The organism is Bradyrhizobium brasilense (assembly GCF_029714345.1).
Taxonomy (GTDB): Bacteria; Pseudomonadota; Alphaproteobacteria; order Rhizobiales; family Xanthobacteraceae; genus Bradyrhizobium; species Bradyrhizobium australafricanum.
On the sequence record NZ_CP121669.1, the window covers coordinates 6,506,579 to 6,967,951 of the forward strand.

Annotated in this window: 411 protein-coding genes, 1 tRNA gene, 7 pseudogenes and 1 riboswitch (1 of these 420 running past the window's edge); of the genes and pseudogenes, 167 read left to right on the plus strand and 252 right to left on the minus strand. The window is 61.6% G+C overall.

The annotated features are described in order from the left end of the window. On the minus strand, positions 1–739 hold the 5' portion of the coding sequence (locus QA635_RS30340) for an MFS transporter (protein WP_283063201.1). Its footprint begins 698 nt before the window's first position; the window shows 739 of its 1,437 coding nt (coding positions 1–739); it begins with the start codon at positions 737–739; its stop codon lies beyond the left edge, outside the window. Beyond that, entirely contained in the window at positions 736–1,275 is a 540-nt protein-coding gene (locus QA635_RS30345; protein WP_283063203.1) for a peroxiredoxin-like family protein, read from the minus strand. Before QA635_RS30345 ends, QA635_RS30340 begins: the two co-directional genes overlap by 4 nt. 622 nt (positions 1,276–1,897) lie before the next feature. On the opposite strand from QA635_RS30345, the gene QA635_RS30350 reads away from it, so the two are divergent. Next, a complete protein-coding gene (locus QA635_RS30350) occupies positions 1,898–3,361 on the plus strand; it encodes an MFS transporter (RefSeq protein ID WP_283063205.1) in 1,464 nt (487 codons plus the stop codon). On the opposite strand, the gene QA635_RS41805 is transcribed toward QA635_RS30350, so the two are convergent. From QA635_RS41805 to QA635_RS30380, 8 genes are all read right to left on the minus strand, one after another. Then, a complete protein-coding gene (locus QA635_RS41805; protein ID WP_425249062.1) occupies positions 3,251–3,790 on the minus strand; it encodes an MFS transporter in 540 nt (179 codons plus the stop codon). The two genes, QA635_RS30350 and QA635_RS41805, sit on opposite strands and share 111 nt — an antisense overlap. Further along, positions 3,679–4,590, minus strand: a complete 912-nt coding sequence (locus QA635_RS30355) for an MFS transporter (RefSeq protein WP_283063207.1) — start codon at positions 4,588–4,590, stop codon at positions 3,679–3,681. The genes QA635_RS41805 and QA635_RS30355 overlap by 112 nt, the downstream gene beginning before the upstream one ends. An 85-nt stretch (positions 4,591–4,675) precedes the next feature. After that, a complete protein-coding gene (locus QA635_RS30360) occupies positions 4,676–5,197 on the minus strand; it encodes a DUF1993 domain-containing protein (protein WP_212059478.1) in 522 nt (173 codons plus the stop codon). A gap of 166 nt (positions 5,198–5,363) precedes the next feature. Then, a complete protein-coding gene (locus tag QA635_RS30365) occupies positions 5,364–5,939 on the minus strand; it encodes a cytochrome P460 family protein (RefSeq protein ID WP_283063210.1) in 576 nt (191 codons plus the stop codon). Positions 5,940–6,117: 178 nt separating this feature from the next. Beyond that, entirely contained in the window at positions 6,118–6,306 is a 189-nt protein-coding gene (locus QA635_RS41810) for a GNAT family N-acetyltransferase (RefSeq protein WP_425249210.1), read from the minus strand. 147 nt (positions 6,307–6,453) lie between these two features. Continuing rightward, positions 6,454–7,191 (minus strand): peroxiredoxin-like family protein, encoded by a 738-nt coding sequence (locus tag QA635_RS30370; protein WP_283063212.1) that lies wholly within the window; start codon positions 7,189–7,191, stop codon positions 6,454–6,456. Continuing rightward, complete coding sequence (locus QA635_RS30375) at positions 7,188–8,123, minus strand: LysR family transcriptional regulator (protein WP_283063214.1); 936 nt, start codon at positions 8,121–8,123, stop codon at positions 7,188–7,190. Before QA635_RS30375 ends, QA635_RS30370 begins: the two co-directional genes overlap by 4 nt. 315 nt (positions 8,124–8,438) lie before the next feature. Beyond that, entirely contained in the window at positions 8,439–9,125 is a 687-nt protein-coding gene (locus QA635_RS30380; RefSeq protein WP_283063215.1) for an antibiotic biosynthesis monooxygenase family protein, read from the minus strand. 437 nt (positions 9,126–9,562) lie between these two features. Here QA635_RS30380 and QA635_RS30385 point away from each other — a divergent pair, with 437 nt between their 5' ends. Further along, the gene (locus QA635_RS30385; protein ID WP_283063217.1) at positions 9,563–10,651 is read left to right on the plus strand and encodes an ATP-binding protein; all 1,089 of its coding nucleotides are present in this window, start codon (positions 9,563–9,565) and stop codon (positions 10,649–10,651) included. Continuing rightward, positions 10,648–11,172, plus strand: coding sequence for a host attachment family protein (locus QA635_RS30390; protein ID WP_283063219.1), 525 nt, complete (start codon positions 10,648–10,650; stop codon positions 11,170–11,172). The genes QA635_RS30385 and QA635_RS30390 overlap by 4 nt, the downstream gene beginning before the upstream one ends. A 1,105-nt stretch (positions 11,173–12,277) precedes the next feature. Here QA635_RS30390 and QA635_RS30395 read toward each other — a convergent pair. Then, a pseudogene (locus tag QA635_RS30395) lies at positions 12,278–13,449 on the minus strand (NnrS family protein). A 395-nt stretch (positions 13,450–13,844) separates the two neighbouring features. On the opposite strand from QA635_RS30395, the gene QA635_RS30400 reads away from it, so the two are divergent. Then, a complete protein-coding gene (locus QA635_RS30400; RefSeq protein WP_283063221.1) occupies positions 13,845–13,994 on the plus strand; it encodes a hypothetical protein in 150 nt (49 codons plus the stop codon). Positions 13,995–14,148: 154 nt separating this feature from the next. Here QA635_RS30400 and ccoS (QA635_RS30405) read toward each other — a convergent pair whose 3' ends face one another. From ccoS (QA635_RS30405) to QA635_RS30460, 12 genes are all read right to left on the minus strand, one after another. Beyond that, positions 14,149–14,316, minus strand: coding sequence for a cbb3-type cytochrome oxidase assembly protein CcoS (gene ccoS / locus QA635_RS30405; RefSeq protein WP_069276601.1), 168 nt, complete (start codon positions 14,314–14,316; stop codon positions 14,149–14,151). Further along, positions 14,316–16,502: a heavy metal translocating P-type ATPase gene (locus QA635_RS30410; RefSeq protein ID WP_283063225.1), complete on the minus strand. Its 2,187-nt coding sequence runs from the start codon at positions 16,500–16,502 to the stop codon at positions 14,316–14,318. Before QA635_RS30410 ends, ccoS (QA635_RS30405) begins: the two co-directional genes overlap by 1 nt. A gap of 11 nt (positions 16,503–16,513) precedes the next feature. Then, the gene (locus tag QA635_RS30415; protein ID WP_018268764.1) at positions 16,514–17,014 is read right to left on the minus strand and encodes a FixH family protein; all 501 of its coding nucleotides are present in this window, start codon (positions 17,012–17,014) and stop codon (positions 16,514–16,516) included. Between the two features lie 15 nt (positions 17,015–17,029). Continuing rightward, a complete protein-coding gene (gene ccoG / locus QA635_RS30420) occupies positions 17,030–18,487 on the minus strand; it encodes a cytochrome c oxidase accessory protein CcoG (protein WP_283063229.1) in 1,458 nt (485 codons plus the stop codon). A 93-nt stretch (positions 18,488–18,580) separates the two neighbouring features. Beyond that, positions 18,581–19,453, minus strand: a complete 873-nt coding sequence (gene ccoP / locus QA635_RS30425; RefSeq protein WP_283063230.1) for a cytochrome-c oxidase, cbb3-type subunit III — start codon at positions 19,451–19,453, stop codon at positions 18,581–18,583. A 6-nt stretch (positions 19,454–19,459) separates the two neighbouring features. After that, entirely contained in the window at positions 19,460–19,624 is a 165-nt protein-coding gene (locus QA635_RS30430; protein WP_283063231.1) for a cbb3-type cytochrome c oxidase subunit 3, read from the minus strand. A gap of 10 nt (positions 19,625–19,634) precedes the next feature. Next, positions 19,635–20,369: a cytochrome-c oxidase, cbb3-type subunit II gene (ccoO, locus tag QA635_RS30435; RefSeq protein ID WP_283063232.1), complete on the minus strand. Its 735-nt coding sequence runs from the start codon at positions 20,367–20,369 to the stop codon at positions 19,635–19,637. A gap of 8 nt (positions 20,370–20,377) precedes the next feature. Beyond that, entirely contained in the window at positions 20,378–22,000 is a 1,623-nt protein-coding gene (gene ccoN / locus QA635_RS30440; RefSeq protein WP_283071906.1) for a cytochrome-c oxidase, cbb3-type subunit I, read from the minus strand. 26 nt (positions 22,001–22,026) lie between these two features. Beyond that, positions 22,027–22,524, minus strand: coding sequence for a hypothetical protein (locus tag QA635_RS30445; RefSeq protein ID WP_283063233.1), 498 nt, complete (start codon positions 22,522–22,524; stop codon positions 22,027–22,029). Between the two features lie 112 nt (positions 22,525–22,636). Then, positions 22,637–22,936 carry a hypothetical protein gene (locus QA635_RS30450; RefSeq protein WP_283063234.1) on the minus strand — a complete coding sequence of 100 codons (300 nt, stop codon included), beginning with the start codon at positions 22,934–22,936 and terminating at the stop codon, positions 22,637–22,639. 146 nt (positions 22,937–23,082) lie between these two features. Further along, positions 23,083–23,292, minus strand: a complete 210-nt coding sequence (locus tag QA635_RS30455) for a hypothetical protein (RefSeq protein WP_283063235.1) — start codon at positions 23,290–23,292, stop codon at positions 23,083–23,085. Further along, complete coding sequence (locus QA635_RS30460; protein ID WP_283071908.1) at positions 23,289–24,038, minus strand: CBS domain-containing protein; 750 nt, start codon at positions 24,036–24,038, stop codon at positions 23,289–23,291. The genes QA635_RS30455 and QA635_RS30460 overlap by 4 nt, the downstream gene beginning before the upstream one ends. A 691-nt stretch (positions 24,039–24,729) precedes the next feature. Between QA635_RS30460 and QA635_RS30465 the strand changes: the two genes are divergently transcribed. From QA635_RS30465 to QA635_RS30485, 5 genes are all read left to right on the plus strand, one after another. Beyond that, a complete protein-coding gene (locus tag QA635_RS30465; protein ID WP_283063237.1) occupies positions 24,730–25,086 on the plus strand; it encodes a hypothetical protein in 357 nt (118 codons plus the stop codon). A 1-nt stretch (position 25,087) separates the two neighbouring features. Beyond that, positions 25,088–25,315, plus strand: a complete 228-nt coding sequence (locus QA635_RS30470; protein WP_283063239.1) for a hypothetical protein — start codon at positions 25,088–25,090, stop codon at positions 25,313–25,315. 109 nt (positions 25,316–25,424) lie between these two features. Next, on the plus strand, positions 25,425–26,855 hold the full coding sequence (locus QA635_RS30475) for a PAS domain S-box protein (protein WP_283063241.1): 1,431 nt from the start codon (positions 25,425–25,427) through the stop codon (positions 26,853–26,855). Next, positions 26,852–27,460, plus strand: a complete 609-nt coding sequence (gene fixJ, locus QA635_RS30480; protein ID WP_212059527.1) for a response regulator FixJ — start codon at positions 26,852–26,854, stop codon at positions 27,458–27,460. Before QA635_RS30475 ends, fixJ (QA635_RS30480) begins: the two co-directional genes overlap by 4 nt. Positions 27,461–28,336: 876 nt before the next feature. Continuing rightward, complete coding sequence (locus tag QA635_RS30485; protein ID WP_212059529.1) at positions 28,337–28,594, plus strand: hypothetical protein; 258 nt, start codon at positions 28,337–28,339, stop codon at positions 28,592–28,594. Here the strand turns inward: QA635_RS30485 and QA635_RS30490 are convergent. Further along, a complete protein-coding gene (locus tag QA635_RS30490) occupies positions 28,564–28,800 on the minus strand; it encodes a hypothetical protein (protein ID WP_283063243.1) in 237 nt (78 codons plus the stop codon). The two genes, QA635_RS30485 and QA635_RS30490, sit on opposite strands and share 31 nt — an antisense overlap. A gap of 40 nt (positions 28,801–28,840) precedes the next feature. Here QA635_RS30490 and QA635_RS30495 point away from each other — a divergent pair. Further along, positions 28,841–28,945: pseudogene (locus tag QA635_RS30495) on the plus strand (hypothetical protein); the annotation flags it as partial. 251 nt (positions 28,946–29,196) lie between these two features. On the opposite strand, the gene QA635_RS30500 reads toward QA635_RS30495, so the two are convergent. From QA635_RS30500 to QA635_RS30510, 3 genes are read right to left on the minus strand one after another with little or no spacing between them, the layout of a single operon-like run. Next, the gene (locus QA635_RS30500; RefSeq protein ID WP_283063245.1) at positions 29,197–30,306 is read right to left on the minus strand and encodes an ABC-type transport auxiliary lipoprotein family protein; all 1,110 of its coding nucleotides are present in this window, start codon (positions 30,304–30,306) and stop codon (positions 29,197–29,199) included. Positions 30,307–30,322: 16 nt separating this feature from the next. After that, positions 30,323–31,060 (minus strand): ABC transporter ATP-binding protein, encoded by a 738-nt coding sequence (locus QA635_RS30505; RefSeq protein WP_283063246.1) that lies wholly within the window; start codon positions 31,058–31,060, stop codon positions 30,323–30,325. 2 nt (positions 31,061–31,062) lie between these two features. Continuing rightward, the gene (locus tag QA635_RS30510; RefSeq protein ID WP_425249063.1) at positions 31,063–32,175 is read right to left on the minus strand and encodes an MlaE family ABC transporter permease; all 1,113 of its coding nucleotides are present in this window, start codon (positions 32,173–32,175) and stop codon (positions 31,063–31,065) included. A 181-nt stretch (positions 32,176–32,356) separates the two neighbouring features. Here QA635_RS30510 and QA635_RS30515 point away from each other — a divergent pair, with 181 nt between their 5' ends. After that, positions 32,357–32,767, plus strand: coding sequence for a hypothetical protein (locus QA635_RS30515; RefSeq protein ID WP_283071912.1), 411 nt, complete (start codon positions 32,357–32,359; stop codon positions 32,765–32,767). Here QA635_RS30515 and QA635_RS30520 read toward each other — a convergent pair. The 3 genes from QA635_RS30520 to QA635_RS30530 all read right to left on the minus strand — a co-directional run bounded on the left by QA635_RS30520 (position 32,737) and on the right by QA635_RS30530 (position 36,511). Further along, on the minus strand, positions 32,737–35,508 hold the full coding sequence (locus QA635_RS30520) for a bifunctional acetate--CoA ligase family protein/GNAT family N-acetyltransferase (RefSeq protein ID WP_283063248.1): 2,772 nt from the start codon (positions 35,506–35,508) through the stop codon (positions 32,737–32,739). The genes QA635_RS30515 and QA635_RS30520 overlap by 31 nt on opposite strands. Beyond that, complete coding sequence (locus tag QA635_RS30525) at positions 35,490–35,966, minus strand: CBS domain-containing protein (RefSeq protein WP_283063250.1); 477 nt, start codon at positions 35,964–35,966, stop codon at positions 35,490–35,492. Before QA635_RS30525 ends, QA635_RS30520 begins: the two co-directional genes overlap by 19 nt. A 71-nt stretch (positions 35,967–36,037) precedes the next feature. Then, a complete protein-coding gene (locus QA635_RS30530; RefSeq protein WP_212059543.1) occupies positions 36,038–36,511 on the minus strand; it encodes an Hsp20/alpha crystallin family protein in 474 nt (157 codons plus the stop codon). Positions 36,512–36,659: 148 nt separating this feature from the next. On the opposite strand from QA635_RS30530, the gene QA635_RS30535 reads away from it, so the two are divergent. The 3 genes from QA635_RS30535 (at position 36,660) to QA635_RS30545 (ending at position 39,539) form a co-directional block, all read left to right on the plus strand. Next, a complete protein-coding gene (locus QA635_RS30535) occupies positions 36,660–37,646 on the plus strand; it encodes a zinc-dependent alcohol dehydrogenase family protein (RefSeq protein WP_283063251.1) in 987 nt (328 codons plus the stop codon). Continuing rightward, positions 37,643–39,214, plus strand: coding sequence for a bifunctional aminoglycoside phosphotransferase/ATP-binding protein (locus tag QA635_RS30540; protein WP_283063253.1), 1,572 nt, complete (start codon positions 37,643–37,645; stop codon positions 39,212–39,214). The genes QA635_RS30535 and QA635_RS30540 overlap by 4 nt, the downstream gene beginning before the upstream one ends. Positions 39,215–39,290: 76 nt before the next feature. Further along, the gene (locus tag QA635_RS30545) at positions 39,291–39,539 is read left to right on the plus strand and encodes a hypothetical protein (RefSeq protein WP_212059549.1); all 249 of its coding nucleotides are present in this window, start codon (positions 39,291–39,293) and stop codon (positions 39,537–39,539) included. 158 nt (positions 39,540–39,697) lie between these two features. Here the strand turns inward: QA635_RS30545 and QA635_RS30550 are convergent, their stop codons facing one another. From QA635_RS30550 to phbB, 6 genes are all read right to left on the minus strand, one after another. Next, complete coding sequence (locus QA635_RS30550) at positions 39,698–42,241, minus strand: cation-translocating P-type ATPase (protein WP_283063255.1); 2,544 nt, start codon at positions 42,239–42,241, stop codon at positions 39,698–39,700. Next, positions 42,238–42,405, minus strand: a complete 168-nt coding sequence (locus tag QA635_RS30555) for a hypothetical protein (RefSeq protein ID WP_283063257.1) — start codon at positions 42,403–42,405, stop codon at positions 42,238–42,240. The genes QA635_RS30550 and QA635_RS30555 overlap by 4 nt, the downstream gene beginning before the upstream one ends. A gap of 152 nt (positions 42,406–42,557) precedes the next feature. Further along, positions 42,558–44,372, minus strand: coding sequence for a PHA/PHB synthase family protein (locus tag QA635_RS30560; RefSeq protein WP_283063259.1), 1,815 nt, complete (start codon positions 44,370–44,372; stop codon positions 42,558–42,560). 86 nt (positions 44,373–44,458) lie between these two features. Then, complete coding sequence (locus QA635_RS30565; protein ID WP_283063260.1) at positions 44,459–44,839, minus strand: hypothetical protein; 381 nt, start codon at positions 44,837–44,839, stop codon at positions 44,459–44,461. Beyond that, a complete protein-coding gene (locus tag QA635_RS30570) occupies positions 44,836–45,315 on the minus strand; it encodes a CBS domain-containing protein (protein ID WP_244435918.1) in 480 nt (159 codons plus the stop codon). Before QA635_RS30570 ends, QA635_RS30565 begins: the two co-directional genes overlap by 4 nt. Before the next feature lie 15 nt (positions 45,316–45,330). Then, positions 45,331–46,056: an acetoacetyl-CoA reductase gene (phbB, locus tag QA635_RS30575; RefSeq protein WP_283063264.1), complete on the minus strand. Its 726-nt coding sequence runs from the start codon at positions 46,054–46,056 to the stop codon at positions 45,331–45,333. Between the two features lie 163 nt (positions 46,057–46,219). Between phbB and QA635_RS30580 the strand changes: the two genes are divergently transcribed. The 6 genes from QA635_RS30580 (at position 46,220) to hemN (QA635_RS30605) (ending at position 50,657) form a co-directional block, all read left to right on the plus strand. Beyond that, positions 46,220–47,056: a universal stress protein gene (locus QA635_RS30580; RefSeq protein ID WP_283063266.1), complete on the plus strand. Its 837-nt coding sequence runs from the start codon at positions 46,220–46,222 to the stop codon at positions 47,054–47,056. A 47-nt stretch (positions 47,057–47,103) separates the two neighbouring features. Then, a complete protein-coding gene (locus QA635_RS30585; protein WP_425249211.1) occupies positions 47,104–47,427 on the plus strand; it encodes a c-type cytochrome in 324 nt (107 codons plus the stop codon). Positions 47,428–47,489: 62 nt separating this feature from the next. Beyond that, a complete protein-coding gene (locus QA635_RS30590; protein WP_283063269.1) occupies positions 47,490–48,212 on the plus strand; it encodes a CBS domain-containing protein in 723 nt (240 codons plus the stop codon). Between the two features lie 20 nt (positions 48,213–48,232). Continuing rightward, complete coding sequence (locus QA635_RS30595; protein ID WP_212059568.1) at positions 48,233–48,397, plus strand: hypothetical protein; 165 nt, start codon at positions 48,233–48,235, stop codon at positions 48,395–48,397. A gap of 174 nt (positions 48,398–48,571) precedes the next feature. After that, the gene (locus QA635_RS30600; RefSeq protein ID WP_283063271.1) at positions 48,572–49,249 is read left to right on the plus strand and encodes a helix-turn-helix domain-containing protein; all 678 of its coding nucleotides are present in this window, start codon (positions 48,572–48,574) and stop codon (positions 49,247–49,249) included. 55 nt (positions 49,250–49,304) lie between these two features. Beyond that, positions 49,305–50,657: an oxygen-independent coproporphyrinogen III oxidase gene (gene hemN / locus QA635_RS30605; RefSeq protein WP_283063273.1), complete on the plus strand. Its 1,353-nt coding sequence runs from the start codon at positions 49,305–49,307 to the stop codon at positions 50,655–50,657. Between the two features lie 326 nt (positions 50,658–50,983). Here the strand turns inward: hemN (QA635_RS30605) and QA635_RS30610 are convergent, their stop codons facing one another. Beyond that, positions 50,984–51,445 carry a CBS domain-containing protein gene (locus QA635_RS30610; protein ID WP_283063274.1) on the minus strand — a complete coding sequence of 154 codons (462 nt, stop codon included), beginning with the start codon at positions 51,443–51,445 and terminating at the stop codon, positions 50,984–50,986. 389 nt (positions 51,446–51,834) lie between these two features. Here QA635_RS30610 and QA635_RS30615 point away from each other — a divergent pair, with 389 nt between their 5' ends. From QA635_RS30615 to QA635_RS30625, 3 genes are all read left to right on the plus strand, one after another. Beyond that, positions 51,835–52,083 (plus strand): hypothetical protein, encoded by a 249-nt coding sequence (locus QA635_RS30615; RefSeq protein WP_283063277.1) that lies wholly within the window; start codon positions 51,835–51,837, stop codon positions 52,081–52,083. Positions 52,084–52,305: 222 nt separating this feature from the next. Next, positions 52,306–52,818: a hypothetical protein gene (locus QA635_RS30620; RefSeq protein ID WP_283063279.1), complete on the plus strand. Its 513-nt coding sequence runs from the start codon at positions 52,306–52,308 to the stop codon at positions 52,816–52,818. Next, positions 52,815–54,215 carry a DASS family sodium-coupled anion symporter gene (locus QA635_RS30625; RefSeq protein ID WP_283063281.1) on the plus strand — a complete coding sequence of 467 codons (1,401 nt, stop codon included), beginning with the start codon at positions 52,815–52,817 and terminating at the stop codon, positions 54,213–54,215. Before QA635_RS30620 ends, QA635_RS30625 begins: the two co-directional genes overlap by 4 nt. Before the next feature lie 730 nt (positions 54,216–54,945). Here QA635_RS30625 and QA635_RS30630 read toward each other — a convergent pair. Beyond that, positions 54,946–55,206: a MarC family protein gene (locus QA635_RS30630; RefSeq protein ID WP_283071917.1), complete on the minus strand. Its 261-nt coding sequence runs from the start codon at positions 55,204–55,206 to the stop codon at positions 54,946–54,948. Between QA635_RS30630 and QA635_RS30635 the strand changes: the two genes are divergently transcribed. Continuing rightward, the gene (locus QA635_RS30635) at positions 55,114–55,338 is read left to right on the plus strand and encodes a hypothetical protein (RefSeq protein ID WP_283072186.1); all 225 of its coding nucleotides are present in this window, start codon (positions 55,114–55,116) and stop codon (positions 55,336–55,338) included. The genes QA635_RS30630 and QA635_RS30635 overlap by 93 nt on opposite strands. A gap of 600 nt (positions 55,339–55,938) precedes the next feature. Here the strand turns inward: QA635_RS30635 and QA635_RS30640 are convergent. Then, positions 55,939–56,013, minus strand: a tRNA-Gln gene (locus tag QA635_RS30640). Between the two features lie 220 nt (positions 56,014–56,233). Between QA635_RS30640 and QA635_RS30645 the strand changes: the two genes are divergently transcribed. After that, positions 56,234–58,012: an acyl-CoA dehydrogenase family protein gene (locus QA635_RS30645; protein ID WP_283063283.1), complete on the plus strand. Its 1,779-nt coding sequence runs from the start codon at positions 56,234–56,236 to the stop codon at positions 58,010–58,012. A gap of 550 nt (positions 58,013–58,562) precedes the next feature. Here the strand turns inward: QA635_RS30645 and rpsU are convergent. Continuing rightward, positions 58,563–58,868, minus strand: coding sequence for a 30S ribosomal protein S21 (gene rpsU, locus QA635_RS30650; protein ID WP_075968627.1), 306 nt, complete (start codon positions 58,866–58,868; stop codon positions 58,563–58,565). Between the two features lie 500 nt (positions 58,869–59,368). Here rpsU and QA635_RS30655 point away from each other — a divergent pair, with 500 nt between their 5' ends. Further along, a complete protein-coding gene (locus tag QA635_RS30655; protein ID WP_283063288.1) occupies positions 59,369–59,602 on the plus strand; it encodes a DUF6894 family protein in 234 nt (77 codons plus the stop codon). A 22-nt stretch (positions 59,603–59,624) separates the two neighbouring features. Here the strand turns inward: QA635_RS30655 and QA635_RS30660 are convergent, their stop codons facing one another. Beyond that, a complete protein-coding gene (locus QA635_RS30660; RefSeq protein ID WP_425249064.1) occupies positions 59,625–59,867 on the minus strand; it encodes a DUF6894 family protein in 243 nt (80 codons plus the stop codon). Between the two features lie 89 nt (positions 59,868–59,956). Here QA635_RS30660 and QA635_RS30665 point away from each other — a divergent pair, with 89 nt between their 5' ends. Then, positions 59,957–60,199: a hypothetical protein gene (locus tag QA635_RS30665; RefSeq protein ID WP_283063290.1), complete on the plus strand. Its 243-nt coding sequence runs from the start codon at positions 59,957–59,959 to the stop codon at positions 60,197–60,199. Positions 60,200–60,313: 114 nt separating this feature from the next. Here QA635_RS30665 and QA635_RS30670 read toward each other — a convergent pair whose 3' ends face one another. The 3 genes from QA635_RS30670 to QA635_RS30680 all read right to left on the minus strand — a co-directional run bounded on the left by QA635_RS30670 (position 60,314) and on the right by QA635_RS30680 (position 62,169). Then, positions 60,314–60,571 carry a hypothetical protein gene (locus QA635_RS30670; RefSeq protein ID WP_283063292.1) on the minus strand — a complete coding sequence of 86 codons (258 nt, stop codon included), beginning with the start codon at positions 60,569–60,571 and terminating at the stop codon, positions 60,314–60,316. A 104-nt stretch (positions 60,572–60,675) separates the two neighbouring features. Next, positions 60,676–60,885 carry a cold-shock protein gene (locus tag QA635_RS30675; RefSeq protein ID WP_028339489.1) on the minus strand — a complete coding sequence of 70 codons (210 nt, stop codon included), beginning with the start codon at positions 60,883–60,885 and terminating at the stop codon, positions 60,676–60,678. A gap of 291 nt (positions 60,886–61,176) precedes the next feature. Next, a complete protein-coding gene (locus tag QA635_RS30680; protein ID WP_283063295.1) occupies positions 61,177–62,169 on the minus strand; it encodes a LysR family transcriptional regulator in 993 nt (330 codons plus the stop codon). A gap of 150 nt (positions 62,170–62,319) precedes the next feature. Here QA635_RS30680 and QA635_RS30685 point away from each other — a divergent pair, with 150 nt between their 5' ends. After that, entirely contained in the window at positions 62,320–62,706 is a 387-nt protein-coding gene (locus QA635_RS30685) for a DUF1330 domain-containing protein (RefSeq protein ID WP_283063297.1), read from the plus strand. Between the two features lie 44 nt (positions 62,707–62,750). Here QA635_RS30685 and QA635_RS30690 read toward each other — a convergent pair whose 3' ends face one another. Together QA635_RS30690 and QA635_RS30695 are read right to left on the minus strand one after the other, a co-directional pair. Next, the gene (locus QA635_RS30690; RefSeq protein WP_283063298.1) at positions 62,751–63,821 is read right to left on the minus strand and encodes a lytic transglycosylase domain-containing protein; all 1,071 of its coding nucleotides are present in this window, start codon (positions 63,819–63,821) and stop codon (positions 62,751–62,753) included. 75 nt (positions 63,822–63,896) lie between these two features. Beyond that, a complete protein-coding gene (locus QA635_RS30695) occupies positions 63,897–64,589 on the minus strand; it encodes a VOC family protein (RefSeq protein ID WP_283063299.1) in 693 nt (230 codons plus the stop codon). 144 nt (positions 64,590–64,733) lie between these two features. On the opposite strand from QA635_RS30695, the gene QA635_RS30700 reads away from it, so the two are divergent. Together QA635_RS30700 and QA635_RS30705 are read left to right on the plus strand one after the other, a co-directional pair. Continuing rightward, the gene (locus QA635_RS30700) at positions 64,734–65,297 is read left to right on the plus strand and encodes a DinB family protein (protein ID WP_283063301.1); all 564 of its coding nucleotides are present in this window, start codon (positions 64,734–64,736) and stop codon (positions 65,295–65,297) included. 108 nt (positions 65,298–65,405) lie between these two features. Continuing rightward, entirely contained in the window at positions 65,406–66,134 is a 729-nt protein-coding gene (locus QA635_RS30705; protein WP_283063303.1) for an alpha/beta fold hydrolase, read from the plus strand. Positions 66,135–66,213: 79 nt separating this feature from the next. Here QA635_RS30705 and paoC read toward each other — a convergent pair whose 3' ends face one another. From paoC to paoA, 3 genes are read right to left on the minus strand one after another with little or no spacing between them, the layout of a single operon-like run. Continuing rightward, positions 66,214–68,421 (minus strand): aldehyde oxidoreductase molybdenum-binding subunit PaoC, encoded by a 2,208-nt coding sequence (paoC, locus tag QA635_RS30710; RefSeq protein WP_283063305.1) that lies wholly within the window; start codon positions 68,419–68,421, stop codon positions 66,214–66,216. A 31-nt stretch (positions 68,422–68,452) separates the two neighbouring features. Beyond that, on the minus strand, positions 68,453–69,403 hold the full coding sequence (locus QA635_RS30715; protein WP_283063307.1) for an FAD binding domain-containing protein: 951 nt from the start codon (positions 69,401–69,403) through the stop codon (positions 68,453–68,455). Beyond that, a complete protein-coding gene (paoA, locus tag QA635_RS30720) occupies positions 69,400–70,041 on the minus strand; it encodes an aldehyde dehydrogenase iron-sulfur subunit PaoA (protein WP_057015220.1) in 642 nt (213 codons plus the stop codon). Before paoA ends, QA635_RS30715 begins: the two co-directional genes overlap by 4 nt. Before the next feature lie 397 nt (positions 70,042–70,438). Here paoA and QA635_RS30725 point away from each other — a divergent pair, with 397 nt between their 5' ends. From QA635_RS30725 to QA635_RS30765, 9 genes are all read left to right on the plus strand, one after another. Beyond that, complete coding sequence (locus QA635_RS30725; RefSeq protein WP_092083615.1) at positions 70,439–71,200, plus strand: crotonase/enoyl-CoA hydratase family protein; 762 nt, start codon at positions 70,439–70,441, stop codon at positions 71,198–71,200. Between the two features lie 61 nt (positions 71,201–71,261). Then, positions 71,262–72,932, plus strand: a complete 1,671-nt coding sequence (locus tag QA635_RS30730; RefSeq protein WP_283063311.1) for a bifunctional metallophosphatase/5'-nucleotidase — start codon at positions 71,262–71,264, stop codon at positions 72,930–72,932. Between the two features lie 323 nt (positions 72,933–73,255). After that, complete coding sequence (locus tag QA635_RS30735; protein ID WP_225161639.1) at positions 73,256–74,182, plus strand: histone deacetylase family protein; 927 nt, start codon at positions 73,256–73,258, stop codon at positions 74,180–74,182. A gap of 127 nt (positions 74,183–74,309) precedes the next feature. Next, positions 74,310–74,561 carry an exodeoxyribonuclease VII small subunit gene (locus QA635_RS30740; protein WP_028334494.1) on the plus strand — a complete coding sequence of 84 codons (252 nt, stop codon included), beginning with the start codon at positions 74,310–74,312 and terminating at the stop codon, positions 74,559–74,561. 544 nt (positions 74,562–75,105) lie between these two features. Continuing rightward, positions 75,106–77,034 (plus strand): 1-deoxy-D-xylulose-5-phosphate synthase, encoded by a 1,929-nt coding sequence (gene dxs, locus QA635_RS30745; protein ID WP_050387827.1) that lies wholly within the window; start codon positions 75,106–75,108, stop codon positions 77,032–77,034. A 103-nt stretch (positions 77,035–77,137) separates the two neighbouring features. Further along, positions 77,138–77,701 carry a nucleoside 2-deoxyribosyltransferase gene (locus QA635_RS30750; protein WP_057015217.1) on the plus strand — a complete coding sequence of 188 codons (564 nt, stop codon included), beginning with the start codon at positions 77,138–77,140 and terminating at the stop codon, positions 77,699–77,701. Beyond that, on the plus strand, positions 77,698–78,459 hold the full coding sequence (locus QA635_RS30755) for a TlyA family RNA methyltransferase (RefSeq protein ID WP_283063319.1): 762 nt from the start codon (positions 77,698–77,700) through the stop codon (positions 78,457–78,459). Before QA635_RS30750 ends, QA635_RS30755 begins: the two co-directional genes overlap by 4 nt. Further along, the gene (locus tag QA635_RS30760; protein WP_283063321.1) at positions 78,452–79,693 is read left to right on the plus strand and encodes a class I SAM-dependent RNA methyltransferase; all 1,242 of its coding nucleotides are present in this window, start codon (positions 78,452–78,454) and stop codon (positions 79,691–79,693) included. The genes QA635_RS30755 and QA635_RS30760 overlap by 8 nt, the downstream gene beginning before the upstream one ends. Positions 79,694–79,747: 54 nt before the next feature. Further along, entirely contained in the window at positions 79,748–80,581 is an 834-nt protein-coding gene (locus QA635_RS30765; RefSeq protein WP_283063323.1) for a nucleotidyltransferase domain-containing protein, read from the plus strand. Between the two features lie 104 nt (positions 80,582–80,685). Here QA635_RS30765 and QA635_RS30770 read toward each other — a convergent pair whose 3' ends face one another. Then, positions 80,686–81,537 (minus strand): DUF1194 domain-containing protein, encoded by an 852-nt coding sequence (locus QA635_RS30770; RefSeq protein ID WP_283063326.1) that lies wholly within the window; start codon positions 81,535–81,537, stop codon positions 80,686–80,688. A 233-nt stretch (positions 81,538–81,770) separates the two neighbouring features. Here QA635_RS30770 and clpS point away from each other — a divergent pair, with 233 nt between their 5' ends. Both clpS and QA635_RS30780 read left to right on the plus strand, forming a co-directional pair. Next, positions 81,771–82,076, plus strand: a complete 306-nt coding sequence (gene clpS / locus QA635_RS30775) for an ATP-dependent Clp protease adapter ClpS (protein WP_021076758.1) — start codon at positions 81,771–81,773, stop codon at positions 82,074–82,076. 90 nt (positions 82,077–82,166) lie between these two features. Beyond that, a complete protein-coding gene (locus tag QA635_RS30780) occupies positions 82,167–82,931 on the plus strand; it encodes a hypothetical protein (protein ID WP_283063330.1) in 765 nt (254 codons plus the stop codon). 97 nt (positions 82,932–83,028) lie between these two features. Here QA635_RS30780 and QA635_RS30785 read toward each other — a convergent pair whose 3' ends face one another. From QA635_RS30785 to QA635_RS30795, 3 genes are all read right to left on the minus strand, one after another. Then, the gene (locus tag QA635_RS30785) at positions 83,029–84,222 is read right to left on the minus strand and encodes an adenylate/guanylate cyclase domain-containing protein (protein ID WP_069278631.1); all 1,194 of its coding nucleotides are present in this window, start codon (positions 84,220–84,222) and stop codon (positions 83,029–83,031) included. Between the two features lie 44 nt (positions 84,223–84,266). Beyond that, complete coding sequence (gene aroC / locus QA635_RS30790; RefSeq protein WP_283063333.1) at positions 84,267–85,355, minus strand: chorismate synthase; 1,089 nt, start codon at positions 85,353–85,355, stop codon at positions 84,267–84,269. Between the two features lie 75 nt (positions 85,356–85,430). Then, a complete protein-coding gene (locus QA635_RS30795; protein WP_283063334.1) occupies positions 85,431–86,030 on the minus strand; it encodes a histidine phosphatase family protein in 600 nt (199 codons plus the stop codon). Between the two features lie 227 nt (positions 86,031–86,257). On the opposite strand from QA635_RS30795, the gene QA635_RS30800 reads away from it, so the two are divergent. Then, the gene (locus QA635_RS30800; RefSeq protein ID WP_016844579.1) at positions 86,258–86,746 is read left to right on the plus strand and encodes a sigma-70 family RNA polymerase sigma factor; all 489 of its coding nucleotides are present in this window, start codon (positions 86,258–86,260) and stop codon (positions 86,744–86,746) included. Between the two features lie 67 nt (positions 86,747–86,813). After that, entirely contained in the window at positions 86,814–87,578 is a 765-nt protein-coding gene (locus QA635_RS30805; RefSeq protein ID WP_057015209.1) for an anti-sigma factor family protein, read from the plus strand. Between the two features lie 385 nt (positions 87,579–87,963). Here QA635_RS30805 and QA635_RS30810 read toward each other — a convergent pair whose 3' ends face one another. Beyond that, complete coding sequence (locus QA635_RS30810) at positions 87,964–88,923, minus strand: J domain-containing protein (protein WP_283063339.1); 960 nt, start codon at positions 88,921–88,923, stop codon at positions 87,964–87,966. Between the two features lie 119 nt (positions 88,924–89,042). Next, positions 89,043–89,450 (minus strand): RT0821/Lpp0805 family surface protein, encoded by a 408-nt coding sequence (locus QA635_RS30815; RefSeq protein ID WP_283063341.1) that lies wholly within the window; start codon positions 89,448–89,450, stop codon positions 89,043–89,045. Between the two features lie 108 nt (positions 89,451–89,558). Between QA635_RS30815 and pdxH the strand changes: the two genes are divergently transcribed. Then, positions 89,559–90,200, plus strand: coding sequence for a pyridoxamine 5'-phosphate oxidase (gene pdxH / locus QA635_RS30820; protein WP_018270355.1), 642 nt, complete (start codon positions 89,559–89,561; stop codon positions 90,198–90,200). 154 nt (positions 90,201–90,354) lie between these two features. Further along, positions 90,355–91,107, plus strand: coding sequence for an SDR family NAD(P)-dependent oxidoreductase (locus QA635_RS30825; RefSeq protein WP_018270354.1), 753 nt, complete (start codon positions 90,355–90,357; stop codon positions 91,105–91,107). 133 nt (positions 91,108–91,240) lie between these two features. Here the strand turns inward: QA635_RS30825 and QA635_RS30830 are convergent, their stop codons facing one another. Together QA635_RS30830 and QA635_RS30835 are read right to left on the minus strand one after the other, a co-directional pair. Further along, positions 91,241–91,465, minus strand: a complete 225-nt coding sequence (locus QA635_RS30830) for a hypothetical protein (protein WP_028334509.1) — start codon at positions 91,463–91,465, stop codon at positions 91,241–91,243. A 130-nt stretch (positions 91,466–91,595) separates the two neighbouring features. Then, on the minus strand, positions 91,596–92,573 hold the full coding sequence (locus QA635_RS30835) for a magnesium transporter CorA family protein (protein ID WP_092083830.1): 978 nt from the start codon (positions 92,571–92,573) through the stop codon (positions 91,596–91,598). Between the two features lie 338 nt (positions 92,574–92,911). On the opposite strand from QA635_RS30835, the gene QA635_RS30840 reads away from it, so the two are divergent. Further along, positions 92,912–93,589: a L,D-transpeptidase gene (locus QA635_RS30840; RefSeq protein WP_283063347.1), complete on the plus strand. Its 678-nt coding sequence runs from the start codon at positions 92,912–92,914 to the stop codon at positions 93,587–93,589. Positions 93,590–93,606: 17 nt separating this feature from the next. Here the strand turns inward: QA635_RS30840 and QA635_RS30845 are convergent, their stop codons facing one another. Next, a complete protein-coding gene (locus QA635_RS30845; protein WP_425249065.1) occupies positions 93,607–94,803 on the minus strand; it encodes an extensin family protein in 1,197 nt (398 codons plus the stop codon). 76 nt (positions 94,804–94,879) lie between these two features. On the opposite strand from QA635_RS30845, the gene QA635_RS30850 reads away from it, so the two are divergent. Further along, positions 94,880–96,508, plus strand: coding sequence for a fatty-acid--CoA ligase (locus QA635_RS30850; RefSeq protein ID WP_283063351.1), 1,629 nt, complete (start codon positions 94,880–94,882; stop codon positions 96,506–96,508). A gap of 291 nt (positions 96,509–96,799) precedes the next feature. Further along, a complete protein-coding gene (locus QA635_RS30855; RefSeq protein WP_283063353.1) occupies positions 96,800–97,657 on the plus strand; it encodes a DUF1499 domain-containing protein in 858 nt (285 codons plus the stop codon). Between the two features lie 92 nt (positions 97,658–97,749). On the opposite strand, the gene QA635_RS30860 is transcribed toward QA635_RS30855, so the two are convergent. The 4 genes from QA635_RS30860 to QA635_RS30875 form a co-directional block, all read right to left on the minus strand. After that, the gene (locus tag QA635_RS30860; RefSeq protein WP_283063355.1) at positions 97,750–98,667 is read right to left on the minus strand and encodes an MBL fold metallo-hydrolase; all 918 of its coding nucleotides are present in this window, start codon (positions 98,665–98,667) and stop codon (positions 97,750–97,752) included. Positions 98,668–98,808: 141 nt separating this feature from the next. After that, positions 98,809–100,023 carry an acyl-CoA dehydrogenase gene (locus QA635_RS30865; RefSeq protein WP_028334515.1) on the minus strand — a complete coding sequence of 405 codons (1,215 nt, stop codon included), beginning with the start codon at positions 100,021–100,023 and terminating at the stop codon, positions 98,809–98,811. Between the two features lie 192 nt (positions 100,024–100,215). Further along, positions 100,216–101,292, minus strand: coding sequence for a 3,4-dihydroxy-2-butanone-4-phosphate synthase (gene ribB / locus QA635_RS30870; protein WP_028334516.1), 1,077 nt, complete (start codon positions 101,290–101,292; stop codon positions 100,216–100,218). 250 nt (positions 101,293–101,542) lie between these two features. Then, complete coding sequence (locus QA635_RS30875; protein ID WP_283063358.1) at positions 101,543–103,276, minus strand: cation:proton antiporter; 1,734 nt, start codon at positions 103,274–103,276, stop codon at positions 101,543–101,545. Between the two features lie 59 nt (positions 103,277–103,335). Between QA635_RS30875 and QA635_RS30880 the strand changes: the two genes are divergently transcribed. Both QA635_RS30880 and QA635_RS30885 read left to right on the plus strand, forming a co-directional pair. After that, entirely contained in the window at positions 103,336–103,878 is a 543-nt protein-coding gene (locus QA635_RS30880) for a DUF3124 domain-containing protein (RefSeq protein ID WP_375162624.1), read from the plus strand. Between the two features lie 60 nt (positions 103,879–103,938). After that, positions 103,939–105,177: an aminotransferase-like domain-containing protein gene (locus tag QA635_RS30885; RefSeq protein WP_283063360.1), complete on the plus strand. Its 1,239-nt coding sequence runs from the start codon at positions 103,939–103,941 to the stop codon at positions 105,175–105,177. Between the two features lie 244 nt (positions 105,178–105,421). Here QA635_RS30885 and QA635_RS30890 read toward each other — a convergent pair whose 3' ends face one another. After that, on the minus strand, positions 105,422–106,702 hold the full coding sequence (locus tag QA635_RS30890) for an amidohydrolase/deacetylase family metallohydrolase (protein ID WP_283063362.1): 1,281 nt from the start codon (positions 106,700–106,702) through the stop codon (positions 105,422–105,424). A 232-nt stretch (positions 106,703–106,934) separates the two neighbouring features. Here QA635_RS30890 and QA635_RS30895 point away from each other — a divergent pair, with 232 nt between their 5' ends. After that, entirely contained in the window at positions 106,935–107,165 is a 231-nt protein-coding gene (locus QA635_RS30895) for a hypothetical protein (protein WP_050387960.1), read from the plus strand. Between the two features lie 69 nt (positions 107,166–107,234). On the opposite strand, the gene QA635_RS30900 is transcribed toward QA635_RS30895, so the two are convergent. The 4 genes from QA635_RS30900 to QA635_RS30915 all read right to left on the minus strand — a co-directional run bounded on the left by QA635_RS30900 (position 107,235) and on the right by QA635_RS30915 (position 114,152). After that, a complete protein-coding gene (locus QA635_RS30900) occupies positions 107,235–108,053 on the minus strand; it encodes an aldo/keto reductase (RefSeq protein WP_283063365.1) in 819 nt (272 codons plus the stop codon). Between the two features lie 166 nt (positions 108,054–108,219). Further along, positions 108,220–109,800 (minus strand): alkaline phosphatase D family protein, encoded by a 1,581-nt coding sequence (locus QA635_RS30905; protein WP_283063368.1) that lies wholly within the window; start codon positions 109,798–109,800, stop codon positions 108,220–108,222. A gap of 320 nt (positions 109,801–110,120) precedes the next feature. After that, the gene (locus QA635_RS30910; protein WP_283063370.1) at positions 110,121–110,552 is read right to left on the minus strand and encodes a hypothetical protein; all 432 of its coding nucleotides are present in this window, start codon (positions 110,550–110,552) and stop codon (positions 110,121–110,123) included. A 126-nt stretch (positions 110,553–110,678) separates the two neighbouring features. After that, positions 110,679–114,152: an indolepyruvate ferredoxin oxidoreductase family protein gene (locus QA635_RS30915; RefSeq protein WP_283063371.1), complete on the minus strand. Its 3,474-nt coding sequence runs from the start codon at positions 114,150–114,152 to the stop codon at positions 110,679–110,681. A 234-nt stretch (positions 114,153–114,386) separates the two neighbouring features. Between QA635_RS30915 and QA635_RS30920 the strand changes: the two genes are divergently transcribed. The 4 genes from QA635_RS30920 to QA635_RS30935 all read left to right on the plus strand — a co-directional run bounded on the left by QA635_RS30920 (position 114,387) and on the right by QA635_RS30935 (position 117,176). After that, positions 114,387–115,337 (plus strand): hotdog family protein, encoded by a 951-nt coding sequence (locus tag QA635_RS30920; RefSeq protein ID WP_283063373.1) that lies wholly within the window; start codon positions 114,387–114,389, stop codon positions 115,335–115,337. Between the two features lie 47 nt (positions 115,338–115,384). Next, positions 115,385–115,939, plus strand: coding sequence for a carboxymuconolactone decarboxylase family protein (locus QA635_RS30925; protein ID WP_283063375.1), 555 nt, complete (start codon positions 115,385–115,387; stop codon positions 115,937–115,939). Position 115,940: 1 nt separating this feature from the next. Next, positions 115,941–116,741 carry an SDR family NAD(P)-dependent oxidoreductase gene (locus QA635_RS30930; protein WP_283063377.1) on the plus strand — a complete coding sequence of 267 codons (801 nt, stop codon included), beginning with the start codon at positions 115,941–115,943 and terminating at the stop codon, positions 116,739–116,741. A 216-nt stretch (positions 116,742–116,957) separates the two neighbouring features. Then, positions 116,958–117,176 (plus strand): hypothetical protein, encoded by a 219-nt coding sequence (locus QA635_RS30935; protein WP_028334528.1) that lies wholly within the window; start codon positions 116,958–116,960, stop codon positions 117,174–117,176. Between the two features lie 136 nt (positions 117,177–117,312). Here QA635_RS30935 and QA635_RS30940 read toward each other — a convergent pair whose 3' ends face one another. Together QA635_RS30940 and QA635_RS30945 are read right to left on the minus strand one after the other, a co-directional pair. After that, positions 117,313–120,495: an efflux RND transporter permease subunit gene (locus tag QA635_RS30940; protein ID WP_076828993.1), complete on the minus strand. Its 3,183-nt coding sequence runs from the start codon at positions 120,493–120,495 to the stop codon at positions 117,313–117,315. A gap of 24 nt (positions 120,496–120,519) precedes the next feature. Beyond that, the gene (locus tag QA635_RS30945) at positions 120,520–121,764 is read right to left on the minus strand and encodes an efflux RND transporter periplasmic adaptor subunit (protein ID WP_283063381.1); all 1,245 of its coding nucleotides are present in this window, start codon (positions 121,762–121,764) and stop codon (positions 120,520–120,522) included. Between the two features lie 204 nt (positions 121,765–121,968). On the opposite strand from QA635_RS30945, the gene QA635_RS30950 reads away from it, so the two are divergent. Beyond that, positions 121,969–122,568 carry a TetR/AcrR family transcriptional regulator gene (locus QA635_RS30950; protein ID WP_283071923.1) on the plus strand — a complete coding sequence of 200 codons (600 nt, stop codon included), beginning with the start codon at positions 121,969–121,971 and terminating at the stop codon, positions 122,566–122,568. 69 nt (positions 122,569–122,637) lie between these two features. After that, positions 122,638–124,362 carry a SulP family inorganic anion transporter gene (locus QA635_RS30955; protein WP_283063382.1) on the plus strand — a complete coding sequence of 575 codons (1,725 nt, stop codon included), beginning with the start codon at positions 122,638–122,640 and terminating at the stop codon, positions 124,360–124,362. Positions 124,363–124,474: 112 nt separating this feature from the next. On the opposite strand, the gene QA635_RS30960 is transcribed toward QA635_RS30955, so the two are convergent. The 9 genes from QA635_RS30960 to phnG are packed head-to-tail and all read right to left on the minus strand — an operon-like array spanning position 124,475 to position 131,426. Then, complete coding sequence (locus QA635_RS30960) at positions 124,475–125,086, minus strand: pyridoxamine 5'-phosphate oxidase family protein (protein ID WP_283063384.1); 612 nt, start codon at positions 125,084–125,086, stop codon at positions 124,475–124,477. Positions 125,087–125,108: 22 nt separating this feature from the next. Further along, a complete protein-coding gene (gene phnN, locus QA635_RS30965) occupies positions 125,109–125,702 on the minus strand; it encodes a phosphonate metabolism protein/1,5-bisphosphokinase (PRPP-forming) PhnN (RefSeq protein ID WP_283063386.1) in 594 nt (197 codons plus the stop codon). Next, positions 125,699–126,853 (minus strand): alpha-D-ribose 1-methylphosphonate 5-triphosphate diphosphatase, encoded by a 1,155-nt coding sequence (locus QA635_RS30970; protein ID WP_283063388.1) that lies wholly within the window; start codon positions 126,851–126,853, stop codon positions 125,699–125,701. The genes phnN and QA635_RS30970 overlap by 4 nt, the downstream gene beginning before the upstream one ends. A gap of 13 nt (positions 126,854–126,866) precedes the next feature. After that, positions 126,867–127,565: a phosphonate C-P lyase system protein PhnL gene (gene phnL / locus QA635_RS30975; RefSeq protein ID WP_283063390.1), complete on the minus strand. Its 699-nt coding sequence runs from the start codon at positions 127,563–127,565 to the stop codon at positions 126,867–126,869. An 8-nt stretch (positions 127,566–127,573) separates the two neighbouring features. Then, on the minus strand, positions 127,574–128,371 hold the full coding sequence (phnK, locus tag QA635_RS30980) for a phosphonate C-P lyase system protein PhnK (RefSeq protein WP_283063391.1): 798 nt from the start codon (positions 128,369–128,371) through the stop codon (positions 127,574–127,576). Beyond that, complete coding sequence (locus QA635_RS30985) at positions 128,364–129,248, minus strand: alpha-D-ribose 1-methylphosphonate 5-phosphate C-P-lyase PhnJ (RefSeq protein WP_212053935.1); 885 nt, start codon at positions 129,246–129,248, stop codon at positions 128,364–128,366. The genes phnK and QA635_RS30985 overlap by 8 nt, the downstream gene beginning before the upstream one ends. Then, a complete protein-coding gene (locus tag QA635_RS30990; RefSeq protein WP_283063393.1) occupies positions 129,245–130,348 on the minus strand; it encodes a carbon-phosphorus lyase complex subunit in 1,104 nt (367 codons plus the stop codon). The genes QA635_RS30985 and QA635_RS30990 overlap by 4 nt, the downstream gene beginning before the upstream one ends. 3 nt (positions 130,349–130,351) lie before the next feature. Then, positions 130,352–130,960, minus strand: coding sequence for a phosphonate C-P lyase system protein PhnH (gene phnH / locus QA635_RS30995; protein WP_283063394.1), 609 nt, complete (start codon positions 130,958–130,960; stop codon positions 130,352–130,354). 4 nt (positions 130,961–130,964) lie between these two features. Then, complete coding sequence (gene phnG / locus QA635_RS31000; RefSeq protein WP_283063396.1) at positions 130,965–131,426, minus strand: phosphonate C-P lyase system protein PhnG; 462 nt, start codon at positions 131,424–131,426, stop codon at positions 130,965–130,967. A gap of 128 nt (positions 131,427–131,554) precedes the next feature. Here phnG and phnF point away from each other — a divergent pair, with 128 nt between their 5' ends. Continuing rightward, positions 131,555–132,280, plus strand: a complete 726-nt coding sequence (gene phnF / locus QA635_RS31005; RefSeq protein WP_028334541.1) for a phosphonate metabolism transcriptional regulator PhnF — start codon at positions 131,555–131,557, stop codon at positions 132,278–132,280. 166 nt (positions 132,281–132,446) lie between these two features. Here phnF and phnE (QA635_RS31010) read toward each other — a convergent pair whose 3' ends face one another. The 4 genes from phnE (QA635_RS31010) to phnC all read right to left on the minus strand — a co-directional run bounded on the left by phnE (QA635_RS31010) (position 132,447) and on the right by phnC (position 136,087). After that, positions 132,447–133,295, minus strand: coding sequence for a phosphonate ABC transporter, permease protein PhnE (gene phnE, locus QA635_RS31010; protein ID WP_283063398.1), 849 nt, complete (start codon positions 133,293–133,295; stop codon positions 132,447–132,449). Then, a complete protein-coding gene (gene phnE / locus QA635_RS31015; protein ID WP_050387861.1) occupies positions 133,292–134,176 on the minus strand; it encodes a phosphonate ABC transporter, permease protein PhnE in 885 nt (294 codons plus the stop codon). Before phnE (QA635_RS31015) ends, phnE (QA635_RS31010) begins: the two co-directional genes overlap by 4 nt. Positions 134,177–134,259: 83 nt before the next feature. Beyond that, on the minus strand, positions 134,260–135,192 hold the full coding sequence (gene phnD, locus QA635_RS31020) for a phosphonate ABC transporter substrate-binding protein (protein WP_057018814.1): 933 nt from the start codon (positions 135,190–135,192) through the stop codon (positions 134,260–134,262). A 79-nt stretch (positions 135,193–135,271) separates the two neighbouring features. Continuing rightward, a complete protein-coding gene (gene phnC / locus QA635_RS31025) occupies positions 135,272–136,087 on the minus strand; it encodes a phosphonate ABC transporter ATP-binding protein (RefSeq protein WP_028334545.1) in 816 nt (271 codons plus the stop codon). Between the two features lie 211 nt (positions 136,088–136,298). Here phnC and QA635_RS31030 point away from each other — a divergent pair, with 211 nt between their 5' ends. Genes QA635_RS31030 through QA635_RS31040 form a run of 3 tightly spaced genes read left to right on the plus strand, consistent with a single transcriptional unit; the run spans position 136,299 to position 138,841 of the window. Further along, positions 136,299–136,964 carry a transferase hexapeptide repeat family protein gene (locus tag QA635_RS31030; RefSeq protein ID WP_283063404.1) on the plus strand — a complete coding sequence of 222 codons (666 nt, stop codon included), beginning with the start codon at positions 136,299–136,301 and terminating at the stop codon, positions 136,962–136,964. Then, positions 136,961–138,133: an alpha-D-ribose 1-methylphosphonate 5-triphosphate diphosphatase gene (locus QA635_RS31035; RefSeq protein ID WP_283063406.1), complete on the plus strand. Its 1,173-nt coding sequence runs from the start codon at positions 136,961–136,963 to the stop codon at positions 138,131–138,133. Before QA635_RS31030 ends, QA635_RS31035 begins: the two co-directional genes overlap by 4 nt. A 9-nt stretch (positions 138,134–138,142) precedes the next feature. After that, positions 138,143–138,841: a DUF1045 domain-containing protein gene (locus tag QA635_RS31040; protein ID WP_283063408.1), complete on the plus strand. Its 699-nt coding sequence runs from the start codon at positions 138,143–138,145 to the stop codon at positions 138,839–138,841. Positions 138,842–138,993: 152 nt separating this feature from the next. Here QA635_RS31040 and hemC read toward each other — a convergent pair whose 3' ends face one another. The 13 genes from hemC to QA635_RS31105 form a co-directional block, all read right to left on the minus strand. Beyond that, the gene (gene hemC, locus QA635_RS31045; protein ID WP_051447764.1) at positions 138,994–140,004 is read right to left on the minus strand and encodes a hydroxymethylbilane synthase; all 1,011 of its coding nucleotides are present in this window, start codon (positions 140,002–140,004) and stop codon (positions 138,994–138,996) included. 65 nt (positions 140,005–140,069) lie between these two features. Beyond that, positions 140,070–140,690, minus strand: a complete 621-nt coding sequence (pncA, locus tag QA635_RS31050; RefSeq protein WP_283063412.1) for a bifunctional nicotinamidase/pyrazinamidase — start codon at positions 140,688–140,690, stop codon at positions 140,070–140,072. Continuing rightward, positions 140,690–141,508: an aspartate dehydrogenase gene (locus QA635_RS31055; RefSeq protein WP_283071924.1), complete on the minus strand. Its 819-nt coding sequence runs from the start codon at positions 141,506–141,508 to the stop codon at positions 140,690–140,692. The genes pncA and QA635_RS31055 overlap by 1 nt, the downstream gene beginning before the upstream one ends. Continuing rightward, entirely contained in the window at positions 141,508–142,926 is a 1,419-nt protein-coding gene (locus QA635_RS31060; RefSeq protein WP_283063414.1) for a M20/M25/M40 family metallo-hydrolase, read from the minus strand. The genes QA635_RS31055 and QA635_RS31060 overlap by 1 nt, the downstream gene beginning before the upstream one ends. 130 nt (positions 142,927–143,056) lie before the next feature. Continuing rightward, positions 143,057–143,545, minus strand: coding sequence for a Rid family hydrolase (locus QA635_RS31065; protein ID WP_283063416.1), 489 nt, complete (start codon positions 143,543–143,545; stop codon positions 143,057–143,059). Between the two features lie 23 nt (positions 143,546–143,568). Continuing rightward, positions 143,569–143,979, minus strand: coding sequence for a c-type cytochrome (locus tag QA635_RS31070; RefSeq protein WP_283063417.1), 411 nt, complete (start codon positions 143,977–143,979; stop codon positions 143,569–143,571). Beyond that, positions 143,976–145,568 carry an NAD(P)/FAD-dependent oxidoreductase gene (locus QA635_RS31075; protein WP_283063418.1) on the minus strand — a complete coding sequence of 531 codons (1,593 nt, stop codon included), beginning with the start codon at positions 145,566–145,568 and terminating at the stop codon, positions 143,976–143,978. The genes QA635_RS31070 and QA635_RS31075 overlap by 4 nt, the downstream gene beginning before the upstream one ends. 124 nt (positions 145,569–145,692) lie before the next feature. Continuing rightward, entirely contained in the window at positions 145,693–146,445 is a 753-nt protein-coding gene (gene cnbZ, locus QA635_RS31080; RefSeq protein WP_283063419.1) for a 2-amino-5-chloromuconate deaminase CnbZ, read from the minus strand. Positions 146,446–146,743: 298 nt separating this feature from the next. Further along, positions 146,744–147,169 (minus strand): GFA family protein, encoded by a 426-nt coding sequence (locus QA635_RS31085; RefSeq protein WP_283063421.1) that lies wholly within the window; start codon positions 147,167–147,169, stop codon positions 146,744–146,746. A gap of 243 nt (positions 147,170–147,412) precedes the next feature. Next, complete coding sequence (locus QA635_RS31090) at positions 147,413–148,633, minus strand: ABC transporter substrate-binding protein (RefSeq protein WP_283063423.1); 1,221 nt, start codon at positions 148,631–148,633, stop codon at positions 147,413–147,415. Between the two features lie 234 nt (positions 148,634–148,867). Beyond that, positions 148,868–150,313, minus strand: a complete 1,446-nt coding sequence (locus QA635_RS31095) for an amidase family protein (RefSeq protein ID WP_283063425.1) — start codon at positions 150,311–150,313, stop codon at positions 148,868–148,870. Between the two features lie 24 nt (positions 150,314–150,337). Next, complete coding sequence (locus tag QA635_RS31100) at positions 150,338–151,756, minus strand: amidase family protein (protein ID WP_283063426.1); 1,419 nt, start codon at positions 151,754–151,756, stop codon at positions 150,338–150,340. A 44-nt stretch (positions 151,757–151,800) separates the two neighbouring features. Continuing rightward, positions 151,801–152,595 carry a FadR/GntR family transcriptional regulator gene (locus tag QA635_RS31105; RefSeq protein ID WP_283063428.1) on the minus strand — a complete coding sequence of 265 codons (795 nt, stop codon included), beginning with the start codon at positions 152,593–152,595 and terminating at the stop codon, positions 151,801–151,803. A gap of 169 nt (positions 152,596–152,764) precedes the next feature. Here QA635_RS31105 and QA635_RS31110 point away from each other — a divergent pair, with 169 nt between their 5' ends. Next, on the plus strand, positions 152,765–153,802 hold the full coding sequence (locus QA635_RS31110) for a DUF4274 domain-containing protein (RefSeq protein WP_283063430.1): 1,038 nt from the start codon (positions 152,765–152,767) through the stop codon (positions 153,800–153,802). A gap of 10 nt (positions 153,803–153,812) precedes the next feature. Here the strand turns inward: QA635_RS31110 and QA635_RS31115 are convergent, their stop codons facing one another. The 4 genes from QA635_RS31115 to QA635_RS31130 all read right to left on the minus strand — a co-directional run bounded on the left by QA635_RS31115 (position 153,813) and on the right by QA635_RS31130 (position 157,192). Then, a complete protein-coding gene (locus tag QA635_RS31115) occupies positions 153,813–153,935 on the minus strand; it encodes a hypothetical protein (RefSeq protein ID WP_256520758.1) in 123 nt (40 codons plus the stop codon). Positions 153,936–154,017: 82 nt separating this feature from the next. Further along, positions 154,018–154,527 (minus strand): hypothetical protein, encoded by a 510-nt coding sequence (locus QA635_RS31120; RefSeq protein WP_283063435.1) that lies wholly within the window; start codon positions 154,525–154,527, stop codon positions 154,018–154,020. A 354-nt stretch (positions 154,528–154,881) separates the two neighbouring features. Next, positions 154,882–156,003, minus strand: a complete 1,122-nt coding sequence (locus QA635_RS31125) for an amino acid ABC transporter permease (protein WP_283063437.1) — start codon at positions 156,001–156,003, stop codon at positions 154,882–154,884. Between the two features lies 1 nt (position 156,004). Then, complete coding sequence (locus QA635_RS31130) at positions 156,005–157,192, minus strand: amino acid ABC transporter permease (protein WP_425249066.1); 1,188 nt, start codon at positions 157,190–157,192, stop codon at positions 156,005–156,007. A 146-nt stretch (positions 157,193–157,338) separates the two neighbouring features. Here QA635_RS31130 and QA635_RS31135 point away from each other — a divergent pair, with 146 nt between their 5' ends. From QA635_RS31135 to QA635_RS31150, 4 genes are all read left to right on the plus strand, one after another. Then, positions 157,339–158,214: a MurR/RpiR family transcriptional regulator gene (locus QA635_RS31135; RefSeq protein WP_028339573.1), complete on the plus strand. Its 876-nt coding sequence runs from the start codon at positions 157,339–157,341 to the stop codon at positions 158,212–158,214. Between the two features lie 5 nt (positions 158,215–158,219). Beyond that, positions 158,220–159,575, plus strand: a complete 1,356-nt coding sequence (locus QA635_RS31140) for an aspartate aminotransferase family protein (protein WP_283063438.1) — start codon at positions 158,220–158,222, stop codon at positions 159,573–159,575. Positions 159,576–159,660: 85 nt separating this feature from the next. After that, a complete protein-coding gene (locus QA635_RS31145; RefSeq protein WP_283063440.1) occupies positions 159,661–160,671 on the plus strand; it encodes an amino acid ABC transporter substrate-binding protein in 1,011 nt (336 codons plus the stop codon). 168 nt (positions 160,672–160,839) lie between these two features. Next, positions 160,840–161,472 carry an aspartate/glutamate racemase family protein gene (locus QA635_RS31150; protein ID WP_283063441.1) on the plus strand — a complete coding sequence of 211 codons (633 nt, stop codon included), beginning with the start codon at positions 160,840–160,842 and terminating at the stop codon, positions 161,470–161,472. A gap of 163 nt (positions 161,473–161,635) precedes the next feature. Here QA635_RS31150 and QA635_RS31155 read toward each other — a convergent pair whose 3' ends face one another. Continuing rightward, positions 161,636–162,970 (minus strand): MFS transporter, encoded by a 1,335-nt coding sequence (locus QA635_RS31155; RefSeq protein ID WP_283063444.1) that lies wholly within the window; start codon positions 162,968–162,970, stop codon positions 161,636–161,638. Between the two features lie 329 nt (positions 162,971–163,299). Between QA635_RS31155 and QA635_RS31160 the strand changes: the two genes are divergently transcribed. After that, complete coding sequence (locus QA635_RS31160; protein ID WP_210263058.1) at positions 163,300–164,499, plus strand: multidrug effflux MFS transporter; 1,200 nt, start codon at positions 163,300–163,302, stop codon at positions 164,497–164,499. 325 nt (positions 164,500–164,824) lie between these two features. On the opposite strand, the gene QA635_RS31165 is transcribed toward QA635_RS31160, so the two are convergent. Then, on the minus strand, positions 164,825–165,253 hold the full coding sequence (locus tag QA635_RS31165; protein WP_229190956.1) for a DUF983 domain-containing protein: 429 nt from the start codon (positions 165,251–165,253) through the stop codon (positions 164,825–164,827). Positions 165,254–165,387: 134 nt separating this feature from the next. Here QA635_RS31165 and QA635_RS31170 point away from each other — a divergent pair, with 134 nt between their 5' ends. Both QA635_RS31170 and QA635_RS31175 read left to right on the plus strand, forming a co-directional pair. Further along, on the plus strand, positions 165,388–166,725 hold the full coding sequence (locus QA635_RS31170) for an aminotransferase-like domain-containing protein (protein WP_283063449.1): 1,338 nt from the start codon (positions 165,388–165,390) through the stop codon (positions 166,723–166,725). A gap of 107 nt (positions 166,726–166,832) precedes the next feature. Continuing rightward, positions 166,833–168,131, plus strand: a complete 1,299-nt coding sequence (locus tag QA635_RS31175) for a serine hydrolase domain-containing protein (protein ID WP_425249067.1) — start codon at positions 166,833–166,835, stop codon at positions 168,129–168,131. A 109-nt stretch (positions 168,132–168,240) separates the two neighbouring features. On the opposite strand, the gene QA635_RS31180 is transcribed toward QA635_RS31175, so the two are convergent. Beyond that, entirely contained in the window at positions 168,241–168,444 is a 204-nt protein-coding gene (locus QA635_RS31180; RefSeq protein WP_283063452.1) for a hypothetical protein, read from the minus strand. 178 nt (positions 168,445–168,622) lie between these two features. Here QA635_RS31180 and QA635_RS31185 point away from each other — a divergent pair, with 178 nt between their 5' ends. Next, positions 168,623–169,618: an NHL repeat-containing protein gene (locus QA635_RS31185; protein WP_283063454.1), complete on the plus strand. Its 996-nt coding sequence runs from the start codon at positions 168,623–168,625 to the stop codon at positions 169,616–169,618. A gap of 347 nt (positions 169,619–169,965) precedes the next feature. On the opposite strand, the gene QA635_RS31190 is transcribed toward QA635_RS31185, so the two are convergent. Together QA635_RS31190 and QA635_RS31195 are read right to left on the minus strand one after the other, a co-directional pair. After that, a complete protein-coding gene (locus QA635_RS31190) occupies positions 169,966–171,210 on the minus strand; it encodes an IS4 family transposase (protein ID WP_283071927.1) in 1,245 nt (414 codons plus the stop codon). Positions 171,211–171,633: 423 nt separating this feature from the next. Beyond that, positions 171,634–172,866: a rhodanese-like domain-containing protein gene (locus QA635_RS31195; RefSeq protein WP_283063456.1), complete on the minus strand. Its 1,233-nt coding sequence runs from the start codon at positions 172,864–172,866 to the stop codon at positions 171,634–171,636. Positions 172,867–173,113: 247 nt separating this feature from the next. Here QA635_RS31195 and glgC point away from each other — a divergent pair, with 247 nt between their 5' ends. Together glgC and glgA are read left to right on the plus strand one after the other, a co-directional pair. Then, positions 173,114–174,376 (plus strand): glucose-1-phosphate adenylyltransferase, encoded by a 1,263-nt coding sequence (glgC, locus tag QA635_RS31200; RefSeq protein WP_092083855.1) that lies wholly within the window; start codon positions 173,114–173,116, stop codon positions 174,374–174,376. Beyond that, complete coding sequence (gene glgA, locus QA635_RS31205) at positions 174,373–175,827, plus strand: glycogen synthase GlgA (RefSeq protein ID WP_283063458.1); 1,455 nt, start codon at positions 174,373–174,375, stop codon at positions 175,825–175,827. The genes glgC and glgA overlap by 4 nt, the downstream gene beginning before the upstream one ends. Before the next feature lie 10 nt (positions 175,828–175,837). On the opposite strand, the gene QA635_RS31210 is transcribed toward glgA, so the two are convergent. The 5 genes from QA635_RS31210 to QA635_RS31225 form a co-directional block, all read right to left on the minus strand. Beyond that, positions 175,838–176,152, minus strand: coding sequence for a hypothetical protein (locus tag QA635_RS31210; RefSeq protein ID WP_057018843.1), 315 nt, complete (start codon positions 176,150–176,152; stop codon positions 175,838–175,840). Positions 176,153–176,283: 131 nt separating this feature from the next. After that, the gene (locus tag QA635_RS31215) at positions 176,284–177,414 is read right to left on the minus strand and encodes a serine hydrolase (RefSeq protein WP_283063460.1); all 1,131 of its coding nucleotides are present in this window, start codon (positions 177,412–177,414) and stop codon (positions 176,284–176,286) included. Between the two features lie 524 nt (positions 177,415–177,938). After that, positions 177,939–178,250: a DUF417 family protein gene (locus QA635_RS41815; protein WP_425249068.1), complete on the minus strand. Its 312-nt coding sequence runs from the start codon at positions 178,248–178,250 to the stop codon at positions 177,939–177,941. A 57-nt stretch (positions 178,251–178,307) separates the two neighbouring features. Further along, positions 178,308–178,430 (minus strand): hypothetical protein, encoded by a 123-nt coding sequence (locus QA635_RS41820; protein WP_425249069.1) that lies wholly within the window; start codon positions 178,428–178,430, stop codon positions 178,308–178,310. A gap of 196 nt (positions 178,431–178,626) precedes the next feature. Beyond that, on the minus strand, positions 178,627–179,262 hold the full coding sequence (locus tag QA635_RS31225) for a TetR/AcrR family transcriptional regulator (protein ID WP_283063461.1): 636 nt from the start codon (positions 179,260–179,262) through the stop codon (positions 178,627–178,629). 249 nt (positions 179,263–179,511) lie between these two features. On the opposite strand from QA635_RS31225, the gene QA635_RS31230 reads away from it, so the two are divergent. Genes QA635_RS31230 through QA635_RS31265 form a run of 8 tightly spaced genes read left to right on the plus strand, consistent with a single transcriptional unit; the run spans position 179,512 to position 188,271 of the window. Continuing rightward, complete coding sequence (locus QA635_RS31230) at positions 179,512–180,822, plus strand: phytoene desaturase family protein (protein WP_283063463.1); 1,311 nt, start codon at positions 179,512–179,514, stop codon at positions 180,820–180,822. A gap of 5 nt (positions 180,823–180,827) precedes the next feature. Next, positions 180,828–181,682 carry an ABC transporter ATP-binding protein gene (locus tag QA635_RS31235; RefSeq protein ID WP_283063465.1) on the plus strand — a complete coding sequence of 285 codons (855 nt, stop codon included), beginning with the start codon at positions 180,828–180,830 and terminating at the stop codon, positions 181,680–181,682. After that, a complete protein-coding gene (locus QA635_RS31240) occupies positions 181,679–182,473 on the plus strand; it encodes an ABC transporter ATP-binding protein (protein ID WP_283063466.1) in 795 nt (264 codons plus the stop codon). Before QA635_RS31235 ends, QA635_RS31240 begins: the two co-directional genes overlap by 4 nt. Beyond that, positions 182,473–184,407 (plus strand): AMP-dependent synthetase/ligase, encoded by a 1,935-nt coding sequence (locus QA635_RS31245; protein WP_283063467.1) that lies wholly within the window; start codon positions 182,473–182,475, stop codon positions 184,405–184,407. The genes QA635_RS31240 and QA635_RS31245 overlap by 1 nt, the downstream gene beginning before the upstream one ends. Then, the gene (locus tag QA635_RS31250; protein ID WP_283063469.1) at positions 184,408–185,280 is read left to right on the plus strand and encodes a branched-chain amino acid ABC transporter permease; all 873 of its coding nucleotides are present in this window, start codon (positions 184,408–184,410) and stop codon (positions 185,278–185,280) included. Then, positions 185,280–186,326 (plus strand): branched-chain amino acid ABC transporter permease, encoded by a 1,047-nt coding sequence (locus tag QA635_RS31255; RefSeq protein WP_283063472.1) that lies wholly within the window; start codon positions 185,280–185,282, stop codon positions 186,324–186,326. Before QA635_RS31250 ends, QA635_RS31255 begins: the two co-directional genes overlap by 1 nt. A 33-nt stretch (positions 186,327–186,359) precedes the next feature. Next, positions 186,360–187,520: an ABC transporter substrate-binding protein gene (locus tag QA635_RS31260; protein ID WP_283063474.1), complete on the plus strand. Its 1,161-nt coding sequence runs from the start codon at positions 186,360–186,362 to the stop codon at positions 187,518–187,520. 4 nt (positions 187,521–187,524) lie between these two features. After that, positions 187,525–188,271, plus strand: coding sequence for an NAD(P)H-dependent oxidoreductase (locus QA635_RS31265; protein WP_283063476.1), 747 nt, complete (start codon positions 187,525–187,527; stop codon positions 188,269–188,271). A 184-nt stretch (positions 188,272–188,455) separates the two neighbouring features. Here QA635_RS31265 and QA635_RS31270 read toward each other — a convergent pair whose 3' ends face one another. From QA635_RS31270 to QA635_RS31310, 9 genes are all read right to left on the minus strand, one after another. Beyond that, positions 188,456–189,649: an acyl-CoA dehydrogenase family protein gene (locus tag QA635_RS31270; protein WP_283063478.1), complete on the minus strand. Its 1,194-nt coding sequence runs from the start codon at positions 189,647–189,649 to the stop codon at positions 188,456–188,458. After that, entirely contained in the window at positions 189,646–190,581 is a 936-nt protein-coding gene (locus tag QA635_RS31275; protein WP_283063480.1) for an alpha/beta hydrolase, read from the minus strand. The genes QA635_RS31270 and QA635_RS31275 overlap by 4 nt, the downstream gene beginning before the upstream one ends. A gap of 1 nt (position 190,582) precedes the next feature. After that, complete coding sequence (locus QA635_RS31280; RefSeq protein WP_283063482.1) at positions 190,583–191,332, minus strand: SDR family NAD(P)-dependent oxidoreductase; 750 nt, start codon at positions 191,330–191,332, stop codon at positions 190,583–190,585. A 1-nt stretch (position 191,333) separates the two neighbouring features. Further along, a complete protein-coding gene (locus tag QA635_RS31285; protein ID WP_283063484.1) occupies positions 191,334–192,128 on the minus strand; it encodes an enoyl-CoA hydratase/isomerase family protein in 795 nt (264 codons plus the stop codon). Positions 192,129–192,141: 13 nt separating this feature from the next. Beyond that, a complete protein-coding gene (locus QA635_RS31290) occupies positions 192,142–192,639 on the minus strand; it encodes an aromatic-ring-hydroxylating dioxygenase subunit beta (protein ID WP_283063486.1) in 498 nt (165 codons plus the stop codon). Next, positions 192,639–193,898 (minus strand): aromatic ring-hydroxylating oxygenase subunit alpha, encoded by a 1,260-nt coding sequence (locus QA635_RS31295; protein ID WP_283063488.1) that lies wholly within the window; start codon positions 193,896–193,898, stop codon positions 192,639–192,641. Before QA635_RS31295 ends, QA635_RS31290 begins: the two co-directional genes overlap by 1 nt. A 188-nt stretch (positions 193,899–194,086) precedes the next feature. After that, on the minus strand, positions 194,087–194,596 hold the full coding sequence (locus QA635_RS31300; RefSeq protein ID WP_283063490.1) for a hypothetical protein: 510 nt from the start codon (positions 194,594–194,596) through the stop codon (positions 194,087–194,089). Then, positions 194,593–195,696: a phosphotransferase family protein gene (locus tag QA635_RS31305; RefSeq protein ID WP_283063492.1), complete on the minus strand. Its 1,104-nt coding sequence runs from the start codon at positions 195,694–195,696 to the stop codon at positions 194,593–194,595. The genes QA635_RS31300 and QA635_RS31305 overlap by 4 nt, the downstream gene beginning before the upstream one ends. Continuing rightward, positions 195,666–197,219 carry an acyl-CoA synthetase gene (locus QA635_RS31310; protein ID WP_283063494.1) on the minus strand — a complete coding sequence of 518 codons (1,554 nt, stop codon included), beginning with the start codon at positions 197,217–197,219 and terminating at the stop codon, positions 195,666–195,668. Before QA635_RS31310 ends, QA635_RS31305 begins: the two co-directional genes overlap by 31 nt. A gap of 199 nt (positions 197,220–197,418) precedes the next feature. Here QA635_RS31310 and QA635_RS31315 point away from each other — a divergent pair, with 199 nt between their 5' ends. The 6 genes from QA635_RS31315 (at position 197,419) to QA635_RS31340 (ending at position 205,004) form a co-directional block, all read left to right on the plus strand. After that, positions 197,419–198,642 (plus strand): ABC transporter substrate-binding protein, encoded by a 1,224-nt coding sequence (locus QA635_RS31315; RefSeq protein ID WP_283063496.1) that lies wholly within the window; start codon positions 197,419–197,421, stop codon positions 198,640–198,642. A 50-nt stretch (positions 198,643–198,692) separates the two neighbouring features. Then, the gene (locus QA635_RS31320; RefSeq protein ID WP_283063498.1) at positions 198,693–199,808 is read left to right on the plus strand and encodes an Rv3169 family protein; all 1,116 of its coding nucleotides are present in this window, start codon (positions 198,693–198,695) and stop codon (positions 199,806–199,808) included. Positions 199,809–199,813: 5 nt separating this feature from the next. After that, entirely contained in the window at positions 199,814–200,740 is a 927-nt protein-coding gene (locus QA635_RS31325; RefSeq protein WP_283063500.1) for an acyl-CoA thioesterase, read from the plus strand. A gap of 208 nt (positions 200,741–200,948) precedes the next feature. Beyond that, a complete protein-coding gene (locus QA635_RS31330; RefSeq protein WP_159109512.1) occupies positions 200,949–201,182 on the plus strand; it encodes a hypothetical protein in 234 nt (77 codons plus the stop codon). A gap of 280 nt (positions 201,183–201,462) precedes the next feature. Continuing rightward, on the plus strand, positions 201,463–203,790 hold the full coding sequence (locus tag QA635_RS31335) for a TonB-dependent siderophore receptor (RefSeq protein WP_283071928.1): 2,328 nt from the start codon (positions 201,463–201,465) through the stop codon (positions 203,788–203,790). Then, complete coding sequence (locus tag QA635_RS31340; RefSeq protein ID WP_283063502.1) at positions 203,790–205,004, plus strand: PepSY-associated TM helix domain-containing protein; 1,215 nt, start codon at positions 203,790–203,792, stop codon at positions 205,002–205,004. Before QA635_RS31335 ends, QA635_RS31340 begins: the two co-directional genes overlap by 1 nt. A 22-nt stretch (positions 205,005–205,026) precedes the next feature. On the opposite strand, the gene QA635_RS31345 is transcribed toward QA635_RS31340, so the two are convergent. Both QA635_RS31345 and QA635_RS31350 read right to left on the minus strand, forming a co-directional pair. Beyond that, positions 205,027–205,509 carry a DUF4269 domain-containing protein gene (locus QA635_RS31345; protein WP_283063504.1) on the minus strand — a complete coding sequence of 161 codons (483 nt, stop codon included), beginning with the start codon at positions 205,507–205,509 and terminating at the stop codon, positions 205,027–205,029. 266 nt (positions 205,510–205,775) lie between these two features. Beyond that, a complete protein-coding gene (locus QA635_RS31350; RefSeq protein WP_057018867.1) occupies positions 205,776–207,413 on the minus strand; it encodes an isocitrate lyase in 1,638 nt (545 codons plus the stop codon). Between the two features lie 145 nt (positions 207,414–207,558). Between QA635_RS31350 and QA635_RS31355 the strand changes: the two genes are divergently transcribed. Continuing rightward, the gene (locus tag QA635_RS31355; RefSeq protein ID WP_076829069.1) at positions 207,559–208,992 is read left to right on the plus strand and encodes a helix-turn-helix domain-containing protein; all 1,434 of its coding nucleotides are present in this window, start codon (positions 207,559–207,561) and stop codon (positions 208,990–208,992) included. Positions 208,993–209,001: 9 nt separating this feature from the next. Here QA635_RS31355 and serA read toward each other — a convergent pair whose 3' ends face one another. The 3 genes from serA to QA635_RS31370 form a co-directional block, all read right to left on the minus strand. Beyond that, the gene (gene serA / locus QA635_RS31360) at positions 209,002–210,255 is read right to left on the minus strand and encodes a phosphoglycerate dehydrogenase (protein ID WP_283063508.1); all 1,254 of its coding nucleotides are present in this window, start codon (positions 210,253–210,255) and stop codon (positions 209,002–209,004) included. Positions 210,256–210,602: 347 nt separating this feature from the next. Continuing rightward, positions 210,603–210,938: a BA14K family protein gene (locus tag QA635_RS31365; protein ID WP_283063510.1), complete on the minus strand. Its 336-nt coding sequence runs from the start codon at positions 210,936–210,938 to the stop codon at positions 210,603–210,605. 187 nt (positions 210,939–211,125) lie between these two features. Continuing rightward, entirely contained in the window at positions 211,126–211,422 is a 297-nt protein-coding gene (locus QA635_RS31370; RefSeq protein ID WP_283063512.1) for a hypothetical protein, read from the minus strand. A gap of 470 nt (positions 211,423–211,892) precedes the next feature. Between QA635_RS31370 and QA635_RS31375 the strand changes: the two genes are divergently transcribed. Continuing rightward, entirely contained in the window at positions 211,893–212,939 is a 1,047-nt protein-coding gene (locus tag QA635_RS31375) for a helix-turn-helix transcriptional regulator (protein ID WP_283063514.1), read from the plus strand. A 31-nt stretch (positions 212,940–212,970) separates the two neighbouring features. Here the strand turns inward: QA635_RS31375 and QA635_RS31380 are convergent, their stop codons facing one another. The 8 genes from QA635_RS31380 to deoC form a co-directional block, all read right to left on the minus strand. Next, positions 212,971–214,062, minus strand: coding sequence for an ABC transporter ATP-binding protein (locus tag QA635_RS31380; protein ID WP_283063516.1), 1,092 nt, complete (start codon positions 214,060–214,062; stop codon positions 212,971–212,973). Between the two features lie 83 nt (positions 214,063–214,145). Beyond that, a complete protein-coding gene (locus QA635_RS31385; protein ID WP_341850446.1) occupies positions 214,146–215,585 on the minus strand; it encodes an extracellular solute-binding protein in 1,440 nt (479 codons plus the stop codon). A gap of 49 nt (positions 215,586–215,634) precedes the next feature. After that, positions 215,635–216,672 carry a carbohydrate ABC transporter permease gene (locus tag QA635_RS31390; protein WP_283063520.1) on the minus strand — a complete coding sequence of 346 codons (1,038 nt, stop codon included), beginning with the start codon at positions 216,670–216,672 and terminating at the stop codon, positions 215,635–215,637. After that, positions 216,669–217,544: a carbohydrate ABC transporter permease gene (locus QA635_RS31395; RefSeq protein WP_283063522.1), complete on the minus strand. Its 876-nt coding sequence runs from the start codon at positions 217,542–217,544 to the stop codon at positions 216,669–216,671. The genes QA635_RS31390 and QA635_RS31395 overlap by 4 nt, the downstream gene beginning before the upstream one ends. 7 nt (positions 217,545–217,551) lie before the next feature. Further along, a complete protein-coding gene (locus QA635_RS31400; protein ID WP_283063524.1) occupies positions 217,552–218,475 on the minus strand; it encodes a ribokinase in 924 nt (307 codons plus the stop codon). A gap of 4 nt (positions 218,476–218,479) precedes the next feature. Further along, entirely contained in the window at positions 218,480–218,935 is a 456-nt protein-coding gene (locus QA635_RS31405) for an RbsD/FucU family protein (RefSeq protein WP_092083804.1), read from the minus strand. An 80-nt stretch (positions 218,936–219,015) separates the two neighbouring features. Beyond that, complete coding sequence (locus QA635_RS31410; protein WP_283063528.1) at positions 219,016–221,403, minus strand: aldehyde dehydrogenase family protein; 2,388 nt, start codon at positions 221,401–221,403, stop codon at positions 219,016–219,018. 10 nt (positions 221,404–221,413) lie between these two features. Further along, positions 221,414–222,436: a deoxyribose-phosphate aldolase gene (deoC, locus tag QA635_RS31415; protein WP_425249070.1), complete on the minus strand. Its 1,023-nt coding sequence runs from the start codon at positions 222,434–222,436 to the stop codon at positions 221,414–221,416. A gap of 241 nt (positions 222,437–222,677) precedes the next feature. On the opposite strand from deoC, the gene QA635_RS31420 reads away from it, so the two are divergent. Beyond that, complete coding sequence (locus QA635_RS31420; protein WP_092083815.1) at positions 222,678–223,472, plus strand: DeoR/GlpR family DNA-binding transcription regulator; 795 nt, start codon at positions 222,678–222,680, stop codon at positions 223,470–223,472. Positions 223,473–223,552: 80 nt separating this feature from the next. Here QA635_RS31420 and QA635_RS31425 read toward each other — a convergent pair whose 3' ends face one another. From QA635_RS31425 to QA635_RS31435, 3 genes are all read right to left on the minus strand, one after another. Beyond that, on the minus strand, positions 223,553–224,704 hold the full coding sequence (locus QA635_RS31425; protein WP_157340315.1) for a substrate-binding domain-containing protein: 1,152 nt from the start codon (positions 224,702–224,704) through the stop codon (positions 223,553–223,555). 101 nt (positions 224,705–224,805) lie between these two features. Then, the gene (locus QA635_RS31430; RefSeq protein ID WP_092083818.1) at positions 224,806–225,798 is read right to left on the minus strand and encodes an ABC transporter permease; all 993 of its coding nucleotides are present in this window, start codon (positions 225,796–225,798) and stop codon (positions 224,806–224,808) included. Continuing rightward, entirely contained in the window at positions 225,795–227,375 is a 1,581-nt protein-coding gene (locus QA635_RS31435) for a sugar ABC transporter ATP-binding protein (RefSeq protein WP_283063533.1), read from the minus strand. The genes QA635_RS31430 and QA635_RS31435 overlap by 4 nt, the downstream gene beginning before the upstream one ends. Positions 227,376–227,633: 258 nt before the next feature. Here QA635_RS31435 and QA635_RS31440 point away from each other — a divergent pair, with 258 nt between their 5' ends. From QA635_RS31440 to QA635_RS31450, 3 genes are all read left to right on the plus strand, one after another. Beyond that, positions 227,634–229,466 (plus strand): outer membrane protein assembly factor BamB family protein, encoded by a 1,833-nt coding sequence (locus QA635_RS31440; RefSeq protein WP_283063534.1) that lies wholly within the window; start codon positions 227,634–227,636, stop codon positions 229,464–229,466. Between the two features lie 1,248 nt (positions 229,467–230,714). Continuing rightward, positions 230,715–231,395, plus strand: a complete 681-nt coding sequence (locus tag QA635_RS31445; RefSeq protein ID WP_194456077.1) for an HAD family hydrolase — start codon at positions 230,715–230,717, stop codon at positions 231,393–231,395. Between the two features lie 278 nt (positions 231,396–231,673). Continuing rightward, positions 231,674–232,582 (plus strand): TauD/TfdA dioxygenase family protein, encoded by a 909-nt coding sequence (locus tag QA635_RS31450; protein ID WP_194456078.1) that lies wholly within the window; start codon positions 231,674–231,676, stop codon positions 232,580–232,582. Between the two features lie 148 nt (positions 232,583–232,730). Here QA635_RS31450 and QA635_RS31455 read toward each other — a convergent pair whose 3' ends face one another. The 16 genes from QA635_RS31455 to QA635_RS31530 form a co-directional block, all read right to left on the minus strand. Beyond that, entirely contained in the window at positions 232,731–233,012 is a 282-nt protein-coding gene (locus tag QA635_RS31455) for a DUF2274 domain-containing protein (RefSeq protein ID WP_194456079.1), read from the minus strand. A gap of 4 nt (positions 233,013–233,016) precedes the next feature. Then, positions 233,017–234,228, minus strand: coding sequence for a TraB/TrbI/VirB10 family type IV secretion system protein (locus QA635_RS31460; RefSeq protein WP_283063538.1), 1,212 nt, complete (start codon positions 234,226–234,228; stop codon positions 233,017–233,019). Then, the gene (gene trbG, locus QA635_RS31465) at positions 234,225–235,259 is read right to left on the minus strand and encodes a P-type conjugative transfer protein TrbG (protein ID WP_283063539.1); all 1,035 of its coding nucleotides are present in this window, start codon (positions 235,257–235,259) and stop codon (positions 234,225–234,227) included. The genes QA635_RS31460 and trbG overlap by 4 nt, the downstream gene beginning before the upstream one ends. Next, the gene (gene trbF, locus QA635_RS31470; protein ID WP_283063540.1) at positions 235,256–235,939 is read right to left on the minus strand and encodes a conjugal transfer protein TrbF; all 684 of its coding nucleotides are present in this window, start codon (positions 235,937–235,939) and stop codon (positions 235,256–235,258) included. Before trbF ends, trbG begins: the two co-directional genes overlap by 4 nt. 92 nt (positions 235,940–236,031) lie before the next feature. Beyond that, the gene (gene trbL / locus QA635_RS31475; RefSeq protein WP_283063541.1) at positions 236,032–237,258 is read right to left on the minus strand and encodes a P-type conjugative transfer protein TrbL; all 1,227 of its coding nucleotides are present in this window, start codon (positions 237,256–237,258) and stop codon (positions 236,032–236,034) included. Next, entirely contained in the window at positions 237,255–237,626 is a 372-nt protein-coding gene (gene trbK-alt / locus QA635_RS31480) for a putative entry exclusion protein TrbK-alt (protein WP_194456084.1), read from the minus strand. The genes trbL and trbK-alt overlap by 4 nt, the downstream gene beginning before the upstream one ends. Continuing rightward, on the minus strand, positions 237,626–238,354 hold the full coding sequence (gene trbJ, locus QA635_RS31485; protein ID WP_194456085.1) for a P-type conjugative transfer protein TrbJ: 729 nt from the start codon (positions 238,352–238,354) through the stop codon (positions 237,626–237,628). Before trbJ ends, trbK-alt begins: the two co-directional genes overlap by 1 nt. After that, entirely contained in the window at positions 238,351–240,792 is a 2,442-nt protein-coding gene (gene trbE, locus QA635_RS31490) for a conjugal transfer protein TrbE (RefSeq protein ID WP_283063542.1), read from the minus strand. The genes trbJ and trbE overlap by 4 nt, the downstream gene beginning before the upstream one ends. 10 nt (positions 240,793–240,802) lie before the next feature. Next, positions 240,803–241,066 (minus strand): VirB3 family type IV secretion system protein, encoded by a 264-nt coding sequence (locus QA635_RS31495; RefSeq protein WP_018270310.1) that lies wholly within the window; start codon positions 241,064–241,066, stop codon positions 240,803–240,805. Next, on the minus strand, positions 241,066–241,392 hold the full coding sequence (locus QA635_RS31500) for a TrbC/VirB2 family type IV secretion system protein (RefSeq protein ID WP_212058505.1): 327 nt from the start codon (positions 241,390–241,392) through the stop codon (positions 241,066–241,068). The genes QA635_RS31495 and QA635_RS31500 overlap by 1 nt, the downstream gene beginning before the upstream one ends. 1 nt (position 241,393) lies before the next feature. Continuing rightward, a complete protein-coding gene (gene trbB, locus QA635_RS31505) occupies positions 241,394–242,308 on the minus strand; it encodes a P-type conjugative transfer ATPase TrbB (RefSeq protein WP_283071932.1) in 915 nt (304 codons plus the stop codon). A 230-nt stretch (positions 242,309–242,538) separates the two neighbouring features. Continuing rightward, entirely contained in the window at positions 242,539–243,867 is a 1,329-nt protein-coding gene (locus tag QA635_RS31510) for an MFS transporter (protein ID WP_283063543.1), read from the minus strand. A 132-nt stretch (positions 243,868–243,999) separates the two neighbouring features. Beyond that, the gene (locus tag QA635_RS31515) at positions 244,000–244,425 is read right to left on the minus strand and encodes a CopG family transcriptional regulator (RefSeq protein ID WP_194456090.1); all 426 of its coding nucleotides are present in this window, start codon (positions 244,423–244,425) and stop codon (positions 244,000–244,002) included. Between the two features lie 6 nt (positions 244,426–244,431). Then, a complete protein-coding gene (locus tag QA635_RS31520) occupies positions 244,432–246,414 on the minus strand; it encodes a conjugal transfer protein TraG (RefSeq protein WP_283063544.1) in 1,983 nt (660 codons plus the stop codon). A gap of 36 nt (positions 246,415–246,450) precedes the next feature. Further along, positions 246,451–248,214, minus strand: a complete 1,764-nt coding sequence (locus tag QA635_RS31525) for a relaxase/mobilization nuclease domain-containing protein (protein ID WP_283063545.1) — start codon at positions 248,212–248,214, stop codon at positions 246,451–246,453. Continuing rightward, the gene (locus QA635_RS31530; RefSeq protein ID WP_283063546.1) at positions 248,211–248,444 is read right to left on the minus strand and encodes a hypothetical protein; all 234 of its coding nucleotides are present in this window, start codon (positions 248,442–248,444) and stop codon (positions 248,211–248,213) included. The genes QA635_RS31525 and QA635_RS31530 overlap by 4 nt, the downstream gene beginning before the upstream one ends. A 108-nt stretch (positions 248,445–248,552) precedes the next feature. Between QA635_RS31530 and tnpC the strand changes: the two genes are divergently transcribed. Then, complete coding sequence (gene tnpC, locus QA635_RS31535) at positions 248,553–249,398, plus strand: IS66 family transposase (protein ID WP_283063547.1); 846 nt, start codon at positions 248,553–248,555, stop codon at positions 249,396–249,398. Positions 249,399–249,778: 380 nt separating this feature from the next. Here the strand turns inward: tnpC and QA635_RS31540 are convergent, their stop codons facing one another. From QA635_RS31540 to QA635_RS31605, 15 genes are all read right to left on the minus strand, one after another. Further along, complete coding sequence (locus QA635_RS31540) at positions 249,779–250,468, minus strand: lytic transglycosylase domain-containing protein (RefSeq protein ID WP_283063548.1); 690 nt, start codon at positions 250,466–250,468, stop codon at positions 249,779–249,781. A 203-nt stretch (positions 250,469–250,671) separates the two neighbouring features. Continuing rightward, a complete protein-coding gene (locus QA635_RS31545) occupies positions 250,672–251,184 on the minus strand; it encodes a S26 family signal peptidase (RefSeq protein WP_283063549.1) in 513 nt (170 codons plus the stop codon). After that, complete coding sequence (locus QA635_RS31550) at positions 251,181–251,645, minus strand: DUF2840 domain-containing protein (protein WP_283063550.1); 465 nt, start codon at positions 251,643–251,645, stop codon at positions 251,181–251,183. Before QA635_RS31550 ends, QA635_RS31545 begins: the two co-directional genes overlap by 4 nt. Positions 251,646–251,835: 190 nt before the next feature. Further along, positions 251,836–252,114: a helix-turn-helix transcriptional regulator gene (locus QA635_RS31555; RefSeq protein WP_283063551.1), complete on the minus strand. Its 279-nt coding sequence runs from the start codon at positions 252,112–252,114 to the stop codon at positions 251,836–251,838. A 609-nt stretch (positions 252,115–252,723) separates the two neighbouring features. Beyond that, positions 252,724–254,469: a T3SS effector NEL-type E3 ubiquitin ligase NopM gene (gene nopM, locus QA635_RS31560; RefSeq protein ID WP_283063552.1), complete on the minus strand. Its 1,746-nt coding sequence runs from the start codon at positions 254,467–254,469 to the stop codon at positions 252,724–252,726. Positions 254,470–255,111: 642 nt separating this feature from the next. Continuing rightward, a complete protein-coding gene (locus QA635_RS31565; RefSeq protein ID WP_018454792.1) occupies positions 255,112–255,432 on the minus strand; it encodes a DUF736 domain-containing protein in 321 nt (106 codons plus the stop codon). 600 nt (positions 255,433–256,032) lie between these two features. Then, entirely contained in the window at positions 256,033–256,464 is a 432-nt protein-coding gene (locus QA635_RS31570) for a hypothetical protein (protein ID WP_283063553.1), read from the minus strand. A 141-nt stretch (positions 256,465–256,605) separates the two neighbouring features. Further along, on the minus strand, positions 256,606–257,529 hold the full coding sequence (locus QA635_RS31575; protein WP_283063554.1) for a DUF2493 domain-containing protein: 924 nt from the start codon (positions 257,527–257,529) through the stop codon (positions 256,606–256,608). Positions 257,530–257,866: 337 nt separating this feature from the next. Then, positions 257,867–258,967, minus strand: coding sequence for a DUF7146 domain-containing protein (locus QA635_RS31580; RefSeq protein ID WP_283063555.1), 1,101 nt, complete (start codon positions 258,965–258,967; stop codon positions 257,867–257,869). Next, positions 258,967–263,295 carry a strawberry notch-like NTP hydrolase domain-containing protein gene (locus tag QA635_RS31585; protein WP_283071934.1) on the minus strand — a complete coding sequence of 1,443 codons (4,329 nt, stop codon included), beginning with the start codon at positions 263,293–263,295 and terminating at the stop codon, positions 258,967–258,969. The genes QA635_RS31580 and QA635_RS31585 overlap by 1 nt, the downstream gene beginning before the upstream one ends. 581 nt (positions 263,296–263,876) lie before the next feature. Then, positions 263,877–266,003, minus strand: a complete 2,127-nt coding sequence (locus QA635_RS31590) for a ParB/RepB/Spo0J family partition protein (RefSeq protein WP_283063556.1) — start codon at positions 266,001–266,003, stop codon at positions 263,877–263,879. Between the two features lie 416 nt (positions 266,004–266,419). Next, the gene (locus QA635_RS31595; RefSeq protein WP_283063557.1) at positions 266,420–267,613 is read right to left on the minus strand and encodes a DUF932 domain-containing protein; all 1,194 of its coding nucleotides are present in this window, start codon (positions 267,611–267,613) and stop codon (positions 266,420–266,422) included. Between the two features lie 317 nt (positions 267,614–267,930). After that, positions 267,931–268,944, minus strand: coding sequence for a Fic family protein (locus tag QA635_RS31600; protein ID WP_341850396.1), 1,014 nt, complete (start codon positions 268,942–268,944; stop codon positions 267,931–267,933). Next, the gene (locus tag QA635_RS41590) at positions 268,923–269,465 is read right to left on the minus strand and encodes a hypothetical protein (protein WP_341850397.1); all 543 of its coding nucleotides are present in this window, start codon (positions 269,463–269,465) and stop codon (positions 268,923–268,925) included. Before QA635_RS41590 ends, QA635_RS31600 begins: the two co-directional genes overlap by 22 nt. Before the next feature lie 766 nt (positions 269,466–270,231). Further along, entirely contained in the window at positions 270,232–270,552 is a 321-nt protein-coding gene (locus tag QA635_RS31605; protein WP_283063558.1) for a DUF736 domain-containing protein, read from the minus strand. An 886-nt stretch (positions 270,553–271,438) separates the two neighbouring features. Between QA635_RS31605 and QA635_RS31610 the strand changes: the two genes are divergently transcribed. The 3 genes from QA635_RS31610 (at position 271,439) to QA635_RS31620 (ending at position 274,451) form a co-directional block, all read left to right on the plus strand. Beyond that, positions 271,439–271,690: a hypothetical protein gene (locus QA635_RS31610; RefSeq protein ID WP_283063559.1), complete on the plus strand. Its 252-nt coding sequence runs from the start codon at positions 271,439–271,441 to the stop codon at positions 271,688–271,690. A 1,723-nt stretch (positions 271,691–273,413) separates the two neighbouring features. Further along, a complete protein-coding gene (locus tag QA635_RS31615; RefSeq protein ID WP_283063561.1) occupies positions 273,414–273,872 on the plus strand; it encodes an Hsp20 family protein in 459 nt (152 codons plus the stop codon). Positions 273,873–273,953: 81 nt separating this feature from the next. Next, positions 273,954–274,451: an Hsp20/alpha crystallin family protein gene (locus tag QA635_RS31620; protein ID WP_283063563.1), complete on the plus strand. Its 498-nt coding sequence runs from the start codon at positions 273,954–273,956 to the stop codon at positions 274,449–274,451. A gap of 138 nt (positions 274,452–274,589) precedes the next feature. Here the strand turns inward: QA635_RS31620 and QA635_RS31625 are convergent, their stop codons facing one another. Beyond that, entirely contained in the window at positions 274,590–274,988 is a 399-nt protein-coding gene (locus tag QA635_RS31625) for a response regulator (protein ID WP_283063565.1), read from the minus strand. A 319-nt stretch (positions 274,989–275,307) separates the two neighbouring features. On the opposite strand from QA635_RS31625, the gene greA reads away from it, so the two are divergent. Beyond that, positions 275,308–275,790, plus strand: a complete 483-nt coding sequence (greA, locus tag QA635_RS31630; protein WP_283063566.1) for a transcription elongation factor GreA — start codon at positions 275,308–275,310, stop codon at positions 275,788–275,790. Positions 275,791–275,878: 88 nt separating this feature from the next. Here the strand turns inward: greA and QA635_RS31635 are convergent, their stop codons facing one another. The 7 genes from QA635_RS31635 to rpoH all read right to left on the minus strand — a co-directional run bounded on the left by QA635_RS31635 (position 275,879) and on the right by rpoH (position 282,536). Then, entirely contained in the window at positions 275,879–276,976 is a 1,098-nt protein-coding gene (locus tag QA635_RS31635; RefSeq protein WP_283063567.1) for a trypsin-like peptidase domain-containing protein, read from the minus strand. Between the two features lie 120 nt (positions 276,977–277,096). Next, positions 277,097–277,432, minus strand: coding sequence for a hypothetical protein (locus tag QA635_RS31640; protein ID WP_283063568.1), 336 nt, complete (start codon positions 277,430–277,432; stop codon positions 277,097–277,099). Positions 277,433–277,571: 139 nt separating this feature from the next. Then, positions 277,572–278,027: an Hsp20 family protein gene (locus tag QA635_RS31645; RefSeq protein ID WP_283063569.1), complete on the minus strand. Its 456-nt coding sequence runs from the start codon at positions 278,025–278,027 to the stop codon at positions 277,572–277,574. A 531-nt stretch (positions 278,028–278,558) separates the two neighbouring features. Next, positions 278,559–278,891 carry a hypothetical protein gene (locus QA635_RS31650; RefSeq protein WP_283063570.1) on the minus strand — a complete coding sequence of 111 codons (333 nt, stop codon included), beginning with the start codon at positions 278,889–278,891 and terminating at the stop codon, positions 278,559–278,561. Positions 278,892–279,088: 197 nt separating this feature from the next. Continuing rightward, a complete protein-coding gene (groL, locus tag QA635_RS31655; RefSeq protein WP_283063571.1) occupies positions 279,089–280,711 on the minus strand; it encodes a chaperonin GroEL in 1,623 nt (540 codons plus the stop codon). Between the two features lie 57 nt (positions 280,712–280,768). Continuing rightward, positions 280,769–281,083, minus strand: coding sequence for a co-chaperone GroES (groES, locus tag QA635_RS31660; RefSeq protein ID WP_194456115.1), 315 nt, complete (start codon positions 281,081–281,083; stop codon positions 280,769–280,771). A gap of 559 nt (positions 281,084–281,642) precedes the next feature. Further along, complete coding sequence (rpoH, locus tag QA635_RS31665; protein ID WP_283063572.1) at positions 281,643–282,536, minus strand: RNA polymerase sigma factor RpoH; 894 nt, start codon at positions 282,534–282,536, stop codon at positions 281,643–281,645. A 459-nt stretch (positions 282,537–282,995) separates the two neighbouring features. Between rpoH and QA635_RS31670 the strand changes: the two genes are divergently transcribed. The 4 genes from QA635_RS31670 to QA635_RS31685 all read left to right on the plus strand — a co-directional run bounded on the left by QA635_RS31670 (position 282,996) and on the right by QA635_RS31685 (position 284,777). Then, entirely contained in the window at positions 282,996–283,334 is a 339-nt protein-coding gene (locus QA635_RS31670; RefSeq protein WP_283063573.1) for a hypothetical protein, read from the plus strand. Positions 283,335–283,556: 222 nt separating this feature from the next. Beyond that, positions 283,557–283,787 carry a hypothetical protein gene (locus tag QA635_RS31675; RefSeq protein WP_283063574.1) on the plus strand — a complete coding sequence of 77 codons (231 nt, stop codon included), beginning with the start codon at positions 283,557–283,559 and terminating at the stop codon, positions 283,785–283,787. Positions 283,788–284,179: 392 nt separating this feature from the next. Continuing rightward, positions 284,180–284,302, plus strand: coding sequence for a hypothetical protein (locus QA635_RS31680; protein WP_018270270.1), 123 nt, complete (start codon positions 284,180–284,182; stop codon positions 284,300–284,302). Positions 284,303–284,558: 256 nt separating this feature from the next. Further along, positions 284,559–284,777 carry a hypothetical protein gene (locus QA635_RS31685; RefSeq protein WP_283063575.1) on the plus strand — a complete coding sequence of 73 codons (219 nt, stop codon included), beginning with the start codon at positions 284,559–284,561 and terminating at the stop codon, positions 284,775–284,777. Positions 284,778–285,538: 761 nt separating this feature from the next. Here QA635_RS31685 and QA635_RS41825 read toward each other — a convergent pair. The 3 genes from QA635_RS41825 to QA635_RS31695 are packed head-to-tail and all read right to left on the minus strand — an operon-like array spanning position 285,539 to position 286,245. Further along, on the minus strand, positions 285,539–285,763 hold the full coding sequence (locus tag QA635_RS41825; RefSeq protein ID WP_425249071.1) for a Lar family restriction alleviation protein: 225 nt from the start codon (positions 285,761–285,763) through the stop codon (positions 285,539–285,541). A gap of 14 nt (positions 285,764–285,777) precedes the next feature. Continuing rightward, a complete protein-coding gene (locus QA635_RS31690; RefSeq protein WP_283063576.1) occupies positions 285,778–286,029 on the minus strand; it encodes a hypothetical protein in 252 nt (83 codons plus the stop codon). Between the two features lie 60 nt (positions 286,030–286,089). Next, a complete protein-coding gene (locus QA635_RS31695; RefSeq protein WP_283063577.1) occupies positions 286,090–286,245 on the minus strand; it encodes a sigma factor-like helix-turn-helix DNA-binding protein in 156 nt (51 codons plus the stop codon). Between the two features lie 350 nt (positions 286,246–286,595). Here QA635_RS31695 and QA635_RS31700 point away from each other — a divergent pair, with 350 nt between their 5' ends. Beyond that, positions 286,596–286,808, plus strand: coding sequence for a hypothetical protein (locus QA635_RS31700; protein ID WP_018270266.1), 213 nt, complete (start codon positions 286,596–286,598; stop codon positions 286,806–286,808). Positions 286,809–287,140: 332 nt separating this feature from the next. Here the strand turns inward: QA635_RS31700 and QA635_RS31705 are convergent, their stop codons facing one another. The 4 genes from QA635_RS31705 to QA635_RS31720 all read right to left on the minus strand — a co-directional run bounded on the left by QA635_RS31705 (position 287,141) and on the right by QA635_RS31720 (position 291,286). Next, positions 287,141–287,320 (minus strand): hypothetical protein, encoded by a 180-nt coding sequence (locus QA635_RS31705; protein WP_016843164.1) that lies wholly within the window; start codon positions 287,318–287,320, stop codon positions 287,141–287,143. Between the two features lie 1,042 nt (positions 287,321–288,362). Then, a complete protein-coding gene (locus QA635_RS31710; RefSeq protein WP_283063578.1) occupies positions 288,363–288,536 on the minus strand; it encodes a hypothetical protein in 174 nt (57 codons plus the stop codon). 245 nt (positions 288,537–288,781) lie between these two features. After that, positions 288,782–289,054 (minus strand): hypothetical protein, encoded by a 273-nt coding sequence (locus QA635_RS31715; protein WP_075969288.1) that lies wholly within the window; start codon positions 289,052–289,054, stop codon positions 288,782–288,784. Between the two features lie 2,037 nt (positions 289,055–291,091). After that, positions 291,092–291,286, minus strand: a complete 195-nt coding sequence (locus QA635_RS31720; RefSeq protein ID WP_245452573.1) for an isochorismatase family protein — start codon at positions 291,284–291,286, stop codon at positions 291,092–291,094. 1,079 nt (positions 291,287–292,365) lie between these two features. Between QA635_RS31720 and QA635_RS31725 the strand changes: the two genes are divergently transcribed. Next, a complete protein-coding gene (locus QA635_RS31725) occupies positions 292,366–292,878 on the plus strand; it encodes a YciE/YciF ferroxidase family protein (protein ID WP_028344423.1) in 513 nt (170 codons plus the stop codon). Positions 292,879–293,109: 231 nt separating this feature from the next. Continuing rightward, entirely contained in the window at positions 293,110–293,484 is a 375-nt protein-coding gene (locus QA635_RS31730) for a hypothetical protein (protein ID WP_283063579.1), read from the plus strand. Positions 293,485–293,598: 114 nt separating this feature from the next. Here QA635_RS31730 and QA635_RS31735 read toward each other — a convergent pair whose 3' ends face one another. From QA635_RS31735 to QA635_RS31765, 7 genes are all read right to left on the minus strand, one after another. Then, entirely contained in the window at positions 293,599–294,195 is a 597-nt protein-coding gene (locus tag QA635_RS31735) for a DUF1003 domain-containing protein (RefSeq protein WP_283063580.1), read from the minus strand. Further along, positions 294,195–294,656: a low affinity iron permease family protein gene (locus QA635_RS31740; RefSeq protein WP_283063581.1), complete on the minus strand. Its 462-nt coding sequence runs from the start codon at positions 294,654–294,656 to the stop codon at positions 294,195–294,197. Before QA635_RS31740 ends, QA635_RS31735 begins: the two co-directional genes overlap by 1 nt. A 404-nt stretch (positions 294,657–295,060) precedes the next feature. Continuing rightward, positions 295,061–295,981 carry a YihY/virulence factor BrkB family protein gene (locus QA635_RS31745; RefSeq protein ID WP_283063582.1) on the minus strand — a complete coding sequence of 307 codons (921 nt, stop codon included), beginning with the start codon at positions 295,979–295,981 and terminating at the stop codon, positions 295,061–295,063. 26 nt (positions 295,982–296,007) lie between these two features. After that, complete coding sequence (locus QA635_RS31750; RefSeq protein WP_283063583.1) at positions 296,008–296,727, minus strand: hypothetical protein; 720 nt, start codon at positions 296,725–296,727, stop codon at positions 296,008–296,010. Further along, a complete protein-coding gene (locus QA635_RS31755) occupies positions 296,724–297,140 on the minus strand; it encodes a phage holin family protein (protein ID WP_212059731.1) in 417 nt (138 codons plus the stop codon). The genes QA635_RS31750 and QA635_RS31755 overlap by 4 nt, the downstream gene beginning before the upstream one ends. Then, positions 297,137–297,706: a hypothetical protein gene (locus QA635_RS31760; protein WP_018270255.1), complete on the minus strand. Its 570-nt coding sequence runs from the start codon at positions 297,704–297,706 to the stop codon at positions 297,137–297,139. Before QA635_RS31760 ends, QA635_RS31755 begins: the two co-directional genes overlap by 4 nt. A gap of 10 nt (positions 297,707–297,716) precedes the next feature. Beyond that, entirely contained in the window at positions 297,717–298,700 is a 984-nt protein-coding gene (locus QA635_RS31765; RefSeq protein WP_283063584.1) for a DUF3618 domain-containing protein, read from the minus strand. Positions 298,701–298,891: 191 nt separating this feature from the next. On the opposite strand from QA635_RS31765, the gene QA635_RS31770 reads away from it, so the two are divergent. Beyond that, positions 298,892–299,851 carry a sensor histidine kinase gene (locus QA635_RS31770; protein WP_283063585.1) on the plus strand — a complete coding sequence of 320 codons (960 nt, stop codon included), beginning with the start codon at positions 298,892–298,894 and terminating at the stop codon, positions 299,849–299,851. Positions 299,852–299,880: 29 nt separating this feature from the next. Here the strand turns inward: QA635_RS31770 and QA635_RS31775 are convergent, their stop codons facing one another. Together QA635_RS31775 and QA635_RS31780 are read right to left on the minus strand one after the other, a co-directional pair. Further along, entirely contained in the window at positions 299,881–300,117 is a 237-nt protein-coding gene (locus QA635_RS31775) for an alpha-crystallin domain-containing protein (protein WP_425249072.1), read from the minus strand. Positions 300,118–300,487: 370 nt separating this feature from the next. Next, the gene (locus tag QA635_RS31780) at positions 300,488–300,943 is read right to left on the minus strand and encodes a TspO/MBR family protein (RefSeq protein ID WP_283063586.1); all 456 of its coding nucleotides are present in this window, start codon (positions 300,941–300,943) and stop codon (positions 300,488–300,490) included. A gap of 192 nt (positions 300,944–301,135) precedes the next feature. Here QA635_RS31780 and QA635_RS31785 point away from each other — a divergent pair, with 192 nt between their 5' ends. Together QA635_RS31785 and QA635_RS31790 are read left to right on the plus strand one after the other, a co-directional pair. Next, positions 301,136–301,339 (plus strand): hypothetical protein, encoded by a 204-nt coding sequence (locus QA635_RS31785; protein WP_425249073.1) that lies wholly within the window; start codon positions 301,136–301,138, stop codon positions 301,337–301,339. A 570-nt stretch (positions 301,340–301,909) separates the two neighbouring features. Next, complete coding sequence (locus tag QA635_RS31790) at positions 301,910–302,188, plus strand: hypothetical protein (RefSeq protein WP_283063588.1); 279 nt, start codon at positions 301,910–301,912, stop codon at positions 302,186–302,188. Between the two features lie 312 nt (positions 302,189–302,500). Here QA635_RS31790 and QA635_RS41830 read toward each other — a convergent pair whose 3' ends face one another. Continuing rightward, positions 302,501–302,662, minus strand: a complete 162-nt coding sequence (locus QA635_RS41830) for a sigma factor-like helix-turn-helix DNA-binding protein (RefSeq protein WP_018270246.1) — start codon at positions 302,660–302,662, stop codon at positions 302,501–302,503. A gap of 309 nt (positions 302,663–302,971) precedes the next feature. Between QA635_RS41830 and QA635_RS31795 the strand changes: the two genes are divergently transcribed. After that, entirely contained in the window at positions 302,972–303,145 is a 174-nt protein-coding gene (locus QA635_RS31795) for a hypothetical protein (protein WP_170991777.1), read from the plus strand. 343 nt (positions 303,146–303,488) lie between these two features. Here the strand turns inward: QA635_RS31795 and QA635_RS31800 are convergent, their stop codons facing one another. From QA635_RS31800 to noeE, 9 genes are all read right to left on the minus strand, one after another. Next, the gene (locus QA635_RS31800) at positions 303,489–304,823 is read right to left on the minus strand and encodes a glutamine synthetase family protein (RefSeq protein WP_283063589.1); all 1,335 of its coding nucleotides are present in this window, start codon (positions 304,821–304,823) and stop codon (positions 303,489–303,491) included. Further along, positions 304,820–306,109, minus strand: a complete 1,290-nt coding sequence (locus tag QA635_RS31805; protein WP_283063590.1) for an ATP-grasp domain-containing protein — start codon at positions 306,107–306,109, stop codon at positions 304,820–304,822. Before QA635_RS31805 ends, QA635_RS31800 begins: the two co-directional genes overlap by 4 nt. Further along, the gene (locus QA635_RS31810; protein ID WP_283063591.1) at positions 306,106–306,975 is read right to left on the minus strand and encodes an EamA family transporter; all 870 of its coding nucleotides are present in this window, start codon (positions 306,973–306,975) and stop codon (positions 306,106–306,108) included. Before QA635_RS31810 ends, QA635_RS31805 begins: the two co-directional genes overlap by 4 nt. Before the next feature lie 162 nt (positions 306,976–307,137). After that, positions 307,138–307,956, minus strand: coding sequence for a gamma-glutamyl-gamma-aminobutyrate hydrolase family protein (locus tag QA635_RS31815; protein WP_283063592.1), 819 nt, complete (start codon positions 307,954–307,956; stop codon positions 307,138–307,140). Continuing rightward, positions 307,953–309,011: a dhydrorhizobitoxine desaturase gene (rtxC, locus tag QA635_RS31820; protein ID WP_283063593.1), complete on the minus strand. Its 1,059-nt coding sequence runs from the start codon at positions 309,009–309,011 to the stop codon at positions 307,953–307,955. Before rtxC ends, QA635_RS31815 begins: the two co-directional genes overlap by 4 nt. A 31-nt stretch (positions 309,012–309,042) precedes the next feature. Beyond that, positions 309,043–311,454 carry a 2-aminoethylphosphonate--pyruvate transaminase gene (locus tag QA635_RS31825; RefSeq protein WP_283063594.1) on the minus strand — a complete coding sequence of 804 codons (2,412 nt, stop codon included), beginning with the start codon at positions 311,452–311,454 and terminating at the stop codon, positions 309,043–309,045. A gap of 1,800 nt (positions 311,455–313,254) precedes the next feature. Continuing rightward, the gene (cysN, locus tag QA635_RS31830) at positions 313,255–315,138 is read right to left on the minus strand and encodes a sulfate adenylyltransferase subunit CysN (protein ID WP_283063595.1); all 1,884 of its coding nucleotides are present in this window, start codon (positions 315,136–315,138) and stop codon (positions 313,255–313,257) included. Next, on the minus strand, positions 315,138–316,037 hold the full coding sequence (gene cysD / locus QA635_RS31835) for a sulfate adenylyltransferase subunit CysD (RefSeq protein ID WP_283071936.1): 900 nt from the start codon (positions 316,035–316,037) through the stop codon (positions 315,138–315,140). The genes cysN and cysD overlap by 1 nt, the downstream gene beginning before the upstream one ends. A gap of 270 nt (positions 316,038–316,307) precedes the next feature. Beyond that, entirely contained in the window at positions 316,308–317,582 is a 1,275-nt protein-coding gene (gene noeE / locus QA635_RS31840) for a nodulation protein NoeE (RefSeq protein ID WP_283063596.1), read from the minus strand. Between the two features lie 969 nt (positions 317,583–318,551). On the opposite strand from noeE, the gene QA635_RS31845 reads away from it, so the two are divergent. Continuing rightward, positions 318,552–319,103, plus strand: coding sequence for a MarR family transcriptional regulator (locus QA635_RS31845; protein ID WP_283063597.1), 552 nt, complete (start codon positions 318,552–318,554; stop codon positions 319,101–319,103). Between the two features lie 1,926 nt (positions 319,104–321,029). Here QA635_RS31845 and ccoS (QA635_RS31850) read toward each other — a convergent pair. The 10 genes and pseudogenes from ccoS (QA635_RS31850) to QA635_RS31895 form a co-directional block, all read right to left on the minus strand. Beyond that, positions 321,030–321,176, minus strand: a pseudogene (gene ccoS / locus QA635_RS31850) (cbb3-type cytochrome oxidase assembly protein CcoS); the annotation flags it as partial. Then, a complete protein-coding gene (locus QA635_RS31855) occupies positions 321,176–323,362 on the minus strand; it encodes a heavy metal translocating P-type ATPase (RefSeq protein ID WP_283063598.1) in 2,187 nt (728 codons plus the stop codon). The pseudogene ccoS (QA635_RS31850) and the gene QA635_RS31855, both read right to left, overlap by 1 nt. Before the next feature lie 12 nt (positions 323,363–323,374). After that, positions 323,375–323,875: a FixH family protein gene (locus QA635_RS31860; RefSeq protein ID WP_283071938.1), complete on the minus strand. Its 501-nt coding sequence runs from the start codon at positions 323,873–323,875 to the stop codon at positions 323,375–323,377. Positions 323,876–323,897: 22 nt separating this feature from the next. Next, positions 323,898–325,367: a cytochrome c oxidase accessory protein CcoG gene (ccoG, locus tag QA635_RS31865; protein WP_283063599.1), complete on the minus strand. Its 1,470-nt coding sequence runs from the start codon at positions 325,365–325,367 to the stop codon at positions 323,898–323,900. A gap of 77 nt (positions 325,368–325,444) precedes the next feature. Next, positions 325,445–326,317, minus strand: coding sequence for a cytochrome-c oxidase, cbb3-type subunit III (ccoP, locus tag QA635_RS31870; RefSeq protein ID WP_283063600.1), 873 nt, complete (start codon positions 326,315–326,317; stop codon positions 325,445–325,447). Between the two features lie 6 nt (positions 326,318–326,323). Then, positions 326,324–326,488 (minus strand): cbb3-type cytochrome c oxidase subunit 3, encoded by a 165-nt coding sequence (locus QA635_RS31875; protein WP_016841961.1) that lies wholly within the window; start codon positions 326,486–326,488, stop codon positions 326,324–326,326. Between the two features lie 11 nt (positions 326,489–326,499). After that, positions 326,500–327,234, minus strand: coding sequence for a cytochrome-c oxidase, cbb3-type subunit II (gene ccoO / locus QA635_RS31880; protein ID WP_283063601.1), 735 nt, complete (start codon positions 327,232–327,234; stop codon positions 326,500–326,502). A gap of 8 nt (positions 327,235–327,242) precedes the next feature. Then, the gene (gene ccoN, locus QA635_RS31885; RefSeq protein ID WP_283063602.1) at positions 327,243–328,895 is read right to left on the minus strand and encodes a cytochrome-c oxidase, cbb3-type subunit I; all 1,653 of its coding nucleotides are present in this window, start codon (positions 328,893–328,895) and stop codon (positions 327,243–327,245) included. A gap of 67 nt (positions 328,896–328,962) precedes the next feature. Next, positions 328,963–329,295 (minus strand): hypothetical protein, encoded by a 333-nt coding sequence (locus QA635_RS31890; protein WP_283063603.1) that lies wholly within the window; start codon positions 329,293–329,295, stop codon positions 328,963–328,965. Positions 329,296–329,679: 384 nt separating this feature from the next. Next, entirely contained in the window at positions 329,680–329,907 is a 228-nt protein-coding gene (locus QA635_RS31895; RefSeq protein WP_075968369.1) for a hypothetical protein, read from the minus strand. Between the two features lie 980 nt (positions 329,908–330,887). Between QA635_RS31895 and QA635_RS31900 the strand changes: the two genes are divergently transcribed. From QA635_RS31900 to hemN (QA635_RS31935), 8 genes are all read left to right on the plus strand, one after another. After that, entirely contained in the window at positions 330,888–331,175 is a 288-nt protein-coding gene (locus QA635_RS31900; RefSeq protein ID WP_283063604.1) for a hypothetical protein, read from the plus strand. An 8-nt stretch (positions 331,176–331,183) separates the two neighbouring features. Further along, a complete protein-coding gene (locus QA635_RS31905) occupies positions 331,184–331,417 on the plus strand; it encodes a hypothetical protein (protein ID WP_311990172.1) in 234 nt (77 codons plus the stop codon). A 114-nt stretch (positions 331,418–331,531) separates the two neighbouring features. Beyond that, positions 331,532–332,962 carry a PAS domain S-box protein gene (locus QA635_RS31910; protein WP_283063605.1) on the plus strand — a complete coding sequence of 477 codons (1,431 nt, stop codon included), beginning with the start codon at positions 331,532–331,534 and terminating at the stop codon, positions 332,960–332,962. Further along, positions 332,959–333,564, plus strand: a complete 606-nt coding sequence (gene fixJ / locus QA635_RS31915) for a response regulator FixJ (RefSeq protein ID WP_225159297.1) — start codon at positions 332,959–332,961, stop codon at positions 333,562–333,564. The genes QA635_RS31910 and fixJ (QA635_RS31915) overlap by 4 nt, the downstream gene beginning before the upstream one ends. A gap of 691 nt (positions 333,565–334,255) precedes the next feature. Then, complete coding sequence (locus tag QA635_RS31920; RefSeq protein WP_283063606.1) at positions 334,256–335,047, plus strand: universal stress protein; 792 nt, start codon at positions 334,256–334,258, stop codon at positions 335,045–335,047. A 478-nt stretch (positions 335,048–335,525) separates the two neighbouring features. Next, a complete protein-coding gene (locus QA635_RS31925; RefSeq protein WP_283063607.1) occupies positions 335,526–336,209 on the plus strand; it encodes a helix-turn-helix domain-containing protein in 684 nt (227 codons plus the stop codon). A gap of 145 nt (positions 336,210–336,354) precedes the next feature. Next, positions 336,355–336,981, plus strand: coding sequence for a hemerythrin domain-containing protein (locus QA635_RS31930; protein WP_283063608.1), 627 nt, complete (start codon positions 336,355–336,357; stop codon positions 336,979–336,981). Positions 336,982–337,466: 485 nt separating this feature from the next. Beyond that, positions 337,467–338,819 carry an oxygen-independent coproporphyrinogen III oxidase gene (gene hemN / locus QA635_RS31935; RefSeq protein WP_283063609.1) on the plus strand — a complete coding sequence of 451 codons (1,353 nt, stop codon included), beginning with the start codon at positions 337,467–337,469 and terminating at the stop codon, positions 338,817–338,819. 716 nt (positions 338,820–339,535) lie between these two features. Here hemN (QA635_RS31935) and metE read toward each other — a convergent pair. After that, positions 339,536–341,881: a 5-methyltetrahydropteroyltriglutamate--homocysteine S-methyltransferase gene (metE, locus tag QA635_RS31940; RefSeq protein WP_283063610.1), complete on the minus strand. Its 2,346-nt coding sequence runs from the start codon at positions 341,879–341,881 to the stop codon at positions 339,536–339,538. 101 nt (positions 341,882–341,982) lie between these two features. Next, a riboswitch (cobalamin riboswitch) is annotated at positions 341,983–342,185 on the minus strand. Positions 342,186–342,291: 106 nt separating this feature from the next. After that, positions 342,292–342,630: a hypothetical protein gene (locus tag QA635_RS31945; RefSeq protein ID WP_283063611.1), complete on the minus strand. Its 339-nt coding sequence runs from the start codon at positions 342,628–342,630 to the stop codon at positions 342,292–342,294. Between the two features lie 897 nt (positions 342,631–343,527). Here QA635_RS31945 and QA635_RS31950 point away from each other — a divergent pair. Continuing rightward, the gene (locus QA635_RS31950; protein WP_283063612.1) at positions 343,528–344,376 is read left to right on the plus strand and encodes a nodulate formation efficiency C protein; all 849 of its coding nucleotides are present in this window, start codon (positions 343,528–343,530) and stop codon (positions 344,374–344,376) included. A 1,646-nt stretch (positions 344,377–346,022) separates the two neighbouring features. On the opposite strand, the gene QA635_RS31955 is transcribed toward QA635_RS31950, so the two are convergent. Continuing rightward, the gene (locus tag QA635_RS31955) at positions 346,023–346,844 is read right to left on the minus strand and encodes an effector protein NopP (RefSeq protein WP_283063613.1); all 822 of its coding nucleotides are present in this window, start codon (positions 346,842–346,844) and stop codon (positions 346,023–346,025) included. A gap of 184 nt (positions 346,845–347,028) precedes the next feature. Between QA635_RS31955 and QA635_RS31960 the strand changes: the two genes are divergently transcribed. From QA635_RS31960 to QA635_RS31970, 3 genes are all read left to right on the plus strand, one after another. Then, a protein-coding gene (locus QA635_RS31960) for an IS630 family transposase (protein ID WP_283063614.1) occupies positions 347,029–347,971 on the plus strand; the annotation gives its coding sequence in 2 pieces (ribosomal slippage) (positions 347,029–347,909 and positions 347,908–347,971; 945 coding nt in all). 431 nt (positions 347,972–348,402) lie between these two features. Next, positions 348,403–349,122, plus strand: a complete 720-nt coding sequence (locus QA635_RS31965; RefSeq protein ID WP_283063615.1) for a thermonuclease family protein — start codon at positions 348,403–348,405, stop codon at positions 349,120–349,122. A gap of 8 nt (positions 349,123–349,130) precedes the next feature. Next, entirely contained in the window at positions 349,131–349,880 is a 750-nt protein-coding gene (locus QA635_RS31970) for a carbonic anhydrase (protein WP_283063616.1), read from the plus strand. Positions 349,881–350,721: 841 nt separating this feature from the next. On the opposite strand, the gene QA635_RS31975 is transcribed toward QA635_RS31970, so the two are convergent. Then, a complete protein-coding gene (locus QA635_RS31975) occupies positions 350,722–351,864 on the minus strand; it encodes an 8-amino-7-oxononanoate synthase (RefSeq protein WP_283063617.1) in 1,143 nt (380 codons plus the stop codon). A 945-nt stretch (positions 351,865–352,809) separates the two neighbouring features. On the opposite strand from QA635_RS31975, the gene QA635_RS31980 reads away from it, so the two are divergent. Beyond that, positions 352,810–353,025 (plus strand): hypothetical protein, encoded by a 216-nt coding sequence (locus QA635_RS31980; protein WP_283063618.1) that lies wholly within the window; start codon positions 352,810–352,812, stop codon positions 353,023–353,025. A 79-nt stretch (positions 353,026–353,104) separates the two neighbouring features. Then, entirely contained in the window at positions 353,105–353,941 is an 837-nt protein-coding gene (locus QA635_RS31985) for an IS5 family transposase (protein WP_283063619.1), read from the plus strand. Positions 353,942–354,168: 227 nt separating this feature from the next. Here the strand turns inward: QA635_RS31985 and QA635_RS31990 are convergent, their stop codons facing one another. The 3 genes from QA635_RS31990 to QA635_RS32000 form a co-directional block, all read right to left on the minus strand. Further along, the gene (locus QA635_RS31990; protein ID WP_283063620.1) at positions 354,169–354,750 is read right to left on the minus strand and encodes a LabA-like NYN domain-containing protein; all 582 of its coding nucleotides are present in this window, start codon (positions 354,748–354,750) and stop codon (positions 354,169–354,171) included. A gap of 169 nt (positions 354,751–354,919) precedes the next feature. Next, a complete protein-coding gene (locus tag QA635_RS31995; RefSeq protein ID WP_283063621.1) occupies positions 354,920–355,195 on the minus strand; it encodes a Flp family type IVb pilin in 276 nt (91 codons plus the stop codon). A gap of 454 nt (positions 355,196–355,649) precedes the next feature. Further along, positions 355,650–356,417 carry a Crp/Fnr family transcriptional regulator gene (locus QA635_RS32000; RefSeq protein ID WP_283063622.1) on the minus strand — a complete coding sequence of 256 codons (768 nt, stop codon included), beginning with the start codon at positions 356,415–356,417 and terminating at the stop codon, positions 355,650–355,652. A gap of 1,205 nt (positions 356,418–357,622) precedes the next feature. On the opposite strand from QA635_RS32000, the gene QA635_RS32005 reads away from it, so the two are divergent. After that, positions 357,623–359,335 (plus strand): MFS transporter, encoded by a 1,713-nt coding sequence (locus tag QA635_RS32005; protein WP_283063623.1) that lies wholly within the window; start codon positions 357,623–357,625, stop codon positions 359,333–359,335. A 108-nt stretch (positions 359,336–359,443) separates the two neighbouring features. Here the strand turns inward: QA635_RS32005 and QA635_RS32010 are convergent, their stop codons facing one another. Beyond that, positions 359,444–359,692: a hypothetical protein gene (locus QA635_RS32010; protein ID WP_283063624.1), complete on the minus strand. Its 249-nt coding sequence runs from the start codon at positions 359,690–359,692 to the stop codon at positions 359,444–359,446. A gap of 631 nt (positions 359,693–360,323) precedes the next feature. Between QA635_RS32010 and QA635_RS32015 the strand changes: the two genes are divergently transcribed. The 8 genes from QA635_RS32015 to QA635_RS32045 all read left to right on the plus strand — a co-directional run bounded on the left by QA635_RS32015 (position 360,324) and on the right by QA635_RS32045 (position 370,962). After that, positions 360,324–361,442, plus strand: a complete 1,119-nt coding sequence (locus QA635_RS32015; protein ID WP_283063625.1) for a branched-chain amino acid ABC transporter substrate-binding protein — start codon at positions 360,324–360,326, stop codon at positions 361,440–361,442. A 1,088-nt stretch (positions 361,443–362,530) separates the two neighbouring features. Next, positions 362,531–362,743, plus strand: coding sequence for a helix-turn-helix domain-containing protein (locus tag QA635_RS41835; protein ID WP_425249074.1), 213 nt, complete (start codon positions 362,531–362,533; stop codon positions 362,741–362,743). A 1,216-nt stretch (positions 362,744–363,959) separates the two neighbouring features. Next, positions 363,960–365,474: an FAD-dependent oxidoreductase gene (locus tag QA635_RS32020; RefSeq protein ID WP_283063626.1), complete on the plus strand. Its 1,515-nt coding sequence runs from the start codon at positions 363,960–363,962 to the stop codon at positions 365,472–365,474. A gap of 28 nt (positions 365,475–365,502) precedes the next feature. Further along, positions 365,503–366,813 (plus strand): aminotransferase class III-fold pyridoxal phosphate-dependent enzyme, encoded by a 1,311-nt coding sequence (locus QA635_RS32025; protein WP_283063627.1) that lies wholly within the window; start codon positions 365,503–365,505, stop codon positions 366,811–366,813. Then, positions 366,810–367,784 carry a sulfotransferase family protein gene (locus QA635_RS32030; protein WP_283063628.1) on the plus strand — a complete coding sequence of 325 codons (975 nt, stop codon included), beginning with the start codon at positions 366,810–366,812 and terminating at the stop codon, positions 367,782–367,784. The genes QA635_RS32025 and QA635_RS32030 overlap by 4 nt, the downstream gene beginning before the upstream one ends. Further along, entirely contained in the window at positions 367,781–369,028 is a 1,248-nt protein-coding gene (locus tag QA635_RS32035) for an MFS transporter (RefSeq protein ID WP_283063629.1), read from the plus strand. The genes QA635_RS32030 and QA635_RS32035 overlap by 4 nt, the downstream gene beginning before the upstream one ends. A gap of 18 nt (positions 369,029–369,046) precedes the next feature. Next, the gene (locus QA635_RS32040) at positions 369,047–370,408 is read left to right on the plus strand and encodes a condensation domain-containing protein (protein WP_283063630.1); all 1,362 of its coding nucleotides are present in this window, start codon (positions 369,047–369,049) and stop codon (positions 370,406–370,408) included. 368 nt (positions 370,409–370,776) lie between these two features. Beyond that, a complete protein-coding gene (locus QA635_RS32045; protein WP_283063631.1) occupies positions 370,777–370,962 on the plus strand; it encodes a hypothetical protein in 186 nt (61 codons plus the stop codon). Between the two features lie 489 nt (positions 370,963–371,451). Here the strand turns inward: QA635_RS32045 and QA635_RS32050 are convergent, their stop codons facing one another. Next, positions 371,452–372,099, minus strand: coding sequence for an FkbM family methyltransferase (locus QA635_RS32050; RefSeq protein ID WP_283063632.1), 648 nt, complete (start codon positions 372,097–372,099; stop codon positions 371,452–371,454). 898 nt (positions 372,100–372,997) lie between these two features. Between QA635_RS32050 and QA635_RS32055 the strand changes: the two genes are divergently transcribed. From QA635_RS32055 to groL (QA635_RS32070), 4 genes are all read left to right on the plus strand, one after another. Further along, positions 372,998–373,810, plus strand: coding sequence for a hypothetical protein (locus QA635_RS32055; RefSeq protein ID WP_283063633.1), 813 nt, complete (start codon positions 372,998–373,000; stop codon positions 373,808–373,810). An 812-nt stretch (positions 373,811–374,622) separates the two neighbouring features. Then, positions 374,623–377,001 (plus strand): LPS-assembly protein LptD, encoded by a 2,379-nt coding sequence (locus tag QA635_RS32060; RefSeq protein WP_283063634.1) that lies wholly within the window; start codon positions 374,623–374,625, stop codon positions 376,999–377,001. 586 nt (positions 377,002–377,587) lie between these two features. Then, positions 377,588–377,902, plus strand: a complete 315-nt coding sequence (gene groES, locus QA635_RS32065; RefSeq protein WP_283063635.1) for a co-chaperone GroES — start codon at positions 377,588–377,590, stop codon at positions 377,900–377,902. A gap of 83 nt (positions 377,903–377,985) precedes the next feature. Next, positions 377,986–379,626: a chaperonin GroEL gene (gene groL / locus QA635_RS32070; protein ID WP_283063636.1), complete on the plus strand. Its 1,641-nt coding sequence runs from the start codon at positions 377,986–377,988 to the stop codon at positions 379,624–379,626. A gap of 508 nt (positions 379,627–380,134) precedes the next feature. Here the strand turns inward: groL (QA635_RS32070) and QA635_RS32075 are convergent. The 8 genes from QA635_RS32075 to QA635_RS32110 form a co-directional block, all read right to left on the minus strand. Beyond that, a complete protein-coding gene (locus QA635_RS32075; RefSeq protein ID WP_075968505.1) occupies positions 380,135–380,335 on the minus strand; it encodes a hypothetical protein in 201 nt (66 codons plus the stop codon). Between the two features lie 332 nt (positions 380,336–380,667). Next, positions 380,668–381,333: a hypothetical protein gene (locus QA635_RS32080; RefSeq protein WP_283063637.1), complete on the minus strand. Its 666-nt coding sequence runs from the start codon at positions 381,331–381,333 to the stop codon at positions 380,668–380,670. A gap of 68 nt (positions 381,334–381,401) precedes the next feature. After that, positions 381,402–382,568: an alanine racemase gene (gene alr, locus QA635_RS32085; RefSeq protein WP_283063638.1), complete on the minus strand. Its 1,167-nt coding sequence runs from the start codon at positions 382,566–382,568 to the stop codon at positions 381,402–381,404. A gap of 31 nt (positions 382,569–382,599) precedes the next feature. Continuing rightward, on the minus strand, positions 382,600–383,667 hold the full coding sequence (locus QA635_RS32090) for an NAD(P)/FAD-dependent oxidoreductase (protein ID WP_283063639.1): 1,068 nt from the start codon (positions 383,665–383,667) through the stop codon (positions 382,600–382,602). Beyond that, the gene (locus tag QA635_RS32095; RefSeq protein WP_283063640.1) at positions 383,664–384,005 is read right to left on the minus strand and encodes a cupin domain-containing protein; all 342 of its coding nucleotides are present in this window, start codon (positions 384,003–384,005) and stop codon (positions 383,664–383,666) included. Before QA635_RS32095 ends, QA635_RS32090 begins: the two co-directional genes overlap by 4 nt. Positions 384,006–384,054: 49 nt before the next feature. Continuing rightward, positions 384,055–385,365 carry a lysine N(6)-hydroxylase/L-ornithine N(5)-oxygenase family protein gene (locus QA635_RS32100; protein WP_283063641.1) on the minus strand — a complete coding sequence of 437 codons (1,311 nt, stop codon included), beginning with the start codon at positions 385,363–385,365 and terminating at the stop codon, positions 384,055–384,057. A 24-nt stretch (positions 385,366–385,389) separates the two neighbouring features. Continuing rightward, positions 385,390–386,604, minus strand: coding sequence for an MFS transporter (locus tag QA635_RS32105; protein WP_283063642.1), 1,215 nt, complete (start codon positions 386,602–386,604; stop codon positions 385,390–385,392). Further along, positions 386,601–388,127 carry a class I tRNA ligase family protein gene (locus QA635_RS32110; RefSeq protein ID WP_283063643.1) on the minus strand — a complete coding sequence of 509 codons (1,527 nt, stop codon included), beginning with the start codon at positions 388,125–388,127 and terminating at the stop codon, positions 386,601–386,603. The genes QA635_RS32105 and QA635_RS32110 overlap by 4 nt, the downstream gene beginning before the upstream one ends. Before the next feature lie 663 nt (positions 388,128–388,790). On the opposite strand from QA635_RS32110, the pseudogene QA635_RS32115 reads away from it, so the two are divergent. After that, positions 388,791–389,583, plus strand: a pseudogene (locus QA635_RS32115) (sensor histidine kinase); the annotation flags it as partial. 389 nt (positions 389,584–389,972) lie between these two features. Here QA635_RS32115 and QA635_RS32120 read toward each other — a convergent pair. The 4 genes from QA635_RS32120 to QA635_RS32135 all read right to left on the minus strand — a co-directional run bounded on the left by QA635_RS32120 (position 389,973) and on the right by QA635_RS32135 (position 394,776). Next, positions 389,973–390,164 carry a hypothetical protein gene (locus tag QA635_RS32120; RefSeq protein WP_283063644.1) on the minus strand — a complete coding sequence of 64 codons (192 nt, stop codon included), beginning with the start codon at positions 390,162–390,164 and terminating at the stop codon, positions 389,973–389,975. A gap of 552 nt (positions 390,165–390,716) precedes the next feature. After that, positions 390,717–391,553 carry a YopT-type cysteine protease domain-containing protein gene (locus tag QA635_RS32125; RefSeq protein WP_341850398.1) on the minus strand — a complete coding sequence of 279 codons (837 nt, stop codon included), beginning with the start codon at positions 391,551–391,553 and terminating at the stop codon, positions 390,717–390,719. 553 nt (positions 391,554–392,106) lie between these two features. After that, on the minus strand, positions 392,107–392,526 hold the full coding sequence (locus tag QA635_RS32130) for a DUF7694 domain-containing protein (RefSeq protein WP_283063645.1): 420 nt from the start codon (positions 392,524–392,526) through the stop codon (positions 392,107–392,109). 2,031 nt (positions 392,527–394,557) lie between these two features. After that, the gene (locus tag QA635_RS32135) at positions 394,558–394,776 is read right to left on the minus strand and encodes a hypothetical protein (protein WP_283063646.1); all 219 of its coding nucleotides are present in this window, start codon (positions 394,774–394,776) and stop codon (positions 394,558–394,560) included. An 847-nt stretch (positions 394,777–395,623) separates the two neighbouring features. Between QA635_RS32135 and QA635_RS32140 the strand changes: the two genes are divergently transcribed. The 7 genes and pseudogenes from QA635_RS32140 to QA635_RS32170 all read left to right on the plus strand — a co-directional run. Next, positions 395,624–397,093: an acetyl-CoA carboxylase biotin carboxylase subunit gene (locus QA635_RS32140; protein ID WP_283063647.1), complete on the plus strand. Its 1,470-nt coding sequence runs from the start codon at positions 395,624–395,626 to the stop codon at positions 397,091–397,093. A 1-nt stretch (position 397,094) separates the two neighbouring features. Next, positions 397,095–397,598: an acyl-CoA carboxylase biotin carboxyl carrier protein subunit gene (locus QA635_RS32145; protein WP_283063648.1), complete on the plus strand. Its 504-nt coding sequence runs from the start codon at positions 397,095–397,097 to the stop codon at positions 397,596–397,598. 1 nt (position 397,599) lies between these two features. Continuing rightward, entirely contained in the window at positions 397,600–399,207 is a 1,608-nt protein-coding gene (locus tag QA635_RS32150; protein WP_425249212.1) for an acyl-CoA carboxylase subunit beta, read from the plus strand. A 577-nt stretch (positions 399,208–399,784) separates the two neighbouring features. Next, positions 399,785–400,786 carry an anthranilate phosphoribosyltransferase gene (gene trpD / locus QA635_RS32155; protein WP_283063650.1) on the plus strand — a complete coding sequence of 334 codons (1,002 nt, stop codon included), beginning with the start codon at positions 399,785–399,787 and terminating at the stop codon, positions 400,784–400,786. Between the two features lie 257 nt (positions 400,787–401,043). Beyond that, positions 401,044–401,226 (plus strand): hypothetical protein, encoded by a 183-nt coding sequence (locus QA635_RS32160; protein WP_097675029.1) that lies wholly within the window; start codon positions 401,044–401,046, stop codon positions 401,224–401,226. Between the two features lie 264 nt (positions 401,227–401,490). Then, positions 401,491–402,015: a flavin reductase family protein gene (locus QA635_RS32165; protein ID WP_283063651.1), complete on the plus strand. Its 525-nt coding sequence runs from the start codon at positions 401,491–401,493 to the stop codon at positions 402,013–402,015. A 22-nt stretch (positions 402,016–402,037) separates the two neighbouring features. Next, positions 402,038–402,136: pseudogene (locus QA635_RS32170) on the plus strand (site-specific integrase); the annotation flags it as partial. A gap of 159 nt (positions 402,137–402,295) precedes the next feature. On the opposite strand, the gene QA635_RS32175 reads toward QA635_RS32170, so the two are convergent. Beyond that, positions 402,296–402,475: a hypothetical protein gene (locus QA635_RS32175; RefSeq protein WP_283071941.1), complete on the minus strand. Its 180-nt coding sequence runs from the start codon at positions 402,473–402,475 to the stop codon at positions 402,296–402,298. 303 nt (positions 402,476–402,778) lie between these two features. On the opposite strand from QA635_RS32175, the gene QA635_RS32180 reads away from it, so the two are divergent. From QA635_RS32180 to QA635_RS32190, 3 genes are all read left to right on the plus strand, one after another. Then, positions 402,779–403,903, plus strand: a complete 1,125-nt coding sequence (locus tag QA635_RS32180; RefSeq protein ID WP_283063653.1) for a M20 family metallopeptidase — start codon at positions 402,779–402,781, stop codon at positions 403,901–403,903. A 1,389-nt stretch (positions 403,904–405,292) separates the two neighbouring features. Beyond that, positions 405,293–406,828: a class I adenylate-forming enzyme family protein gene (locus QA635_RS32185; RefSeq protein ID WP_283071942.1), complete on the plus strand. Its 1,536-nt coding sequence runs from the start codon at positions 405,293–405,295 to the stop codon at positions 406,826–406,828. A gap of 184 nt (positions 406,829–407,012) precedes the next feature. Then, positions 407,013–408,314 carry a preATP grasp domain-containing protein gene (locus tag QA635_RS32190; RefSeq protein WP_283063655.1) on the plus strand — a complete coding sequence of 434 codons (1,302 nt, stop codon included), beginning with the start codon at positions 407,013–407,015 and terminating at the stop codon, positions 408,312–408,314. Positions 408,315–408,532: 218 nt separating this feature from the next. On the opposite strand, the gene QA635_RS32195 is transcribed toward QA635_RS32190, so the two are convergent. Next, the gene (locus QA635_RS32195) at positions 408,533–409,210 is read right to left on the minus strand and encodes a 2OG-Fe(II) oxygenase (RefSeq protein ID WP_283063657.1); all 678 of its coding nucleotides are present in this window, start codon (positions 409,208–409,210) and stop codon (positions 408,533–408,535) included. A 23-nt stretch (positions 409,211–409,233) separates the two neighbouring features. Continuing rightward, complete coding sequence (locus tag QA635_RS32200) at positions 409,234–410,361, minus strand: GFA family protein (RefSeq protein ID WP_283063658.1); 1,128 nt, start codon at positions 410,359–410,361, stop codon at positions 409,234–409,236. A gap of 1,080 nt (positions 410,362–411,441) precedes the next feature. Here QA635_RS32200 and tcuC point away from each other — a divergent pair. Both tcuC and QA635_RS32210 read left to right on the plus strand, forming a co-directional pair. Beyond that, a complete protein-coding gene (gene tcuC / locus QA635_RS32205; protein ID WP_283063660.1) occupies positions 411,442–412,791 on the plus strand; it encodes an MFS transporter in 1,350 nt (449 codons plus the stop codon). A gap of 1,756 nt (positions 412,792–414,547) precedes the next feature. Then, positions 414,548–415,864: a DUF3422 domain-containing protein gene (locus QA635_RS32210; protein ID WP_283063661.1), complete on the plus strand. Its 1,317-nt coding sequence runs from the start codon at positions 414,548–414,550 to the stop codon at positions 415,862–415,864. 244 nt (positions 415,865–416,108) lie between these two features. Here QA635_RS32210 and QA635_RS32215 read toward each other — a convergent pair whose 3' ends face one another. Beyond that, positions 416,109–416,951, minus strand: a complete 843-nt coding sequence (locus QA635_RS32215; protein WP_283063663.1) for an electron transfer flavoprotein subunit beta/FixA family protein — start codon at positions 416,949–416,951, stop codon at positions 416,109–416,111. A 761-nt stretch (positions 416,952–417,712) separates the two neighbouring features. On the opposite strand from QA635_RS32215, the gene QA635_RS32225 reads away from it, so the two are divergent. After that, complete coding sequence (locus QA635_RS32225; protein WP_283063665.1) at positions 417,713–418,018, plus strand: hypothetical protein; 306 nt, start codon at positions 417,713–417,715, stop codon at positions 418,016–418,018. A gap of 82 nt (positions 418,019–418,100) precedes the next feature. Here QA635_RS32225 and QA635_RS32230 read toward each other — a convergent pair whose 3' ends face one another. Both QA635_RS32230 and QA635_RS32235 read right to left on the minus strand, forming a co-directional pair. Then, entirely contained in the window at positions 418,101–422,594 is a 4,494-nt protein-coding gene (locus tag QA635_RS32230; RefSeq protein ID WP_283063667.1) for a hypothetical protein, read from the minus strand. Between the two features lie 408 nt (positions 422,595–423,002). Further along, positions 423,003–423,260, minus strand: coding sequence for a type II toxin-antitoxin system RelE/ParE family toxin (locus tag QA635_RS32235; protein WP_283063668.1), 258 nt, complete (start codon positions 423,258–423,260; stop codon positions 423,003–423,005). Between the two features lie 85 nt (positions 423,261–423,345). Here QA635_RS32235 and QA635_RS32240 point away from each other — a divergent pair. Together QA635_RS32240 and QA635_RS32245 are read left to right on the plus strand one after the other, a co-directional pair. Further along, positions 423,346–423,441, plus strand: a pseudogene (locus QA635_RS32240) (IS481 family transposase); the annotation flags it as partial. 256 nt (positions 423,442–423,697) lie between these two features. Then, the gene (locus QA635_RS32245) at positions 423,698–423,826 is read left to right on the plus strand and encodes a hypothetical protein (protein WP_283063670.1); all 129 of its coding nucleotides are present in this window, start codon (positions 423,698–423,700) and stop codon (positions 423,824–423,826) included. A gap of 48 nt (positions 423,827–423,874) precedes the next feature. On the opposite strand, the gene QA635_RS32250 is transcribed toward QA635_RS32245, so the two are convergent. Both QA635_RS32250 and QA635_RS32255 read right to left on the minus strand, forming a co-directional pair. Continuing rightward, entirely contained in the window at positions 423,875–424,120 is a 246-nt protein-coding gene (locus QA635_RS32250) for a hypothetical protein (RefSeq protein ID WP_283063672.1), read from the minus strand. 150 nt (positions 424,121–424,270) lie between these two features. Beyond that, positions 424,271–424,663: a hypothetical protein gene (locus tag QA635_RS32255; protein WP_283063674.1), complete on the minus strand. Its 393-nt coding sequence runs from the start codon at positions 424,661–424,663 to the stop codon at positions 424,271–424,273. Positions 424,664–425,593: 930 nt separating this feature from the next. Between QA635_RS32255 and QA635_RS41840 the strand changes: the two genes are divergently transcribed. From QA635_RS41840 to QA635_RS32265, 3 genes are all read left to right on the plus strand, one after another. Continuing rightward, positions 425,594–425,761, plus strand: a complete 168-nt coding sequence (locus tag QA635_RS41840) for a hypothetical protein (protein WP_425249075.1) — start codon at positions 425,594–425,596, stop codon at positions 425,759–425,761. Then, positions 425,691–427,601 carry an NEL-type E3 ubiquitin ligase domain-containing protein gene (locus tag QA635_RS32260; RefSeq protein ID WP_283063675.1) on the plus strand — a complete coding sequence of 637 codons (1,911 nt, stop codon included), beginning with the start codon at positions 425,691–425,693 and terminating at the stop codon, positions 427,599–427,601. The genes QA635_RS41840 and QA635_RS32260 overlap by 71 nt, the downstream gene beginning before the upstream one ends. 1,190 nt (positions 427,602–428,791) lie before the next feature. Then, positions 428,792–429,319 (plus strand): GNAT family N-acetyltransferase, encoded by a 528-nt coding sequence (locus QA635_RS32265; protein ID WP_283063676.1) that lies wholly within the window; start codon positions 428,792–428,794, stop codon positions 429,317–429,319. A gap of 930 nt (positions 429,320–430,249) precedes the next feature. Here the strand turns inward: QA635_RS32265 and QA635_RS32270 are convergent. Next, complete coding sequence (locus QA635_RS32270) at positions 430,250–430,534, minus strand: hypothetical protein (protein ID WP_283063677.1); 285 nt, start codon at positions 430,532–430,534, stop codon at positions 430,250–430,252. Positions 430,535–430,678: 144 nt separating this feature from the next. On the opposite strand from QA635_RS32270, the gene QA635_RS32275 reads away from it, so the two are divergent. Continuing rightward, positions 430,679–431,050 (plus strand): helix-turn-helix domain-containing protein, encoded by a 372-nt coding sequence (locus QA635_RS32275; protein WP_283063678.1) that lies wholly within the window; start codon positions 430,679–430,681, stop codon positions 431,048–431,050. Between the two features lie 1,325 nt (positions 431,051–432,375). Here QA635_RS32275 and nifA read toward each other — a convergent pair. The 11 genes from nifA to QA635_RS32330 all read right to left on the minus strand — a co-directional run bounded on the left by nifA (position 432,376) and on the right by QA635_RS32330 (position 446,397). Further along, positions 432,376–434,130: a nif-specific transcriptional activator NifA gene (nifA, locus tag QA635_RS32280; protein WP_425249076.1), complete on the minus strand. Its 1,755-nt coding sequence runs from the start codon at positions 434,128–434,130 to the stop codon at positions 432,376–432,378. Between the two features lie 254 nt (positions 434,131–434,384). Then, the gene (locus QA635_RS32285; protein ID WP_283063680.1) at positions 434,385–435,221 is read right to left on the minus strand and encodes an SDR family NAD(P)-dependent oxidoreductase; all 837 of its coding nucleotides are present in this window, start codon (positions 435,219–435,221) and stop codon (positions 434,385–434,387) included. 817 nt (positions 435,222–436,038) lie between these two features. Then, positions 436,039–437,151 carry a nodulation protein NodZ gene (locus QA635_RS32290; RefSeq protein WP_283063681.1) on the minus strand — a complete coding sequence of 371 codons (1,113 nt, stop codon included), beginning with the start codon at positions 437,149–437,151 and terminating at the stop codon, positions 436,039–436,041. A 168-nt stretch (positions 437,152–437,319) separates the two neighbouring features. Then, the gene (locus tag QA635_RS32295; protein WP_283063682.1) at positions 437,320–439,347 is read right to left on the minus strand and encodes a carbamoyltransferase family protein; all 2,028 of its coding nucleotides are present in this window, start codon (positions 439,345–439,347) and stop codon (positions 437,320–437,322) included. Between the two features lie 288 nt (positions 439,348–439,635). Continuing rightward, positions 439,636–440,427, minus strand: a complete 792-nt coding sequence (locus QA635_RS32300; protein WP_283063683.1) for an ABC transporter permease — start codon at positions 440,425–440,427, stop codon at positions 439,636–439,638. A 3-nt stretch (positions 440,428–440,430) separates the two neighbouring features. Continuing rightward, positions 440,431–441,351, minus strand: coding sequence for a nodulation factor ABC transporter ATP-binding protein NodI (gene nodI, locus QA635_RS32305; RefSeq protein ID WP_283063684.1), 921 nt, complete (start codon positions 441,349–441,351; stop codon positions 440,431–440,433). A gap of 1 nt (position 441,352) precedes the next feature. After that, a complete protein-coding gene (nodU, locus tag QA635_RS32310) occupies positions 441,353–443,062 on the minus strand; it encodes a nodulation protein NodU (RefSeq protein WP_283063685.1) in 1,710 nt (569 codons plus the stop codon). 14 nt (positions 443,063–443,076) lie between these two features. Beyond that, positions 443,077–443,706, minus strand: coding sequence for a nodulation methyltransferase NodS (gene nodS, locus QA635_RS32315; RefSeq protein WP_283063686.1), 630 nt, complete (start codon positions 443,704–443,706; stop codon positions 443,077–443,079). Positions 443,707–443,718: 12 nt separating this feature from the next. After that, a complete protein-coding gene (gene nodC / locus QA635_RS32320) occupies positions 443,719–445,092 on the minus strand; it encodes a chitooligosaccharide synthase NodC (RefSeq protein ID WP_283063687.1) in 1,374 nt (457 codons plus the stop codon). A 16-nt stretch (positions 445,093–445,108) separates the two neighbouring features. Continuing rightward, entirely contained in the window at positions 445,109–445,768 is a 660-nt protein-coding gene (gene nodB / locus QA635_RS32325) for a chitooligosaccharide deacetylase NodB (protein WP_283063688.1), read from the minus strand. Further along, positions 445,765–446,397 carry a NodA family N-acyltransferase gene (locus tag QA635_RS32330; RefSeq protein WP_283063689.1) on the minus strand — a complete coding sequence of 211 codons (633 nt, stop codon included), beginning with the start codon at positions 446,395–446,397 and terminating at the stop codon, positions 445,765–445,767. Before QA635_RS32330 ends, nodB begins: the two co-directional genes overlap by 4 nt. A gap of 850 nt (positions 446,398–447,247) precedes the next feature. Between QA635_RS32330 and nodD1 the strand changes: the two genes are divergently transcribed. From nodD1 to QA635_RS32385, 11 genes and pseudogenes are all read left to right on the plus strand, one after another. Continuing rightward, complete coding sequence (nodD1, locus tag QA635_RS32335; protein ID WP_283063690.1) at positions 447,248–448,192, plus strand: transcriptional regulator NodD1; 945 nt, start codon at positions 447,248–447,250, stop codon at positions 448,190–448,192. Positions 448,193–448,833: 641 nt separating this feature from the next. Beyond that, a complete protein-coding gene (nodD2, locus tag QA635_RS32340) occupies positions 448,834–449,829 on the plus strand; it encodes a transcriptional regulator NodD2 (protein WP_283063691.1) in 996 nt (331 codons plus the stop codon). Positions 449,830–450,433: 604 nt separating this feature from the next. Beyond that, positions 450,434–450,643, plus strand: coding sequence for a hypothetical protein (locus tag QA635_RS32345; RefSeq protein WP_283063692.1), 210 nt, complete (start codon positions 450,434–450,436; stop codon positions 450,641–450,643). Positions 450,644–450,765: 122 nt separating this feature from the next. Continuing rightward, on the plus strand, positions 450,766–451,479 hold the full coding sequence (locus QA635_RS32350; protein ID WP_341850447.1) for a MerR family transcriptional regulator: 714 nt from the start codon (positions 450,766–450,768) through the stop codon (positions 451,477–451,479). Between the two features lie 240 nt (positions 451,480–451,719). Beyond that, positions 451,720–452,832, plus strand: a complete 1,113-nt coding sequence (locus QA635_RS32355; RefSeq protein ID WP_283063694.1) for a branched-chain amino acid ABC transporter substrate-binding protein — start codon at positions 451,720–451,722, stop codon at positions 452,830–452,832. 674 nt (positions 452,833–453,506) lie between these two features. Beyond that, positions 453,507–453,716 carry a hypothetical protein gene (locus tag QA635_RS32360; protein WP_283063695.1) on the plus strand — a complete coding sequence of 70 codons (210 nt, stop codon included), beginning with the start codon at positions 453,507–453,509 and terminating at the stop codon, positions 453,714–453,716. A gap of 60 nt (positions 453,717–453,776) precedes the next feature. Continuing rightward, positions 453,777–454,034 (plus strand): annotated as a pseudogene (locus QA635_RS32365) (transposase); the annotation flags it as partial. Positions 454,035–454,200: 166 nt separating this feature from the next. After that, complete coding sequence (locus tag QA635_RS32370; protein WP_283063696.1) at positions 454,201–455,226, plus strand: LLM class flavin-dependent oxidoreductase; 1,026 nt, start codon at positions 454,201–454,203, stop codon at positions 455,224–455,226. Positions 455,227–456,173: 947 nt separating this feature from the next. Continuing rightward, positions 456,174–456,548: a NolY gene (locus QA635_RS32375; RefSeq protein ID WP_283063697.1), complete on the plus strand. Its 375-nt coding sequence runs from the start codon at positions 456,174–456,176 to the stop codon at positions 456,546–456,548. Between the two features lie 1,040 nt (positions 456,549–457,588). Next, entirely contained in the window at positions 457,589–457,861 is a 273-nt protein-coding gene (locus QA635_RS32380) for a hypothetical protein (protein WP_283063698.1), read from the plus strand. A gap of 619 nt (positions 457,862–458,480) precedes the next feature. Then, on the plus strand, positions 458,481–459,203 hold the full coding sequence (locus tag QA635_RS32385) for an outer membrane protein (RefSeq protein WP_283071943.1): 723 nt from the start codon (positions 458,481–458,483) through the stop codon (positions 459,201–459,203). A 271-nt stretch (positions 459,204–459,474) separates the two neighbouring features. On the opposite strand, the gene QA635_RS32390 is transcribed toward QA635_RS32385, so the two are convergent. Both QA635_RS32390 and QA635_RS32395 read right to left on the minus strand, forming a co-directional pair. Beyond that, positions 459,475–460,284: a helix-turn-helix transcriptional regulator gene (locus QA635_RS32390; RefSeq protein WP_283063699.1), complete on the minus strand. Its 810-nt coding sequence runs from the start codon at positions 460,282–460,284 to the stop codon at positions 459,475–459,477. Positions 460,285–460,776: 492 nt separating this feature from the next. Then, complete coding sequence (locus QA635_RS32395; protein WP_283063700.1) at positions 460,777–460,962, minus strand: hypothetical protein; 186 nt, start codon at positions 460,960–460,962, stop codon at positions 460,777–460,779. Between the last annotated feature and the right edge of the window lie 411 nt (positions 460,963–461,373).

Consider the following 461,373-nt stretch of genomic DNA (forward strand, 5'->3'; position numbering starts at 1 on the left):
GCACCCACGGGCTCGAACCGAAGCCGTTTGTCAGATTAATCAGCCCCGCGCTCAACCCGCCGAGCCCGACTGTTGAAATGACCGCGCCACCGACGTCGACCCGGGCGCGGCTGGCTGGGGCGTCGTTGGGTATCCACACGGCGCCGACTGCCAGCGCGCCGGCGACAACAGGCAGGAGCATCAGAAAGGTCATGCGCCAGGATCCATGATCGAGGATCGCGCCAGCGATCGCGGGCGCGACACCGCTGGCAACAGCCGCAGCGGCGGACCAGATGCCGACCGCATGGGCTTTCTCGCCGGCGGGAAAGGCCCGCCCAAGCACGGAAAGGCCATTGGGCAGGATCACGGCTTCGCCCAGGCCTTGCAACAAGCGGCCGACGATGAGCGACGCGAAACCCGGTGCGAAGGCAATCGCGGCTGTACCTAAGCCGTAGAGGGCAATTCCCCCAAGGAAGGTCCGCTTCTGTCCGAACCGGTCACCCAGAGCGCCGGCAACCAAGGTCACGGCCACGAGCGGCAGGAGTTCGGCGTTCATGAACCACTGTAGGTCGAGCGGCGACAGGCGCATGTCTCGACCAATCGCCGCGAGCGCGACTGTGACGACGGCGCTGCTGACGAACACCAGGCAACAGCCCAAGCTCGATGCGGCTAGCACCTTGGTACTGCGTTGCGCGTCAATGGCCTTCGGCTCTGAGAGCGCCAGGCCGACGTCGGTAAGGATCAGCGACGCGGTGCTCACGATGAGACAGGGCCGTCATACTCGCCACGCGCCGGATAATCTTTGGAGATCGCGAAATCGATCGCCTGAAGCAATTCCGAGAACAGCGGACGTGCAAACGGCATCGTTTGAACCGCGCCGTAGTACAAGGCACCATCCGGACGGACGAGGAATACGCCCGGCTCCGAAAATAGCGGCGGCTCCTCGACGTTAATCGATGACTTTCCCTGCGACGCAGAAATATATAGGCCCCATTGCCGCGCAACTGTCAGCGGCAACGAATGTCCAAATCGCAGGCTTGTGCCGACCTTGCGCGCCATTTCCTGAGCGCGCTCGGCAACGTCAGAGCTGACGGCAATGACCTTTGTGCCGCGACGCTCATATTCGGAGATCAGCGATTCCAGGTCGCGCAGATATTTGAGACAGACCGGACAATGGAGCCCACGGTAAAAGGATATCAACGTAAACCGCTCCGGCGCGTCGGCGGCAAGGTCGAAGTCGCCATGAGCAAGTGTCGGCACGCGCAGTTCTGGAACCGGTCGACGAGGTAGCAGCATTCTCTTCTCCACAGTTATCGCCTACCAGCAGCACTTCTCGGCCCAGCGTCCAAACTCGTGGCACGCGGCTCTGGCCGAAGCCGACATTGTCGTCGTATTGGCCGATGATCCGCGTCCCAGTTTTTGTTCGAAATGATCGGGGCGTAGGGCAGAACCGCTCGCCCTCCGCAAATTCTCACGGACGAATGCCGATGGTGGTCTCCCGCTGATCCGCTCATAGATCGCACCGCGAGACGAAACTTTCCAATAATCGGCATGCATGGTTTCCATAGTGGCGGGGAATACCGCTGCGACGGTCCTTTCTACCCTCCCTAAATCAAAGCAAGCGCACAGCCCGTGACGGCATCACGCCGCGTGGCAAGCGGCCAATAACGATTGTCGATCGATTCTATGGCGAGAGGTGATTTCCCTCGCGGGAGGTTCAACGGCCACGGTGTGAGGTCGCTGTCAGAAACACCCACAACCCAAAACGAGACTGCAAATGACCACGCCTGCAAGCCAGAGACGGCGAGCTTGTCACCACGAGACGCAGCCGCTCGCAGGACAGTACAGTCGCTGCGTTGTCGATGCAGAACCCTGCCCGCGAGAGCTCGGGCGGGAAGCGCCGCCTCGGCACCGAGGCATGGTGCTCACGGCCTGCGTGCTCGCGTCCTCGATGGCGTTCATCGATGGGACTGCGCTGCCCGTTGCGTTACCAATATTGCGCGCTGATTTCGGAGCGGACCTTGCCTCCGTTCAATGGGTTCTCAACGGGTACATGCTGGCGCTCGCCTCGCTGACATTGATCGGCGGTGCGCTCGCGGATGTTTACGGGAAGGCGCGAATGCTCGGGCTCGGTTGCGTCCTGTTCGGTCTGACGTCCGGGGCTTGCGCGCTGGCGCCTTCACCGACCTGGCTGATCGCCGCACGCATCGCGCAGGGAACAGCCGCGGCGATCGTCACCCCCGCCAGCCTCGCCCTGATCGGGGCCACCTATCCGCGCGCGGAGCGGAACCGAGCGATCGGCGTATGGGCTGCGGCATCAGCTCTCACCACGGCGGGAGGTCCTGTCCTGGGCGGCTGGCTGACCGAGACGTTCGGCTGGCCATCCGTGTTCTGGATCAACCCGCCGCTTGCGCTCGCGGCAGTGGGGGTTCTGCTGGTCTTCGCACCCAAGGACGGTCGGATCCACCGTAGATTCGACTTGATTGGCGCCGGAATCCTCGCCGCGGCGATCGGGGCACTCACCTGGGCGCTCAGCCAGATCGGGTCGGCTGAAGCTCTGGATGTCGCGAGCGCTCCAGCCCAACCGGCCACGCTGCTCATGATCGTCGCCTGCCTTGGCATTGTCGGGCTCGCCGTCTACGCGTTCTGGGAGCGCAGAAGCGAACACCCGATGACGCCACCTCGCTTGTTGGAAAACCGCGCCTTCCTCGGGTTGAACGTCGCGACCCTGATGGTCTATGCGGGGGTTTCGATCATGTTTTTTGTGTTGCCCTTTGATCTCGTCGAGCGCCGCGCGCTGTCATCGACCGATGCCGGGCTGGCATTCCTGCCTTTCACGCTCGGCGTGGGGCTCTTGTCGAACGTCTTCGGCAGGTTGGCGGACAAGATTGGAACGCGGGCCATGCTCATCGCGGGACCGGCAGGTGCAGCAGTTGCCTATGTCTGTATGGCGCTCGGCCGGGCAGAATCCCTGATGCTCGGCGTGATCGGGCCCATGACCCTGCTGGGCCTGTCCTTCGCCGTGCTCGTGGCACCGCTCACCGCGTCGGCCATGTCGAGCGTGGATCAGGCCGACGAAGGGCTCGCTTCCGGCATCAACAATGCGGCTAGCCGGATTGCTCAGCTTGCCGGGGTAGCGCTGGCCGCCGGCGTCGCGCCTTTCGCGTCGGGCTACGAAATCGGCCTCGCCGTAGCCGCCGCGACCTCGATCGCCGGTGCCTTGACAGCCTTGATGACTCTGGCGCCGCACGCTGCGAAAGCGGGCGTCGCGCTATCTGAACCGGCGAGCGCTGCTGGTAGCGGCTCCCATAGAAGCGAAAGCCGCTCCGGCGACCAGACAACAGACCGCGCCATGATCTCCGCCCAGGCCGAAGATCAGTGAGACCAGGGCCGAACCAAGCGTCCATCCCACGTAGCGAGCCGCAGCATTCATCCCACTTGCGGCCCCGCTACGCCCCCTGGGTCCTGCCGTCATCATCGCCGTGTTGTTCGGGGTCTGGAAAAGACCAAACCCGATACCGCAAAGGGCCAGCCGCCATACGACATCCCACTTCGACGGCGAAGTCGGCAAGAAGACCATCAGAAGCAAACCGGCCGCTAACAGCGCCAGACCAACGTTGCAAAGAACCGAGGCGGGGTAGCGGATTGTCAAGCGGCCGGCGATTGAAGCCGTGATGGCAGTCATAAACGGCCAGGGCGTCACAAGAAGTCCTGTTTCCACGGCCGAAAGATGCATCCCCGTTTCAAATAAAAACGGCAGGGAGACATAAGCGAGAATTTGCGCTGCATAGCAGCAGACGGACGTCCACACCGATAGGGTGAACAGAGGTATTCGGAAAGATCGAATGGCAACATTGGCACGGGGTGTTGGAGCTGTTGTCGAACGAAGAGGCCAAAACAGGCAAGACCTGCTGCGATTGCTCCCGTCGCAATGCGCCTATCGCCAATCCCCAATGTGCCAACACCGGCGACGAAAAGCCCGAACGCTAACGCGTTGAGAGCGGTGCCAACCAGATCGAGAGGGCGAAAAACTCGAACGTCTGACGGTGCGGCGGCAATGAATATCGGTATCACAAGGCCGAATGGCACATTCACCAGAAACAACCAGGGCCATTTCGCCACTGAGAGTATTGTTGCTGCAATGGTAGGCCCCAATGCTCCAGGTATCGCGGCCGCCAATGCGACCAACGCGAGGCCTTTGCTGACCATGCGGTCCGGATAGATCACGCGTACGAATGCAACACCGGCCACAGCAACGCTGGCTGCTCCGGCTCCCTGAATCAGGCGCGCACTCACCAGCAACGGCAATGTAGGAGCGAAAGCGCAACCCAGCGACGCGAGAACAAAAATAGCCAGACCGGCGGCATAAACGCGTTTCAGACCGAGCGATTCGGCCAGACTTGCAATGGGCAACAAGCAGACCGTCGCCGAAAGCTGATAGGCATTCACGACCCAAACGGTCGCCGCCTCACTACTTGCGAATGAACGCGAGATGCCCGGCAAGGCGATGTTCACGATCGCGCTTCCGAGCGAACTCAGACCAAGTCCAAGCAGGATGCAGAGCATTGCCCAGCGGCGCTTCGACGCCGCTAAACATTCGACGCCGTCCATCAGGATAAAATCTCCGGCACGATCTTTGGGCGGGAGCCGCGCCGCGCACCGCGCCCACCTTTCACGAGTAGTCACCTCCGCTCTGCTAGCTGAGGTTGCCGAGGTAGTCGCGCTTTCCGATCTTCGCTCCGAGGCGCCGAAGGATCGCGTGCGCAATCGATATGTGGAAGAAGAAGTCGGGCAACACCAGGTGCCGGATATAGTCGTCGCCTCCGAACCACCCGCGCGCGATGGGCGGCGTCAGCCCGTATGTGTGGGCCTGCGCGCCGGCAATCTCGTCCGGCTCCACGGCCTGCAGGAAGCGACGCGTCTCGAGGAGACGCTCCCTTAATGCAGGGTACGTCATGGGGATGTCGCGGCGTGCCGGCCCGTCGCGCTGCAACAGCTTCGCCATGTGGGCGTCGACCTTGTTGCAGCTTACCGAAAACTGTTCTCCGAAAGTCAACATGTCGGACGCGAGCCGTTCGTCAAGGATCCCGCCCGGCTCAATCCCCTTGGCCCGCTCGAGCGCTTGGGCATGGTCGAGATAGTCCTCCATTACGTTCAGTCCGTGCACCATGACAGGAACCGTGATGTCATAGACCGAGAAGGACACGTCGAACTCCATACGCTCGTTCGTACTCTGAACGTCGGTCGGCCCCCGAAGATTCAATGACCGAAACGAATGATCCAATAGGCTCTTCAGTCTTCCGACTTGCCCGCACCAGCTAGCAGGGCTCGACTTCGACCTCCGCGAAACCACAGCAAGAGAGGGCGTCCACGCATACGGTCGCCTAGTGACGCAGGGCGGGATACCCATTCACATAAATCCAGTCCGTGGCCTGAGCCGGCACGTGGCACCCCTGGCAATCCGAATGGTAGTCCGTCGAGGTGGTCTTGAGCGGCTTGTCGGCGTCGAACCACGACCAGCCCCACCCGTCGCCCCACAACGGGTTGCCGGGGTGCGTTCCCTTGCTGTCTTTCACCATGACGAACCAGCCCTGGAGCTTGTCGGCGCGGCTCACCGTGCCAGTGGTCATCTCGTTCGTCGAAGTCGCGAAGACCTCTTTCACCAGAACGGCGCCGTCCGGGAACTTCCCCGTCTTCCGGTAGACGTCGATCGTCCCCGGAGAAGCGTAGACGGAGTGCATTTCCTTCGAGCCCTGGCCGCTGTCGGCAGCAATCGCCCAGTTGCCGAGCGCTTGGTAGAGGGTTCGGTAGTCCGCCGGCACGCGCAGATGTCCGGCTGCGTCCACGACGTTCGCGGTCTGGTCCGCCGGAGCCGCTCCGCTCATCCGAGCGAGCGCGGCCGCGGTGCCGCCGACCAGCGAGACGGTGACGGCCAGTCGGACAATCCTCGGTAACTTCATGGGGTCTCCTTTGCTGCTCCCGCGCATGGCGCGGTGGCTCGGCCCAGCACCATCAATCACTGTTTCGTTCGCTGCGAAGCCGACCGGGTGTGACCCGCTAGCCTGGCAGACTCAAGATCGGACGCAGCCGATGAAATTAGAAATTCCCTTTGGACATACATTCGATAGGCGTGAGGTATCATTCAAAGGCGTCGCGCGCCGGCAACTCGCCTAGTCGCGATGAACCGTCAACGAGGGAACCGTACTCGGGATGCTGCGCGGCATAGGAAGACATGAAAGGACACTTCGCCATTACCCTTTTCCCGTCGCGCCGCAGCGCTTCGAAAACGCCATGCGCAAGCCGCGATCCGTACCCTCGGCCAGACAGCTACTGCGGCACTTCCGTGTGGAGCAGGACGACGCGACCGTCTTCGACCTTGTGGTATGCGACTGCGAGCGCTCCGTTGCCGAGAGACATTTCGAACCGGCGCATTGGCGGGTTGTCCCGGATGTCGCTTTCCATCTTATGCATCTCTCATAAGGACGTGGAAGCGGCCTGCCGCAATGACGCGAGGATCTGCGCCGGTTCCGCCCGTATTGTAAAGTCGGGCTCAACGAACGCGCTGCGAACTCGGCCTCCCGTGTCGATCACATAAGTCGCGGGGATGGGCAACATCCAGGTCGGTGACCCGTGCCGGGCGCCGAAGTCGAAGCCCAGCCCGGAATAGTGCGCTTTGGTCTCGTCGGGCACCTGGAACAGCACGCCGTACGACATGGCAACCTCGTAGTCGACGTCGGAGAGCACCTTTAAGTCCAGACCCAGACTCCGTTTGAGCTGCCGAGGAAGGTTCCTCGTCTCGGGTGTCACGACTGCGAGGGTCGCCCCGACGCTCTCGAACTCATCCTTGGCCGCCTGGAGCGCGCAAAGCTCGGCGGTGCAGAACGGACACCAGCCGCCCCGGAAGAAACTCAGAACGAGGGGCCCGTCGCGGCGCAGCTGTTTGGATGAGTGGAGGCGGCCGTCCGCGTCCGGCAGGAGGAAGTCCGGCGCTTCGTAACCGACCTTCAACGCTCGCGACGCCATGTCTGTCTCGCGGAGCCAGCCCACGAGATGGTTGTATGACTTCCAATCTGCAGCGCTGAATGTCGCTAACAGCTCGGCACGTATCTGATCGAGTGTTTTGTTACCTTGGTTTGGCATTGGCTGGCAGTCGTTGTGCTGGGAATCGATTGGGTGGCAGCGGTGGGCCGCCGGCGTGCATGTCATGGTCATGCGGATGTCCTCATTGCCTCCACGACCCTACCGTGGGGCATACCCCGGTCGGAGACTTCGAACGACCAGTCGCGAAGCCGCGCGACCTTGACGAAAGCGTCCAGCGCAGGCGAGTAACGACGCCCCTGCACAGCCAGTAGCCGTACCTCCCGCAAGACCGGGTCGCCTTCGAGCGGAATAGTCTTGAGCGTCGGAAGGCGCGGCATGTGCTCAGGCGCGAGTATCACGCCGAAGCCGGCGGCCGCCATGTGCTGCAAGTGCAAGTCATGACCACTGCAATGGCCGAGGTGTGGCGGCTCCTCCGGAAAATACGACCGCTGGATCTTCGGAGCGACGTCGCAATCGGCGCGTTCCAGCAAGACAGTCTCGCGGAGGTCGTCGATACCGATCGATGGACGGTTTGCGAGCCGGTGTGTAGGCGCGAGAACCGCGACGTAGCGTTCCTCGAACAGCGACCAGTCGTCGATGCGGCCGGGCACCTCCTGCACGTCCCCGACCATTGCGGCGTTGATTTCCCCCGCAAGCAAGAGGTCGATGAGCTTCTCCGCTGCGCCCTCGCGCAGTTCGACATGAAGTCCAGGAACGAACTTCGCGATCTCCGCGATCGGATCAAGGACGAGCGATGCCGAGATAGATGGCGCGAGGCCGATCTTCAGTGGCGCGACATCCTTGCGCTGGAACTCCTCGGCTCTGCGGCGCACCGCCTCTGCCGACGCCAAGGTGCGTTCCAGCATGGGAAGGACTTCCTTGCCAAGGTCGGTGAGCTGCGTCAGCTGGCGTTCGCGGTAGATCAGCTGGCCGCCGAGTTCCTGCTCGAGCTTCTGCACTCCCTTGGTCAGGGCCGGCTGCGTGACATTGCACAGCTCGGCCGCGCGGGTGAAGTTGAGTGTGGACGCCACAGCGAGAAAGTAGCGAACTTGATGAAGCTCCATGGATCGTTTTCCGTCAAGGTGCGGTTGTCGGTGCTGATGAGCCTTTGCGCTCCACGACGTGACGAGGCACGCCGCAATCATGGGGCCTAGATGCTACTTGCATGCCCACGTTTGAATGACCTGGCTGTTGATTTGGACGCACGGACACGCCTTCTGGAATCTCGAGAGTCGACCTGGCGCAAGATTGGGGGAGCGAGGACCAGGATCAGTTCGGACGCGTCGCCGCGCAGCGTGCAGTCGACGCTGTTGTAAGCGTCGTGCCACTCGACGGGATCATCGAGTACGCAGCCGGCTGGCCTTTCCGACGGAATGGCATCAGGCGCGGAGAGTCTTGCCGCCCTGGGCATCTGCGTAGTATTGAGGCGCTTCGCGGCGGTCGTATTTTCCGTAGTCGCGCACGATTCTCACTTTCCGGACCCTCGCATTGTCATTCGGCGCGAACGAGTCCTCGTAGGCCTGCGCCGCAGCGGCGTCCTTCCAGGATATGAGCAGAATCAGATCGCCGGGCGTGAGCATGGCGTCGAAGATGTCCCAGGACGTGCTGCCGGCTGCCCACGGGTTCAGGCCGAGCCACTCGGCGCAGTCGTATGGGTTGTTGGTCTGCTTCCACTCAACGGGGCGCGTCGCGTTGATCAGCGTGACTGTCGTTCCCTCCCCGACTTCGGTCTCGTCGAGCCGCTGCTCCGTGAGGGAGTAGCCCGCAGGCACCTGATTGTCAGCAGTGATCTGGCCGACGCGAAGGTGGTACTCTCCGAGGATTTCGTCGCGGCCCTTCTGCTGGAGCTCGTGATGGCGCATGCGGGTGCGCCAGCGGACGAGGGACTTCTCGTCCCGCCAGTTCGAAAGCGAGAGGATCCAGCCCTCGCGGGTCAGGCTCCTGTAGCGGATGTTGTCGACGAAGCCTTCGACCTGTTCCAGTTCGGGGCGCAACATCTTGGCGCTGTCGAGGTAGTCATCCCAGCTCCCATTATTGGGGACGAGCTCGAAAATCACTGAAAACATGATCGTATCTCACTCCTAGAGTGCTGCGACGTAGTCGATCGCGATGTTGCGCCGGATCAGCGCGGCGCCGTCGAAGCATGGAATTTCACACCGTGAATGGGAAGTGACGTCACGCCATGAAGTCGATAGCCGCGCGTTATGATGGCCATAGGTCTTCCGCATCGGACTCGCGCGCAACCGAGGCCAGCTACTCCGGCAGTGGCTCGGGAGCCTGAGATCAGCCTAGGTCGGTCGGGCTTCGCAAAGAGTCCGCGCCGACGAGTCCACTCCGGCGAGCCAAGGGTCTTTCAGACAATCCGATAACGGTCGGCTATCGACTCCATGGCGAGAGGTGATTTTCCTTTCGACCATCATGGACTCAAACTTCGACCTACGTCGCCCCTTATGCGGGCCGAAGTCGCAGTTCCGCTGAACGATCGCAAGCCAAGAGGTCCGATATGCAAATCAGAGAGACAATTGGCGTTTCACTATCCGGCTCTGTCGACGGCCCGCTGCTGGAGGATGTTGTCGTGCTCGCGGACCGCGCCGGCGTCGCGCTCGGAGTGCAGCATGCGTTTAGCGCACGGGTGCGAGACGTCCGCGACGGCGGTAGCGGTCTCATCGCGTCCAGGTACGCGGAGATCCCGCTCGTCGGGTCCAATGGCGAGGTCTCGGGGATTTTGTGCCACACCGGCGTGCCGTCCGACGCGCGCGGTGTAGCCGCCCCTCGCAGGCGGGATATCGCGAGCAACATGCCCGACGTGGCGCAGTTCCTCGTCCTCAACATCGACAACCTCCTCGCCGTGATCGACGGCGGCCTGCGGCTGCTCGAGCGCCGGACCGATGCCGAGCGCCGAAAGGCCATCCTTGCGAAAATACAGGAGGCGATCGCGCGAGGCGCGATGTCCAGCCGGCAGTTCCTCGAGGCCGAGCAAGCATGCTCCAGGTCGATCAACGGGTTTGTCACAGGCACTCGCCTCGCAACGATCGCAAGTGCGCTTGACTGGACGTTGCCTCTGCACATCACGGTCCGCGCGGAGATCGCCCCTGACCTATGGGCCTTCAATGCCGACCCGGAGGAGCTATACTTCGCCTTGCTGGACCTTTGCCAAAACCCGGCCGATGCCATGCCGAGGGGCGGCACGATCACCGTCAAGGCGCATAACGTCGAGCCTTCCGCCGACGCGTCTCGGGAATTCGTCGAGATGGTTGTCGCGGATGACGGCGATCGAACGCCCGAGAGGACCCCGGACTTCACGACAAAGGCCGAGGGCCGTGGCACCGGCCTTCCCCAAGTCCGGCGCTTCGCTGAAGAACGAGGTGGCGTGTTCTGTACGGAGAGCAAGCGGGGTGCCGGCACACGGGTGCGTCTCTTGCTCCCGCGCGCGCACGCAGCTGGGCTCCCCGGCATGATCGTCGGCACGGAGATCGCGTACACGTCCTCACCCAACGGCGGGGTGTTTCACGTTGGTGAACCCCACGACAGCTTTGGCGCCATCTCGGCCGGCGCGAACACCTGGAGACCGGTTCAGCGAGGGAGCTCATGATCCCCTCCGCCTCGACCATTCGTTCGACCGTACGACAGGGCCTCATCGAAAAGGCGCCGCGGAGCGCCGGCGTGCAAGCGTCATGCCTCGCCGCATGGTCAACAGGAGATCTTTCGATGATTCTACCTGCCGGTACGACAGTCGCCGTCGCCGACGGCGAGACGATCCGCATGTTCCACAATACCGGTGTGAAACCTGGGGTGCACTTGGTCGAGATCACTGCGCATCCGCCTGCGATCATCCACTCACGCCCGGATGCACGGCACTATACCGGCTCCGCCAACCCCGATGGCAGGCGGCTCATCGAAGAGGACTTCGCAGCGGCAAGCGCGGCTTTCCTGAACAAGCTCAGCATGGATGGGACCATAGAATACTTGGTCGTTGTCTCTGACCCCAGAACGTTGGGGGAGATGCGCAAGCACTTCCACCATGACCTGAGAAGCAAGATCATAGGCGAGCTCGCGAAAGACTTCAGCCGGCGTCCGCTCGAAGATATCGCTTCACTGATCGCTGGCGCCTGAGGTACGCGACGCCGGAATGCGCTCGCTGGTGAGAAGCATGCGCACTCGTCGGTCTGCTTCGCCATCTCAAATCCTCGTCTCCAGCATTTCCTACGGCATTCTCAACCCATGCAGACGGGCCACAATGCCGCCGCAAGGAGTACTTGGGCGAAGTCCCCGAAGGGAGCCGGCAATTGAACCAGTGTTTAATCGATGAGGCGTAGGCCGGGATGTGGACGCCACAGCGCCTCGACGGGCAGAAGCCGACATCACGGCGCGGGTCTGCGCTACTATTCGCCTGGCCGAGTTTTGTGTTCGACGTCGGGCGGCTTAAGCGCCGGCGATGTGTTTTTCTTTCGCGAAACCGCATCCTCCGAACCCACGCCGAGAGCTGAGTTTACGCCTGACCATGCTGAGATCGCAGAACTGTCCACAGCTGCCTTTATCGCGTCACTCGTTGTTTTAGAACTGCCGATTCGACCGCGGATGCTGAAGAACAGAACGTTGGAAGAACCATCCTCCGAACCAACGGCGAAAAACCACAGCTTGCGCGATGAATTGGCGCAAGATCGCGGATCTTTTCGGTGGCTTTGCGGTAAACTCAAGTGATCGGATACAGGAGCGTGCTGTGGCGTAGCGATGGCGGAGAGAGTGTCAGTCAATCCCCGTTGAAAGATAAGGCATTTTTTTATCCCCTTAAGCTAAACCTAGTATTCGAGCTACGTCAAAATAACGCTGGTACTTTCGCGTTACCGAGCAAATTCGTTTCAAACGGACGTGCAACCATCTCAAATTGCTATTTGAGGCAACGACCTGAGGGATGGATTGTTCGGTCGATCCGTCGCCAATATGGCCACCGATACGGCAATGGCGGAATCAAATCAGTTTGATTATTTAACGATTTCAAGGCGCATTTGGAAGAATGTACACAATTTCGCCTCAGCAACATCAACAACTTGGCGGTTGTTTCCAAATGAACGAGCATAGCGGTAACCGCACCGCTACCAGCACGAGTACAATGAGAGCGAGCGAAGTATGCGCTACCAGACCGGTCGCGTTGAGCCCTCGGACAATTCTTCTCCGAACGTACCCAAGGCCCATGGTGAGCCTCTGACGGGCGGTGGCCTCAGAACCTGCGTGCGCGACACAGGGCCGGAGCATAGGTCAGCGCGAATCCCAGAAACGCACCCGTCCACGCGATACCCGCGATCATCAATAGCGGGACCGAATAGCTCGGATCGACAGCCGCGCATATCCGCGCCAGCGCTGCGACGATGATCGAGGCGTAAACAGCCTGAGTGGTAGTGGATGCCGAGAGCTCCTGCCCCGTATGACCGAGCGACGCCCGTGTCATCACCGCGATCGTCATCGAACCGATCGCACCGCCGGTCCAGGCATGGATCCCTGCGCTGGGGGCGACGAGGTCTAGCGAAGATAGCGCCGCCAGGAAAAAACCGGCAGGCACGAACGCGTAGGCAACATGGAGGATCAGGACCAGTCGGTCCGGTATCGTTCGATGGCCAGCCCAGCGAGCAAGGCGGATGACGTGGAGCACTCCAGCAACTCCCAGGGCGCCTGCGACCGCGCGACCGGAAGGAACCACAGCCCATGCACCCATCGCGCTCGCACCGATAGCGACCGCCGCCGCGTCGAATCGGCCGAAGGGAACAGGTAGCCGGCCCGGCTTCTGGCGCGAGAGCCAGTTGCGCGTAAAGCTCGGAACGATCCTCCCTCCAATAACGCAAATCAGCGTAACGACAAGACCAACACCGGCCCGCGCTGAACAGTGCCATTGAAATGTGCTTCGATATGGAAAGCGATGTTAGTGGCCGCAAGCAGCGATACGATGCCGACCAGTTTCAGATTGCCCCACTTTCGTCCAGCGATGATCTCGCGAGCGGCTGCGGCGGCGAGCAACAGCCAGAACGTAGCGTCGATCGCAAGCGCGAATTGCCAACCGATGATGCCTGAGAATATCGCGGCCAGTCTTCCGGCAAGCCAGATGGCGAACAGAGCGCCGAGCGGACCGCCCTGGATCGGGAGGCGCCCTGTCCAGTTCGGAACGGCGGTCAGGAGGAAGCCTGCTATCACCGCACTCACGTAACCGAACAGCATCTCATGCACGTGCCAGTCCCGTGGCGCCAACGCGGTTGGAAGGCTGACATCCCCAAAGAAGACCGCCATCCACAATGGAACGATTGCGCCGGCGTGGATGGCGCCGAACAAAAAGAACGGCCGAAAGCCGTAGGAGAACAGCGCTGGGCCCCGGTAACCCGTTAACCTCTGCATCGTCGCCATGGACGTCTTCCTTGTTCAGCGGCTATCAGCGAGATCTGGCACGATGCTGCGCGATGCGAGTTAGTCGCGTCGCCGCGGGTCTTGAGTTGATCTGCGTCAACCCGGCCGGTGACGCTCCGTGGCGCTTGCTTCAGATTTCCTTTGCCGCGGGCACCTCAAGAATATGCCGCCTCCCGCTTGCTGGATTGAGCTGCGTCAACGGCCCCCCTCGCCGTCCGCACCGCAGACTTTGAGCCACGTCAATCGCGCGAACTGCTGCACGTGCGACAAAGTGGAACATCGACCGGAAGCGATCTTGCGTGCGCCACACATTCACATCATGGCTTCGCCGGCTCACCCTTTTTGGATGGCACGACATCGCGTCGGCGCCATTCGGTTGCGTGGTCGAACTTGCAATGATTGATGGCGAACGTCAGCCGCTCGGCGTCCCCTGCATCCGCCACACCGAGGGGTGGCTGGACGCCGCCACGATGCAGCCTGTTACCGTGTCGGCGACACACTGGCGCTATTGGCGGCCTGACGTGCTGCCGATGTGCTGCTGCTGACGATGGCGCGCCTCGGCTCCATCAGTCGGCTGGCCTCTGTCCTGCTTATCCACTCGCGGACGCCGCGATTGCGGCGGACAGACTGGACACTGGTCCTTGCGCTCGCCTGCACGGCGCTGACGATCGCATCGGCGGCTTCATTGATATACTTTCATTACTTGGACCGGCCTTGACCATTGACGGGCTCATCGTCGGCAATGGCGCGCCAAGCCGCGCCATCGAGGTCGTCATATTGTCCGCTCTTGAGTGACCAGAGAAAGCCGAGCAGGCCGGCAAAGCCAAGTGCGAGAGCCAGCGGCACCAATATGACCAAAACCTCCATCAGACCGTCTCCCTCGCACGCGCCCTCAGCGCATTGAGCATAACGATCACCGACGAACCCGACATCGCCGCCGCCGCGATCAGGGGCGTGACCAGGCCGGCGATCGCGATCGGCACGGCTAGCACATTGTAAACGACGGCAAGCCAAAGATTTTCCCGCATCAGCCGCAACGCCTTGCAGGACACCTTGACCGCGACCATGACCGGCGTGAGCCGCTCACCCAGGAATACAGCATCGGCGACTGCCTGGCTCATGTGGGTGGCGGTAACGGGCGACATCGAAGCGTGCGCCGCGGCCAAAGCTGGCGCGTCATTCAAGCCGTCGCCGACCATCAATACCTTGCAGCCCTGGCGCGCCAGTTCCTCGATCCGGTCGATCTTGTCGACCGGAGAGACCTCCGCACGCCATTCATGCACGCCCAGCATCCTCGCCGCATGCCGGACCGCGGGCTCGCGATCCCCGGACACGATCTCGACGGCGATGCCCATGCGGGTCAACGCTGCGATCACCTCCGCCGCGTCCGGCCGCAGCCGCTGCCGAACCGCGAACGCATACCTGCTCTCGCCATGGCTGAATGCGACGACGGAAGCCTCCGGATCGCGGCACAGAATCTCATTGGCGAGGTCGTCGGCACCGCAGAATGACGGGCGGCCCAGCCGGATTGGACGCCCCTCATGGAAGCCGTGCACGCCCTGACCAGGCTCTTCCTGAATGTCCGGCAGCGGCGAAGCCGCGCCCGCCTTGCGCGCGACCGCGGCGGCGACCGGATGACGGCTCGAGAGTGCGAGCCGGCCCGCAAGCTTCACGACATCGTCCGGGATGTCCGCGAGGTTGGCAACATCGAGCTCGGGCAGCGTCAACGTGCCAGTCTTGTCGAAGATCACCCGGTTAATCTCGGCGATCCGTTCGATCGCATCGCTGGCGTTGAGCAGCACGCCAGAGCCAAACAGCGCGCCGGATGCAACGGTCTGCACGGCGGGAATGGCAAGTCCCAGCGCGCAGGGACAGGTGATGATCAGGACTGCAATCGCGGTCACGATCGAATCATGAAAACTTGCGCCATAGGCCAGCCAGCCGAGCATCGTGAGCAACGCGGTCGCGTGTACGACCGGGGCGTAGAGCCTCGAGGCCCGCTCCGCAAGACGCAGATAGCGCGAGCGCGCCTGCAGCGCGTGATCGAGCAGCCGGCTTATCTCGTCGAGCAGCGTTCCGCCCGAGCCCGCCGACGAGCGGACACGCAACGTGCCGGAACGGATCAGCGTGCCCGCGAACACGGCGCTGCCGGGCACCGCCATCGCCGGCAAGGTTTCGCCCGTGATCAGGCTCTGATCGACCTCCGAGCGGCCCTCGATCACATTGCCATCGACCGCGCAGCGCTCGCCGGGCCGCAGCAGCACGATGTCGCCGGGCCGGATTGCGGCTGCCGGGACCGTCTTGATCTCGGTCGGACTGACGAACTTCGTCGCCGTCTCCGCCTTGAGCGCGGCGAGATTTCCTGCGAAAGCGCGGGTGCGGCGCCGCATGTTCTGGTCAAGGTAGCGGCCGGCGAGTAGAAACGCGATCAGCATGATCGCGGCATCGAAATAAGCGTGTTCGGCGTGGTTGATGGTCTCGATCACCGAAGTCGCCAGGGCGAGCACGATGCCGATGCTGATCGGCACGTCCATGTTGACGCCGCGCGCCCGCAGCGCTGACAGTGCCGACCAGAAAAAGGGCTGCGCCGAATAGGCTGCCGTCGGCAGCACGATCAGCGCCGACAGCCAGTGGAAGAAGTCGCGCTGCTCCGGCAGCATGTCGGAGACGTTACCGGACCATACCGGGACCGACAGCATCATGACGTTCATCGCCGCAAAGGCGGCGACGCCCAACCGGCGCAACAGGCCTTGTGCGCGCCGGGCCTCCTGCATTTCGGCATCATCCCGCTTGAAGGGATAGGCCTTGTAGCCGAGCTCCGCGAGACGGCTTACGAACAGCGCCGGGTCGAGAGCACCCGCTTTCCATTCCAGTGCAAGGCGACTGTCCGTCAGGTTCACGCGGGCCGAGGTGACGTCCGGTATGGTTGACAAATTGCGCTCGATCTTGGCCATGCAGCCCGCGCAATTGATGCCTTCGACTGCGAGATCGAGATGGATGAGCCCGACGCCCGTGCTCTTCAGATAGTGAGAGAAGTCGATATCCGCCTGCATAAGATCCACCTTCAGTTCAGCAGGATTCGATTCTTCGACAGGAACATGCGGCCGCCGTCAGCGTCGCCCTCTATGACGAGGTCCCACTGCCCCGCGGCGACGCCCTCGGCGCGGCCGCTATAGCTCCCACCCTCGGCCTCGGTGATCTCGATCGCCCGGTCTGCGCGATGATCGATCGGCCGCTCGAGCCGAGCGAGAAAACTCAGTCCCGTCAGCGGCGCTCCGGCGTGGTCACGCGCCTCCAGCGCGATTGCAGCGCTGCCGTCAGGCCGCCGGTCGATATGCGCCCGGACCCGCCAGTCGCGCTCGTTCTGCTGTCTGGCCGCGTCGATCTCGCGCTGATAGGCGAGGCTGGCGCTGTATGCGCTGTCGACCTCGGTGCCCGGAAGAGTCGTAATGGCAAGGCGCATCATGACCATGTTCACGCTGATGACGACGGCAAAGAACGCGACCGTCGTGACCAGGACGAAACGTCCGGTGATAGGTCGCGCGGCTTGACTTGAGACTGCCATGATGAAATTCCGTGCTTAGGGAAGGACGAAGTGGTCGGTCGCGGAGGCGACCTCTCCGAGACCGATATCAGTGACGCGGAATGTGACCGGCACCGACTTTTCCGCTTTTTCATCGAACGGCGCCGTCACCAGCACGCGCAGTTCGGTGGTGGTGTCGCGCGCAAGAACGATCATCGGCCGATCTGGCGTCACGGAGTCCGCACCGATGACGTGCAGCTTCGCTTCGGCGGGTCCATCGACATCGATCGCGATCACACGATCAAAACCGCGCTTGTTGAGGAAGCGCAGTGTGTATCCATTGCGGATCGCGCCGTCGCTGAGACGCACCGCGATCGGATTGCGGTCGTGCAGCACGTTGACGTCGAGCAGGGTTCGCGACATCAACGCGTAAAGCATCACGGCGCAGACTACGGTGATCAGGCTGGCGTAGACGACGGTACGGGCGCGAACGGGCTTGAAAATCTCCTGCTTGCCGGCGACGCGCCGCTGAACGTTGATATCGTTATCGTACCCGATCAGGCCGGTCTTGCGGCTGACCTTGGTCATGACGGCGTCACAGGCATCGATGCACAGGCCGCACTGGATGCAGCCAAGCTGCGCGCCATCGCGAATGTCGATCCCGGTCGGGCACACGGCAACGCACTGGTTGCAATCGATACAATCGCCGGCCTTCTCGCCGAGCGAGCGAATGTCGAACGCCTTCTTGACCGAGCAACGCGGCTCACCGCGATCGTATTTGTATGTGACGTTGAGTGCCCATTCGTCGGTCAGTGCGGCTTGAATCCGCGGCCACGGGCACATATAGACGCAGACCTGCTCGCGCATATAGCCGGCCAGCAGATAGGTCGACGCGGTCAGCATCGCGATCCAGACATAGGCGACCGCCGGCGCCTGAAAAGTCGCAAGATCGCGCACCAGGGTCGGCGCATCGGCGAAGTAGAGCACCCAGGCGCCACCGGTCCACCAGGCGATCATCAGCCAGATTGCGTGCTTCAATGCACGGCGACCGGCGCGCTTTGCGGTCATTGGGCCAGCGTCGGCCTTGATCTGGGCGCGGCGGTCACCTTCGACCAGCCGCTCGACCGCATAGAAAAGATCCGTCCAGACCGTCTGCGGGCAGAGATAGCCGCACCAGATCCGGCCACCCAGTGCGTTCATCAGAAACAAGGCGAGAGCCGCGAGCACCAAAAGGCCGGTGAAATAGTAGATTTCCTGCGGCCACAGCTCGATGAAGAAGAAATAGAAGCGTCGGTTTGGAAAATCGATCAGGACCGCCTGGTCGGGCGCGCCGATGCCCCGATGCCAGCGCACGAAGGGCAGCAGATAGTAGACGCCGAGACAGACGGCCATCAGCCGCCATTTGATCGAACGGAATCGGCCGGAGACGCTCTGCGGGAAAACCTTCTTGCGAGGCGCGTAAAGCGGTCCATCGTTGTCGGCTATAAGTTCATCAGGCGGCACGGGCTTGTTCATGGGTTGCTCGAATGAGGCTCTCGTCGAAACCTACATCCCTGCTCCATGTCCGGGTTTGACCTCGGTCAATGATCCCGGCCCCCTCGCGGCGGGCTACTTGCCGCCGCCTAATGAGTGCACATAGACCGCCAGCGCCTTGACGGTGACAGGGTCCAGCCGGCCGACCCAGGCCGGCATGACCCCGGCGCGGCCGTTGGCGATGGTCTCAACCAGGGTCTCCTCGTCGGATCCATAGAGCCAGATCTGGTCGGTCAGGTTCGGCGCACCCAGCTCCGGGTTGCCCTTGCCGTTGTCACCGTGGCAGCTGGTGCAATTCTCAGTGAACAGCTTCATTCCGGCCGCGGCGTCGAATTTCGGCGCAGTGGAAAGGCCGGAAAGCGAGCGCACATAGTTCGCGACCGTGACGATCTCCTCTTTCTTGAGAATGCCGTCGCGGCCGAATGCCAGCATCTGCCCTTCATGGGTCTTTGCGTGTCCTGACCGTGCACCGAACTGGATCGTCTGCATGATCTGGTCAAGCGAGCCGCCCCACAGCCAGTCGTCGTCGTTCAGGTTCGGATAACCCTTGGCGCCGGCGCCGCCGCTGCCGTGGCACGGCGCGCAATTGTCGGCGAACACGGTCTTGCCGCGGGCACGCGCCAGCGCCAGCAGCGCCGGATCCTTCTCGATGACGGCCAGCGACGCGTTGCCGAGCACCGCCATCTTCTCGCCGCGCAGCTTTTCCAGATCGGCCAGGTCGGTCGTGACGCTCGCGCGGGTAGAATACTGGAACAGACCGGTGGTGTACCCCGACACCAGCGGCCAAGCCGGATAGACGACCCAGTAACCGATCGCCCAGATGATCGTTGCATAGAATGTCAGGACCCACCACCGCGGCAGCGGCGTGTTCAGTTCCTTGATGCCGTCCCACTCATGACCGGTCGTGCTGCGACCGGTAACACGGTCGATCTCATTGTGCTCGCTCATGATCGATCAGTCCTCCCGCAGCGGCATCCGGGCTGCAGCATCGAAGAGAGATTTGTTGCGGGGCCAAAGCGCGTAGACGACGATGGCGATGAAGATTCCGACGAAGATCGGGGTCCAGAGTGTACTGACCAGGCTCGACGCGAAATTCTCGACGTGAATGATCGCTTTCATGTTTGCGGCCTCAGCGCAGATTGGCTTTTTCGTTGTAGAGCTTGAAGTCGACGAGCGTGCCGAGCATCTGAAGATAGGCGATCAGGGCGTCGAGCTCGGTCGGATTGCCGGCCTTGCCGTCGAAGTTGCGGACCAGGGCCTTCGGATAGCGCTTCTGAAACGGATCGGAGCCGGGGCTGTCGGGATCGACCTGCGCTTTGAGATCGGCGACCGCGTTGGCGATCTGCTCGTCGGTATAGGGTACGCCGACCGCGCGATTCGTCCGCAGATGAGCCGCGACGTCGGACGGATCGAGTTCCGTCTTCGCGAGCGACGGGTACCCGGGCATCACCGACTGCGGAACGATCGAGCGCGGATTGATCAGGTGAGTGACGTGCCAATCATCGGAGTACTTGCCGCCGACCCGCGCAAGATCCGGTCCGGTGCGCTTGGAGCCCCACTGGAATGGATGGTCGTACATGCTCTCGGCTGCGAGCGAATAGTGGCCATAGCGCTCGACCTCGTCACGCAACGGGCGGATCATCTGCGAGTGGCAGAGATAGCAGCCCTCGCGGATATAGATGTTGCGGCCGGCGAGCTCGAGCGGCGTATAGGGCCGCACGCCGTCGACCGCCTCGATCGTGCTCTTCAGATAGAACAGCGGCGTGATCTCGACCAGCCCGCCGATCGCAATGACGACGAGAATTCCGGCGATCAGGATGATCGAGTTCTTCTCAAAGATCTTGTGTCGATTCCAGATGGACATTGCGTGACCTATTCGGCAGGCTGGAGAGCGCCGGCGCCCTCGGTTTCGCTGGCCTGGCCGGCATTGACCGTCATCCAGAGATTGAAGGCCATGATCAGGGCGCCGACCAGGAACAGCGCGCCGCCCGCTGCGCGAATGATGTAGAAGGGGTGCATGGCCTCGACAGATTCGATGAAGGAGTATTCGAGGAAGCCGAGCGAGGTGTAGGCACGCCACATCAGGCCTTGCAGGATTCCCGACACCCACATCGCGGAAATGTAGAGCACTATGCCGATGGTTGAGATCCAGAAGTGCCAGTTGACCAGCTTCAGGCTGTAGAGCTGGCGATTCCACAGCCAGGGGATCAGGCAGTAGAGCGCGCCGAACGAGACGAATCCGACCCAGCCCAATGCGCCGGAATGCACATGGCCGATGGTCCAGTCGGTATAGTGGCTCAGCGAATTGACCACCTTGATCGACATCATCGGGCCTTCGAAGGTCGACATGCCGTAAAACGCGACCGACACCACCATCATGCGTAGCACCGGATCGGTGCGCAGCTTGTCCCACGCTCCCGACAGCGTCATCAGGCCGTTGATCATGCCGCCCCAGGACGGCATCCAGAGCATGATCGAGAACGTCATGCCGAGCGTCTGCGCCCAGTCCGGCAGCGCCGTGTAGTGCAGATGATGCGGGCCGGCCCAGATGTAGAGGAAGATCAGCGCCCAGAAATGGATGATCGAAAGCCGGTATGAATAGACCGGACGCTCCGCCCGCTTCGGAATGAAGTAGTACATGATCGCCAGGAAGCCGGCGGTCAGGAAGAACCCGACCGCATTGTGGCCGTACCACCACTGGAACATCGCATCCTGCACACCGCCCCAGGCGATGTAGGACTTCGAGCCGAGGAAGGAAGCCGGCAGCGCGGGATTGTTGCCGAGATGCAGCACCGCGATCGTGATGATGAACGCCAGGTAGAACCAGTTGGCGACGAAAATATGCGGCTCCTTGCGCCTCACCAGCGTCATCAGGAACACGAGCAGATACGTCACCCAGACGATCGTCAGCCAGAAGTCGGCGTACCATTCCGGCTCGGCGTATTCCTTCGACTGGGTCACGCCGAGCAGGTAGCCGGTGCCGGCGATCAGGATGAAGAAGTTGTAGCCGACCACGACGAACCAGGGCGACAGGTCGCCTGCAAGGCGAGTGCGGCAGGTCTTTTGCACGACATAGAACGACGTTGCGATCAGGACGTTGCCGCCGAATGCGAAGATCACGGCCGACGTATGCAGCGGCCGCAGTCGGCCGAATGTCGTCCAGGGCAGATCGAAATTAAGCGCCGGCCAGGCCAGCTGCATGGCAATGATCAGACCCACAGTGAAACCCGCGATGCCCCAGAACATCGCCATGGCAGACGCGAACTTGATCGGTCCGAGATTGTAATTGGGGCGCCCGCCGATCTCCGCCGGTGGCAATTCTGCAGGACGGTCAAGGTAGCGATTGCCGATCATGACCACGGAGATCAGGCTGGCGGCACAAGCAAGCGACGCGTGAAAGCTGAACGCCGCATCGTGCCCCATCGCCGCGGCCAGAAAGCTAACGAAGGCAAAAGCCGCAAGTGCCGACGTCAAGCCGGCTTCGCCCATCGTCATCGACTTTGAAACGGAAGATGGACTTGTCATGTGGAAGCTTTCTTTGGATGCGGTGGCGTCATGGAGACCACAATCTCCCCGCCAGCTACTTGATCGGCATCAATTCCTGCGCCATGCCGCGCGCCGCTGGCGCCGCGGCTCAGCGCCGTCAGGGTCAGTTCATTCGGACAGTATCGTGCCGGACTGGCCCGCCTTTCCCGCGCGAGATCCGCGGCGCAGCGAGCCTTCTCCTGGCATAGACCGCACACTCGCTGCAGATCACGCAACACATCGCAATGGGACGAAGCGAGCGTCTGCTCGGACAACCCTGCATGTTCGAGACGCTTGCTGAGCAACTCCGGCGAACCTTGCTCGCGGGCAAGCGCACGAAGGTCCGACGTCGACAGATTGAGCTCGTGAGCGATCTCGTCGACCTCCCTGACGGTCAACAGATCCAATTCGTGTCGACGCGCAAGAAACGCTCGCAAGCGCGCGAGAAGATTCTCGAATTGCGGCGAGCTATTGCCAGCTGATCGGTCGCTCATTTCTCACCCCCTTTTGGCTCTCCACCTCTCGCCGAAGGACCCGATTGTCGATTTGATACCGATCAAGCACGCGATATCGCGGCAATCGATCGCGACGGCCGCCCAAGGGGCGCTAGCCGCCCCAGGCCGACGGCAAAGCCGGCGGCGTTCGAAGCTCCATGGAATCGGCAAAGATCGTCCAGTCGCGGACGCCCTTCTGTCTGCAGAAGTCGGCTTCGGCCAGCTGTGCAGCCGCGGAAAGCGAGATAGCGTCAACCTTGAACGCCGCCTGGCAGGCGCGATGCTCGTGGCCGGTATCGTCGCAAACCGTTTTGATGAAACGAACGTCAAATGATGTCATGGCACCCTCGCTTGGGCTGATTCCTTGCTCATGCTGCCATTGGCGCGAGACGCCCGTATTGATCTGCCGCAACGGAATGCTCTGAGGCGCGGCTGTCCCATTGTAGAGGATATCGAAAGCGAGCAGAGAACGTCCTCGACCGCCAGGAACACGAGCGACGAGCCTTTCGCGACGTCTGGCTCTCATCATCGGGCACTGAGACCAGACCGGACGAGGTGCTATTTGTGGTGAGATATCCAGTCCGCGGATGGCGGCCGGACTGCCGGTATTGACGTCGTCTTTCCGTTGACGGTCCGTCCGGCAGCAGTGATCGCGAAACCCACGATCACACAGATCGTAAACAGCGTTGCGGCGAAGCCCACGACATCGGCGCTGACCACCGCAGTCGCGATCAACGGGATCAGAATGATTGCGGGGCGAACGATCATCCTGCCGTCTCCTTTGCTGCTTTAGCTGCAGTTGCTCGTTCGTCTTCCGCGGATTGGATATAGAAGCTGGAATAGGTGTCGACGTAGCACAGATGATCGTGCACTTCCTTGACGCCGGCGGCATTCTCCGCGGCGACAATCGCAGCCTGCCGTGCCCGTTCGTCCGTGATGACCCCACGGAGGTGAACCACGCCGTTGCGCACCGAGACCTGCAGCCCGAGCGGACACCAATTTGCACCGTCGAGGACCCGCACGATACGATCGTGAATGTGCTTGTCATCCGCCGTAGGATCCGGGATCTGGTGCGCGATAGACGCGACTGCCCGCAGCAGATCGGCACGTGTCACGAGGCCAACGAGGCGCCCCTCGCGCATTACCGGCAGCCGTTTGACCCCCATCTTCTCCATGAGATCGACCAGATCAGGTAGAAGCGCTTCTTCCGTCACGGTGACGGGATCACACGACATGATCTCTCCGACCTTCCGCCCGCGCTCGTGGACAAAGTCCGCGGCTGCATAGCCGGGGCCGAGAAGGAACTGAAGCCAGCGGCTACGCCGGCGTTGCGTGCCGATCTCGCTTCGCCGCAATAAGTCGCTCTCCGACAGGATTCCGACCAGTCTTCCAGCCGAATCGACCACCGGCAGGCCGCTGACATGATGATCCATCATCAACTTCGCGGCCTCGATAATGGAGGTCTCGGTTCCAACAGTAATGAGATGTCTCGCCATGATCTGGTGTGCGCGCATTGCCGCTCTCCTTTCAACACCCGCACCAAGCTCGCACATGATCGGCCCGTTCATCTTGATCCTTCTCAACGCCCGCGCTAGTCGGGAATCAAGGCGCCACGACCGAAGATATTGGCAGTTAGTCAGGAGAACAAAATCATGCTGGCAGAATCTGCTCGCCTCGATCGGAGCGCTCGCGATCGTTGTCGTGGCCCTCGTCCGGATGATCTTGCAGGCAAAGCGGCCTTCACTCAGCCAGCCGGCCGGGTCCAGCCTTGCTCGGCACCCTCGCCGTCGCCCCGTTCTAGGCCGCCGGCGCCGCCTCGACCGTGCACCGGATTTTTGACGTGCATCAATGCGGCACGGCGCGCCCCGCCAGACGATGCCGTTCCGTCAGGATTGTGCAAATGGCAGACAGAACGGCTTTACGCCCCATTATCTTCTCGTGTCCGACTACTGGTGATCGCGTCCAAGGCCTGCTTCCCGACGACGCGTCCGGACCTTTGACTGACGATCTGCATTCGATCTCCTGCGCCGCTTGTGATGGCATCCACTTCATCAACTTGCGAACCGGCGCAGTCGTCGATCCCAAGCGCGGCTAACTCGATCACCGGAGCCGTGCGATCCGGAAAGCTATCGAGTTGACGCACATCAACACGCAAGTGCCGGACGTGTTGGAAAGAAATGCCTTCCTCAACGAAGGAGGTTGAACATGACAGACCACAGCGAAGCCCGTCCCGTCTCCGACGCCATCCAGAGCTATGCGAAGCGCGCGATGGCCGTCCAGTCGGAATTCTCGGAGAAACTGATCGAGGCAAACCGGCACTGGTTCGAGCAGATGCAAATCGAAGCGAACGAGGCCTGGGAACTCTTCCGCAGGTTCAATTCCACCGCCTCGGTCGCCGAGAAGATCACAGCGCTGCAGGACTGGGCCAAGGGCGTTACCGCGCGTAGCGCCAACGACGCGACGTACGCGATCGAGACCGCGCGTTCCCTGGGCACGATCGAGCTGAACCTGTTTGCACGAAAGACCAGCAGTGTCGACGAGGCTACTCAGAAGGCCGCCTGACATGCCGGCACCCGACGCTCCAGAGCGCCCAAGGGCCGGCGTCAGCGAGACATGGAAGGGGGTCGCGACAGCCCCCTTCGATCGAGACCTTGAACTCGCCGTCATCGAAGGTAACGCTATTCACAAGCTCGTCTTCCCCTGCCGCCGCATCCTGGGCGGCTGGATGAAGGCGGGGACCGCCGAACGCATCCTGGTGCAGCCGACGCATTGGCGCGCTTGGGGCAAATGAGCAGATTCCTGGTCAAGGTCGCCGAAGACGAGCCTATCAGAGCGACGGTTGGCTTCAGGTACCTGAACGTTGTACTGTCGAAGTGGATTTGAGGCTTTGCCGGGGGAATATGTCCGACCGCATCTGGTACCGCTATGGCACTGCCGCGGCAGCGGCCGCGCTCGTATTCGCGGTGCGCGCGGGGCTCGATAACTATCTCGAAGACCGGACCTTCACGATCATCTTTGTCCCCGCCGTGCTGTTTGCCGCGTTCGCCGGCGGCCGCGGTCCGGCGATCCTCACCACCCTGCTCTGCCTCGTCATCAGCGCCAAATTCCTCGGCAAGAGCCTGGTCACTGAGCCTGCGAATCTGATCGATATCGCCTGTTTTGCTGTCCTCGGTCCGATCCTTGGCTTTATGGGTGACCGGCTACTGAAGGAGAGCGATCAGGCGCGAAATCGCCAGGCCCATCTGCAGTCGATCCTCGACACGGTCCCTGATGCGATGATTGTCATCGACGACCACGGCATTATTCGCTCCTTCAGCGCTGCAGCCGAGCGCCTGTTTGGCTGGAAAGCGGACCAGGTCGTCGGAACGAACGTTTCGAGTCTGATGCCACAGCCGTATCGCGGCGAGCACGACCGGTATCTCGAGCGATACCTTACGACCGGCGAACGGCGCATCATCGGCATCGGCCGCATCGTGGTCGGAGAACGAAGTGACGGCTCGACGTTTCCGATGGAGCTCGCCGTCGGCGAGGCTAAGGTACGCGGAGAACGCTTCTTCACCGGCTTTATCCGCGATCTCACCGAGCGTCGAGCGCAGGAACGGCGGCTTCAGGAGCTGCAGTCCGAGCTGGTTCATGTGTCGCGATTGACCGCTATGGGTGAGATGGCGTCCTCAATCGCGCATGAGATCAACCAGCCGCTGTCAGCCATCACGAACTACATGCGCGGTGCGAAGGCGCTGCTGGCGTCGGAGATACCGGATGCTACCCGCATTCGGGATGCGCTCGAGCGGGCCGCGCAGCAAGCCCTACGGGCCGGCGACATCATCAAGCGTCTGCGCGAATTTGTCGCGAAGGGCGAGACCCAGCAGTCCCTGGAGAGCCCGGCCACCCTGCTCGAAGAGGCTGTCGCACTAGCGCTGCTCGGCGCCAAGGAGCAGGGCGTCCGGGTGGCGATCCGCAGCGACCGGGACATGCCCCCGATCATCGTCGACAAAATCCAGATTCAGCAGGTCGTGCTCAACCTGGTTCGCAACGCGATCGAGGCGATGGCCTCGGGCCCGCGCCGCGAATTGACCGTCGGCGTCGCCAACACTAACGGTGTTGCGACGTTCACTATCGCCGATACCGGCCCGGGCATTAGCCCCGATATCGCCGACCGTTTATTTCAGCCCTTTATCACGACCAAGGAGCATGGCATGGGCGTCGGCCTCTCGATCTGCCGGACCATCATCGAATCCCATGGCGGACGCATCGATGTGATGCCAAACGCTGGCGGCGGCACGGTCTTTCAGTTCATTCTCCCGTTCGCGGAGGACGGAGAAGAAGCATGACAACGCGGCGTACAATTCTCGTGATCGACGATGATCCAGCTATGCGGGACTCACTGGCCTTCCTTCTTGACGTCAACGGCTTTGCCGTAATCTCTTATGAGACGGCAACCGATTTTCTCGATCATCTCGCCGGCAGAACAGTCGACTGCATTGTATCTGATATCCGTATGCCGGGCATGAGCGGCCTCGAATTGGTCCGCAAACTCAAGGCCGACGCAGTCGCATGTCCCGTCATTCTGATGACTGGCCATGGAGACGTCGCACTCGCGGTCGAGGCGATGAAGGCAGGCGCGATTGACTTCATCGAAAAACCGTTCGAGGACCAGGCGCTCTTGCGTGCAATCGGCGAAGCCTTGCAAATGCAGTCGGCGGCCCCCGCCGACGGTACGGTCAAGCGCGAGGCCGAGGCTCGCCTGGTGGATCTCTCGCCGCGCGAACGTGACGTTCTGCGGGGGCTCGTGGCGGGCAAGATCAACAAAGTGATCGCCCACGACCTTGGCATCAGCCCACGAACAGTCGAGGTTTACCGGGCTAACTTGATGGCCAAGACCAATGTGCGCAGCATGTCGGAATTGATGCGGATCGCGATCGCTGCCGGGCTCTAGACGCATGCTCCTCCGGCGCAAATACCAAGAGCCAGTTGAGTAAGGTGTCTCGACTCGCTCTGCCGCTGCGCGCGCAATGCGTCCGCCAAATTGCTTGTCTGGATAGCGGCCAGTCCGGTCAGCCCGCAAAAGCTCAGCCCAACAATTGCGTAGATGCGCTGCGCAAGAGAGATCCTGAAATTCATCGCGTTTCACCAACTGATTTGCTGCAAACGGGTTGCCCGATCTGACCTGGGCATGGGCAAAGCAATATGGGCTCGGCTAAGAGCCGGTACGGACTATTGGGCCGCGAGATTTAACTCACGTAAAATCCCCTATCGGAATCCTGCAGCAGAGCTCATTTTTGGCAGGGCGACGAGCAGGACGATCTATCGTCAATCCGATGAAATGTTGCGTTCTGGCGGCAGGTGACGCCCGCAATGTGGGCCGACGTCAATCGCCGATCAGCGCTCGCGCATGCTGTCGCGCGGCCGCAGGGCGACCGAGTAGTTGGTCGTGCTGCTGCTGCAGCTTCGTCCTGGCCGCTCCGGCCGGACACACGGCGACCAAGCGGCTGATTTGGAGCAGTTGCAGCTCGAGCATCAATAGCACTTGATGGACGGACCGACGAAATTCCGCTCCGAACGCCACTCTTCGTAGTTCGCCCGGTGCGATTCCGGAAAGTGCACGACGTTTCCCATCACCATGACCCGATCCAAGTTCGAGAGGAGAAAGCCCAATGGCAAGCAAAGCTCCCTTTCGCGCCCATCAACAGCAACGAGATGTGCCTATTCCGCCTTGATCCGGATCAAACGAAGTGAGCTGAGGCGGATCAAGATAGGTGTCATCGCACACTGCTTTGCTTGGTGAGGTCGACCGAACGAGAAAGGGGCATCGATGGACGAGATCACGCATTTCATTGCACTGCCGTACGATCGGGCCGATGGCGAACTTGTTCCGGGCCAGCAGGCCAAGTGCGCCAGCCCGGCCGCTGCGATCGAGCACGCCAAGCACTTATGGAAGACGTTCGGCCATGCTGGTGCTGCGGCGGTCGTCTGTACCGGCCATCCGGGTATGAAAACTACCGTGCTTCGGACATATGGGATGGTGCCAAACGACCTGGATCAGGAACGGTCTTCTCCTGACTCCCAGTAAAAATCAATCTTCGATTTATTGCGCTTGCTCAAATCGCCGCCCGCCATAGCATGCTTGAATAGAATCATTAGGACGATCGACCTCTCCTCCCTGGGGTTGCATCGATATTCAATGCCCGGCTTTTTGCCGGGCATCTTTTTGTCGAACACTGCGCCATATCCGTGAACCAGCGCATAGCCGACCTCGGCGCCCTGCTGGCGAGCCACGATTCTGCGGCTCGTGAGGCCGCCGATCTCTTCACATTTCGTGTCGCTGCAGCGGTCGCCTGATGGCGACTCCCCTTGCCGGTCTCGATGTCTGCTGTTCACCGGCGGCATCGGCGAGCATGCCCCGGAAATCCGGCAGCGCGTCTGCGATCGCCTCTCCTGGCTCGGCGTCAGCATCGATACGGCCACAACCGCGCAGGTCGAACAACGCATAGCCGCGAAGGGGCAGCCCGGTCGATGTACTGATCATTCCGACCAACGAAGAAGTCAGCATTGCGCGGCACTGCCGCAGCCTGCTGATCCCGAGCTGCTAGTTCGCAAGGCCTTTGGCTTAGCGGCAGCCGCGAGCAAGTCTGATCCAGGACAATCGTTGAGAGACCGCTGTAACGGTCTGATTCAGTCCGTCGCCGCAACCCACATCACAAGCTCGCGCGCGAGGGCGCCGAAGGCTCGATCGAATGCGGATGCCGCCTCAGACGGTGTGAGCGAGTTAATTCCTTCAGATCCCTCAAGAAGCCTTGCGGCCTTTACTTGACCATTTCGGGCCACGATCTTCGCGGAGAAGGAGATCGTCGCGCGCGGTTGAGGTCCCTGAGCAATTTCGAAACGGCGCAGGTCTATCAGGAGACGCGGCGCGCCTTCTACGCCGCTGTCGGCGCGCAGTGGCGCATGCTTGACGTCGTAATTCTCGAAGCTCTGCAGCAACCGCGTCTGCACCAGCAAAGGGAGACTATCGCTCCACTGCGCACCGTCGAATCCCTGAATTTCCTCATCCGGCGTAAACAAAAAGCGCTGGGTCTGGAGGCGGGCGATCGCGGTCGGCTCCGCCATGACCAACTGCTCGGGCAGATTCGCATGGCGTTGCGCTCCAAAGCTGTCCACCGCGTGAAGGTCATACGCCACCTTGCGCGGCGCGGGCGCACCGCCGCCGGTCATGCGTTCCAGCCCGGTCACGATGCCATCGAGCTTCGGCGTATTGCGCGCGAGTCCTTCGGCGAACGTGCTGAGATTGTCGATCGTGCTGTGCAGCGGGGCGGCATTCTCGGACAGGACGGCATCCACCCGACGTAGCGCATCGCGGGCAGCCTGTGTCATGCTCCGTCCAGCCCCCTTTTCGGCCACCAGCGGTTCGCGCGCCAACGGCGCCTCGGGATTGTCACCGCCTTCCAGCGCGATCACCGGGACACCGGTCAGTCCCTGGAAATCGAGGCCGACGCGCGTATCGCTATGCACCGGCGTGTGCTCGGCGACCGCAATCGTGGCGTGAACCTCGCGCGGACGGTCTGGAACCAGCTCAAGCGCGGTCACCTCGCCAACGCGGATGCCATTGAAGAGAACACCCGCCCCGACCAGCAGCCCGGGCACGGGATCGGCGAAAACGAGCTGATATGTCTGCCGTCTTCCGATCCCCCCGACATTGTTCAGCCAGTAGACGAAGCCGAACACGGCGACGATCGCCGACAACACGAATGCACCAACGACGATGTAGGGCGCGCGAATTTCCATGTGCGTCTCTCTTTGCCTAGTTGCCGAGGCCCAGCTTCTGCGCCCGGGCGCCATGAAAGTAAGCCTGGACCCAGGGATGATCGGACTTGAGCACCGATGACAGCGTCCCGATTGCAGCGATCCTGCCGTCGGCAAGCGCGGCGACGCGGTCGCAAATGGCCTGCAGGCTGTTCAGGTCGTGCGTCACCATGAACACCGTGAAACGCAACGTCCGATGCAGCGTCCGGATCAAGGTATCGAATTCACCGGCAGCGATCGGGTCGAGACCGGACGTTGGCTCATCAAGGAACAGAAGCGAGGGGTCGAGCGCCAGTGCCCGCGCGAGCGCAACCCGCTTGGTCATACCGCCCGAAAGCTCGGACGGGAACTTGTCGCCGTCTGCGCGCGTCAGGCCAACCATCTCGAGCTTGGCGTCCGCGACTTCGTCCAGCAGCCTTGGTGAGAGCCGCACCTGCTCGCGCAACGGAAACTGAATGTTCTGGCGAGCCGTCAAGGCCGAGAACAGCGCTCCCTGCTGGAACAGGACCCCCCAGTGGCGTTCATTATCGCTGGTGCCCGCGAAATCGATCTGCCCGCTCCGCTTCGGCAGCAGGCCGACCAATGTCCGCATCAGCACCGACTTTCCGCCCCCGGACGCGCCCACGAGGCCGAGAATTTCCCCGTCGTTCACGTCAAGGCTGAGGTGATCGAGGACGATCTTCTTGCCAAAGCCGACCACCAGGTTGCTTATGTGGATGGCTGGAGTTTCGGGCATGGCTACATCCCGATCGACGCGAAGAAGACCGCAAACAGGCCGTCGAGCACGATCACCAGGAAGATCGATTTGACGACCGACGCAGTCGTCTGCTGCCCAAGCGATTCCGCACTGCCCTTCACACTCAGTCCCTCCACCGCCGCGACAAGTCCGATCACGAGCGCCATGAACGGCGCCTTGATGATTCCGACCTCGAAATGCGTGACGGAGACCGCCTCGTGGAGTCGCGCGATGAAGATTGCGGGGCTCATATCGCCATAAAGCCAGGCGATGAGCCCGCCGCCATAGAGCGCCGCAAGCGAGCCGAGAAAGGCGAGAATCGGTAGCGCCACCACCAGCGCCAGGATCCGTGGAAGGATCAGGACTGCGACAGGATCGAGCCCCATGGTGCTGAGCGCGTCGATCTCCTCGCGCATCTTCATCGCGCCGATCTCGGCCGTATAGGCACTGCCCGAGCGTCCGGCCACCATGATGGCCACGATCAGCACGCCAATCTCGCGCAACACGAGGATGCCAACCATGTCGACGACATAGGATTCCGCGCCAAAGCGGCGGAAATGAAAGATGCCCTGCTGAGCAATGATGGCGCCGATCAGGAACGTGATCAGCAGCATGATCGGCACCGCTTGCCAGCCCACCCGGCCGAGCTGATAGACGGTCGACGTCAGTCGGAACGATCGCGGATGCCTGAGAATACCAAACAACGCTGCGCTGAAAGCGCCGAGCATATGCAGAAATGCCGCCGAATCAGACGCCAGCCGCCTGCTGCCGCGGCCGAGCTGATCGAGCCTTTGCAGCAACGGGTTGACTGATCTGCGTTCGGCCGTGCCGGAACGGTTCAGTCCTCGCACCTCTTCCAGCAGGTCGCCATATGGACCGTCGGCACCTGTGAGGGCCGCTCTGGTCGCGCCACCGCGGGCGAGCTTTTCAAGCAGCCAGGCTCCGACTGTGTCGAGCGCGGTGACGCGCCGTATATCGATCGAGCCGACATCGGTACCCGCGGCGTGCGCACACAGCCGCTCCAGCGCCTCGACATTGGCAACGTTCCAGGCCCCACATGCGGTGAGCACACGCGGATCATCCGCATTCGCTGTCAGGGCCGGGGCATTGAGCAAGATTCTGACTCCATGTTGCAGTTCACCTTAGGGTGCTGGAGACGACTGTGTTTGACCCAGCGCAATCGGCCTCACCGGGCCCCAAACATGCGCTTGACTCAAATCAACGGCTTGGCAAGCCGCGGCTCTATGATCCAACAGCTTGCCCGACAACCTCGGGCATTCCCGAGGAGAATTTCTGATGAACCGCCCCGCCTTCAAACCTTTGCAAAATACTGCATTGCCACACTCGTTCAGGCAGGTTCGGCTCGAGCGCGCGCGCGAGCACGATCACCCCGACGGCGCGTCGACGATTGGCTATATCATCGTTGCCCCGCTCGACTCCGCATCGCGGATCGACGTCGAGACCTGGAAGGCCCATCGCGACGCCTGCCGCGTCGTTCGTCAGCGGCCCGCCGAAGATGATCAGCGCGGCCACCTCGTGCATGGTCCAGGCGACAATTGGCGATTCCACTATGACGTGGCCGGCGCGGCGGCCGACGAAGCCGGTTATCATTTCGGCAATGAACGCTTCCGGCCCGGCGAGTATGTCTCAGTTCACGAGGCGGACGGCATGCATCCCTATCGCGTGGTTGCCGTCACGCCGCTTTGATCGCGCTTGCGTCGGATCAGGATGTCGGTCCCCAAGGCACCCGCGATCCGGAGGGAAAGGTCGAGGACGACGTTGACGATCCGGTGGTCGCCCGGTTCAGTGGCGGCAGTGAACCCGAGTTCACGGCACATACTCAGCATGGTGGTGTTCTCGGCCAGCACTTCACCGGACAGCCGCTTCAGCCCTTCCGACTTCGCATAATGGATCAGGAGCTGCATCAGCGCCCATCCAAGTCCTTTGCCCTTGAGATCAGACTGCAGCAGGACAGCGTATTCGGCGTTCTCATAGAGCGAATCCGAATGAAGCTGGACTGCTCCCATCATGGCGCCCGTACTCGGATCCAGCGCGGCAAAGGCCATTGCACGCGCGTAGTCGAGTTGAGTCAGCCGCGCAATGAACGTGTGCGAAAAGTTCCTCATCGCCTGGAAGAAGCGAAGCCTGAGATCCTCGGCGGTCACCCGACTGAAGAAGCTCTCAACCATTGGCTCATCTTCCGGCCGCAACGGCCGGACCACGACGCACGAGCCGTCCCTCAGGGCGAGCTCACCCTCCCATTGCGATGGGTAGGGCCGCACCGCAAGCCGGGTCTGACCGGCAAACAGCCGCGGTGGCTTGCGGATCGCCACGCGCGCGTCGAGCGCCAGCACGCCGGTCTCGTCCGCGAGCAGCGGATTGATGTCGAGCTCGGCGACTTCCGGAATGTCCGCCACCATCTGCGCCAGCTTGACGACGGTCAGCGGCACGGCCCCAGCCGGCACGGCCGCGACATCGCGATAGGCAGCAAGTAGTCGCGAGACCCGGGTACGCCCGACCAGATCGCGCGCCAGGTTCATGTCGAGGGGCGGTAGCGCCAGCGCCTTGTCGTTGATCACCTCGACCGCGGTGCCGCCGCGACCAAACACGATCACCGGGCCGAAGGTCGGATCGTCGGCAATGCCGAGGATCAGTTCGCGTGCCGCTCGCCGCTCGATCATCGGCTGGATCGTCACGCCCTGCAGGATGGCATCCGGCCGCGCGCTCCGCGCGCGCGACAATACTGCCCTCGTTGCCTCGGCGACGCTTTCGCCGGTCCGCAAGCCGAGGATGACCCCGCCGACATCGGACTTGTGGCTGATATCGCGGGAGAACACCTTGACCGCCACCGCAAGCCCCCGAGCCAGAAACGGCGCAGCCTTGTCTGGGGCATCATCGGCATCACGGGCAACAACCGTCGGAACGATTGGAATATCGTAAGCCTTGAACAAGGCGACGATCTCGACCGGGTCGAGCCATCCTCGTCCCTCGGACAGAGCCTGCGCGATCACTCGCCGCGCCGCCGCCGTCTCCGGCGCGAACATTGAGGCGATACTGGGCGGAGTTGCGGCCAGCGCGATGGAGGCCTCGCGATACCTTACCAGATGCATGAAAGCGCGCACCGCGTCATCTTCGGTCGGAAAATGCGGGACGCGGGCAGTCTCAAAAATCGTGGCAGTTCGCTCATCGGTACCCGTCCACGCCGCGAGCACCAGCGGGGCGACCTCGCTCTTCCTGACCCGGCGGTCACGAACACATTGCGTCACCGCCTCGGCGATCCCCTCGGTCCGCGCAACCGCCGTCTCCACATTCATGACCAGGACCGCATCGCTGTTCGCGTCGTCAAGCAACGCGTCGAGGGCGGACACATAGCGGGTAGCGTCGGCATCACCCGAAATATCGACAGGATTGGCACGCGACCATCCGCGCGGCAGCACCTGATCAAGCCGCTTGACCGTCTTCTCAGTCAGGCTCGCAGGGGTGCCGCCGAGTTCGGCCAGGCGGTCGACCGCGAGAATCGCAAGCCCGCCGCCGTTGGTCAGAAGCGCCAGCCGATTGCCGCGCGGGACGAAGCCGCGACCGAGCAGCTCGGCGCAATCAAACAACTCACGCAAGTCGTACACCCGCAGCATCCCGGCACGGCGGAATGCGGCATCATAGACGGCATCCGAACCGGCCAGCGCGCCGGTATGGGTCGCCGCGGCTTTGGCACCTTGCGCCAGCCGCCCCGACTTGACGACGATCACCGGCTTCAGCCGTGCTGCGGCGCGGGCAGCCGACATGAACTTGCGGGCATCCTTCACGGCCTCGAGGTAGAGCAGTATCGCGTTGGTGTGATCATCCTGCGCGAAATAGTCCAGCAGATCAGCGACGTCGACGTCGAGCTGGTCGCCGATCGACACGATGCCGGAGAAACCGAGCTGCCGCTCGGCCGCCCACGCGATCATTGCCGCCGCAACCGCGCCAGACTGCGAGATCAAGGCCACGCGTCCGTCGGATGGAGGATGGGCCGCGAAACTCGCGTTGAGCTTCGCGCGCGGCACCATCACACCGATACAATTGGGCCCGACGAGGCGTATGCCGTGCATGCGCGCCGTTCGTGCGACCGTCTCGGCTAGCGAGCCCGCGCCATGCCCGAGGCCCGCCGACAGGATCACCGCGCCAGCGACGCCAACTGCGGCAGCGTCTGAGATGATCCCGGGGATTGCGGTCGCCGGCGCCGTGATCACGAGAAGATCCGGAACGAATGGGAGCGACTTCAGATCGCGGAACGTCGCCTCGCCGTCAATCGCCGCGTAGTTTGGATTGACCACCGCAATCGGACCGGAAAAGCCGCTCGCCTTGAGGTTCATGAGCACCGCCAACCCGAGCGACGACGGACGCAAACTGCCGCCGACAAGCGCGACCGATCGAGGCGAAAGAACCCGATCTAAGCCAAACGTAGACATCGGGCGGTCTCGCAAGGAGCAAGCGGAGGCGCCTGCCGCTTCGTGCAGCGCGCCAAGGCTCGCATGACATCCTCGCGAGCAATGATACCGAGCAGGTGGTGATATTTGTCAACCACGGGCAGACTTTTCAGGCGATGCGCGACCATTAGCTGCAGAACGCGTTGCAGATTTGTGTCCGGCTCGACCGCGATCACGTCGGACGACATGATCTCGTCGACCGTCGTTCCCATCCGATCGTCATAATGCGGTAGTATGTGATCTGTCGTACAGGCAAATGCCTTCAGGGCGTCAAGCTTCGTGACGAACCCAACCACGACATCGTCGCGGAGCACGGGATAGGCGTCATAGTCGTCTTTGGCGAACAGCCGGTACAGATCGCCCACGCTCATTTCGGGGGCAACGCTTCGCACCGAAGTCGTCATGTTGTTCGCGACGGTTTCTTGGAGAAACTCGTACATGGCTAATCCCCTTTGAATGGTTATTTCGGTGACGCGTCGCTGCTTGATGAGCGACGCGCCCCACAAGACGGTTACGCGGCCGTCTTGATGTCGATCTGCTTGCTCTGCTTGGGAGCCGGCTTCTTGACGGTGACCTTGAGCAGGCCCTTGGCGATTTCGGCGCTGACGTCTTCGGCCTTGACGCCCTCGGGCAATGCAACGGACCGCGAGAACGCGCCGAAGCTGCGCTCGATCAGGTGATAGTCTTTGTCTTGCTCTTCGCGCTCGCTCTTCTTCTCGCCGCGGATCGTGAGCGTGTTGTCGGCAAGGTTGAGTTGAACGTCCTTGGTCTCGAGACCGGGCAGTTCGGCGCAAATCTCGATGGTCTTGTCGGTCTCGCTGACGTCCATGCGCGGCATCATCGCCGCAGGCGTTGCGAAGGGCGGAAAATTGCGACCGAATCCATCGAACAGCCGGTCGATTTCCTGCTGCAGAAACGTGAATGGATTGGCTTCCCGCCGCGCCACGGCGCGCTGGGTTCCAACGGGAATCATGTCCTTGATCATCGGTGGCTCCTGTTTGGGTCTTGGCTTTTAAGTCTCGGCTCGCGAGGCAAAGCTAATCCGGAACACCCAACGGGCGTTGACCGGGATCAAAACAAGGCCAATGTCACGTGATCAAAGGAAGGTCACAGACCCCTGAGCGAGTTCCGTCATGCATGCCATGGTCCTGCCTGCGCGTGGCGCGCAGCTGCAATATGTGGAACGACCGGACCCAATACCTGGCCCAGGTGAGGTCCGGGTCAACATCAGCGCCTGCGGCGTCTGCCGCACCGACCTCCATGTCGTCGATGGAGAGCTGCCAAACATCGCCTATCCAATCGTACCCGGCCACGAGGTGGTTGGCCGTATCGACGCAATTGGCGACGGCGTAGGCCATGCGCATCTCGGCACACGCGTCGGCGTCCCCTGGCTCGGCTCGACCTGCGGGCATTGTCCCTACTGCCGGGAGGGCAAGGAAAACCTCTGCGACGTTCCCCTGTTCACCGGCTATACGCGGGACGGCGGCTTTGCGACCCATCTGGTGGCGGATGCGCGTTACTGCTTTCCGCTCGGCGAGGACGGCGACGACGCCGAGCTTGCACCCCTGCTGTGCGCTGGCTTGATCGGCTGGCGCTCCCTGGTGATGGCCGGCGACGGTCGCAAACTCGGCATTTACGGTTTTGGCGCGGCGGGACATATCGTCGCGCAGGTCGCACGCTGGCAAACGCGGGATGTCTATGCGTTCACCCGTGCGGGCGACACCGAGGCCCAGCATCTGGCATTGTCGCTCGGCGCATGCTGGACCGGAGCCTCCGAGGACCCGCCGCCGGAGCAGCTCGACGCCGCAATCATCTATGCGCCCGTAGGCCCACTGATCCCGCTTGCCTTGCGCGCCCTGCGCAAGGGCGGACGCGTGGTCTGCGCCGGCATCCACATGTCGGATATTCCGAGCTTTCCTTACGACATCCTCTGGGGTGAACGGCAGATCGTCTCCGTCGCCAACCTGACGCGACAGGATGGCGTCGACTTTCTCAAGGCGGCGGCGAGGGTCGGAATCCGGACCCACGTCAGCGTCTTCCCCCTTGACCGGGCGAACGAAGCGCTCGCGCGCCTGCGCGACGGCAAGCTCGTCGGCGCGGCTGTTCTGGAACCACGATGACGCCGACATCATCAACCGACGATGCCACTGGCGACGCCGGCCAGGCGGCTGTATTGTCGTTCCTAGCTGGATCCGGCGAACCAAACGCGCCGGTCCAACGGATCGACACCCATTGTTCGATCGTCTTTCTTGGGCCTTCGCGCGTCCTGAAGATCAAACGAGCGGTCAAGCTGCCATATCTCGACTTCTCGACGTTGGAGAAGCGGCGGCGTGCTTGCGAGGACGAGATTGCCATCAACAAGCGCCACGCCCCCTCGATCTATCGCGGGGTGGTGTCGATCACACGCGAGCGCGATGGCTTCGTGATCGGAGGGACCGGACAGGTTGTCGAATGGGCCGTCGAAATGGCTCGCTTTGACGAAAGTAAGACGCTCGATCACCTGGCCGCGCAAAATGCTTTCGGGCCAGAGCTTGGTGAGAGCCTGGCGGCCGTTCTGCTGGATTCACATGAGGCCGCCGCCAGCAGCGATGGATCGAATTGGCTCGCATCGCTTCCGATCATCATCGACCGCAACACTGAGCAGTTCCGCGGCTCGGCAGACTTTCCCCGCGACAGCATCGACAAGTTGCATCGGTTGAGCCACTGCGAGCTGGAGCGGCATCGCGAGCTCTTGCAGTCACGTGCAGCAGCGGGACAAGTCCGACGCTGCCACGGCGACGCCCACCTCGGCAATATCGTTATGATCCATGGCAGGCCCGTCTTGTTCGACGCAATCGAATTTGACCCTGAGATAGCGACAACGGACGTCCTCTACGACCTTGCATTCCCCCTTATGGATCTCTTGGCGTTTGGGCAGCGCGCTGCCGCCAACAGACTGTTCAACAGCTATATGCAGGCGGCATGGGCTGCCCAATCGACGGCACTTGCCGTGTTACCGCTGTTTCTCTCAATTCGTGCCGCGATCCGGGCCAACGTACTCCTCACCAAGCGGCAGCAACACCGGCACGACCCAACAATTGCGAGGGCTGCGGAGAGATACTTCGACGCGGCAGTCAAGCTCATTGCACCGGAGCTTCCCAGCCTCCTCGCAATTGGCGGGAAGTCCGGCACCGGCAAGAGCGTGCTGGCGCGGGACATGGCACATCTGATCGCACCAGCGCCAGGCGCCCTGGTTCTGCGATCGGACGTCATTCGCAAGCAACTCCACGACGTGAGCGAGCATACGACCTTGCCCGCCACGACGTACACCGCCGAAGCATCCGATCGCGTCTATCGGGCCATGTTCGGACACGCCGTGCGTACATTAGCTCAAGGGGTTTCTGTCATACTCGATGCGGCATTTCTCAAGCCGGCGGAGCGACATGCCGCTGAAGTCGTCGCCCGCAACGCGAAGGCTGAGTTCCGCGGCATCTTCCTGACCGCCGATCGCGCCGCTCGGCTGCATCGCGTAGCATCACGACGACACGACGCGTCGGACGCGACGCCAGACGTGGTCTTGGTTCAGGACAACATTGAAACCGGAACGATCGATTGGGATGTTGTGGACGCTTCCGGCACGCCCTCGGCTACGCTTGAACGTTGTATTCTCTCGCCTGCTGGCGAATTCAACGGACAGGGAGAGCGGTAAGTCGCCTAAGGGAAACTCCTGAATTGGTCGATGCTATCGGGTCTGGCAACATCCTCGCGCCGAAAGGAGGACTTCCATGAAACAGCGATTGACCTTTCTCTTTGTCGCTAGTGCGATCCTCGCGGTTGTGCTTGCTCTGTTTTGCAACTGGTACTTCCCGGATCTGGTTCCGCTTGCGTCGACCGAGCCGGCGACGACAGGCTGGCGGCTTGACGCGGCCTTTGCCGTCTCCACGCTCAGATGGACCGCGGCGTTCGTGGCGGCAGCCTCTGGCCTGTCGTTGCTGCTGATGACCTTCACCAACCGAAACGCCAAAGTGCGCTAGAACGCGAGTTGTCCGTCTGATCTTGATGCCTGCCAGTCCTCGAAGGTCGGTTCTTTGGAGCCGACCTTCGACGTCGTGGAACGCCGCTGCCGACGTGTTCCTTGTGAGGTAAGTACACCAGCCGTCACCTTTCAGGTGCAGTTCGATGTCTCCATCGGCTAGGATCTCAGCCACCGCCCCCAGAGTGGCTTGAGCAGTTCAAGGATTACCAGCATCGCCACTCCCGGTCCGAGCGCGATCATCAGATCGTCCGGATGCAGAGGACCGAACCGGAACAGGGTAGATGCTGGAGGCCAGAGCAGCGCGGTCGCGAGAGCGCCTGCGACTGAAAGCAGGATCGCGGCCAGCGCTGGATTTGGCCGCAAGAAAGCCGACAGGAATGAGGCACTGAACGATCGATTGACCAGGACAAGACCGACGATCGATCCGATGAGGGCGAAGAAGGCCAAGGCTCTCGCTTCATCTGCAGGCATGCCAATACGAAGTGCGATGACGAACGGGATTGCGACAAGTGCAAAAATCAAGGCACCTTGAAGAAGGCTCCAGCCAACCAGCGCCCAAGTAAACAGAGCGCTGTCGGTCCGCCTGGGTGGGCGAGCCATGATGTCGCGCTCCTCGCGCTCGGCCTCGAACACGAGTGAGCACACGGGATCGATGATCAGCTCCAGAAATGCGATATGAACGGGGCCGAGAATCAAAGGTAATCCGAAAACCAGGGGAAGCAGGGCAAGCCCTGCGATTGGAACGTGGACAGCGAAGATAAAAGCCATCGCCTTTCGCAGATTGTCGTAGATGCGTCGACCCAGGCGGATGGCCGAGATGATCGCGCTGAAATCGTCGTCAAGCAGCACGATGGAGGACGCCTCGCGCGCGACATCCGTTCCACGCCCGCCCATCGCAATGCCGATGTGGGCCGCCTTCAGGGATGGAGCGTCGTTGACGCCATCGCCGGTCATCGCAACGATCTCGCCGTTCTGCTTCAACGCCTGCACGATGCGGAGCTTCTGCTCGGGCAATACGCGCGCAAACACGTTCACACGCCTGACGTGCTCCGCAAGCTGCACGTCATTCATAAGCCTGATCTGATCCCCCGTGATCACCTCATGGACATCCAGTCCCGCCTGCTTCGCAATTGCGGTCGCGGTTGCCGGATAATCGCCTGTGATCATTGTGACGCGAATTCCCGCTGAGCGGCATTCACGCACCGCACCGGGCACGTTGGAGCGAAGCGGATCGGCGAATCCCACCAGTCCGAGGAAGCGGAATGCGAAGGCTTCTTGCGAGCAAGGAAGCTGGCCGCCTTTAAACACGGCCGCCGCAACCCCGAGCACACGGAGCCCTTGCTCCGCCATCAGGCCGACGGCATTTCTCATCGATTCTTGATCTGCACGACTCAACCCGCAGAGACGCGCGATCGCCTCAGGCGCTCCCTTAGCTGCAACAACGCATTCCTCCGCAAGGGATGACCGCCAGACCTGGGTCATGGCCAGGAGTTCGGGCCGGAGTCCGTAAGTTCGTACCAGCTGCCGGTGAGCATCCGGTCCGCTATTTTCCTTCCGGGCGTCGCCGGCAAGGGCGTGCAACGCCCGCTCCATTGGATCCAATGGCTGAGACGAACTGGCAAGGACACCGTAGCGTAGCATCTTCGAGAATTCGGGCCGTACACAACCCGGATTCGTAGACTTGGGGCGCATGCATGCACCATCGAGCAACCGCAATTCTACAACCGACATTTCATTCAGCGTCAGAGTACCGGTCTTGTCGGTGCATAAGACGGTGGCGGAGCCCAACGTCTCGATTGCGGCCGCCCGGCGCGTCAGCACGCGGACTTTCGAAATGCGCCACGCGCCCATGGCCATGAACACGGTGAGCACCACACCAAATTCCTCCGGCAGCATGGACATGCCGATTGCGACGCCGCCGAGCAACGCCTGTAGCCAGTCTCCGCGCAACATCCCGTAAAGCAGCACGGCAACGATGCTGACCGCAGCGCCGCCGAAGAAGCAAAGCCGCACCAGCCTCGCTGTCTGCTGTTGAAGCCGCGGCGGCTCCGCCTGCAGCGCACCCAACGACACTCCGATCTTTCCGATCTCGCTTTGCTGCCCGGTGGCCGTGACCCGGGCGGTGCCCTCGCCCCGCACGACGAGCGAGCCGGAATACACGAACGGCTGATCGTCGCCGCCCGGCCGATGCTCAGCCACGGCGTCCGTCTCAACCACCTGCTTCCGAACGGGTACAGACTCGCCTGTTAGCAGGGACTCATCGACCTGCAGATCGTGACCGTCGAGGAGCACAGCGTCGGCTGGCACGCGATCACCGTCGCCAAGGATAATGAGGTCGCCTCGGACGACGTCCCGGCCGGCGATACGCCGACGTATCCCATCCCGCATCACGAGGGCTCGCGGACTGGTCAGGTCGCGCAAGGCTTCCAACACGCGTTCGGTTCGTGTCTCCTGCACGATCGTGATCACGATCGACATGGCGCCAAAGCCAAGGAGCAGCAGCGCCTCCTGGAAATCACCAAGCAGGAGATAGATCAGTCCGCCGCACAGCAGGAGCGCGAGCATCGGCTCGCGCAGCACCTCCAGCACGATACGTACGGGAGTGCGCCGCTCAGGGCTCGGAAGCTCATTGTAACCTTCGACCCGAAGCCGGTTAGCAGCTTCGGCCTCGCTCAGTCCTATGAGGTCTATGGCACTCACGTCTTCCGCCACAGGCTCCAGAAGCTTCCGACCAGCAAAAATGCGGCAACGAGCAGAATGGCCGCGAATGTCTGAATGATGTCAAAGTTCAGGGAATCCCGCGCCACGAACAGCGCGGTGATAGATCCCACGAGGACGAAGAGGATGCGAAGGATGACGCTCATGGCTCTCTCTTACAGGTCCAACATTGTTCGAAACTCGCCAGGCAGGGGGCGTAGCTCGATCCTCGATCCCGCTGGTGCGGCAGTTACTCTAGGGCCGGCGCCACGGAAGCAGTTGCGGCAAATCAAACTGCCTAGGTGCCTATACCGGCGGCTCAATGCTGCAGGACATACTGTCCGGGCGCATCCTCCAGCGGCGGCGCGCCCCGGGGCGCATGAAGCGACGTCTTCGCCGGCTCCCAGACTCCCGAGCTCGCGGTAAGAAAGCGAACCCACTCCAGCCACCAGGATCCGTCGCGATTCACCGCTTTCCGCAGCCATTCATCGGGCCCGACATAGGGTTGATCCGCCTTCTTCTCCAACAACTGATAGCTGCGCCCGTCCTCCGACGGCGGAGCGACGATGCCGGCGTTGTGGCCGCCGCTCGCCAGCACGAAGGTGATATCGGCATCCGCGAGCAAGTGAATCTTGTGAACAGACCGCCAGGGCGCGACGTGATCACGGACCGTGCCCACCACAAGCATAGGAGCGCAAAGGTCGGAAAGTGCCATCGGCTGCCCGTCCGCCAGATAGCGGCCCTCGGCAAGGTCGTTGTTGAGAAAAAGCTTGCGCAGATAGTCCGAATGCATCCGGTAGGGCATGCGGGTCGCGTCCGCGTTCCATGACATCAGGTCACTCGGTGCGGCGCGATCGCCCATGAGATAGTCGCGGACCAAGCGCGACCAGATCATGTCGTTCGACCGCAGCAACTGGAACGCACCGGCCATCTGCGCCGTCTCAAGCACGCCGCGCTGCCGCATCATGTCCTCCAGGAACGCAATCTGGCTTTCATTGATGAAGAGCGTAAGCTCGCCTGCATCGGTAAAATCGACCTGGGCCGCCAGCAGCGTCACCGACCGGAGGCTATCAGGCCGCTGCCTTTGCAATCGGGCCGCGGCAATCGCTAGCAGGGTGCCACCGAGGCAGTAGCCCGCCGCATGGATCGCGCGTTCAGGGGCGAGCTGATTGATGACGTCGATGGCCGCGTCGACCCCAAGCTTGCGATAGTCCTCGAGACCAAGATCGCGATCGGCTGGCCCCGGATTTCGCCATGAGATCATGAATACGGTGAAGCCGCGCTCGACCAGGAAGCGCACCAGCGAGTTCTCGGGCGAAAGATCAAGAACGTAATATTTCATGATCCAGGCCGGCACGATGAGCACCGGCTCCGGGCAGACGTCGGTGGTCGCGGGGGCGTATTGAATGAGCTCGATCAGCTCATTGCGGTAGACGACCTTACCCTTGGTCGTGGCTACATCCTTGCCGACCACGAAAGGCGGGGGCCCGTAGGGCTTGCCGCTCAGCAGGTCCCTGCAGTCTTCCAGCCAATTGTGCCAGCCCGACACGAAGTTTCCACCACCCGAATCCATCGCCCTCCGCAGCACCCCGGGATTGCTGAACGCAAAGTTGGACGGCGCCACCACATCGAGGCATTGGCGGACAGTGAAATCCACAATTGCCGCATTTCCTTTCGAGACGCCGCGCAGGCCGCTGGTCGCCGAATGCCACCATTGCTCTCCCAGCAGGAATGCTTGCGCCAAGACGTTAAAGGCCGGCAATGTCCAATCCTGGCCGGCAAAACGCTTGTCACCCGGCTCTGGCTTGACCATGAACCAGGGCTGCCAGGCAGCATGCGGCGTCGACACCATGCGCGCGAAGCGCGAGCCCTCAGCAACTGCGTTCAGTGCCAGCTGAAGCCGTTTACCGGGTGACGCCGCAAGATGGAGTTGCCAGTCGGCGAAAGCGAGCGCGAGACTGGCCGGTGAAAGTCCGCCGGTCCATCGCGCCATCGCCGCATGAACCAGTTGGTCGATCGATTCGCCACCCGTCAATGGCTCGCTTTCAGACGGCGCTAAAGCGGCCGTTCTGGCACTCGTCACATCGTCGTTAGCGGGAGATGTGGGTTGGTCGAGAACCGCTTGGACTGTCATCGCTCGCCTCCTTGCTCGAGCGGGATGGGCTCGGGCGCAATCTGTCTCTCCGTCTGGCAGCTGCTCCGACGCCAGATCTCTTCTGCCTAGCCGAGGTGGAACCGCTTCCGGCCCAGCGCCACGATCTCGCCGTCCGTCGGATGATCGCTCGGCTCAACATGCAGGTTGAGGTCGGGCCGTTCCGCCGTGAGATATTGCATCAGCTCAACCTTCTCGACACCCGGACCGATGACGAGCAAATCGCTGCAACCGCTCACGGCCTCCCCTACCCGGGCAAGGAATGTCGCGTCGGCCTGGACGCGGCCATCGCCGATCGTATTCGTCTTGTGATGCAGATGCTGCGACGCCAAATGCGCATGGACGGCCGTCGCGCTGACGCCTGTCAACCCGATGCCGAAAACCTTCGCAACAAGGTGATCGATCCAAACGACAGCGTGCGCATGTGACTGCAGGGTCATCTCGCTCATGAAGCAACTCCGGTGCTTTCTTTCTCTGGCTCTCTCAATCGGCGCGCCAATGCCGCAAGCAGCTCCCTGCGACTGACAATACCAACGACGGTTCCGGCGCCGAGCACCGGAATCTGAGCGACATTGTAGACATCCATCTGCGCGACGACGTCCTCGATCGATGCCTCGACATCGACGGTGATCGGCGAGCCACTCATGAGCGAGCCGACCTGCAGCGTGCGCATGCGTTCGCGTTCAGGTGTATTCTCCGCAATGCCAAGCAGAGACTCCAGCCAGTTTCCTGACGGCGGGCTGATGTCAAGCTCATCGCGGTGAAGGAAATCCCCCTCCGAAACCATGCCGACGAGGTCGCCGGCGTCGTCGATCACCGGCAGGCCGCGCTGATCGGTCTCAAGCAGCAGCTCGACGGCATCGAGCACGGTGGCAGTCGGCTTGATCGTCGCGAACGAACTGCGCATCACATCGGTGGCGAGCATTGTCATCTCTCCTATTCAACACATGTGTTGGCCGCCATTGATCGACAGCGTCGATCCGGTGATGAACCCTGCTTCGTCGGCTGCAAGAAACGCGACGGCACGGGCAATCTCTTCCGGCTGCCCCAACCGCCCGACCGGGATCTGCGGCAGAATCGAGTTCTGCATGACATCGGCCGGCACCGCCGCCAGCATCTCAGTATTGATGTAACCCGGGCAGATCGCATTGACCGTGATACCGAACCGCGCGCTTTCGAGCGCCAATGCACGGGTGAAGCCGAGCTCGGCGGCCTTCGCCGCGGCATAGTTCGTCTGGTCGATCTGGCCCTTCTGCCCGTTGATGGACGAGACGTTGATGATCCGCCCGAACCTGCGGGCCCGCATGCCCTCGATGAGGGGGCGGCACATGTTGAACAGCGAATCGAGATCGGTCCGGATGACCGCGTCCCATTGCAGCTTGGTCATTCGATGCAGTGTGGCGTCGCGCACGATACCGGCGTTGTTGACCAGGATGTCGATCGGGCCCAGCGCCGCCTCCACCTCGCGGACGCCGGCTGCACAGGCCTGAAAGTTCGCGACATCCCACTGGAATACGGGAATTCCCGTCTGATCCTGAAACGACCACGCGGCTCCCGCATTTCCAGCATAGCAGGCCGCAACCCGGCATCCGGCGGCAGCGAGGGCACGCGAAATCGCGGCGCCAATTCCCCTGCTTCCACCCGTAACCAATGCGACGCGCGCCATGTCGGCTCCTCCAAGCTGGGTACAACATTTGCGCGAAGTACACGCTCGATGAATTGATCTCGCTCAATCAGAATCCACGACCGCGCATGAGGCAGATCAAATTTGTTCACCTCGACCCGTGCTTTGATAGCACTTGCTCTTCCACCCCTTTGGAGAACGGCCCATGTTCAAGAACATCCTGGTCCACATTCCGACGGAGTTATCGCCACGTCCCGCGGTCGACGGATCGGTTTCGCTCGCGCTCGGCACCGGCGCGCATCTCGACGCAATGGCGATCGGCTACGAGACCGCCAGCGTACCGCTCGTCGTTGAAGGCGGCGCGGCGGTCGCCTCCCTGTTCGAGGCTGAACATGAGCAGGCCCTCGAACGCGCCGAGGTTGCGCTGCGCGTCTTCGATATCGAGGCACGGAATGCGGGGATATCCTACGCGAGCCGCGCCGTGGGTGCGCTCCCCATCGATGCTCGCGAGATGATCTGCGCGAACGCGCGACTGCATGACCTGACCGTGGTGGTGCAGCCGCTGGGCGAATACAACAGCTACGACAACGTGATCCCGCGCGAGCTCTTGTTCCAAGCCGGGGGTCCTGTTCTGTTCATGCCCTATACATTCCACGGCGCGTTCTCGGCGAAGCGTATCGGGATCTGCTGGGATGGCAGCCGGCTTGCCGCCCGCGCCCTGCACGACGCAATGCCGCTGCTGCGCGCAGCCGATGCTCTCACCGTCATCACCATCGATGGCGCCGATCCGATCCCCTCAGAAAGCTCCAGCGAGCACTTGGTGCGCTGCCTTGCAAAGGAAGGACTTCCGGCCAAGATCACGTCGTTGCCGGCGTCCAAGTCCGAGGTTCAGTCGATCCTGCTGTCGATCGCGGCGGATGAGAGCCTCGACCTTCTGGTGATGGGCGGATACGGCCACTCCCGCCTGCAGGAAACCCTGCTCGGCGGCGTGACGCGCGACATGCTGCGCGCGATGACCGTTCCGGTCCTGATGTCTCACTAAGCGCGAGCCGCACTGTGAAGCATCCCGCCAGGACATTTCGGAGCCATGTGGCCTGTGGCTTCGTCATCATCGGTACGATCTGCGCCGCGCTGGCTCCAGCCGCCGCGGACCAGGAACAAGGCCGTCGCCTTGCACAGCTCTACTGCGCCCGCTGCCATGCAATCGACCGGGTGAGCCCGAGCCCGCTGAGGATAGCACCTCCGTTCCGGACATTGCACGAACGTTATCCGGTCGAGATGCTGCAGGAATCACTGGCGGAGGGAATCGTCACCGGCCATCCGACCATGCCCCAGTTCAGCTTCGAGCCGGACCAGGTGGGCGACTTCATTCTGTTCTTGAAATCCCTCGAGCAAGGCCAAGCGGACCGTTGAGCCAGGTCAATGCGCGGAACGCACAAAGCCCCATTGTTCAAGCTTCAACACGGAGGTCCAGCATGCGCGCGCATCAGGTCATGACCAAGCATATCATCGCCGTCAGTCCGCACACCAAGATTCTGGATGCTGCCAATATCATGCTGCGATGCCACCTCAGCGGTCTGCCGGTAATGGACGAAGACGGCACGCTCAGGGGCATGGTGTCCGAGGGAGATTTCCTGGAACGCGGCGAGATCGGCACGGGACACAAGCGCTCGGCATGGCTGGAACTGTTCACCGACGTGGGTCGTGCCGCGACCGATTTCGTGCACGAGCGCGGCCGCAAGGTTGAGGACGTCATGACCACGACCCCGATCACCGTCGATGAGCAAGCGCCGCTCGACGAGATCGTGCATCTGATGCACAAGCACGGCGTGAAGCGGGTGCCGGTTGTGAAGGGCAAGACCATGGTCGGAATCGTCACCCGGGCGGACATCCTGCAGGCCGTCGCATCGCTGGCGCGCGAAGTTCCCGATCCGACCGCCGACGACAGCCATATCCGTGAACGGATCCTGCGCGAAATCAACGCCACCGGCTGGCGGCCGGCCGGCTTCCAGGTCTGGGTACGCAACGGCGCCGTGCATCTGCACGGCCTGATCTTCGATGAACGAGCTCGCCAGGCCGCGATCGTCCTCGCTGAAAACACCTCGGGCGTCAGGGAAGTCCGCGATCATCTCTGCTTCGTCGACGGCTATTCGGGCTACTACGTCGAATCGCCGGAAGACATCAAGGCGGCCGGCTAGATCAGATCGAGGGGTCCAACATGGCAATCAGTACACTGCTTGTCGTCACAGCCGTCTGTCTCATCTTCGCGATCTTTGCGCTCGTGCTCGCCGTGACCGATCGCAGCACGACGCGCTGGCTTCGGGAACAGGACGGGAATGGAGCCAGCACACGCGCTGCCTATCCCGACAAGAACGGGAGCTAGCCTCGCCTCTCGACCAACGCGCCGAGCGACCCCTGGCGCGGCGGGAGGCTCGTTGTCCGACACCTACGTATAGATACGTAAGTGGCTTCTACTTAGGGGAAATATCCAAATTTCCCGATCCAGAAGATGCGATCAATCTGGCTCCATCGATCTTCCCATCCATGGAGCGTCGCCATGCAGACCCAGAACGCCATTTCCCTCGAGAACAGCCGTCACCCGACCAGCATCCTCAGCCGGCAGGCGCGCGTTGAAGGGCCCTTCGGCATGATTGGGACACCGATGCGGTTCGCCCGCAACAGCGAAATTTACGGCGAGGACGAGGCCGCGGAATACCTCTATCAGGTCGTTTCCGGCGCGGTCCGAACCTACAAGATTCTGGAAGACGGACGTCGCCAGATCGGCGCATTCTATCTGCCCGGGGATATTTTCGGCTTCGAGGCCGGCGAAACCCATATCTCCTCGGCCGAGGCCGTCTCCGAGACGCGGGTCATCGTGGTCAAGCGCGACGCGCTCATGGTCCGTGCGACACACGAAAAGGATCTGGCACGCCAACTCTGGGATGCTACGGCCCAGGAACTGCGTCGCTTGCAGGAGCATCTGATGCTGCTGATCTGCAGCGCCGAAGATCGTGTCGTCGGCTTCCTCCACGATATGGCCCACCGCGCCGTCAAGAATGCGGCGATCGAGCTTCCGATGTCGCGGCAGGATATCGCCGACTATCTCGGGCTGACGATCGAAACGGTGTCACGCACCTTTACCCAGCTCGAGCAGAACGGCGTGATCTCCCTTCCGACCTCGCGTCGGGTGGAACTGCGCAACCGCGCGGTGTCGAACCGGATCATGGCGGCGTAAGCGAAGGGCGAGCCAGGCTCCGATAATTGGCCGCAAGTGAGAGGCAAGGAATAGGATGCGGTCGAATCTGGCGATCACCTATGGGCAGGACAAACTGCCGCGCTACACGAGCTACCCCACGGCTCCGCATTTTTCCGCGGCGGTCGGCGAGGCTGATTACCGGACATGGCTCAGGTCGATTCCAACTCGGCGGCCGACCTCGATCTACCTGCATGTTCCGTTTTGCCGGTCGATGTGCTGGTACTGCGGGTGCCACACCTCCATCACCAGGCGAGACGAACCGGTCGCCATTTACGCCGCCGGCCTTCGCACCGAAGCGCATCTCGTTGCCGACGCGGTCGGTGGGCGATTGCCCGTCTCCCACATCCATTTCGGTGGCGGCACCCCGACCATCATGACGCCCGAAACTTTTGCCGACCTCGTCAGCGCGCTCCGCTACTCGTTTTTCGTGCAGCCCGACGCCGAGATCGCCGTCGAGATCGATCCACGCACCCTGACCGAGCCGATGGCGGAAGCATTGGGCTACAGCGGCGTCAACCGCGCGAGCCTTGGCGTCCAGAGCTTCGATCCTGTCGTCCAGCACGCCATCAATCGGTCGCAGAGCCTTGAGCAGACCGCGGAAGCGGTCGAGCGGCTGCGCCGTGCCGGCGTCGGCCGCATCAACTTCGACCTACTCTACGGCCTGCCCGCTCAGACTGTCGCTTCCTGCCTGGATACCGTCGACACATGCGTCGCGCTGCGGCCCGACCGGTTTTCCGTGTTCGGATACGCCCATATTCCCTCCTTCAAGAAGCACCAGCGCATGATCGACGGGGCGTCGCTGCCGGATAGCCTCGAGCGGCATCGTCAGTCCGAGGCAGTCGCGCAAGCGCTGACCGACGCCGGATACATCCGCATCGGCCTCGACCATTTCGCGCTCCCCGACGACAATCTGACCATCGCAAAGCGCGAGGGGCGGCTGCGGCGTAACTTCCAGGGCTACACGGACGATTCTGCCGAGACCCTGATAGGCCTCGGCGCCAGCGCAATCGGCCGCATGCCGCAGGGCTTCGTGCAGAACGCAGTTGCGACACGCGACTATCTTGCACGCATTGCCGAGGACCGGCTTGCTACCGTCAAGGGCTACATGCTGACGGCGGAGGACCGTTTCCGAGCCGACATCATCGAGCGCATCATGTGCGACATGGCCGTCGATCTGCCGGGAATGTGCCGCCGGCACCGCTGGGATCCTGGTTCGGCCGTCGTTGATGGTTTCCGGCTCGACAGGCTGATCGCGGACGGCGCGGTGACGATGAGAGGTGACCGGCTCCTGATCAACGATGATGCGGAGTTCCTGGTCCGATGCGTCGCCTCGGCGTTCGACGCTCACCTTGGTCGCGCCACGGCCCGGCATAGCCGAGCGGTCTAGATGCGACCGACGGAACCCGGTCCGCACCGTCTACAGCAGTTTCGGATGTTGGCGGCTTCGTTTGCCGATCCAGGCCGCGATACTGTCGGCACCAGGAAACTGCAATATTCCCCAGAGGACGGGCGCAATCATCAGTGAAAGAGCACGAAGGTCGGCAGGACATCGGTGTTGACGGGGCCAAACATCAGGGTGGCGGCATGGGTGAGCGCGGCGCCCAAGGGAGGCGGAACCGGGTCGGGCCACGCCGGCTCCTTGCTGGCCAGCGCCGTGCCCGACTAGGAAGCGCGCAATCGCACACTTCACAGCTGGCCGCCGCAGCTTCCGCATCAATCGCCCTCGGATCGCGCAAGTATTCGCTCAAGCGCTGTGATCAGCTGCAGGCGGCCAACCATGCCGACGACCCGCGTATCCCGGAGAACGATGACTTGCGATATCTGGTGCTTGTCCATTTCGGCAACGATCTCGTCCACAGTCGCACATTCGTCGACGCAAACGGGCTTGCGACTCATCACAGCGTCAACGCTCAGGGCCCGGGTCCGCTCGCGGACCAGCCGCCCCTCCTCTCTACTCAGCAGCCATTCGAGCCAAAAGCCCTCTGGCCAATGCACGCCCAGTTCGCGACGGTGAAGGAAGTCGCCTTCGGAGATCACACCGACCAGCTCCCTTGAGCCATCGAGCACAGGCAAGCCGCGCTGGCCGGTTTCCAGCAATAAACGAACGGCGTCGAGCAATGGCGCGCCCGGCTTGATCGTCGCGAAAGACGTGCGCATGACTTCCAAAGCTAACATGGCACACTCCCCAGAGTTTCGTGTACGCGATGATTTGCCAGCATCGGTCAAAAACGACGGGCCGGGCTGACCTGGATCAATAGAGCCGTGCACTTTGAAGCCGCTGGTTTCGCTGCAGAACCATTCGGCGAGCTGTCAGCTCATATGGGAATCGTCGTCGAGGATGGGGACCCTAGGTCTGCGGCTCACAGGCATGCCGGAATGGCGGTAGAAGCTATCATGCTCGGTTTCGACCAGTCATGATGTGACCGGCTTCCCTCAACTTGTCGTCGCCGTACTCCGCTCGAAGGGCTTGCTTTCGGCGATAAACCTCGCGGCCATGCTACTCCACGTCGTTACTCCGCGGCTGCGCCAGTTGTACCGGCAGCAGCTCCCGTCGGTGTGGTGCTATGGCGTTGATCGGGTCGGTCTTGCCGTGCATCCCGCCGATCGCGCCGGCGGTTTGGGCTTCCACGTCGGAGGCCATCCTCGCGGGGAGCTTCGATAGTCCGAACGCGGTCGCAAATCCGATTGAAGAAAGTCCAGTTCTTTCAGACCTCCTCAAGCTCGGCCCACGGCAGAACACCCAGGCCAGCAGCCTCGTGTTGATCTATATCAATGTCCGCGGAGCGAGTGGCGGCGAACTGATTGTTCAATAGCGCTGACCAACTACGCGAAACGAGACGTCGATTTCGATAGACATTCTTTTTAAGCATCCTGCTCCGAGCGTATCGGGAGGCGATAGATAGATGTCTCTTTTCCCACGACTTTTCTGCGGGTGCTCGAGTGGGGTGTTCCGCCATCATAGCCTCAGGAGCGAAGCGCGCCGCGCCAAGAAAGGAGATGGCTGTCGGAGATCAACTCTTCTCCTCGTCGTGCTGATGGTTGCCGGAGTTGGCGCTGCTTCCCAAACCAAAGCTGATTCTGTCCCCGATGACTCCGAGTGGCACGAGTTCGGTGGAACGTGGACCGCGGCCGGCGGCCGGCAGGTCATCCGTCTCGGTGGCGATCGCCAGGCCTCGATTGCGGATTACAGCGGATCGCTGATGCTCCAGGGAACCTCGCGCCCTGCACTGGGATTCCGCGCCGAAGCCGTCGTGCTCAATGACAGCGCGACGGGCCTGATCGGGCGGGCTGTCTGGACGGACGACACAAACGACCACGTCTATAGCGAGCTACGCGGCGAAACGACCCCGGCAGGAAATCGCATCGTCGGGACCTTTGTGGGCGGCAGCGGTCGATACAAAGGCGCGACAGGTACCTACGAGTTTTCCTGGCGCTTTCTTCTGGAGACCGAAGATGGGATCGTGCAGGGCCAGTCGACGGAGCTCCGCGGCAAAGTTCGATTTGAGCCAACACGGAGCGGGCCCGGCGGAGGCACGTCTGTGCCATGACGCTCTCCCGCACAATCGTGAAGCAGGCGTTGCCTTTCGTACTGGCGGTCGGCATATGGCTGACACCCGTTCCCGCTGGATTGACCCCACCCGCCTGGCACCTGTTCGCCGTGTTTGCATCGGCCATCGCGTCTGTGCTGATCGGCTCTTTTCCGCTGCTCCCATCCGCTCTGCTCGCGGTCGCGGCGGTGGTCTTGACAGGCACGGTCTCGCCGGCAAAGGCCTTCGCCGGCTTTGCCAACCCCAGTGTGCTACTGGTCGTGATTGCCTTTCTGGTCGCGATCGCCGTGGTGAAGTCGGGCTTGGGACGGCGCATCAGCCTGGTCATGGTCAGTCTGTTCGGCCACTCGTCTCTCGGACTTGCCTACAGTATCGTTATAACGGACGCGCTCATTGCTCCGGGCTTTCCCAGCAACACGGCGCGAGGTGGAGTTCTATTCCCGATCGTACTGTCGGTCGCCAGCGGAGCCGGTTCTCGACCGGAGGAACCCGAGGGTCGTAAACTCGGCGGCTACCTCATGTTCTGCGGGATGGCCAGCCTGGCGGTTTCGTCAGCACTTTGGATGACCGCCACCTCGGCCAACCCGCTCGGGGTTCAGGTGGTAAAGGAATTCGGGGTAGCAATCGGCTTCGGCAAGTGGCTGATCGTTGCCGCAGTGCCTGCACTGACGGCACTTCTGCTGCTTCCGTGGATTGTTGCGCGCATTTTCCCGCCGGGGGTTGGCCGAACACCGGAGGCTCCTGTTGCGGCGCGCAGGGAGCTTGCGACGCTCGGTCCGCTCAAGCGAGACGAATGGATCACGGCCAGCATCTTTGCATTCATGATTCTAGGTTGGGTGTTTGCCGATCTGCTGCAGCTCAACGCGACCAGCGTGGCTTTCGCCGGCCTCGGAATGTTGCTCATGTCAAATGTCTTGGGATTGAAAGACGTTGCAGAACATGGAGAGGCGCTCGAGACGTTCCTGTGGCTTGCAGTGCTGTTTGCCCTGAGCGGGCAACTCAATGAGCTGGGGTTCATGGGATACGTCGGCCAACGGCTGGCGTCTTACATCGTCGGCTTTTCATGGCAACTGACGTACGTTGTACTCATCATACTTTACGTGTTCATTCACTACATGTTTGTCAGCCAAACTTCGCAGGTGTTGGCTTTGCTTGGCGTTTTCCTTGAAGTCGGCGTTCGCGGAGGTGTGCCCGCCCCCCTGATGTCGTTTGCTCTGTTATTCGCGAGCAGCTACTTCTCAGTCATCACCCCTCAGGGTGGCAGCCAGAACGTCATCTTCGTAAGTAGCGGCTACCTCACACAGTCGGAACTCTACCGGCTTGGTTTGCTCGTCACGCTGTTTTTCCTTGCGGCATTTCTGATAATTGGCACTCCATGGATCTTATTGGTCGCGTAACCAAGCGGGTACATCGACATATGTCATCGATCGGTTGCGGGCGCCATAAGCCAAGATTTCGGACGGCATGTTGGTCGGCTAATCTATCCGAACTCGTATAATGCACCGGCCCCGCGGCGGGCGCAGATTTTCTTGAAGCGTGCTTCATCCTACGTACTCGACCGGCGGATGTCTGCTGTGGATCATTCGCGACCGGTTTCAAAGTGGCTTCGCGATCTCCGCTTATTCTCCGGAAGCGGAGGTCGGACTGCTGGCGTTTTATTAGTACACGCCCTAACGACGGCTAGGACGCTGCTCTCCCGCTTGCGGGGAGGGCCGGGCGGGGAGTATCGCAGCGAATCCCATCGTGGAGCCAGCCCCCACCCGCCGCGCTTCGCCGCTGCGTTTTTTCGCAGGCCTTTTCGCATTATTATGGCCGGGCTGGTCCCGGCCTGACGAGCTGGTGGCCGCTTGATCCGCATATGCGATAGCCCTGATGCCAGGGAAGCGCGCGCCCCATCCAGCGATGGCCAAAAGCTGCAGACTTGTGTCCTGCTTCGTTGGCCCGGTCGAGTGATGCCTGAAGGAGGACAGCCTTGACTTCGATCAATGGTCTGGGTCGGGAACGACGTGCAATGGCCCGGTTTCGTTTGCGGTCATCCGGGTTATGGCGATTCCCGGCTTCAGTTCGATGCCTCACAGGCTTCTCCCGATGCTCGATTGGGTTTCGAGTTATCGGCGCGAATGGCCGCTACCCGACGCCCCTTGCAGGCGGAGCGTTGGGGAGTGATGGTGTCCGAGGGAATGGCACATCGTGCGCGACCGGAGGCGCGTGCAGCATCGACCAACCAGTCGCGGCAACAACCAGCCGGCCTCCGATCCGTAGGGCCGGCACGGTGATTCCAAAGAAGCGAAGAACATGACCTCCCACAAAAAGAGACATGAGAATGACCAACGCATAAACCGCAATGCGAAGAGCGATCCGGGCACGCTCGCGATCAGTGAGCCCAATCGTTCTATCGTGGACAATGAAGGCCAAGCCGTAAGGATTGATGATAGCAAGCAAAGCATCGAGGCCGAACAGGAAGTCGCCCAGCCAACGGGATGTCAGAAACTCTGTCACAAGCGGCTTTTGCGCTTATAAGCCGGCCGGAAGAAGAACCGGGCTACGAACAGCTTCACCGGAGTTGCTCTTGTGAAGACAGGTCAACGATCGTCGGCTCCCCGCAATCACGGCGGCATATTCGGTTTGGCAGTTGATCTAAATCAAGACGACGAAGAAGCTCATAACCGCGGAAGCCTGCTATGCGCGGCGGGACACAATCCTGAACGGGCTCAGCCCATAGTTCTCCTTCCGTCGTCCTCCGCTATTGTCCGATTTACCCGCCCCAATATTCAAGTCTACGACGTGCCACGTAGTCGACCTGTACCGGTGGGCCGGTGCGCGGTATTTCGTTGGTGTGAAGGCTGCAGAAACAAAGGCAAATGGCGCAGAGAGCGTCAGTCAACTTCCTTTTTTCGTAGCGCTCGCTGGGACGGCGCAGCGGCTCACCCCGGTTGACCGTCCGATTTCCTCGCCGCGATAACCTATTCTGCGTTGAGGATATGGCGACCTACCCCGCCGCCGCTTCGTTCCCTATTCGCTTGGGGTCACCGGATATGGACCGAAGCGGTCTGATTCTATTTCCAAACGGGCCGCAGGCTAAGCGACGATAGAATATTTTACACAATAAAATCAGTTACTTGGCTGGGGCGGGAGGGATCGAACCTCCGAATGGCGGAATCAAAATCCGCTGCCTTACCGCTTGGCTACGCCCCAACGCGCCGATCGAAGGCCACGTGGGTCTATAGGGTGAGTCCCGCCATTTCAACAGGGCCGCGATCGAAAAGGCACGAAAGCCGCAGGATGGTGACGGTACTCTTATTATGAGGCGACGCCGCGGTGGCCGAAACAGACCGTGCGATGTCCGTTCGGACTGTTGAGAGGCCGCCGGTTTCATGGGATGACAATTTGCAAACGCCTCGTCGGGAGTAACGCCATGACCTACCGTGCGCCAATCAACGATATCCTGCTGTCCCTCAATCACGGTGCGGGGCTCGCTGCCGCCGTGCAGGCCGGCCACTACGGCGATTTCGACGGCGACATCACCGCTGCGGTGCTGGAAGAAGCCGGCAAGTTCGCCTCCGATGTGCTGGCGCCGCTGAATCGTGTCGGCGACGAGCACGGCATCAAGCTCGACAACGGCAAGGTGACGACCGCGCCGGGCTGGCCCGACGCCTACCAGCGCTGGACCGCCGCGGGCTGGAACGCGGTGTCGGGGCCGGAGGCGTTCGGCGGCCAGGGCCTGCCGCTCGCGGTCAACGCCGCCTGCACCGAGATCTGGAGCGCGTCGAACGTCGCCTTCGGCCTCTGCCCGCTGCTGACGCTGTCGGCAATCGAGGCGCTCGATGCCCATGGCAGCGCCGAGCTGAAGAAGATCTATCTCGAGAAGCTGGTCACCGGCGCGTGGACCGGCACGATGCAGCTCACCGAGCCCAATGCCGGCTCCGACGTCGGCGCGCTGCGCACCCGCGCCGAACGCGCCCCCGACGGCACCTATCGCATCAAGGGCACCAAGATCTTCATCACCTATGGCGAGCACGACATGACCGACAACATCGTGCATTTCGTGCTTGCACGATTGCCCGATGCCCCCTCGGGCACCAAGGGAATCTCGCTATTCCTGGTTCCGAAATTCCTGGTCAATGCCGACGGCTCGCTCGGCGAGCGCAACGACATCCATGCCAGCGGCGTCGAGCACAAGCTCGGCATGCACGCCTCGCCGACCTGCACCATGACGATGGGCGATAAGGGGGGCGCGATCGGTTATCTGATCGGTGAGGAAAACCAGGGCATGCGCTGCATGTTTACGATGATGAACCAGGCCCGCCTCGGCGTCGGCCTCGAAGGCGTCGGCATTGCCGACCGCGCCTATCAGCAGGCGCTGGCCTATGCGCAGGAGCGCAGGCAAGGCAAGGCCATCGGCCACAAGAGCGACGGGATGGATCCGATCATCGTGCATCCCGACGTCAAGCGCATGCTGATGCAGATGCGCAGCATGACGGCGGCGGCGCGCACGATCTGCTACGCCACCGCGGTCGCGCTCGACGTTTCGGTGCGCGCCAAGGACGCCAAGGTGCGCGCCGAGGCCGCTGCCCGCGGCGCGCTGCTGACCCCGATCGCCAAGGCCTTCTCCACCGACATCGGCAACGAGGTCGCCTATCTCGGCGTGCAGATCCACGGCGGCATGGGCTTCATCGAGGAGACCGGCGCCGCGCAGCATTATCGCGACGCCCGCATCACCTCGATCTACGAGGGCACCAACGGCATCCAGTCGATCGACCTCGTCACCCGCAAGCTCGGCGCCAATGGCGGCGCCTCGGTCTGGGCGCTGCTGGACGAGCTCGCTGCCGTCATCAAGCAGGTCGAGACCTCCAACGATCCGGCGTTCGGCACCACGGGCGCCAAGCTGCGCGACGCGCACGCCGCGCTGGAGCGCACCAGCAAATGGCTGCTCGAGCGCCTCGCCTCGGCGCCGAACGAGGCACTGGCCGGCGCAACGCCCTATCTGCGGCTGTTCGCCGCAACGCTCGGCGGCTGCATGCTCGCCGGCGAGGCGCTGGCCGCCAAGGCGAACGGCGAAGCCGAGCCGCAGCGCTATGTCGCGCTGGCGCGCTTCTTCGCCGAGAACATCGCCGTGCAGGCGCCGTCGCTGGAAAAGACCGTGACCGAAAGCGCCGAGGCGGTGACTGGCGCGGATGCGGTGCTGGCGGGGTAGGATACTTTCCACCGTCATTGCGAGGTGGAAGGGCCCAAAGCGCTGTGCTCGCCAAAGGCCCTCCTCGCTCGTTTGATGCACACGACGTGCGGCATCACAACTGTCGTCCCTGCGAAAGCAGGGACCCACAACCACAGCCTTCCGTTGAAACGAGCTGTGGCTACAGCTTTGCAAACCATTCGGCGCTTGTGGTTATGGGTCCCGGGTCGCGCTCCGCTTGCCCGGGACGACATCGAGTTTACGTCTACCGCCAAATCACGTTTCGTCAGCGATCCGCGCGAAGCGCGCGAAACTCCTCGGGGCCGTCGAGCAAGTCACGCTTGCGCGCGGTCTGGTCGAACTGGCTGACGGAATGATCTGCCATTGCGTTAATGGCCGTGCCGGCCAGGTTCTGTGCACGTCGCCGTTGATCGTCCTGCCTCGATTGAACATCCCGATCCACGGCTCGCCGACGACAGATCTCATCGGAGATGCGTTCCTGGAGGCATCCGTTGCCTCGATAAGATCGCCGCGTCATCCTGCACGATCCTTCCAGCAGGATCGGTACGGGCTAAGTCTCCCGTGTGCCGCCTGCTTGCTGTGGCGATTGTGGTGATTGCCTTGGCGCCGAAGGTTTGGACGCCGGGAATTTGGGTTTCCGCGGAGGCGCCGCGATCAATCCATCCCGTATCGCCTGCTTGCGGGCAAGCTTGCGGGCTCGCCGCACGGCCTCGGATTTCTCTCGAGCCCTTTTTTCCGATGGCTTTTCGAACGATCTGCGGCGCTTCATTTCTCTAAAGACGCCTTCGCGCTGCAGCCTCTTCTTTAGAACTCGAAGCGCCTGGTCGATGTTGTTGTCCCTGACAAGAACTTGCAACGGATCACCTCTCTCGCGGTACAACGCACATTGAATGAACAAGACGAGAGCCCGCTCTATCAGTGACAGAGCGGGCCGCACTGCCATTCCAGTACATCCGTGGAACGGCAGCCGACCGACAACGTCGCGGAAGCTTCAGCCGCGGTGCTACAAGCACGCGTCCTCGCTTTCATCCGACGATGTCTTTGGAAAAAGGTCCTGCGGGACCGATCTACAAGGCTCAAGGCCAGTCGATCTACCACAGTTATGCACTTATCTCAGCTATGCAAGACGCAATCGCAGATCGCGAGAATTATATCCGACGGTTCAGCCACGGCGAGATCATGGCTGAACGGCGATGGCGGCTTGACCGCGAACGCGAAAAGCGGTTCCCCAAAAATCTCCATCGTTGCCGAGTAGCAAATTCGCTCCAACAGGCGCAGAGTACGGCGCTGCCGGACGACTGTTGAGCGCCGGCACCTGAGAGCCTGGGCAGCTCCCGCCACCAAAGGGAGCCGAAGATGGCAACCCGCTTCTATTTCGATATCCGCAACGGCGAGCAACTCCATGCCGACAAACAGGGCATCGAGCTACGCGACGAGGAAACTGCCGCGCACGAAGCGATGCAGTCATTGCTCAGCATAGCCAAGGAGAGCCTGCCTTTGGACAAACACAGGCTGCTGGCGTTTGAGGTCCGGACGGACGAAGGGCCACTGTTTCAGGTCAGTCTCAGTCTGGGTATCACAAGGTGCTAGCTGCCGCGCTGCGCAGCCAAACTCAAGAATCCAGCCGGCAACTGCGCCAAGCGATGGCCACCTCAAGCACGGGCCCGTCGCCGTCCCGGACCTCGATGGCAATCTGATGGAAATTGTGACCGCGAAAGGAATCCCGAATTACGTCGGCCAAGGCGCGCGCAGCCTCCTCCTGAACCGCACCGAAGCTGGACATCTCCATGCCCTCTTCGTCGATCGCCAGGCCGCCGCCATCGCGAAGATCGAAATAATAGCGCGTCATCGCCATGGTAATTTGCCCCGGCTCTCGATTGTTCCTGCGAAGCCCGGGGAATGTGGCCGGTGAGGACAGAGGCGCGCGAGCCGTCCAGGTGAGTCATGACCGCAAAAGCAAGAGAGTTCCTTGATTTCTGGATTGAAAACAGCATCCACGCTGCCGAGCAATATGGAACGCCGGGTGCCTCGCAGGACGTTGCCGAGTTGGCGCGCCGGTGCGTCGAGATGGCGAGACAGCAAGGCCTGACGGAACAGGATCTGCGTGATGCGGCCGGCGATATCACTGACTACATCAGGATCAGACTGAAGGCGGCGAACAGGAAGGAAGCCGATCGTCCCAAATAGTTCGGGCAACGGCCAGGCTTCGCGACGTGAACGTAGCGGCCGACGCCGCGTAAGAACAGGTCCGCTTCAGCAACGTATCAGCAACGGACTCGGAGACGTGCGTGATTGCGCGGCTTAGCGCACGATGCGCTTGACCCGTTTGGTTCTCTTGGCAGCCACAGTTACCGCGCCTGCGGGTGCAGAGCCAGCCTGCGCGGCCGCCTCGGCGTCACGCGCTTCACGGAGAGCCCGCAGACGCACCATGTTCTTGCGCACGGCGATCGCATCGCGCTCGACTTCAGCGATTGCCTGCGCACCGGCCTCTGCGGCAAGCCGCTGGCGTTGGGCCTTGGCCAGGCGCTCGGCAGAGAGTTCTTCCGGCTTCTTGGCCATGAGCGAATGAGCCCTTTGAAAAGCAGCGGGACCCGCTCAACCCATCAGAGGATCGAGCGGGCCGCGGCTGTCATCCCAGTACATCCGTGGAATGACAGATCGATTCAAGCCAGCCGAAGATCTTCGGCGCTGGTCTTGCCACGCATCTTGTCGACCTTGAGTTCGAACGACAGCTTCTGGCCCTCGGCGAGACCGCCAAGTCCGGCCCGCTCGACAGCGCTGATGTGAACGAACACGTCATTCGTGCCATCATCGGGCTGAATGAAACCGAAGCCCTTCTGGCCGTTGAACCACTTCACAGTACCTGTAGGCATTTGTCTTCTCCAAAGCGGACGCACGTGAATTCGCGCTTGGTTCCGCATCATCCTTCAACCGACGATGTTCTTTGGAAAAGGGCCGCTTTGACCATTCAACAAGGCACAACGGCAAATCGAACGCCGCAAGCATACACACTTAATCCGCTAGGGCAAGCTCGGAAGCGCCGTCGATCGGGGCGAGCGGAGCTTCACCGAGCTGCCGTTCCGATAAACCGAACCATGTTTCGCGTAAGGGCTTGCGCCGCCGCGCAACTCGGTGATCGGTGACGCGGACGCAAATCGCGATATTCAACCGCCCGAACTTTTCGCCTTGCGTGGAACTCGCCTGGCGCGCGTCCGAACACTTGCTTTTGCCGCTGCCGGCTCCGTCGGGCGCGTGATCGGAAACGTCTCCCGCATATGCGCTGCCAGCATTGCACAGTAGTCAGTCGCGAAACGAGGCAACGGACGCCGCTTGTCCCATGAGATGGTCAGCGGCTCCTGCAACACGCGGCGCCTGTGCGTGAGACCGACAATCCTTAATTCGTAGCGCCAGCACTGAAGCTGGGAGGGAACGATCGCGACGCCGTGCCCCGCCTCGGCCAGTGCCAGCAAGGTGTGCGGACTGCGACTCTCTAACATGACCTTCGGTTTCAGGCCCGCCATACGGCTTGCCGCATCGAAAGCACGGCGAAATCCGAACCCGCTGTCCAGCAGCAGCAACGGAAGCTCGGCGAGGTCAGCGATCTCGATTGTGCGACGGGGACCAAGTGGCATCGACGGATGGCAAGCAGCCAGTAACTGCACGGATCCAAGCGGAAGGCTGCCGAAGTGCTGTTCGTTCAGTCTGACGGCGTGCAGCAAATTTTGGCCGAGATGAACTTCGCCGCGTTCAAGCATCGCCAATATTTCGCTGCCCGTACCCTCCCTGATCCTGATCTCGACCCTGGGATATCGCTCCGCGTACCGGTGCAGAAATTTCGACAGCACGCTTTCGATGTGTTGCGGCGAGCCGGCGATCCTTAGGACCCCGGTATCTCCCTGGCGAAGCAGCTGAGCCTGCTCCTTCAAGGAATTGACGCTGTTAAGCAGCAGACGGCAGCCCGCAATCAACTGTTCGCCCTCACCGGTCAATAGAAGTCGGCGCCCGACGCGATCGAAGAGCTGCAAGCCGAGCTCCCGTTCGAGACCGATGATTTGCCTGGACAGGGCGGGTTGGGCGACACGCAACCGCAAAGCGGCCTTTGAGACCGTGCCGAGCTCGGCCACCGTCAAGAACGTGAGGGCCTGTTGAAAATTCATGCCCGCTTATACCATTCGAGCATAAGGTTCGAGAAAATATATGTATTGGACGTATTTCGAAGCCTCGTGGAGAGTCCTGCCAGGCTTGCGGCTTGCGGCTTGCGGCACCGGCACGGCATCGGAGGAGCTCCCATGAATTTTGGAGGCAAGATGGCTCTGGTCATGTTGAGTTGCACCGCTATCGGCGCTCTTGGCACCGAAGCGCTGCATGGCGAAGCCAGGCCGCCCGCCTATCTGATCGGCCAAATCGAGGTCACCGATCCTGATGGTTACGCCAGGGAATATCTCCCGAAGGCGAAGGAGATCATCAAGGCGCATGGCGGCAAGCTGATTGCGGCTGCCGGCGCGGCCGCAACCGGTTCACAGGTCGTTGCCGTCGATGGAGATCCACCCAAGCGCGTCGTCGTCTACATGTATCCGAGCATGGAGGCGCTTTGGGCCTGGCGACACGATCCGGCCTACGTGCAAGTTCGGGCGGTCGGCGAGAAATACGCCAGGTACCACACATTTGCGGTCGAGGGCTCTGCCGCCAATTAGCCCTCATCCCGCCGTCGGTCACGGCGACCTCCAACGTGCGCCACCTAGTTCCGAAACACCAGACAGCGGCCGCCGACTGCCTCCAACCGGGCGCACAGCTGGTTAGCTCGCTCACGGGTCGTCTCGGCGACCCGGAGCAGATACCAGGTGGCCGAACCTGGCCCGGCCATGCGCGATCTCAGAACGAGCGGCGCGCGATCGCCGAGCACGGACGCAAATCGTCTCTGAAGTTGCTGGTAGTCGGCGAGTACCCGCGATTGCGACGGGCCGCCGGCCAATTGAAGTCCCCATGGTCCCCACGCAGCTTGCTGCGCGATTGTCACGGACTCTCTTGGGCCCGCGGGAAGCGCCCGAACGAGCATGCCGCGCACGATGTCACCGCAGGCCATAGCCGCGTCGGTGTGGACCCGATCCTCAAGCGAACCCTGCGCCCATTCCTCGGCGGACTTGCCGGTGATGATCCTGACATAGGCGCGCGTTTCGCCCGGCAGGTTTCCACGTCCCGCCAACCAATCCTGGACCCGCCGCGGACCACCATTATAGGCAGCCGCCGCAAGGCCGAGATTGCCGAACTGCGCGCGCAGCTCGCGGAGCCAGCGCGCGGATTCCTGCAAGGCAGGCAATGGCTCGAACGGGTCGGCCAGACCGCGCCACCGCGCAGTACCGGGCATGAACTGGGCGATCCCCTGGGCACCGGCCGAACTGACCGAGTTGGGATCGAAATTGCTTTCCTGCCAGATCAGCCGGACGAAGAAATCCGGCGGCAAGCCGTTCTCTAACGCAGCCTCCTCCAACGCCTTGCAGTACTGCTGCGGCCCATCGGGCTTTGGACGCAAAGGTGTCGGCGCCGGCGACGGAACGGATGACGATTGCTGATCGGACGCCGACCGATCGGCCTCAGCGTTGCGCACTCCGGCGTTGCTATCCGGACGAGACGTTTCCGTTTGCGATGTTTCTGCCTGCGCCGGCTCTGCGCGCTGCGCGGAGGGCGTTACCGCTGGATTGCCGGGAGGTTGGGCGCTTGCGACGGGGACAAACAGCAGCAGGCAAGCCGAGCCGATAACCGCTCGTGGAATCGATCGATGAACCCGCCGCGGCCCGAAAATCGACTGCATAAAGCGATCATCAAATTGGATGCATTCGCAGAATCATATCATCGGCGCCGCCCGGGCGGCCAGAAAATTTGCTGCCTAGCGGTTGGACAGGCTTCCAACGATCGATGCGCGGCGGGACAGTTCGATCCAGTTGCCATCGGGATCGAGGATCATGGAGATCCGTGCGACCTCGCCGAGCGTCACCGGCCCAAGGCCTTCCCGCACGCCCTTGGCGCGCAACTCGTCATGCACGGCGTCGATGTCGGCGACCTGCAGCGTGATGTAGCGCCAGCCGCGCGCGCCCCGAACCGGATCGACGGTTGCGGCGCGATCTTCCCTGAGCAGGATCAGACTGTCGCCGAGGCGAAACGCCGGACCATCAGACCAGGACTGCTCGGCGAAGCCGAGAATGTCGCCGTAGAATTTGCGATGCGCGGCGAGGTCGCGCACCGCCATCACGACGCCGATCTGGGCGATGCCGTCATGTCCGGGCGCAACCAGGCAAACGCTGTTGCCGTCGGGGTCGGCCATGCGTTGCGGTGCGTCGACGCCCGCGCGCGCAATGATCAGTTCGCGATAGCCGCTCGGCGCCGCATCCGGCAGCGGCTCGACATGATGGTTGAGCTTGATGACCGAACCGTGCGCGTCGTGCCGGTACTGCTTCTGCCCGCGGCGGATCGGCTGCACGTGATCGAAGCGAAGTCCGGCCTCCTGCTGCCAGAACCGCAGCATCGGCTCGAGATTGTTGGTGGAAAGGCCGACGTCGATCACGTTCTTTGCCAGTTGCATCTGCTCCCGCCTTCGGATGAAGTGCACCACGATGGATTAGCTATGCGAGGATCAAGTCACCAACGCAAGCACCACGATCACTGTCGCAGGTCGGCCGGCTGGCCGGTGCACCTGCCTGAAACAGTCAATCCAGTGAGGACCGATATGCAAGCAGGCCTCGTTCAGACCTTTCGCGCTTTTGCGTACAATAATGCCTGGGCCAATCACCGCCTGCTCACGGCCTGCGCCGGTCTCAGCCAGGCGGAGTTCGCCGCCGCGCGGACCGGGTTCTTCCCGAGCCTGCAGGCGACGCTGAACCACATTCATGTCATCGATCTCTTCTACATTGATGCGCTCGAGGGCGGCTGGCTGGGGCCGAAGGCGTGGGCCAACGAGGTGCCCTACCCGTCAGTCGCCGCGCTGAAAGACGCCCAGCGCGCGATCGATCAGCGGCTGATCGTCCACTGCGATGCGCTGATGGCGGAGGGGCTCGATGATGTGGTGAAGATCAATCGCGACACGAGCGTGCAGACCGAGCGGCGCGACCGCCTGCTGATGCATCTGTTCCAGCACCAGATCCATCATCGCGGCCAGGCCCATGCGATGCTCTCGGAGACCACGGTGAAACCGCCGCAGCTCGACGAATTCTTCGCCGCCGGCGAAGCCCCGCTCCGGGCAGCCGAGTTCAGGGATCTCGGCTGGAGCGAAGCCACCGTGTGGGGCGGCTGAAGGCGAGGTTCCGCCCGCCATCGGCGATGCGGTTCCTGATCCGGAACGAGGTCTTGAAACCCGGCGCCTCCACGCTCACCTCTGGTAAAACGTGGGGAACTCTATCCGATGCCATTCGCCAATCACCGGGGCCAGCGTATCCATTACACCGTCGAGGGATCCGGGCCGCTGATCGTGCTGCAGCACGGTCTCTTGCTCGACGCCGCGAGCTGGAAGCAATGCGGCGTGGTCGACGCGCTTGCCGATCGCTTTCGTGTCGTCTGCGTCGATTCGCTCGGACATGGCCTGAGCGACAAGCCCGCCGATCCGGCGCTCTATAATCAGGCGCAGCGCGCCGGCGACATCGTCGCCGTGATCGACGATCTCGGCAACGAGCGCGCCCATGTGGTGGGACACTCGATGGGCGGCTGGGTCGCGGTCGGTGTCGCCCGGTTTTTCCCGACACGGCTGGCGTCGCTGGCGATCGGCGGCTGGGACTTTCTCACCGGACTGCCGCGCGGTAATGCCGGCCCGCTGACCTACGGCGCCTTCATCACCTTTGCCCGCCGCACCGTGCCGGAGCTCGCCGAATGGGTGACGCCGGAGATCGAAGGCGGAGTGCGTGCCTGCTTCAATGCGCTCGGCCAGGTCGATGGCGCAAAGGACGCGGTGCTGTCCTCGCGCGTGCCGGTGCTGCTGTGGAACGGACAGGACGACGGACCGCATGCGCCGATGCAGCGCTTCGCCGCGGAAAACGGCCTCGCTGCGATGTCGGTGCCCGGCGATCACCTCGGCGCGCTATTTCAGCACGGCGCCGCGATCGGCCGGGGTATCGGCTCGTTCGTCGGTCGCGGTTAGAGCGCTTAGGCAGAACAGCGCCCCCGACTCCGCTGTGGCTCCCTCTCCCCGCACGCGGGGCGAGGTGAAGCGTCGCGCGCTACACCGGCTCCGGCATTCCTGCGAGCAGCTTGTCTAGCGTGATCGGATAGTCGCGCACCCGCACGCCGGTCGCGTTGTGGACCGCATTGGCGACCGCGGCGGCGACGCCGCAGATGCCGAGTTCGGCGACGCCCTTGGCCTTCATCGGCGACGAGATCGGGTCGGTCTCGTCGAGGAAGATCATCTCCTGATGCGGGATGTCGGCATGGACCGGCACCTCATAGGCAGCGAGGTCGTGATTGATGAACAGGCCATGACGCCTGTCGACGACCAGATCCTCCATCAGCGCCGCCCCGACGCCCATGGTCATCGCGCCGATCACCTGGCTGCGCGCCGCCTTCGGATTGAGGATGCGGCCCGCCGCGCAGACCGCAAGCATCCGCCGCACCCGGATTTCAGCCGTGTCGGCGTCGACGCCGACCTCGACGAAATGCGCGCCGAAGGTCGACTGCTGGTAGGTTTTCGCGAGATCGCCGTATTCGATGGCATCCTCCGCCACGAGGTCGCCGCCGCCGGCGGCCTGCGCCAGCGGCACGCTGCGATTGCCGGAGCGGACCACGCCGTCAGCAAACACCGCCTCCTCGGAATTGAAGCCGAGCTTCTGCGCAATGGCCTCGCGCAGCTTGGTGCAGGCGGCATAGACGCCGGCGGTGGAATTGTTACCGCCCCACTGCCCGCCCGAGCCGCAGGACACCGGAAAGTCGGAATCGCCGAGCCGCACCCCGACCTTGTCCAGCGGCACGCCCATCATCTCGGCCGCGGTCTGCGCGATGATGGTGTAGGAGCCGGTGCCGATGTCGGTCATGTCGGTCTCAACGGTCACGATGCCGTTCTGGTCAAGACGAACGCGTGCCGCCGACTTGGTCACGAGATTGTTGCGGAACGCCGCGGCGACGCCCATTCCGACCAGCCAGCGTCCGTCGCGGACCGCGCCGGGTTTCGGGTTGCGCTTGTCCCAGCCGAACCGCGCCGCGCCATCGCTCAAGCACTGCACCAATTGCCGCTGCGAGAAGTGCCGCTCTGGATGCTCGGGGTCGACCTGGGTGTCGTTGCTGATGCGCAGCACGACCGGGTCGATGCCGAGCTTGTCGGCGAGCTCGTCGATTGCGATCTCGAGCGCCATCATGCCGGAGGCTTCTCCGGGCGCGCGCATCGCATTGCCCTCCGGCAGATCGAGCGCTGCAAGCCGCGTCGCCGTCATCCGGCTGGCGCCGGCATACAGCAGCCGCGTCTGGCTCACCGCCATCTCGGGTTCGCCGTCCTTGACGTTGCCGGACCAGCTTTCGTGGCCGATCGCCGTGATCTTGCCGTCGCGCTCGGCGCCGATGCGGATGCGCTGGATCGTCGCCGGACGGTGCGTCGTGTTGTTGAACATCAGCGGACGTTGCAGCGCGACCTTGACCGGACGGCCGGCCGCGCGGGCGCCGAGCGCGGCGAGCAGCACCTCGGCGCGCAGGAACAGCTTGCCGCCGAAGCCGCCGCCGATATAGGGCGACACCAGACGGACATTCTCCTTGGCGATGCCAAGCGTCTTCGCCATGTCCTCGGCGCCCCAGGCGATCATCTGGTTGGAGGTCCAGACCGTGAGCTTGTCGCCGTCCCAGGCCGCGATCGAAGCATGCGGCTCCATCATCGCGTGGCCCTGATCGGGCGTCGTGTAGGTGGCATCGAGCTGCACGGGCGCACCAGCGAAGGCGGCGGCGAAATCGCCGACGGCGGTATCGGCCGGGCCGCCGAATGATGGGTGCGGCGTGACGCCCTTGTCCCGCTCCGCGGCGAGATCGAACTTGCCGTCGCCCTTGACGTAGTCGATCCGGACCAGCTGCGCCGCGGCCCGTGCCTGCTCGAAGGTCCCGGCGACGACGACGGCGACGGCCTGGTGATAATGCGCGATCTCCGGCCCGCCGAGCAGCGGCGCCGCATTGCGCTCGCCTTTGCCAAGCTTGCCGGCATTGCCCGCTGTGACGATGGCGAGCACGCCCGGCGCAGCCTTCGCCGCCTCGAGATCGATCGAACCGATCCGCCCTTTGCCGATCGCCGAACCGACCACGTAGCCATAGGCCTGGTTGGCCGCGACGTCGTGCCGCTCATAGGCGTAAGGCGCGGTGCCGGTGGTCTTCAGCGGCCCGTCGATCCGGCTGGTCGGGTGGCCGATCACCTTGAGTTGGTCGATCGGATTGAAGGTGGCGGGATGTTCAAAACGCATGATGTCAGGCCCTCATCTTAAGCCTTGGATCTTAAGCCCTGGCCTCGCGCAGCACCGCCGCGAGCGTTCGCTCGGCGAGCGGCAGCTTGTACGCATTGTCCTTGGACGGTTTCGCATCGGCGAACAGGCGCGCGGTGACGGCCTTGGCGCCAGCAGGCAATTCCGCCTCCGCCGCCTCGACGCGCCACGGCTTGTGCGCCACGCCGCCGAGCGCAACACGGCCGGTGCCGTCGCGTTGCACGATCGCGGCAACCGAGACCAGCGCAAAGGCATAGGAGGCGCGGTCGCGCACCTTGCGATAGGCCTGCGCGCCGCCGACCGGTTTCGGCAGCACCATCGCGGTGATCAGTTCGCCCGGCTCCAGGCTGGTTTCGATCTCGGGGCTGTCGCCGGGTAGACGATGCAGCTCGGCGATCGGGACGCTGCGCGTGGTGCCGTCGGGCCGCATCGTCTCGACGACGGCGTCGAGCGCGCGCATCGCCACCGCCATGTCGCTCGGATGGGTCGCGATGCAGGCGTCGCTCACACCGACCACCGCATGCTGGCGGCTGAAGCCGCCGATCGCAGCGCAGGCGCTGCCGGGCTTGCGCTTGTTGCAGGGCAGATTGGTGTCGTAAAAATAGGGACAGCGCGTCCGCTGCAGCAGATTGCCGGCGGTCGTCGCCTTGTTGCGCAACTGGCCGGAGGCGCCGGCGAGCAGCGCGCGCGACAGCACGCCATAGTCGCGCCGCACGCGGATATCGGCGGCGAGATCGGTGTTGCGCACCAGCGCGCCGATCCGCAAGCCGCCGTCCGCGGTCTCCTCGATGCGGTCGAGCGCCAGGTCGTTGACGTCGATCAGATGCGCCGGCGTCTCGATCTCGAGCTTCATCAGGTCGAGCAGATTGGTGCCGCCGGCGATGAACTTGGCGTTCGCGGTGCCGGCGGCGGCTGCGGCCGCCGCGCCCGGCGAGGCGGCGCGTTCATAGCTGAATGATCTCATGCGCTCCTCCCGGCGACCTCGCTGATCGCCTCTGCGATGTTGGAATAGGCGCCGCAGCGGCAGATGTTGCCGCTCATGCGCTCGCGGAGCTCGGCATTGGTCAGTCGCAGCGGCGCATTCAGATCCGCCGTGACATGGCTCGGGATGCCGGCCTTGACCTCGGCAAGCACTGCGACCGCCGAGCAGATCTGGCCCGGCGTACAATAGCCGCATTGATAGCCGTCATGCTCGACGAACGCCGCCTGCAGCGGATGCAGCCCGTCCGGCGTGCCGAGGCCCTCGATCGTCGTGATCTCGTCGCCCTGATGCATCACGGCGAGCGTCAGGCAGGAATTGATCCGCCGGCCGTCGACGATCACCGTGCAGGCGCCGCATTGGCCGTGGTCGCAGCCCTTCTTGGTGCCGGTCAGATGCAGGTGCTCGCGCAGGGCATCGAGCAGCGTGGTCCTGGTGTCGAGCTCGAGCTGGTGGGTTTCGCCGTTCACGTCAAAGGATACTCTCGTCATCACGGGCGCTCCGGTCGGGGCAGATTGGGCGGCCGCAGGCGGAGGCGTCGCGATCGACGACGCCGCAAGCGAGGCGGCTCCAACAATCAACAGATGGCGCCGCGATAGTTCCAAACGTCCGGAGATCTGCATGCCGCCGCTCTCCTCAAGTCAGCCGGACGCGGAACCACGACAACGACGTGTCGAGGTCTGTTCGGCCTGTCAGCAAAGGGGGGAATGCCGCGATCAGCGGAATGTTTCTCGCGGGGAAGTTAAACTCGTCGCGATTGCCACGGGCGCGGCAGGCGGGCAGCACCGGCGCCATCGTGGCGCGGGCGGAGGGCAGTATCGCCGTGCGCGTCCGGCCTACGACCAACGTCCCTGCCCGGAATCGCAAGATTCCGGCTATCTGCATTGCGCCGTTCTCATGCTCGCCCACGGAGAAAAGCAGCCCGGAACACGCTGGAGCTCTTGGGACCCGCAACGGATCATGTAGGATGGCGGCACGACCTCCACCGGCGACGATGCCGGCTGACCCTGGGACCGCTCGATGACCGCGCATGTCATAGTGACCGACGAAGCCGCCACGCGCGTGATCCGGCTGCGCAGGCCCGAGAAGAAGAACGCGATCACCCAGGAGATGTTTCGCGCGATCAGCGACGCGATCGACAAGGCGCAGAACAACCCGAAGATCCGCTGCCTGATCATCACCGGCGGCTCCGGCGTGTTCACTGCGGGCAACGACATCGAGGACCTGCTCGCGCAGGGCACCTCGACCAGTGAGACGCCGCCGGCCTCCGACCTCGTCAAGTTCCTGTATTCGCTGGCCCACAATGTGAAGCCGATCATCGCCGCCGTCGACGGCGTCGCGATGGGCATCGGCACCACCATGCTGTTTCACTGCGACTATGTGCTCGCCAGCAAGACCGCGCTGTTCTCGACGCCGTTCTCCAATTTCGGCCTGGTGCCGGAAGGCGCCTCGAGCCTGTTGATGCCGCGCATGATGGGCCACCAGCGTGCCTTCGCGATGCTGGTGATGGGCCGCACCATGTCGGCCGACGACGCCCGCGTCGCCGGCTTCGTCAATACCGTGGTGGCGCCGGGGCATGCCGAGGTGGAGGCGCACAAGGTGGCGCGCGAGATCTGCGCGCTGCCGGCCGAGGCGGTGGCGATCTCGCGGCGCCTGATCCGGCTGCCGCCGGAGGACGTCACCCGCCGCATCGAGCAGGAGAACCATCTGTTCAGCGAACGGATGCGCTCCGAGGAAGCAGTCGAGGCGTTCAAGGCATTCATGGCTCGCCCGAAGGATTGAAACGAAGCGTCGCAAAATTGTAGTGGCGCGGCGCCATGATCCCGTGCTCCATGGACAGGTCATGAGACAGCCCCGCCTTTCCCCTCTCGCCGCGCTCTGCGCGTTCGGACTGGCCGCAGCAAACCCCTGCCCGGCGCAGGCCGCGGAGCCGGTGAGCCTGCGCATTCTCGCGATCAACGATTTCCACGGCTATCTGCGGCCGCCGCCGGGTGGCATCCGCATCACCGACCCCGCTGACGCGACCAGGAAGATCATGGAGCCCGCCGGCGGCGCCGAGCGGATGGCCACCGTCGTCAAGCAGCTGCGCGAGGGCCACAAGAACAACATCTTCGTTGCGGCCGGCGACCTGATCGGCGCGAGCCCGTTCCTGTCGGCGATGTTTCACGACGAGCCGACCATCGAGTCGCTCTCGCTGATGGGGCTTGCGATCTCCTCGGTCGGCAATCACGAATTCGACGAGGGCAAGGACGAGCTGCTGCGGATGCAGAATGGCGGCTGCCATCCGATCGACAAATGCCAGGGGCCGCACCCGTTCACAGGAGCCAAATTCCGCTATCTCGCCGCCTCTACGATCGAGAAGGCGACCGGCAAGCCGGTGTTTCCGCCCTACGAGATCAAGCAATTCGACGGCATTGCAGTGGCCTTCATCGGGTTGACGCTGAAGAACACCCCGAACCTGGTGTCGCCGGCCGGCGTCGCAAGCCTCGATTTCCGCGACGAGGCCGAGACCGTCAATGCGCTGGTCCCCGAGCTGAAGGCGAAGGGCGTCGAGGCGATCGTGGTGCTGATCCACGAAGGCGGCTTTCCGACCGGCGACTATAATGAATGTCCAGGGATCTCCGGGCCGATTGTCGACATCGTCAAGAAGTTCGATCGCGCGGTCGACGTCGTGGTCTCCGGCCACACCCACCAGGCCTATGTCTGCGAGATCGACGGACGGCTCGTCACCTCCGGCGACAAGTACGGCACCCTGGTCACCGCGATCGATCTTCAGCTCGATCCGAACAGTCATGACGTGATCAGCGCCAGGGCCGCCAACACCATCGTGCGGATCGCCGGCACCGCCAAGGATCCCGAGCAGAGCGCGCTGCTGGAATCCTACGACCGGCTGGCCGCGCCGATCGCGAGCCGCGCGGCAGGCTCGGTCACCGAAACGCTGTCGCGTACACCTGCCGAAACTGGCGAGAGCCCGCTCGGCGACATCGTCGCCGATGCACAGCTGCTTGCAACCAGCGCTGAACCGAATGGCGGCGCGGTGATCGCCTTCACCAATCCCGGCGGCGTGCGCACCGACCTCGTCAAGCGCGAGGACGGCGCGGTGACCTATGCCGATATCTTCGCAAGCCAGCCGTTCCGCAACCAGCTGGTGACGATGACGCTGACCGGCAAGCAGCTCAAGGACGCACTGGAGCAGCAATGGGCCGATCCGAAGCGGCCGCGCGCCCTCCAGGTCTCGAAGGGGTTCTCCTATGCGTGGGATGCGAGCAAGCCCGATGGCGCGCGCATCATCGCCGCACGGATGTCGCTGGACGGCAAGCCGATCGACCCGGCCGCGAGCTACCGCGTCACCGTGAACAATTATCTCGCCGAGGGCGGCGACGGCTTCACGGTGTTCAAGCAAGGAACCGCGCAGCAGTTCGGCATCTACGACGTCGATGCGCTCTATGCCTACTTCAAGGCCAACAGCCCAGTAGGCCCAACGGCAGGCAAGCGGATCGAGCGGATCAACTGAGCGGCAAACTCGTCTTCGTCATGGCCGGGCTTGTCCCGGCCATCCACGTCTCTCTAGCGTTAGCGCCTTCGGACCAAGGACGTGGATGCCCGGCACAAGGCCGGGCATGACGAGTTCGGGGATCAGGCGGGCGGACTCTCAGAGACCTTGGCAAGGTGTCGAAGAACGAGCACCGGAACAGCGAGATCAAACGCGGCCCTTTCCGGAACGCCGCTAACGGCCTAGATTAGGGCCTGCTCTTGCATGATCTTGGTCGGAAAACCGCTGCGCACTTTTCCGGATCATGCGCCCTCGCACGCGCATCGATTGCGCCGGGAATTTGCATGACACTGCTTCTGACGCATTCCGCCTGTCTCGACCACCTGACGCCTCCCGGACATCCCGAACGCCCCGACCGGCTGCGGGCGGTCGCCGAGGTGCTCGGCGAAGATCGCTTCAAGGCGCTGGTGCGCGATTCCGCGCCGGAAGGCGACCTCGACACCGTGCTGCTCTGTCACGGCGAGCACTATGTCGGCGAACTCCGCCACATCGCGCCGACCTCGGGCATGATCTATATCGACGGCGACACTTCGATGTCGCCGGGCACCTGGGAAGCGGTGATGCGCGGCGTCGGCGGCGCGGTGGCCGCCACCGATGCGGTGATGGAGGGCAAGCATCAAAACGCGTTCGTCGCGGTGCGCCCGCCCGGGCACCACGCCGAGAAATCGACGCCGATGGGCTTCTGCTTCTTCGACAATGCCGCGATCGCCGCCCGCCACGCGCAGCGCAAATACGGCATCAAGCGCGCCGCAATCATCGATTTCGACGTCCATCACGGCAACGGCACGCAGGATATCTTCTGGGCCGACCCGACCGTGATGTATTGCTCGACGCACCAGATGCCGCTGTTCCCAGGCACTGGGGCCGCCGGCGAGCGTGGCGAGCACGACACTGTCGTCAACGCGCCGCTGGCGCCCGGCGACGGCGGCGCCAAGTTCCGCTCCGCTTTCGAGAACCTGATCCTGCCGCAGCTGGAGAAGTTCTCCCCCGAACTTATCGTCATTTCGGCGGGCTTCGACGCGCATCACCGCGATCCCTTGGCCTCGATCAACCTGACGGGCGAGGATTTCGGCTGGGTCACGCGCAAGCTGATGGATCTCGCCGACAAGAGCGCCGGCGGCCGCGTCGTCTCCGTCCTGGAAGGCGGCTACGACCTGCAGGGCCTGAAAGAGTCGGTGGCATCTCACGTCACCGCATTGATGGACGGGTAAATCCCCGCCACAATACGCCCGCAAAAATTCGATTGATTCTGCGCCGGGGCGAGCATGGCCTGCGACAGGTCATGTTTGGACGACAAGATCAGGTTGCGATCTGATCCACGCAATCGGGAACGCAAGAATGGCCGAGAATACCCAAGCCGACGTGAAGAAGCTCTCCTTTGAACGCGCGATCGAGGAACTCGAATCGATCGTCAAGCGGCTCGAGGACGGCAAGGTCCCGCTTGAGGAATCGGTCGCGATCTACGAGCGCGGCGAGGCGCTGAAGCGGCGCTGCGAGGAATTGCTGCGTCAGGCCGAAGCCCGCGTCGACAAGATCACCACCGACGCCTCGGGCCAACCGACCGGCACCGAGCCACTCGACGTGCAGTAGCGCCGCCGTCTACCTCGATCGTGCGGCGCGATGTCCGCCATGGCGGGCAATTGTTGCTGTGCATTTCCAGCCACCCGTAAACCCCCGGGGCTACCCGCGGGGTCGGGTACGGCTGCGAATCAGGCCGAGCCGGCCCGGCCGGCTGCCGCCAAATTAGGCGAATTGGAACCCGGCTCCCACCCGACTATTGAAAAGACTAGGTTTTTCAGCGCGCCGCATAGGAACCTTGCGGCCCCTATCGGGTTGGCTTTGGCTGCGGCTTTGGTGTAATGCTTCCAGTTCTATGGGCATTTGAGAGTGGCGGGCAGCCCGACTTTTCGGGCGGCATGCATCTCAAATGGTTCGACAAAACTGAACCGGGACGGGTGAAGAGCGACCAAGGTGATGCATATCACGTGGTCCAATCCGGAGTGAATCTAGGCTTACAACCAGGCACCGGCCTGCCGGGGCGGCACCCAGTGTCTGGCATTCGCTGCGCGGTGTGCGCGCCATCCCATCTCGCGTCGGGCGGTTCGTTCCGACAGGCAAAAATTGGAAATTCGCTGTGACCACATTTAGTAAGACGCCGCTTCTTGACACTATTCACACGCCGGATGACCTGCGCAAGCTGAAGGTCGAGCAGGTGCAGCAGGTTGCCGACGAGTTGCGCCAGGAAACCATCGACGCGGTGTCGGTGACCGGCGGCCATTTCGGCGCCGGCCTCGGCGTGGTCGAACTGACCACCGCCATCCACTACATCTTCGACACCCCGCGCGACCGCCTGATCTGGGACGTCGGCCACCAAGCCTACCCGCACAAGATCCTGACCGGACGCCGCGACCGCATCCGCACGCTACGCACCGGCGGCGGCCTCTCCGGCTTCACCAAGCGCACCGAAAGCGACTACGATCCGTTCGGCGCCGCGCACTCCTCGACCTCGATCTCGGCCGGCCTCGGCATGGCCGTGGCGCGCGATCTCTCCGGCGGCAAGAACAACGTTATCGCCGTGATCGGTGACGGCGCGATGTCGGCGGGCATGGCCTATGAGGCGATGAACAACGCCGGCGCGATGAACTCGCGCCTGATCGTGATCCTCAACGACAACGACATGTCGATCGCGCCGCCCGTCGGCGCGATGAGCGCCTATCTGTCGCGCCTCTACTCCGGCAAGACCTACCGCTCGCTGCGCGAGGCCGCCAAGCAGATCAACAAGCGCCTGCCGAAGATCCTCGCCAACCGCGCCAACCGCGTCGAGGAATATTCCCGCGGCTTCATGATGGACGGCGGCACGCTGTTCGAGGAACTCGGCTTCTACTATGTCGGCCCGATCGACGGTCACAATCTCGACCATCTGCTGCCGGTGCTGAAGAACGTCCGCGACATGGAGACCGGGCCGATCCTGGTTCACGTCGTGACCCAGAAGGGCAAGGGCTACGGCCCGGCCGAAGCCTCCGCCGACAAGTACCACGCCGTGGTCAAGTTCGACGTCGCGACCGGCACCCAGGCCAAGGCCAAGCCGAATGCGCCGGCCTACCAGAACGTGTTCGGCCAGAGCCTCGTCAAGGAAGCCGAGAAGGACGACAAGATCGTCGCCATCACCGCGGCGATGCCGTCGGGCACCGGCGTCGACATCTTCAACAAGGCGTTCCCGGACCGCACCTTCGACGTCGGCATTGCCGAGCAGCACGCGGTAACCTTCGCGGCCGGCCTCGCCACCGAAGGCTACAAGCCGTTCTGCGCGATCTATTCGACCTTCCTGCAGCGCGGCTATGACCAGGTGGTCCATGATGTCGCAATCCAGAGCCTTCCGGTCCGCTTCGCGATCGACCGCGCCGGCCTGGTCGGCGCCGACGGCGCGACGCACGCGGGTTCGTTCGACAATGCGTATCTCGGCTGTCTGCCGAACATGGTGATCATGGCCGCCGCCGACGAGGCGGAACTGGTCCACATGGTGGCGACGCAGGTTGCGATCAACGATCGTCCGAGCGCGCTGCGCTATCCGCGTGGCGAAGGCCGCGGCATCGAGATGCCGGAAGTCGGCGTTGCCCTCGAGGTCGGCAAGGGCCGCATCATCCGTGAGGGCAAGAAGGTCGCGCTGCTGTCGTTCGGCACCCGTCTCGCCGAGTGCGAGAAGGCGGCCGACGAACTCGCCGCGCACGGCCTTTCCGCGACGATCGCCGACGCGCGCTTCATGAAGCCGCTCGACGAAGAGATGATCATGAAGCTCGCGCGCGACCACGAGATCCTGATCACGATCGAGGAAGGCTCGATCGGCGGCTTCGGCTCGCATGTCATGCAGTTCCTGTCGGACAACGCCATGCTCGACAGCGGCATGCTCAAGTTCCGCTCGATGATCCTGCCCGACGTGTTCCTCGACCACGACACGCCGGCAGCGATGTATGCCCGGGCCGGTCTCGACGCCAAGAGCATCGTCGCCAAGGTGTTCGAAACTCTCGGCAAGGACTACAAGGCCGAGACCGTCAAGCTCGCCTGATCGCTGCGGGCGGCGCTCACTGGAGCATCTTCGGTTCTGATTGAATCAATCAGAACCGAAGCTCCAGGTTCTCGCTCGAAAACGCACCAGCCCCGGCACGTCCATGAAGATCTATCTGGCAGGTCCTGACGTGTTCCTGCCGGATGCCGTGGAGATCGGCCGCCGCAAGGCGGAGGTTTGCGCCTATCACGGGCTGACCGGGCTGTATCCGCTCGACAACAGCATCGATCCCACAGCCGCCGGCGTCTCACTCACCATCTTCAAGAGCAACGAGGCGATGATGGAGTCTGCCGACGCCATCATCGCCAACTTGACGCCGTTTCGCGGCCCCAGTGCCGACGCAGGCACGGTTTACGAACTCGGCTACATGGCGGGACGCGGCAAACTGTGCCTCGCCTATTCCAACGATCCCACGTCCTACGCCAATCGCGTGGCGCGGCTCAGTCAGGTCGTGCCGGCATCCGATGGACGCCTGATCGATGCGGAGGGGCTGACGGTGGAAGAGTTTGGATTGCCGGACAATCTGATGATGATGCACGCGCTCGACCTGCACGGCAGCCCGCTGGTGACCCCGCGCGAGCCGTCGGCCGACCTCTGGCACGACCTCACCTCCTTCGAGGCCTGCGTGCGGCTCGCTGCCGCGCAGCGCCGGCAGGCGGCGAAGTGACCAGAGCGGGCGACAACGACAACGACGCATCCGCCGGCAAGCGCATCGACGTACTGCTGGTGGAACGCGGCCTGTTCGAAAGCCGGGCGCGGGCGCGCGCCGCCATCGACGCCGGCCTCGTCACCGCCGACGGTAGGCAGATCGCGAAGGCGTCCGAGATCGTCGCACCGGGCGCGGCACTCTCGGCCGAGCCGGCGCATCCCTATGTCTCGCGCGGCGGCGTCAAGCTCGCCGGCGCGCTCGAGCACTATCCGATTGACGTCGAGGGCCATGTCTGCCTCGATGTCGGCGCCTCGACTGGCGGCTTCACTGAAGTGCTGCTCGCCAACGGCGCTAGCCTCGTGTTCGCCATCGATGTCGGCCACGGCCAGCTGCATCCCTCGCTGCAGGGGCATCCGAAGATCGTCTCCATGGAGGCCACCGACATCAGGAGTTTCGAGGGCAAGCGCCTGCCGGCGCGGCCCGACATCGTGGTGATCGACGTCAGCTTCATTTCGCTGAAGCTGGTGCTGCCGGTGGCGCTGTCGCTGGCGGCAGCTCCGATGCATCTTTTGGCGCTGATCAAGCCGCAATTCGAGGCGGCGCGCAAACACTCCAAGCGCGGCGTGATCCGCAACGCGATGGTGCACCAGGAGATCTGCGACGATATCGCCGCCTTTGCCGCCTCGCTGGGCTGCACCGACATTCAGGTGTTCCCGTCCTCGATCTCGGGCGGCGACGGCAATATCGAATTCTTCCTCGGCGCGCGCCGTGGCTGAGCTTCTCACCATCGACCATGTCGGCCACCGCGGCGACGGCGTCGCGATCGAGGGATCGCAATCGATCTTTGTGCCTTATGCGCTGGCCGGCGAAACGGTCGAGGTCGACGAGGTCCCGGGCAATCATCCCGACCGGCGGCGGCTGCTGCGGATCGCGCGGGAAAGCCCCGAGCGCATCGCGCCGTTCTGTCCACATTTCGGAGTCTGCGGCGGCTGCGCGATCCAGCACTGGAACGACGCGCCCTACCACGCCTGGAAGCGCAACGTCGTGGTCGAGACGCTGGCGCAGGCGAAGATTGCGGCGGAAGTCGCAGCCCTGATCGATGCCCATGGCGCGGGCCGTCGCCGCATCACGCTGCACGGGCGCATGGGCACCCATGACGTCCTCAAGGTCGGCTACGCCGCGGCAGGTTCGCACGACATCATCCCTGTCGATCGCTGCCCGATCCTCGATCCTGCGCTCGACGGTGCGCTCGAGGCGGCCTGGGCCACCGCCGAGCCGCTGACCGCGATCGGCAAGCCGCTCGACATCCAGGTGACCGCAACCGTCAACGGCCTCGACATCGACGTGCGCGGTTCCGGCGCGCTGCCGACCAGCCTGATCACCACTTTGTCGCGCGTTGCGGAGAAGCACCGGCTGGCGCGGCTGACACGCCACGGCGAGCTGGTGCTGCAGCGTGCCTCTCCCGAGATTGCGATCGGAAAGGCGAAGGTGGTGCTGCCGCCCGGCTCGTTCCTGCAGGCGACCGTCAAGGGCGAGGAGACGCTGGCCGCGCTGGTTCGCGAGCATTGCGGACGCGCCAAGCATATCGCCGACCTGTTTTGCGGCGTCGGTCCGTTCGCGCTGCGCCTTGCGGAGAAGGCGCGGATCGCGGCATTCGACAGCGACACGGGTGCGATCACCGCGCTGCAGAAGGCCGCGCAATCGACGCCGGGGCTGAAGCCGCTCAAGGCCGAGGCCCGCGACCTGTTCCGCCGTCCCCTGATGCCGCAGGAATTGCGCGATTATGACGCCGTCGTGTTCGATCCGCCGCGGCAGGGCGCGCAGGCGCAGGTCACCCAGCTGGCGGCGAGCAAGGTGCCGGTGATCGTCGCGGTGTCCTGCAACGCCGCAACGTTTGCGCGCGACGCGAAAATCCTGATCGACGGCGGCTACAAGATCGCAGCCGTCACGCCGGTCGATCAGTTCCGCCACACCCCCCATGTCGAGTTGGTGGCGCGGTTCGCGCGCTGACAGGACGCTGCGACTATCGCTGAGCGCGGGCAGTCTCGCTATAGTCTGCGCTTCATGTCCGACGATCCGCTGCTCGCACGCACCATTCCCGTTCTTGCCGCCGTACCGGGCGTCGCCGCCATCGTGCTCGGCGGCTCGCGGGCGCGCGGCACGGCGCATGACACCTCCGACACCGATATCGGCCTCTACTATCGGGATGGCGCCGCGCCGGATATCGATCGGCTGCGCGAAGCTGTAACGGGTCTGGTCGACGATCCTGCCGCTGCGCATGTCACGCCGGTCGGCGAATGGGGACCGTGGATCGTCGGCGGCGCCTGGCTCACGATCGGCGGCCGCAAGGTCGACCTGCTCTACCGCAGCATCGATCAGGTCTCCGCTGTCATCGATGCTTGCCGGAACGGCGAGATCAGCATGCACTACCAGCCGGGCCATCCGCACGGCTTCTGCCCGGCGATCTGGATGGGCGAGGTCGCGCTGTGCCGTGCGCTGCACGATCCCGACGGCCTCGTCGCGGCGCTGAAGGCGAGGACCGCGCCCTACCCGCCGGCCCTGCGCGATGCGCTGATCCGGCGCTTTCAATGGGAAATCCTGTTCAGCATCGAGAATGCCGAGCTAGCTCTGCCGCGCGGCGACAGCACGCATATCGCCGGCTGCGCCTATCGCGCGCTGGCCTGCGTCGCGCAGGTGCTGTTTGCGCTGAACGGGCAATATCTGATCAACGAAAAGGGCGCGCTGGCGCATGCCACCAATTTTCCGGTGACGGTTCGCGGCCTCGCTGGCCGCGCCGCGGAGGTCTGGCGGCAGATCGGCGCGACCGAGCATGCCGCCGCGTTGCAGATGCTGCGCGCGATAGAGAGTGAGCTCCAGAAGATCTGTAGGGCGAGTTAGAACCGTAGGATGGGTAGAGCGCAGCGAAACCCATCATTCGCGCCTCGGATATGAATTGATGGGTTTCGCTGCGCTCTACCCATCCTACGAGATTTCCATGATCGCTACCGCCCCCAGCGGTCCTGCCAGATTTTCTCGCCGATCAGGCAATTGACCCGCGGCTCCTTCTCGGCGGTCCGCATGATCGGGCGCTCCGGGGTGCGGCCGGCGACTTCGAGCAGCAGCTTGGTGCGGATCGCCTCCTTGAACTTCTCACGATCCTTGATCGTCACCACGAAGGAGCCCGGTCCGCCGATCACGCAGTCCTCGTAGTAATAGTCGAGATTTTCGATATCCATCGTCGAGTAGGACGGTTCCTTCACCATGATCGGCAGACCGTTGATGACGATGCCCTTGTCGAGCGCCGCGTCGCGCGCGGGCGTGATCGGCGTGCCGTTGTTGTTGGGTCCGTCGCCGGAAATATCGATCACGCGGCGCAGGCCGCGATGCGGATTCTCGTCGAACATCGGGATCGCGAAATAGATCGCGCCGGAGATCGAGGTGCGCGAGGCGCGGCGCACCGGCGTCTTCATGATCTCGGCGGCGACCGCATCGGCCGATTCAGGGCCGTCGATCACCCGCCAGGGGATGATGATCTTCTGATCGTTGGAGGCGGCCCATTCGAAATAGGTGATCGAGATCTTGCCGTTCGGACCGGCCTTCAGCGCCTGCAGGAAATCCTTGGAGACGATCGCCTGCGCATAGCCCTCGCGCTGGATCGCGAGCTCGTCCATGTCCATCGAATAGGAAACGTCGACCGCGATGATCAACTCGATGTCGACGCTCGGTGTGGATTCCTTTTCAGCAAGGCGTTGGCCGGGCTGGGTTCCCGGGCCGGGCGCGGCAACACCGGCCACATCGCCGCTGGCCAACATGCCCGCGACAAGCACCGCTCCGATCGAGACATACCAGCGCATTGCGGCCCTCCCGTCGTATGAGTGTCATCGTGACACGCAATTCAGGCGGCGAAAAGCGCAGATATCAGCTGTCCTTCACATTCAGGTTAGACGTCCACATTCGAGTCAGACTTCGCTTGCCTCGAATGCGGCAACGCGCGCCGTGCCGTTGCCGCATTGACGCCGTGCAAATCGAACGGTTCCAAGGCGCGCCTGAAGACGGTATTCTTACGGGGCAATCGCGAGGGAGTGCGATGCCAGATACCGTCGTCAAGCCGAAAACCAGGACCAAGACCAAGGTCGAGCGGCCGCGCCTGCACAAGGTGATCCTGGTCAACGACGACTACACGCCGCGCGAATTCGTCGTCACCGTGCTGAAGGGTGAATTCCGCATGACCGACGACCAGGCCTACAAGGTGATGCTGACCGCGCACCAGCGCGGCGTCTGCGTCGTCGCAGTCTTCACCAGGGACGTCGCCGAGACCAAGGCGACGCGGGCCACTGACGCCGGCCGCGCCAAGGGCTATCCGCTGCTGTTCACCACCGAGCCCGAGGAATAGCGCGCCAGCGCCAGATTGCCTCAGGCCTTGCCGCGAATTTTAGCGATCGCGGCGACCGGTGCTTTAGGGATCGCATGGCATGAACGCGGCATGTCCGTCGCGCTGCGCCAACAACTGTCCCTGCGGAAGACCCGCCCGGAGACCTCGTTCGGGCCATTTCGCCCGTTGCCCGCCCTGCCCTGGCTCATCATGGCGGCGGCGCTGCGGATCGTCGGCTACGGCAATCTCGGCCTGATCGTGCCCGCGCTGGCGCTTGCCAACGCTTGCGTGCTGCTCGCCTTCTTCGCGACGGCACGGGACTCGATCCAGGCTTCCGGAGGCCGATCATCGCTTGGCGAATTGACGCTGGCCGAGCAGATCAGACTGTCGCTGTCGATCCTGTGGCGGATCGTGCTCGTGATGATCGTGGCGGCACTCGGCACCGCCGCGATCGGCTTCTCGTCGTTTGCGCCGTATCTGTTGTCGGGTCTCGACGGCATGGCCTTCGATCAGGTCACCCATCTCGGCCGGTTCTGGAGTGCGGCGATCGCGGCGCTGGTGCTGCTGATCATCGTCAATGCGGAAGCCAATGGCGGCCGCGTCGCGCTGTTTGCCGCGGTCAAGGATCTTGGCCGGCACGCGCTCTGGCTTGGCGCCGCGGTGCTCGTGCTGGGCGCGATCAATGTGGCGCTCGGCTACGGGCAGGGCCTGGTCCGCACCGCGATCTGGCACTTCTGGCAAATCTCGATGGTGGGCCAGCCGCTCAAGAACCTGATCTACGTCGTCTTCATCTTCGGCTTCGCCATGCTGCGGCTGTGGATCACACTGTCGATCCTGACCTTCGGCCTGAAGCAGTCTTACGCCCGCGGCGGCTAAGGCGCGATGAGATTAGGTTGAATCGTCATCGCGCCTTAGCTCTTTGTTTGAGCATGATCTTTTCGGAAAACCGCTTCGCACTTTTCCGGATCATGCTTTAGCTCGCAGCAGCGACCGGCGCCTCGTCGTACAGGCCATAGACCCGTTCGGCCTTGGCAAATCCCGCGATCGGAAACTCGCCGAGATCGCTCCAGCCGCCGTCGCTGATGCCGGCGAAGCGCTCCGAGGCGACCACGGTGCGGCCGAGACGGCCGGCGATCTTCTCCAGCCGCGCGGCGAGATTCACCGCCGGACCGATGCAGGTGAAGTCGAGCCGGTTGCCGCCGCCGATATTGCCGTAGAGCACGCGCCCGAGATGCAGCGCGAGGCCGAAACGGAAGCGTTCGACGGCATCGCCATTGGCGAATTGCAGCGCCTCGACGCCGGCGCGGGACGCGCGCGCGGCCTCCAGCACGCGTGAGCAGACCTGCACCTCGTCGCCGAGATATTCGTCGACCGGGAACACCGCGAGCAGGCCGTCGCCCATGAATTTGAGCACTTCGCCGCCATGGTCGCGGATCGCGGTGACCTGGCAATCGAAATAGAGGTTGAGGATCTCCACGACAGTCTCGGCCGGCAGGCGGTCCGACAGCGCGGTGAAGCCGCGCAGGTCCGACAGCCAGATCGCGGCATCCATCGTATCGGCATGGCCGCGCCGGATCTGACCGCCCATGATGCGCTCGCCGGCACGGTTGCCGACATAGGTGTCGAGCAAGAGCGAGGCGGTGCGGCGCAGGGTGATGATTTCGATATAGCGCGCCAATGGTACGGCGATCGACCGGATCGCATCGAGTTGCTCGTCGGTGAAGCCACCCGGCTGCCTGGTGGTCCAGCTCGAGGCATTGACGAAGCCGTCGGTATAGACCAGCGGCACGGCGATGTAGTCGGTGACGCCTTCGGCCTGCAGGTCCACGACGATCGGAAACCGGGCGCTTGCGGGATCGTCGAGCCGCGCGCGTACTTCAACGCCCTGCCTGAACACGGTCGACAGCGGGCTGACGGCAAATTCCGGGGAGTCCAGGATGTTGTGATCGACGGTGCCGGTTTCGACCTCGGCGCCGGGCTTCCAGAAGAAATGGCGGCCGTAGATCTCCGGATGCAGCGTGCGCACGAAGACGCCGATGCGCCACAGCGGCAGGCCGGCCCGCACCAGCCGCTCGCAACATTCCGCCATCATCTGCGGCGGGGTCGGCGCCGACCGCGCGCCGCCGATCATCCATTCGATGATGTCCCGAAGCTCCGACGCGTTCATGGCATTCCCCCAGGGCGGTCTGGTGACCGCCACTATATAAGGGATCAGCGCCCGGTCTGCCCGCGGTCGCGCAGAAAATGATCGGCCAGCACGCAGGCCATCATGGCCTCGCCGACCGGCACCGCCCGGATGCCGACGCAGGGGTCGTGGCGGCCCTTGGTCAGGATGTCGGTATCGGCGCCCTTGCGGTCCACGGTCCGGCGCGTGGTCAGGATCGAGGAGGTCGGCTTGACCGCAAAGCGCACCACCACCGGCTGCCCGGTCGAGATGCCGCCGAGGACGCCGCCGGCATGGTTGGACAGGAAACGCGTTCCGTTGTTGCCGGTCCGCATCTCGTCGGCGTTCTCCTCGCCCGACAATTCGGCGGCGCCGAAGCCGGCGCCGATCTCGACGCCCTTGACCGCGTTGATGCTCATCATCGCCGCCGCCAGGTCGCTGTCGAGTTTGGCGTAGATCGGCGCGCCGAGCCCGGCCGGCACGCCCTCGGCGACGACCTCGATGACAGCGCCGATCGAGGACCCGCTCTTCCTGATGCCGTCGAGATAGCTTTCGAAGAACGCCGCCTTGTCCTTGTCGGGACAGAAGAACGGGTTGTTCGCAATCTCGTCCCAGTCCCACTTCTCGCGATCGATCTTGTGCGGCCCCATCTGCACCAGCGCGCCGCGCACCTTCACCTCGGGCAGGACCTTGCGCGCGATCGCACCGGCCGCGACGCGGGTCGCGGTCTCGCGCGCGGAGGAGCGTCCGCCGCCGCGATAGTCGCGCAGGCCGTATTTCGCTTCATAGGTGAAGTCAGCGTGGCCGGGCCGGAACTTGTCCTTGATCTCGGAATAATCCTTCGAGCGCTGATCGGTGTTCTCGATCAGCAGCGCGATCGGCGTACCGGTCGTCACCTGCACGCCGGTTTCCGGATGCGCCATCACGCCGGACAGGATCTTCACCGCATCCGGCTCCTGGCGCTGGGTGGTGAAGCGCGACTGGCCCGGGCGGCGGCGGTCGAGGTCGTGCTGAATCTCCTCCACGGTCAGGGGGATCAGCGGCGGGCAGCCGTCGACGACGCAGCCGATCGCGACCCCATGGCTCTCGCCGAAGGTCGTGACGCGGAACATATGGCCGAAAGTATTGAAGGACATGGCGTGTCGTAACGCGCAGGGTCGGCAGCGTCAAACGAGTTTCATGGCCCCAAAGACGCGGGTGGCCGGGCGCCTTTAACTATACTTCCGCAGGCCCGCCGCGCCGAACACATAGACCGCCCCCTGCTCGATATAGAGTTCGGCGGCCGAGGCCGGCGTCTCGAAGCCGAGCGCCACCATCAGCGCCCGCGCCGTACCGCCATGGGCGACCGCGACCGTGTCCGACGTCACCGAGCGGTACCAGTCGGTCATTCGCGCCTGCACGTCGACATAGCTCTCGCCGCCCTCCGGCGACACCGTCCACTTCTCGGCCAGGCGGCGGGCATAGACGGCGGGGTCGGCGGCCTGCGCCTGCGCAAGCGTCGAGCCTTCCCACGTCCCGTAGCCGATCTCGCGCAGCCGCGCGTCGAGGGCGTAGTCGCCCGGCGGCAGGCCGAGTTCGGCGCGCACCAGCTCCATGGTGGCGCGCGCCCGGATCAGCGGGCTCGCGACGAACGGCAGCGTCGCCTTGTCACGGCCGTCGCGCGCCAGGAGATCGGCGAGGATGCGCCCGGCATGCGCCGCCTGGGCGCGGCCGCGCTCATTGAGGGCGATGTCCTGCACGCCCTGGAGTCGCCCTTCGGCGTTCCACGCGGTCTCGCCGTGGCGGATGTAATAGATCGTCGGTACCGGCATTCCCGTAACGGCTGGTCCCTGCTGCGCGAGAGGTCGGCCGCCTCAAGGCTTCCACGCTTCGAATTTTTTCGGCTCGGAGGTACACCAGCACTTCAGCTGGCGACAAGCCCAAATCGGCCGCAGCTTGGGCGGTATGCGCGCAGATCGGCGCAGACGGAATAGCCACGCCGCCAGGGTGTTATGTTGAACAAGGCGGCTATCGCCGAGACCATCGAAGACTGGGATGCATGACCGCGTTTCGTCAAAGTGTCGAAGCCATGATACCGGCGCTGCGTCGCTATGCGCGCGCGCTGGCGCGTGACACGGATATCGCCGACGATCTGGTGCAGGACACGCTGGTGCGGGCGCTGCGCTCGGAGCGGCTGTTTCTCGGCGGCGACGTCAGGAGCTGGCTCTACACGATCCTGACCAATCTGAACAAGAACCGCCGGCGCTCGCTGGCGCGGCGGCCGGCGTTCGTGCCGCTGCTCGACAACAATGCCGACGCCAGCGGCACCGAGGCCGAGGGACGCGACATCGAGCGCGCGCTGTCGACGCTGGTCGAGGAACAACGCTCGGTGCTGCTGCTCGTCATGCTGGAGGGCATGAGCTACCGCGAGGTCGCCGACATCCAGGGCGTGCCGATCGGCACGGTGATGTCCCGCCTCGCCCGCGCCCGCGCCCATGTCCGGGCCTCGATCGAGGGCCAGCGCCCGGCGCTCCGGCGGGTGAAATGATAATGTGCGCGATGGCCGGCGTTATGCATGAACGATTTTCGAACAAGATTTGGCAGAGACGACTGATATGACCGACCCGAACATTCCCGTCACCGAAGACGAGTTGCACGCTTACGTCGACAACGAGCTGCCGGCCGAACGCCGCGGCGATGTCGAGGCGTGGCTTGCCGCGCATCCCGACGACGCGGCGCGGGTGCAGTCATGGCGTGCGATGGCCGAGACACTGCATGCACGCTACGACACCGTGCTGGACGAGGCGGTGCCGAAACGGCTCGAGCTCGAGCGGCTGGTGCGCCAGCCGCGCCGCTGGGTCTATGGCGCGGTGGCGGCGACGGTCATGGCCTTCGTCGCCGGCGGCGGCGCCGGCTGGATCGCGCGCGGAGCGGCGGCGACGCCGTCGGCCTTCCAGAGCTTCACGGTCGATGCACTCGATGCGCATCGGCTCTACGTGGTCGAGGTCCGGCATCCCGTCGAGGTGCCCGGCAGCGAGCGCGACCACCTGCAGCAATGGCTGACCAAGCGCTGCGGCTGGGACGTCCGCGCGCCGGAGCTGACCGGGCTGAAGCTGGTCGGCGGCCGCCTGCTGCCCGGACCGAGCGGCCCGGCGTCGTTCCTGATGTATGAGAGCACGTCAGGTGAGCGCTTCACGGTCTACACCGCCAAGGTGAAGACCGAGGCGACCCAGATGCGCTATGCCGTGCAGGGCAGCGACGGCGCGCTGTTCTGGGCCGATCGGGGCGTAGCCTATGTCGTCAGCGGCGGCACCGATCGCACGCGCCTGACCCAGGTCGCGCAGGCCGTCTACGATCAGATGGAGAAGAGCGGCGGGTGATCTTCCGTAATTTTACGGAAGATCAGGTCGTCGAAATTGCGTCATTTCGAGTAAGTGAATCCAGCCTCACTCAGCGTCCCAATTCCGACATCGAAAACTTCGATTCGCGTCATGGACGCGTCTCATTATCGCACCGGATGCTCACGCGAAGATGATCCGCGCCCGATCCGCCGATCGGCGCACGCGGCCTCGATTGGGGTTTTGTGTACCGCGCTGGTCCCCCTCTCGAGGCCGCACTCCTTTTCCGTCATCCGATCTGCACGCCGCAGACCTCGGAAGGCCCGTCATCCTTTGTGACGCGCTCGCAATGCCCGCGTCTACCCCGATATACTCCGGGGTAGTTGCAGTTTCGCGTCTTCGCGTCTTTGGGGCGCGCTCTCGGCGGTCAGCTGAGATCGCTGCGCGGATTATAGGGGTTACGATCCCGCCACGTCTGCATCAATGCCTCAAGCTCAGCATCGTTCCCGTCGGGAAGGATGATGCGGGTCGTGACGTAGAGATCGCCGACAACGCCTGCCTTCGAGAGCCCCTTGCCCTTGAGGCGGAAAGTACGGCCGCTCGAGGTGTTTTTGGGGATCGACAGTTCGACCGCGCTGCCAAGCGTCGGCACGCGGACCTTGCCGCCCAGCACCGCCTCGTAGAGGGTGATGGGCAGGTCGATCCGGAGATCGTTGCCGTCGACCTTGAAGAACGGGTGCGGGGCGATCGAGATCGTGATCAGGAGATCGCCGGGCGGATGGCCTTGCGCGGTCTCGCCCTGCCCCTTCAGCCGGATCTGCTGACCCGCAGCGACCCCGGGCGGAATCTTGACGTTGAGCTCGCGGCCGGTCGGCAGGCGGACGCGCTTGTCGCCGCCCCTGACCGATTCCTCCAGCGACACCGTCATGGCGACCGAAAGATCGAGGTCGACGCCGACCCCGCCGCCGTCAAACTCGAACGGACTGGCCCGGCCCGCGCGGCCGCCGCCGCCGCGAGCCGCATTACCGAACATGCTGTTCAGGATGTCCTCGAAGCTGCCGCCGCCCATGCCGCCGCCGGGCCCGGAGCGGAAACTGTACTCGAAGCCACCCGGACCGGCACGGCCGCCGGCACCGCCTCCGCCAGGGAAGCCCTGGAAGCGCGGCTTGCCTTCGGCATCGATCTCGCCGCGGTCGAACTGCTTGCGCTTGTCCTCGTCGCCGACGATCTCGTTGGCCGTGTTGATCTCCGCAAAGCGGGCCGCCGCCTTCGGGTCGTTCTTGTTGTTATCAGGGTGATGCTTCTTGGCGAGCTTGCGATAGGCGCTCTTGATCGTCGCAGCGCTGGCGCTCCGCTGCACCCCCAAGACCTCATAGGGGTCGCGCATCCGTCACGTCTCCTTCACGGGAAAAATCAGTCCTGGCCGGGAACCCGTCCGGGCCCACTTTGCCTTCATGTGGGGGCTCAGTGGCATTTTTGCAACTTAGCCCGGCTTCGCCGGAATTCTCAGGATTTTCTCCAGGGCTTCAGGCTATGGATTTCCCACCGCCCTTGTCCAGCCTTGCATGCGGCCCCCTGCAGCCAGCTCTCGGTGGCTCCATTGACGTAGCTGGCAAGGAAATCCCGGCACGTCTTGCCATCCTCGCCCGAATAGGCCTGGGCCAGCGGCGTCACCGAGCCGCGCGCGCCGGTTTCAGGATTTTCCCAGGGCTGGCTGGAATCCTTGTCGCCCTTGGTCAGCACGTCGGAGGCAGCATTGCGGGCGAAGGCGAGATCGGTGTCGGTCGGCATCACCGCATTGATCTGGGTCGGCCTGATCGAGCCCGTCACATCCTTGTCGTCCAGCTTGGCGAAGGCGTCGCTGCGCGACAGGCTGCAGCCGCTTGCGCCGACGCCGATCAGGATCAATGTCACCACCGCGCCTGCGGGGTGGATCGCCGATAGGCCAACGCGCCCCCATGCCCTATATAGGGCTAGTAACGCGCTTTCAGACGCGGGCGGATGCAAATCGGGACTCCTGACATGACCGACACGACCTCCATCAAACACCCGACACCGTTAACATCGGGTGATTTCACCGCGGCGGAGGAGCCGTTCGCCCTGTTCGCCGAATGGTTTGCGGAGGCGGTCAAGTCCGAGCCGAACGATCCGAACGCGATGGCGCTTGCGACCGTCGATCCCGACGGCCTGCCCGACGTGCGGATGGTGCTGATGAAGGGCTTCGATGCCGACGGCTTCGTGTTCTACAGCCACATTGCGAGCGCCAAGGGCCGCGAATTGGCCGCAAATCCTAAGGCCGCTTTACTCTTCCACTGGAAATCGCTGCGCCGCCAGGTGCGCATCCGCGGGCCGGTCACGCCGGTGACCGATGCCGAGGCCGACGCCTATTTCGCCACAAGGCCGAAGCAGGCGCAGATCGGCGCCTGGGCCAGCAAGCAGTCGCAGCCGCTGGAGAGCCGCTTCGCCTTCGAGCAGGCGATCGCCAAGACCGGTGCGAAATACGTCATCGGCGAGGTGCCGCGGCCGCCGGGCTGGAGCGGCTGGCGGATCACGCCGCAGCGCTTCGAGTTCTGGCACGACCGCCCGTACCGCCTGCACGATCGCATCGAATTCCGCCGCGACGGCGCCGGCAGCGCCTGGTCGAAGGTGCGGCTCTATCCCTGAAAGCTGCGACCGTCATGGCCGGCGAAAGCGCGAAGCGCATCTTCGTGTAAGATGACCCGGCCATCGACGTCTTGATCCCAAGTCATCCCAAGTCGTTCGAAGGCGTGGATGCCCGGCACGCCGCCGCGCATGACGAAAACGAAAGAAACCGTCGATGCCCCACCCATCCAATGCGCCGCGGCGCACGCTGCTCTTGACCGGCGCAAGCCGCGGCATCGGCCATGCCACCGCGATCCGGTTCTCGTCCGCCGGCTGGCGCGTCATCACCCTGTCGCGGCATGCGTTTCCCGAGGTCTGCCCCTGGGGCGCCGGGCCGGAAGACCACATCGAGGTCGACCTCGGCAGCCATGACGACACCGTGCGCGCGATCTCCGAGATCCGCAGGCGGCTCGAGAACGACGAACTGCACGCGCTGGTCAACAACGCCGCGATCTCGCCGAAGGCTGCGGGCGGCGGCCGGCTCGGCACCATGGACACCGATATCGAGACCTGGACCCACGTTTTCCACGTCAACTTCTTCGCACCGATCATGATCGCGCGCGGGCTGATCGAGGAGTTGAAGCACGCCAAGGGCGCGGTGGTGAACGTCACCTCGATCGCCGGCTCGCGCGTGCATCCGTTTGCCGGCGCGGCCTATGCGACGTCGAAGGCCGCGCTGGCGGCGCTGACGCGCGAGATGGCATCGGACTTCGGCCGCGTCGGCGTCCGCGTCAACGCGATCGCGCCGGGCGAGATCGATACTTCGATCCTGTCGCCGGGCACCGAGAAGATCGTCGACCAGCAGATTCCGATGCACCGCCTCGGCACGCCGGACGAGGTCGCCAAGATCATCTACGTTCTCTGTACGGAGACCAGCTCTTACGTGAACGGTGCGGAGATCCACATCAACGGTGGTCAGCACGTCTGAGCTTGGGAAGAGCCGTATTTCGGGGAAGGAAGTTTTGAGGCGATCCCGGCCGCCGCCGCGGCCGTCATTGGGATTGCTTCACTTGCAGGCGTAACAAACACAAACGAGGCTTCTGCCTCCGAGGCTTCGGCCTCTAGTCTGCGTAAAACCGACGCGACTTCTTCTTCTCGGGCTGCCGCAGCGCGACGTCGTTCAGCGCGCTGGAGCATTCGTCTTCGTCCTCGCCATCCAGCAACGCAGCGCCACAGTAACGGCAAAGTCTCGGCGAGATCGCCTGCACCTTGCCTGCTGCGCGGTCCTGTTGATAGCGCGCAAAGTCGATGACGTTACGCCGTGGCGTTATGATCTTCTCAACCATTGCTGTCCTCCGGCTTCGAGGCGGGCGTTATCGCAGACAAGTTTCGCCCAAACGTTCAGCGCAACGCTCAAATTTTAGCAGAGGAAATAAGGCAGAAAGCGCGTCCCAAAACGCGACGCGTGGAACCGGTTTACAGCCACTTCTTCCACTTGAAGATCCAGTACGGCACGACAGCCGCGATCAGCATCAGCACCAGTGCATACGGATAGCCGTGCGCCCATTCGAGTTCCGGCATGATCTTGAAATTCATGCCGTAGATCGAGGCGATCAGCGTCGGCGGCATCAAGACCACCGCCATCACCGAGAACAGCTTGATGATGTTGTTCTGTTCCAGATTGACCACGCCGAGCATGGCGTCGAGCACGAAGGTGATCTTGTTGGAGAGATAGGAGGCGTGGTCGGTCAGTGAGGCCACGTCACGCTGCATGGTCTTGAGCTGCTCGCGCATGTCCTTGGACCATTTCACGCCCTCGACCACCGCGGAGAGGAAGGTGACGAGGCGGCCGATCGAGACCAGGCTTTCGCGAACCTTCGAGGTCAGGTCGCCCTTGCGGCCGATCGCGATCAGAATCTGCGAATATTGCTTGGCGTGGCCGTGGCGCTCGCTCTCCGGCTCGAAGATGTCGTGGGACACCTGGTCGATATCGGCCCCGCAGCGCTCCAGAATGTCGGCGCAACGGTCGATCACCGCGTCCAGCAGTTCCATCAGCACCTGCTCCCCGGTGATGCTGGGGGAACACGCGCGCGCCAGCTTGTTCTCGACCAGCGCGAACGGCTTCGGCAGGTCGTAGCGCACCGTCACCAGCCGATGACCGGTGAGAATGAAGGTCACCGCCGTGGTGCGCGGCATGTCGGTGTCGGACTGGCACATCAGCGTCGCGGTCATGTAGCGCGCGCTGTTCTCGATATAGAGCCGGCTGGAGATCTCGATCTCCTGCATGTCTTCCCGGGTCGGCACCGCGATCCCCGCGAGCTTCTCGACCGCCCGGTCCTCCTCCACGGTCGGATTCACCAGATCGACCCAGACCGCTCCCTCGGGCAGCGCGCCGAGGTCCGTCGCGGTGGCCTTCTTGAGCGAAAACTCGGACGGAACGAACACCGACAGCATCACGAACTCCACGAAACAGGGCTGGCAGGACCCGCCGACTTAGCGCGATTCTGGGGGGCGCTTCATGACCGGGGTATTAACCGGGCATCCATACTTGTGGCGGCCAGGCGGCAGCGACGTGACGCCGACTCGTCGACCGTTGCCTGTTTGCACAAAAACCAACCCGGCACCAGAACAGTTGCGGCAAAAAAGCCACAGACAGCGTCCCGCGATGCGGGAAAGGCATCTAGACTCTGGGAATAATGGCACGTTTCGGCAATAATGCCGCTAATGGAATCGTGGCGTTTGGGGCGTAATAGTGGCGCTTTCGAGCGCGGATTTTCGATTGGAATGTAATCATGTCGTCGCTCAAAGTTACCCTCGGGATCCTGGCCGCGGGCCTGATGTTGTCGGGCTGCATGCAGGCCACAACCTATGAGGCAACCAACACCGCGAACTTCAAGCCGCGTGACAAGGAACTCCTGGCCAAGACCACCTACGTCAAGACGCCGGTCGCTGAACCGTTCCGCCGCGCCATCGTCGAGTACCACCGCAAGGAAGCCGCCGGCTCGATCGTGGTCGATTCCGACAACCATTACCTCTATTACGTGCTGAATGACGGCAAGGCGATCCGCTACGGCATCACCGTCGGCGAGGAAGCCATGGCCTGGTCCGGCATCGCCAAGGTCGGCAGCATGACCGAATGGCCGGCCTGGCACCCGACCCCCGGCGAAATCTCGCGCCTCGGCGTCCCGACCTTCGTGGCCCCGGGCCCCGACAATCCGATGGGCTCGCGCGCGATGTATCTCTATTCGGGCGGCAAGGACACGCTGTTCCGCATCCACGGCACCAACCAGCCGGAATATATCGGCGCATCGATCTCCTCGGGCTGCATCCGCATGACCAACGAGGACGTCATCGACCTCTACAACCGCGTCAAGCTCGGCACCATCGTCGTGGTGCTGGAGCCGAAGCACGGCGACTCGCCCTACAAGCCGCAGATGGCGCTGCAGGGCGGCGGCGGCACGACCTACTGATCCAATCGCAATCGCGATCAAAAGCGCCGGCTTTGCCGGCGCTTTTTTGTTGGCTGCGGTTTGGTCTCGGCGCTGCGGTCGGGCGCGGCCGCATCATCTGATTTTGTGGCGTCCGGCTTGCTGGTGCCAGACTTGCCGGTGTCAGACTTGCCGTGGTCAGCTTTGGATGTGTCCGCTTTCGGCGCGTCGGATTTGGCAGCGACCTCGCGCGGCGGCGCCTCTTCGGGGCGCTCGGCCGGCAACAGCGGCGCGACCTGCGGCAGCGGGTCGTCCACGTTCCACTGGCAGATCCGGTAATTGTTACGACGCTCGATCAGGTCGAGATGGATGTGGTCCTCGTGGTACCAGTCCGAGCCCGGGCCGAGCACTGTGGAGAAGCGGGCACAGACCGAATGCAGCACGGTCTCGCGCAAGGTCCGCGGCACGCTGCGGTCGGTCAGCGAGATCGACTTGCCGTTGGCGAGACCGAGCGCGCGGACGTCGAGCGCATTGGCGCGGCCGTGCTCGGAGAGCTGCGCTCCGGCGACCCGATTGCGGCCGCGGCATTCGAACGAGTCGAAATTGTCGAGATTGCTGATCCCGCCCCCGAGGCTCTGCGCAAGCGGCGCGATATCGGTGCGGACCCAGTCGGCGACCGCAGCGGCCATCTTGCAGCGGAGGATCGCCGCGGGCTTGACCGCGACCTTGCGCTTGTCCGCCAGCACGATCGCCTCGAGCCGCACCAGATCCTCGCCGCCGCAGCCCCCGGCACCGTGGATATCCGGAATGCTTGGAGCGATCGCGATCTCCTCGGTCAGCGCCTGCCGGCAGGCCGAAAGCTGCGGCGCGGCGGGCTCGGCCGGCTTGGCGACATCAGCGGGCTTGGCCGTCTCGCTGGGCCTGGCCGCCTCGGCAGGTGCGGCCGGAGACTGCGTCCCGGCCGCGGGCGGCTCGGGCTCGGTTGCCACCGGTGCGTGAGCTGCCGCCGGCGCCTCAGCCGGGCGTGGCTTCGGCAGCGGCACCGCTGAGCGGCGGGCTGCCTTGTGCGGCCTTTGCGGCCGGGTGCCGAACAGATCGTCCCACGGAAAGCTGGGCGCGCGGCGGGCGGCCTCGGCGGGGCCTGCTTGCATGCCAAGGCAAAGCAGCACGGCGGCGGCGGTAACCATTGCCGCGCCCCCGCGACGAAACGCGCCAACAGGCCATTTTCGGCTTGCTTTCTCCGCGCTAAAGTTCATGTCAGTTCCATGATTTTACTGCCGGCCGTCCAAGATGCTGGCGGATCATGTGTGAGGATCGAGGAGGGATTCGCGTATGCTTGGTTTGATGCAAGATTGGCCCTTGCTGTGTCACAAGATTATTGAGCACGCCGCCAAATATCACGGCACACAGGAAGTCGTGACGCGGTCGGTCGAAGGCCCGATTCATCGCACCACCTACGCCCAGATCCACACCCGCGCACTGAAGGTCTCGCAGAGCCTGGAACGTGACGGCATCAAGCTCGGCGACCGCGTCGCCACCATCGCCTGGAACACCTGGCGCCACCTCGAGGTCTGGTACGGCATCATGGGGATCGGCGCGATCTGCCATACGGTCAATCCGCGCCTGTTTCCGGAGCAGATCGCCTGGATCGTCAACCACGCCCAGGACCGCATCGTCATCACCGACCTCACCTTCGTTCCGGTGCTGGAGAAGATCGCAAGCCAGCTGCCGAGCGTTGAGCGCTACGTGGTGCTGACCGACAAGGCGCACATGCCGCAGACCACGCTGAAGAACGCGGTCGCCTATGAGGACTGGATCGCAGCATCCGACGGCAAGTTCGAGTGGAAGACCTTCGACGAGAACACCGCGGCGGCGATGTGCTACACCTCCGGCACGACCGGCGATCCCAAGGGTGTACTTTATTCGCACCGCTCCAACGTGTTGCACGCGCTGATGGCCAACTCGAAGGACGCGCTCGGCACCTCCGCGTCGGACACAATGCTTCCGGTGGTCCCCTTGTTCCATGCCAACAGCTGGGGCATCGCCTTCTCCGCGCCGTCGATGGGCACCAAGCTCGTGATGCCGGGCCCGAAGCTCGACGGCGCCTCGGTGTACGAGTTGCTGTCGACCGAGAAGGTCACCCACACCGCCGGCGTGCCGACGGTGTGGCTGATGCTGCTGCAATACATGGCCGCCAACAACGTCAAGCTGCCGGATCTGCAGATGGTGATCTGCGGCGGGTCGGCGATGCCGCGCTCGATGATCAAGGCGTTCCTCGACATGGGCAGCCAGGTGCGCCACGCCTGGGGCATGACCGAGATGAGCCCGCTCGGCACGCTCGCGACGCTGAAGCCGCCGTTCACCGAGCGCACCGGCGAGGAGCGGCTCGACATCCTGCAGACCCAGGGCTATCCGCCGTTCGGCGTCGAGATGAAGATCACCGACGATGCCGGCAAGGAGCTGCCGTGGGACGGCAAGACGTTCGGCCGTCTCAAGGTCTCGGGCCCGGCGATCGCCAAGGCCTATTTCCGGATCGACAGCAACATCCTCGACGATGCCGGCTATTTCGACACCGGCGACGTCTCGACGATGGACGAGCACGGCTACATGCGGATCACCGACCGCTCCAAGGACGTGATCAAGTCCGGCGGCGAATGGATCTCCTCGATCGATCTCGAGAACCTCGCGGTCGGCCATCCGGCGGTCGCGGAAGCCGCCGTGATCGGCGTCCATCACCCCAAATGGGATGAGCGGCCGCTGCTGATCGTGCAACTCAAGCAGGGCCAGAGTGCCACGCGCGAGGACATCCTGAAGTTCATGGACGGCAAGATCGCCAAATGGTGGATGCCCGACGACGTCGCCTTCGTCGACGGCATTCCCCACACCGCGACCGGCAAGATCCTGAAGACGGCGCTGCGCGACCAGTTCAAGGACTACACGTTCCCGACCGCCGCGGCGTAGGCAGGCTCGCATCCTCCCTTATCCTCCCCTGGAGGGGGAGGATCGGTTCGCATGAAGCGCAGCGGAATGCGGACCGAGGTGGGGTGACAGTCCCTCCGTTGAGACAGGTGCCCGTGCTGAGGGATCACCCCACCCCGCCGCTCATTTCATTCGCGTCGACCCTCCCCCTCCAGGGGAGGGTGAACAGCACCGCCCAAATCCCTTGAATTCGCCGCAGGTCCGTGGTCTCACACGACTGATCGCGGCGGCCGAGGTCGCCTGAGGACATCTCAACCGGCAGATTTTTCGACGATGGCGCGCAGGTTTTCCGCTCCCTACCAGCAGGAGCCCGTGTCCGGTCTCGCCACCTGGTCGCGCAACCTCGCCATCTTCTCCGTCGTCGCGGTAGTGGTCTCGATCCTGATCGTCCGCTTCGGGTTCCTGGAGGTCAAGCCGGCGCTCGCGACCTTCTTCGGCGCGCTGGGCCTGGCCGGCCTGTCGATCCTGCTTGGGCTGGCCGCCTTTGCCGCGATCTGGCAGAACGGCACCCGCGGCATGGGCCGGATCCTGCTCGCGCTGCTGATCGACGCGGCGATCCTCGCCTACCCGGCCTATCTCATCTATCAGTACCGCAAGCTGCCGCGGATCTACGACGTCACCACCGACGCGATCGACCCGCCGAAATTCGAGGCGCTGGCGCGGCTGCGCACCGGGGAAGGCACCAATCCTGCCACCTATGCCGGCCTCTATTCGGCCGAGCGGCAGCGCGCGGCCTATCCCGATATCGAAACCGTCGAGCTCGAAACCCCGGTCGACCGCGCCTATGAGCTGACGCTGCGGCTGGTGAACCGCCGCAAATGGCTCGTCATCGACGCGCGCGCGCCGCAGCCGCCGCGCCGCATCGGCCGCATCGAGGCGGTGGCGCGGACGCCGATCATGGGTTTCCGCGAGGACGTCTCGATCCGGGTCACGCCTGACGACGAGGACTCCCGTGTCGATATCCGCTCGGCGTCGCGCTATTTCGACACCGATCTCGGCAGCAACGCCGCCCGCGTCAAGAAGCTGATCGAGGACCTCAACACCGCGGCCGAGAACGACAATGCCAAGCCGGCGAAGAAGGCGGCTCCTGTCGTGCCAAAGGCGCCGCCGGCGAAGACGGTGAAGAAGTGACGCGGTAGCGTCATTCCAGGGCATCGCGCAGCGATGAACCCGGAATCTCGAGATTCCGGGTCTGGTGCTTGGCACCATCCCGGAATGACGAACTAGGCCAATCGGTACGTACCGCCGATCACGGGATCGCCGTCGGTCGCCACGACGCCGCGCGCGACCAGGTCCTCCAGATGCGCCAGCACCGAATAGCCGGCGGCATTGGCGAGCCGCGGATCGAGCCCGATATAGATCGCCCGCACCATGGTCGGAATGTCGGCCTCGCCCTTGCCGAGACGATGCAGGATCGACGCCTCGCGAGCCCGGCGATGCCGCGCCAGGAAACGGACGTAGCGCGGGCCTTCCGGAATCTCCGGGCCGTGGCCGGAGAAATAAAGCTGCTCGGGCCGCTGCTCCAGCCGCTCCAGCGAGGCCATGTAGTCGATCATCGAGCCGTCGGGCGGCGCCACGATCGAGGTCGACCAGCCCATCACATGGTCGCCGACGAAATTGATGCTGCGCTCGGCCCAGGCAAACGCCAGATGGTTGGCGGTGTGGCCGGGGGTAGCGACCGCCTCCAGCGCGAAGCCCACCCCCTCGATGACGTCGCCGTGCTTGACCTGCACATCGGGCCGGAAATCGCGGTCGGCGCCGGATTCCGGATTGTGCTTTTCGCTCTCGAAGCGCGGCCGCGAGGCGCGGTGCGGTCCCTCGGCATAGACAGGCGCGCCGGTCGCGGCCTTGATCCGCGGCGTGTTCGGCGAATGATCCCGATGGGTATGGGTGACCAGGATATGCGTCACGGTCTCGCCCTTGACCGCATCGAGCAGCGCCTTGGCATGCGCCTCGTCGTCGGGACCGGGATCGATGATCGCGACCTTCCCCTCACCCACGATGTAGCTGACCGTGCCGGTGAAGGTGAACGGGCTCGGATTGTTGCAGAGGATACGGCGAACGCCGGGGCGGACCTGTTCGACCACGCCGGGCTTCAGCGGAAAGTCGCGGTTGAACGGGATGTCGTCGTTGTCGGCCATGGCTTCTGTCCGTGATGTCCGGATTATCTTTGACCTCGTCATGCCCGGGCTTGTCCCGGGCATCCACGCCTTCCTTTGCGAGCCGCAAGACGTGGATGGCCGGGACAAGCCCGGCCATGACGGCGTTTGGATGAGCGCTCCTTACGAGAACGCCTGGATGCCGGTGATCGCGCGGCCGAGGATCAGCGCATGGACATCGTGCGTGCCCTCATAGGTGTTGACAGTCTCGAGGTTCGCGGCGTGACGCATCACGTGATACTCGATCTGGATGCCGTTGCCGCCGTGCATGTCGCGCGCCATGCGGGCGATGTCGAGCGACTTGCCGCAATTGTTGCGCTTGACGATCGAGATCATCTCAGGCGCCATCTTGCCCTCGTCCATCAGGCGGCCGACGCGCAACGAGGCCTGCAGGCCGAGCGCGATCTCGGTCTCCATGTCGGCGAGCTTCTTCTGCACCAGCTGGGTGGCGGCGAGCGGCCGGCCAAACTGCTTGCGGTCGAGCGTGTACTGCCGCGCGCGGTGCATGCAGTCCTCGGCGGCGCCGAGCGCCCCCCAGGAGATGCCGTAGCGGGCGCGATTGAGGCAGCCGAACGGGCCCTTGAGGCCGGAGACGTTGGGCAACAGCGCGCTTTCCGGCACCACCACATTGTCGAGCACGATCTCGCCGGTGATCGAGGCGCGCAGCGACAGCTTGCCGCCGACCTTCGGTGCCGACAGGCCCTTCATGCCCTTCTCGAGGATGAAGCCGCGGATCTGGTTGTCGTGCGCAGCCGACTTGGCCCACACCACGAACACGTCGGCGATCGGCGCGTTCGAGATCCACATCTTGGCGCCGTTGAGCTTGTAGCCATCGGCGACCTTCTCCGCGCGGGTCTTCATGCCGCCGGGATCGGAACCGGCGTCCGGCTCGGTCAGGCCGAAGCAGCCGACCCATTCCCCGGTCGCAAGCTTGGGCAGATATTTCTTGCGCTGGTTTTCGTCGCCATAGGCGTAGATCGGATACATCACCAGCGACGACTGCACCGAGTTCATCGAGCGATAGCCGCTATCGACGCGCTCGATCTCGCGCGCCACGAGGCCATAGGCCACGTAACTCGCATTGGCGCAGCCATATTCCTCGGGCAGCGTCACGCCGATCAGGCCGAGCTCGCCCATTTCGTTGAAGATCTCGCGATCGGTTTTCTCTTCCAGATAGGCCTTGGTGACCCGCGGCAGCAGCTTGTCCTGCGCATAGGCCCGCGCAGTGTCGCGGATCAGGCGCTCGTCTTCGGTGAGTTGGTCGTCGAGCAGGAACGGATCATCCCACTGGAAGCTGGCGGCAGCCGGCTTGTCCTTGGCCTGGGGGCGCACGCTCATGAAACATCCTTTCGCATCGTCTATCGGAAATTGGCGGATAAATTAAAGCGCTATGCTGCGAAGCGCAATTGGTGATCCTCTCACCGTCATTCCGGGGCGCGCACTAGCGCGAACCCGGAATCTCAAAATTCTCGGTGCGCAATCGCGCACCTGAGGGGTTCGATGCTGTGCATCGCCCCGGAATGACTGACGTTAGGTCTCCAGCTTCTCGTTCGACACGATCTCGATGCCGAAACCTGACAATCCCTTGTAGTCATGCACCGACGAAGTCAGGTGCCGGATCGAGGTGACGCCGAGATCACGCAGGATCTGTGCGCCGACGCCGACCTCGCGCCACTGCCTGTGGCGATCAGCCTCCGCCGTCTTCTGCTCGCCGACCGGCTCGACCGGAACACCGGCGGCACCATCGCGCAGATATACCAGCACGCCGCGGCCGGCATCCTTGAAATGCCGCAGCACGGCTTCCATGCGCGCCGGCCCGGTGAACAAGTCCTTCACGATGTTGGGCTTGTGCAGCCGCGTCAGCACGTCCCGGCCGTCGCCGATGCCGTTATAGACGAAGGCGGCATGCATGATCTCGTCGAACGGCGAGCGATAGGCATAGCCTTGCAGCGGACCGATCGGGCTTTCGGTGGTGAAGGTCGCGACCCGCTCGATCAGCTTCTCGCGCGCCTGGCGATAGGCGATCATGTCCGCGATCGTGACATGCTTGAGCTTGTGGGCGGCGGCGAATTTCGCGACCTGCTCGCCCTTCATCACGGTTCCATCGTCGTTCATCAGCTCGCTGATGACGCCGACCGGCGGCAGCCCGGAGAGCCGGCACAGATCGACCGCCGCCTCGGTATGGCCGGAGCGCAGCAGCACGCCGCCGTCGCGCGCGATCAGCGGGAAGATGTGGCCGGGACGCGCGAAATCATTGGCGCCGGCATTGGGATTGGCGAGTGCGCGGCAGCAGGAGGCGCGCTCCTCGGCCGAGATGCCGGTGCCGCCATCGGGCTTGTAGTCGATCGAGACCGTGAAGGCAGTGGTGTGGTTGGACTCGTTGTGCGCCACCATCGGGTCGAGCCGCAGCCGGCGGGCATCCTCGGTGGTGATCGGCGCGCAGACGATGCCGGAGGTGTGGCGGATGATGAAGGCCATCTTTTCCGCCGTGCAGAACGACGCCGCGACGATCAGATCGCCCTCGCCTTCCCGGTCGTCATCGTCGGTGACGACAACGAGTTCACCCTTCGCAAAGGCTTGCAGCACTTCCTGGATCGTATCGGCCATTGTCCTGACATCTCGCTATATGCAGGCAGTGGATTAGCCGGGTTCCGATGTCAGCGCCAGTATCATTATGCAACCCGCCATGCATCCGGCAGGGATACCAGGGCGGTGACGGCGGTTTCCGTAGCCCGGATCGAGCGAAGCGCAATCCGGGACATTTCCGCGTGCACGATCCCCGGATTTCGCGGAGCCTGTCATCGGGCGCGCGTTCGCGCGACCCGTTGGCTCCATCCGGGCTACAAGACCGGCTCGCCTACGGCAGCACCTCGCGCCGGTCGCTGAGCTGGGCGTCCAGCTCGGTGCGCTTGTCGTCGAGCAGGCCGGCGTCGGCCGCCTCGATCACGGAATAGAGCTCGCCGGCGTCGCTGAGCCGGGTGACCGTCACGTAGTCGGCGCCGGCGCTGTAGAGGTCGTCGACGCCGGTCAACAGGTCCGCGGTGGCAACGATCCGCGCGGTCGGATTGAGGGCGCGGACGTGGCGCACCAGCTTCTCATTGTCGGCGCCGACCAAGAGGAAATCCGGCACGCTCAGGATGATGATCTCGGCCTTGCCGATGCCGGCATGAACCAGGGTGTCGACATTGCTGATGTCGCCATAGATCACATGCATGCCGCGGTCGGACAGCGTGCGGAACACCAGCGGGTTGAAATCGATGACGCTGATCTGCTCGAGCAGCGACTGGTTCTGCCGCTCGATCTGGCTGATCAGCGCGCTCGCCGCGCGGAAAAAGCCGAGGATAACGATGCGCCGGATCTCGCCATGTCCGCCCTCGTGCCCGGCCTCGCCGCGGCCCTGGCCTTCCTGATCGAGGTCGCGCAGCCCGATCCGCTTCAACGGACCGATCAGGCCGCGCACGATCTGGTCGCTGCGCCCCATCGCGAAGGTCGAGAGCACCGCCAGCACGACGAAGGCGAACGAGGCCGCACTCGCGGTTTCGGTTCCGATGTGGTTGGCGGCGACGCCGGTCTGGATCACGACCAGCGAGAACTCGGAGATCTGCGCCAGGTTGATCGCCGGCAGCAGGCTGGCACGCAGGCCCTGCTTCATCAGATAGAGCGGCGTGAACGTCGTGATCAGGCGGCTCGCCACCGTGAAGGCCGCGATGACGAGCGCAAGCCAGATCACCGAGAGGCCCGGAATCGGGATCGTCATGCCGAGCGCGACAAAGAACAGCGTGATGAAGAAATCCCGCAGCGTCGTGACCTTGGCGGTGACGTCGAGCGCATAGGGAAAGGTCGAGATAGAGACCCCGGCGACCAGCGAACCCATCTCGCGCGACAGATGCAGCCGCTCGGCGATCTCGCCGATCAGGAAGCACCAGGCGAGCGCGCCGAGCAGCACGAGCTCGGGCCGCCGCGCGATCTGGTGGAACAGCCGCGGCAGCACGTAGCGGCTCAGCACCAGCGCGGTCGCGACCAGCACCGCGACGCGGGCAATCGACAACAGCACGACGCTGATCTGCAGATTGTCGAGGCTCGGCTGCACCGCCAGGAACAGGATCGCGAAGATGTCCTGCAGCACCAACACGCCGAGCGTGATGCGGCCCGGCAGCGTATCCAGCTCGCGCTTCTCGTAGAGCACCTTGACGATGATCACGGTCGACGACAGCGCGCAGGCGACGCAGAGATAGATCGCGTCGAACTTGCCGCCGCCGACCGCAAGCCCGATAGCGGCAAAGAACGCCACGCCGATCATGCAGCCGCCGATCAGCTCGCCGGCTCCCGCGAACAGGATGACCTTGCCGGCACGGATGATCTTCTTGAGGTCGATTTCCAGCCCGATCATGAACAGCATGAAGATCAGGCCGAGCTCGGAGATGACGCTGATCGATTCCTGGGACTTGACCCAGCCCATGCCGAATGGACCAATGAAAAAGCCGGCGATAAGGTAGGCCAGTATCAGCGGTTGCCGGGAGAAATGGGCCAGCAGCCCAATCCCCCAGGCAAACAGGATACAGAGCGTGATATCGGGAATCAGTTCATGCATGCGTCAAAGACTTCCTGTTGCCGCAACCTAGAGGGCCGGGCGTGAGGATCAACCGAGCAATGTGTCACATCCGCGCAGGCGGCATTTTTCTCGCAGTTTTGCTCTGCCTGCTCACCGTGCGCATGTCAGAGGCGCTAGCACAATCCTCGGCAAGTATTGAACAAAATTTCGCGAACTCGTTGACGACGGTGCCATCGGAGGGCCTCACCGCCTCCGGTGCATTCTACGTGCCGGTGTATTCCAGCGTGTCGATGAGCCAGGGCAAGCTCAGGGCCGATTTTTCGGTGACGCTCAGCGTGCACAACGCCTCCGAGACGAAGCCGCTGGTGCTGAAGCGGATCGCCTATTTCGACACATCAGGCAAGATGGTGGAGAGCTACCTTAAATCGCCGGTCGCGCTAAAACCGTTTGCGACCGTCGAGGTCGCGATCGCCACGACCGATACCCGCGGCGGCACCGGCGCGAATTTCGTGGTTGATTGGGCGGCCGCCGGCGAGATCGCGGAACCGGCGGTCGAGGCCTTGATGGTCGGCAGTGTCGGCGCAGGGCACTACGCCTTCATCAGCCAGGGCCGGCCGATCCGGCCGGTCGGCAAGAACTAACCTCATGGAAGGCCGCTTGCCGCGGCCTTCTCAACGATAACAACACGGAGCGAAACGTCCATGTCCACCTCAGCCCAGTTCGACTTTGCACCGCTGCTCGCGGCCGGCCTGCCTGCCCCGGCCGCACGCTGGACCGGGCTCGCCAAATACAGCTTCGTCGGCGGCAACAACGATCCCGACCAGGTCCCGGTCGACGGGCTGCTGGAGGCGGTCAACGCCGTGTTGAAGCGCGAGGGCAGGAATCTGGCGACCTACAATCTCGCGCACGGGCCGCAGGGCTATCTGCCGCTGCGCCAGTTCCTGACCGAGAAGCTGAAGCGCGACGCCGGGATTGCCTGCACGCCGGACGAGATCATGATCGTCTCCGGCTCGCTGCAGGCGCTCGATCTTGTCAATCACACCTTGCTCGCCAAGGGCGATACCGTGCTGATCGAGCAGGAAACCTATCAGGGCTCACTGAACCGGCTGACACGGCTCGGCGTCAATGCAGTCGGCATTCCCCTCGATGGCGAGGGCATCAGGATCGATGCGCTGGCTGCGGCACTCGCCGATCACAAGCGGCGCGGCATCACGCCGAAATACATCTACACCATCCCGACGGTGCAGAACCCGACCGGCTCGATCCTTCCCGAGAGCCGCCGCGCCGAGATGCTGAAGCTGTCAAGGGAATACGGCGTGCCGATCTTCGAGGACGATTGCTATGCCGATTTGATCTGGAACGGCGAACGGCCGCCCGCGATCTATGCGATGAGCAAGCATGGCGGCGTGATCCATATCGGCTCGTTCTCCAAATCGATCGCGCCTGCGCTGAGGGTCGGCTTCATCGTCGCGCCCTGGGGGATCATGTCGCGAATGCTGCCGCTGAAGACCGACGCCGGCTCCGGCGCACTGGAGCAGATGGTGCTCGCGGAATATTGCGCACCGCATTTTTCGACCCATGTGCCGCGCCTGACCAAGGGCCTGCGCGCCAAGCTCGATACGCTGATGGAGGCGCTAAACGAGCAGTTCGGCACTGCGGCCGAGTTCGAGGCGCCGAAGGGCGGCATCTTCCTCTGGGTCAAGCTGCCCGACAATGTCGACACGTTGAAGCTTTATCAGGCGGCGCTTGCCGCCGGCGTCTCGATCAATCCGGGACCGGAATGGTCGACCAGCAAGGCCCATTCCGGCAGCCGGCTCCGCCTCTGCTTTGCCAGCCCCTCGCACGAGCAGATCCGCGAGGGCGTTGCCGTGCTGGCCGAGGTGTGCCGCAAGGAGTTCGGCGTTCCGGCGCGCAGCAGCAATGTGGAGAAGCGCGGCTAGATCATGATGACTTTGCGCTGAAGCGAGTTGCGGACTCCGCTTCACCTCGTCCCGCGTGCGGGGAGAGGTCGGAACGCATCGTCAGATGCGTTCCGGGTGAGGGGGAGCCTCCGCAACCTCAGCTATCACCGAATACGCGGAGGCAGCCCCTCACCCCAACCCTCTCCCCGTAAGAACGGGGCGAGGGAGCGCAGCGCGCTTGCGGTCGCCATTCGATCTGATCATGCTCTATCGATCCGCGCGCCTACTTCACCGAAAATGGCGCCTGATAGGGCCGGCCGAACGGCACGCCGTTGACCACGGTCTGCACCGGCTTCAGCAGCAGATTGCCGTCGCGCTTGTTGTTGCGGGTGTCGACGAAGGAGACCGGGCCTTCGACGAGATCCATGATCGCGACATCGCCGGGCGCACCACGCTGCAGCGTGCCGACCTTCGGGGTCCGGTTGATGATCCGCGCCGGCACCGAGGTCGCCATCGCCACCACCTGATCCAGCGACGAGCCCATCGCCAGGAACTTGCTCATCACGTTCGGCAGGAACGGGATGCCGGGCGAGTTGCCCGAGAAGACGTGGATGTCGGAGGAGATCGTATCGGGCGTGCAACCGGCGGGGATCGCGACTTCGGCCACCGTGAAATCGAAGCTGCCGCCGCCATGGCCGACGTCGAACAGCACGCCGCGCTGCTTGGCCGCGAGCGCCGCCGGCAACAGCTTGCCCTCCTGGACGATATTGGTGAAAGCGCCGGACATGTTCGGCGCGCCGGAATAGGCATGGGTCAGGATATCGCCCGGCCGCAGCAGATCGAGGATGTCGGACATCAGTTCCCTGGTCTCGACGCCGCCGATATGCACCATCATCCGCGCCGGCCAGCCGCACATCTCGCAGGCCTGAATGCCGCGCTTCAGCGGCTCGAGGCCATGCTTGAAGATGACGTTTTCCGACATCCGCACCTTGACCCCGATCAGGAAGTCGGGGTTCTCGGCCAGCGCCATCGCGCAGGCTTCGACCTGGGCGTTGTCGATGTTGTAGAGCTCGGCCACCGGGAATGCCGACAGGCCATTATTGGCGATATGGACGAAAGCGTAGATCCGGGCCCGCGATTGCGCCACGATGAAGCGCCGCAGCGCCGCGAGGTTGTTGACGCCGGCGTCGCCCGCCGAGACCACCGTCGTCGTGCCCTGGAATTGCACCAGCTCATCGGCGGGAATACCGATCGCCGATCCGTACGGGTAGACGTGGCAGTGCAGATCGACCAGACCCGGCATCACGAGCTTGCCCGACGCGTCAATGGTCCTGGCGGCGCGAGCAGCCAGGATCTCGTCTTCGATCGCCTCGATGATGCCCCAGCGGATGCCGATGTCGCGCTTGCCGCGCAGCGACTGGCTGGGATCGATGACATCGCCGTTCTTGATCACGAGGTCGAACTTGTCGTCCGGCCCCATCGCCGCAGCGGCCGGCCTCGCGATGGCTGCGGCAGCGGCCGATCCCGTCACTTTCAAAAAATCCCGGCGTGAAAATTCGCTCATGGCAACGTCCCCCCGAACATTGATTTTTATGGCGCGATGATGCGTCGGACGCAGCGGTTAGGCAAGGCCGGGAAAGCCGCCCGTGCGCTCGCTCATCGGTTGTGCGCACCAACACGCGACGGCAGCAGCGTTCGAGGCAGTTGCTGAACAAGCGTTCAGAAAACTCCTCTGATTCCTGCGGAACGTTTCAATCTCCGTACGGTTTTCTCTTCGCTTATTTGAGGAGGATGAGATGAAAAAGATTGGCTTTGTTCTCGCGGCGGTTGGTGCGCTTGCGGTGGCCGTTCCGTCGATCGCGAGCGCCGAGACGGTCGTGATCAGACATGGCGGTCATCATCACTGGGACCGCGGCTGGGGCGCACGCGCCGAAATGCGCCATGACCGTGGCTGGCATCGCGGTTGGCATCATGGCTGGCATCACGGCCATGACCGGACGGTGATCATCAAGCGTCATCACTACTAAGGACCGACACAACGGAAAATGGCTCCTCACGGAGCCATTTTCTTTTCTGCTTCCTCAGGGCCAGCGGCCTCAATCCCACGCCGGCGCAAACCCCGGATTGACGCAGCGCATGTCCTTGGGCAGCGCCGCAATCGCCTTGCGGTCCGCGTCGTCGAGCTTGACCTTCAGTGCGTCGAGATTGGCCTTTTGGCTTTCGGCGCGCGAGGCTTTCGGAATGGTCGCCACGCCATCCTGATCGAGCAACCATTTCAGCGCCACCTGCGCCGCGGTCGCATCATGCTTGCTGCCGATTTTCGCCAGCGTCTCGTCGGTGGCGAAGCGGCCCTGGGCGAGCGGACAATAGGCCACCAGCGGGATCGATTTCGCGGCGAGATATTTGCGCACCGGCGTCTGGTCCAGCATCGCGTGATATTCGATCTGGTTGCAGGCGATCGGCGCTTTGATGTCCTCGACCACGGTCTTGAGCAGCGCGGTGGTGAAATTGGCAGCGCCGATCGCGCGGGTGCGGCCTTCCTCCTTCAGCTTCATCAGCGTCTCGAAGACGGCAGGCAGCTTCATGCTCCGCGACGGCCAGTGCACCAGATAGAGATCGACGTGATCGAGCCGCAGCTTCTTCAGGCTGGCGTCGAACGCTGTCCGGATCGCATCCGGCGCCAGGTTCTCGTGCCAGACCTTGGTGGTCACGTGCAGGTCATTGCGCGCGACATTCGAGGCAGCGATCGCCGCCCCGATCGCCTCTTCATTGCCGTACATCTCGGCGGTGTCGATATGCCGATAGCCGAGCCCAAGCGCGCTCTCGACCGCCGCGCGGCAGGTATCGCCCTGCATGCGGAAGGTGCCGAGCCCGAGCTGCGGCAGGCTGATGCCCTGTGTCTGCAGATTTTCCATGGATAGCTCCTGACGCGTGGGACGCCGATGCCATCGACGACGTCACGCCAGCAAATCGTTTCGTGGGAATGAAATTGGCAGGACTGCCGACACGCAGTCTGCCCGCAAACCGGGCCCTCGGGCAAGACGCCGGCAATCAAGATGTCGCGACGGATCAGAGACGGCGCTAGATGTGCTGCGCCATGATCTGGCCGGGCCGCGCGTCCGGCCGCGGCTCGATATCGACCGACCAGAGGTCGTGGTTGTCGACGTCCTTCAGCGTCACCGTCATCACGCCGGTCTTGCCGTCGATGTCGACGCGGCCGAAGAATTGCAGCCCGAAGCACGGCGCGAGATTGTCGCCCTGTTCGGCCGAACAGCCCTTCTGGTACATCGCCTTCGGGCCAAACGTGTTGTCGAGTTCGCCCGGCGACCAGGTGCCAGCATGCAGCGGACCGGAGACGAACTCCCAGAACGGCTCGAACTCCTGGAACACCGCGCGGTTCGGATCATAATGATGCGCGGCGGTGTAGTGCATGTCGGCGGTGAGCCACACCGTGTTGCGGACCCCGGCGCGCTTCATGAAGGACAACAGATCGGCGATCTCGTGCTCGCGCCGCGCGGGCGGGCCGTCGCCGAGCGCGACCGCATCGAGGCTGACGAGGCCGATCGGCAGATCCGCCGCGATCACCTTCCACGTCGCATCCGACGCCACCAGCTCGCGCTTCAGCCAGGCAAGCTGGCTCTGGCCGAGGATGCAGGCCTGCTCCGGATCGCCCTGCTTGTTCCAGCTGGAATCGCGATAGGAACGCATGTCGATGATGAAGACGTCGAGCAGCGGCCCGTAGGGAATCTTGCGATAGACGCGGCCATCGCGCTCCGGCATCAGCCGCATCGGCATGAATTCGTGGAAGGCGCGGCGTGCCCGTGCCACCAGGCGCGAGCTGCCGTCCGCCTCATAGCCGGTCGCATCGGTGGTGCCGAGCGGCGACCAGTCGTCGGCCACCTCGTGGTCGTCCCACTGCGCGAACATCGGCACCTCGGCGTGGAAGGCGCGGAAATTGTCGTCGAGCCAGTTGTATTTGTAGTTGCCGCGAAACTGATCGAGGCTTTGTGCGACGGCGGATTTCTCCTCGGTGACGATATTGCGCCAGATCTCACCGTTGGGGAGTTTCTGCTCCGACGGCACCGTGCAATCGGCGTAGATGTGATCGCCGGAATGGATGAAGAAGTCCGGTCGCTCGTCCAGCATGGTGCGGTAGCTGCGCAAGCCGCCGCGCGCGGGGTCGATGCCCCAGCCCTGCCCGACGACGTCGCCGGACCAGACGAACGAGACGGGACGCCGGTCGGCCGGCGCGGTTCGGAAATGGCCGACCCGGCTTTCGCCTGATGTGCCGTCGCGGTCCTCGAAGCGCACGCGATAGAACAGGTCCTGGCCCGGCGGCAGGCCGTCGAGCAGCAGCTTGGCGGTGAAGTCGCGCTCGGGCAGCGCATCGGCGGACGCGGTGCGCAGGATGCTGGCGAAGCTTTCGACCGCGGCGCATTCGATGTGCATCCGCGCGGCGCGATCGGCGCGCGCCCAGATCACAGCGGAATCGCTTGCCACGTCGCCGGACTGGATGCCCGCAATCGCGGGCCGATCCGCGGCGCGGCTCAGATACGGTCTTGCCAGCACGCCGAATCCCGCCAGCGCCGCGGTCGACGCCGAGCGCACCAGAAGCTGGCGCCGGGTGAGGCCACGCCGCCTCGCGGAGTTCGCAGTCGGCATCGAATAACCTTCGTCGAATCGCAACGAAGGTTTTGCCTGCGCTCCTTGACTCCGGCCTTACGGTTTCTTGACTCTCCGCCGACGGTTTTGCGACGGCGGGATGACTCGGGGGGAGATGGAAATCGGAAAAGTTTGGAATGCTAAGCACTCAGCCAAATCCGTCATCCTGAGGAGCGCGGAACGCGCGTCTCGAAGGATGAACGGCCCCCGTTCGTGGCCGATTCATCCTTCGAGACGGCCGCTTCGCGGCCTCCTCAGGATGACGGATTTGATATTGGTGCGAACGCGCGCGCAAGTCGGCGTGAGACAGCCGAGCCGCCTCACCGATGCCAGTTGCAGATGCCGCCGGTGCGGCACGGCCAGGTCTGGATCCGTGTGTCACGGGCCTCCGCATCGAGCGGGTTCGAGTGGCGGCGCGCGAGCTTGGCACGGGCGGGCACGCGCGCTTCCGCGCGCTTCTTCTCGTGCGGCGCGGTCACCCTGGTGGTCCGCACGGCTTTCTTCGGCGCGACTTTCGGCTCCTTGACCTGCGGCTCGACATTCGCATGCTGATCGGGGCCATGGTCGGTCTTCGCCTCGACCGGAACGGGCTCGAACTGCGCCGGCGGGCCAAGCGGCTTCGGCGACAACACTGCGCGTGAAAGATCGAGGCTGAAGAACTCGCTGGGGCGATATTCGTCAGCCAACGCCACGCCGCCCCAAGCCAGGCACGCGGTACAAACGATTGCAACAAAAGCGCTTTTCAGGACCATCAAACGGCCTCCTGAAATCACTCGAACAGACAGCCATCATGTAGGGGCTCGGCCGTGCGAATCCAGCCACCGCTTGCAGGCAGGGTTACCGGTCAACCAGGGCGGCCGTGGAAAGTTCCCCGGCCCCTATTCCGCCGCCTGCGCCAGCGGCTGGCTGATCGCGCGCTCGAGCCGCGCGCATTCGGTGCGGTAGCGGGCGACGTTGCCCTCCTTGATGTGGCCATAGCCGCGCACGAGCTCCGCAGCCTTCGCCAGCGCCACGAGGCGCGGCAAGTCGAGCGGCTTCCGGCCGTCGAGGTGACGCAGGATCATCGCCGAATATTCGACCGGCAGTGCGCGCTCCATCTTGCGCTCGGCGGTATAGCCGAAGATGTCGAAGGCGGTGCCGCGCAGGCCCTTCAGCCCCGCCAGCATGCCGAACGCCGTGAAAATCCACGGACCAAATTCACGCTTCTGCAGCCGCCCGGTGACGGGATCGCGTTGGGCCAGCAGCGGCGGCGCCAGCAAGACCTTCAAGCCGGAACTGCCTTGGAACTGCTCCCTCAAGGCCTTGCTGAACTCGCCGTCGGAATAGAGCCGCGCGACCTCGTATTCGTCCTTGTAGGCCATCAGCTTGAACAGGCCCTTTGCGAAGGCTTCGGTCAGGTCCTGCGAGCCAGGCGCGGCGGCCGCCTCGGCGGTGCGGACGCGCGCGACGTCGTCGAGATAGCGCTTGGCGTAGGCCGCATCCTGATAGTCGGTGAGGAATTTGGCGCGGAACGCGATCGCCTCGTCCAGCGTCTTCTTTGCCGGCGCGGCGCCGGCGCTCTTGAAGCGTGCGGCGCTGACCACGCGTTGCAGATCATGCGCGGCGAGCCGGCCCCACGAGAACGCGGTCTTGTTCATCTCGATCGCGGCGCCGTTGAGCTCGATCGCCTTCAGGATCGCTTCCAGCGACAGCGGGATCGCGCCGCGCTGGAACGCGAAGCCGAGCATGAAGGCGTTGGTGGCGATGCTGTCGCCCATCAGCGCCGTGGCAAGCCCGGTGGCATCGAGGATGTCGAGATCGCCAGGCGTCACCGCGCCGTTCAGCGCATCGCGCATCGAGCTGGCTTCGAAGTCGATATCGGGATCGATCACGAAGCTCGCGGTCGGCAAGAGATCGGCGTTGACCACGGCGCGGGTGACGCCGCGCTCGGCGCGGCTCAGCGCCGGCACGCTGGTGGCGACGACGAGGTCGCAGCCGAGAATCAGATTGGCGTTGCCCGGCGCGATGCGCACCGTGGTCAGCATGTCGGAGGCGGGCGCGAGCCGGACATGGCTCATGACCGCGCCGTTCTTCTGCGACAGGCCGGTGAAGTCGAGCGTCGAACAGGCGAGCCCCTCGACATGCGCGGCCATGCCGAGCAGCGCGCCGATGGTGATCACACCCGTGCCGCCGATGCCGGTGATCAGGATGTTGTAGGGATTGCTCAACGCGGCCACCGGCGGCGTCGGCAAATCGGCGAACAGTGCCTTGGGATCGGCGGCAGCGCGGTCCGCCTTGCGCAGCTTGGGGTCCTGCACCATCACGAAGCTCGGGCAGAAGCCCTCGATGCAGGAGAAATCCTTGTTGCAGTTCGACTGGTCGATGCGGCGCTTGCGGCCAAGCTCGGTCTCCAGCGGCTGCACCGAGACGCAGTTCGACGCCACCGAGCAGTCGCCGCAACCTTCGCAGACGCGCTCATTGATGAAGACGCGCTTGGCCGGATCGGGGAACAGCCCGCGCTTGCGGCGACGGCGCTTCTCGGCGGCACAGGTCTGGTCGTAGATCAGGACGGTGAGGCCCTCGATCTCGCGCAGGGTGCGCTGCACGGCATCGAGCTCGCGGCGATGATGGATGGTGGCACCCGACGGGAAATAATTGGCGGGATATTTGTCCGGATCGTCGGAGACGATCGCAAGCTTCTTGGTGCCCTCCGCCCAGACCTGGTGTGCGATCTGCGACACCGTAAAGCCGCCCTCGGCCGGCTGGCCGCCGGTCATCGCAACCGCATCGTTGTAGAGAATTTTGTAGGTGATGTTGACGCCGGCCGCGGCCGCCGCGCGCAGCGCCAGCAAGCCGGAATGGGTGTAGGTGCCGTCACCGAGATTCTGGAACACATGCTGTTCGCTGGTGAACGGCGCCTGCCCGATCCAGCTCACGCCCTCCGCGCCCATATGCGAGATGGTCTGGGTGTTGCGGTTCGGCACCGACAGCGCCATGCCGTGGCAGCCGATGCCGGCCATGGCGCGGCTGCCCTCGGGAATCTTGGTCGACGAGTTGTGCGGGCAGCCGGAGCAGAAATACGGCGTGCGCTGCAGCTTCGCGGTGCCCGTGCCCTCGGCGGGGCGATCGAACGCCTCGAGCTTTGCCAAACGCTGCTCCAGCAGCGGGCTGCGGTGACCAAGCTTGCGCAGCCGCGCCACCACGGCGGCGGCGACCATGGTCGGCGTCAGCTCGCCCTCGCTCGGCAGCAGCGGCGCGCCGCTCTCGTCGCGCTTGCCGACCACCGACGGACGCTTCGCGGCGTCCATGTTGTAGAGGATGCGGACCAGCTGGTCCTCGATGAAGCCGCGCTTCTCCTCGACGACCAGCACATCCTGCAGGCCCTCGGCGAAGGCGCGCGCGCCGCGCGCTTCGAGCGGCCAGGTCAGCGCCACCTTGTAAATGCGCAGCCCGAGCGCCTGCGCATCGGCATCGGTGATGCCAAGATCGGCGAGCGCCTGGCGCAGATCGAGATAGGCCTTGCCGGTCGCCATGATGCCGAGCCGCGCCGGCTTGGAATCCAGCACGATGCGGTCGAAGCGGTTGACGCGGGCGAAGGCCGCGACCGCCTCCATCTTGGGCCCGTGCAGCCGGCGCTCGGCGTCGAGCGGCGGATCCGGCCAGCGGATCGAGAGCCCGCCCAGTGGCATCTCGAAATCGTCGGGCATGATGATCTTGATGCGATCGGGATCGCTGACGATCGAGGCCGAGCTTTCCACCGTCTCTGAGATCGCCTTGAAGCCGACCCAGCAGCCGGAATAGCGCGACAGCGCGAAGCCGAGGATGCCGAGGTCGAGATAATCCTGCAGCGTCGCCGGATTGACCACCGGCATCAGCGCCGAGGCGAACACCTGCTCGCTCTGATGCGCCAGGGTGGAGGACTGGCAACCATGGTCGTCGCCAGCCAGCGCAATCACGCCGCCGTTCGGCGAGGTGCCGGCGGAATTGGCGTGCTTGAGCGCATCGAGCGAGCGGTCGACGCCTGGGCCCTTGCCGTACCAGATGCCGAACACGCCATCGACCTTGGCGCCGGGGAACATGCCGACCTGCTGGCTGCCCCACACCGCGGTCGCCGCCAGATCCTCGTTGAGGCCGGGGACGAAGGCGATGTCATGTTCCCTGAGGAAGGATTTCGCCCGCCACAGCGCGTGGTCGTACATGCCGAGCGGCGAGCCGCGGTAACCGGAGATGAAACCGGCGGTGTTCAGCCCCTGCGCGCGGTCGCGTTCGCGCTGCAACATGGGCAATCGGACCAGCGCCTGGGTACCGGAGAGGAAGATTCGTTTCGTGTCCAACCGGTACTTGTCGTCCAGTCCAACTTCCATCAACGCCATCAGTTTCCCCGTCAGTCAGCCACGCCGGTCCGGACCGGTCTAATTATCTTCCGAAATGATCATGCATCAGCATGCACTGATTTTGTTATGCATCAACAGCCCCGTTCCATGGCCGCAGCACATATCTCATGTTGCGCATGCGAGGCCTTGTTGCTCTGCGAGGCCTTGTCGTTCTGCGAGGCCTTGCCGAACCCCGGCATCTTTGAAACGGTGGCGCGCAAAGGGAGACCAAGGATGATTACAGTCGAATCCGCGTTCACGACGGAAATCGTGGAGAACGGCGATCTGCTGGTGGGTCCCTGGCGCAGCCCGAAGCAGATGCTGCAGGCCCAGACCTACGACTCCCACGCTTCGATTCACGACGATGCAACCGCGCAGAAGTTCGGCTTCCGCGGCGGCACGATCGAGGGACCGACCCATTTCAGCCAGTTCGCGCCGCTGTGCGAGCGGATCTGGGGCCGCGCCTGGTTCATGACCGGATGCCTCTCGGCGCATTACCGCAACCCGGTGTTCGAAGGCGAAGAGGTGCAGGCCCAGATCGAGAAGCCGAAGCCGGGCCAGACCGTTTGCACGATCGGGATGGTCAAGCGCGACGGCACCGAGATCCTGCGCGGCACCGCCTCGATCGACGGCGACGGCACCGAGACGGCGCTCAGCCGCCGGCTCGGCGAATTGAAACCGCTGACCGATCCCGTGATCCTCGCCGACATCAAGGTCGGCATGAAGACGCCGCGGCAGGCGATCAAGATGGATTTCGACCAGAACATGGGCGATCTCTATCCGTTTTCGCTGGCCGACAAGCTCAGGGTGATCACCGAGCCTTCGGACTATTATTCGCTGGAGCACAATCCCTGGGGCCGCGCCATCATCCCGATGGAGATGCTGAGCGTACTGTTCCAGTACCGCGCGCGCGAGGACCGGCTGCCGGTCCGCGGCCCCGCGGTCGGGCTGTTCGCCGACCAGGAGATCCGTCTTTTGCGCGGGCCGCTGTTCCCCGGCGAGACCTATTGGGTCGAGCGCGAGGTCGTGGCGCTTTCCGGCAGCAAGCGCACCGAGAGCATGTGGGTGCGCTCGACCGTGTTCGATGCCGACAACGCGGTGGTCGCAACGATGCTGCTCAACGGCGCCAGCATGAAGGACTCCTACGCCAACTACGAAAGCGAGCACAAAGCCCTCTACGGCTGAAACAACAGCCGCCTCTTCCGCAAGCCGCCGAAACAAGGACAACAACAATGGCCCGCCTGCCCTATCTCGAAGCCGATCAGGTCGCCCCCGAATATCGCGACATGCTCAAGCGCAACACCAATCTGCACAAGCTGCTGGTGAACTCGCCGGACATGGCGCGCGCCTTCAACGGCGTCGGCGGCTACATCCGCTTCAAGAGCAAGCTCGATCCCAGGTTGCGCGAACTCGCGATCCTGCAGGTCGGCTGGCTCGAGCAGTCGGAATACGAGTTCACCCACCATGTGAAGATCGGCAAGGAGTTCGGCGTCACCGACGAGGATATCCAGGGCCTGATCGCGGAGACCAAAGGCCAGCCGTCGAAGCTCGAGCCGCTGGCGAAAGCCATCCTCAAGGGCGCCCGCGAGATGGTGCGCGAGCTCGCGATGTCGGAGGCAACCTTCGCCGAGATCAAGCAACATCTCTCCGACGAGCACATGACCGACCTCGTGCTGACGATCGCGTTCTACTGCGCGGTTGTGCGCGTGCTCGCCACCATGCAGATCGACAACGAACCGCACTACAAGGAGGTACTGCAGCAGTACCCGCTACAGGGAGTGAAGTGAGATGCGCCTGCAAGATCGCGTCGCCATCGTCGTCGGTGCTGGCCAAAGCCCCGGCGAGGGCATCGGCAACGGCCGCGCCACCGCGCTGACCTTCGCGCGCGAAGGCGCCAGGGTGCTGTGCGTCGATCACAATCTGGCTTCGGCGCAGGAGACGGTCGACCTGATCGCGGCCAAGGGCGGCACTTCAGTCGCCTTCAAGGCCGACGTCACCAAAAATGCCGACATCGAGGCGATGGTGGCTGATGCACATGGCCGCTGGGGCAGCGTCGACATCCTGCACAACAATGTCGGCGTCAGCCTCTCCGGCGGCGACGCCGAACTGCTGGACATATCAGAGGAGGCGTTCGATCGCTGCGTGGCGATCAATCTGAAGAGCTGCATCCTCGCCGCCAAGCATGTGATCCCGATCATGCGCACGCAGCAGCGCGGCTCGATCATCAACATCTCGTCGATGGCCGCGATCACGACCTATCCCTACGTCGCCTACAAGGCGACCAAGTCGGCAATGATCGCCTTCACCGAACAGCTCGCCTACCAGAATGCGCAATATGGCATTCGCGCAAACGTGATCCTGCCGGGATTGATGAACACGCCTATGGCAGTGGACACGCGCGCTCGCGAATTCAAGAAGAGCCGCGCCGAGGTCGAGGCCGAGCGTGACAGCAAGGTGCCGCTGCGTCACAAGATGGGCACCGGCTGGGACGTCGCCAATGCCGCGCTGTTTCTCGCCTCCGATGAAGCAAACTTCGTGACCGGCGTCACGTTGCCGGTCGATGGCGGCGCAAGTGTGCGGCGCGGTTAATCGAGACGATTAACCTGTGTGACAATTTGGGATTAATCACTGTGACGAAATCACGCGTTGTTGCGCCGCAATGATTCGAAAAAATTGAAGTATTCCAATGACACGGCGATGTGACGACGCGTCCACATAAATCGAAATCCTGACTCGTTGTGGTCGCACGAAATTCATCTGCGCTCTGTATCTCGCACGCCAAGAACTTCTGGAGTGCCTGGACCGATGAGCGAAGAATTCGAACTCAGACCCGATCAGTGGGATGCGCTGAAAGCGTTGCGGGCTCCCGCAGCAAACCCTTCACGGCTGAACCGGTTCGCCGTCGAAAGCCTGATCACGCTCGGCTATGTCGCCGTGCGCGGCGATTCGTTTGAACTGACGCCCGCGGGCCGCAAGGTGCTGGTCCGCGGTTCGTCACTGCTGCTGCTCGATATCGCAGCCTGATTCCCTTCGAAGCTGACACGAACGAGAGCTTCAGTTTTGATTGAATCAAAGCTGAAGCTCTCGTTTTTTGTCTTGCCGCGTTTTCTTCACGCGAACCGGTATCCACTTCGCTCGAAAACGCTCTGCACACGCGGCATCATGCCGCGTGTGCCTTTCCGGGGATGGTCGTCTCGCCGTGCTGCGTCAGCGGCTTCATCCCGGTGAGGCTGCGCAGCAGCACATAAAACACCGGCGTCAGGAACAGGCCGAACACCGTGACGCCGATCATGCCGGAGAACACTGCGACGCCCATCGCACGCCGCATCTCCGAGCCCGCGCCGGTCGACAGCACCAGCGGCAGCACGCCCATGATGAACGCCATCGACGTCATCAGGATCGGCCGCAACCGCAGCCGGCTCGCCTCGATCGCGGCACGGATCGGTGACCGCCCGGCGAATTCGAGCTCGCGCGCGAATTCGACGATCAGGATGGCGTTCTTGGCCGACAATCCGACCAGCACGATCAGGCCGATCTGGGTGAAGACGTTGTTGTCGCCCTTCGACAGCCAGACCCCGAACATCGCGGCCAATAGCCCCATCGGCACGATCATGATGATCGAAAGCGGCAGCGCGAGGCTCTCATAGAGCGCGGCGAGCACCAGGAACACCAGGAGGATCGCCAGCGGAAACACCCAGATTCCGGAATTGCCGGCGATGAACTCCTGATAGGTCAGGTCGGTCCATTCGAAGGCAAAGCCGGGCGGCAGCACTTCGGCCGCGATCCGCGTCGCCGCCTCCTGGGCCTGGCCGGAGGAATAGCCCGGCGCGGCAGCCGCGTTGATGTCCGACGACAGGAAGCCGTTGTAGCGGATCGCGCGTTCCGGCCCCGCGCTCTGGCGGACCTTCAGCAAGGCCGACAGCGGCACCATGTCGCCCGACGACGAGCGCACCTTCAGCTGCCTGATGTCGTCGGCACGCGCGCGGAACGGCGCGTCGGCCTGCACATAGACCGAATAGGTGCGGCCGAATTTGTTGAAGTCGTTCACATAGTAGGAGCCGAGATAGATCTGCAGCGTGTTGAAGACCTCCGTGACGGGCACGCCGAGCTGGAGTGCCTTGGTACGGTCGATGTCGGCGAACAGCTGCGGCACGTTGACCTGGAAGCTGGAGAACACGCCGGCGATCTCCGGGGCCTTCTGCATCGCCGCCATGAACGCCTTGGTCGCGTCGTTCAGCGCCTCATAGCCGAGGCCGGCGCGGTCCTCGATCTGCAGCTTGAAGCCGCCGATGGTGCCGAGGCCGTTGACCGGCGGCGGCGGGAACATGGCGATGAAGGCATCCTGGATGCCGGCATATTTCTTGTTGAGCGCCGCCGCGATCGCCGGACCACTGAGCGAGGGATCCTTGCGCTCGTCGAACGGCTTCAAGGTCGAGAAGACGATGCCGGCGTTGGACGAGTTGGTGAAGCCGGAGATCGACAGGCCGGGGAACGCCACCGAGCTTTCGACGCCGGGCTGGGTCAGCGCGATGTCGCTCATCTTGCGGATCACTTCCTCGGTGCGGTCGAGCGTGGCGCCATCGGGCAGCCGGGCAAAGCCGACCAGATACTGCTTGTCCTGGCCCGGCACGAAGCCCGACGGCACCTGCTTGAACAGCACGCCGGTCAGGCCGATCAAGAGCACATAGAGGCCGATCACCACGGCCTTGCCATAGATCACCTTGGTGACGGTGCGGCCGTAGTTCTCGGAGGACTTGGTGAAGACCTTGTTGAAGCCGCGGAAGAACCAGCCGAGCGACCTTTCCATGATCCGGGTCAGCCAGTCCTTCGGCTCGTGATGCCCCTTCAGCAGCAGCGCCGACAGCGCCGGCGACAACGTCAGCGAGTTGATCGCAGATATCACGGTCGAGATCGCGATGGTCAGCGCGAACTGCTTGTAGAACTGTCCGGTGAGGCCGGAGATGAAGGCCAGCGGCACGAACACCGCGATCAGGACCAGCGCGATCGCTATGATCGGGCCGGACACTTCGCGCATCGCCTGGTTGGTGGCATCGCGCGGCGACAGGCCGGACTCGATGTTGCGCTCGACGTTCTCGACCACGACGATGGCGTCGTCGACCACGATGCCGATCGCCAGCACCAGGCCGAACAGACTGAGCGCGTTGATCGAGAAGCCGAACACATGCATCACCGCGAAAGTGCCGACGATCGACACCGGGACCGCGATCAATGGGATGATCGAGGCGCGCCAGGTCTGCAGGAACAGGATCACGACCAGCACGACGAGCGCGACCGCCTCGAGCAGCGTGTGGATGACAGCCTCGATCGACGAACGCACGAATTGGGTCGGATCGTAGACGATCTGGTAGGACACGCCTTCCGGCATGTTCTTCTTGATCTCGGCCATCGTGGCGCGGACATGGTCGGAGATCTCCAGCGCATTCGACCCCGGCGCCTGGAAGATCGGGATCGCGACCGCCTGCTTGTTGTCGAGCAGCGAGCGCAGGCCGTATTCGGAGGCGCCGAGCTCGACCCGCGCGACGTCGCGCAGCCGCACCACTTCGCCGGCCGAACCGGTCTTGACCACGATGTCGCCGAACTGCTCCTCGGTCGACAGCCGTCCCTCGGCGTTGACGGAGAGCTGGAGGTCGATGCCCTTGACGCTGGGCGAGGAGCCGACCACGCCGGCGGCAGCCTCGACGTTCTGGGCCTGGATCGCGCGTACGACGTCGCTCGCGGTCAGCGAATGCTCGGCGGCTTTCTGCGGATCGACCCAGACCCGCATCGAATAGTCGCCGGCGCCATAGAGCTGGACGTCGCCGACGCCGTCGATCCGCGCCAGCCGGTCCTTGACGTTGAGTACCGCGTAGTTGCGCAGATACGTCATGTCATAGCGGTTGTTCGGCGACAGCAGATGCACGACCATGGTGAGGTCGGGCGAGCTCTTCTTGGTGATGATGCCGAGCTGGCGCACCACGGCCGGCAGGCGCGGCTCGGCCTGCTGCACGCGGTTCTGCACCAGTTGGGTCGCCTTGTCGGGGTCGGTGCCGAGCCGGAACGTCACCGTCAGCGTCATCGCGCCGTCGGTGGTCGCCTGGCTCGACATGTAGAGCATGCCTTCGACGCCGTTGATCTGCTCCTCGATCGGGGTCGCGACCGTCTCGGCGATCACCTTCGGATTGGCGCCGGGATAGGTCGCGCGCACCACGACCGACGGCGGCACCACGTCGGGATATTCCGAGATCGGCATCGCCAGCAGCGAGATCAGGCCGGCCAGGAAGATCAGGATCGAAAGCACGCCGGCGAAGATCGGCCGGTCGATGAAGAATTTTGAGAGATTCATGGCTCCGCCCCCCGCGCGCAGCGCCTAGCGCTGCACGACGTGCTGGTTGGTTTCAGTGGATGCCTGCTGCATGCCGCGCGCGCCCATCTCGGCGACTTCCATCTTCAGCAGCGCACCCGGACGCACACGCTGCAGGCCGTTGACGACGATGCGGTCGCCGGATTTCAGGCCGGCGGTGACGATCCGCAGGCCATCGACCGAGCCGCCAAGCGTGATGGAACGATAGACGGCGCGGCTGTCGTCGCCGACCAGCATGACGAACTTCTTGTCCTGGTCGGTGCCGACGGCGCGCTCGTCGATCAGCACCAGCGTCTGCTGCTTGGGCTGGCCCATGCGCACGCGGGCGAATTGCCCCGGGATCAGCCGGCCGTCATCGTTCTTGAACACGGCGCGGACGCGGATGGTGCCGCTCTGCCCGTTGACCTGGTTGTCGATCAGCTGGATGTGCCCCTTGGCGCTGAGGCCGCCCGAGGTCACCATGTCGACCGGAATCTGGTCGAGATTGCCGCGCTTGCCGGAGGCGTCCGCGATCGAGTTCAGTGCACGCAGCACGACCTCCTCGTCGGCATCGAAGCTCGCATAGATCGGATTGACCGAGACCAGCGAGGTCAGGACCGGTGACGAGGTACCCGCGGCGACGAGATTGCCGACGGTGACCTCGATCCTGCCGACCCGGCCGTCGACCGGCGCCCGCACCTCGGTGTAGTCGAGATTGAGCTTGGCCGTCTGCAGCGCGGCCTCGGCGGCCTTGACGTTGGCGACTGCCTCGCGATTGGCATTGTCGCGCTGGTCGAAATCGCGCTTGGTCACGATGTTGTTGCCAACCAGCTGCGCGCCGCGCTCGACTTCGCTCGTCGTGAACACGACGCGGGCCTTGGCGGCCTCGAGCTGCGCCTGGGCGCGATCGACCTCGGCGGCGTAGGGCGCGGGGTCGATCTTGAACAGGATGTCACCGGACTTCACCAGCGCGCCCTCGGTGAAGTTGGTCGAAAGGATCGCGCCGGCCACCCGCGGCCGGAGCTGAACCCGGTCGACGGCTTCGAGCCGGCCCGAGAAGTCATCGAACAGCGTGGTCGGCCGCGGCTGGATCACGGCAACGGTGACCGGGACCGCCGGCTCGGGGGCCGCGGCAGTCGCGGTCGCCTGTGCGGCATGGAAATAGTGGCCGGTCGCGATCGAACCGGCCACCGCGAGGGCGCCAAGGATCACGATACCGCCTACGACACGTCGGAAGCGGCCGGAACGGAGATTTTGGGTTGACGAGGGCATTCACGCGCTCCAGATATCTGTAGTGTTCGCTACAGATGTGGAGCTGGACGCCGGTTCGCAAGATACTTATGTATCAAGCACTATGAATTTCTTATCTCATTCATGGGGAAATGGGAAGTAGCGGAAAAACATCACGTGCAACAAGAGGATAAGCCAGGGACAATCCGTCATAGAAACGGCACCCGGCTTACGGAGCAACGAAAAATGGGAATGGGACGCCCCCGCGCTTTCGACGCGGACGCCGCTTTGGACCAGGCCATGGATGTGTTCTGGCGCCATGGTTACGAGGGCGCGACAATCGCGCAGCTCACCGAGGCGATGAGCATCAATCCGCCGAGCCTCTATGCCGCCTTTGGCAGCAAGGAGGGTCTGCTGAAGGCCGCGCTCGACCGCTACACCGAGAAGCGCGACGCCTGGATGGAAAAGGTTTTGGGCGCCTCCACCGCCCGAGAGGTGGCCGAACGATTTCTGATGGAGCACGCGGACGCCCAGACCGATCCCGCCAACCCGCCCGGCTGCCTGCTGGTCCAGGGCGGCCTTGCCTGCGGCACCGGCTCGGAGAATGTTCCATTTGAACTGGCAGCGCGCCGCGCCCGAACCGAGGACCAGTTGCACGAACGTTTTGTCCGCGCGAAGGCCGAACGCGACCTCGGCGAAAGCGCCGATCCGGCCACCCTTGCCCGCTATCTCTCCGCGGTGACATCAGGCATGTGCGTGATGGCTTCCTCGGGCGCCGACCGCAACGCGCTGCGCGAGATTGCAGCGGTGTCGCTGAAGGCGTTTGATGAGCAGGCGAAGGGGTAGAGCGGTTGAAGGGGTAGAGCGGTTCACGTCAAGCGCCTGCGGCCCCAACGACGTTGGGAGTGACCGGCGATGAAGCATTGGACCGGCTGGCTGCCGGGTCTCACCACGCTGCGTCGATATCAAGCGGCGTGGCTCCCACACGACATCGTCGCCGGGCTGGTGCTCGCGACCATGCTGGTCCCGGTCGGCATCGCCTATGCGGAAGCGTCCGGCCTGCCCGGCATCTACGGGCTCTATGCGACGATCATCCCGCTGCTCGTCTACGCGCTGTTCGGGCCGAGCCGCATCCTTGTCCTTGGGCCGGACTCGGCGCTTGCGGCCATCATCCTCGGCGTCGTCGTTCCGCTGTCTGGCGGCGATCCGATGCGTGCGGCAACCCTGGCCGCCATGATGGCGGTCGTCTCCGGGACGATATGCATCGTCGCGGGCATCGCGCGGCTGGGATTCCTGACCGAGCTTCTCTCCAAGCCGATCCGCTACGGCTACATGAACGGAATAGCCCTGACCGTGCTGATCAGCCAGCTACCCAAGCTGTTCGGCTTTTCCATTGAAGGCGATGGACCTCTGCGCAGCCTCTGGGCGGTCATCGGAGCAATCGTCGATGGAAAGACGAATTGGGCGACCCTCGGGATCGGCCTTGCGACGCTGGCGGTGATCCTGCTGCTCGCCCGGAACAAGCGGTTGCCCAGCATTCTCATTGCCGTCGTCGCCGCGACGGTCGTCACCGGGGTTCTCGATCTCGGGGCACGCTTCGGCGTGACAGTCCTGGGTTCGCTTCCCCAGGGCTTGCCGGGATTCGCCATTCCCCGGATCGGCTATGGCGACATCGTGCAGGTGCTGATCGGCGGCTGCGCCGTCGCACTGGTGTCGTTCGCCGACACGAGCGTGCTGTCGCGCGCCTATGCGGGACGATTGGGCGATCGCGTTGATCCCAACCAGGAGATGGTGGGGCTCGGCGCGGCCAATCTGGCGGCCGGCTTCTTTCAGGGTTTTCCGATCAGCAGCAGCGGATCGCGAACGCCCGTTGCGGAAGCTGCCGGAGCGCGCACGCAATTGACCAGCGTCATCGGCGCGCTGGCCATCGCCTTCCTGCTGCTGATAGCGCCGAATTTGCTGCAGCACTTGCCCAACGCCGCGTTGGCCGCCGTCGTCATCGCCGCTGCGCTCGGCCTGTTTGAGATCGGCGACCTCAGGCGAATCTACCGCATTCAGCAGTGGGAGTTCTGGCTATCGATGGTCTGCTTCGTCGGCGTGGCCGTGCTGGGGGTGATTCCCGGAATAGGCCTCGCCATCGTGCTCGCGATCGTCGAATTCCTGTGGGACGGCTGGCGGCCGCATTCCGCCGTGCTGGGCCGCGCCTCCGGCGTGAAGGGCTATCACGACATCACGCGATACCCGGATGCGCGCCAGATCCCCGGCCTGGTGCTGTTCCGGTGGGATGCGCCGCTGTTCTTTGCCAATGCCGAGTTCTTCAAGGAACGCGCGCTGGATGCGGTGGCAAGATCCCCGACCCCGGTGCGCTGGCTGGTGGTCACGGCCGAGCCGGTCACCAGCGTGGACGTGACCGCCGGCGATGTTCTCGCCGAGCTCGACGAGGCGTTGCACGCACAGAAGATCGAGCTGTGCTTTGCCGAGCTCAAGGACCCCGTCAAGGACAAGCTGAAGAAATTCGGCCTGCTGGCGCAGCTTGGCGAGAACAATTTCTTCCCGACCATCGGCGTTGCCGTTGCGCGCTACCTCGAGATCAATGCTGACGTGACCTGGGAGGACTGGGAAGACCGCGCCGAGGCCTAAGGCGCGATGGATTCAATCGTCATCGCGCTTTAGCACCTTTTGTTTCAGCATGATCTTTTCAGAAAACCGCTTCGCACTTTTCCGGATCATGCTTCCCAGCCGTCCGGGCGCATCACCACATCGTCTGCCGCGCGCGCTCCGGCCATTCCCGATCGTATTTTTCGCCGCCGACCGTGTGCTCGCTCATCTCGTCGAGGATCTGGCCCGGCGTCGGCAACGCCTTCGGGTCGACCCGCTTGTCCGGATTCCAGAGATCGGAGCGCACGATCGCGCGCGCACACTGGAAATAGATCTCCTCCACGTGCATTACGATCACCGTGCGCGGTGCCTTGCCTTCCATCATGAAGGAGGCGAGCAGCTCCGGTTCGGCCGTGACGTAGGCGCGGCCGTTGACGCGCAGCGTGCTGCCCGATCCCGGAATCAGGAACAGCAAGCCGACGCGGGGATCGCGAACGATGTTGCGCAATGAATCGCAGCGATTGTTGCCGCGGCGATCCGGCATCATCAGCGTCTTCGCATCATGGATGCGCACGAAGCCCGGCAGGTCGCCGCGCGGCGAGCAATCGAGCCCTTCGGGGCCTGCGGTCGCAAGCGACACGAACGGCGACTTCTCGATGAGCACACGATAGAGCGGCGTCACGTGATCGGCGACCTTCACGGTCGACGCGTCGTTCGGGAAGCCGTAGATCGCCTCAAGTTGCTCGACCGTTTCGATCACCGACATTCGTGCCGTTCTCCTTTGGTTGCTATTCGTCCCAGCGTTCGCCCTTGATGATGCGGACAAGCTGTCGCGCATGATAGTCGGCGGTGCCGGAATTGACGATGGTGAAATCGGGCATCGACGTGCTCTCGTCGACCGTGCGGGCCAACCGCTGCTCGAGAAGACCGTCGCTGCCGCGCGCCCGCATTGCGAGCCGCGCGGCCAGCACATCCGGCGGCGCCGTGACCAGCACCACGACAGCATTGGCATAGTTGCGGCGCGCCGTGGCGATTACGGTGCGCGAGACGTTCGCGATCACAGTGCGTCCGGCCCCGATATCGTCGTTGATCGACCGCGACAGCGCGTAGCGATGGCCGTGCGCTTCCCAGTGCATGGCGTACTCACCGGCGGCTAGAGCGCGCTGGAAGCTTTCCACGCTGACCTCCTCATTGTCCTCCGACGCCGAGGCCTGACGGGTGATCAGCCGGCGCGGAAACACGACATCGCGATCATCGCCACAGGCCGCCTTGGCGAACCCCAGCAGCGTATCCTTGCCGGCGCCGCTCGGGCCGACCACCAGGATCAGCCGGCCGGGACCGATTCCGGCGCGCCGATCGGCGACGACGGATGCATCGGTCATGCGACCCTCCCTCCTTCGCGCCAGACGCTGCGCACGACAGGCAGATCGCGCGCGACGTGCACGCGGATCAGGTCGGCGCGGCGGCCGACCGCGATCTCGCCGCGGTCGTTGAGCCCGACCGCCTCGGCCGGTGTCTTGGTCACGGTGCGGACGGCGGAGGCGAGATCGATCGCCGGCACATGCCGCGGCAATTGCAGCGCCGCCATCAGCAGGCTGGACGGGATGTAGTCCGACGACAGGATATCGAGCATGCCCTCATTGGCGAGATCGACGGCCGCAATGTTGCCGGAGTGCGAGCCGCCGCGCACCACGTTCGGCGCGCCCATCAGGATGTCGATGCCGGCGGCGTGCAAGCCGCGCGCAGCTTCCATCGTGGTCGGGAACTCCGCGACCGCGACCTTGTCGTTGACGGCGTCGACCACGTTCTCATCCGTGGTGTCGTCATGGCTCGCCAACGGGATCCGGTATTCATGCGCCAGCGCGACGATCGCGCGGGTGTTCGCCACCGCATATTCCTTCTGATAGGCGAAGCGCCGTGCGAACAGCACGTCGAGCTGGGCGTCGGTCATGCCGCCGCCCTTGCCGCGATAGTAGTCGCGCAGCTTGACCTCGTCGCGGAACTGGCGCTGACCCGGCGTGTGGTCCATCAGCGACATCAGCCGCACGTCCGGCCGGTCGATCAGTTCCTTGGCCTCGGCAACCACGTCCGGCATCGGGACCTCGCAGCGCAGATGCAGGAAGTGATCGGCCCGCAGCAGATTCTCCTCCCGCGCCGCCGCAATCGCCGCCGCCAGCACGCCGGCGCGGCCGTCGACATCCTCGGCGCCGTCCTCGCGCCAGACCCGCAGCGAATCCAGCACCGTGGTGATGCCTGAGGTCGCGAGCTGCCCGTCATAGGAGATCACGGCCGCGACCGGATTCCAGAACACCTTCGGCCGCGGCACATAGTGCATCTCGAGATGGTCGGTGTGCAGCTCGATCAGCCCGGGCATCAGGAGGTCGCCGCCGGCATCCTCGGCGGCCTCGGGCGCCCTGCCCTCGCCGAACCCGGCGATCTTGCCATCAGTAATCGCGACCCAGCCCTGCTCGATCACGCGATCGGCGAGGACCAGCCGGGCGTTGCCGATGATGGTGTCTTGCTTGGCGGTCATTTCAAACGGTCCTTCAGGCAGCAGCCGCGAACGAGGTCACATCGACGATGCGGTCGGCGATCAGATGGCGGATTTCGTCGTCATGGACAATCGCGACCATCGCGACGCCCTTGGTCTTTTTTTCCGCGATCAGCTCGACCACCACGGCGCGATTCGCCGCATCGAGCGAAGCGGTCGGCTCGTCCAGCAGCAGGATCGGCAGGTCCGAGATGAAGCCGCGCGCAATGTTGACGCGTTGCTGCTCACCGCCGGAGAAGGTCGAGGGCGGCAAGGTCCACAGCCGCTTCGGAATGTTGAGCCGGCGCAGCAGCTGGCCGGCGCGCGCGCGGGCCTCCTCGCGTGCCACGCCGTTGACGATCAAGGGCTCGGCAACGACGTCGATCGTCGCCACCCGCGGCACGGCGCGCAGGAATTGGCTGACATAGCCGATGGTCGAGCGGCGGATGCTCAGCACCTGGCGCGGCTCGGCGGTGGCAAGGTCGACAACCTTGCCATGATGGCGGATGCCGATCCGGCCGCTGTCGCAGCGGTAGTTGCCGAAGATCATCTTCAGGATGGAGGATTTGCCGGCGCCCGACGGGCCCGACAGCACCACGCACTCACCCGGATCGGCGTGGAACGAGACGCCGCGCACCACGGGCAGCTCGACGCCGCCCTGCAGATGCATGGTGAAGGTCTTCTCGGCGTTGGCAAGTTCGATCATCGCAGTCATTGGCACGCTCATGGCGGAAGAATCGAGGAAACGAGTAGCTGCGTATAGGGCTCGCGCGGATCGTCGAGCACCTGGTCGGTGAGGCCGGTCTCGATGACGCGGCCGCCCTTCATCACCATCACGCGATGCGAGAGCAAGCGCGCCACCGCAAGATCGTGGGTCACGACGATCGCCGCAAGCCCGAGCTCGCTGACGAGGTTGCGCATCAGGTCGAGCAAACGCGCCTGCACCGAGACGTCGAGGCCGCCGGTCGGCTCGTCCATGAACACCAGCCGCGGCTCGGTGACGAGGTTGCGGGCGATCTGCAGCCGCTGCCGCATGCCGCCGGAATAGGTCTTCGGCGCGTCGTCGATGCGGCCGGTATCGATCTCGACCCGCTCCAGCCAGGTCGACGCGGTGTCGCGGATGCGGCCGTAATGATTCCAGCCGACCGCCATCAGCCGCTCGCCGACATTGGCGCCGGCCGAGACGCCCATGCGCAGGCCCTGCGCCGGATCCTGGTGCACGAAGCCCCAGTCGGTGCGGAACAGGAAGCGCCGCTCGGCCTCGCCGAGTTCAGCGAGATCGCGCAGCAGGCCGTCGCGCATCCGATAGCACACCCGGCCGGCGCTCGGCGCGAGCTGCGCCGAGAGCAGCTGCAGCAGCGTCGACTTGCCCGAGCCGGACTCGCCGACGATCGCCAGCACCTCGCCGGGATAGAGCGCGAACGAGACGTCGCGGCAGGCCGCAAGCCGGCCATAGTTCTTGGCAAGCCCCTCGGCCACCAGCAACGGCTCGTCGTTGTCGAGGCTCGAGAGCTCAGACATGGGCCTTCTCCTTGTGCGGCGCTGCGCTCTCGGTGCCGTGATGGCCGGCGGCCTGGCGCTGCTCGCAGAAGTCCGTGTCGGAGCAGACGAACATCCGCCCGCCCCTGTCGTCGGTGACGATCTCGTCGAGATAGGAATTGTCGGCGCCGCACAGCGCGCAGGGCGCGTTGAAGCGGTAGCGCGTGAACGGGTGATCCTCGAAGTCCAGCGACACCACGGTGGTGTAGGGCGGGATCGCGTAAATGCGCTTCTCGCGGCCGGCGCCGAACAGCTGCAACGCCGCGCAATTGTCCATCTTCGGATTGTCGAATTTCGGCGTCGGCGACGGATCCATCACGTAGCGCGCGTTCACCTTCACCGGATAGGCGTAGGCGGTGGCGATATGGCCGAAGCGCGCGATGTCCTCGTAGAGCTTGACGTGCATCAGCCCGTATTCGGCGAGCGCATGCATGCGCCGCGTCTCGGTCTCGCGCGGCTCGAGGAAGCGCAGCGGCTCGGGGATCGGCACCTGATAGACCAGCACCTGCCCGGCATGCAGCGAGGCCTCGGGAATGCGATGCCGGGTCTGGATCACGGTCGCGTCCGTGGTCGAGGTCGTGGTCGCGACACCGGCGGTCTTGCCGAAGAACTTGCGGATCGAGATCGCGTTGGTGGTGTCGTCCGAGCCCTGGTCGATCACCTTCAGCACGTCGTCGGGACCGAGGATCGCGGCCGTCACCTGCACGCCCCCGGTGCCCCAGCCATAGGGCATCGGCATCTCGCGGCTCGCAAACGGCACCTGATAGCCGGGGATCGCGATCGCCTTGAGGATCGCGCGGCGGATCATCCGCTTGGTCTGCTCGTCGAGATAGGCGAAGTTGTACGTCGGCGCGTTCATTCCGCGGCCTCCTGCAGTTCGAGGGCCTGATTGGCCTCGGCGAATTCCTGCCGCAGCTTGCGCAAGAGACCGAGCTCGGACTGGAAGTCGACATAGTGCGGCAACTTGAGATGCTCGACGAAGCCGGTCGACTGGACATTGTCGGAGTGCGACATCACGAACTCCTCGTCCTGTGCCGGCGCCGCCGCCTCCTCGCCGAGCTCGCGTGCACGCAGCGCGCGATCGACCAGCGCCATCGACATCGTCTTGCGCTCGCTCTGCCCGAAGGCGAGGCCATAGCCGCGGGTGAAGCACGGCGCCTCGGTCGTCGAGCCCTTGAACTGGTTGACCATCTGGCACTCGGTCAATTCGATCGAGCCGAGCGGCACGGCAAAGCCCGCGTCCTCGGCGAAGAACTCGACCTCGACCTCGCCGAAGCGGATCTCGCCGGCGAACGGGTGATTGCGGCCGTAGCCGCGCTGCGTCGAGTAGCCGAGCGCGAGCAGGAAGCCCTCGTCGCCGCGCGCCAGATTCTGCAGCCGCAAATCGCGGTCGGCCGGAAAGCTCAGCGGCTCGCGCGTGAGGTCGCCGACCGGCGTGTCGCTATCTGCCTGCGGCGAGGATTCGATCAGGCCATCGCGGCCGAGAATGTCGGTCACCCGCGGCGTGGCGGCCTGCGAGGCGTCCGCGGTCGCCGGCTGCTCCGGCACAAAGCCTTCCGCGAGCTGCGGATCGAGCAGGCGATGGGTGTAGTCGAAGGTCGGCCCCAGGATCTGGCCGCCTGGAACGTCCTTGAAGGTCGAGGAGATCCGCCGCCGCACCTGCATCTCGCCGGTGTTGACCGGCTCGGTGGCGCCAAAGCGCGGCAGCGTGGCGCGGAAGGCGCGGACCAGGAAGATCGCCTCGATCATGTCGCCGCGCGCCTGCTTGATCGCGAGCGCCGCGAGCTCGCGATCGTAGAGCGAACCTTCGGTCATCACGCGATCGACACCAAGCGCGAGCTGCTCGGAAATCTGTGCCAGCGTCACCTCAGGCACCTCGCGGTCGCCGCGCCGCTCATGCGCGAGCAGCCGATGGGCGTTCTCGATGGCGCGCTCGCCTCCCTTGACGGCTACATACATCGCTCACACTCCGCTTGCGATCAGCCGCGTGGTGCGCGGGATCGCCACAATGGCATCGTCATGGACCAGTACGACATCGATGCCGCGCGGGAACAGGGCTTCGTTGATCGCAAGCCGCTGGAACAGGTCGCGCGGCTTGATCATCGCCTGCAGCACGGCGCTGCCGTCGATGCCGGGTCCTTTCAGCTCGAAGGCCGGCCCCTGCGACAGGCTGTCGACCTGCAGGATCAGTGTGGTCGACCGGTCAGGATATTCGCTGCTGCCGAATGCGAAGCGATCGAACGCCGGCAGGCTCGCGGCATCGCCGATCAAAGCGAAGCTCGCGATCGAGGAATCGGTGATCACCGGCGCGCTGGCGTGAAACTTCAGCCAGCGGGCGACGTCCGGCGTTGCCGACATCGCGGCGTCGAGCCAGATCGGTGTGTCGTGATCGAACAGCGTCAGCGCGATCGCGGCCGAGCCGCGCATCATGCCGGCCGGCGTTCCGACGTCAGCGGCGACGCGCTGCACGCTGCCCGGGCGCGCCATCGCATCCATCACGGAACGGAAAGTCGACTGCGCCGACAGCACCTTGTCGGCAAAGCCCGCGGGCATTTCGGCAATCGTCGTCATTGCATCATCCCTCACCGCGCACCATCGTGTAGAAATCAACCCGCGTCGCCGCGGTCTCAGCGGCCTTGCGGCCGCGTTCGGCGTTCATGGCGACGCGCAGCGGCGCAATCACCTTGGCCTCCACCTCGCCGGACAGTTCCGCCGACTGCACCATGGCGTCGCACAGCGCGATCATCTGCGCCTTCCGCGCGTCGCGGCCGAGCGTGTAGCCGAAGCCGACCTCGCCGGTCGCAAGCCGCACCGCCGCGCGCGACACCGTCGCCTCGCCGAGATTGAACGGCGCACCGTCGCCGCCGATCCGCCCACGCAGCATCACAAGGCCGTTTTCCGGCTCGCGCAGGTTCTCATGCGCGGGCAGCGCGATCGCCGCCAGCCTGCCTGCGATGTCCGTAGCGGCGGCGTGCGCCAGCACCGTCATCGCGGCCTTGCGCTGGGCCTGTTTGCTGTTTGGTCCGGTCGAACTCATGGTCGAACTCATGGGCAAACCTTTGGGCAACCTTGCTTGCATCAAGTTGTCTATGATACTAGACAACTTGATAGCGGAGCGCCATGACTGTTTCGTGACAAACCAAAGATTTCTGGTATCACCGCGCCATGAGCATGCAGGAAAGTTCCGGCGTCGCCTTGTGGCGGCAGGTCGCCGACGGCATCGAGCGCGGCATCGCTGACGGTCGCTTCGCCGCCGGCGAAAAGCTGCCCGGCGAGATGGAGATCGCCGAGACGTACCGGGTCAACCGCCACACCGTGCGGCGGGCGCTCGCCGCATTGGCCGAGCGCGGCCTGGTGCGCGCGGAACGCGGCAGCGGCACCTATGTCGAAGCCCAGCGCCTCGCCTATCCCTTGCGCTCACGCACGCGGTTTTCCGAGATCGTCGGCGCCGGCGGCCACGAGCCGCGCGGCCAGCTGATCGATGCGAGCAGCGACACCGCCAATCGCGAGATCGCGCGCGAGCTCGGCCTGAAGATCGGTGCGCCGCTGATCCGGATCGAAGCGGTGCGGCTCGCCGACCGGACGCCGATCTGCGTCTCCACCACCTGGCTGTCGGCCGAGCGGTTTCCCGATGCCGGCAGCGTGTTCGCCAACGTCCGCTCGATGACGAAGCTGCTCGGGCATTACGGCGTCAAGGACTACCACCGCGCCTCGACCCGGATCACCGCGGCGATCGTCGATGCGACCGACGCCGCGCGGCTCGACCTGCCGCTGGGACGGCCGGTGCTGGTGGTCGACGCCACCGACGTCGACATGCTGGACCAGCCGCTGGTGACCAAGCGCTCGCGCTTCGCCGCCGAGCGCGTGGAGTTTCTGGTCGAGAACGGTTGATCTTTCTCTGCTCCCTCGCCCCGCTCTTGCGGGGAGAGGGTCGGGGTGAGGGGCTGTCTCCGCGAATCCTGGAAGCTGTGAGTACGCCGAGAGTCCCCTCACCCGGAATTTGCGCTACGCGAAAACTCCGGCCTCTCCCCGCGCGCGGGGAGAGGCGAAAGAGAAGCTACACCACCGCCCTTTGCCCGATGATGGCAAAGCGCAGCTTGCTCGAGATGAAGTCGATCGCGGCAACCGCGATCAGGATCATCAGGATCAGGAACGACACCTTCTGCCATTCCAGCACGCGGATCTGTTCGGCAAGCTGCAAGCCGATGCCGCCCGCGCCGACGATGCCGATGATGGTGGCCGAGCGGGTATTCGACTCGATGAAGTAGAGCACCTGCCCGGCGATCACGGGCAACACCTGCGGCAGCAGGCCGAAGCGGATCTCGTGCAGCGCGTTGCCGCCGGACGCGCGGATGCCCTCGACCTGCTTGCGATCTGCGGCCTCGATCGCCTCGGAGAACAGCTTTCCGAACGCGCCGAAGTCCGACACCATGATCGCCAGCACGCCGGCAAACGGGCCGAGGCCGACGACGTTGATCCAGACCAGCGCCCAGATCAGCGTATCGACGCCGCGGATCGAATCCAGGAAGCGGCGCACCGGAAAGCGGATCAGGTTCGAGGGGATGATGTTGCGCGCCGCCAGCAGGCTGACCGGGAGCGCCAAAACCGCGGCAAGCGTGGTGCCGAGCACCGCGATCGACAGCGTCTCGCCGAGCGCCTGCATGTAGAGCGGGAACGACGAGCCCGGATTCGGCGGGAGCATCAGCATGGTGATCCAGCCGAGCTGGCCGAGGCCCGCGATCAGCCTGGACGGCGAGAAATCGAGATCAACCAATCCGAACACGAAGATCGCGAGCGCCGCCACGATCATGGCCGGCATCGCCAACCGTGCCGATGCGGGACGTTCGAAGACGCCGGGGTACTTCGCGCGCAGTTCCGCGGTGTCCGGCCTCGGCATCTGGCTCATCGACGGGTCTCCTTGCCGAACAGCCGGCCGCGCAGCCAGCCGGTCGAGATGTCGATGATGAAGACGGTGACGATGATGGTGATGAGGATGGCGCTGACGTCGGAATAGTAGAACTTGCGGATCGCGACCACCAGCTCCTGGCCGATGCCGCCGGCGCCGACGAAGCCCATCACCGACGCCTCGCGGACGTTGATCTCGAAGCGCAGCAGCGCATAGCTGGCATAGCCGGCCGAGACCTGCGGCAGCACGGCAAAGCGCATGCAGGACAGCCAGCTCGCGCCGGTGGAGCGGATGCCCTCGACCGGCTTCATGTCGGCATTCTCGACGATCTCGGCGAACAGCTTGCCGAGCGCCCCGGTGGTGTGGATCGCGATCGCCAGCACGCCGGCCATCGGCCCGAGGCCGAACGCGATCACGAAGATCAGCGCGAACACGATGCCGGGGACGGTGCGGGCGAATTCCAGCAGGCGGCGGATCGTGAAACGTACCCACGGGCCGGGCGAGGTATTCTGGGCCGCGAAGAAATTGAGTGCGAAGGCGAGCACCGCACCCGTCAGCGTGCCGACATAGCTGATCAGGATCGTCTCGCCGAGCATCTTCAGCCACTTATGCCAACCCCAGAACCATTCGGCGGGATCGGTCCAGACCCGCGCGCCGGAATCCAGCGTCAGGATGCGATCGAAATAGCTGACGAAATTGCCGAAATAGGTGAACAGCGTGCGCAGGTTCACTTCCGCGCCGAACGCCGCGATCACCAGCACCGCACAGAATGCCGCCGTCGCCAGCGCGGCCTTCAACCGCTTGCGTGCGACGGACTTGCGGTAGGCGTCCTCCAGCGTCGCCAGTTGCTGCGCTGGAAGAATGGATACGGCGGTCGCCATCGACGCGTGCCAGTCCGGTTCGGAGTTGAGTGGAGAGAAAGGGCCGGGCTATACGCCCGGCCCTCGTGACGTCAGGCGTGCGATCAGCTCGCCTTCTTGCGCAAACCGTCGACGAACTTGATCAGCTCGATGGTGCCGTCCCAATCCTTGGTGGTGGCGGGATGGAAGCCCTTCTTCTGACCGTCCGACAGACGGTCGAAGGCGGCCTTGTCCTTGGTCGGCGCGTCGAAGAAGGCCTTTGCGATCGCAGCCTTCAGGTCCTCCGGAAGATCGGTGTTGTACGCATAGGGGCCGTTGATGATCAGCGCCGACTTGTGGATGATGCGGAAATCATCCTTCTTCATCGCCGAGCCGTCGGCATTCTTCAGCATGCCCTTGGTCAGCATCTGGGCGAGCGTGGAATCGTCCTCGTTGGTCCACTGGTTGGCGGCCACATCAACGGTTCCCTGCGACAGCGCCAGGACGGCGTTCTCGTGGCTGCCGGTGAACACGACCTTGCCGAAAAAGCCTTCGGCGTTCGCGATGCCCATCTTGTTGAGTTCGAAGCGCGGCACGTTGTTGCCGGACGTCGAGTTCGGATCGACCAGGCCGAGATTCTTGCCTTTCAGGTCCTCGACGGTCTTGTACGGGCTCGACGCCTTGACGAAGAACACCGAGTAATAGCCGGTCGAACCGTCGGCGTTCATATCGTTGGCGAACGCGTCGGTCTTGACGCCGGTCAGGCGCGCGCGCGAGAACGAGGCCGAGCCGTAGCTGGCGATCTGGATGTTGCCGGCGCGCTGGCCTTCGATGACGGCCGCGTAGTCGTTGGCGATGCGCAGTGTGACCTTCACGCCGAGCTCCTTCGACAGATACGCCACGAACGGCGTCCAGCGCTCGGTGACGCCGGAGGCGTTTTCGGCCGGCACCACCGCGAAGGTGAGCTCCGGATACTTTGCCTTCCAGTCCTGCGCGGAGGCCGAACCGGCAAATGCCAGCGCGGCGGCGCCAGCCAGAATGATGCGACGAGTGAACATGACTACCCCTCTTTTGTTGTAGTTGCACCTGTTGGCCGGGCAAAATGCCCGGCCTCCCAGATTGAAAAATGCGCGACGCTCAGGCCGCGGCTGCGGTGCCGAGTGCCGGCGCAGTTGCACCGTCGGGCGCGGGCAGCGGTGCTGCGCCGATGACGTCATTGGCCTCGAGGTCATAGAGCTCGCGGGCGATATGGTCGGTGAGCGCCGCGGGTGCGCCATCGAACACCACGCGACCCGCGGCCATGCCGACCAGGCGGTCGCAATAGGTCCGCGCCAGGTCGAGCGAGTGCAGATTGCAAAGCACCGTGATGCCGAAATGCTTGTTGATGCGCAGCAGCGCGTCCATCACGATCTTGGTGTTGCGCGGATCGAGCGAGGCGATCGGCTCGTCGGCGAGAATGATGTCGGGCTCCTGCACCAGCGCGCGCGCGATCGCGACGCGTTGCTGCTGGCCGCCGGAGAGCTGGTCGGCGCGCTGTGCCGCGAGCTGGGCAATGTCGAATTGCTCGAGCGCCGACAGCGCCAGCGCCCTGTCCTGCTCCGGCCAGACCTGCGCCAGCGAGCGCCATGACGGAATCTGGGCCAGCCGGCCCATCAGCACATTGGTCAGCACATCAAGGCGGCCGACCAGATTGAACTGCTGGAAGATCATCGCCGAGCGCGCGCGCCACCGCCGCAGTTCCTTGCCGCGCAACGCGGTGACGTCGGTGCCTTCGAACAGGATACGGCCGGAGGTCGGATCGGCGAGACGGTTGATCATCCGCAGCAGCGTCGACTTGCCGGCACCCGAGCGGCCGATCACGCCGACAAAGCTGCCCGGCGCGATCGAAAAGGACGCGTTGTCGACTGCGGCTTTCGTGCCGAAACGGCACGTCAAACCTTCCACCACCAGCATGTAATGCTCCAACCGCGCCTCGTTGGGCCATCGCTATCCCCGGCGTTTTACAGTTATGTGACGACAGCGCTGCGGTGCGGCGATCGTCCACACCCCTCCCTTGTCGCTCCCTTGCCGTCATCGCAACGTCATGATGTTGTCATCAAGCATCCCGATGACGAGCGCGCATCCCCCGGAAGCCCAAGATTCTTGAAGATTTGCGGAGGCCCTGATGGCCGGAAAAACACTCTCGGTTGTGCCGACCGTCGACCCGACCGCGTCGGTCCGTGAGAGCAAGCTCGGCAAATATACCGAGGTCGGCGCGCGCACGATCCTGCTTGAAGTCAGCATGGATGACTATTCCTACGTCGTGAACGACAGCCAGATCACCTACACCTCGATCGGCAAGTTTTGCTCGATCGCGGCGATGACTCGCATCAACCCCGGCAACCACCCGATGCATCGCGCGACTCAAGCGCATTTCACCTACCGCGCCAGCGCGTATTTCCCCGGAGAGAGCGACGACACCGACTTCTTCAACTGGCGACGTGCGCATCACGTGCATATCGGCCATGACGTCTGGATCGGGCACGGTGCGATCCTGTTACCAGGACGGAACATCGGAACCGGCGCTGTCGTCGCCGCCGGCGCGATCGTGACCAAGGACGTTCCCGCATACACCATCGTTGCCGGTAATCCGGCGCGGCCCGTGAAGCGGCGCTTCTCCGAGACGATCGCCGACCGCCTCGCCGCGCTCGCATGGTGGGACTGGGATCACGAGACGCTCCGCCGCGTCCTGCCCGACTTTCGCAAGCTCGCGGTCGAGGAATTCCTCGACAAGTACGAGGCCGAGGCCGTATCCCAATCACAGAACAAACAACGGAGCGCCGCATCGTGACGGACATTTTCATCGAGGGCGGGCGCACGCTGGTTGACGGCGCCTTGGTCGAGACCTCGCTGCGGACCGCTGGTCGCGACATCGGCGCGCTCGACGCCGAGCAGGGGCGCGCCGCGCTTCACATCGATGCCAGTGGCCTCCTGGTGCTGCCCGGCATCATCGACCTGCACGGCGATGCGTTCGAGCGGCAGATGATGCCGCGCCCCGGCGTCGACTTCCCGACCGACGTGGCGCTGATCGACAGCGACCGGCAGGCGATCGCCAACGGCATCACCACCGTGTTCCACGGCACGACCTGGTCGTGGGAGCCCGGCCTGCGCAGCGCGGAGAATGCGCGCAAGCTGCTCGATGCGATCGAGGCGCTGCGGCCGCAGCTCGCCGCCGACACCCGCTTCCACCTACGTCACGAGACCCACAATCTCGAGGCCGAGGCCGAGATCATTCAATGGCTCGGTGAAGGCCGCATCGATCTGTTCGCCTTCAACGACCACAGCAACGTCAAGCCGAAGAAGCGCAACCAGCTGGCCGAGCGCACCGGGCTCTCCGTCGAGGCCGTCAACGACATGCTCGACCGGATCGTGGCGCGCCGCCCCGAGGTGCCCGCCTCGATCGCGCGACTGGCCGCCGCCGCGCGCGCGGCCGATATCCGCATGCTCTCGCACGACGACAACAGCCCGGCGATGCGCCAGGAGTTTCGTGTGCTGGGCGCTACGATCGCCGAATTCCCTGTCAACGAGGAGACCGCGCGCGATGCTGCGGCGGCGGGCGATTTCATCGTGTTCGGTGCGCCCAATGTGGTGCGCGGCGGCAGCCACACCGGCTGGACCAAGGCATCCGACATGATCGCACAGGGCCTCTGCTCGGTGCTGGCGTCGGACTATTACTATCCGGCGCAGCTGCTCGCGGCGTTCCGTCTCGTCGCCGATGGCATCCTGCCGCTCGCCAGGGCGTGGGACCTGATCTCGTCGGCGCCGGCCCGCGCGGCCGGGCTCGCCGACCGCGGCGTGCTCGCCGCGGGCCGCCGTGCCGACATCATCGTCGTCGACGACAAGGTGCCGCTGCGGCCGCGCATCGTCGCCGTGATAGCGGCCGGACGGCTGGTGCACCTGGCGGACGCGAGCTGCCTCGTTCATTCGCTCGCGCCGCGCAAGACGGTTGCGGCGGCGTAGCCCAGTCCCATGGCCAGCACTCCGCGCTACGCGATCTATTATGCGCCGTCACCCGACAGCGTCCTGCACCGCTTCGGTTCGACGTTGCTCGGCTACGATGCGGTGTCGGGCGACGACCTGCCGTTTCCCGAAGGCGTCACGCCGGACTGGCGCGAGATCACCGAAGATCCGCGCAAGTATGGATTCCACGCCACGCTGAAGGCGCCCACCGCGCTCGCCGACGGTCGGAGCGAGGCCGAGCTTCTCGATGCCTGTGCCGCCTTCGCCGGCCGCGCTCGGCGCATTCCGGTAATCGAACCGGTGATCGACGCGATCAGCGGGTTCATCGCGGTGATCCCCGCCAGCCGCTCGCACGACCTGCAGCAGCTTGCCGCCGACTGCGTCACCGAATTCGACGCGTTCCGCGCGCCGCTGACGCCGGAAGATCGCGCGCGCCGCAGGCCGGAGAAACTCACCGCGCGGCAGTGCGACTATCTCGACCGCTGGGGCTATCCCTACGTCATGGAGGAGTTCCGCTTCCACATGACGCTGACGGGGCGGCTGAGCGACGAGCGGCGCGGCCCGATCGTGGCGCAGCTGCGCACACGGTTCGCGGCGGTCGACCTCACGCGGCTCGCAATCGACCGCATCGCGCTGTTCAGGCAGACCGACAGCGCATCGCGTTTCCGCATCATCGGCAGCTGGCCGTTGCGAGCTGATCGGGATTAGGCCTCACACACCGGTGTCGTCCCGGCGAAAGCCGGGACCCATAACCACCGTCGGTAGTTGTTCAAGCGAGCTGCGGTCCCAGCATCGTCCCACAACCAACATTCGTGGTTATGGGTCCCGGCTTTCGCCGGGACGACGTGGGATGGATATCGCTATTCGTCGATCCGGGTGCGGGCGATGATTTCGGCGGCGCCCTTCTCGAGCAGCTCCATGCCCACGGCGCGGCCGAGTTCGCGCGGACGATCGGCCGGCCCGCGCCGCGTCACCTCGATGAAGCCGGCGCCGGCCTCGTCGAGCACGGAGGCGCGCAGCGTCATCTCGCTGCCCGCGAGCGTGGCATGGCCGGCGATCGGCGAATTGCAATGGCCGTTGAGCACCCACAGCACCTCGCGCTCGGCCTCGGCGGCGAGCCGGGACGGCGCGTTGTCGATCCCGGCAAGCCGCGCACGCGTTGCCCAGTCGGTCTCGACGCATTCCACCGCGACAATGCCCTGGCCGACCGCCGGCAGCATCTCGCCGACCGAGAAATCATGCGCGATGCGCGCGGTCATGCCGATGCGCTCCAGACCCGAGCGCGCCATCACCAGCGCATCCGCCGGCCCCACTTCGCCGCCGCCGGGCAGCCGCTGCTTGTCGCCGCGATCGAGCTTGGCCACCCGCGTATCAGCGGCGCCGCGATAATGGATCACGGTCGCTTCCGGAAACAGCCGGCGCAGATAGGCGGCGCGGCGGACCGCATTGGTGCCGATCATGAAGCCCTTGCCGCGTGCGGCGCGGAGGGTCTCGAGCGACAGCCCGGGACGCAGCACGAGGCTGTCATTGGCGGCATCGCGCGCCAGCATCGCGGCGATGACGAGACCCGGCGTCTCCTCGTTGCCCGGCACGTCCTTCAGCGAATGCATCGCCGCCTGCAAGGTGCCGGCGCGCATGGCTTCGCGGATCTCGGCGACGAAGGCGCCGCCCTTGCCGCCATGGCGCAACAGCTTGCTGGTCTGGTCCTGGTCGCCGCGGGTCTCGAACTTGACGATGTCGACGGCAAGGTCCGGCGCCGAAGCGCGCAGCAGCCGCGCCACCTCATCCGTCTGCGCGAGCGCCATCGCGCTCTTGCGCGTCCCAATCCGCAAAACCTGTCCCGACACGAAAGCTCCGCTGCGCGTGATCATCAACGGTGGGGGATTAGAACAAAAAGCCAGTCAAAACAACGGTTTTTGCCCCTCTTTGGCGACGCTCAGACGAGCTCCTCGACAAGCTCCACCCCGGCCGCGCGCATCGCCGCGGTGGCGACGGCAAGCGAGCCGCCGAGATCGATGGCGCGGCAGCCCGACAGCACGACAATGGTCTCGAAACCGAGCCGGCGCGCATCGAGTGCCGAATACTGCACGCAATAGTCCGTGGCGAGCCCCGCCATCACGATGCGCCTGAGGCCGCGCTCGCGCAGATAGCCGGCGAGCCCGGTCGGCGTCTTGCGGTCGTTCTCGAAGAACGCCGAATAGGAATCGATCGCGGACCGGAACCCCTTGCGGATCACGAGCTCGGCCCGCTCGGTGGCGAGATCGGGATGAAACGCGGCGCCCGCGCTGCCCTGGATGCAATGATCCGGCCACAGCGTCTGCGGCCCATACGGCATGGCGATCTCGGAGAACGGCGTCGCGCCCGGATGCGAGGTCGCAAACGAGCTGTGGCCCGCCGGATGCCAGTCCTGGGTCAGCACGACATGGTCGAAGCGGCCGGCCAACCGGTTGACGACCGGCACGACGGCATCGCCGTCCGCGACCGCCAGCGCACCGCCGGGGCAGAAATCGTTCTGCACGTCGATGACCAGCAACAGATCGTCGGGCGCAATCTTCATCAGGTGCCGATCCGCAATGATGCGCGCAGCTTGCGCAGGCAGGCGATCACCGACAGCGCGGTGATGCGGCCGGTCTTCGGGTTCTCCGAGGGAATGTTCTCGATCATCATCGAGAACCGCGCGGAATCGGAATCGACCTCGATCCGGTGGGTGTTGCGGGTCACGGTCGGATCCGCCCATATCTCGACCCTCGTGCGGTCGGGGCCGATGCCGGCCAGCGACAGCGCCACCGCGACGTTGAGGTTGGCCGGAAAACCCTTTGCGGCGTCGCGCGCACTGCCCTCGAAGATGCGCAGCGGCTCGGTGATGCCTTCGATCCGGATGTTGTTCTCGACCAGATGCGGCGCGCCGACGAGGCCCGCGACCGGCTTGCGCGTCACCAGCCTCGCCGAATGAATGGTCCCGATCGCCGCGGCGGTCACCGCATCGAGCCCGATCAGCGCGCCGGTCGGCACGATGATCTGGCCGCCATGGGCCTTCGCGAGATCGACGAGGTCCTCGTTCTGCAGCAGCGCGCCGACGCTGAGCACGACCGCGGACTTGCCGCGCTCGACCACCGGCGCCACGATCGCGCGGACCACCTTGCTCGGCGCGCATTCGACCACGATGTCGGCGACCTCGGCCAACTGCTCGATCGGCACCAGCTTCGGCGCAGACTTGAGCTCCGCCACCCAGCCGCGATGCTTGTCCGGGCTGTTCGCCGACACCGCAACCAGCGTCAGGCCCTCGATGCCCTGATCGAGCGCCTTGACGACGTCGGTGCCGATCGCGCCGAGGCCGGCGACCGCAACCCGTGTCCTTGTCTTGCTGTCAGCCATCATTTCCCGCCGGCGAGCATCTTGACCAGGCGATAGAGATACTCCTCGCCCTCGTAGAACGACTTGACGAGCACGCGCTCGTCCTTGCCATGGATACGGTTGTCGTCGACATCGGCGGCCAGCCCGGAGTGGCCATAGGTCGGAATCCCCGCGTTACGCAGATAGCTGCCGTCGGTCGCGCCGGTGCTCATGACCGGAACGATCGACGCATCCGGCCAGAACTCCTTCGACAGCTTCTCGATCGAACCCATGATCTCCTCGTTGAGGGGCGACGGCGGGCTCAACACGGCCTTGCCGGTCGGAGCCACCGCGATCTCCTTGTCGGCGAGCACGCGTTCGATCGTCGCCTGCACGCCCTCGACCGGCTCGCCGGGCAGGATCCGGCAGTTCACCTTGGCGGTCGCCAGTTGCGGCAACGCGTTGATGGCGTGGCCGCCCTCCAGCATGGTCGCGACGCAGGTGGTGCGGAGCTGCGCATTATAGCCCGGATTCTCCGACAATCGCGCCAGCGCCGCCGGGTCGGGCTGCGGCGCCAAAATGGCCTTGATATCGTCGGCATGCGACGTGTCGACCTCGGCGGTCTTGGTGAAATAGATCCGGGTGGTCTCGTTGAGGTTCATCGGAAAGCTGTAATTGGAGAGCCGCACGAGGCCTTCGGCGAGGTGATAGATCGCATTGTCCTTGCGCGGCAGCGACGAGTGGCCGCCGCGATCCTTCACCGTGAGCTGGTAGCCGATCGAGACCTTCTCGCTGGTCTGCACGCTGTTGCGGATCGCCTTGCCGTTCTTGAGACCGACGCCGCCGCCTTCATTGAGCGCGAACTCGGCATCGATCAGGTCGCGGTGATTCTTGATCAGCCACTGCATGCCGAGACCGTTGGCATCGAGGATCTCCTCATCGGTCTCGAGCGCGACGATGATGTCGCGATCGGGCTTGTAGCCCTCCTTCTTGTAGCGGATCAGGTTGGTGATGAAGGCGGACGCCATGTATTTGTCGTCGCTGGAGCCGCGGCCGTAGAAATAGCCGTCCTGCTCGGTGAGCTTGAACGGATCGACCGACCAGTCCTCGCGGTTGGCGGGGACGACGTCGATATGGGCAACCAAAAGGATCGGCTTGCGCGCGCCGGAGCCGTGCAGCCGCGCCACCAGATTGCCCTTGTGCGGTGCCGGCGAGAACACGTGCACGTCGGCTTCGGGGAAGCCCGCCGCGCGGAGTCGCGCGCCCATCGCCTCCGCCGCCTTCTGGGTATCGCCGGTCGCGGTGGTCGTGTTGATCTCGACCAGCTCCTGGTAGATGCCGCGGGCAAATTGTTGCTGCTCGGTCAGCCCCTGCGCCGCGGCGCCGGTTGCCAGCAGCGCCGGACCAAGCGCTGCCGCGAGCCGCAGCGATCGAACCGTGTTTCTAGCCTTGTGCGACATCGTACTCTCCCGGAATTCCGCCGCCTGATCGGAGACGAATTCAGACAGGCGACACGCGCTTTGGCAAGACGGCGAGCCCTTCAATTTCCGCGCGCATGCTCCGCAGTTTCGCGCGCGCTATTTGCAGCCCTTATTTGGAATCCTTGGCCGCGATCACCTCGATCTCGACCAGGAATCCGGGATTGGCGAGCGCCGCGACGCCGACCACCGAGCGCGCCGGCAGGTTCGGCTGGCTGCCGCCGAAGAACTGGGTGTAGCCCTCCATGAAGGCCTTGAAGTCCATCGGCGCGGACGCGCTGTGCACCAGGAATACCTGCATCTTGACGACGTCGCCCATGCCAAGGCCCTGGCCTTCCAGAATGCCCTTGATGCGGTTGAGCACGCCGACGGTCTGCGTCTTGGTATCGCCATAGGCCTGCGGGCTCGACGGATCGGCGTCCTTGTTGATCGCCGGCGGCACCTGGCCGCTGACATAGACGGTCGTGGTGTTGCCGGTGACGGTCACGGCCTGCGCGATCGGGAATGTCGAGTTGGGAATCGGATGCCTGACCACATCCGCGCAGGCGACCGTCGCCACCGCGGATAGCGCCGCGCCCAGTGCGATACCGATGAATTTCATCAAACTCTCCCCGAGTGTTTTTGTCAGCGGCGGGCGTCCTGGACATCCTTGGTCGTCACCGCATCCTCATAGTTATTGCTGAAGTGCGTCCGCAGATAATTCACAACGGCGGCGATCTGACCATCGGTCATCATGTCGCCGAACGCCGGCATGCCGCGGCGGCCGTTGATGACCAGGAAGACCGGATAGCTGCCGGCCTCGAGATTCTTGTTGCCGGCCAGCGACGGGTAAGTGCCCGCCCCGCTCGCGCCCGTCGCATCCGGCATGTGGCAGCCCTGGCACACATTGGCGAACAGCTCCTCGCCGGTCATCTCGACGAAGCGGTAGCCCGAAGAGAAGGTGCGCTTGCCCGCGCCGCTGTCCTGCCCAAGGGCTGCCGTCGCCGACAGCAGCGCCAGGGCGGCGACGACGGATGTGGCGGTCCGCATCATCATGTCTTCACCACGCGTTCGTGCAGCCGGGAGATGACGTCGAGCGCGGACAGGATGGCGCCCTCCTGCCAGGCCGGCAGCTGCGAGGCGTGCTCGCCCGCCAGCACGATACGGCCGTCGATCTGGCAGAGATTGCGGTAATGCTGCGCGCGGGTGGCTTCGGTCCATTCGCCGGCGCAGCCGAGCGTGAACGGCACGCGATGCCAGGCCACCGCGACGCCGTTCTCGAATTCGTTCCTGTACTGCGGATGGATTGCGGCGCCGAACTCGACCGCGCTGGCGACCCGCTCGGCCGGCGTCATCGCGGTGAACTCGAAGGAATTGGCACCGCCATACATGTAGGCGCCGAGCAGGATGCCGCGGCCGCCGCGGTTGAAGCCATAGTTCGGATAGGCGATCTGCCGGATCGGCAGGTCGGTGTAGCTGATGCCGCCATAGATCGCGTCATCCTCCTCCCAGAACCGCCGCTTGAACTGCAGGCCGATCTTCACCGAGGCGGCATAGGGCACGGAGTCGATCGCACTCTTCATCGGCGCGCTGACATCGACCGGCAACTGGCTCAGGATCGGCAACGGGATGGTGCAGATGCACCAGTCGGCGGTGGCCTGCTGCACCGTCGATGGACTGGCGGTGTCGACATAGCTCACGGTGACGCCGGAGCCGTTCTGCTGGATCTGCGTCACCTTGGCGCCATAGCGGATGAGATCGCCGACCTCGCGCGCGAACGCCTTGCCGATCATGTCCATGCCGCCGACCGGCTGGAACATGGTGGTCTGGAAATCGTAGCGCGCAAAGGTCTGCAGATAGCGCCACATCCGCGACCGCAGCAGCTCCTGCAGCGGGATCGGGTCGCTGGGCAGCGGATCGCCCATCAAGCCGCCGCCGGGATCGCGCGCATAACCGCGGAACTCGGCCGACACGAGGTTGGCATTGTACTTGTAGTCGCGATCCAGCGCGCCCCAGTCGCGCAGCGACTGCAGCAGGATCTCCTGATCTTCCTTGCCGACGGTCTCGTCGAGCCGGCCCTGCTGGGTGATCTTTGCGAGCAGCTCCGAAACCCCGCCCTGGAAATCCGCCTTGATGCTGCGAAAGCGCTGCGGCTTGCCGCCGAATGCACGCGTCGCGTGCAGATAGGCGTTGTGATTGAGCTGGATGAAGGGTTCCAGCGTCACATTGAGCCGGCGGCAGTAGTCGAGCAGCGCACGGTGATGATAGGGAATCCGCCACGGGCCGGGATTGAGATAGAGCCCTTGCTCGAACTGGCTGGTCTGCCTGAAGCCGCCGAGCTCGACAAAACTGTCGCCGCCGCGGATCGACCAGTTGCGGCCGCCGGCGCGGCTGTTGAATTCGAGGATCTGGACCTTGTAGCCGGCCTTGCGCAGCTCCAGCGCCGCCGTCATCCCGGCAAGCCCCGCGCCGAGAACCAGCACCGAGGCGCCCTTCACGTCGCCCGCGAGCTTCAGCGGCCCCTTGTAGGCGGATTCGGACGCGAAGCCGAGGCTCGTCATCGCGTGATACATCGCCGAACTGCCGGCAATGGTGCCAATCAGCGCCAGCAGATCACGCCGCCTGATCACAGATTCGTTCTGCACCCGCGCTCACCCAGCCGCTGACGTCGATGGCGAAGGGAAACGGTTGACGCGATCCGTGTCAAGAAAGGGCGCACGCTTCCACATGCACCCACACGCGCTTTTGATGCATCACGCGACCGACACATCACACCACGCGCTCGCGATGCACGCGCCGGCAATCCATTTCGAAGTCGAGCCCAACCACCGGCGGCCGGTCGAAATGCCAGGTCAAGCCGTTGCGCAGCACGCCGCGGCGGCCAAGCTCGCTTTCGAGCACCGGATAGGCGTCGTGCACGGTGTAGAGCTGCACTGCGGTGGTGTCCTGCCATCGGCCGCCGAACGCGCTCATCCGGCGTTCCATCTCGTCGGCCACGAATTTCGCCTTCGCCAGGAGGCCGGCCGGGCTGGTGTCGCCGAGAGCTACGGTGTGATCGCGGTAATTGGCCTTGCCCTCGACCGACTCGCCACTGCCGGCGACGACGAAGCTGGCTGGTTCGTCCTTGGCGGCCGGCACCGTGTAGCAGAAGGCGTGGAAGCTCGGCTCGCCGGGCGGATCGAGCTTCGGACAGACATTGCTGCGCGCCACCGGATTGACGCCGTCCCGCATCACACCCCAGGCCACCAGCGTCTTGATGTAGATCTCGTTGAAGGCCCTGAAGCCGTCCTCGGTGAACGGCGCCGGGGAACGCAGTTCGCAGGCGCCGAACGCCGTCAGCGGACGGCCTGAGGCCCCGATGATATCCGCGATCCTTGCAAAGCCCGCGCCCAGCGGCACCGGCTCAGAGAACCTGACGCGCTCGATGGCAAAGCCGGGCAGCGCACCGATGCCGCAGGAATATTGACTGACGCCGGGCATGAAGCGGTAGCCGCCGTCGGAAGCCTCGATGGTGTTGGTCATGGTGCCTCTTGAACACGGTGATGGGGCCGTCGCAATGACGGTCCGCTTGAGTTCACCACAGCTGTCGTCCCTGCGAAAGCACGGACCCATACTCCGCGGCCGAGGTTGCTGAGGGGACTCGTCATTCCGGCGTCGTGAAACAATGACCATCGGTGGTTATGGGTCCCTGCTCCCGTGCGCAATTGCGCACTAGGCAGGGACGACACTGAACTTGTTGCACGATCACCGGTAGAAGGGCTCCCTTCCCTTTCACCGTCGTCCCGCGACAAACCGGGCGGTCGTCGGCCGACAGCGATCGTTAGTCGGCGGGGATGAAGCGGAGTGTGCCTGCCCGGCGCGTCGGCTTGCCGGTGTCGTTCGTATGATTGACGCCGTCCATCACAGGCACCTCGGGGAAATCGAACGGGCTTACGCCGTCCAGGCAGGCCACATTGACGGCATACAGGTTCTGGTTCGATCGCCGTTGATGATGGGTGTAGATTCCGCAGCGCGAACAGAAGAAGTGCCGCACCGATCCGGTATGGAAGCGGTAGCTTGTTAACGCATCCTCGCCGTGCAGGAACTTGATCCCGCCCATCTCCGCCATGGCGACGACGGCACCTCGCATCCGACAGTAAGAGCAAGTGCAGCGGCGGATCGAATTGAAGCCGTCGCTGAGCGTCACCTCGAAACGCACCGCGCCGCAATGGCACTGGCCGGCCCGAACACCCGTGTCGCCCGTCATGTTGCCGCGTCTCCTGTCCAGATCGCTTCTGCGCCCCGCCTTGCAGGGCGGACGAGAAGGTCTCAGCGAGGTCAACGCGCCGCACGCCGCAGTTCGCTCGGAACTGCGCAGGAGCATGATCTGCCGACTGGGACCGATCTCAATCCGAACGTATCGTCAGGATCGGCGCCGGACAACCGATCAAAACTCGCGCATGATAGGAGAAAAACTCACGCGAGGGCTCGATGCAAATTTCCGACGGGGCTAGTGCGACTTGGCAACGTAAGGGCAGCCGCCTTCATCGAGCGGACGGAAGGCCTGGTCGCCCGGCACCGTCGCGAGATAGTCGTAGAGGTCCCACTTGCTCTTGGACTCTTCCGGCTTCTTGATGCGCATCAGATACATGTCGTGCACCATCCGGCCGTCCTCGCGCACGACGCCGTTCTGGGCAAAGAAATCATTGACCGGGGTCTTGCGCATCTGTGCGATCACGGTCTCCGAATCGACCGAGTTGGTGGCGGCGACCGCCTTGAAGTAGTGCCTGAGCGCCGAGTTGACGCCGGCCTGATAGGCGGTCGGCATCGCGCCGTGCCGCTTGAAGAACTCCTGAGCGAACACGCGCGTCTCCGGCGTGCGATCCCAATAGAAGGAATCGGTGAACAGCAGATCGTGCGCATGCGCGAGGCCAAGCGCCGGCACGTCGGTGAGCGTCACCTGCAACGCGACGACCTGCATGCTGGCGCGGATGTTGAATTCGTCGGCCTGAGAGACCGCGTTGCGGAAGTCGGAACCGGCATTGGCAAGCGCCAGGATCTTGGCGCCGGAGGACTGGGCCTGCAGCAGGAACGACGAGAAATCGGCGGTGTCGAAGGGATGGCGGACCGCGCCCAGCACCTTGCCGCCGGCCGATGTCACGGCCTTGCTGGCATCGCGCTCCAGCGCCTGGCCGAACGCATAATCCGCCGTCAGGAAGAACCAGGGCGTGCCGCCGCGCGCAACCACGGCCTTCGCCGTCGCGTTCGAGGAGGCATAGGTGTCATAAGTCCACTGCACGCTCGTCGGCGAGCATTGCTTGCCGGTGAGATCGGACGAGCCCGAGCCCGAGATCAGGAACAGCTTCTTGCGTTCGCGCGTCACGGTCTGGATCGCGAGCGCCACCGCGGAATTGACGCCTTCGGCGATCACGTCGACACCTTTGTTATCGATCCAGTTGCGCACGATGCCGGTCGCCACGTCAGGCTTGTTTTGGTGATCCGCCGAAATGATCTCGATCTTGCGTCCGGCGACCGTGCCGCCGATTTCCTCCGCCGCCATTTGTGCCGCGATCACCGATCCCGGGCCATTGCCGTCGGAATATTGCCCGCTCATGTCGGTGATGATGCCGACCCGCAGCACGCCATCCTCCGCTCGGGCAGCGCCGGCCGCAAATGAGAGACACACGGCGCCAATTGCGACCAGGACATGCGAGCGTTTCGTGATGGACATTTAGTTCCCAGGGGTTTCGACGTTTCGGACGATCTCCTGAAGCAATCAGGGATCGCCGACAACCCCGTCGCCGGCATGGCGCTCTGCGATTCCGTTGAGAAATTCCGGGAGAAGGAACGCAGCTGGACCGCCGGCACGCTCGCGTTTCCGATCATGCGAACGCCGCGACGAAATTTCGCCGCGGCGTGCGTTGAATCATACGAATGGATAATGCGTGGTGGCGTCGAGATCGCCTCAGCGCTGCTGCCACAATTGCCGTGCCAGAATGCCGGCCTTGCGTTCGATCGCCTCGGCGGCGTCGAGACACATGTCCTCGCGATAGCGCGAGCCGACGATCTGGACACCGACCGGCAATCCCTCATCGAGGCCGACCGGCACCACGGCCGCCGGCAGCCCCAGCACGTTCATCGACGAAATGAAGCGCAGGTCGTTCCAGAACAAATCCTTGACGCGCTGATCGCCGCCGAGATCGGCATTGACCTCCGGCGTCTTGCGCACGGTGGTCGGCATCACGACCAGCGGATACTGTTCGAGGAACGTCATCCAGTTCCGGATATGGCGCGAGCGCTCGGCGATCGCCTTCATGTAGCCGGCCTGGTCGAGCGGGTTGGCCAGCGCGATGAAGCCGCGGAACGTCTTCTGGAAGTCGGCGCTGGTGGTCGCCAGCATCTGGTCCTGCTGCAGGACGCGAACCTCGGTCATGATCAGGTCGCACCAGAGCTGCCAGACCTTGTTGAGGTCGGGGACCTCGACCTCGCTGACCGCATAGCCGGCATCGGCGAGATGATCCGCCGCCTTGCGCTGGACCGCAATCACGCCGCGATCGGTCGCCATGTCCTCGGGGATCTTTGCGAGCGCGACCTTGATCGGCCCGGCCGGCTTCGGCCCCGTCAGCGGCGCCGGCACGTACCAGGGATCGCGTGGGTCGCGCTGCGCCATCACCTCGAGGCCGAGGCGCACGTCGGCGACGTGGCGCGCCAGCGGCCCTTGCGACGACATGAACTGCGCCATCAGCGGCCGTTCTGCCGTGGCGCTGGGATTGAACGCGGGAATGCGGCCCTGGGTCGGCTTGATGGTGGCGATGCCGTTGCAATGCGCCGGCCAGCGCAGCGAGCCGCCGATGTCGTTGCCATGCGCGATGGTGCCGATGCCGGCGGCGATCGACGCGCCGGCGCCGCCCGAGGATCCGCCGCAGGTCACGTCGGCATTCCAGGGATTGCGCGTCAGGCCATGCAGCGGGTTGTCGGTGAAGCCGCGCAGCGAGAACTCCGGCGTGTTGGTGAGGCCGATGATGACGGCGCCGGCCTTCCTGAGATTGGCCGTCACCGGCGAGTCGCCCGGCGCGATGTTGTCCTTGAATGCCACCACGCCGTTCGAATTGGCCTGGCCCTCGACGTCGATGTTGATCTTGATCGTGACCGGCACGCCGTGCAGCGGCCCGACGGCGCCGCCTCCGCGCTTGCTCGCGGCCAGCGCCTCGTCCGCGGCCTTCGCCGTCTGCATCGCCGATGCGCCGAGATCGACCACGACGGCGTTGAGCGCCGGGTTGGCTTCCTGCATGCGGTCGAGATGGGCGCGAACCACCTCCTCCGACGTCACTTGGTTGTTTCGGATCGCCGCGGCTGTGTCGACGGCGGACCATTGCCAGATCGGTGCATTCGTCACGTGATGTTCTCCCATGATTGTTCGGTGCTTGTTGTTGGTTCAGTCTCGCGGGTCGATCGGCGTCAGCTTTGATGCACGCGCCTCGATCAGTTCGGCCACTGCGAGACAGACGTCTTCCCGGAAGCGGCCGGCGATCACCTGCACGCCGACCGGCACGCCCTCGGCGGTCCCGGTCGGTACCACGACCGATGGAAAGCCGAGCGCGGGCACCGCAAGCAGCGGCCGCTGCGCGTCGAGCAGCGCGCGGACCACCGCCGCGTCTTCCTGATCCTGATCGAAACGGAACGGCAGTTGCGCCGAGACCGGCAGGATGATGACGGGATGGCGCTCCTGGAACAGCTGCCAGGCCCGCACGATCGCCAGCCGCTGCTCGAAGCAGGCGAGCACCTGATCGCCGTCGAGCTCGGGCGCGTAGGCGATATGGCACTCGAGATTGTAGCGGCTCCGATCGTCGCCGAACTTGCGGATCATCGGCGCCAGCACGCGCCGCTCCTCGTTGATGACGAGGCGATGCCAGAGATCGGCGGCCTCCGCGAGCCGCGGCGGCACGGTCTCCTCCACGGCAAAGCCGGCCTCCGCGAGCCAGCGCCCGGCAGCGCGCACCGCTGCGCTCACCTCCGGCGCCTCGTCGCCGAACGACGCGGGCGCGATCGCGACGCCGATCGGACGCTTGAGCGGCGCGCCTTGCAGCGGCACCGGCAGCCACGTGCCGTCGCGCGCGTCCGCCTGGGCCATCGCGGCGAGGCCGAGCCCGAGATCGGCGACTGAGCGGGCAAGCGGCCCCTGCACCGACATCATCTGCGCGGTGATCGGACGATCGCTGGTTGCCGACGGATTGAACGCGGGGATCCGCCCCGGCGTCGGACGCAGGCCGGCGACGCCGCAGGCGTAAGCGGGATAGCGGATCGAGCCGCCGAAATCATTGCCGTGCGCGATCGCGCCCATCCCGGAGGCAACCGCCGACGCCGCGCCGCCGCTGGAGCCGCCCGGCGTCAGCCGGCGGCTCCACGGATTGTAGGTCGCGCCGTGCAGATCGTTGTTGGTGAACCAGCGGTGCGAAAAGGCCGGCGTGTTGGTGCGCCCGACAATGACCGCGCCCGCCTTGCGAAGATTCGCGACCACCGGGCTGTCCTCGGTGGCGATCACGTCGCGGAAGGCCACGACGCCATTGGTGGTGGCGCAGCCGCGCTGGTCGACATTGACCTTGATGGTGACCGGAACGCCATGCAGCACGCCAAGCTCCGCGCCTGACTTCACCGCTTCGTCCGCCGCGCCCGCGGCGGCCAGCGCTTCATCGGCGAGCACAGCGACAATGGCGTTCAATGCCGGATTGACCTCGGCGATGCGATCGAGGCTGGATCGCACGGCTTCGCGGCTCGAAATCGCGCGCGTCGCGATCGCACGCGCCAGATCGACGGCCGACCAGCTCCACAACTCATTCTCGCGCCGCGTGTCCATTGTCGTTTTCTCCAGGGCGTGATGCAGCAGTCGGCCGATGCGGTTCAATCGAGCCGCAACGGCTGATGAAAGACGGGCAGATCGATGCGCCGGTCTTCCGCGGGAACGACCACCGCTTCGGCGCTCAGCACATGATCGAGCATCACGCGCCGGGCGCGCGCGGCATTGCCGGAGCGGAACGCGGCCAGCAGACGCTTGTGAAACTCGATATTCTCGCAGGTGAAGCTGGATGCGAACTCCTGCACGCCGAGCTTGCCGATCAGATGCCTGATGGCTTCGTTGACGAACCGGCACATCAGGCCGAGCAGCGGGTTGGGACAGGCCTCGATCAGGATGTCGTGGAAATCGATCTCGGCGTGGCGATGATGCTCCCAATCGGCATCGCCACGGGGATGATGCTCCTGGACCGCGACCGCCTTTTCCAGTGCTGCGAAATGCTCCGCCATGAGGTGGCCGACCACGCTGAAGGCGAGCTCCGGCTCGATCAGACGGCGGATCTGGTAGATCTGCGCGGTAGAGACCGACTGGAAATAGAAGTAGTTGCTGAGCAGGCCGACGATCCGGTTGATCGACACCGGCGCCACCCGCGCGCCGCCGCCGGGACCGGTGGTGTTCTGCACCAGCCCCTGCACCTCCAGGGACTTGAGTGCCTCGCGGATGGTCGAGCGGCTGCAGCCGAACATCTCGATCAGCTCGCCCTCCTGCGGCAGCCGGTCATTTGGCTGCAAGCCGGCCTGGAAGATGTGGCTGCGGATCAGGTCGGCGACGGCGTCCGAGCGCTTGCGCTTGATCGAGGCGCGGCGCGAAGGGTCGAGGGACGGGAGAGCCGATTTATCCATTTTATGATCATAAATAGGTCCGGCACGGTATGGCAAGACGTTTCCGCCGGCCGCCCGGGCGACATCGGTCAATAGTCCCGTTCCAGAAACGCAGAAATCGACGCTGCGGACTCAGGATCGATCAACATCTGATGCCTAGAATGCCACGGCAAATTCCAATGAGGCCGGCATGACAGGCGACGAAGTTCGAGATCAGGCTCAATCCGGTGGCGGCGTGGGACTGTCCGACGAAAACCTTGCGCTCCACCGAAGCGCCATCCAGAGCCGCATTACGTTTCAAGGCCTTGCGACCCGGCCATTCGAGGGGCTGTCGTGGGACTACTTCCTCGCGGATGTCGAGCTGGAAGCGCGCGCTGCGCGCATCGGGATGCGCGACACGACCATCGGGTCGTACTGCGACACCATACAGTTGCTGCCTGCGGCCGCGATCGTCCGCCTGGATGCAGCGCTTTCCGTCTACTTCCTGCCTCCCGAGCCCGAGAGCGAGGCTCACGTCGACTACCTCTTGCGACCGCTGGACGCCGCGACGGCAAAGCGGATGCGGCAGCGTCGGCATGCCGTTCACGCCATGCAGGCCGTGGCGCAACAGCAGGAAGAGGCCAGAAAAAAAGCGGCTGCGCCGGACGAAGAACTCAAGTCGCAATATTGGCCGTGTCCGCATGCGGCGCTGAGTACCGAGCCCGACGACTTCCTGCTCTGGATCAAGGATCAGACGCCCGACACCTGGCACGTCATCGTCGACAGCTGGGATCACAACAGCGACGATCGGGATAGCGTGATCGAATGGATCTTCGAGCAGCCGAACTGCGACCTCGGCACGGCCGCGCAGTACTTTTTCATCGCGGCATTGGGGCTCGCCAACGAGGAGCCGGCGCAACTCAGTTCCGGCTATCGGCGCAAATGGCATCTCATGAAGCGCGTGGCCGACAACTGGCAACGCGGACATTATCTGCGCAATGAAGTGCAGCCCTCAATTCAGCCGTCCGACGTCCAATACTACGACGAGTTGGTGGCGCGCCGGGAGGCCAGCGGTCGTCCGCTGCCGTGGACAGTGCCGGGACCGAAACTGCGCCGGTTTGGCGGACGGCAGGCGAATTCTGCGTATTTCTACGAGGACTGCCATTTGAGGCTGGGCTTTACGGCTTGGAAACAGCAGCGCGAGCAATTCGGGTGCGGCAGGGACTTTCCGCGCTGTTGCCAAGAATAATCACGCCTCCTCAATTCGACAGGCGCTGCGCCTCGAGGCCGCGGCTGTAGCGCGACATCGCAAAGCAGAACACGAAGTAGATCACGCCGACGAACAGCGTACCCCCCGGTCGCTTGGCATCGCCCCGAGGCAAAGCGCCTACGCGGTCAAAGGGTCGACCGGACGCTGGACGATGGTGATGACGAGGAGCCCGCGGAACCGAGGCGGCGTCACGCTTAAAGCGGACTATGGTTCACGGTGTGGCGCATCTGGCGACAGAAGCCCTCCACGAACTGCGCAAGCGCTTCGAAATTGACCAGCAGCCTTTCGGCCTGCTCCCGGTCAGCCGAACCAGGGGCAAACGATTCCGCCAGACGCCGCTGGCGATCTGCGCGATCCCGGCAGGCCGCGGCCCTGCTTTCGGCAAACTCCAGTTGCTCGCGTCGGCGGCCGAGCTTGTCTTCTTCCTCAAGCAGCCGCTTATTGAGCATCGATCTCGTGTTGGTTGGAACGTCCGGGCGCTTCAGCAGATCCAGATAGTGGTCGATGTTTGCGCGCGCGGTATACTCGTTCACGTATGTGCCTCCCGCCAGTCGCAGTCTCGGTCGGCGAGGCTTGGCTTCAACATTCAGGAGTTGCTCGATCTCCGCCAGGAGTTGGCGGAGCTCATCGGTCGAAAAGCCCTGCAGGGCATCGTGGACCTGGCTTCGGGTGCTTTCCGGATAGGCGGCGTTGTCTTCGGCCATTGGCGTACGGCAAAAATCAAAAAGTAAAGCCTGTCAGTCCCGCACCAAATCAACAAATCAACGGCAGCATTTGCGTTCAGTCCAGATCGAACGATGCCCGCGCGAACAATGATTTCTGTCATCGCGCGCGCTCGCGAATCCAATCGCGCTCAAGATAAGTTACGGGCGGAACGTCGCCTAGTGCACTCTGTGCCAGCCGCGCCTTTGCGCCAACCATCGGCGAAGTCTTGGTTGCCGCATCGTTAAGGCCAGAACAGGCCGCTGCAAAAATCAAAGCAGGCGGCTGCGGATGCGAACAGGCCGGCACCGAAGAGCAGCATGTGAGGAAGGCAAGCGACGGGGAATCCGGATCGCTCAGCCGTGCGCGCGCTGCGCCTCGAGGCCGCGGCTGTAGCTCGACATCGCAAAGCAGAACACGAAGTAGATCACGCCGACGAAGACATAGACCTCGACGCTGAAGGCCTGCCAGGCCGGATCGACGATCGCGGTCTTGGCGGTGGTCAAGAGATCGAAGATGCCGATGATCAGGACCAGGCTGGTGTCCTTGAAGAAGGCGATGAAGGTGTTGACCAGCGGCGGGATGACGTGGCGGATCGCCTGCGGCAGCACGATCAGCGCGTTCTTCTCCCAGTAGGACAGCCCGAGCGCGTCGGCGGCCTCATATTGTCCGCGCGGCACCGCCTGCAGACCGCCGCGCACCACTTCCGCAAGGTAGGCGCCGGCATAGAGGATGAAGGCGATCTGGGCGCGCAGCAATTTGTCGATGTTGACGCCGTCGGGCATGAACAGCGGAAACATGACGCTCGCCATGAACAACAGGCTGATCAGCGGCACGCCGCGGATCAGCTCGACATAGAGCACGCAGAGCGAGCGGATCGCCGGCAGCTTGGAGCGGCGGCCGAGCGCGACCAGGATTCCGAGCGGGAAGCCGAACGCCAATCCGAAAGTCGCCAGGATCAGCGTCACCGGCAGCCCGCCCCAGCGGTCCTGCGTGACAAAGGACATGCCGAGAAAGCCGCCCCACATCAGGCACCCGATCGCGATCAAGGAAGCGGCCCACAGCAGGAACAGCTCCTTGCGCCAGAAGCTGCGGCGGTTCGAGACCACGAACAGCGCAATGAAGATCACGACCGCGAGCGCCGGCCGCCACTGCTCGCTGAACGGATAGGTGCCGAACAGGATGAAGCGGTACTTCTCGGGGATCACCGCCCAGCAGGCGCCGACGCCGCGCAGCGCGCGGCAGGCGCTGGTGTCGTTGCCGGAGACGATCCAGACCGCGTTGGCGATGCCCCATTGCCAGAGGCCGATGCACGCCTTGCCGAGCACGAACAACAGCAGCAGCGTCATGATGCTCGACGTCACCGACGCGAACAGGTTGGCGCGCAGCCAGGCCACGATCCGGCCGCCGAGCGTGCGCTGCGCGCGGCGCCGGCCGATCGGCAGCGGATCCTGCGGGAGATGTGCGACCGAGCTCATGTCAGCGCTCCACCAGCGCGATCCGCGCGTTGTACCAGTTCATGAACAGGCTGATGCCGAGGCTGATGGTGAGGAACACCATCATGATCAGCGCGATCGACTCGATCGCCTGCCCGGTCTGGTTCAGCGTGGTGTTGGCGATCGAGACGATGTCCTGGTAGCCGACCGCGACCGCGAGCGAGGAATTCTTGGTCAGGTTCAGGTACTGGCTGGTCATCGGCGGGATGATGACGCGCAGCGCCTGCGGCAGCACGATGTGCTGCAGCACGAAGCTGCGCTTCAACCCGAGCGCCTTGGCGGCGTCCGACTGGCCGCGCGGCACCGCCTGGATGCCGCTGCGCACGATCTCGGCGATGAACGCCGAAGTATACGTGACGAGCGCGATCAGCAGCGCGAAATATTCCGGCGCCAGGGTCAGCCCGCCGACGAAGTTGAAGCCGCGCAGCTCGGGCAGCATGACGCTCCAGCTTGCGCCCAGAAGCCACGACACCAGCGCAGGCAGCGCGATGATGAGGCCGAGCGCGTAGGGCCAGACCGGCCGCGCCTTGCCATCGAGCATCTGGTGCGCGATCAGGCGGCGCCTGACGATGAGGAAGACGATCACGCCGGCGGCCAGCGCAACGAGCGTCCAGCCATTGGCCTCATGCAGCGGCACCGACGGCAGCACCAGGCCGCGGTTGGACAGATAGACCCCGTCGACCGGCTTCCACGCCTGGCGCGCCGCCGGCAGGCCCTGCATCAGCACGTACCAGAACAGGAGCTGCAGCAGCAGCGGCAGGTCGCGCAGCACCTCGACATAGACGGCGGCGAGCCGCGCCAGCAGCCAGTTCGACGACAGCCGCGCGATGCCGACCAGCGTGCCGATCACGGTCGCCAGCACGATGCCGATGACCGCGACGCGTAGCGTGTTGACGACGCCGACGATGAACGCGCGCAGATAGGTGTTCTTCGGCGTGTAGTCGATCCAGCTGTCGGCGATCGGCATGCCGGCTTCACGGCCGAGGAAGGCAAAGCCGGTCGAGATGCGCCGCACCGAGAGGTTATGGACCGCGTTGGACCACAGCCAGGCGACGACGGCGACCGCGATGGCGACCACCAGGATCTGCCAGAACAGGCCTGCGACGCGGGGATCGCTGAGCGAAAGCCGCCAGGGCCGGGCGGGAGGGCGTTTCGGCGTCGATGTCGTCACAGCACAAGGACCCCAGTGAGAAGCGATCTTCTGCCATGCGCAAGAGCGTTTTCGAGCGAAGTGGATACCGGTTCGCGTGAAGAAGACGCGTCAACCTGCGCACTTCATATGTTGCACCAAATTAAGATTCATGCAACATATGTTTCATGGCCCAGGCTCAGCCGAAACCATCGCCCCTGAACGAATTGTGCAGCGCACTGCCGTCGCTGCCGATGCGCTTGCAGGAGGTCGGCCGGTTCGTCGCCGCCAATGATTACGACGCCACCACCCGCTCGATGCGCGAGCTCGCTTCCGTCGCCGGCGCCGATCCTGCCTCATTCACCCGTCTTGCCAAGGCGCTCGGCTATTCCGGCTGGGACGAATTGCGCGCCGCACTCACCGAGGCGCGCCGGCCGGCGCAGGGCTCGCCGTTCTCCGGCCGCGCCAGAAGCCGCCGCGCCGGGCCGAATGCCGATGTCAAACTGGTGCACGACAAATTGGAAGCCGAGGCCGCGGGCCTTGCGCGGATTTCAGCGAGCGCGATCGCGGAAGCCGCGCGTGCGCTGCACTCCGCGGACAGGATCTGGATATCAGGGTTTCGCAGCTGCCGCAGCGTCGCGGAACTGCTGACCTATCAGCTTCGCCTGTTCCGCCCCGATGCTGTGCAACTGGTCGGCGGCTCCGGCCCGTTCGATCTCGACCACGGCGCCTTCCGCTCAGGCGACGCCGTGGTCGTGATCGGCTTTGCGCCCTACACCCTGGTCAGCGTCGAGACGGCGCGCGCGGCGCATCAGGCGCGCGCTGCGCTGATCGCGATCGCCGACACCATCACAGCTCCGATGGCCGAAGGCGCGGATCATCTGCTGCTGTTCGAAGCCGCCTCCTCCCCCGGCTTCTTCCCTAGCCTCACCGGCGCGATCGCAGTCGCCCAGTCGCTTGCGGCCGTCGCTTTCACGCTGGGCGGCGCCGGGGCAAAGCGCAAGCTGGAGGAGACCGAGGGCCGACTTGCCGAGATGTCGCAATATTTTGTCGAGAAAGGATGACTGTCATGGCAGCCAACAAGAGCCGCGTGATGCATCGCAGCCTGCGCGAGACCCCGCCGAAAGCGGTCGGCGGCGACGGCGTCTGGCTGATCGCGGAGGATGGCCACCGCATTCTCGATTCCTCCGGCGGCGCCGCGGTGTCGTGCCTTGGCCATCAGCATCCGCGGATCCTGGCCGCGATCGCCAAGCAGGCTTCGAAGATCGCCTATGCCCATACCGGCTTCTTCTCCTCCGAGCCTGCGGAAGAGCTCGCCGAGCGGCTGGTCGGCCACGAGCCCGGCGGCCTCGGCTATGTCTATTTCGTCAGCGGCGGGTCGGAGGCGATCGAGGCCTCGATCAAGCTGGCGCGGCAATATTTCATCGAGCGCGGCGAGCCGAAGCGCGCGCGCTTCATCGCGCGTCGCCAGAGCTATCACGGCAATACGCTCGGCGCGCTGTCGGCCGGCGGCAATGCCTGGCGCCGCGAGCCCTACGCGCCGCTGCTGTCGCCCTCGTTCAGCCATGTCACGCCGGCCTTCGCCTATCACGAGAAGCGCGACGATGAATCGGAGGCGGCGTTCGTGGCGCGCCTTGCCGCCGAGCTCGAAGCCGAATTCCAGCGGCTCGGCCCCGATACGGTCGCGGCGTTCATCGCCGAGCCCGTGGTCGGCGCCACCGCCGGCTGCGTGCCGGCGCCTGAGGGTTACTTCAAGGCGGCGCGCGAGATCTGCAACCGCCACGGCGCGCTGTTGATCCTCGACGAGGTGATGTGCGGCATGGGCCGCACCGGCACGCTGCACGCCTGGGAGCAGGAAGGCATCTCGCCCGACATCCAGGCGATCGCCAAGGGGCTCGGCGGCGGCTATCAGCCGATCGGCGCGATGCTTGCCAGCGGCACGATCGTCGACACGGTGCGCAACGGCTCCGGCGCATTCCAGCACGGCCACACCTATCTCGCCCATCCGCTCGCCTGCGCCGCCGCGCTCGAGGTGCAGAAGGTGATCGCTGAGGAGAAGCTGCTCGACCAGGTCAAGGAGCGCGGCCGCCAGCTCGAGCAGCGGCTCACCGAACGGTTCGGCAATCATCGCCATGTCGGCGACATCAGGGGCCGCGGCCTGTTCTGGGGGCTCGAGCTGGTCGCCGACCGTGCCACGCGGCAGCCGTTCGATCCCAAGCTGAAACTGCATCAGCGGATCAAGTCCGCGGCCTTCGCCGGCGGGCTCGGCTGCTATCCGTCGGGCGGCACCGCCGACGGCCAGCGCGGCGATCACGTGCTGCTCGCCCCGCCCTATATCGCGACTTCGGGCGACATCGACATGATCGTCGAACGGCTAGGCGCTGCGGTCGACAGCGCGTTGAAGGATGTTGGTCACGGAGCATGATCCGGAAAAACGGGCACCGGTTTTCCCGCGACAAACGCGAAGCGTTTGCGCAGGGATCATGCTCAAACGTTAGGAGGAGGAAAACATGCTAAGGGGTATCATCACTCTAACCGTTCTCGCCGCGGGCATCGCTGGCGCAAGCGCGGCGACGCTCGACACCGTCAAGCAGCGCGGCACGCTGGTGTGCGGCGTCTCGACCGGCTTTGCCGGATTCTCGGCGCCGGACTCGCAAGGCAACTTCAAGGGCCTCGACGTCGACTATTGCCGTGCGCTTGCCGCCGGCGTGCTCGGCGATCCCGCCAAGGTGCGCTACGTCGCGCTGACCGCGCAGAACCGCTTCACCGCGCTGCAGTCGGGCGAGATCGACGTGCTCTACCGCAACTCGACGCAGACCTTTCTGCGCGGCACCACGCTTGGGCTGCGGCAGGGACCGGTCAATTTCTACGACGGCCAGGGCTTTGTCGTGAAGAAGGACCTCGGCGTGAAGGAGCTGAAGGACCTCAAGGGCGCCACGGTTTGCGTCGCCCAGGGCACCACGCATGAAGTGACGCTCGGCGACTACGGCCGCGCCAACGGCATCGACTGGAAGCCGCTGGTGTTCGACCGCGTCGACACCATGTACCAGACCTTCTTCGGCGGCCGCTGCGATGCCATGACCCAGGATGCTTCCGCGCTCGCGGGCGCGGTGGCGACCGCAGCCCCGAAGGCCGATGACTACGTCGTGCTGCCGCAGACCATCAGCAAGGAGCCGCTCGGTCCGTTCACCCGCAACGGCGATGAGGTCTGGAGCGACATCATCACCTGGCTGCATTACGGCCTGATCGAAGCCGAAGAGCTCGGCGTCACCCAGGCCAATGCCGACGAGATGGCGAAGTCGCAGGTCCCGGCGATCCAGCGCCTGCTGGGCGCGTCGGGCGATCTCGGCTCGCGCCTCGGGCTCGACAACAAATGGCTGGCCGCCGCGATCAAGGCCGGTGGCAATTACGGCGAGATCTTCGAGCGCAATGTCGGCAAGGCCAGCCCCTTGAAGCTCGAGCGCGGCCTCAACGCCACCTGGAGCAAGGGCGGGTTGATGTACGCGATTCCGTTCAAGTAGGAAGTCACCTCGCCCCCCTGCGGGGAGAGGTCGGATTGCGAAGCAATCCGGGTGAGGGGGAGCTTCCGCATACCCTCCTCTCACCTGTTACGACGATAGAGCCCCTCACCCCAGCCCTCTCCCCGCGAAGGGCGGGGAGAGGGAGAAGGAAGAAGTGGCAACAATCCCATGCGCATCACCCTGATTCACGCCCTGAAACACTCGATCGTGCCGATCGAGGCGTCATTCGCAAAACATTGGCCGGAGGCGCGGCTGATGAACCTGCTCGACGATAGCCTGTCGGCGGACCTCGCGCGCGACGGCAAGCTTGACGAGCGCATGACCGAGCGATTTCTGACCATGGGCCGCTATGCGGCAAGCACCGGCGCCAATGGCATTCTGTTCACCTGCTCGGCGTTCGGGCCGTGCATCGAGGCGGTGGCGCGCGAGCACGCGCCGATGCCGGTGCTGAAGCCGAACGAGGCGATGATCGAGCAGGCGGTGGCGAAGGGAAAGCGGATCGGCCTGCTCTCGACCTTCCCGCCGACGCTGGTCTCGATGCCGCCGGAATTCCCGTCACGGGTCACGCTGGTGCCGAAGCTTGCCGAGGGCGCGTTGGCCGCGCTCGACCGCGGCGACCGCGCCGAGCATGACCGCATCGTGGTCGAGGCGTCGAGAGACCTCGCCGACTGCGACCTGATCGCGCTCGCGCAGTACAGCATGGCGCCGGCGGCCGAGCGCGTCGCCGAGGCCACCGGCCGCGAGGTGCTGACGACGCCTGATAGCGCGGTCAAGAAGCTAAAGGCGATGCTGGGGGTTTGATCTCCGTCATTGCGAGCCACCCGGTCGGCGCGAAGCGCCGCCGGATGACAGGCTCCGCGAAGCAATCCATGCATACGCGGATCGATGGATTGCTTCGTCGCTTCAGCGCAAAATTGCTTCGCAATTTTGTCGCGAGCTCCTCGCAATGACACAAGGTCGCGGCTCACGCCCCAGCGTCGTGCACGTTCAGATCGACGCCTTGCGGATCCCTGATCGTCGACACCGTGATCAGCGAGATCAGCGACAGCACCGCGATGTAGACGCCGACGCGCCAGGACTGGCCGTAGGTGCCGATGATCCATTGCGCGATCATCGGCGCGAAGGCGCCGCCGAAAATGGCGCCGAGCGCATAGCCGATCGAGACGCCGGAATAGCGCACCTTGGCCGGAAACAGCTCGGCATAGAGCGCCGCCTGCGGGCCGTAGGACAGGCCGAGCGCAACCGTGAGTCCGACGGCGCTGACGAAGAACAGCAAGAGGTTCTTGCTGTCGATCAGGAACCACATCGGCACCGCCCACAGCACCATCAGGGTGTAGCCGATCTGGAAGCAGCGCACGCGGCCGATTTTGTCGCCGAGGATGCCGCCGAGCAGCGTGAAGATGAACCAGCTCACCGCCGCGAGCGTGCCGATCAGCAGCAGCTGCTCCGACGGCATCTTCAGCGTGTTGGCGCCGTAGCTGATGATGAACGCGATCAGGATGTAGCCGGCCGCATTGTTGGCCATGAAGATCAACGCGGTGCGCAGAATCTCCTTGCTGTGATTGCGCATCAGCTCGCGCAGCGGTGCAGAGGATTCCTTGTGCCGCCGCTGCATCGCCTGGAACACCGGAGACTCTTCGACCGTGCGGCGGATCACGATGCCGACGACGATCAGCACGATCGACAGCAGGAACGGAATTCGCCAGCCCCATTCGATCATCGCCTGCTTGCCGAGCGTCGCGGTGAGCACCCACAGCACTCCGGTCGCCAGGATCATGCCGAGCGGCGTGCCGATCTGCGGGAACGAGCCGAAGAAGCTGCGCTTGTCGACGGGCGCCGATTCCACCGCCATCAGCGCCGCGCCGCCCCACTCGCCGCCGGCCGAGAAGCCTTGCAGGATGCGCAGGAGAATAAGGAGTGCCGGCGCCCAGGCACCGATCTGCGCGTAGGTCGGCAGCAGGCCGACCAGCGCGGTCGCCGCCCCCATCAACAGCAGCGTGACGACCAGCATGTTCTTGCGCCCGAAGCGGTCGCCGAGATGGCCGCAGACGATGGCGCCTAACGGGCGGAACAGGAATGAGAGGCCGAGCGTCGCGAACGAGACGATCTGCGCCAGCAGCGGATTGTTCGCGTTCATCGGCGCGAAGAACAGCGCGCCGAACACGAGGCCCGCCGCCTGGGCGTAGACGAAGAAGTCGTACCACTCGATGGTGGTGCCGACGAGCGTTGCAGTGAGGACCTTGCGCTCCTCATCCGACAGTTCAGCGCCGCGCGAGCGCGCGGACAGTTCGATGGACATGTCGCCTCCCCAAAACCCGTTCTTGAACCTGTTCTTGGCCGCGCGGGCGTGGTCGGCGGCGATGCGCCTGCCCCGCACGGATGCTGGGCCCGGGATTAGCAGAGGTTTCCGCCTGGCACGAGCAAAATAGTTGCAGCCGCAACGATATTCGGCGAATTTGCCTTTGGCCCCGGTTCCCGACCCCGCTACCTCGACCGCGATCGGCGGGCAGCTATCCCGAAACGTCGATTGTGCATCGCAGCAAGGTCGCTACCATGCGAGGATTCCCAAGAGGTTGCTAAGTGTCTGACATTAATGCCGATGCCTGGGTTTCCTCAGGCCACCGCCCGATGGGCTTTCCGGAATTCGTCGTCGTCATCGCCTCGATCATGGCGCTGAACCCGCTGGCGATGGACATGATGCTGCCGGCGCTGCCGAACATCCGCTCCGCGTTCCAGATCGCCGACGCCAACCGTCCGCAGATGGTGCTGTCGATCTTCCTGGTCGGCTTCGGCGTCGGCCAGTTCGTGATGGGCCCGCTGTCGGACCGCTTCGGCCGCCGCCCGGTGCTGCTCGGCGGCATGACCGTATACACCATCGCCGGCCTGCTCGCGATCATGGCGCCCTCGTTCGAGACGCTGCTGTTGGCGCGCGCGCTGCAAGGGCTCGGCACCGCGGCGACCCGCGTGATCGCGACCTCGATCGTGCGCGACTGCTACGCCGGGCGCCGGATGGCGAGCGTGATGTCGCTGGCGATGATGGTGTTCATCGCAGTCCCCGTGATCGCGCCGTCATTTGGCCAGGCGGTGATGCTGCTGACGCACTGGCGCGGCATCTTCGTGCTGCTGATGATTTATGGCGTGATCGCGCTGGCCTGGAGCGCGATGCGGATGCCGGAGACGCTGCCGCTGGAATTGCGCAAGTCGCTGGCGATCCCGGAAGTGCTGTCCGCGTTTCGCCAGACCGTCACCAATCGCCAGACGCTCGGCTACGCGCTCGCCGCCGGCGGCGTGCAGGGCTCGCTGTTTGCCTTCGTGTTCTCCTCGCAGCAGATCTTCACCGAGATCTTCAAGCTCGGGCATTACTTCCCGGTCGCCTTTGCGGCCTGCGCGGTCGGCGTCGCGATCGCCGGCTTCCTCAATTCGCGCATCGTCGGCCGCATCGGCATGCGGGTGATCTCGCACGCCGCGCTGACCGGCTTTGCCGTCGTCGCAGGCGCCCTGCTGCTGGCGGTGAAGACCGACACGCTGTCGCTGCCGCTGTTCATGGTGCTGTCGGGCCTGATGATGTTCGCGTTCGGGCTGATGATGGCGAATTTCACCGCGCTCGCGATGGAGCCTCAGGGCAAGATCGCCGGCACCGCGTCGTCGCTCTACGGCACCATCACCACGCTGCTCGGGATCGGCGTCGGCACCACGATCGGCCAGGATTACGACGGCACGCTAGCGCCATTCGCGACCGGCTTTTTCCTGTGCACGCTGGCCGCGCTCGCCGTCGTGCTGGTGACGGAAAAGGGCCGCATGTTCCGGCCGCACCATCATCCGATTTGATGATCCGTAGCCCGGATGAAGCGGAGCGTAATCCGGGATTCATCGTGCGGGCGACAGGATCCCGGATTACGCGGAGCTTGTCATCGGGCGCGCGTTCGCGCGACCCGTTGGCTCCATCCGGGCTACAATTCTGACTGGTTGCATCACTGTAGCCCGCATGAGCACAGCGATATGCGGGGCTGCTGTTCCCGGATTACGCTTCGCTCCATCCGGGCTACAATTCTGACTGGTTACATCACTGTAGCCCGCATGAGCGCAGCGATATGCGGGACCACTGCTCCCGGATATCGCTTCGCTCATCCGGGCTACAAATCCGGAACCCGCGTCAGGCTTCGCGAGTCCGTCCGACGCTGCTTTGCGCCCGGGCGGGCGCCACCGCACGCCGTCGGGTCGCCGCAAATCCCTCCATCCCCAGCTGCCACTGCAGGCCCACGATCGCGCCCTTGGTCGGCTGCAGCAGCGCCAGCGCGCTGAACAGCGTGAACGGCAGCCAGATCGCCAGTTGCAGCCAGGCCGGCGGCGCGTAGTTCATCTCCAGCCACAGCAGCGCCGGCACCACGACATGGCCGACCACGACGATCACGAGATAGGCCGGGAAATCGTCGGCGCGCTGCGGGGTGAAGTCCTCGCTGCAGACTTCACAGTGATCGGCGACCTTGAGGAAACGGCCGAACAGATGGCCGCGCCCGCAGTTCGGGCACTTCATGGTGAAGCCGCGCCACATCGCCTTTGGCAGGGAAACCGTCTCGGTCATCGTCGTTTTCCTTTCGCCGTCGTCCTTGACCTGATCTGATGATCCATACAATATGCGTCCTGTAGCATACAATCAAAGACAAAGCGTCGAATTGCATGGATTGGATCCCTACAGTTTCGGAATGGCACGGCCCGATGTTTCTGCGCATCGTCGATGCGCTGGCCGCCGACATCTCGAGCGGCCGGCTGGTCCGCGGCCAGCGGCTGCCGACCCATCGCGCGCTGGCCTTGGCGCTCGATATCGATCTGACCACGGTGACGCGCGCCTATGGCGAGGCGCGGCGGCGCGGACTGCTCGACGCCCGTGTCGGCCAGGGTACGTTCGTCTCGGAGACCACCGCGCGCGCCACCTCCGACCTGCCTGCGCCCGTCAACATCGACCTGTCGATGAACCTGCCGCCGCAGCCGGTCGAGGCCAATCTCGACCTGCGCATCGCGCAGGGACTTGCGACCATCCGCTCCGAGGCCGGGTTCTCCGCCTATCTCGGCTACACGCGTCCGGGCGGCACCACTGAGGAGCGCGAGGCCGGCGCCGCGTGGCTCGCGCCGCGGGTGCCGCAGGCGGCGGCCGACCGCATCGTGATCTATCCGGGTTCGCAGGCGATCATCTTCAACACGCTACTGGCGCTGACATCGCCGGGCGATGTCGTGGTGACGGAGGCGTTGACGTTTCCCGGCATCAAGGCCGCGGCGGCGCGGCTTGATGTCCGCCTGGTCGGGGTTGCGATGGACGCCGAGGGCGCGCGGCCCGAGGCGCTCGACGAGGCCTGCCGCAAGCACAAGCCGAAGGCGGTCTATCTGGTGCCGACGCAGCACAACCCGACCACGGCGACGATGAGCGCGATCAGACGCAAGGCGATCGCCGATATCATCAGCAAGCGCGGCTGCGTCCTGATCGAAGACGACGTCTACGGGCCGCTCGAACCGCAGATGGCGCCGATCGCAACCCTGATTCCGGAGCGCACCTACTACGCCGCGAGCATCGCAAAATGCATCGCGCCCGCCCTGCGCGTCGCCTATCTCCTGGCGCCCGATGCCGCCGCCGAGCAGCGTATGCGCGCCGGCATGCAGGCCACCATGCAGATGCCGCCATCGCTGATGGTCGCGCTGGTCACGCAATGGCTGCGCTCCGGCGTCGCCGCCGACATCATCCGCGCCATCCGCAACGAGGCGGCGGCGCGCCAGCAGCTTGCGACCCGCTTCCTCAAAGGCGTCAGCTATGCGGCGCGGCCGGCGAGCCACCATCTCTGGATGCCGCTGCCGAAGCATTTCGACGGCACCGACCTGTTGTCGCATCTGATGCGCAACGGCCTCGCCGTGGTCGGCGAAGACGCCTTTGCGGCGGGCGAAGCCGCGCCGCGTGGCCTGCGCGTGTCGCTGGGTGCGGCACGCAACCGCGCCGAACTGAGCCAGGCGCTGCAGGTGCTGTCGAATGCGGTGCGCACGCCCGTCGGCGCTACCCAAATCGTATAATTCCGGCGATCGCCGGGAATAAACTCGCTCCAAAATGATTATGGTGCGCGGGAGCGCGCGCCGCTAAAACTCTGCGCTCAGGGCATCAGGCAGGGGCAGGCTTTTCAATGTCGTGCGGGTATGATCGGGCAGTCCACCGTGCTGTGCTGTCGCTTCGCGGAGCAGTGACCGCGATCGGTTGTCTTGCAGTTGTCATATCAGGCGCGGCGCGCGCCTCCGATGCCCCTGCCCCGGTGCCGGAAAAACTCGAACGCATCACCGCATTCTTTGACAACGAGGTTGCGACAGGAAAGATTCCGGGCGCGGTCATCCTGATCCAGCAGCACGGCAAGCCGGTCTACCTGAAGACCTTCGGCTATCGCGACGTCACGACCAAGTCGCCGATGCGGCCGGACACGATGTTCGCGCTGCATTCGATGACCAAGCCGATCACCAACACCGCCGCGATGATGCTGGTCGACGAGGGCAAGCTGTCGCCGCAGGACCCGCTGTCGAAGTACATTCCGGCTTTCGCCGACGTGAAGGTCGCCATCGAACCGGACAGTGGAAACGATCCGGCCAAGGTTGAGCTGGTGCCGCCGATCCGGCCGGTGACCATTGAAGATATCATGCGGCACACTTCGGGCATCACCTACGAATATATCGGCGCCGACTGGATCCAGAAGATCTACCGTGCGGGACACCTGTTCGACGGCAAGTTCGACAACGAGGAATTCGTGGCGCGGCTGGCCAAGCTGCCGCTGTCGCGGCAGCCGGGCACGCTGTGGCGCTACGGCCATTCCACCGACGTGCTCGGCCGGGTGATCGAGATCGTCTCGGGCAAGACGCTCTATCAGTTCGAGAAGCAGCGCCTGTTCGATCCCCTGAAGATGAACGACACCAGATACGTGCTCGATGCGGAGACCGAACGGACAAGGCTCGCCGAGCCGCTGCCCTCGGACACCATCCTGATCGAGGGCGAGAACGACCGGCGCGCGCATCCGGAATGGGAATCCGGCGGCGGCGGCCTGGTATCGACCATCCTCGATTATGCGCGCTTCGCGCAGATGCTGCTCAATGGCGGCGAACTCGACGGCAAGCGCTATCTCAGCCCCGCCGCCTTCAAGACCATGACGACGGACCATATCGGGCCGGGCTCCGGCGTCGGCCGCGACTACTGGTACTTCCCCGGCGACGGCTTTGGCTATGGCTACGGCATCGCCGTGCGCACCGATCCCGGCATCGCCAAGCCGCCACCGCCCGGCTCGATCGGCGAATTGAAATGGGACAGCGGCAGCGGAACCTATTTCGGCGTCGATCCCAAGCTCGACATGATCTACATCATGCTCGAGCAGACCCAGAACGAGCGCCAGCGCATCACGCCGGCATTCCGCAAGCTGGTCTACGACGCGTTCAGCCCGGATTGAGCTCCCACCGTCATTGCGAGCGCAGCGAAGCAATCCATCTCTCCGCATGGGGATAGATGGATTGCTTCGTCGCTTGCGCTCCTCGCAATGACGCGGAAACCTTCCCGCCTTACGACTTCCGCCGAACCGGTTCCTGCCTGCGCCGTGCGGCGGCCGCGATCAGGCTCGCGGTGCATTCGTCGCAGACGAACGCACACCCGTCCGTAAACAGGCCGATCCGTGCATTGAGGCCGATCGCATCGTCGTCGACGATCCCATCGATGATGCCACCGCAACACACGCATTGGTGGTGCAACGCCAATTCCCGTTCCATGACGCGCTCTCCAGCGGACGCCGCTTCCCTCACGCTATATACTATCGTATATATCGCGACGACAAGGCAGGCGGGTGAACAATCCGGTCGGGAACCCTGCAGACAACAACCATCGACCGGAGACGATCGCCAAGAAAATCCTGCCTGGTCCAACCAGGTTCATCGAGGAAACGCGACCATGATAAAAAACAATGGCGCCGCGGGACGTCCGCGCGCAACGGGAGAACTGCTCAAGATCCGCCGCGCATCGCTAGCGGCCATCATCCTTGCGCTCGGTGCGGCCGGCGCAGTGCGCGCCGAAACAGCTGCGGTCGGCGTTCCCGACAAGAGTTTTCCGGAAAGCGTGACCTCGACCTCCGACGGGACGCTCTACGTCGGCAGCTTCAACCATGGCGGCGTGACGAAGATCTCGGGCGGCAAGGCCGAGCAGCTGGTCAAGCCGGGCGCCGCCGACAGCCGCTCGACGCTGGGCGTGCTCGCCGACGAGAAGAGCGGCACGCTCTATGTTTGCTCCAACGACATCAGCGCGATGGGCGTGGCGGGGCCGAGCGACACCAAGGGCGCCTGGCTGAAAACCTTCGATCTCAAGAGCGGCGCGCCGAAGGGCAGCTTTGCCTTGAGCGATCCGAAATCGTTCTGCAACGACATCGTGGTCGGTGCCGACGGCACCGCCTATGTGAGTGATTCCTTTGCGCCGTTCGTCTACAGCCTGAAGGCGGGCGGCACGGCGCTGGCGACGTTCGCGACCGATCCGCAGCTCGCGCCCGCCAAGGACGGCGTCGGGCTCGACGGCATCGCGATCGGCGCCGACGGCAATCTTTACGTCACCACCTTCATTCCGGCAAAACTGTTCAAGATCGAGATGAAGGACGGCAAGGCCGGCGCCGTGACCGAGCTGAAGCCGTCGCGGCCGCTCGACCACGCCGACGCGTTGCGGGCGCATGGCGGCGGCTTCCTGCTGATCGAGGGCAACGGCAAGCTCGACAAGGTCACGGTGAAGGGCAGCGAGGCTACCATCGACACCATCAAGGATGGTCTCGCCGAGCCGGTCTCGGTGACGCAGGTCGGCGATGTCGGCTGGGTCGCCGAGGGCAAGCTGTCCTACGTGATCGGCGACAACAAGGGCAAGGACCCCGGCCCGTTCAAGCTGACGCCGGTGGCGTTGCCGAAATAGCGACGGGCTGGGTTACGCTTCGCAGCAAACTCGGTGTATCTCCCCGGCTTGCGGGGTCGAGACGAGCGAAGCTCGCTGTTAGGTCGGGTCGCATCGATAGATGCGATCCGACTCCTCACGGCGTTCGTGCTTAAGGCCGCGCCGTACTGGATGCCTGTGCGGGGTATGGCACCGGAGAGATGAGAGCCCGCGGCTCCTCCAACACGTCGTCCCTGCCTAGTGCGCAATTGCGCACGGGAGCAGGGACCCATACTCCGCGGCGGACCTTGTTGAAGGAATTCGTCGTTCCAGCATCGCCCAGCAATTGGCATTTGTGGTTATGGGTCCCTGCTTTCGCACTAGTGCATCTACACGTTTGTCGGGCCATTTGCGAGGATTTGGAAGCGGGCCATTCCGGTGTGGAAGGTGATTGGTCCAGGTGGACGGTGGGAGGCGTAGCCGGTCCATCCGCCGAGTTTTGCGATGATCCATGCCGCCCAAGCAAGAGTGTTGGGGCGATGGTGGTTTTTCTGAAGCTCGGTGCGACCTTTCATGGTTTTGTTGATGGCCCTGAGCGTCTCGATCTCTTCTGCGGTGAAGACAAATTCAGCCGGCAATTCTTCGCCACTGTTGCGGGCCTGAACGAGTTGAATGACGATACATGCCGCTCTGGTGGCGACCGCCACGAGCTTGATCAGGCCTTCGGCGCTCTCGATCTGACTATCCTCGATGCGCAAACCCTGGCTCTTCAGCGAGCGAAAGAGTTGCTCAATGATCCAGCGCTGGCGGTACCAGGAGACGATCTGCCAGGCGTCTTTAACGGTGGCGACCGTATGAGTGGTCAGGAGCAGCCAGCGAATGGGCTCCGCACCTCTCGGCGGATGCAACTCGACCACTTCTACGAAGCTGAGTTTGATGCCCTCCGCCAAGTCGGTGACGCCGGGCCTCTGCGGCCGCTTGAGCACGACGGTTCCGAAGCGCATCGAGAGATGGGCCTGCCGGCCGCGCCGATCCATTCGCTGCGGCAGATCGATCACCGCGTTGTCGCAGAAGCGGCTCCGCTCGACCGCCTGATAAAGTGTGTCGCCATCGACCAGCGCATGGTCGTGCATGGCACGCGACAGAAGATGGACATTCTCAGCTGGCGTCAGCGCCCAGTGAGCAAAGAAATCCCCCTCGCGGTCGTTGACGACGGTGATCATGCGGGCATCTGCCAGGACGTCGCGGCCTTGCTCGGCGGCCGTCACCCAGCGCGCCGACTCCTTGTCGGCCAAGGCGCGCCGCTCATGCGGGATTTTTACCTTGCCTTTGCGCGTCCAAACGTTGCCGCCAGTAAGGCCAAGACAGACCCCGCTGTCGGCATCCACCGCCATCATCGCATGCAACAGCACGCCGCGAGCATTGCCCTTGCCGACTTTGCCCAGCCCGCGCCGCCGTCCCGCCTGGGTCTGGAACTTGACCTCGCTCGTATCCCGGATCGCCAGCACATGACGCCCGCTGACCGCAGTCCGCGTCTGCGCGCTCCAGCCCTCAATCAATTTATCGATCGTGACTTGGGGGTTGTTCACAAACCGCCAGAACGCCATATTGGCAGCCCAATCGCCCCGGGCCATCTGGCGCAAGCAGACGCTGCGCGTGCAAAGCATAGCCCGGAGAAGCGTCGCCCCCTTTTGTCGAGACGAACGTCCCCGAACTCACCCAAAGACAAATCCGGCTGCATCGCTGGCGCTCCTTCGAATCAAAGCGCCCGTGAGAGAATCATACAACATGCTGCAGAGACGCCACTTCTTGCTGCACCGAGTCAATCTGTCGCGCCCCAAAACCGTGTAGAGACGCTAGTGCTTTCGCAGGGACGACCATGCCGGCACGATTTCTGAATAATGGAAAAGTACCACTGATTTGCCCGACGAGTCAAGTTGCCGTGTCCGCCGGCAGCCACCGGCGCCTTTGCATGGGGTTGTTTTCGATATTTTGGCAGTGACCCCTGGGACTCGGCACCGACCGATGCGGTCGCACCGCCGTCACCACGTCATCCGCTAGATCACATAGAACCCGTGCGTGCCGTCGCGGCGCAGCTGGTCGACGAGGCCGTACTCCCAATCGAGATAGGCCTGCATCGCCTTTTCCGCGACGCCGGTACCTTCATAGGGCCGCCGGTAGCGGTGCGCGGGATCGGGTCGCGGCACGATGCGCGGCGGCCCGACTTCGAGCTGGCCGTCATAGCCGCCGTCGAGCACATAGACCTCCCAGCCCATCTGCGCGAGCCAGGACGCCGTCATGTCGGCGCGGATGTTTTTGTCGTCGCTCAGCACGATGCGCGCGCCGCGCACGGGAGCGGCCATGTCGATTTCCTGCACCAGCTGGCCGCCGGCATAGTGGCGGAAGCCGGCAAGGTGACCGGCCGTGTATTCCTCGGCATCGCGCACATCGAAGCGATACAGCGTACGGTGTGCGTCCTCGTCCAGCGCAGCGAGTTCATCGATCCCGATGTGACGGACGCCGGCGCGATAGGCGACGTCGCGCGCATTGTCGCCTGCGCCCTCGAACGGACCGATGCCGCCGCGCTTGCCGGCGCCGTGCTCGAGATCGTGCTTCGCCAGCGTCCAGCCGATCGTGCCGTTGCGCAGCGCCCGCACCTTGTTGGGCAGTCCGGCATTGATCAGCGACTGCGTGCCGATGATCGAGCGGGTGCGGCCGGCGCAGTTGACGATGATGGTGGTGTCGGGATCCGGCGCCGCGCCGCTTGCGCGCAGCACCAGCTCGGCGCCGGGCACGCTGACCGAGCCCGGGATGTTCATGGTGGCATATTCGTCGAAGCGGCGGACATCGAGGATCGCGATGTTGGCCTTGTCCGAGATCAGCGCGGCGACCTCGTCGGCGCTCAGCGACGGCGTGTGCCTGCGCGACTCGACCAGCTCGCCGAACGCCTTGGCGTAGGAATTGACGTCCTCGAACACCTCGTAACCGGCCGCCTTCCAGCTCCCCAAGCCGCCGGCGAGCGCGGCGACATTGCCGTAGCCCAGCGCCATCAACTGCTCCGCGGCGGCAGCGACCAGCCCCTCGCCATTGTCATAGAGGACGATCGGCACGCCCTTGCGCGGCAGTCGCAGCTCGGCTTCCAGCGCGATCCGACCGGTCGCCATGTTGGCGGCAAACAGCGGATGGCCGGTGGCGAATTCCGCCTCATGCCTGACGTCGAGCAGCGCGATCTCCCGGCGCAGCAGCAGCGTTGCGCGGATGTCCTGGGGCGTGACGGAAGCAAGTGTCATGGAATGCTGGCCTGACAGAAGAAAACGGCAGGCTTGCTCTAGGCCGAAATCACGCCTCGTCAATAGCTTTAACCGGCCCGCAACCCCGATCTTCACGAGCGGGGGTCCGGGGAACGAAAGCCCGCCATCCCGCTTTGCTCAACCGGGATGCACTTGCTACGTTCCCAATCGGCCCCGTTGGCGCCCGATCAGGCCTTCCGGACAAGAGAAGGTAGCGGGGCCAGCCTGAAGTTCTGGGAGGATGACCATGAGATCCGTCGGAAATGAACCCTTGTCGCGTCACGCCCTCGCCTTCGTGCTGGCCGGCGGACGCGGCAGCAGACTTCAGGAGCTCACCGACAAACGCGCCAAGCCCGCGGTCTATTTCGGCGGCAAGTCGCGCATCATCGATTTCGCGCTATCCAATGCGGTGAATTCGGGCATCCGCCGCATCGCGGTGGCGACCCAGTACAAGGCGCACAGCCTGATCCGGCATCTGCAAGGCGGCTGGAACTTCTTCCGGCCGGAGCGAAACGAGAGTTTCGACATCCTGCCCGCAAGCCAGCGCGTCTCGGAAACGATGTGGTATGTCGGCACGGCCGACGCGGTCTACCAGAACATCGACATCCTCGAAGCGCACGGCACCAAGTACATCCTGGTGCTCGCCGGCGACCACGTCTACAAGATGGATTACGAAATCATGCTGAAGCAGCATGTCGAAAGCGGCGCCGATGTCACGGTCGGCTGCCTTGAAATGCCGCGGGCTGAATCCAGCGCCTTCGGCATCATGCATATCGACGAGACCGGCCTGATCCAGTCCTTCCTCGAGAAGCCCGCCGATCCGCCACCGATGCCCGGCAAGCCCGACAAGTCGCTGGCCAGCATGGGCATCTATGTCTTCAATTCGGAATTCCTGTTCGACGAGTTGCGCCGCGATGCCGTTGACCCGAACTCGGCCCACGATTTCGGCAAGGACATCATCCCCTATATCGTGAAGCACGGCCGGGCGATCGCGCATCAGTTCAACGATTCCTGCGTCCGCTCCGGCGACGATCCCCGCTCCTACTGGCGCGATGCCGGCACCGTCGATGCCTATTGGGGCGCCAATATCGATCTCACCGACGTGGTGCCCGAGCTCGACCTCTACGATCGATCATGGCCGATCTGGACCTATGCCGAGATCACCCCGCCTGCCAAGTTCGTGCATGACGAGGACGGACGACGCGGCCAGGCGGTGACCTCACTGGTCTCGGGTGCCTGCATCATCTCGGGCGCGTCGCTGCGCCGCTCTCTGCTGTTCACCGGCGTGCACGTCAATTCCTACGCCAATATCGAGAATGCGGTGATCATGCCCTATGTCAATGTCGGCCGCGGAGCACGGCTCCGAAACGTCGTGATCGATCGCGGGGTGAGGATTCCGGAAGGGCTCGTGGTCGGCGAGGATCCCGAATTCGACGGCAAGCGCTTCCGCACCACCGAGAACGGCATCACGCTGATCACGCAGTCGATGATCGACAGGCTGGGGACATGACGCCCATCCGCGTCCTCGCAGTCGCCTCTGAAGTCTACCCGATCGTCAAGACCGGTGGCCTCGCCGACGTGGTCGGCGCGCTGCCGGCAGCGCTGAAGCAGCACGGCGTCACGACGCGGACGCTGGTGCCCGGCTATCCCGACGTGCTCAAGGCGCTGGCTTCGGCGGAGACGCTGCTGCACCGGCCGGAATTCTACGGCGGGCCGATCCGCGTGCTGGGTGGCACGCATGATGGCCTCGATCTGTTCGCGCTCGACGCGCCGCATCTCTATGCGCGCCCCGGCAATCCCTATGTCGGCCCGGACGGACGCGACTGGCCGGACAACGGCATCCGCTTTGCCGCGCTGTCGCGGATGGCGGCGGAGATCGGCCAGGGCGCGATCACCTCCTTTATCCCCGACATCGTGCATGCGCATGACTGGCAGGCGGGCCTCGCACCCGCCCTCCTGCATTATGCCGGGCAACCGCGCCCCGGCACGGTGATGACCGTGCACAACCTCGCCTATCAGGGCCAGTTCTCGCCGGACATGCTTGCCGCGTTCGGCCTGCCGGGCGAATCCTACGCGCTGCACGGCGTCGAATATTACGGCACCATCAGCCTGTTGAAGGCCGGCCTGCAATTCGCCGACCGCATCACCACGGTGTCGCCGACCTATGCGCGGGAAATTCAAAGCGACGAGGGCGGCATGGGGCTCGGCGGCCTCTTGCGCGAACGCGCCGACGTGCTGAGCGGCATCCTCAACGGCATCGACATATCGGTGTGGAATCCGGCCACCGATCCCGACATCGCGGCGCGCTTCAGCGCCGAGCAGCCGGCGGAGCGCGCGGCGAACAAGGCGGCGCTGCAACGGCGCTTCGGGCTTGATCCCACGCCGGATGCGATGCTGCTCGGCGTCATCAGCCGGCTGTCATGGCAGAAGGGCCTCGACCTGCTGCTCGAGAACATTCCGACGCTGCTCGGCGAAGGCATTCAGCTTGCGCTGCTCGGCAGCGGCGATCGCGACCTGCAGGACCGCTACACCGCGCTGGCGCGCGACAATCCCGGACGAATCGCGGTCGTGATCGGCTACGACGAGGCGCTGGCGCATCTGATCCAGGCCGGCGCGGACGCGCTCGCGGTGCCGTCGCGCTTCGAACCGTGCGGCCTCACCCAGCTGTGCGCGCTGCGCTACGGCGCGGTCCCTGTTGTCGCCAATGTCGGCGGCCTTGCCGACACTGTGCTCGACTTCGACGAAGTCGCGATCACCGGCGATGCGCCGACCGGGGTCAAGTTCGCACCCGTCGCTTCGGACGCGCTCGCCCATGGCCTGCGCAAGGCAAACCTGCTGTTCAACGACAAGGTGACATGGCGCCGGCTGCAGCAGGCCGGCATGGCCACCGATGTCTCCTGGCACAATCGCGCCGGCCGCTACGCCGCGCTCTATCGCGAGCTCGCGACGACGCGGCGCTAAGCCGTCGCGATCAGTTCAGCAGATCGCAGGATGCGATGCGGTTGATGTCGGCGAGGCGCCGGTCGGGATTTCCCTTGAGATCAAGGCTTGCGACGAGATCGAGCAGCCGGCCATAGGCGCGGTCGGCAACCGCAACGGGCAGCGGCTCCTCGTCGAAGGTCTCGACGTAATTGCCGACGAGGCCGCTCAGCAGCCGGCAAACGCCGCGTTGCTCCGGGTCGTCCTTGCTCAGAATCTCGAGTTTTTGCTGGAAGGTCCTGAAGGTTCGCAACCCATGGGGCTGTTGCGAAAGCCAATTGTGCAAATCAGGATACAGATCGGTCATATCAGCCTCTTCAAAATGGAGAAGAAGCTACCGGCTTATACAGTCGATCATGGTTCCGCGCCATCGCAATTTTTGCATGCATCCCCTGCCCTGCCGCGCAGGCCGTGTCATTGAACCGGCACGTCCTGCGACTAGAGTCGCGCGAGGGCCGGCAAAATCCTGTAGCGCGCGATCTCGTGCGGATAGTCGCCGCGATTGGCGAGCAGCACGATGCCGAGCCTGCGCGCCGGCACCAGGCCGACATAGGCTGAGGCGTTATTGAGACCGCCCGGCTTGTCGATCACGGTGACGCCGTCCAGCCGCACATGCTCCCATGCCATCGCCTGGCCGAACTTTTCGTCGACGCGAAAACTCTCCCGCTCGGTCATCTGCAACGCCGCGCGCAATTCCGGATCGATCACCGCGCCGTCGAGGCAGGCGCCCAGCAATATGCCGAGATCGCGCGCCGATGAGAACATCTGGCCGGTGCCTGGAAAATCGTAATAGCGCTGCTGATTGCCCGGCGGACCGATCGCCGTGCCGTCGTGGGAGTAGCCCTGAACCACACGCTGCATCAGCTCGGGCGCCATCCTCGCGCGGTTGTCCTCGCTGCGGTCCGGAACGAAGGTCGACGTCATTCCGAGCGGCTTGAGGATGCGGCTCCCGATCAACGTCGCGATCGGCATCTCATAGCGCCGCTCCAGCACCAGCTGCAGCAGGACATAGCCGGCATGGCTGTAGATGCGCTGCTTGCCCGGCTGCTCTCCTGCCGGCGGCGTCCACGCGTTGAGCATCGCGATGAACTGATCACGGCTGAAGGTCCCGACCGGCCATGGCGGATGATCGGTCGGCAGCAGCAGCCCCGACGTATGATTGACGAGTTCGCCGATGGTGACGCGGCTGACGTAGTCGCCGTTGAGCTCGGGCAGATACTTGCCGACCGGATCGTCCAGCCGCAATTCGCCGCGCTCGGTGCCGAGCGCGACCAGCGTCGCCTCGAACAGCTTGCGCAACGAGGCGAGGTTGAACAGCGTATCCGGGGTGACCGGTCGCTTCGCCGCGGCGTCAGCGAAACCGTAGTTGAAGAACGCGACCCGGCCGCCGGCATAGACCGCCGCGGCGAGGCCGCCCGGGTCGGCCGCAGTCGCGGTCGGCGCGAGTTCCGTCGTGACGATGTCCCTGATCTGCGCGTCCATGTCGGAATCCGCGCGCGCCACCCCAAGCACGCTAACAGCGACGACGAGCAGGACGGCCGCGATCCGGACGGTGAGCCATTGTCTCATAATGAACGAAATCGGGACGATGTTGCGATGCGACCTGCAGACTAGTCTGTTCACCATCGAGAGATGGCGACATCACGATCCTAGCGGTGGAACCGATGCGTCCGAATTCACGATTGCGCGTCTTGCGCCGTTACCCGCCCGGCTGGGGACGGGGCGGCCCGATCGCTGTTCCGGTGGTCACTTCCGGAAGCCGCGATCGCGACCGCCCTCCCACTCCAGCCACGGTGCGGGAACTGCAATCGAACTAAAAAATGCGGGACGTTTGAAAATGACGGGAGTGGGCTTCGACGAAACGGCAAGATCGGCGCTTGCCGATCGGGCCAAGGATATTTCTGACTTCGTCACATTCCGCTCCCAACCGGGACGTTTCTTCCTAGCAACAATTCGTCAATCGAAGGTTGCATAAGCCGATCGGATTCGATTTTCAAGACACGGTCGTCCGCGACGTTTTGTCCTGTTCCAGATGCCGGATGCGCGCGATGCCTCGTTAGACATCGATTAACCATCGATCGCGCCGGACGAGACTATGTGGCGCGCGAGCGGACGATCGACCGCGGCAACGACGCCAACAGCAGCACGAGGCAGACGCACAGCAGCACGATGTCCTTGAACAGGAACTCGCCGGCCAGGTTCCAGGCCATCGGATCCGTCGACAGGCTCCATTTGACCACCCCGGGAGTCGTGAAGAAGAACGACCACGTCACCGCGAAGGTGATGACGCCCATCAGCGCGCCGATTGCCGAGAGAAGCGGGCTGAACGCGCCGGCGGCGAGCAGCGCCGCAATGCCGAACTCGGTGACGCCGAGCACGTAGGCCTCGCCTCGGAGACCGAACACCGAAAGCCACGAGATGAACGGGCTGTTGCTGATGAACTGCGCGATGCCTTGCGCCGATTATTGCAGCGTGAATTTCTGCATGCCGAACGACACGAAGATCACGACCATGACCCAGCGCAGGATCGCGAGCGCACGATAAGACCCCTCGCCCTGTTCGGCGATGTTGAACGACAGATTCATGCGGATGTTTCTTCCCTCGCTGCGATGCCATCATCAGCCGCTGTTGCGGCGTTCGTGGCAGAACTACGCAGCGCGCCGCGCGTTCGTTACGCGCGGGATAACGTCTCGGCCTTCACGATGATGTGCAGATGAGATGAGGAATAATCGCTGCGAGAGATGTCTTCGGCGCGAGGTCGCAAAGCGCGCCGCGATGGCCTCACGCGCGCTGGCGCAGCGGCCGCGCGGCGTCCTTTGCCGGCACCGGCATGGTGAAGCCGTACAGGAACAGGTCCACCACCATGTCGGCGAACTCCCTTGGATCGATCCCGCCCTTCGGATCGTACCAGGTGTGGCTGAAGTTCAGGATGCCGAACAGCATCATGCTGTAGATCTTCTTGGTCCGCTTGACGATCTTGCCTTCCTTGTCGAGCTTGACCAAGAGATCCGAGACCGTGTCGACCAGCTGGCGCTCCAGCGCCTTGATCGCATCCTGCTCGGTCTCGCCGAGGAACGAGAGGTCGTTGAGGATCACGCGCTGCTCGTCGCTCGAACGCGCATTCAGCGCGACGATGGCCTGGATCGCGGCGCGGAACTGCTCCAGCGTCGTCGCCTTTTCGGCCATCGCGGCTTCGACGTCGGAGATCATCTCGCGGATATGGGCGTCGAGGATCGCGAACAGGATCGCTTCCTTGGAATCAAAATAATGGTACAGCGCGCCGCGCGACAGCTTGCAGGCATCCGCAAGGTCGGCGATCGAGGCACGCATGTAGCCCTGCCGCGCGAACAGGCCGCAGGCGGTGGTGAGAATGTTCCGCTGGATCTCGTCGTAATTCTCTGAGCGCGTCCGCGCCATTGCCGTCTCTCTCGTGCACCATTGGCGCCGCCGGAATCGGGCGACTGCCTCTCTCTATACTACCGCAGCCCCACGCTCTCCTCCCCTTTGCGGGCACCATCCACCAGAACTCTTCCATCGCCCATGCGATGAGCGACCTCCGTCAAAAAATAATTTGAACGACCGGTCGGATTATATTAGACTACGTTCCATCAAGCAAGCGGATTGCGCACGCCGGGAGCAACCCGGCGGCATCGCGGGAGGTTGCGCGTGGATTCTCAGAGGATCGATGCTGTCGTGATCGGAGCCGGTGCCGGCGGGCTGTGCGCCGCCGCGCGCCTCGCCCATGGCGGGCTGCATACGCTCGTCGTCGACGACAAGGACCGGCTCGGCGGGCGCGCCTCGACCGAGGAGATCGACGGTTTCAAGGTCAATATCGGCGCGATCGCGATCGAGTTCGGTGGCGTGTTCGAGGAAACCTTCCACACCGTCGGCGCCCCGCTCGACATCCGCGCGCCGGAGCCCGCGAGCTCGTTCTTCATCGACGGCAAGGTGATCGATGTCGGCCGCGGCGGCTGGTCGCTGCTGCTCGGGCAACTCACCAAGCAGGCCTCGCGCATCCTGGAGAAATTCGCCGACGCCCGCTCCGGCAATCTGCCCGACGGGCGACAATCGACCGAGGACTGGCTGAAGGGCTACACCAGCAACGCCACCGTGCACGCGCTATTCCGCAATCTCTGCGCGGCGATCTTCGCCTGCAACGCCGCCGAGCTACCGGCCCGCGCCTTCCTCACTTATTTCACCAGCAAGGGCGCCTTCAAGAAATTCGGCTTCTGCCCGCAGGGCACGATCGGCGTCTGGAACAGCCTGGGCAGCGCGATCAGGCGCAACGGCGACATCTGGCTTGGAACGCCGGCGACGACGATCCATGCCGCGAACGGCAAGGTCGAAGGCGTCACCGTGCTCAGGAACGGTGAACCGGTGCGGATCGACACCGATCTCGTGATCAGCAACGCGGGACCGAAGGCCACCGTCGCGCTTGCCGGCAGCGAGGCGTTCCCGGCGGATTACATCGCCAGGGTGAAGAACGACCTTCGCCCGGCCGCCAACATCGTCATCAATGTCGCCAGCCGCGAGCCGCTGATCAGTCATCCCGGCATCGTCACCTTCGGCAAGACGCGCCGGCTCTGCAACATGGCCAACCTCTCTGCCACTTGTCCGGAATTAGCGCCGCCCGGCTGGTACCTCTACGTCGCCTATGCCGTGCCGGTGCCTGCGCTCGGCGATTTCGATGCCGCCGCGGAGGTCGCGCTCGCGCTCGAGGATCTTCGCGAGCAGTTCGCGAATTTCGACCAGGCAAAAATCCTCTCGATCCGGGTAATGCGCGACGACTGGCCGGCGCAACGCAGCTGCGCCGGCTACGATTTGCCGCGCGAGACCGGCATCGAGGGCCTGTGGTGCGTCGGCGACGCGGTGAAGCAATATGGCAATGGCGGCACGCAAGCCTGCGCCGAGACTGCCAAGATCGTCACCGACGCGATCCTCGCCGCGCGCCCGCGCTTATCGGCAGGCCGGGTCTGAGCACGATGCCGACGACCATCCCGCATCCGATGCCGCAAGCAGCACCGCAGGCCGCGCCGGCGCAGGATGGCTTGCTTGAATTCCGCAACATCCGGATCGTCTACGACAATGCGATCGAGGCGATCCGCGACGTCTCGATCGCGGTGCCCGAGGGCAGCATCGTCGCCCTGCTCGGCTCCAACGGCGCCGGCAAATCGACGCTGCTGAAGGCGATGTCCGGCATCCTCTATACCGAGGAAGGCGTGATCGAGAACGGCAGCATCCGCTTCCGCAATGACGAGGTGCATCGCCTTGCGCCGGACGAACTGGTCCGCCGCGGCATCGTGCAGGTGCCGGAGGGCCGCCGCGTGTTCGCGGCACTCACCATCGACGAGAACCTGCAAATGGGCGGCTACACCAGGACCAGCGCCGAGGCGCGCGAGCGCCGCGACAAGGTGTTTGCGCTGTTTCCGCGGCTATATGAGCGGCGCGACCAGATCGCCGGCTACATGTCTGGCGGCGAGCAACAGATGCTCGCGATCGGCCGCGCGTTGATGACCGATCCCGTGTTGCTGGCGCTCGACGAGCCGTCGCTCGGCCTCGCGCCGCTGATCATCGACCGCATCTATGAGGTGATCGTCCGGCTGCGCGACGAACTGAAGATGACGGTGCTGCTGGTCGAGCAGAACGCGCAGCGCGCACTCGACATCGCCGACTACGGCTACATCCTGGAGACCGGTCGCGTCGTGCTCGACGGCACGGCAGCGAGGCTCACCGCCAACGAGGACGTCCAGGAATTCTATCTCGGCGTCTCCTCCGCCGGCCGCAAGAGCCTGCGCGACGTCAAGCATTACAAGCGTCGCAAGCGGTGGCTGTCGTGACGGCGCTGCTCACGGTCGAGAACCTGTCAAAGCGCTTCGGCGGCCTGCAGGCCGTCGCCGATGTCAGCCTGCGCGTCGCGCCCGGCGAGATCTGCAGCGTGATCGGTCCGAACGGCGCCGGCAAGACCACGCTGTTCAACATGATCTCGGGCGTGCTGCGGCCGAGCGGCGGCCGCATCAGCTTCGACGGCATCGACCTCTCGACGATCTCGCCGTGGAAATTCGCCGCCGTCGGTATCGGCCGCACCTTCCAGAATCTCGCGCTGTTCAAGCACGGCACCGTGGTCGAGAACATCCTGACCGGCCGCCACACCCATCTGCGTACGACCGTGCTCGATGCGGTGTGGTTTTACGGGCGTACCCGCAAGGAGGAAATCGCGGCACGGCAGCGCGTCGAACACATCATCGAATTTCTCGAGATCGAGCATATCAGGGACGCCGTGGTCGGCACACTGTCCTACGGCCAGCAAAAGCGCGTCGAGCTCGGCCGCGCGCTCGCCTGCGAGCCGAAGCTGTTGTTGCTCGACGAGATGGTCTCCGGCATGAACCAGGAGGAGACCGAGGACATCGCACGCTTTGTGCTCGACATCCGTGACGAGCTCGGCATCACTGTCGTGATGATCGAGCACGAAATGCGCATCGTGATGGACGTCTCCGACCGCGTCCATGTGCTGAATTTCGGCCGCAAGATCGCCGAAGGCACACCTGGTGAGATCAGGCGCGATCCGGCAGTCGCGGAGGCCTATCTCGGCGGCCAGCGCACTGACGCGGTGGCAAAGGTGGGCGCGTGATGTCGACGCTAGACAGCCTGCGCACCGCTCATCCGCCGCTGCAAGCGAGCACGCCGCGGAATCCGTCGGTAACCGGCGCCGACGCGTTCCAAACCGCGCTTGCCGATGCCGCGATCACTATCCCGCAATTGCTGCGGCAGCGCGCCGCGATGCACGGCGAGGCGCTGGCGCTGCGCGAGAAGGACCACGGCATCTGGAATCCCTATTCCTGGCGCCACTATTACGACACCGCGCGCGCGGTGGCGCTCGGCCTGCTCTCGCTCGGCATCAAGCCGGGCGACCGCATCGCCATCGCCGGCGAGAACACGCCGGAATGGTTTTACGCCGATCTTGGTGCGCAGATGATCGGCGCGGTGGCGGTCGGCATCTATCCGACCAATCCCTGGGTCGAGCTGCAATATATCGTCAAGCATTCGGGCGCCCGCATCGTCGTCACCGGCGACCAGGAGCAGACCGACAAGGTGCTCGACGCGATGGCCAACAATGGCGGCCTGCCGGACCTCGAGGCCATCGTCTGCGTCGACATGAAGGGACTGCGGCATTACCGGCAATCGGAGCTGATGTCGTTCGCCGCATTGTGCGAGCGTGGCAAGACCTACGCCCAGCAGAATCCGGAGGCCGACGCGACGCTCGACCGCCTGATCAATCAGGGCGCGCCCGACGACGTCTGCATCCTCGTTTACACCTCGGGCACGACGGGTCCGCCCAAGGGCGCGATGCTGACCCATCGCAATCTCGTCTACGCCGCCTATGCCTACGCCAAAACCGTGGGCATTGCCGACAAGTCGTTCGAGGCGGTGAGCTATCTGCCGCTGTGCCACGTCGCCGAGCGCTGCTACGGCACCGTGACCCATCTGGTGCTCGGCGGCACCGTTTCGTTCGCCGAATCGATCGACACCGTCGCGATCAACATCCGCGAGATCGCGCCGACCTTCTTCGTCGGCGTGCCGCGCATCTATGAGAAGCTGCAGCAGGGCTTTCTGTTCCGCCTCGGCGAGAGCGGCCGCCTGCGCCAGAGCTTCACCAGGGCCTGCCTCGCCTGGGGCCGCACGCTGTCCGACCGTCGGCAGGCCGGCAAGGCCAATTTGCTCGACCGTGTCGCTTACGGACTGCTCTATCTCCTGATGTTCCGCAATTTGCAGCGCCATCTCGGCTTTGCCTACAGTCGGCACCGGCTCTGCGCCGGCGCCTCGATCTCGCCGGAGACGCTGCGCTTCTTCGACATCATCGGCCGCCCGGTGTCGCAGGGCTACGGCCTCACCGAAAGCGGCGGCGTCGCCTTCATCCAGACCGCAAGCCATCACCGGATCGGCGGCTGCGGCGTGCCGCTGCCGCAGACCGAGTGGAAGTGCGATGCCGACGGCGAGATCCTGCTGCGCAACCCCGGCGTCTTCAAGGGCTACTTCCTCGACGAAAAGGCCTCGACCGCCTCGCTGGAGCCCGGCGGCTGGCTGCGCACCGGCGACATCATCGATGTCCTCGACAATGGCGAGATCGCCGTGGTCGACCGCAAGAAGGCGATCATCATCACCGCCGGCGGCAAGAACATCGCGCCGTCCGAGATCGAGAACGCGCTGAAGGATTCCGAATTCATCAAGGAAGCGATCGTGGTCGGCGAGGCCAGGAAGTATCTCGGCGCCATCATCCAGGTCGATTACGACAATGTCGGCCGCTGGGCGCGCGACCGGGCGCTCGCCTACACCAACTACAAATCGCTGTCGCAGCTTCCCGAAGTGAATGAGCTGGTCGGGCGCGTCGTCTACGAGACCAATAAGCGGTTCGCCCGGGTCGAGAACATCAGGCGGTTCGCCATCCTGGAAAAGGAGCTCGACCATGACGACGGCGAGCTGACCGCCACCCAGAAGGTACGCCGCGCCATGATCGAGAAGAAGTTCGCCCGTGAACTCGCCATCATCTACCGGGCGGAGGGCTGAATGCAGTATCTCATCCAGCTGCTGATCTCGGGACTCGCGATCGGCGCGATCTACGGACTGATCGCGATGGGCTTCGCGGTGATCTACAAATCCACCGGGCTGGTGAATTTCGCACAGGGCGAGATGACCATGATCACCGCCTATATCGCCTGGACGATCTCGACCACGGTCGGCGGCAATGTATTCGTCGTCGCGGTTGGTGCGATTCTCGCCGCTGTCCTGCTCGGCCTGATCATCGAGCGCCTCGTGATGCGGCCGATGCTGGGCGAGCCGGTATTCGCGACCGTGATGGTGACGATCGGACTCGCCGTGATCCTGCGCTCCGCCATCAACTTCATCTGGGACGCCTACCCGCACGGCCTCGATATCGGCATGGGCCGCGGCATCGTGCATCTCGGCGGCATCGGCGTGCGTACCGGGCAGATTGCGGTCATCGCGACGCTGCTTCTGCTGCTCGCCGCGATCTGGGCGTTCTTCCGTTACAGCAAGGTTGGCGTTGCGATGCGCGCGGTCGCGGCCGACGACCGCACCGCGTTGTTGATGGGCATCAGCGCCACCAAAGTGCATGCGCTGGCCTGGGCCGCGTCTTCAGTGATCGCCGGCATCGGCGGCGTGTTCTTTGCGCTGTCCTACGACCTGTCGCCGGCGATGTTCCAGCTCGGGCTGAAGGCGTTTCCGGCCACCATCCTGGGCGGCCTCGACGCCGTGCTCGGCTCCGGCCTCGGCGGCCTCCTGATCGGCATCACCGAAAACCTGGCCGGCGGCTATATCGGCTCCGGCATGAAGGAGGTCGCGGGCTTTGCCATGATCATCATCGTGCTGATGATCCGCCCGTTCGGCATCTTCGGCGAACGCGACATCGAGAGGGTGTGATGCGCACCGGCGATTACAAGCAGAGCTACGGCGAACTGGTTGCGCTGATCGATTCCCCGCCGGTGTGGCTATGGTCGGCCGTGTTGCTGCTGGCGCTGATCACCGCTCCTTTTGCGCTGAACTCCTACGCGCTGTCGTTCCTGATGATCATCCTGATCACGGGCACCGGTGCGCTCGGACTCAACATCCTGACCGGCTACACCGGCCTGATCTCGCTCGGCCATGTCGGTTTCCTCGTCACCGGCGCCTATGCCTATGCGGTGCTGGTCTCGAAATATCACATGCCGCCGCTGGTCGGCTTCCTCGGCGCCGGCGTGGTGCCGGCGCTGGCGAGCCTGATCGTCGGTGCGCCGTCACTTCGGCTCAAGGGACTTTACCTCGCCATCACCACGCTCGCCTTCTCCTTCATCATCAACACCGTGATCCTGGAGATGCGCTGGCTCACCAACGGCGCACGCGGCATTCAGGTGCAGCGGCCCGAGATATTCGGCATCAGCTTCGACGGCGATGCCGCCTTCACCTATCTCTGCCTCGGCATCGCGGGGCTGACGCTGTTCGCCACCCTCAACATCCGCCGCAGCCGGGTCGGCCGCGCCTTTGTCGCGATCAGGGACAACGACACGGCGGCGCGCGTCATGGGCATCAACCTGCATGCCTACAAGCTGTTCGCCTTCGTCACCTCGGCGTTCATCACCGGCATCGCCGGCGCGCTGTACGGCATCTATCTCTCCTTCGTCAGCGTCGAGGGCTTTCCGTTCCTGCTCTCGATCGAGGCGTTGGCGATCCTGATCGTCGGCGGGCTCGGCTCCGCGCTCGGGGCGGTGCTCGGTACCATCCTGATCGTGCTGCTGCCGGAGGCGACGCGGCTCGTCTTCAGCCTGTTCAGCGCGCAGATGGATGCGACCTTCACGACCGGCGCGCAGGAGCTGAAGAGCATGCTCTACGGCCTCGTTATCATCCTGTTCCTGCGCTTCCAGCCGCGGGGGCTGGTCGGCGCCTGGCACGACATCAGGCGGGCCTGGGTGCACTGGCCGCTGCGCTACTAACAAGAAAAGACGCAACACCATGAGGAGGAGACAATGATCAAACACCTGGCGGCGGCCGCGCTGCTGCTCACCACGGCCTGTCTTGCAATCGGCCCCGCTGCTGCCGCCGATCCCGGGATTACCGACAGCGAGATCCTGATCGGCGACGTCGAGCCCCTGACCGGCCCGCCGGCGCTGCTGGGCGTCGCCGCCTCGATCGGCCACAAGATCGCGATCGCCGAAGCCAACGCCGCCGGCGGCATCAACGGCCGCAAGATCAAATATGTGCTGGAGGACGACGGCTACGTTACCGCGCGAACCATCCAGGGCGTCAAGAAGGTGATCGACGTCGACAAGGTGTTTGCGATGCTCGGCATCTCCGGCTCGGGCCAGTCGATCGCTGTGATGCCGGTGCTGGAGAAGTCCGGTATCCCGACCGTGATCGACGTCGCGCCGGTCAAATTCCTGTGGGAGCCGGCGCGCAAGAACGTGTTCGTGGTCGGGCAATCCTACGAGGAAGGCATCATCCACCTCGTCAACTTCCTTGCCGACAGGAACCCCGGCAAGAAATGGGGCCTGATCACCCAGGACGACGATTACGGCATCACGGTGCGCGACGGCTTCGATTCCGTGGTCAAGGCCAAGAAGCTGAACGTCGTCTACAGCGGCAACTACAAGAAGGGCCAGCAGGACTTCTCGTCCGACATGCTGCAGCTGAAGGATTCCGGCGCCGAGGTGTTTTTGGCCGGCGGCATCATCGCCGAGAACATCGCGATGACAAAGGAGCTCGAGAAATTGAACATCAAGCCGGTGACCGGCATCTTCTGGCCCGGCCGCATCGAGCCGGTGCTGAAGCTGATGGGCCCGGCGGGCGACGGCATCTACGCGGTCGACTATGTCGAGCCGTTCGCGGGCGCGGCGGGCAAGGCGTTCCTCGAGAAGGCCAAGCCGCTGGTGTCGGAGGCCGAGTTCAAGGGCATCAACCGCTACACCATGACCGGCTATGCCGCCGCGAAGGTCTTGATCGCGGCAATCGAGCGCTGCGGCAAGCAGCCGACCTGGGCCTGCACCATTTCGGAACTTGAGAAGACCAAGAATGTCGAGACCGGCGTGATGGCGCCGATCAGCTTCGGTCCCGGCGTCCGCTTCTCCAACCAGAAGCTGCAGATCATGCAGGCCGATGCCGCGACGCTCAGCTTCAAGCCGGTGAACTAGAGAGATGAAGGTCCTGATCGTCTTTGCCCATCAGGAGGCGCAGTCGTTCAACGCTGCACTGCTGGCGCGGTCGGTGGCGGAACTGACCGCGCTCGGGCACACGGTCAGGATCTCCGATCTCTACGCCATGCGGTTCAACCCGGTGGCGACCGCCGAAGACTTTGGCGCGCGGCGGTTTCCCGACCGGCTGCAATATGACCGCGAGCAGAAATACAACCTGCAGCACGGTGCGCTCAGCGGCGATATCGCCGCCGAGATCGAGAAGCTGCTGTGGTGCGACCTCTTGATCCTGCAGTTTCCGCTGTGGTGGTTCTCCGTCCCCGCCATCATGAAAGGCTGGATCGACCGCGTGTTCGTCAATGGCGCAATCTACGGCGGCGGCCGCCGCTACGACACCGGCGGCCTCAACGGCCGCCGCGCCATGGTCGTGACCTCGACCGCCGCCTATCCCGGCATGTGCGCGCCCGACGGGCTGGTCGGCGCGCTCGATGTGGTGCTGTGGCCGATCCAGAACGGCATGCTGGCCTATGCCGGCTGCAAGGTGCTGCCGCCGTTCGTGTCGTATTCAGTGAACTTCGTCGACGAGGCCACGCGGCACCGCTATCTCGACGACTATGCCGAACGGCTGCGGCAACTCGAGACCACCGAGCCGCTGTTCTTCCACCCGCTCGCGGATTTTGGCGAGGACTGGCGGCTGAAGCCGGGCATTGCGGCGCAGACTGTCGGCCAGGGCGCTCGTGCCCAGAAATGACATGCCCCGGACGTAGGTCTGCTCCCTCGCCCCGTTCTTACGGGGAGAGGGTTGGGGTGAGGGGCCGCATCCGCAGACGCGCTGCCAGAAACGCTCGTGGAGACTCCCCCTCACCCGGATCGCATCTCACGATGCGATCCGACCTCTCCCCGCAAGCGGGGCGAGGTAAGAAAGAGCGCCGGCGTCACATCCTTTTCGCCACTTCCTCCAGCATGACCTCCGTCGCGCCGCCGCCGATCGTCAGCACCCGCGCGTCGCGCACCATGCGCTCGATCGGGGTGCCGCGCATGAAGCCTGAGCCGCCGTGCAGTTGCAGGCAGCCATGCACGACCTCGTGCAGCACCTCGGGCGACAGCGCCTTCACCATCGACACTTCGCGCAGGCAATCCTGCCCGGCCGCCGCAAGCTCGGCGGCCTGATAGGCCAGCGCCCGCGCCGCCGCCGCTTTCGCCGCAAGCTGGGCGAGCTTCAGCCGCACGCCCTGCTGATTCCAGAGCGGGCCGCCGAATGCCTGCCGCGTCTTCACGTAATTCGTCGTCAGCTCGATCGCCTTGGCGGATTCGCCCGCGCAGATGCCGCCGATGCAGATGCGCTCGTTCTGGAAGGTCTCCATGATGCCGTAGAAGCCCTTGTTCTCCTCGCCGAGCAGATTCTCCGCCGGCACGCGCACGTCCTGGAACGCGATCTCGGCGGTGTCCGAGCAGAGCCAGCCATGCTTGTCGAGCTTGGTCGCCGTGATGCCCGGCGTGTTGCGCTCGACGATGAACAGCGAGATGCCGCGGCTGCCCTTGGCGTGCGGGTCGGTGCGCGCGGCGACGATCAGGAGGTCGCCATAGACCGCGTTGGTGATGAACATCTTGGCGCCGTTGATCACCCAGCTGTCGCCGTCGCGTCGCGCCCGCGTCTTGAGGCCGGCGACGTCGGAGCCCGCGTCCGGCTCGGTCACCGCGATCGAGCAGACAGTCTCGCCGCGGATAATCGCCGGCAAATATTTCTGCTTCTGTTCCGGCGTGCCGCGCAAGGAGATGTGCACCGCCGACATGTCGGTATGCACGAGGATCGAAGAGGTGAAGCCGCCGAAGCTGGAGCGGCCCAGCTCTTCGGCGAACACCATCGAGGCCAGCGGCCCCATGTCGGTGCCGCCATATTCGGCCGCATGGCGCATGCCGAGGAAGCCGAGCGCGCCCATGCGGCGATAGATCTCGCGCGGGATCTTGCCGTCGCGCTCCCACGCCTCGGCATGCGGCACCACTTCCTTCTCGACAAAGCGGCGCACCTGCTCGCGCAGCATGCGCAGCTCCTCGGGCAGATTGGGCTGCTCCGAAAAGTGGAACTCGGTCTCAGTGAGCTGGCGCGGATCCGACGTCATGACGTTCATTGTGGCGCTCTCTCATGGCCGATGTGAAGATGGTTGCGCAAAAAAGCTGCCAGCGATGCGATCGCCTCTCGCGCCTGCGGAATCTCCGGGAACATCTGGAAGACGTGGATCATGCCGTCCCACACCTGTAGCGCGACGTCGACTCCGGCAGCCTTCGCCCGCGCGGCCAGTTCCGTCGCATCGTCGCGCACGGTCTCGCGGTCGCCGACCTGCACCAGCAGCGGCGGCAGACCGGTGAGATCGGCATAAAGCGGCGAGGCGAAGGGATCGCTGACATCGCCGTCTTTGCCGAGATAGTTCTTCGCCAGCGCCAGGATCATCGCGCGCTGGTGGATCGGATCGGCCTCGGCCCGGCTCTGATAGCTCGCGCCGCTCGCGGTGAGATCGGTCCAGGGTGACATCAGCGCGCCGGCGGCGGGCAGCGGCAAACCGCGGTCGCGCGCCGCCAGCATCGTGCACAGCACGAGATTGCCGCCGGCCGAATCCCCGGCGAAGGCGATATCCGCCGGATCCAGCCCTTGGTCGCGCAGATATCGATAGGCAATCAGCGCATCCTCGAGCGCCGCCGGAAACCGGTGCTCCGGCGCCAGCCGGTAATTGATCGAGAGCACGCGGCAGCCGGATGCATCGGCAATCCGCGCGGCGAGGTCGCGATGCGACGCGACCGAGCCGATGCGGAAGCCGCCGCCGTGAAAATAGAGGATCACCTTGTCGCGCGATGCGTCCGTCGGCACGAGCCATTCGCCGTCGACCCCGCCGGCGGCGACCGGCTGGCACATCACCGGCACCGAGCAGCCGGCAAAGGCTGCGTCCCAGTCGTCGCGCATCTGCGCCACCGATGTATCGCGGGTCCAGCCGCGATAGATCGCGCGCAAACGCTCGATCGCGCGATCGACCGGCGTGATTGCGATATCGTCGTCCGCGCTGCCCATTTCAGCCGCCGATGCCCATGCCGCCGGAAACGCCGAGCGTCTCTCCGGTGATATAGGCGGCCTGGTCGGAAGCCAGGAACAGCGCGGCAGCCGCGACCTCCTCCGGCTCGCCGAGGCGGCCGAGCAGCGTTGCGCCGGTCATTGCCTGCAGGATCCTGTCGCCGCCCTTTGCCGCTGCCTGCTCCAGCATCGGCGTACGGATCGGTCCCGGCGCGATCGCGTTGGCGGTGATGCCATAGCGTGCATTCTCCCGCGCGATGCTCCGGGTGAACGAGATCACGCCGCCCTTGGCCGCGGAGTAGACCGCGCCGCCCTTTGAGCCGAGCCGTGCCGCTTCCGAGGTAACGTTGATGATGCGGCCAAAGCGCGCCGCCTGCATCGCCGGCAACGCGGCGTGGGTGCAGGCCAAGACCGAGGTGAGATTGACCGCGATCAGCCGCGCCCAATCCTCTGCCGTGGTATCGGTGAAGAAGGCGTGCTGATCGATGCCGGCATTGTTGACGACAATGTCGAACGGGCCGTCCTGCGCCATCACAGCCTGCACTGCCGTCGCATCGCTGACGTCTAATCCTGCAACGCCGGCGCCGGTCTCGCGCGCCAGCTCCGAGGCCGCGGCGACATCGAGATCGGCGATCACGACCCTGGCGCCCGCGCCGGCAAAGCTGCGCGCGATCGCAGCACCGATGCCCCGCGCGCCGCCGGAGACGAAGGCGCGGCGGCCATCGAGACGTCCGAATGGCAAGCTCGCCACCTCAGCGCCCCGTGAATACAGGCTGGCGCCGCTCGATCACCGCGGCGAGCCCTTCGCGGGCATCGGCCATCCCCGAGAGTTCGGCGACCGTGCGCGCCTCTTCCGACAGGCACTGCTCGATGCTGGTGCCGGTGCCGGCCCAGACCAGCCGCTTGGTCGCGGCCAGCGCCTTCGGCGCGCCGGCCGCAAGCTCGCGGGCCAGCGCGAGCGATGCCTCGGCGAGTTCGGCATCGGGGACGACTCTGGTGACGATGCCCATCTGCAACGCTTCCGCCGCCGGGATCACCGGATTGGTCAGGAGGATCGACATCGCGCGCCGCAGGCCGACCAGCCGCGACAGCGTAACGGAGACGCCGGCATCCGGCGCCATCGCCACCCGCGTCGCGCCGGCCAGGAATTTTGCCGACTCCGCCGCGATCACGATATCGGAAGCGCAGACCAGGCCGAAGCCGCCGCCACCTGCCGCAAAGCCCTGCACCGATGCGACGACCGGCGCCTCCAGCCGCAGCAATCCAGTCACCGCATTCTGCAGATAGGCAGTGGCCTGCCGGATATAGTCCGGCAGCTTCTCGCCCTTGGAGGCAAAGGCGCGGACGTCGCCACCGGCGCAGAAATTGGTGCCCTCGCCGCTCAGCAGCACGACGCGCAGATCGGAATGACCATGACAGACCATGATCGCATCGCACAGCGCGCGGAGCAGCTCGACACTCATGCCGTTGGCCGCATCGGGGCGGTTGAGCCGCAGCCGCGCGATGCCGTCGGTGATGTCGAGCAGAACGGGGCCCTTGTCGATCATGGCGCGTTTTCCTCTAGACCAGGAACGAAAGCGTGTAGATCGCCTTGTCGTTGTTGACGAGGATGACCTTCTTGCTGGCCATCCGCAATTCGCCATCGACATGACGCAGCCGGTATTCATTGCGCGCCGCCCACAGCGTGTCGTCGCGCAGGCTCGATTCGAAAATGAGACTGTTGCTGGCGACCGCCATGTCGCCGTCGTCAGGCTGCTCGTCCATCAATTCGATGTTGGAGATCAGCCGGCGCAAATTCGACTGCGGCGTCTGGGTGAAGTGTTTGCCGGTCATCAGCTGCCGGACGCGCAGCGCGATCCGCGAGCGGTTGTCGTAGATGATCGACATCTGCCGTTCCGGGTCGATGTTGGCGCCGTTGGCCGGCACCCAATAGACGCCGTCGTCGGTCCAGAGCTTTTCCCAGGCCTCGTATTGATGCTCGTCCTGCAGCCGCGCCTCGCGATAGAGAAAGGCGGTGATGGCGCTCATCGACGTGGCGCTGCTCTCGCGCGACAGCATCAGTTAGGCTCCATCAGCTTGCGATAATGGGTCCAAATGCCGCGCGACGGCACCTCGTCGGTGACGTGGCCGACCGTGAAGCCGAGTTCGTCCTGCCGCTCGCGCTTCTCGCCGCGGCCGAGGAAGATCCACTCGGGATTGCGCGCCAGCACGCCGCGATGGCAGCGCTCGTACATTTCGGAATCGTCCGCGAGCAGGAAACCGGCCGGGCCGACCGAGCCCATGGTCTGCTGGCGCAGCCTTCGGTTCAGATCGGGCGCGCCCTTGAACTGCAACGCGGTGACGTGCTGCACGCTGTCGTCGACGCCGAGTGGCTGGATCACGAACATCTGGATCTCGGCGATGAACAGGTTCGGGAAGATCATCACATGCGGCGTGCCGTCGATCATGATCTCCCGCGCGGCGGTGTCGCCATGGGCGGCCTTCATGCGCGCCGTATAGTCCGGCAGCCGGTCCTCGCTGGTGCCGAACCAGCTCATCGGCGCGTCGCGCTTGCGGAACTCGGGCCGCAGGTCGATCTCGGTATGGCCGTTGCCGTAGTCGCGCGTCAGCGCGGTCGAGGCGCCGCCATAGAGCTTGCCGATCATGCTGTCGGCGACGCCGAAGATCGAGGTGTGCACGAAGGCCGGGTGATAGCCGTCGCACTCGTTCTCCAGGATGAACTTCCAGTTCGCCTTGACGCGATGCTTGAGGAAGCCCGCCGTGATCTCGACCTCGCTCTCCGGCGAAGTGCGCACCAGCCGGTCGATGGTCTCGGCGGCGCCGCCGAGATGCTCCTTCAGCGTCGGGCCATCGGCCGCGAACGAGCCGAACACGAAGCCGCGATAGGACTCGACGCGCGTCACCCGCCCGAGCGCGAGCTGCGACTTGTCCTGCCCCTCATAGCCGTCGGGGAAGGCATAACCGACCAGGCGGCCGTCATTGGCAAAAGTCCAGGAATGGAACGGACAGGTGAACGAGCGGGCATTGCCGCGGTCATAGGAGCAGACCTGGTTGCCGCGATGCGAGCAGCGGTTGAGCAGCAAATTGACCTTGCCCTGCTCGTCGCGCGTCATGATCACGGATTGCGGGCCGATCGACTTGACGACGTAGTCGTTGGCGTTCGGCACCTCGCTCTCATGCCCGACATAGACCCAGGTGCGGTACCAGATGTTCTTGAGCTCGGCTTCGAAGATGTCAGGATCGGTGTAGAGCGATCCGTGCACCCGGTCGGGCCGGATCAGCCGTTCCCATGGCGAGGCGCCGGTCATCATGTTCATCGCTCCGTCTCCCTCACCGATCGCCTGCAGCGGATGCCTTCACCGATCGTCAATAATAATCCGAACGACCGTTCGGTGAATTAATAGCACGGGCACCGTGGGCCGGCAAGCTTCTTTCCCGGGGCCACCAATGATTCCCGGAACACTGCGCAAAGATGCAATTCCGGGTAGCTAGCGATGCGACGGACTCAGTCCTGCGCCGCGCCACCGTTGCGTTCGCCGCCTGCGATCTGCTGCAGCATCGACTTCGGCGTTGTCGCGAGCTCGATCTTCAGCTGGTCGCAGGTCGCCCGCCGCAGCAGGCGTTCGATCTCGGTCGCGGCATTGCGATTGGCCACACGCGCGCCCTCGCCGGTCGCCCAGAGCAGAAGCTGCCCGAGCCGACGGTCGCCATCGTCGCGCAGCGCCTCGATCGCGGCAGCGTCGGACATGTCGCCCCGGACGCGGGGCGTTGCTGGAATCTCCGGATGCGCCATGCTGCCGGCCAGTCGTTCGACCGTCGCGAAAGTATCGTCCTGCAGACGCACTTGCTCGAGCAGCGGCCCGGCCTTCCAGTCGGCTGCGAGCTTCAGCCCGTTCAGCGCGTAGACTGCAGAGAACACCTGCCCGCGAACGAAATCGTCGCTGCTGTTCGGCACGACATGGCTTTGCAGTGCATCGATGATGCCGTCGATCAGGCGTTCGAATGACGCGCTCATGCCGCGGCCTCCAATGCGCGCTCGAAGGCCCGCACGATCGAGGGCATCTGGCTTGCCATCACCGCAAGCCGCATGTCGTTGAAACGATCGACCTCGAAGGCGCGCACCGCGCACATCTGGATCGCCGCCGCCTGATACAGCGCATAAGCCTCGTAGAAGGCGAGGCTCTTGTCCGAAACGGCAATGCCGGAGGCGCGCTGATAGAGATGGATCACCTCCGCCCGCTCAAGCACACCATAAAGCTTGCGGCTCCTGGCATTGAAGGTCGGCATCAGCGCCCAGGCCAGATCCTCATGGGGATCGCCGAGATGAGTCAGCTCCCAATCCAGAATGGCGGCGATCCGCCCCTGGTGCTCGATGAAGTTTCCGATCCGGTAGTCGCCATGCACAATGGCACGGCGCGGCGGCTGCGGACAATTGTCGCGCAGCCAGCGCCCGCCCCAATCAAGCAGCGGGTAATAGCGCGCAGTGGGACGCGCGAGAGAGGCGCGCCAGCCGGCGATCGCACGCAGCTCGACGCGTTCCCCGCCCAGCTGCAGCGAAGCGAATGGGGTCGCGCCTGGGTCGATCCGGTGCAGCGACGCGAGTATCTCGATGAACTGCCGGGCGATCGCGCGCTTGTGGTCGGGATCGAGCTCGCTCGCCGCCCAGGGCGCAGGAACATCGCCCTCGACATGCGCGCAGATGAAGAACGGAAAGCCGATCTCGGCGCCATCCTGTTCTGATGACACCAACGCCGGCACCGGTACGCCGCTGCCGGCCAGCGACTGCAGCGCATGAACCTGGGGCAGCACCGAGTAAGGCGCAAACAGCCCGCTCGGTGGACCGACGCGCAGAATCAGTTTGCGGTCGCCTTCAGCCGCAGTGCGGGCCACGAACGCATAGGTGATCCAGGAGAAACCCGATGATTTGCGGCCGAAGCCGACAATCTCCGTCCGGCTCCCGGATATCCGCGACCAATGCCGCGCGAGTGCTGGCCGCACGGCGTCGTCATTGACCACGACCGGGCGAACAGGCGCCGGCACATCACCCGGCACATCTTGATCGGATCGTTTCGCAGCCTCCGGCATCAATTGACCGACCTCGTATAGCCTTGCCACTTCTCCTCGCGCAGCGCCGACTTCATGATCTTGCCGGAACCGGTCAGCGGCAATGGCTCGAGGCGGATATCGACAGAACGCGGGCACTTGTAACCGGCGATCAAGGTGCGGCAGTGCGCGATCACCATTTCGGAATCGAGACTCCTGCCGTCCTTCGGCACGACGATCGCATGTACCGCCTCGCCCCATTGCGGATCGGGCACCGCGATAACGGCGCATTCCTTGACGTGCTCGTGCTGGAAGATGGCGTTCTCCACCTCGCCGGAATAGACGTTCTCGCCGCCCGAGACGATCATGTCCTTCAGTCGGTCGACGATATAGACAAACCCGTCCTCGTCCATCCAGGCGCCGTCGCCGGTGTGCAGCCAACCGTTGCGCAGCACGCGCGCGCTTTCCTCGGGCTTGCGCCAATATCCGAGCATCACGCCGGCGCCGCGGATCGCGATCTCGCCGACGGTGCCGCGCGGTACTTCGTTGCCCGCGGGATCGATGATGCGGATTTCGACGCCGGGCGCCGCCCGTCCCGCCGATTTGCGCTTGCCCGCCAGCGGCCCTTCCAGCGCGTGGTACTCCCAAGGCAGGATCGTCGCCAGCGCCGCGCTCTCGGTCATGCCGTAGCCCTGATGGAAACGCCAGCTCGGCAGCACGCGCATCAGCTTGACCAGCAGCGCATCCGGCATCGGCGACGCGCCATATTCGCAATCCCTCACGCTGCTCAGATCATACGTGCCGAAGGACGGATGATTGAGCATCATGTTGAGCATGGTCGGCACGAACAGGCAGTAATCCACCTTGTGCTCGGCGATGGTCTTCATCGCGAGCTCGGGCTCGAATTTCGCGATGGTCACGTGCGTGCCACCGACCAGGGTCAGCGCGATCATCGGCGAGGTGCCCGCCAGGTGGAACATGCCGGCCGAGTGCAGATACCGGGTATCTTCACGGAACCGGAGCGCATAGATCCAGACCAGCGATTCATAGATGATGTTGGCATGTGACAGCATCACGCCCTTGGGAAACCCCGTGGTGCCGCCGGTGTAGAAGATGCCGGCGAGATCGTTGTAGGCGCCGGATGCATCCGCGATCGGCGCATGCGCAATGAGCTCGTCATAGCTTTGCATACCGTCGGGCACTTGCCCCTCGTCGAGATAGACCATCGCGGTGAGTGATTTTGCGCCGCGCAGCGCGGACGCAATCTCGGCAAAGGCCTTGTCGACCAGCAACAGTTTTGGCGTGGAATCGTCAATCGCATAGGCGTTTTCGGCGACCGCCCAGCGCGTATTGAGCGGCACCGCGACCGCACCGGCCCAGGCGATGGCATAGAGCGCCTCGATATAGAGGTCGCTGTTGTGCGCGAGGATGGCGACGCGATCGCCGGCATCGACGCCGAGCCGTCGCAGCCCGCCCGCGGTACAGGCAACGCGATGGCCGATCTCCTTCCAGCTCCGCGACCGTCCGGCGTGGATGGTGCCGGGTGCGTCCTTGCGCAATTGCACCGCCGCGATCAGCGCCTGCGTCAGCTTCATGTTTCCTCCACACCGTCATGCCGCGCACGCCTGCGGATGTTTCCGTCACGCATGAGGCCGATACGCCGTCCGGAGATTCCAGTTGATAATCCGGACAGACGGTCTATTATTGCATAGCCGATGCGAGGGGTAAAGCCTTTCAAGGCTTCCATCGCCGGATCAACCAGCCCCGCAAAAGAGGGCGTCATGGGAGGGGAAGATGCGGAAGCCAATCGTCACGCTTGCCGTGTGGGCGTTCGCGCTCGCCGGCGCGCTCGGAACTGCGAACGCCCAGAAGGCCTATGGTCCCGGGGTCAGTGACAGCGAGATCCTGCTCGGCGCCAACGCGCCCTACAGCGGACCGGCATCGATCTATGCGAGCTTCCCGAAAACCATGCTCGCCTATTTCGCGATGCTGAACGAGAAAGGCGGCATCAATGGCCGCCACATCAACTTCCTGACCCGCGACGACGCCTATAGCCCGCCCAAGACCGTCGAGGTGACGCGCGCGCTGGTCGAGAACGACAAGGTGCTCGCGATCATGGCGCCGTTCGGCACGCCGACCAACGCCGCGATCCAGAGATATCTCAACAGCAATGGCGTTCCGCATCTGCTGGTGCAGAGCGGCGGTACGCGGTGGAACGATCCAAAGCAGTTTCCCTGGACAACGCCCTACTCGCCGACCTACGTCAACGAGTCCCGGATCATCGCGCGCTACGTGCTGCGCGAGAAGCCGGATGCCAGGATCGGCGTGCTGCTGCAGGCCGACGACATCGGCAAGGACTTTGTGCTTGGCCTGAAGGAAGGGCTCGGCGCCAAGGCCGACACCATGATCGTCAAGGAGGCGATGTATCAGTCGACCGAACCTACGATCGATTCCCAGATCGTGAACCTGAAGGCATCAGGCGCCGATACCATCCTGATCGCCGCGCAGAACAAGTTCGCCTCGATGGCGATCCGCAAGATCCACGAGCTCGGCTGGAAGCCGCTGATCTTCCTCGGCTCGACCGCGAATTCGATCGCCGGCGTGCTGGTGCCGGCAGGCATCGAGGCCTCCACCGGCATCCTGACCACGACATCCTACAAAACACCGAACGATCCGGCCTGGGCCAATGACAAGGGCATGAGCGACTATCTCGCCTTCGCCGCGAAATATATGCCGGGGATGGACCCGAACGACGTGATCGCGGTGACCGGCTACACCACGGCCCAGCTCGGCGCGATCATCCTGCAGCGCTGCGGCGACAATCTCACGCGCGAGAACGTGCTGAAGCAGGCCACCAGTCTCAGCGGCATCGAGCTGCCGATGCTGCTCCCGGGCATCACGATCCAGACCACGCCGCAGGACTACGCGGCGATCACCGAGCGCCGTTTCGCCCGCTTCGACGGCAAGACCTGGGTGCTGTTCGGCGACATCGTGGGCGCCGGCCCGGCCAAGGACTGATCCCGCGCCACCCATCCGACCGAACCGGCTCAAACACAAGGACAAGAACAATGCTGACAGCCCAGGACGATCTCATCGGCCACCAGACGCCGCAGCCGTTTGCCAATGCAGGCGGCGGCGATATCCGCTTCACGGAGCGCTACTGGTACACCGCGCATCCGATCGACGGCAGCGAACTGCTGATCGATATCGGGCTCGGCTATTACCCGAACCAGAATGTCATGGACGGCTTTGCCGGCATCACCATCGGCCGCCGCCAGCACAATTTCCGCGCCTCGCGCCGGCTCGGCGCGCGCCCGCTGGACACGGAAGTCGGCGGGCTCAGAATCGAGATCGTCGAGGGCATGGGCCTGCATAGGATCTCGCTCGCCGACAATCCGTCCGGCATCAGCTTCGCGCTCGAATTCAAGGCGAGCTTTCCGGCGGCGCAGGAGAAGCAGAATTTTCGCGAGCGCAACGGTGTCGTCGAGGAAGACCTCGCGCGCGTCTCGCAATTCGGCCGCTGGCGCGGCTGGATCGTCGCCGATGGCAAGCGTTACGAGATCGAGCCCGAGCTGTGGTGGGGGCAGCGCGACCGCTCCTGGGGCCTGCGATCCGAGATGCGCACCGACGAGACCAGGCCACCGGTTGCGACCCATCGCAATTTCTTCTGGACCTGGTCGATGTTCCAGTTCGAGGAGTCAGCGCTGTCGATCTTCATCAAGGAGCGCACGCCGGGCAAACCGCATTACCTCTCGGGCACCGAGTTCCGCCGCGAAGCCGACGGATCGGTGTCGCATCGCGAAGTCACCTCGGTCGAGCACGCGATCGAATGGGCCGACGATCCGCTCGGTCAGACCATCGCGTCGGCCGACTTCACCTTCACATTCGATCGCGGCGAGCCGCGCCGCGTCAGGATGCATGGACTGCCGACGCGATTCTATCTGAAGGCCGGCATGTATGGCGGCCTGCAAGGCTGGACCCATGGCGACGACCGCGGCGAGAACCATGCCGCGCACGATATCTGGAACCTCGACGACGCGACGACGCGTGCTGTCGCACGCACGCTCTCGGACCACGTCGTCCGGCTCGAAAGCGGCAACGAGACCGGATTCGGCATCAGCGAATACGGCGTCGCCGCCGGCTATCCGCTCTATCCGGGACCGCAGAAATTCCCGGCGATGTGACCGGGATGGACGGGCAAGGCATGCGCGTCGCGGAGCGCAACGAAGCCGCGTGCGAACCATGGGACAACAAGGCCGCCGAGGCGTTGGTCTCGCTCGAGACCATCGCCCCATTGCGTTATCGTAGCCGGTTCGGCGACGGCAACCTCAACGGCCGGTCCTATGGCGGCCAGATCCTCGGCCAGGCCATGATGGCCGCAACACTCAGCGCGCCCGAAGATCGCCCTGCGGCAATGCTGCAGCTCTTGTTCCTGCGCGGCGCCGATCCTGTCAGGCGCATCACGCTTGACGCGGAGGTTCTGCAGGACGGCAAGCGATTCTCCTCCCGCCATATCGTCGGCACGCAAGGCGACGGGCGTACAGTGCTCAGCGCGCAGGCCACATTCTGCGCGCCGCAGCCGGGCCCGCGGCACGCGGTGCCGTTCGCACGATCGGAGGATCCCGAAAGCCTGCCCGATCTGAGCATGATCCCCGACGCGCTGATGGCGCAGTTGCGGCCGCTCGGCCCATATTCCCAGCACATCAAGCCCAGCATGGACTTCCGCATTCCGGAGATCGAACGCCAGCTCTCGGCCACGACGGCAGGGCCATGTCTGCGCTTTTGGATCAGATGCAGGCAGCCGCTCGCCGCCGGTTCCCGCGCCCAGGCCGCAGTGTTCGCCTATCTCTCAGACTGGTGGCTCAACTTCTCCAGCGTCGGCGGCCATCTCGGCGATCTGCAGTCGCGCGCGCCACTCTATCTGTCGAGCCTCAACCATTGCATCTGGTTTCATCGCGTATTTTCGCCTGACGCCTGGATGCATGTCGAAACCGAGAGCCCATGCGCGGATGGCGGCCGCGGGCTGTCGATCGCGCGCGTCCACGACCGTGACGGCGCGATGCTCGCCACCGCGATCCAAGAGACGCTGATGGTCCATCCAGAGGGCGATGAGTAGACGCCACGACGGTTGAGCTGATGCCACGATCGCGGCTTAGTTGCAGTGCCGAGCTACGGCAAGTTCCACCCGGTGTTGAATCCTGGCAACACCGGCCAACAAAATGAACAAACGTTCAGCTTAGCTCGATCGCGACCACGACTGTGCCGCATCCCTGTCAAATCCTGCCTGCGGGTGGCGCAACAAAAACACTTTGGGGAAAACCTACATGCAGCAGGCACCGCTGGCCGCACGGAGTGCGGAATCGTCTGGATATGTTCTCTACTTCCAGCTCGCCAGCAACGGCACGAGGCGCGCGTGCAGTCTGACGATCCAGGCGGAAAGCGCCAACGAGGCGGCGCGGATCTTTCGCGAGAACTGGGGCACGATCGAATCCATGGCCCGCGACGGCGTGAGCACGGGAGTGGTCGGCAAGACGCCGGTCAGCCTGGCGTTGTCGTGAGGCGCATCGCGCGGCCTACGGCAAACCGTACACCTGAGATGTGACAGGACGACGGCTGCAGCCTTAGGCGACGATCGCACGGCCATTTGACGCGCAGACGCGACAAGCAGGTCACGAGGTTCAGGGCTCGCGCACACGCGCGAGCCCTGTCGTGTCTTAGAATGATTCAAATCCATTCCGGTTAGAGAGATTCAAGTCTGCTCCGGTTCTTTTCGCGCGCGCCGACTGCTAGAGGCGCGCCGTGAACGAGTTCGCGTGAATCGGAAGTGCAAGAGTGCCTGTGAATGCTGATGGCCGGGTTGTCGGCGACCGTCGAAATGCCGCCGGCAAGGGCCGCACCCATCTGCTGATCGGCGCCGCATTCCTGCTCGATGTCGCCTCCGCGGCAACGCCGGCAAACGCTCAGTCGAGCGTCCCGTTGCCGCCTGTTTCGGTCGACCAGCCGACGCAGAAGCGCAAGCCGGCGGCCGCCGCTGCAAAGCCGGCGCAGCGAACGCAGGCGGCCGCGGCACGGCAGCGCAGCCGGAATGCCCAACCGGCGCCGCCGACACCGTCGGAGCGCGCGGCAGCTGCCGCCGCGGTGCTCAATGAAGCCAAGCTGCACTACCGCGCAATGCCAAGCCCAACCACGCTGCGCAGCGGCGCCTCGCCGCTGGACACCTCGCAGACGGTCAATGTCGTGCCCGAGCAGGTGCTGAAGGATCAGCTGCCGCGCAACCTCGATGACGCGCTCGCCAATGTCAGCGGCGTCACCCAGGCCAATACGCTGGCCGGCACCCAGGATGCGGTGATACGCCGTGGCTTTGGCGACAACCGCGACGGCTCGATCATGCGCAACGGCATGCCGCTGGTGCAGGGCCGCAGCCTCAATGCCGCGGTCGAAAGCGTCGAGGTGCTGAAGGGCCCGGCGTCGCTGCTCTACGGCATCATGGATCCCGGCGGCATCGTCAACACGATCAGCAAACGCCCCGAGCTCTATCAGCACGGCTCGGTGACCCTGCTCGGCTCGACCTATGCCAACTCCAGGACCGGCGCCGACGGCACCATCGACATCACCGGCCCGATCGGCGATGGCGGACTCGCCTATCGCTTTATCGGCTATGGCGTGAGCGAGGACTACTGGCGCAATTTCGGGCGCCACCGCGAAATGCTGGTCGCACCGTCGATGGCCTGGTACGGCGAGAACACCACTGTCCAGCTCAACTACGAGCACCGCGAATTCATCACGCCGTTCGACCGCGGCACTGCATTCGCTTCCGTGACCAAGGCACCGCTGGCGATCCCGGCGACGCGCCGGCTCGACGAGCCGTTCAACAACATGTGGGGGACTTCCGACCTGATGCAGGCGTCGGTCGAGCACCGGCTGAACCAGGACTGGAAGCTGTTCGCGGCCTACAGCTACAACACCGAGACCTTCAGCGCCAACCAGCTTCGCATCACCGGCGTCAACGCCAAGACCGGCGTCGAGACCCGCAGCAATGACGGCACATGGGGCTCGCTCAGCAATGCCAGCTACGGCACCTCCTATCTGCAGGGCAATGTCTGGCTCGGCAACATCCGCAACGAAGTGCTGTTCGGCGGCGACGGCCAGTACCGCACGATCTATCGCGACGACCTGATCCGGCAGGCGACGCCGAGCTTCAACTTCTACAATCCGATCTATGGGCTGATCACGCCGGGGACGACGGTGTCGGCCGCCGACAGCGCGCAGACCGACAAGCTCGGCCAGTGGTCGCTGTTTCTCCAGGACACGCTGCATCTGACCGAGCGCTTCGCGCTGGTCGGCGGCGTGCGCTACATGGATTACGACCAGCTCGCCGGCAAGGGCCGCCCGTTCATCACCAATACCAATGTCTCGGCCGACAAGGTGCTGCCGCTCGGCGGCGCCATCTTCAAGCTCACCGACCAGGTCTCGCTCTATGCGAGCTACACGCAATCGCTGAAACCCACCTCGACCATCGCGCCGCTTACCGGCGGCGTCGTGATCGGCTCCAACATCGCGCCCGAAGAGGGCACCCAGTGGGAGACCGGCGTCAAGTTCGACTTCAACAAACAGATCTCCGGCACACTTGCGCTCTACGACATCGACAAGAAGAACGTGCTGGTTTCGCAGCTCAACTCCACGACTGGTATCGTCGAGTACCGTACGGCAGGCAAGGTTCGCTCGCGTGGCGTCGAACTCGACGTCACCGGCAGGCTATCAGACAATTGGAGCATGATCGGCAGCTATGGCTATACCGACGCACGCGTAACCGAGGACCCGACGCTCGCCGGCAAGGCCCTGCAGAACGTTGCGCTGAACACCGCATCGCTCTACCTCGTCTATGATTTCGGCACCACCCTGCCCGGCCGGCTTCGCCTCGGCGGCGGCGCGCGCTATGTCGGCGACCGGCCGGGCGATGCCGCGAACAGCTTCGTGCTGCCGGCCTACACGGTCGCGGACGTGTTTGCGACCTACGAGACCAAGGTCCAGTCGTTCCCGGTCATCTACCAGTTCAACGTCAAGAACCTGTTCGACACGGTCTACTACCCCTCGGCCAACAGCATCCTGACGGTCGCGATGGGCGACGCGCGGCGCTTCTCGCTCTCGGCGACGGTGAAATTCTGATGAGTGACGTTCGGCGCCCGATCAAGGCTGCACTGCTGCAGGTCCATTCCCTGGTTGGCCTTGTGCTGGCGCTGCTGTGGACCATGGTCGGCCTCACCGGCGCGACGATGGCCTTTGAGGATGAGATCGAGGCCAGCCTGAACAGTCGGATGATGCGCGTCGAGGCCAGCGCGGCCCGGCGGCTCACGCCGGACGAGTTGATCGCGCCGCTGGCGGCGGCGGGCGATTTCGGCAAGGTCTCGGCCGTGACGATGTCGAGCGATCCATCGGCCGCGGCCCGCATCCGTTTCGCTCGCAGCGAAGGCGGCACGCGGCCGTCCTCGGTCTATGTCGACCCCTATGACGGGCACGTGCTCGGCTCGCCGCGCGGCGAGGACTTTTTCGCAACCGTCCGCAAGCTGCATCGCTGGTTGCTGCTGCCGGGCGACGGCAATGGCATCGGCCGCAAGATCACCGGGTCAGGCGCGATCTGCCTGATCGTGATGCTGATCACCGGCCTCGTGCTGCGCTGGCCGCGTCGTGCGCGCAGCGTAAAGATGTGGCTGAAGCCGAATCTGGGACTGCGCGGCCGCGGCCTGCATCGCTCGCTGCACGCCGTGATCGGGACCTGGGTGCTGCCGGTCTATCTGGTGATGACGCTGACCGGCCTGTGGTATTCGTTCGAATGGTACAAGGCCGGCGCCAACTTGCTGTTCGCGCGGCCTCAGGCCGCGGCCGCGGCGATGCCATCAAAGCCGCCGCGCGGCGCGTCGGCTGCCGAGAGCAAAGGTGACGCCAAAGCCGAAGCCAAGACCGAAGCGAAGCCGCTTGCCTTCGATCACGTCTGGTCGGCGTTCCTGCAGCAGGAGAACAACCGTTACGGAAGGGCCCTCATAACGCTGCCGCCCGGCGCGGGCATGGCCGTGCGCGTGCGGTCATGGCCGCGGGACTCGTGGCGCGAGGCCGTGCGTGACGAATTCCGCATAGATGCCCTCACCGGCCGCGTCATCTCATCGGATCGCTACGACGACAAGACCTTTGGCCAACGCGTCCTCGCCAGCGTGCTCGACATCCACCGCGGCGCCATCCTGGGATGGCCCGGCAAGCTCGCTTTCATGCTGGCCGCCGCCATGATGCCGCTGTTCGCCGTGACCGGCCTGCTGCTTTATCTGTCCCGCCGCAGGCACCGGCGTCTGGCGCGGCCGCCGGTCGGCCACCTCGTTCCGGGCGAATGAAGCCGTTCTATAAATTTGTCGCTCAGCCGAAATCGCACGCCGCGAGCCGGGCACGTAGCTCGGCGTCCGTTTCGGCCGCGAGCTCAAGCAATCCACGATAGGGATCGCCCGATATCCCGAGCACGGTAGCGAACGCAGGCTCGGTCTTGAGATCGCCCGCCCTCAATTTGCTGACGGCTCGCCGCAGCCGTCCATCATCAAGCGCAAGCAGCCGCCGTTCGACCTCGAAATGGATCCAGCCTCGTTGTTGCTCCACTGGACGCTGATCACCGAACAGTTCGAACGGCCAGCCGTCGCACACAAAGCGCGCAATCACCGGCCGCGTCCCCGAGGTCCATCGGAAGAGGACGAAATCATCGCACGCTTGATAGTGAGCCCAAACGATGTCCGCGAATGCGTTCGGGTCGGACGCATGGCAGACGATATCGATGTCGCTGCCGTGCACGGCAAGGCCGAGCGGCAGCGTTCCGACGATACGAGGATCGAACGGCTTCAGCAGTTCCATCACGTCGGAGCTGGTGACGGCGGATGCGTAGTGCCCGACACTCATCGCGTGGCATGCCCTCAAGATCGCAGCGACGCATTACCACACGCGCGTGCAACGCGCGAACCTCTGCAAATGGCCGGGAGTCGAGGGGAAGCGGCCCAAAAACGTCGCGGGGCGATCTCGACCGCGTTACCGTGGTCGAAAATCGCCCCGCCAAGGCGGACAGGCAAGGCTGCTCGCGCGCCAGCCTGTCCAGCCGATGTCGGAATGATCCGTTCGATCGATCAGCCGAACTGGTTCATCGTGTTGTGGGCGCCGCCCGCCTTGAGGGCAGCCTCACCGGCGAAGTACTCCTTGTGATCGTCGCCGATGTCGGAGCCCGCCATGTTCTGATGCTTGACGCAGGCGATGCCCTGACGGATCTCCGCGCGCTGCACGTTCTTGACGTATCCAAGCATGCCCTGCTCGCCGAAATACTCCCTCGCGAGATTGTCGGTCGACAGCGCAGCCGTGTGATAGGTCGGAAGCGTGATCAGATGGTGGAAGATGCCGGCGCGCTTGGCCGAATCCGCCTGGAAGGTACGGATGCGCTCGTCGGCTTCCTTCGCCAGCGGCGTGTCGTCGTACTCCGCCTTCATCAGCTCGGCGCGGTTATACTTGCTGACGTCCTGGCCGGCCTCCTTCATCGCGTCGTAGACCTGCCAACGGAAGTTGAGGGTCCAGTTGAACGACGGCGAGTTGTTGTAGGCCAGCTTCGCGTTTGGAATGACCTTGCGGATGCGATCGACCATGCTGGCGATCTGCTCGATATGCGGCTTCTCGGTCTCGATCCACAAGAGGTCGGCGCCGTTCTGCAGCGAGGTGATGCAGTCGAGCACGCAGCGATCCGCACCGGTGCCGGGACGGAACTGGTAGAGGTTGCTGGGAAGACGCTTCGGACGCATCATCTTGCCGTTCTGGTTGATGATGACGTCGCCGTTGCGCGCGTTGGCGGCCGTCACTTCCTCGCAATCAAGGAAGCTGTTGTACTGGTCGCCGATGTCGCCGGGCTTGTGGCTGACGGCGATCTGCTGGGTCAGGCCGGCGCCGAGCGAGTCGGTGCGGGTCACGATGATGCCGTCTTCGACGCCGAGCTCGAGGAACGCATGGCGGCAGGCGCGGATCTTCGCGATGAACACCTCATGCGGCACGGTCACCTTGCCGTCCTGGTGGCCGCACTGCTTCTCGTCGGAGACCTGGTTCTCGATCTGCAGGGCGCAGGCGCCCGCCTCGATCATCTTCTTGGCGAGCAGATAGGTCGCCTCGGCATTGCCGAAGCCGGCGTCGATGTCGGCGATGACGGGCACGACGTGGGTCTGGAAGTTGTCGATCTTCTCGATCAGCGCCTTTTCCTTGGCCTTGTCGCCTTCCTTGCGAGCCGCATCGAGCGCGCGGAAGATGTCGTTGAGCTCACGCGAATCCGCCTGACGCAGGAAGGTGTAGAGCTCTTCGATCAGGGCCGGCACCGAGGTCTTCTCGTGCATCGACTGATCCGGCAGCGGGCCGAACTCGGAGCGCAGCGCCGCGATCATCCAGCCGGACAGATACAGATAGCGGCGGTCGGTATTGCCGAAGTGCTTCTTGACCGAGATCAGCTTCTGCTGGGCGATGAAGCCGTGCCAGCAGCCGAGCGACTGGGTGTACTTGGTGCTGTCGGCATCATAGGCGGCCATGTCGGCGCGCATCAGCGCAGCCGTGTAACGGGCAACATCCAGACCGGTCTTGAAGCGGTTCTGCAGGCGCATCCGCGCCACGGCTTCGGCGGTGACGCCGTTCCAGGTGTCCTTGCCCTTGAGCAGCGCTTCGGCCGCCTCGATCTCGCTCTGATACGAAGCCGGTCCCTGGATGGCCCGGTCGCTGATCCCGCGCGGTTGGAAGTTCATGTCCGTGATCCCTTCGGTGACGAAATAACTGCACCGTTTGTGACGCGCGGCGTCATCGAGAGCTAGACCTGGCGCGGAAAACTTGTCATAACTTACAAGAAACTGATGTATTGTTGTAAGAATCTTACAAACCTTGGATGAGGCGATGGTAACCTCAAGCGCCCGTTCCGTTTTCATGGGCCCGCGGCTGCGCCGGCTGCGGCGCGACCTCGGGCTGACCCAGGCCGACATGGCCGCCGATCTCGAAATTTCGGCCCCCTATGTGGCGCTGCTGGAACGCAACCAGCGCCCGGTGACGGCCGACATGCTGCTGCGGCTTGCCCGCACCTACAAGATCGATCTGGCCGATCTCGCCGGTGACGGCGGTGCCGATCACACCGCTCGCATGCAGTCCGTCTTGAAGGAGCCGATGTTTGCCGACATCGACATCCCCGCGCTCGAGGTCAGCGACCTCGCGGTCAGTTATCCCGGAATGACCGAGGCGTTCCTGCGCCTCTACACCGCCTATCGCGAAGAGCAGCTGGCGCTTGCGGAGCGCAGGGCTCCGGACATGGCGATCGCTTCACCGGGCCAGGAGAACTTTGACGCCAACGATCCCGTCGCGGAGGTCCGACGTTTTCTCGCCGCGCGCCGCAACAATTTTGCCAGCCTCGACGATGCCGCCGAGCGGCTGGTCCACGAACCTGCCGGGCCCGCCGGATTTATCGAGCGGCTTCGGGAGCGACATAAACTCCAGGTCCGCTATCTGCCGCCGAACGTCATGCTGGGTTCGATCAGGCGACTGGACCTTCATCGCAGACAATTGCTGCTGGAGGACTCGCTCGATACCGCGGGCCTCAATTTTCAGCTGGCCAAGCAACTTGCCTATCTGGAACTGGAAAACGAGATCGGCGCCGCCGTCGAAGCCGGCAAGTTCACGACCAAAAGCGCCGAGCTGCTGGCCCGCCGTGCGCTTGCCGCCTACGCCGCCGCCGCACTCATCATGCCGTATTCCGTGTTCGCGAAAGCGGTCGAGGCGCGCCGCTACGATCTGGAGGCGCTGGCGCGTCAATTCGGCACCAGCTTTGAGCAGGTCGCGCACCGCGTCACGACCCTGCAACGGCCGGGTCTCGAAAAGGTCCCGTTCTTCCTGATCCGGGTCGATCCGGCCGGCAACATTTCCAAGCTGCTTGACGGCGCCGGCTTCCCGTTTGCAAAGCACGGCGGCGCATGTCCGCTATGGTCAGTGCACGACATCTTCAAGACGCCGCGCCAGATCGTCACGCAATGGCTGGAACTGCCCGACGGACAGCGGTTCTTTTCGATCGCCCGCACCGTGACCGCCGGCGGCGGCGCGTTCGGCGCCATCCGCGTCGAGCGGGCGATCGCGATCGGCTGCGCCGCCGAACATGCGGGCCAGTTGATCTACACGCGCGACGGACAGGGACCGAATGCCGACGAGCCGACGCCGATCGGCGTCGCATGCCGGGTCTGCCATCGGCCGAGATGCGCGGCGCGGTCGGCGCCGCCGATCGGACGCGAGATTCTTCCGGACGATTTCAGGACCTCGAGCGTGCCGTTCGGCTTCTCGGCGGATTGACGAAGTCGATCACCCCTGCGGCCGGTTCGCGTCGTACAGCACCCGCACGCGGATCGTGCCGTCAATGGCTTTCAAATCGGCCAGCAGTCCCTCGCCCTCGCCGCCGACCACGTCGGTCTCGAGCACGACATAGCCGACCTCCGGATCGGTCTGCAGATATTGCGCCAGGATGTTGATCCCGTGCCGGGAGACCGCGTCGTTGACCTGGCGCATGACGCCGGGAACGTTGCGATGAACATGGATGAAACGGGTGCCAGTCGGTCGCGCCGGCAATTGCACCTGCGGAAAATTCACCGCGCCGAAGGTCGACCCGACATCGGAATAGTCGATCAGCTTGCGCGCAACTTCGCCGCCGATGCGATCCTGCGCTTCTTCCGTCGAACCGCCGACATGCGGCGTGAGGATAACGTTGGAGAGACCTTGCAGCGGCGAGACAAAGCGCGCCTCGTTCGACACCGGCTCGACCGGAAACACATCGACCGCAGCACCCGCCAGCCGGCCCTCACGCAGGGCGCTCGCCAGCGCCTCGAGATCGACCACGGTGCCGCGCGAGTTGTTGATCAGATAGGCCTCAGGCTTCATCAGCTGGAGCTGGGCGGCGCCAATCATGTTGGCGGTGGCCGGCGTCTCCGGCACATGCAGCGATACGACATCGCTGGCTGCGAGCAACGCGTCGAGCGATTCGGCGGGCTCGGTATTGCCATGGCGGAGCTTGTCGGTCTGATCAAAATAGATCACGCGCATGCCCATGGCTTCGGCGAGGTTCGACAGCTGCGAGCCGATGTTGCCGTAGCCGACGATGCCGAGCGTCTTGCCGCGCACCTCGCGGCTGCCTTCGGCGGACTTGTCCCAGCCGCCGGCATGTGCGGAGACCGAACGCGGAAATATCCGGCGGAACAGCATCACGATCTCGGCGATGGTCAGCTCCGCCACGCTGCGCGTATTGGAGTATGGCGCGTTGAAGACGGGGATTCCCAGCTTTCGCGCGGCGTCGAGATCGACCTGATTGGTGCCGACCGAAAAGCAGCCGACAACGAGCAATCGGTCGGCGGCCTCCAGGATGTCCGCGGTCAACTGGGTCCGCGAGCGAATTCCCAGCATATGGATGCCCGACAGCGCTTGCCTGAGTTCTTTGGGTCCCAGCGCCTTGGGCAGACGTTGCAGCTCGGTATAGCCGTTCGCCTCGAACATCCGGGCCGCGGATTCGTTCACGCCCTCCAGCAGCAGCACGCGTATTTTGGTCTTGGGAAGCGACAACATCATCGAGATCCGGATTCGTAAGGTTCGGGCAGATCCTGCCACGAGCGCAGTTTCGACGGATCGCGTGATAGCATAGAAAAGGATCGCGTCAGAAGCCGCCGTGGGCCGCCCGCTCTGCGATTCCCGACAAATCCGCCCGATCCGCGCATCCGGGCGCAGCGCGGGAACCCGTTCAGTCAAAGGTCCTGGCCAATTCGCCGGCAGAAGCCGCGTTGCGGCTCCTGGGGCGCTCGAACGCCTGCTCCGGCTCACTGGCCGGAGGTCCGTTAGTGCTCAGCTCGGCGCCGAGGATTATTGCCTTGAGCGGCGGTTTCAGTTTCCCGTTCCGGCGCCACAAGCCAGCGGCAGTCTCACTGGCAGGGATACCGCCGGCCGTCCTTTGCCTGGAACGTATTCGATGCCGCATCATAGGAGCGATAGCGCTGGGCGCAGGACGCCGCGTGCTGCTGGGCGGCGGCAGCTTCCTGCTGCGCGGCGGCGTTGGCTGCGCCGGCCGCGATGACGCCGCCGATGAGGCCACCGACCAGTCCGCCGACGGCAGCGCCGCCGCCATTGTCATAGCACTGCCCGTAACGGCACCAGACCTTCTCGGTCAACGACGGCGCCGCGGCCGCAACGCCGGCAGCGTGCTGCAACGGAGCCGAAATGGCGGAGGCCGAAAACACCATGGCACCGCTGGCGGCCATCAAAACAACTTTCACAAAGCGAGCCCTATGCATCACATCTCCTGCTTCATTGCTGTGGGCGCTGGCCGGCACCGGCGTCCCGATTCCCTCGACATGGATGGCTCGTCTGGTTCCGGACCGGACGACACCCGGACACGCGCGGCCGGTTACAATTCGCGCGTCAGCCCGCTTCACAGATGGGCGAAGTTCATTGGCCGGCCGCGTTCACGACGCGGCAGAGGTTATCGCCGACACCTGGAGCCAACTGTCCCGGCGGCAAGCTGAAGGTCGCATCGACGCGGCTACCCTTGCCGTCCTTGCGCACGACGACCTGCAATGTTTGTGGGCGGCCGGATCCGGTGGTCTCCTGCTGGGTGGTCAGCGTGCCGAGTTTCTTGTCGACGTTCACACCGACAAACCCCTCGGCCAGAACGGCGCGGGACACCTTGTCGAGGGCAGCACCGGGATTGACCGACGGGAAGGTCATCCAGGTCTTGTGCGTCATGCCCGTTACCATCGGAACGCCGGTGCTCTGGACGTGATCTGCGCAACCATCGGCCAGCGCAGGCATGGACGAAAGAACTGTAAGCGCGAGTACGCAAGTAATCCTTGTAAGCATGCTTTCATAACCCGTTTGAGTTGGTCGTGACGATTTAGGCCAAATGGGCTACGAGTCCATGGACGACGTCGCATTCCGGATGGAGGCCTTCGGATTGTGGCTAGAACAGTCGATCGCGAATGCTGTGCATTCGCTGCGGCTCTCGGACGTCGGCGCGCCGGATTGAATCGGAACTGTCGCGCGATGCCGGCGAGCGAATTCGATCAAATGTCAGCTTTCACGGCTCGATTGCGCGATCTGGATATTCTGTTCGTCATTCGGACATTGAAGGAATTGTGAGAAAGGGCACGCGCCCCGAAATCACCTAAGCTGTGCTAGTGTGTGGACGGCGCCCTGAACGGTGGAAAACCGGTCTGATGGATCGGGCAATCCGCGAACAGCAAACATCCGACGGTTGGGATTTGATGGTCGACGACGTACTCGCTGCACCTCCCACGCGATCAGGATCTTCGTTCGAAGAACTCCTTGAAATGCTCCACCCCCACGGGATCAAGGCGCATTCCACGCCGCGGCCTGATGAATTGTTTCGCTGGCATGCGGACATAGCCATCGGCGCGGAACTTGACGTCGTGCGGGCCGATCTGTCGGCCGGTTGGGATTGGCGCTATTCATACGAGAATTCCGCAGGAGAGCTCGCAATAAGCCTGCTGAATGCCGGCCAGGCCGAAATGCTCATTGCGGGAAAGAGCATCCAGCGGACCCCCTCCGAGATCGCCATCGTGCCCCTTCCGACGATGCAAGCGCAGCGGGTCGAAGCGGTCGATGGACGATACTCAAGCGTCACGCTCACCTTGCATACGGGCGTAGTTGCCAAGGTGCTGTCTGCGACGTTCGGGAGCACGGCGCTGGAAGATCTCAATCTGACGCCGATCGTCGACTTGTCGACCGGCGTTGGACAGACCCTTCTTCAGCTTGTCCGCACGAGCACCACCGGCCTGTATGACGGGATCCTGGTGCGCTCTCCGAAAGCCAGCGCGCTGCTATCGGAAGCGGCGATACAGCTCATCCTCGAGAACGTCCCTCATCGGTTGACCGACCGGTTGAGCCGCCACCCGCTGGATGCGCCGCCGCGCTACATTCGCCGTGCCGTCGAGTATATGCGGGCCAATCCGCATCTGCCGCTGACGATATCGGATATTGCCGCAACGGTTGGGGTCAGCAGCCGGTTGCTGCAATTGGGCTTCCGCAAAATTCACGGCACGACGCCGGTCGCCTATTTGCGGCAAATTCGGCTGGAGGCCATCCACGACGAGCTGTCGCGACCGGAGAACATGCTCCCGGTCAGCGAGGTTGCCCTGAAGTGGGGCTTTACGCATATGGGCCGTTTCGCTGCGGTGTACCGCTCGGCCTTCGGCCTGTATCCGTCCGATACGGTCCGGCGCGCGCGAGGTTTCTTAAGCTAGGCAGGCGTTTGTCGAGCCAGGCTGCGGCGGATCAGCAAATAGCCGTCCCAGACGCCTTATCGAACAAGTGCGTTCGCTCAAGATCGAGCGCGACGTCGATGACATGATCCGGCTCCGCGGCGACGCCGACCGGCATTTGCGCCGTGAACGCGAATGGGCCGACGGTCCCGATCACGAGCGTGTGCGGCCCGAGCGGCTCCACGTCTTTCACCAGGATCTGGATCGAAGAGCCCGCCGGCGCGTCTTGCCGCAACACGTGGTCGGGCCGGACGCCGAGCACCACGGGCTTGCCGACGCTGCCGGCATAGGCCGCCTCGCGTGACTTCGGCACTCGCAACGCCGTGCCCGACGGCTCGGTGAAAATGAGCGCGCCGTCGCGGGCGACGAGCTCGCCATGGATGAAATTCATGCTGGGCGCGCCCATGAAGCCGGCGACGAAGAGATTGCTGGGCTTCTCGTAGATCGTGATCGGATCGGCCGCCTGTTCGATGCGGCCGCGGTTCATCACCACGACGCGGTCGGCCATGGTCATGGCTTCGACCTGGTCGTGCGTGACATAGACAATCGTCTTGGCGAGACGGCGGTGCAGCGCCTTGATCTCGGTCCGCATCTCGATGCGGAGCTTGGCGTCGAGATTGGACAATGGTTCGTCGAACAGAAACACATCCGGGCTGCGCACGATGGCGCGGCCGATCGCCACGCGCTGGCGCTGCCCACCCGAGAGCTGTTTGGGCCGGCGCTGCAGATATTGTTCGAGGTCAAGCACGCGTGCCACGTCATTGACGGCCTTCTCGATGCTGGCGCGCGATTCGCCGCGCACCTTCATGCCGTAGCCGATGTTCTCTCCGACCGTCATATGCGGGTAGAGCGCGTAGTTCTGGAACACCATCGCGCAATTGCGCAAGCCGGGACGCAACTGCGTCACGTCGCGATTGCCGATGCGGATGGTTCCGCTCGTCACCGCCTCCAGTCCCGCGATCATGCGCAACGTCGTCGTCTTGCCGCAGCCGGACGGGCCGACAAGCACGACAAACTCCTCGTCGGCCACGTTGAGGTCGAGCCCTTCGATGATCTTGTAGGGTCCGTATGCCTTGCTGACGTTCTCGATCTCGACGTGCGCCATGGAATCCTTTTCCGTCCCTTCGTCGACGGCAAGTAAAGTCCCGGACGACGCTCGCGCATCATCCGGGACGTCTCGCTGGAAAGCTAGTTCTTCGGCGGAAGACCCATCGCCGCGCGATAGGCCGCGAGCTGCTTGGCCCGGCCGAACTCGTCGGTCAACCGATTCCACTCCTTGGCCATCGCGTCGAGCGCCGCCTGCGGCGTGGTCTGGCCGGCCAGCGCCTTGCCGAGCTCGATCTCGACCACCTCGGTGTAAGAGAAGTAGCCGGGCAGACGCATGTCGAGCGCGACGTTCTTGGCATTGATGGAGTCCGATTGCGCGCCGAGATATTCCTTGGCCTCTTCCGGCGAGAAGATCTTGCTCCACAGTTGCAGATTGGCCGTGTGCGATTTGCGATAGGGATTGACGCCGCTGCCGCCGGTGATCGCCGCCTGACCCGACACTTCAGGGCTTGTCAGTGTCTTGACGAAATCCCATGCCGCCTTCTGGTTCTTGCCGGCCTTCGGCACCGCGATCTGCCAGCCGCCGAATGCCATGAACGGGCCCGGAAGCACGCTCGGGAACTTGTCCCACTTCTTGGTCTTGGCGTTCCAGATCTCGTCCGAACCGGGCAGCATCGCCGAACCGACCTTGCCCGAGATCTTCGACTGCTTCGGGTCGGCGGCGATGACGCCGGTGTCGCCCCAGCCGATCGATTCCGCAACCTGGCCGCCGGCCACGGCAGCGTTCACCTCGCCGAACGAGAAATTCAGCGCGTTGGGCGGCCCAAGCTTCGATGCCCTGATGTATTCCTCGAGCCCCTTCACCCAGCCCGGATTGTTGATCTGCGCGTCCATCGTCTCGGGATCGAAGAACATCGCGCCCGGGTAGTTCGGATTGTTGGTGTAGGCCGCCGCATGGCTGAAGAAGAACCAGAACTGCTGACCGCCGCGGCGGAAGGCTTCCGCCGTTCCCCACAGCCCCTTGTCGGGCCGCTGGAAGAACTCCGCAATGTCGAGATACTGCTTCCAGGTCTTCGGCGGCGCGAGGTCGTAGCCGTATTTGGCCTTGAAGGCGTCCTTCTCCTTGGGATCGCTGAACAGGTCGGTGCGGTAGGTATAGGTGTGGACGTCGCCATCCATCGACTGCGAGTAGATCTTGCCTTCCCACACCATCAGCCGTTCGCGATAGGCCGGCTCGATATCGTCCCACTCCTTGCCGGACTGCATCTCCTTCGGCATCTCGCTGAGATAGGGCACGAAATCAGGCAGCCAGGCCGGCGCGAAGCTGACGAGGTCGAACGTCGCGTCCGACGCCGTCAGCGATGTCGCGATCTTCGGATAGAGCTCCGACCAGGGGAATTCGACGACATTGACCTTACCGCAGGTCTTCTTGGCCCATTCGTCCGCGCCGAGCTTGAGCGCGGAGGCGATATACGGCCCGGTCTGCGACGCCACCGTCAGGGTGACGCCGGTATAGTCCGGGCTGCAGGCAGCATTCGCCCGGCTCGCGGCACAGGCCATCGCGAGCGAGGTGGTCAGCATCAGGAACGTCCGTCGCAACATCGTCTAGTCCTCCCTACAAAGTTTTTTGCTATTTGATGGCCCCGAGCAGCAGGCCCGACCGCATCATCCGGCTGAGCAGGCCCGCCATGATCATCATGGGAACGATGGCGACGAGCGCCGCGGCCGATATCGCCCACCATTCGTCGCCGCGCTGGCTGTTCTGTCCCGCCACCAGGATCGGCAGCGTCTGCCATCTGGAATTGGTCAGGAACAGCGCGAACAGAAACTCGTTCCAGACGAAGGCCAGCGTGATCATGAACGTCGCCAGCAACCCGTTCATCGACATCGGCACCACGATGCCGAAGAAGATGCGCCAGCTCGGCACGTTGTCGACCATCGCCGCCTCCTCGACCTCGATCGGCACCGCCTCGAAGAAGTCGCGCATCAGCCAGACCACGATCGGCAGCGAGAAGGCGACGTAGCACAGCGTCAGGCCGACAAAACTGTCGATCATCTGGAAGCCCAGCCGGCCGATCTCGCTGTAGAGCAGATACAGCGCGAAGGCGGTGACGATCGGCGGGAACATGCGCTGGCTGACGAACCAGAACAGGATGTCCTCATTGCCGAGGATCGGTCCCGGCAGCGGCAGGCGGTTGGCGGCGACGGCCACGATCAGCGCGATCGGAAAGGCCAGCAACAGGGCCTGCGCGCGGGTGAACCCGAACGTCGTGTTGAACAGCAGGTAGCCGCCGAGCGCGAGCAGGAAGAACACGAGGCCCGCGCCGAAGCGGACCTTGAATTCGAACCGCACCAGCGCATAGGCCGCCATCGCGCCGATCGCCGTGGCGATGGCCGCCGCGGACAGGCCAACGATGGTCGAGTTCAGGAAGGTCCGGAAGAACTCGCCGCGGATGCCCTGATAGAGATCGATGAAGGGCTGCAAGGTCGGCGTGAAGTCGATGAACGGCAGATAGGTAGGTCCGCCGACAACCCCGGGCGGCGTCTTGAATGCGGTCACCACCACCCAATAAAGCGGAAACACCGTGATCAGGCACCAGATGAGAACGCCGGCCGCGACCAGGCGGCGGCTCCAAGGCGACAGCCCCGTCAAGCCACGCCCGCTCATCGGCGCTTCTCCAGATGCGGCCGCAGCAGCGCCAGGTAAGTCACGCCGATGATCGTGATCGCGATCAGGAACAGGAAGCTGAGCGCCGATGTGTAGCCGAGATTGAACTTCTTGAAACCTTCCTGATAGGCGAACAGCGTAAGCGTCTCGGTGTCCACGCCCGGCCCGCCGCCGGTCATCACGAACACCGTGTCCATGATCTTGTAGCTCTCGATCAGGCGGATGAAGACGACGGCGGCCGAGATCGGCAGCATCATCGGAAAAGTGATGCCCCAGAACTGCTGCCAGGCGCTGGCATTCTCGAGCTCGGCGGCCTCGTAGACATCTTCGGGAAGCGTTTGCAGCCCGGCCAGCATCATCAGGATGACGAACGGGGTCCACTGCCAGATCTCGACCGCGATGATGCAGGCGAGTGCCCAATGTCCATTGGTGAGGAACGGCAGGTTGACCAGGCCGAACTTCGACAGGAACTGATTGAGCGGTCCCATCGTCGGATTGAAGATCATGCGCGCCACCAGCGCGACCGCGACGGGCGCCAGCAGCATCGGCAGCAGCAGGGCGACGCGGAACAGCCGCTCGCCCGGCACACGCGCGTTCAGCGCCAGCGCGACGCCGAACCCGATCGCGTATTGCAACCCGACCGCGATGAGCGCAATCAGCGTCGTGGTGAAGAGCGCATTCCAGAACCGCGGCTCCTGCAACAACGTCGCATAATTGCCGAGCCAGACGACGCGCGGCGGGATCGGCGGAATTAGGCGGTAGCTGAGGAAGCTCGTGGTCAGCGAATAGATCAGCGGAAAGATCGAGATCGCCAGCACGACGAGCACCGCCGGCCAGATGAAGACATGCTTGATCGGATCATTCCGCATCATCGCAGCATCATCCCCTCAGCAGCGCTTCGATCTCCGCACGCCGCGGCATCGCGGGCGCGGTGCCCGGCCGGGTCACCGAGATTCCCGCCGTGGCCGAACCGAACCGCGCGGCCTCGAGCGGATCGACGCCGTCCGCGAGCGCCGCCGCGAAGCCGCCGACGAATGCATCGCCCGCCCCGGTGGTTTCGACGACCGTGCCGGCCGCGAAGGGCGGCACGTGCAGCGAGCGATCCCGCGCATGGAATAGCGCGCCGCGCTCGCCGAGGGTGATCAGCGCCGTCCCGGCGCCTTTGGCCAACAGGGCGTCGCCGGCGCGGCGGGCGCCGGCGAGGTCGCCCACCGCGATCCCGGTGAGCGCTTCGGCCTCGGTCTCGTTGGGAACGACATAATCGCACAGCGCAAACAGACCATCGTCGAATTGGATCGCCGGCGCCGGATTGAACACGGTGATGCTGCCGGCGGTGCGCGCGATCTCGAGCCCGCGCCGCGCTGCATCGACCGGCTGCTCGAGCTGCGTCACGAACACACGGCTGTCGCGGATCGCGTCCGCCACCGCGTCGACATCGGCCGGGCCGATACCGCCCGCTGCACCCGGCACCACGATGATGGCGTTGTCGCCGCGCGTCTCATGGACGTAAATGAACGCCGCGCCGGTCGGCGCATCCGCGGTCCTGGCCACGCGCGGCCGGATTCCCTCGGCCTCCCAGGTCTTGATCGCAAGCTCGCCGAAGGCGTCGCTGCCGATCCGGGAGATGAAGCTCACGCCGGCGCCGGCCCGCGCGGCCGCGACAGCCTGGTTGGATCCCTTGCCGCCCGGCCCCATCGCGAATCCCGAACCGGCGATGGTCTCGCCGATCGCCGGCATGTTGCCGGCGCGGAACGCGAGGTCGACGACGAAGACGCCGAGGACGGCGACGCCATTCTTGCTCATCTCGTCACTCCCCGTCCGGCCCGATCACGCCCTTGCTGAACAGGAAGCAGCCGTAGAAGCGCCGCTCGCCCGTCGCGATCACGCAATAGGCCGTCTTGGCCTTCTCGTAGAAAGCGTGGCGCTCGACACCGACCAGCGGCCAGGACCGTCCCTCCGCGCGATCGATCGCGGCCTGCACCTCGCGCTGCACGGGTGGCACTTCCTGAGCCTGGCCGACAATCTCCATGCGGATCGCGGCATCGTCGACAAACGTATCGAGCGGCATCACCGACAGGATCGCCTCGACCGCCCTGGCCGCGTTGACATTGTCGATGCGCAGCAACCGGCCGAGAACCGTCTGGCGCGCGATCGAGTCGGCCGGAAAATTGGTATCGCACACCACCAGGCGATCACCATGCCCCATCGCCCGCAGGGCGTAGAGCACGTCGGCATTGAGCAGTGGATCGATGCCCTTGAGCATGTTGCGTCCCTCCCTTGTGTTCAAACTCGCCGAACTCTGACGGTTCGAATCCCCATCGCTATCACCGCAAGCTGATCTCTCTAGTCGCCATACGGAATCCAGATGTTCTTCACCTGCACCGCGTGGCGGAGCAGGATCGGACCCTCGCTCGCGGCCTTGTCGTACCAATCGAGCGCAAGGCCATGATCGACCAGCGTGCGCTTGAGGTTGCCGATCGAGTGCCGCTCGGCCGTCACCGAGGCGTCCTGCGATCCGAACGCCCAGAGCGCGTCGACGTCGTCGTGCTCGGCAAGCACCTTGACCAGTTCGCTGCGATCGCCGGTGACGATGTTGACCACGCCGCCCGGCACGTCCGAGGTCTCCAGCACCTGGTAGAAGTCGGTCGCGGCGAGCGGATGCCGCTCGCTCGGCACGGCGACGACCCGGTTGCCCATCGCAACCAGCGGCGCCACCAAGCTGATGAAGGCGAGCAGCGGCGCCTCGTCGGGACAGGCGACGCCGACCACGCCGATCGGCTCATGCATCGCGAGCGCCACGCCGCGCAGCGGCGGCGCGTGGACGGATCCTTCGAATTTGTCGGCCCAGGCGCCATAGCTGAACAACCGCTCGATGCTCGCATCGACTTCCGTGCGCGCCTTCGCAGCCGACACGCCGGTCATGTCGGCGATGCGCCGGGCGAATTCGTCGCCGCGCGCGGAAAGATTCTCGGCAAGGTAATAGAGGATCTGGGCGCGATTATGCGCCGTCGCCCGCGCCCAAGACTCGGCGGAGCGCGCCGCGGCCACCGCATTGCGGATATCCTTGCGATTGCCCTCGCCTGCCTCGCCCAGGCGCCGGCCCTTCGGCGACAGCACCGGACGCGAATAATTGCCGTCCGGGCGCACCTGCTTGCCGCCGACGAACAGTTTTGCCGTTCGATCGATCGGCGGCACATCGAATCCGGCACTGGCGCCGGAAGCCGTCGGCAGCGGCGATGCCTTGGCCCGCGCCTTGCGCCCGCTCCAGGCCTTCGGCTTGAGATACTCATACATGCCTTCACGGCCGCCCTCGCGGCCGAAGCCGGACTCGCGATAGCCGCCGAAGCCGACGCTGGCGTCGAACAGATTGGTGGCGTTGACCCAGACCACGCCGGCCAGGAGCTTCGGCGCGATATCGAGTGCCAGCCCGATCGTCTCGCTCCACACGCTGGCGGCAAGGCCGTAGCGCGTGTTGTTGGCGAGCATCACAGCCTCGTCAGGGGTGCGGAACGTCATCGCCACCAGGACAGGGCCGAAGATTTCTTCGGTCGCAACCGTCGAGGACGGATGCACGTTCCAGAGCAAGGTCGGCGGATAGAAACATCCTTCCGCCGGGATCGCACCGGACGCCTGATATTTCTCGGCACCCTCCTTCACTCCGGTCTCGACCAGCGACTCGATCCGTTCGAGCTGCACCGGCGCGACCACCGCGCCCATGTCGATCGCCTTGTCGAGCGGCATGCCGACGCGAAGCGTTTCCATGCGGCGGATCAGGCGCCGGCGGAAAGTCTCCGCGATCCCCTCCTGCAGCAGCAGTCGCGAGCCGGCGCAGCAGACCTGGCCCTGGTTGAACCAGATGGCATCGACCACGCCTTCCACCGCGCCGTCGATATCGGCATCGTCGAACACGATGAACGGCGACTTGCCGCCAAGCTCGAGTGTCAGCGATTTGCCGGTGCCCGCGGTCGACTGGCGGATCAGCCGTCCGACCTCGGTCGAGCCGGTGAACGCGATCTTGTCGACGCCGGGACTTTCGACCAGCAGCGCGCCGGTGGCACCGTCGCCGGTCACGACATTCAGCACGCCCGGCGGCAGGCCGGCCTCGGCCGAAAGTTCGGCGAACAGCAGCGCGGTGAGCGAGGTGAACTCCGCCGGCTTCAGCACCACCGTATTGCCCGCGGCCAGCGCCGGCGCGATCTTCCACGCCAGCATCAGCAGCGGAAAATTCCACGGAATGATCTGCCCGATCACGCCAACCGGCACCTGATCGGCGAATTCGCGCTCCTGCAACTGCGCCCAGCCGGCGTGATACAAGAAATGGCGCGCGGCGAGCGGTACGTCGAGATCGCGGGTTTCCCGGATCGGCTTGCCGTTGTCGATCGCCTCCAGCACGGCGAACAGCCGGGCGTGACGCTGCAGCATGCGCGCCAATGCATAGAGATGACGCGCGCGGCCGTGGCCGCCAAGCTTCGCCCACGCTGTCTGCGCGGTGCGCGCGGCGCTGACCGCCGCCTCGATATCGGCGGCGGCGCCCTGCGCGATGCGCGCCAGCGTTTTGCCCGTGGCCGGCTCGGTCGTCGTGAGGTGTTTGCCGGCATGCGGCGCCGTGAACTTGCCGGCGATGAAATGCCCGAACGTGGCGCCATGCCGCGCCAGCCAGGCGCGTGCCTCGCCGTCCGCCTCCGGCGCGGGGCCATACTCCATGGTCTCGAAATAGTTTGCGACGCTCATCGCTGGAGTCTCATCCCACGGGGTGGCGGTTGAAGGCCGAGTAGTGGCCGGTCACGTGATGCTCGAGCTGCCGTTCGATATCGGCGAGCAGGCTGGAGGCGCCGATACGGAACAGGTCCGGCTCGAGCCAGTCGCGTCCCAGCTCCTCCTTCATCAGGAACTGATAGTTGAGCACGTCCTTTGCCGTCGAGATTCCGCCGGCCGGCTTGAAGCCGATCTGGTAGCCGGTGCGCTCCTGATAGACGCGGATCATCCGCAGCATCGCGAGCGTCACCGGCAGCGTCGCGTTGACGCCTTCCTTGCCGGTGGAGGTCTTGATGAAGTCGGCGCCGGCCATCATGCAGACCATCGACGCCTTGGCGACATTGCGCAGCGTCTTGAGATCGCCGGTGGCCAGGATCGTCTTCAGATGCGCGTCGCCGCAGGCGGCGCGGAAATCCCTCACCTCGGCGTAAAGCGCCCGCCAATCGCCGGTCAGCACATGCTCGCGCGTGATGACGATGTCGATCTCCTCCGCGCCGTCGCGAACCGACGCCTCGATCTCCTTCAGCTTCAGATCGTGCGGCACCAGACCTGCGGGAAATCCGGTCGAGACCGCGGCGACCGGGATGTCCGATCCGTCGAGCGCTTCGACGGCCGTCGCCACGAACCGATGGTAGACACACACCGCGCCGGTATGCAGCTCACGGCCGGCAAAGCCGAGCCGCTCGAGAAGGTCGCCGCGCACCGGCGCTTTGGCCTTGGCGCAGAGACGCTTCACCCGTTCGGTCGTATCGTCGCCATTGAGCGTCGTCAGGTCGATGCAGGTGATCGCCTTGAGAAGCCACGCCGCCTGCGCGTCCTTTTTGACCGTGCGCCGGCCCGGCAAGCTCGCAACGCGGCGTTCGGCGGCCGACAGATTGATCCTGATCTCGTCGACCCAATCCATCTCGAGCGCGCGGCCAGCGTTGCGCGGCAGCGGATGCTCGCCGCCCGGAGAAGGCGGCTGCGCGGCCAATGGGGACGGATTCTGTATGAAGACGCTCTGCGTCATGGAGGCGCCGTGCGGTCCTAGCGAATCGACGAGATCGCCAGATAGACTGAATGTGTCGATCGCAACATGTGATCCTCCCCTGACCTTGCCGCGGGGTTTGCCGACGGCCTGAGGACGACATCGTCCCCCGACCTTCGATCAGCCCGCCGGACTGGATGTTATTATTGTAACAAATATACGTTGATAAATTCACAACATTGTAAGATCATTGTCAATCGGATAAGCAAGCCCGGCGATAAAAATGGCTGAAACATCGAACGCACGACCAAGCGAGACGCGCGTGCAGCGCCTGCAGAGGCTGCGCCGCGCCGTCGAATCGAGCGGCACGCTGCATCTGAAGGACGCCGCCGAGCTTCTCAAGGTTTCCGAAATGACGGTGCGGCGCGATCTCGCCGGGCCGGACGCCGCGCTGGCGCTGCTCGGCGGCTACGTCGTCAATGCGGCGTCGCCGACCGGGATCAAGTACACGTTCGAGCAGGAGATCGATCAGCACACCCAGGACAAGCGTCTCGCCTGCCGGTCTGCCGCGGCCTCGATCAAGGAAGGCGATACGATCTTCATCGATTGCGGCACGACGATGCAGTCGCTGGCGGACTGCCTGCCCGAGGACCTGCCGCTTTCGGTGATCTGCTATTCGATGAACGTGGCGTCGATCGTGACGCGCCGGCCGGCCACGCAGGTGATGCTGATGGGCGGCCTCTACCATCCGTCGTCGCAGTCCTTTGCGTCGGACGACGGCCTGTCCTACCTGCGGCGGCTCGGCATCAACAAGGCCTTCATCTCCGCGGGCGGCGTGCACTGGACCCGCGGCGCGAGCTGCTCGAATTTTCATGAGGTCGCCGTCAAGCAGGCCGTCATCGAGACCGCGATGGAGAGCATCCTGGTGATCGACGCCAGCAAGCTCGGCAGCCTCAAATCGGCATTCTTCTCCGATATCGGCGCGTTCTCGCGGATCATCGTCGGCGGCACGGCGTCAGCGGACATGCGCAAGCACTTCCGTAGCCTCCCCGTCGAATACGTGACCAGCGCAACCTGATCCGAGCGGGGGCTGGCACGCCCGGATCAGGCTGCTCACGATGCGCGGGCTCGCGTGACCGCGCATCGAACTCCTGCGGCTCAGTTGCAGGCAGGCTTCGCCTTGTTGCAGGCGTCGGTCAGCTCCGGCGGCGGCTCCTTCTTGAACACCGTCTTGTAGGATTCCAGCACGTTGGACTGCGTCACCGGCAGCGACTGCACACCGATCCAGCCCGGCGTTTCCTTGCCGAGCAGCGCGTTCATCATGGCCATCGCTTCGGCGACACCCTGGTCATAGGGGCGCTGCGATCCGGTTGCCTTCAGCGGGCCGCCCTTGGCGATCTCGATCGCCGATTGCAGGCCGAGGTCGACGGTGGTGACCGGAATGTCGATGCCCTGCGCGCGCATCGAGCTCAGCGTATCCAGCGCCGGCTGGTCCCAGACCGCGAACAGGCCCTTGATATCCGGATTGCCGGTGAGGAAGTCGCCCGCGATCTGCGACACCTTCGGCGGGTCGGTGAAGTCGACCTGCTTCATCTTGATGTCGGGACGATTCTTCTGCATCCACTCGCGGACGCCCTTGGTGCGCTCGTTGGTGCTGAAATAATCGACGCCGAAATTGACGAGGCCGATGGTGCCGCCCTGCGCGACGCAGGACGCCAGGATCTGGGCCGCGATCTGGCCATTGCCCTGGCTGTCCGCGGAGATCATGGACGCATATTCCTCGGGATGCTTCAGTCCGGTCGGAATGCTGTCCATCAGCACGAGCTTGATGCCGGCCTTGGCGATCTTCTTGTAGGTCGGCGCGGTCGCCGTGAAATCGACCGGGATCGAGATGATGCCGTCCGGATGCTGCTGGATGGTGTTCTCGATATCGGCGATCTGCTTGTCGACCTGATATTCGGCGGATGCGACGCCCGTCACCGTCACACCGTACTTCTTCAACGTGTCGGTGATGCCCTGGATCTGCAGTTGCGCCCAGTCGAGGTTGACGGTCTGCATGGAGATGCCGACCTTGAAATGCTTCTCCTTGATCCTGGCGGCATCGGCGTCCGAAAGCGCCAGCACTTCGGGCGAGGCGGCCTTCTCGCCGTGCGGCCCCTGACCGACGATCGATTTCGGTCCAAGCGTCGCGAGATCGACGCCCTTCACGCAGGTTGCAGGCACTTCGGCGCGAGCCGAGGCGGCGATCGAAATGGCCGTCGCCGCGATCAGCGCGGTCAGCGGCAGGGTTTGTCGCAAGATCGGCTTCATTGTTTCCTCCCGTTTTGGTCGCCGATTGACCGGAGGCCGGCGACCTTGCCCCTACCCTTGCAACGCCTGGCCTTGCGGCCCATGCGCTGCACCGTCGTGCTCTAGCGTTTCGTGAAGGCGACCGCGGCCACGATGATCGCTCCCTTGATGACGAGTTGCAGTGGCGAGCTGACGCCGAGCAGCACGAGGCCGTTGTTGAGTGTGCCGATGATGAGGCTGCCGAACAGCGTCCCCAGGATGTAGCCGCGCCCGCCGAACAGGCTGCAACCACCGAGGATCACGGCGGCGATGACGTCGAGCTCCATGCCCTGCACGACGTCGGGCCGCGCGGCGTGCGAGCGCGCGGACAGCACCAGCGCCGCAAGCCCGGCCAGCGCGCCGGTCAGCACAAAGGCCGCGGTCGTCACCCACTTGGTGTTGATGCCGGAATACAGCGCCGCGGTCGGATTGCCGCCGACCGCATAGATGCGGCGGCCGAACACGTTATAGTGCAGCAGCAGGATGCCGACGATCATCGCCACCAGCGTCCAGGCGATCGGAACCGGTATGCCCAGGAACGAGCCTTCGCCGAAGATCGCAAAGTATGTCTCGTTGGTGATGATGACAGGCTTGGTATTGGTCACCATCATCGCCAAACCGCGCGCCATGCTCAGTGAACCCAGCGTCACCAGGAACGACGGGATCGAGAGCTGCGTGGTCAGGATGCCGTTGAGCAGCCCGACCAGCGCGCCGGTGCCGAGCCCGGCAACAGCGCCGACGATCCAGCTGTTGTTGATCTGACTCATCGCGAGCGCCGCGGCCATGCCCGACAGCGCCAATGTCGATGCGACCGACAGATCGATCTGGCGCGCGATGATCACAAAGGTCATGCCGACCGCGATGATCGAGACCAGCGTGGTCTGGCGTCCGATGTTCAGGAAATTGTCGACCGACAGGAACCAGGGCGAGGACAGGCTGAACACGACCAGCAGCACCACGAAGGCGATGTACAGCATGTAGGGCCGCTCGCCCCGCAGCAGATTCTGCAGCAGCTTGCGGCGTCGATCGGATCGGGTCGACGAGGCGACGAGATTGGGCGCGGTCAGTTCGGTCATGCGGGCAGCTCTTGCAATACGCCTTGTTCGGAAGCCTGGTAGATCTGCAGCAGATGATGGAGCTCTTCGGCATCATCGATCTCCCCGCGCACCAGCGTTCGCGCCACGCGTCCATCGACGATCACGGAGATGCGGTCGCAGAGCTCGATCAGTTCGACGAGGTCCGACGAGACCACCAGGACGCCGGTGCCGTCGCGGGCGGCGTTGCGGATCACGCCGTAGATCTCCTCGCGCGCGCCGACGTCGACGCCAACCGTCGGCTCGTCCAGCAGCAGCACGCGCGGCCGCGGATCATTCCATTTTCCGAACACGACCTTCTGCTGGTTGCCGCCGGACAATGTCCTGACCAGGCTCGAGGCGCCTTGCGCCTTCACCGACAGCCTTGCCACCGCAGCGTCGGCACGTCGGGCGGCGGCGCGCTGCTGCATGAAGCCCCAGCGCGAGAAATGCGGAATCCGCGGCAAGGTGATGTTTCGCTCGATCGAATGATCCAGCACCAGACCCTGCACGTGCCGGTCTTCCGGCACCAGCGCGACGCCATGCGCGATCGCATCGGCCGGGCTCCTCGGCAGCCATGGCCGGCCGTCGATCTGGCATGTGCCGCTGTCGACCGGCCGAAGACCGAAGATCGTCTCCAGGACCTCGGTGCGTCCGCTGCCGATCAATCCGGCAAGGCCGTGGATCTCACCCTTCATCACGGACAATTCGACGGCCGACAGGCGATCGTTCGACACGCCCGACAGCGACAGAACCGGGGACGGATCGAATGAACGCGCAACTGCAGGTTCGGCGCGCGACGCCGCGGGCGCCAATCGATCGGTGCCGATGATGGCATTCACCAGCCGCTTCATGTCGGTCTCGGCGGTGACGAACGTGCCGGCATTGGCGCCGTCGCGCAGCACCGTGACACGCTGCGAGATCTCGAAGACCTCGTTGAGCCGATGGGTCACATAGATCACGCCGACGCCGCGGCGCGTCGCCTTGCCGATCGCATCGAACAGGATGCGAACTTCATCCGAAGTCAGGGACGATGTCGGCTCATCGAGGATCAACAGGCGCACCTCGCCCATCAGCGCCTTGGCGATCTCCGTCATCTGGCGGTAGGCGAACGGCAGCGAGCCGACCGTCGCCTTGGTATCGAGGGGAACGCCGAGCTCGCTCAGGAACGCCTCGGCCCTGGCCATCAGTTCGCGCTTGCGGACGAAGCCCAACCGCGTACGCGGCTCGCGGCCGAGCAGCAGATTGTCGGCGACGCTCAGCGACTCGACGAGACTGAGGTCCTGATAGACGACGGCGATGCCTGCCTCGCGCGATCTAGCCGGACTGTCGAACGTCGCCGGTTTGCCGGCGATCTCGATCGCGCCGCTGTCGGCCGCATGGACGCCACTGAGGATCTTGATCAGCGTGGACTTGCCGGCCCCGTTCTCGCCCAGCAGCGCGTGCACCTCGCCGGCCCGGACCTCGAGGTTGACGTCGCGCAACGCCCGCACGCCGCCGAAGCGCTTGTTGATGCCACCGACCATCAACAGCGCCGTCGACGGCCGAGGCTCGGCTGCGATCGAACCGGACAATTCCAAATTTTCCTCCCGTCGACCGCGCGCGGCGCTGGTACGATGGTGACATATTGTTATTTTTGCAACTTATCTTGTTATAATTCTATCACATCGGCCGACCTGTCAATGGGAGATCGCGCTAGCGGGCGCTCGAATTGAAGGCGGCGATCGGATCCTGCACCGCCATACGTGCGGCCGGCCTCCGCCAGGTACGATGGCAGCCGGAAGGTTGTGCTAAGCTGCAATTGCTCTCTTCATCAAAGCCAACGCCGGTGAATCACGATGAAACTGAGTGCTGCGATTGCCGTCGCCCTGATCTCGTCTTGCCTGCCCGCCGCGGCGCAGCAAGCCGGTGCCGACCTCTACGCGCAACGCTGTGCGCAATGTCACGACAGCAGCAACGCGGCTATTCGCGCGCCGAGCCGCACCGCGCTGCATTCCAGATCGTTCGACGAGGTGCTTGGTGCGATCTCCACGGGCCCGATGGCATCCTTCGCGCAGGGACTGACCAGCGACGAGCGGGCGGCGATCGCCTCGCTCGTCACCGGAAAGGCCGCGTCGCTCGCGGCAACCGAGAGCGCGGGCCAATGCCCGCAGAACGAGACCGGCTTTCCGGAGCCGATCGACGGGCCGCGGTGGAACGGTTGGGGCGCGGATATCAACAACAGCCGGTTTCAGCCGGCGGCAATGGCCGGCCTCGCGCAAGACCAGGTCCCGCGACTGCGTCTGAAATGGGCGTTCGGATTTCCTGACACGTCCAACGCCAACGCGCAGCCGGCTGTCGTCGGCGGCTTGCTGTTCGTCGGTGGCGGCGACCGCAAGGTCCACGCCCTCGACGCCAAGAGCGGCTGCACGCGCTGGGCGTTTCCTACCGAGGCGCCGGTGCGGACGGCCATCAGCTTTGCCCCGCTGGATAACGGGCAGCCTGCCATCTTCTTTGGTGATGTGCGTGCCAACGTCTACGCCCTGAATGCCGCGACCGGCAAGCTGATCTGGAAGAGCAAGGTCGACGATCATGTGGCCGCCCGGATTACCGGTGCGCCAGTGTTCTATTCCGGCGTCGTCTATGTCGGCGTTTCATCGATCGAGGAGGCTATCGGGTCTCGTCCCACCTACCAGTGCTGTACGTTTCGCGGCAGCGTCGTTGCGCTGAAGGCCGAGACCGGCGCGCAGATCTGGAAGGCCTATACGATTCCCGAGGCACCGCATCCGACACGGGCGAACGCCCTCGGGACCCAGCTGTTCGGTCCGGCCGGCGCGTCGGTCTGGTCCGCGCCGACGATCGACGTGCAGCGCCAGGCGCTCTATGTCGCGACCTCGAACAGCTATGCCGATCCGGCAACCGACACCAGCGATGCCATCCTAGCGTTCGATCTCGCGACCGGCCGAATGCTTTGGCACCAACAGGCCACACCGAAGGACAGCTTCGTCGTTGCGTGTTTCGGCACCGATCAGAGCAATTGTCCGGAAGACCGCGGCCCCGACCATGATTTCGGCCAATCACCGATCCTGGTGAGCCTGCGTAACGGACAGCGCGTGCTGGTGATCGGCCAGAAATCCGGCGTGGTCCACGCGCTCGATCCCGACCATGAGGGCAAGATCCTGTGGCAGACGCGGATCGGCAAGGGTGGCGCATTGGGCGGGACCGAGTGGGGTTCCGCCGCCGACCAGGATCGAATCTATGTCGCCAATTCGGACGTACGATTTCTAAGGGACGGCACGCGACGTCTGAATTCAAGCGAAGGCGGCGGCTTGTTCGGGCTCGATCTTGCGACCGGGAAGATCGCGATGCAGGTCGCGCCGGTGGCCTGTGGCGACCGCCCGCAGTGCAGTCCCGCGCTCTCCGCGGCGGTCACCGCCATTCCTGGCGTCGTCGTCTCGGGCGGCGTGAGCGGCTTCCTGCGCGCCTACGCGACCGATGACGCACGGCTGCTCTGGGAGATCGACACCGCCCGCGACTACACCACGGTGAACGGCGTTGCGGCCCATGGCGGCGCCATGGACGGACCCGGCCCGGTCGTCGTCGACGGCATGCTGTACGTCAATTCCGGCTACGCGCAATGGAGCGGGCTGCCCGGCAATGTTCTGCTGGCCTTTGAAGCCGGCAACCCTTGACAGGTATTTGCGCCGGCAAGCTGAGCACTACTCGCGGCGCGCTATTCGTGCTTTGATGCCGGACAGGATCAGTCGAGAGATCCGAAGGGAGACCGTGTGGTGATTGGCGACCTGCTACGCAACATCACGTCAGGGGCCGTTACCCTCGCGCGCTCCAATGGTCCCGAATCGCCGATATCAGGGACCGGCGTCCCGAAATCGACCGACATGGCAGCCGCGCTTCAAATCGATGCGCATGTCGTTGCGCACGAAAAACACAGAAACTATAAGTGCTTGAAAGAATGGTCGGAGTGGCAGGATTCGAACCTGCGACCCCTGCGTCCCGAACGCAGTGGGCATCTTCTAACTTATTGATCTTTCTTCGTGTGGTGACCACTCCCGTCGCGTTTTGTTCACGGTCGTTTCACCCAATTCATTGCGATTTCGTTGCGGCATTTCCCGACGAGAACGGCGCTCGCTGAGATGTCGGGCCGGCGAGCTGCAATGTGACCTGACCAAGTTCAAAATCAGCACCACCAGATCTGATCGGAAGGAGAAGCAATCGTAGCGATTTCCGAGCGCCCCTAAACTCTGCCGCATGAACACTGGTTTTTACGTAACAAGCTCAGTTCTTTCAGAAGACCGACCCTGATGACGTCTCGGGAAAAAAGTGGTCTGACGGCGACCACGATCGGCACCGATTGCAGCCCGGCCATCGACCGGACCTGCCGCTCGCCAACTTCCTTGACTGCGTCGGTGACGAGTCACTGCACGACTTTGCCAAAGCGCCACCCTCGGGCTTTGTCCGGGTAGTCAGCTAAAACAGAAACGCCAAGTCTTTTCACTACTCATGCATTTCATTGCTGGGGCGGGCGGGATCCGACCGCCGAATGACGAAAATCAAGATCCGCCGGCGCTCGCCAGCTCTATGCTGCGGCTGGTCCACCGTAAAAACTTGGTCCGTTTTCTGACAGCGACGTAAGGTCATGTCAGGATCGGCACACTGCGCGTCGGGTTCAGATTTTCCAAAGCACAGTTTGCCGCTTACTGCGCGCTTGCGGCGTTGGCACGACCATTGCTCCAGCAAAGATCAGCTTCAAAGATACAGAGGAAAGCCGGTCATGCTCTTCTTCCCTAGTCCTCGCGTCCTACACAGAACAGCGGTCCGCGCGTTTACCTGACCGGGCGCAATACTAGACATACGGATCCGCAATTGTCCGATCGCAAACGCATTTACCGCCGCGGTACTTGCCTTAGGTTCGTTCGCCCATGAAATCCGCGATTGTGTTCGACTGGAATGGCACGCTGCTCGATGATGCCAATGCGGTGCTTCAAACCATTAATGCAATTTTGAGCCGCTTCGGTCGCGCAGCCGTAGATATGCGCAGGCTTCGAGAGGAATTCGAACTACCTCTTTCGGTTCTCTTCCGCAACCTAGACATGTCGAAAGATGAAATCGACGTCGTGGAGAGAAATGACAGCGCCATTTTTCACGACACCTACGAATTCTTGGCGCGCAACGCTGCCTTACGCAAAGGGGCACGAAATCTTTTGCTCGCCGCTGATCACAGAGCCGTTCACACCGTTATTGTCAGCAATCACATTGTTGAACCAATTCGCGCGCAAGTGCGAAGACTTGGAATCAAGACTCACGTCACGGACATTTTGGCATTTGAGAGCCGCGCAACCCAGTTTAAGAGCGTGAACAAGGGAGAACGTCTGCGCTTGTATATGCAGGCCAATGATATATCCCCACGAAGAACCGTCATCGTGGGTGACATGCCAGTCGAGACGGAGATTGCTCGCAATCTCGGTCTTATCAACGTATCAATCATGGGGGGATTTGTTTCCGAAGCGCGCTTGCGCGCCGCGGGGCCCGATTACATGATTCATGACCATCACGAATTATTACCTATTTTGCAGAAGCATTGCATTCTTCCGAACGGATGAGTCATCACAAGAGCATAACAGAAGAATCTGCCGGTTGGCGCGCTCCTGCTGTCCGCTTGGTCTTCACCATTCGACGAGAGTGGTCGGCGATCAAGTTCTTTCGTCACTCGGGCGAACTATCGGTTCAGTCCGATAGCTTGCGCCAAATATCGCGATCCGTTTAGCGCCCATGTGAGTCTACATGGTCGGTCTGGGTCCGTCGCATGGCACAATGCTTGCTGGAATCATTCGCTACCGAGAGGCGAGGAAGACACTGCGAGTTGGCTTGGAAAAACAACATGAGCACAACGGCTTTGATCGGTGACGTCATTTCAGGCACCGATGTTGTGAAGCGTGCAGCGCGCATCGGTGCCGAAGTCAAAAATATCAAGCTATCGGGCGATCTACCGGACCACACGATCGCCGCGATTAACAGCTTGTTGCTCGAGCACAAGGTGATCTTCTTCCGCAATCAAGGACATCTCAACGACGCCGAGCAGGAGCGCTTTGCCGCTCGCCTTGGAAAGCTAGTTCCCCATCCGATGCTCGGTCCTACCAAGGGAATGGCGTCGCTCCTCGAACTGGACTCCAGTCGCGGCGGCGGTCGCGCCGATGTTTGGCATGCGGATGGGACCTTCGCCGACGCCTATCCCAAAACTTTGGTCCTACGAGCCGTTGTAATGCCAACGTTCGGAGGCGACACCGTGTGGTCGAACACAGCGGCCGCTTATCTTGATCTACCGGCACCGCTACAGCGGCTTGCAGAGGAACTATGGGCCGTTCACAGCAACGTTTTCGATTACGCCGGAATCGCGCGCGTCCGCGAGGTCGACAAGAGACACTTTGACGAGGTGTTCACCAGAACGGTTTTTGAGACCGAGCATCCCGTCGTGCGCGTCCACCCCGAAACAGGCGAGCGGGCGCTGGTGCTCGGCGCCTTAGTGAAGCACTTTATTGGGGTCCCCAAGTACGACGGACAAAAGCTGTTCGATCTGTTCCAGTCTCACGTCACCGCGCCCGAAAATACTGTGCGCTGGAACTGGCTAGAGGGCGATATCGCGATATGGGACAATCGCGCAACACAGCATTACGCGGTCAACGATTACGGTGACCAGCATCGCGTCGTACGTCGGGCCACGATCGATGGTGACGTGCCCATCAGCGTAGATGGCCGGAGCAGTGTAACGCGCCTGAAGGTAACCGAATAGCGGCCCATCGACGCCCAGCGCCCTCGCATTGAGAATGGAGAAACCTGGTTTGCCGGAGTTGTTTCGGCAGACTTGGAAACACACATTCCCACACGATATGTCAGCTGTTGGGGCCAAACTCGGCGGCGCCTAGGTTTATGCTTCGCAACTATTCAGCGTCGCGCGACAGCTTCGAAAAACCTTGGGCATCACTGTCTTCGCCAGCGACCGGTACGTCGCCCTGACGTTTCAGTTTAGAAAACCCACGATCCGTGGCCATAAAGCGCGCTAACATGGGAGCGATTAGCTTAGTCGGTTCGACCACTTGACCGCCTTGAAGCGTAAGGGCCTCTGCATATGCAATGAGATCACGATGCACGGCCGCCGGCAGCTCCGTACTCACTTTGACCGGCTTGTCGTCTGGAAGCTCTCCTATTTTGAGTTTTGGCATGCTGTCACCCTCTATACGGCGTAACTATGAGATCACGATTGACAAGAACACGGACCGGGAAGCCAGGCCGCACGGTCAGAGTAGGCTGGATGTTGAGACTGCGTCGAACCACCTGCTGTCCGGTTTGGTTCAGTGAGTCGGAGGCGCCGTGTCGCAACGCCTGGATGATGGCGCTGTCGTTGCTATTGGTGTCCGAGCCAGCCCCTAGTTCGGTCCCGACCGCCAGAAACGTCGATAGTGCCGCAGCCTTGAATAGCTCTGTCCAGTGATTGTCGACTTGGTCTTCCAGACCCGCATAGCCAGCGCTATCAGCGCCAGGCTGCCGCTCGAGAACGATAGAATGTCCATTCGGCATAATCAGCCGCGTCCAGACCAGTAGGACACGGGACTGGCCGAAAGTAACTTGACTATCGTACGCGCCGATCAGACGCGCTCCCTGAGGCACAAGCAGAAAGCGGCCGGTCGGCGTGTCAAAAACATTCTCGGTGACCTGCGCGGTAATTTGGCCTGGCAGGTCCGATCGGATCCCGGTAGTCAGGGCTGCCGGAATGACCGTCCCAGCCTGCACGACATATGGTGAAGCCGGCTTGGTGATGCGGTCGGGGCTGACCGTGCGACGGTCCACAGAAGCATTCACGAAGGCAAGCTTTCGGTCTTGACCGTTCTGCGCAAATCCGTCGTCGCCAGTGCTCGATAAGTTCGGCGACGCGACGCGGTCGCCTTCAACAGCCGCAGCGGCAGGCGGATGTCCTTCTCCTCCCTTGGTCGCAGCGAACAAATGGCTAATGCGGGCGGCCTCGGTCTCCTGGTCCCGGCGCTGCTGTTCCGCATCAGGCCCGATCGCCGGCGACTGACCTTGGGCAGCAAGGATTGGCCGACCGAGGTCGCCAGGGAGTGGCGGACCAAGCTGCGGGATTGGCTGGCGCGGAACGCCAGCATAGTCCTTCGGCAGCGTCGTAAGGCCGTCGGCAACATTGTGATGGTCAGTGCTGTAGAGTTCCTCGGCCGCCTGGTTTCGGGGACGATTGTTCTGCAGCGACCACAGGACTGCTCCACCAATGACAAAGAAGGCAAGCGCGCTCCCTCCGGCCAGGACTTTTCGCGACAACCGTGTCACGCGCGGATGCTCCGCTCTCAGTCGGAAGCTTTTGGACTGCTCCTCTTGTGTCTCCGGCGAATCTGCTTGCTCGTGATCGTTTCCACTCCGGCTGTTCATGACGACGGCCTCCCGTCGGTCCTGACAATCCTGACCTTTTGCTGGCGCTCACCGCCGAGCCGCAGTTCAGCTGCTGCAAACAGCCGATCGACGATCAACACGTTACCGTAGGCGCGATAGTTGACGAGCTCGGTCTTCCCGTCAGGACCGATGACAAAGAGCGGTGGCATCTCTCCCTGGACGATACCTCTAGGGAATTCGACGTAGACCTTGCGGCCATCGTCGTATGCGGCGAGCGGCCGCCAGGGTGGACTGTCCCCTTCAATGGCATAGCGGGAGATACGCTGCCCTGGATCCGGAAGAATGGGTCTCAGAGCGACTGAACGGGATCGTTCGCGCGCCGTTTCGGGATAGTACCAGGCAACAGACGGCATATATGGCCGCTCGCGGGAGCGGAGCTCAATCAGGTAGGTGCGCCGGTCGGTATTGACAATGAGGTTGGTCTCGATCGATGCGCGGGTCGGCTTGACCAGGATATGGACGCGTCGCGTATCGCCGCTCCCGCTCTCGGTATCGCCTACGACCCAGCGTACGGTATCTCCGGCCGCGATGGGCCCTGATCCCGTCAGTTGCTCTCCCTCCTCGAGCGCGATGTCCGTGATCTGCCCCGGCGCGGCATAGATCTGATAGAGCGCCCCGGGACTGTAGGCGTAGATCTGCGCTGCGTTGAAATATCCCCGCTTGCGCGGTTCGACCCTGGCTGCGCTGTTTGCCGTCTCAACCCGGCTCACAGGTTCGGGCTCTTCCTTCCCTCCTGACTTGCCGCCGAGAGCCGGCTTCCAGAGCGGCGGAACGTGGAGCGGTCGCGACTTGTCATCCAGAGGCGCTGGCGGCGCCGGCAGCGGCGGGATTTCCGCGTCATAGCTGATCCGTGGCGGGATGTAGGTCGCGCACCCACCGAGCGCCGACGAACAAAGCAGAAGAGCGGATAGAAATGCTCGCTTCGATGTCACGAACTCGGACCAAGTCGAATTGCACCTACTCTGCACGATAGGACGCTTCGAATAAACGTCAGACGGGGTCTTGGTCACTGACTCAACTCCTTTGACCAGTTGATGGCGCGGACATAGACGCCAAGGGGATTCTTGCGCAGGCGTTCGGCATCGCGCGGCATCTCGATCACGACGGTGAGAATTGCAGTCCAGCGGTCGGTCGAACTCAGCGAGCCGTTATCGTAGGTGCGTTGGATCCATGCGATCCGAAAGCTTTCTGAAGACGCGCGAATGACGCTCGACACGTCGACGGAGATTTGCGCCTTACCCAGTTTGGCAAAAGGGTCATTGTTGCGCGCGTAGTCGTTGAGCGCAGCGGCGCCGCGATCGGTCGCAAAATCGTATGCCCGGAGCCAGTTTTGGCGCAGAACGATGCCGTCGGCCGGAAGGCCCCTGACATCCTCGATAAAGCGCGCCAGATGGTAGGCGATCTGTGCATCAGTGGGTTGATAGTCGATGTTGGCCGGCGCGACCCTTTGGGCCTGGCCAAGATGGTCGACTTCGACCACCCAGGGTGTGATCGAGCCTTGATTCGACTGCCAGACAAGCCCACCAGCGAGACCGGCTGACAGCATCAAGCAGCCGAATGCCATCAGGCGCCAGTTCTTGGCTTGCACGCGCGCTGATCCAATGCGTTCGTCCCAAACCTGAGCTGCTTTCTGATACGGCGTGACCGGTGCGGGCATGCGCCCGTAGTGAACGGAAGTTCGTTTGAACATCGATGGTTACCCTGGTATCGAGTGATCGGTTTCACGTCGGGCGATGGAGGGGTTTGAGGTGCTGCTGTGCGGCGTAGGTGCAGTGGTGCGTCTCAGCGCTCTCCTTCGGACAAATCGACGGAGGAGCCGCTGCCACCGTGATCGCCCGAGCGGACGGCGTGGCCGGCAGCCGAAGCACCATGCCGAATAGTCTCGGCACGCTTCATCCGGCGCGCCCAATCAGGCTGCCCCTCGGCCGAGGTGCTCGCGGCCCTTTCGCCCGCTTGCTCACCTCCGAAGGCAGCCGCTGCGCGACGCAAAGGACTCATGGCAGCCGAAGCGCCAGCCTCCGCGACGCCGGCAAGGCCGCCGCTTCGATAGGCGGCTGATGCTCCGCTTAGAACAGCGCCGCCACCGCGCGCGGCGCCTGCAATCGCGCCACTAGCGAGACCAGCACCACCGGCCGCTACACCAGCACCTGCCGCAACAAGCCCGCCAGCAGCCAACCCCGTTCCAATCGCCGCACCGGCGCCGAGCTGCGGTCCGCCGGATACCAGGCCGTTTGCAATACCCGGACCGAAGATGCCGAGGCCCAGCAGGGAGAGCGCCGCGAGCACTAGCGTCATTGCGTCTTCAATGGTCGGCTGAGCGCCTCGGAAACCAGAGGTGAACTGCGAGAACAGGGTCGAACCGATGCCGACGATGACAGCTAGGACCAGAACCTTTATCCCCGAAGATATTACATTGCCCAGGACCCGCTCAGCGGCAAAGGCGGTCTTGCCAAACAGACCAAATGGAATGAGCACGAAGCCGGCCAGCGTCGTAAGCTTGAACTCGATCAGGGTGACGAAAAGCTGGATCGCCAAAATGAAGAAGGCGAGCAGCACCACGACCCACGCGAATAAGAGAACAACGATCTGAACGAAATTCTCGAAAAAGCTGATGTAACCCATCAGGTTCAAGATCGAATCGAGCAGCGGTCGGCCGGCATCGAGTCCGACTTGGGCGATCTTTCCCGGCCTCAGGAAATCGGATGCGGACAGGCTTGCACCCGACGCTTTCAGCCCAAGGCCGGCAAAGCTCTCGAAAACGATGCGCGCCAGGCTGTTCCAGTTGCCGATGAGGTAGGCAAGGACGCCGACGAAGAGGGTCTTCTTGACGAGCCGCGCGATGATGTCCTCGTCAGTTCCCCAACTCCAGAACAACGCAGCGAGAGTGATGTCGATCGCGGCGAGTGTCGTCGCGAGATACCCAACGTCACTGCCCAGCAACCCGAATCCGTTATCGATATAACGCGTGAACGTTTCCAAGAATTGGTCGATGATCCCGGTACCCGTCATGGCTTGGCCGCCTCGGGTGTCGCCGGTTGCGGATATGCTTGCGGGATCCGGCTCTGATCCTTTGGGGCGGGCGCCAGCCCTGCGGCGGAATCATTCTGGCCAGGGTCTGCTGGGCCGGTTCTTTTGCCAAAGAAGCGACGCCGGTTTTCGTCCCAAATCTGCTTGCAATGCCGATAACCCGCTGTTTCCTCTAGAGTGACGCCGCGGCAGCGTGCGAGGTCGGAGTCGGCTGCATCGGTCCCTTGCTTCGCCTTCGGTGCCGACCGAGACTCGTCTAGTCCGCGCAGCTGAATCGTGCAGGCAGCGACGGCCACTAGGCCGATTGTCGTAAGCAGCGACAGCGCCTTGAATGCCTTTACGTCGGTCATCAGTGGAACATCTGTACATTGGAGGATTGATAGCCCTGTCCTGGTGTCAGGAAGCGCTTGAGCTGCTCTCGACCCTGATCCTGGGCCGCGGCGCGCTGCGCCGCTTCGAGGCTCTGCGCCCTGCCCTGCGCCGCCACGGCCGCCGTGAGATCGGCAAGTTGTTGCGCTTGAAGCGCGAGAATCTGATTGCCAGCCTGCGTTGCCTGCAGAGCGCCAGTGGCACCCTGGCTTGACGTCACGAGCGCGGATGTCTGGATGCGATTGGTGTCGAGGTTAGCAACGATGCCGGCCTGGACACGAAGCGCGTCTTGCGTTGCGGCATAGGAATTTTGCCATCGCGCTTGAGCGTTGGCGACCAGCAACTGGTTCGACTGGCTGCTGGTCGCTGGCGCGTAGCTTGTCGAGAAGGCATGATCGATCTGCTGCACGTCGTAAGCAATGCGCTGGGCCTGGACCAGCAATTGCTGGGTACGCTGAATCGATGATTGCAGTTGCTGCAGCGACGAATACGGCAAGCTCGCCAGATTCTTCGCCTGATTGATCAGCATCTGCGCCTCGTTCTGCAACGAGTTGATCTGGTTGTTGATCTGCTGGAGCTCCCGCGCAGCGGTCAGGACATTCTGAACGTAGTTGTTGGGATCGAAAACGATCAGCGCCCGTGCGGGGATCGTAACGCCAAGCGCCAGCGCGGTGACGCCGGCTGCGGCCAATAGGGCTAGACGCCTCATGGCGATTTCTCCAGATTGACGAGATTGGGAATCAGATCTGTGGCCCAGGCGACGCCACGGTGCTGGAGCCAGGCCGGCACGAAGCCGTCAGGTCCATGTTCGGCGAGGAGCTGCGCAATGGCAGCCTGGTCTGTCTTGGAAGAGGCCGCAGTGAACGCGAGCGCAACCTCACCAAGCCCGAGTTCGAACATCCGGTTGCCGCGGCGGGACTGGCAGTAATAGTCGCGTTTTGGCGTTGCCCGACTCAATAACTCGATCTGGCGGTCATTGAGGCCGAAGCGGCGGTAGATGGCGGTGATTTGCGGTTCGATCGCCCGTTCGTTCGGCAGCAACAAGCGAGTTGGGCAGCTTTCGATGATCGCCGGCGCGATCGCGGAGCCGTCGATATCCGAGAGCGACTGGGTGGCGAAGATGACGGAGGCATTCTTTTTCCGAAGCGTCTTGAGCCATTCCCGGAGTTGCCCCGCGAAATCCTCGTCATCGAGGGCAAGCCAACCCTCATCGACAATCAGGAGTGTCGGCCGACCATCGAGACGATCCCCAATACGATGGAAGAGGTACGCCAGCACGGCCGGCGCCGCGCTCGTTCCGATCAAGCCTTCGGTCTCAAACGCCTGGACCGACGCTTCGCCAAGGCGCTCGAATTCGGCATCAAGCAGGCGCCCTGAGGGACCACCCAGGCAATAGGGTTGCAGGGCACGTTTCAGGGAGTTAGATTGGATGAGGACTGACAGCCCCGTCAGGGTGCGTTCCTGCATCGGCGCCGAGGCGAGAGACGTCAGCGCCGACCACAGATGATCCTTGACCTCCGGGGTGATCTCGATCTTTTCCCGTGCCAGGATCGCGCAGATCCATTCGGTGGCCCATCCGCGCTCGGAAGGATCATCGATCCAGGCCAGCGGCTGCAGCGCGACGGGCCGATCACTTCCGTCAGACAAAGCGCCGCCCAAATCATGCCAGTCGCCGCCCATGCCGAGCGCGGCCGCCCGGATCGAACCACCGAAATCGAACGCAAAGACCTGAGAGTTCGGGTAACGGCGGAATTGCAGTGCCATCAGAGCGAGCAGTACCGACTTGCCGGCCCCCGTCGGTCCGACCACAAGGGTATGGCCGACGTCGCCGACGTGGAGGGAGAATCGAAATGGGGTCGATCCCTCGGTCTTGCCGAACAGGAGGGGCGGACCCTTGAAGTGCAGATCCCTCGCCTCGCCGGCCCATATGGCGGAAATCGGAATCATATGGGCGAGGTTGAGGGTCGAAACCGGCGGCTGACGCACGTTGGCGTAGACGTGCCCGGGCAGACTGCCGAGCCAGGCTTCGACGGCGTTCACCGTCTCGATCATGCAGGTGAAATCACGGCCCTGAACGACCTTCTCGACCAGCCGCAACTTTTCATCGGCAGCACTAGGATCGCGGTCCCAGACGGTGATGCTCGCCGTGACAAAGGCCTGTCCGATCTGATCGGACCCCAGTTCCTGCAACGCCGCGTCGGCATCAAGCGCCTTGTTGTGGGCGTCGGTATCGAGCAGCGTCGACGCCTCGTTCGTCATGACCTCCTTGAGAATGGCGCCAATCGACTTTCGCTTGGCGAACCACTGCCGCCGAATCTTGGTCAGCAGCTTGGTGGCGTCGGTCTTGTCGAGCATGATCGCCCGGGTCGACCAACGATAAGAGAATGGCAGGCGATTCAGGTCGTCTAGGATTCCCGGAGTCGTGGCGCCCGGAAAGCCAACAATCGTTAGGACCCGAAGGTTGGCTGAGCCCAACATCGGCTCTAGCCCGCCGGTCAACGGCTGGTCGGCCAAGAGCGCATCGATGTACATGGGAATTTCGGGCACCCGAACCCGATGACGCTTGGTCGAGATTGTCGAGTGCAGGTAGGTCAGCGTGTATTGATCATCGAGCCAGGCGCATTCGGGCATAAATCCTTCAACGAGTTGAAGCACGCGGTTGGTTTGATCGATAAAACCGCGGAGTACCTCGCGAGCAGCGGCCCCAACGGCGCGGTCGCGACCCTCGTAAAGAAGTCGCTCTGCCTTGGCGGCTCCTTCCTCGGGGGGCAGATAGAGGAAGGTCAAGAAGTAGCTGGACTCGTAGTGGGCACCCGCCTCTTCAAACTGAGCTCTGCGCTCGGCGTCGACCAGTGCGGATGCGACATCCGGAAATGTGCTCGGAGGATAGGCCCCGGCAAAATGGCGCTGCGCCTCGACGAATACGGCCCAGCCTGATCCGAGGCGGCGCAGGGCGTTGTTCAGACGGCCGGCGACGGCGACAAGTTCAGCCGGCACCGCACTGTCGAGGTCAGGCCCCCGGAACTTTGCTGTCCGTTGAAACGAGCCGTCCTTGTTCAGGATGATTCCCTCGTCGACGAGGGCGGCCCACGGCAAGTAGTCGGCAAGACGCGCGTTGGAATGGCGGTATTCGGCAAGGTTCATCATGGTAGAGAGCTCAGGCGTTGAGATGGCCGGGAATGCGAAGATGTCGGCGCACGACGTCGACAAAGGCAGGATCGCGCTTGGCTGCCCAGACGGCGGCCATGTGGCCGATGAACCAGAGGACAAGGCCCGCGATCCAGAGCCGAAGTCCGAGCCCCAGGGCTGCAGCAAGCGTGCCGTTGACGATCGCGACCGACCGTGGCGCGCCGCCCATCAGGATTGGCTCAGTGAGCGCGCGATGAACGAGCACGACAAAGCCTGTGACCGGTTCATCCATCAGATCACCACGCCGCCGCCGAAGGAGAAGAACGAAAGGAAGAAACTCGAGGCGGCAAACGCGATCGACAGACCGAACACGATCTGGATCAGTCTGCGGAAACCACCTGACGAGTCTCCGAACGCGAGCGTGAGCCCGGTCACGACAATGATGATGACGGCGATGATCTTGGCGACCGGACCTTCAACTGACTGCAAGATCTGATTGAGTGGCTGTTCCCACGGCATGTTCGATCCGGCAGCCCATGCCGGTGCCGACGCCAAAAGAAGCATCCCGGACATGGCCAGTGAAGCGGCATCTCGACGAAAACGAAATTGCGGACGCATGTCAGTCTCCTGCTGATGAAAGGTCGTAGTCGCCGGTGGCCCCTAGCCCGGTGAGGAGGGCAAGCTCAGTGAGGCGACGGTCAGCGCCGCGCCCCGCAAGCACAGCAACGAGGTTGATGGTCTCAGCGATCAGGGCGCGCGGAACCGTGATGACGGCTTCCTGGATGAGTTGCTCGAGCCGCCGCAGGGCACCGAGCGCAGTACCCGCATGGATGGTGCCGATGCCCCCGGGGTGGCCGGTGCCCCAAGCCTTGAGCAGATCGAGTGCTTCGGCACCGCGAACTTCGCCGACTGGAATTCGGTCAGGACGCAGTCGCAGCGAGGAGCGAACGAGGTCCGATAGCGTGGCCACACCATCTTTGGTACGCAAAGCGACGAGATTGGGCGCTTTGCACTGAAGTTCGCGGGTATCTTCGATCAGCACGACCCGATCAGAAGTCTTTGCCACCTCGGCCAAGAGCGCATTCGTCAATGTTGTCTTGCCGGTCGATGTCCCGCCGGCGACGAGGATGTTCTTGCGTGAGACGACTGCGCTCTTCAGGATGTTGGCCTGTTCCGGGGTCATGATCTCTTTGGCGACGTAGTCATCCAGCGTAAACACGGCGACGGCGGCCTTGCGGATAGCAAAGGCCGGTGCTGCAACGACTGGGGGCAAGAGCCCCTCGAAGCGTTCGCCGGTCCCAGGCAATTCGGCCGAGACCCGTGGCGCGCCGGCATGCACCTCGGCGCCTACGTGGTGCGCAACCAGGCGAACAATGCGCTCGCCATCCACTGCGGACAGAGTTTCGCCTGTATCGGTCAGGCCATGCGACAACCGGTCGATCCACAGCCGCCCATCTGGGTTGAGCATTACCTCGATGATCGATTCATCCTCGAGGTATCCGGCGATCGCTGGGCCAAGCGCACTACGCAGCATTCGCGCACCGCGCGAATTCGCCTCCGATTGAAAGGAATGGATTGCCACCGTCGCCCCCACCGAATGAGGGCCTCCACAGAGGGCCCCTCAGATGGGGACGATTAGAAAAGGCACCAATGGACTTGGCGCAACAAGCGCTTTCGATGATCGTAGACCGGCGTAGAAAAAGAAAGATTGAGAGGCGATATTTGACGCCTACTCAATCGTATGGGTTCGCTGCGAGTTGCTGCTCACCACTCCGCATCGTCATCCGGAGGCAGGAGGATGGCCGAATTCTCGTACAAGCCAACTGACTCGACAGGTTCGAAGGCGCTAGCCGACATCTCGAGAGAGATTGAACCCACCCATGACGCAAAGGCCCGGAACCAAGGCAGCGCGAACCAGAGCAATGTCACGATCTGCAGTGCTACGTTGAGACCGAACGCTACTTGATAGGCTTGGACGGGCCTATGGCCATCATTCGCAGACCATTGCTCCAGGATAAGACCTGTCGCGTATTGTGCTAGAAACGCCCAACCAAAGTGCAAGACGTTCAAGGCGCCGTTGGCACGACCGGCAAGCTCCGGCGGAAAGTAATCCGCTATCACGGCGAAGCTGACCACGGTTGCCGTTCCGACAATTGCGACAACAGACCAGGGCAAGATAGACGGCAGAGACGCTCGAAGGATCAAGGCAAACTCGGCTGCGATAAATAGTACCGCAACCATCGCCAATATTGTCTCCGCCCCGATTCCCCTTCGTTTGACGTAATGGACCGTCATACCGAACAACCAGGCACCCGCGCTAAGTACGATCGACATAATGAAAAGCTGGCTCACGAGGCTTGCGCGATCAAACCCCTCTACGTCGGTCAGCCATGGCGATGCCCATAATCCCTGCAGAGACCAAGCCGATCCAATGCAAGTCGCCGACAATGGGGCCATTCGCCAAAAGCGCCGATCGCTGAAAACGGAGCTCAGGGTGGCGGAAGCTGTTGATGGGGCTGCGCTTCGTTCAGGCACCACGAGATAGATGAGAATGGCCGTCGTAGCGGTCGCGACTGCCAAAATCTCGAAGAGCTGCCGCCAGCCAATCGAAGTCAGCAGGTGTTCGACGGGAGCCGTCGCGGTCACCGCTCCTAGCGACCCCAGCATGATCATATAGCCGTTCAGCAAGGCAACTCGTTCCCTAGGGAACCAAAGGATGATCGACTTCAGTCCTGCGGTCAGTGCCGCCGCTACGCCAAGCCCGATCATTGCGCGCGCGATCAAAAGCGACAGGAAGCCAGTCGATACCGAAAACAGTCCGCCGCCCACTGCTGCGAGCAAGAGCAGAACGCTCTGGACGCGACGCGGACCAAAGTGGTCCAACAATAAACCGACGGGGATCTGGGCCACCGCGAGAACAAGAAAATAGACTGACGTAAGCAACCCGAGGTCGGCAGTCCCAAGCCCGGTGTCCGAGCTGAGATGGCTGGCGATCAGAGCGTTGATCGTTCGAAACAGATATGAGAGATAGTACCCAGCTGCAAAAGGGAGAAAAACGCGCGCGATTCGACGCCATGCTGTTGAGATTTGCATGCTGGCCCCTTTGCTCTCAGCTCACCCGAGCCGATAGCGCGTCCAGCTTTTGTCAGTTCGGTTAACTCGCGGCGGTAGTAGGCTGGCGTAGAAAAAGAAAGAGCGGCGAAACGGTCTATCGACATGGTTCAATCAGCCTTCTTCTGCCGATTCCTGACGGCGGATATCTTCTGGAATCTCGCGCAGAAAGCTTTGCCCCTTTTGCAAACGACGCCCGAGCGCCTCGACAAATCCCTCAAAGCGCTCCCTTCCCTTTGCTTGAGCGGCCGCTTGCGCATCGTTGGGCAACGGTGGCGTGATCGTCAGCCAAAAACGAATGAAGAGGGCCAAGGTCTCGGCCGTCAAACCGACGTCACGTTCCAGCCTCTGCATCTGACGGGAAAGCCGATCCAGACGACGGGTAAATGCTGCCTCCCGCCTGTCCGCTCCATCCGGTGACAGAAACGAAGCGACGGCCGCTTCCACGATCGCAGACCGCGAAAGCTTCTTGCGATCGGCAAGATCGGAAATTTGCCTCAGAAGCTCGGGCGGGAAATACACGTTCATCCGGTCGCGCATATTGCCTCAGAGCTCCATACCGTCATTCGGGTCCATAGCGACTTGACGCGCGACGCCACGCGTCTGCATAAGTCGAGACTGGCGGACCGCATCCTCGTCGTCGTCAAGAACGGCAGCAAATTCCTCTGCCGGCGTCGGTTCGGTCGTTTCCTTGACGATCGCGACGTGATCGGGGAGTTCCGGCTCTCGACGGAGCCCGCTGTTCGCCGTGTCTTTCTCAGCCTCCGCGGCTTTGTCAGTTGAACCTCCCGCCGGCTTTAACGTTCGGAGCGCTGACCATCCGTCCGTTCGCGATGATCGGCCGGCCCTCGCCGGATCAGGGGGAGGTAGAACCCGCTCGGCGAATCGCCGATCCTCGTAGTAGCGGACCTTCTTCGCCCGGATCGGCGGCGTGCCCGCCACCATGACGATCTCGTCCATCGGCGGAAGCTGCATGACTTCGCCCGGGGTCAAAAGCGGCCTTGCCGTCTCCTGGCGCGAGACCATGAGGTGACCGAGCCAAGGGTTCAACCTGTGCCCGGCGTAGTTCTTCATGGCCCGCATCTCGGTCGCCGTACCCAAGGCGTCGGACACACGTTTGGCCGTCCGCTCGTCGTTGGTCGCGAAGCTGACGCGGACGTGGCAGTTGTCGAGGATGGCGTTGTTAGGCCCATAGGCCTTCTCGATCTGATTGAGCGATTGCGCGATCAAGAAGCTCTTGATGCCGTACCCCGCCATGAAGGCGAGCGCGGACTCGAAAAAATCGAGCCGCCCTAGCGCTGGGAACTCGTCGAGCATCATCAGGACTCGATGCCGGCGGTCGCAGGCGTGCAGGTCCTCGGTCAGGCGACGACCAATCTGGTTCAGCACCAGACGGATCAACGGCTTGGTCCGTGAGATATCGGATGGCGGCACTACGAGATACAACGTTGTAGGGTGGCTATCTGCGATCAGATCGGCGATCCGCCAATCGCAACGGCAGGTCACCTGGGCCACCACGGGATCACGGTACAGCCCGAGAAACGACATCGCCGTGGACAGGACACCAGAACGTTCATTTTCCGACTTATTGAGGAGTTCGCGCGCGGTCGATGCGACCACGGGATGAGCGCCCTGCTCGCCGAGGTGCCGAGCGGTCATCATCGCCTTTAGAGTGGCTTCGATCGGCCGCTTCGGGTCGGAAAGAAAAGCTGCGACGCCGGCCAAGGTCTTGTCTGTCTCGGCATAGAGGACATGGAGTATGGCGCCGACCAGAAGCGAATGACTGGTCTTCTCCCAATGGTTCCGCTTGTCGAGCGAGCCTTCGGGGTCGACCAGGACGTCGGCGACGTTCTGGACGTCGCGAACCTCCCATTCCCCGCGCCGGACCTCGATGAGCGGGTTGTAAGCTGAGGACTTCGGGTTGGTCGGGTCGAACAGCAGGACGCGGCCGTGACGAGAGCGAAAGCCCGCGGTCAGTTGCCAGTTCTCACCTTTGATGTCGTGGACGATAGCCGAGCCCGACCATGCCAGCAATGAGGGGACGACGAGACCGACACCTTTGCCCGACCGGGTAGGTGCAAAACACAGTACGTGTTCCGGTCCGTCATGGCGGAGGTAGTCGCGGTCGAGTTTGCCAAGCACAACGCCATCCGGACCGAGAAGTCCGGCCGCTCGAACCTCTTCGGCATCAGCCCAGCGCGCCGAACCATAGGTTTCGACGTTCTTGGCTTCACGCGCGCGCCACACCGACATGCCGATCGCCACCGCGATCGACACGAAGGTCCCTGACGCCGCGATGAAGGCCCCCTCGACAAAGATTTGAGGCGCGTAGGCGTCGTAGACGAACCACCACCAGAAGAAGATTGGCGGGTAATAGATCTTGAAGCCCAATAGTTCGAACCAAGGCCGCCCAAGCTCCGGTTGCCAAGCGAGTCGCCAGGCCGTCCACTCGGTGGCTCCCCAGATGGCCAACAAAACGATCAGGCCGACAACGATGACCTGTCCCCAGAGGATTTTGGTTCCGGACATCCCAAACGCCCTTCCGCAACTAAATTGGAGAGATTGCTAGAGGCCAAGGTCGCGCTTGCGGCCAAGGTCCCATTCGATGCCGCCGCCGTCCTTCACGACGCCGGCGACGTGCCGGCCGAGCCTCTTTTCGAGTTCACGCGACCAGGGCACGAGTTGGAAGCCGAGCCCATTATCGATCATGGCGAATCGTCCCGAGGTGAGCGTCAGTCGCTGGCGATACGTGCCCGCCACATGCGCCCCGGAGGCGGCCTTCATGTGAGGTAGACCGGTGTCGGCCGACACCTTTGTTGCCACCTCCTCGAGTTCGCGTCGGCGTAATGTGTTCAGGAGGTCTCGCTGCAAGATGACGCGTTGGCCTTGCCGCCGAGCCAGGCCCTCCTGAACCAGATGCTCGGTCCGGGCTTCCATGGCATCGCGGGTCTCACGGCCGAATCCGCCCATGGCGAGCGGCATCGGATCGCGTTCGACGAGCCGGTGGTCGAGCCAGGTCGCGCCCTTGGCGGTGACCTGCGCCCCAAGATCGATACCGGAACGGGGCGCGAGCACCAGGGTGGGACGCGGATCGCCGGCTTGACCGAAGCGTCGGACTTCGACGATGCCGCCGACCGGTGGCGCATGTTCGAAGGCCTCGAGCCCTCGAAAGCGCACGTGGTGAGCGCGTCCGTCTGTTCCATCGATCGTGGCGTAGGCCTCGCCGGTCAGTTCGTCGTGCAATCCACGATCGACCAGTCGTCCGATAATCTGGGATGTCGGCTGTCCGCCGTCGATGACGAAGTCGGCAACGCCGCGCGCTTCCCCGCGCTCGGTAAAGGCGCGGTGCATGGTCTTGATGATATCGCCGCGCATGCCGAGGTCGCGCAAGCTACGCTCGGCCTCGAGCCCTACCATCCATTCCCCAGGTAGCGCGGATGCGGCCAGGCCCATCTTCTCCAGTTGTTGAAGGCGACCGACCATCAGGCGCCGGATCTCGGGGTCGGACCTGCCGGGATTCTCTGGGCGAAGATCGATAGTGCCGGTCTCGTCTGCCATCAGCCGGATCTCCCGATCGAGCCGTGTCCATCGTTCCGCCGTGACTTCCCTCTCCAGCGAATTGCGAATCTCATGCTCCGGTTTTGGCCCCAGTTCGATGGCGACCAGTTCCTCGGCGCGTGAGCGCAGTCCCCTGCTGATGTAGTCGCGGGAGATCACGAGATCCGCCCCTTCCTCATCTACTCCTCGAACGAGAATATGAACGTGAGGGTTATCGGTATTCCAATGATCGACAGCCACCCAATCGAGCCGCGTGGCGAGATCGGTCTCCATCTGCGTGGCGAGATCGCGGGTAAAGGCGCGCAGGTTGTTCATGTCGCCGGCATCCTCCGGTGAGACGATGAATCTGAAATGATGCCGGTCGTCCTTGCACCGTTCTGCGAAAGCCGCGCTATCGGCGCGGTCGCTACCCGCATCGAACATCTCGGCCCGCTCACCACCCCGAGTCACGCCGTCGCGCTTCAGATATGAGAGGTGGGCGGTCAGTGATGCTGAACGGAAGGCTCGCCCTTTATGCCGAACCACGCGCGCCTTCACCACAACGCGCCGCGTCGGGCTGAACAATCTGGCGCGGCTGAAGGCGAGGCGCCCGCGGCCAAACGTCGAGCGCCCATAGGCCGCCGAACGCCTGCCGGCCACAGCCTGCCCCGAGGTGTGCCCTGCTTTCTTCGCCGCCCGCAGCACCTGGTTGATGAAGCTCTTCGGCTTCGGCGTGCGCGTGCTGCGAATGCGCCCAGGCCGAATACGCAGGTCGCTATCGGCCGCGGTCACAGGCGGCCCTCCAGGCGGGCGAAAGCGCCTACAGTGCCGAGATTGTCCTTGATTGCATTGTTAAAGATGCAAGGCGCGGCACGCGCCGCGACCGACCGGCACGCCAGAACCCAAGCCATGTCAATGGCTTGCGGTTCGACCGGCGAGCCCCTTTTATCTCGCCTTCCTAATCGGGTGTTCAAAGTCAACTCATTCCTACGCTTTTCTTCGACTCTTCGCGCTTCAGCCATGACAGACTCCCTGCATCGACAACACGCAAACGTCTCCACACACCGCGCTTGCGATCGCATTCACCGGGCGGGGTCCATGCGTTCCTTCTTCGGCACTTGGACCGTCGCATGCTCTTCATCAGGTTGGTAAACAGGGCCGTCCAAGCGGTCCGGCGCTCTTGTCCTCCCCGAGCCGAGGGCGCACCAAGTTCCGGACGGCTGTGGGTGTATGCCTGCGATCAATGGAGCTGGGCTGGGCCTGAGCCCCCGGCTGCAGTTTATGTGTTCGCGCACGACCGGAAGGCGGAGCGTCCGGCGGCGCATCTGACGCATCTCAAGGGCATTCTGCACGTCGACGGATACGCAGGATTCTATCGGCTGACTGACGCCGGAAACATCATCCTCGCCGCGTGTTGGGCGTACACCAGGCGCAAGTCCTACGAAGTTGCGCAGTCCCAGGACATGCCCGTGTCCGAGGACATGCCCGTCGCGCACGAGGCCCTGCGGCGCATCGCTAGCCTCTATGCCGTCGAAGCGCAGGTGCATGGTCAATCGGCGGCGCATCGGCTGGCGATGCGGCGCGCATTCGCCAAGCCGATCGTTGACAGCCTTCGCCCTTGGCTCGAGATGCAGCCTCCTCAACTGCCCGGCCGCGGCAATCTCGGCGAAGCGATCGGTTATGCACTGTCGCACTGGGATGGATTGCCCCGCTTCCTCCATGGGTGCTGCATCGAACTTGACACGAACTCCGTCGAGCGGGCGATCCGACCCGTGGCGTTCGGACGCAAGAACAATCTCTTCGACGAGAACGATGACGGTAGGGAGCGACGGGCGATCCTCTGTTCGCTCATTGCAACGTGTATGCCCAACCACGTCGAGCTTTACGCATTCTTGCGCGGCATGCTGCAGCGCATGCTCGACGGGCTTCTGCCGTGGAACGCGAGCCCCGCAGGACTTGCCGCTGGCACCGCCTGAGCAAAGCCAGACTATCGCTAAACGACGAACATGAGACCGCGAGTAATTGCAATTGCCGTCCTTTGTAACGATATTACATGACGTTCTAGAATTACGATGTGATGGGGTTATAGAGGTTACGTACTCTTCGCGAAGCGGGACGGATACTGCGCTGCTCTCCGAGACCATCGCAAAAGGGGAAGCTGCTATAGCTGAGTCCCACACAGAGTAGGAGTTCTCTGGCTCGAAGAATTGCCACGTGAGGCCGTTAAGTACGTCAAGATACGACGTCGTGTGCAGCCTCCGGACGCGGACGCATATCGTCGTGTTGCCACCAGTCCCAGGTTTCCGGCCGTTTTCCTCGCTGAACCACGCGATCGCCTCCCAAGCCGCACAGCTGATCATCGCCCTGCTCCCGAGTTCGACCGGGCGACAAACATGTCAGTGGCCTTGGGGACCATCTGCAAAACATCTCGCGACCAGATTACAGTCGTTGCGCCGCTCGAGAATAGGAACGCCGGCTTCCGATCGCCCGCCTTGACTGGGTCAATTCGCCCGACGAACAGCGTCGCAGCTGCTGATGGCTGCTGGCTCGCGGCCCAAGTTGCTGGCAGTTCGATGCCAAGCAGATTTGCAAGCTTGGCCACATATACTCGCGTCTCGTCTGACAAAGGAGCGCCCGCGAGATGCCCGTCGTAGCAAGTTGGCCCCGCGTTGTACGCGGCGAACGCCCCGGGCGAACCATAGCGGTCCAGCAGTTCGCGGAGATATGCCGTGCCGGCCAGAATGTTGTTGCGCGGATCGTAGGGATCGCTGCCGAGATGATAGCGTTCGCGAAGTTCCGCCCAGGTCGCCGGCATGATCTGCATCAGGCCGATTGCGCCCTTTGGCGACTTCGCTTGTACGTCACCAGCGCTTTCGATGCTAATGACTGAACTGATCAAGTTTTCCGGAACTGCAAAGCGTTTTGACGCTTCGTAGACGAAAGCTGCAAACGGCTTGCTCGTCTGAGAGACCGCTCGAACGGTAGTCGATCCATTCTCGGCCAGACCAACACTATGCGACGCAGTCAAAATGAGCAGCAGTGACACGACAGCGCAAACACGCACGCCCGGTCGAACCAAAGATGGCGAGTTCGCGCCCGTCCAGCGTAAAGCTGCTTCACGTCGGCCGTTCGGCCGCCTTGGACCGCCGCCGCACGCGTCGGCTTTGCAGACATTGACCGGGACGGAGGAATGGTCCCCAAATCGATCGAACAGAGGAATGGCGTGGCGACCGCGTGAACCCCGCACGATCAGTCCTCCCATGTCCACACCGGGATGGCACGGCCGATCACGGCCGAGGCCGGAAGAAGCCCAAAATATCGACCGTCGAGGGAGTCGACCGACTGCCAATTCATGACAAACAACTCGCCGTCTCTGACGACGCGGCAACCCTGCCATTTCGGCAGCGGCCGGCCGCGTCCGTCGCGATCCCGCGCCTCGCCCACTGCAATGTCGTCGACCGAAATTGCGAGTCCACTTCTGCAGACCGTCTGCCCGGGCAGCGCCAAGACTCGCTTCAGCATAGGGACGCCAAGCGGCAGATAGCCGTTGAAGTCGAGAAAGGTCGCAAGCGGTTCCGGCGGCTGAACCGCGACCAGCTCCGTGACAAAGAAGTGCTTCGCTGGTCGCAAGCCATAGAGACCGATCGGCACGCTTGCCGATGCATTCCAAATGTAGATCGGCAGCGGCTCCAGGGCGATCGTCGCGACGACAGCGGCAGCTACGGCAAACGTCGTGGTCAGCGTCCATAGACGGCCCGTCATCGCATCACCCTTTGACGATGTAGCCAAGCCTGGTGGCGGCCCTTCGTGTAGGGACGCGGGTTTTCGTTGACGGACAGGCGATTGTGAACGTGATGCCAATGATCGGGCGCTACATCAGCCGGATCGATGCCCAGCGCATCGATCGCGTCGATCATCTGCAGCGCCCGTTCGACTTTAGGCCAGCCGGAGAGCCGCAGCAAAATCTCTCCGCCGGGCTTTACATAGGGCACGGTCGAGCAGCGCTGTCCCGCTGCGACCGCGCGCAAGATGTCGATCCGCGAAATGACCGTGCCAAAGTCGTTGGAATTCCAACGGACGAAGGCAAAGATGCTGCCGGCTGCAAATGACAGGATACGACGGTGGCGATCAAGCTTCCGTTCCTTGACAATGCGACCGAAACGAACGCGGTTTTCAATACGCTTTTCGAGCCACAGCACTTCCACTTCGGTGAGATCACTCATGCCGCCGCTCCTTGAAGCTCGAACCGGGAATCGCATGCTTTGGGCTTGGTGAAGCGCGTGTGCCGCTTCTGAAGGAGGGCAGGACTGGCCATCCGGCGCAGCGCGAGATCGCCAGGAAGCGTGCGAAACAGGTCAAGCTGCCGCGCTCGGAGCGGCGGTGGTGCGTTGGGGATTTGCTGACGGACATGGCTTAGCGCCGCTCTTTACCCGCATAGGGAATTGGCGCATGCCGCTTGGCGGGCAGTACGGTGCCGGCACCGGGATCGGAGGTCGATTTCTTCTTGCCCAGTTTGGCCCAGGCTGTCAGGTCGGCTACTGAGTAGACCACACGCCCGCCGATCTTGTGATATTCCGGACCGGTTCCGTACGTTCGATGTTTTTCCAACGTGCGGCCGGACAAACTCAGAAAGCGCGCGGCTTCGGACGTGCGAAGGTACCGCGGCGGTTTATCCGTGTTCAGATCGGACATCTGAAAGGCTCCGTGATCGTCTGGAGCGCGAGCGAGGTTCGCCGCGCATCGACGGCCACAATCGCGGAGCAGCAATGCTTAGGGGGATGCCGAAGACGAGGGGGTCATTTTCGATACCTCCACGGAAGACGTATTCGATCTCGGACCGCAGAGGCTTCCGACGAGATGTACAGTCAGCCTCGAAATGTCCGCGGAGCAGATCGCATATCGCGAGATCGCATCGCTATCCGGCGTCTCGGTCAAGAAGCAGATCAGCGGCGAATTTGACCAGAAAGAATTCCTCGACATCCGGCGGCGAAGGAACAGCTTGAGCCGATCAAGGTCTGGGTCCAAGACCGCAGCCGGATGACGATCAAGCAAATCGGCAACGAGCTCCGAAAGGCGAAGCGCCGGTATGGCCTGAAGCAGTTTTGCATCGATCACTTGAAGCGGTCGAGCCGGAACATGAGCATTGGAACGTTGTCCGGACCAGCGAGCCCGCACTGGTGACCGCACTGGCCGAAAGCGGCAGTTAATCGTCAGAGGCAGTTCGAAATGATGTCAATTGCACAATCAGTGTTCAGGAACCGCCGCAGAGCGGTGAAGATGTTTGCGGCGGTTCCGGAAGTCTTACAGTTCAAGGCCACGTTCTGCGAGCACACCGTGCATGACCTCGCGTTTGATCTCGCCGGCGATCTCGTTGCGGACCCGGGCGCCGAGCACGCGCTCGGCATCAGCATCGCCTAGCAGACCATGCTCGGCCAATCGCTGATCGAGCCGGCTCTGAAACTCCTCGCCCATGGCTTCGACCAACCGGTCTTGCATCGCTTCATATTCGTCCGGAGCGATGCGCTTCAGGACCGTCTCCCAGGGCTGCCAACGGGCCGCCATGTAGTCGGTGAACTGGCTCGCTTCCTTCTCCCGGACCAGGTCCAGCGCCTGCGCCGCGTCGTCCTCGCTTACGTGAGAGACCGCCAGGAAGCTCATGTCGGGGGCGACGTGACTGAGCTCCAGCGGCTCGCGCAGCAGATGTTGGTACGCCAGGTAGACTTCGACGTCGTCCACATTCGGGTGGTCGCGGGCAAGCAAGTTGATCCTATCGCGCGCGAGCTCGTCCAGCGCCTCCAAGCGGAACGCAATACGGCCGCGCTGAATCAGTTCGCCAAGCCGATCGTCATATACTCCCTCCTCGACGTCAGCGTTGAGGCGCGCAGTCTGCATGCCGTTCCAGTGCAAGGTAACACGATCGTCGCAGGTCGCGTTGGCCTCGGAAGCCTGTGCAAAAAACTGCTCGCGCATTCTTGGATTGCCCGCCGCCTGACGCAGATCACCAGCCACTGCCTGCCGAAACTCGTCATTGCCGTAGTTCACGTTCCCTCGCAGCCTCCCCAGGAACCATGCGTAGTCCTGGGCGCCTGGCTCATCCGCAAAGTGCTGCCATTCGGCCAGCGTCGCCGGGTCGTCGGCGAGCCAGTGCGCGGCAGCCTCATATAAAGATTGGTGTGCAAGCCGCGGTGGCGTTGCAAGTGCCGCCAGATTAGGGAGTACATGGTCGGGCAGCGGGTTATCACCGAGCTCGAGGTTCTCCAAATGCGGGTAGTTGAAACTAAGATGTGGTACAAGACCACCAACCAGACCCTCAGGCAGGCTGGTCAGCTGGTTAGCGCTAAGATTGAGCGATTGGAGCCTGCTCGGAAGGGTCGCTGGCAGGTTGGCCAATTGATTGCTGCTGACATCGAGTTCAATGAGTCCCGATGGGAGGGATTCGGGGAGCTCGGTCAGCTGATTTCCACTAACCGCGAGCGAGGTGAGACGGCTCGGGAGAGCGTCGGGCAGGCTACTGAGTCGGTTGTCGTTTGCGTTCAGCATCTCGAGCCCAGCCGGAAGATTGGCGGGCAGACTGATCAAGCTGTTATCGGCCACCTCTAGCCAGGAGAGGGTTGCCGGAAGAGCGTCCGGCAAACTGGTCAACCGGTTATGGCTAATGAGAAGATGCTGGAGACCGGGTGGGAGCGTAGCGGGCAGGCTGCTGAGCTCGTTGTGCCTGGCGTACAGTTCCTGCAACCTTGGCGGCAGGGCAGTGGGCAAACCGGTCAGAGACAGGAAGGACAAATCAAGCGAATGCGAGCCCGTGTTGTCCGAAGCCCTAATTCGCATGCGCCCCTGTCGTCGGTTCTCGGCTTCGCCTTGCCCCTCTTCGGCAACCCAGCTGTCCAGGATCCGCGCGCGCAAGGAGGCGGGAGTCCGATACCCAGTCAAGGCTTCGAACAAGTTTGCCACTGCACTGTTGAAGCCGGTGAGGTAGCTTTCCTGCTCACCTTCTTCAAAAAGGTCCGGGTCGGAACCTGCGCTCCGCTGTGTCTGTCCTGTATCCATCAACTTTCTCTGCCTTTAGAAACTAAAGAGTACGCCTGCCGCTTCGTAAGGCTCCGAAGCAGCTGGTTGTGCGCCAACGCAATAGTTATTCGGGCGAGTGCCACGTGCGCTGTAGCGCCCACTCCTGGTCGAATTGGTACAGCTTCACGCGAATCCCACAGCGGCCGCGTATCGAGTGCAGGACCCTTAACGTGGCAGCGTTCCGTCCTTGGCAGGCCTACCTGTCGATCAGCTGACGAGTATTGCCGTAGGGCGGCCAGTTCGCTCAACCGTTGTCACCACTGGTGATCGAAGTCCGGCGATATTGGCCGTTTGTTTAACGGCTGGTCATATGAAGCGCCGAATCTGACGCTTGATGGCGATTTCGACGTAAGGGCAGCATGTCGCTGTAAACCTGCGTGGGAAACGCCACGATCTACAAATGATAGTAGGAACTGGCCGAGCGAGCGAGATTATGCGCCCGTTACGACGGCGCCATCGAACCGCGGCGATGTCTCAGCAAGCGTCGCCTGCTCGAACAATTTGCTGAAGAATGGAATCGAACCGGGAGACCTGCTCGAGAAGCGGCGCGGGTTCGTACGCCGCCTCTCGCCAGCCGCGACGCGCCCCGCCGGATGGGCGGGGCGCAGCACTCGGCTCAACTCACTCGCCATTCTTGCGCGGGCGCGACCACAGCAGCGTGTAGCCCTCGCCGCCTTCGTCGTCGAACAGGTTCGCGTAGATCGGTGCGTTGAACGAGGGATCGTCGAGCTTGAGCGAGAGGTAATCGCGGCCCTCTTCGGAGCGCTTCGACCAGGCTGCGCCGATCTCGGCCCGGCCCACATAGATGCGGTGGCTCGGAGCGTTGTCGTTGGAGCGGTTGGTCTCGGCGACGATACGGACGCCCTTGGCTTGCAGGCTCAGGGTGACGATCTCGCCCTGGAAATCGTTACCTACCTTCTTGAAAGAACCGATGTTAGCCATGTCACTTCTCCTGTTGTGTTTCGAGCCCGCGACCACCGCGGCCTCGATGGCGATCTAAAGGCCGAGGACGATCGGCGACGCACCCGCGTTCCAAGGGCCGGAGCACAGCGGAGGACGCCGTTGAGGCGACTTTCTTGTCTCGCGAGGAATGGGCGAAGCCCAGGGGAAGAAAGTCGCATCAACGGCGTTGCGGCTCAGACGATCGAGGCGAAGCCGGTCTTCGGCCAGATCAAGCCATCAAAGAGGCCACGTGCGTCCGCGTGCTGAAGCGCAATCTCAAGGAGAAGACTGGCCAATCTCGGTTCAGCTGCACAAGATATTGGAACGATTCCGCGAAGAAAGAGAAACAATCTGCTGCAAAGGGCGGTATCGTCCATGGAAGAACGATCGAGAGCGCGCAATGAGCCACCGCGACGAGTGGGCCAGGCCGAGATTGCTGCAGCCTGGTCGAAGCGCACCGAAGAGGCAGATTTGCTTCTCGTTCTCGTCATCTTGCCCCCGCATTCAACGAACCGATCTACCCGAACTTGTTCGACGAGGAAGGGGACGAAGAATCGTCCCTCGCGTGTGGCGGCCGTGGTTGAGGCGCTTGCGCCAAGTCTAGCCGGCTCGAACAGGCGGGCTTCCGCGAGCAAGCACAGTCAAGCGCGTCCACGTCGTGCCGCCTACGCAAAGCGCGCCGAGGCAAGCGAAGGCCTCCCGCCAGGCCAGCGACGGCACTGCGATCTGCGACAGCGCGAGCACCACATTGTAGCCGGCGATGCCAGCTGGAACGGCGAATATGGTCGCGATCACGACGCGCAGGGCCACGGATCGGCTAGCAGCGAAGGTGGCCTCACCGACGGCAAATGTCAGCGCACCGGCGGCAATTGCGACGAGCAGCGCGCCGATGACGCCGGCGCCACCATGGTATGCTATCATCCCGAAATTGAGTGCGACGAAGAACGGCAAGGCGTACACTGCCAGCGCGAAAAACGCCCAGCAGAACAGACCGATGCCGAGTGCGTTGAGAACAAGCCCAAGGGCGGGCATGGTGGCGGCTCCAATTGCATGGATTTGCAAGTCGCGCCTTCCACCACCACCACGGCGCGACTTCGGATATAAGGTCTGAACGAGGCGGAGTTGCGGCGCGTACAACTCCGCTTTGATGGCTTGGAGGCGAGAAGACGGCGCTCACGCGCCGCCGAATCTCCAAACGGGGATGCCGAAACGCCTCGCCTTGTCGGCGAGGTTGTCCTGGATCCCTGTACCCGGAAAGTGCATGACGCCGATCGGCAGGAGTTCGAGCATGGCGTCATTGCGCTTGAAGGGAGCCGCCTTGGCATGCTTTGTCCAGTCGGGCTTGAAGGCGATCTGGGGCACCTTGCGGGTGGTCGCCCATTTGGAGGCGATCAATTCGGCGCCTTTGGGCGAGCCGCCATGGAGCAGGACCATGTCGGGATGCTTGGCGTGAACCTTGTCGAGGCGATCCCAGATGAGGCGGTGGTCGTTGAAGTCCAGCCCGCCGGTGAGTGCGATCTTCACTCCCGGCGGCAACATGACCTCGGTCTCGGTACGACGCTTGGCGGCGATGAAGTCGCGGGAGTCGATCATCGCCGCGGTGAGCGTGCGGTGGTTGACCAGCGAGCCCGCCCGAGGACGCCAGGACGAGCCGGTGTGGACCTCAAATCGTTCGATCGCCTGATCGCGAAAGATTTCCAAGCAATTTCGGCGCTCGATCAGCGTGATGCCCTCGGCCGTCAGGCGCTCAAGCTCGACCGATCGCACGTCCGACCCGTTCTGCTCCCGTTGGCTCTTGTGCTGAGCTTGTTCATTGTCGTCGAGCTGACGTTCAATGCGGTCGACGGCACGATGGAACAGGTTCACAGTCGACCAAAGGAGCTCGTCGAGGTCCGGCTCTAGCCGCGTATCGCTCAGCGTGGCAACCAAGGCGTCGAACATATCGACGATGGCACCGGCGATCGTTTTCGCCTCGGGAAGGGGTCTTGGATCTGGCTGGTCGTCGAAGGGACGATAGCCGAAGAGCTGCAATTCGCTCAGGACGTGGTCGGTTGGAGACGCCGCCTGCGCCGGTTCGATGTCGTCGTGGTCGGTCATGGGAAGAGGTCCTTTGCCGGATTGGCCGCGCCCATCGCGGCCTTCGTGGCGATCACTCAGACGGCGGGCGGAACGGGCCAGAACCCGGAGCGCTTGTCCGCCGAAGCCCGGTTGGGCTTTGGCGGAAAGCGGAGGGCCGAAGCGGCAGCGGAGGATGGCGGAGGCCGGCTATTTTGCTTCGCGATGCAAAGCGCGCTGGTCGAATCGCTGGCGTGCCTTCTCATCGCCTGCGCGCGGCGGAAAATAGCCGGGCGCAGCCATTGCCGGCCCGAACCGCTTGCCGTCCGATCGCCCTCTAGAAGGCCGTGGTCGCGTGCCCTTCCGGCATTGGCCCAATCTACCACCGATCCATCGCGCTCGATCGAACGATAGCGGCTTTTTCCGCGGCCGGCGGGAGCGAATGCAAGAAGCGAACGACATCTTCTGGTACGAGTTGAAGCCGCAACGCTGCTCGGAGCGCTTCAGGGCCTAAGATGTGCAGATCTTCATTGAAGTCGCCCAGCCGAGGCGACAACGCGATCGCTTCGACGCCGGCATCTTCCGCGCGCTGGGTAAGGTTAGCCTGTACGGCATCTCCGGCAGCATCGGCGTCCCGGGCGATATAGAGCCGACGTAGCCCAGACGGCAGCAACATGGCCGAGAGGTGATTGGCCGACAGCGCCGCTGTCATCGGCAAGGTCGGCAGGACGTAACGCAGCGACAGCATGGTCTCGATACCCTCGCCGGCCGCGAGCACGTCGTCCGCCAGGCCGAAGCGAACGGCATTGCCGAGCAGGTCGCCCATGGCCCGTCGTGGCGTGTCGACAGGAGCCTTGCCGAGCCGGACGCGATCAAATCCGTCAGGATCGAGCCAGGTGCGATGCACACCGAAGATCCGCCCAGCGAGGTCCGTGACGCAGGCGATCATCGCTGGCCATGTTTCGGTCGGCAAATGCTCGTCCGGTCGATAGTAGCAACGCGGGTGAAAGCGCAAGCTGCCGCCATGGTGGATGCGGGCTATTCCGCGACGCTGCAAATAAGCTTCGACCACAGTCCCGTCGATTGGGCTGGACATGGCAAAAAGCCGACGGGCGGCTTGCTGCGATCCGGCCAGCACGGCTGGACCCACCCGTTCCGGGGTAGGTCGCCGCTCGGAACGAGGCAGCTTCAGAAAGCGTCTCGCCTCCTCGGCCACCTCGCGAAAGTCTCGCAAGGCCAGACTTCCGCGGATGACGTCGAGGAGGTCACCATGTTCTCCGGTTGCGGCATCGGTCCATTTGCCGGCGGGCCCCTTCGGCGATTCCTGGAGCCGTACGAACAACGAACGGCCCGGCGTGTTGCGGACGTCGCCAACCACCCAGTACCGTCCGGCCCGCTTACCATTGGAGAGATAGTGCCGGCATACCGCCTCGGCCTCGCGCGCGAGGCGGCGTGCCAATTCGGAGGCGTTGCGGGGCATCACGCGGCCTCCCTTCCACCGACGCGCGCGACCGGGTAGCTGTCGAGCACCTTCGCCAGGACCTCCACGCCGCTTGCGTCCGTGGGCACGAACATGCGGAGCTTCCAGGAGATGATCTCCCCGAACAGACCATAGGCCCGCAGGCGATCGCGCATGGTGTCGTTGAATCCCGACAGTTCGATGCGGGTTGCGCCCATCAATCGGACACGGCGAAGCTGGAGGTCTTCGGCAAGATCGAGGGCGATCCGTCCCTCCATCAGCGCGGCAAAGGCAGCGTCCGGCGTCAATGTAGGCGCATCCGCGGCAAGGACGTTCGCGACCCAGGCGGCGGAGACCTTGCGGCCGATGATGCGTTCGCCCGCGTCGGTCTGAAGCCGATAAACTCGGCTTGATTCGTTCGGCAGCCGCTTCCAGATGGGTAACAGCAAGCCGGCCACGACGTGGATCGTACTCTGAGTGAACTCGGGTAGCTCGGCGAGCTCCGCCATCCAGGCGGCGACAAAGCGTTCGCGATCCGATTCGGCCCAATGGCTTTCCGCCATCATGTTGAGGGAGACGCTGTGCTGCTCCATCGGCCGTATCAGGCGGATGCGCCGCTCGATCTCGCCATCGTCGAGCATGAAACTTGGGGCCGGGAGTTGCACGGCCGCACGGGCCGAGCGTTCATTGAGCAACGGAATCGCGCGATGATCGGAAAGCCGAGCCAGAGCGTCATCAAGGCTTAAGGGATGATTGCGCCAGCGCTGGGTCAGCGTGAGCAGGCGGGTCTGCGCCCCCGTGCCGGAATGGGTGTAGATCGTCCGCCGGTCGGAGACGACAAAGCTCTCGGCGCGGAGCGTTTCCAGCCCAATGTCATAGGTGCCGGAAGCAACCGCGCCCTCGATCCGAGCCGTCAAGAGCTGTTCGAAGACGGTGAACAGGACGTTCTGTAAGTCGATGGTGAGCGCCAGCAAACGATTGAGGAAGGTCGTGATCGGCGGCAGGTCGTCCCTCAGCCCATTGGCATCGGTCAGCTGCAGGCCGGTCGCATCCTCGAACCTCTCGAGCGAGCAGCCGTCGACCTTGCCGCGAACGAGCAACGTGTAGAGTTGACGCAAGGCATCACGCCCGTACCGGCTTTCGAGATTGTCCTCCGGCCGGAACAGGCCCTGCCCTCCAGTCTGGCGCTGACCGCGTGTGATCGCACCCAGCGTGTCGAGCCGGCGCGCAATGGTGCTGAGAAAGCGCTTTTCGGCCTTCACATCTGTCGCGATAGGACGAAACAGCGGCGGCTGCGCCTGATTGGTCCGGTTGGTCCGGCCCAGCCCCTGGATCGCCGCATCGGCCTTCCAGCCGGGCTCGAGCAGGTAATGGACCCGCAACCGGCGATTTTGGGCCGAGATTTCGGCATGGTAGCTCCTTCCCGTGCCGCCCGCGTCGGAGAATACGAGGATGCGCTTGACGTCATCCATGAAGGCCGAGGTTTCCGCGAGGTTCGCCGAGCCCGCTCGGCTCTCGACCACCAATCGGTCATGCTTGCGAACGATGCGGCGCGAACGGCCGGTCACTTCGGCGACCATGTCGGTGCCGAAACGCTGGATGACCTGGTCCAACGCCCCAGGAACAGGCGGCAGCGAGGCGAGCTTTTCGATCAAGCGATCGCGGCGCAAGACAGCCTCCCGGCTCTCGACCGGTTGGCCGTCGCGATAGACAGGCCGCGAGCAAAGATTACCCTGCGAATCAGTGAAGGGCTCGTAGAGCTGCACCGGGAAGGAATAAGCGAGATAGTCGAGGACATACTCGCGAGGCGTAATGTCGACCTGGACGTCGCCCCAGTCTTCGGTCGGAATCTCGGCCAGCCGACGCTCCATCAGTGCTTCGCCCGTCGAGACGATCTGAATCACCGCGGCATGGCCAGCGTCGAGATCACGCTCGATCGATCGGATCAGCGAAGGCGTCTTCATCGAGGTCAACAGATGCCCGAAGAAGCGCTGCTTGGCGCTTTCGAAGGCGGATCGCGCCGCCGATTTGGCCTGTCCGTTCAGCGTTCCGGTTTCGCCGGTGATGTTGGCGGCCCGCATCGCGGCGTCGAGATTGTTATGGATGATGCTGAACGCGTCAGCATAGGCGTCGTAGATGCGAACCTGCTCGGACGTAAGCCGGTGCTCGACGAGTTCGTACTCGACGCCCTCATAGGACAGCGAGCGGGCGGCGTAGAGACCGAGTGCCTTTAGATCACGAGCCAGGACCTCCATGGCCGCCACCCCACCCTCCTCGATCGCCTCGACGAACTCGGCGCGCGTGGCGAATGGGAAGTCCGCGCCGCCCCAAAGCCCGAGGCGTTGCGCATAAGCGAGGTTGTGCACCGTGGTGGCGCCCGTCGCCGACACATAGACCACCCGGGCATTCGGCAAGGCGTGCTGGAGCCTCAGGCCCGCGCGCCCCTGCTGAGAGGCCGCCTGGTCGCCGCGCTCGCCCTTGCCCCCGACCGCATTCTGCATGGCGTGGCTCTCGTCGAAGACGATCACTCCGTCGAAGTCGGAGCCCAACCATTCAACGATCTGGCTGACACGCGAAAGCTTCTCGCCGCGCTCGTCGGTGCGTAGCGTGGCATAGGTTGTAAATAGGATGCCTTCCGAAAGCCGGATCGCCGTCCCCTGGCGAAACCGGGACAGCGGCGTCACCAGCAGGCGCTCCATGCCGAGCGCCGACCAGTCGCGCTGGGCATCTTCGATCAGCTTGTCGGATTTGCTGATCCAGACCGCACGGCGGCGGCCCTTGAGCCAATTGTCGAGCAGGATCCCTGCGACCTGCCGTCCCTTGCCCGCGCCGGTGCCATCGCCCAAGAACCAGCCACGGCGAAAGCGGATGGCATTCTGAGCGTCCTCGCACGCGGCAGCCACAACATCAAAGGTCGGATCGACCGTCCAGGAGCCTGCCAGGAATTCGGAATGTGCTCCGCCGGCATAAATGACGCTCTCGAGCTGAGCATCCGACAGAAGTCCATCTGTCACCACACGTGGCGGCAGATGCGGACGGTAGGTCGGCTTCGGTGGCGCGACGGATGCCATCGCCGCGGACTGCACGAGTTTGGTCGGATGTGGATGCGATCCGGAAATCCGGATCGACTGCAATTCGTACTCCTCATAAAGCGCATCGGTCAGTCGGGCGCCTTCCGGCGGCGACCATGCGACTGTCTCGTAGTTGAGCTCTACGCCTCTTGGCGCCACACGTCCCGACGCGGATGATGGACACGGTACAGCGGCGACGGTCGATCTTGCCTTCGCTGGACGACAACGCATAACGTCGACCGCAACCGGCGTAGTGACGACGGGTAGCCTCGAAGGCACATGCTGGACCACCCAGTCAAATAAGGTTGCGACATCGCTCGCCATGCCCGGTGAAGCGGGAAAGATTTTCGGATCAGCCGCAGGCAGCTTGTCGATCACAAGCAGCCTTGTGTCCGTTTGTGTCCCGTGCCTGGCGTAGACGGCGCCGTCAATGGCGGCAGAAAACGCAACCCGCCCGCGCTCCTGGAGACGAACAAAGGCTTCCGTCCATGCCGGATTATCCGGCGCAAGGCTCTTGCCAACGATGGCGACAAGACGGCCGCCGCCGCAAAGGCGTGCCAAGGCTGAGGTGATGTGCCGGAGAGCTGCGTCCGGCATCGGTCGTTCGACATTCGCCAGCGCCGAGAACGGCGGGTTCATCAAGACGACGCTCGGAGCGACACTCGCCTCAAGGTGATCATCGATCTGGGCGGCGTCGAAGCGGGTGACCTTAAGGTTGGTGAACAGCTGATCGAGCAATGTCGCGCGGGCCTCGGCCAACTCGTTCAACACCAAGGTGCCGCCCGAAAGCTCGGCAAAGATAGCAAGCAAGCCTGTCCCCGCCGAGGGCTCGAGAACGCGATCGGCAGGCGTAACGCCCGCCGCCACAGATGCAACAAGGCCGAGCGGAATCGGCGTCGAGAATTGTTGAAGTGCCTGGCTATCCTCGGAACGCCGCGTATGGGTCGGCAGACAGCTCGCGATCCTTGCGAGCATCGGCAGCATGGCGGCCGTCGAACCCGCCTTGGCGCGCATGGCCGGGCCGAACTTGCGAAGGAAGAGAACGGTCGCCGCCTCGCAGGCGTCATAGGCGGTCTTCCAATTCCAGGCACCGGCCGCGTCCGGGCCGGCGAAGGCAGCCTCCATGGCGCTGCGCAGGACGGCGGCATCGATGCGACGACCGCCTTCGAGCTCGGTCAAGAGCTGCTGTGCGGCGCGGAGCGCCGCAGAGGTGAGATTTGCAGCGGCACGCATCGAGAGCGGCGCGGCGGCGGCGCCGCCGGTGAGAGATTCGGTCATGGCAAGGATGTCTTTCGGAGAGCGGGAATGGGTCGAGCCGGCTGGCGCTCTCTCTGGACCGTGCCGGCTCAAACCCGTCCCGGCCGCTCTCTGCCTCTCAGGAGGCGGCCGCGCGCCTTCACGCCGCGCCACCACATTCGGCCGGGCGACGTGGAGCGCCCTGCCGGTCTCAACCGCGTGACCTGAGCGGTGACCCCCTCGAGGAGATCGTTCGTGGACTTGCCGAGGATCTGATCGGCCGAGATTACAACGACCGCGCCGCCAAACCGTCGGCATGCATCCGCAAACAAGCAAGGGAGGAAACGGCCGATACATGCTCCAGCGTCGGCGAGCGCCGCACAATCCAGGATGACGTCGTGAGATCGAGATCAACGTCATGTGGGCGGAGGTTCGCCGGCTGCAAACTGTGCCAGATTCGACAGAGCAGCAATCGTTCCGGCGGGCTCATTTCCGGCTCGCCGATCGCCTGCTGGCCATTTGTGCCTCCGCTGAAAGCCGAAAGCCCGGCATGAAGCCGGGCGCGGGATGAGACGTGCGAAGGAAGGCGTGCGGGACGGCCGGAGCCGTCCCGCGATAAGGCGTCATTCGGCGGCATCGAGCTGTGGTTCAGCCTCGTCGCCACCGTCCTTCTGCCCTTCGTTGGCAAGGAATTCGGGCAGCGAGCCAGCCTCCTCTTCCTGTTCGACTGGCGAGGCGGTGACATCGACGAGGCGCAGCAGCTCCGGCAACCAGCCCGAACCCTCGAGAAGACGCTCGGCCTCCCTGGCCATCTCGGTCTTCTTCAGGTGATCGATCAATTGCGCGGACGATTCACCTCGCGCCTCCCGCACCGCCTCCAGGATACGCGGCTTGGTGACGCGGCCGAGATAATTGTCAACGGTCGGTCTCCAGCCGGACTGAACCATGTCGAGGCCGACAGCGCGCGCCAGCACATCGGCCTGGTCGAGCCGAGAGCAGACGCCATGAGCACAGACACGGCCCTGATTGTAACGGTTGGCCGGTTCCTGGACGGCGTTGACCGCAAATGACGCACAGTGAGCGAACAGGGATGCCTGTGCGGCACCGTCAAGGGCCGTGAGCGCATCCCAGAGATCGTTCTCGCTCTTGGGCAGCCGGGCCTTCCAGGACTCGTGCCGGGCCTCAACTGCCTTGGCAGATGCGCTTTCCCTGAGCCCGGGGGCTTGAGCGGGAAAGGTCGGCGTGCGAAGTCCGATCTCCAGACATGTGCCGGACGATCCGTACCGATAAAAGGCCGTGAGCACGAAGTTGTGCAGCACCGCCTGGAACGCGATTGCCGGATGTTCTGCCAGCGCGTCCCGTAATGCCAACGTGCGATGCGCCGTCAGTTCGGTGATGAGCCGATCCGGCAGCGGCCTTGCAACGTCCTCATCGTTCTCCTCCGGCTCGGTCGATGCACCGGCAAGCGAAATCGTCGTGCGCTGGACCGATGCACCGGGCTCCTGCCCTTCGGTCACCGCTGCATCAGTGCCTCGCTCACCTTCGACACCGGCCGCAGGCACCTCGTCCTCCGGTCGGACATAACCCCGATTGACAGAAAGCCGCCCCTCGCAATCGATGCTGACGAAGACGCCGGCCCTGGCCATCTGGTCCGGCTCGAAGATGTCAGGCCGGTCGTTGAACGCTTCGAGCGCCTGCTCGAGTTCGCCGAGCCGCGCGTCCACCTCACCGGGCAGTTCGTCAGCGTCTTCAAATCTTGTCTGAAGCGCGTCGTATTCCGCCTGGATGGCATCGAAGCGCGCCTGCTCCTCGGCGGTGAGAGCCGCCGGGTCTGCGTCGAGCCGACGGAGGTCGTGGTCATGGCCATAGGGAAGGCTGGCGGCGGTCACCTCTATCCACTTCCAGCCTTCGGCGGCGATCGCCTCAGCTTCCGTCCGCAGCTTCTCGGCCACGAGACGCTCCAGCAACGCAACGTTCTCGAGCCAGCCGCCGCCATCTTCTTCGAAGAGATCGCGCATCACGCCGCCGCCGGCCGCTTCATAGGCGGCGAGTCCGACAAATCGGGCGCGCCTTTCGGACGCCCGCACCGCACGCTCGGTCAGGAGGCGCCTGATCTGATACGGCTCGTCATAACCCGACTTGTTGACGGTCTCCCAGACCTGTTCCTGCCGGCCGTGATCGGCGGTAACCGAGAACGCCATCAACTGTTCGAGCGACATGCCGTCGTCGGCGTAAACCTCGAGCAGCTTCGGGGACACCGCCGCAAGCCGCAGCCGCTGCTTCACGACGTTGACGGATACAAAGAAGATGGCAGCGACATCTTCCTCGGACCGCCCTTGCTCGCGCAGGGTCCGAAATGCGCGAAACTGATCCAGGGGATGAAGCGCGACGCGGTGCACGTTCTCGGCGAGCGAGTCCTCTTCCGCGGTGATCTCGTCACCCATGTCACTGACGATGCAAGGGACCGGCGCGGTCTTCGCCAGGCGCTTCTGCTTGACCAGGAGCTCAAGCGCGCGATAGCGACGACCTCCGGCCGGCACCTCGAACATGCCGGTTTCCTGGCCTTCGCCGTCGAGGACAGGCCGGACGTTGAGACTTTGCAGCAGGGAGCGCCGGGCGATGTCCTCGGCGAGATCCTCGATCGAGATGCCGGCCTTGAGGCGCCGTACATTGTTCTGGCTCAAGATGAGCTTGCTGAAGGGAATGTCGCGCGAGGGCGACAGCTTGATCTTCCGAACGGCCTTTGCCATGTCAGTTTCTCCGAAACGGGCGGCCGGGAGCCTCTCTCTCGGCCTCCAACCCGTTCACGAACATGCCTGCCCCTCTCTCGCTCTCGCTTTCTTGCGGGCGCAATGGCGGTTGTTGGCGGCTGCCGCGCTATCGGAAAACTGAGTTGCGCCCGAGCTCGGATACGATCCAGTTCACCTCTCGTTTTCGAAGTCGAGGTCACGTGGGCCGAAATTGTAAGCGTGTATCGCGGCACTTGACGTTCATCTTTCGGTGGCCCCGCCAGTTTTGTCGACGACGCTACCGTCTCCGAGCCGCCGCGGAATTGTCGGCCCGCGACGGACATCAACGTCTTCCCGAGAGGCAGCGCCCCCCCCCGAACTGGTGACCCGGAAAAGCGTAGCCAAGCCGGAGAACGGAATCCCCGGCCTGGGCGCAACTACGCCACGCGGTCGAGCAACTTCTTGGCCTTGGCCTCCATGTCCAGGCGGACATCCTGATGCGGCCTGTCGCGCGCGACGGCGGTGATGCCCTGCACGAAATCGAAGATGCTTTCAGGCGGGCGGCTTTCCTCCGCCAGCACCGCCTCAATCACCTTGCCTGTCTCGGCCTTGGAGAAGCCGCGGCGGCGCAGAAACTCGGTGCGATCCTCGTCGCTGCGTGCCACGATCCGCTCGCGGGCGGCCTTGATGCCGTTGACGAAGGGCATGGGAGAAGAGTTGGCGAAGTTCAACAGTGCCGGGGCTGCCTCGTGAGCAAAGCGCGAGGCCGCGTATTTGGAATGGCGGATGGTCATCTCCTCGAAATCTTCCACGCCCCACAGATTGCGATTTTGACAAACCGCACGAAGATAGAAGCTGGCCATGCCGAGCGTCTTCGCGCCAACTTCCGAGTTCCAGCAATAGAAGCCTCGGAAATAGAGGTCGGGCGAGCCGTCCCGGAGACGACCGGCTTCGATCGGATTCAGGTCATCGACCAGAAACAGGAAAACGTCCCTGTCCGATGCGTAGAGGGTCGTCGTGTCCTTGGAAATGTCGACGCGGGGATTGTAGATGCCACTTGACCAGTCGAGCGCACCAGGCACCTTCCACCGTGTATCGCCTGTGCCATTGCCAGCGATGCGTTGTACGGCCTCAACCAGCTCGTGGTCATAGATCCGGCCATAGTCAGGACCGGTGACAGCGCGAAGCTCGATGCGACTATCCTCGGTCTCGAGCGTTTTGATCTGCTCGACGCGATTGGCGGTCAGGCCATATTGCAGGTTGATTGCTGCGAGTGCCGCGGGGAGCTGCCGCAGGTAGGTGGCCGGAGCGCCAACCTGGCTTGCAAGCTGGCCGAAGCTCCAGTGGGTCGGGGCGACCGGCGTGTCCGAGCCGGGCAGCAGCAAGGCCAGGCGCTCAGGATCGGTACGGCTCGCCTCGACATGGATGAGCGCGCTTTCGACCACGCGCGTCCGGCTGCGGTCCGCGCGCTCGCGCACCGTGCAGGCCAATTCGTTGAGCGACAGATAGCGCTCATCCGCCGGACGACAGAACCACTCCGAGGACACCCGACCAACGCGCTCGTCGCGGCTCACGTCCACTCTGTAACCGAAACTGGGGTTGCGGCTGGCATCAACAATCTGCGTATTCATGGGAGCAATCTCCATGACGGGCGCCGGAAGACTCTCCTCCGACCCTCAACCCGTCATGGCCAAGGCCGCTCCCCTCTGCCTCTCCTGTCTCGCCGGTCGCCACCGCCAACGCTTAACACGCGCGACCAAGGTCCACCACCAAGGCCCACGACCAAGACCCACGCCCAGGACCCACGACCTCCGGCCGCGCCGCAGCTTCCGTCAGGGATGGAAGCCCGAAGGGTGAAAACCCGGCGCAAGCCGGGGTTTCAGCGCCAGCCGACAGCCCGGTCCCGCAGGGAGACGGCAATAAACTCGGCCAACGCTTGACAAGACATCTAACCGGAATCGTAGAAGGCGGCTCGATAAAGCTCCTCGATCTTCGTGACTTCGTCTGGCGTCAACCGGGAGAATTCGTTGTCACGGGCGCGCTTTGACAGTCGCCCTTCATTCTGTTGCCAGAATCCAAGCAGGCTGTTGAGGGTCCGCTGTGGCATGTCGATCATGTTTTCGACGCCCGAGCGGAATGTATCGAAGCTCCGCAAGAACCGGGCTTGCCTCGGAAGATCCTGTTCGATGGTCCTCTGCACGCATGCGTAGAGAAATTCCGCGTGCGGCGTTGCATCGAAGAAGCGATAGAAGTCAGCTGTATCGTTCAAGACCTCGATGTTGCCCTGTGGGGTCGTTTGCCATTCGATGCATGGAAGCAATCTACGCGAATAGCTTTCTAGCACGTCCTTGTATTCGCCGATGTTGTCGAGAATGGCTGCTGAAACAGGAAAATGGATCCCGGCAGGATTGAATCCGCGCCGTGCCAGAACATGGTGCATCAGGTAACGGTGAATGCGGCCATTACCATCCTCGAACGGGTGGATGTAGACGAACCCGAAAGCCAGCACGGCGGCGGCAACGACGGGATCAAGCTCATTTTCCGCCGCCTGATCGAACGCGATCAATCCGCGCACGAGGCAGGCGATATCTTCCTGACGCGCGCTGATATGGTCCGGAACAGGCCCTTGGGTCTCGCGGTCATGCTCGCCGACGAAGCCGCCTTCGCTACGGAAACCGAGTCTTACGAAGCGCTCATCGCCAATGACGATCCGCTGCAGGCGCAGCAACTCCGCCTCATCGAGCGGCGCCCGTCCTGCTTCGCCGATGACCTTGCCCCAGCGCTGGATGCGATCCTGCGGCGGTCTCTCGCCCTCGATGACATAGCTCGACTTCGAGTCCTCGAGGAGAAGGAAGGCCGCGGTTCGCGCGAGCAGATCCTTCGGGACCTGGCTGACCACGACACGGGCGCGCTCCTTGAGGTCCTGTGCAACAAATTCCGTCAGCGCTCTCGTCTTGAACACGAGCGGGCAGAAGTCCGACGTCCCTGGCAGATTGTTGCGGACGCGATGCCGTATCGAATTCTGCCCGGAGGTCGCAAACTGGGTTCGGTATCGACGGCATCGACATAGGAGACCTTGTCCGCCGTGGGCAGATTGAGCATGCGTCCCAACAGCCATTCATAGAGAAACCAGATGCGACGCGTGTAGAGCCCGGTCGGCGTCCGCTTCACAAGCTCCGCAATCTCGTCCTCCCGCACGGCAAGGAAAAGCCGCTTCAGGATGGCGAGGTCTATTCCTTCGTTCTTGAGCGCGAAAGTCAGATGTCCCTCAAGGGTCGGCGCAGGCGCATGACGCGGCGTGTAGATGCGCCATCCTGCTTGCTCAAGGATGCGGTGCTTCGTTCCGACGGCGGAAAGCACGTGTGGGACCGGGACGGGCAGCTGGTAGGCATCAATCAGCGCTGCGTAGCCGGCGGGAGTCGCGGCCTCTGGCAGCCTCCGATCACGAAAAACGCTCACGGGACCTGAAAACATTACTCGCATTGGCTCAATCCGTGACAAACATTCTCACTCGTGAATTCCACTCGCCAGCTCGCCTTCGGGCCAAAATCAATGTGAAAAACATTCACAACCCATTGCACCAATACGCGGCGCCGGGAGCATCGTCCGCGTAGCGGCAAGCGGAGGGCTCCCGTTCAACCGCTCAATGGGCTGGATTCCGGCACATTGGGCCCAAGCCGCACAGTTCCCGATCTTCCCTATCGGTTCCAGCCGTCCTTGCTGAACGGGAACCCGAACGGCACCATCGTCGGCCCGGGAGAGAAACAGACTGAGAGGTGAAGGCCAACACGCGCCTCTTTTCTCTTGGGGCCGCGTCCGATCGGACAACGGCGGAAACGATACGAATTCCTCGCGCAGGCCGGGACCAGGCAACTTTCCAGGAACAGAGCGAGAAGCTCGCAAGGTCATTCAATAAAGCTCGCTCATCTTCTCACAGTCGAGCGCGAGCGGCCGGCTGTTTGCGCTTTTGCAATTCGAGGACGAGAAGGTTCTTGCCTAAAGCCCAGGCCCGCCTTCGCCGACTCGCTCCGCCTCGCAGAAGGCCGCGCTTATGCGCGCATAGGCGGCGACGAACGCACCGGTGTTTGAGGCCGCTAAAACGCGCGCAAAACCTGCGCTGGGCCGGCGCCGGAGGAGCCGGCCCAGATCGATCCGTGCAACCCATCCAACAGCGAGATATTCTCGCTGGCTCGCGCAGAAAGAAAGAACCCCGCCCGATAGATCGGGCGGGGCTCTGAAGCATCGAGGCTCACTCGCCGTTCTTGCGCGGGCGCGACCACAGCAGCGTATAGCCCTCGCCGCCTTCGTCGTCGAACAGGTTCGCGTAGATCGGTGCGTTGAACGAGGGATCGTCGAGCTTGAGCGAGAGGTAATCGCGGCCCTCTTCGGTACGCTTCGACCAGGCTGCGCCGATCTCGGCCCGGCCCACATAGATGCGGTGGCTCGGAGCGTTGTCGTTGGAGCGGTTGGTCTCGGCGACGATGCGGACGCCCTTGGCTTGCAGGCTCAGGGTGACAATCTCGCCCTGAAAATCGTTGCCCAGCTTCTTGAAAGAACCGATGTTAGCCATGTCACTTCTCCTGTTGTGTTTCGAGCCCGCGACCACCGCGGCCTCGATGGCGATCTGAAGGCCGAGGACGATCGGCGACGCACCCGCGTTCCAAGGGCCGGAGCACAGCGGAGGACGCCGTTGAGGCGACTTTCTTGTCTCGCGAGGAATGGGCGAAGCCCAGGGGAAGAAAGTCGCATCAACGGCGTTGCGGCTCAGACGATCGAGGCGAAGCCGGTCTTCGGCCAGATCAAGCCATCAAAGAGGCCACGTGCGTCCGCGTGCTGAAGCGCAATCTCAAGGAGAAGACTGGCCAATCTCGGTTCAGCTGCACAAGATATTGGAACGATTCCGCGAAGAAAGAGAAACAATCTGCCGCAAAGGGCGGTATCGTCCGTGAACGAACGATCGAGAGCGCACAATCCGCCACCGCGACGAGTGGGCCAGGCCGAGATTGCTGCAGCCTGGTCGAAGCGTACCGAAGAGGGCCGTGTTACTTCTCGCTCTCGTCACCTTGCCCCCGCATTCAACGAACCAGGCGAACCTATTCGACGAGGAAAGTGACGAGGATCATCCCCGCGTGTAGCGGCCGTGAGAATGGTGGAGGCGGTTGCGCCAGGTCTAGCCGGCTCGAACAGGCGGACTTCCGCGAGCAAGAATGGCGGACTGATCCTCGAAACTGCACAAATCGCTTGAACCTCACGCCGCGTCAGGGCGTAGCCTGGAAACTGTCAGTAATCTTGGAGACGCGAAGCATCGGACCGGGACGTACCACAAACCAAATGACAGAGCTGGTGTGGGCGTCATCGTGAATGTCGCGAGCGTTCATACCCTCAACGCGATGCGAAGCGCAGCGGCATTAAGCCACAATCGCTCCCTCGCAAGCAATTCGATTCAGGAGACGTGGATGAAATTAGCGAAGACCTCTGTAATCGCATGCGGCCTTTCGGCTTTCCTCGCATACTCCGTCATTGCGCAAAGCCTCGCCACCGACGCCAGGGCACGCAAAGGCATGCAAGATGGCGCACAGAGTGGCATGAGCGACGACGACGATTCCTCGCCCAAGCTCAGGACCGCGGGCGGGAAAGTTTGCAGGAAGTCGACCAAGGGCGCGAAGGGTGCGGCCGGCGGCAACGCACCAGACAAGGAGACTGATTAATCCGCAGCCAACAGCACACCCGGTCGGTCGCAAGCGACACTGACGCGAGGCCGTGTCCGGGTAAACCTCCACGTCCGCAGGTTCAGCCGCACCAAGATGAACTGTGACGGTCGCCGATCTTCAAGGAAGACGACGAGGACGAAGAATTCAGCCATTTAACTCGCGCGTTTTGGCGTGGCCGCCCGACAGAAGCCACGAAGAGCCCTGATCAATCGCGGCACAACGGCCGCAATGCTCAATTTCCCGATCGAAGGGGAGCAGATGCAATGAACCCGATGCGTCGATCGTTGTGCACGATAGGATTGATCCAATCACCTCGCGATCTCGACATTGGGTACTGCCTCTCCGATCTCGTACGACCGCGTCAGGTTACCGACATTCATGTTCGGACGCCACCCGAGTGGTTGGCTTCCGCGGCGTGAAAAGGCGCAGCTTTCTTGGCCTCTCGTCGTTTCTTCACAGTCTGGCACGCCGGTTGCTGAGTGATGCACGGCTTGGTTGCTCAATCACGACCTCCTGAGGCCCAAGCCGCTTCGTAGCGCAACTCGTGCGGGCGGATCTCCCGCCGCCCGCACGTTTTTCATGGCTTCGACCCAGAGCCGCGCTTCATGAGCTTGTGCTTGGCCCGTGACGAGGCTGCGCGCTTATCTGGCACGCGAGTTGCTCGGAAGAGGATGGCTTGGCCCTCATGTATCGCGCCCCCCAGAGATGGCCAAGCTTCCACCCAGACTAGCGCGGGTGGTCCCCCAAGCCGCCCGCGCGACTTTCCATTCGCCGCGGGTCTGCCGAGATCGGGCCCGGCGAAACGCTGTGGAGATTATCGGCATGATCCGTGGAGAACTTTAGAACCCCAAAAGCGAGCGCTCATAGGCCAACCACTCACAGTTGCTATGCGTTGTGATGGCGAACGGATTGGACGTCCGATGCGTCTTAAGTATTGAATACCGTGGGCGCAGCAGCAGCATTAGCGATCGGCGCGCACGATGCTCTCGATGTTGCGCCTAACGTCGGCATCATGCTTGGCGCATTATTGATTGTCGCCTTTCCGGCATCGGTGATCGCTAGCCTTTTAAGTTGCCGTCAACGGCGCGATGACAGAACCGGTTGATGATCGCCTATTACTCTTAGATTTCTGCCGGCTCGACCGACATGGCTACGCCGGCGCAGCGCTATGCCCCCCGGCAGGAGCCTTCGTTCCGAGAGCTCACGATGCGCGGCTCTCGTGACTGTCCGACACCAAGGCAATTTGTCGCGGTCTTCCGCTCAGCCGCGACCGAAGGTGGGAGGTTCATCTCCAGGAGCTGCGCGCGCGAACTACCAAACCGGCCAGGAGATCCGATGGTGACGCCGAGCGCGGCGAAGCACGGCGGATCACTCGCAGGAAATGATTCCAGAACCGCTGTATCAATCACGTCGTCAAGGGCTGCTTGGACTATGGTCGCTCTCACCTCAGGTAAGCTTCAGGGGGCGGGCCGAGGCGCAACAGGAGATAGGAACCCCTTCCACATTCGTCTCAGCCGGGCCCAACAAAGACATGGGTAGGGCATTGCAATTTTCGCCAGTGTCTGGAAGCCCTTGAAACGATACGACACGCTTCTAATTTCATGGGTAGCCGCGCAGCAATTGCACGGCACGATTGGGCGCCTGGTACAGGGCCCGGTCAGCAAGCACCCGGCAGTGTCCGGGACGCTCTTATCCATGTTGCTCAAAGGAGAATATGGCTATGACCACGCTTGATCTTGCCCCCTTGTGGCGATCGTCGATCGGGTTCGATCGTCTGTTCGACCTTCTCGAGGACAACTCCGGCCGATGGACCGGCGGGGACAATTACCCGCCCTACGACATCGAACGTGTCGGTGAGGACCACTACCAAATCTCGCTGGCTCTTGCCGGCTTCACGCCTGACGAGGTCTCCATCACGGCCGAGCAGAGCACGCTGACCGTCGAGGGTCGCAAGGCCGAAAAGGGCAGCCATCAATATCTCTATCAAGGCATCTCTTCGCGCCCGTTCCGACGGACCTTCAGTCTGGCCGAGTACGTGCAAGTGAAGGGCGCCTTGTTCGAGAATGGCATGCTCAAGATCGATCTGGTTCGGGAGGTTCCCGAGGCGATGAAGCCGCGCCAGATTGCGATCGGCACACGTGATGATCACCAGCAAGGTGAGAACAAGCAGGCGGCATAACACCGCCTGCTCGGAATTGATTTTTGCGGCGTGGCTTCGCCGCGTCGCGAAGCTTTGGAACAAAAGAAAAGGAGAAGCTCTATGGCTATCACTGATCTGATCCCCTGGGGCCGCGGTGGTGATCTGACCACCCGTCGCTCCGAAAACTACAATCCGGTTCTAACCCTGCACCGGGAGATGAACCGGCTATTCGATGATGTCTTCCGCGGCTTCGATGTCGCGCCATTTGGCGGCCGCTTTCTCGAGCAGTCGATGAATTGGCCGAGCATCGAGGTCAACGACAGTGACAAGGACGTGAAAGTCACGGCGGAGTTGCCAGGTCTCGACGAGAAAGACGTCCAGATCGAACTCGCCAATGGTGTGCTCTCGATCAAGGGAGAGAAGAAGACTGAGACGGAAGACAAGGATCGCCGGTTCAGCGAGCGGTACTACGGCAGATTTGAACGGCGCATCCCGATCGAAGACGTGGACCAGGACAAGATCTCTGCTGCGTTCAAGAACGGAGTTCTGACTGTCACCATGCCAAAGCTGCCGCAAGCAGAATCCAAGGTGAAGCGTATTGCGATCAACTCGAAATGACACAAATCGATGGGAGCGGTCTCCGCTCCCGTCCTGCTTCCAATAAGAGCGGCCGGGGGTGTGCCCGACCATGGACACAAAGCGGAAATCCAGTTTTGCAGGCGCTGCGGATGTTGTTGCGCATGCAAAGATCGCGGCTCAACACATCGAGGAACTGAAAGTCGCCTGTGCGAATGGAGATAAGAGCGCGGCCCGCCGCTCGCTGCGCCAGGCTATCAGCGAGCTCGAGCTGGCGCGCGCTATGGTGCGGACCGGTATTGATTGAGTCCGCGCGGACTGGGAGAAACACGGCTTGCTGAGGAGCAGACTGCCGTTCATGTGTTTGCTAGTGTTTTCGATGAGGTCTGGATAGCCGCTGCAGCACACGATCGGCAAGCCCGGCTGCTGCCGTTGAAGCTCAAGTCCGACGTTGAGTCCAGAAACGCCGGGCATCGCCAGATCAATAATCGCCACATCGATCGCTTGATGAGAAAGGGTCGACAGCGCGGCATCCAGATTGTCAGCTGCGATCGGGCGGTATCCGAGATCGTCAAGCATGTTCCGTGTCGTTTCGAGCACGCTCGCGTCGTCGTCCACAGCAAGGACGTACTCCCGTGCGCCCATGCAAGGAGTGCCCAATTGGCGATCTTCGCCTCATACAACTGCACTGGTCGATCGGGGCAAGAGTATTCGCACGGCAACCGTAGACCTGCGACAACCCAAGTTCCGTTCCCTTGCCGGGCTCCTTGGACCGGGCGCTCCTTGGAACAGGTAAAGGCCAGCATAGTTGCCAGCCCATAGTACCGAGATAGGTAGGCCCGGCAGGCGACCGCGGCCGCTCTCGGCTCTGGGCGGTGCTCTCACAAGGCGGTCCGAATTGATGCCAACCCTCCCCATGACTGCGGCCGGTCATGCCGCCCTTAACGACGAACTGGCCGACCGCACTAGAATCAAGCGGCCTCATCTTGCCGAGCGCATTCAGCAAGCGATTGCCGACGAGCCCAACCTTATTGAGAATTCGGAATATCAGGCTGCGTTGGGCGAGCAAAGGCTCAACGAAGCTCGCATAGCCGAGTTAGAAAGCAAGCTTGCACGTGCAGAAATCATTGATGTGTCAAAGCTCTCCGGCGAGACCATCAAATTCGGCCCGACGGTCACGCTGACGGACCAGGACACGGGCGAGGAGCGAATTTGCCAAATCGTTGGCGAGCCGGAAGCCGACCCGGCAAAAGGCAAGATCTCGTTCAGTTCCCCGCTCGCACGGGCGTTGATAGGCAGGTCCCAAGGCGCAGTCGTAGCCCTAGAGACTCCAGGAGGCGAGAAGAGTTACAAGATTGAGCAAGTTAGGTGGCTTCCCTAAGAGCAGAAGAATAGTCTTTATAGCAAATGATCTTGCATTGACCGGCAAGTACCCGCCTGTGCGAAGCCGTTGTCTTGACCCCGTTCCATCAGTGCAGCAGACGAGTGGATGTGCTGCTTGCCTGGACGGGCGGAGCAACTTTCACAACGGCGGAACTGGTTTGACCACCCCGCACGATGGTGAGCTTCACATCTTGACCGACACGCGCCAGGCCGATCTTGTTACGAAGTTGCGACGCGGTGCGGATCCGACGGTCGTCTGCCATGACAACAATATCGTCCTTCCGCAAGCCGGCCCTTGCAGCCGGAGAGTCTGCCGCGACCTCTGCGATCACCGCGCCCTCGTTGCGCCCTTGTTTGGTCGACGGTTGGAGTTCGCGCAGTGAAACGCCAATGCGGCCTCGCTCAACGTGTCCCTTATCTACAATCTGCTCCATAACGATCCGGGCCATATTCGCGGGAATTGCAAAACCGATCCCGACATTCCCTCCGCCCGGCGAAATGATCGCAGAGTTGATGCCGACCAATTCGCCGTGAAGATTTACCAATGCGCCCCCGGAATTTCCCGGATTGATCGCAGCGTCGGTCTGGATGAAGTCCTCAAAGCCTTCCTTGCTCAAGCCAGTGCGACCCAGCGCACTGACCAGGCCGGACGTGACAGTCTGGCCGAGACCAAAGGGATTGCCGATCGCGAGCACGAAATCCCCGACCTCAAGCGCATCACTGTCGCCGAAAGGAAGCGCCTGAAGGCCGGCAGGGTCTTGGATCTGCAGCACTGCAACGTCAGTCGGCGGGTCGCGCCCGATTACCTTCGCAGTTAACTGCCGGCCGTCCTTGGTCGTAATCCGAACGACCGAGGCGCCTTCGACAACATGATTGTTGGTCAACACATAGCCGCGCCTGGCATCGACGATGACTCCCGAACCGGTCGAATTGATTTCCTTCTCGACCTGCTTGGGAATGTCGAAAAACTCACGAAAGAACGGATCGCGGTAAAGTGGATTGTCCTCACGGACACGGCCGTGCACGGAAATATTAACAACCGCGGGTGTCACCTGTCGAACTACCGGCGCCAATGTTGGCACAGGACCACCCGTCTTCAGGTCTGGCACTTGAGCTACTGCCGGATGAGACACGCAGAGCACAACAACCAGAAGCCATGCCAATATTGTTCGACGTCCTAACATTTCAATTGTCCTTGGAATCACCAGGCAGCGGGAGAATCGCCCGTTGCAATGCTACGATCGGAATTGCCCACAACGCCGCGGCATGGCCGAGCAGCACGATGCCTAGGACAGCGCCCGTGATCATCGCAGAGACCTCCGCTGTGCGGCGGCCCAGGGCCGCCGCAGCCGCATGGGGACGCCACCGCCACCGGGCGGATCATCATCGTCGTCTCTGTCGAGTTGCCGCAACGCGGCCAGTATGTCGGCCAACTTCACAGCGTGGCCCATTCCGGGGACCTCCCGCATGCCGGGACAGGATTCCACGGCGTACATATCCGACGCCCACGAGGACAGGATGATCCGCTTCTCAGGCGTCGAGAGCTCCTTGTCATTCAGGACTTCCGCCGGAGAAACGTAGTGAGCGGCAGGGTGGAAGAATGGGTGCAGACCACCGCCGTCGATTTTTACGTTAGTCATGGCTCGCCTCCCTATTCACTCCTTTCCAAGGGATGGTGCTCGTGATTTAGGTGGCGGCGTAGTCGATGTCGCCACCCACGTTGAGATGAGATCGGTCAGGAACGTCCGATGACATCGCCGGTCCACGGATCGAAGCTACCTAAGCTGCCTTCTTCCGCTCAATTTGCGACGAAGCAGCCGTTGCACCGATCTGGATCTTGCGCGGCTTCATCGCCTCCGGAATCTCTCGAACGAGATCAATGGTCAAGAGACCGTCCCGGAAGGATGCCTGCTTGACCTGGACGTACTCGGCCAGACTAAAGACTTTCCGGAACGGTCGCGCCGGAATACCTTGGTAGAGATACCGGCGCGCAGCCCCGTCGGACTTCTTGCCTTCGATCGTGAGAGCATTCTGTTCGGCCGTCACGGAGATATCGTTGGCACCGAAGCCTGCCACCGCCAGCGTGATTCGATAGTGATCCTCACCGGACCGCTCGATATTGTATGGCGGATAGCTGTCCTCATTCGGCCGGCGCGACATGCCGTCGATGAGGCCAACCAAGTGATCGAAGCCGACGCTGGTGCGCCACAGTGGCGTATAATCAAGTGTCCTCATAGCCAAGTCCTCCAAAGAGCAATATGGATACGAAGCAAGGCAGGATGGGAGTTCGATTATCGTCGAACACCCCGGTCCAGCGCCTCGTGCCGACCCCTGCCTGGCGCTCGACACACCGCAGTCGCGGTCGAGAAACGAACTAGAACTGACACTCGTGAATTCAAGAGGCCGTGCGCTTTTTTCTGACCGAACCTCGCCTGGCGGGTCAGCGACTACGCGGCCAAGCGATCCGGGTAAGCACCCTGGCGTAGGACATCCATCACTCGCTGCTCTCGCTCAATCCGGGCTTGATAGAGCTGCCGCCTTGCTCGCTCCTCGCAGTTGAGAGCAGGCGCTCGTAGTGACCGATCACCTTCTGACAGCCTCGGATAAGGAAGTCGCGGCCGCCAAGCTCGACTGCTGTGCTTGAGGCTGCATCGGAGCTCCCGCGCACGGAATGCCTCGCCGAATTCGCTTCAAACATGATTGTCGCTTGCTCTTGACGACCTTGCATAAGGTAGCGAGCGGCCTTCGCGGGCCGCTCACTGACGTTCAGCTTGCTGCCAACAGTCCGGCGGGATGGGGCGTCGGCTGCGGCCAAATACCTGTCGGCGCGGAGGTCGGCGGCAGCAAGATGTCGATCTTCATCGTTGCCGCCGCGGGCTGCCATTTCAGCCACGGCATCGTGTCGAGATACGGGATTGGCGGCAGTGGCAGTCCAGTGAAGGTACCCTGTGTGGACTCGGCTCCCCGCGGGCTTTCCACGCCGTAAGCACCGAAGGCCGCCAGAGACATTGCGCCGGCGACTACTAAAGCAAGCAGGCCTCGCCGCAGATTGCGGTTGGTCTCCGTCCGGTCGGAGAACGTATGGTGATAACTCAGCATCTATACTCCTCCCATCGTTCGAAAACAGATCCAGGCAATGGTGACAAAACTCAGGGAGAACATGAACCAATGGATCGTGTCCTGCCTCATCCTGAGCCGACGACGATTAGACTTGTTCATGGGACACTCCATCTTTGGAAGCGGTCTTCTCTCCTCTCATCGGTGGAACCCGGCCTTGATCGGCCGGGCTCTCTCGTTCAGAAGTCCATGGCGGGAGCTGCCGGAGCGGATTCAGCCTTCTTCGGCTTTTCGGCCACGAGTGCCTCGGTGGTGATCAGCAGCGAGGCCACCGACGCAGCGTCCTGCAAGGCGGTGCGCACGACCTTGGCGGGATCGATCACACCGGCTTTCACCAGATCCTCGTACTCGCCAGTTGCCGCGTTGAAGCCCCAATTGTAACTCTGGTGCTCCAGAAGCTTGCCGACAACCAGTGAGCCGTCTTCGCCGGCGTTCTGCACGATCTGCCGAGCCGGCATCCGGATGGCGCGACGAACGATGTCGATGCCGGCCTTCTGGTCGGCGTTCGCGGTCTTGATGCCGTTGAGCGCTTCGAGGGCACGCAGGAGGGCAACCCCGCCTCCGGGGAGAATCCCCTCCTCCACCGCCGCCCGAGTAGCATGCATCGCGTCGTCGACACGGTCTTTGCGTTCCTTGACTTCGACCTCCGTCGCACCACCCACACGGATCACTGCGACGCCTCCGGCAAGCTTGGCGAGGCGCTCTTGCAGCTTTTCGCGATCATAGTCGGAGGTCGTCTCCTCGATCTGGAGCCTGATTTGCTGGGCGCGCGCCTCGATATCCTTCTTGGCGCCCGAGCCCTCAACAATGGTGGTGTTGTCCTTGTCAATGACGACCTTCTTGGCGCGCCCGAGCATCTTCACTGTGACGTTTTCCAGCTTGATGCCGAGGTCCTCGCTGATGACATTGCCGCCGGTCAGGATCGCGATGTCCTCCAGCATGGCCTTGCGACGATCGCCGAAGCCAGGTGCCTTGACGGCCGCGACCTTCAGTCCGCCGCGCAGTCTATTGACGACCAATGTCGCAAGCGCTTCACCTTCGATGTCCTCCGCGATGATCAGGAGCGGCTTACCGGACTGGACGACCTGCTCCAACAGCGGCAGCATGGTCTGCAAGCCGGACAGCTTCTTCTCGTGAATCAGAACGTAGGGATCCTCGAGTTCGACGCGCATCTTCTCGGGGTTCGTGACGAAGTAGGGCGAGATGTAGCCGCGGTCGAACTGCATGCCCTCGACCACTTCGAGCTCGGTGTGCAGGCTCTTGGCCTCCTCGACGGTGATCACGCCTTCATTACCGACCTTGTTCATGGCGTCGGCCAGGAAGCGGCCGATCTCGGTATCACCATTGGCGGAGATTGTGCCGACCTGGGCGATCTCGTCATTGGCGGTGATTTTCTTGGCGTGGGATTTCAGATCGGTCACGATGGCCTCGACAGCGAGGTCAATCCCCCGCTTCAGGTCCATCGGGTTCATGCCGGCGGCGACGGATTTGCTGCCCTCCTTGAAGATGGCCTGAGCGAGCACGGTCGCCGTCGTGGTCCCGTCGCCGGCTGCATCGCTCGTCTTTGAGGCGACCTCGCGCACCATCTGCGCGCCCATGTTCTCGAACTTGTCTTCCAGTTCGATCTCTTTGGCGACGGTTACGCCATCTTTGGTGATGCGCGGCGCACCGAACGATTTCTCGATCACGACGTTACGCCCCTTCGGACCGAGTGTGACCTTCACCGCGTTTGCCAGAGTGTCGACGCCCCGCAGCATGCGCTCTCGGGCCTCGGTTGCGAACTTCACGTCCTTGGCAGCCATTTTGATCTCTCCTTTCCTCTTATGACTGTCAGCTTTCCTCTTATGACTGTCAGCGCCCTACGCTGCCTTCTTGACGGCGCCTGCCTTGTCGATGACACCCAGAAGGTCGCTCTCCTTCATGATCAGGAATTCCTCGCCGTCGATCTTGACCTCTGTACCGGACCACTTTCCGAACAGGACGTGGTCACCGGGCTTGACGTCGAGTTGAATGAGCTGGCCTTGTTCGTTGCGTGCACCGGGGCCAGTGGCGACGATCTCGCCTTGCTGCGGCTTCTCCTTCGCTGTGTCTGGAATGATGATGCCGCCGGCGGTTTTCTCTTCGGCGTCGAGACGTCGCACGAGCACGCGATCGTGCAAGGGACGGAAATGCATGCACATCCTCCTTGGGTAGGTTCAGCGATGTCCAAAACCGGGTCCATAACGGCCCCCGGGCAAAAATCCACCTAGGAGCGAGGGTTCTACTTTCAAGAGGTTGGAAGAAAATTTTTGCGGCGAAAGCCGGATCGTCGATATTGCTCGCGGCTCGTAACCGGAGAGCATTCTCCTGCGTCCGGAAACGCTCAGCGCACCTTGAGAATTGAAACCGTCAAACCGAGACGTTGTCTCGGCTTCAGAACAACTCTGCGCGGCAAATTTGAGCATCGTCGAAAGGAGGGTAACCAGAGATGCGGAGCTTAATGGTACTTGCTGCTCTACTCGGGATGGTGGTCTCGCTGCAGGCGAAAGAAGCGGATTTATCGCGCGCAGTGCGAAGCTCCGACGCCGTCGATAAGCAGCTTGTCAGTGATCAAAGCGGCCAGCCCCCAGGCAAGAACAAAGTCCGGTGGCCGCAAGGACCGTGATTTCTCGGCCGAAGCCATCGTGCTTGACATCTGCACCGGCTGCTGATTCATCGATCAGCAGCCGGCCAGCGGTCTTTTGTGTTCTGCTTCTAGTATGCGCTTGCTGAAGCAGCCTCAAGATCCGGAAGGCGTACGCACATCATCGTCTTGATGCGCTTCAACGCACGCTGTTCGATCTGGCGGATACGCTCACGAGAAATCCCGAAGGTATTGGCAAGATCGTCAAGCGTGCTTTGCTCTTCCGCCATGTAACGGGCTTCGACGATGGTGCGTTCTCGCGGAGAGAGCGCACTCAGCGCCTCCGAGAGTGCGGCCTTCTGCCGTTCACGGTCTCCGGTCTCCACAAGCTGGGTCTCAGGATCAGGAGATGAATCGGCGAGCCTGTCTTGCCATTGCTCGCCTTCTTCGTCACTGAGCTGAACGTTCAGCGTCATATCGCCACGGATCCGCCCGTTCATCTCGACGACGTCACTTTCCCTAACCTGAAGATGTTCAGAGATCTGCTTCACCTGCTCCGGCGAAAGCTCGCCATCATCCGGCGCACCAAGGCGTCTCTTCAACTTTCGAAGGTTGAAGAACAGCTTTTTTTGTGCCGCCGTTGTGCCGAGCTTGACGAGTGACCACGATCTCAGGACGAACTCCTGCACGGACGCCTTGATCCACCAAGCGGCATAGGTCGCCAGGCGAAATCCCTTCTCAGGGTCGAACCGCTTGACGGCCAGCATCAATCCGACGTTGGCTTCCGAGATGAGGTCGGCGATGGGCAATCCATAGCGCCGATATTTCAGCGCGATCTTGGCGGCCAATCGCAGATGGCTCGTCACCAGACGGTAGGCAGCTTCGCGATCCCCAGAATCCCGAAGCCGCCTTGCATACATCACTTCTTCGGATGCATCGAGCAGCGGGAAGCTTCGGATCTCTTGCAGATACCGAGACAACCCGGCTTCCGAATGGATGGCAGGGAGGGCTGACTTGATTGACATGACTTGCCCTCCCTCAGAAGCCATCGCCGCTCTTGAGTTCTAACGAGCGGCCAGACGGAAGATGCCGCTGCGAGACCCCACCGAGGCGAGTAAGGCTGATCGGCTGCCAAGCGACAATACGGGTCGTTTTCATATCCAAATCCTCCATGGAGCAAAATGGTACGAGCCGCCGTGTCGCCTGACTTAGCTGGGCCATGAGGCGCCCAGCGACACTCAGGCCGGCGGCGCCAAAAGAACTGCGAAACCAGCGGGTTGTTCCCCGTATCAGCTAGCCAATTCGTCGGAAGCCAAACTGCCGCTGCCCGATGAGGCGGAGGAGGAGCCCGACGCCTCAGGCGGCTTCCGAGTGCCCAATCCGTCAAGGGGTTCAAACATCTCGTAGACTTGGGACATTCCGAACCTTGGCCGAGACGTATACCGATCGAAGTCGGGGCAGCGGTGCGGCACGGCTAAGTTTAAATGGTTTGCGCCGCCGGCGAGGCACTCATCCGCGAGGCCGACGATCCTGCTCTGCCAGAGCTGGAACTAAAAAAATCTGCGCCGACGGCGGGCCCGGTCGACGCATCGCCCTCGATCGACCAGGCCATCAAGCCGGCTATCCGTGGCTCGAAATCAAATGCTCGCGGTGCAAGACACCGCGCGCGGTCGCGCCTAGCTGCGCTGCGCCACGTTCCGACCACCAACGTGCGCGATCTCGCCGGTCGCCTGCGCTGCGTGAAGTGCAGTACGGCGGGCAAGCGGCCGGCCGCGGAGCTGCTGCAGCTGTGGCGGCGCTGCCCGACCGGAGATGCGACGTGACCGAGCTCACGCGCCGGCGCGACCGAGCCGTAGCCGGGCAGAAATGGAACATCCTCTATAGCGCGTCGTCGTTGGCTCAATCGGGCTGCGCACCGGCGCACCGAACCATGCCGATCAGTGGGAATGGAATGCGGCTTTCATCCGGGCTGCGACCGGTCGAGCGGAGGCCCGGCCGCGACCTTTCAAGAAGCGCGCGCGGCGTTCGAAGTGGCATGAGGCGAGTTGCTGCCGCCCCTAACCAAAGCGAATTTCCAGGCCTGGCGCGATCATCGCGATTGGATCGCGCGCAAGCAGGCCATGTGGGACCGCGGCGAAAAGCTGCCTTCTCAACTGCCGTCGTCGCTGATGCGCTGTCCCTGCGGCGCGACGTTTGATAGCCACCGTCCCGCCGAAAGCCAGATTTACACCCCTCACATCTATGCTGCACAAAGGCGGGATGGAATTCGACGATGAAGATGAAGGAAGACCGGCGCTGGGCGGACCCGGAGAAAGGCTGCCCGCCGGATCATGGAGCACGCCCGCGCCTTTGAACCGATCCAGGACGACCGGATCTACATTGAGACGATCAACTATCCGATGATCTACCAGGACAAAGGCGACGCCGGCCGAGTACTGGGCCGGCTTGCAGTACGCCAAGGAGCGGGACGTTCGTGAGGATGCTGCAGCCGGGCAAAGACCTGTTCGCCTGAGTTGTCGGTTGTGCTGCTGCGCAAGTAGGCTGAGAGGTTCCTTGCAACCTCTAGCTATCCGGAGCATTGTCTAAACATCACCGGCCAAGGCTCTGCCCGTAGGCGCCGGTGGCTGAGAGACCGATCGCGCTCCCGCCTGCAGGCTTAAGGAGCGCCATGCTTGAACAGCCCCATTTCGATCCCTATTCGATCCCGGCGCGTGTCTGTCTCGCTATCGCGATTTTCGGCGGTTCCTTGCTTATTGCAGTGCTGTTGCTGACCGCTCTCATTGCGCACTAGGGCCGCGCCTCAAATGTAAGTGCGCGGCCTAGTCTTGTACCGCTTGGCCGCGCTGTGCGCTTAAGTAGGCGGACCAACTGAGGTAAGGCCGCCTACAAACGCGCGGCATTTGCCGTTTCGACCCAAGCATTAAGTTCAATATTGAACCGTTACGTCCTGAGGTAGTTTACCCTCATCACCGGCCGAGGCTCTGCCCGTAGGCGTCGGTGGCTGAGAGACCGATAGCGCTCCCGCCTGCACAACAGGGAGCGCGGCTATGGCCGAACAGCGCAACTATCGTCCTGACCAAATGTGGTTTGAAAAGCTCGCCGGTCAGGCACGCGAGCTAATCGAGCACTCGCTCAAACTCCTCAATGATCCAGTGCCGGATACGTTTGCGGGCCGAAAATCCCATGAGCCCTTTCCCCAAGAGGAAAGCAGATACGGGATCAACGATAGAAAATCGGACGTATCCCAAGACAGGGCCGGAACTTAGGCGCTGTAGTACAGCTTGCCGATGATCGATCCACTGTTCGCGCGCTCCCAGCTTGCTATCGCCGAAAGTCAAGCGTTGCGCATACAACGAAAAACGCTCGCCGATCAGCGGGACGCGCAGCTGGCAGATCTGCGGAAATCCATCCAGGACAGCGCCAGCGCGCGCAGAAATCAAGGCACATCGAGAAAATGGGGAGTAAGGCCGCTTCAGTTGTCGACCTTGCTCCTCTAAAGAGACGGCCCCAGCGAGCGGACTGGCTGGGGCCACTACTGATGCCCAGATGCAGTCGGGGGGCAGTGGCGGCATCTGAGCGTCCGATAAACAAGACTCGGCCACGTTCGTTCCTACGCCGTATAGAAAAGGCCCCAGCACCTTTGGTTCCCAAAACTGGGACAGCTCCTTGGGTACCGCGAAAGCTGAACTTTCGTGACGATGCTGCAGCCAAGCAAAGACCTCTTCGCAGAGACAGCAGGGATCCTGCTTGCGAGGTCTAGAAACTTGTAGAATCATTCTGAGGCCAAATCCCGACGCGGGACTGGCAAGTGGCCCCGACATCGGCCTCCGCAGGCCCCCAAGGTTGTCGGGGCCACTCCTATTTCGGACGGCCTGTCTGATGAGCACAAAGAGGCCCCAGCGAGGGATTCAAGCTGGGGCCAAGGAAACGACTCAAACCAAGCGATCGCGAAACGTCGCGGTTGGAACTTTGTTCCCGAAAAGAAACGGTCCCAACGAGAAATACCGCTTCCGCGGTTCTCTCGGCTTTAGGGGTTGGTTCGTTTGTTCCAACGCTCGGCCGCCTGCCTAACGGTCGGCGCGTTGGGACCGAAAGCTGAACATTTCTTGCAGACTACAAATTTTGGGTCGATGTCGCTGTGGATCCAAACTTCCGAACCGCCGCAGAAGGGACAGGGCCGCAGCGGTTGTACAGAAATGGGGAATCCGCGCAGCGGATCGATAGCAGGGCTGTCGCTAGTCTTCCTGGGCATTTTAACACGAGCGTTTAGGATGACAGTTCTGGGCCGATGTCGACGACCTCGACGTAATGATGACCGACGTCGCTATTGAAGCCGATGAAGTCCCACTTCACGCCGTCGCCTTGGCAAGTAGCGCAACGCGCCGGCTGCCACTCGGGATGCTTCGTGCTTGAGCGCACAAGGACCCAATAGAAGCCACCTGGAGTCAAATGCGTGACGTCCGTCATCGAATCATTTGCAGCGGCGCAGTGAGGCGCCGCGCCGATGCGAGTTGCCATGATTACCTGCACGCCAAAACCCACAGTTGGCCGCCTGGTTCCCGTTTCACGTTGCCCTATTTAATTCCCGGCGGCACGCTTCCTTAGCATGGCTAGGCGTAGGTTTACGGCCGCCTCCGAACGCCCGAGCTTCTGACCAATCTCGCGCTGCGTCAGATCGGTTTCTCGCGCCAACTGCAATAACCTCTGCTCGTCCTCGTGCGACCATACCGGCATGGCTTCTCCGAATCATTTCCTCATCAGATGCCAAAGATGATTGCAGATTCGATTTTGGCCGTCTGTCCAATTTTATGCTCGTATCTCCGATGATCCTGGTCCTCGTTGATAGGAACGGGCTTGGCACCGAGTCGGCTCACCGCCCAGCTTGTTCAGGCGCCCCCCGACTGCTGGAGGAAAACCCGTATCGCTCGGGTTGGCGGCCCCCTGGTTGGGGCCGTTTTCAGTTCGCCGCGGAAGCCAGATGGTGCTTGTCCAAAGTTGATCGTCACGATTCACATAGTTCAATGCCGACGCTCCATCCTTCGAGCTAATCGACGAAGCTCGTATTTCGCAGATGGTGGTTGCAGATGGAATTTATTGGACGCCCGATGCGGGGACGTTTCCTCGTTCGGCAGGGTGGCAACGGCTGGATGGTCTACGATAGCGAACTCAAAGGGCCGGCTCAGATAGAAAAGAACGGCGCGTTCGCCGAGAAGCTGACAAAAGAGCAGGCTGAGATTTTGGCGAAGCTGTTTACAACTCGCGAAAACCGTCCCCTGACAAAAAAGGCCCCAGCTTAGACTGCTGAGGCCGGCAAGTAGTCCCACGTGGCTACTCAACGTCGTTGGACTGCTGCTTGTTCCCCGAAGCGAAACGGCCCCAGCGAGGTGCCGGCCGGGACCGCTCCAAACTGATCGAGAATATGCCCCGGGTCTTCGGGAGCAAGAGCCGGGGTCCTGAAGGCGCTGGCGAAGTCTTGCGGCGTTACGAGGCAGGCCGCGAAAAAGCTGGCGCGCAAGCTGCACGGCGGGCTGTCCGGTCGCTGCCTTGCGAAGCGCCTTTATGGCGAGCGCAGCATGGTCGGCGGCTTCGTCGTTTCCGGCCTTTTTAATGGGCTCCAGCGTAGGTAATCTCACTTGATTTCTGGAGGGCTTGGTTTCGGCAAACCATATTTCGCCGCACGCATCTCTGCCAGATGTCGGTATGCCGAGGCTTGCTTTAACAGCTCTGCCTTGAACGCTCCATTCTGCTCAGTGACCGCTAACTTCTCGAACTCAACGGCGCGCTCCAAGTATTCCGTAAGCATCTTCATGATTGAAAACAATCCCGCGAGCGCCCTGACAGCGAGCTTCGCGCTTCTGAACTAGGTAGTCAATCACATCGACGCGGAGAGTAAATCGAGCTTCTACCTTCAAATTAGTCAATTTAGCTTTCGTTCCGCGACCCAGTCAGACAGGGCGTTTGCCCGAACTAGCAGCTGGTCCACTTGTGCGTCGGAGAGGCCGACGACCGCGATCATGTGCTGGACCAGAGGATCCGCGCGGCGAATTTCGGTTCGCGAGATCCGAATCGTCCTGGACGTTCGCATTCGCCGCGATCACTACCTTGAGCCGCGGCCCATGTGCCGAGCTCGTCAAAGGCCCGTTTCAAGCCGAGTTCGGTAGCAGGAGGACGGCACCGGAGCCGGCGGATTAAGAAAACCAATCACCGCCGGGTCGTCGACGATCTGCTCGGTCACCATCGGCGCCGGTTGCTCACAGACAAACCATCCAACCAACGCTGTTTCGTTCTACGAATCCCATCAGCTTTATCCCTCCAACGGATCGAACCATCCGCGCGTAAAGCAGCGGTAAGACGTGCTCGTATTGGATGATCGCGCGGTAACCTGCGCTGATGTATCAATCCAAATGCGCGGATCATTTGCGTTGCCGGAAGTGGTGGTTGATGCTTCCAAACCGTTCCCGCCGACAGAATAGCTAGGTGCGCTGTCGGTAAGGCCGGTTTCGTGCGTTCATCAAACGGTGTTTAACGCCGGTCGGACACTGGCGAGCGCAAAGGTCCGCAACGTCGTCCCGACAGTCGCGTTTATATCCAGCGCTGAACCAGGCCAGAAACATTTTCTACTTCGCTGCAAAAGTCGCCGCATGACCTGATGGTCGACATAGCTCTGGAATGCCGCTGCGAACTCGACCGTCTCGCCTTCTTCGATCGTTTTGTGATCTCCGGAAATCGCCCCGAGGGGATTTATGGGGATCTTCCGGTTCAGGTTCAGAGATTAGGTGGTCGCACAGCTGCCAGCGTTGGCCGAGGGCTAGCGCAGTCCCAATCGTTTCGGGACTGGATTTTAGCCCTTGCTAGCAGCTAGGGCTAATCGCCGTTGAGTTTACTTGGCTTTCGTCGACGTCACGACCGGCAGCACGCGCCTCGATCGCCGCGATACCGGCATCGACCGGCAGCCGGATCGGATCCGTGGTGCGCTTGCCGCGGCCATCGCCATTGCGGCGGCCGTTCTCGTCAAGTGCGGTCAATCGCGCCGATCTCCTCGAGCCAGGCAAGCCGCCGGCGGACCGTATCCTGCGATAGGTCGCAATCCGCCGCCGGCGACGGGATACCGACCCAGCACATGCCGTCGCCCTCGACATACTCCCCGAACGCGCGAAGCACGCTTTTTGCGGGAGCAAATGAATTCGCGCGCGAGAGTTTCCTCTCGCGCAGCGAGCGACGTATCGCGGGAATTGACAGAAGGCCCGGCCGGAACCGCGCCTTCTCCTCGTCACCAGCCGTACCAGTAGGGATAAACCGGCCGATAGTAGCGGACGACCCGATACGGGCGGCCGTAGTAGTAGGGTGGCGGGCCGTAGACCGGTCCATAATAGACCGGGGGTGCGGTGGCGGCGGCTAATGTTCCAGCGAACAGCCCGAGAGCAAGCCCGGGGCCAATACCCGGACCGCCCCAACCATGGTGACGCCAATGGGCCGAAGCCGGTGCAACCGTTCCAATGAGGAGCGTTGCCGCCGCGACGACTGCAAAAGCAAGCTTTCTCATGTCCCTTTCCTCAACTTCTTAAGCGCTTACGCGCTTGCCTCTTATCATGCTCCAATTGGCCGAAGCTCGGTTCGGCTATACATTGAATTAGAACCGTCCGGGCCGAGTTCAAGTAACTCGTTGACCAAAGAGGGTGAGAGCCATGGTGACATGACGCGAAGACGATCTCGCAAGCCTAGAACGGCGGCGCCTATTCGGGAGCGAGAGCGACGTCAGACCACCGGAGGCTTTCCTTCGGCAGCTCCTTGATCGGCAGATCAACATCGCTCTTTCCCAGCGTCTCCTTCAGGGAGCTTGTTTGCCGCGCGGTCCAGACCGCATATTCAGTTCGCCTTGCTGCGGCGGAACACCTGATCCAACAATATCCTTTACCTAACGGTCGAAAATTGCGGCGGTCTTCTCCGCGTAGCCGCGCTTGTGGCCCGGGTCAGGCCCGCGGCCATGTTCTCAAGCTCAAGTGACCAAAAGCCGCTCGTACTCACGCATGATGATTTTATAGCAGCTGTATGACGAAGCCCTCTAAACTCTTGCAATCCACAATGGTGATCAAACCTTTGGCCCATCAGCATCGGCTGCAGTTTCGGCGTCTTGTGAGCAATGAAACGAGCGGCTTGACTTCTGCGCTTCCTCCAGTCGAGAAAAGCTTTCCGGCGCCCGCCGTTAATATGGAGCTGGATACGCTAGCCATCGTATTGATCTCGTGCAGGTGGTTCCCCAAGTGAGCCTTGCTCCGCAGGCGCGCGAGCGGGTTTAATGAAGCCCGGCTTCACAGGCGCACTGCTTCTAACTAAAGCGGGCCCCGCCTGGTTCGCGACCTGGCGAGCGGGTCACCCCTTTTTATCGAGCGGCGCACCCGCTGAATGGAAGGCCGGGATTGAATACGCCGTCGATCATGACTGGCTTAGAAGCACGTAAGCGGCCCCTACTATAAGTCTACGAAGCCGGCAAAGACATATTGGCTAGTCCTCGAATGACAACAGAGGGGCTAGAAGATAAGGTCAAACAACAGCACTGCGCCGGCAATGCTGAGAAAAACGATAATGAGGGTCCAATCGCGGCCTTCTTCCGACATGGTCCCACCTTGGAAACGAACGGCCCCGGCGCACTGGGGAGCACCGAAGCCGTTAAGTAGTCCCACTCCATCGTGGAGAGATAACTTCGCGGACTACTGCTTGTTCCCGGGAAGAAACGGCCCCAGCGAGAAGGTAACTGAGGCCGATCCGATGCCAAGCGAATCAAAACAGTACCCAAGAGTCGGCAAAGACCTGTTGGCCGAAAAGAAAGAGCCCCAACTGCGAAGCTGGGGCCAGTGTGAGGCTGGGCGTCTCAGTGCCAGTAGCGGTGCGGCACCGAACAGGCGGCCGATGCCGCGGCATGCGCTTCGTTCCTATTCACAAAAAGGCCCCAGCATCCGGATCATGCTGGGGCCAGGCCGGATCGCCCGGACCGCTGTCCACCGAGAGGCAGCGGTCGTCGTTTTAGGGCTGAAGGAATACGGAATAAAAATTGCCTGCCCTATTGCTCGGATAATGCAAACGACGCCGGTTCCGGAAATAACCCGTGTGAACTTTGGAAAGCAAAAGTGCCGTTTTTTCCTGCCCCTTGACGGGATTGCCGAAGACAGTTTCACTTGGGGTCTCAGCTCTCTCCAGGCTGAGAACCCCTACCGTGCAAGGCGAGGCCCCGTAGGACCCCACAACGGGGCCTCGCTGCGGATTGGTATGCGACGGTGGGCCGGCAAGCTGTAGCAACTCGACCTGACGTACCCAAGCCAAACTTGGCTCTTGGTTTTGCGTGGAGTTGCGTTATGCGCTGGTCCCGTTGGACACCCTCGATGGTCTCTTTGCCTGGTCAGACCGTCTTCCCGGTCGCGCGCTGACGACTTCGGGAAGGTCGGCCCGGCATGGCCTTAGGCCGACCTTGAGGCGACCGGCCTTAAGAGGGTCATTCAGCAGAACACCGCGGTCCGCTCCGGGCCATGGCTGCGATCATGCGCTCCATCGTTGCGCCCGGCCGCGACGGGGCATGCACCTCAGCTTAATTGGCGCTGATATCCGTCTCTCCGCCGGCAATGATGACCGTATCGATGCCATCGCTGCATAGCTGCTGATGAAGATCGCTGCCTTTCCACGGCGAATAAACGTGTTTGTCGAAAGTGCGGGCCGGGGGAGCAAACTTCGCGAGGTCGGGGACTAATCCCACCACCTCTGGCCCGATGCTGTCGATTGTCATCGCCCCCACCGTTCGTAGTCGTGCCGCCACATACCCGCTCCCTGGCCCGGCTTGCGGGCGGGAATGAAAGGAGTGAACAAGCTTCTCTCGGGATAGGCAGCTGTGACGGCGAGGATATTCGGGAGAACTCGCGGGAGCCACGGCATCTTCCAGTCGGTGGCTTCAGCGAACATTCGCTGCATATCGACGCAGATATGAACCTCGCTCTCACCGGGCGGCCCGTACCGAAGTTCATCGTCCTTCGCCATTGTCTTAAATCCCGGAAAGCCAGCTCCAACAGAGCGAGACCCATTAGTTCCTGCGTGCTCGAGGGTTGTCGCCAGAAACTCGCCGAGCCCGGCAGCAGGTGGACGTGGCGTGATAGATTTTAGCAAGAATATCGACGCGGGCTATCGGAGCGGTCCCGGCCAAACCTGACGGCGCTAGCAAGGCGACCGACCCGGGTTAGCATGACGACGTTCACCGAATGGACGGCTCCGGCGAAATGCGCTATTTTGTCTTGGCATGCGAGAAGATGAGCGCGCGGAAGGTGCAGTTCTTGAACTCAGAAGCATCGCACCCAAAAGAAAGCGCGCGGGCCCCGCTCCTGAGATCGCGAGCATACCGCGCGCCTTCGGCTGATCTTTTCTATCGCTTTCCGCGAATGTTCTGCACCTAGCTGAAAATGCTTGATCGGAAAATGCCGTTTATCGGACCCAGCATGTTCATCTTACTGCAGCCCGACAGAGCTTCTGAGGCAAACCAGACATTCGCACCTCAGTGATGCATGAAGATTGCAAGAAGAATGATGATCGGAAGCGGTATGCCAATCAGCCAGAGAAGCGCTCCTTTGCCGAAACCCATAATTTCCTCCTCAGGTTTGTGAATGAGTCAGACCAACCCAACCTCGAAATCGTTGTTCCTGCAGCTGGCAACCAAATCGGTCAAGCAGTCAGTACCGCCAGAACCCCTCCCGGTGGCCTTCTTGCTCCCGACTCCGTAACGCATGACGCGCGCTCGGCCGAGGGTCCCGCTATTGTCCTAATTGGAACCGGGTTCCCTACCAATTGTTGTTGTGCGCCACTTATGAGGAGCACCGCATGGCTAGGAAGCCGAAGAAGCTGGAAGACCTTTTCCACGAGACGCTAAAGGACATTTATTTCGCTGAAAACAAAATCCTCAAAACCCTCCCGAAGATGGCGAAGGCGGCGCAGTCGCCCGACCTCAAGGCGGCGTTCACGCAGCATGAGCGCGAGACGAGAGCCCAGGTTAAGCGACTCGACCGCGTATTCAAGATCATCGGCAAGCCCGCGCGCGGCAAAACCTGCGCCGCCATCAACGGCATCGCCGAAGAAGGCTCCGAGATCATGAAGGACTTTAAGGGAATGCCCGCGCTCGATGCCGGTCTTCTCGCAGCCGCCCAGGCCGTCGAGCACTATGAGATTTCGCGCTATGGCACACTGTCCACATGGGCTGAAGAGCTGGGCTACGATGAAGCGGTCCAGCTACTTGAAGAGACCCTGACCGAAGAAAAGAAGACTGACAAGACTCTGACGGGCATCGCCAAGTCAGTTGTCAACGTTGAAGCCGAGAACGAAGAGGAAGACGCCTGACTGATGCCAAGCGCGACTCCAGCCTGGACGACGCCGCTTTTGACAGGTTTCTAGCAGGCGACCCAGAAAGATCGCCTGCTCCCTCAGGATTTTCACCCGCGCCTCTTCGACGCCCAACCATGCGACACGGTCGAGCTCTGCAAAGCGCTGCAGCCGTCCGTGGCGCCACACCATTTCAAAGCAGCTGCTTTGAAAATCGACCGCACTCCAACGGCTCGCCGACGCACAGCCATGCACGAATTTGCCGCCGAGCTGTTCTGCCTCCCCCAGTGCTATGAAAATGCTAGGCGGCACATGACCTGTTTCTTCCGCGAACTCGCGTTTAACTGCGGCGGAGCTTCACTTCAAAAACTGACCTTTGGGAATAGTCCACGCGCCCTCATCCTTGCTCGTCCAGACGGCCCCCAGGATGCCCAAGCAGGACTTCAATCGAGCCACATTCTTGCGGAGTTTCTCAAGGCTCGGATGCGAGCCGGTCTCGTAAAGTTTGCCAACCATATCGGCGATGGCATCGCCTATGCCCGTAATGTTGGAGAGCGCGCCTGCTTCGATGAGCCTCCCCGCTGCTGCGACAACGCTGACAGGCTGGTGGCCGCACGCAGATAGGCCTTTACACGGTAGGGATTACGGCCGCAATCCGCGACAGCTGGCCGATCAGGCTGGTGGTCGTTTCCGATGACCTGGATCAGCACCCAGTGCTGCCGCAAGGGGCTCGGTTTCTCAGGAAGCCTTCTGCTCCGCCCAAATCGATCGCGGCGCTGCGGGGGCTCGCGGCATAGCGTTATCTGACGGATTCGTCGCCTGCTTCCTCCTGAGATCCTGGGCGATGTCATCGACCTCCGTTTCGTCCGCAAGCTCTTCGCACTGCGCGTCGTCTTCGACAGGGCATTTCAGGTGAGCGGCGATCCGTTGTAAAAGAGCAAGGGATAGCGTCGACTCCCGCTCGGCCAGCAGGTTGATCTGAAGCTCCAGGTGATTGCGCCGCTCGAAAGCCCGATCCGGGATGTTTTGCCGGATCAGGACGCAGGACGTCAAAAGAACAGCCTCAAGCGCAAGCACGAGGGAAAGAAGCGGAAAGGGATATTCATCAAAGTGCCAGCCGGCTTCCGGTGCGAGCGTGTTAATCCACAGCCACAGGCCTACCCCGCAAGACTGGATCGCAAAGAAATAGGGCGTGCCGACGAAACGGCCGACGGCGTGAAGCGCGCGATGATGGAGGAGGAGCTGCTCCTCGTCCTCCTTTTCAATCCGCAGGATCGCCTCAATATTTCGTGCCGAAGCGCCCGAGGCGTGATCGGATGGCGCAGCGTCCTCCACTAGTCAGCCGCCCGTTCGGCGGCGCGCCGGGCCCTTCGCCCCGTCGCCTTGACGCTGTCCTCGCCGGCTTTCTCCGCTTTCGCGCGAGATTCGCAGGTCTTGCGCAGCTGTTCGAGCTCCTCATCGGTCAGGTGCTCAATGCCGACCAGAGAATTCCGGGCGGCGCCGACGCGGATCAACTCATCGAGTTTTACCTGCATGGCAGCGCTGTCGCGGTTCTGCGAATTCTGGATAAGGAAAACCATAAGGAAGGTGACGATCGTCGTGCCGGTATTTATGACGAGCTGCCACGTATCCGAATAGCCGAACACTGGTCCGGTCACAGCCCAAATGATGACGACCGCCGCGGCGAGCGCAAAAGTCGAGGCATGCCCCGCGGCTTGCGCCGTCCGGCTCGCGAAGGCGCCGAAGAACTTTGCGGGACCGCTCTGCTGTTCCTGCAATTGCTTTTTAGTGCTCATGATCATCTCGCCGGACAGCAACGGCACGGAACCTGCAAAGTTCCACTGGCGTCAGCAGGCGGCCAAGACAACAGGCTACCCCGCGGAACCGCTGTTTGATCCTCCCGACTTGACTGGGTCGGGGTGACGCCTCGGACTTCCAGACGCCGGCCTGCTAGCGATCCGGCCATATCTCCTGCGCCGCGTCTCGACAACGGAGCAGCGGACGTCGGACCCGTCGCGGGAATCAAATCCCGACGCACAGGGCGTCTTCGCCGTCCCGGAGACATATCGCACGCAATTGCGTCTATGGTCAGGCCCTTCGACACGGAGGCCGGCAGACAGGAAGTTCTCGTCGGATTGACACGTTCGACGGCCTCGCCTCGCGACCGGCCGGATTAAGTGCCCGGTGTGGTTGCCTTTGCTCAGGGCGCGCTCTTGGAACGCCGTGCTTGCTCGCCTCTCTGACGCGCCGGCTGCGAGAGTGGTCGCACGTTCGTGCGATTGCTTCGCTCTCGTGGCCTGACCGAACCCCGCTGCTTGGCGTAGGCGTGGGTGATCTCAGCGCCCATCAGGATGATCTGCGAGGTGTAGTAGACCCAGATCAGCACGACGACGATCGAGGCAGCCGCGCCGTAGGTCGACTCCAAACCTTGCTTGCCGATGTAGAGGCCGATCGCAGCCTTCCCTACTTCGAAAAACAAAGCCGTCAGGAGCGCACCGAGCCAGACATCGCGCCAGGCGACCAAAACATCCGGTAGCCATTTGAACATCATCGCGAACATTATCGTGACGACGGCAAACGACACCAACGTACTGACGACATGTAGCAAGCCCTCCGGCAGGTAGGGAGCTACGAATTTGCCGGCCGCGGCCAGGCATGCGGTCACCAGGAGCGAAACGAGCAGCAAAAAGCCGAGGGCCAAAACGGCGGCGAACGATAGCACGTAGTTGCGGGCGAAATGCCAAATCCCGCTCTCTTCCGATTCTTCGACCTCCCACACGACGTTGAGCGCGTCCTTCAACTGTACGACGACGCCAATCGCGGCGAACAAAAGGGCGCCGAGGCCGAGAACCGTCGCCAGAATGCCCTCGGCGGGGCGGCTGGCTCCCGCCAGCATCGCTTCGATTGCTTTGGCTCCGGTGTCCCCGAGCATGTCCTTCAAGGAGGAGGTGACTTGTGAGGTGACGGCGTCGTAGCCGAAGAACAGCCCCGCGATCGCAATCGCGATCACGATAATAGGACCCAAGGAAAACACCGAGTAGTATGCAAGGGCGGCGCCCTGCCGCGCATCCTTGTGGCTCGACCAACCGGTCGCCGCCTCTTTCGCGACCGTCCACCACATTGCAGCTTCTCCGGTTCGGTTCAGGCTTATGGCGACTTCACCTTTTCCCGTGCCGCATTCGCAGCATCGATGCCAGCTTGCTTCACCCGATCGATGGCTTCGGCGCCGACGTCACCGACTTCGGCGCTCAGCGTATCGGAGGCTTCGCGCAGACTTTGCGATACCGCCCCGGCGCGCGTGTTCAAGTCGGCTTTGATATCGTCGCTGAGCTCGCCCACCCATTCGTTCTCGATGTCGGAAGTCTGGAACGCACCCGCAATTGCCGCACCGATTGTCAAGCCCACGGCCCCGAGGACGAGCGGCTGCCGGTCAAGCATGCCGGCCAACGATGACTGCGCTTTCGTGAAAGCCTCTTTTCCGGGCATGCTGAGGTTCTCGCGCGCATAGGCGACGCCATCGTCGAATCGATCCTTGATCTTGTCCGCCGCTTCCGACATGGCATCTGAAGCCGCGCTAGCGGCCTCGCGTGTGGTTTCACCGAAGCCCGTGGCGTCATCATGATCCATTTCTGGCGCGGTCGGCGGCGCAGCGGTCCTTTGGAGCCCGGACGCGGCCGCGCGAACATTGCGCGCGCCGAGATCAACGATCGGCGAAGCCCCCGCTGTCGCCGATCGCGTCGCGCTCTTGAGCTTCTCGTCGCCTGCCAACAGCCAGACCGCACCGCCTCCGATCAGTGCTGCGGCGAGCGGGTTTTCCCGCACCGCCGTTACGAGACTATCGAAAAAACTCGTCTGCGTGCTGCTCATCGCACCATCCCTTTCACGGTATCCTTGTCCTTATCGAGCTGCCGCATGGTTTCCCGCGGCACCAGACCGCGGGCATCTAGCCGGTTGATGCCGATCGCGAACAGTATACCCGCGATCACCGCGGCCACGATCGCCGACGTCAAATAGGAGAGCGGCTGTGACCATCCTGCGCCGATCATCGCCGCCGATAGGGCGAACAGCGCCATCACCAAGGCTGGGATCACCAGGAGGGCACCGCCGGCGATGAAGACCAGCGCGCTGCCGACCTTCTGAACCTTTTCGCCTAACTCGGCTTTGGCGAGATCCACCTCGTTCTGGAACAGCTTGGCGAACTGCGACAACGCGTCGCCGAGCAGCGTCGAGATGGTTCTAAGATCGTTCTGACTTGTCCTGATATCGTTTTGGATGCTCATGACACGTTGCTTTGCTGCGAGGATGACGATTGTTCGCGGTGTTTCGAAGATGAGGAACGCCCGCCCGACGCCCTCAGAAAACGGACTGCCGCGAAACCGGCAAGGACCGAAATCCCTAGAAACGCGGCCGGCTGCCGCTTCGCAAAATCGGTGGCGCCATCGACCAGGTCGCGAAAACTTCCGTCGCGGACTTTATCGGCCGCGTCATCGACATATTCGGCGGCGGAAGTCATGCCACGAGCAGCAAACGGCGCATCGCTCTCGAAGGCGCGCGCCGCTTCACGAATGTTATCGGCAAGGCGCGCCATGAAGTCCGCGCCTGACCGCTGCTTGTCGCGCGCCTGGTCCTCGATCTGGTCCACTGTCCCGGAAGCCACGTCTTTGGCGGCGTCAGCCGCTTCCTTGAACTTGTCGCTGGCGACATCGGTCGACGCTCGGAGGGCGTCGCCGGCGCGCTGCTTCACCTCTGCGCCGGCATCGGCCATCTGGTCCTTCAGGGTCTGCGAAGGGCCGGTATTCTGGTTCTGCGTGAAATTCGTCTCTTTAGTCAGGTCCACATCGCTCATGATCGTTCTTTCAAGTGTTCGGGTTTGGGGAAGGACTGAAGGCCGCCCTGACGACGTCATCGGCAGCCTCTTTGAGTCTGGCGGCCACGTCTTCTGTCATGCGGCTGGCGTGCCCGCCGAGATCGGCCTCGCCGACGCTTCTTGCCGCCGCGTCGGCCGCCGACATCGTCGCATCCTTGGCTGCTTCGAAACCGGATTGTGCAGCCCCGCCCGCCGCCCGTTTCACGCTGTCGCTCGCCGGGCCCATCGCCTTGGCTTCGGCGGTTGTTTCGGGAAGAGCCGCGGCAAGGATGGCGCCGATCGCGATCCCAAGACCGGCGATCAAGGCGGCATTGTCGCCGATGACCTGACGGGCCTTTGCAGGCGCCGTGGCCGCCGCGTCCTTGACCGCGCCCGCTCTCCCCTTGACGGCATCCATGCCGCTCTTGAGCGTATCGCCGACAGTGCTGGCGGCCTGCGCCGCCCGCTTGCCAAGATCGTCGGCCAGGCCGGCAGCGGCATCTTGCGCATCGCTGGCCATGTCGCTGGCCTGACTTTGAGCCGAATTCAGCCGGTCTCTCATGTCGCTGCTCGGCGCGTCCACTCGGTCAGCGGGCTGATCCAGCATCTCTCCCGCCTTCTCCATCACAGGTGCGGCCGCTTCCGCGGCCCGCTCGCGCACCGTCTTCGAGGTCAGGGCAAGGCCAGCCCCGATCATCAGAAGTGGTAGTGGAAAACCGCGCGCCAGGCGCAGCAGCGGGATTGCGACCGCGGTGCCCGCAGCGACCGCCTGCATCGGATTGTCCATGGCTTGTTGCTTCAGCGCCTCGACCCAACTCTGGGTCTTGTTGCTGATGTAATCGGAGACTTCCGACTTGATGTGTTGCGGCGAGACCTTGTGGCGGAGGTCGTCAGCGGTATCCGATATCCGCTCCCTCAACCTATCGACCGTCGCCGCGAACTCGGCACGGCTTCGCTCGCACTCCCCCCTCAGCTCCTGCACTGATCGCGTCATGGAATTACCCTCTTGGATTTTTGTTCGGTTCTTTCGGGACGAACTCACGCTTTGTTGAATCGTTCCTCAGGACCAGAAGAGGGACAGGCCCAGAGCACCCCACTTTGGTTTAGGCTCAGCAGTCCGCGCGCCGGCCGAAGCGCTTGAAGCAAGCGGCAGGAACGCGCCGATAAGCCGGTTCGTTGCTTTCCATGGACCGGCTCCTGCTTCGCTTCATGTCCGTCACGCCCAGATATCCCCTGTGGGTGCGGTACCTCTTGAGCCTCGGGCTTGTCGGGCTGGCATTTGTCGCCAACCTCCTGCTCGATGATCAGTTGAGACCCTATCCGCTGGTGCTGTTCATCCCGGCCATTTTCCTGGCCTCAGTCATCTTCGATCGCGGCTCAGGCTTTCTCGCCACCGGCGCGAGCGCGGCGCTGGCGGCGCGATACTTTATCCCTCCGCCGCCGAGCGCCGCTATCGTGCCGCTCCTGATCTTTCTCGCTAGCGGGCTATGTCTTGCAGGGGTAACGGAAGCCCTGCGCACTGCACTCCAGAAGCACTCGGAGGCAAAGGCCTACGCGGACGTTCTCATGATGGAGTTGGCGCACCGGACCAGGAACGACCTCGCGACGATCATGTCGATCCTCCGTCTGCAGGCGCGATCGGACCCTAATCCCGCCGTGCAGGCGGCGATCACCTCCGCGCTGGCGCGGATTGAGGTTGTCGCGAAGGTTCATGATCGCCTGCGCGACACGCCGGTCAACAGCTCGGTCGACCTCCCCGCTTATCTTGAGGCGTTGTGCGGGAGCCTTTCGGATCTGCACCGGGGAGTGCGCCCGATCGCGATACGGGTGTCCTGCGACGAAATCGCCGTCAAGAGCTCGCAGGCCGCATCCGTCGGCTTGATCGTCAACGAGCTGGTGACAAACGCGTTCAAGTACGCGTTTCCGGAGGGGCGCCCGGGCGTCGTGGAAGTCGACGTCCGGAAGAGAAACGAAAAGGTCGTGATCACGGTGAGGGACGATGGAATCGGATGCCCCACCGAGGCGAAGAGCGGTTTGGGAACCCGCCTGATCAATCTGATGGTGGCCCAGATGCAGGGAGGCATGACCAGGACGCCGATGGCGCAAGGCTGCGAGGTGGAAGTCGTGGTCGTCATCGAAAGCTGATCACGAACGCCTACCCTAAGTTGGGGAATTCAATCGCTGATGCATCCGACTCTCAACATGCGAGAAGCCGCCTTGGCTTCGAGCTTCTGCACATAGTCCGCAAGGCTGAATTGGCGCTTGAAATTGCGGGTTGAAATGCTGCGATGGAGGAACTGGCGCTCGCCTTTTTCAGGCTTATTGCCCTCGATGGTGACTGATAGGCGTGATCGAGATGTTCTCAGGCGCGAAGCCCGCCACGGCCAGCGAAATCTGGTAACGGTCGTCATCCGCTCGATGTTGTAAGGCGGGTAATTGTCCTCGCCCGCCCGCTGGCCATTTCCGCGAGGTCAAGATCGAAACCGATGGTCGAGCGCCGGAGAGACGAAAAGTCGTGACTGCGCAAGCCAAATCCTCCAAAGAGCAAGATGGTTACGAGCGGCAGCGGGCAGGACCGGTGCCCGTCTCACCTGACCAAGCCTCGACGCCAACCTTTGAAGGCGACAAAAAAGCAAAGCGGATTTTGGTTTCAAGAGGGACCCGAAAAATTTCGAAGCCGTCGCCCCCAGCCGGGCGTGACGGGTGCCGGGCTGGATCGCTCAAAGCGCCGAGCCCCCCGCCGGCGGCTCTTAACTCGCGTTTAGCAGGTCCATCAGGAATTCAATTAAGGCGGTACAAAGCAAAGTTTAAAAGCGATGCAAACGCTACCCAGCCCGCATACGGGATAAATAAGAGCGCAGCAAGCCGATTGGCCCGCCATTGCAGGCCTATAAAAAACAGAATCAGGCCCAGCAGCAGAATGATGACCGAGAGCCCCATGGCCAAGTTGTGCAAGCGGAAAACAATAGGAGACCAAAGAAAATTAAGCGCCATCCGTCCGAGCCAAACCTGCAAGGCCAGGCCATTGACCTCCTGCAGGTAGGTGCGCCAGCCCGCGATTGCGATCATCACATACAGAATTGTCCAAGTTGGCGCGAACACCCAATTCGGAGGATTGAATGTCGGCTTCTGCAGTGCGGCATACCATGCACCAGGCAAGTTGGTTGCGCCAATTAGCCAACCAATACCCACGACGGCAACAAGAAAGATGAGCAGGCTTCGATTTCGTGCTTTCATGATCCAATATTGCACGTTCAGCAGAGGCAGGAATAGGCAGTCCAGACATCGGCGGGCCAATAGTCCTGAGGCGCCCCTCGCGGCGTCTTGCCCGACGGTAAGCTATGTTGTCCGGCTGGAGGCGCGATCCGCCGGCGTTTACAACAGGAACCATCGATATCGACGTCTGTTTTGTCTCGTATGAGTGAATCGTTGCCAGTCCTCGTGGAGAGGTCGATCCAGATCGCTTGGGACTTGCTCGAACGCTCCGGCGAGATCACAGATCCTGGCGATGTGAGCCGCTTTCTTCTCGGAAATATCGATGACATGGTGCGGGCTGGAGAGCATCGGCAGCTCATGCTTGCGAACAATGCGATCGACGCTTATCGCCGCTACAAGCGTCTGCTTGCGGCATGATCAACTCCAATTGTCCGTTCTGCGGCGGCTGGGCTGGCTCTGCGAAAACCATTGGCATCTGACGAGACCCGCGCGACTTTGCAGTGTAGTGCAGCAACGAGGTGTGCAACCGCTCCGACGATATTGACCAAGGCGTGGAGAAGCCCAATGTGAGCGGGCCGTTCGAGGAGAGCCGCTCGCCACGAACCAGCAGCTCGCGGTGTTGTTGAAATTGCCGTGGCACAAATTGCACTAGCGGCCACCCAGCATCCGGGCATAGGATTTCAACCTCAATCGCGAGGGTTGTGTCATGGGCAGTGATATACCTTTTAGTGCGCTCATCGTGGCGCTCGGGCTGAGCCCCATCGCAATCATGGCTATTGCCCTATTCATGTAGAACCAACGCAGGCCGCTTGACGGCCTCTTCTTTTGGCCTCAAGCAGCTTGATGAGCGGTGTGCCGGTCCTCACGAATGGGTGTGAAACTGTATTGTGGGTGCCGATGAAGCTGCCGATCGTTTGACGAAGTATATCTCACCGGCGAAGGCCTCTTGGTGAAGACGAAGACTGGGTTAGCGACATTGCCATCGAAATGCAGATCGAGGACGGCTTGATCTGGGTCTATGGCGTCGGCGAAGATGGCGTTCAGGCGTTCACCGACTTTGGCATCGAAAACCTGGAGCTCGTCAGGTTACAAGGAAAACCCCAAGCTGCTCACGCGCTCGCAACGGGAATGATCCACGAGCCTGCGGCGTACCCAGCAAGGGGATTACCCGCCGAGGCCGAGTCGACGTTAAGCCAAAGGATCGCCTTATTGGATGAGAAGAAGGCCGACGACGGGGAACGACGAACGACATTGCAGCGAAGCTGAGAAAGCCTCACGCCACCTGGTCGATATGGTCGAGCCTGTGTTCGCAGGATGAGCTGGCTCTCTGTGAGCGTATGCTAATTGGCGCACAAGAGGCGGGCCGAGCAAGGGAACCGAGCTTTGCCACTTTTTCCCGTATTCTTACGGACGCGTTAACCATTCTTAGGTATGCGCGCGATTTGCATTTTGTGCCAAACTGTATGTATCAGGATTTTGCCAACAACCTTCCTGGGGCTAGAGCAAGCGCCGCTCGCATGTATTTTAAGCGGGCGGCGTTGCGTTGAATCCTTACAAAAATTGGCTCCGCACTTGGGGTTAATCCGCCCTCTCCGCGGCGCGCTTCCTAATAAGGATCAATCGCCCGCTCACCGCTGCCTCAGTCCGCCCGAGCTTCTGAGCGATCTCGCGCTGCGTGAGGCCTGTTTCTCGAACCAATTGCAGTAGTCGCTGTTCGTCCGCTGCGGACCACGCGGGCATTGGAACTCTCCAAAATTGCTCCGTCCTGAAATGTCGGAGAGGATCGCAGATATTGGCTAGCCTGTCTGTCCGGTTTTTCACCGGGCTCTAATCTGTCGCAGGACGTGTCCTTACCACAACGAGCACGAGAAGAGCGCTATCCGTATCCAGGCCCCGTGTCCTGATTTGAGCCTTGGCGTGTCCTAGTTCGGATTAGACGAACGGGATGTGCTCAGCCCATCATTTTCCATCGGTCGCCATCTGTTGTCATAGCTTGTTCCCGTCAGGTTCCCCATGAGATGATCCCCGCCTCTTGCGGGGAGGCCTTCCATGAAGGACATGCAGGCGCACTTGGAAAAACTTCGGATCGAGGCGGAAGAGTGTGAGCTAATCAGCAAGCTGGCGACCAGTCCGACTAAGAAAGAGCTATTCGCCAAGCTGGCAGCTCATCATCGGACACTGGCCGATGAGGTCGAGCGGACGATAAGAGCAACAAAGCCTTAGTTCCCTTAACAACATGAGAACCGAGCGCGCGCCCGCTGCCGAAGCAATAAGCGCGGCCATGGCCGACACCGATCGCGCTTCGCGCGTGCACCATGAGGCTTTCCAAGATTACGTAACAGGGCGCGTTTGTGAGCTGATCTCGCGGGCTGCGGGATTACTTAGAGTGCCAGCGCCGGACACCTTCATCGGCCGCAAGACGCGGGAGCCCTCCCCCCAAGGAAGAGGAGCAACTCACCAATTGGAGCGCTCGTCCGCCTGCTGCTAAATGAAAGCATGGATGACTTATTGAAACCGGCCGATCAGTTGATGCTTGGAAGGCGCCGGTCTGTACAGCTCAAGCTGGCTAAATGATCTCGAAATACCGCCGGCGTTCAAAGTCTGTGACCCGATGTTGAACGGCCTCCCATTCCCAACGGCGGGAGCAAGAAAACGCTTCAACAAACCTTTCACCGAAGACATCATTGGCTGCCGGAGACTGTGCAAACCGATATGTTGCCTCTGCCAAGCTTTGAGGCAGCCTCCCAGATGGAAGGCAGGCCTCCGCGCTTGCATCACCGACGATCGAAGCCGGGAGCGCCGCATTTGTCTCGATACCCAATATGCCGGAACCGATGGCACATGCGAGGGCAAGATATGGGTTCAGGTCTGCACCGGGCAGCCTGTATTCGAGACGATGTGCAGACGGGTCTCCCGGAATGACGCGTACCGCGCAGGAGCGGTTGTCGATTCCCCAGCTCGGATAGATTGGTGCCCAACAACCAGGTACCAATCTCTTGTAGCTATTGAAATTCGGCACAGCGAGTACACAGAAATCATTCATGTATTTCAATTGTCCGCCGATGAATTGCCTCATGAGCTTCGAGACGTTGCGAAACTCCTCACTATCGTAAAACACATTCTGACCATCTGCGGACATCGAGACGTGAAGATGGCCGGACTGGCCCGGCCAATTCTCTGAAACCTTGGCCATGAATGTAGCCATCATCCCTCGCGTCTGCGCCCAGGCTTTTATCATCGACTTGAATATGATTGCTCGATCGGCCGCTTCCAGGGCATCACAATGACGAAGTGACGCTTCAATCACGCCTGGTCCCGTTTCAAAGTGCAGCCCGCTGAGAGGGATTCTGGACTTCTCACAAAGCGCCAGGATCTCACCGAACAGCTCCCTGTGCGCGACAGACCGCGCAATCGAGTAGCCGAATGGGCCCCGCGTCAAAGGAGCCCATTGGCCGAACGGCTTGTCTTCAATTACGTCGGCGTTCTCCTTGAACAGCATAAACTCAAACTCGAACCCGGCGCTGCAGCTGTATCCGCGGTCGGCAACCCTTTGTAGGACTTTACGCAGAATACCGCGCGGGCAGACGCTCTCATGTGCGCCCGCAAACTCAGCCAGATAGAGATATTGATCGCCGGCATAAGACACCGAACGGCCGGTGCCGGACAGAACGCGCAGATCGGCGTCCCCAAATACTGACTGCGGCTCTTGCGTGAAGCCCGCCGGAATGACGCGGTCCGAACAATCCCACGCGAGCACCGCTTCGGAGAACTTGATGACCTTATTCCCGACGGAAAGATCTTCACCCAGGACGTGTTTGCCTCGAAGGATGCCATCGAAGTCGCTCACACCGATCATCGCCGCAGCGGCTGAATTTGTGCAACTGTCGCAGATGCCGGTCATTGGTTCGCTTCCTGCGGCACCAAATCGAACACCTGGTCCATCCGCATCGCACGCAGTTGGCGATAATCTTCCTCAAGCTGTATCAGGTCGTTGTTCACGAGATACACAATGCCTGGCGTCGACGCCAAGTCGATCGTCGGAACCAGGTTTTGCCCTATCGGAACGAACGCAATGGCATCCGCGAAGCTCGGCAGCTTGCCGATCGCATCGAGTCCGGGATAGCCGGCAACAACACCGCCCATGTCGGAAATCAGCGAGACGCATAGTGCATGAGCCTGCCGCTTGTAAACCCCGCGTCGCCTCATATACCCAGCAAAGCCTTGGGGATCTGCGTAACGCCACGCGGTGAGCGCCAAATGGTTATGGCCCAACGCCATCGTCCTAGCTTTTGCCGACATGGTTCCTTGCAGCCTCGCTCCGAAGTCGACCAGAACCGGTCCCCGATCATCGACGATGATCTCGGCATGAGCAGGTCCGTCGGTGATCCGAAGCGCCCGCAGCGCACGTTCAAGGTAATCGGATAGTTCAAGAACGATTGGCTCCTTACCTCCCAATAACCGCTCGAGTGAGCAGACCGAAGACGCGCCCTCAATAGGAACAGTGTCATAGGTCCAGGCCTCCGTGACGAAGGGTTCGCCGTCGATCGAGACGGCATTTACGGTATATTGCTGGCCGTTGATTTTCTCCTGTCCAAGCGCCAATTGATTGAGCGTTCCGACACGGTTCGTCTTACCGACGATCGCGGTTACAGCGCGCTGAATATCGGCATCCGTCGAGCAAAAGAACACGTCCTCCGTGCCTGTGCTGTTCAGCGGCTTGATCACAAGCTCATCGAAGCTCTCTTGATGCTTCCATCTTGCGATCACTTCAGCATTGTCGGACACCACTTGTCTGATCGATCGCACGCCTGCTGAGGCCAACGCTTCAGACAGGCGCGATTTGTCCCGTCGGGCGGCCGAAAGGGCGGTGCCATTTGAAGGCAAGCCCAGCCGCTCCGAGATCGAATCGGCCAGCTCAACTCCTGTCTCGCACCCCGCTATGACGAACTCCAGCTCCCTGCCCTGGAGAGCCCGAAGATGATATTCAACGATCTCGTCGTACCCCATGCGCTCGGGCGGGCGAATGACTTCATCATACAGATTAGCATTGAAATGCGATTGAAAGATCGACGGAATCTGTGCAGCCGACATCACATGCACTGTTGAAATTCCATACCGCTTGAACTCTTCCGGCAAGAAGCGGCCGGTCGAATATGCGTCGACGATTACACAATTTCGCTCGTTCATGCGGACCTCCGGTACTGCAAATAGACGTTGCCGACGGCAACAGCCGTGATGAGAACATTTCCAACGAACGTATGCGGCGAAGGCACGATACGAGAATCGAAGTATTGGAACAGAAACGTGATGACAGGAGCGGTGGACAGGACCATGTTGACCGTGAAGGGCTCGACACGGCGGATACCCTCCTGGAACAAGAGCAATGGAACGATGATCGTGGATAGCCCAATCGTCGCGATTGCAAGCCAATGCTGCGAGATCTCGAGCACGATGGAGGAGTGGTCAACCAGTCCCAGCAGCAAAAGGATCGTTCCGTAAAAACGATGCGCCAACACCTGTCGACCCGAAAATCCGCGGTCGAATAGCAGCTTGACGAGTATATTTGTAAGAGCGAGCGATAGGCCGGCCACGATTGCCAAGACGATGCCGAAGGACGATCGAGCTCCCCACTCCACGCCAGCGTTGCCGGTTGCCGAGATCCATATCATGTAACTTCCAACTGCCGCGATCGTCACGCTCACGACGATATCGGATGCTGGAGGGACGCCCTGGCGCCTGATCAGCGCGTTTAACCACACCGTCGCAGCGGGTCCTAGCGCCACCATGAAGGCGACGACGATCGCCGGTTCGGCGTATTTCAGGCCGATAAACAACCCGATCCAACTGATCGCGGTCACGACATTGAGCGACACAAACACCAGGAGCGCCGACTTCGCAACCCGTGCCGTCCCTCTCTCGTGACCTGCCAGCAGATTAAATGTCAGACAGACCGCGGCAAAGGACACGAGGAGAGCGACGAACGCATCCGACCGTTGAAAATACGATGCCGCATAAACTTCGCCTGCCGCGCTCAGGACGACATAGAGCGCCACAAAGAGAACTCCCAGAGCGAAGCGTCTTGTCAATCGCCCACTCGTCCTCTGCGGGCGGGGCGGCGCGGCCCGCCCCCCGGACCACGCTTTTCCATCAGTTCCGGAAGACTCACCTTTCGACCTGGGCGGACCGCGCTTGGTTTGAAACGTCACAATCCGCCTCTAATGTTTCTTTGTTTGGCAGTACGCAATACACGCCTCTCCAAAAGCCGTGAACAGTCGCTGGCTCAGGAGATCAGTTGAGGTGTGCCATTCGGGGTGCCATTGCACACCGATTTGCAACGTCGGCGCGCCGATGACCGAAGCCGCTTCGACCAGTCCGTCAGGCGCCCATGCCTCGCGCCTCAGTGCGGCGGCAAGCAGCTCTATGCCTTGATTATGCAGGGAGTTCACTTGCGCTTCGATGGCGCGCACGATCGGAAAGAGCGCACCATCAGGAGATATCCTCACGCTGTGCGCGGCATCGTACTGACGGTCTCTTGGACGATCTGGTTTCTCGGCATGCATCAGGCCACTTCCCAGTCTCCACTCGGCAAGCGATGGATGGAGAGTGCCGCCAAAATAGACGTTGAGCTCCTGAAGCCCGCGGCAGATGCCCAAGATCGGCATTCCGAGCGCGATGGCGCTCCCAATGGCTACCGCAGAGAGCCTGTCCCGCGGGCGGTCACGGATTCCGCCATCAACGTCCTGTTGGTCAGCCGGCGGAAGTGATGCAGGCGCTTTCAAGACGGCAGGGTCAATATTCGATTCATCCCCTGTCAAAACCAGACCGTCGAGCGCGCCCATGATCGCCAGGCCGACCTCTAGCCTCACATCTTCCGCATCGATCGTCGGCAATATGACGCATGCCACGCCCGCATGATGAAGGAGGGCCTTGAGGTATTTTTGCCGTAGCCAGTCGCGATGCACACCATCGACCAAAAGACGGTTCGAGGTGACGCCGACCACGGCGCGAGCGTTGTCTGAGCGTTGCAATGTCACGCCACGTGTCCCTTCGCATGGGCATCAGCAAGCGATTGCTCATACAAGCGTCGATTTCGCTCCTTCAACTGAGTTATGACACTGGGTTGACCTTGCGGCCCCTTGACGAAGAGCCCTCCCCAGCTCGCGGCAACCTTTGCGTAACCCGGATCCTGCATCCGGATCTTCTGGGCCTTGTGCAACAGCCAGAATGGGATACCCGGCGAGAGGTGATGCTCGAGGTGATACTCGTCCAGGTTTTGTCCAAGGATGGCCCGCTCCAGGAAATTTCCTTTCCGATTCCTGGTTAGATAGACGTTCTTCGTTTCGGTCTCGCACATCGGCGAGTGCTCGGCGAGCTCGACAAACCAGCCAAGAACCTGAAACGTTGTGAGATAGGGGACGATCCAAAACAGGATCACGATGTGGAGCAGCCCAAGAGCGTATGATCCGGCCAGGATGCCGATCCAGAAGAGGTAAAAGCCATACTTGTCGACAAGTATGCTTGACCGGCTCTGGTCCTCGGAATCTGTGATCGAAAACCGGTTGGTCCAGAGATACTTCAGGTAGGCCAGTGTCGCGCCACCAAATATCGGCTTCCAGATGATATTGAAGGCGTACCGCTCAGGAGGCTGGACGTCGTAAACACCATTGGCCATGAAGAACTTCAGATCGGGATCCTTCTCCGGGTCGCCGAGATACGGATGATGCAGATAGACGTGCGAGATCCGGTAGGCCCAGTGGCGCTGGAACAGGGGATAGGCCGCGAACAGAATGCCGAGGACGTAGTTCCAGGTCGTGTTCTTCGCGAGCGTACGGTGAGCCGCATCATGAGCGATCGTCGTCAGGCCGCGCTGGTAGGCGCCGATCAGAAGAACGGCGAGCGGGTACAGCCACCAGGAGACACAGACCGTCGCGAGCGTGCAAGCGGCAATTACAACGTAATCCTTGGCGATGTAGATCGCTCCCATCACATTGTCCGGCCTCAGCTCGGACAATTGCTTATTGATCTCCCGGCTGAACTGAACAGCCTCATAACGAGACGACCTCAGTTTCCAAGCATCTGCCTGATTCATGAGAACCTCCTCCTGATCGCCCTACAAGTTGTCAGATTGCGGAAAGCGCCCTGTCCAGATCGCGCACGATGTCGTCGACATCTTCGATGCCCACGCAAAGTCGGATCGAGCCGCCAAATATGCCGGCGGCTTCGCGCTTCTCGCGCGGAACAGTGGTGTGGGTGGTCGAAACAGGATGCGTCACGAGCGTACGGGCATCCCCGACATTCGAAACGTGATACATCAGGTCGACATTCTGGATGAATTTCCGCCCGGCCTGCTCGTCCTCCACCTCGAACATGACCATCGCGCCGTGTCCGTATGCGGGATTGAGTGTCTGGTCGACAGTTTCCTGATCGGCTCCCTCGAACAGCCCCGGATAGAAGACGCGGCGCACTTTTGGATGCTCCTTAAGAACGTCGGCCACGATCCTGGCGTTTGCGCAGTGCTGCTTCATGCGAAGGGGCAGCGTTTCAAGGCCTTGGATCAGCTGAAAGCTGGCAAAGGGGGCAATGGCCGCGCCAGTATCGCGCAACCAGGTCATGCGAGCCTTCAGGAGAACCTCGCTTTTTCCGAGATCGTCGACATCTTGCAGCGCGTTGCGCCAGATGATGCCGCCATGCGCTTCGTCAGGACTGTTGAACAAGGGAAAGCGAGAGGCGCCCCGGTAGCTGAACTTGCCGTTGTCAACGATCAGACCGCCCAGCGTCGTGCCATGGCCGCATATGTATTTCGTAGCGGAGTAGGTCGTAATCGCAGCACCGAGATCTGACGGCCGACATACCAGCGGGGTCGTCGTATTATCCACCACCAACGGAACGCCGTGCTTTCGGCCGATCTCAGCCAGCTGTTTGACCGGAAGCGGAATCAGGCAAGGATTTGAAATCACCTCTCCGAACAGGCAGATCGTGCGATCATCGATGGCACGCTCGAAGGTCTCGGGCCTTCGCGGGTCTGCCGTCCTGACGCTGATACCAAGACGCTTAAACGTATTATGGAGCAGATTCCACGTGTTGCCATAGAGATACGGTGAGGCGACGATATTGTCCCCCACCTCGCCGCTTGACAGGTTGACGATGGCAAGGAAGGTTGCCGCTTGACCTGATGCGACGGCGAGCGAGTCACTCCCCATGTCGACCGCGGCATACCTTCGCTCCAGCGCGCGGGTCGTCGGGTTGATGATCCTCGTATAGGTGAATCCGTCAGCCTTGACGTTATAGACGTCCGCAATGTGATTCAGATCGCCATCAAGTTCGTAAGCCGTGTTCTGATAGATCGGCACTGCGACAGCTTTCGTCACCGGATCGCGTCGGTAGCCGGCGTGCAGAACAGCAGTTTCGGCAGAGAACGGGAGCTGCGGGGTCTTTGCGAAGGACGATGACATCTCGACGCCACGCTCGCAGGCTTGGCGGGTTGACGGCGTCCCCATGGATGAAGCCGGACCGGACCGAAAATATGTACGAAAGGCGCACCCCAACTGCTCGATCCAACTGGGCTGGATCTCGCCAATGCAACCGACCCGAAAACTCCGCGTGGCAAGATGCAGCTTCGAGTAGACGTAAAGGTTGTGGGTTGCCAAGTGCCGATATAGCCCATCGAATCCTGCCTGATCCGCGATTCCGGACGGCGTGCTGAACGCGACGCAGACCGGAGACTGCAGGTCGGCGGACAGTAGCGGGGACACCACTCCTTCAAGTTCTTGGATGAGATCGTCTCTGACCTTCTCATACCTGCGGCGCCTGGCATCGATGCCCTCCCCCTCCAGAATCTCCAAGGCCTTCGTTGTTGCCTGAACGATGTGGGTGGGTGGGGTCGATCGCCACTCTCCGGTACGCTCGAGCGAGAGCCATTGGTCTCTCACGTCGAGCACAAATGACCTTGGTTCTTGAACCGCTTTTTCCAGCAGTTCGCGAGACGCGATGACAAACGCTACTCCTGGCGGCCCTTCGATGCACTTATTGCTCGATGTCACCAGAACGTCTGGTCCGCCACGGCTTAGGTCGATGTCAATCGCGCCAAAAGAGCTCATGCCGTCGACGATCGTCTTGACACCACGCCGCCTCGCTTCCTCTATGATCGCGTCAAGCGGATTGACGATTCCGGTCGTCGTCTCGCAATGCACAAGACATAGGTGAGTAGTGCCGGGATTTCGGCTCAGCTGCTCGGCGACTTCCTGGGGGTCCAGGGGCTCGGTCGCTCGCTTGACAAGCTTCAGCGCTTCGACGCCCCACAGCCGCAGAATCTTGAAAATGCGCTCGCCATAGATGCCGTTTATGCAAACGAGCGGCTTGTCGGCCCTAGACACGAATGAAGAGAGCGCGGCTTCCATTGCAAAGGACCCGCCCCCCTGAATGGGGACCACCGAATAGTCCTTGGCACCTCCCAGCAGATTGAGCATCAGCCGCCGCATGCGGGCGGTCACTTCCTTGAACTCACCATCGCGCGATGCGAGGTCGAGCAGCATCTGGCTCCTGACCGCCAGCGACAGCGACAATGGACCAGGCGTCAGCAGAGAGCGTTGTCTAGTCACACCATTTCCCCTTAAACCGTATTTGTCGATGGGTCTGAAGCGCGATGATGCGACCTCACCCCTTCAGGCGCAGGCTTTCTCGATTCATCTGCTGCTGGGAGAAACACCATAGGCGGAGGCAAGCTTCGCCAGCGGCCCACCACATCATGCATGCAAGGATTTGAGCGCCGTCGCATTGCTAGCTAGGCGTCGATCGGTTTACGCCAAACCCGTGCATTCAGGCGAACGTTGGGGTTCGGACGAACGTGCATGTCGGGCCCATCGCGTTCGGATATCGATCCGCGCGTGACGGACATGATGCGTTCCGTTGCTGATGAGCCTGATCCTGCGTGAGCCTGAGACTTGAGACATTCGCATACTGTCACTCGTTGGAGAATTCGGGACGTTGACGACCTTTGCCGTCCATTTTCAGATCGTACAACTTGACGTTAGGTGCGTTTCAACCCTCTGCCGAACTCTTCTCGTGTGAATTTTTTCTGACGTGCACCTCCAAAAGGAGCGATAAGCCAACTCGAGCGGCTGAACGATGTGATTTACGGCAAGCGAGCTCGGAGTTTTCATAGTTCGACGTCAGGATCGTCCCGGTAGTCGATCATCAAGGCGGTGTGCGTGTCGTGGTCGACGGCTGATCCAGAGTGCCGCCGCGGGGAGTGCGCCGTCGTGGAGCTCGAATGCTCAACTCGATCGCGGAGCAGCTCAACGGCTTGCGGACCGATGAGCCTGCCCGCAGTCATGAGGCGTTTGAACTCGACGGATAGCTCCTTCGAGCCGTTCTGCTCGGTTGGCTCCTCTGCTGATCTGCCAAATCTCGAGCGCACCCTCGATCCGGCCTCCCACATCCTCAAGGTCCGGCTTGAGGCCGGTGTCGCTTAAGCTCAAAACAGAGCGTCGAAAATGCCGGAAATCGAGCCAGCGATAGCCTCGCACTCGAGCGACCATGGGTCGAGTTTTTTCCCACGGAAACTGAAGCCAGCAAGCTGCAGGCTCATTGAGGAGATGAGCGGTGAGGCATGAACTGCTTGTGGGGCGACCGGCGTCGCGAGCCTCTCCCGCGGCTTTCTCTTTGCCCCTGCCGGCCCGCCTCGTGCAGACATGTTCACAGCCAGCCCCGCAGAGGGCCTTTGAAGCTCTCGCGCGCATGTGAGGGATACGGCCAAAGCTGACGACAGCGTGCCGGAGGGCAGGCCTAGCGCGCGAGCGTTGTCGGGACAGGCAGCTCCTGTTTCCCAAGTCAATGTACTGGCAAACAATTGCGCCGGATGCGGCTAGACCCGGAGGAACGAGTTGCCCTTCTTCATCGTGCGCAAGAGATCGAAGCTGGATGTCCGAGACGCCGGCAGCTCGGTTACGAGAGCCTAGGCATGACGCTAGTCGGACGCGCGGGAAACGGCGTCAAGCGAAAACTCAAGCTACTGGAAGTCGGACTTCCTCTCTGGCCTTTGTCCTGGCATCATAGATTCTGACCTGGAGCATGGGACGGCGCTTCTTGAGCTCCTGGGCTCCTGCGAAGGCCCCATCCCTGGTTGCGAATTCGGTTTTCAATTGACCGTCGATTTCGAGCACATAACCAGAAGCGGGCAATCGACGTGTGGACGCAACCATTTTGTTCCTTTGGAGCCTGAGTCCGATTGATGCCTTTGCTTAACCCGAGTCGCCGTGGCCGGGCCAGCAGGTTAGTGGGGGGCATCTCCTGCTATCGATGGTGCGATGCGAGGGTGACGGGTTTGACGAACACTAACCGCCAAGAATTGCGCGAGCCATCAACACATCGATCACGGCCTGGGCCATTTGCTCAGGTGTCTGCTCCATGGTCCTGAGATGAATTTCGGGTCTTATCGGCGCTTCATAGGACGCATCGATGCCGGTGAAGTTCTTGATCATACCGGACTTCGCCTTTGAATAAAGACCTTTGGGATCGCGCCGCGCGCATTCTTCGATCGGCGTATCGACAAAGACTTCGACAAACTCCTCCTTGCCGACCAAACCGCGCACCATGTCTCGTTCGGCCCTGTGGGGCGAGATGAAGGAACAAATTACGATCAAGCCGCTGTCCGCCATCAGCTTGGCAGCTTCCCCGGCGCGCCGAATGTTTTCCATGCGGTCGGCCTCGGAAAAGCCGAGGTCCGCATTTAATCCGTGCCGCAGGTTGTCCCCATCCAGCAGCATGGTATGCCGGGACATTGCGAACAGCTTTTGATCGACGATGTTGGCAATCGTCGATTTTCCTGCGCCGGACAGGCCGGTGAACCAAATGATGCAGGGCTTCTGGTCCTTGAGGTCGGCCCGCTCCTTCCGTCCCACTGCAACGGGTTGCCAAGCGACGTTGGTCGCCCGCCGCAGTGGACATGCGATCATCCCGGCCGCGACCGTACGGTTTGTATACCGGTCGATGACGATGAATGATCCGGTCTTGCGATTGGCCTCGTAAGGATCGAACGCCGCAGGCCGGGTGGTTGATATATTGCAAAAGCCGATCTCGTTAAGGCCAAGCGTCCCGGCTGACAGGTGCTCCCGTGTATTGACGTCGATCCGATGATTGATCGCGGTAATGCTACCGGCTATGGTCTGCGATCCAATGCGCAGAATGTAATTGCGCCCGACAACGAGCTGGTCCTCATCCATCCAGATCAGATGAGCGGCGAATTGGTCGGCGAGCTCCGGCCGCTCGGTCGGACGTGCCAGGAGATCGCCACGGCCGATATCGATTTCGTCTTCAATGGTGATCGTGATTGCATCGCCGGCCTCGGCGCAGGACAGATCGCCGCCCTGCGTCACAATTCGCCTGACGCGCGTGGTCCGTCCAGACGCTGCGACGACGATGTCGTCGCCCACCGAGATGCTTCCCGAAGCCACGGACCCGGCGTAGCCGCGGAAATCCAGGTCCGGCCGGTTCACCCACTGTACCGGAAAGCGGAAGGCCTGCCCGAAGCTGTCGCACCGGATATTAATACTCTCCAACTGGCCGAGCAGGCAGGGACCATCGTACCAGTGAGTGTTGCCGGAGCGGTCGACGACATTGTCGCCGTACCTGGCAGAGATCGGGATCGGAACGATCGATTCGAAGCCAAGATCGCTGGCAAAGGCCCAATAGTCGGCGACGATCCGATCAAAGCTCTCTTTGCTGTAGTGGACGAGGTCGATCTTGTTCACTGCCAGGACGAGATGGCGGATACCAAGGAGCGAACAGATGAACGAGTGGCGCTTGGTTTGAACCAGCACGCCCTTGCGGGCATCGATGAGGATGATAGCGAGCTGCGCGTTCGAGGCGCCCGTTGCCATGTTGCGAGTATACTGCTCGTGGCCGGGCGTATCTGCCACCATGAACGAGCGCCGTTCCGTCGCAAAGAAACGATAAGCCACATCGATCGTGATGCCTTGCTCTCGCTCGGCTTCAAGCCCGTCGACGAGCAGCGCGAAATCGATCTCACGGCCGGTTGTGCCGTACTTGGCGCTGTCCCGTTCCAGCGCCGTCATCTGATCATGGTAGATCATCTTGCTGTCGTGCAGCAGCCGGCCGATCAGTGTCGACTTCCCGTCATCCACCGAACCGCACGTGATGAATCGCAGCTGATCCTTTGGCTTGGCCTGGACAGACTCCGTTATCGCCTTGACAAGCATCAAAAGTAGCCTTCCCGCTTCTTTTTCTCCATCGAAGCGGCTTCATCGGCGTCAATCAAGCGCCCCTGGCGCTCCGACACCGTCGCAGTCTGCATCTCTGCGACGATGTCTTCGATCGTCGTCGCGTCGGATTCAATAGCCCCGCTCAACGGATAGCAGCCCAGCGTGCGGAAACGGATCATCCGCATTTGCGGCGTCTCGCCAGACAGAAGCGGCAATCGCTTGTCGTCGATCATGATCGTCGCGCCATTTCGACGCACGATCGGTCTTTGCTTTGCGAAGTAGAGCGGGACGACCGGGATCTTCTCGCACATGATGTATTCCCACACGTCGAGCTCAGTCCAGTTTGACATCGCAAAAACGCGCATGGTTTCGCCCTGGCGAATCCGCGTGTTGAACAGGTTCCAGAGCTCCGGCCGCTGATTGCGGGGGTCCCAGACGTGCCCGGACGAACGGAAGGAGAGTATCCGTTCTTTTGCGCGGCTCTTCTCCTCATCACGCCGGGCGCCGCCAAAGGCGGCATCGAATTCGTGGAGGTCGAGCGCCTGCTTCAGGGCGTCGGTCTTCATCACCTGGGTATGAAGCGCGGAGCCGGACTCAATCGGATTGATCCCGCGCGCGATGCCCTCCTCGTTTACATGGACGATCAGGTCGAGGCCGAGGCGCTTGGCTGTCGCGTCCCGGAAGCTGATCATCTCACGAAACTTCCAGGTCGTGTCGACGTGAAGCAGGGGAAACGGGAGCTTTGCGGGATAGAAGGCCTTGATCGCAATATGCAGCATCACGCTCGAGTCTTTTCCGATCGAGTAGAGCATGACCGGCTTTTTGAACTCGGCGACCACGTCACGCATGATTTCGATCGATTCAGCTTCGAGACGGCGCAAATGTTTCGGCAGCATGTGTCTTCTACGATGCGGGATCTCTAGTTCGTTCAGTACCGCGTTTGCCTTGCGATAGGCCCGATAGGCGTTGCAGCGATCGGCGCCTGCCATAGCGCATCGGCGTCCACCGGGTCAAACAGCGGATAGCGCTGTATCCTTCGTCGGCGTCTGCCAGCATCCAATCGAAGCGCGGCTGGACACGCGAGCCGGCGGACTTACTTCCGCTTGCTAGCTAGACAACGAGCTCGATAAGGCAGGCAGCACATTTTGACCATAGTCCTGGGAGGGTCATCGCTCGTGATTGTTGCTCCCCTTCTTGAGCCGCACAATCTCGCCCCGCAGCGCCTCGATAACGGCGTCGCGATGCCGAACGGCCTCTTGCTGTGCACCTCGATCCGATTCCGAAGCCAAGAGTGCCATGCGCAACTGCGCCTCCATCGAACTCGTCAGCTCCTGATTTTGGTCGAAGTCGGTTCCGGATAGATGCTGCGCATCGTGCCCTGTGGACGCATTTGGTGTGGAGCATGAGTTCTCGATTGGCCGCCGAATACCAGGGGTCAGCTTACCGGGGTCGGCTGAAATGTTCGACCATGCCCGTTCCCTGCTGAGGCGCAGATCCCACCACATTCGAAATATCTGACGATATAGCTCGGTGACCTCGCGCCCTTTATCAACCACTCCGGCTTGTTGTGCGTGCCGCAATTCCGCTTCATATCCGAGCTGTATCATCAGCTCGACGCCGATCAGATCGGTTATCGTTTGCATCTCTTCGACGCCCAATTGGACTTGCCACGCGTCGACAGACTTCTCATCGACGGTCCTTCTTTCAAGGATTTTCCGATCTCCAAAGCTGCTGGAGTGAAGATAATCGGCCCGAGCCGTCGACGTAGCTGCGGTGTCTTTCGGATCACAGCCAAGGCCAGCGATGAGACGCTGAATTTCCTCCTCCGGACACGCCGCCAGGCGTTCGTACTGCACCACCATCGTCTGCCGGCGATCGCGGTGCGCAGCGAGTTTGGGCAGGCCGAGAACCAGATCAGCAAGCGAAGAGGCAATAACGTCAGGCAGGCGGAGCATGAGATCAGCAAGCGAGGACAAGCTGACCGAACGGGAGCTTTTCGCCTGAAGGGGGACTCCCCAAGTCGACTTCAGGGATGCGGCAATGGCGTAGGGATTGCGCATCAGAAGAATATGCGGCGCTTCAGGATAAAGAAGATCCAAATAGTCGAGCACCATCCAGTAGCGTGGTGTCTTGTCCACGATGATGCGCTTGCCCGCCGAGGACAGATACGCACCGTACGCCGCATCCGCAAAGGCACGGCTGACGGCAGCGCGATCGATCCTGCCCAAGAACTCGAAAGTTGCCGTTTCGATCAGAGATGTTCCGGCCGGGTGACGATGGTCCACCCTGCCAAACGCCTCAAGAGCCAGCATGAGCCAAGGCTCTGGTGGAGCTGTAATTTCCGGATGCTGTTGGAGCAAATGCGCCAACAGCGTCGTTCCGGACCGTGGAAGGCCGAGCAGAAAGCAGACCGTGGCCCCGCGGTTCGCATCCTGGCTCAAGATACCGCTCCCGATGTGCTCGAGCAAAGCGAACCCCGGACCACACACTTGTTCGCTCGAGGACGACGGCGGCCGCGCAATTTCCCATCGGCCGATCGGTTGCGACACTTTGCCATACGAGGAGGGAGGCGCTGCCTGCAGTCCATAGCCTGAATCCGTCGAATTGATGAATTGCGCAAGCTTTTTTGGCAATTGCAATCGGCAGCTTGCGACTACTCGCAAGGCTAGTTGTGACCAAAAGCCAGCTCAACTATACGAAGGCAAGCCGCCAATATGGAATCGGATGACAAGACTATACTGCGGTTTATCGGGTAACCCCCACACAACACTGTTGGCGAAGGCGTGAAGCGACGACACTAGCCCCAGGCAACCGAGCGTCAAGACGTATCGTCTCGGCTTCGGATGCAATTTGCATTGGCTTCGATGATAGCCCACCGGCGGACCTCGTCGTTGAACTTGCCTTGTCGCTTATCGATTGCTTTCTGCACAATCGGCCAGATCTCATCGAGGCTGATGGTCTGCGCCCAACAGCTCGCGGTGCTGGACATTGCAGTCCGACTGCGCGCAAGTCGTATTCTTTAATCAGACGAAAAGCGACGCGTCGAGATCTCGCGACACGCGGCGCAGATGTTCTAACGTTCCTCGCTCGAGATTTTGACCGCTCGATGATCCGGCAAAGGAGTGAGCAAGCCGGCGAGTAACCAATGAAGCAGACCATGGACGTCTCGTTGGTAGGGGCATTAATCTTACCGGCGTGTGGGATCGACCCGACAAAGCCGCCCGTGGATGCCGCTGGTTCGTCAAGACAATAAGCGCGGTGTTGCCGCAACTGCTCCGGCCAGTTCATGATTGGCACACTCCCCTTTCGTCCGTACCGTACCAAGCATTTGATTTACCTGCTCTTACGGCGTTGTCGCCACTTCTCATTCGCGCTAAGGCAAGCTGGTAAAGGATGGAACCAGAGCTTCGATGCCGCCAGATTTGCTTGGCCCAGCAAACGCGCTTGGCAGTATCTCTACTGACGAACTGGAGACGATCCGGCCGTTCGTGTGGGAGATCAGATCGATCAGTGCATGTCTCGAAGAGCTTGCGAGATTCCGAGCCGATGTCCTTGGCATCACCGGGCCGCAGTGGATGATCCTGATGGCCGTGGCCTATTTAGGGAAAGAGAATGGTGTCCCCGTCAACATGGTGTCAAAGTTGATGCACGTCGATCCTTCCTTCGTCACGACCCATTCAAAGCTGCTCGAGAAAAATGGATTCCTGCGGCGTAAGCACTGCGCAAGCGACGCTCGGGTCGTGCAGATGACGCTGACAGCCAAAACTCGTAAACGTCTGGCATCTTTGACACGGCAGGAAGCACTGGATGAGTTCGCTTCTGATGAATTCGGGGTTAACGGATCAAGCGAGTTCATTGCCAAGCTGGCCGCAATCAGGCGTCGTCTGGAGAAGGTCTACCGCGAGAGCGGTTGTGCCCTTCCGAAGACCAAACGCACGTCCGTCAGAAATGATGCCACGTAGCCATGTCAACGCTTCCGGTCTTCGAGTTTTCCTTGAAGCAGCGCGGACGAAGGTGGTTGTGGTCCGTGCATACCGACGAGGGCAAGCAGATGATGACGGGCTCAGGGCGCAGCCGCTCGGCCGCCAGATATCAAGCCGGCCGAGCGCTGTTTTTATTGCTGCTGAGCGCGCCGTATCGTTCCGAAGCTCGAGCTCACCAGCAGGCTGGGCGGGGCACTCTTGCGCCCAAATGATCTTCGAGGAACGCCCCACTCGCAATGTTGTTTCCATCAGCTAACCCGTGGGCCCATGACTGCGCCGCGTCCCACTTTTTGCAGAATCCACTCTTAGGCCATAACGACAATAACTGTGGTCAGCCAAAGGGGCCACCGCAGTAACAACGAGGTAGCTGCGAGCCGCCCCCTGACGAAAGCTCAACATTCTCGAGCAGTTTCGGGCGCGTCCTTCGTACAGACCTCGATGTTGCGGGAGCTGAATCTCGCGCTTAAGCAAATCGCGCAGAGCTGGCGTAGATCTGTAGGCTCATCTGACTTAGCGAGTCACCAGCTTTTTGCCGAGATATAGCCACAAAGCGCTTTCCAAAAATCTCATCGAAGATGCCGGACGCTCGAGGCCGCTCCGCCATCGCCAGGCTCCAACCAGCACGCGGCGTGAAAAGCCCATCTTCATCTGCAAATCGATCGTCGCTCCAACCTACGAAGATCTTGACGCGCCGCCGATCGCGGACACACACGCTCTGCCCTGTGTTGGAGAAGCTCCTTGTCGAGGCAACCGACCGTGACGTCGTAGGCGACAAGCTCTCCTCTGATCAGCCAGCTGAGGACTCCGGGACCTCGTCAAAGCTGATCGGCCGCAGAACCAAGCGGCCAGTCCTCTGGCGGGTACACGGCGAGAAGCAGACCAGACGTTCGTCGTACCAGGAATGCAGACTGTACTCACTGAGTTCGCTGGATTCGAGCACCTCACTTTATAAAGTGACCGACAATGCTACGTTCTTGGACAGCAGCAACAATCGCGGCGCTGAAATCGATAGGAAATTAGCCGGGCTCGAAGTTGGTTGATCAACGGTTGGGCCGACCACCTGTTGCGACACAATCCAACAGCCAATAAGGGCGGCCCGGGAGCCGCCCTACTGTAGCAATCAACAGCGCAGCCCAATTAGCTACCGCTGATGTCCCAGTCCGATTCCGAGATGTAAGGCCTTCTGGCGTAGCGCACCGACAGAGCGTTTGGTCATTTTTGATATTTTTGTGACCGGGGTCCGAGCCTTTGAATGGACCTTGAGTTCTTTGATATCTGCCTTAGTCCACTCGCGCCGCTTAACGCGTTTCTTGGTTGCTTTTTTCACAATGAATGCTCCTTTTGAGAGGAGCGGCTTCTAACATAGTTTTTTCACAGCGACGACCGTAAAAAGGAGGCAAGCATAGACCTCGCGCAAAGGTGCAAGGCTCTGTCATGTGTTCGGAAGCAATAGCTACCGCGCCTTCCCCGTTGTTAGTTTCGTGGAGGTTTTCTTATCGAGAAATTTGGCCACGAATTGGCGTTTCCAGTCTCCTAATTGACACATCGTCGTTGGAACCCCGCAGGTTGTTACAAGTCCTTGAAACACCATGAGAAAGGGAATTGCGATTAGCCAGAGAACTTCAGGTAGGGTCGAGATTTGTATCCAGTTCAGAGGGATCAGGCATTGAATCCGGCAGACACCATCGCGCTCTCATACTATGGTCATCGATAGCGAGCGGGCCACTGAGCAGCCGCTGCTGATCACGGCGCCTTGCCGCCATCAACAGGCTGCTAACCGTCCGACCTTCGCCTGTCCCACAGTTGCGGCGGTGGACCGTCTGGACGGGCGAGGTGATACTCGCGTCGACGCCCGCTTCCACAAATGCGCTGGTCCATTGGCACTATTTGGACCGGCACTGGAGGCTGATCGGGCTCCTCATCGGCGATGGCGCGCCAGGCCGCGCCGTCGAGATCGTCATACTGGCCGCTCTTCAGCGACCACAGAAAGCCAAGCAGACCGAGGAAGCCGAGTGAAAGGGCGAGCGGAACCAGATAGATCAGCACTTCCATCAGAGGGCCTCGCCCCTTCGCGCCCGCAGCGCGTTAAGCATGACCAGTACCGACGAGCATGACATCGCCGCGGCGGCAATCAGCGGCGTCACCAAGCCGGCGATCGCAACGGGCACAGCCAGGACGTTGTAGACGACAGCAAGACAGAGATTCTGCCGCATCAGCCGCAGCGCCCCGCGCGAGGCAATGATCGCCTTCATCACGGGCCCAAGATGCTCACCGAGGAAGATCGCATCAGCGACCGCCTGGCTCATATGGGTGGCGGTGACAGGCGACATCGAGGCATGGGCTGCTGCGAGCGCGGGCGCGTCGTTCAAGCCATCGCCGACCATCAACACCTTGTATCCCCTGCTCGTCAGATCTTCGACCCGGGCGACCTTGTCCGTCGGCGAGACGTTGGCCCGCCACTTGTGAATGCCAAGCGTCTCGGCCGCCCGCCGAACAGCCGGCTCGCGATCCCCGGAAACGATCTCCACCATGATGCCAAGGCGTGCGAGGCTTGTGACAACCTCGACCGCGTCCGGCCGCATCCTTTGCCTGATGGCAAAGACATGCCTCGCCTCGGCGTGGCTGAACGCGACGACTGAGGCCTCGGGATCATGGCACAGGATCTCGTCAGCGAGGCTGTCAGCGCCGCAGAACGAGGGGCGGCCCAGCCGGATCGGCGCGCCCTCATAGTAACCGCGGACGCCCCGGCCCGGCTCCTCTTCGATATCGGCCAGTGGCTCGTTTGCGCCGGCAGCACGCGCCAGGGCGGCGGCGACCGGATGGCGGCTCGACAGCGCCAGCCGGCCCGCCAATTTGACGACGTCCTCAGGAATGCCGGCGAGATTGGCGACATCGAGTTCAGGCAGCGTCAGCGTCCCGGTTTTGTCGAAGATCACCCGATCCACCTCGGCGATACGCTCGATTGCATCCCCGGCATTGAGCAGCACGCCGGAACGGAACAGTGCGCCGGCGGCCACCGTCTGCACCGCGGGGATAGCCAGACCCAGCGCGCAGGGGCAGGTGATGATCAAGACTGCGATCGCCGTGACCACCGAATTATGAAAGGTGGCGCCAGAGGTAAGCCAACCCAGCATGGTCAGGAAGGCCGTGATGTGAACGATCGGCGCATAGAGCCGCGACGCGCGTTCGGCGAGGCGCAGATAGCGCGAGCGCCCTTGCAGGGCATGATCGAGCAGCCTGGAAATCTCAGCAAGCAGTGTGCCGTCCGAGGCCGCCGCCGCACGGACGCGCAGGGTGCCGGACCGTACCAATGTGCCGGCGAACACCGCGCTGCCGGGCGTCGCGATCGCCGGCAAAGTCTCGCCGGTAATAAGGCTTTGATCGATCTCGGAGCTTCCCTCGATCACGTTGCCGTCGACTGTACTGCATTCGCCGGGGCGCAGCAGCACGATGTCCCCCGGCTTGATCGCCGCCGCCGGAACGGTTCTGATCTCGGTCGGGCTAACGAACTTCGCCGCAGTCTCCGCCTTGAGTGCTGCAAGGTTGCTGGCGAAGGCGCGGGTGCGTCGCCTCATGTTCTGGTCAAGATAGCGACCTGCGAGCAGAAAGGCGATCAACATGATCGCCGCATCGAAATAGGCGTGCTCGGCATGAGCGATGGTCTCGATCACCGACGTCGCCAGGGCGAGCAGAATGCCGACGCTGATCGGAACGTCCATATTGGTTCCGCGCGCCCGCAGCACGGCAAAAGCGGAAGAGAAGAATGGTTGCGCACAATAAGCCGCGGCCGGCAGGACGATCAGCGCGGAGAGCCAATGAAAGAAGTCGCGCTGTTCCGGCAGCATGTCCGAGACATTTCCGGACCATACCGGGATCGACAGCATCATCACGTTCATCGCGGCAAAGGCGGCGACGCCCAGCCGCCGCAGCAAGTCCTGCGCCCTCTCCGCCTCCAGCGTCTCCGCATTGTCCCGCTGGAACGGATATGCCCTATAGCCTAATTCGGCGAGCCGCTTGACGAATAGTGCTGGATCGAGGGCTCCCGCCTTCCATTCGAGCGCCAGCCGATTATCGGTGAGGTTCACGCGTGCCGAGGTCACATCCGGAATGCTCGACAGATTGCGCTCGATCTTGCCCATGCAGCCCACGCAACTGATCCCCTCCACCGCAAGGTCAAGCTGGAGGCGGCCCGCGCCTGTCCTCTTCAGAAAGTGAGAAAAATCGATGTCGGACTGCATGTGCACACGCTCTCAGTTCAGGACGATGCGGTTCTTCGACAGAAACATGCGGCGGCCGTCATCGTCGCCCTCGATCACGAGATCCCACTGCCCGACAGCGACGCCCGAGGCGCTGCCGCGGTAGATCCCAGCATTGGCCTGCGAGACATCAATCGCCCGATCGGCCCGGCGGTCGACCGGGCGCTCGAGGCGGGCCACGAAATTCATTCCGGCGAGAGGCGCACCTAGGCGGTCGCGAGCCTCGATCGCAAGCTCAGCTTCACCATCCGACTGCCGGTGGAAGTATACCTGCACCTGCCAGCTTCGCTCGTTCTGCTGCCGTGCCGCGATGATCTCGCGCTGATAGGCGAGGCTCGCACGATAGGCGCTGTCAACCTCCGTCCCCGGCAGTGTCACGATGGCAAAGCGCATCATGACCAGATTGGCGCCGATCACGACCGAAAAAAACGCGAGAATCGCGATCAGGACGGAGCGTCCGGTAATGGGCCACGTGATTTGATTTGATGCGGTCATGGTCACATCCCGTCAGTGATCGTTAGGGGAGAACGAAATGATCCCATGCGGAGGCGACCTCGCCGAGGCCAAGGTCGGTGACCCGAAACCTCACCGGCATCGAGCGTTCTGCCATACCGTCAACCGGCGCCGTCAACAGCACACGCAGTTCTGTCGTCGTATCGCGAGCCAGGACGATCATCGGCCGATCCACGGTCACCGAATCGGCGCCGACGACGTGGACGGACGTCTTGGGCGGCCCATCGATGTCGATCGCGATTACCCGATCGAAGTCGCGCCTGTTGAGCAAACGCACTGTATAGGCGTTGCGAACCGATCCATCGCTGAGCCTGACAGCCATGGGATTACGATCATGCAGAACGCTGAGATCGAGCATCGTTCTCGACAACAACTCATAAACCATCACCGCGCAGATGACCGTGATCAAAAAGGCATAAACGAGCGTGCGCGGGCGTACCGGCTTGAACAGCTCCGACTTGCCGTCCATCCGCCGGCGAATATTGATGTCGTTGTCGTAACCGATCAGGCCGCTCTTGCGCCCGATCTTCTTCATGACGGCATCGCAGGCATCGATGCACAGCCCGCACTGGATGCAGCCCAGCTGGGCGCCATTTCGTATATCGATCCCGGTCGGACAGACCGCCGCGCATTGATTACAATCGATGCAGTCTCCGACTCTTTCGCCGCGTGCTCGCAGATCGAATGATTTCTTCAATGAGCAGCGCCGCTCGCCGCGGTCGTATTTGTAGGCGACATTGAGGGCCCATTCGTCGGTGAGCGCGGCCTGGATGCGCGGCCACGGGCACATATAAACGCAAACCTGCTCGCGCATGTAGCCAGCCAGCAGATATGTCGAAGCGGTCAGGATCCCGATCCAGATATAGGCGGTTGCGGGCGCTTGGAACGTTGCCAGATCGTGCACCAAGGTCGGCGCGTCGGCGAAGTAGAGCACCCAGGCGCCGCCGGTCCACCAAGCAATCATCAACCAGATTGCGTGCTTCAGCACGCGCTTTGCCGCGCGCCCTGCTGTCATCGGGCGCGCGGCGGCCTTCAGCCGCTCGCGACGGTCGCCCTCGACCCAGCGCTCGACCGCATAGAACAGGTCGGTCCAGACCGTCTGCGGGCAGAGATAACCGCACCAAATCCGCCCGCCCAGTGCGTTCATCAGGAACAGCACGATGGCAGCAAGCACGAGCAAACCGGTGAAGTAATAGAGCTCTTGCGGCCACAGTTCGATGAAGAAGAAGTAGAACCGCCGGTTTGGAAAATCGAGCAACACCGCCTGGTCGGGAGCGCCGAAGCCGCGATGCCAACGCACGAAGGGCAGCGGATAGTAGATGCCCAGACACACCACCATCAGCCGCCATTTGATCGTGCGGAACGTTCCGCGGACGCTCTGCGGATAGACCTTCCTATGGGCTGCATAGAGGGGTCCACCCTCGTCAATCACCGGCTCATCGAGCGAAACGGTCTTGTTTACGGTGGGCTTCATGACCGACCTAACATCGGGCGCGGATGGCTCGCGTTGATCCTGGGTCACCGGCGCGCAGGTTTTGCGGCGCCTCTCGCCTATTGTCCACCGCCGAGCGAATGGACATAGACGGCAAGTGCCCTGACTGTGATGGGATCGAGCCGCCCGCTCCAAGCCGGCATCATGCCGGCGCGGCCATAGCTGATGGTCTCGACCAGCGTGTCCTCGTCCGAGCCGTACAGCCAAATCCGGTCAGTCAGATTCGGTGCGCCGAGCGCCTGATTGCCTTTGGCGTTCTCGCCATGACAGACCGCGCAATTCTCGGCAAAGATCTTGGTGCCGGCCGCAGCGTCGAACTTGGCTGCCGTGGTCAGGCCTGACAGCGACCGCACGTAGTTTGCTACGGTGACAATCTCGGTGTTCGTGAGGATGCCGTCGCGGCCAAAGGCCAGCATTTGTCCCTCATGCGCCTGGGCATGCCCGGAACGTGCGCCGAACTGGATGGTCTGCAGGATCTGGTCGAGCGATCCGCCCCACAACCAGTCATCGTCATTGAGATTCGGGTACCCCTTGGCACCCGCGCCACCGCTCCCATGGCATGGCGCGCAATTGTCCGCGAACACCGTCTTGCCGCGCGCGCGGGCCAATCCCAGCAGTGCCGGATCCTTCTCGATCTCGGTAAGAGACGCTTTGCCCAGCACGGCCATCTTGTCGCCGCGCAGCTTCTCAAGACCTGCAAGGTCGTTGACGACGCTGGCGCGGGTCGAATAGTCAAATACGCCTGTCGTGTAGCTTGAGAGGAGCGGCCATGCCGGATAAACGACCCAGTAGCCCATCGCCCAAAGGATTGTGGCGTAGAAGCTTAGAATCCACCAGCGCGGCAGCGGCGTGTTGAGTTCCCTTATCCCATCCCATTCGTGCCCCGTCGTGGAGCGGCCGGAGATGTGGTCGATGTCGTTGTGCTCGGTCATGATCTGTCAGTCCCGGCGCAGCGGCATGCGCGCCGCAGAATCAAAACGCCTCTTGTTGCGAGGCCACAGCGCGTAAACGACAATGGCTATGAAGATGCCGACGAACAGCGGCGTCCAGAGCGTCACCACGAAGCTCGATGCCAGGTTCTCGATGGAAATAACGGCCTTCATCAGAGGATCCTTCAGCGCAGATTGGCTTTTTCGTCGTAGAGCTTGAAATCGATCAACGTACCGAGCATCTGCAGGTAGGCAACGAGCGCATCGAGTTCAGTTGGATTGCCGGCCCTGCCGTCGAAATTGCGCACAGCGGCCTTTGGATAGCGCTTCTGGAACGATTCGACGTTCGCGCTGTCAGGATCGAGCTGCGTCTTCAGATCGGCGACAGCATTCTTGATCTGGTCCTCGCTATAGGGGACGCCGATCGCCCGATTGGTGCGCAGATGTGCGACCATGTCGGTCAGATCGACCTCGGTGTTCGCCAGCGACGGATAGCCCGGCATCACCGATTGCGGCACGATCGCGCGCGGATTGCTCAAATGCGTGACGTGCCATTCATCGGAATATTTCCCGCCAACACGTGCGAGGTCCGGGCCGGTCCGCTTCGAGCCCCATTGAAACGGATGGTCATACATGCTCTCAGCGGCCAGCGAGTAATGCCCGTAGCGCTCGACCTCGTCGCGTAACGGCCTGATCATCTGCGAGTGACAGACATAGCATCCCTCGCGTACGTAGATGTTGCGGCCGGCAAGCTCGAGCGGCGTATACGGCCGCACGCCGTCTACCGCCTCGATCGTGCTCTTGAGGTAGAACAACGGCGTGATCTCGACCAGGCCACCGATCGCTATCACGGCAAGGATGCCAGCGATCAAGATGATCGAGTTCTTCTCAAAGATCTTGTGTCGGTTCCAGAGCGACATGCGATAACCTATTCCGCGACCTGGAGCGCTCGAGCGTCCTGGATTTGATCAGCTTCCCGCGCATTCACCGTCATCCAGAGATTGGCGGCCATGATCAGCGCGCCGATCAGGAACAGTGCGCCACCCGCGGCACGGATGATGTAGAAGGGATGCATGGCCTCGACCGACTCGATGAACGAGTACTCGAGGAAACCGAGCGAAGTATAGGCGCGCCACATCAGCCCCTGCAGGATGCCTGACACCCACATCGCGGAGATGTATAGCACGATCCCGATCGTGGCGATCCAGAAGTGCCAGTTGACGAGCTTGAGGCTATACAGCTGGCGATTCCAAAGCCAGGGAATCAGACAATACAGCGCGCCGAATGATACGAAGCCAACCCAGCCCAGTGCGCCCGAATGCACATGGCCGACCGTCCAATCCGTGTAATGGCTGAGCGAGTTGACGACCTTGATGGCCATGGTGGGACCTTCAAATGTCGCCATGCCGTAAAAGGCAACCGAGACCACGAGCATACGAAGTACCGGGTCGGTGCGGAGCTTGTCCCAGGCGCCCGAGAGCGTCATCATGCCGTTGATCATGCCGCCCCATGAGGGCATCCACAGCATGATCGAGAACGTCATGCCCAGCGTCTGCGTCCAATCCGGCAGGGCGGTGTAGTGCAGATGGTGCGGTCCGGCCCAGATGTAGAGGAAGATCAGCGCCCAGAAGTGGATGATCGAGAGACGGTAAGAATAGACCGGCCGTTCGGCTCTCTTCGGGATGAAGTAGTACATAATCGCCAGGAAGCCGGCGGTCAGGAAGAAGCCGACCGCGTTATGGCCGTACCACCACTGAAACATGGCATCCTGCACGCCGCCCCAGGCAATGTAGGATTTCGAACCGAACACCGATACCGGCAATGCGGGATTGTTGCCAAGGTGGAGCACCGCAATGGTGACGATAAAGGCGAGATAGAACCAGTTGGCGACGAAGATATGCGGCTCCTTCCGCTTCAACAGTGTCGCCACGAACACAATGAGATAAGTGATCCAGACGATGGTGAGCCAGAGATCGGCGTACCACTCCGGCTCGGCATATTCCTTCGACTGGGTGACACCGAACAGATAGCCAGTGCCTGCGATCAGAATGAAGAAATTATAGCCAACGACCACAAACCATGGCGCAAGATCGCCAGCCAGACGGGTGCGGCAGGTCTTCTGCACGACGTAGAACGAGGTCGCGATGAGCACGTTTCCGCCGAACGCAAAGATCACAGCCGATGTGTGCAAAGGCCGGAGCCGACCGAAGCTCGCCCAGGGCAGATCAAAATTCAGTGCAGGCCAGGCAAGTTGCGAGGCGATCAGCAGACCGATGGAAAAGCCCGCAATGCCCCAGAACATCGCCAGCACCGAGGCGAATTTGATTGGACCGAGATTGTAGTTCGGTCGGCCATTGATCTGCGCCGGCGGTAATTGCGCCGGCCGTTCGTAGTAGCGATTGAGGATGACGCCCGTTGCGGTCAGACTGGCGGCGGAAGCCAGCAATGCGTGGAAGGTAAACGCAGAATCGTGTCCCATCGCTCCGGCGAAAAAGAAGACGTAGGCAGAAACTCCAAATACCGACATCAGGCCTGCTTCACCCATCGTCGTGGATTTCGAGGCAAAGGATGGGCTTGTCATGGCTTGGCCTTCTTTGAAAGCGGGATGCTTGGGGAATTATTTCCGGCGAGCTAAGCGATTGGGTTCATCAATCGCAAAAGCGCTGCGGGAGGCCGTCGTCGACCTCACGACCGAGCGCGCGCAGGGTTTGTTCGTTGGGGCAGTCTTTCAGCGGATTTCGATAGTTCCCTGCTTGGAGGTTGGCGACGCAACGGGCTTTGGCCTGACATAGGCCGCATACTCGCTGCAGATCGCGCAGTACGTCGCCATGGCGGGCGGCAAGCGCTTGCTCGGAAAAACCGGCAAGTGCGAGGCGCTTGCTCAAGAGTTCGGGAGAGCCCGGACTTTGCGCCAGGGTTCGAAAAGCGGATGTAGACAGATTAAGCTCGCGCGCGATCGCATCGATGTCCTGCGGGCTCAAGCAAGCCAGCTCGGACGTCCGAGACAGGCTCGCTCGCAATCGGCTGAGCAAATTCCTAAACCGCCAAGGACTACCGATATGTGCAGGTTGGCTGACCATGTGTCATGTCCCTCGAAGCAGCCATAGCTGCTGGAGGCAGGTTTGTTTTTGACCTGCATCAAATGTAAGAGCAAATCGTTCGATCCGGATCGCTCTGCCCCGGGGCGCCGGCGAGACTGCGCCGAGGCCCATTTCGTGTTGCGGGCAACAGCCCGCCTGTCGCATTAGCGACAGCATCGCGAGCTCTTTCGAATCGACTCGGCGCGATGTTTTAAAAGATCGCGCTTGAACTCGCGGATTGACCCGCCATGAAACTCGCAAGGACCTACGCTAGCCGAACTCAGGCTAGCCGCCCCATGCCGGGGGCAACGCAGGCGGGGTTCGAAGCTCCATCGCATCCGCGAAAATGGTCCAATCGCGGACACCTTTTTGCTTGCAGAAGTCGCTCTCCGCTTGCTGTGCAGCAGCACTCAGCGATGCGGCATCGACCTTGAACGCTGCCTGACAGGCACGATGCTCGTGGCCGGTATCGTCACAGACGGTCTTAATGAAGCGAACGTTAAATGAAGGCATGACTACCCTCTTGCCGTGGGTTTGCTTATCCCTGCCTATTCTGCCATTAGCGCGCGGAGAGTATTTGATTTGTCTCAAGCAGCATCCAAAGTAATCTGTCACTTACCGTGACAGAGACTGTTCTGACGAGTGCTGGCGGCCCGGCAATATCGTCAGCCAGACCTTCGTCCCCGTGATCGTGAGCAAATGGGGCGAACCGCCCCTATCTCGCGCCTGACGACCCACCCTGCCGCCGCAATGGCAAAGCCGATGACCAAGCTCGCCGCAGCCAAGGTTTCGATAAGGCCAAGGTTCAGGGCTTCCGCGCCAAAGCCTATGGCTGCGATCAGCGCCGGCAAGACCACCGACAATGCGAGGCGAGCAATCACTAAGGGTCTCCTTTGCGCCTCTCGCATCATTGATGACACGTGTTGTCATGGTCCGATGCGCGTCCAGTGCGCTTCAACATTCGCATGATTGCCCCGCCTGTATTTTGATTTCCATCAACCCGGCGGCATCCAAGATTTGTCGGCACCAAAGCACGACGCGAGCGGATCGCCCGAACTGGAACATGTTTGGCCCCTGTCCTGCTCGCGGCAGCCATACGCCGTCGGTCGTTCTAGACGCGCATCGCTTTTTTTGACCTGGATCAATACTTCAGCGGCGGCCGAGCGATAGAAACGATCTCCAGTCAAGGTCAGACATATGGCTCACAGAAAGACTTGGCGCCCCATCATCTTTTCGTGCTCAACCACGGACGACCGTGTTCAAGGACTGCTGCCGAACGACGCAGTCGAGCCAAGCGCCAACGACCTGCACCCGGTAACCTGCGTCGCCTGCGATGGTGTCCACGTCATCGACCCGCGGACCGGCCCGACGCGCGGGGCCGAGCGCAGCTAGCCGATCCGTCCCACGACCGACCCCCAGCAAGGAGATGTCCCACCAACAAAGGATGTTCGATATGACAGGCCACGGCGAAACTCGCTCGGCGAGGGGCCCAATTGTGGGCCGCGGTCCAGTCCAGTTTCTGCAAAAACCCGATCATGACCAACCGGGGAAGGCTTGAGCAGGTCCGGATCAGTTCGACCGAAGGTGGCAAGGTGCTTCGTAGCATCAATCCCGATATTTGGATCGGCGAGAGGGTCATGACCCAGCACGATGGGTTCGACGATGCCTCCGCCGACAGACCCGAGACGGCGACTGCTGCGATCGAGACCGCGCGCCGCCTGCGCAATATTGGGCTGAACCAGGTCGCGGGGCGGACAAGCGATGTGGTTCGTACTGTCTGAAAGGTTGCTTGAATTTGTCAGTCGGCGGCGATGAACACCGTCCAGGATCTAATGGCAACGTGACGTGGGAGCGGATCGAGACGGCGCCCTTCGATCGCGACCTTGAGATTGGCGTGATCGAGGGTAATACCATTCATCGGCTGGTCTTCCCTTGCCGCCGCATCTTCGGCGGCTGGATCAAGGCGAAGACCGGAGAACACGTCGCTGTGCAGCCCACGCACTGGCGCATTTGGTTCAAATAGCGATGGCTATCCTGCAACAATATAACGGCGCGAATTGACGCGCATCTGCCTCCGGTGGCCCTTCCGCGGCCAAACGATGTAGGATCGATCTCATAAGAGGGTCTGCCGGCAAATATGTCCGACCACATCTGGTATCGCTATGGCACTGCCGCGGCAGCCGCCGCTCTCGCCCTCGTGCTCCGCGCGGCGCTCAATCCGTATCTCGATGACCGCTCATTTACGATCATCTACCTTCCGGCGGTCGTTTTTGCCGCTTTCGCCGGCGGCCGCGGACCGGCGAGCTTCGCGACCCTGCTCTGCCTCGTCATCACCGCGGCATTTCTTGGGAAAAGCCTCATCACTGTTTCCGCAAACATGATCGATATTGCCGCATTTGCGGTACTAGGTCCCATGCTTGGCTTCATGGGCGACCGGCTACGGCAGGAATCGGAGCAGGCGCGGTATCGGCAAGCTCATCTGCAGTCGATCCTGGACACCGTACCGGAAGCCATGATCGTCATTGACGAGAAGGGTATCATTCGCTCGTTCAGCGCCGCGGCAGTGCGCTTATTTGGCTGGTTGCCGGACGAAGTTGTTGGAAAGACTGTATCCAAGTTGATGCCGCAGCCCTACCGGGCCGAGCATGACCGCTACATTGAACGTTATCTGACCACAGGCGAGCGGCGCATCATTGGCATCGGTCGCATCGTGGTCGGCGAGCGGAGCGACGGCTCGACCTTTCCGATGGAGCTTGCCGTCGGTGAGGCCAAAGTGCGCGGCGAACGCTTCTTCACCGGCTTCATCCGAGACTTGACCGAACGGCGGGCGCAGGAACGGCGGCTGCAGGAGCTGCAGTCTGAACTCGTCCATGTGTCGCGGCTAACAGCCATGGGTGAGATGGCATCGTCTATTGCCCATGAAATCAACCAGCCGCTCTCCGCCATCACGAACTACATGCGCGGCGCAAAGGCTCTGCTGGCGTCAGACAAGCCGAACGCCAATCGCATTGGTGATGCACTCGAACACGCCGTCCAACAGGCTCTGCGCGCCGGCGATATCATCAAGCGCTTGCGCGAGTTCGTCGCCAAAGGCGAGACGCAGCATTCTGTGGAAAATCCGCTCACGCTACTTGAAGAGGCTGTAGCGCTGGCCCTACTCGGCGCCAAGGAGCAAGGCGTGCGGGTGACGATGCGCAGCGAGCGCGATCTGCCGTCAATGATCGTAGACAAGATCCAGATCCAGCAAGTCGCTCTGAACCTGATACGCAACGCGATCGAGGCGATGGCTTCCTGTCCGCGCCGCGAATTGACCGTCGGAGTCAGCGAGGTCGATGGTCTCGCCAGGTTTACCGTTGCCGATACGGGTTCCGGCATCAGCCCTGATGTCGCCGACCGCCTGTTCCAACCCTTTGTCACGACGAAGGAACACGGCATGGGTGTTGGACTATCAATCTGCCGGACAATCGTGGAATCCCATGGCGGCCACATCGTGGCGGAAGCAACTCCGGGTGGCGGCACGATCTTTCAGTTCACGCTGCCATTTGCGGACGTCGGTGAAGAAGCATGACCGGGCGGCGCATTCTTGTGATCGACGATGACGCCGCGATGCGGGATTCGCTGGCGTTTCTGCTGGATATTAGTGGTTTCTGGGTAGCAACCTACGAGACCGCGACCGAGTTTCTCAATGACATTGCAAGCGGTCCGATCGACTGCGTTGTATCAGACATCCGCATGCCAGGAATGAGCGGCCTCGAACTGGTCCGCAAGCTGAAGGCCGATCGCCTCGACTGTCCGGTCGTCCTGATAACCGGTCATGGTGATGTATCCCTCGCAGTTGAAGCGATGAAAGCGGGTGCGGTCGATTTCATCGAGAAGCCGTTCGAGGACGAGGTGCTGTTGCGTGCCATCAACGCTGCTTTGGAAGCGCGGCCAACGAAGCCAGACGATGACGCAGCGAAACTGCAGGCAGAAGGGCGCCTTGCCGACCTCTCGTCGCGCGAACGTGACGTCCTGCAGGGACTATTAGCCGGCAAGATCAACAAGGTCATCGCCCATGATCTTGGCATCAGCCCCCGGACGGTCGAGGTTTATCGCGCCAACCTGATGGCCAAGACCAATGTACGCAGCATGTCCGAGTTGATGCGGATTGCCATCGCCGCAGGATTCTAGCAGGGGCGCGAGCGGCTCGGTCCAGGCGACGAACAGGGGCTCGAAAGATCTTGGAGAATTCGTCCAGGAATGATCCTCAATCGCGAGCATGGCGCGCCTTAAAAACGTATTGCCCAGCGGAGCCTTGAGCATAGGCCAGGACCACAGACCGGCAATGGAGAAAATCAAGATGAGCCCAGCGAACGATGCCCCCGCACGTCGCGCTGCGCCCGCTCTCCGTCTGCGACAATGTCCTCGCATGTTGCTGATTGGTTCCCCGGCAGCCGTTGGAGAGGCTTGAGCATTGGCGTATTCGGCTTGACCGCGGACTAACCAGCCGCACATCATCTTCCGTACTGGCGATCCTCTCAGTGTACCTGTTGTCGATGAGAGTGAATTTCGAGCAGGCAACGGGGAGAATCGCGATCTCGGGCCGCCCCCTAATCTGTCTAGCAAAAATCGCTGTGCACGAATCGTGCAGGATTCGCAGTTGACATGAGCGATGCAACACATGCCATGCTGCTTCTACTTGGCATCGGACTCTGCGCGAACTGTCCGTGGCCGGTTTGATCCTGCCTAACTAAATCGGCGAGCGTATGAAGCAGATCAATTGTCCGGCCCAGATTTGTGCTCCGATCGGCAGCAATCCTTTCACGCCCGGAGAACGGCAATGTTCGGGAACATATTGGTCCATCTTCCCACGGAGCTCCCGGTGCGGGCTGCGGTGAACGGTTCGATTTCCTTCGCACTGAGCACGGGCGCGCATCTTGACGTTGTGGCCATTGGTTATGAGAGGACCATTATTCCGCTCGCCGCACTCAGCGGGATGGCCGTCGCTTCGGTCTTTGAAATCGAGCAGGCGCGTGCGTTGGAGAGGGCCGAAGCGGCACTCCGTGTCTTTGATCTGCGGGCAAAGAGCTCCGGCATTTCTTATGCGAGCCGCGCGCTCAGTGCGGTTCCAGCGGAGGCGCGTCGAAGCATCTGCGCCAGCGCGAGAGTGCACGACATGACTATCGTCACGCAGCCCCAGACCGGCTACGAGAGCTATGACAACGTTATTCCCAAGGACATCCTGCTCCAGGCCGGCAAGCCAGTTCTGTATCTGCCAAGCGTCATCCACGGCTCTTTTACGGCCAGACGAATTGGGATTTGCTGGGACGGCAGCCGCCTTGCGGCCCGCGCGTTGCACGACGCGATGCCGCTGCTGCGCGAAGCGGACGCGCTGACCATCATCGCGATGACTGATGCGCACAAGGTCCCGGCGGAGAGCTCCGCCGACCATTTGGGACGGTATCTTGAAAGGTCGGGCCTTCCTGCAAAGACCGTGTCGCTCCCAGCATCCCAGTCGGTGCACCGCGCCCTCCTGTCGCTTGTGGCGGACGAAAGCCTCGACCTGCTGGTGATGGGCGGATACGTCCGCTCTCCGCTGCAGGAAAGGCTGCTCGGTGGCATTTCGGGAGATCTGCTTCGTGCAAACGTCATTCCGGTTTTGATGTCGCACTGAAGGCAAGAATTATAGATGCGATATGCCGCCAGATGCGCCCCGGACTCAGTCGATGGGCGCAGGGCGAGGCACCAGCCGCCCGCCGATCTGGAGAACAGGAGCGCCGTTTGTCCCGGCTTTCGTCGCTCCATCGACGAGGCGGGGCGAAACCGCTGAACATGCGCCGCGGGTTTCGAACGTTGCACGTACGCTGCCGGTCTAGAGGAGCGGGACAATCTGGTCACCGCCCACCTGAGGATGCCCGAGTTCAACTTCAAGCCGAACGGCCGCCAAGTCAGAATGCAGCTTCCTCATTCGGCTGGTCGGCTTTGAGCCGCATTCGAGCTACCGAAAGGCTGCGTCGCCCCCATCGAGAATTCTTCTCACGGCTTACGTATAAATACTTAGTGGGTTCCACTTAGGGGAAACATCCAAATTTTCCAGTTCATCAGAAGCGGCCAATCTCCGCTCCATTGACGTTTCGAAGATCGAGTCCGCCATGTACGCTCAGGCCACGAGTATTCACGAGATCAGCCATCATCCGAGCAGCGTCTTGTGCAGGCAATCTCGTACCTATGGACCGTTTGGTATGGTTGCGACCCCGATGCGGTTCGCTCGCAATAGCGAGATCTACGGCGAGGACGAAGCAGCCGAACACCTATACCAAGTGGTATCGGGTGCTGTACGAACCTACAAGATTATGGAAGATGGGCGTCGTCAGATTGGTGCGTTTTATCTGCCCGGTGACATCTTCGGCTTTGAGGCCGGAGACAGCCATATCGCTTCGGCGGAGACGGTCTGTGAGACGCACGTTTTGATGGTAAAGCGCAGCGCCCTCATCGTTCGCGCCAGCCAAGATTGCGAGCTCACGAGGCAGCTCTGGGACGCGATGGCGCTTGAGCTCCGCCGCTTTCAGGAGCATCTGATGCTTTTGATCAGCAGCGCTGAACAACGGGTCGTGGCGTTTCTGCTCGATATGTCTCGTCGTACTACGAAGAACGCTGCGATCGAGCTGCCGATGTCACGGCAGGATGTTGCCGATTACCTTGGCTTGACGATCGAAACGGTCTCGCGCACCCTCACTCAACTCGAGCAGAATGGCGTGATTGCCTTGCCGAGCTTGCGCCGAATCGAGCTACGTAACGACAAACTGCCGAGCCGCGTTGCGCAGAACTTGGGCTAAGCTCAAGAAGCGCTGTGAAATGCGTCCTTGCACCGAACAGCGCCGACGGATCGCAGCACGTGAAGGACACCCGAACATCGGCTTGGGCGATCGCGCACAGATGGCAGGATCGCTCGCTTACATTGTTCCTCCCTGGAGCACCGCAATGATCATCGATCTTTTGCTTCGAGAGCATCGCAATATTGACCTACTTCTGGTCGCCCTCCAACGTGAATTGGAGATTTTTGAGCATGGGGCCCGTCCTGACTATGAGGTCATTCGCGCGATTATCAGCTACTTCGAGGTTTACCCGGAGGTGTACCATCATCCTCAGGAAGACCTGGTTTTCTCCAAGCTTAGAACTCGCGATCCGGATGCGGCTGCAATCATCGGCGATCTCGCGCATGAACACCAGGAAGTCATCGACCGCCTGCACCATTTCGCTCAAGCTATCGATGCTATCCTCGCGGATCGTGAAATCCTTCGGCAAGACGTCGGCAACATCGTACGTGACTTTATATTGCGGGAGCGGCACCACATGATGTGGGAAGAGCGAGATTTCTTCCCCGCCGCCATCAAGGCTCTATCGGCTGAGGATTGGACGGAAATCGCTTCCGCCCGCACTGATCATGGGGATCTGCTGTTCAGCGAGACGGCGGAAGCGACTTCCGATGCACTAAGAGCGCATATTCTGCAATTGGAGCAAGAAGCTGAAGCCGAACGGAGTTCGGTGGCGTTTTCGTCCGCAGTGGCCGGCAAGCCGCCAGATGGCGCCAAAGCCGATGGACCGTAATTGATCACTGACTCTGCACGCCGGGCCGTGCAGGTCATGCTCATCTCGTTGAAATGAAGGTGACAATCCTTCTGGCGCGTACGCCGCGCGCGGCCAGCGCTACATCCGCGCCCGATGATCACTTGCAGCCCGTCCCTTCACAAACAGCACGGCCGGGGTCCGGCTGGTCCCGTAACGTGAACGTCGCGGGGCAATTGGCAATACCGCTCGACCAGCGCCCCAGTGATAGTACGTAATATGAGTGCCCCTTACGTCCACCGACCGACCGCGATCGATCGTTGCGGCACTGCTAGACCTGTTCTTGCCCGGAACAGGGCAGGACCTTCATCGCGATCCAAAGTGCGATGCGTACGTTGCAGGCATGCCCTACCAATCTTGGCTTTAGGGCCGCTATCGCCATCAACAATGCGGATATTTTGAGCCAGCGCAAGGCCTATCCGCCAAGTGTCCGGTAATCGGTTGGAGAGGGAAGAAAGGCACTCCGAATGCGACCGGACTTGGCACAAGCCTACGGGCAGCAACGGCTGCCGCGCTACACCAGCTATCCGACGGCCCCCCATTTCTCAGCTTCGATTTGCGAATCCGACTATCAAACGTGGCTCAAGTCGTTGGGCGCGCAGCAATCCGCATCGATCTACGTGCACGTGCCGTTTTGTCGACGCATGTGCTGGTATTGTGGCTGCCACACTTCTGTCACGAAGCGCCAGGAGCCGATCTCGTTCTATGCAGCGGGACTGCGGACCGAAGCTTACCTCGTTGCAGAAACCCTTGGCCGACGGCAACCGATCTCTCATATCCACTTCGGGGGCGGCACCCCGACGATCATGACACCTGAAACGTTCGCTGATCTGGTCGGTTCGTTGCGCCATTCATTCGCGGTCCTGCCTGATGCCGAGATCGCCGTAGAGATCGATCCACGCATGTTGAGCGAGCCGATGGCCGACGCTCTGGGCTATTGCGGGGTCAACCGGGCGAGCCTTGGTGTCCAGAGCTTCGATCCAGTTGTTCAGCAGGGCATCAACCGTCTGCAGAGCTTCGGACAGACCGCGACCTCGGTCGATCGGTTGCGCCGTGCCGGCGTCGAACGTATCAATTTCGACCTGCTCTATGGCCTGCCCCGGCAGACGGTCGCTTCGTGCCTGGATACCGTCGCCAGATGCCTCGAGCTTCATCCGGACCGGTTTTCGGCCTTTGGCTACGCGCATATTCCTTCCTTCAAGAAGCATCAACGTCTGATCGATGCGTCCACCCTGCCCGACAGCGTCGCGCGCCACGTCCAATCCGAAACGATCACGGAAGCTTTGGTTGATGCGGGATATGTCCGCGTCGGAATCGATCACTTCGCCCTACCGGACGACAATCTCGCCCTGGCGAGCCAGGAAGGCAGGTTGAGGCGCAATTTCCAGGGCTATACTGACGATAGCGCGGACACCTTGATTGGTCTGGGCGCCAGCGCCATCGGCCGTATGCAACAGGGCTTTGTCGCGAACGCCCTCCCGACAAAGGACTACCTCGCTCGCATCAGCGAGGATCGGCTCGCCATCGCAAAGGGCTATTTACTGACTGACGACGATCGCTTCCACGCCGAGATTATCGAACGAATCATGTGCGATTTGACAGTCGATCTTTCCGAGACATCCCGCCGTTACGGCCGGGATCCAAGCTTGGCCGTCGTTGATCGTTCTCGCCTCGACGGCCTTATCGCCGATGGCGTCGTGGTGATGGATGATGGCCGGCTTTCGATAGCCGGTGGCGCAGAGTTCCTGGCCCGGAGCGTCGCATCGATCTTCGACGCTCACCTTACTCGGAGCGGGGCTACACATAGTCTGGCGGTCTAAACCAGACTAAGCCGAACCGAGCCGTTTCAGATCCGAGCTCGACATCACCAAACTGGTTTATGCTCTGGATCGCGAGCAGTCGCGGCGATCAGGAGCACGCTGATCGGCATCCCATTTGCGGACCCCTCTGCGTCGAGCCGCACAAGATTCCCAACAGAGGTTGGAACAAAAACCTGACTAGACCAATGACTAGCCAGAGCCAGATCAATAGCAAGCCGCAGATTGCATTGGTCACCACGATAAGATCCTTGCTGTACGCGTTATCGTATGGTCCCGTTGATCGAGCCCATCGTTTCCGGCAGAAAAGCGTACCAATGTGCGCTTGGTGCCCGTCCGTGATCGGCCGGCACGACCGCCCCACATTGCTCAGCCCTGCAACGTTGCGAAAGTACTCATCAGCGACAAACCCTGGTGTAGATTTCTAATCCCAGGCTATAGGGGCCGCATACCAGGGCATGATTGAGCTACGCTGAGCTTGCGCCTTAACTGGGGTCAGATTTCGGCGGATGTCCCCGCCGTAATCGAACCATCGGCGCCCTCCTTCCGCCGATGGAAGTCAGCACGTTGCCTAGCAGCGTCGCTCCTCCCGGACACACTTCCGCCCGGCCGCTAAAGGCGGCCGGGCCTTTTTCCCGATCACCAACGCTTTTCACGATTATCGAGCCCGCAAATCGTTGGCACGCGATCGGCCTTCTCGACGAAAGACTAGGCCCAGATCAACGGTCGGCTGGAGTGAATGCAGCGCGTAGTTCGCGGGCGGCGGAGACCATGTTCACCAGCGCCGGGCGAACCTCCTCCCATTTGCGCGTCTTCAGGCCGCAATCCGGATTGACCCAGAGTTGCGAATCCTGCAGCCGCTTTCGAGCCAAAGCGACAAGCTCTTTCATCTCGCTCGACTCGGGCACGCGCGGAGAATGGATATCGTACACACCCGGCCCGATTTGATTTGGATATTTGTAGTTCCGGAACGCGTCGAGCAGCTCCATTTTCGACCGCGAAGTCTCGATCGAGATGACATCCGCGTCCATTGCAGCAATCGCATCGATGATGTCGTTGAATTCCGAGTAGCACATGTGGGTATGGATCTGGGTTTGATCGGCGACGCCCGATGAGCAGATGCGGAAGCAATCCCCGGCCCACTCGAGATAAGCCGTCCACTCCGATCGGCGCGGCGGCAATCCTTCGCGCAGCGCAGCCTCGTCGATCTGGATCATGGCCGCACCAGCATTTTCGAGATCGCCGACTTCGTCTCGGATCGCGAGCGCAATTTGACGACAGACCTCGGCTCGGGGAATATCATCGCGAACAAACGACCAGTTCAAGATCGTGACTGGTCCGGTCAACATCGCCTTCATCGGCTTCTTAGTTAGGGATTGCGCGTACCGCCACCAACCCACGGTGATCGGCTTCGGCCGTGAGACATCGCCAAACAAGATTGGCGGCCGGACACAGCGCGAGCCATAGGATTGTACCCAGCCGTTTTTGGTAAATGCGAAGCCTGCGAGTTGTTCGCCGAAGTACTGCACCATGTCATTGCGCTCGAACTCGCCGTGCACGAGCACGTCCAGGCCGATGTCCTCCTGCCAACGTACGGCACGCGCAGTCTCCTCCTTGAGGAACTCGTCGTATTGCCCGTCGTTCATCGCGCCTCGCGCGTGTGCTGCCCGGGCATTACGGACCTCTGCAGTCTGCGGAAACGATCCGATCGTCGTGGTAGGAAACGCCGGTAGTTTGAAGCGCTTGCGCTGGATCTCGGCACGACTGGCAAATGGACTGGCGCGCCGGCGCGTGGTCTGGTTGATCGCTCTCATCCGGACGGCGACATCGGCATCTCGGATCTTTGGCGAAGTCCCACGCTCGGTGGTGATGCGCTCCGATTCCGCAAGAGCGCCGGCAACATTCTGATCTCCTGCAAGAGCCCGCGCCAAGGTCGCAAGCTCACGAATCTTCTGAACCGAGAATGCAAGCCAACTCTTGACGTCTGAAGCGAGCTCCGTCTCGAGTTCAACATTGACCGGCACGTGAAGCAACGAACAAGATGGAGCGATTTGTATGCGATCCTTGCCGAGCTTCGTGATAGCGGGATCGAGCCGCTGGCGCAGTGCCGACAAATTCGTTCGCCACACATTGCGGCCGTCTATCACGCCGAGCGACACGACGAGATCACTTCGCTTGGCGGAAATGATCCGGTCCAATAACGCTGGCGCCCGAACCAGATCGACGTGCAGTCCGGCGACAGGTAGGCGCAAGGCGGTGGGAAGATTGTCGCCGAGGCCGCCGAAATAGCTGGCGACCATGATCTTGATGGCCGGCCCTTCCCTGGCGAGCCGGTCATAGGCATGTAGCAAGGATTTTCTTGATTCCACATCCAGATCAAGAACCAGGCAGGGCTCGTCGAACTGAACCCAATTTGCCCCGCGTTTGGCCAATTCCTGCAGAACCTCGATATAGACCTGTATCAGGTCATCCAATAGTGACAGTGGCTGGAACGCAGGATCAGCACTCTTGCCTAGCTTTAGGAATGTGACCGGGCCGATCAGGACAGGGCGAGTCTGAAAGCCAAGGGCTTTGGCTTCCTCATACTCCTCGATAGGCTTGCGAGAGGACAGCCTGAAAGTCTGTCCGCGGTGAAATTCCGGGACCATGTAATGGTAGTTGGTGTCGAACCACTTGGTCATCTCCTGCGCGGGTGCGCCATCGCCGCGAGATCCATGGCCGCAACTCGCACCCCGGCTGTCGTATTGTGAACCGCGTGCCATGGCGAAATACGTCTTGAGGGAAACGGGCTCGGCTTTCGAGGCGTAGACTTCCGGGATGGCGCCGACCATGACACTGGTGTCGAGCACCTGATCGTACAGCGAGAAGTCGTTCGACGGAATGACGGTGACACCGAGGGACTTCTGGCGCGCCCAGTTCGCGGCACGTAGGCCGGCTGCATCCTCGAGCAACTGCCGTTCGCTAATTCTCCCGGCCCAATAGCTTTCGAGTGCGACTTTGAGCTCGCGCCTTGGACCGATGCGCGGCGTTCCGAGCGTGGCAACCGGAAGTGAGAGAAGAGACATACCGCTAACCCCGTGTTGGGGCAAAGGCCATGGCGGACGCAGGCAGGAGAAGTCGCCCGAGCGACGGCTGCTTGGCGCACCACCGGGACACCCCGCCCGTGGATGAACATATTGTCGGGGCAGGTCTCCTGGCTCGCGGGTCATTGCTGCTGTCCGGCCTTCCCGAAGCCGCGCGGGCTTCAGTGACTTTGTTGGACAGTGGCTCGCCGCTCACAGTTGCGGGGGCAGCGCCGGCATTGGCACCGGCTTCCCTCTTAGCTCCGGATCAAACGGAAACCGGAGAACCTCGACGACTTGGATTATCGGCAAGAGAACGCGGCCGTCAACCTCTCAAATTGGTACTGCGGCCTGTCTTACGCGAATGACGCTCCACGGCCGCGCTTGATCACGACGTGGACGCCACTCTCCAATCATAAGATATCGGAATGGCCATCTCGGAGGCGCGTGGCGTCGGGCGGCGTGTCAGATCCATGGAAGAGACGACGCGGCCTGCAGGTGAAGGTCACCGCGCCGAGCGGGACGCTTTCATGCGGCCCGGCTTTTGAACGATTCATCGAGCACGCTTCGATGCGCCCTTTCTTCTCCACCAATATCCATGGATCGGTGACGAATAGGCGCAAGAGGTATTCGCTAAATCCCGCAGCGTGCTCAGCGGACGTGTCGATGTGCGACCAGCCAATCCTGGTAGGCGTCACGCCGACGTTTTGGTGATACTGGCCAAAGCAAGCATATTGAATCACCACAACCAAAAGAGAGCCTCGCATGAAAATGGCTGTTTGGAGCGCCCTCGGCGTCTTTGCTGCTGCCGTCTTTACGGTCGGTCTGTTCGGCTGGATGGCAAGGCCTTTTATGAGCCGCCCCGTCAGACAGATGCTCTCGGAAGTGTTGAGTAGTTCAAGCCGAAGCTAGCAAGACCTGAGGCTTCTCTCTTGCCGGTCGACACGGCTGCGTGGAAGCGCAGCTCCTCTAATGTCGACTGCAATGACGAGCAGGTAGACGACGGCCCATAACGTTGCGCGACCGGAGAATCCCACGTCTCGTCCGCTTGGTTGATCCGTGAAGTTCCTTAACGTCGATTCCAGATCGCTCGCCACTGAAGGGCGGCTCCGCGTTGGTGTAGGCCGCAAAGTGCAAAGCACAACAGGCTGGGGCGCCCTCCATTCGTAGTAGCGGCAACGCCCCCGGATCACACGGATCGATGGCGGCATACCTGCTCCCAATTGTCGTCAAGACTCCGGCAGCGAGGCATTCGCCCGCTGTCGAAGATTCCTGCGTGACAAGAATCATTCACGGAGGTCGTGGCGAATAAGCTGAATGGTAACATTAGAACGTGCGCAGGTCGGTAAGTCGACAAAGACAGCACAAACCTGCCGCGAACTGCCGGTTATTGCCTGGCACGAACAATGCAAGTCCTCATCATGTTCAGGCTTCTCCTCCTGGGCAGGTCCAGCATTGCAAATTGAGGCTTTGGCTGACCACTGAAGTTAGCGGCGCGTGACATCGAGGGACGGCGCCTGCTCGCGCGGGACATCGGCAGGCGCCTGCGTCACGTTGCCGCTAACTTCTTGCGATCTGCGCATAGCACGCTGAGGAAGACGCGCCGCTTTGGATTGACGTGTGGATGATAACCAGATGAGCCGGACGCAATGAAGAAAAAACCTGGAAGGCGCGTGCTTTGGTTCTGTATCGCCCGGTCGCTGATCTGCCTGGCCGGGCTGGCGTTGACGAGCAACAATGTTCGCGCCAACGACCACGCGCTTGTCGAAAGGGTCAAGTCAACGTGGCGAGCGCAAGATGGTGAGACTATAGAACAAATCATTTCCAAGGTCTCGAAGGTGGCTCACTTTGTGCCTCGATCGTGGGGAGTCGCTGAAGGAATTGACCGAACAGAGTATGTTTATTTTTCATGGACCAGGCACCCGGACAATAGATCAGACGAACAGTACGCTATCACTTGGAAGATCGCGACTGACGGGACGATTAAACTTGCGTCGACATATGCAAAGCCGATTGAATTGGGCTGGCGCGCCTTGGCGCTCTCGTTGATCGCCAGTGAAGTCACAGATGGCGAAAGGGACGCAAATCTTCAGTTTCTGCATGATCCGGCCAACTTCAACTTCGTGACGACTGCGCAAGGCAAACTCGGCAACCTTCTGCGGCACGGCCGCTGCCATATCATTGAACCCGTCGCAGTGGATTACGTGTCGAAACCCAATGACAAACCGACCGAGAAGGGCGATCTGTGGCGCGTTCTGCTTTTGGTGAACTGTAAGATCCCAGGACCCCATTATTTTACCCACAACGGCGTCATCACTTTCGAGAAGGGCGAGGGACAAGATTGGGAGCCGCAATCTTTCTTCGCCAAGCGAATCGCGGCTTATCCTCCAGGCTCCTGGTTCGATCGGATAGAGCCAAGTGAACGGGAAGCAATAGAAAGGGCGCGAAAGGCCTCGGCCAATGGTCACACAAAGCAAGATCGCGGCGCAGCTCCTTGACGCTGAGCGCCCCGGAGTAGCAGCAAAGCACACGCGTTCGGAAGCGCTGACTTGTCCTGTAACGTTTTTGCGACAAACCGCGAGCCTCTCGCAGCTCGTCATAGGGCAGCACCGTTGCTCTCGGCCCATTCCGCGAAGCAAGCGATGCCATGACCAGGCGCCCACGTGCCAGCTTACGAGAGCCGGTTTAGCCCTCCCCGCTCACATGCAGCGAGCGGGCGCCAATCTGCGACGCGGCCAGCTCTAGATCCATTCTTCGGGGGAGTTGGCCTAGCGATGCTTGCGGCCCCTGCTCTGACCAGGCGTGCGCGCAGCGCATCGCTTCAACGGACAATGGCACCCGCAGGAGCGTGACGCCGAAGGCGGCACGCGGGAGCGAGTGCAGCGACGAGACCGGTTAATAGGGTACCCGGGAACGGGGCAGTGATAGCGACGCCGGCATACCTCATGGCGGCGGGCCCCTTTCCCGAGTACCCCCGGCGAGGAATTCTGCAGCCATGCTGCGTCCGATCGACCGCAGAATTGGGACGGAAGATCTAGATTTCCTCACGCGGCTCGTTTGCGCGTCGTAAATCCTGATCTGAAGCATGCTTCTTTCGCTCTTCCCCACCCGCCCGGGCGCCGTCTCTCGTTACAAATTCGGCTTTGAATCGGCCGTCCGCTTCAAGCCCGCAACAAGAGCTCAGCAGTTCACGGCTGCCCACTGCGCCTCTGGATCGCGATGCCCTTCCGAAGGTCGGACGCCTTCTCCGCGCCGACGGAGCGCTCGACGTTGTCAAATTCGCTAAAGCATGGATCGCTCTGCCTTTCGCCGGCGTACCCGATCGTCTGGCCACGAAGTTCGCGCAGCTGAGTCACTCGCTATCGTGCGGAGGCGCCGCCTGGTCCCTATGCATCAGGACTTTTGAAGACCGGGCTGACCGCGTAGATCGGACCGAACACGGCCTGCAGTCCTTAGGTGCCAGATCCCGATTTTGGCCCGACCGCAGAGCTCGTCGTTGCTGCATGAAACCGGACCTGCAATTTGGCGGCTCGTCTCTCTCGCGAGCCATTTTGCGACAAATATAATTGTAATATCAATTAGAGCGTGGAAACGCGCCCTTGCTAAGGTACCTAAGTATGGACACCTATATATCCGAGCAGGCGGGCCTGAACCGTCAACTGGCGGGATGGGCAGCGTTCTACAAGTTCACCGATTCACCACGTAGCTATTCCGGCGCATCGACCACGTCGTATTCTGGAAGATAGCGCATTGGAGGGCGCACAAATACCGATCTCGCATCAAACCTTTGATGCGGAAATGGGACCGCCCCGCGGAACCGGGCAAGTTGAAACCTGGCTCGTGTTTAGTCGGAATGAGCGCGGCGGGCCGCACGGAAATGCACTTCACCGGCTTGTCTCAAGTCCGAAGAAATTCCGGTGGCGCAATCCGGAGGCACCGAACACCCCTTCCCTTCCGTAAAACGATTGCGCTTGATGCTCTGGCCCTCGTCGTGTGGCCAGAGCGAACTTCAAGCTGGATTGAGCCCACGGGATGCGGCAAATGAGGCAGGCGCACCCCAGGCGCGGACTGCGGTTTACGACTATCGTTCGCGAGAATCAGGGAAGATAGACGAAGTGTGTCAACGTGTTCTCACCGGTTAAAGTCACATAAAGTCATCCTCGTACGCGTATCCGGAGCTTGCTACATGGGTATTACGGCGCTCGCCGTCGTCTACTTTAGCGAGATATCGTTCAGGTTTGTTGGCGCGCTGCCATTCACCTGCGCTATTCGTTGTCCATTTGTCAGGATGCTGAGTAGGATCAAGTACCATATTGCAATCGTCGACCTCTACGAAACCTAACTTCGCCGCGCGAGCTTTCGATTCTTCGTTAAGTGGATACCATTTGAGCAACGGTTGCTCGCCCTCTCGCGCATCTCGCCGAAGCTGATACTCGAGCAGAATATCGCCTGCGTTCTCCACCAAGGGATGGGCAAGCTGAAGATCGACGACGGAGGTGATGTGTTCTCGCCCGGGAAACAGTTCTCGCCACCTGTCGTCGTGGAATTCGTTCATGCTGTATCCGCCTTCCGTCCGCAGCAGTGCGACAGTTTTGTTTCCAAGATTATAGCTGTAGTATCGCGCTTCCTCCGAATCTCTGGTCGAGCCGTAGTCCTCCGCAGCCTCTCTGACGTTCTTGGCTCGTGTCGATACGAAACGCGAGTACTCCCGCGGATTCTCGGCGATGCGCATTATTTCATGATCATTTTGGAAGATCTTTGCTTCTCTGCGAAACGTATCCTTGTCGATCGGCTCTATCGGAGGTTTGGTCACGAGGGAATACGTTGGCGCTGCAGAAGAGGAGGTCGGCTCCGCTGCGGACAGGTGCATGTTAGCGAACCTGCCCTCGAAATCTCTTTCATCCGCGTGCTCGTCGTGGGACGCCCACGTAACTGCTTCATAATACTCACCAATTCGACCGTACATGAGGATCCGTACTCCTAAGGCAAGAGGGTTTCTTATTGATTTGAGGCGCATTGGGCCGCGCCAAAGTAGCCAGGCGAAACTGACGGTAAGCTGACTAGGAGCTTGTTGTTTTCTGGATTCGGGATTCCCCTCGGGTGGGGATTTCCGATTTCGACCTCCATGCTGGAGGCGGAGGCCAGCATGGATGACGCGCCCCCATTCGGAAGACATCCGCGAACGAGCCATGGCGCGGGCTGACGCGGGCGAGACGGTTCGTTCGATTGCGGAGGCGCTACAGATCAGCCCGTCCCTGCGTGACGAATTGGAAAAATCTGAGACGGGATATCGGGGGCCTGGCCCCGGTCAGATCGGCGGTCATAAGAAGCGGGTTCTGTCGGATACCAACGCCGACTGCGCGAACGCATTCGCTCGGGGCCATTTACCTTGCGCAAGCTGGGAGCTGACTGCACGGGGGATCAAAACAGGCGTGCGGGCGGTGTGGACTGTTGTTCACGCCGAGGAGCTCAGCTTCAAAAAAACGCTCCTGCCAGCCGAGCAGGATCGCCCAGACGTCGCCCGTAAGCGGACCTGCTGGAAAGCGCACCAAGGCAGGATCGATGTCGCGCGGCTGGTTTTCATCGACAAGACGTGGATCAAGACCAGTATGGCGCCGCTACGCGGCTGGAGGCCTTGTGGGCAGCGCCTCCAAGGATCTGCACGTTTCGGCCATTGGAAGACCATGACCTTCATCGCGGCGCTGCGTCACGATCAGATCAGCGCGCCTTGGATGATTGATGGCCCCATCAATGGTGAGCTCTTCACGTTGTACGTCGAGAAAGTGTTGGCCCCTACCCTCGCACCTGGCGAGATCGTTGTTCTCGACAATCTTGACAGCCACAAAGGAAAAGCGGCTTGCCAAGCTATCGGCGCCAGAGGCGCCCACCGCATCTTCCTGCCGCCCTATAGCCCTGACCTCGATCCGATCGAGCAGGTCTTCACCAAACTCAAACACCTCATGCGAGCTGCGCCTCGTGATGTCGAGGCCGCCTGGCGAAAGGTTGGTAAACTCCTCAATCTCTTCCGAGGAAGAGTGCACCAACTACCTCAAAACTTCGGGCTACGCTCTGTGTAAAGACAGCATGCTCTAACGGTCGCACCCGATGTCTGGCACATCGACGAATCTACATCGAAAGATCGTGCGCCGTACGATGGCGCTCGCGAACGCGTTGCAAGCCATGTTCATTTACTTTGATTGCTTTCTCTTTCCGGGAGCACTCGGTTGCTTTTTTATGCACCGAGTTCGACGCTGTGCCCGATGATCTTAAGCACGGTGCGGTGTGCGCCAACTGAGAGAGACGATCGAGGCCGGAAGCCCATCGCAACTCACACAAGAAATCGCTTGAATCTCACGTTACGTCAGGCCGTAGGTTGGCAATCACAATCGAGCTTCCACCAACCAAACATCGAATGATGCAGCACAGGCCAAGTAACCGACATGGTGCGATCAAGCAGTCGAATGCGGCGACGCCGGATTGCACGTGTTTCTGAGCGCATGGACCAAGAGCGAAAGGCTGTCGGGATGAAACGTCGCGCGATGATAACCGCATTGCTCGCCATCATCACGTCTCCGGCTTGCGCAGCGAAACTCAGCGGCCCTCCGCGCATCGTCGATGGCAATACCATTGAGATCGAGCAAACCAAAATTCGGCTTTCGGGTATCGAGGCGCCAGAGACGGATCAGATCTGCCTCGACGCCCACGGCCAGAAATGGGCTTGCGGCATAACTGCTCGCGATGAGCTTATCAGGCATTCGAATGGACGAACGTGGGATTGTCATACCACAGGGGTGGATAAGTACGGCCGGTCACTCGGCAGCTGCTTCATCGCGGGCGAGGACGTGAACGCATGGATGATAAGCTCGGGCTGGGCACTATCATCCGATCCTCACACCTACATTATCTATGAGGTTGTAGCGAGCAATGCCTATGCGGGCCTATGGTCGGGGGCGTTCATTGCTCCTTGGGACTGGCGTCGCCGCAACAAGGGGACGATCGTTGTCGGCGCGAGCTCGATACCGATCGACGCTCAGGAACTCCTGCTCGGATCCGCCTTGCTATCCGACCCGCCCTCACCCGAATGTGTGATAAAGGGCACGCTGGGCCGCGGGGGCGAGCGCACTTATCACATGCCCGGGCAACTCGGTTACGGACAAATCGATATGACGAAGAAGCTGGGTGATCGATGGTTCTGCAGCGAAGCGGAGGCTGAAGCCAATGGATGGCGTAAAGCGGCGCGATGAGGCGACACATGCACGCAGACCGTTCCCCTAATATGTCTTGCTCGCCGATGATCAAGCCGTCGCGCCGGTCGCTATTGCTGTCGCTGTTCGCGTTTTCGGCGGTTGGCATGCGGCTCGGCGACAACATCGTTAATGCGAAGGAAGCAAAACAGCTGCCCAAGCCGGGCAATCTGCTCTCGCCGGATGCTGCGCTCAGGCGGCTGATCGAAGGTAATGACCGATTTGTCCAGGGCGCATCACGAGGCGACGATTTCAAGCGCGAGCGTCAGGTTTTAGTCGATGGACAAAATCCATATGCGGCGGTTCTGAGCTGCGCCGATTCTCGCGTAGCGCCTGAACTTGCTTTTGACAGCGGACTTGGTGACCTGTTTGTCTGCCGCCTCGCCGGCAATTTTGCCAACGATGTCACGATCGCGAGCATGGAATACGCAGTCGCCGTGCTAAATACACCGTTGATTTTAGTACTCGGTCACGATCATTGTGGCGCGATAGACGCCACGATCAAGTCGCTCAACGACGACAAGCCGGCGCCGGGGCATATTCCATCCCTCGTCACTGCGCTTGCGCCTGCCGTTCGGAAATCGCGCCAGCAAACCGGTGATGCGTTCGCCAATGCCACCCGGCAAAACGTAATCGATAACGTCGAGAAACTTAAATCGGCGGGCCCGGTTCTGAACGCGGCAGTTGAGCAGAACAGACTAAAGGTCGTCGGGGGTCTGTACCGGCTCGACACCGGCAGGGTCGATCTACTGAACTGACCTGCACTTTCGCAGTCGTTTGAACCGCCCAGCACGGCTTCGGTTGAGTTCCGCAAAACTCACCCGTCCATCGGTAAATGCACCGGATGTGATCCGCTGCACAATTGACATACAGCTTCGGGACAGGACACCACTTTGTATGCGCGGGCTCTTTATCCTCCTCTTACTTTACGTACTTGTGTTGGCAACGCGCGGCCAGCACCCACACAATTCCTGCCGCGACCGAACAGGGTCCATGCCTTCCGTCAATGCACTGGTCAACACAGTTGGCTGAAGCCGCAGAAATGTGCTGCGATGGATGTCGGGATCGAATCGAGGCTCGGCGACACCGGACAAATTTCATATCCTCGCCGGATCATCCGTTTTGGAACCGATAGAGATCGTTCCGTTAAGCCCCCCGACTCAGATCGGGCTGAAGATCACATACAGCAGAATTAGGATCACGACGGCGGTCCAGCCTGCTGATGTGAGGAACACTGTTGCTCGCGACGGCATCTAACGGTCTCTCCTGCATCAGCCAACGAAGCGACCGCCAATCTCGGAAACGCAGAATCGCTGAAACTGTAAGACCATACTTTGGATCCGCAATAAACCAGCAATTTTCGCGCGCGCGACAGTTGCGATCACGGGCTGGAACGCAGAACACTCTTCTGCGCGTCACCTACACCCGTCGAGCCTGGCACTCAAGGATTGATGGACATCCTGAGAATTTGTCCAACGAGCTGTGGTAGCTCTGCGTGGGCGCGCCTTGTCAATTTGAATTCCGAAGCGGGTGCGTCGGCAAGCACCTTTGAAGACCGTTTTGCCGATCCCGACATCAGCCTGATCATCCTGCGCGGCCTCACTGCACGTCGCCCCAGGTCTCCTCGACCAACGCATCGATCATGTCGGATACATCATCTTGCCCGACGTTAAGTGTCAGCGAGATCCGCAACCGTGCCGTTGCCACAGGCACCGTTGGCGGCCGTATCCCGCGGATATCAAAGCCGCGCGCCTGTAGCGCAGAAGCGAGCCGCATCGCACGGGCGTTGTCGCCCACAACATAAGGAACGATTTGCGAATTCGAAGAGCTCGCGCGACCGCACAGAGCGAACTGCCGATGTGCAAAGTCGATCAAATCGATCAGACGTCGTTGCCGGTCGGGCTCCTCCTGCAGGATTAGGATTGCCTCTCGCACCGCGACGGCCATTAGGGGTGACGGAGCGGTGGCGAAAATGAATGGACGGCACCGATTGACCATGAAGTCGCGCAATACGCCGGAAGCTGTGACAAGGGCACCCGCCGCGCCCAGCGCCTTGCCGCAGGTGTGGATCACTAAAAGATTTTCGCGCTTCTCATAGGGCGCAGTAAGGCCCCGTCCCTGCTCGCCGTAAACACCTGTGGCATGTGCCTCATCCACGACCAGAAACGCTTCGTGGCGCTCGGCGATTGCGACCAGATCTGTACGCGGCGCGAAGTCTCCGTCCATACTGTAGAGGCTCTCCACCACGATCCAGACGCGTCCCTTTCCGCCCCTGGCGCGCCAGTCGCCAATCGTGTCTTCGATCGACTGGGGGTCATTATGGGCGCTTATCCGGAACTCGGCTCGGCTCGCTCGTGCGCCTTCATGAATGCTAGCATGCACGAGCGCATCGAGAACAAGCAAATCGCCTTGCTGCGGCAGCGTTGTCAGAACGGCAAAATTTGCGATGTAACCGCCGCCGAAGAACAGCGCTGTCTCCGCTCGGAAGAACCGCGCCGCGTCCGCTTCGAGAGCTTCGTGCTCCTCACAATTTCCGCGCAGTAGCCGTGACCCACCGGCTCCGATCGGCGTTCCGGCATCGAGCGCGGTGAACAAAGCCCTCTTCATACGGGGCGCACTCGCCAGCGCCAGATAGTCGTTTGAAGCAAAATCGGTCCCTTTGCGCGGCTTCAGGCCGCGGAGCCGACCGTCTTCATTTAAGGCTTCCAGGGCCGCGACATAGCCATTAAGCGGCGTATTCATTGATCGAATTTCCTACCGCCCGCAGCAGCGCGCAACCGACCGCGTCTTCGTGGCACCGATCTCAACTTGTGTCATGTCACCGATGCGCGACGAATTTGCAAGGAACTCGAAGCGCCGCTGGCCGAGAAGCACGGCGCCTAAAGTCCATCGGGAATGCCCGTCCGGCGAACAAGCCGCCTGCTCGGCTGAATCCCGCTTTTGACCGTCGCGACCAAAACGCACCAGGATCACTCAGTGGCACCACTGATCGTACGCCTTTGACTTCGTTGCATAACATCAAGCAAGCAGGACGCGCATTCCGATGCGATCCTCGAAGCGCTCGCCCATGCAAGTAATGCCGACGTTGCTCCCCTTGATGCCAGCCTTACCAGGTGGCATCTGCGCCCCTATCGTCCACACCCAAAAGCCCCTCGCCGAACGCCCGCCGAGAGAGTGAACCAGCCGGTGCGGGGCCAGCCCACCCTCGTCCAGCTATGTGGCAGATTGTGCTTCCAAATGCGCGCGCAAACTTCGTACAAAGCGGACACGCGCGTATTCGCTCAGCGAGCGTGATCCAATCGTATCAGAAGCGCACGTTCCGTACCTGAGCGCTCGTGCCTTTATCGTGGCTTGCATGAACCCTCGCGACATCCAGGATGGGGATTGATCGCAGAGTGACGCCAGGTGCTGCACGAGATCGATTTGATCTTCCTCACAACCAAGCTTCTGCCATCCGCTTCTGACTTATAGCTCAGGTATCGGTCACCATGGCGGAGATCGAATTTACTCCACTGCGACTTATGTCGTGAGCCAGGATCCGCGGGATGAAAATCCATCAAAAGAGGCGTTCCAAAGCCGGTTTCAAGCGTCACCCGGGACCAAATTGCATTCAAACATCGCGCTCAGTGAAGACAATGGTGTCGTGAAAAAGCGTCTCGTTGGCGACAATGGACAAGGACCAGGGACATGACCAGTCACTTCTACCGACTGCTTTACCGGTTCCGCATGCGCGCATATGCCGAAACACTGTTCTGGCGTAGCGGGTACGAGAAGGAGGAACGCCTCTGGCTGCAGTGCAGCCTGATTCGGCTTGGGAGCGAACTACGGCAATCCGGGCACTGGTCCAGCCCAGCCTGTCAGCCGGTGGAGGACGCGGCCGAAGTCATCGTCAACGCCTCCTGAGAGCCTGACTGAAAAATGGGTGAGTGATCTCAGTGGGGTGTGATTCCATCGGATTTGCAAAGATTCGAGGGAGAGCACGATGCCCTGGACTGAGATCACTCGGGAGCAATATCGGCGGGACGATCTGCGTTATGCAAGCGATATGACCAATGCGGAGTGGGCGCTGATCAGACGCCTGTTGCCGCGAGCGAACCGGCGCGGCCGGCCGCGTAAGACGGAGCTGCGTCGTGTGATCGAAGCGATCCTCTATATCGTTTCGACTGGCTGCCAGTGGCGGGCGTTGCCGCAGGAGTTCCCGCCCTATTCGACGGTGCAGGGCTATTTTTATAGATGGCGGGATACAGGCCGGTGGCAGAGGATTGTCAGCGTGCTTGTCCGACGGGCGCGAAAAAAGCTTGGACGGACACCGAAGCCGACGGCAGCCGTGATCGACAGTCAAAGTGCGCCGACCACGCAAGCTGGCGGACCGCGCGGCTACGATGCAGGCAAGCGCATCTACGGCCGCAAGCGGCATATTGTGACGGATACCAATGGCCTCCTCCTCGGGGTTCATGTTCATCCGGCCAACGTTCAGGACTGCCATGGCGCCGTACCGCTGCTGAAGAACGTGCGGATGAACTTCCCCCGGCTGCGCCACGTCTTTGCCGACCGGATCTACCGCGGAAATCAACTTCTCGACGCGCTCTCAGACTGCGGTCCATGGACTGTCGAGATCGTCGAGCGGCCCCAAGGCGTCAAAGGCTTCCAGCTTCTGCCGAGGCGGTGGGTGGTTGAACGCACATTCGCTTGGTTCGGCAGATGCCGCCGCCTCGCCAAGGACTTCGAGGCGACGGGGGCAACCGAAGCTGCCTGGCTGCTGATTGCACACATCAGGCTCCTGACCCGCAGACTCGCGGCTGCAGCTAAGGTTGGGTGATTTATGAGTCAGACTCTGAGGAGGCGAGAGGTCGTGCCGGCGATACAGGCAGCAACAAGTGCAGTTGGTGCGAGAGGATGGCATCGGCGTCTACAGCCGCATGACAGACGCGAGGTGCCCTGACAGGAGGAAATCATCAACGTGATGGAGATGGTCGTGCTGTCGGGATAGCGCCGGGGCGCTACCGGGCATCATGTCCACTTGCCGTGATCGCATCGCCATATGCGCTATTCCGCGCTGGCTGACTCTCGCTTGCCAGCACCTGTCCCGGGCCCGAGCCGTTCAGTCGGATCGCGGCCCAATTTCGGCTTCAACCGTGCTAGTTCAATAAAGTCGTCTGCCTGCCGCCGAAGCTCGTCTGCGATCATCGGCGGCTGGATCGTGTTGGCGGAGATGACAGTGACACTGACGCCGCGGCGCTGCACGGCCTCGACCAAGGAACGGAGGTCGCCGTCACCAGAGAACAGGATCATCTGATCGATATGCCTGGCGAGTTCCATGGCATCGACCGCAAGCTCGATGTTCATGTTACCCTTCACTTTACGCCGCCCGCTGACGTCAAGGAATTCCTTGGTTGCCCTGGTGACGACGGTATAGCCGTTATAGTCCAGCCAGTCGATGAGCGGCCGAATCGACGAATACTCCTGATCCTCGGCAATCGCCGTGTAGTAGAATGCCCGCAGCAACCGGCCCTGCCTCCGATACTCCTCAAGCAGGCGCTCGTAGTCGATCTCGAAACCAAGCGCCTTGGCGGTAGCGTGGAGGTTGGGACCATCGATAAAGATAGCAAGCTTTTCAAATCGGGACATCACTGCTCCAGCTTCCAAAATGGTGCGCGGGGCCGCGCAGGCTATGAACTAGCCACTTACGCGGAAGAGCTGGAGAGTTGGCAGCGAAGGGGCCTCTTCCAAGGACATGGGACGAGATTTTTATCTAGCTCATGCACAGATCGCGTCTCCTATTCCATCGACCTTCATATCATCGGCCCGAGGATCCAGCGGACGCCTTTTCGACGTTCTGTTGATTGCCCGTGATGGGTTCGCGTGCGAGATCCAGCCTGTCAAACTGCCCGGTCGAAACGGTGCGCACAGGCGCAGCACTGCAATCAGCGTTATGCTTTGGACGAATACCGTTGAGCGCAAGGATAAGCGGAACGGAAGCCGCCACCGCGATCAGGCCGTACTCGATGGAGGTCGCCCCAGTCTTGTTCGGCCAAAACCGCAGAAAAGCAGATGATCTCATGACAAATGTCATTTCTGGCCGCTCCCCCCCCGACTTGGAACTCTGGCGCAGCAATTCCTTTCACCCTCCGTCCCTGTCGCCTTGTCACGTGGGTAATCTCAGATCGCTTCACGAAATGCGCTTTGAGGCACACAATCTCATGCTTGCAGCACGGTTCTTCCACTGTTCACCTGTCGTCCCCGCTGATCAACAGCAGCCTGCCATCTCCGTCCGCCATGCCGGCAATAAATACCTTGTTCCCTTCGGCTGCGCTCGGCCGAACTCTGTACGCAAAGGACAAGCAGCCTGGTTTGCTACCCGAGCGTCGCATTCGCGCTCTCCCCCGAGCATTGACCGCCCCGATCAGGTCTTAAGATGTGACCAGGCGCAAGATCCTGCGCCAGTCCAAATGCGGTCGTCGTAAACCCCGGCAACAACCCAGCCATAAGACGTCGCGAAAGCGGGTGCAGCTTGCCTTACAACAGACTCAGCATCTTGGCGCATAATCATCGCGACGGCCTCTCTTGGAAACTGACTGTGAGACTGCCCCAAAGACTCCACTCGTTTCAATACAATGAGTTGAAGAGGCATAAGCGGCCGACACAAGCTTATAGCAACAGCAAGCCTTTTGCTCGAGCGACTTTCGATCATCAATGTGCAAAGCGCCGCGCATCTTGCGAATCAGCCCGTGTTCTTCGAATCGGACCAGTGTCTCCGCGCCTCCGGCACCGCGCAATCCGAAGGCATTAGAAAGATAGTCATAGGTGACCGGCAGCATACGGGCGTCAACAGCATCACTCGCCAAACAAAGCCAGGAGGAAAGCCGCTGTTCACGATCGTGTCGAACTCCGCACAATCCGGTCTGAACGCACTGAAACGTCAGCGCCTGGATGTACTTAAAGAGATGCACTCGGATCTCTGGGCGCAGCTTTATTATTCGACGCAAATCCTCGACACGGATCCGCCGCGCGCTTCCGGCAAAGAGTACGACCGATTGATGCGTCGCAAGGTGCCCTCCCCATAAGAACGAAGCGCCGACCACCCCTCGATATCCTACGAGTGCCGTTTCCAGCATGCTTCCCGCCGTGACAATTCTCAGTGAAGCCAGGCCCGACTCCATGAAGTAGACGTGCTCGACATGCTTATTCGGTTCATGCAGAGCTGTGCCTTTTTGCAGGGCGATCGGCTCAAGGAGCTCCCCTATTGCCGCACGGTCTCGCAGGGACAGCCGCACCAGAATCGCATTTTTGACCAAGGCTCGCTCCTTGGGGCGCACCAAAAGAAGTTAAAGCATCAATCGCGTGCTGACGCGCCCGCTTGCGAGTCGCACTTCTGGAGCAGTCTGGTTGTCGACGACAGCGGGTACGTGGTCGGTTATGGTCTCCTGGCTGCTTTTCTTGTGCCATGCCCGGCAAGTGGACCCGCCTCTGCGGAGACCGGGCGGAGCCTGCCCACTTGCTTTGAAGCGCCAAACCACGCTGTGCCACAAACTCACGGGAGTTCAGGTCTTCCACGCGTTTTACGACGTCGCGCAAGACAATATCAGATAGCCACACAATCAGCTCTTTGAGGCACCCATTCTCTCGCCTGCGACGTCCCAGCGGGCAGCGCCGTCCGTCATTGCCAATGTTTTATATAGAACTTGTTGTCACGGTTCAGTCGTATTTTCTTTAGAACCTGCGCAGTAAAGGACGCTCCGACAAAGACCGTACGTGAGGTACGAACAACCCAGCTTTTCGACAGCGCGTGTCGTCCTGGCCCCAGATTGGATCGTTTCGTACGATGCAGGGGCCTCAGGAGGGTTTCCATGCGTGCGACCGGAGCAAAATCTCGTCCCATCTTTGAACCGAATGGGATGTGCCTACGATCTGCCTTACAGCGCGTCACCGCTTCCGCACCAGGCGGCCATAGCGGCATTGCGGCTGGAAACCTTGTCGCGCGTGCTGCGCGAAAAATGCGCGCTCAAACGCTCGATCCAGAACCTGACAATGTCTCCGATGACGTCCAATGCTCCATACTGACACGAAACGACCTGGCAAGCGACAACCATCTCCGTCACTCACTGCTCGGAGCTATCTGAGGCATCGAGGAGTCCTGCGAGATGGAGTCGCGGCTCCCTCGCAGTGAGAGCCAGGTAAGCTTCAGGCGACGCAAACTGTTGCGCCTGGAGTTTCCGCGCGCACTTGTCCGCTTCGTACAAAGTTTACATCTGCCAGCGAACACAATCCATAAGCAAGACCATGCGACCCTGTTGTGATAAGAGGCTTCAGGATCAAGCCGGTGATGATGACTATTCCTGTTTTCTGCACCGCTGCCTTTGCTATGAGAGCGCAAGCCGTCAGAAGCAGCAGGTCACTGAAGCATTTTATTTTACGGCCAGGCACTGAACACGATATCGCGCCAGGAACATCCTTGTGATCTTTGCCAAGATAAAATCATGGTAGATCATCACGAACCAATATGACCGATTCACAAAAAGCGCGGACGCGTAGTGCCGACGGCATCACGGCGCCGCTGCGGCACGCGACCTTCAGGCGCATCTGGCTTGCGAGCCTCCTGTCCAACGTTGGTATCTTGATTCAAGGCGTTGGCGCGGCCTGGGCCATGACCCAGATGACATCGTCGGCTGACAAGGTCGCGTTGGTGCAGACCGCGCTCTTACTACCAGTGATGCTGATTTCGATGCCGGCCGGAGCGATCGCGGATATGTATGACCGCCGCGTCGTGGCGCTGGCTTCACTTGGATTGGCGCTCGCCGGAGCAACCGGGCTGACGGTGGTCGCCTGGCTTGGGTTGGCCACGCCCAACCTCTTGCTCATGCTATGTCTCGTTGTCGGCAGTGGCATGGCACTAATGGGACCGGCTTGGCAATCGTCGGTTAATGAACAAGTTCCGCTGGAAGCACAGCTGCCTGCTGCGATCGCGCTGAACGGCATCAGCTACAATATCGCGCGGAGCGTAGGTCCGGCAATCGGCGGAGTCGTGGTAGCAACCGCGGGAGCAGTGGCCGCATTCGCGCTCAACGCGTTGCTGTATCTGCCGCTGATTATCGCGTTGTTGCTTTGGAAACGCATCAGCGCGCCCTCACGTCTGCCGCCTGAAAGATTGAGCCGCGCGATGTTGTCTGGCATACACTATATCAGCAATTCGCCCTCGATCAAGATTGTGCTGACCCGCAGCCTCGTGACCGGCATCATTGGCGGTGCAATCACCGCTCTGATGCCGCTGGTGGCGCGCGATCTCCTGCATGGCGACGCGCAGACCTACGGTATCATGCTCGGCGCTTTTGGCCTTGGTGCGGTGGTCGGCGCACTGAATATCACCGAACTGCGCAAGCGGTTGAGCGGCGAGGCCGCGATCCGCGCTTGTGCGCTGTCCATGGGCGCGACGATGGCTGCGGCTGCGCTCAGCCGCGAACCGGTATTGACCGCATCGGCACTCGTCCTGGCAGGTGCCGTGTGGATGATGATGTGGGCGGTATTCACTATTGGGGTGCAGCTGTCGGCGCCGCGCTGGGTGGCCGGACGCTCGCTTGCAGCCTATCAGGCGGCGAGTTCTGGCGGGATTGCCGTCGGCAGTTGGGGTTGGGGCCGTCTGACCGACGCGGCGGGGGTCGAAACCGCGCTGCTGGTGTCGGCCGCCCTGATGCTCGCCTCCCCCCTCATCGGCCGTTGGCTGCCTATGCCCCGCATCGGCGCGCGAGGTGATGACCCTGAGCCGCTCGCCGATCCCGAGGTACGGCTCGCCTTGACCGGACGCAGTGGCCCGCTCGTCGTCGAGATCGAATACCGGGTTGCACAGGAAAATGCCAGGGCGTTCCACTATGTGATGCAAGACGTGCAATTGTCTCGGCAACGCAACGGCGCCTACGGCTGGTCGATCGCGCGAGACATCGCCGATCCGGAATTGTGGACGGAGCGCTATCACTGTCCAACCTGGCTCGACTATTTGCGTTGGCGGAATCGATCGACGCGGTGGGAACGTGCGCTGGAGCAGCAGGCAATTCGCTTCCACATCGGCCCCGCGCCGGTACGGGTCCGTCGCATGCTCGAAAGGCCGTTCGGCTCGGTACGCTCGAATGACGACATGACCGAGTACGCAGCTGAACTGCGAGGGGAGATCGCAAGCCCGGCAACGGCACTACGTAGCCGGCCGCGGCCCCCCGTCAAGTGACCCAGCTTGCGGGCAGGTCGCCCCAGAAGGCAGCAATCGACACTTCATCACATGGAAGTTGCATAGCCGGACGCTTTTTGCATTGCCTCGCGAAAATCGGCGAGAGAGTCAGGCCGAGCAAACGACAATCGCGTGACAATTTCCGTCGAGAGCGACGAAACGTTCGGGCTTCGCACACTCATATTCACCTTCACGCTTTTGCGCGTACGGTGGCTTTGCAGTGGGCCAGCCGTACATGTGCAGCACGTTGGTCGCGTCATCGAGCTGGTCCAGCAATATGTTGTGCTCGCCTCGCCGTCGGCGGATAAGCGCTTTCTTTGGATGAGAGCCCAGCCCGCGCAGGGCGCGAATCACCATTAGATGTCGCGGAGGATGCTTCTTGGGCAATCATGACCTTGTCTCTGGTAGCCTCGTTGTGCTGACTGCGACCAGCTTCGCACTACTCTGCTCGATCCTGAACGTCTTTTGCCTTCATTTGAAACCGCGCTGGTTGCCTTGGGCGTGTTATCAAGGCGATCACGCTGTCGAGCATCAAGTGTTTCGACGTCTCGAAAGACGATGGTGGCGCCCGCCCTGAACGATCGTCTCTCCTTTCGGCCTCGACCGGCCGCTTGGTGTCAAGTGGCGGTGCTTCGGACGCGACGAGCTCTGTACGTTACGGACCGATCTATTTCTTTCACAAACGCCCGATTCAGCTAGTGTCCGGCTAAGATAGCCCCGTGCGTTGAGCTAGCGGGCGGTATGAGACTGGACGCGCAGCGATGGGCTGTCTGCCGACAATTCCTGCACCGTTGTATGTTTCTGCAGTACGAACCATTGGCTCATCAAGTCAAGGTAGGCTCCTGCTCTCTCGTAGCAGTACAATCGAACGGCCTGATGCGCGACCATGACTTTATCTCGGGCTGCTTCCTGGCACTGATCGCAGCCGGGGTCGCCTTGCTCTGCTCAAGCTTACTCGCCGCCGCGTTCCCCCTGTGAGGACTACCCCATGAAAACACCCATGCTAATCGGCTTTGCACTTGGAGCATCGATTGTGCTGTCCACCGCGACATTGGCTGATGAAATCACCATCGCCGTCGCTGGACCGATAACCGGGGGCGAGTCGGCCTTCGGCCGGCAAATGAAGAACGGCGCGGAGATGGCGGTGGAGCAGCTCAATGCTTCCGGCGGCGTACTCGGCAAGAAGCTAGCCCTCGACATCGAGGACGATGCCTGCGACCCCAAGCAGGCGCGATCGGTAGCGGAAAAGGTCGCTGCCGCCAGGATCCCGTTCGTTGCTGGGCACTTTTGCTCTTCGTCATCGATCCCGGCCTCGGAAGCCTATGCGGATGGCGGTGTGCTGCAGATCACGCCGGCTTCGACCAACCCGCTATTCACCGAACGCAAGCTATGGAACGTGGCGCGCGTCTGCGGCCGTGACGACCAGCAGGGCCAGGTTGCCGCCCAGTACATCGCAAAACAATTCAACGGCAAGAACATCGCGATTCTGAATGACAAGACGACTTATGGAAAGGGACTTGCCGACGAGACGAAGAAGGCACTCAACAAGGCCGGTATCATTGAGAAGATGTACGAGTCCTATAATAAGGGCGACAAGGATTTCAACGCGATTGTCTCGCGACTGAAGCGCGACAATATCGACCTCGTCTATGTCGGCGGCTATCACCAGGAAGCGGGCCTTATCTTGCGCCAGATGCGCGATCAGGGCCTGAAGACCATCCTGATGTCGGGCGACGCGTTGGCTGACAAGGAATATGCTTCGATTACCGGCGCAGCTGGAGCGGGTACGCTCTTCACCTTCGGGCCCGACCCACGCAAGAAGACGACGGCGGCTGCGATCGTCGATAAGTTCAGAGCCAAGAATATCGACCCCGAGGGCTACACGCTATACACCTACGCTGCGGTGCAGGTCTGGACGCAAGCCGCAACCAAAGTTGGTACCATAGACCCGAAGAAGGTGATGGACACGATCAAAGCGGGCTCTTGGGACACTGTAATCGGCACACTGCAATACGACGCCAAGGGTGACATCAAACAGCTCGACTACGTCATTTATAGGTGGGACGACAAAGGTGGCTATAGCGAGACTAACCCGACCGCGTTCTGACTTATCTTAGTGCAAGACATCACAGTTAGCGTCCCCATGGAGGTCGGGCGGGGATCAATGTCGATCGATTGCTCCAAGGCAGCAAGCTGCCGCCGGAACAAATTGAATGTCTAAGGTCAGCGTATGCTCGGACAATGCGCCCGCTCCGCGTGGTTGATCGAGACGACCCTATCGCCGAAATCGTCGCAAAGAAGGTCGTCGAGATTGGCGCAAGCGAGGTTGGCGATCCAGTAGAGATATCAAAGCGCGTCATCGAGCAGCTTGGTGTCCGCAGACCGCCATCGGTCTAAAGCGAGCGCCGCGCACATGCGCAGTTTTGGCCCAATCTCCGATCGATGCACAGGCTGCCACCGGTTCGACGCCTCACGGGCTGGACTCAATTGGAGCTGATAACTTGGCCCAACGCAGACGCCTAGCGGCGGGCACGAGTGCGTTCCTTCGCCGGACTGCAGTCACCGGCTGCGGCTTATGGAGATTTTCGACCATCGGCCCGCGCGACGCGCATTAGCCCGGACCCTTTGTTCCACGAAAAAGTTCGACCGAAATTGAGCGGCCCCGCCTCGGGGAAACAAGGCGGGGCCGCTCCCCCTCCCCCTGGGGCCGCCGCGCTGCGGATCACAACGGAAATCGTCTAATTGCCGTCCTTTGTCATATATGATCACACGCCCAAGCGATTCACTTGGATTGCGGCTTCCGGTCCTCGCTACTTTCCGCGACGTGCCGCAAGACGAGCTGAGAAAGCTGCACAACCAGATTCTTGAGACGCGCTATTTCCTGCCGGCACCGCGCCAACTCTCGTTCTTCTTCTGTCACTATCGACACTTCAGAGCGGTCCCTGGCCGCATGGCTCATGCTGGACCTCAATTCGAGCAGGTAATCACGAACGAGGATTCAAACACATTCCCTGCCTAGAATGTACTGGAGCCCCGTATTTCTACGCCAGTAAAAATACTGTACGATGCGGTCGAACGATCTCGCTACCCCGGCCCAGCGTGCCATCCCCGCCACAGATCTGAGCGTCTCGTACAGAATCTTAGCTGGCATGACGGTCAACGCGATCGAGCAGAAGCGCTGCGCGGCTTGAGCTCGTGGGAGTCCTGGACAGTGGTCGTCTTCATGTCCCTTTCATACAGCAAGACATCGCCGATGCATGCGAGCCCTCGACCGTGCACGTGAATCGGACGATCCAGGAGCTCAGGCGTAGGACGTTCATTGAATGGAACGGTCATGCTGTTGATCTTTTTCAGCGAGATCAGTTCGAATTACTTGGGAAATTCCGCCCCTCATACTTCCTGCGTTGAATTTCTTCGGCCGCCGCTTCGTACTCTGCGTACCAAGCAAATCAACAAGCGCACGCCAACTCCGATCCATACCGCCGCTATTCGACCTGCAGTCGCGTTCGCTCGGCTGTTTTCTTGAACTGCTTGAGCATGGTTACAACGTACGCGACCTGCCTGAGGTTACGGTCGCAGAATTTCGTCGCCGCAGTGGTCTGTGCGGAGAATCGAAAAACCGCGCTGGCGAAATCTCCAAGCGCTCACGTGGCAGTGTTGCGACTCGCGGATTGATTAGCTGCCTGTGAGAAATCGGGAGCTTGGATTTTCATGGCGCGCGCCGCAGCTCAAACGACTTGATTCGTACCTAGCGTCACGTTGTAGCATCTCAAAGCAGGACGCGAGGGGCCGCCGACAAGCCAGCGGAGCCACTCCGCCAGAGGCGCGACAACGACACCTAAGCGGTCGACTTTGCTTTGCGAGGATCGTCAAGATCATACCGATTAGATGAGTGGCGTCGATGACAGATGATCCCGGGTTCTCCGTGCATTAGTGAATATCGCCTTGGTAAAAAAAGGAAAACAACGCTCAACCGACATCGATCCTTTCGAGATTGGAATTTGCGGTGAATGCATCACCGCAAATAGCCGTCGGCAGCCCTCCCTCTGTCGACGAGAGCTGGCGCGACGCTTAGCAGCCTCGTTCGCCCAGACTGACTTCCGCCCGGCCCTCGAATGAGGCCGGGCTCTTTTTTGCCGATAGGATGCGCGGCTTTGCTCCAGCTAGCCGCGTCTGATGATTGCGAAAAGCCCAGGAGGCAACAGCCCTGGTGGCCTTCAAAACGTTGCCCGCATGGCCTTTGCGACGCTTAATCCAAGGAACCCGCGAGCGTCCACTCATCGCGCAGGCACGTTTGTTGACCCACATCAGCTACACAGATCAAGTCGATCGGCTAACCGTCAGATCCAGCCACCTGTCATATTCACGCGGTAGTGGCTTGGACGGCCTTGAATCGTACGTAGCGTCACATTGTACGATCTCGGGGTAGTTCGCGATGATACTTGGCAGATGATACCCGGCAGATGATCATTGGCAACCGAGCCAAGCCGCACTGGATAGTCTGGGGCAATCGTATAACTGCCGCGCGTTCATCGTTGGCTATGGCAGTTATCTTGGGCAGCCAGTCACTGATCAATAGGGCTTTGATTGCGTATCGTCGATATTTGTTGCCAGAGGAAGGATAATGATCGCCGATATCGTTGATGTATGCGTTGTCGGGAGTGGTGCCAGCGGCTCAACAGTGGCCTACGAGATCGCCAAACACGGTTTGCGCGTGCTCCTTCTCGAGGAAGGTCGGGCGCTTCCTCCCGGCGCCTCGCTGGCGAGCGTCCAAGATGGTATGGATACCGCCCTCGTGAGGTCTGCGGCAGGTACGTTGACGTCGTTTGGACGTCCCTGGACTGTGTGCGCGCTCGGCGGCGGAATGACTTTGTATGCCGGAATAGCCTTCCGCTATCGGACCATCGATTTTGACGCGCGAGCGCATGTAGCCGCAGACGCGCTTAACCCTACCTGGCCGATCAACTACGCCGAACTACGCCCGTTTTACGAGGAGCTAGAACGGCGCATCGGAGTGGCCCGCCTAGCCGGGGCGGACCCATTCGAACCACCGAGCGATCCACCCGTTCTGCCCCCACATGATTTCAGCGCGAAGGGGCGATTGATCGCCGATGCCGGCAGACGCCTAGACCAGCTGCCTTTTCCCACCCCGTTGGCAATCAACTCCGTACCCTATCGCGGCCGGCCAGCCTGTGATTGCGACGGACCTTGCAACGAACACCCGTGTCCTACCGGCGCGAGGGCCGACGCACGCTCGCCGTTCACAGATGTCGCCCTGCCGCCCGGCGCGCTGACGGTTGCACTCGGCAGCAAGGCTGTACGCATAGATCTGGCCAACGTCAGCCGCGCGGGTTCGGTGGAATGGCTGGACACTCTCAGCCGACAACGTGCGCGCGTCCGCACCCGCTGCGTGGTACTCGCCGGAAATGCAGTGCAGTCTGCCGCCCTACTGCTAAGATCGGCTCAGCGGACAGCGCCCAACGGCATCGGCAATGCCTCCGGCATGGTCGGCAGTGGCATCTCGTTCAAAATCAGCGGCTACGTGTCCGGTAGCATCGCGATAGATCCGATGTCCGCGCGCCCGGCCGGTGGCCCGTTCTCCACCGTTGCGATCTCCGATCACTACCTGGACGAGGAGGCTCCTTCGGGGCTCGGCGGAATGATCTACGAAGCAAGTCGGGTTGAGCGCACGGACCACGACGGAAAGATGACACTACGGCTGCATTTCCTGGCGGCCGACCAACCCATGCGCAGCAATGCGGTCCGACTGGCTACCAGCCTGGATCGGCTGGGTTTGCCGAAGATCATTCTCGATTACTGGACCCATCCGCTGGACAAACGCCGATTAGGCTATTTGTGCCGACGCGCGTCGAACTTGCTGGCGGAGGCCGGCGTGAAACAAGTCGATTTTCAGGATTCCAATTATCAGCTCGGCAGCGGACATCTGCATGGCGGGTGCCGTGCCGGCGTCGACCCGACACAATCCGTGGTCGACCGTTGGGGCCGGGTACATGACATCGACAATCTCTATGTCGCGGATGGCGGCTTCTTTCCCTATTCCGGAGGCGTCAATCCGACATTCACCATTCAGGCGAACGCCCTGCGGATCGCTCGAAGAATAGTCACGCAGCTCACCTAAGGGCATGATTATCAAACGGAGACGGCTCATGTCCATCGCCACCCCGACTGCAACCGCGGCCGCGGCCGACGCACACAGATCAGCACTACGCCGCGCGTTGCGCGTCACCGCGTCGGAAAAATGGGATCTCAACAGGCGCTTTCCGGTCGTCATGGCGCGCGCTTCAGGTGCGCATGCATGGGACATCGATGGACGACAATATGTCGATTTCACTTCCTGTAGTGGTGCCGCGCCGCTCGGTGCCGGATACGAGCCGGTCCTGGCGCACGCCGCCGCCGAGATGCGCCGTACCGGCGGCATATTGCCCGGCCCGCTGTCCGTGCACCGGGTCGAACTGGCCGAACGGTTGGCGGAGATCTTCCCCGTTGCGGAACGCTCAATTTTCTTCCGCACCGGATCGTGTGCGACTACCGCCGCCGTCCGCCTTGCCCGCGCATTCACAGGGCTGAACCATGTGCTTACCAGCGGATATCATGGCTGGCACGACTGGCAGTTGCAGGACCGACCAGAGATGGGGCTACCCAATCGGGACCGAGACAGCGTGGATTTCCGCTACAACCTGGACTTGCTCGACGAGTTGGCAAGCGTCCAGCGTGTCGCCGCGGTGATCGTCACCCCCGAGGTCAACTTCTTTCCGCCCGAATACCATCAGGAACTACAGAGGCTGGTGCATCGGCACGGCGCCTTGCTCATCCTTGATGAGGTGATGACCGGATTCCGCTATGGCATTGGCGGCTACCACATGGCGGTCGGCCTCACGCCCGATCTGATCACGCTAAGCAAAGGACTGGCCAATGGAATGGCGCTATCCGCAGTCGCGGGTCGCGCGGACGTACTCGCCGCCGCCGAGAAGACATACATGGGCAACACCTACCAGCGCGAGGTTACCCCGTTCGCGGCCGCACTGAGCACCCTGCACGCGTTGCGCGACGGGATCTTGCTGGCTCGGATGCGCGAGGTTGGCGAGCAACTGATCAAGGGGCTCAACGAGGTCTTCGTCAGACAGCACGTCGCGGCATGGGCATTCGCCTGGCCGACTATGTTCGATGTCGTATTTGCCAACGCCGAACTTGGCCACACCTTTTTCCAGGAGATGTGGGCCCGGGGTTTCCTCATGCAGTACGGTGGCCGCTTCATGCCATCGGCGGCGGTATCCGACGCCGATGTAAAGGCGGCTGTCGAGGCCGCTGGGGAGGCCCTGCCGGCTGCTCTGTCCCGTATGGAGAGTACCAGCGGCGACCCGGATCCAGTCGCGGCCGCTGTACGGTTCGCCAGGGATCATTTCGTGGCCACCCCGGGAGCTGTTCGGCGCTGGTTCGCCGGACCCGTCTGCAGATGAGCAGGCATTTTCCAACAGAGAACACCGTTATGCCGCTGCTCAATCCATTTTCCACATCGCCGGTGCTGCTCGGCGGCGAGAACCGCTCGGGCACCACATTGCTGAGCATCGTGCTGGATTCGCATCTGGATCTGGTAGCCGGGCCGGAGATCGACTTCCTCGAACCGCCCAATCTCGGCACTCACATCTTGAGCGCAATTGACCTGCTGGCGGCCGGCGATTTCCGTGTCGCCGGCATGACCAAAAACACGGTCGATCCGTTCTGGTATGATGGGGTGCATTTTGTGGTCCAGTGCCGCCGGTTCGGCCTCGACTTCGATGATATGCGTGGGTTGGTCAGCAAGGTGATGGTCGAGATGGGCGACGACATTGTTTCGTTCGCCGCCCGATGCCGCCTTATCAACGAGATGGGCGAGTTGCGCCGAAGTCGTAGTGGGGCCCGGCGCTGGGGCTTGAAACTGCAGCGCAAGATTGCCCAGACCGACGCCTTCGCCCGGCAGTGGCCGCGCGCACATTTCGTGCATATCGTGCGGGACGGCCGCGACGTTGCCGCTTCTCATCTGAAAACCGTTCCCGATTGGGGATACCGAACTGTTGCCGATGCCGCGCGCGGTTGGCTGGAAGTGGTATCCCAGCCACATCGAATCGCGCCGCCTGGCCGCTATCTTGAGGTGCGTTACGAGGATCTTGTAAGCAGTCCCCGTCCCACCCTGGCCCGAATCCTGGATCACCTCGGCTTGCCTTGGGATGAGGCCGTGCTGCGTCACGCTGAATACGAGCACGTATTGTTCGAACAACCGCACGGCCATCCGGCCGCCGAGGCTGCGGGGAAACCGCTGCACCGAGGCAGGATCGGTCGTTACGTCCAAGATCTGACGCGAGCCCAGATCGAGGAATTCGAGCAGATCGCCGAAAGTGAGCTGAGCCGACTGGGGTATCTGTCGGCTCCCCGCCCGTCTGGCGACGCGTGAGCCGCCCGGGCTGTTCCGCCGCGCCTCGTGGACTGCCACGAAGCTATCTTGCGCTGCTCGTCGGCCAGACCATTTCGCTGCTGGGCTCTAATGTAACCTTGCTGGCGCTGCCGCTAACCGCAATCACGTTGCTGGACGCGGGACCGGCGCAAACGGGGTTGCTGCTGGCCTGCGGTCGAGCGCCGTACCTGGTGGTGAGTCTGTTCGCCGGGGTCGTCGTGGACCGCCTCCCGCATCGGCGGATCCTTTTGACCGCCAATCTGGTGATGGCGGCGACGTTGGCCACAATTCCCTTGTTCGCCAACCTTGGACATCTTGGACTGGTTCAGTTGTACACGACGAGCATGCTGGTTGGGGTTGCCGCAGTGATCGCTGACGTGGCTTATCTGGCGTGCATACCCACCCTGCTAGATCGCTCACAGCTGGTTCGGGCACAGAGTTCATTGGAGCTCAGCCAAGCGGGCGCGATGGCAGCAGGTCCGTTCCTGGCCGGTTGGCTCGTCAACGAATTCTCTGCCCCGACCGCAATACTGGCGGACTCGGTTTCATTTTTGCTTGCCGCCGCGTTGCTGTCCCTGGTGCCCCTGCGTAACGCTGGGTGCTCGGAGGCCGCGCCGAGAGCAGTGCTCGGCCAAGTCGCCGAGGGTTTGGCAAGCCTGTTCAGCAATCCGATTTTGCGGGCAGTCACGTTGGCCAGCGGCACATTCATCTTTTGGCACAGCGCGTATTCTGCGGCGTTTCTGCTGCATTTGACCAAGGATCTCGGGTTTGACAGCCGGCTCGTCGGCATGGCGCTCGGCATCGGTGCGCTTGGCGGTGTGGTCGGCGCGGCTAGCTCACCGCGGGTGGGCCGGGCGATCGGCCTCGGCCCAACTTTAATGATCGGTTTGGCGGTGAGCGCCGGCGGAATGAGCTTGGCGGCCCTGCTCACCCAGCCCTGGTTGACCGCAGTGGCATGCGTGACCCTCTCCCAATTCATGCTGTGGATCGGACAAGGAATCTACAACGTGCAGCAGGTTCCCATTCGATATGCGTTGGTCCCGCCGCACTTACAGGGCCGGATCAATGCGAGTATCCGCAGCGTGGTGTGGGGACTGGCCTCATTGGGGGCGCTGGCCGGCGGCGCAGCCGCTGCTGCGACGAGCCTGCGTACCACGTTGCTCGCAAGCAGCGTGCTTGGCATGGCCTCGATAGTGTGGATTTGGCGATCGCCGCTGCGCCAGGCGCGCAGCTTGCCTCTATGACCGGTGACGGACTGGCTCATGGACATCAAAGAACTTGGCGATCTCGATCGGCAGCCTGGGCGGCTCATGGTTTGGCGGATCAACGTCCCCGAGCCGATCAGCTGGCGGGCTGACCCGCGCCGCCCTTCCTATGTGCAAGAGGAACATCTTCGCTCTGCGGACGATGGCCGACCGGGCTGGCTCGGCGCAGCATTCGAGTTGCCAGGCGAGCTCAACGCCGCTGCTCTGACCAAAGCGATCCTCGGCTGGGTCGATCGGCACGAGGTATTACGCAGCCGATTGGCCAAAGATGGATCGGCAATGCGTCGCGCCACGATTGATCCAGGCGCTGCAGCGCTTGAGCAAACCGTGGTGAGTGACTGCGCTGACAGCGGCGAAACTGCTCAGTTGCTCGAAAAACTATTTGACGCGGAGACCAACCCGCTGCGCTGGCCGGCGTATGTCTTCGTGACGATCAGCCGGCCGACATCCACGAGCCTCCTGTTCGCCTCCGACCACTCTGTTAGCGATGCCTACTCGATGGCCTTGGTACCGTATGAGATCCGCGAGCTGTACACCGCCGCGATCCGTCGAGTGGAACCCCAGCTGGCGGCGGTGCACAGCTATCTGGATCACGCCGAGGCCGAACGAGAGCGATTGACCGATCTAACCGATGACCATCCTGCTATCTGCCATTGGCGCGAGCTGATCGCGGCGAACGGCGGTCAATTGCCGGACTTTCCGCTATCATTCGATACGCCGGAGAGATCCTTGCAGCGGAGCGGAAAAATGTGGTTGCTCGATGCGGCTGGCGCATGCGAATTCGATCGCGGCTGCAGGTCCCAGGGCGGAAACGCGGCGACGGGAATTTTCGCCTGTCTGGCGCTGGCAGGAAAGACACTGGCGAACCAACGACAATTCCACGCCGTTGCACCCTTTCACACCAGGTACGATCTGCGATCGATGCGTTCGGTTGGATGGTATGTCGGGATGAGCCCGGTGAGCTTCCGGGTGGCCGATACGTTGCCGGAAATCCTGAACGCCGCCCGGTTCGAACTCAAACGCGCCAAGAAAACGGCTCAGGTGCCATTTTCAAAGGCCATGGAGCTGCTCGGCACCACACTGCGCGACCGTTTCATGGTATCCTATATGGACAATCGGACGGTGCCCGGATCGGACCGCTGGCCTCACTGGCGGACGCGATTTCTGATTAGCCGCAGCTCCGATGCTTGCGAGACATACCTATGGATCAGTCGCTGGCAGGACGGAATTTCCGTGAACTTCCGCCACCCTGGTACAGCCACCGCCCGAAGTGCGATGGACAACTATCTTGCTGAGGTGGCCGCGCAGGCCCATCTGATCAGGGGCGCCCGTCCGCTGCCGCGGCTCTCAATCGACTGACAAGGATGGCTGAGAGTTAAACCGCCCGCGTTACGATCACGATCATTCGTGCTTGGGTGACCAGACGGGAGCTAAATTCAGAGCTGAGAGCGCCATCTGCTCCGAGGCGGACGCAAGCATGGGCCCTATCTGCTCTATCTTTTGGTTCGGGCGCCTTTCTCGCGCGTGGCTTTGCGAGCGATCAAGATGATCCTCGCCAGGCCAAGTCGACACAATTCTTGCTCCGGACAGTAACGTGCATAGTGCCGACCAGGATTTTGAGTTTACCACCAGCCAGATATTGCGATCAATTGCGAGTTAGCATCCGCACATCCATGCTTTTCTTGCATTGAGCTAGCGATGGCACGGTCATTGCAGGTCTTCGTTCAATGAATGGATTCGCCCCCACACGGCAGGCGTTGATTTTACGGGATCATGCGCTGATGCAGGCATATTCTTGCATGATGTCGCAGAGGCTCATCGACGATGCCTTGTACCGGCGACGTATCCCGGAATACAAGCTGCAGCCGATGAGCGGCGACGAGTTCGCTATCCAACGCCCCACTGGCGATTGACTTGGGCTGGAGACGAACGTTTCAGCATGACGCAACAATAGCGACGCAAAGCACGTAATCGAAGTGGCGCATCTCAAGGATCTACGAGAACTGATGCAGATGCTTTGGCATTTGTTCGAAGCAGTGGATCGGCTTCCTAGAGGACCAGAGCATACAGCAGCAGTTCAGACGATTAAACGCTTTGAGCGCCGGCTGGCAGTGTTGGTTCAGGCATCTGAGAAAGCTCGAGCTGCTCCCCTCAGAGTCGCGGGCCGTGCCAGCCCGCCAAACAAATGATCTCCAAACAATCATAGAAGTTATCGAGGGTTCCACCTACGTGCGCTATCGCCAAAGCCTGCATGGCCACCGCGACGAGAAGGGAACGGCGGAACGCGCCTGTCCGGACCGCCGTATCCATTCGCTTGGTGATCGGCCGTCCTGCAGCGCCACGCTGCAGAGAACCGGGGCAAGTCTTCCAGCGGTAAATGAGGGCTGGATATTTGGCAGGCGTTAGAAGCGCGTATTCTTGAGCAATACATCACCCTCTACAGCACGGGGATAATGAGCCGCTACTTCGAATGACGGCAATAGATCAAGAATGGCTTGTAACGACAGTTGCCCTTCGTAGAGCTCCCGGTCGCTATATTCCGTGTAGATGAATCGCGTGTTGCTCAAGGTCTGCATGCCGCCGGCGATCACGTCGGCTTCGGCTCCCTGGACATCCATCCAGATGAAATCCACCGTGTTCAGCCCAGCTTCGTTGCACCAATCATCAAGCCGTCGCGTTTGAACCGGGACGGGGCCATCGAAACGAACCCAATCATACTCGGTGAGATGATTTTTCGGGCGGCGTATCGAGCCGGAAAGGTCCCACTCCTTCGCATCACCATCTGCATTGCTTGGATGGAAATCGATTGTTCCGTTTCGATCGCTGATCGCGATTTCAAGCAGCTTTACCTTAGCCAAGGACGGGCCCAGCTTCTGTTTGAAACGCGCGATCGCTCTGGGGTCCGGCTCAAAGCTGAAGATTTGAGCTTGCGGGCACAGGTTGAGGAAATGTTGCGTATCGGTTCCGTCATTGCAGCCGATATCAAGGATAACAGGATTCGGTTTCTGAAGAAGTGAGACGATGTGCTGGTGTACTTCTACAGACGACACTGTTTGTCTTTCCATTGGCGCAAGGATCGGGTGAGTTTCATTCTCGATACCGCAATCACACGCCGGACGCCCCTGCACAACGTATATCAACGTATATATTTGATGTGCTCGCCCAGCCCCTTCATCCATGGCGGCGACCAATGTGACACGAACAGGAGCCTGTCACTGGGAACGCCCCAGCAATTGCCCTGCAACGACAGCTTTATCAGGGGGCAATCGGGACCTGCACGAGGAGCGAATAACAGATTCCGATGTGCCTCCAGCAGCCAACGGATAGGCTTCGTCGCTACTTTAGAGGGGCCGCTTTTTGATAGGGCGGTTTCGGGCAGGGTTGTCGCTTCCTGAATGACAGTGGCAATTTCCTCGAGCGCGGTTAACGACCGGCCAAATATCACGCTGCCAGCTAACGGCTGCCTTTCCAAATTCGCGCAACCGCAACTTTTCGAGGTCGCAGTCATGGATTGCTCGGCCTGAAGCGGGACGCGATCACGCCAAACGCTCCTGGGGAGCGACTCCAGATCGGCCGGTCGCGGCTTAAGGATGACCATCGGACTCCTCGCACGGATAAGCGTACCGCTCCAATACGCATATCAACCGGCAACAGCATATTATCGGTCGTTGGTGCACGCATTCCGACGCACTGCTGCATCGAGTTTGTCCGGATCCAGACAATCATCGATGTCTCGAAGGCACGCGCATACCACGAAGCCTTCGCAAAACTGCGCCGTGCGCGAGGCACGAAGATTGCTTTTTGTCCACGGCATCGGCACCCGCGCTTCGCAGCATCGATGATGTGGTGACGAGTCACGAGACGGCGTCGCTTCGCATTTGAGAGACACAAACAACCTCGGCAGAAAGCAGTGACATCTGAGCGACAGGAGAGAGGAACGATCGGTCGTTGGCGATCGCCTCGGCGCAGTCGGCGGCGGATTTTATAGCCATGCCAGTCGATAGACCGATTCGACAATCACGATATTTTCTGCACCTGTGTTTCGTGGGCCTCGCATTGCTTGCCGGCATAGCGAGCATGTCTGTGGCGCCGCTCACTTGCTCCAACGACTGCGGTTCGGGGAGTTCCCAAGCAAAGCTCCTTTCGCTATCAATCTTGGATTTCACGCAATCGCAACGACGTCCCGTGCCGACCAGAGCTGTCGTCGACCTCTTCTGCCTCGATCAGACCACTGCTCCGCAGGCTACAGCCAGCTTTCCAGCACTCTCGTGCCCTGGCGAATGTGCGGACGATCAGGTTGCGGATTCTGCCGGAATAAAGGTTACCGGGCAGCAGCGTCCGAAGCTCTATGCAGATTGGCCTGCCATTTTTGATCCGATATCCACTGTCGCCTCGCGGGGAAGCCATACATTTACATCCTCGAACGGCACCAAGATCACCTACACCCTGATCATGGCATTTAATGCCAGCCGTGACGGCTTTGGGCCACAGGTGTACATGGACGCAGGCAACAAAACTGCGGTTTGCGCGATCTCGCCGTCCGACATGGAAACAATCTCAGGATTGCGGAACTCGTTGGCCGACGCTTTTGTCCAAGAGGCTAGCGATCCCGGCGGAGGAATTCCTCGCGTAAACGTGGAACGGTCCTTTGCGGACAATTGGGCTACCGAGGCGACGAATGTCATTCTGAGCCGTTGTCTACTGGCCAAGAATGGTGGTGCCGCTCCAATAATGGTGGCCGCTCATGGATCAGGGCATTGACCTGGATTGAGTTCGGTCTGTCCCGGGACCACCATTTTCAGGGACGATTCTGCAAATCAAGGACACGGGTGATACTTGCTGCCAGGTGGCACCGACGTTCTGGCGTCAAACGTGAAGAAACACCGATCCCGACAAGCGCAGCACCGGCAATTGAAAGCCACTGATTGCTTTGTTGGCCGCCAGGGACGCGGCGATCTAATCGGCCCTCATAGAAGTAAACCCGGCCGGAAGACGGTTCGCTGAGGGCGAACACATACTCGACGAGCACAAGATCGTCAGACCGAACATCGTGGCGCACTGAAGAGGCTACGGTAGGGCAAAGCCGGCGGGCTAGCTTGGCGGTTGCCTTCATGAGGTTGGTAACTCGCACGGCAACGAGCGTTCTAGTTCATCGTGCTTACGAGCGTGAACGCTGGCGCGCTGTGGCAGCGGTGATTGCACGGACTAACGCTTAGAGCATCGTCACCATTGACAATTCGTGTCGTGACCGCGCCGAGCCGCGTCAAATCCGAGACGTCAATGTCGCAGAATCTACAGTCATGGCTCGCCAACGTCAGCAAAGATGCAATGGCACGTCGATTGCTTCAGATGCGAGACATTCCGTTCTGTCGATGACGGCGCAATCCCGTAAAGGCTCAGATGGACTTGTTCGATTGATTGGAATCAGTGCTATGTTGGATCTGCCACGAGGATCGTGCTGCGCGGGCGTTAGCCGGGATTGTCGCCGTTCTTCTCTCGCTCGGCAGGTGGGCCTTACTGAGCCAGCGACACCTCAGGAGTGGACAGTCGCGATCGCTGGCCGCCGTGGCTTAATGCTTATGGTCGCGGGTGTTGTTGCGACTGCCTGTTCCGTCATTGCGCCCGCGACCGCATCGGCGCAGGGCTTCATCTACAATCAGCACCAACCGCGAGCTAACAGGGCAAACCTGATCGACAACAATCACATGCTCGTTCAGGCGACCGAGGTCGATTACGACTACAACAACCAGCGCATCTCGGCCGTCGGCAACGTCCAGATGTTCTACAACGGCACCAGCGTCGAGGCCGACAAGGTCATCTACGATCAGAAGACCAAGCGTCTTCATGCCGAAGGCAACATCCGCATGACCGATGCGGAAGGCAAGATCACCTACGCCAACATCCTTGATCTCAGCGACGACTACCGCGACGGGTTCGTCGATTCGCTGCGCGTCGACACGGAAGACCAGACCCGCATGGCGGCGACCCGCGCCGATCGGTCCAGCGGCAATTACACGGTGTTCGACAACGGCGTTTATACCGCCTGCGCGCCCTGTAAGGATGATCCGAAGAAGCCGCCGCTCTGGCAGGTCAAGGGCGCGCGCATCATCCATAACCAGACCGAGAAGATGCTGTATTTCGAGAACGCCCAGCTCGAATTCTTCGGCGTTCCGATGGAGTATCTGCCCTATTTCTCGACGCCCGATCCGACCGTGAAGCGCAAGAGCGGTTTCCTGATGCCGGGCTTCACCACGTATTCGGCGTTCGGCGTCGGCGTCGAAATTCCGTATTACTGGGCGATCGCGCCGGACATGGACGCGACCTTCACTCCGCGCATCACGACCAGGCAGGGCGTGCTGCTGCAGACCGAATTCCGCCAGCGCTTCGTAGATGGCTCCTATCAGGTCCGGCTTTACGGCATCGACCAGCTCGATCAAGACGCCTTCAAAGGCCAGCCGGGTCACCGCAGCTTTCGCTGGGGCGTTGAGACCAAGGGCCAGTTCGCGCTGAACGACAAATGGGTCTGGGGCTGGGATGGCGTCGTGCTGTCCGACTACTACTTCATGTCCGACTACCGGCTCGCCCAGTACAAGGATCCGTTCGGATCGTTCCTGTCGCTGCCGACCGAAGCGATCTCGCAGCTCTATCTGACCGGCGTCGGCAACCGCAGCTTCTTCGACGCGCGCACGATCTACTATCTCAGCTACTCGGGCAACCAGAACAAGGTCCCGGTGGTCGCGCCCGTCATCGACTACAACCACGTGATTAACAACAACATCCTGGGCGGCGAGTTCAGCTACAAGATGAACTTCACCAACCTGACCCGCGAAACCGCGGTGTTCGACCCGATCACGGCACAGGCCGCCAACCCTCTCAACCCGTTGTGCATGACCACGTCCGCTGATCCGATGGCGCGCACGCCGTCGCAGTGCCTGCTGCGCGGCATGCCGGGCACCTACACAAGGCTGACCGCCGAGGCGCAGTGGCGTAAATCCTATACCGACCCGTTCGGCCAGATCTGGACGCCGTTCGTCGGCGTCCGCGCCGATGCCATCAACGCCGACATCTCGAACCAGCCGGGCGTTTCCAACTTCCTACCGGTCGGCGACACCCAGACGGTCCGCCTGATGCCGACCGTCGGCTTCGAATACCGCTACCCCTTCATCAACGTGCAGCCGTGGGGCACGACGACCATCGAGCCGATCGCGCAGGTCATCATCCGGCCCGACGAACCAAAGGCCGGCAAGCTTCCGAACGAGGACGCACAAAGTTTTGTATTCGACACCAGCAACCTGTTCGCGATCGACAAGTTCTCCGGCTACGACCGCGTCGAGGGCGGCAGCCGCGCCAATGTCGGCGTGCAGGCCACCACGCAGTTCGATCGCGGCGGCAGCGTCAAGGCAATGTTCGGACAGTCTTACCAGATGTTCGGGTTGAACTCGTTCGCGGTCGCGGACGTCACCAACACCGGCATAGATTCCGGCCTGCAGAATCCGCGCTCGGACTATGTCGCGAGCCTCGCCTACTCGCCCAACCGCACCTACACGTTCAGCGTCCGCTCGCGGATGGACGAGGCGACCTGGAACATCAACCGGTTCGAGGCCCAGGCCAGCGCGAACTTCGACCGCTGGTCTGCAAGCGTGACGTATGGCGACTATGCGGCGCAGCCGGAGCTCGGCTATCAGGCGCGCCGCGGGGGGATTATGACCACCGGTTCGCTTAAAGTCGCCGAGAATTGGGTGGTGACGGGTTCGGCGCGTTGGGATCTCCAGTCCAACAAGATCAATCAGTATGTTTTCGGCGCTGGCTATGTCGACGATTGCTTCGTTCTGGCGGCGAACTACGTAAGTTCTTACGACTACTCCGTTGGTCCGGCACCGCCATTGCCGAACAAGACCTACCTCCTCACTCTCGGTTTACGAACAATCGGAATAAACTCGGTCAATTTTTGAGCGACGGTGTATCACTTCCGGAGGGAGACAATTCACAATGCGACTTCTGGAAAAGCACACTGCTTCTTTACGGAAGCCGGTCTGAATCGAGATAGTTGGCACATCTGTTATTCCGCCACGACATCATATTTATCGAGCGGGGCTTCTTGACGAACTCTTCAGTATCGCACGCATCGCGGTACCAAGCTGCCTGGAGACAATGTCTGGCAAACTAATCATGCGCAGCCCTGGCAGCATCGTCTGCACTCTGGAACAGCTGGCGGCAAGACATTTATGCAACGCTCATCGGATCCATTTTTTGGCTAATCGCGGCTGCAAGCGATTGCCGCTCTGGCACGCAGCTTTCAATCGAGAACCGAGCAGCTCAATATGGCCGTATTTGACGATACGCAATGTCATGTTCGCAACAGCTTAGCTGGTTGAGTACATGACGGCGTCTGTTTCCGACTGACACACACAGGCCATGCGTGCGATTCAGCTGAACCGCAGGCAGAGTGGCTCCGCTCACCTTTGGCCTGGCTCTTGCTATCATGAGTGTTGTTACAATGTGGCGTTCGCCACTCGTTCAAATGCTCAGGAGGCCTGCATGAATTTCCGTCCGCTTCACGACCGCGTCGTGGTCAAGCGCATCGACGCCGAAGAGAAGACTGCTGGCGGCATCATCATTCCGGACAGTGCCAAGGAAAAGCCCTCGCAGGGCGAAGTCGTCGCGGTTGGCCCAGGCGGCCGTGACGAGACCGGTAAGCTGATTCCGATCGACGTGGAGGTGGGCGATCGCGTGCTGTTCGGAAAGTGGTCAGGCACCGAGGTCAAGGTCGACGGTCAGGAGCTGTTGATCATGAAGGAGAGCGACATCATGGGCGTTCTCACCGATGTGTTTTCCAAGAAGAAAGCCGCCTAGTCCAGCGCTCGCAACCACTCACCCCTGACGCACGCCTTGCCGGGCGCGTCGAAGGATAAGAATTAAACTGAGGAAGTTCGATTATGTCAGCCAAGGAAGTCAAGTTCGGCGTAGAAGCGCGAGACCGCATGTTGCGCGGCGTCGACATTCTCGCCAACGCCGTGCAGGTCACCCTCGGTCCGAAGGGCCGCAACGTGGTGCTCGAGAAGTCGTTTGGCGCTCCCCGCATCACCAAAGACGGCGTCGCCGTCGCCAAGGAGGTGGAGCTCGAGGAGAAGTTCGAGAACATGGGCGCCCAGATGGTGCGCGAGGTCGCGGCCAAGGCGGCGGACGCTGCCGGCGACGGCACCACCACCGCGACCGTGCTTGCGGCTGCCATCGTGCGCGAAGGCGCCAAGTCGGTCGCCGCCGGCATGAACCCGATGGACCTGAAGCGCGGTATCGACCTCGCGGTCGAAGCCGTCGTTGCGGACCTCCAGAAGAACTCGAAGAAGGTCACCTCGAACGAGGAGATCGCCCAGGTCGGCACCATTTCGGCCAACGGCGATGCCGAGATCGGCAAGTTCCTCGCCGACGCCATGAAGAAGGTCGGCAACGAGGGCGTGATCACGGTCGAGGAAGCCAAGTCGCTCGAGACCGAGCTCGACGTCGTCGAGGGCATGCAGTTCGATCGCGGCTACATCTCGCCCTACTTCGTCACCAACGCCGACAAGATGCGCGTTGAGATGGACGACGCCTACATCCTGATCAACGAGAAGAAGCTCTCCTCGCTGAACGAGCTGCTGCCGCTGCTCGAGGCCGTGGTGCAGACCGGCAAGCCGCTGGTCATCGTCGCCGAGGACGTCGAAGGCGAAGCCCTCGCCACCCTCGTCGTCAACCGTCTGCGTGGCGGCCTGAAGGTCGCGGCCGTCAAGGCTCCGGGCTTCGGCGATCGCCGCAAGGCCATGCTGCAGGACATCGCGATCCTGACCGGCGGCCAGGCCATCTCGGAAGACCTCGGCATCAAGCTCGAGAACGTCACGCTGCAGATGCTCGGTCGCGCCAAGAAGGTGATGATCGACAAGGAGAACACCACGATCGTCAACGGCGCCGGCAAGAAGGCCGACATCGACGCCCGCGTTGCCCAGATCAAGGCGCAGATCGAGGAGACCACCTCGGACTACGACCGTGAGAAGCTGCAGGAGCGCCTCGCCAAGCTCGCAGGCGGCGTCGCGGTGATCCGCGTCGGCGGCGCGACCGAGGTTGAGGTGAAGGAGCGCAAGGATCGCGTTGATGACGCGATGCACGCGACCCGCGCGGCTGTCGAGGAAGGCATCCTGCCGGGCGGCGGCGTCGCCCTGCTCCGTGCCTCCGAGCAGCTCAAGGGCCTGCGCACCACGAACGACGACCAGAAGACCGGCGTCGAGATCGTGCGCAAGGCGCTGTCCTGGCCGGCTCGGCAGATCGCGATCAACGCCGGTGAAGATGGCTCGGTCGTGGTCGGTAAAGTCCTGGAGAAGGATCAGTACTCTTACGGCTACGACGCGCAGACTGGCGAGTACAGCAACCTTGTCTCCAAGGGCATTATTGACCCGACCAAGGTCGTGCGCATCGCGGTCCAGAACGCCTCCTCGGTGGCGGCGTTGCTGATCACGACGGAAGCGATGGTTGCCGAGCTGCCGAAGAAGATCGCGCCCGGTCCCGCCATGCCTCCGGGCGGAGGCATGGGCGGCATGGACTTCTGATCCCTCCTCTCAAAAGAATCGACAGGCAGAACCCTGGCAGCAATGCCAGGGTTTTCAACTTCGGGCAAACTTGCAACCACACAGCCATTGTCAGGCTGAGTTGGATCGGCAGTTGGCCACGAGAACCCCAACGGCCGAAGCCATCCAGCTGTTTATATCAGCGGCGCTCAGACCAGCCTAAGATGGCTAGTCTGACTTCTCTCCCGGCGCCGCTCGGCTTGAAAATGAATCGGGCTCCCACATGGATTTCCGGGGCTGCTGAACCGCTCCGCGACCGCTGTTCCCAAATTGACTCCCTTCGCGGCATGGTTTCAAACACGGATATACCGTGCGAACCACTGGGCGCAGAAGCCGCTCGGAATGAACTCAAGTCCCCCGTGTAGTAGGCGATCGCGTTCCGGCCCATAAAGAGGTTCAGTGCTCTCGGCGCGCCAATCGGTCCGAAAATCAAACGCCTAGACTTTACGACCGTTCACATTTTATTTGCCGATCGCTCGTCGTTTGTAGATCAAGCTAACTTGTTCATCGAACGACTTAACGGCAACTTCCGCCGATGGTAGCCGTAGATCCGAACATCTTCGCGGATCTGCTCGCTGACCGAGCGCACGATACGCTTCTTCCGCCAGTTTCTGTTGAGATCGATCGGAATGGAGTTGCCTCGAGGAACGACAAGAAGATCGTTCCGTTCGTTCAAGTAGACATCGTACATGGAAGTCCTCGCTCCGGGTCAACATAAGCCGAAGCCCCAGACCTTTGGTGGCTTGGACGACACAGTCTCAAGAAAGCCGAACAGGGTGCTTTGTTCTCGGAACGCCTAGGCTGGCAGGGACGATTTCTGCTTTATCTAGGCAACAGGGACGAAGCTGAAAAACACTTCAGACTAGGCACCGTCTCGATCGGCGGGAGTCGCAGGTCTCGGCTTGGGTTGTTGTAAGCTCGTCGTTGATAATGGTGCCGGCCTATGCAACTAGCCGTGGCTTTCCGTGCTGCTTGCTTTCTAGTGATCCGGCTGGCGTCGATAACCTAATATCTGTTTCTGGCTCAGTCGGCATTATCCTGCCCCTCATTTCGGGAGGCTCCTTTTTTGAAATGAAGGAAGTTACAGACATCATAACATTCCACCTCATTCAAGCGGAAGCCATACGACGATATGTGGTTCACCAGAAAGACCGGATCGAAAGCGAACGCCTTGAACCCGTTGGAACAATCTAATCGAACATAGTCATCCGTGCGTGCCACCCCCTTAACGGTGATGCCACAAAGGTCATAGTATTCGTGGCGAGCCACCGTTGCCGTCTCGCTCGTCGAAAAGAGCGACAACGCTAGATCAAACGGCGCTTTACAGACCAGCGACAGAAATTCCATCGGCGCATCCATCGTGCCAATAAAATTAAATGGCAGTATGCAGAGCACCTTTCCGTCATATCGGCGCATTATCTCGTCGATTAGCCGCGTTCTTTTGAAAAATTTTCTGGCCTCGCAGCGGATAACCGCTCCTCTCCTGCTCTTTAACCGGCGAATACGAGGCGGATTTATTTCGATGCCAAGATAATCATTGTCATCGTTCTTGATGCCGATAAGGCGGTAGCCACTACAACCTACTTCTACGATCAACTTGTAGTGGGTCTTGCACAGGAGATCGAGGTAAAATAGTCTTTCACGATGATGAAATTGCCGCACCTCGGCAGTGAAGTAGCTCGGACGCATGAGACGTACGCCTTCATCGCCTAGGTAGATCGCTCGATTGACTTGCTGGGATCGGAGCGCGGAAGAGTTCACCGGTGCCTCATATCATCTCTTGCGGATGAGACGTAAAGCCTACGGCATCGTCTTCCCATCGCCGTAGTCAATTCGTCGCTCAGCATTTTCGCGGCTGACGCCATATCCCCGACAGTCTGCTCGGGGCAAATGAGGTCCACCACTGCCCCGGGCGGCGTCCAACTCTCGGGCAGATCAGTTACGTCAATGGTAATAAGATCCATCGAAACGAAGCCGACGATAGACGCACGACGACTATTTATGTAGACATGCCCTCGATTACCCAGAGCACGCGGAAATCCATCTGCATAACCAATCGCGGCGGTCGCGACCCGCATCCGCTTCTTTACTGTGTAGGACCTGAAGTATCCGATCGCTTCCCCATGCTCGACTTTACGGCATTGAATAATTTTCGTCCGCAGATGAACAACTTGCATTGGCTTGAAATCGGGATCATCGGACGTCGAGAAGCCGAAAATTCCTCCACCCGATCTTACGAGGTCAAAATGAAACTCACGTCCGGCGAACAGTCCGGCCGAATTCGATAGGGAACGATGCGCATTCGGGAACAAATGGGAAAGTCTGCGAAACCGATTCAGTTGTTGGAGACAGATCTCGTTTCGCCACTCTGCGCAGGCGAGCTGACTCATGAACAGCACGACAGGCAATTCAGATAATTCGTTTCTATTTTCGGCGATTGTGCGCAACTCATCAATGGAAAACCCCAATCGAGACAGGCCCGTGTCGACATGAATTCCTGCGGGCAGCGCGCGATTGCGAAGTCGGCAATGCCGAAGCCAGGCCTCCAATTGTTCCCTGCTGTTGAGGATCGGCAGCAAATTGTGCTGCTCGGCCGCCAGCTCCATGCCCGGCATAGCGCCGTAGAGCATATAGATCCTTGCCGATGATGGCAGCACATCGCGCAGGGCGACGCCCTCCTCCACATCAGCGACGAAAAAATGCGCGCAGCCGAGGGAAGCCAGGAAGGGCGCTATACGTGTCGCGCCAAGACCATAGGCATCGGCCTTGAGGACGGCGCCGCAAGCGCTGCGAGGCGCAAGCCGCTGGCACTTCCGATAGTTGGCTTCAATGGCGCTGAGATCAACAATCATGGTCGATCTCGACGTCTCGCGAACGGCATCTACAGGTTCATGATAGGGATTGGCTTCGAGACCAACCGGCATATGTCTCCTCATCACGGCACGCCGACGACTATCAATGGTGAGAATACAGCGATCGAATTGCCTCTTCCGCGCAGGCGGGCCCAAAACGAAACCCGTTACCTGCACCGCCGCCAATGACATACAGCCCGGCGACATCTTGAGCTGGGCAAGAGAACGGGACACCATCGTCAGAATAGCAGTCGCAAAACACACGCGCTGATGCGACCGCGGGAATGTCAGGAGAAAACCATTTTGTTAGGATTGCGGTGGCGCGTGCCAGATCATCCGAACTGACGTGCAGCCCGCCGGGGTCAGGTCTCACATCCCATTCTTGCGAGGTGAAACTGAACAACCAATACCCCTCCTCGATCATAGGAATCAGGAACGCATAGTCATCGAACAAGCCGACCATTGGACAGTTCGTTGTAGGGCGCGCCGCCAAGTGAAGCGCGACGACCTTTTTAACTCGCAATCGCGGCCCCTCCGCGAAATGCGCGCGCAACGGTGACTCTGGCAGCCATGGACCGATTGCCAGAACCGCCCGCCTCGCCGAGAGTTCGCTATCATCAGATGTCTGAAGACGAATATGGCTCGGTCGCTGCCGTATCCGTGCAATCGATGTGCGCTCCCGTATCGAAGTCCCGACAGCCTTGAGCCGTTGGGCCAGGTCCCGAACAATGGAATTGACTGGGCAGTAAGACCCTCGATCCAGTGCTACGACCATATCGCCGGGAATCAAAAATTGCGGCAGCGATAAAAGCCTTTCCCTGAGCGCAAAAGAAGTCGATGGGGCAGTACCGACCACACAGCTCGTTCGCGTGAGTTCTTCCGGATCACGCGTCAACCAAAATACGTCGCACTCTCGACCGCTGGGCCATTGCCCTTGGGGATAGATCTCTCGCCAAATCTTTGAACCACGATTGAGGAGGCTTCTTTCCTTTTCATTACGACCAATGTTGATTTGGATTCCGGGGGCAAACCCACTGGCACCTGCCCCAACGGTCTCTCGATCGAAGATCACGATTCTATCCCGCGGCCGGCTGTTCGCTGCAAGGAAGGCGGCACTCAGGCCCATGACGCCGGCCCCGACGACCACCAGGTCGTAAATGCTGTCGGTCATCGAGCTCCCTCCCAGGCGATAGACAAAGCGCACAGAATTTCGCTGCCGCGATTTTCCAAATAATGGGTTCGACGTGGCTGCAGAAAAACCAGATCGCCTGCCTTGACGGACAATTCTCCATCGTCAGTTATCACCCGACCTTGGCCACTCGTGATGCGCCAGATCTCGCAGGAAGAATGGGAATGAGGCGTCGACACAGCGAACGGATCCAGCCGAAATTCGATGAGCTCGACGGGACAAGGGGTCCCGGACTCAGCGATTTCTTCAACGTGCTGCAAGACGACACCGGGGCTATAGACCGTCATGTTGCCCAGGGCCATCAACTGTGCATTCTTCATGGTATACTCCGAAAGACTATCCCGTGGTCGTGGCAGACTTGTTCGCCGGTCAGCAGGAGCCGTCGAAGCCAACGCTACTCCACTCGATGACGCCAGTTCCCGGCCCGCAATCGTAGGCTACTCGGCCGATGATCGAATTGAGGATTACCGAAGCGCGCCAAGGAACCAGGCTTAGATTTGTATCAGCGATGCCATGCTGAAGGCGTGCGCCATTCTGGATATACAAGCGGCACTTTACGGGACCGTCAAAGCGAGCCGAGAACTCTTTGTCGACCACGATCTCTTGCGAGCCACCCGGGGCATTCAAGACCTTGAGCCGGCCTGCGATCGGCTCCAGAAACGATGGGATTTCGGTGCGGTAGCCTGTGGCTAAGACGACAATGTCTGCGACATGTTGTGAACAAGTGCCTGTCTTCCGCTGACGCAAATCCAAGCGAAAGGGAGACATGCCGCGCAAGTCCTCCGCCGTGGTGTCCACGTATATCTTTACGTGAGCCGGATAGGACCGTCTATGAACCTCGCGGTCGTACAGCGCATTGTAGATGGCGCGCAGCGTCGAGCAGTTCACGCCATCGCTCGCCAACGATTGTCGCTCAAGAATTTGGTTCCGGGCGGCTTCACTCTGGTCAAAAAACCAATCACCATGCTGCGGAAAGAACCATTCATTGACGAAAGGACTGTCTTCGAGCGCGAATATGCTCGCGCGGCGCGTCACCCAGGTCAGGGTTCCCAATGGACCGCATGCACCACTGAGGAGATGAAGGAATATTTCAGCCCCGCTTTGGCCGCCACCTACGACCACGACACGCTTGCCGGAAAGCTCACGTCGCCGCAGGAGAAGGGTACTCCCGTGAAACACCTCATTTGGCGGCGCATTCCTGCCCCACTCAGGAACAGACGGCACCCTGCCCACGCCAAGCACAATCGTACCGGTTTGGTAATTGCGGCAATTCGTTATGATATTAAAGGCCTCGCCCCGCAGTTCGACTGCGCTCACGTGCTCTCCGAAATGAATGTTCGCCAGCTTCGCCGCTGCCCAGCGCAAATAGTCCTCAAATTCATTACGAGTAACAGACGCCAGCCCCCGAACAATAGCTTGATAAAGTCGCTTCTTATCATGCAAGTAGGCGAGGAAACTGTATGCATTCGTCGGATCAGCCGGTGTGACCAAGTCCTTTAGCGGGCTGGTTTGCATGACGGCACCTGCCAAAAGCAGACCGGGATGCCACTTTACCTTCTCTGAGCTCTCAAGGACATTCAACGAAATGTCCAGAATCGGAGCCGCAAGCGCTGCCAGACTCAGATTAGCCGGCCCCGCACCGATCGCGATGACGTTATAGCTGTCGGCGTGCTTCAGCATTCCATTATCCCTACAAGGAGCCAGTCAATGTTCTCGGCTGCCCGAGAAAACTTGAGTTGCAAGAAGGACTGCGTTCGCGACGATAAGCACCATCATGGTTATCAGCAGATTATCGAAGCCGCCGGCCTTCACGATTTGCCCTGCGATGTATGGAAATCCGAATAGGCCAATGAAGTAGGAAAGTGTGAAGACTTGAGAAGCAATAGCCAACGACGTCCCATCCGTATCAGCAATGTAGACGACCATACTGTTCAGGGTCGAATAGTTGAGACCATATCCCAGCGCGAACACCATTGTTCCGATGATGTAGTTCGCCGTGCTGGCTACATTCACGAAGAGGATGAATAGCCCTGCGACAGTGCATATACTGAGAACCGCGGCTACGCGTTCAAGACGAAATTTTCCAATTATCGGCGCCACAGCAAACCGCATGAAGACGGCTGTCAGCGTGAAAACCAGAAAGAATGTGTCCGCAGACTGCGATCGCGATGCAGCATAAAGCGTTTGGAATGTGAAAAGACCGGCGAAAACGCATCCCCCAAGGCCGATCATGATGATCGGATATCGCGTGTTCGATTTGAGGGCTTTTAGCACGCCTTCCACGTTGAGACGTATAGTTGGCAATTTGGTCTGAGGAGCTTGCGCCAGCCCCCTACCGGCGAACTCCAAGAACGTCGCGCCAACGAGACATGCGGCGGCGAACAGGGCGTACACCGCAATGTAGGATCCCGCAGTCACCGCGACGGTGCGCGCGAGAGGAGAAGCAAGTCCGATACCCAGCATCTGGGACCCGGAAAGCAAGGTAAGATACTTGATACGGGCTTCAGCCCGCACGTGACCCAGGACTTGGAGCGGCGCCAGCATATAGAAGCCGGACCACCCAATGCCGAGAAAAAGTCCTCCGACGTACGCGAAGAGCGTTAGAGTTGACACTAACGCAAAACATATCATCGCGCCTGCCATCATTACCGCGGCTACGGTGATAGTTCGCATCAGGCCAAGTGAATCCGCGATCCGGCCGACCATTAGCGAACACAATATCGTTGCGATCGTACCAGTCGAGATAACGGCTCCGGCGGTCGTGGCGCTTTGTTGAATGGACCGCAGAGCGTCGACGAGAAAGAAGCTCGAGCCATAGGATGCGGCCAAGCTGATACTACCGAGCATAAAAGGAATGGAGACTTCTAACGGGATTGCACTGGGCAGCTTCTCGGCAGGAACGATGTTCGCGACTGTCACGCTGCAATCCTTCCCGGAAGGCATCGTTCAATATCTGAAACCGCCAACCTGCGCGCATCGATCTTCGGTGCCGCTCCATTTCGGTGAGGTGAAGGTGTCGAAGCGCGTACGGCAACTGGATGGCCGCCATGACCGAGCCAACGCCATAGGGCTTCTGTTATCTTGGGCATGAGCGGCCAAGCCAGTATGCAGAACCCCATAAGCCAGGCGTAGGCGGTCTTATGGTTCGGCGAGCCATCAAGATGATCAACCCATTCGATAAGCGGCCGCGACGATTGCGATACCCGCAGACGGTCGAGCGAAAGCGCGGCGCACTGCTTTTCGTAGAGTCGATCCAACGTAACCATCATCGCACCATCAACGTGACATCCAGCGAGAGAAGGCATCGAGTTTAGGGACTCCGTGCAGCGGTCGATTGCCGCAGACATCTTGCCGAGAACCGCGTTGTAACGATCGACCAAGCGCCCTGGCACCAAGTCGGTCTCGGCTTCTTCCGGGCAGATTTCCGACAGGTACACTCTGAGGACGTCGACCGATATATTTGGAATTCGAGCGATTTCGCCTGCCCAGATCACGTGGCCGCGACTAGTGGAGAACTTCGAACCGTTCAGCCGAAGGAAGTGATTGAAAAAAATTCGATCAAATGGGCGGAACGAGTTCTGACCCAATGCGCATCCAGTAACGCCGACAAGCATCGGGATTGTGTTATCGATACCGGTACCGCCAATGAGGAACGCATTGGACTCGCGCGCAAAAGGATTGGGCTTGTGGGTGCCCTCCGTGTCCTTGTAACCGCAATAGAGAGAATGAGCGTAGAGTAACGAGGAGTAGCTAAACAGTATCTGCTGGCCGTTGAAATGTCGTGAATTCCAAGCCAGCCCGTGTAGTCCCGGTACGGTCAGCCGCATTTGCTGCCCTTTACGTGCGACGTACCGTTTCCCTATCTCCAGAAAGCTGGATTCGATGGCCGTATCGTCCCACTCCCGTAGAAGTCGGTCCTTTCCCGAAATTGAAAGGAATGCGGAGACGTTTTCCAACCATTCGACAATCCGCCCGCGCCTGGATACTGGATTCAACGCTTCCTCGGGCTCAAAATGATGTCCACACCGTTCGCAGAAGAAGCTCCCCGCTGATGCCAGGCAAAGCGGACAGGTTGCACCAAACCAGCCTCCGATGCAGAAACGCCCTTCTGGTCTGGCAGTAGAACCCGCATCGTCCACTGGTAAGCGACCCGCGAGGAAACGAAGCGAGCGCGCTGCAGATAAGGCGCCCATCAGCGCGTTGCCGACCTTCGAAAAGCGCAACAGATTGCTGCCATGCGCTGGATCATCGAAATGATCGAAAACGACACCGACGGAGGCGAGATCTTCGACAATTCTGATATGGAAGCCATGCGCCAAAGTGGACGGGTCAATGTTCTCAAGAGCCGCTCGGACCAGGACATGGTTCTCGAAACCGTCAGTCGTCAGTCCAGAACGGACATGATGCCCCGCCCGCTTCAGGTGCTTCTGTACAACATCCATTCTGAGATATGGCCCAGCGGCATGGCCCAGATGCGCTCTGCCATTGGCTGTCAAGTTGACGGGAGATATATACACATCAACGGGATGCGTATTCGCTTCATTTATCCGCGGGACCGTTGGACTTCTTTTCATAGCTGCACAATGACTTCTATGAACACATATCTGGAAGCATCCAAACAGGTGCCAGACATCGCCGCTGGGACACGAAGGCGCATGCGACTTATGGGGTTATGGACGACAGTACGACTGCGTATCTCAAACTGGTCTCCATACGTCGAAGACCTGTAGCGTTCTGTTTGAGAGTTTAGAGTAGACGACGCTGTTTCGTGGGATACTCGACGTATCGCTCTACCTCAGCTCGCAACATAAGGTAACCTCCTGGCCAACCGCTGCTTGGAAGCGATCAGTGCTGACGCCGTGAACGAAGCAAACGGCGCGCCAACTGAAAATGCTTGATTCTGGGGCTTGTCACGCCTGCGTTCGTCAACTTTCCTACATTGGTCACGAATCTCACAAGTAGGCCGGTAAAGCCGGATGAGAGCGGTCGTAGGGAGAGAAGTTTCTTTTTTTCGCGACCGTTACCGCAGCTGCGGCCAGCTTGTGATGCCGACGACTTGGGGCGTCGACTTTCCGCGGATCAACGCGTCACAGCTATGCGCTCCCCAGCATCGAGCAACGCTAGCTGCACATCTCTCGTTTCGCGATCTGATCTATCCCATCCTCAGTCGGACGGGCTCTCCGATCTATGTCCGGACCAGCAGCAAACCGTTCTTCGATGTGTGCGGCATTTTCTAGGCTACCGTGGTGCCAGCACTGACATCACCGCAACTATTCGTGCAGATCAGGCGGAACAAGAGCTGCGAAAAGCTCACGCCGAGCTTGCGCATGTCACGCCGTCACCACATTGGGAGCACTGATGGCGTCCATCGCCCACGAAATAAGCCAACCGCTCGCCGCCATCATCAGCGACGCAGATGCATGCCTCGGTTGGATCGGCCACAACACTCTTGATCTTTCGGCCGCGCGACGCTCGCGTGAATGGATCGTCGAAGATGCAATCCGGGCAAGTGAGGTAATCCGCCGCATCCGCGCACTTGCGAAGAACGGCGAGATCGAGATGTCGGTTCTCGATATCAATGACGTTGTCAAGGAGTCAATCGCACTGGTGACGCGTGAGCTGATCAGTTACCACGTGGGATTGAGAACCGAGCTGATGTCCAATCTTCCACCGATCGTCGGTGACCAAGTTCAGCTGCAACAGGACATCATCAATTTGGTGACGAACGGATTGACGCCATGCAAGCGGTCGGGAAAGCGGCGCGCGAACTGGTCATTCGCTCATTCAGCCACGGTGCAGAATACGTGCAGCTTAGTGCGGCTGATTGTGGCGTCGGAATCGCTGAGGATGATACGGACCGTGTCTTGGACACTCTTCTTCACCACCAAATCAAGCGGTGCGTCGTGATTGGACGTTCTGAGTCGCCGCACGACGATAGGAAGGCCGGGGAGCGTCAAACGGTCGTCTCGTCGGCGTGGACGACGGCTCGAGGCCGATCCCTCAAGAACGTCTTCAATCCGTGCGCCTGGGCGCCGCCACTTTCGGACGGCACGCGAGATACGGCGGAGCAAGCTTCCGGCTGTTGTCAGCTGTCCGGTTCTTGCACCTGGCTGGCGGATTGAGCGGTTCTCGATTTCCAGACCGAGCTGCCATCACTGACCAACCGGCCCGAGATTGAAGCGTTGGCGAAGAGGTTTCCGATCCTTTTTACAAGGCGCTCGACGAACAGGCAGAACGAACAGTTTTGTCTCGTGACTTCTGAACCAACCGACGCCGGGACAAGCAATCTATTCGCGCGCGGCGAGTTCAACGGTCGTCGCCGTGTCAATGACCCTGCCCGCAAGATCCTTGATCAGGATCTCGTTTCCAGCTTCAGCGAGTTCATTTGCCTTGGCGAGAGCTTGCTTTGCGGAGGAAACAACGATCCGGATAGCACCGTCTCTGCTTTTCGAATAGACCTGATATCCAACGCCACTCATCGCGCCTCGCTGACGAAGATCTCTAACCTTCTTCCAGATCCACGCCTAGTGCAAACGAGCCACAGCTCGCATCTTCCGAACAACCGGGTTTGCTACCGACGCAGAAGCCGTAATGCAAACGAGAGGCGTCGCCACTTATCCATCACTCGGTTTAGCGCTCAGCCGTCGACGGGTAGCAGAGCAGACTTCCGTAAACGGCTAAATGCTGCCGGGAGAAGACACGCGACCCGCCCCGCGGCCGGCCGAAAGGGCCGATCGGGCTAACATTCAGACGATTCGATTTGCCAGAACGATGTCACGAAGGATAAAGCGCGGCGGATAATTGTAGCGCCCGCACGCAAAGAATACGCGAGTTCTCACTTTACGAGATCGGCCTTCAATCAAGCGACCTCTAAGACCTGGCCGCGGCGAGCTCCATGTCAGCTCGTTGCCGTATGCTGAAGCGGCAGACTTGGAGTCCTTTAAACGCGACGTGGCTGTTCGCGGTCACCATCGACTCCGCGCCGAGAAAGAGCGGTGACTACGGCAATGTTGGTTAAAAGCTCCGAACCCTCAGCCCACCCTTTGTGTGACGACCGTCGATATATCATGTCCGTTCGGGGGCGTCCTGTAACGCTCGGCGAGACTTTTGAACACCTCATTCATCTGATCTGACCGAACGGTAAACTCCCCATAATTTGGGTCGAAGAGGGTCGTTATTCCATTCGATGTCGACGTTGTGATTGTATGTTTGCCACCTGCGGCGAAACGCAAGCCGATCAAATAGATCGACGGATCGGCGGTGACTTCGTCCACTATCTGGGCAATGCGCGAAGTTGAGCCAAACCTATACCGCGTCTCTTGGTCGGACGGCTGCAAACCCGCTTCATGCAGCATTGTGCTTCTTGCTTGAAGGTTGCGAGAACCTGCCGCCCCATCATTTCGCAACCGAGTTTTGATTTCTTCATATCGCTGCTGCCGCACTGCCGCCGAGGCATGGCTTGGTGTGCCCGGGTGCAGAGCGCTCATTCGGGACGAGGGGCTGCTGTGACGATTGAGTAGCCACTCTGCTGCCAAACCAACGCAGATACCGTTGACATTGGCCCCAGGCAGTTCAGCGGTCCTGTATGCGAATAGAGCACGGATCGGCCGAGCCGGAGAGGATCGACTGGATTCGGAGGACAGGGACGATGTGCTGGAGTCGGAGGGGCCTGGACTGTAAACATTTACGTCTGAGGTATCCGGCCTGCTGCAGCAGCTCCCCATTTGGTCCGGCAACTCGCCATCTGACAGACCCTCCTGTTGCGCGCATTCCGTAAGTGCTTGCGCAAAGCTGCCACTGTCCACCGACTGGCCCGATTCATCAGCCCGATTGGAGCCTATGGATTGTCCGCTCACTCGATTATACATGATGGCTCGCCTGCCTCTTCAGCGCACGTTTCCTCAGAGCAAGTGCCGGATGCTCACGCTCTGCTTCTGAAGGATATTGCCGCAAGCTGACGACGAGCTGTCGAGCCGACAAGCTTGGAAACGTTATCGATCTATGTCTCCCTATGCAGGCACCTGTTTTGATCGCCGCCTCTGTTCCAGGCGGGTGGCTCGGGCTGACGAGCACGCAGTTCCGCTTGAAGTGGTGCCTGCCCTCGATACGACTTCCGTTATTGCTCCTACCCCGCGTTCAACCCACCTTTCCACAAGCACTGGCTTGAACGCCGCCAAAACCAAATTCGAATCCCATCATGCCCACAACCGCGGTGATGCATATGAGACAAATATTGCTGATTCAATGAACTTTACCGGCCAGCTACGCGGCGGCAGGAGTTCTGGCTGAGAAACCCGCACGTTGCAACTGGCAGAAACGCCCGACATGCCCCGCGATCGCGCTGCCTTCCAGTGGCGCAGAACCGATGTTTCGGCGCTAACCCAGCGCCCTCTTCCGAGCGGATATTGTTGATGCAATTCGTCATGCTGTCGCGCTCATCCGTGCAAACAACATTGCTGCTTCGGATGGTCCTAGCCCAACTATGCCCACAAAGCTCGGCGGCGGCATTGGGATGTCCCGATGGGTAGGTTTCCACAGGTGCAGGCAATACCGGCTGTTATTCACATATTGCGAATGAGGCGGATGCAATTGCATCACGCACTCCTCTTCATCCCAGAACAGGTCTTTTACGAAGCACATCTCTTCCCAGTTTGGACAACGCCGCGGCGTCGAGACAGCGACGTGCTCCCAGCTCGGACGAACTAATCCACTGATCTTGAGTTCACAGCCGCACGGCCCCTGCACAAGAAATTGGCCGCAGGGACCCGATCCAGGAACGCTGGCGAACTGGCCGTATTTTACCCGGCCGGCCTCAAGTTTTTCTATGATCTGCGCTCGCACGTCCCCTCCTTTGCCTCGCGGATCGCTTTGAAGTCGACGTAGATGACGTTGTCTGGCGATTGATTAACCGGCGCCACCTCGGTTCTCAGCCCAGTGTTCCAAAACCACTCTTCAGCGAACCATCCACTAAGAAAATCGCTGATGTCTATCATCACTTGCTCTCCTAATTCTTGGTTTTTGAACGCTCACATCGTGTTTGAGGACACGACGGACATGCTCATTGGCCCCTTGATTGCGTGGCTGCGCACGATCCGCTCGATACGAATCGGCCAGTTACCCCCATGGTTGACCCGATGGGCGGACCCGGTGGACAATTCCGTCACCACGTCGAGTCTCGCGAGGGCCATGTCGCTCATTTATGCTGGCTGGCCTGGCCTCTCATCGCCGAACAGCGCCGGCCTTCAGGCAGGTCCGCCCTTGAGCCTTGGCACGTCCAAACAGATATCATTGCCCTATCCGTGCAGATCAGCCGGTGATCTGATTGAGCATATGAAATGGACTGAGGCCGATCATGGCCCATCAAATCATCGCCGATGGACCGATCGTCATCCCGGCAACTTCATATGATCGCATGTGATACCTGCTTGTAGATTCTATTCTGGCTCGAAACCCGCGCGCTGCCGCCGCTATGACTCGAAGAGGACGGCGCGTCGATCCGCGCTGTCATGTCGGTACTCGATAGGTCGGAGCGCACGCTTCTCGCGGTCTGAAACAGTGCCAATGCGTCATCTATGTGACCATGGTCAGGCTGTAAGAGCGCAAACTCGAACTAGCTCGCATCGAAGCCGCAGCTGAGCCAACATGTCATTGAATGAGCTGCCAACATCTCATCATTCTTCTTCCCTCTCAGGGCTCTTCGTCAGCTAGCGGTCAGGGAAGGAGACTAGGCCTAGCGTACTGCCTCAGACTCAATCGCGATTAACGGCGATCTTTCGGACCGCTTGTCGCCTATGTCGCTGACGACGCACCTACTGGCGTTTGCTTTCAGACATCGGTGTCGCGAACTCGACTAAGGACAGCTAGACCATGGCGCTGAACTCGACAAATTGCATTTTTCTTTTGTCAAAGCGGCGCCGGTACATCTCCGTTCGTGGCATGCTGATTGCTGCGGTCAAGAAAACGAAGCGAACAGGACGCGCCATATCCGGCCTTCAATTCACGAAGGGGCTATTTGTGCGGTCCGGAACGCTGCAGCGTTAAGCAGGCTGGCAATTCGCAGGGTTTCTCGTCTGAGCGACGATATGGACGGAATTCTGACACTCGAGCCTTGAAGGAACACCGCGAAACTCATGAGTGATACGAGACACCCAAACGCGAGACTGCTTCCGCGGGCCAGCGCATCGTGGGATGAATGATGCACTGGCGCACACCAAAGCACCCCATGATCAAGCACTATGGCGCTGATTGCGGATCTTGGCCGACGCAAACGAAATGGAACCTGTGGCCACTGGTTGGGGTGTTCCTAAACGCGCTGCTCTGGGCCGGCATTTGCTGGATCGTCGCAGCCCTCCTATGAGCGAAATAGAACCGACGGCTTGACAAATAGTGCGGCACACGAGCGCTTTTCGACCACTCGTATGCCGCGATTGTTCCGATCGAATCGTGCGGAGGATGAAGCAGGCGCACCACCGTCAATCTGGCAGTGGCGATCTCTTTCTTTGACTTGGTTCAAGTCAACACTTTGGCGGACTACTAGACACGACATGCGGCTCTCTCGCGACGCAAACGAAATAGGCAGAGATAACAGGACAACGTCGGCGGACTGACTTTACCCGCCCAGCATGCCGGCTGACATCGGTTATTGCCCGCGCTCAGATGCGCAACTAAGGCCGGAAACGTGCTTTTTGAAGCCCGCGCAAGAATGGCGACAGGGTTCGCCTCGCCAGCGTCCCGATTCCATCGCAACAGGAGCAGGCCGTCATAGACTTGCAATAGACTTAGCCGCGCCAAGCGCGCTGAGCGACCTTTGCTCCACCAATGAAACTGCGAGCCGGTATGTCCGCGCGCGCTTTGCCGAAGCGCGGCCAGCCCTCACAACTCATAGTCGGACAACGCATCGTTCTCGTTTTGGCGCGCCTGCCAATCTTGGGCACGCAGAGCCAGCTTGTCGTATTCGATGGCAATCTTAAGAAGCCTATCTCTGGATTTGCCGTAAGCGAGTGCATCCGCCTTCGTTCGCGTTGCTTCCGCACGGCCACGCCAGTGATCGGGCTCGTAAAGTTTACTTTTTGGATTCATGGCGGTGAGCATGCAACTCTCAGATCAAAGAAATGCGACAACCGCGCTACGTACAATTACGTAACAGCGAGGCTCATCTCGGTAGCTACGCCGCGGTACCATTCGCAGCCGCCGCACAGCAATACTGTGTGCACTGTTCCATCCGAACTTCCTCGCGCAGGCGTCGCTAAGACGGAATATGCACATTCCAAACATCTTCAGGCGATTGGGCCCACAAAAGGGGCTTGAATCGCTCGTTGCGTCAGATTGTACGATCCTAGACAAGTGAGGACCACCTTCGACAATCTCGACGCTTCCTGACAGATAATGAGAACTGCGCGCCCGGCCCCATTTTCCGGTCGTCAGGTCATCTTGCGTTTGGCGCCGAACAACAACCACTGCACCACCGGCTTGAAAGGATATCATGCGTCAACACCAACGACTCCGTTTGGCTTCGCTTCTCAATGCTAACTACCGCGCTATCGCTCTTGCTGTCGCAATGACAGCCGCAATCCCAGGACAGGTGAATGCGCGCGACCAAGCGCCGACCGCGGAGGAAAAGGAGGCTTGCATGGAGGACGTGTTCCGCCTGTGCAGCAGCCACATACCTGATCGTGCCGCCATTATGTCTTGTCTCCGATCAAAGCAAGCGAGCCTCAGCCAGCAGTGTCGCTACGTGATCTCCGTTCGAGATACTGGCAAGAAGAACAGTGACTCAAAGTGAGGGATCGCCGGCCGTGAGCCGTGCGAGCTCACATTCAGAAATGGATCAAGCCTGATCTTCCACCAAGGCAAGCGATCAAGCGCGGGCCGTCGAGAGTGGTACCAATCGGTCACAACTGAGAGAAGCTCTGGCCACAGTGCTTGTCCGGATAGGCGAATGCACAAATTACCCTTCGATACGGTTCTAATCGCCAATAGGGGCGAGATAGCTGCACGAACCATCAAAACGTTACGGAAGCTTGGACTGCGTTCTGCAATTGCCTACCACGAGGTAGACGCCCTGACCCCGGCCGTCTCCATGGCCGACTTGGCAATTCCGATCAGCGGCCGCACGCCGGTGGCGAGCTATTTGGACATTGCGCAGATCATCGCTGCCGCTCGCAAGGCGAACGCTGGGGCGCTGCATCCGGGCTATGGATTGCTTTCCGAGAGTGCGGAATTCGCCAAGGCTGTGATCAAGGCAGGCATTACCTTCATCGGGCCAGCTCCGGAAGCCATCGAACTTATGGGGGATAAGATCCGGGCCCGCAACTTCGTTCAGCGCAACGGCTTTCCAGTCCTTCCCTGCGCCATCGAAGAAGATGATCCGACGACATTCGTTTCGAGAGCGCAAGCCGTTGGATTTCCTTTGCTGGTGAAGCCGACGGGGGGCGGTGGGGGCAAGGGCATGCGGATTGTCCGCGACCCAAATGCATTGGAAGCAGCCATCGAGCAGGCGCGCAGTGAAGCGCGTCGCTACTTTGGAAATGGCCGACTTTATGTCGAACGATATCTCGAAATCCCGCGGCACATCGAAGTACAGGTGTTGGGTGACGCCTTCGGTAACCTAGTCCATCTTTTCGAGCGCGAGTGTTCGGTGCAGCGCCGCTTCCAGAAGATCGTAGAGGAGACGCCCTCGCCCGCGTTATCACCACAATTGCGGACACGGATCTGCGAAGCCGCGGTCGGCATCGCCCGTGCGGCGCAATATCAAAATGCTGGAACGGTTGAGTTCATTCTCAGCGAAGGAGACTTCTACTTTCTCGAAATGAATACCCGCCTTCAAGTCGAGCATACAGTGACCGAGATGGTCACTGGTGTCGACCTGATCGCCGAACAGATTTATGCCGCAGCCGGCCGCGAACTTGCGCTTTCGCAATCCGTTATTGCTTCGAACGGGCATGCGATCGAGCTCAGGCTGTACGCGGAGGCCCCCGAACGCGGATACGTTCCAACCACTGGCAAAGTACTTCTTCTCGAGTATCCGGGCGGCGTACGGATCGACAGCGGCATCATGCGAGGTCAGCACATCACGGCGGCGTTCGATCCGATGCTTGCAAAGATTATCGTGCATGCACCAAGCCGCATAGAGGCTGCTATGAAAGCCCATCGTGCGGTTCGAGAACTTGTTCTACTTGGGTGTGAGACCAATGCAAGCTTGCTCGCCCGGATCCTAGCTGACGATGCATTTCTCGGCGGTCAGTTCCATACGGGATACCTTGAAGAAAACCCGCATCTTGCAACCGACAATTTTGCTACCGGATTGTCTGCGTTCCTGGCATCCGCCGCTCTCCTGACGAGACCGGTGCGTGCTTCCGCTGACGCCGTGCCCGAGCTTCACGCAGCATTTGGCAGCTGGAGAAATTGACGTGTATCACTCATTCGAGATCGACCGCGTAGATCATAGGCTATGGCTTTCGACCAGCCAGCAGGGCTACCGGCTTCATTTGCGCGACCAAGTGATTGCCCCCGTCGCGTTCACGCATCACAGTGAGAGTAGCGGCATCCTGACCATTGCGGGGGAAAGCGAACCGGTCAGGTTCGCCATCGATGGCGACCTGATTCATCTGCATATACGCGGCAGAACCCGCATTGTGCGCTACAATGACCCATTGCGAGCGCTCACTTCCGCGAATGACGAAACACGCCTGCTAATCGCCCGTGCGCCGATGCCTGGCGTAGTTGTTGCGACTACCGTTTCGCCTGGCCAATCAGTCTCGGCGGGAATGGCACTGATGAGGATTGAGAGCATGAAGCTGCAGACGATCATACGCTCACCGCAGGACGGCATCGTCGATCGGATCCACGTCAAGGAAGGCGAAAGCTTCGAGCATGACGCTGAGCTGGTCACGCTCTCCGAAGAAGGGCGCTGAAATGCAGCGGATCGGTTCCGTAGCGGACGTTAACTCGCAAGCGTTTCGCCACAACGATTGCCACAACAGACAGCTTGCGGCCGAATTGAAGGAACGGCAACGCGCTGCCCGCTTCCATCGGCCAGAGCGGGACTTCGAGCGACTGCGTCGACAGAACAAACTGTTTGTTCGCGAACGGCTCGCAGCCTTGCTCGACCCGGAAACTCCATTCCTAGAGCTTTCCACGCTGGCCGCCAACAAGGCGTATGATGGCGAGGTGCCCAGCGCCGCGCAGGTCGTCGGCATCGGCATTGTAGCGGGTCGGGAGGTGATTGTTCATGCCGACGATGCCAGCGTGAAAAGCGGCGCATGGTATCCGCTCTCAGTCAAGAAGATTGTGCGGGCCCTCGATATCGCCATCGAAAACCGTCTGCCGGTGGTTCATCTGTGCGACTGCGCGGGCGGGTTCCTGCCTTTGCAGGCGGAATTCTTTGCGGACCGCTACCACGCTGGTCGAATACTCCGGAATCAATCCATTCTCTCGAAGATGGGAGTGCCGCAGGTCGCCATCGTCATGGGCCACTGCACCGCGGCAGGGGCTTACGTCCCCGCGCTTAGTGAATACAACGTTATGGTCGAAGGTACGGGAGCGATTTTTCTCGGCGGCCCCCCGGTCGTAAAGGCTGCCACCGGGGAACACGTGTCGGCCGAAGATTTGGGCGGCGCCCTCATGCATACCAACGTGTCGGGCACCAGTGATTACGTCGCAAGCTCCGAGATGCATGCAATTGCGATTGCCCGCGACGTCGTCGCTCGGTTCCGCCAACCGGCGAAAACTTGGATCGATCGAGTGGCTCCTGAGCCGCCCGCTTACAGTGCTTCCGAACTCTACGGTATCATTCCAAAGGACGCCCGAGCGCAGTTCGACATGCGAGAGATCATCGCTCGTCTGGTCGATGGCAGCCGATTTCATGAGTACCAGCCGCGTTATGGCACGTCACTTGTGTGTGGCTTTGCGCGGCTTCATGGATATCAAGTCGGGATCCTTGCCAATAATGGCGTTCTGTTCAGCGATAGCTCGCTGAAGGGCGCTCATTTCATCCAATTATGCGACAAGAATCGGACGCCCCTGCTCTTCCTGCAGAATGTCACGGGCTTCATGGTCGGCCGCGAATATGAGCGGCGTGGGATCACCAAAGACGGCGCTAAGCTGATCATGGCAGTGTCCGGAGCGTCCGTGCCAAAGTTTACGATTGTTTGCAATAACTCGCACGGCGCGGGCACTTACGCTATGTCAGGACGCGCGTTTGATCCTCGATTTGTGTTCAGCTGGCCTAACTCCCAGGTATCCGCGATGGGCGCCGAGCAGGCCGCAGGCGTTCTCACCCACGTCAAGGCGCGACAGTTGGCTCGCGCGGGCGGACGCCTCTCCGAGCAGGAACTGGCAGCCATTCGAGAGCCAATTCTTGAAGAATATCACGAACGATCGAGCGCCTATTATGCGACCTCCGAAATCTGGGACGACGGCATCCTGGATCCTGTCGACACCAGAACCGCCCTCGCAATTGCATTGAGCGCTTCGCTCAATGCGCCGATCGATGCGCCGCAGTATGGCGTGTTCCGGCTGTAAAGCAGGACCGAACACGAGATGCAGCTTGAGATAAACCACCTTGCGCGACCGTCGGCAGGGAGAGTTCGATGACAGCCAATCCGTGAAAGCAGTAGAGCTTGGTGTTCGTGACGTTCTGTGCACCTTCACCTGCAATCTGGCCGGCTGTTTTCTGGTAGCCATGAGGTCGGGCTTCGACCCGAAACAGGTAATGGAAGCTGGCTTCAACGCTCGACGACGCGGCGCCCGCAGGCGGAACGCTTCCGTGGACCGGATCGGAACACCGTGATCAAGAGACAGCCGCGGCAACCACCGGCGCAAGACATTTACGTTGGCGCTAGCGTCCACGCGCCTGCACTATTCTGGTCGGCCGATGAGCTGTCCTGACAGCACCATAAAATGGAGAGCTTGACCCTCACGTAGCGTCAGGTTGTAACATCAGGGCCCCGCGCCCAACCAACCGATACGCACGGGTCAATATCAGCCACTCAGGTTGGGCGGCAGGCAGCTGCTTCGATGCACCAATGTCACGTCTCTTCAACGAAAACCGGCGTTGAACGGACAGCCTCAACTTTGGACAGGGATCGCGGAAAGTTCGATGGAAGCGCTCAAATCGATCATTGGCAAAGTTGCCAGCGGCGCCACTCTGACGCGTGAGGAAACCGCGTTAGCCTTCGACAGCATGATGTCGGGACACGCGACCCCCTCGCAGATCGGCGGCTTGTTGATGGGAATGCGGGTTCGCGGCGAAACGGTCGAAGAAGTTACCGGTGCAGCGTCGGCGATTCGGGATAGAATGCCGCGGGTCGAGGCGGCATGCGATCCCATCGATATCACTGGCACGAGCGAAGGCCCCACGTGGTCGGTTAACGTGTCGACATGCGCCTCCTTTATTGTTGCCGGGGCCGGCGTTCCTGTTGTCAAGACCGCCAACCGCGCTGCGTCCTCAGGTTCGTGTGCCGCAGACGTGTTAGCGCGCCTCGGCGTGAAGATCGACCTTGAGCCTGACGCGGTTGCGCGTTGCGTGCACGAAGCTGGCATCGGCTTCATGCACGCGGCGCCCCATTATCCGGCGATGCAGCGCGTTGGCCAGATTCGGACCGCACTTGGGACCCACACGATTTTCAATCTAATCGGCCCTCTGTCCAATCCGGCCAGAGTCAAGCGGCAGGTGATCGGAGTATTCTCTCGCGAATGGGTCCAGCCTTTGGCGTATGTATTGAAGAATCTTGGTGCGGAATCGGTATGGGTGGTTCATGGCTCGGACGGACTCGACGAAATTACCATTACCGGCCAAACCTTTGTTGCAGCGTTAGAGGCGGGTACAATCCGCACCTTCGAAGTGACGCCGGAAGAAGCCGGTCTCCGCCGCTGCCGCAAAGAGGCGCTGGACGGCGGCGATGCCGACGCGCTCCAAAGCACGCTCGATGGTGCGCCAAGTCGATTTCGCGACGCCGCGCTTTTGAATGCGGCGGCGGCTTTGATTGTAGCCGGCCGAGCTTCGACGCTGCAGGAAGGCGTTGCACTTGGGAAAGATTCGCTTGATCGCGGCGCCGCGGCCACCCGACTGAAGCGACTGATCACGGTTTCCAATGCGTAACGCCGAGTTGGTCGATGTCCAACTTTCTGATCAAGACCAATGCTCACCAGCGCGAAGGGATAGCAGCCGCGAACGCGCGCTGCCTCTGCGAGCTTCGAAGACGGTGTTGCTGTCTGTCCGCGTACTGATCAAACAATTCGCCTTAACCACGCGGCGTGAGAGCCCCCTTCTTTATCGGCAAGAGCCTGTTGCGGCACTCAGCTGAAGTCGGGGACCGCGACGAAGCGCTCGTTCTGCGCAAAAGGAGATCATCGGGAATGTCCTCACAGGATATGGAAACACTCGGATCTATTGCAACGATAGAACACATCATTCGAAAGTTTCGGGAATTGATCGACACAGACGGCTCGATCCCGCCGGAGCTACGAGGTGCGCTGCACGCGACGCTCGATGGGCATCTTCTCGATGCAAAAAAGCGAGTTCTGTTGAGAGTAAATTAGCGTTCCTATGCTGCTACATGCGAAAAAACTCCGGCCGGACTGTTCGCCGTCGCGATCGACCCGGCGGTCAGGGTCGCCGCTGACACGTGCATCAACAGGGCACTCCCAAGCAGGAAACTTCCTCGCGCTGAGCTGCTCGGTGAGAGGGGCAGCCATTGGTTGCGCAATGCGACACCGTGCGCCCAATAGCAGGCGCAAAGGAATCAAGGTCATCCGCGCGCGTAACGGAGACACCAGAATTGAGTAAAACTCCAGAGGCAGGTCATGAGCCACCAGTCCCCTCCTAGGATTCGTGATATTCCATCTGTCCAAGCGACCGAGTTCCGTCAGGCCATGCGAAATCTGGCGAGCGGTGTCGCCATCGTGGCGACCGGAAAGGCCGCCGAACGACGTGGACTGACGGTTAGTTCGGTGACCTCGATTTGCATGGAGCCACCGTGCCTGCTCGTTGGCATAAAAGTCGGCTCCGAGACGCATGACGGGATACTCGCCAGTCGCAGCTTTGGAGTCAGTCTTCTGCGCCGTGACCAGGAGGACCTTGCGCTACGTTTTGGCGGTCAGGACGGTGCGAAAGGTGTTCACCGCTTCGATACCGCGCCCTGGAAGCAGGGCGTTCTCGATGTACCGCTATTGCCGAACGCGTTTTGTGCGCTCGAATGCGTCCTGTACGACCACAAGGTGATCGGCACACATACGATCTTTATCGGACGAATTGTCGCGACCCGGGTCGGCCACGGCGATCCATTGATCAACTTCCGGGGCGCGCTTCGAACCTTGCTGCTTGATTGAGTGCGCTTTCCCTTAAAGGCACCGTTCGGTGAGTGCGACGTTCACGCGAGCCTGCGACACGTTAAAGATCGATGACCTGCAATTTCATGATCTGCGTCACGAAGGCACCTATCGTATTTTCCCGCGAGCCGCGATCCCCACGCCAGCACAAAAGTGAGCTACCCGCTCAAGCTGGACGACATATTGATGCGAACAAGAACGCGCCCGAGCGGGCTTGGCACAAGAGGTCGGAATCGGGCGCGCTGATTCGCCCCCAATCCGAGGTTAACCGGGATTATACTCATCTTGCGAAGTGAGTATAAAAACGCTCGACGCCGGCTTCCACCTCGAGCACGAACTCACGAGATTGCTCGATGGCGAACCGAACCGCTATTTTGCGTCGCCATGCGCACCGGTAGACGCCACTGATCTCGTCGCCGGCCTTGGCATCGACGTGTTCAAGGCCAGTGCCCGCAGACATTTTCACGAAGAGTATTGGGAATGCAAGCTGCGCAACTATCGGAGGAATTGATCAGAACAGCCACAGTTCATGAGACAGCTAACGGCTCTCGAGCTTGCATGTTGGATCCTACCAAGTTTGGTAGCTGTTTATTTCAACCGGCGTAGCATCATTGCCTGCGGCAAGACTTGGACTTCAGAGGCTCAGCTGACCCACAACGTTGGCGACTCTGAAGGTCTTCGCGTTAAATCATGATGCGATCAAATCGATTCTATCACGATTTTCTGCGAACAATGAAAGTCAAATTCAAAGGGCGTCAGATCTATGTCCAGCAATCCATTCGAAGCCGCGGTGATTCTCGACGGCATCCGCCGCTGGGTCGAGATCGAGTCTCCAACGGAACGGCCGGATCAGGTCAATAAACTGGCTGATCTCGTCGCGTCGAGCTATCGTGACTTGTCGGTCAGCGTCGAGCGCATTGCGGGACGTGAGGGCTGCGGCGATCATTTGGTCACACGCTCGTCCTGGGGCCAAGGCGTACCAGGCATTCTCGTGCTGAGCCATCTCGACACAGTTCATCCGATGGGGTTCATCGAGCGCCTGCCGTTCAAAGTCGAGGGCAACAGGGCATTCGGCCCTGGCATTTATGACATGAAGGGCGGTGCATATCTCGCGTATCACGCGTTCCGGCAGGTTTGTGCCGATGATGTCCGCCCTCCGCTTGGCGTCACCCAGATTTACGTATCAGACGAAGAAATCGGTAGCCCGACCTCGCGGGCATTGATCGAGGCCGAGGGCCGCAAGGCCAAGTATGTGCTGGTGACCGAACCCGCGCGCGAGGGCGGCAAGATCGTCACCGGACGCAAAGGCGTTGCGCGCTTTGAGGTCTTCGTCAAGGGCACGCCGGCCCACGCCGGTGCGCGCCCCGAAGATGGCTGCAGCGCAATCCGGGAACTTGGCAATGTGATCCAGACACTGGAGGCGATGAACGATCTTAGGCGTGGCGTCACCGTCAATGTCGGCGTCGTCCGTGGCGGTACCAAGTCCAACGTGATCGCCGAGGAAGCCTATGCGGAAGTCGATATGCGGGTGCCGACCATGGCCAACGCCGACGAGTTGGTTGCGAAGATCCTCGGCATCACCCCACGCACCCATGGTGTCAGCGTGAAGGTTATCGGCGGATTGAACCGTCCACCGTATGAAAAGAGCAACGCCGGCGCCGCACTTTACGAACACGCCAGGCGCCTTGCTGCCGAGCTCGGCTTCAAGCTGCTCGATGTATTCAGCGGTGGAGGCTCGGACGGCAATTTCACCGCGCCGCATACCGCAACCCTCGACGGTCTCGGCGTCGACGGCAAGGGCGCCCATACGCATTATGAGCAACTCTACATTTCGTCGATCGAGCCGCGCGCCCGGCTGCTCTATCGCCTCTATCAGACGCTGCAATGATCTTCGCTCCAGTGGAGCCCGCGACCGCGACGTGCACCGGTTGACGGCACGCTCGCACATTCGCGTGGCTCGCTCGAACGGCGCAAAGAGGTCAGCTACCATCAAGCCGACTTGTCGAACACAATCGTCGGATCTTGTCCTGGGCTTGCCGCGTCAGCGCCCGACAGATGCGCCGTGAAGCATTCAATAACGGCACAGCGGACGCTACATCCGCTATGGCTGCGAAGACGACGGATGCCCGTTCGCGAAAGCGTGGGCTTTTCGACAACGGCCTCGTCGCTTGCGAACCTCGTCTCAAGCGACTTTCTGACGCAGACCCTGGCGCAGAATTGCTCTCGACACGACACCGCTTGGCAGCGCCTTACCGGCAAGCCTGAGAGCTTTGGCATGTTCCGCGGGTTGCCCAAAAGGGCTTGAATCGGACGTAACGTTAAGTTGTACGATCCCTAAATCGACGCGAGTCTTCGTCTGCCGTCGGAATCGTGAAGGATACGAATGTCTCACCTCGTCAGAACATACGCTGAGTGTTGGTCATGATCGTCATTCCCGACAGCAAATCGGTCGAGATGGTCGTGCAGCGAGTCTTGATCGCAGCACCGCGGCTCGCAGTTGGTTGTGAACGCCTCGGCATTTCAGGACCAATACTATGCGGCTGTCCCAAAGCGAGGCGCCAGCGAGACGATGCCGGAAAGGATCAGCGTACACCTCGATCGCGAGCCCTCGCAGGGCGCCGCCGCTTCCCGCATTTGCAACCGAACGGCAAGACGACCGTACCGCACTCAGCTCGGAGAACCAGCATTTGGTTCGGTTCACACCACTTTCCCGACGCTGGTGGGAGCTTTTCTTCGGGCAAGTGTGCGACGGACCATGCGACTGCGGATCTTTTCAAGAAACTTGAGCTGCAAGTGTCGCTCGGCGTGACTGACGCGGCATCGGAAGAGATGGCGCGATATCCTGGAGCAGCAAGTTGAAAGAGCCGAACGGCGTCAAGAAGGTCCTGCTGATCGACCACATTGAAGGCCAATGCCGGGCCATTGTCGGCTTCAAAGATGGAGACCCAAGGTCGGCATATATGTGCGGCGAGCCTGTATGTCAAAGACCAGGCAAGAAACAGTCGTCATGGTGCACCTATCACTACGGACAGATGCACACGACTGCTGCCGAGCAAAGCAGAGCAAGTGGATCAAGTGCCTGAGATACCTCGAACAGTGTCGATCGTTCGCTCCCCATGACAACCATCATGAACCGCTTGGTCCAGCTCGGGCCGAGTGATCATAGCCTGCGCAATGAGTACCCGAAACACTCAATCGAGGTCCGGCGACGCAATTCCGAATTCCGGCTGAACTACATCGGAACCAGCGTCTCTTGCGAAGCTCACGGAGGATGAGTTTGGATCTCTGCACATTGATCGAGCGCAACGCTGCGTATGCTCCCGACAAAGCCGCGATCCGCTTCGAGGGACACGCTCTGAGCTACTCGGGCTTCAATCGACGGATCGGGCGTGTCTCCTACGCCCTCAAGCGCCAACTCGGCATCAAGAGGGGTGACCGGATCGCGATCCTCAGCCTCAACCGGCCTGATTATCTGACATTGCTCTATGCCTGCGCACGGCTCGGTGCAATCCTCGTTCCATTGAATTGGCGCCTTGCGGCCGCCGAGCAGCTTTTCATTCTTTCCGACTCCGGAGCAAAAGTGCTCGTGCTTGAACAGGCATTTAACGTCGTCTTGCCGGCTCTGACGCGGCAACTCCCCGATATCTGCCTCGTCGGCCTGGACTTCGCACCGCCCGGCGGAAGCAAGTTGGACGACGTTCTGGACGAATGCTGTGGTGACGAACCCACTCCAGGTGCGGATCTGTCCTGCCCGGTTCTGATCGTCTATACTTCGGGCACGACAGGGCGACCTAAAGGCGCTGTGCTGCGTCAGGACGCGTTGCTCTGGAACGGGGTTATGAGTCAGCACATGCATGACCTAACCTCGACTGATCACGCCCTGACTGTTTTGCCGCTCTTCCACGTCGGCGGCCTCAATATCCAAACGACCCCCGGTTTGCATCATGGCGCGACGGTAACTATCCAAAGCCGCTTTTCGCCAGAGGCAACGTTTGATGCATTCGAGCATGACCGACCCACGCTTGCAGCCCTGGTCCCTGCCATGATGCAAGCGCTCACGGACCATCCGCGATGGGCAAGCACGGATTTATCCGCACTCAAAGCAATCTGTACCGGATCGACGATGGTACCTCAGCGCCTTGTCGAGCGCTTTGCGAGGCGCGGAGTGCCAGTCTTACAGGTTTATGGTGCGACCGAGACCTCTCCCATCGCTGTCTATACCAAGCTCGGCGCAGATCTCGCACCTGACGGCGCAAGCGGCCTGCCTGGCCTTTGCTGCGAAGCAGCCATCATCGATGACGTGGGCACCAAGTTGCCGCCCGGGACCCCAGGCGAGATCGTAATACGTGGGCCCAACGTCTTCTGCGGATATTGGGGCGATCAACAGGCAACGCGTGAGGCCTTTAGTGATGGTTGGTATCGCACTGGTGACATCGGCCGCTGCGATGCCGACGGATATTTTTGGGTCCGTGACCGCAAGAAGAACCTGATTATCTCCGGCGGAGAGAATATCTATCCGGCGGAAGTGGAACGTGTGCTCATGGGCCATCCGGATGTCGCCGAATGCGCCGTCGTCGGTCGACCGGACCCACGCTGGGATGAAGTCCCGATCGCCTATGTGGTCAGGCGACCCTGGTCCCGGATCGCAGCCGAAGCGCTGATGACGCATGTTCAATCGCAGCTCGCCCGTTTTAAGGTACCGCGCGAAATCATATTCACGCACGAACTGCCAAAAACGGCGTTGGGCAAGGTCCGGCATTTCATGCTCAAGGAGCTCGATACGCAGTCAAGCCCCGAAGGAGACAGCAATTGAGAAAGGCGGATTGGTTGGCCGTAGTTCCCGACTACACCACAGGAGATATCGAGGCAGCGCAATACCGCCTTCCGCTCGGTACCTCCACACGATGCGTCGCAGCGAACTCATCGTTGCTGGCATGGCGGTCTGTGCTTAACCACGCCAGGCGTCTGGGAGATTGTCGTTGCCTCGGATCTTAATCATGAATGCCGGGACAGCTCAAATGTCCGGTGGCGATCTAACAGCAACTCAACTGTCCCTTTCCGCCAACTCCGCATGCCGGTCTGCCTGGTTTGCGCAGGAGGGTGACCTAATAGTCTCTCCGGTAGCAATCCCGGCAGACCTGCTATCCTTCATCGGCGCGACGCTCAATTTCGATGCCTCGAGTCTCTCGACGCTTGTGCCTGACGACGCCAGTGAATCGCTGATTCTCAACGATTGCACCCTGCTATCCAATGCTTTCGTCGAGCGACTCAACAGCCATATTCGCCAGAAATCAACTTGGGGAATATCTGCCTGCTACTCTAGTGAAGGCGTAGCGCGCTTGGCGGCGCTGCTTGGCATCCCGCAGAGCGGGGACGAATTCGCTTTGCAGCGAGGGCCGGATCTCTTGAACCGCAAGAGCCACTTCCGTCAATTGGCGACAAGTGTCGCGCTCCCACTGCCAAGTGGATGCGCGACCACGAACCCAAACGAACTATTCAGGGCGGTCACCTCCTTGAGGTCAGAGACCGGCAACGTGATCGTCAAGTTGGATAATGGAGCGGGCGGAGTCGGCAATATTATCCTGACCGGCAACGACAGTGGAGCACTTCCTGGGGCGAGAGATACCCGAATGGTTGCTTGGCCATCGTTTGATCCTCAAGCACTTTGGTCTGAGATGACCACAGCATCCTGCAAGACATTGGTCATTGAATCGTACCACTTGGCTCGCGCTCTGTTCTATCTTGAGTATGAGATAGAGGTGGATGGTTCCATCGTTTTCATCAACAGTGGAAGCATCCGTCTACGTCGCAGCGAAGACCGATCCGAACGAGCGCTCATCTGGACAGGGCTCGAGCTTCCAAGCGACCTGACGAATGAGCAATGGTTGGCTGCCCAGGCGCACGCCTACCGATTTGTCGAGCTGGCGCGAACATTGGGATATCGCGGAATGATCAACATTGACGGCATTTTCGCGAGCGACGGCCGGCTTTTCTTTAACGAAGCGAACGGCCGGTGGGGCGGAGGGTCAGTGTTACACAGTATTGCCGTCCGGCTGCTGGGTATCGATTATTCCAGTCGCCGCGTCATTTCTTCCGTGAGAAACGTTCCATTATGTTCTCTCCGGGCCGCGCTTGATCGCTTCGTCCGGTATGGATTTCTATTCGATGGCACACGCAAGGAGGGCGTGATCCCGCTTGCCGTCGATCAAGAGGCAGGCACCGTGGAGTGCCTGGTGATCGCGCGCGATAGGCCAACTGCCCGCGATCTGCAGCACCGGTTATTGGCAATGGCCAACTGAGATCACAGACCTCTTAAACTCCTCCATTCATTCGAAGCCACCCCCGTATCCGAACCTGTGCTTGACACCCGCTACTGGGAACGTCAGGTGAGTAGTTGCCTTTTTCGCTCGAAGTAGACCAACCAAGATTCAAGGCACGCTCTTCCGAATTAGGCAGCGTCTGCCAGAAGTTGGCCCGCGTCCTCAACCCGTTCGAAAGCCGTTTCCGCTAACGGTCCTCACAGGCTGTCAGCAGTGTTTTCGATGATCCGGCGATTCGCGCCGCCGCGTTTTGAACAGAAGTACACCAGCGATCGGCGCTCCCCAGCGTGCACAGGCTTCACCTCATGTCGGATCCTACATGTGGTGACAACCACGGCCCCAAACGGCGGTCGAAATACCTGCTGTTCGTACGCGTTCGGATAAACCACGAACTCACCCCCCTCAAAGTCCCTCGCGAGTTGCACAATCACGGAGTACTCGAAGTCAGGGTCGCTCTCAGCGTCTAAGTGGATGCCAACGAACGAACCGGGAGGCAATCGATGCATTTGGCATCGGCGAATCACGTAATCTGACGCTGCCCCCAAGATCTTTTTCAGCGCAAAGCTGCGGTCTTTCCTCTCAAGCAATTCGATGATCTGCTCCGGAGCTTTGCCATGCACATTGGTCGGAGGGCGGCCCGGCGGATCTACCCTCACCCGCTTCACGAAGACGTTGTGCGAGTCGCCGGCATCTCCCACCCGCACCTCTTCTTCGGGAATCTCCATCTGGAGCTGATCGATCCTCGCCAAATCATCTTGGGTGAACAATGTCTGAGGGGCGATCACGACCGTACCCTTCACCAATAGCTCTATACGGTATTTGGTGAGAGCCTCTTCTGAAAGCAGACGAGATCTATCGTTCATTGCGCGCGCCATGCGACTTCACTCCAAGTTTGATCTTAACGGGTGGCTTCCCAATCCTCGTGCGTCGGGCGGAACGCTTCCTCCCAATGCTCGCCATCGAACTCTTCTATTGTTATGTTTTCGATCGTTCTCTTATCCAAGCACCGAATGTTTACGCTGAAACCCGTGGGGTTCGATCGCGGCCGATAGAATGGCTTTACGCCGCAAATCCGGCAAAACGTGTGACGAGCGATATTCTTGTTAAATTGATATGTATTGAGAAACTCTTCGCCACACTCAATTCTGAGCTTATCGCCGGGTACAAGCAGGTGCAGAAACCCGGACATTTGGCAGATGGAGCAGTTGCATCGAACTGCGGAGAGCTCTCGCGGCGCTCGGACGTAGAACTTGACGGCACCACAATGACAACTGCCGTGATGTTCGATCTCCGCAAGGTCATCTTCCTCAATTGAGACAGTTTGCAGCAGATCGCGGCACCACTGTAAGCTGAGCCGATAGGCTCGATCGAATTCATCCAAAAAACGACGATTGCCGTCAGCAGGCACAAGTTCGCGAATGAGCCGGGTTGTCATATCTCCGTGATACTTCTCGGCGGGATCCTCGCCGCCGACATGACTGCGGAAGTACTCCAGATCGTCAGACCGCGCATCAAAGGTTTTGACCAGAGTGGTCCACAGTGACTGGATCATTTCCGCAGCATGCAGCTCAAAGGCGACCATGTAGGCGCAGCGCACGACCGGATCTGTCGATGACAATCCGGCACAGAGGGAATGCAGGTACCGCTTCGTTGTAGCGCTATAATTCGGCTGTATTGTTCTACCGAGTAGTCGCGATGCATCCTTTCTAAGCAGGTTTGAGTGGAAATTTTCAGTCTCCAGAATATCGGGTAGCGCCGCCTTGCCGCCTCGGAGAACTCGGCCATAACCGCCCGTCTCGTCCCAACAGATGAAATTTGCGACCACGCTGGTTAGTTCAACATCCCTAGGAAGGCCTCGGTTGCGACGCATCGCATCAAATATGATATCCTTTTGCGAGCCTGCCTGCAGGTAAGGGAACGCCTGTGACATCGCCAAGTATTCCGGCAGCAAACTCGCAACTTGGCGCTTAGACATCTCCGCAGCGAACGGATGCAGGCCAAACAGATTTCGCGCTTGCTCAGTCAAGTACTCGCAGAATATCTGCGAAGGTCGATCCAGTTGAACTTGCGACGCTTGAGAAGGCCTCATTTGAACCCTAACCGTGGAGAGAATAATGTTTGAGGAGCACTTTCGAAGGCCACCAACTTGGTCCGATGGGTTTGCGGTCGCGTTCGTCATAGAGACGAACGGCTCCCGACCATCTTCGCAGTCCCAGGCAGGGCCATCAGGGGATCAGTCCCGTTCATGAGCGCGTCGATAGGAACATGCCGATAGATTGAAGCCACGCCCCTCTCGCGCGCCATCCATCATTTGCTGAATCATGCTAAATATCGGCATCCGCCAGGCCAAGGAAGGCTCGCCTGACATGCGCAGGCGGCACATCCGGCCAACTCGACGCTTTCACCTGCGACCTGTCGTGGACGGATCAAGCCTCCACGGTTGCTGTTCACTGCCTACTCATCGCATCCCCTGCGGACTTGATTTGGCATTGCCAAGACGAACCACATCCAGCGGGCTCTTCGAGGCCTGCCTGCAATCTACGTGACATTGCGGCTGCCGGCCGAGAGCGATTGTCTCAAGGCAAAGGGACCGCCGCTGCCGTTCGCCCGTCCTGCTTGCACTCGTCCAATATCCTGTATTCCTGCACGCTTGTAGCAATTGCTATGCCAACCTTGCATTACGCGGGCAAATGTCTGAGTACGAACCGTACTCAATGCTAGTGTTTTGAATCTGGCGCGACTTTACGCGCAGTTAGAAGCCGAACAGTGAAGACGCGTTACCGAATCAGCCGACACCATCCGCGGTGGGCACAGAGCTAGTGAAGCGCCAAAGATTGCTCGAACAGATGGCTCATAGGTGATCGAAGCGGAACCTCTTTCGTCTGGAGTAGGCGAGCTTCTGGCGATTGATGTTGGCAGCGCTTGCGTCTCCAGGAACGAATTCAAATTTGTGCACCAATGGAGCTGTCGCCGAAAATAAGCCGAAAAGATCAGGCGCCTTCCGGGTGGTCGGTAATGTCTCTAAGAGAAAATCACGGCCTGATTGCAATTGGGCTGGCGTGAGGTTTTCCGCAACCGGCCATTTCAGACGGGAAGGAAACTCGCTGTGTCACAAACACTCGTTCAGCATGCGACAGTCAAATCGCGCATTAACGCCATTCTCCGTGCGACGAGCGGCAATTTTCTCGAGCAGTTCGACTTTTTCTTATTTGGCTTTTACGCCAGCGCCATTGGGAACGCTTTCTTCCCCTCGGACAACGAAACCGCCTCGTTGCTCAACACCTTTGGCGTGTTCTGGCTGGGTGCCCTAATGCGTCCCGTGGGGGCGATCGTACTGGGAGCCTATATCGACAGGATCGGCCGTCGCCAAGGCCTGATCATCACGCTATCGATCATGGCGGTCGGCACCGTGATTATCGCCTTCTGTCCCAGTTATGCGACAATCGGCATTGCCGCCCCCATCATTGTTCTAGCAGGACGGCTGTTGCAGGGTTTTTCCGCCGGCGTCGAGGTTGGCGGCGTTTCGGTCTATTTGGCGGAGATCGCGAGCCCAGGCAATCGCGGTTTCTATACCTCTTTTCAATCGTCCAGCCAGCAGGTCGCGATCTTTGTCGCAGCGACCGTGGGTTACCTACTGAATGAATCGATGCCACTCGAAGCCATCGCCTCCTGGGGCTGGCGGATTCCTTTTTTTCTCGGCTGCCTTATCATTCCTCTTATCTTTTTCCTTCGTCGGACGCTGGAGGAAACCCCAGAATTTTTGGCGATGAAAAGGCATCCCACGGCGCGCGAGGTCTTTGCCTCGGCGCTAGTCCATTGGCGCACGGTCGTTCTCGGGATGATGATGGCGATCCTGACCACGACGACCTTTTATTTCGTCACCGTCTACACGCCGACGTTCGGCAAGACCGTCTTGAAGCTGTCCAGCCAGGATGCGCTCTTGGTGACTCTCCTGGTCGCCGTGACCAACTTCATCTGGAATCCGATTGGCGGCGCCGTTTCCGACCGTATCGGCCGCAAGCCAGTTCTGCTGACCATTGCCGGCCTTGCGTTGATGACCGCCTATCCGGCTTTGAGTTGGTTGGTAAGCGCCCCCAGTTTCGGCAAGCTGCTTGCGGTGGCGATGATGTTCTCGTTCTACTTTGGCACCTACAGCGGGACCATGCTGGGCGCCCTCGTCGAGATCGTGCCTGCGCATGTGCGCACAACTTGCTTTTCCCTGGCCTTCGCGTTCGCGGCGGCCCTGTTTGGTACGTTTACGCCACTCGTCGCTACTTGGCTCATTGAGCGGACTAATGACAAGGCCTCACCCGGATTCTGGCTGATGTTTGCAGCTGCTCTCGGTATCATCGCGGCGCTCACCATCTATAGGGGAACCCCCAAACCATCGAGAGCTGCGAAGCCTTCGCGGAAATCGCCCGAGGGCGCCTTGGACGTGCAAGCAGCATCTCGCTAGCACGTGATCCTAACCGCTGACGTGTCATGCGGCCTCGGTCGATGCGCGGAGCCAGAGTTCGCTCAGCGCATCGATAGGCGGCTAGGAGCCGCATCGCATGTCCGACATTGTCGGAAACCAGACACGACGCGATGACTGCATATCTGACATTTTACAAGTAAGCCGTTAGAGTGCGGTGATCCGCGTACGCGGCAAATCGCCATCCAACATTGACACCAGGCCTCGGCGACCGCTGGATGTCGGCTGTGAACGTTGGAAAGTCCAGGTCTGGAGACCGCCTTGTGGACGGCGGACGGTTCCATCATCGCGGATGTGCAGCAGGTTGGGTAGCAGCAGCAGGCTGTGATGGACGTTGTCGCCGTCCGGAATCCGTGCCCACGCGACAGCCCAAGCTGTATCGCGGTATAGAACCCCGGCACCATGTGCTCGGATCGATATCGTCCTCAACGTCGCGCCGTCGTCGGCCCGGACCGATCGGGCGCACCCTCGAGGGTGTTACTGATGCCGTTGCGGCGCACGCGAGCGCTGGTAACAAGGCAGAATAGCCGGTGAGCATGGGAGCGCTTATGGCGGCGGGATGCCGATTGACGCGAGCCTGACGCGATCGCATGATGGTCTTCAAGCGGCATCGCCGCTGACGTCATCGAGATGCAGCCTTATGACGCCGTACCCATATCCGGCGACCTGTGCGGTCCGATGGTGCACCATCTTGCACTTTTCAGGCGGGCAGCTTGCGCCGCCGCAGCCTCGTGGTTTGCTCGGACACGATGCGCTCCGGCACATCGGTCAGTGGACTGCAGGTCGACTCATGGATTTTGTCATGTCCAGGAGCGTCGTCGGGCCGCTCAGTTCTCGGCCGCCTTCGCTGCCGCTGAACAAGGCAATGCGTCTTGTAATCGGACGCATGAAACGCTCGACGTTCACCGCCATCAATTCTCTAGGCTGGAGTTGACCGGCCTGCAGGACCGCCCTGTGTCGGATCCCGCTTCTGCTCCGCCATATGCGATAGTCGTCACCGCAGGGGAATGTCTCTGCACCGAAGGCGGATCCGCAACCGCCAATCGGCAGTCTTTGATGACGCTGCTCAATCAAGTACGACAGCCATGTCAGCATTCCGAAATCAGCATCTTCTGATGTCGCGGTTGTTACGAAGGCCGGGCTCAAAGAGCGCAAGCTACGCGGTCGCAATAAGACTAGGATTCCATCTGATGGCGATACAGTTCCAAAGTCCCTTGTGAGGATGGCTGTCCGAATGCAAGCGATTTCCTTGCCGGAGATCCTCCGCTGGCAGTTTCGACAATCACATTACGCGAGAAACACAACCTTTCCGCTACTTCCGTGCTGGCCCATATCCTGCATCGCGCGCAAATGTGAGATAAGAGAGCACCGAAGATGAGAGTCACGTTTGCGCCTTTGCCGTCAATCGACGATACAGCGGCCGGCGTAGAGCCGCCGCCGACGATTAGCAACCTCGTGGAGACGAAAGCGTGTAACTCTTTGCGTTGGCCCCGCCGCTCTTGATTTCGTTCTGGCCTGCGCATCACGCGTTATGTGCGCCAGCACATCGATGTCGAGCGATGTTCGTGCGCGTCCGGTGGCAACCAACACGTTTGGCGCTGGTTTCGCAACTTTGAGCGGCTTCGGATCAACCCGCGACACACGCTATCGCGCGAACAGGCCCTTAGAGTCGAAACCAATGCCACTCGCGCGCTGACACAGATGAATGCGCGCCAATTCTGACACGAGGTGCTTAGACGTGCCCGATAAACTGGATCTTCGAAGTTTCAAGCTACATTCGCAACGCGATGCCGTGCTCAATGAAGTGCATGCGCGCCCGTTTATGCAGCTTGTTCCTCCATTTAAGGTGACCCACTTCGCATTTCTTGCGCAGGGCGATGCGGCCGCAAGCGATCGCCGCGCCTTCGTCACGTTTTGTCGAGAGCGTGACCTTCCAGCTCCGCAGCTCTCAGCGAAACATCACCAAATCGATATCGGGCCCGTTGTGCTCCGCTGGGAGCAGCATGCCGAATTCGCAACCTTTACCTGGATAGCGAATGGCGCGTTCGCTCGACAGAGCGGCGACTCCCAAAGTGCGGTTCACTCCTTGATGCGCGACTTGCGGCAGGAAGGGCAATTGCTGGTCGCAATCAAGCTGGATGTTGAGCAACACGCCTCCCCATTGAGGCGCGCCGAACAACTTTTTGACAAGAGCAGCCTCGCCATGGTCCGCATAAAGGGCGGAGCAAGTGTTATGGCCTCGGATTTTCGCGTCGACGAAAACGGTTTCACCAAAATTCTTGTCTGCGACCTCGGGCTGACGCCGCACAATCTTGGTGCACTGGTGCAGCGGCTACTTGAAGTTGAGACCTATCGTCCGTTGGCGCTGCTCGGTCTGTCGGCCGCTCTTGAGCTTGGTCCATTTGTCGATCGCATTGATAGACGTCTCGGCGAGGTGCTCGAAGAAATGCAAGGCGCGGAGGGATTGAAGCTCAACAACCATCTGCTTGCCGAACTGACCGCGTTGGCCGCCTCTTTCGAGCGAGGCGCGACCGGAAGCCTGTTTCGCTTCGGCGCCAGCAGAGCTTATTACGAGCTAGTCCAATCCCGACTATCCATCATCGAAGGCAGTGAGATCACGGACTATCCGACATGGTCGTCGTTCCTGGCGCGCCGAATGGCGCCTGCGATGCGAACTTGCGAGACGACTAAGGATCGTGAGGTAACTCTGTCGGTCAAGTTGGCGCGCGCCGCCGATCTGTTGCGAACCCGTGTCGACGTTGAAATCGAACAGCAGAACCGCGACCTATTGCACGCTATCAATGAACGCACCGGACAACAGCTTCGGCTGCAGTGCACGGTGGAGGGATTGTCGGTCGCGGCGATAGGATATTACGTGGTCAGTTTGTTTGGCTACCTTGCCAAGGGAGCGCACGATGTCGGTCTCCATGTAGAACCCTCTTATCTAACCGCGGCGTGCGTGCCGGTCGCAGTCGGGGTGATCTGGCTGGTTAGTTACAATGCACGAAAGCGACACCTCAAGCATCGCGATGGGCCGTCCGTAACGGACAAGTAAGCATCGATTGTAGCTGATTGACAACAGAGCTTGACGGCAGACATGCCCGACCCACGTGGCAACAGTTTTCACCAAGTCGTCGGCGGCCCAAATAGGTGATCGGCGACGGGAGGATTGCGCTTCAGCTCCGCTGAACGTTCGGCACCAGGCTCTACACGCCTCCGCGTATGTCGGTGTGACCGGATGAGAGCCAAACCTTGACGCGTTCAGGACCGTAACGCTTATCGTGGCCAATACTCCCAGGTCAAGCATCGCGGGCTAGCGCCGCAAGATCGGTTTCGAGCTTCGGTTGATGCTTGAAAATAGCATCAATCAACGCCTGCGCTGGTTGCTCGGCGGCCTCAACCAGCGCCGCTTTCTCAGCCCGCGCAGAAGGAGCGAAGACTCGCTTGACGACGGTCGGCGAGCCCTTAAGGCCGCATTTGGAGACGTCCTCGACGCCGGCATCGTGTGCGCTCCATTTCACGATTGGTGCACGCGCAGCACGCAAGGCATCGGCCATCGCGCCGCGCCGAATCTGGCTGGTCCCCTCCAGCATGGTAATGAGACAAGGCAGCCTCGTGTGCAGCACCTGGACACCACCTTCGGAGCGTCGCTCCGCTTCAATTGTACGGGCAGCAAGGTCGAGGGTTTTGATTTTGGCGACGTAGGTCAGCTGCAGCACACCCAGCCGTTTTGCGATGCCGGGCCCAACCTGCGCGGTATCGCCGTCGATGGTCTGCTTGCCGGTAAAGATGAGGTCTGGCGCGCCATATTCCTTGCCAATTTTTCGGATGGCGGTTGCCAGTGCATACGTTGTGGCCAGGGTGTCGGAGCCCGCAAAGCAGCGATCGGTGAGCAGTACGGCGCGATCGGCGCCAAAGGTCAGCGCTTTCCGCAAGGAATCTTCCGCCGATTGCGGCCCCATTGTCAGCACGGTTGTTTCGCCGCCGAACCGGTCGCGCAGTTCGAGAGCGGCCTCGAGCGCGAAGAGGTCATATGGGTTAATGATCGTCGGCACACCCTGACGCATGATCGTATTGGTCACGGGGTGCACGCGGATCTGCGCAGAGTCCGGAACCTGTTTAATGCAGACGACAATGTGCACTGAGTTGCTCCAAAGGTTGCGGTAGCTGCGAAGAGAACAGCAAGTGTTGTACCACAGCGCCCGATTTTGGAATCTGTTAGCCGCCACAGAGGCTTAGATAGGTAGATCGCCCCTCCAGCCCGGTGTTCTGGACGAACGAATATCGACACCCGTCGCAACTGCGACAGCGCCATTCCATTCCGTCCGACCACGGCGCGGAGCCGTGAGCTTGCAAGGCCCGCATCGCGACCTCCTGCGCAATTCAAGCTGCAGGTCCGGGCGCGCTCCGGAACGGCGCCAGTGTCGACGAGATCAAGGCGGCCTGCTTCGCGCGACGGCATATTGCGGCATTCCTGCAGCTCTTGAGCGGTTCAAGGCAGCACAGGAGATCCTAAGGACGGAGCACTGCCAAACGAGCGATGAGGTTGCTTATGCAGATCCCGATCGCGCCAACGGGAGCCACCTGCTCAACTGCTCCCCATGAGCCTCGATCTGCTGATTCAGGCGACCCCACAGCCTTTGATGTTGGCGGGAGCCGCTCCAGAAAAAGACCATCAGCCCAAGCTTGGATCAGCCCTCAGTCGCTCTTGGAGTACCTGCCGGTCCGCGACGAGTTCGTCGAGGTGCATCGGCTCGTGCTCTGGCCGCTCTCCTTGCGCTAATCGCCCAACCAGCGCCCGCGTGGCGTCCACCACAAATACTCCGCAATCATCACCGGTCTGTTGCCAGACCATGCCGGCTGGCTCCAGTCGAGCGCGTAGCCCTTCTGCGAGGTTTGCTGCATGGGTATGATTGCGGCCCTCGGCGGAGTCGTAGTGATAGGCCACCGGCCCTTCCGGCGCGTGGCGATCAAGGAGCAGCAGCGACCAATGGCGGCCGCCCCATCGCCCTCATCATCGTTCACTGGCAGAAAAAAGGAAGCGGGCGGTATCGTTACCATTGCGGTCATTGACGATCCCTTGCAAGTTTTCCAGGAGGACGTCCTCGTTCAGGGTCCTGCGCAGCACATGAGCTGTCGCGGGATCCACGAACCCCATTCGGGCTGCCAGATCCGGATTGTCTCTCTGCAACTCCTGCTCCAGAAGTAATCCGCCCCGATATAATCGTCGCCCAGCCATTCCATGTCGCCGAGCATCCGCCCGCTGCGGCCGCGAGACGAGGCTGGCGGGCCTAGGGCCCGATCTGAGCATCGGACGGCTTGCTCGGTAACCGCGCATAATGCGCATCATCGCGTAGCTCGTGCGGTGTGGACGGAGACTGAACCTGCACAGGTAAGGATGGCGCTGCTTGCGAGGTCGGCCACATGCTCCAGTCAAAGTCGAGCGGCATCTGCGGCGACCAGGTTGAGGTGGACCCGGCAGGTTCCTGCTGACCAGCTTGGACGCTATCCTGCTGCTGCTCAAGGGGAATCAGCCCGGACCATGGTGGGCCGTTTTCCGCAACCAAAAGCAGATCCTGATTGTCACCAGCCGCAACGAGCTCCTCTGGCCAACTGAACCTCTGGGGCACACTGGGCTGCGCTACGTCATCCTCGATGCCCCTCGCGCGGACAATGATCGGCGCGATTCCGCCCGGCGAGAGGGAAGCCCGGACACGATCGAGTGCTGTCAAAATGATCTGCCTCGGACTTTTGTCGAACGCCGCGGCATCTACATTCAACGACTCATCGTTGAGCCGAGCAGCGATCCCCGGCTTGTTGTTTGCAAATAGCCACCGGCTGAATCTGCGCAGAGGACGAACATAGTTTACCTTGGCGGTGATCTCCTCGTATCCCGCGTTGATGAGTGCCTGCTCAAGCCCCGAAACAAGGGACGCATCCTCGGAATGAAGGGGGGAAGGAATGCGTTTACTCGCTCCGCCCCGAAGATGGGCCAGTGCGGCACCGATGGCTCTGTGACCTCCGGCCTCCTCCCTATAGCGCTTGGCATCTTCGTCCAGTTCATCCAGCGAGGTGTCGTCAAGCTGAGCAGCAATACTTGGTTTGTTGTTTTCACGCAGGTAGTGACTAAAATCGATGAGGAAGCTCGCATAACTGTTGGCCGTATTTGAAGTGCCCATTTTCGCGGCTTGCGCTTTGTACCCCCTGATGAGGGCCTCATCCTCGAGGTAAGGAGACAGGTTAGTGATGGATACATGCTCGTTTGGCACGAGGTTATTCAGTTCAAGTGCATCCAACACCTCGTCCGCGTTCTGCTGGTGGTCATGGCGCCAGTTCAAGGAAAAGCAGGCTTCTCCCGGAACCGGCGCCGGGTGATGGCGCGCCGCTGGCTCGAGAGACAACTGATCTTCATCCTCCGCGGCGAGAGCCTCTGGCCAGCTTAAAACTCCCTGCGGCAGATCCGGACTAGCGCCGCCCGAAGGCAGTTCCTCTGGCCAACTAAAAGCTCCCACCGACGCGCTGTACTGCGCGGCGGCGCCGCCGCCCTCCGCGCGGCCTGGGATCGGCACGATTTCGGCCGGCACCTTGAAACTGGTCCCCAGGTCAGCGCGGGATCTGCGACGAGAAGCCGCCCTGTATTTGGGGGCGCTCTCAACTGCCCTTTCCTCGATAAATGCGCCCTCAAGCTCCGAAGTAAGAGGCGCATCTTCGGAAGGCAGAGGGCGGTCGCTGCGATCTGCCAAAACTCCAATTGTCTGACCTTGCTGCAGCGCGGAGGCGCCCGGCATTGCCACGCCGCCTCCATCATACGACGCTGCAGTGCCTTCGTGCCCACTCGTCTGCATCAAGGGTCGGGCCTCCCTCAGTGATGCCCCCGCTTCCGCTTCTTGTGTGGAGGCCTGCAGCAGGCGAACGTCTGAATTATCTTTCTCGCTCGGCCGCCGCTCAGCGGCGACGCCTTGCGGATCGTCCAGGCTCCTCTGCCTCTTCGCCGGTCTCGACCCCGCTGCGTCACACTCATCGTTGACGAGGCTCCCCTCACTGGGCTGGAAATCGCTTCCGCGAACCTCTTTCGCTCGGGTGCCGGGAGGCGAGCTTCGCAGGCGAGCCAGTGCGCCGGCGATATTCGGGTGACTGCCGCGCTCTTTCCGATAGACCTTGACATCTCTATCAAGCGCCTCGTTGAAAAGCCGAGTAGCAATACCCGCCTTGTTGTTTCTTCGCAGGTAATCACTGAAACTGCTAAGAGCGGTTGTATATTTGTATACGGTTTTGCGGTCTTTGACGTCGATGGTCTCTTTGTACTCTTTGATGATGGCCGCGTCGTCGGGATAGGGATGCAGGTCAGCGCGGCTTGCAATCGGCGCACCTCCGCCTTCCGACTGGGAGGCCCGCAGATGACCTAATGCTGTAAGAACGGACCTGTTCGGTGTCTTGTCGAACGCCTTGACATCTTCATCCAGCGACTCGTGGTTGAGCCGGGCAGCAATTTCCGGCTTGTTGTTTTTAAGGAGCCATCGCCCCAACCTGAGAAGCGCGTTGACATTGTCCGTGATAGTGCGCGCCTTGAACATGCGCTTGATGAGCGCCGGCTTTAGCTGCTCGATAAGGGACGCATCCCGTGAATAAAGAGGGTCCCCGATGAGACCAACAAAAGCCCAAGGTGACTGGCCCGGCTGCAGTGCCGGCGCGCCGGCTGTGCCTCCCTCCTGCGACGACGGGGTGTATTCATGCCTCACCTGCACGATGGGCTGAGCCTCTCGTGGCGATGCGCCGACTTGCCCAGTTGGCTTGAGCGTAGATGAGAGGCCGGCCTCGTCGATCATCTCCGAAGCGAAATTCTGATTGTGCACCTCCGCAGGTAGGACCTCGGCCCGGCTGAGAGCTGCCTGCGCTGCGCCGCGTCGCGCGGTCGCGTCCCCAACCTGTCTCGGCTCCATCAGCATCGCGTCTTCGGGATCAGGAACGGGTGAAATCTGGCGATCGAGCGCCATCGCTCGGGCGGCCGCTGGCGATTTAAGGAAATGAGCCAATGCAGTACGGATCTTCCGTTTACCACCGGAGCTCTTATAGCCCTCGACATCCTTATCCAGTTCATGCAGCGATCTGTCGGAAAGCCGAGCGGCAATGCCCGGCTTTCCGTTTTTGCGCATATAGTCACCCAAATCGGTAAGAAGAGTCGCATAGCTCTCGACGCTATCTTGTGTGATCCCCTCCGCAGGCGCTGTCTTGTACGATTTGATCAACGCAGCGTCGTCGCGATAAGGCTTCAGGACGGCGCGTCTTATGATCGGCGGCGCTACGTATGCCGGCCGGGCGGCGGCCCGGAGATGAGCTACTGCCGTAACGAGGGACGAGGGACCTCCGGTCCTCTCGAATTCCTCGACATCCTGAGTTAGCGACTCCTCGTGAAGCCGAGCAGCAATGCTCGGCCTGTTGTTCGCAAAGAGCCAACGAGCCAAGTTGAGCAGATGCTCTCCATTGGACCCATCGGTGGCCTCCTCAAGCCCAAGGATGAGAGATGCGTCATCGGAATAAAGAGGGCGCGTGCTGTCACCGACGTACACCTCTGTCGACTGATCCGGCTGCAACACGGACGCGTTCAGCGTCGACCCACCACCTTCGGCATGCGACGCTGAGGTGCATTCGTCTGCACCTCCCTGCATAATGGGCGGCGTCTCCCTTGGCGATGCATCCACTTGTGCGGTTGCCTCGAGAGGCGACGACGGGCCTGCGTCGTCCATCATCGCGAAAGGCACATCGTCATCGCGACCTTCCGCACGGAGGACCTTTGGCCAGCTGACAGCTCCTTCCGACACGCTGTGCTGCGCGGTGGCGCTCCCGCCGCGCGCCGGCTCGATCAGGGCCGCGTCTTCAGAAGATGGACCGGGTGGGATATGCCGCTCGACTTCTTCCACCACTCGGGCGCCCGCGCGCGACCTTCGCAGCTGAGTCAGTGCGGAGCCAATCTTCGGGTCGCGACCGGGCATGTTCTTATAGCCGTCGACATCTTTGTCCAGCGACTTGTCGGAAAGCCGAGCAGCGATGCCCGGTTTGTTCTTTTCCCGTAGGTAGTCACTGAACCTGCTGAGAGCAGTCGCATAGTTCTGGGCGGTATGTGTCGCCGCTTCGTCTTTGTACTCTTTGATGAGAGCTGCATCTCGAGGATAGGGATTCAACTCGACGAGGCCTGCGATCGGCACGATTCCGCCCGCGGACTCGGAGGTCCGCAGATGATCTAATGCCGTATGAACCTTCTTGGTCCCGCCGTTTCTTATGAACTCCTGGACATCGCCGATCAGCGATTGGTTATCAAGCCGAGCGGCAATAGACCCCCTGTTGTTTTCAAAGAGCCAGCGGTCGAGGGTGAGAAGATTACTTACATTATTCTCGGCCGTGCGCTTCGCAGCCCCTCCCTTAATGAGCGCGACCCCAAGGCTTGAAATGAGGGGTGCATCGTCGGAATAGACGGGGCGGTTGCTGCGACCTACCAAAACCCCGGTTGACTGACCCGGCTGTGCCGAAGGGCCCGGCCCACCGCCTCGACCATGCGGCGCTGAGGTGTGTTCGTCCCCACTCGCCGGCATGAGGGGCTGAGCCTCCGATGGCGATACACCCAGTTGATGGGTCGGCGCCTGCGTCAGCACGCGACCGCCTGAACTTTCGGTCTCGCTCAGCTGCCGCTCGAAGACCGCCGCATCAGCGGACGGAGCCGCCGATGAGCTCTCTTGCGCGCCCGCGTTGCCCGATTTTTGATCCACCGAGTTGGTTAAGGAAAAATCCATAGGTTCTCACTTTCGCAAATTTGGCCCGTTTGAACCTGAGCTTGGATCTGCGACGCAGGCGAGGCCGAACAACGGGAGCGATCGAGGTTTCAGCTGAGAGGCTATTTCTCGACGTCGGCCCCGCAACAAACTTGCCTTTACCCCGGACTGGCCGCCGCCAAGCAACCATGAGCAAACGCGCACGCTGATGTTTCTTTTGGTGCGATCGGCAGTCGTCCAGGGAGCCCCACTCATTTGGTTAGGTAGGAAAGCTGTCGAGAAGCTGACGACGACGCTCATCGACGTTGCGCCACCTGAAATGTTCCTAAATGCTAAGCCCTTGCTTCAGTAATTTGCTGGCGAGCGGGGCTGCGCGTGCGATAACGAGGCAAGTCCTGCAATCCGAAGACTCAAGGCCGCCGCAGATACTCAGATCCCATCGTAAAATCGTAAATGCGATTGTGTGATGGCTGACAAAGCAAAGCCCTCAGTCGAGATCCTTCGGCGCGATATCGCGAGCACCATGCAGCACCCGTACGATCTCGACACGTTTTGAAATGCTTCGTAGAACAGTACGTGGTTGCCGACAGTAAAGCTCCGAATTTTCATCCCCAGCTCGGGCCGCTGGCGGCCCGCCGGCGGATTCTCGGCAAGCATCTGAAAGTCATTGCCGATACGATCGAGCAAGCGATCCGCGGCCGCGGTGTTATCCGATGCGATGAAGAGCCAGCTCCTCCAGGTCGGTCTCGGCCTGGGGCCGCCTGGTGAGATTATCCCCCATCTGACGCGGTCATCCTTGCACCGTTGCCTGCAACGCCATGGAATCAGCCGCCCGCCCGAAGCCGTCGGTGCCAAGCCTGCCAAGCAGGGACGGGACCGTTGGGGACACAGCACGGTCACGTTTCGGAGGAGCTGGCGCGCCGGCCCTGAGCGTCGGTTCCTCTTTTGGACCTTGTGTGAGTTAGGCAACAGTCGTCCCTCGGCGTACCTGTTAAAGAAATGACGTTGGGGAATTTCAGGGCCCTAGCGCTGGGAATGACAGGGCGCCGCCGGGACAAACCATTTCGGGCCCGGCGGCGTAATTTTTGAGATTTAACGCGCTGACGCGCGAGAGGCGTCTCGAGATGTCTGGCGACAAGATTGCTGCAAAGACCGTGCTGCTCGCACTGGCCATCGGCATTGCAGTATGGGCAACCACGGGAGCGCCCGAGCCGGCCACAAATTCGCCGTTGCACGTCGCCACCAAGCGATGAGGCCCTACGGGGCTTGGGAGGATTGGGCGCGGTCGCTTTAGGTCGGCGTCATTCGAGCGGTAGAGTAAGCGCCGGCAGCGGCCTATTGCCCTGCTCGCAACCTGTTCGCCCCTTGAGCGGTAGAACTGGCGTTGAGGCATCCGCGGCAGTCCCGCCCATGAAATGGGTCAGATTAACGCCCGATGACCACTCCACATAACCAACAGCCGAAAAGGCAACCGCTCCCACGATGAGAATACTGAGCACTGAAGCGGCGGCTGCCGACGCCAAGCTTTGGCTGCTGAAAAACGGCATCACGATTCTCCGACACCGAGCTGCCACCCGCTCGTGCATTAGGCCAACTCGCGATGATCGAGTGTGAACCGCCTCACATTTCACGGGCAGTTGATGCCGAGGCCGGACCGCCGATGCCAGTTCACGGCCGGCGGGCCAATTTTCGTTGATTCAGATCCTGGCCGCGGCCCAGTCGGGCAGACGATCCGGAAGCGGCTTGTCGAGCAGGCCGGCGACAAGCACGCCGAAGGCCCCGCCTTCGATGGCCCCTTCAGTGAACTCGACGTTTCCGTCCCATTCGAGATGGAGGACCGCTGAGGCCGTCGCCCGCATTCCCTCGATGGTCGTGGCGCGCATTGTAATCATTCGCAGCTGACTCATGGCGTCCTCAAAGGCTTCTTCGGCCGCGGTATCGTCAACACCGATCTGGTAAAGCCGGAGAGTCTCCTCGCTGGCGGCATCGAGGAGGCACGATATTTCCACGAAGCGGCGTCCTTGCTCGATCAGTTCGGCTCGAGATGTTTGGGCGGCAAGGGTGACGCCCGTCCGTGTTCTCCACCGCAAAAAGCCTGTCCGAGCGGGAGTACCTAGGACCGTTCCGGGGCAGCGTTCTGCCGTTAGCAGGCCTACCTGCCGATCAGCTGACGAGTGTCGCTGCAGAACCTCAGGGGCGCTCGTGGCCACGGGTTGAGCGAAGCAATCCAGATACCACTGAGCCCGTCATAAGCAATCGAATGAAGCTCTGCTTTCCAGCATGCCGTCGCCCACGCAACTGTTTGAGCGGTTCTAGTCTGCGGCACGATCGAGTGGAAATACCGTTCGCAGATGGAAGCATAATGAATGCATATGGACGGCGACTCCGGACCAACGGAAGACCGCGCAAGAAAGGAGTAAGGCGATGGATACGGCAGACAACGCCGACGCGGTGACCACTTGCGCATGTACTGTGATGCACCGAAGATCGATATCCCGAGGCTTTCCTCAAATGAAGGTGGATGGCTTTCCACTGGCGGATAGGCTGGTCGCGGCGAGAATTCGCCATATTCCAGCTATCGGCGGGAGGCAGACCTGCTTGATCTCCTTCATGCCAAAACGGCGTCGGCAAATCTCGCACCCAGCTTTGAGTCCCACGACTCTGGGTCGACAAATTGTGCTGGGGGCCCGGGTCGATCCGCCGCAACCGCCCCTTGCCCACTGCTCAGACCGTATTTGAAGTTGCTCCCGATTGGCGCGTGCTAGTCTTTGAACATGGCGGATAACCTGACGCTCGTCAGCTTATCGACAGCTGAGCTTCCTAGCGTACGCCTCTATTGACGGCCGCCTTGTTTGACGGAGGCAAGCGCTGCAGGTCCTAGGGGTCATCCTAGGAGAAGCGCTATGACGATTTCGCGGGCAGAGGTGATCACATCGGTGGAGCGGCGGCGTCGGTGGTCCGCGAGATGAGAAGGAAAGCTAGTTGCAGCATCGCTCGAGCCCGGAGCAACTGTTTCCGAGGTGGCTCGCATGGCCGGCCTTCATGTGAGCCAGCTGTTCAGGTGGCGCAAAGAGCTTGAGCCGCCTAATCGGTTGAGACAAGACATTATGGAGTTCAATGAATACAGAACGGGCCCAGCCTCGCGCCGGCATACCTTCCGAATCCGAAAGCACCGTGCCAACGTCTAGGGTCGCCGGGCAGTCCCCTTCATGCCTGACCCAGTGGGCGTCAGCCCTGACGCGGTGGGCGACAGGAGCGGCCGCCGCCGACCTCGTCTCGTCGCAGGACCGCGTCCTGGCGACCTGGGCGGCGGAAGAGGGGCAGGGCGAAGACGAGAATCGGCAAGAGGGGGTCAACCGGACGAGGGCATGGCGGGACGAAGGTGATGTCGGAGACGAGCTGAATTTGTCGTCATTGTCCCTGACCGCCTTGCCAGCCTCACTCTTGCCCAGGCTCCGGACCCTCAATGTCATCGGCAACCAGTTGAGCAGCCTGCCGGCCCGGCTTCCGGGTGGACTCCGGGACCTCTACGCCTCTGACAACCGGCTGACCAGTCTGCCCGCCCTTCCGAGCAGGCTCCGGCACCTCCACCTCATGGCCAACGAGCTTTCCAGCCTGCCGGCAGAGCTGCCATCCAGGCTCCGCAGCTTGACTGTCGATAGCAACCAGCTGACCGATCTGCCCGCCCTTCCGGCAACGATCGAGGAGTTCTCCGCCAGCAATAACCAGCTGACCAGTCTGCCCGACCTTCCAGCCAGGCTCCGCCGCCTGGACGTCAGCGAAAATCAGCTGACCAGCCTGCCGCATCTTCCAGCAAGGCTGCGGTACCTGGACGCAGGCGACAACCAGCTGACAAGCCTGCCCGGCATTCCGGCCAGACTTCGATACCTGGACGTCAGCGAAAATCAGCTGACCAATCTGCCAGAGACACTCCCGGTCGGCCTTGAAATGCTCGGCGCCAGCAATAATCAGCTGACCGTCCTGCCCGCGACCGTGCTGACGCAGCTCGGCAGCGCGTCCAGCATCGACGTGCGATCTAATCCGATACCGGGCCCAGTGCTGGCCGATTTGGCGTCAGCCACGCGTGGCCCGGATTATGCCGGCCCGCAGGTCTTGCTGTCGATGCCGCTACAACCGGTGGAACATCAGCCGCCACTCCTGCACGAGGTTGTCGCGGACTGGCTCGCGGACGAGCCCGGCGCAATGGCCGCTTGGCAGGGCTTCGCCGAAGAGCCGGGTGCGCGGGACTTCGCACTCTTTCTCGAAAGGCTCGCGGGCACCGTGAACTATGGTCATCAGGCGTTCCGCGACCAGGTGGCCGAGAATCTGCTACAGGCCGCGATGAGGCCGCGGCTGCGCGAGCAGTATTTCGAACTGGCCAATGGAGCGACTGCGTCCTGCGAGGACCGCATCACTTTGACTTGGAACGGTATGCAGACCGCACGCCTGAATGCTGATGTCAAGGATGGGCTTTATGACAGTCAGCTCGACAAACTGCTCCAACACGGCCGTGTCATGTTTCGTTTGGAGGCGCTTGACAATATCGCGCGCAAGACGGTCCGCGCGCTCCGTCGTGCCGACCCGGAGGCCAATATCGACGAGATCGAGGTCTATCTTGCCTATCAGACCCAGCTACGGGATCGGCTGGAACTGCGCCACATCGCCCCTGATATGCGCTTCTTGAACCTTTCTGACGTCACGGCGGACGACGTTGCCAGGGCTGAGACGTCGGTGCGGGAACAGGAAGCGGCGGGTTTCGCGGATTTTCTGGCAACGCGCTGGGAGCCTTGGGAGACGGTGGTGAGGCGGATCGCCCCCGATGATCATGCCGCAATGCGGGACCGGCTTGCCGATGCGATGGAAGATGAGTTTCCGACGCGCTTGAACGAACGGCTCGCGGAGCCTGGCCTGACGGATGATGTCGATGCCCGGCGGGAGGTCGGAGCCCAGATCCTCAACGAAATCGCCTGCGAGATCAAAGGCGAGCTGATGCATAAGGTTCTCCGGGCGCACGGCCTCGAGCCCTGATCGATGCGATAGCCGCTCCAATCGTGCAGTCTTGTTGGTCGTTACGGGACGAGCGATTGTTCAGGTTGAATGGATGCGTGCAGCTGCCGTCTGATGACCACCTCCGACCATTTCAGCGTGTTGTTCGCTCGCCGGCCGTACCTAGGAAACCCGCAATTCTAAAAGGTCATTGCTCGCCTGGATTTCGGCGAACAGACCATGTTCGTCGGTGCAAGGCTGTGTCAGGTCACGACTGGCATAGCCTGGGTTGAACTTGATCACGTGCAGGATACTTCGACAGCGCGGCCAATGCCGCCTCATGATTCGCTCATGTCGTGGCCGATGTCGCTCGCCGCCACCGGGATAAGACTTCATCCAGATCCCGTTTGTGACCGCGAGCGGAGCGCGCTGGCGGATCGGGAGCGCAGAACGCCTTGCCGAATCTCCGTTCCCATCGGCTCAAGATTCCATAGCTCACTCAACGCCAAGCGCCGCCGGCATTCGTCGACAATGCGCAAGCCGGAAACACAACCCCGCCCGAGCGCGAGCAGCTACGCTGCGGCTTCGTCAGCTTTTCGAAAGCTTGCTCTGGTAGGATGTCTGCTCAGGTGATCTTGGACGTGAGGCTGGGTGGACCCGCACAATTGTGACCCATCCGCTGTTGAGCAATCTTCGCGTTTGCTGCGAACCAGCTGCTCGCAGTGCGATTCCGCCCAGCCCCCCTCAGAGGACGACGAGAGTTTCTTTGAAATGATGACTCGTGCCGATAGACGCAGCGAGGCCGCCCTTGACCAGTATCACCCTGCTCTTCGCAGATTCTCGGAGGCACTTATTCTTGAGAGCCAGACGATATCTGGATTGGACCACGACTCGCGGGTCAAGTCCGCTCGGAGGCTGTTCCCGCGCGACAAGAATCTCATCTCCGCGTTAAATTTGTTTCGTGCTGCGGAGCTCTGCGCAAAATTCGGTTCGTAATACGGAGCGTGCCTTGTCCGGGCGCTTCGAGCGGGCAGCTAAGCATTGCAGCCTTGGCGGAGTACTCTTCTATAGTCATTTGCCAGCTTCGGTTGGGTTAGGCGACACGGCACGTGACCACTTATGGCATTCAAGAGCATGTCGCTCTGATGGAAATTCCCTATTTCCGTGGCGTTGGCAATTAACCCGCCGTCCGAGCTAGCCGGGGGCGATCGGCTCGCTTTGTCCGAAATCAGATGACGGACAATATTCGGGTACGGCGCATCGGCGCCGACGAAGTGAATAAGCGTTTGGAGCGTCTCGCCGACATCCTCATTGACTGCGTCACCCACGGCGACTCGGTCAGCTTTCTGCCACCGCTAACTCGACGACGTGCGCTGGTGTACTGGCGTAGCGTCGCGGACGCAGTTATTTGCAATGGATGCGTGTTACTAGCTGCGGAAGATGGCGCAGGTCAGATTGTTGGCACAACCCAGATGATACCTGCCGCGTCCGAGAACCAATTGCATACCGCTCGAGTCGTCAAAGTCCTGGTTGAAAGAAGTGCACGCCGTCGCGGCATCGGGCGCCGGATGCTCTGGGCTGTCAGCGAGCTAGCACGAGGAGAGGGAAAGACGTTGTTGACGCTTAGCACTACCTCAGGTTCTGCTGCCGAGCGTCTTTACGCCAGCGAGGGATGGCAGCGGGTGGGCATCATCCCCGGGTGTGTGCTCGCGCCTGACGGTACATATCGCTCGGCGACCTTCTTCTACAAGCATCTCTGATACTACAAAGCTGGCTTCGCGCTTGCTATTCACAGACAACATCTGTCCGGTCCCGTCCTGATAAATCATCATCGTCGGGGAGCATCAGTGACATTACCGCTTTATTTTATGTTTTGTGAATAACGACGACTTCGGCTTTCGAGAGATAAGAAATCAAGCGGATCAGACGGTGGATTATTCAACTGCCGCACGGTCGGTCATCACAATGCCGAGCCGACGATCGGCAAGGTAACGTCAATTTGCCGCTCTGGTTCTCATTCAACGTCCATAGCGCGGGCCCGCAAAGCTTGAAGCAATCCCTACCATTGCGCTTGACATACTCACCCAGCTCCTAACGACCCCGTCTTGAGGCCTCAAGCTAGTGGGTATGTCGTGACAATCTCAATATGGTAGGCAAGGCGATTAGCGAATCTTGAACGAGCCCACCAAGCCGTCGGACTATTTGCTGCTCGGGCAGCCGTTGGATGAAGTGTGCGAGCCAGGCGAACGACCGCCATAAACTTTCGTATCGTTACGTGCCCCCTTGAGGTGCCCAATTTTTACCAAGGTTTCAATTGAGCCGCTGATCACGATCCTCTTAGCTGCATGTCCGGCTGGCCGCAGCGACATCTCATTCGTCTTCGCCGGCTTCGTCAACTGATAGCGAATCAGGAGGTCGCGAATTCTATTTTTCGTCGGAATGGCAGCATTTGCCGAGACGTGGATAGAGATACTGATGGAACCATTCGAGCTTGCGTGGTGCGAGTTCGAGTACCAACGGGCTCTCAGATGCCTCGAAGCGAGGGAAAACAGGGCGAAGGACGTCTGGTCCCAGAGCGCAGAGATTCAACCGCTCTGATCCATCATGCGGGAGGACCTGTGGGCCAAACACTCTATGACAGCGGATGGCCACGCACGCCACGAGCGGCGATACAGCGATCGAAAGCTAGCTCAAAGAATTAACGAATTAGCCAGCACGGTCCCAATCAGAAGACCATCACCAAGCAGCGTAAAGGCGGCGTCGTGCACGGTGCACCGATGGTGCTGCAAGACCGTCCGCTCGATTGAGGAAGAGGCAATCGTCGTTGCCTTTCGCAACAACACCTTGTGAGCCGCAAATTTATCGAGAATTTGGGCGCCCTTGCTGCGACGAACACGGTACGCAATCATGTTGGAGCTCCGGTAGAAATACGGGAATGAAGCTGCGCCGGCGGTAAGCATGCTCATAAAATCCATGACAGTTGAACTCGCGCTAGTTGTGGTTCGGTCGATATTCTGCCAAGCGTAACTGTCGGAATGACGGATCCCTGACCTAGAAGGCATGGGACCTCTCGATCGTAAGGACGGGTCGCCAGAATGAATAGATCAGCAGCAAAGAAGATGCAGCAGCGCAGTGCCGGCAAGGCTGACATTGAGTTGGGCAAGCGGATCCGCCTGCGGCGTGTGGAGCAGAAGATTTCGCAGGCCGAACTCGGCGATAAGCTCGGCGTCAGCTTCCAGCAGGTCCAGAAGTACGAGAAGGGCCTCAACCGTGTCGGCGCTGCCCGTCTTCAGCGGATCGCCACTACGCTCGGCGTCCCCGTCACCTTCTTCTACGACGGTGACAACAAGGCGCGCGAGGTTGAGAGCCTCCTGTTCCTGGACAGCTCCTTCAGCCTGCGGTTGCTGCGCGCCTACAGTAAGATCAAGGATCAGACCGTCCAGCGTCAGTTGGTGTCGCTGATGGAGTCGATCGCCGCCGACGAGGATTGACCGGCACTCGACGTCAGATCGCGGCACATGGACGCGATCTCGTCTCAGGGCCCACTCGCGCGGCCAGAGCGGTCGATTGGCTTGTACACGCCTCGCTTTCAGCCGGTAATCTCAGGGCTACTCTCCTCGATCACCGGCACCGCGTCCCCGATGTCGACACGCTTCTGGTTGACGGATCGAGCGACAATCTGATCTTCGAGCTCGCCAACTCCGCCATTGACATCTCCCTCATGGTGAGGAGCGCCGCCCCTACGTACGAAAGGCGAAGCCGCGCGACTTGCTATGGAGTGGGGTCGTTGCGGCAGGCCGCCGGGAAAAGCGGCACGCTCTCCGCCACGCGCGTGCGGATGTGCGCTCCCCAGTGCCTTTGGATCTTCGCCGAACACAGCCCGCATAACAGTGGCGCGATTACGAGTTCGAGCAAGAACTGGGGCGTCTTGGTCACGCGCTCCGAGGTGAAGATGGCAGAGGGCCACACCGTGCTTCGAGCCTAACGTCCTTCAGGACCCCGGCCACGTGATGCGTGCCGCATTTGCGCATCATGCGCCGACTTTCGCCAGATCGGGAAAGCGGCGCGCTTCGGTGACTGCTATATATGAAGTCGGAGACTAGGATATGTTTGAGTATCTCGGTCTCGAGAACCGTCAGTCGCTCTTCGAGCATTTCGCTCGAAGGCGCCGCCTTTGCTATCCTTTCTGCACTATTGCCAAGTTGCGCAGGGTGATCGCGGCAACAGCGCCTCTTTGGTCGGGAAACGGGTATAGACCGTTGCCTTGCTAGCACGGCACGCGATCTCCTGACGCTGACGCCGTCGAGTTCACGAGCCAGGAACAACTCGCATGCCGCGGTCAGGATCCGCAGGTCCACTTCGGCGGCCAAGTCCGTCGGCGGCCGTCCCATGCGCACCGCCTTTTGCGTCGCCCACCTTATGTCGCTCCTCCAGTCATCCACCCTAGTTTGTCCATTCAATTGGTCTTCTGGGAAAGAGAATGTGGCTTAGGCGTCATGATCCAGCGCCGAACTGACGGGAAGAGCAGCGAACTTGATCGATATCGGAGCTGTTGGCTGCCGCTGGTCGGCGACGGACGGCGTCCGTCAGGGGCGGCACAATGGTATCAACCCATAGCGTGCCGGCGGGTTCACCACCGCGCCGCTCAGTCCAGTTCTCGCTGCGCTCCAAGCGAAGTCGCCTTGCCACGGCGGCAGACGTGGCGGCTACTCGCATGCGTGGTCAACCTGCCGCCGAGGCGGGCCGCCTCTTTTTCAGATTTTGGTGGCATTGGATGCGCCCGCAAAAACCCATTGTCCACTCATGGTCCGCGCGTTCAGAACCGCTTGATCTCGATTCCGTACTTCCTCAGCGCGTAGCCAATCTGGCGCGGCGTTAGTCCGAGCAAGCGTGCAGCTTTTGCCTGTACCCAACCAGATTTTTCCATGGCTGCAATAACCCGCTCGCGATCGGCCATCTTCGCGCCACTTACGAGGACTGTGCCAGGGGGTGCCAGTGAGGCCAGTTCGCTGCCGACAAGTGGGGCCGGCGCGGTCGCTTCAGACGGCAAAGTGATCGGCTTGGCGGGCACTGGGAGGGCCGGCGCCGATTGGACTGTCGCCTCCTCGGACGTACTTTTCCACAGCATCGCGGAAAGGCACTGGCCGTGGCAACATGCAAAATCGTTTCTCACGATCGATGGCCCGGCCGACAGGGTCGCTGTGCGCTCGATGCAGTTTTCGAGCTCGCGGACATTGCCCGGAAAGCCGCAGTTCATCAGCACATCGATCGCGCTCGCTTCCAAGGTCAGCGAACGGCCGTTCACGCTATTGAAATTCCTCAGGAACTCACCGGCAAGCAGCGGAATATCGCTGCGTCTTTCGCGCAGCGGCGGCAGCAGCAAGGGAACAACGCTGATGCGATAGTAAAGGTCTGCGCGAAACTCGCTCCTTGCCACAGCCTCTTCAAGGTTCTTGTTGGTTGCGGCTATGACTCGAACATCGACCTTTATGGTCTGGTTGCTACCGACCCGCTCGAACTCCTGCTCCTGCAGGACTCGCAGTAACTTCGCCTGGAACGGGGCCGAAATCTCGCCGATCTCATCAAGGAATAGTGTACCTTTGTCAGCAAGCTCGAAGCGCCCCTTGCGCGAGCTGAAGGCGCCAGTAAAGGCACCTTTCTCATGACCGAACAATTCGGACTCCAGCACTGTCTCAGGCAGTGCCGCGCAATTCAGCTTAACGAAGGGCCGCTTGGCGCGGGACGATGATTCGTGAATAGCCTTGGCTACAAGTTCCTTTCCGGTACCGGATTCGCCGCGCAGCAGAACCGTGCTGTTGGATTTGGCCACGACCGCGATCTTTTCGAGCAACCCACGCAGCGCCGGGCTGTCGCCAATGATCCCATGAACAGGTAGCTTCTTACGCTCTCGTACAGGCTGCCTAAACTCGAATAATTGCTTTTGCAGACGGTCCTTCTCCGCCATCAGCCGCTCGCGATCGCAGGCGAACAAGCGATGAAGCCTCACTGTCTGTCCCACCAGGTTGGCGATCATGGTGAGCAGCCGCGCATCATAATCGAGCCGCAGACTCGACCTTTCGTCACGGACACGGTCGAGCGTCAGTGTACCCACGACTTTCGGATCGATGCGGATCGGAACTCCGATGAACGACACCGGCATATTATCCGAGGCACCGAGCGCTTCAAGGTCAGCTGCGCTGAACGCCGGCTCCGCTGCCACGTTCTCGGCGACAAGAGGCCTATCGGTCGCCACGATCTGGTCGATTGCCTTCCGTGGCAGGCGCATGCGGAAGCGGTCGTCGCTGCCCTCGCTCCAGCCAGCGCCCACGGTAATGTCCGGCATCCCGTCATCGTCGAATAGTGAGACGATACCGTGTCGCATCTGCACAAACGATTGCAGAAGGCCTACGACGTTGGCCAGCGTGACCTCGAGTCGGCAGGGAGCTGTAAGTATTTTCGATATTTCGAAGATGCCGGTCAGCGCGCTCTCGCGCAGCGGCTCGCCCGAGAGCTCGCGCTCCGTCTCTGGATGAGAGGCAGGTATCTCGCGTGCGGAAGCGATATGCAGCATGAGGCGGTCTCCGTTATTTTGATCATCCTCCCTAGCACCTTGTTCGGATTTGCGAGCTTCGTTTTGCATGTCATGCTCGATCTAGCGTTACGAATTAACGAGATGACATGGAAGCGTAACACCTTTTCATGGCACGACGGTAACCTTACAGTGGCTTGATTTCATCTTTTTTCGGAATAGGTGCGCGACGTCAGCGTAGAACACGAACTCCAGCGCTGAGGCTTAAGTCAGCTGCGTTGCCAGGCTTGGTCGATTCACAGATGTTGCCCACCATTGATCGGCACCTCGGCCCCCGTAACATAGCTTGCGGCATCCGAGCATAGGAAGAAGATGACCTTGGCCACTTCGTCGGGTGTTCCCACTCTGCGCAACGGGATGTTTGGCACAAGACGCGCTTCCGTGTCGGGCGACAACATGTCCGTTCTGATCTCGCCGGGCGCGATCGCGTTCACGCGAACGCCATGCGGCGCATAATCGTGGGCCATTTCGCGTGTGAGACTCGCAAGCGCAGCCTTCGACGTCGCGTAGGCGCTACCGGCAAACGGGTGCACTCGCGAACCAGCGATCGACGTCACGTTGACAATCGATCCTGACGCGGCCCTTAGCTCGTCAAATAACCCCCTCGCCAGCAGGATCGGGGCCACGAGATTCAGATGGAATACTCTCATCCAGATTTCGGTTGACGTCGTCAACGACGTCAGTCGGTCACCATCGGACGTCTTCGGCGAGATGCCGGCGTTGTTCACTAGTGCGTGCAAGGGCCCGCCCGCCAAGCGTTCCTTCACCTGCGCGATCAAGCGCGGCAGCATTTGATGATCGCTAAGGTCGACCTGGACATGATCCTCGCGCCCGGAGTCCCACGGGCACCGCGCGCCATCGAATGGCTGGCGCGCGCAAGAAATGATGCGCCAACCTGCCTCCGAAAACAGCTTGGCAGTGGCATGCCCAATTCCGCGCGATGCCCCAGTCAGCAACATCGCCTTCTGCTCTCCCTGATGGAGGCGGGCTTCATCGGCGCGAAAGGGACAGCCCAAATGTGTCTCGGGCAGCGGACCTGCGATCAGATCGTCATTTGGCAGATCGAGACCCACGCCCGCCTCCTCTCCTGTAGCGCCGCTGGCGAACGCGTAGCAGGATTTGGGCCACTCCGATGCACGCAAAGACGCTCCGGTTTTGCGTCCTAATGTCGCGCACTCCAAAAGCTTGGCGGATTCGCGACATGGTGCGTGTGCTTTGCAACATCGATGGTGCATCACCCACACAATGCCTGGAGCACACTCGGTCACTGCTAGGACCAGACACCACACTGCGCTCTCTCGTGATCGGGATCCGAAGCAGCGAGCGGATAAAGAACGCTCCTCGTCGAGGCAACGATTGTTCACGATGGTGCAGACACCCAGTAACCGTGTCGGCACGAAACGAAACCTGACGCACGAACTCCATACGTTAGGTTTTCTCGCAACTGATACCGAGCTCATCGCAGCAAATTGCTGCGCTGATTGGTTGCGCGATCACGAGCTGGCGCACTGAATGTCCAACTCAATGCTCGAACCCGAAGGGTCCGTCCGCGCGAGCGACTGGCCCCCGGCAACGGAACTCACCGGCTCAACGTAACCTCCTTCGAAAACCTAATCCGCGACGAACCACCGAGACGCTTTCACTTGCGGGTCCTCGTGAGGCAAAGCCGAGGACGATGTCCATCTGGTCAACGCGGTGGCGGTACGCTAACGCTGCTCTTGTCAAGATCGAGCTTCAGCGGACGGCATTCGGCCGTCGCAACTTGCTTTTCTCCAGGGCAAGGGCACGTTGAAGCGTCGGTTTGGGCGATCAATTGCCGCCCGGAAACATAGTGGCAGTACTGCTCGATGCAAAACGCGGCGATCCGATCGATGAGACGGGTTACGACTTTCATGAAACCACGAGTTCTTTTGATGCTTCTTCAATCAAGATCAATCGGCGCGGATCGTTCAAATCGAATTCTATAACGCGCGGCGCAAAGAGGCGCGCATAGCGCGTGAAAGCGCTCGTCGGGGGAAAACGGATCACAGTATCGCATCGCGCAAGAAGATACATCTCGATGAGAGCGGAAAAGCCGCCCTCCGCTCCGAGCGCCGCGCTGTGCAACGGCCCGGCCTGAGCCGCCTGGAAGCGCTTTGGGATGGTGAAAACGTCGGGAAACATGGCTGACACCCTCTCAAGGACGAGCGCGCTGTCTGTGCACAGGAACGCCCTGACCGGTTTTGCATGCGGTAACGCCTTGGCCTTGTCGATGGCGTTACAGACCTGTTGCAAAGCGCGCTCTGGATCAGCCCAGTAGGGCGCATGCCCCATAATATCCTCGCCGTTGCCGTGCCGAACATGAATGCCGATCACGCTGTACGACGCAAAGTGCTCGCGGAAGATGGCATCAATCCGTGCCTGCACTTGGGATCGCGGCTTGATGCTCCGAAAGATCTCTCGTTCGGCCTCCTCATCGCAACGCCACATCAGGCAGGCGTCACACACAACTGTATTTGCATCGCTATCTTGCCCGCTTTGGAACAGCTGATCGAGTTCATCCCGTTCCCGGAAAATCTGCTCATCCGGGCGATAGGCGCAATCAATAGCTGGCCTGTTCCACCATGCCGGGAAGAATGGTCCAGGAAATGAGTGCTGATTGATCTGGTCGTCGCAGATCACCTGTACGCCGGCAATGTCTTGAACCGGTTCGAAGAAGACGGGAAAGGCATTGGTGAATGGTTGATCGAGATAACAGGACCCCCGCCAATCGATGACCAGCTTCCGTCCGGTCCGTTCGGCAAAACGCCACGCTGCAGCCAGCGACCACAGGCAGTCGCCCAAGCCCGTACGTCGTCGGGAAACAACGAACCGATCGTTTTTCGAACCGCCAAGCATCTGCATCGCCTCCTTCCGGGCTCCTGGTTGAACAAGAGACGTCATTGGAGACACCTCACATATGGTCTTGGCCGACGTTATGGTCGGCGCTTGAGCTGCTCGCGCGCTGCGTCGGTAGAACTTCATGGCAGCGCTATCCTCGTAGTGGGTTCTCTCAACGCTTGCCTCTTTTCTTCCATTAGAGCCGTTGCGCCGATATACCCGATTTCACCCGGATGCCTATTGTGCCTATTCCACCTCGGCCTGGCCTCCTGTACATGGAGGCGCAGCCTTGGCCATACACATGATCGCCGGTTATGCTTCGCCTAGCGGTTTAATGCGGACGCAAGCGGCGCGTGGCGGATGCAACCGAACGCCGCGCTGCTCCCACAGAAGTCGCAGTTCCTTCACGAGATCTTCGCGCCGGGGCTGGTCCAACATAGTGGCGTCGAGAAGCCAGCCGAGCGAGGCCTCCCCCTCGATCCGCATCAGCAGGTCGAAGAGCTCATGCGAGATACGCATGCTCTCGCGCCCCGAATGTCCCATACGGATCTCGCAAACCGTTTCCTGACGATCTTCCGCTATGTAGGAGCGAATACGATGAAGGGATGCATACGGAGGCAATGAAACGCCCAGTGTACGCCAATCCTGCAGCGTTGCCGGCCGCTTCTTGACGAGGAATGGCCCAACTACAAGTCCGTCCAGGTCGGTCGTCAAGAAAGTGACGATGGCGTCTGAAACGGAATCGACGATCGGCTCGGCATTGTTGTTAAAGGACGTGTTTAGAAGAACCGGGATGCCGGTTCGCTTCTTGAATGCATTAATGACATCCCAATAGGCAGGATTTGTGCTCCGCGAGACCGTTTGCAGCCGAGCAGTGCCATCAACATGCGTGACCGCACCAAGCACGCTATGGTGGGCTTCACGCACACGAACCACGAAGTTCATGAAGGGAAACTCACGCTTGCCGGCTGGGAGCTCAAAGAACTCACTTGCATCCTCCTCCAGCACTGATGGCGCAAACGGACGATAGCCCTCACGCTTTTTAACCATGGCATTGATGCGGTTCTTGTTTTCCGCCGGCCGCGGGTCGGCGAGAATGCTGCGGTTGCCAAGCGCACGTGGCCCGAACTCAGATCGGCCCTGAACCCAGCCGATGACTGCGCCATTTGCCATCCAGTCGGCTGCACTGGCTGCGATGTCATCGCTACGTTCAAAATCGAGGTGGCCGGACCATGCATTGAGCTCGTGTTCTATGGCTTGCTCGGTCCCGAGATCGGGTCCCCAATAGACGTCCGACAATCGCTCGCGCGGCGCGGGCCGGCCCAGCTCGTTTGACATCATCAATGCAGCGCCAAGTGCGCAACCGGCGTCATGCGCCGCGGGCTGGACGAAGATGTCGTCGAAAAGGCCGGAATAGAGCAGCTTACCGTTCATCGTGCAATTGTGAGCTACGCCTCCCGCCAGGCACAAGCGCTTCATGCCCGTCGCTTCGCGATGATGTCGCAGGATATGAAAGACGATCCGCTCCAGCGCTTCCTGCAGCGAAGCGCTGACGTCTCGGTGCTGCTGCGTGAATGCCATTCCCTTTCGCCGGACCTGGATGCTGCGGATCAAGGCCGGGCCGATTCGATCCAGGTGGACTCGATAACCACCATTGTCCAACAATTCGTAGAACTGCGCGAAGAGCTCGCGATAGGGAGCAGGGTCACCATAGGGGGCAAGCCCCATCACTTTGTACTCGTCGAACAACCCGTAGCCGAGATAACGGATCGTCTCGAGATAGAACAGTCCCAGAGAGTTATGTTCTGGGAAGCTTACGAGTTGCGAAACTTCGGTGCCTGTCCCCACCGCCAGCAGACCTGAGAGAAAATCTCCGCCGCCGTCGACCGCAAAGATGAGACTTTGCTCAAACCCAGACATGGCAAACGCGCTCGCGGCATGCGCTTCATGGTGATTAACGAAGGACACGCGCGACGCATCGACCTCGGTGCCGAACTCCCTTGCCAGCAGCTGACGTAGCAACAGTTTGGCGTCCAACGGCACGGGCTGAGAAACAAACAGCCGCTCGAGCATGGTATTGCAGTAGGCTTCAGTCGCGTAGAACGCGATGCGGTCGATCTCGCCAAGCTCAACTCCTGCAGTTGAAAGGCAGTATCGGATCGAGTTGCTTGGGAACTTGTTGGAGTGCTTGACTCGATTGAGGCGCTCCTCTTCGACAGCAGCAAGCACGCGGCCATCCCGCACGAGCACCGCAGCGCCATCGTGCAGAAATGTATTGGGCAGCTCGGCCGAGCTTTGATAGATTCTGTCCAGACCGCCACTCACTCCGAGACACAACATCTTGCTCTCCATTTGATCATGACAGGAAAGCGAACCGCCCTGCCCAACTAAATCGTCTGTACTGTCACGCCCTCTCGGCCACGCGGGCCAGGCAGCACAACCAATGCTCTTGCGAAGCCCGACCCGGCGCCGAGCCGGCTCGACCTATTGAGGTGCTCGGCGTTCCCGCACCGCTCGACCGATCCGGCGGCGTACGCCTGGCTTGATCGAGTTCCTATTAAGCCATTGCGGCTGCTCCTGTCGCAGCTCACGCTGCCTCAACCAAGACAGAGATCATTGCGAACTCCGTCAACGCAGCAGGCGGCGCCGAAACAATGCCGTCGACACAAAGAAAGGTAATACCGCGTACATGCAGAGCGCACCGACATGGAAGAGAGCCCCGCCGCTGGCCGCACGCTCCAGCATCGCCGGGCGAATGAGATCGACCGAATGCGCCAGCGGCAACAAGCCGGCGACCTGCTGAAAGGAGCTCGGCAGTTGGCTCATCGGAAAGATTGCGCCACACAGAAACACCATGGGTGTCAGGATTAGCGTCTGGTAAAACACGAAGTAGTCGTAACTTGGCGCAAGAGATATGACGACCATCGCCAAACTTGCGAAGACAAGGCCGGTCAGGGCCACCGTCGGCATCGCATACAAAATGGACGCCCAGGACGCATAACCCAGCGTCGCAGCGACAACCCCGATTGCTGCTCCTGCCAGAACGGACTTGCTGGCCGCCCACACCAATTCGCCCAGAACGACGTCGCCAAGCGTGAGTTGTGTGGACAGGATTGCTTCCCAAGTACGCTTGGCATCCATCCGAGCAAAGGTTGCGTACATGGTTTCAAAGGTCGCGGACGTCATGGCGCTGGTCGCGACCATGCCGGCTGCCAAAAAAGCGATGTACGAAGTCCCGTCAACGCGGCCCACGATTAACCCGAGGCCAAAGCCAAGGCCAAACAGGTTGGTTATGGGATCTGCGAGGTTGCCGAGAACCGATGCAAGTGCGACTTTCCTCCATGCCAAAAAGTTTCGACGCCATACCGCTATCCAATTGTACGCGTTAGCGGGCATCAGCGCCGCATAACTTTCACCCATCGCTCATTTCTCCATCTCGCGCCCGGTCAACCGCAAGAACACGTCTTCGAGATTCGGCGGCCGCTGCAGAATGCGAAGACCCGCTCGGCCGCGCAGTTGCACACGTACCTGCTCCGGATAGGGCGCATAGCAAAAGAGCGTCTCTCCACTCACTTCGATGTGCCGAGCATAAGGCTTGAGCAGTTCACCGAACTCATGTGGATCACCGCCATAGATCTCGATCACGTCGCATCCGATATGCTCGTCGATCAAGGTGTCCGGCTTTCCTTCGGCGATCTTGCGTCCACTCTCCAGCACGCAAAGCCGATCGCATAGGCGTTCGGCTTCTTCCATGAAGTGAGTGGTGAGCAGGATTGTCTTGCCCCGCGCAAGCAGAACGCGCAAACGTTCCCAGATCAGGTGGCGCGCGTGCGGATCCAGGCCGGTCGTGGGCTCGTCCATCACAAGCAGATGCGGATCATTGATCAGGGCACGTGCCAATGTCAGCCGACGCTTCATGCCGCCCGACAGATGCGCGACGCGCACGTCTGCCTTACTTTCGAGCCGCGCAAACTCGAGCAACGAGGGTACGATCGTCTCGACCTTGCGAGCACTCATGCCGAAGTAGCGGCCAAATACCAGCAGGTTCTCGCGTACGGTGAACTCGAGTTCGAGGTTATCGAACTGCGGCACAACGCCAATGCGCACACGTGCTACACGAGCCCGTGCAGGCACTGCCTCGTTGAGGACTGTAATCTTGCCCGCGTCCGGCGAGATCATCCCGAGCAGCATACGTGCAATCGTGCTCTTGCCGGCTCCATTCGGCCCGAGCAGACCAAAGCATTCTCCGCGCGCAACCGAGAACGACAGCTCATCGACGATGATCTTGTCGCCAAATGATTTTCTGACGCCGGCAAGGTCGATTGCTGCGGTGGACATGTTCATCTTAGGCTGACAAAAGTCGTTCAGCCGACGTTGGCTTGCTTACGACCGTTTTGGTCCAGAGCAGGCCGTCGCACCACACATGCTCTACGCACCCCCACTGGCAGGCGGCGGCTGCGTCCGGGAAGAATCCTCGTCCATGGAGGTTGGCACTCGTATTGCAGAGCAGTGGAATGCCCGTGAGCTGTTCGAACTCGACGAGCAGCTCGGCGATTTTGTGTGGAGAGTTGCGGGCGACTGTCTGCAACCGCGCGGAGCCATCCAGATGGACGATAGCGGGGACCTTATCGCGCCACTCCGCCCGGGTCTGGTGATCGAACAGCATATAAGGATCTGGCGTCCCGGGACTGAAGATCTCCGGCGCCCGATCCTCCAGGCAAATAGGCGCTACTGGCCGGAAATGCTCGCGCCGCTTGATGTCGTTGAGGTGATCTTTCATTGCCGGCAAGGTCGCTGCTGCAAGAATGCTTCTGCCACCCAGCGCCCGCGGCCCAAGCTCGGCGCGTCCGGATAGGAAGATTACGGGCTTGTTGTCAGCAAGAATGGCCGCAAGCTCGCGAAGAGTGCATGGCACAGCCTCCCATTCTGACGGCCTTTCGCTCGCCTGCAGCGCCGGACCGCTATAGACTGACCATTCTAGTGGCCCGAACCCATTTTGTGCCGCCATCGCGCTGCAAGCAGCGCCAATCGCCGAGCCACTGTCATTTGGAAACGGCGGCACCCAGACCTCATCGAACAATCCCGTCGCACGAAGCGCACTGTTCCACTTGATATTGAGCCCGCACCCTCCGGCTACACATAGGTTTCTCGCGCCCGGAAGCGACGAGTGCCGCAGCAGAACCATCGCGATTTCCCGGACAAGGAGACGCTCCAGGAACACATGAAACGACGCCAGGACATCTTCGGCTCGCTTGGCCGTCAGGCGCAGCGCGCTCGCCTCGAAAAAGTCGTGCACGGCGGCAAGCGATGCCTCAGCATTGTTGATGTCGGCGCGGTAGCGACGGGCCTGCTCCGTATCGGCAGCGAAGCGCTTTTCGTAAAGCTCCTGAAACACAGCCACGATGGTTTCGTCGACAGCGCCAAGCGCAATATAGGCCATAAGCTTGCCGGCGATGCCCAAGTCCCAATTGGTGCGATTCGGCTGCCTGTAAGGCCCGAAATGAAGGCCCGCGGCAGCGTAGGCATGACCGATCATTGGAAACAGGCTGGCAATGAGTCGCGCGCCTCGAGGTTCGACATAGTAGAGACGTGGAAAGATGCAGCCATCCCATACCAGACAGAACGCAGGTTTTCCGGCAACGGCAAACGGGCTGGTGCTGTATGCCGAGGCGACGTGGCCCGTGACGTGCGGGTAACTCTTATAGGAAAACACCTTGCCGCCGAGAATCAAGCCATAGCCATCGACCGAATCTAGAAGGCCCTCGGCATGACGCTCGACATATGGCGCCCCCTTCAACGCGATCGGAACCGCCCCACTGAGAACCTGGAACTGTGACTCGATCTCCCCATCCCAGCCGTCGATGACGAACTGATCAATATCTCGTGGATCCAGGCCATGCTCAGCCAACGCGAGCACAACTGCATCGAGGTTATCGACGGATTGATACCGTGGATTGTTGCCGCGCTTCTCTTGCTCAGTGCAAAAGACAAGCTGCCCGTCCTCGACGACAGCGATTGCCCCGTCATGTGTTAACTTGATGCCGCAGATGCGCATATGACCCCCTGGCCCTAATGACCGCAATTTGGTTGTTTTGACGAGTTGGTCGGTTTGCGGAACAGCACGAGCAAACAGTCTTCGTTGACCGACTCAGTATGGCAATGCAGACGCTCGATTTCGGATAGACTCTCATTGAAGAGAGAAATCACTGTTTCAGCACCGGCAGCATGCCCCCAGCGTCGACACGGCCCATCACGCGCAGATCCGAACACCAGAGTGCCGGTTGGTGCAAGCATACCCACCAGGTTGAGGATGGCTGCTTGCATCTCGGCGATGTCCTTGAGGTAGTAAAGAACCTCGGCCACGACGATCAGATCGAACTGCTCAGCGGTCGAGAACTGCTGAATGTCGCATGTTATCCACGTGATATGTGACCACCTCTTGGTCCGCTGGCGAGCACGCTCGATCGCCTGAGGCATGACATCGACTACGGTGACCCGTTGGCAGTGCGGCGCCAGCATTTCGGTGAACGCACCGGCTGCACATCCGACCTCGAGGGCATGCAAAACGTCACCGTTGCAACGCGACATCCGCAGCATCTGCGCGTATCGCTCCTGCTCGAACGAATTGCTGTCGAGGCGCCATGGATCATCGACAGCCAATTCGCGCTCCAATAACTGATGGTTCTTGTCCGGTGTCACGGGTCATTCAACCTATTTATAGGCGCTCGATCGATCGCGACCGCAAACACTCTCGGTCGCGGCCAAGCCAGACGGACCGTGCGAAAGCCCGGACTTACGAGTTACGGTAGCACTCACCCCACTTCGTGCAGAGCTTGTTCCGGCGGTCGCATGCGGGATGACGGCCTTCTTTTCTCCTGTGCTTTGCACGGCGACTTTGCGTGACAACCAATCGCTATTGCTTAATGTACAAAGCGCGTAGGCTTTCAACGGCAGCAAGAGAAAGATATTGATGGGTGTGTGGAGCGAGAAGCCGAGAAACCGCATATCGCGAGCACGGAACGCTGCCACACTGCACCTGACCATCGTCATGGCCGCAATCGTCAGCACCGTCCACCAGGCCACCGACCCGTCGATAACGAACTGTGCGAGGGCTGCCAGTGATGACAAGGCGAGAAGCAAGGGGCCGAGATTTTGTCCGACAACGTCGAGCGTCAGATAGCGATCCAGCTCGGGCAATAAGCGCAATGCAAGAAACGTGTCCCGAAAAGTACTGCGGGCCCAGCGAAGTTGCTGCCGCAGATATGGTCCAAGGCTGTCCGGCACCACTGTTGCTGCGATCGCGTCGGGGACATACTCGGTTCGAAACCCCGCCTTGAGCATGAGGATCGTTAGATGGCGATCCTCGCCGAAATCACTTGGCTTTCCACGAAAGAATTGCGTTTCGTATTGATCAAGCAGCAAGGCGAGCGCAGAGCGACGATACATGGCACACGGCCCGCAGCAGCACATCACGGCGCCGAAGCGTGCCTGCGCCGCGCGCTCTTCGTTGCAAGCCAACCAGTATTCCATATCGATCAGCTTGGTCAGCCAGGTCTCGTTGCGATTGCTCGCTATCAACTGCCCCATGGCCGCGCCGACGTCGGGGTCCTGCATCTTCGATACAAGCTTTGTGACCACGTCGATGGCAAGGATCGTATCCGAGTCGACGTTCAGGACCAGATCGCCGGAAGAGCTGCGTATCGCAGCAATCTGCGCCTTGCGCTTTCCGACGTTCTTGGCCATCAAGATGATGCGAAACCTCGGATCGCTCGCATAGATTTTGTGTACGGGTCCCACAAGATCGCGATTTGCGGATCCATCGTCGACCACAATGACTCGCAGTTTTCCGGCGTAGTCTTGACTTGCAATCGACGCGAGGCATTCGGAGAGTGTGTTTGGGTCCTCATTGAAACAGGGCACGATGACATCCACGCTGGGCAGAACCACCCCGGCTTGTCCGAGATCGGTCTGCAGCGATGAGGGATTCGTCGGCTGAGCGTAAAGCGCCTGCGCGCTCTTGTAGATGGTCGAGAGCAGCGCATAAGACGAAACGGCGACAGCGCTGGTTGTAGCGAGCAGATCCATGGGGTGCCAGTTTTGTTCAGTGAAGTTGAGGAAGCGGATGGATTTCGAACCCGCGCAGTTGCAGTGCCGGAATCAGATATGCCAGCGCCCTCACCGTCTGTTCACGCGAAGTGGCGTCAGTGCACAAACTCTCCTCGCTGGGAGGATATCCGTCGTGCAGGAGCACAATTGCTCCCGGGCGAACAGCCGCAAGCACTGAGTTCACGATGCCATCGACCCCAGGACGCGACCAATCTCTCGGATCGACCGACCAGTGCACAGCTGCGAGGCCAGCCTTGGCCGACGTAGCAAGCACGTCTTCGGTCCATATGCCGTAGGGTGCCCGCATGTGCCGGGGCAACGCTTGTGGGCATGCCAATCGGATTGCCCTGCTCGCCGTTAGCACCTCATCATGTATCTCCGCTGCTTCGCATCTGGACAGATCGGGATGCGTCATCGTGTGGTTCGCAACCTCGTGCCCCTCGGCGATCATTCGTCGAATGAGTTCAGGTTGGTCGGCCGCGTACGTGCCGATAACGAAGAAGGTCGCGGGGACCCGATGTTGCGTCAGGACATCGAGGACGAGCGGCGTACAAAATGGATTGGGCCCATCATCGAAGGTCAAGTAGACCGAACGACTTCCGCTAACGTCGCCGTAATTGCACCGCACCGCAGATAGGGGGATGAGTTCGTTCACAGCTCGGGCCCGTTCCGATCGATAATCGTTCCCGCCGGCCACTCGCCCATTGAGCGTCCAACCGGGAACACCACCACAAGCACGTCTTCGATGCGGATCGGCGACAAATTGGGGTAGACATCTGCCTGGGTGGAGCGGACGCGAATGCCTGGCATGAGGGTTGCCAACCCTCGCCTTCCGACCAGTCTGGTCAGATGCTTCTCAAGTGCGGGCCGGACCGTACCAAAGCCGAACGGCACCCCAAGCTCCTGCAGCGCAGGATACATCACGCGCATTGAGTGGCTGATTCCAAGCCCCTCAAGATCTGGACGGACGGCATACAATCCCAGTTCGGCCACGAGAAGATCGGCGCCATCAATCTTGATGAAGCGGCGTAGTAGGCCGATATGAGCAGCGACGCCGTGCGCGTCGTAACCGATTACGCGCATTTCAGGCCTTGCGCCGGCCCAACTTCGAATACCCTCGAATGGCTGTGCATTGAATGCACCAGTCGGCCCATAGCTCTTACGGAAGAAATCGGCGAGCTCGGCATGATCGGCGAGCTGCAGCTCGCTTTCCCAGCGAAGGCTCCACTGGACTTGAGTGCGCGCGGAAGGCTCTTCCGCAGACGGGGACCCGGCAATATTCATGGCGGACTTCCCTGCGCCAGTAGGGATGAGAGCGGATATAGTCACGTAAGACACTCGCTGTTCGCCGAACCGTTGATCAATCTGGAATGTGTTGGCATGCGGCATCCGCGCTCGGCTTTTCTCGCTAGGTCGCGCGCGAGTAGACTAAATCGGAATGGCGCCATCGTTGGCGGCGAGACGATGGCGCTGCTGGCACGTGTCGTTCCAGCAATCCCATGGTCCACATATGCCCGGACATCCCACTGAGGCGATTGGGTTGTGCAGACTCTATCTGCATCCTGGGAGAGCTCCGCCGCGCCCAAGGTCACGATCGGCATTGCCCTCTCTGAGGGCTGTCCATCGATGCGTAAAAGCTCATCGAGGGCACACGCGGCGGGCACCAGATCAACTTCGGTCCTATGCATCTTCGACCCGCCTTGTATTGCGATGGACAGGCGCGCCATTTGGCTAGTCGCCGGAAATATTCGGCATCTGCGATCTGCGCACGCCGCTTGGTCGCGACACTAAGGTGAGGCTAAGCACGCCCTCAAGTGTACGCGGGTAAACCGCCGATATGGAAAAGGATGGAACGCGCATACGAAGGTTTATCGAGGCCTGCCTAACGTCGCATCGCGTGAGAGTCGCACCTACAAGAGGCGCAACTCGCGTGCGGCAGAGATAGCCACTTCGCACACGGATTCGGCAGATGCTCGCACGTCCAGGATTTCTTCTCGGAGCCCGCGTACGACCAATAGCCATTGTGGCATACCTAATTCATTTTCCAAACTGATGTTTGCTATCCAACATTCCGTAGTTTGGTAAAATCAATTGTTTCGATAGAACACATCCATACGATGGATAGACTCACGACATGCGGTTCAAGGGACTTGATCTAAACCTTCTCGTTGCGCTCGATGCTCTGATGACGGAGCGCAACCTCACAGCGGCGGCGCGCAAAATTAACCTGAGCCAGCCCGCCATGAGCGCTGCGATCGCGCGGCTGCGCAGCTACTTTCGCGATGAATTGTTTACGATGAGAGGTCGCGAGCTCGTCCCGACACCCGGCGCGGAGGCGCTTGCGGGTCCGGTCCGCGAGGCCCTGCTGCACATCCAACTCTCGATCATTTCTCGGGATGCGTTCGACCCGACCCTGTCGAGCCGACGCTTCAGGGTCATTCTCTCCGATTTCATGACAATCGTGTTTTTTCGGAGAATTGTCGATCGTATCGCGCAGGAGGCGCCTGCGGTGCGCTTCGAATTGCTACCATTTTCCGATGAACCCGGTGAGCTGCTTCGCCGCGGCGAAGTGGATTTTCTCATTTTGCCGGAATTGTTCATGTCGAGCGCGCATCCTAAGGCGACGCTATTCGATGAGACCCTCGTATGCGTGGGATGCCGCACGAACAAGCAGCTATTGCGACCACTTACATTCGAGAAATACAATTCGATGGGGCACGTCACCGCCAAGTTCGGACGGGCGCTGAGGCCCAACCTCGAGGAGTGGTTCTTGCTCGAGCACGGCTTGAAAAGGCGCATCGAGGTCGTTGTGCAAGGCTTTAGCCTGATTCCGCCCATATTGTTGGACACGGGCCGCATAGGAACAATGCCCTTACGTCTAGCCAGACACTTCGAAAAGCGGATGCCCCTGCGGATCGTCGAGCCACCACTCCCACTGCCCACTTTCACCGAGGCCGTGCAGTGGCCTGCGTTCCACAATACCGATCCGGCGAGCATTTGGATGCGGCGGATATTGTTGGAGGAGGCGTCCAACATGGGATCTGCAGATCGGAATCTACCAACGCGCAGGCGCTGCTAGGTCCACCACAAGCTGCCCCGGCAGATGCAAATATCCCACTCATCATTCGACGTGTCTGCCTTGTCATTTTAACTTCCCGGACGGCCATGCTGCAAAACGCACGCGCGAGCCGGCCCGGGATTGTGAAAGATTGCCGGCCCGTGCGCCTAACGATCCCGCAAAGAGTGTAGTGCGCCTGTACTGCAAGCGAGGTTTGACGTCATCGCGGAAGGACGCGAGCTTTCGAGTACGATGGTATTTGGCGAAGCCAATTAAATCGCTTGAACCTGACACTGCGTCAGGTTGTAATTTGCCTCCTGACCAACGCTGCGCAGGCGGACGTCGACGGGTCACATCGCGTGAACTCCTGGCTATGGCGGGATAGGCACTAAGGCTGGTTTGCCAATGGCGACTCGACTAAGTCGAGTTGCGAGAGTGCCGGGAATCGACGAGATCGATCAGGTTGGCACTCCCGACGGGCTCGAGCCGCAGGTCGTCGTCCCCGAGCGCACTGCGCGCCATTCTGCGATGTTCGGCGAGCTTCTCTGCAATCGCACGAGAGGAACTGAGTTGATTCGCGCGAGCCAATGACACCGCTTCAGATGCGGCCGTTGTCGCTCATGGTAAGCACTGTAAAAGACGAGCGCGTCGGATAATAAGATATGCGTTTCAACGGCCTTGATCTGAATCTTCTCGTCGCCCTTGATGCTCTAATGACTGAGCGCAGCCTCACCGCAGCTGCACGCAGGATTAACCTCAGTCAGCCGGCCATGAGCGCAGCCATTGCGCGGCTGCGTTCCTATTTCCGTGATGACCTGTTTGCGATGAGAGGCCGGGAACTTGTCCCGACCTCGCGCGCAGAGGGATTGGCGGCGCCCGTTCGTGAGGCTCTCATGCACATCGAGCTCTCCATTATCGCGCGGGACGTGTTCGACCCGGCGCAATCGAATCGGCGGTTCAGGATCGGTCTTTCCGATTTTATAACGGTCGTATTCTTCCGACATGTCGCCGAGCGTGTCGCGCGCGAAGCCCCTGCCGTCAGCTTCGAACTGGTGGCGCTCGCCGATGAGCACGATGAACTTCTCCGGCGCGGCGAGCTTGATTTTGTTATCCTCCCGGAACTATTCATGTCCAGCGCGCACCCGCGGATAGCCCTGTTCGAGGAGAGGCTTGTGTGCGTAGGCTGCAGCACGAACGCCGAGCTACGGCGGCGTCTTACATTTGATCGATACATGTCAATGAGCCATGTTGCGGTTAAGCTCGGTGTTGCGCGCAAGCCTCCCATCGAGGAGTCGTTTCTGCTCGATCGCCGCCTCAACCGACGCATCGATATTTTCGTACAGAGCTACGGCATGATCCCGCCCATGCTGATAGGCACGAGCCGGATAGGAACCATGCCTTTAAGGCTCGTTAAGCATTTCGAAACAACGATGCCCCTTCGGATCGCTGAGCTTCCGCGGCCGTTCCCAACATTTACTGAAGCGGTCCAATGGCCTGTCCTTCAGAACAGCGATCCGGAAAGCATCTGGATGCGAGAGATATTGTTGCAGGAGGCGGCTCGCATGACATCTACGAGTGGTGATTGCTCCATGAGCTACGCTTCGGAGCAAGCAGATACTGAAGGACGCCTGACGAGCGTTGCCTCGCGACTATCGTGAAGCTTCTCAAGGACGTGCACACCCCCTATATCCCGTTGCATTGTCTCTACAGCCGCACTTTGGACTTCTCCTGCTCTAACTCACGTCCAGCGGCTTCGCTGCCGACGGCGATCATGACGTTGTCGCGGGATTTGCAAATTGGCATCGCGTCCGACGTGCAGGTGGCAGTTCAAGTCACCTGTTGCGTTGTTTCAGAGGGGCCACACGTCAGAAGCGGCGCACCAAGCGCTCGATACATCGCACGGGCCAGGCCCCGCCCTTGAGCGCGGCCTCACGTAGCGGCGTCGTGTACATGAGCAAGATCAACTCGGGGCTCGTGCCGTCCGCGCTCAGAACCAGTCGTGCTCCGAATGCGAGGAGCCGATTCGCCCGCCGAGCCGCACATGAGGCGCGGCCAGCCGGCCGAGCGATTGTACAGATGACGGGAATCGCTCGTGCGATTTTGCAAAACACCGCGCGCCTGTGTTGCCTTGTCGCATCACCTTAAGACGCCATGCATCTTCATCGCTCTACGCCGCTGATCTGACTTCTTTTGGCCCTACCGCGGCCAAACGTCTTGACGACGTGCGCCGCCTTGGCGCAATGACAAACAAGGAGCCGACCGTTGGAACAGTACAGCGGCGTATTCGATCCAGAAGAACTCTCTGTCTTAGGACGCCTCTTTGATGGCGCAATCAATGCGTTACCGCCGTCGATGCGAACGCCTGAAAATCGAACGGCAGTCGCCAAACTCATCTTGGATAGTACAGAGAGCGGCGCGTCTAGGCTGGCATGCCTGATGAACTTGTTGATCATCATTTCACCTAAGGGTTGATCGCCAACCATTCTGAGGATAGTCACCGTCTCTTACGCTGGAATGGAAGACGATCCAGCTAGAGCTTTGAAATAGCTTGAATCATACGTGACGTCAGGTTGTAGGCTTTGAAATTGAACAACATGAGCAAAGCTACACCACGAAGGCGTCGATGGCGCATTGGCGAACTTGCAGAGGCGACCGGAGTGACGGTACGCACGCTGCATCATTATGAGCATACGGGGCTCTTAGCCGCATCAGAGCGTACAGACGGCGGTCACCGGATGTACGATCGTGAAAGCGTCCAACGGGTTCATCAGATTCGCGCGTTACGTGAGCTTGGCTTCTCCCTTCACGAGATACGTAAGGCAATGGAGGGCACGACTTCGCTCATTGACCTGCTGCGCAAACATTTGGAGCGGATCGAACTTCAAGTCGCTCGAGCGACCCTGTTGCGAGATCGTTTACGCGACATGACGACAGGCAGTGAGATCCAGGTAAGTGTAGATGAGCTGCCTGCAACCTTGGATGCGATGTCTAAGGTCCAGACGCGTAGTCAGACGTCCCGATGTACGTGCAAATTGGCTGTAGAGCGCGAGGAGCGGTGGAGGCGAATTCGCGACGAACTGCGTGATTGCATGGATCGGGGCGAACACCCTTGCGGTGAGCGAGCGAAAGCTGTGGCGGTTGCAGCGCGGCTGCTGATCAGCGAAATCGCCGGAGCCGATTCGCGCGTTTCGACGATCCTGAAGGTCCTTGCGCGGTTGAGTGCCCCTCGCAGTCTGGCCGGTTGGGATCCTACTCTTATGCAGTATCTCGACCTCGCCCTTGCGGGGCTGGAGGATCAGCCGTACTGACGGCGTGGGCGCAGGGATGCGCAGGATCTCCCTGATCATTCCGCCGAGACCACGGTTTATTAGTTTCTCACAAAGGGACTTGAACCGCACGTAACGTCAAATTGTAGGCTCTATCATGGTCGCGGTGTATCCAAGCTGACGCGCACGACTTCGCTTGGCAGAAGCGACCACATCAGGCTTGGAAGCAAATCGAGCCGCCGGCGCTGGCGGTTCACTTCAGTTGAACATTGGAGCCCTACAATGTTGGGTCGGCGTTACGTTTTAGCTGCCAGTGCAGCACTACTCTTCTGCGCCGTCGGCTCGACTACGCGCGCCTCCGACGTCAATATTGCCGTAGCTGGTCCCATGAGCGGAAGCAGCGCGGCGTTTGGCGCACAAATGCGCGATGGAGCGGCGGCCGCCGTCGAGGCTTTGAACGCGTCGGGCATACTTCCCGATACCAAGCTGATATTGACCGTCGTCGATGACGCTTGCGACCCCAAGCAAGCCGTCGCAGTTGCGAATAAACTCACAACCGAGCGCGTCCGGCTAGTCGTTGGTCACTTTTGTTCTTCTTCGTCAATTCCGGCCTCTGACGTCTACGATGAAGCAGGCATCATTCAAATGTCACCTGGCTCGACAAATCCTCAACTGACAGAACGTGGCCTTAAGACGGTGTTTCGGATTTGTGGCCGTGACGACCAACAGGGTCTCGTTGCAGCTGAGTACATTCACGCAAATCACCATAACGAGACGATCGCAGTGCTCGACGACAAGAGCACGGCGGGGAAGGGCATTGCCGACGTGGTTGCGGCACAGCTTCAGAAATCCGGCGAGCACGTCATTCGAAAAAGCTATATAGCCGGCGAAAAGGATTACGCAGCACTGGTCTCAAGAATGAAAAAAGATCGGGTGCGGGTCGCCTATATCGGCGGCTATCATACCGAAATAGGCCTGATCGTACGCCAGGCGTCAGAAGCAGGTGCTGGCCTCATCGTCATGGCAAACGATCCACTGATGACCTCTGAATTCTGGGCCATCACCAGCAGTGCAGGAAATGGCACATTGTTCACCTTCATGGCCGACCCCGTCAAGAACGCCAAAGCTGCCGGCATCGTGGCCAGACTCAACGCTGCCAATCTGTCAGCCGAAGGATACACGCTTTACGCCTATGCAGCAGTCCAAGCATGGGCAGAGGCAACGAAGCGGGCCAGCTCTTTCGATGCTCGACGAGTGGCCAGCGCACTTCGTTCGTGGCCGATCGATACCGTGATCGGCCCAATACTGTTTGATTTTAAAGGAGACAACGCGGCTACTGGATTTCTCGTTTACCGCTGGCGCGACGGGCATGTTGAAGCCGTCAAGCAGAACTGATCGGGACGACGCGTAACCTCCACAATTCAACCAGTGATACCGAGAATGAAACGCCCTCACGACCTTGGTGCGGCCCTACTGGCGTGCACTCTTATACTCGCGGTTTTCGGAGCATTTTTGGCGTTCGCTGCAGCGCTGGCAGAGCTGCCTGACGTCGATCCACTGGGGGATGAGTTGCGTCCGATGATAAACAAGTAGTGCTTGTGCAAACCCTCAGTGTCGCACGACCACCTTGGCAGGCATGTCTTGATCAGCTCGATGGTTGCTCTTCTTGGTTCACCGGCTCCTCCTCAAGTAGGCCTCTATGCCGTCTGCAACGGCTCGGCGACATCACGAAGTGCCGGTGGTTCCTTCCCACAACGTAGCCATGGAACTCAGTTTGCATCAGCAATTTGCACCATCGAGCCGGCATACCGACAGACGCACATGCGCGCTGCACTCTATGAGCAGGCGCGCGCCGTGCGAGGTCCTGCGAACAGCACACGGCAAGACGACCAATCGGCGCTCCGGCCGAACCGTCCACGTGACTTGCGTTGCCATCAATGGGCCCCCATTCCCGCTGTCCGCCGCCTTACTGGAAGGCTCGTCACCGTCCTCGCACGGCAATGCCGACATGCGAGGAAAAGCTCCACCTTGGAGCGAACCGCCGTCAGGCCGGCCGCCGCGACATGCCAATGGGCTGGCTACACACGAGCCAGAACATCCTCGACATCAATGTAATCGGCCATGCCATCGGCGTCCGCATCTTTGGGCGCCGTTATGCCTTCGCGGACAACCTTCGGCCTGTCGGGCCTGAAAGGCAGGAAGTTGCAGCCGACTTCGCTGAACTTGACCCTTCTGGAGTACCCTCCGACCCAAGCGTCGTGCTGGCGCGCGGCAGCTGACCTCCTATTGGCAATTTGCTCTATCTGGAGTGCAAGTCCTCCCCCAAGAAGGGCGGACAGATGAAGCGACCGAGATTCACGGAAGAGCACATTATCGCGATATTGAGGGAGCATGAGGCTGGCGCGAAAGCGGCCGATCTAGCTCGTAGGCACAGGATCTCTGAGGCGGCAATCTACAATTGGAAAGCCAAATTTGGCGGCATGGACGTTCCTGCGGCCAAGCGATTGAGGGCCCTGGAAGAGGAGAACGTGAAGCTAAAGATGCTTCTGGTGGAGCACATGCTCGGTGTGACGGCCCTTCGCGAGCTCCTGTCAAAGTAGTGATCAGACCGCCATTTGCAGATTCTCATGACCTGATCACATCGTGCAAGCTCAGGCGGTACCCAACGAAAGAGATAACAGCAGTCGAACGACGAACGAGCCGTCTTTGAGATCGACGGCATCAGGCAACTGGGACTCCTGTTCCACAAACGGAGACGATCAAGTGAAAAGTACCTCTCCTTCCAGACTAACCTGCGGCATTTTCGACCATTTGGACGACGACGGCCGCGATGTCGCACGACAATACGAAGACCGCCTCAAGTTGGCGGAGGTATGTGATTCTCTGGGGTTTTACGCCTATCACCTAGCCGAGCATCACTGCACCCCACATGGCAGAGGGCCGTCGCCAAATCTGTTCTTATCGAGCGTCGCGCAGCGCACCCAGAGACTACGCATTGGTCCGCTGGTACTGTTGCTCAACCTCTATCATCCTTTGCGCGCGTTCGAAGAGATCTGCATGCTTGACCAATTGAGCGGCGGCAGGCTCGAGCTCGGTATCGGACGTGGCTCTCTGCCGACCGAATGGGGCTATTTCGGCATCAGCGCGGACGCGGCGCCAGAGCGTTATGAGGAAGCCAGCGAAATCCTGAATGCCGCGTTGAAGGGACATACGCTATCCTATCAGGGACGATTTTTTGAGTTGAGTGAGATACCGTTGACCATGAGGCCTCATCAGCGTCCGTATCCGCCGACCTGGATCACGAGCAATCGGGCCGAGTCGGTGGAGTGGGCCGCCGCTAATGGCGCCAATCTGGCGTGCCAGGGCCGCTCCTCTGCTGTTCGAAACATTACGAATGCGTTCCGCTCGCATCGGGCGCGCATGACAGACGCGGACGATCGGGAGCCGTTTCTTGGTCTGCTCCGCATGGTCGTGATTGCGCAGTCTGACCGAGACGCCCATCTAGCAGCGGAAACCGCTTATCAGCGATGGCTCGAGAGCTTTAGATTCGTATACGAGCTGAACGCCATTCCGACACCACCTACCCTGCCGCTGACCTTCGATGCAGCGCTCGATAACGAATTGTGCGTCGTCGGAACGCCAGCTTCCGCCCGACAGCTCCTTCTTAACCAGATGGAGGAAGCAGGCGCCAACTACCTACTTTGCCAGCTTGCATTCGGGAACCTCCCGCTGGAAACTTCTCTATACACCGCAACCACAATCAGATCCGAGATCATCGCCAGACAATGACTATCCGATTTTGGTACCTCAGAGAGGCAGCGCGTCGCGACCTCCATCTATGATTGGATGTCCCGAAGTCGCTTATCTAGGACCTCCTGCCTTAATCAGCAGGAGGTCCAAAGACCGATGAGAACTGAGTCGCCTCGATGACCATCGTGCTGGCCTCTCGGCCGATGTCGTCGGCGGTGACGTGAACTGATTTGGAGAGCGGCGGCATGTCAAGCCAACGTTATTCAGATGCTGCTGGCCTCATGCGTCTTCCAGAGCGGATCACCCCGATCGCGCGCGCTATCCGCGAGCTGGATGCATCCCATCAAAACTTTCGATTTTACCGTTCTTAACCAAATACCCCATAGTCAATCGCCGATTTTCGGAAAGCAGCCCTTCACGAACCACGTGTGACAATGAACCCAGTTTGCTTTGAGCATCGTCGCCGGGCATCTCCAGCCGCGCGTGCCTGCATCACCAATGAGACAACTCCATCCTGCAAATCACGGCACGTGCTGCGCACCCATACTCGGATGGCGCATCGCAACGTCCCACGCGCAATCTACCGCGTAGTCGCCGACCTAATTGTCGTCATGCTAAAGGCGCTCCAGGAGATTGGCTCTCACGCACTCTTATCGGCTGGGGTCCATGCGTGCGCCGGCTAGACCTCTGACAAGCGAACTGGGCCCTCGGCCAAGGCGAACCGGACCCCTACATCATCGTGGTCGGCGATTCTCACTCCGCTTACGCCCTCAGTGCTACTCGGCGCTGGCCGCCTTCACCTGCTTTCTGCAAACTTGCACCGCGGTCATCTCATTCTATACGCTGTTCGCGACTGACTGCGCGCGTGCACAGCCTTCTGCAGCGGCAACTCGTTCTCGTCACGCGCCTGCAGCCCCACGAACGCGACAAACGACGCACCTCTTTACTTAGCCTAGCCCTGCTTTTAATTACTCTGGAGAAACATCGTGGAACTCGATCCTTCCAATTCGCGTATACAGGACCTGAAGCACCGCATCGACCTGCAACTGGGCATCGTTGCCGCCCTCATCGGCGAAGAAGGCAACGAACTCGAAGCGGTCCGGCTGCTTAACGCACTCACAAACGAAATGATAAATGCGGAGCTTGCGCTCGGTCAGCTCGGCGATGCGAGGACCAATGGCCACACTGGCGACGGGCAAACAGCGCGAATGTCGGCGGACCGCGGCATCTATCATCCAGAAGACCTTCAGATCTTGGGCCGGCTTTTCGATCAAACAGTGGCAGCTTTACCTGAGGCTCTGCGTACGCCTGCCAACCGAATTAAGATCGCCAAACTGATTCTATCGCGTGCAGCGGAGTGACGTTCGATTCGACGTACTCCGGCCGTTGAGGACGCGATGAAACGCCATTCATAGCTGGGCCGACGCCGCGCTGCGGTTTGCGCGCCCAGTACCGCAGCAAGGCTCTCAAAATTCAATGGGCTTATGTCTCGCGAACGAGCCGCTTCCGTTGCCCTGTCATATCGCAACCGTCCGTCATCACAGGGGAGGCCCGAAAGGACGCCATCGCGCCGGGGAGGTCGTCATCGACTCTCATCTCAGCTGGACTTTCTTCAAGTACTTCGTATCTATAACGTCTTATATTCCGCAGCTAAGCGAATGAATGCGAAGCAACGTATGTGGCGACGCACAGTCTCGATTGTCTCGTTCGGTACGTTTTCCTCGATGGTTCGGCGCTTGTGTTGCGGCAGCACCTCTTACATCCCGCAACGCACTACATTCCACAGCTCCTTGCAGGACAACACCAACCAGATCATCGCAATTACCCCGCATCTCGTCACCGCCTTCTCTACTCCCACTTGACGCAAAACGTCACACCACGCGGCCATGCGAACGGGTCAAACAACAGAAAGACGGGCGCGCCGTCGATCATGTTATAACGCCGACAAACACTGTCCAGACTGCGTCACGCGCTTAGGCGGCGAATCGTACAAAACGGACAATACTGGGGTTCAAACGCTTCGTATTTCGAGGTTACGAATGTGGTGAAAGGTCAGCTCGTCCGCTACCACCGTAGCGTCGACCCAATCAGACCCGCTCTTCTAGTTTCTTGGATTAGCCACCACCGACCGCAAGCAATTTGGGCGATTCGGCATGAAAGCGCGCGATAACGCACGCCCGCCTTCGAGTGATACAGAATCATTCGAACCGAATTTGGTAGTACAACGTTCGGTCATCCGCGCTTCAATAAGCGTCTGTATAAATCTGATTGTAGCGTCGACAGTGACTCGATGCGTGAGCACGCCTACGGACCCGATCTCTTGCTTGCTTGATAGGCCACCGGCACTCGATGCTTCGACAACGCGACTTCTTCGTATTCAAGATATCGATTGGAGTTTGAGATGGATCAGATCTCATCCGAGCAGATGCAGGCGCCAGAGGTTCTCGTGAGCGTCGCATTTGACAAGGCGTGGCGCTTTGTCGAGAAGGATCCGCTGCTGGCACATAATCACAAGACAGTACTTCATAGCCGATTGCGAGCTTCCCTGGAATATTCGATAAGGAACGGCGAACGGAATACCTTGCATCTGGCGAACGAGGCGATACGAAAATTACGCGCAGAATTGACAGCCTCGACCAAGGCAGCAAGATTGCTCACACTTCCGCGTCAATAGCGATCAGCTATGTCACGGCTCACCGCAATCTTAAGTCGCAGATTTGCATTCTCGATATATGGTTGTCGCATTATTTTTCCACGGCTATTCTGCCCGAACCGCTTCTCAACTAATGCAGCGGGCACAAAGCGCCAAGCGCTGGGCAAGTCAGCCAAGGGTCAGAGTAAGCGACGACGAGGCAGGACAAGCTCGTTATCCCTTAACGAGACACTGTGCATACGAAGATTCTACTCATGCCCCTGAACTCGGGACGCGCTTGTACAACTTCAACGTAATGCTTCGTTAGGCGCTGTCGCATCCGCAAGGGCGAAGCAAATTAGCTACTAGAAGCAGGCCAGCCGCATCGACCTTTTTGGCTCCTCCGCGGGCGCACAGAGACCGTTGAGAATCGTGCAAGAGTTACTATCGGCGGTATTGACCTTTGCTCATGGTGCGTGCCTATCGGCTAAGAGCATCTTGGTCGGGCTGTGCATGGCGATGAATGCGCGCCCAACAATCTGACGCAGCGTTCGATTCGACCCGTTTCTTGCAAAACAATGTTGTGCTGCAGTTACAGCAATTCGCGGCGATGTTGTTAAGACGCACAGCGCCGGGGGGCATCGAAAGGAACAACACTCGAATGAAGAATTTGCTGATTCTGACTGCATGCATCGGCGCACTCGGTGCGGCCGCTCCCGCATTTGGCGCGGACTTCGCCGCGCAGCCCCTCAACGTCAAAGCGCCTCCGCTGCCGGTTGCCCCCCCAGTTATCGACTGGACCGGCTACTATATCGGTATCAATGGGGGCTGGGGATCGAGCCACAATTGCTGGGATTTCAATGGCGTCATTCCTGAGGGCTGCCATAATTCGGCTGGAGCCACCGTCGGTGGTCAGATTGGCTATCGTTGGCAGATCTTCAATACAGTCTATGGCATCGAAGGTCAGGGCAACTGGGCCGATTTCAACGGCTCCAATGTCAGCACCGCCTTCCCGGCAGACGTCATTGGCACCAAAACGGATGCGTTCGGCTTGCTCACCGGTCACATCGGCTACGCGTTCAATGCCGTTCTGTTGTACGCCAAGGGCGGTGCTGCGGTGACCAGCAACACCTATCACATCAATTCAGTGACTACCGGAGCCGGGATTGCCAGGAACGACGATGTGCGTTGGGGTGGTGCGCTGGGCGCAGGAGTCGAAGTCAGCCTCACGCCGAGCTGGTCGGCTGGCGTTGAGTATGACCACTTGTTCATGCAGGGCAGCAGCGTGCTCTTCCCAACATCCGGCGGCGATCGCGTCCACCAGGACGTCGATCTCATCTCGGCACGGCTCAATTACAAGTTCAGCCCGGCGTTTGGCAGATAGTGATATCCACACGCTTGCGGCGTCGAATCGAGATCCCCGACCGTCGGTCGGGGTTCTTTCTTCAAGTTCCTTTAACTAATAAGCACCCCTGCCGGCCTTTTCCAACACCAGTCGTCCAAGCTGGCTCATAGGCTGGATGAAACGCATCGCCGTGCTCCAACACTCGTTGAGGAGCTCCGATCCGACGCGACGAGGGGTTGCAATCGCTTGCCTCAACGGAAGCGCGAGCAACAATTAACCGTTGGCGCCAGCTCCAATTCGAGTGAGCAATTCAAAAAACATTGAGGCGAATCGCAATAGCGACTGCCTGGATCCGGGTGGTCGCACCCAACTTTCGCATCGCGTTTTTGATATGAAAATTGACAGTATTCAAGCTGATTTCCAAGATCACCCCAATTTCCCATGACGATTTTCCCTCCGCCACCCACCGCATGCAAGTGATCTCCCGCTGCGACAGGGCCACCTTCTTCTCTCCGCCATTATTGCAGGGACGTGCGATCTCGCCATGGGCGGTATGAAAGAGCGAAGCCAATGCGTTGAGATGGCCGAAGCGGTCCTGAGGATCAACATCGTCGGATGGAGATGCAAACGACACCACCGATACTCGGCCCAGCGGCCCAAACAACGGCACGCTCATACCATGCTTCAAGCCGGCCTCCCTGGCCTCGTCCAGTACGCGTCTCTCGTCTGGTTGAAGTGGATAGTGGTTGGCGAGTTGATCCCACAAAAACGGCCGCAACAGCATCGGCGTCCGCCGAACCACCGGATCGATGGTGTGATACTTGTGTTTGAAGTATCGCTCGCACCAATCTGGTGGCCACTTCACGGCCACGGTTGGGGGTGGATATTCCGCCAGGCGAAGTGGCTCAACGAAGTTGAGGGCGCCATAAGCAACCTCACCGAACCCCTCTTCGGTGGCGCAGTTTACAAGGAGCTCGAACAGCGCTCTGAGCGAATGCGTCTGTTTTGCGCATTCTGTGAAGCTAAAACGATCCTTGATCGGCGGCTGAGGACGCCGATCATGGTCGGTGTCGCTGCGTTCGATTGCGCTTGTTTCAGGCGGAGCCAAGTTGGATTCCATGGCCTGAACCTCCCGGGTTTGCTTTACGAGAAGTCTGGAGCGCCCGCATGCTGCCCAGACGCCATTTCCGAATTTGGGCCCTGCCGCCCACTGCGGCGGCGTGATCGTCTCCGTCAAACAGCCGAGGCGCCGCTGCTATCCTGTGTCTGAAGCGGAACAACGCGCCGCAACCGTAGCGCCGATGCTCATTCAATGTGATCTACCTGGCCGCCAGTGACGTGCTGGCAATCTAGGAGTCGCCGCAGGGTCGGCCACTTTGATTGGCCCGCGCTCTCGATCTCTGACGCACATGCGGAGCTCGCGGATTTGAGGAAATCCAACTGTCCTAACGGTTCAGCCGGCGATACGAACCAAACAGCACGACCGGTTGCGGCGTCAGCATAGGTCAGATTGGATCGTACGAAACCCAGGTCCGGCGCGAATGAGGCTTTGCTGCATGTCAAGGTCGAGCACGAGCAGACTATAGGCACTGAGCTTCCCGAACGAGGTGAGCTAGGGCACGCCGACCCGCTCGCGGGCGCCGGCTTCCAACTGCGTGATGTCAGCGTCGATGCTCTGCTTGCCGGCGAAGGTGCTAGGGGTGTCATTTTTCTTCCCCCTCTTGCGAATTCGCATTGCCGGCCCTTGGCCGATCCTGCGCCCCTGCGCGGCGTCGAGGACGCGATCGATAAGTAACATACAGCAGAAGCCCCAAAGGGTAACGACCTGGCATTAATGCGTGGTCTCTGAGGGGCGCGCAGGTCCGGCGCGAATAAATCGAAGGGGCGAATAGAAGTGGCGTGAACGATGCAACGAGAGATACGCGATGTCGCGAGAGCTCCTTGACGCAAGAGGACACGTTGCATGTGCATCTCCAGAAGGGAGAGGACTTGGGATCGGACCAGCAAGTGTCATACCAGTTTTTGTGTTTGCACAATCAATCGTGGAAACAAGGGCTTGGCAAACGGGCGGTTCCAGTACATGGCGTATTGAAGCAATCGTGACATCGGGAGGAAACGCGACAGCACCATTTGCGCGAGCCGCGGCACCAATTGATCCAGATCAAAAAGAACGCCGTTCTCGCGGCGGCAGCCCTCCAACGCGTCGACG

Coding starts and splice junctions, on each gene's coding strand:
- QA635_RS30345 (WP_283063203.1), bottom strand. CDS start 1,275: ATGCTGCTACCTCGTCGACCGGTTCCAGAACTGCGCGTGCCGACACTT.
- QA635_RS30350 (WP_283063205.1), top strand. CDS start 1,898: ATGGTGCTCACGGCCTGCGTGCTCGCGTCCTCGATGGCGTTCATCGAT.
- QA635_RS30355 (WP_283063207.1), bottom strand. CDS start 4,590: ATGGACGGCGTCGAATGTTTAGCGGCGTCGAAGCGCCGCTGGGCAATG.
- QA635_RS30360 (WP_212059478.1), bottom strand. CDS start 5,197: ATGGAGTTCGACGTGTCCTTCTCGGTCTATGACATCACGGTTCCTGTC.
- QA635_RS30365 (WP_283063210.1), bottom strand. CDS start 5,939: ATGAAGTTACCGAGGATTGTCCGACTGGCCGTCACCGTCTCGCTGGTC.
- QA635_RS30370 (WP_283063212.1), bottom strand. CDS start 7,191: ATGACCATGACATGCACGCCGGCGGCCCACCGCTGCCACCCAATCGAT.
- QA635_RS30375 (WP_283063214.1), bottom strand. CDS start 8,123: ATGGAGCTTCATCAAGTTCGCTACTTTCTCGCTGTGGCGTCCACACTC.
- QA635_RS30380 (WP_283063215.1), bottom strand. CDS start 9,125: ATGTTTTCAGTGATTTTCGAGCTCGTCCCCAATAATGGGAGCTGGGAT.
- QA635_RS30385 (WP_283063217.1), top strand. CDS start 9,563: ATGCAAATCAGAGAGACAATTGGCGTTTCACTATCCGGCTCTGTCGAC.
- QA635_RS30390 (WP_283063219.1), top strand. CDS start 10,648: ATGATCCCCTCCGCCTCGACCATTCGTTCGACCGTACGACAGGGCCTC.
- QA635_RS30400 (WP_283063221.1), top strand. CDS start 13,845: ATGATTGATGGCGAACGTCAGCCGCTCGGCGTCCCCTGCATCCGCCAC.
- ccoS (WP_069276601.1), bottom strand. CDS start 14,316: ATGGAGGTTTTGGTCATATTGGTGCCGCTGGCTCTCGCACTTGGCTTT.
- QA635_RS30410 (WP_283063225.1), bottom strand. CDS start 16,502: ATGCAGGCGGATATCGACTTCTCTCACTATCTGAAGAGCACGGGCGTC.
- QA635_RS30415 (WP_018268764.1), bottom strand. CDS start 17,014: ATGGCAGTCTCAAGTCAAGCCGCGCGACCTATCACCGGACGTTTCGTC.
- ccoG (WP_283063229.1), bottom strand. CDS start 18,487: ATGAACAAGCCCGTGCCGCCTGATGAACTTATAGCCGACAACGATGGA.
- ccoP (WP_283063230.1), bottom strand. CDS start 19,453: ATGAGCGAGCACAATGAGATCGACCGTGTTACCGGTCGCAGCACGACC.
- QA635_RS30430 (WP_283063231.1), bottom strand. CDS start 19,624: ATGAAAGCGATCATTCACGTCGAGAATTTCGCGTCGAGCCTGGTCAGT.
- ccoO (WP_283063232.1), bottom strand. CDS start 20,369: ATGTCCATCTGGAATCGACACAAGATCTTTGAGAAGAACTCGATCATC.
- ccoN (WP_283071906.1), bottom strand. CDS start 22,000: ATGACGATGGGCGAAGCCGGCTTGACGTCGGCACTTGCGGCTTTTGCC.
- QA635_RS30445 (WP_283063233.1), bottom strand. CDS start 22,524: ATGAGCGACCGATCAGCTGGCAATAGCTCGCCGCAATTCGAGAATCTT.
- QA635_RS30455 (WP_283063235.1), bottom strand. CDS start 23,292: ATGATCGTTCGCCCCGCAATCATTCTGATCCCGTTGATCGCGACTGCG.
- QA635_RS30460 (WP_283071908.1), bottom strand. CDS start 24,038: ATGCGCGCACACCAGATCATGGCGAGACATCTCATTACTGTTGGAACC.
- QA635_RS30465 (WP_283063237.1), top strand. CDS start 24,730: ATGACAGACCACAGCGAAGCCCGTCCCGTCTCCGACGCCATCCAGAGC.
- QA635_RS30470 (WP_283063239.1), top strand. CDS start 25,088: ATGCCGGCACCCGACGCTCCAGAGCGCCCAAGGGCCGGCGTCAGCGAG.
- QA635_RS30475 (WP_283063241.1), top strand. CDS start 25,425: ATGTCCGACCGCATCTGGTACCGCTATGGCACTGCCGCGGCAGCGGCC.
- fixJ (WP_212059527.1), top strand. CDS start 26,852: ATGACAACGCGGCGTACAATTCTCGTGATCGACGATGATCCAGCTATG.
- QA635_RS30485 (WP_212059529.1), top strand. CDS start 28,337: ATGGACGAGATCACGCATTTCATTGCACTGCCGTACGATCGGGCCGAT.
- QA635_RS30500 (WP_283063245.1), bottom strand. CDS start 30,306: ATGGAAATTCGCGCGCCCTACATCGTCGTTGGTGCATTCGTGTTGTCG.
- QA635_RS30505 (WP_283063246.1), bottom strand. CDS start 31,060: ATGCCCGAAACTCCAGCCATCCACATAAGCAACCTGGTGGTCGGCTTT.
- QA635_RS30515 (WP_283071912.1), top strand. CDS start 32,357: ATGAACCGCCCCGCCTTCAAACCTTTGCAAAATACTGCATTGCCACAC.
- QA635_RS30520 (WP_283063248.1), bottom strand. CDS start 35,508: ATGTCTACGTTTGGCTTAGATCGGGTTCTTTCGCCTCGATCGGTCGCG.
- QA635_RS30525 (WP_283063250.1), bottom strand. CDS start 35,966: ATGTACGAGTTTCTCCAAGAAACCGTCGCGAACAACATGACGACTTCG.
- QA635_RS30530 (WP_212059543.1), bottom strand. CDS start 36,511: ATGATCAAGGACATGATTCCCGTTGGAACCCAGCGCGCCGTGGCGCGG.
- QA635_RS30535 (WP_283063251.1), top strand. CDS start 36,660: ATGCATGCCATGGTCCTGCCTGCGCGTGGCGCGCAGCTGCAATATGTG.
- QA635_RS30540 (WP_283063253.1), top strand. CDS start 37,643: ATGACGCCGACATCATCAACCGACGATGCCACTGGCGACGCCGGCCAG.
- QA635_RS30545 (WP_212059549.1), top strand. CDS start 39,291: ATGAAACAGCGATTGACCTTTCTCTTTGTCGCTAGTGCGATCCTCGCG.
- QA635_RS30555 (WP_283063257.1), bottom strand. CDS start 42,405: ATGAGCGTCATCCTTCGCATCCTCTTCGTCCTCGTGGGATCTATCACC.
- QA635_RS30560 (WP_283063259.1), bottom strand. CDS start 44,372: ATGACAGTCCAAGCGGTTCTCGACCAACCCACATCTCCCGCTAACGAC.
- QA635_RS30565 (WP_283063260.1), bottom strand. CDS start 44,839: ATGAGCGAGATGACCCTGCAGTCACATGCGCACGCTGTCGTTTGGATC.
- QA635_RS30570 (WP_244435918.1), bottom strand. CDS start 45,315: ATGCTCGCCACCGATGTGATGCGCAGTTCGTTCGCGACGATCAAGCCG.
- phbB (WP_283063264.1), bottom strand. CDS start 46,056: ATGGCGCGCGTCGCATTGGTTACGGGTGGAAGCAGGGGAATTGGCGCC.
- QA635_RS30580 (WP_283063266.1), top strand. CDS start 46,220: ATGTTCAAGAACATCCTGGTCCACATTCCGACGGAGTTATCGCCACGT.
- QA635_RS30590 (WP_283063269.1), top strand. CDS start 47,490: ATGCGCGCGCATCAGGTCATGACCAAGCATATCATCGCCGTCAGTCCG.
- QA635_RS30595 (WP_212059568.1), top strand. CDS start 48,233: ATGGCAATCAGTACACTGCTTGTCGTCACAGCCGTCTGTCTCATCTTC.
- QA635_RS30600 (WP_283063271.1), top strand. CDS start 48,572: ATGCAGACCCAGAACGCCATTTCCCTCGAGAACAGCCGTCACCCGACC.
- hemN (WP_283063273.1), top strand. CDS start 49,305: ATGCGGTCGAATCTGGCGATCACCTATGGGCAGGACAAACTGCCGCGC.
- QA635_RS30610 (WP_283063274.1), bottom strand. CDS start 51,445: ATGTTAGCTTTGGAAGTCATGCGCACGTCTTTCGCGACGATCAAGCCG.
- QA635_RS30615 (WP_283063277.1), top strand. CDS start 51,835: ATGGCGTTGATCGGGTCGGTCTTGCCGTGCATCCCGCCGATCGCGCCG.
- QA635_RS30620 (WP_283063279.1), top strand. CDS start 52,306: ATGGTTGCCGGAGTTGGCGCTGCTTCCCAAACCAAAGCTGATTCTGTC.
- QA635_RS30625 (WP_283063281.1), top strand. CDS start 52,815: ATGACGCTCTCCCGCACAATCGTGAAGCAGGCGTTGCCTTTCGTACTG.
- QA635_RS30635 (WP_283072186.1), top strand. CDS start 55,114: ATGACCTCCCACAAAAAGAGACATGAGAATGACCAACGCATAAACCGC.
- QA635_RS30645 (WP_283063283.1), top strand. CDS start 56,234: ATGACCTACCGTGCGCCAATCAACGATATCCTGCTGTCCCTCAATCAC.
- QA635_RS30655 (WP_283063288.1), top strand. CDS start 59,369: ATGGCAACCCGCTTCTATTTCGATATCCGCAACGGCGAGCAACTCCAT.
- QA635_RS30660 (WP_425249064.1), bottom strand. CDS start 59,867: ATGGCGATGACGCGCTATTATTTCGATCTTCGCGATGGCGGCGGCCTG.
- QA635_RS30665 (WP_283063290.1), top strand. CDS start 59,957: ATGACCGCAAAAGCAAGAGAGTTCCTTGATTTCTGGATTGAAAACAGC.
- QA635_RS30670 (WP_283063292.1), bottom strand. CDS start 60,571: ATGGCCAAGAAGCCGGAAGAACTCTCTGCCGAGCGCCTGGCCAAGGCC.
- QA635_RS30675 (WP_028339489.1), bottom strand. CDS start 60,885: ATGCCTACAGGTACTGTGAAGTGGTTCAACGGCCAGAAGGGCTTCGGT.
- QA635_RS30680 (WP_283063295.1), bottom strand. CDS start 62,169: ATGAATTTTCAACAGGCCCTCACGTTCTTGACGGTGGCCGAGCTCGGC.
- QA635_RS30685 (WP_283063297.1), top strand. CDS start 62,320: ATGGCTCTGGTCATGTTGAGTTGCACCGCTATCGGCGCTCTTGGCACC.
- QA635_RS30690 (WP_283063298.1), bottom strand. CDS start 63,821: ATGCAGTCGATTTTCGGGCCGCGGCGGGTTCATCGATCGATTCCACGA.
- QA635_RS30695 (WP_283063299.1), bottom strand. CDS start 64,589: ATGCAACTGGCAAAGAACGTGATCGACGTCGGCCTTTCCACCAACAAT.
- QA635_RS30700 (WP_283063301.1), top strand. CDS start 64,734: ATGCAAGCAGGCCTCGTTCAGACCTTTCGCGCTTTTGCGTACAATAAT.
- QA635_RS30705 (WP_283063303.1), top strand. CDS start 65,406: ATGCCATTCGCCAATCACCGGGGCCAGCGTATCCATTACACCGTCGAG.
- paoC (WP_283063305.1), bottom strand. CDS start 68,421: ATGCGTTTTGAACATCCCGCCACCTTCAATCCGATCGACCAACTCAAG.
- QA635_RS30715 (WP_283063307.1), bottom strand. CDS start 69,403: ATGAGATCATTCAGCTATGAACGCGCCGCCTCGCCGGGCGCGGCGGCC.
- paoA (WP_057015220.1), bottom strand. CDS start 70,041: ATGCAGATCTCCGGACGTTTGGAACTATCGCGGCGCCATCTGTTGATT.
- QA635_RS30725 (WP_092083615.1), top strand. CDS start 70,439: ATGACCGCGCATGTCATAGTGACCGACGAAGCCGCCACGCGCGTGATC.
- QA635_RS30730 (WP_283063311.1), top strand. CDS start 71,262: ATGAGACAGCCCCGCCTTTCCCCTCTCGCCGCGCTCTGCGCGTTCGGA.
- QA635_RS30735 (WP_225161639.1), top strand. CDS start 73,256: ATGACACTGCTTCTGACGCATTCCGCCTGTCTCGACCACCTGACGCCT.
- QA635_RS30740 (WP_028334494.1), top strand. CDS start 74,310: ATGGCCGAGAATACCCAAGCCGACGTGAAGAAGCTCTCCTTTGAACGC.
- QA635_RS30750 (WP_057015217.1), top strand. CDS start 77,138: ATGAAGATCTATCTGGCAGGTCCTGACGTGTTCCTGCCGGATGCCGTG.
- QA635_RS30765 (WP_283063323.1), top strand. CDS start 79,748: ATGTCCGACGATCCGCTGCTCGCACGCACCATTCCCGTTCTTGCCGCC.
- QA635_RS30770 (WP_283063326.1), bottom strand. CDS start 81,537: ATGCGCTGGTATGTCTCGATCGGAGCGGTGCTTGTCGCGGGCATGTTG.
- clpS (WP_021076758.1), top strand. CDS start 81,771: ATGCCAGATACCGTCGTCAAGCCGAAAACCAGGACCAAGACCAAGGTC.
- QA635_RS30780 (WP_283063330.1), top strand. CDS start 82,167: ATGTCCGTCGCGCTGCGCCAACAACTGTCCCTGCGGAAGACCCGCCCG.
- QA635_RS30785 (WP_069278631.1), bottom strand. CDS start 84,222: ATGAACGCGTCGGAGCTTCGGGACATCATCGAATGGATGATCGGCGGC.
- aroC (WP_283063333.1), bottom strand. CDS start 85,355: ATGTCCTTCAATACTTTCGGCCATATGTTCCGCGTCACGACCTTCGGC.
- QA635_RS30795 (WP_283063334.1), bottom strand. CDS start 86,030: ATGCCGGTACCGACGATCTATTACATCCGCCACGGCGAGACCGCGTGG.
- QA635_RS30800 (WP_016844579.1), top strand. CDS start 86,258: ATGACCGCGTTTCGTCAAAGTGTCGAAGCCATGATACCGGCGCTGCGT.
- QA635_RS30805 (WP_057015209.1), top strand. CDS start 86,814: ATGACCGACCCGAACATTCCCGTCACCGAAGACGAGTTGCACGCTTAC.
- QA635_RS30810 (WP_283063339.1), bottom strand. CDS start 88,923: ATGCGCGACCCCTATGAGGTCTTGGGGGTGCAGCGGAGCGCCAGCGCT.
- pdxH (WP_018270355.1), top strand. CDS start 89,559: ATGACCGACACGACCTCCATCAAACACCCGACACCGTTAACATCGGGT.
- QA635_RS30825 (WP_018270354.1), top strand. CDS start 90,355: ATGCCCCACCCATCCAATGCGCCGCGGCGCACGCTGCTCTTGACCGGC.
- QA635_RS30830 (WP_028334509.1), bottom strand. CDS start 91,465: ATGGTTGAGAAGATCATAACGCCACGGCGTAACGTCATCGACTTTGCG.
- QA635_RS30835 (WP_092083830.1), bottom strand. CDS start 92,573: ATGCTGTCGGTGTTCGTTCCGTCCGAGTTTTCGCTCAAGAAGGCCACC.
- QA635_RS30840 (WP_283063347.1), top strand. CDS start 92,912: ATGTCGTCGCTCAAAGTTACCCTCGGGATCCTGGCCGCGGGCCTGATG.
- QA635_RS30845 (WP_425249065.1), bottom strand. CDS start 94,803: ATGAACTTTAGCGCGGAGAAAGCAAGCCGAAAATGGCCTGTTGGCGCG.
- QA635_RS30850 (WP_283063351.1), top strand. CDS start 94,880: ATGCTTGGTTTGATGCAAGATTGGCCCTTGCTGTGTCACAAGATTATT.
- QA635_RS30855 (WP_283063353.1), top strand. CDS start 96,800: ATGGCGCGCAGGTTTTCCGCTCCCTACCAGCAGGAGCCCGTGTCCGGT.
- QA635_RS30860 (WP_283063355.1), bottom strand. CDS start 98,667: ATGGCCGACAACGACGACATCCCGTTCAACCGCGACTTTCCGCTGAAG.
- QA635_RS30865 (WP_028334515.1), bottom strand. CDS start 100,023: ATGAGCGTGCGCCCCCAGGCCAAGGACAAGCCGGCTGCCGCCAGCTTC.
- ribB (WP_028334516.1), bottom strand. CDS start 101,292: ATGGCCGATACGATCCAGGAAGTGCTGCAAGCCTTTGCGAAGGGTGAA.
- QA635_RS30875 (WP_283063358.1), bottom strand. CDS start 103,276: ATGCATGAACTGATTCCCGATATCACGCTCTGTATCCTGTTTGCCTGG.
- QA635_RS30880 (WP_375162624.1), top strand. CDS start 103,336: ATGTGTCACATCCGCGCAGGCGGCATTTTTCTCGCAGTTTTGCTCTGC.
- QA635_RS30885 (WP_283063360.1), top strand. CDS start 103,939: ATGTCCACCTCAGCCCAGTTCGACTTTGCACCGCTGCTCGCGGCCGGC.
- QA635_RS30890 (WP_283063362.1), bottom strand. CDS start 106,702: ATGAGCGAATTTTCACGCCGGGATTTTTTGAAAGTGACGGGATCGGCC.
- QA635_RS30895 (WP_050387960.1), top strand. CDS start 106,935: ATGAAAAAGATTGGCTTTGTTCTCGCGGCGGTTGGTGCGCTTGCGGTG.
- QA635_RS30900 (WP_283063365.1), bottom strand. CDS start 108,053: ATGGAAAATCTGCAGACACAGGGCATCAGCCTGCCGCAGCTCGGGCTC.
- QA635_RS30905 (WP_283063368.1), bottom strand. CDS start 109,800: ATGCCGACTGCGAACTCCGCGAGGCGGCGTGGCCTCACCCGGCGCCAG.
- QA635_RS30910 (WP_283063370.1), bottom strand. CDS start 110,552: ATGGTCCTGAAAAGCGCTTTTGTTGCAATCGTTTGTACCGCGTGCCTG.
- QA635_RS30915 (WP_283063371.1), bottom strand. CDS start 114,152: ATGGCGTTGATGGAAGTTGGACTGGACGACAAGTACCGGTTGGACACG.
- QA635_RS30920 (WP_283063373.1), top strand. CDS start 114,387: ATGATTACAGTCGAATCCGCGTTCACGACGGAAATCGTGGAGAACGGC.
- QA635_RS30925 (WP_283063375.1), top strand. CDS start 115,385: ATGGCCCGCCTGCCCTATCTCGAAGCCGATCAGGTCGCCCCCGAATAT.
- QA635_RS30930 (WP_283063377.1), top strand. CDS start 115,941: ATGCGCCTGCAAGATCGCGTCGCCATCGTCGTCGGTGCTGGCCAAAGC.
- QA635_RS30935 (WP_028334528.1), top strand. CDS start 116,958: ATGAGCGAAGAATTCGAACTCAGACCCGATCAGTGGGATGCGCTGAAA.
- QA635_RS30940 (WP_076828993.1), bottom strand. CDS start 120,495: ATGAATCTCTCAAAATTCTTCATCGACCGGCCGATCTTCGCCGGCGTG.
- QA635_RS30945 (WP_283063381.1), bottom strand. CDS start 121,764: ATGCCCTCGTCAACCCAAAATCTCCGTTCCGGCCGCTTCCGACGTGTC.
- QA635_RS30950 (WP_283071923.1), top strand. CDS start 121,969: ATGGGAATGGGACGCCCCCGCGCTTTCGACGCGGACGCCGCTTTGGAC.
- QA635_RS30955 (WP_283063382.1), top strand. CDS start 122,638: ATGAAGCATTGGACCGGCTGGCTGCCGGGTCTCACCACGCTGCGTCGA.
- QA635_RS30960 (WP_283063384.1), bottom strand. CDS start 125,086: ATGTCGGTGATCGAAACGGTCGAGCAACTTGAGGCGATCTACGGCTTC.
- phnN (WP_283063386.1), bottom strand. CDS start 125,702: ATGACCGATGCATCCGTCGTCGCCGATCGGCGCGCCGGAATCGGTCCC.
- QA635_RS30970 (WP_283063388.1), bottom strand. CDS start 126,853: ATGACCGCCAAGCAAGACACCATCATCGGCAACGCCCGGCTGGTCCTC.
- phnL (WP_283063390.1), bottom strand. CDS start 127,565: ATGACTGCGATGATCGAACTTGCCAACGCCGAGAAGACCTTCACCATG.
- phnK (WP_283063391.1), bottom strand. CDS start 128,371: ATGTCTGAGCTCTCGAGCCTCGACAACGACGAGCCGTTGCTGGTGGCC.
- QA635_RS30985 (WP_212053935.1), bottom strand. CDS start 129,248: ATGAACGCGCCGACGTACAACTTCGCCTATCTCGACGAGCAGACCAAG.
- QA635_RS30990 (WP_283063393.1), bottom strand. CDS start 130,348: ATGTATGTAGCCGTCAAGGGAGGCGAGCGCGCCATCGAGAACGCCCAT.
- phnH (WP_283063394.1), bottom strand. CDS start 130,960: ATGACGACGATTGCCGAAATGCCCGCGGGCTTTGCCGACAAGGTGCTG.
- phnG (WP_283063396.1), bottom strand. CDS start 131,426: ATGAGTTCGACCGGACCAAACAGCAAACAGGCCCAGCGCAAGGCCGCG.
- phnF (WP_028334541.1), top strand. CDS start 131,555: ATGAGCATGCAGGAAAGTTCCGGCGTCGCCTTGTGGCGGCAGGTCGCC.
- phnE (WP_283063398.1), bottom strand. CDS start 133,295: ATGAGCCAGATGCCGAGGCCGGACACCGCGGAACTGCGCGCGAAGTAC.
- phnE (WP_050387861.1), bottom strand. CDS start 134,176: ATGGCGACCGCCGTATCCATTCTTCCAGCGCAGCAACTGGCGACGCTG.
- phnD (WP_057018814.1), bottom strand. CDS start 135,192: ATGTTCACTCGTCGCATCATTCTGGCTGGCGCCGCCGCGCTGGCATTT.
- phnC (WP_028334545.1), bottom strand. CDS start 136,087: ATGCTGGTGGTGGAAGGTTTGACGTGCCGTTTCGGCACGAAAGCCGCA.
- QA635_RS31030 (WP_283063404.1), top strand. CDS start 136,299: ATGGCCGGAAAAACACTCTCGGTTGTGCCGACCGTCGACCCGACCGCG.
- QA635_RS31040 (WP_283063408.1), top strand. CDS start 138,143: ATGGCCAGCACTCCGCGCTACGCGATCTATTATGCGCCGTCACCCGAC.
- hemC (WP_051447764.1), bottom strand. CDS start 140,004: ATGATCACGCGCAGCGGAGCTTTCGTGTCGGGACAGGTTTTGCGGATT.
- pncA (WP_283063412.1), bottom strand. CDS start 140,690: ATGAAGATTGCGCCCGACGATCTGTTGCTGGTCATCGACGTGCAGAAC.
- QA635_RS31055 (WP_283071924.1), bottom strand. CDS start 141,508: ATGGCTGACAGCAAGACAAGGACACGGGTTGCGGTCGCCGGCCTCGGC.
- QA635_RS31060 (WP_283063414.1), bottom strand. CDS start 142,926: ATGTCGCACAAGGCTAGAAACACGGTTCGATCGCTGCGGCTCGCGGCA.
- QA635_RS31065 (WP_283063416.1), bottom strand. CDS start 143,545: ATGAAATTCATCGGTATCGCACTGGGCGCGGCGCTATCCGCGGTGGCG.
- QA635_RS31070 (WP_283063417.1), bottom strand. CDS start 143,979: ATGATGATGCGGACCGCCACATCCGTCGTCGCCGCCCTGGCGCTGCTG.
- cnbZ (WP_283063419.1), bottom strand. CDS start 146,445: ATGACCAACACCATCGAGGCTTCCGACGGCGGCTACCGCTTCATGCCC.
- QA635_RS31085 (WP_283063421.1), bottom strand. CDS start 147,169: ATGACGGGCGACACGGGTGTTCGGGCCGGCCAGTGCCATTGCGGCGCG.
- QA635_RS31090 (WP_283063423.1), bottom strand. CDS start 148,633: ATGTCCATCACGAAACGCTCGCATGTCCTGGTCGCAATTGGCGCCGTG.
- QA635_RS31095 (WP_283063425.1), bottom strand. CDS start 150,313: ATGGGAGAACATCACGTGACGAATGCACCGATCTGGCAATGGTCCGCC.
- QA635_RS31100 (WP_283063426.1), bottom strand. CDS start 151,756: ATGGACACGCGGCGCGAGAATGAGTTGTGGAGCTGGTCGGCCGTCGAT.
- QA635_RS31105 (WP_283063428.1), bottom strand. CDS start 152,595: ATGGATAAATCGGCTCTCCCGTCCCTCGACCCTTCGCGCCGCGCCTCG.
- QA635_RS31110 (WP_283063430.1), top strand. CDS start 152,765: ATGACAGGCGACGAAGTTCGAGATCAGGCTCAATCCGGTGGCGGCGTG.
- QA635_RS31120 (WP_283063435.1), bottom strand. CDS start 154,527: ATGGCCGAAGACAACGCCGCCTATCCGGAAAGCACCCGAAGCCAGGTC.
- QA635_RS31125 (WP_283063437.1), bottom strand. CDS start 156,003: ATGAGCTCGGTCGCACATCTCCCGCAGGATCCGCTGCCGATCGGCCGG.
- QA635_RS31135 (WP_028339573.1), top strand. CDS start 157,339: ATGGCCCAGGCTCAGCCGAAACCATCGCCCCTGAACGAATTGTGCAGC.
- QA635_RS31140 (WP_283063438.1), top strand. CDS start 158,220: ATGGCAGCCAACAAGAGCCGCGTGATGCATCGCAGCCTGCGCGAGACC.
- QA635_RS31145 (WP_283063440.1), top strand. CDS start 159,661: ATGCTAAGGGGTATCATCACTCTAACCGTTCTCGCCGCGGGCATCGCT.
- QA635_RS31150 (WP_283063441.1), top strand. CDS start 160,840: ATGCGCATCACCCTGATTCACGCCCTGAAACACTCGATCGTGCCGATC.
- QA635_RS31155 (WP_283063444.1), bottom strand. CDS start 162,970: ATGTCCATCGAACTGTCCGCGCGCTCGCGCGGCGCTGAACTGTCGGAT.
- QA635_RS31160 (WP_210263058.1), top strand. CDS start 163,300: ATGGGCTTTCCGGAATTCGTCGTCGTCATCGCCTCGATCATGGCGCTG.
- QA635_RS31165 (WP_229190956.1), bottom strand. CDS start 165,253: ATGACCGAGACGGTTTCCCTGCCAAAGGCGATGTGGCGCGGCTTCACC.
- QA635_RS31170 (WP_283063449.1), top strand. CDS start 165,388: ATGTTTCTGCGCATCGTCGATGCGCTGGCCGCCGACATCTCGAGCGGC.
- QA635_RS31175 (WP_425249067.1), top strand. CDS start 166,833: ATGTCGTGCGGGTATGATCGGGCAGTCCACCGTGCTGTGCTGTCGCTT.
- QA635_RS31180 (WP_283063452.1), bottom strand. CDS start 168,444: ATGGAACGGGAATTGGCGTTGCACCACCAATGCGTGTGTTGCGGTGGC.
- QA635_RS31185 (WP_283063454.1), top strand. CDS start 168,623: ATGATAAAAAACAATGGCGCCGCGGGACGTCCGCGCGCAACGGGAGAA.
- QA635_RS31190 (WP_283071927.1), bottom strand. CDS start 171,210: ATGGCCCGGGGCGATTGGGCTGCCAATATGGCGTTCTGGCGGTTTGTG.
- QA635_RS31195 (WP_283063456.1), bottom strand. CDS start 172,866: ATGACACTTGCTTCCGTCACGCCCCAGGACATCCGCGCAACGCTGCTG.
- glgC (WP_092083855.1), top strand. CDS start 173,114: ATGAGATCCGTCGGAAATGAACCCTTGTCGCGTCACGCCCTCGCCTTC.
- glgA (WP_283063458.1), top strand. CDS start 174,373: ATGACGCCCATCCGCGTCCTCGCAGTCGCCTCTGAAGTCTACCCGATC.
- QA635_RS31210 (WP_057018843.1), bottom strand. CDS start 176,152: ATGACCGATCTGTATCCTGATTTGCACAATTGGCTTTCGCAACAGCCC.
- QA635_RS31215 (WP_283063460.1), bottom strand. CDS start 177,414: ATGAGACAATGGCTCACCGTCCGGATCGCGGCCGTCCTGCTCGTCGTC.
- QA635_RS41820 (WP_425249069.1), bottom strand. CDS start 178,430: ATGAATCTGTCGTTCAACATCGCCGAACAGGGCGAGGGGTCTTATCGT.
- QA635_RS31225 (WP_283063461.1), bottom strand. CDS start 179,262: ATGGCGCGGACGCGCTCAGAGAATTACGACGAGATCCAGCGGAACATT.
- QA635_RS31235 (WP_283063465.1), top strand. CDS start 180,828: ATGCCGACGACCATCCCGCATCCGATGCCGCAAGCAGCACCGCAGGCC.
- QA635_RS31245 (WP_283063467.1), top strand. CDS start 182,473: ATGTCGACGCTAGACAGCCTGCGCACCGCTCATCCGCCGCTGCAAGCG.
- QA635_RS31250 (WP_283063469.1), top strand. CDS start 184,408: ATGCAGTATCTCATCCAGCTGCTGATCTCGGGACTCGCGATCGGCGCG.
- QA635_RS31255 (WP_283063472.1), top strand. CDS start 185,280: ATGCGCACCGGCGATTACAAGCAGAGCTACGGCGAACTGGTTGCGCTG.
- QA635_RS31260 (WP_283063474.1), top strand. CDS start 186,360: ATGATCAAACACCTGGCGGCGGCCGCGCTGCTGCTCACCACGGCCTGT.
- QA635_RS31265 (WP_283063476.1), top strand. CDS start 187,525: ATGAAGGTCCTGATCGTCTTTGCCCATCAGGAGGCGCAGTCGTTCAAC.
- QA635_RS31270 (WP_283063478.1), bottom strand. CDS start 189,649: ATGAACGTCATGACGTCGGATCCGCGCCAGCTCACTGAGACCGAGTTC.
- QA635_RS31275 (WP_283063480.1), bottom strand. CDS start 190,581: ATGGGCAGCGCGGACGACGATATCGCAATCACGCCGGTCGATCGCGCG.
- QA635_RS31285 (WP_283063484.1), bottom strand. CDS start 192,128: ATGATCGACAAGGGCCCCGTTCTGCTCGACATCACCGACGGCATCGCG.
- QA635_RS31290 (WP_283063486.1), bottom strand. CDS start 192,639: ATGCTGTCGCGCGAGAGCAGCGCCACGTCGATGAGCGCCATCACCGCC.
- QA635_RS31295 (WP_283063488.1), bottom strand. CDS start 193,898: ATGAACATGATGACCGGCGCCTCGCCATGGGAACGGCTGATCCGGCCC.
- QA635_RS31300 (WP_283063490.1), bottom strand. CDS start 194,596: ATGAGCGCGTCATTCGAACGCCTGATCGACGGCATCATCGATGCACTG.
- QA635_RS31310 (WP_283063494.1), bottom strand. CDS start 197,219: ATGAAGCTGACGCAGGCGCTGATCGCGGCGGTGCAATTGCGCAAGGAC.
- QA635_RS31315 (WP_283063496.1), top strand. CDS start 197,419: ATGCGGAAGCCAATCGTCACGCTTGCCGTGTGGGCGTTCGCGCTCGCC.
- QA635_RS31320 (WP_283063498.1), top strand. CDS start 198,693: ATGCTGACAGCCCAGGACGATCTCATCGGCCACCAGACGCCGCAGCCG.
- QA635_RS31325 (WP_283063500.1), top strand. CDS start 199,814: ATGGACGGGCAAGGCATGCGCGTCGCGGAGCGCAACGAAGCCGCGTGC.
- QA635_RS31330 (WP_159109512.1), top strand. CDS start 200,949: ATGCAGCAGGCACCGCTGGCCGCACGGAGTGCGGAATCGTCTGGATAT.
- QA635_RS31340 (WP_283063502.1), top strand. CDS start 203,790: ATGAGTGACGTTCGGCGCCCGATCAAGGCTGCACTGCTGCAGGTCCAT.
- QA635_RS31345 (WP_283063504.1), bottom strand. CDS start 205,509: ATGGAACTGCTGAAGCCGTTCGATCCTCGTATCGTCGGAACGCTGCCG.
- QA635_RS31350 (WP_057018867.1), bottom strand. CDS start 207,413: ATGAACTTCCAACCGCGCGGGATCAGCGACCGGGCCATCCAGGGACCG.
- QA635_RS31355 (WP_076829069.1), top strand. CDS start 207,559: ATGGTAACCTCAAGCGCCCGTTCCGTTTTCATGGGCCCGCGGCTGCGC.
- serA (WP_283063508.1), bottom strand. CDS start 210,255: ATGATGTTGTCGCTTCCCAAGACCAAAATACGCGTGCTGCTGCTGGAG.
- QA635_RS31365 (WP_283063510.1), bottom strand. CDS start 210,938: ATGGCCGCCAGCGGTGCCATGGTGTTTTCGGCCTCCGCCATTTCGGCT.
- QA635_RS31370 (WP_283063512.1), bottom strand. CDS start 211,422: ATGACGCACAAGACCTGGATGACCTTCCCGTCGGTCAATCCCGGTGCT.
- QA635_RS31375 (WP_283063514.1), top strand. CDS start 211,893: ATGGATCGGGCAATCCGCGAACAGCAAACATCCGACGGTTGGGATTTG.
- QA635_RS31380 (WP_283063516.1), bottom strand. CDS start 214,062: ATGGCGCACGTCGAGATCGAGAACGTCAGCAAGGCATACGGACCCTAC.
- QA635_RS31385 (WP_341850446.1), bottom strand. CDS start 215,585: ATGCTGACCACCTCGCTCGCGATGGCCTGTGCCGCGAGCCGGGCGAAT.
- QA635_RS31390 (WP_283063520.1), bottom strand. CDS start 216,672: ATGAGCGGGCGTGGCTTGACGGGGCTGTCGCCTTGGAGCCGCCGCCTG.
- QA635_RS31395 (WP_283063522.1), bottom strand. CDS start 217,544: ATGATGCGGAATGATCCGATCAAGCATGTCTTCATCTGGCCGGCGGTG.
- QA635_RS31400 (WP_283063524.1), bottom strand. CDS start 218,475: ATGAGCAAGAATGGCGTCGCCGTCCTCGGCGTCTTCGTCGTCGACCTC.
- QA635_RS31405 (WP_092083804.1), bottom strand. CDS start 218,935: ATGCTCAAGGGCATCGATCCACTGCTCAATGCCGACGTGCTCTACGCC.
- QA635_RS31410 (WP_283063528.1), bottom strand. CDS start 221,403: ATGAGCGTCGCAAACTATTTCGAGACCATGGAGTATGGCCCCGCGCCG.
- deoC (WP_425249070.1), bottom strand. CDS start 222,436: ATGACGCAGAGCGTCTTCATACAGAATCCGTCCCCATTGGCCGCGCAG.
- QA635_RS31420 (WP_092083815.1), top strand. CDS start 222,678: ATGGCTGAAACATCGAACGCACGACCAAGCGAGACGCGCGTGCAGCGC.
- QA635_RS31425 (WP_157340315.1), bottom strand. CDS start 224,704: ATGAAGCCGATCTTGCGACAAACCCTGCCGCTGACCGCGCTGATCGCG.
- QA635_RS31430 (WP_092083818.1), bottom strand. CDS start 225,798: ATGACCGAACTGACCGCGCCCAATCTCGTCGCCTCGTCGACCCGATCC.
- QA635_RS31440 (WP_283063534.1), top strand. CDS start 227,634: ATGAAACTGAGTGCTGCGATTGCCGTCGCCCTGATCTCGTCTTGCCTG.
- QA635_RS31445 (WP_194456077.1), top strand. CDS start 230,715: ATGAAATCCGCGATTGTGTTCGACTGGAATGGCACGCTGCTCGATGAT.
- QA635_RS31450 (WP_194456078.1), top strand. CDS start 231,674: ATGAGCACAACGGCTTTGATCGGTGACGTCATTTCAGGCACCGATGTT.
- QA635_RS31455 (WP_194456079.1), bottom strand. CDS start 233,012: ATGCCAAAACTCAAAATAGGAGAGCTTCCAGACGACAAGCCGGTCAAA.
- QA635_RS31460 (WP_283063538.1), bottom strand. CDS start 234,228: ATGAACAGCCGGAGTGGAAACGATCACGAGCAAGCAGATTCGCCGGAG.
- trbF (WP_283063540.1), bottom strand. CDS start 235,939: ATGTTCAAACGAACTTCCGTTCACTACGGGCGCATGCCCGCACCGGTC.
- trbL (WP_283063541.1), bottom strand. CDS start 237,258: ATGACGGGTACCGGGATCATCGACCAATTCTTGGAAACGTTCACGCGT.
- trbK-alt (WP_194456084.1), bottom strand. CDS start 237,626: ATGACCGACGTAAAGGCATTCAAGGCGCTGTCGCTGCTTACGACAATC.
- trbJ (WP_194456085.1), bottom strand. CDS start 238,354: ATGAGGCGTCTAGCCCTATTGGCCGCAGCCGGCGTCACCGCGCTGGCG.
- trbE (WP_283063542.1), bottom strand. CDS start 240,792: ATGATGAACCTTGCCGAATACCGCCATTCCAACGCGCGTCTTGCCGAC.
- QA635_RS31495 (WP_018270310.1), bottom strand. CDS start 241,066: ATGGATGAACCGGTCACAGGCTTTGTCGTGCTCGTTCATCGCGCGCTC.
- QA635_RS31500 (WP_212058505.1), bottom strand. CDS start 241,392: ATGCGTCCGCAATTTCGTTTTCGTCGAGATGCCGCTTCACTGGCCATG.
- trbB (WP_283071932.1), bottom strand. CDS start 242,308: ATGCTGCGTAGTGCGCTTGGCCCAGCGATCGCCGGATACCTCGAGGAT.
- QA635_RS31510 (WP_283063543.1), bottom strand. CDS start 243,867: ATGCAAATCTCAACAGCATGGCGTCGAATCGCGCGCGTTTTTCTCCCT.
- QA635_RS31515 (WP_194456090.1), bottom strand. CDS start 244,425: ATGCGCGACCGGATGAACGTGTATTTCCCGCCCGAGCTTCTGAGGCAA.
- QA635_RS31520 (WP_283063544.1), bottom strand. CDS start 246,414: ATGTCCGGAACCAAAATCCTCTGGGGACAGGTCATCGTTGTCGGCCTG.
- QA635_RS31530 (WP_283063546.1), bottom strand. CDS start 248,444: ATGGCTGAAGCGCGAAGAGTCGAAGAAAAGCGTAGGAATGAGTTGACT.
- tnpC (WP_283063547.1), top strand. CDS start 248,553: ATGCTCTTCATCAGGTTGGTAAACAGGGCCGTCCAAGCGGTCCGGCGC.
- QA635_RS31545 (WP_283063549.1), bottom strand. CDS start 251,184: ATGACGGGCCGTCTATGGACGCTGACCACGACGTTTGCCGTAGCTGCC.
- QA635_RS31550 (WP_283063550.1), bottom strand. CDS start 251,645: ATGAGTGATCTCACCGAAGTGGAAGTGCTGTGGCTCGAAAAGCGTATT.
- QA635_RS31555 (WP_283063551.1), bottom strand. CDS start 252,114: ATGTCCGATCTGAACACGGATAAACCGCCGCGGTACCTTCGCACGTCC.
- nopM (WP_283063552.1), bottom strand. CDS start 254,469: ATGGATACAGGACAGACACAGCGGAGCGCAGGTTCCGACCCGGACCTT.
- QA635_RS31565 (WP_018454792.1), bottom strand. CDS start 255,432: ATGGCTAACATCGGTTCTTTCAAGAAGGTAGGTAACGATTTCCAGGGC.
- QA635_RS31570 (WP_283063553.1), bottom strand. CDS start 256,464: ATGCCCGCCCTTGGGCTTGTTCTCAACGCACTCGGCATCGGTCTGTTC.
- QA635_RS31575 (WP_283063554.1), bottom strand. CDS start 257,529: ATGACCGACCACGACGACATCGAACCGGCGCAGGCGGCGTCTCCAACC.
- QA635_RS31580 (WP_283063555.1), bottom strand. CDS start 258,967: ATGCCCCGCAACGCCTCCGAATTGGCACGCCGCCTCGCGCGCGAGGCC.
- QA635_RS31585 (WP_283071934.1), bottom strand. CDS start 263,295: ATGACCGAATCTCTCACCGGCGGCGCCGCCGCCGCGCCGCTCTCGATG.
- QA635_RS31590 (WP_283063556.1), bottom strand. CDS start 266,003: ATGGCAAAGGCCGTTCGGAAGATCAAGCTGTCGCCCTCGCGCGACATT.
- QA635_RS31595 (WP_283063557.1), bottom strand. CDS start 267,613: ATGAATACGCAGATTGTTGATGCCAGCCGCAACCCCAGTTTCGGTTAC.
- QA635_RS41590 (WP_341850397.1), bottom strand. CDS start 269,465: ATGCGAGTAATGTTTTCAGGTCCCGTGAGCGTTTTTCGTGATCGGAGG.
- QA635_RS31605 (WP_283063558.1), bottom strand. CDS start 270,552: ATGGCTAACATCGGTTCTTTCAAGAAGCTGGGCAACGATTTTCAGGGC.
- QA635_RS31610 (WP_283063559.1), top strand. CDS start 271,439: ATGAAATTAGCGAAGACCTCTGTAATCGCATGCGGCCTTTCGGCTTTC.
- QA635_RS31615 (WP_283063561.1), top strand. CDS start 273,414: ATGACCACGCTTGATCTTGCCCCCTTGTGGCGATCGTCGATCGGGTTC.
- QA635_RS31620 (WP_283063563.1), top strand. CDS start 273,954: ATGGCTATCACTGATCTGATCCCCTGGGGCCGCGGTGGTGATCTGACC.
- QA635_RS31625 (WP_283063565.1), bottom strand. CDS start 274,988: ATGCTTGACGATCTCGGATACCGCCCGATCGCAGCTGACAATCTGGAT.
- QA635_RS31635 (WP_283063567.1), bottom strand. CDS start 276,976: ATGTTAGGACGTCGAACAATATTGGCATGGCTTCTGGTTGTTGTGCTC.
- QA635_RS31640 (WP_283063568.1), bottom strand. CDS start 277,432: ATGACTAACGTAAAAATCGACGGCGGTGGTCTGCACCCATTCTTCCAC.
- QA635_RS31645 (WP_283063569.1), bottom strand. CDS start 278,027: ATGAGGACACTTGATTATACGCCACTGTGGCGCACCAGCGTCGGCTTC.
- QA635_RS31650 (WP_283063570.1), bottom strand. CDS start 278,891: ATGCTGAGTTATCACCATACGTTCTCCGACCGGACGGAGACCAACCGC.
- groL (WP_283063571.1), bottom strand. CDS start 280,711: ATGGCTGCCAAGGACGTGAAGTTCGCAACCGAGGCCCGAGAGCGCATG.
- groES (WP_194456115.1), bottom strand. CDS start 281,083: ATGCATTTCCGTCCCTTGCACGATCGCGTGCTCGTGCGACGTCTCGAC.
- rpoH (WP_283063572.1), bottom strand. CDS start 282,536: ATGTCAATCAAGTCAGCCCTCCCTGCCATCCATTCGGAAGCCGGGTTG.
- QA635_RS31670 (WP_283063573.1), top strand. CDS start 282,996: ATGGTTTGCGCCGCCGGCGAGGCACTCATCCGCGAGGCCGACGATCCT.
- QA635_RS31680 (WP_018270270.1), top strand. CDS start 284,180: ATGCTTGAACAGCCCCATTTCGATCCCTATTCGATCCCGGCGCGTGTC.
- QA635_RS31685 (WP_283063575.1), top strand. CDS start 284,559: ATGGCCGAACAGCGCAACTATCGTCCTGACCAAATGTGGTTTGAAAAG.
- QA635_RS41825 (WP_425249071.1), bottom strand. CDS start 285,763: ATGCCCAGGAAGACTAGCGACAGCCCTGCTATCGATCCGCTGCGCGGA.
- QA635_RS31690 (WP_283063576.1), bottom strand. CDS start 286,029: ATGGCAACTCGCATCGGCGCGGCGCCTCACTGCGCCGCTGCAAATGAT.
- QA635_RS31695 (WP_283063577.1), bottom strand. CDS start 286,245: ATGCCGGTATGGTCGCACGAGGACGAGCAGAGGTTATTGCAGTTGGCG.
- QA635_RS31700 (WP_018270266.1), top strand. CDS start 286,596: ATGGAATTTATTGGACGCCCGATGCGGGGACGTTTCCTCGTTCGGCAG.
- QA635_RS31705 (WP_016843164.1), bottom strand. CDS start 287,320: ATGAAGATGCTTACGGAATACTTGGAGCGCGCCGTTGAGTTCGAGAAG.
- QA635_RS31715 (WP_075969288.1), bottom strand. CDS start 289,054: ATGAGAAAGCTTGCTTTTGCAGTCGTCGCGGCGGCAACGCTCCTCATT.
- QA635_RS31720 (WP_245452573.1), bottom strand. CDS start 291,286: ATGACAATCGACAGCATCGGGCCAGAGGTGGTGGGATTAGTCCCCGAC.
- QA635_RS31725 (WP_028344423.1), top strand. CDS start 292,366: ATGGCTAGGAAGCCGAAGAAGCTGGAAGACCTTTTCCACGAGACGCTA.
- QA635_RS31730 (WP_283063579.1), top strand. CDS start 293,110: ATGCACGAATTTGCCGCCGAGCTGTTCTGCCTCCCCCAGTGCTATGAA.
- QA635_RS31740 (WP_283063581.1), bottom strand. CDS start 294,656: ATGAGCACTAAAAAGCAATTGCAGGAACAGCAGAGCGGTCCCGCAAAG.
- QA635_RS31745 (WP_283063582.1), bottom strand. CDS start 295,981: ATGTGGTGGACGGTCGCGAAAGAGGCGGCGACCGGTTGGTCGAGCCAC.
- QA635_RS31750 (WP_283063583.1), bottom strand. CDS start 296,727: ATGAGCAGCACGCAGACGAGTTTTTTCGATAGTCTCGTAACGGCGGTG.
- QA635_RS31755 (WP_212059731.1), bottom strand. CDS start 297,140: ATGAGCATCCAAAACGATATCAGGACAAGTCAGAACGATCTTAGAACC.
- QA635_RS31760 (WP_018270255.1), bottom strand. CDS start 297,706: ATGAGCGATGTGGACCTGACTAAAGAGACGAATTTCACGCAGAACCAG.
- QA635_RS31765 (WP_283063584.1), bottom strand. CDS start 298,700: ATGACGCGATCAGTGCAGGAGCTGAGGGGGGAGTGCGAGCGAAGCCGT.
- QA635_RS31770 (WP_283063585.1), top strand. CDS start 298,892: ATGGACCGGCTCCTGCTTCGCTTCATGTCCGTCACGCCCAGATATCCC.
- QA635_RS31775 (WP_425249072.1), bottom strand. CDS start 300,117: ATGACGACCGTTACCAGATTTCGCTGGCCGTGGCGGGCTTCGCGCCTG.
- QA635_RS31780 (WP_283063586.1), bottom strand. CDS start 300,943: ATGAAAGCACGAAATCGAAGCCTGCTCATCTTTCTTGTTGCCGTCGTG.
- QA635_RS31790 (WP_283063588.1), top strand. CDS start 301,910: ATGCAGATCGAGGACGGCTTGATCTGGGTCTATGGCGTCGGCGAAGAT.
- QA635_RS41830 (WP_018270246.1), bottom strand. CDS start 302,662: ATGCCCGCGTGGTCCGCAGCGGACGAACAGCGACTACTGCAATTGGTT.
- QA635_RS31795 (WP_170991777.1), top strand. CDS start 302,972: ATGAAGGACATGCAGGCGCACTTGGAAAAACTTCGGATCGAGGCGGAA.
- QA635_RS31800 (WP_283063589.1), bottom strand. CDS start 304,823: ATGACCGGCATCTGCGACAGTTGCACAAATTCAGCCGCTGCGGCGATG.
- QA635_RS31805 (WP_283063590.1), bottom strand. CDS start 306,109: ATGAACGAGCGAAATTGTGTAATCGTCGACGCATATTCGACCGGCCGC.
- rtxC (WP_283063593.1), bottom strand. CDS start 309,011: ATGAATCAGGCAGATGCTTGGAAACTGAGGTCGTCTCGTTATGAGGCT.
- QA635_RS31825 (WP_283063594.1), bottom strand. CDS start 311,454: ATGCTGCTCGACCTCGCATCGCGCGATGGTGAGTTCAAGGAAGTGACC.
- cysN (WP_283063595.1), bottom strand. CDS start 315,138: ATGCTTGTCAAGGCGATAACGGAGTCTGTCCAGGCCAAGCCAAAGGAT.
- cysD (WP_283071936.1), bottom strand. CDS start 316,037: ATGCTGCCGAAACATTTGCGCCGTCTCGAAGCTGAATCGATCGAAATC.
- QA635_RS31845 (WP_283063597.1), top strand. CDS start 318,552: ATGCCGCCAGATTTGCTTGGCCCAGCAAACGCGCTTGGCAGTATCTCT.
- QA635_RS31855 (WP_283063598.1), bottom strand. CDS start 323,362: ATGCAGTCCGACATCGATTTTTCTCACTTTCTGAAGAGGACAGGCGCG.
- QA635_RS31860 (WP_283071938.1), bottom strand. CDS start 323,875: ATGACCGCATCAAATCAAATCACGTGGCCCATTACCGGACGCTCCGTC.
- ccoG (WP_283063599.1), bottom strand. CDS start 325,367: ATGAAGCCCACCGTAAACAAGACCGTTTCGCTCGATGAGCCGGTGATT.
- ccoP (WP_283063600.1), bottom strand. CDS start 326,317: ATGACCGAGCACAACGACATCGACCACATCTCCGGCCGCTCCACGACG.
- QA635_RS31875 (WP_016841961.1), bottom strand. CDS start 326,488: ATGAAGGCCGTTATTTCCATCGAGAACCTGGCATCGAGCTTCGTGGTG.
- ccoO (WP_283063601.1), bottom strand. CDS start 327,234: ATGTCGCTCTGGAACCGACACAAGATCTTTGAGAAGAACTCGATCATC.
- ccoN (WP_283063602.1), bottom strand. CDS start 328,895: ATGACAAGCCCATCCTTTGCCTCGAAATCCACGACGATGGGTGAAGCA.
- QA635_RS31895 (WP_075968369.1), bottom strand. CDS start 329,907: ATGCCTTCATTTAACGTTCGCTTCATTAAGACCGTCTGTGACGATACC.
- QA635_RS31910 (WP_283063605.1), top strand. CDS start 331,532: ATGTCCGACCACATCTGGTATCGCTATGGCACTGCCGCGGCAGCCGCC.
- fixJ (WP_225159297.1), top strand. CDS start 332,959: ATGACCGGGCGGCGCATTCTTGTGATCGACGATGACGCCGCGATGCGG.
- QA635_RS31925 (WP_283063607.1), top strand. CDS start 335,526: ATGTACGCTCAGGCCACGAGTATTCACGAGATCAGCCATCATCCGAGC.
- QA635_RS31930 (WP_283063608.1), top strand. CDS start 336,355: ATGATCATCGATCTTTTGCTTCGAGAGCATCGCAATATTGACCTACTT.
- hemN (WP_283063609.1), top strand. CDS start 337,467: ATGCGACCGGACTTGGCACAAGCCTACGGGCAGCAACGGCTGCCGCGC.
- metE (WP_283063610.1), bottom strand. CDS start 341,881: ATGTCTCTTCTCTCACTTCCGGTTGCCACGCTCGGAACGCCGCGCATC.
- QA635_RS31950 (WP_283063612.1), top strand. CDS start 343,528: ATGAAGAAAAAACCTGGAAGGCGCGTGCTTTGGTTCTGTATCGCCCGG.
- QA635_RS31955 (WP_283063613.1), bottom strand. CDS start 346,844: ATGTACGGTCGAATTGGTGAGTATTATGAAGCAGTTACGTGGGCGTCC.
- QA635_RS31965 (WP_283063615.1), top strand. CDS start 348,403: ATGAAACGTCGCGCGATGATAACCGCATTGCTCGCCATCATCACGTCT.
- QA635_RS31970 (WP_283063616.1), top strand. CDS start 349,131: ATGCACGCAGACCGTTCCCCTAATATGTCTTGCTCGCCGATGATCAAG.
- QA635_RS31975 (WP_283063617.1), bottom strand. CDS start 351,864: ATGAATACGCCGCTTAATGGCTATGTCGCGGCCCTGGAAGCCTTAAAT.
- QA635_RS31980 (WP_283063618.1), top strand. CDS start 352,810: ATGACCAGTCACTTCTACCGACTGCTTTACCGGTTCCGCATGCGCGCA.
- QA635_RS31985 (WP_283063619.1), top strand. CDS start 353,105: ATGCCCTGGACTGAGATCACTCGGGAGCAATATCGGCGGGACGATCTG.
- QA635_RS31990 (WP_283063620.1), bottom strand. CDS start 354,750: ATGTCCCGATTTGAAAAGCTTGCTATCTTTATCGATGGTCCCAACCTC.
- QA635_RS31995 (WP_283063621.1), bottom strand. CDS start 355,195: ATGACATTTGTCATGAGATCATCTGCTTTTCTGCGGTTTTGGCCGAAC.
- QA635_RS32005 (WP_283063623.1), top strand. CDS start 357,623: ATGACCGATTCACAAAAAGCGCGGACGCGTAGTGCCGACGGCATCACG.
- QA635_RS32010 (WP_283063624.1), bottom strand. CDS start 359,692: ATGGTGATTCGCGCCCTGCGCGGGCTGGGCTCTCATCCAAAGAAAGCG.
- QA635_RS32015 (WP_283063625.1), top strand. CDS start 360,324: ATGAAAACACCCATGCTAATCGGCTTTGCACTTGGAGCATCGATTGTG.
- QA635_RS32020 (WP_283063626.1), top strand. CDS start 363,960: ATGATCGCCGATATCGTTGATGTATGCGTTGTCGGGAGTGGTGCCAGC.
- QA635_RS32025 (WP_283063627.1), top strand. CDS start 365,503: ATGTCCATCGCCACCCCGACTGCAACCGCGGCCGCGGCCGACGCACAC.
- QA635_RS32030 (WP_283063628.1), top strand. CDS start 366,810: ATGAGCAGGCATTTTCCAACAGAGAACACCGTTATGCCGCTGCTCAAT.
- QA635_RS32040 (WP_283063630.1), top strand. CDS start 369,047: ATGGACATCAAAGAACTTGGCGATCTCGATCGGCAGCCTGGGCGGCTC.
- QA635_RS32045 (WP_283063631.1), top strand. CDS start 370,777: ATGAATGGATTCGCCCCCACACGGCAGGCGTTGATTTTACGGGATCAT.
- QA635_RS32060 (WP_283063634.1), top strand. CDS start 374,623: ATGCTTATGGTCGCGGGTGTTGTTGCGACTGCCTGTTCCGTCATTGCG.
- groES (WP_283063635.1), top strand. CDS start 377,588: ATGAATTTCCGTCCGCTTCACGACCGCGTCGTGGTCAAGCGCATCGAC.
- groL (WP_283063636.1), top strand. CDS start 377,986: ATGTCAGCCAAGGAAGTCAAGTTCGGCGTAGAAGCGCGAGACCGCATG.
- QA635_RS32075 (WP_075968505.1), bottom strand. CDS start 380,335: ATGTACGATGTCTACTTGAACGAACGGAACGATCTTCTTGTCGTTCCT.
- QA635_RS32080 (WP_283063637.1), bottom strand. CDS start 381,333: ATGCGTCCGAGCTACTTCACTGCCGAGGTGCGGCAATTTCATCATCGT.
- alr (WP_283063638.1), bottom strand. CDS start 382,568: ATGCCGGTTGGTCTCGAAGCCAATCCCTATCATGAACCTGTAGATGCC.
- QA635_RS32090 (WP_283063639.1), bottom strand. CDS start 383,667: ATGACCGACAGCATTTACGACCTGGTGGTCGTCGGGGCCGGCGTCATG.
- QA635_RS32095 (WP_283063640.1), bottom strand. CDS start 384,005: ATGAAGAATGCACAGTTGATGGCCCTGGGCAACATGACGGTCTATAGC.
- QA635_RS32100 (WP_283063641.1), bottom strand. CDS start 385,365: ATGCTGAAGCACGCCGACAGCTATAACGTCATCGCGATCGGTGCGGGG.
- QA635_RS32110 (WP_283063643.1), bottom strand. CDS start 388,127: ATGGATGTTGTACAGAAGCACCTGAAGCGGGCGGGGCATCATGTCCGT.
- QA635_RS32120 (WP_283063644.1), bottom strand. CDS start 390,164: ATGAGTGGCGTTGGATATCAGGTCTATTCGAAAAGCAGAGACGGTGCT.
- QA635_RS32125 (WP_341850398.1), bottom strand. CDS start 391,553: ATGTATAATCGAGTGAGCGGACAATCCATAGGCTCCAATCGGGCTGAT.
- QA635_RS32135 (WP_283063646.1), bottom strand. CDS start 394,776: ATGCTCACCGCCATGAATCCAAAAAGTAAACTTTACGAGCCCGATCAC.
- QA635_RS32140 (WP_283063647.1), top strand. CDS start 395,624: ATGCACAAATTACCCTTCGATACGGTTCTAATCGCCAATAGGGGCGAG.
- QA635_RS32150 (WP_425249212.1), top strand. CDS start 397,600: ATGCAGCGGATCGGTTCCGTAGCGGACGTTAACTCGCAAGCGTTTCGC.
- trpD (WP_283063650.1), top strand. CDS start 399,785: ATGGAAGCGCTCAAATCGATCATTGGCAAAGTTGCCAGCGGCGCCACT.
- QA635_RS32160 (WP_097675029.1), top strand. CDS start 401,044: ATGTCCTCACAGGATATGGAAACACTCGGATCTATTGCAACGATAGAA.
- QA635_RS32165 (WP_283063651.1), top strand. CDS start 401,491: ATGAGCCACCAGTCCCCTCCTAGGATTCGTGATATTCCATCTGTCCAA.
- QA635_RS32175 (WP_283071941.1), bottom strand. CDS start 402,475: ATGTCTGCGGGCACTGGCCTTGAACACGTCGATGCCAAGGCCGGCGAC.
- QA635_RS32180 (WP_283063653.1), top strand. CDS start 402,779: ATGTCCAGCAATCCATTCGAAGCCGCGGTGATTCTCGACGGCATCCGC.
- QA635_RS32190 (WP_283063655.1), top strand. CDS start 407,013: ATGAATGCCGGGACAGCTCAAATGTCCGGTGGCGATCTAACAGCAACT.
- QA635_RS32195 (WP_283063657.1), bottom strand. CDS start 409,210: ATGGCGCGCGCAATGAACGATAGATCTCGTCTGCTTTCAGAAGAGGCT.
- QA635_RS32225 (WP_283063665.1), top strand. CDS start 417,713: ATGGGTATGATTGCGGCCCTCGGCGGAGTCGTAGTGATAGGCCACCGG.
- QA635_RS32230 (WP_283063667.1), bottom strand. CDS start 422,594: ATGGATTTTTCCTTAACCAACTCGGTGGATCAAAAATCGGGCAACGCG.
- QA635_RS32245 (WP_283063670.1), top strand. CDS start 423,698: ATGTCTGGCGACAAGATTGCTGCAAAGACCGTGCTGCTCGCACTGGCC.
- QA635_RS32250 (WP_283063672.1), bottom strand. CDS start 424,120: ATGCCGTTTTTCAGCAGCCAAAGCTTGGCGTCGGCAGCCGCCGCTTCA.
- QA635_RS32260 (WP_283063675.1), top strand. CDS start 425,691: ATGAATACAGAACGGGCCCAGCCTCGCGCCGGCATACCTTCCGAATCC.
- QA635_RS32265 (WP_283063676.1), top strand. CDS start 428,792: ATGACGGACAATATTCGGGTACGGCGCATCGGCGCCGACGAAGTGAAT.
- QA635_RS32270 (WP_283063677.1), bottom strand. CDS start 430,534: ATGGATTTTATGAGCATGCTTACCGCCGGCGCAGCTTCATTCCCGTAT.
- QA635_RS32275 (WP_283063678.1), top strand. CDS start 430,679: ATGCAGCAGCGCAGTGCCGGCAAGGCTGACATTGAGTTGGGCAAGCGG.
- nifA (WP_425249076.1), bottom strand. CDS start 434,130: ATGCTGCATATCGCTTCCGCACGCGAGATACCTGCCTCTCATCCAGAG.
- QA635_RS32290 (WP_283063681.1), bottom strand. CDS start 437,151: ATGAAGTTCTACCGACGCAGCGCGCGAGCAGCTCAAGCGCCGACCATA.
- QA635_RS32295 (WP_283063682.1), bottom strand. CDS start 439,347: ATGTTGTGTCTCGGAGTGAGTGGCGGTCTGGACAGAATCTATCAAAGC.
- QA635_RS32300 (WP_283063683.1), bottom strand. CDS start 440,427: ATGGGTGAAAGTTATGCGGCGCTGATGCCCGCTAACGCGTACAATTGG.
- nodI (WP_283063684.1), bottom strand. CDS start 441,351: ATGAACATGTCCACCGCAGCAATCGACCTTGCCGGCGTCAGAAAATCA.
- nodU (WP_283063685.1), bottom strand. CDS start 443,062: ATGCGCATCTGCGGCATCAAGTTAACACATGACGGGGCAATCGCTGTC.
- nodC (WP_283063687.1), bottom strand. CDS start 445,092: ATGGATCTGCTCGCTACAACCAGCGCTGTCGCCGTTTCGTCTTATGCG.
- QA635_RS32330 (WP_283063689.1), bottom strand. CDS start 446,397: ATGAATATTGCCGGGTCCCCGTCTGCGGAAGAGCCTTCCGCGCGCACT.
- nodD1 (WP_283063690.1), top strand. CDS start 447,248: ATGCGGTTCAAGGGACTTGATCTAAACCTTCTCGTTGCGCTCGATGCT.
- nodD2 (WP_283063691.1), top strand. CDS start 448,834: ATGCGTTTCAACGGCCTTGATCTGAATCTTCTCGTCGCCCTTGATGCT.
- QA635_RS32350 (WP_341850447.1), top strand. CDS start 450,766: ATGAGCAAAGCTACACCACGAAGGCGTCGATGGCGCATTGGCGAACTT.
- QA635_RS32355 (WP_283063694.1), top strand. CDS start 451,720: ATGTTGGGTCGGCGTTACGTTTTAGCTGCCAGTGCAGCACTACTCTTC.
- QA635_RS32360 (WP_283063695.1), top strand. CDS start 453,507: ATGGGCTGGCTACACACGAGCCAGAACATCCTCGACATCAATGTAATC.
- QA635_RS32380 (WP_283063698.1), top strand. CDS start 457,589: ATGGATCAGATCTCATCCGAGCAGATGCAGGCGCCAGAGGTTCTCGTG.
- QA635_RS32385 (WP_283071943.1), top strand. CDS start 458,481: ATGAAGAATTTGCTGATTCTGACTGCATGCATCGGCGCACTCGGTGCG.
- QA635_RS32390 (WP_283063699.1), bottom strand. CDS start 460,284: ATGGAATCCAACTTGGCTCCGCCTGAAACAAGCGCAATCGAACGCAGC.
- QA635_RS32395 (WP_283063700.1), bottom strand. CDS start 460,962: ATGTTACTTATCGATCGCGTCCTCGACGCCGCGCAGGGGCGCAGGATC.